At 44.1% G+C, this 461,373-nt stretch carries 371 protein-coding genes, 10 tRNA genes, 3 rRNA genes, 1 other RNA gene and 23 pseudogenes (2 of these 408 running past the window's edge); 162 read left to right on the top strand and 246 right to left on the bottom strand.

The window, feature by feature from the left end; all coding sequences use genetic code 11:
- Window positions 1-2,438, top strand: the 3' portion of a protein-coding gene (locus KFE98_12545) for an ATP-binding cassette domain-containing protein (GenBank protein UTW60853.1). The gene continues 574 nt to the left of window position 1, outside the view; only the last 2,438 of its 3,012 coding nucleotides appear in the window; the start codon falls outside the window, past its left edge; the stop codon is at window positions 2,436-2,438.
- Between the two features lie 4 nt (window positions 2,439-2,442).
- On the opposite strand, the gene KFE98_12540 is transcribed toward KFE98_12545, so the two are convergent.
- From KFE98_12540 to KFE98_12530, 3 genes are read right to left on the bottom strand one after another with little or no spacing between them, the layout of a single operon-like run.
- The gene (locus KFE98_12540; GenBank protein ID UTW60852.1) at window positions 2,443-3,453 is read right to left on the bottom strand and encodes a glycoside hydrolase; all 1,011 of its coding nucleotides are present in this window, start codon (window positions 3,451-3,453) and stop codon (window positions 2,443-2,445) included.
- 9 nt (window positions 3,454-3,462) lie between these two features.
- The gene (locus KFE98_12535; GenBank protein UTW60851.1) at window positions 3,463-5,079 is read right to left on the bottom strand and encodes a sulfatase-like hydrolase/transferase; all 1,617 of its coding nucleotides are present in this window, start codon (window positions 5,077-5,079) and stop codon (window positions 3,463-3,465) included.
- Window positions 5,080-5,127: 48 nt separating this feature from the next.
- A complete protein-coding gene (locus KFE98_12530; protein UTW60850.1) occupies window positions 5,128-5,448 on the bottom strand; it encodes a DUF962 domain-containing protein in 321 nt (106 codons plus the stop codon).
- 218 nt (window positions 5,449-5,666) lie between these two features.
- Between KFE98_12530 and KFE98_12525 the strand changes: the two genes are divergently transcribed.
- The 3 genes from KFE98_12525 to KFE98_12515 all read left to right on the top strand — a co-directional run bounded on the left by KFE98_12525 (window position 5,667) and on the right by KFE98_12515 (window position 8,297).
- Complete coding sequence (locus KFE98_12525; protein ID UTW60849.1) at window positions 5,667-7,415, top strand: hypothetical protein; 1,749 nt, start codon at window positions 5,667-5,669, stop codon at window positions 7,413-7,415.
- Window positions 7,416-7,490: 75 nt separating this feature from the next.
- Window positions 7,491-7,817 carry a TraR/DksA C4-type zinc finger protein gene (locus tag KFE98_12520; protein UTW60848.1) on the top strand — a complete coding sequence of 109 codons (327 nt, stop codon included), beginning with the start codon at window positions 7,491-7,493 and terminating at the stop codon, window positions 7,815-7,817.
- A 21-nt stretch (window positions 7,818-7,838) separates the two neighbouring features.
- On the top strand, window positions 7,839-8,297 hold the full coding sequence (locus tag KFE98_12515; protein ID UTW60847.1) for an OmpA family protein: 459 nt from the start codon (window positions 7,839-7,841) through the stop codon (window positions 8,295-8,297).
- 17 nt (window positions 8,298-8,314) lie between these two features.
- Here KFE98_12515 and folD read toward each other — a convergent pair whose 3' ends face one another.
- On the bottom strand, window positions 8,315-9,202 hold the full coding sequence (gene folD / locus KFE98_12510; GenBank protein UTW60846.1) for a bifunctional methylenetetrahydrofolate dehydrogenase/methenyltetrahydrofolate cyclohydrolase FolD: 888 nt from the start codon (window positions 9,200-9,202) through the stop codon (window positions 8,315-8,317).
- A gap of 20 nt (window positions 9,203-9,222) precedes the next feature.
- Window positions 9,223-10,566 carry a signal recognition particle protein gene (gene ffh / locus KFE98_12505; protein ID UTW60845.1) on the bottom strand — a complete coding sequence of 448 codons (1,344 nt, stop codon included), beginning with the start codon at window positions 10,564-10,566 and terminating at the stop codon, window positions 9,223-9,225.
- A 130-nt stretch (window positions 10,567-10,696) separates the two neighbouring features.
- Here ffh and KFE98_12500 point away from each other — a divergent pair, with 130 nt between their 5' ends.
- Complete coding sequence (locus KFE98_12500; protein ID UTW60844.1) at window positions 10,697-11,101, top strand: response regulator; 405 nt, start codon at window positions 10,697-10,699, stop codon at window positions 11,099-11,101.
- A gap of 48 nt (window positions 11,102-11,149) precedes the next feature.
- On the opposite strand, the gene KFE98_12495 is transcribed toward KFE98_12500, so the two are convergent.
- Entirely contained in the window at window positions 11,150-13,051 is a 1,902-nt protein-coding gene (locus KFE98_12495) for an arginine--tRNA ligase (protein UTW60843.1), read from the bottom strand.
- 177 nt (window positions 13,052-13,228) lie between these two features.
- Here KFE98_12495 and KFE98_12490 point away from each other — a divergent pair, with 177 nt between their 5' ends.
- From KFE98_12490 to KFE98_12480, 3 genes are all read left to right on the top strand, one after another.
- Window positions 13,229-13,957, top strand: coding sequence for a hypothetical protein (locus tag KFE98_12490; GenBank protein UTW60842.1), 729 nt, complete (start codon window positions 13,229-13,231; stop codon window positions 13,955-13,957).
- Between the two features lie 103 nt (window positions 13,958-14,060).
- Window positions 14,061-16,706, top strand: a complete 2,646-nt coding sequence (locus tag KFE98_12485; GenBank protein UTW60841.1) for a DNA translocase FtsK — start codon at window positions 14,061-14,063, stop codon at window positions 16,704-16,706.
- 10 nt (window positions 16,707-16,716) lie between these two features.
- Complete coding sequence (locus tag KFE98_12480) at window positions 16,717-17,388, top strand: outer membrane lipoprotein carrier protein LolA (protein ID UTW60840.1); 672 nt, start codon at window positions 16,717-16,719, stop codon at window positions 17,386-17,388.
- 658 nt (window positions 17,389-18,046) lie between these two features.
- Here the strand turns inward: KFE98_12480 and hemF are convergent.
- The 3 genes from hemF to guaA are packed head-to-tail and all read right to left on the bottom strand — an operon-like array spanning window position 18,047 to window position 22,320.
- On the bottom strand, window positions 18,047-18,934 hold the full coding sequence (gene hemF / locus KFE98_12475) for an oxygen-dependent coproporphyrinogen oxidase (protein UTW60839.1): 888 nt from the start codon (window positions 18,932-18,934) through the stop codon (window positions 18,047-18,049).
- Between the two features lies 1 nt (window position 18,935).
- Entirely contained in the window at window positions 18,936-20,789 is a 1,854-nt protein-coding gene (locus tag KFE98_12470; GenBank protein UTW60838.1) for a LysM peptidoglycan-binding domain-containing protein, read from the bottom strand.
- A 1-nt stretch (window position 20,790) separates the two neighbouring features.
- On the bottom strand, window positions 20,791-22,320 hold the full coding sequence (guaA, locus tag KFE98_12465; GenBank protein ID UTW60837.1) for a glutamine-hydrolyzing GMP synthase: 1,530 nt from the start codon (window positions 22,318-22,320) through the stop codon (window positions 20,791-20,793).
- A gap of 147 nt (window positions 22,321-22,467) precedes the next feature.
- On the opposite strand from guaA, the gene KFE98_12460 reads away from it, so the two are divergent.
- A complete protein-coding gene (locus tag KFE98_12460; GenBank protein ID UTW60836.1) occupies window positions 22,468-25,527 on the top strand; it encodes a T9SS type A sorting domain-containing protein in 3,060 nt (1,019 codons plus the stop codon).
- Here KFE98_12460 and bshC read toward each other — a convergent pair.
- From bshC to ppk2, 4 genes are all read right to left on the bottom strand, one after another.
- The gene (bshC, locus tag KFE98_12455; protein ID UTW60835.1) at window positions 25,524-27,119 is read right to left on the bottom strand and encodes a bacillithiol biosynthesis cysteine-adding enzyme BshC; all 1,596 of its coding nucleotides are present in this window, start codon (window positions 27,117-27,119) and stop codon (window positions 25,524-25,526) included. The two genes, KFE98_12460 and bshC, sit on opposite strands and share 4 nt — an antisense overlap.
- A 69-nt stretch (window positions 27,120-27,188) precedes the next feature.
- Window positions 27,189-28,505 (bottom strand): 30S ribosomal protein S12 methylthiotransferase RimO, encoded by a 1,317-nt coding sequence (gene rimO / locus KFE98_12450; GenBank protein UTW60834.1) that lies wholly within the window; start codon window positions 28,503-28,505, stop codon window positions 27,189-27,191.
- A complete protein-coding gene (locus KFE98_12445; GenBank protein UTW60833.1) occupies window positions 28,502-29,731 on the bottom strand; it encodes a 4-hydroxy-3-methylbut-2-enyl diphosphate reductase in 1,230 nt (409 codons plus the stop codon). The genes rimO and KFE98_12445 overlap by 4 nt, the downstream gene beginning before the upstream one ends.
- A 73-nt stretch (window positions 29,732-29,804) precedes the next feature.
- Window positions 29,805-30,668 carry a polyphosphate kinase 2 gene (gene ppk2, locus KFE98_12440; protein ID UTW60832.1) on the bottom strand — a complete coding sequence of 288 codons (864 nt, stop codon included), beginning with the start codon at window positions 30,666-30,668 and terminating at the stop codon, window positions 29,805-29,807.
- Between the two features lie 173 nt (window positions 30,669-30,841).
- Between ppk2 and KFE98_12435 the strand changes: the two genes are divergently transcribed.
- Complete coding sequence (locus KFE98_12435) at window positions 30,842-31,777, top strand: hypothetical protein (GenBank protein ID UTW60831.1); 936 nt, start codon at window positions 30,842-30,844, stop codon at window positions 31,775-31,777.
- A 92-nt stretch (window positions 31,778-31,869) separates the two neighbouring features.
- Window positions 31,870-31,953 (top strand) — tRNA-Leu (locus KFE98_12430).
- A 436-nt stretch (window positions 31,954-32,389) separates the two neighbouring features.
- Here KFE98_12430 and KFE98_12425 read toward each other — a convergent pair.
- The 3 genes from KFE98_12425 to KFE98_12415 form a co-directional block, all read right to left on the bottom strand.
- Window positions 32,390-33,466: a hypothetical protein gene (locus tag KFE98_12425; protein ID UTW60830.1), complete on the bottom strand. Its 1,077-nt coding sequence runs from the start codon at window positions 33,464-33,466 to the stop codon at window positions 32,390-32,392.
- A gap of 282 nt (window positions 33,467-33,748) precedes the next feature.
- Window positions 33,749-34,051, bottom strand: coding sequence for a hypothetical protein (locus KFE98_12420; GenBank protein UTW60829.1), 303 nt, complete (start codon window positions 34,049-34,051; stop codon window positions 33,749-33,751).
- 137 nt (window positions 34,052-34,188) lie between these two features.
- Complete coding sequence (locus tag KFE98_12415; protein UTW60828.1) at window positions 34,189-35,025, bottom strand: VOC family protein; 837 nt, start codon at window positions 35,023-35,025, stop codon at window positions 34,189-34,191.
- Window positions 35,026-35,423: 398 nt separating this feature from the next.
- Between KFE98_12415 and KFE98_12410 the strand changes: the two genes are divergently transcribed.
- From KFE98_12410 to KFE98_12400, 3 genes are read left to right on the top strand one after another with little or no spacing between them, the layout of a single operon-like run.
- Entirely contained in the window at window positions 35,424-35,759 is a 336-nt protein-coding gene (locus tag KFE98_12410) for a PadR family transcriptional regulator (GenBank protein UTW60827.1), read from the top strand.
- Between the two features lie 6 nt (window positions 35,760-35,765).
- Window positions 35,766-36,353, top strand: a complete 588-nt coding sequence (locus KFE98_12405; protein ID UTW60826.1) for a DUF1700 domain-containing protein — start codon at window positions 35,766-35,768, stop codon at window positions 36,351-36,353.
- A 58-nt stretch (window positions 36,354-36,411) separates the two neighbouring features.
- A complete protein-coding gene (locus tag KFE98_12400; protein UTW60825.1) occupies window positions 36,412-38,271 on the top strand; it encodes a beta-lactamase family protein in 1,860 nt (619 codons plus the stop codon).
- Between the two features lie 65 nt (window positions 38,272-38,336).
- On the opposite strand, the gene KFE98_12395 is transcribed toward KFE98_12400, so the two are convergent.
- The 7 genes from KFE98_12395 to KFE98_12365 all read right to left on the bottom strand — a co-directional run bounded on the left by KFE98_12395 (window position 38,337) and on the right by KFE98_12365 (window position 46,804).
- Window positions 38,337-38,696, bottom strand: a complete 360-nt coding sequence (locus tag KFE98_12395) for a hypothetical protein (protein UTW60824.1) — start codon at window positions 38,694-38,696, stop codon at window positions 38,337-38,339.
- A 219-nt stretch (window positions 38,697-38,915) separates the two neighbouring features.
- Complete coding sequence (locus KFE98_12390; GenBank protein ID UTW60823.1) at window positions 38,916-40,772, bottom strand: T9SS type A sorting domain-containing protein; 1,857 nt, start codon at window positions 40,770-40,772, stop codon at window positions 38,916-38,918.
- 233 nt (window positions 40,773-41,005) lie between these two features.
- Window positions 41,006-41,467 carry a hypothetical protein gene (locus KFE98_12385; protein ID UTW60822.1) on the bottom strand — a complete coding sequence of 154 codons (462 nt, stop codon included), beginning with the start codon at window positions 41,465-41,467 and terminating at the stop codon, window positions 41,006-41,008.
- 74 nt (window positions 41,468-41,541) lie between these two features.
- On the bottom strand, window positions 41,542-42,771 hold the full coding sequence (locus tag KFE98_12380; GenBank protein UTW60821.1) for a GTP-binding protein: 1,230 nt from the start codon (window positions 42,769-42,771) through the stop codon (window positions 41,542-41,544).
- Window positions 42,772-42,850: 79 nt separating this feature from the next.
- Window positions 42,851-44,077 carry a hypothetical protein gene (locus KFE98_12375; protein UTW60820.1) on the bottom strand — a complete coding sequence of 409 codons (1,227 nt, stop codon included), beginning with the start codon at window positions 44,075-44,077 and terminating at the stop codon, window positions 42,851-42,853.
- A gap of 14 nt (window positions 44,078-44,091) precedes the next feature.
- Entirely contained in the window at window positions 44,092-44,793 is a 702-nt protein-coding gene (locus KFE98_12370) for a hypothetical protein (protein ID UTW60819.1), read from the bottom strand.
- Between the two features lie 136 nt (window positions 44,794-44,929).
- Window positions 44,930-46,804 (bottom strand): T9SS type A sorting domain-containing protein, encoded by a 1,875-nt coding sequence (locus KFE98_12365; protein UTW60818.1) that lies wholly within the window; start codon window positions 46,802-46,804, stop codon window positions 44,930-44,932.
- A gap of 238 nt (window positions 46,805-47,042) precedes the next feature.
- On the opposite strand from KFE98_12365, the gene KFE98_12360 reads away from it, so the two are divergent.
- Window positions 47,043-48,029, top strand: coding sequence for a T9SS type A sorting domain-containing protein (locus tag KFE98_12360; GenBank protein UTW60817.1), 987 nt, complete (start codon window positions 47,043-47,045; stop codon window positions 48,027-48,029).
- A gap of 106 nt (window positions 48,030-48,135) precedes the next feature.
- Here the strand turns inward: KFE98_12360 and KFE98_12355 are convergent, their stop codons facing one another.
- On the bottom strand, window positions 48,136-48,201 hold the full coding sequence (locus KFE98_12355; GenBank protein UTW64700.1) for a hypothetical protein: 66 nt from the start codon (window positions 48,199-48,201) through the stop codon (window positions 48,136-48,138).
- 154 nt (window positions 48,202-48,355) lie between these two features.
- Here KFE98_12355 and KFE98_12350 point away from each other — a divergent pair, with 154 nt between their 5' ends.
- The 3 genes from KFE98_12350 (at window position 48,356) to KFE98_12340 (ending at window position 49,659) form a co-directional block, all read left to right on the top strand.
- The gene (locus KFE98_12350; protein UTW60816.1) at window positions 48,356-48,607 is read left to right on the top strand and encodes a hypothetical protein; all 252 of its coding nucleotides are present in this window, start codon (window positions 48,356-48,358) and stop codon (window positions 48,605-48,607) included.
- A 78-nt stretch (window positions 48,608-48,685) separates the two neighbouring features.
- A complete protein-coding gene (locus KFE98_12345) occupies window positions 48,686-49,021 on the top strand; it encodes an alkylphosphonate utilization protein (protein UTW60815.1) in 336 nt (111 codons plus the stop codon).
- Between the two features lie 116 nt (window positions 49,022-49,137).
- On the top strand, window positions 49,138-49,659 hold the full coding sequence (locus KFE98_12340; protein ID UTW60814.1) for a hypothetical protein: 522 nt from the start codon (window positions 49,138-49,140) through the stop codon (window positions 49,657-49,659).
- A gap of 13 nt (window positions 49,660-49,672) precedes the next feature.
- Here the strand turns inward: KFE98_12340 and KFE98_12335 are convergent, their stop codons facing one another.
- From KFE98_12335 to KFE98_12325, 3 genes are all read right to left on the bottom strand, one after another.
- Window positions 49,673-50,095 (bottom strand): hypothetical protein, encoded by a 423-nt coding sequence (locus KFE98_12335; GenBank protein UTW60813.1) that lies wholly within the window; start codon window positions 50,093-50,095, stop codon window positions 49,673-49,675.
- Between the two features lie 86 nt (window positions 50,096-50,181).
- Window positions 50,182-51,246: a hypothetical protein gene (locus KFE98_12330; GenBank protein ID UTW60812.1), complete on the bottom strand. Its 1,065-nt coding sequence runs from the start codon at window positions 51,244-51,246 to the stop codon at window positions 50,182-50,184.
- Window positions 51,247-51,283: 37 nt separating this feature from the next.
- Window positions 51,284-52,099, bottom strand: coding sequence for a hypothetical protein (locus tag KFE98_12325; GenBank protein UTW60811.1), 816 nt, complete (start codon window positions 52,097-52,099; stop codon window positions 51,284-51,286).
- A 242-nt stretch (window positions 52,100-52,341) separates the two neighbouring features.
- Between KFE98_12325 and KFE98_12320 the strand changes: the two genes are divergently transcribed.
- The 3 genes from KFE98_12320 to KFE98_12310 are packed head-to-tail and all read left to right on the top strand — an operon-like array spanning window position 52,342 to window position 55,610.
- On the top strand, window positions 52,342-53,445 hold the full coding sequence (locus KFE98_12320; GenBank protein UTW60810.1) for a glycosyltransferase family 9 protein: 1,104 nt from the start codon (window positions 52,342-52,344) through the stop codon (window positions 53,443-53,445).
- Complete coding sequence (locus KFE98_12315) at window positions 53,442-54,563, top strand: glycosyltransferase (GenBank protein UTW60809.1); 1,122 nt, start codon at window positions 53,442-53,444, stop codon at window positions 54,561-54,563. Before KFE98_12320 ends, KFE98_12315 begins: the two co-directional genes overlap by 4 nt.
- A 3-nt stretch (window positions 54,564-54,566) precedes the next feature.
- On the top strand, window positions 54,567-55,610 hold the full coding sequence (locus tag KFE98_12310) for a CoA transferase (GenBank protein UTW60808.1): 1,044 nt from the start codon (window positions 54,567-54,569) through the stop codon (window positions 55,608-55,610).
- Window positions 55,611-55,637: 27 nt separating this feature from the next.
- On the opposite strand, the gene KFE98_12305 is transcribed toward KFE98_12310, so the two are convergent.
- On the bottom strand, window positions 55,638-56,189 hold the full coding sequence (locus tag KFE98_12305) for a hypothetical protein (GenBank protein ID UTW60807.1): 552 nt from the start codon (window positions 56,187-56,189) through the stop codon (window positions 55,638-55,640).
- A gap of 135 nt (window positions 56,190-56,324) precedes the next feature.
- Between KFE98_12305 and KFE98_12300 the strand changes: the two genes are divergently transcribed.
- The 4 genes from KFE98_12300 (at window position 56,325) to KFE98_12285 (ending at window position 58,853) form a co-directional block, all read left to right on the top strand.
- Window positions 56,325-57,086 carry a hypothetical protein gene (locus KFE98_12300; protein ID UTW60806.1) on the top strand — a complete coding sequence of 254 codons (762 nt, stop codon included), beginning with the start codon at window positions 56,325-56,327 and terminating at the stop codon, window positions 57,084-57,086.
- A 35-nt stretch (window positions 57,087-57,121) separates the two neighbouring features.
- Window positions 57,122-57,802 carry a tRNA (guanosine(37)-N1)-methyltransferase TrmD gene (gene trmD / locus KFE98_12295; GenBank protein UTW60805.1) on the top strand — a complete coding sequence of 227 codons (681 nt, stop codon included), beginning with the start codon at window positions 57,122-57,124 and terminating at the stop codon, window positions 57,800-57,802.
- Between the two features lie 80 nt (window positions 57,803-57,882).
- Entirely contained in the window at window positions 57,883-58,233 is a 351-nt protein-coding gene (gene rplS / locus KFE98_12290; protein UTW60804.1) for a 50S ribosomal protein L19, read from the top strand.
- A gap of 101 nt (window positions 58,234-58,334) precedes the next feature.
- Window positions 58,335-58,853 (top strand): flavodoxin, encoded by a 519-nt coding sequence (locus KFE98_12285; GenBank protein UTW60803.1) that lies wholly within the window; start codon window positions 58,335-58,337, stop codon window positions 58,851-58,853.
- Here the strand turns inward: KFE98_12285 and KFE98_12280 are convergent.
- Window positions 58,850-59,581 (bottom strand): rhomboid family intramembrane serine protease, encoded by a 732-nt coding sequence (locus tag KFE98_12280; GenBank protein UTW60802.1) that lies wholly within the window; start codon window positions 59,579-59,581, stop codon window positions 58,850-58,852. The two genes, KFE98_12285 and KFE98_12280, sit on opposite strands and share 4 nt — an antisense overlap.
- 96 nt (window positions 59,582-59,677) lie before the next feature.
- On the opposite strand from KFE98_12280, the gene KFE98_12275 reads away from it, so the two are divergent.
- On the top strand, window positions 59,678-61,036 hold the full coding sequence (locus KFE98_12275; protein UTW60801.1) for a peptidoglycan synthetase: 1,359 nt from the start codon (window positions 59,678-59,680) through the stop codon (window positions 61,034-61,036).
- Window positions 61,037-61,150: 114 nt separating this feature from the next.
- Here KFE98_12275 and KFE98_12270 read toward each other — a convergent pair whose 3' ends face one another.
- Window positions 61,151-61,642 (bottom strand): DUF4199 domain-containing protein, encoded by a 492-nt coding sequence (locus KFE98_12270; protein UTW60800.1) that lies wholly within the window; start codon window positions 61,640-61,642, stop codon window positions 61,151-61,153.
- A 26-nt stretch (window positions 61,643-61,668) separates the two neighbouring features.
- A complete protein-coding gene (gene rho / locus KFE98_12265) occupies window positions 61,669-63,519 on the bottom strand; it encodes a transcription termination factor Rho (protein UTW60799.1) in 1,851 nt (616 codons plus the stop codon).
- Window positions 63,520-63,725: 206 nt separating this feature from the next.
- On the opposite strand from rho, the gene KFE98_12260 reads away from it, so the two are divergent.
- On the top strand, window positions 63,726-64,601 hold the full coding sequence (locus tag KFE98_12260) for an SDR family oxidoreductase (protein ID UTW60798.1): 876 nt from the start codon (window positions 63,726-63,728) through the stop codon (window positions 64,599-64,601).
- Here the strand turns inward: KFE98_12260 and KFE98_12255 are convergent.
- Window positions 64,586-65,005 (bottom strand): 3-dehydroquinate dehydratase, encoded by a 420-nt coding sequence (locus KFE98_12255; GenBank protein UTW60797.1) that lies wholly within the window; start codon window positions 65,003-65,005, stop codon window positions 64,586-64,588. The genes KFE98_12260 and KFE98_12255 overlap by 16 nt on opposite strands.
- Before the next feature lie 59 nt (window positions 65,006-65,064).
- Between KFE98_12255 and KFE98_12250 the strand changes: the two genes are divergently transcribed.
- The 5 genes from KFE98_12250 (at window position 65,065) to KFE98_12230 (ending at window position 68,680) form a co-directional block, all read left to right on the top strand.
- Window positions 65,065-65,316: a site-specific integrase gene (locus tag KFE98_12250; protein UTW60796.1), complete on the top strand. Its 252-nt coding sequence runs from the start codon at window positions 65,065-65,067 to the stop codon at window positions 65,314-65,316.
- A gap of 131 nt (window positions 65,317-65,447) precedes the next feature.
- Window positions 65,448-65,993: a tyrosine-type recombinase/integrase gene (locus KFE98_12245; GenBank protein UTW64699.1), complete on the top strand. Its 546-nt coding sequence runs from the start codon at window positions 65,448-65,450 to the stop codon at window positions 65,991-65,993.
- Window positions 65,990-66,490 carry a rhodanese-like domain-containing protein gene (locus tag KFE98_12240; protein UTW60795.1) on the top strand — a complete coding sequence of 167 codons (501 nt, stop codon included), beginning with the start codon at window positions 65,990-65,992 and terminating at the stop codon, window positions 66,488-66,490. The genes KFE98_12245 and KFE98_12240 overlap by 4 nt, the downstream gene beginning before the upstream one ends.
- A gap of 76 nt (window positions 66,491-66,566) precedes the next feature.
- Window positions 66,567-67,877: a tRNA (N(6)-L-threonylcarbamoyladenosine(37)-C(2))-methylthiotransferase MtaB gene (gene mtaB / locus KFE98_12235; protein UTW60794.1), complete on the top strand. Its 1,311-nt coding sequence runs from the start codon at window positions 66,567-66,569 to the stop codon at window positions 67,875-67,877.
- Between the two features lie 2 nt (window positions 67,878-67,879).
- Complete coding sequence (locus KFE98_12230; protein ID UTW60793.1) at window positions 67,880-68,680, top strand: inositol monophosphatase; 801 nt, start codon at window positions 67,880-67,882, stop codon at window positions 68,678-68,680.
- Window positions 68,681-68,727: 47 nt separating this feature from the next.
- On the opposite strand, the gene KFE98_12225 is transcribed toward KFE98_12230, so the two are convergent.
- The 3 genes and pseudogenes from KFE98_12225 to KFE98_12215 form a co-directional block, all read right to left on the bottom strand.
- On the bottom strand, window positions 68,728-69,327 hold the full coding sequence (locus KFE98_12225; protein UTW60792.1) for a hypothetical protein: 600 nt from the start codon (window positions 69,325-69,327) through the stop codon (window positions 68,728-68,730).
- Complete coding sequence (locus KFE98_12220) at window positions 69,324-70,097, bottom strand: outer membrane beta-barrel protein (GenBank protein UTW60791.1); 774 nt, start codon at window positions 70,095-70,097, stop codon at window positions 69,324-69,326. Before KFE98_12220 ends, KFE98_12225 begins: the two co-directional genes overlap by 4 nt.
- Window positions 70,098-70,145: 48 nt before the next feature.
- Window positions 70,146-70,795: pseudogene (locus tag KFE98_12215) on the bottom strand (protein-L-isoaspartate(D-aspartate) O-methyltransferase).
- Between the two features lie 187 nt (window positions 70,796-70,982).
- On the opposite strand from KFE98_12215, the gene KFE98_12210 reads away from it, so the two are divergent.
- The 4 genes from KFE98_12210 to KFE98_12195 all read left to right on the top strand — a co-directional run bounded on the left by KFE98_12210 (window position 70,983) and on the right by KFE98_12195 (window position 75,335).
- Entirely contained in the window at window positions 70,983-71,972 is a 990-nt protein-coding gene (locus tag KFE98_12210; GenBank protein ID UTW60790.1) for a Gfo/Idh/MocA family oxidoreductase, read from the top strand.
- An 86-nt stretch (window positions 71,973-72,058) separates the two neighbouring features.
- Window positions 72,059-72,946, top strand: a complete 888-nt coding sequence (locus KFE98_12205; GenBank protein UTW60789.1) for a hypothetical protein — start codon at window positions 72,059-72,061, stop codon at window positions 72,944-72,946.
- Between the two features lie 4 nt (window positions 72,947-72,950).
- Complete coding sequence (locus KFE98_12200; GenBank protein ID UTW64698.1) at window positions 72,951-74,354, top strand: sugar transferase; 1,404 nt, start codon at window positions 72,951-72,953, stop codon at window positions 74,352-74,354.
- Window positions 74,355-74,444: 90 nt separating this feature from the next.
- Window positions 74,445-75,335 carry a 3-hydroxybutyryl-CoA dehydrogenase gene (locus KFE98_12195; GenBank protein UTW60788.1) on the top strand — a complete coding sequence of 297 codons (891 nt, stop codon included), beginning with the start codon at window positions 74,445-74,447 and terminating at the stop codon, window positions 75,333-75,335.
- A gap of 24 nt (window positions 75,336-75,359) precedes the next feature.
- Here the strand turns inward: KFE98_12195 and KFE98_12190 are convergent, their stop codons facing one another.
- The 28 genes and pseudogenes from KFE98_12190 to KFE98_12055 form a co-directional block, all read right to left on the bottom strand.
- On the bottom strand, window positions 75,360-76,427 hold the full coding sequence (locus KFE98_12190; GenBank protein UTW60787.1) for a type IX secretion system membrane protein PorP/SprF: 1,068 nt from the start codon (window positions 76,425-76,427) through the stop codon (window positions 75,360-75,362).
- Complete coding sequence (locus tag KFE98_12185) at window positions 76,424-78,730, bottom strand: gliding motility-associated C-terminal domain-containing protein (GenBank protein ID UTW60786.1); 2,307 nt, start codon at window positions 78,728-78,730, stop codon at window positions 76,424-76,426. The genes KFE98_12190 and KFE98_12185 overlap by 4 nt, the downstream gene beginning before the upstream one ends.
- Before the next feature lie 65 nt (window positions 78,731-78,795).
- Window positions 78,796-80,361, bottom strand: coding sequence for a hypothetical protein (locus KFE98_12180; GenBank protein UTW60785.1), 1,566 nt, complete (start codon window positions 80,359-80,361; stop codon window positions 78,796-78,798).
- Window positions 80,362-80,447: 86 nt separating this feature from the next.
- Window positions 80,448-84,389, bottom strand: a complete 3,942-nt coding sequence (locus KFE98_12175) for a T9SS type A sorting domain-containing protein (GenBank protein ID UTW60784.1) — start codon at window positions 84,387-84,389, stop codon at window positions 80,448-80,450.
- Entirely contained in the window at window positions 84,386-86,857 is a 2,472-nt protein-coding gene (locus KFE98_12170) for a hypothetical protein (GenBank protein UTW60783.1), read from the bottom strand. The genes KFE98_12175 and KFE98_12170 overlap by 4 nt, the downstream gene beginning before the upstream one ends.
- Window positions 86,857-93,300, bottom strand: a complete 6,444-nt coding sequence (locus KFE98_12165) for a T9SS type A sorting domain-containing protein (protein ID UTW60782.1) — start codon at window positions 93,298-93,300, stop codon at window positions 86,857-86,859. The genes KFE98_12170 and KFE98_12165 overlap by 1 nt, the downstream gene beginning before the upstream one ends.
- A gap of 1,526 nt (window positions 93,301-94,826) precedes the next feature.
- Window positions 94,827-95,429, bottom strand: a pseudogene (locus KFE98_12160) (cadherin repeat domain-containing protein).
- Window positions 95,430-95,558: 129 nt separating this feature from the next.
- Window positions 95,559-96,062 (bottom strand): annotated as a pseudogene (locus KFE98_12155) (LamG domain-containing protein).
- 33 nt (window positions 96,063-96,095) lie between these two features.
- Window positions 96,096-96,878, bottom strand: a pseudogene (locus tag KFE98_12150) (cadherin repeat domain-containing protein).
- Window positions 96,879-97,343: 465 nt separating this feature from the next.
- Window positions 97,344-97,571 (bottom strand): annotated as a pseudogene (locus KFE98_12145) (cadherin repeat domain-containing protein).
- An 84-nt stretch (window positions 97,572-97,655) separates the two neighbouring features.
- Window positions 97,656-98,072, bottom strand: a pseudogene (locus tag KFE98_12140) (cadherin repeat domain-containing protein).
- A 9-nt stretch (window positions 98,073-98,081) separates the two neighbouring features.
- Window positions 98,082-98,633: pseudogene (locus KFE98_12135) on the bottom strand (LamG domain-containing protein).
- A pseudogene (locus KFE98_12130) lies at window positions 98,622-98,846 on the bottom strand (cadherin repeat domain-containing protein). The pseudogenes KFE98_12135 and KFE98_12130 overlap by 12 nt, the downstream one beginning before the upstream one ends.
- Before the next feature lie 84 nt (window positions 98,847-98,930).
- Window positions 98,931-99,347, bottom strand: a pseudogene (locus KFE98_12125) (cadherin repeat domain-containing protein).
- A gap of 6 nt (window positions 99,348-99,353) precedes the next feature.
- A pseudogene (locus tag KFE98_12120) lies at window positions 99,354-99,968 on the bottom strand (hypothetical protein).
- Window positions 99,969-100,598: 630 nt separating this feature from the next.
- Window positions 100,599-101,069 (bottom strand): annotated as a pseudogene (locus KFE98_12115) (LamG domain-containing protein).
- A 45-nt stretch (window positions 101,070-101,114) separates the two neighbouring features.
- Window positions 101,115-101,900: pseudogene (locus KFE98_12110) on the bottom strand (cadherin repeat domain-containing protein).
- Window positions 101,901-102,779: 879 nt separating this feature from the next.
- Window positions 102,780-103,829, bottom strand: a pseudogene (locus KFE98_12105) (hypothetical protein).
- Window positions 103,830-104,705: 876 nt separating this feature from the next.
- Window positions 104,706-105,806, bottom strand: a pseudogene (locus KFE98_12100) (LamG domain-containing protein).
- Between the two features lie 87 nt (window positions 105,807-105,893).
- Window positions 105,894-106,082: pseudogene (locus tag KFE98_12095) on the bottom strand (hypothetical protein).
- Complete coding sequence (locus KFE98_12090; protein UTW60781.1) at window positions 106,064-108,397, bottom strand: hypothetical protein; 2,334 nt, start codon at window positions 108,395-108,397, stop codon at window positions 106,064-106,066. The pseudogene KFE98_12095 and the gene KFE98_12090 overlap by 19 nt, the downstream one beginning before the upstream one ends.
- The gene (locus KFE98_12085) at window positions 108,364-109,188 is read right to left on the bottom strand and encodes a LamG domain-containing protein (GenBank protein UTW64697.1); all 825 of its coding nucleotides are present in this window, start codon (window positions 109,186-109,188) and stop codon (window positions 108,364-108,366) included. The genes KFE98_12090 and KFE98_12085 overlap by 34 nt, the downstream gene beginning before the upstream one ends.
- A 288-nt stretch (window positions 109,189-109,476) precedes the next feature.
- A pseudogene (locus KFE98_12080) lies at window positions 109,477-110,418 on the bottom strand (hypothetical protein).
- Window positions 110,419-110,427: 9 nt separating this feature from the next.
- Window positions 110,428-111,441: pseudogene (locus tag KFE98_12075) on the bottom strand (cadherin domain-containing protein).
- A 900-nt stretch (window positions 111,442-112,341) separates the two neighbouring features.
- Window positions 112,342-113,163: pseudogene (locus tag KFE98_12070) on the bottom strand (LamG domain-containing protein).
- A 126-nt stretch (window positions 113,164-113,289) separates the two neighbouring features.
- A pseudogene (locus KFE98_12065) lies at window positions 113,290-114,369 on the bottom strand (LamG domain-containing protein).
- Between the two features lie 1,101 nt (window positions 114,370-115,470).
- Window positions 115,471-117,678: pseudogene (locus KFE98_12060) on the bottom strand (hypothetical protein).
- A gap of 1,411 nt (window positions 117,679-119,089) precedes the next feature.
- Window positions 119,090-119,716: an NUDIX domain-containing protein gene (locus KFE98_12055; GenBank protein UTW60780.1), complete on the bottom strand. Its 627-nt coding sequence runs from the start codon at window positions 119,714-119,716 to the stop codon at window positions 119,090-119,092.
- A 41-nt stretch (window positions 119,717-119,757) separates the two neighbouring features.
- On the opposite strand from KFE98_12055, the gene KFE98_12050 reads away from it, so the two are divergent.
- Entirely contained in the window at window positions 119,758-120,399 is a 642-nt protein-coding gene (locus tag KFE98_12050; protein UTW60779.1) for an orotate phosphoribosyltransferase, read from the top strand.
- A 9-nt stretch (window positions 120,400-120,408) separates the two neighbouring features.
- Entirely contained in the window at window positions 120,409-120,813 is a 405-nt protein-coding gene (locus KFE98_12045) for a hypothetical protein (GenBank protein UTW60778.1), read from the top strand.
- On the opposite strand, the gene KFE98_12040 is transcribed toward KFE98_12045, so the two are convergent.
- Window positions 120,801-121,544 (bottom strand): biotin--[acetyl-CoA-carboxylase] ligase, encoded by a 744-nt coding sequence (locus KFE98_12040; protein UTW60777.1) that lies wholly within the window; start codon window positions 121,542-121,544, stop codon window positions 120,801-120,803. The two genes, KFE98_12045 and KFE98_12040, sit on opposite strands and share 13 nt — an antisense overlap.
- A gap of 111 nt (window positions 121,545-121,655) precedes the next feature.
- Between KFE98_12040 and rsfS the strand changes: the two genes are divergently transcribed.
- The 17 genes from rsfS to KFE98_11955 all read left to right on the top strand — a co-directional run bounded on the left by rsfS (window position 121,656) and on the right by KFE98_11955 (window position 136,653).
- Entirely contained in the window at window positions 121,656-122,033 is a 378-nt protein-coding gene (gene rsfS / locus KFE98_12035; GenBank protein ID UTW60776.1) for a ribosome silencing factor, read from the top strand.
- Between the two features lie 45 nt (window positions 122,034-122,078).
- The gene (gene ftsH / locus KFE98_12030; GenBank protein UTW60775.1) at window positions 122,079-124,160 is read left to right on the top strand and encodes an ATP-dependent zinc metalloprotease FtsH; all 2,082 of its coding nucleotides are present in this window, start codon (window positions 122,079-122,081) and stop codon (window positions 124,158-124,160) included.
- A 21-nt stretch (window positions 124,161-124,181) separates the two neighbouring features.
- Window positions 124,182-124,400, top strand: a complete 219-nt coding sequence (locus tag KFE98_12025) for a DUF2007 domain-containing protein (GenBank protein UTW60774.1) — start codon at window positions 124,182-124,184, stop codon at window positions 124,398-124,400.
- Window positions 124,397-125,224, top strand: a complete 828-nt coding sequence (locus KFE98_12020; protein UTW60773.1) for a phosphatidate cytidylyltransferase — start codon at window positions 124,397-124,399, stop codon at window positions 125,222-125,224. Before KFE98_12025 ends, KFE98_12020 begins: the two co-directional genes overlap by 4 nt.
- A 33-nt stretch (window positions 125,225-125,257) precedes the next feature.
- Window positions 125,258-125,914, top strand: a complete 657-nt coding sequence (locus KFE98_12015) for a phosphatidylserine decarboxylase family protein (GenBank protein ID UTW60772.1) — start codon at window positions 125,258-125,260, stop codon at window positions 125,912-125,914.
- A gap of 54 nt (window positions 125,915-125,968) precedes the next feature.
- Entirely contained in the window at window positions 125,969-127,564 is a 1,596-nt protein-coding gene (locus KFE98_12010; GenBank protein UTW60771.1) for a redoxin domain-containing protein, read from the top strand.
- Between the two features lie 146 nt (window positions 127,565-127,710).
- Complete coding sequence (locus KFE98_12005) at window positions 127,711-128,322, top strand: hypothetical protein (protein UTW60770.1); 612 nt, start codon at window positions 127,711-127,713, stop codon at window positions 128,320-128,322.
- Entirely contained in the window at window positions 128,319-129,122 is an 804-nt protein-coding gene (locus tag KFE98_12000) for a DUF2764 family protein (GenBank protein ID UTW60769.1), read from the top strand. Before KFE98_12005 ends, KFE98_12000 begins: the two co-directional genes overlap by 4 nt.
- Window positions 129,119-130,885 carry a V-type ATP synthase subunit A gene (locus KFE98_11995; GenBank protein UTW60768.1) on the top strand — a complete coding sequence of 589 codons (1,767 nt, stop codon included), beginning with the start codon at window positions 129,119-129,121 and terminating at the stop codon, window positions 130,883-130,885. The genes KFE98_12000 and KFE98_11995 overlap by 4 nt, the downstream gene beginning before the upstream one ends.
- Window positions 130,886-130,887: 2 nt before the next feature.
- Complete coding sequence (locus KFE98_11990) at window positions 130,888-132,207, top strand: V-type ATP synthase subunit B (protein ID UTW60767.1); 1,320 nt, start codon at window positions 130,888-130,890, stop codon at window positions 132,205-132,207.
- Window position 132,208: 1 nt separating this feature from the next.
- On the top strand, window positions 132,209-132,802 hold the full coding sequence (locus KFE98_11985; GenBank protein ID UTW60766.1) for a V-type ATP synthase subunit D: 594 nt from the start codon (window positions 132,209-132,211) through the stop codon (window positions 132,800-132,802).
- Window positions 132,799-133,014 carry a hypothetical protein gene (locus KFE98_11980; protein ID UTW60765.1) on the top strand — a complete coding sequence of 72 codons (216 nt, stop codon included), beginning with the start codon at window positions 132,799-132,801 and terminating at the stop codon, window positions 133,012-133,014. Before KFE98_11985 ends, KFE98_11980 begins: the two co-directional genes overlap by 4 nt.
- Window positions 133,011-134,594, top strand: coding sequence for a V-type ATP synthase subunit I (locus tag KFE98_11975; GenBank protein UTW60764.1), 1,584 nt, complete (start codon window positions 133,011-133,013; stop codon window positions 134,592-134,594). The genes KFE98_11980 and KFE98_11975 overlap by 4 nt, the downstream gene beginning before the upstream one ends.
- A complete protein-coding gene (locus KFE98_11970) occupies window positions 134,591-135,067 on the top strand; it encodes a V-type ATP synthase subunit K (protein UTW60763.1) in 477 nt (158 codons plus the stop codon). Before KFE98_11975 ends, KFE98_11970 begins: the two co-directional genes overlap by 4 nt.
- A gap of 6 nt (window positions 135,068-135,073) precedes the next feature.
- Complete coding sequence (locus KFE98_11965) at window positions 135,074-135,685, top strand: zinc-ribbon domain containing protein (protein UTW60762.1); 612 nt, start codon at window positions 135,074-135,076, stop codon at window positions 135,683-135,685.
- A 21-nt stretch (window positions 135,686-135,706) separates the two neighbouring features.
- The gene (locus tag KFE98_11960) at window positions 135,707-136,156 is read left to right on the top strand and encodes a GNAT family N-acetyltransferase (protein ID UTW60761.1); all 450 of its coding nucleotides are present in this window, start codon (window positions 135,707-135,709) and stop codon (window positions 136,154-136,156) included.
- 5 nt (window positions 136,157-136,161) lie between these two features.
- Entirely contained in the window at window positions 136,162-136,653 is a 492-nt protein-coding gene (locus KFE98_11955) for a DinB family protein (protein UTW60760.1), read from the top strand.
- On the opposite strand, the gene KFE98_11950 is transcribed toward KFE98_11955, so the two are convergent.
- A complete protein-coding gene (locus KFE98_11950) occupies window positions 136,650-137,537 on the bottom strand; it encodes an Omp28-related outer membrane protein (GenBank protein ID UTW60759.1) in 888 nt (295 codons plus the stop codon). The two genes, KFE98_11955 and KFE98_11950, sit on opposite strands and share 4 nt — an antisense overlap.
- Window positions 137,538-137,636: 99 nt before the next feature.
- Window positions 137,637-138,266: a hypothetical protein gene (locus tag KFE98_11945; GenBank protein UTW60758.1), complete on the bottom strand. Its 630-nt coding sequence runs from the start codon at window positions 138,264-138,266 to the stop codon at window positions 137,637-137,639.
- A gap of 247 nt (window positions 138,267-138,513) precedes the next feature.
- On the opposite strand from KFE98_11945, the gene folE reads away from it, so the two are divergent.
- The 4 genes from folE to yidD are packed head-to-tail and all read left to right on the top strand — an operon-like array spanning window position 138,514 to window position 141,497.
- Window positions 138,514-139,212 (top strand): GTP cyclohydrolase I FolE, encoded by a 699-nt coding sequence (gene folE, locus KFE98_11940; GenBank protein UTW60757.1) that lies wholly within the window; start codon window positions 138,514-138,516, stop codon window positions 139,210-139,212.
- 13 nt (window positions 139,213-139,225) lie between these two features.
- Entirely contained in the window at window positions 139,226-140,734 is a 1,509-nt protein-coding gene (gene cysS, locus KFE98_11935) for a cysteine--tRNA ligase (protein UTW60756.1), read from the top strand.
- 3 nt (window positions 140,735-140,737) lie between these two features.
- Entirely contained in the window at window positions 140,738-141,256 is a 519-nt protein-coding gene (locus KFE98_11930) for a dCTP deaminase (GenBank protein ID UTW60755.1), read from the top strand.
- A complete protein-coding gene (gene yidD, locus KFE98_11925) occupies window positions 141,249-141,497 on the top strand; it encodes a membrane protein insertion efficiency factor YidD (GenBank protein UTW60754.1) in 249 nt (82 codons plus the stop codon). Before KFE98_11930 ends, yidD begins: the two co-directional genes overlap by 8 nt.
- Window positions 141,498-141,575: 78 nt before the next feature.
- Here the strand turns inward: yidD and KFE98_11920 are convergent, their stop codons facing one another.
- Complete coding sequence (locus KFE98_11920) at window positions 141,576-143,861, bottom strand: hypothetical protein (protein UTW60753.1); 2,286 nt, start codon at window positions 143,859-143,861, stop codon at window positions 141,576-141,578.
- 181 nt (window positions 143,862-144,042) lie between these two features.
- Between KFE98_11920 and KFE98_11915 the strand changes: the two genes are divergently transcribed.
- Together KFE98_11915 and KFE98_11910 are read left to right on the top strand one after the other, a co-directional pair.
- Window positions 144,043-144,624 carry a PorT family protein gene (locus tag KFE98_11915; GenBank protein UTW60752.1) on the top strand — a complete coding sequence of 194 codons (582 nt, stop codon included), beginning with the start codon at window positions 144,043-144,045 and terminating at the stop codon, window positions 144,622-144,624.
- Complete coding sequence (locus KFE98_11910) at window positions 144,624-145,802, top strand: class I SAM-dependent RNA methyltransferase (GenBank protein UTW60751.1); 1,179 nt, start codon at window positions 144,624-144,626, stop codon at window positions 145,800-145,802. Before KFE98_11915 ends, KFE98_11910 begins: the two co-directional genes overlap by 1 nt.
- Here the strand turns inward: KFE98_11910 and KFE98_11905 are convergent.
- The 6 genes from KFE98_11905 to KFE98_11880 form a co-directional block, all read right to left on the bottom strand.
- Window positions 145,799-147,712, bottom strand: coding sequence for a tetratricopeptide repeat protein (locus KFE98_11905; GenBank protein UTW60750.1), 1,914 nt, complete (start codon window positions 147,710-147,712; stop codon window positions 145,799-145,801). The genes KFE98_11910 and KFE98_11905 overlap by 4 nt on opposite strands.
- 91 nt (window positions 147,713-147,803) lie before the next feature.
- Complete coding sequence (locus KFE98_11900; GenBank protein UTW60749.1) at window positions 147,804-148,934, bottom strand: hypothetical protein; 1,131 nt, start codon at window positions 148,932-148,934, stop codon at window positions 147,804-147,806.
- Between the two features lie 135 nt (window positions 148,935-149,069).
- Window positions 149,070-149,309 (bottom strand): 50S ribosomal protein L28, encoded by a 240-nt coding sequence (gene rpmB, locus KFE98_11895; protein ID UTW60748.1) that lies wholly within the window; start codon window positions 149,307-149,309, stop codon window positions 149,070-149,072.
- 51 nt (window positions 149,310-149,360) lie between these two features.
- The gene (locus tag KFE98_11890) at window positions 149,361-150,605 is read right to left on the bottom strand and encodes a competence/damage-inducible protein A (protein ID UTW60747.1); all 1,245 of its coding nucleotides are present in this window, start codon (window positions 150,603-150,605) and stop codon (window positions 149,361-149,363) included.
- 2 nt (window positions 150,606-150,607) lie between these two features.
- Entirely contained in the window at window positions 150,608-151,567 is a 960-nt protein-coding gene (locus KFE98_11885) for a glycosyltransferase (protein UTW60746.1), read from the bottom strand.
- 18 nt (window positions 151,568-151,585) lie between these two features.
- Complete coding sequence (locus KFE98_11880) at window positions 151,586-152,122, bottom strand: DUF4199 domain-containing protein (GenBank protein ID UTW60745.1); 537 nt, start codon at window positions 152,120-152,122, stop codon at window positions 151,586-151,588.
- Between the two features lie 132 nt (window positions 152,123-152,254).
- Here KFE98_11880 and ffs point away from each other — a divergent pair.
- An RNA gene (gene ffs, locus KFE98_11875) (signal recognition particle sRNA small type) lies at window positions 152,255-152,354 on the top strand.
- 596 nt (window positions 152,355-152,950) lie between these two features.
- On the opposite strand, the pseudogene KFE98_11870 reads toward ffs, so the two are convergent.
- From KFE98_11870 to KFE98_11850, 5 genes and pseudogenes are all read right to left on the bottom strand, one after another.
- A pseudogene (locus tag KFE98_11870) lies at window positions 152,951-153,295 on the bottom strand (hypothetical protein).
- 122 nt (window positions 153,296-153,417) lie between these two features.
- Window positions 153,418-153,609: a hypothetical protein gene (locus KFE98_11865; GenBank protein UTW60744.1), complete on the bottom strand. Its 192-nt coding sequence runs from the start codon at window positions 153,607-153,609 to the stop codon at window positions 153,418-153,420.
- A gap of 97 nt (window positions 153,610-153,706) precedes the next feature.
- On the bottom strand, window positions 153,707-154,009 hold the full coding sequence (locus KFE98_11860) for a transcriptional regulator (protein ID UTW60743.1): 303 nt from the start codon (window positions 154,007-154,009) through the stop codon (window positions 153,707-153,709).
- Window position 154,010: 1 nt separating this feature from the next.
- Entirely contained in the window at window positions 154,011-154,649 is a 639-nt protein-coding gene (locus KFE98_11855) for a hypothetical protein (GenBank protein UTW60742.1), read from the bottom strand.
- 153 nt (window positions 154,650-154,802) lie between these two features.
- A tRNA-Met gene (locus KFE98_11850) sits at window positions 154,803-154,875 on the bottom strand.
- Window positions 154,876-154,948: 73 nt separating this feature from the next.
- Between KFE98_11850 and era the strand changes: the two are divergent.
- Window positions 154,949-155,829 (top strand): annotated as a pseudogene (gene era, locus KFE98_11845) (GTPase Era).
- 61 nt (window positions 155,830-155,890) lie between these two features.
- Window positions 155,891-157,198, top strand: coding sequence for a ribosome biogenesis GTPase Der (gene der / locus KFE98_11840; protein ID UTW60741.1), 1,308 nt, complete (start codon window positions 155,891-155,893; stop codon window positions 157,196-157,198).
- A gap of 4 nt (window positions 157,199-157,202) precedes the next feature.
- On the opposite strand, the gene KFE98_11835 is transcribed toward der, so the two are convergent.
- The 4 genes from KFE98_11835 to mazG all read right to left on the bottom strand — a co-directional run bounded on the left by KFE98_11835 (window position 157,203) and on the right by mazG (window position 159,611).
- Complete coding sequence (locus KFE98_11835; GenBank protein UTW60740.1) at window positions 157,203-157,730, bottom strand: hypothetical protein; 528 nt, start codon at window positions 157,728-157,730, stop codon at window positions 157,203-157,205.
- 25 nt (window positions 157,731-157,755) lie between these two features.
- Window positions 157,756-158,256: a hypothetical protein gene (locus KFE98_11830; GenBank protein UTW60739.1), complete on the bottom strand. Its 501-nt coding sequence runs from the start codon at window positions 158,254-158,256 to the stop codon at window positions 157,756-157,758.
- Between the two features lie 95 nt (window positions 158,257-158,351).
- The gene (locus KFE98_11825; GenBank protein UTW60738.1) at window positions 158,352-158,813 is read right to left on the bottom strand and encodes a hypothetical protein; all 462 of its coding nucleotides are present in this window, start codon (window positions 158,811-158,813) and stop codon (window positions 158,352-158,354) included.
- A gap of 30 nt (window positions 158,814-158,843) precedes the next feature.
- Window positions 158,844-159,611 (bottom strand): nucleoside triphosphate pyrophosphohydrolase, encoded by a 768-nt coding sequence (gene mazG / locus KFE98_11820; protein UTW60737.1) that lies wholly within the window; start codon window positions 159,609-159,611, stop codon window positions 158,844-158,846.
- A gap of 56 nt (window positions 159,612-159,667) precedes the next feature.
- Here mazG and KFE98_11815 point away from each other — a divergent pair, with 56 nt between their 5' ends.
- The gene (locus KFE98_11815; protein ID UTW60736.1) at window positions 159,668-160,789 is read left to right on the top strand and encodes an acyloxyacyl hydrolase; all 1,122 of its coding nucleotides are present in this window, start codon (window positions 159,668-159,670) and stop codon (window positions 160,787-160,789) included.
- On the top strand, window positions 160,786-161,529 hold the full coding sequence (locus KFE98_11810) for a DUF2807 domain-containing protein (protein UTW60735.1): 744 nt from the start codon (window positions 160,786-160,788) through the stop codon (window positions 161,527-161,529). Before KFE98_11815 ends, KFE98_11810 begins: the two co-directional genes overlap by 4 nt.
- Before the next feature lie 4 nt (window positions 161,530-161,533).
- Here KFE98_11810 and purB read toward each other — a convergent pair whose 3' ends face one another.
- Window positions 161,534-162,883, bottom strand: coding sequence for an adenylosuccinate lyase (gene purB / locus KFE98_11805; protein UTW60734.1), 1,350 nt, complete (start codon window positions 162,881-162,883; stop codon window positions 161,534-161,536).
- Between the two features lie 87 nt (window positions 162,884-162,970).
- Between purB and KFE98_11800 the strand changes: the two genes are divergently transcribed.
- On the top strand, window positions 162,971-163,780 hold the full coding sequence (locus KFE98_11800) for an EI24 domain-containing protein (protein UTW60733.1): 810 nt from the start codon (window positions 162,971-162,973) through the stop codon (window positions 163,778-163,780).
- A gap of 71 nt (window positions 163,781-163,851) precedes the next feature.
- On the opposite strand, the gene KFE98_11795 is transcribed toward KFE98_11800, so the two are convergent.
- The 5 genes from KFE98_11795 to KFE98_11775 all read right to left on the bottom strand — a co-directional run bounded on the left by KFE98_11795 (window position 163,852) and on the right by KFE98_11775 (window position 166,691).
- Window positions 163,852-164,409 carry a hypothetical protein gene (locus KFE98_11795; GenBank protein ID UTW60732.1) on the bottom strand — a complete coding sequence of 186 codons (558 nt, stop codon included), beginning with the start codon at window positions 164,407-164,409 and terminating at the stop codon, window positions 163,852-163,854.
- Window positions 164,410-164,483: 74 nt separating this feature from the next.
- Entirely contained in the window at window positions 164,484-165,368 is an 885-nt protein-coding gene (locus tag KFE98_11790; GenBank protein ID UTW60731.1) for a DnaJ domain-containing protein, read from the bottom strand.
- A gap of 4 nt (window positions 165,369-165,372) precedes the next feature.
- Complete coding sequence (locus KFE98_11785; protein ID UTW60730.1) at window positions 165,373-165,777, bottom strand: hypothetical protein; 405 nt, start codon at window positions 165,775-165,777, stop codon at window positions 165,373-165,375.
- Window positions 165,774-166,160: a DUF1987 domain-containing protein gene (locus tag KFE98_11780; protein ID UTW60729.1), complete on the bottom strand. Its 387-nt coding sequence runs from the start codon at window positions 166,158-166,160 to the stop codon at window positions 165,774-165,776. The genes KFE98_11785 and KFE98_11780 overlap by 4 nt, the downstream gene beginning before the upstream one ends.
- Window positions 166,161-166,163: 3 nt before the next feature.
- The gene (locus KFE98_11775) at window positions 166,164-166,691 is read right to left on the bottom strand and encodes a SiaB family protein kinase (protein UTW60728.1); all 528 of its coding nucleotides are present in this window, start codon (window positions 166,689-166,691) and stop codon (window positions 166,164-166,166) included.
- Window positions 166,692-166,898: 207 nt separating this feature from the next.
- Between KFE98_11775 and KFE98_11770 the strand changes: the two genes are divergently transcribed.
- Both KFE98_11770 and KFE98_11765 read left to right on the top strand, forming a co-directional pair.
- Window positions 166,899-169,061 (top strand): S46 family peptidase, encoded by a 2,163-nt coding sequence (locus tag KFE98_11770; GenBank protein UTW60727.1) that lies wholly within the window; start codon window positions 166,899-166,901, stop codon window positions 169,059-169,061.
- Between the two features lie 73 nt (window positions 169,062-169,134).
- Window positions 169,135-169,881, top strand: a complete 747-nt coding sequence (locus KFE98_11765; protein ID UTW60726.1) for a class I SAM-dependent methyltransferase — start codon at window positions 169,135-169,137, stop codon at window positions 169,879-169,881.
- 10 nt (window positions 169,882-169,891) lie between these two features.
- Here the strand turns inward: KFE98_11765 and KFE98_11760 are convergent, their stop codons facing one another.
- The 3 genes from KFE98_11760 to KFE98_11750 all read right to left on the bottom strand — a co-directional run bounded on the left by KFE98_11760 (window position 169,892) and on the right by KFE98_11750 (window position 172,154).
- Complete coding sequence (locus tag KFE98_11760) at window positions 169,892-170,494, bottom strand: hypothetical protein (protein UTW60725.1); 603 nt, start codon at window positions 170,492-170,494, stop codon at window positions 169,892-169,894.
- Between the two features lie 68 nt (window positions 170,495-170,562).
- Window positions 170,563-171,642, bottom strand: coding sequence for a DNA polymerase III subunit gamma/tau (gene dnaX, locus KFE98_11755; protein ID UTW60724.1), 1,080 nt, complete (start codon window positions 171,640-171,642; stop codon window positions 170,563-170,565).
- A 113-nt stretch (window positions 171,643-171,755) separates the two neighbouring features.
- Window positions 171,756-172,154: a four helix bundle protein gene (locus KFE98_11750; GenBank protein ID UTW60723.1), complete on the bottom strand. Its 399-nt coding sequence runs from the start codon at window positions 172,152-172,154 to the stop codon at window positions 171,756-171,758.
- Window positions 172,155-172,351: 197 nt separating this feature from the next.
- Here KFE98_11750 and KFE98_11745 point away from each other — a divergent pair, with 197 nt between their 5' ends.
- The 4 genes from KFE98_11745 to KFE98_11730 all read left to right on the top strand — a co-directional run bounded on the left by KFE98_11745 (window position 172,352) and on the right by KFE98_11730 (window position 174,162).
- Window positions 172,352-172,699: a 30S ribosomal protein S6 gene (locus KFE98_11745; protein UTW60722.1), complete on the top strand. Its 348-nt coding sequence runs from the start codon at window positions 172,352-172,354 to the stop codon at window positions 172,697-172,699.
- Between the two features lie 36 nt (window positions 172,700-172,735).
- On the top strand, window positions 172,736-173,005 hold the full coding sequence (rpsR, locus tag KFE98_11740) for a 30S ribosomal protein S18 (GenBank protein ID UTW60721.1): 270 nt from the start codon (window positions 172,736-172,738) through the stop codon (window positions 173,003-173,005).
- A gap of 29 nt (window positions 173,006-173,034) precedes the next feature.
- Complete coding sequence (gene rplI / locus KFE98_11735) at window positions 173,035-173,481, top strand: 50S ribosomal protein L9 (GenBank protein UTW60720.1); 447 nt, start codon at window positions 173,035-173,037, stop codon at window positions 173,479-173,481.
- A 66-nt stretch (window positions 173,482-173,547) separates the two neighbouring features.
- Entirely contained in the window at window positions 173,548-174,162 is a 615-nt protein-coding gene (locus KFE98_11730; protein ID UTW60719.1) for a BatD family protein, read from the top strand.
- Window positions 174,163-174,686: 524 nt separating this feature from the next.
- Here the strand turns inward: KFE98_11730 and KFE98_11725 are convergent.
- The 7 genes from KFE98_11725 to lpxK form a co-directional block, all read right to left on the bottom strand.
- The gene (locus tag KFE98_11725; protein UTW60718.1) at window positions 174,687-176,333 is read right to left on the bottom strand and encodes a M1 family metallopeptidase; all 1,647 of its coding nucleotides are present in this window, start codon (window positions 176,331-176,333) and stop codon (window positions 174,687-174,689) included.
- On the bottom strand, window positions 176,284-178,266 hold the full coding sequence (locus KFE98_11720) for a T9SS type A sorting domain-containing protein (GenBank protein UTW60717.1): 1,983 nt from the start codon (window positions 178,264-178,266) through the stop codon (window positions 176,284-176,286). Before KFE98_11720 ends, KFE98_11725 begins: the two co-directional genes overlap by 50 nt.
- Window positions 178,224-178,673, bottom strand: a complete 450-nt coding sequence (locus KFE98_11715; protein UTW60716.1) for a hypothetical protein — start codon at window positions 178,671-178,673, stop codon at window positions 178,224-178,226. Before KFE98_11715 ends, KFE98_11720 begins: the two co-directional genes overlap by 43 nt.
- A 75-nt stretch (window positions 178,674-178,748) precedes the next feature.
- Window positions 178,749-179,870, bottom strand: coding sequence for an AhpC/TSA family protein (locus tag KFE98_11710; GenBank protein ID UTW60715.1), 1,122 nt, complete (start codon window positions 179,868-179,870; stop codon window positions 178,749-178,751).
- Complete coding sequence (gene gatB / locus KFE98_11705; GenBank protein ID UTW60714.1) at window positions 179,870-181,324, bottom strand: Asp-tRNA(Asn)/Glu-tRNA(Gln) amidotransferase subunit GatB; 1,455 nt, start codon at window positions 181,322-181,324, stop codon at window positions 179,870-179,872. Before gatB ends, KFE98_11710 begins: the two co-directional genes overlap by 1 nt.
- 120 nt (window positions 181,325-181,444) lie before the next feature.
- Complete coding sequence (locus KFE98_11700) at window positions 181,445-182,263, bottom strand: purine-nucleoside phosphorylase (GenBank protein ID UTW60713.1); 819 nt, start codon at window positions 182,261-182,263, stop codon at window positions 181,445-181,447.
- Window positions 182,235-183,305, bottom strand: coding sequence for a tetraacyldisaccharide 4'-kinase (gene lpxK, locus KFE98_11695; protein UTW60712.1), 1,071 nt, complete (start codon window positions 183,303-183,305; stop codon window positions 182,235-182,237). Before lpxK ends, KFE98_11700 begins: the two co-directional genes overlap by 29 nt.
- A gap of 93 nt (window positions 183,306-183,398) precedes the next feature.
- Between lpxK and KFE98_11690 the strand changes: the two genes are divergently transcribed.
- Together KFE98_11690 and KFE98_11685 are read left to right on the top strand one after the other, a co-directional pair.
- On the top strand, window positions 183,399-184,493 hold the full coding sequence (locus KFE98_11690; GenBank protein ID UTW60711.1) for a Nif3-like dinuclear metal center hexameric protein: 1,095 nt from the start codon (window positions 183,399-183,401) through the stop codon (window positions 184,491-184,493).
- Between the two features lie 8 nt (window positions 184,494-184,501).
- Window positions 184,502-185,284, top strand: a complete 783-nt coding sequence (locus tag KFE98_11685) for a hypothetical protein (protein ID UTW60710.1) — start codon at window positions 184,502-184,504, stop codon at window positions 185,282-185,284.
- A 66-nt stretch (window positions 185,285-185,350) separates the two neighbouring features.
- On the opposite strand, the gene KFE98_11680 is transcribed toward KFE98_11685, so the two are convergent.
- From KFE98_11680 to KFE98_11640, 9 genes are all read right to left on the bottom strand, one after another.
- Window positions 185,351-186,841 (bottom strand): hypothetical protein, encoded by a 1,491-nt coding sequence (locus KFE98_11680; protein UTW60709.1) that lies wholly within the window; start codon window positions 186,839-186,841, stop codon window positions 185,351-185,353.
- A 14-nt stretch (window positions 186,842-186,855) separates the two neighbouring features.
- Window positions 186,856-187,218 (bottom strand): hypothetical protein, encoded by a 363-nt coding sequence (locus tag KFE98_11675; protein ID UTW60708.1) that lies wholly within the window; start codon window positions 187,216-187,218, stop codon window positions 186,856-186,858.
- Window positions 187,219-187,232: 14 nt separating this feature from the next.
- The gene (locus KFE98_11670; GenBank protein ID UTW60707.1) at window positions 187,233-187,595 is read right to left on the bottom strand and encodes a hypothetical protein; all 363 of its coding nucleotides are present in this window, start codon (window positions 187,593-187,595) and stop codon (window positions 187,233-187,235) included.
- A 63-nt stretch (window positions 187,596-187,658) separates the two neighbouring features.
- Window positions 187,659-188,672: an aminotransferase class I/II-fold pyridoxal phosphate-dependent enzyme gene (locus KFE98_11665; protein ID UTW60706.1), complete on the bottom strand. Its 1,014-nt coding sequence runs from the start codon at window positions 188,670-188,672 to the stop codon at window positions 187,659-187,661.
- A gap of 19 nt (window positions 188,673-188,691) precedes the next feature.
- Window positions 188,692-189,333 (bottom strand): O-methyltransferase, encoded by a 642-nt coding sequence (locus tag KFE98_11660; protein ID UTW60705.1) that lies wholly within the window; start codon window positions 189,331-189,333, stop codon window positions 188,692-188,694.
- A gap of 6 nt (window positions 189,334-189,339) precedes the next feature.
- Window positions 189,340-190,374, bottom strand: coding sequence for a trypsin-like peptidase domain-containing protein (locus KFE98_11655; GenBank protein UTW60704.1), 1,035 nt, complete (start codon window positions 190,372-190,374; stop codon window positions 189,340-189,342).
- Between the two features lie 8 nt (window positions 190,375-190,382).
- On the bottom strand, window positions 190,383-190,637 hold the full coding sequence (locus KFE98_11650; GenBank protein UTW60703.1) for a hypothetical protein: 255 nt from the start codon (window positions 190,635-190,637) through the stop codon (window positions 190,383-190,385).
- The gene (locus KFE98_11645; protein UTW60702.1) at window positions 190,637-191,428 is read right to left on the bottom strand and encodes a hypothetical protein; all 792 of its coding nucleotides are present in this window, start codon (window positions 191,426-191,428) and stop codon (window positions 190,637-190,639) included. Before KFE98_11645 ends, KFE98_11650 begins: the two co-directional genes overlap by 1 nt.
- Window positions 191,429-191,746: 318 nt before the next feature.
- Window positions 191,747-192,889, bottom strand: coding sequence for a 5-(carboxyamino)imidazole ribonucleotide synthase (locus KFE98_11640; protein ID UTW60701.1), 1,143 nt, complete (start codon window positions 192,887-192,889; stop codon window positions 191,747-191,749).
- A gap of 39 nt (window positions 192,890-192,928) precedes the next feature.
- Between KFE98_11640 and KFE98_11635 the strand changes: the two are divergent.
- Window positions 192,929-195,063 (top strand): annotated as a pseudogene (locus tag KFE98_11635) (RNA-binding transcriptional accessory protein).
- A 4-nt stretch (window positions 195,064-195,067) separates the two neighbouring features.
- Here KFE98_11635 and KFE98_11630 read toward each other — a convergent pair.
- Window positions 195,068-195,808, bottom strand: a complete 741-nt coding sequence (locus tag KFE98_11630) for a DUF2807 domain-containing protein (protein ID UTW60700.1) — start codon at window positions 195,806-195,808, stop codon at window positions 195,068-195,070.
- A gap of 290 nt (window positions 195,809-196,098) precedes the next feature.
- Between KFE98_11630 and KFE98_11625 the strand changes: the two genes are divergently transcribed.
- The 8 genes from KFE98_11625 (at window position 196,099) to KFE98_11590 (ending at window position 204,748) form a co-directional block, all read left to right on the top strand.
- Window positions 196,099-196,803 carry a TIGR00730 family Rossman fold protein gene (locus KFE98_11625; GenBank protein ID UTW60699.1) on the top strand — a complete coding sequence of 235 codons (705 nt, stop codon included), beginning with the start codon at window positions 196,099-196,101 and terminating at the stop codon, window positions 196,801-196,803.
- A gap of 243 nt (window positions 196,804-197,046) precedes the next feature.
- Window positions 197,047-198,699, top strand: a complete 1,653-nt coding sequence (locus KFE98_11620; protein ID UTW60698.1) for a hypothetical protein — start codon at window positions 197,047-197,049, stop codon at window positions 198,697-198,699.
- A 57-nt stretch (window positions 198,700-198,756) separates the two neighbouring features.
- The gene (locus KFE98_11615; protein UTW60697.1) at window positions 198,757-200,916 is read left to right on the top strand and encodes an SPOR domain-containing protein; all 2,160 of its coding nucleotides are present in this window, start codon (window positions 198,757-198,759) and stop codon (window positions 200,914-200,916) included.
- A 41-nt stretch (window positions 200,917-200,957) separates the two neighbouring features.
- Window positions 200,958-201,731, top strand: coding sequence for a hypothetical protein (locus KFE98_11610; protein ID UTW60696.1), 774 nt, complete (start codon window positions 200,958-200,960; stop codon window positions 201,729-201,731).
- 150 nt (window positions 201,732-201,881) lie between these two features.
- The gene (locus KFE98_11605; protein UTW64768.1) at window positions 201,882-202,277 is read left to right on the top strand and encodes a hypothetical protein; all 396 of its coding nucleotides are present in this window, start codon (window positions 201,882-201,884) and stop codon (window positions 202,275-202,277) included.
- Window positions 202,278-202,347: 70 nt separating this feature from the next.
- A complete protein-coding gene (locus KFE98_11600; GenBank protein UTW60695.1) occupies window positions 202,348-203,184 on the top strand; it encodes a DUF692 domain-containing protein in 837 nt (278 codons plus the stop codon).
- Complete coding sequence (locus KFE98_11595) at window positions 203,160-203,933, top strand: putative DNA-binding domain-containing protein (protein ID UTW60694.1); 774 nt, start codon at window positions 203,160-203,162, stop codon at window positions 203,931-203,933. Before KFE98_11600 ends, KFE98_11595 begins: the two co-directional genes overlap by 25 nt.
- A 47-nt stretch (window positions 203,934-203,980) precedes the next feature.
- Window positions 203,981-204,748: an outer membrane beta-barrel protein gene (locus tag KFE98_11590; protein ID UTW60693.1), complete on the top strand. Its 768-nt coding sequence runs from the start codon at window positions 203,981-203,983 to the stop codon at window positions 204,746-204,748.
- Here the strand turns inward: KFE98_11590 and KFE98_11585 are convergent, their stop codons facing one another.
- Window positions 204,749-206,005, bottom strand: a complete 1,257-nt coding sequence (locus tag KFE98_11585; GenBank protein ID UTW60692.1) for a divalent metal cation transporter — start codon at window positions 206,003-206,005, stop codon at window positions 204,749-204,751. It abuts the gene before it with no gap.
- 134 nt (window positions 206,006-206,139) lie between these two features.
- On the opposite strand from KFE98_11585, the gene priA reads away from it, so the two are divergent.
- The 3 genes from priA (at window position 206,140) to KFE98_11570 (ending at window position 210,614) form a co-directional block, all read left to right on the top strand.
- Window positions 206,140-208,602, top strand: coding sequence for a primosomal protein N' (priA, locus tag KFE98_11580; protein UTW64696.1), 2,463 nt, complete (start codon window positions 206,140-206,142; stop codon window positions 208,600-208,602).
- 58 nt (window positions 208,603-208,660) lie between these two features.
- A complete protein-coding gene (locus KFE98_11575) occupies window positions 208,661-209,590 on the top strand; it encodes a hypothetical protein (GenBank protein UTW60691.1) in 930 nt (309 codons plus the stop codon).
- 70 nt (window positions 209,591-209,660) lie between these two features.
- The gene (locus tag KFE98_11570; protein ID UTW60690.1) at window positions 209,661-210,614 is read left to right on the top strand and encodes a hypothetical protein; all 954 of its coding nucleotides are present in this window, start codon (window positions 209,661-209,663) and stop codon (window positions 210,612-210,614) included.
- On the opposite strand, the gene KFE98_11565 is transcribed toward KFE98_11570, so the two are convergent.
- Entirely contained in the window at window positions 210,615-211,376 is a 762-nt protein-coding gene (locus KFE98_11565; protein UTW60689.1) for a hypothetical protein, read from the bottom strand.
- Window positions 211,377-211,463: 87 nt separating this feature from the next.
- On the opposite strand from KFE98_11565, the gene KFE98_11560 reads away from it, so the two are divergent.
- Window positions 211,464-214,568 carry a UvrD-helicase domain-containing protein gene (locus KFE98_11560; GenBank protein ID UTW60688.1) on the top strand — a complete coding sequence of 1,035 codons (3,105 nt, stop codon included), beginning with the start codon at window positions 211,464-211,466 and terminating at the stop codon, window positions 214,566-214,568.
- Window positions 214,553-215,002, top strand: a complete 450-nt coding sequence (locus tag KFE98_11555) for a GNAT family N-acetyltransferase (GenBank protein ID UTW60687.1) — start codon at window positions 214,553-214,555, stop codon at window positions 215,000-215,002. The genes KFE98_11560 and KFE98_11555 overlap by 16 nt, the downstream gene beginning before the upstream one ends.
- Here the strand turns inward: KFE98_11555 and KFE98_11550 are convergent, their stop codons facing one another.
- A complete protein-coding gene (locus KFE98_11550; GenBank protein UTW60686.1) occupies window positions 215,003-215,266 on the bottom strand; it encodes a hypothetical protein in 264 nt (87 codons plus the stop codon). It abuts the gene before it with no gap.
- Window positions 215,267-215,277: 11 nt separating this feature from the next.
- On the opposite strand from KFE98_11550, the gene KFE98_11545 reads away from it, so the two are divergent.
- Window positions 215,278-215,856 (top strand): non-canonical purine NTP diphosphatase, encoded by a 579-nt coding sequence (locus tag KFE98_11545; GenBank protein ID UTW60685.1) that lies wholly within the window; start codon window positions 215,278-215,280, stop codon window positions 215,854-215,856.
- Here the strand turns inward: KFE98_11545 and KFE98_11540 are convergent.
- Complete coding sequence (locus KFE98_11540) at window positions 215,853-216,854, bottom strand: D-alanine--D-alanine ligase (GenBank protein ID UTW60684.1); 1,002 nt, start codon at window positions 216,852-216,854, stop codon at window positions 215,853-215,855. The genes KFE98_11545 and KFE98_11540 overlap by 4 nt on opposite strands.
- A 271-nt stretch (window positions 216,855-217,125) precedes the next feature.
- Between KFE98_11540 and KFE98_11535 the strand changes: the two genes are divergently transcribed.
- From KFE98_11535 to KFE98_11525, 3 genes are read left to right on the top strand one after another with little or no spacing between them, the layout of a single operon-like run.
- Window positions 217,126-217,962, top strand: coding sequence for a PASTA domain-containing protein (locus KFE98_11535; protein ID UTW60683.1), 837 nt, complete (start codon window positions 217,126-217,128; stop codon window positions 217,960-217,962).
- The gene (locus tag KFE98_11530; protein ID UTW60682.1) at window positions 217,949-220,168 is read left to right on the top strand and encodes a T9SS type A sorting domain-containing protein; all 2,220 of its coding nucleotides are present in this window, start codon (window positions 217,949-217,951) and stop codon (window positions 220,166-220,168) included. The genes KFE98_11535 and KFE98_11530 overlap by 14 nt, the downstream gene beginning before the upstream one ends.
- Window position 220,169: 1 nt before the next feature.
- The gene (locus KFE98_11525) at window positions 220,170-221,207 is read left to right on the top strand and encodes an RluA family pseudouridine synthase (GenBank protein ID UTW60681.1); all 1,038 of its coding nucleotides are present in this window, start codon (window positions 220,170-220,172) and stop codon (window positions 221,205-221,207) included.
- Window positions 221,208-221,211: 4 nt separating this feature from the next.
- Here the strand turns inward: KFE98_11525 and KFE98_11520 are convergent, their stop codons facing one another.
- The 8 genes from KFE98_11520 to KFE98_11485 form a co-directional block, all read right to left on the bottom strand.
- Entirely contained in the window at window positions 221,212-222,252 is a 1,041-nt protein-coding gene (locus tag KFE98_11520) for an AMP-binding protein (GenBank protein ID UTW60680.1), read from the bottom strand.
- Window positions 222,239-223,306 carry an o-succinylbenzoate synthase gene (gene menC, locus KFE98_11515; protein UTW60679.1) on the bottom strand — a complete coding sequence of 356 codons (1,068 nt, stop codon included), beginning with the start codon at window positions 223,304-223,306 and terminating at the stop codon, window positions 222,239-222,241. The genes KFE98_11520 and menC overlap by 14 nt, the downstream gene beginning before the upstream one ends.
- The gene (locus KFE98_11510; GenBank protein ID UTW60678.1) at window positions 223,303-224,214 is read right to left on the bottom strand and encodes a 1,4-dihydroxy-2-naphthoate polyprenyltransferase; all 912 of its coding nucleotides are present in this window, start codon (window positions 224,212-224,214) and stop codon (window positions 223,303-223,305) included. The genes menC and KFE98_11510 overlap by 4 nt, the downstream gene beginning before the upstream one ends.
- Window positions 224,215-224,227: 13 nt before the next feature.
- Complete coding sequence (locus tag KFE98_11505) at window positions 224,228-225,070, bottom strand: 1,4-dihydroxy-2-naphthoyl-CoA synthase (protein ID UTW60677.1); 843 nt, start codon at window positions 225,068-225,070, stop codon at window positions 224,228-224,230.
- On the bottom strand, window positions 225,063-226,751 hold the full coding sequence (gene menD, locus KFE98_11500; GenBank protein UTW60676.1) for a 2-succinyl-5-enolpyruvyl-6-hydroxy-3-cyclohexene-1-carboxylic-acid synthase: 1,689 nt from the start codon (window positions 226,749-226,751) through the stop codon (window positions 225,063-225,065). The genes KFE98_11505 and menD overlap by 8 nt, the downstream gene beginning before the upstream one ends.
- Window positions 226,752-226,762: 11 nt before the next feature.
- Entirely contained in the window at window positions 226,763-227,449 is a 687-nt protein-coding gene (locus KFE98_11495; GenBank protein ID UTW60675.1) for a chorismate-binding protein, read from the bottom strand.
- An 11-nt stretch (window positions 227,450-227,460) separates the two neighbouring features.
- Window positions 227,461-227,748, bottom strand: a complete 288-nt coding sequence (locus KFE98_11490; GenBank protein UTW60674.1) for a hypothetical protein — start codon at window positions 227,746-227,748, stop codon at window positions 227,461-227,463.
- A gap of 94 nt (window positions 227,749-227,842) precedes the next feature.
- Window positions 227,843-233,962 carry a right-handed parallel beta-helix repeat-containing protein gene (locus KFE98_11485; GenBank protein UTW60673.1) on the bottom strand — a complete coding sequence of 2,040 codons (6,120 nt, stop codon included), beginning with the start codon at window positions 233,960-233,962 and terminating at the stop codon, window positions 227,843-227,845.
- Between the two features lie 368 nt (window positions 233,963-234,330).
- On the opposite strand from KFE98_11485, the gene KFE98_11480 reads away from it, so the two are divergent.
- On the top strand, window positions 234,331-235,023 hold the full coding sequence (locus tag KFE98_11480; protein UTW60672.1) for a response regulator transcription factor: 693 nt from the start codon (window positions 234,331-234,333) through the stop codon (window positions 235,021-235,023).
- Here KFE98_11480 and KFE98_11475 read toward each other — a convergent pair.
- Genes KFE98_11475 through KFE98_11460 form a run of 4 tightly spaced genes read right to left on the bottom strand, consistent with a single transcriptional unit; the run spans window position 235,020 to window position 239,339 of the window.
- The gene (locus KFE98_11475; protein UTW60671.1) at window positions 235,020-236,021 is read right to left on the bottom strand and encodes a PD-(D/E)XK nuclease family protein; all 1,002 of its coding nucleotides are present in this window, start codon (window positions 236,019-236,021) and stop codon (window positions 235,020-235,022) included. The two genes, KFE98_11480 and KFE98_11475, sit on opposite strands and share 4 nt — an antisense overlap.
- Window positions 235,988-237,757 carry a hypothetical protein gene (locus KFE98_11470; GenBank protein ID UTW60670.1) on the bottom strand — a complete coding sequence of 590 codons (1,770 nt, stop codon included), beginning with the start codon at window positions 237,755-237,757 and terminating at the stop codon, window positions 235,988-235,990. Before KFE98_11470 ends, KFE98_11475 begins: the two co-directional genes overlap by 34 nt.
- A complete protein-coding gene (locus tag KFE98_11465; protein ID UTW60669.1) occupies window positions 237,754-238,332 on the bottom strand; it encodes a tetratricopeptide repeat protein in 579 nt (192 codons plus the stop codon). Before KFE98_11465 ends, KFE98_11470 begins: the two co-directional genes overlap by 4 nt.
- On the bottom strand, window positions 238,329-239,339 hold the full coding sequence (locus KFE98_11460) for a Gfo/Idh/MocA family oxidoreductase (protein ID UTW64695.1): 1,011 nt from the start codon (window positions 239,337-239,339) through the stop codon (window positions 238,329-238,331). Before KFE98_11460 ends, KFE98_11465 begins: the two co-directional genes overlap by 4 nt.
- Before the next feature lie 126 nt (window positions 239,340-239,465).
- Between KFE98_11460 and KFE98_11455 the strand changes: the two genes are divergently transcribed.
- A complete protein-coding gene (locus KFE98_11455) occupies window positions 239,466-240,734 on the top strand; it encodes a hypothetical protein (protein UTW60668.1) in 1,269 nt (422 codons plus the stop codon).
- On the opposite strand, the gene KFE98_11450 is transcribed toward KFE98_11455, so the two are convergent.
- The 21 genes from KFE98_11450 to KFE98_11350 form a co-directional block, all read right to left on the bottom strand.
- The gene (locus tag KFE98_11450) at window positions 240,683-242,890 is read right to left on the bottom strand and encodes a glycosyltransferase family 4 protein (GenBank protein UTW60667.1); all 2,208 of its coding nucleotides are present in this window, start codon (window positions 242,888-242,890) and stop codon (window positions 240,683-240,685) included. The two genes, KFE98_11455 and KFE98_11450, sit on opposite strands and share 52 nt — an antisense overlap.
- Window positions 242,887-243,906, bottom strand: a complete 1,020-nt coding sequence (locus KFE98_11445; GenBank protein ID UTW60666.1) for a glycosyltransferase family 4 protein — start codon at window positions 243,904-243,906, stop codon at window positions 242,887-242,889. Before KFE98_11445 ends, KFE98_11450 begins: the two co-directional genes overlap by 4 nt.
- A 101-nt stretch (window positions 243,907-244,007) precedes the next feature.
- Window positions 244,008-244,925 (bottom strand): glycosyltransferase family 2 protein, encoded by a 918-nt coding sequence (locus tag KFE98_11440; protein ID UTW60665.1) that lies wholly within the window; start codon window positions 244,923-244,925, stop codon window positions 244,008-244,010.
- On the bottom strand, window positions 244,922-245,299 hold the full coding sequence (locus tag KFE98_11435; protein ID UTW60664.1) for a hypothetical protein: 378 nt from the start codon (window positions 245,297-245,299) through the stop codon (window positions 244,922-244,924). Before KFE98_11435 ends, KFE98_11440 begins: the two co-directional genes overlap by 4 nt.
- Entirely contained in the window at window positions 245,233-245,556 is a 324-nt protein-coding gene (locus tag KFE98_11430; GenBank protein UTW60663.1) for a hypothetical protein, read from the bottom strand. The genes KFE98_11435 and KFE98_11430 overlap by 67 nt, the downstream gene beginning before the upstream one ends.
- Window positions 245,547-245,855, bottom strand: coding sequence for a hypothetical protein (locus tag KFE98_11425; GenBank protein ID UTW60662.1), 309 nt, complete (start codon window positions 245,853-245,855; stop codon window positions 245,547-245,549). Before KFE98_11425 ends, KFE98_11430 begins: the two co-directional genes overlap by 10 nt.
- 13 nt (window positions 245,856-245,868) lie before the next feature.
- Window positions 245,869-247,284 carry an oligosaccharide flippase family protein gene (locus KFE98_11420; protein UTW60661.1) on the bottom strand — a complete coding sequence of 472 codons (1,416 nt, stop codon included), beginning with the start codon at window positions 247,282-247,284 and terminating at the stop codon, window positions 245,869-245,871.
- An 81-nt stretch (window positions 247,285-247,365) separates the two neighbouring features.
- The gene (locus tag KFE98_11415) at window positions 247,366-248,166 is read right to left on the bottom strand and encodes a phytanoyl-CoA dioxygenase family protein (GenBank protein UTW60660.1); all 801 of its coding nucleotides are present in this window, start codon (window positions 248,164-248,166) and stop codon (window positions 247,366-247,368) included.
- A complete protein-coding gene (locus tag KFE98_11410; protein UTW60659.1) occupies window positions 248,156-249,355 on the bottom strand; it encodes a hypothetical protein in 1,200 nt (399 codons plus the stop codon). The genes KFE98_11415 and KFE98_11410 overlap by 11 nt, the downstream gene beginning before the upstream one ends.
- Complete coding sequence (locus tag KFE98_11405) at window positions 249,355-250,569, bottom strand: N-acetyl sugar amidotransferase (protein UTW60658.1); 1,215 nt, start codon at window positions 250,567-250,569, stop codon at window positions 249,355-249,357. Before KFE98_11405 ends, KFE98_11410 begins: the two co-directional genes overlap by 1 nt.
- A gap of 12 nt (window positions 250,570-250,581) precedes the next feature.
- A complete protein-coding gene (locus KFE98_11400) occupies window positions 250,582-251,370 on the bottom strand; it encodes an imidazole glycerol phosphate synthase cyclase subunit (protein UTW60657.1) in 789 nt (262 codons plus the stop codon).
- Window positions 251,364-251,975, bottom strand: a complete 612-nt coding sequence (gene hisH / locus KFE98_11395) for an imidazole glycerol phosphate synthase subunit HisH (GenBank protein UTW60656.1) — start codon at window positions 251,973-251,975, stop codon at window positions 251,364-251,366. Before hisH ends, KFE98_11400 begins: the two co-directional genes overlap by 7 nt.
- Complete coding sequence (gene pseI / locus KFE98_11390; protein ID UTW60655.1) at window positions 251,972-253,048, bottom strand: pseudaminic acid synthase; 1,077 nt, start codon at window positions 253,046-253,048, stop codon at window positions 251,972-251,974. Before pseI ends, hisH begins: the two co-directional genes overlap by 4 nt.
- Window positions 253,039-254,484 (bottom strand): UDP-2,4-diacetamido-2,4,6-trideoxy-beta-L-altropyranose hydrolase, encoded by a 1,446-nt coding sequence (locus tag KFE98_11385; GenBank protein ID UTW60654.1) that lies wholly within the window; start codon window positions 254,482-254,484, stop codon window positions 253,039-253,041. Before KFE98_11385 ends, pseI begins: the two co-directional genes overlap by 10 nt.
- A complete protein-coding gene (locus KFE98_11380) occupies window positions 254,477-256,261 on the bottom strand; it encodes an N-acetylneuraminate synthase family protein (protein UTW60653.1) in 1,785 nt (594 codons plus the stop codon). The genes KFE98_11385 and KFE98_11380 overlap by 8 nt, the downstream gene beginning before the upstream one ends.
- A 4-nt stretch (window positions 256,262-256,265) precedes the next feature.
- The gene (locus KFE98_11375; protein UTW60652.1) at window positions 256,266-256,877 is read right to left on the bottom strand and encodes a class I SAM-dependent methyltransferase; all 612 of its coding nucleotides are present in this window, start codon (window positions 256,875-256,877) and stop codon (window positions 256,266-256,268) included.
- 75 nt (window positions 256,878-256,952) lie between these two features.
- Entirely contained in the window at window positions 256,953-257,978 is a 1,026-nt protein-coding gene (gene pseB, locus KFE98_11370; protein ID UTW60651.1) for a UDP-N-acetylglucosamine 4,6-dehydratase (inverting), read from the bottom strand.
- Between the two features lie 47 nt (window positions 257,979-258,025).
- On the bottom strand, window positions 258,026-259,204 hold the full coding sequence (locus KFE98_11365) for a glycosyltransferase (protein ID UTW60650.1): 1,179 nt from the start codon (window positions 259,202-259,204) through the stop codon (window positions 258,026-258,028).
- Window positions 259,188-260,222 (bottom strand): glycosyltransferase, encoded by a 1,035-nt coding sequence (locus tag KFE98_11360; GenBank protein ID UTW60649.1) that lies wholly within the window; start codon window positions 260,220-260,222, stop codon window positions 259,188-259,190. Before KFE98_11360 ends, KFE98_11365 begins: the two co-directional genes overlap by 17 nt.
- Window positions 260,219-260,779 (bottom strand): acyltransferase, encoded by a 561-nt coding sequence (locus tag KFE98_11355; protein UTW60648.1) that lies wholly within the window; start codon window positions 260,777-260,779, stop codon window positions 260,219-260,221. Before KFE98_11355 ends, KFE98_11360 begins: the two co-directional genes overlap by 4 nt.
- Window positions 260,776-261,687, bottom strand: a complete 912-nt coding sequence (locus KFE98_11350) for a sulfotransferase (protein UTW60647.1) — start codon at window positions 261,685-261,687, stop codon at window positions 260,776-260,778. Before KFE98_11350 ends, KFE98_11355 begins: the two co-directional genes overlap by 4 nt.
- 16 nt (window positions 261,688-261,703) lie before the next feature.
- Between KFE98_11350 and KFE98_11345 the strand changes: the two genes are divergently transcribed.
- The 3 genes from KFE98_11345 to fahA all read left to right on the top strand — a co-directional run bounded on the left by KFE98_11345 (window position 261,704) and on the right by fahA (window position 265,267).
- Window positions 261,704-262,543 (top strand): sulfotransferase, encoded by an 840-nt coding sequence (locus KFE98_11345; protein UTW60646.1) that lies wholly within the window; start codon window positions 261,704-261,706, stop codon window positions 262,541-262,543.
- A 64-nt stretch (window positions 262,544-262,607) separates the two neighbouring features.
- Complete coding sequence (locus KFE98_11340) at window positions 262,608-263,900, top strand: serine hydroxymethyltransferase (protein UTW60645.1); 1,293 nt, start codon at window positions 262,608-262,610, stop codon at window positions 263,898-263,900.
- A 95-nt stretch (window positions 263,901-263,995) separates the two neighbouring features.
- Complete coding sequence (gene fahA, locus KFE98_11335) at window positions 263,996-265,267, top strand: fumarylacetoacetase (protein ID UTW60644.1); 1,272 nt, start codon at window positions 263,996-263,998, stop codon at window positions 265,265-265,267.
- Window positions 265,268-265,335: 68 nt separating this feature from the next.
- On the opposite strand, the gene KFE98_11330 is transcribed toward fahA, so the two are convergent.
- The 4 genes from KFE98_11330 to KFE98_11315 all read right to left on the bottom strand — a co-directional run bounded on the left by KFE98_11330 (window position 265,336) and on the right by KFE98_11315 (window position 270,357).
- Window positions 265,336-265,977 (bottom strand): hypothetical protein, encoded by a 642-nt coding sequence (locus KFE98_11330; protein UTW60643.1) that lies wholly within the window; start codon window positions 265,975-265,977, stop codon window positions 265,336-265,338.
- A 184-nt stretch (window positions 265,978-266,161) separates the two neighbouring features.
- Entirely contained in the window at window positions 266,162-267,181 is a 1,020-nt protein-coding gene (locus KFE98_11325) for a hypothetical protein (GenBank protein ID UTW60642.1), read from the bottom strand.
- 19 nt (window positions 267,182-267,200) lie between these two features.
- A complete protein-coding gene (locus KFE98_11320; protein UTW60641.1) occupies window positions 267,201-267,929 on the bottom strand; it encodes an SOS response-associated peptidase in 729 nt (242 codons plus the stop codon).
- Window positions 267,930-268,089: 160 nt separating this feature from the next.
- The gene (locus tag KFE98_11315; GenBank protein ID UTW60640.1) at window positions 268,090-270,357 is read right to left on the bottom strand and encodes an aconitate hydratase; all 2,268 of its coding nucleotides are present in this window, start codon (window positions 270,355-270,357) and stop codon (window positions 268,090-268,092) included.
- A gap of 116 nt (window positions 270,358-270,473) precedes the next feature.
- On the opposite strand from KFE98_11315, the gene KFE98_11310 reads away from it, so the two are divergent.
- Window positions 270,474-271,706, top strand: a complete 1,233-nt coding sequence (locus tag KFE98_11310) for an ABC transporter permease (GenBank protein ID UTW60639.1) — start codon at window positions 270,474-270,476, stop codon at window positions 271,704-271,706.
- Window positions 271,707-271,710: 4 nt separating this feature from the next.
- Here the strand turns inward: KFE98_11310 and KFE98_11305 are convergent, their stop codons facing one another.
- Complete coding sequence (locus tag KFE98_11305) at window positions 271,711-272,724, bottom strand: DUF4421 family protein (GenBank protein UTW60638.1); 1,014 nt, start codon at window positions 272,722-272,724, stop codon at window positions 271,711-271,713.
- Between the two features lie 103 nt (window positions 272,725-272,827).
- On the bottom strand, window positions 272,828-274,741 hold the full coding sequence (gene dnaK / locus KFE98_11300) for a molecular chaperone DnaK (protein UTW60637.1): 1,914 nt from the start codon (window positions 274,739-274,741) through the stop codon (window positions 272,828-272,830).
- A gap of 242 nt (window positions 274,742-274,983) precedes the next feature.
- Between dnaK and KFE98_11295 the strand changes: the two genes are divergently transcribed.
- The 6 genes from KFE98_11295 (at window position 274,984) to KFE98_11270 (ending at window position 282,904) form a co-directional block, all read left to right on the top strand.
- The gene (locus KFE98_11295) at window positions 274,984-275,946 is read left to right on the top strand and encodes a DUF1295 domain-containing protein (protein UTW60636.1); all 963 of its coding nucleotides are present in this window, start codon (window positions 274,984-274,986) and stop codon (window positions 275,944-275,946) included.
- Window positions 275,947-276,012: 66 nt separating this feature from the next.
- Window positions 276,013-278,211, top strand: coding sequence for a bifunctional (p)ppGpp synthetase/guanosine-3',5'-bis(diphosphate) 3'-pyrophosphohydrolase (locus KFE98_11290; GenBank protein ID UTW64694.1), 2,199 nt, complete (start codon window positions 276,013-276,015; stop codon window positions 278,209-278,211).
- 128 nt (window positions 278,212-278,339) lie between these two features.
- Entirely contained in the window at window positions 278,340-278,789 is a 450-nt protein-coding gene (locus tag KFE98_11285) for a transcriptional repressor (GenBank protein ID UTW60635.1), read from the top strand.
- 17 nt (window positions 278,790-278,806) lie between these two features.
- Window positions 278,807-280,096, top strand: coding sequence for an adenylosuccinate synthase (locus tag KFE98_11280; protein ID UTW60634.1), 1,290 nt, complete (start codon window positions 278,807-278,809; stop codon window positions 280,094-280,096).
- The gene (locus tag KFE98_11275) at window positions 280,089-281,705 is read left to right on the top strand and encodes a hypothetical protein (GenBank protein UTW60633.1); all 1,617 of its coding nucleotides are present in this window, start codon (window positions 280,089-280,091) and stop codon (window positions 281,703-281,705) included. The genes KFE98_11280 and KFE98_11275 overlap by 8 nt, the downstream gene beginning before the upstream one ends.
- A 362-nt stretch (window positions 281,706-282,067) precedes the next feature.
- Complete coding sequence (locus tag KFE98_11270) at window positions 282,068-282,904, top strand: acyl-CoA desaturase (GenBank protein ID UTW64693.1); 837 nt, start codon at window positions 282,068-282,070, stop codon at window positions 282,902-282,904.
- A gap of 9 nt (window positions 282,905-282,913) precedes the next feature.
- Here the strand turns inward: KFE98_11270 and KFE98_11265 are convergent, their stop codons facing one another.
- The 8 genes from KFE98_11265 to KFE98_11230 form a co-directional block, all read right to left on the bottom strand.
- Entirely contained in the window at window positions 282,914-284,212 is a 1,299-nt protein-coding gene (locus tag KFE98_11265; GenBank protein ID UTW60632.1) for a YihY/virulence factor BrkB family protein, read from the bottom strand.
- Window positions 284,213-284,256: 44 nt separating this feature from the next.
- Window positions 284,257-285,618 (bottom strand): HlyD family efflux transporter periplasmic adaptor subunit, encoded by a 1,362-nt coding sequence (locus tag KFE98_11260; GenBank protein ID UTW60631.1) that lies wholly within the window; start codon window positions 285,616-285,618, stop codon window positions 284,257-284,259.
- Window positions 285,619-285,638: 20 nt separating this feature from the next.
- Entirely contained in the window at window positions 285,639-287,837 is a 2,199-nt protein-coding gene (locus KFE98_11255) for a peptidase domain-containing ABC transporter (GenBank protein ID UTW60630.1), read from the bottom strand.
- Window positions 287,838-287,872: 35 nt separating this feature from the next.
- Entirely contained in the window at window positions 287,873-290,983 is a 3,111-nt protein-coding gene (locus KFE98_11250) for a lantibiotic dehydratase (GenBank protein UTW60629.1), read from the bottom strand.
- A gap of 3 nt (window positions 290,984-290,986) precedes the next feature.
- Window positions 290,987-292,210 carry a hypothetical protein gene (locus tag KFE98_11245; protein UTW60628.1) on the bottom strand — a complete coding sequence of 408 codons (1,224 nt, stop codon included), beginning with the start codon at window positions 292,208-292,210 and terminating at the stop codon, window positions 290,987-290,989.
- Window positions 292,200-293,060 (bottom strand): erythromycin esterase family protein, encoded by an 861-nt coding sequence (locus KFE98_11240; GenBank protein UTW60627.1) that lies wholly within the window; start codon window positions 293,058-293,060, stop codon window positions 292,200-292,202. Before KFE98_11240 ends, KFE98_11245 begins: the two co-directional genes overlap by 11 nt.
- A gap of 424 nt (window positions 293,061-293,484) precedes the next feature.
- The gene (locus tag KFE98_11235) at window positions 293,485-293,697 is read right to left on the bottom strand and encodes a class I lanthipeptide (GenBank protein ID UTW60626.1); all 213 of its coding nucleotides are present in this window, start codon (window positions 293,695-293,697) and stop codon (window positions 293,485-293,487) included.
- 57 nt (window positions 293,698-293,754) lie between these two features.
- Window positions 293,755-294,138, bottom strand: coding sequence for a hypothetical protein (locus tag KFE98_11230; protein ID UTW60625.1), 384 nt, complete (start codon window positions 294,136-294,138; stop codon window positions 293,755-293,757).
- Between the two features lie 221 nt (window positions 294,139-294,359).
- Between KFE98_11230 and KFE98_11225 the strand changes: the two genes are divergently transcribed.
- Window positions 294,360-294,773, top strand: coding sequence for a PaaI family thioesterase (locus KFE98_11225; GenBank protein ID UTW60624.1), 414 nt, complete (start codon window positions 294,360-294,362; stop codon window positions 294,771-294,773).
- A gap of 156 nt (window positions 294,774-294,929) precedes the next feature.
- On the opposite strand, the gene KFE98_11220 is transcribed toward KFE98_11225, so the two are convergent.
- The 4 genes from KFE98_11220 to KFE98_11205 all read right to left on the bottom strand — a co-directional run bounded on the left by KFE98_11220 (window position 294,930) and on the right by KFE98_11205 (window position 300,012).
- The gene (locus tag KFE98_11220) at window positions 294,930-295,142 is read right to left on the bottom strand and encodes a class I lanthipeptide (protein UTW60623.1); all 213 of its coding nucleotides are present in this window, start codon (window positions 295,140-295,142) and stop codon (window positions 294,930-294,932) included.
- A gap of 219 nt (window positions 295,143-295,361) precedes the next feature.
- A complete protein-coding gene (locus tag KFE98_11215; protein ID UTW60622.1) occupies window positions 295,362-296,087 on the bottom strand; it encodes a hypothetical protein in 726 nt (241 codons plus the stop codon).
- A gap of 9 nt (window positions 296,088-296,096) precedes the next feature.
- Window positions 296,097-298,166, bottom strand: coding sequence for a tungsten formylmethanofuran dehydrogenase (locus KFE98_11210; protein UTW64692.1), 2,070 nt, complete (start codon window positions 298,164-298,166; stop codon window positions 296,097-296,099).
- 61 nt (window positions 298,167-298,227) lie between these two features.
- On the bottom strand, window positions 298,228-300,012 hold the full coding sequence (locus tag KFE98_11205; GenBank protein ID UTW60621.1) for a DUF349 domain-containing protein: 1,785 nt from the start codon (window positions 300,010-300,012) through the stop codon (window positions 298,228-298,230).
- A gap of 154 nt (window positions 300,013-300,166) precedes the next feature.
- Here KFE98_11205 and KFE98_11200 point away from each other — a divergent pair, with 154 nt between their 5' ends.
- Entirely contained in the window at window positions 300,167-300,550 is a 384-nt protein-coding gene (locus KFE98_11200; GenBank protein UTW60620.1) for a hypothetical protein, read from the top strand.
- 7 nt (window positions 300,551-300,557) lie between these two features.
- On the opposite strand, the gene KFE98_11195 is transcribed toward KFE98_11200, so the two are convergent.
- The gene (locus KFE98_11195; protein ID UTW64691.1) at window positions 300,558-301,754 is read right to left on the bottom strand and encodes a DUF1343 domain-containing protein; all 1,197 of its coding nucleotides are present in this window, start codon (window positions 301,752-301,754) and stop codon (window positions 300,558-300,560) included.
- A gap of 63 nt (window positions 301,755-301,817) precedes the next feature.
- Here KFE98_11195 and KFE98_11190 point away from each other — a divergent pair, with 63 nt between their 5' ends.
- From KFE98_11190 to KFE98_11175, 4 genes are read left to right on the top strand one after another with little or no spacing between them, the layout of a single operon-like run.
- Entirely contained in the window at window positions 301,818-303,053 is a 1,236-nt protein-coding gene (locus KFE98_11190; GenBank protein ID UTW60619.1) for an ABC transporter permease, read from the top strand.
- Window positions 303,054-303,085: 32 nt separating this feature from the next.
- Window positions 303,086-304,444 carry a pyridoxal-phosphate dependent enzyme gene (locus KFE98_11185; protein UTW60618.1) on the top strand — a complete coding sequence of 453 codons (1,359 nt, stop codon included), beginning with the start codon at window positions 303,086-303,088 and terminating at the stop codon, window positions 304,442-304,444.
- Window positions 304,444-305,229, top strand: coding sequence for an ABC transporter substrate-binding protein (locus KFE98_11180; protein ID UTW60617.1), 786 nt, complete (start codon window positions 304,444-304,446; stop codon window positions 305,227-305,229). Before KFE98_11185 ends, KFE98_11180 begins: the two co-directional genes overlap by 1 nt.
- A gap of 46 nt (window positions 305,230-305,275) precedes the next feature.
- Window positions 305,276-307,555 carry a patatin-like phospholipase family protein gene (locus KFE98_11175; protein ID UTW60616.1) on the top strand — a complete coding sequence of 760 codons (2,280 nt, stop codon included), beginning with the start codon at window positions 305,276-305,278 and terminating at the stop codon, window positions 307,553-307,555.
- 87 nt (window positions 307,556-307,642) lie between these two features.
- Here KFE98_11175 and KFE98_11170 read toward each other — a convergent pair whose 3' ends face one another.
- From KFE98_11170 to mdh, 33 genes are all read right to left on the bottom strand, one after another.
- Entirely contained in the window at window positions 307,643-307,969 is a 327-nt protein-coding gene (locus KFE98_11170; protein ID UTW60615.1) for a DUF3467 domain-containing protein, read from the bottom strand.
- A gap of 108 nt (window positions 307,970-308,077) precedes the next feature.
- Window positions 308,078-312,382: a DNA-directed RNA polymerase subunit beta' gene (rpoC, locus tag KFE98_11165; protein ID UTW60614.1), complete on the bottom strand. Its 4,305-nt coding sequence runs from the start codon at window positions 312,380-312,382 to the stop codon at window positions 308,078-308,080.
- A gap of 42 nt (window positions 312,383-312,424) precedes the next feature.
- Window positions 312,425-316,231 carry a DNA-directed RNA polymerase subunit beta gene (rpoB, locus tag KFE98_11160; protein UTW64690.1) on the bottom strand — a complete coding sequence of 1,269 codons (3,807 nt, stop codon included), beginning with the start codon at window positions 316,229-316,231 and terminating at the stop codon, window positions 312,425-312,427.
- Window positions 316,232-316,339: 108 nt separating this feature from the next.
- The gene (gene rplL, locus KFE98_11155) at window positions 316,340-316,717 is read right to left on the bottom strand and encodes a 50S ribosomal protein L7/L12 (protein UTW60613.1); all 378 of its coding nucleotides are present in this window, start codon (window positions 316,715-316,717) and stop codon (window positions 316,340-316,342) included.
- Between the two features lie 63 nt (window positions 316,718-316,780).
- On the bottom strand, window positions 316,781-317,305 hold the full coding sequence (locus KFE98_11150) for a 50S ribosomal protein L10 (protein ID UTW60612.1): 525 nt from the start codon (window positions 317,303-317,305) through the stop codon (window positions 316,781-316,783).
- 25 nt (window positions 317,306-317,330) lie between these two features.
- The gene (gene rplA / locus KFE98_11145) at window positions 317,331-318,026 is read right to left on the bottom strand and encodes a 50S ribosomal protein L1 (protein ID UTW60611.1); all 696 of its coding nucleotides are present in this window, start codon (window positions 318,024-318,026) and stop codon (window positions 317,331-317,333) included.
- 24 nt (window positions 318,027-318,050) lie between these two features.
- Window positions 318,051-318,476: a 50S ribosomal protein L11 gene (gene rplK / locus KFE98_11140; GenBank protein ID UTW60610.1), complete on the bottom strand. Its 426-nt coding sequence runs from the start codon at window positions 318,474-318,476 to the stop codon at window positions 318,051-318,053.
- Window positions 318,477-318,532: 56 nt separating this feature from the next.
- Window positions 318,533-319,084: a transcription termination/antitermination factor NusG gene (gene nusG, locus KFE98_11135; GenBank protein ID UTW60609.1), complete on the bottom strand. Its 552-nt coding sequence runs from the start codon at window positions 319,082-319,084 to the stop codon at window positions 318,533-318,535.
- Window positions 319,085-319,098: 14 nt separating this feature from the next.
- The gene (gene secE / locus KFE98_11130; GenBank protein UTW60608.1) at window positions 319,099-319,302 is read right to left on the bottom strand and encodes a preprotein translocase subunit SecE; all 204 of its coding nucleotides are present in this window, start codon (window positions 319,300-319,302) and stop codon (window positions 319,099-319,101) included.
- 19 nt (window positions 319,303-319,321) lie between these two features.
- A tRNA-Trp gene (locus KFE98_11125) sits at window positions 319,322-319,394 on the bottom strand.
- A 129-nt stretch (window positions 319,395-319,523) separates the two neighbouring features.
- A complete protein-coding gene (gene tuf, locus KFE98_11120; GenBank protein ID UTW60607.1) occupies window positions 319,524-320,711 on the bottom strand; it encodes an elongation factor Tu in 1,188 nt (395 codons plus the stop codon).
- A gap of 56 nt (window positions 320,712-320,767) precedes the next feature.
- Window positions 320,768-320,839 (bottom strand) — tRNA-Thr (locus KFE98_11115).
- A gap of 19 nt (window positions 320,840-320,858) precedes the next feature.
- A tRNA-Gly gene (locus KFE98_11110) sits at window positions 320,859-320,931 on the bottom strand.
- Between the two features lie 16 nt (window positions 320,932-320,947).
- Window positions 320,948-321,030, bottom strand: a tRNA-Tyr gene (locus KFE98_11105).
- A 10-nt stretch (window positions 321,031-321,040) separates the two neighbouring features.
- Window positions 321,041-321,114: transfer RNA gene (locus KFE98_11100), tRNA-Thr, on the bottom strand.
- A gap of 193 nt (window positions 321,115-321,307) precedes the next feature.
- Window positions 321,308-321,607 carry a ribosome-associated translation inhibitor RaiA gene (raiA, locus tag KFE98_11095; GenBank protein ID UTW60606.1) on the bottom strand — a complete coding sequence of 100 codons (300 nt, stop codon included), beginning with the start codon at window positions 321,605-321,607 and terminating at the stop codon, window positions 321,308-321,310.
- 15 nt (window positions 321,608-321,622) lie between these two features.
- Window positions 321,623-322,522 (bottom strand): tyrosine recombinase XerC, encoded by a 900-nt coding sequence (locus KFE98_11090; protein UTW60605.1) that lies wholly within the window; start codon window positions 322,520-322,522, stop codon window positions 321,623-321,625.
- Between the two features lie 77 nt (window positions 322,523-322,599).
- On the bottom strand, window positions 322,600-322,791 hold the full coding sequence (rpsU, locus tag KFE98_11085; GenBank protein ID UTW60604.1) for a 30S ribosomal protein S21: 192 nt from the start codon (window positions 322,789-322,791) through the stop codon (window positions 322,600-322,602).
- Window positions 322,792-322,872: 81 nt separating this feature from the next.
- A complete protein-coding gene (locus KFE98_11080) occupies window positions 322,873-324,015 on the bottom strand; it encodes an acyl-CoA dehydrogenase (GenBank protein UTW60603.1) in 1,143 nt (380 codons plus the stop codon).
- A 16-nt stretch (window positions 324,016-324,031) separates the two neighbouring features.
- The gene (locus KFE98_11075; GenBank protein UTW60602.1) at window positions 324,032-324,559 is read right to left on the bottom strand and encodes an adenine phosphoribosyltransferase; all 528 of its coding nucleotides are present in this window, start codon (window positions 324,557-324,559) and stop codon (window positions 324,032-324,034) included.
- Window position 324,560: 1 nt separating this feature from the next.
- Window positions 324,561-325,652 carry a helix-hairpin-helix domain-containing protein gene (locus KFE98_11070; GenBank protein ID UTW60601.1) on the bottom strand — a complete coding sequence of 364 codons (1,092 nt, stop codon included), beginning with the start codon at window positions 325,650-325,652 and terminating at the stop codon, window positions 324,561-324,563.
- A gap of 40 nt (window positions 325,653-325,692) precedes the next feature.
- Complete coding sequence (locus KFE98_11065; protein ID UTW60600.1) at window positions 325,693-327,492, bottom strand: alanine:cation symporter family protein; 1,800 nt, start codon at window positions 327,490-327,492, stop codon at window positions 325,693-325,695.
- An 84-nt stretch (window positions 327,493-327,576) separates the two neighbouring features.
- Entirely contained in the window at window positions 327,577-328,599 is a 1,023-nt protein-coding gene (locus KFE98_11060; protein UTW60599.1) for a potassium channel family protein, read from the bottom strand.
- Between the two features lie 9 nt (window positions 328,600-328,608).
- On the bottom strand, window positions 328,609-328,830 hold the full coding sequence (locus KFE98_11055; GenBank protein UTW60598.1) for a PspC domain-containing protein: 222 nt from the start codon (window positions 328,828-328,830) through the stop codon (window positions 328,609-328,611).
- Entirely contained in the window at window positions 328,827-330,035 is a 1,209-nt protein-coding gene (locus tag KFE98_11050) for a DUF2851 family protein (GenBank protein ID UTW60597.1), read from the bottom strand. The genes KFE98_11055 and KFE98_11050 overlap by 4 nt, the downstream gene beginning before the upstream one ends.
- A 177-nt stretch (window positions 330,036-330,212) precedes the next feature.
- On the bottom strand, window positions 330,213-331,028 hold the full coding sequence (pyrF, locus tag KFE98_11045; GenBank protein UTW60596.1) for an orotidine-5'-phosphate decarboxylase: 816 nt from the start codon (window positions 331,026-331,028) through the stop codon (window positions 330,213-330,215).
- A gap of 46 nt (window positions 331,029-331,074) precedes the next feature.
- Complete coding sequence (prfA, locus tag KFE98_11040) at window positions 331,075-332,157, bottom strand: peptide chain release factor 1 (protein UTW60595.1); 1,083 nt, start codon at window positions 332,155-332,157, stop codon at window positions 331,075-331,077.
- A gap of 14 nt (window positions 332,158-332,171) precedes the next feature.
- The gene (locus KFE98_11035) at window positions 332,172-333,341 is read right to left on the bottom strand and encodes a phosphoribosylformylglycinamidine cyclo-ligase (protein UTW60594.1); all 1,170 of its coding nucleotides are present in this window, start codon (window positions 333,339-333,341) and stop codon (window positions 332,172-332,174) included.
- A gap of 84 nt (window positions 333,342-333,425) precedes the next feature.
- Window positions 333,426-335,558 carry an OmpA family protein gene (locus KFE98_11030; protein ID UTW60593.1) on the bottom strand — a complete coding sequence of 711 codons (2,133 nt, stop codon included), beginning with the start codon at window positions 335,556-335,558 and terminating at the stop codon, window positions 333,426-333,428.
- A 193-nt stretch (window positions 335,559-335,751) separates the two neighbouring features.
- On the bottom strand, window positions 335,752-337,941 hold the full coding sequence (locus KFE98_11025; protein ID UTW60592.1) for a glutamine synthetase III: 2,190 nt from the start codon (window positions 337,939-337,941) through the stop codon (window positions 335,752-335,754).
- Between the two features lie 212 nt (window positions 337,942-338,153).
- A complete protein-coding gene (gene tatA / locus KFE98_11020) occupies window positions 338,154-338,417 on the bottom strand; it encodes a twin-arginine translocase TatA/TatE family subunit (protein UTW60591.1) in 264 nt (87 codons plus the stop codon).
- An 85-nt stretch (window positions 338,418-338,502) separates the two neighbouring features.
- On the bottom strand, window positions 338,503-341,628 hold the full coding sequence (gene secDF / locus KFE98_11015; protein UTW60590.1) for a protein translocase subunit SecDF: 3,126 nt from the start codon (window positions 341,626-341,628) through the stop codon (window positions 338,503-338,505).
- Between the two features lie 318 nt (window positions 341,629-341,946).
- Complete coding sequence (gene mdh, locus KFE98_11010) at window positions 341,947-342,873, bottom strand: malate dehydrogenase (GenBank protein UTW60589.1); 927 nt, start codon at window positions 342,871-342,873, stop codon at window positions 341,947-341,949.
- Window positions 342,874-343,061: 188 nt separating this feature from the next.
- On the opposite strand from mdh, the gene KFE98_11005 reads away from it, so the two are divergent.
- The 3 genes from KFE98_11005 to KFE98_10995 are packed head-to-tail and all read left to right on the top strand — an operon-like array spanning window position 343,062 to window position 344,870.
- Window positions 343,062-343,652, top strand: coding sequence for a sigma-70 family RNA polymerase sigma factor (locus tag KFE98_11005; GenBank protein ID UTW60588.1), 591 nt, complete (start codon window positions 343,062-343,064; stop codon window positions 343,650-343,652).
- Window positions 343,642-343,896, top strand: coding sequence for a hypothetical protein (locus KFE98_11000; GenBank protein ID UTW60587.1), 255 nt, complete (start codon window positions 343,642-343,644; stop codon window positions 343,894-343,896). The genes KFE98_11005 and KFE98_11000 overlap by 11 nt, the downstream gene beginning before the upstream one ends.
- 32 nt (window positions 343,897-343,928) lie before the next feature.
- The gene (locus KFE98_10995; GenBank protein UTW60586.1) at window positions 343,929-344,870 is read left to right on the top strand and encodes a hypothetical protein; all 942 of its coding nucleotides are present in this window, start codon (window positions 343,929-343,931) and stop codon (window positions 344,868-344,870) included.
- Here KFE98_10995 and KFE98_10990 read toward each other — a convergent pair.
- The gene (locus KFE98_10990; GenBank protein ID UTW64689.1) at window positions 344,867-345,550 is read right to left on the bottom strand and encodes an RNA pseudouridine synthase; all 684 of its coding nucleotides are present in this window, start codon (window positions 345,548-345,550) and stop codon (window positions 344,867-344,869) included. The genes KFE98_10995 and KFE98_10990 overlap by 4 nt on opposite strands.
- Before the next feature lie 5 nt (window positions 345,551-345,555).
- Window positions 345,556-346,383 carry a 3-methyl-2-oxobutanoate hydroxymethyltransferase gene (panB, locus tag KFE98_10985; protein UTW60585.1) on the bottom strand — a complete coding sequence of 276 codons (828 nt, stop codon included), beginning with the start codon at window positions 346,381-346,383 and terminating at the stop codon, window positions 345,556-345,558.
- 139 nt (window positions 346,384-346,522) lie between these two features.
- Between panB and KFE98_10980 the strand changes: the two genes are divergently transcribed.
- The 7 genes from KFE98_10980 (at window position 346,523) to gap (ending at window position 357,236) form a co-directional block, all read left to right on the top strand.
- Window positions 346,523-347,686, top strand: coding sequence for a hypothetical protein (locus KFE98_10980; protein ID UTW60584.1), 1,164 nt, complete (start codon window positions 346,523-346,525; stop codon window positions 347,684-347,686).
- Between the two features lie 189 nt (window positions 347,687-347,875).
- Complete coding sequence (locus KFE98_10975; GenBank protein ID UTW60583.1) at window positions 347,876-348,631, top strand: hypothetical protein; 756 nt, start codon at window positions 347,876-347,878, stop codon at window positions 348,629-348,631.
- Window positions 348,632-348,642: 11 nt separating this feature from the next.
- On the top strand, window positions 348,643-349,512 hold the full coding sequence (gene lipA, locus KFE98_10970; GenBank protein ID UTW60582.1) for a lipoyl synthase: 870 nt from the start codon (window positions 348,643-348,645) through the stop codon (window positions 349,510-349,512).
- Window positions 349,513-349,641: 129 nt separating this feature from the next.
- Window positions 349,642-352,794: a T9SS type A sorting domain-containing protein gene (locus KFE98_10965; GenBank protein UTW60581.1), complete on the top strand. Its 3,153-nt coding sequence runs from the start codon at window positions 349,642-349,644 to the stop codon at window positions 352,792-352,794.
- 169 nt (window positions 352,795-352,963) lie between these two features.
- The gene (locus KFE98_10960; protein ID UTW60580.1) at window positions 352,964-354,838 is read left to right on the top strand and encodes a hypothetical protein; all 1,875 of its coding nucleotides are present in this window, start codon (window positions 352,964-352,966) and stop codon (window positions 354,836-354,838) included.
- Entirely contained in the window at window positions 354,835-356,103 is a 1,269-nt protein-coding gene (locus KFE98_10955) for a T9SS type A sorting domain-containing protein (protein UTW60579.1), read from the top strand. The genes KFE98_10960 and KFE98_10955 overlap by 4 nt, the downstream gene beginning before the upstream one ends.
- A gap of 119 nt (window positions 356,104-356,222) precedes the next feature.
- A complete protein-coding gene (gene gap / locus KFE98_10950; GenBank protein UTW60578.1) occupies window positions 356,223-357,236 on the top strand; it encodes a type I glyceraldehyde-3-phosphate dehydrogenase in 1,014 nt (337 codons plus the stop codon).
- Window positions 357,237-357,242: 6 nt separating this feature from the next.
- Here gap and KFE98_10945 read toward each other — a convergent pair whose 3' ends face one another.
- The 5 genes from KFE98_10945 to KFE98_10925 all read right to left on the bottom strand — a co-directional run bounded on the left by KFE98_10945 (window position 357,243) and on the right by KFE98_10925 (window position 363,992).
- Window positions 357,243-357,995 (bottom strand): UDP-2,3-diacylglucosamine diphosphatase, encoded by a 753-nt coding sequence (locus tag KFE98_10945; protein ID UTW60577.1) that lies wholly within the window; start codon window positions 357,993-357,995, stop codon window positions 357,243-357,245.
- A 3-nt stretch (window positions 357,996-357,998) separates the two neighbouring features.
- Window positions 357,999-359,942 carry a hypothetical protein gene (locus tag KFE98_10940; GenBank protein ID UTW60576.1) on the bottom strand — a complete coding sequence of 648 codons (1,944 nt, stop codon included), beginning with the start codon at window positions 359,940-359,942 and terminating at the stop codon, window positions 357,999-358,001.
- Window positions 359,943-359,976: 34 nt separating this feature from the next.
- Entirely contained in the window at window positions 359,977-360,051 is a 75-nt protein-coding gene (gene pqqA, locus KFE98_10935) for a pyrroloquinoline quinone precursor peptide PqqA (GenBank protein ID UTW64688.1), read from the bottom strand.
- A 932-nt stretch (window positions 360,052-360,983) separates the two neighbouring features.
- Complete coding sequence (locus tag KFE98_10930) at window positions 360,984-362,753, bottom strand: long-chain fatty acid--CoA ligase (protein UTW60575.1); 1,770 nt, start codon at window positions 362,751-362,753, stop codon at window positions 360,984-360,986.
- A gap of 93 nt (window positions 362,754-362,846) precedes the next feature.
- The gene (locus KFE98_10925) at window positions 362,847-363,992 is read right to left on the bottom strand and encodes an amidohydrolase family protein (protein ID UTW60574.1); all 1,146 of its coding nucleotides are present in this window, start codon (window positions 363,990-363,992) and stop codon (window positions 362,847-362,849) included.
- A gap of 133 nt (window positions 363,993-364,125) precedes the next feature.
- On the opposite strand from KFE98_10925, the gene KFE98_10920 reads away from it, so the two are divergent.
- Window positions 364,126-364,368, top strand: a complete 243-nt coding sequence (locus KFE98_10920) for a ferrous iron transport protein A (protein ID UTW60573.1) — start codon at window positions 364,126-364,128, stop codon at window positions 364,366-364,368.
- Entirely contained in the window at window positions 364,361-366,400 is a 2,040-nt protein-coding gene (gene feoB / locus KFE98_10915) for a ferrous iron transport protein B (protein UTW60572.1), read from the top strand. Before KFE98_10920 ends, feoB begins: the two co-directional genes overlap by 8 nt.
- On the opposite strand, the gene KFE98_10910 is transcribed toward feoB, so the two are convergent.
- A complete protein-coding gene (locus tag KFE98_10910) occupies window positions 366,378-367,670 on the bottom strand; it encodes a hypothetical protein (GenBank protein ID UTW60571.1) in 1,293 nt (430 codons plus the stop codon). The two genes, feoB and KFE98_10910, sit on opposite strands and share 23 nt — an antisense overlap.
- A 139-nt stretch (window positions 367,671-367,809) precedes the next feature.
- Here KFE98_10910 and purL point away from each other — a divergent pair, with 139 nt between their 5' ends.
- Window positions 367,810-371,502 (top strand): phosphoribosylformylglycinamidine synthase, encoded by a 3,693-nt coding sequence (purL, locus tag KFE98_10905; protein UTW60570.1) that lies wholly within the window; start codon window positions 367,810-367,812, stop codon window positions 371,500-371,502.
- On the opposite strand, the gene KFE98_10900 is transcribed toward purL, so the two are convergent.
- Genes KFE98_10900 through KFE98_10880 form a run of 5 tightly spaced genes read right to left on the bottom strand, consistent with a single transcriptional unit; the run spans window position 371,499 to window position 376,724 of the window.
- Window positions 371,499-372,641 (bottom strand): sterol desaturase family protein, encoded by a 1,143-nt coding sequence (locus tag KFE98_10900; GenBank protein ID UTW60569.1) that lies wholly within the window; start codon window positions 372,639-372,641, stop codon window positions 371,499-371,501. The genes purL and KFE98_10900 overlap by 4 nt on opposite strands.
- Window positions 372,638-373,639: a beta-ketoacyl-ACP synthase III gene (locus KFE98_10895; GenBank protein UTW60568.1), complete on the bottom strand. Its 1,002-nt coding sequence runs from the start codon at window positions 373,637-373,639 to the stop codon at window positions 372,638-372,640. Before KFE98_10895 ends, KFE98_10900 begins: the two co-directional genes overlap by 4 nt.
- Window positions 373,617-374,897: an adenylate cyclase gene (locus tag KFE98_10890; protein ID UTW60567.1), complete on the bottom strand. Its 1,281-nt coding sequence runs from the start codon at window positions 374,895-374,897 to the stop codon at window positions 373,617-373,619. The genes KFE98_10895 and KFE98_10890 overlap by 23 nt, the downstream gene beginning before the upstream one ends.
- Window positions 374,894-375,721 carry an MBL fold metallo-hydrolase gene (locus tag KFE98_10885; protein ID UTW60566.1) on the bottom strand — a complete coding sequence of 276 codons (828 nt, stop codon included), beginning with the start codon at window positions 375,719-375,721 and terminating at the stop codon, window positions 374,894-374,896. Before KFE98_10885 ends, KFE98_10890 begins: the two co-directional genes overlap by 4 nt.
- Window positions 375,702-376,724 carry an NAD-dependent epimerase/dehydratase family protein gene (locus KFE98_10880; GenBank protein ID UTW60565.1) on the bottom strand — a complete coding sequence of 341 codons (1,023 nt, stop codon included), beginning with the start codon at window positions 376,722-376,724 and terminating at the stop codon, window positions 375,702-375,704. Before KFE98_10880 ends, KFE98_10885 begins: the two co-directional genes overlap by 20 nt.
- Window positions 376,725-377,192: 468 nt before the next feature.
- On the opposite strand from KFE98_10880, the gene KFE98_10875 reads away from it, so the two are divergent.
- The gene (locus KFE98_10875) at window positions 377,193-378,203 is read left to right on the top strand and encodes a hypothetical protein (GenBank protein UTW60564.1); all 1,011 of its coding nucleotides are present in this window, start codon (window positions 377,193-377,195) and stop codon (window positions 378,201-378,203) included.
- A 10-nt stretch (window positions 378,204-378,213) separates the two neighbouring features.
- On the opposite strand, the gene KFE98_10870 is transcribed toward KFE98_10875, so the two are convergent.
- Window positions 378,214-379,161, bottom strand: coding sequence for a DUF3667 domain-containing protein (locus KFE98_10870; protein ID UTW60563.1), 948 nt, complete (start codon window positions 379,159-379,161; stop codon window positions 378,214-378,216).
- Window positions 379,162-379,188: 27 nt separating this feature from the next.
- Window positions 379,189-379,803: a hypothetical protein gene (locus KFE98_10865; GenBank protein UTW60562.1), complete on the bottom strand. Its 615-nt coding sequence runs from the start codon at window positions 379,801-379,803 to the stop codon at window positions 379,189-379,191.
- A gap of 570 nt (window positions 379,804-380,373) precedes the next feature.
- On the opposite strand from KFE98_10865, the gene KFE98_10860 reads away from it, so the two are divergent.
- The 6 genes from KFE98_10860 (at window position 380,374) to KFE98_10835 (ending at window position 387,984) form a co-directional block, all read left to right on the top strand.
- Window positions 380,374-381,893: ribosomal RNA gene (locus KFE98_10860) — 16S ribosomal RNA — on the top strand.
- Between the two features lie 136 nt (window positions 381,894-382,029).
- Window positions 382,030-382,103, top strand: a tRNA-Ile gene (locus tag KFE98_10855).
- A gap of 76 nt (window positions 382,104-382,179) precedes the next feature.
- Window positions 382,180-382,252 (top strand) — tRNA-Ala (locus tag KFE98_10850).
- A gap of 331 nt (window positions 382,253-382,583) precedes the next feature.
- Window positions 382,584-385,451, top strand: a 23S ribosomal RNA gene (locus KFE98_10845).
- A gap of 110 nt (window positions 385,452-385,561) precedes the next feature.
- Window positions 385,562-385,669, top strand: a 5S ribosomal RNA gene (gene rrf / locus KFE98_10840).
- Together the 16S, 23S and 5S rRNA genes with 2 tRNA genes alongside form the textbook arrangement of a ribosomal RNA operon.
- Before the next feature lie 347 nt (window positions 385,670-386,016).
- A complete protein-coding gene (locus KFE98_10835; protein UTW60561.1) occupies window positions 386,017-387,984 on the top strand; it encodes a hypothetical protein in 1,968 nt (655 codons plus the stop codon).
- On the opposite strand, the gene KFE98_10830 is transcribed toward KFE98_10835, so the two are convergent.
- From KFE98_10830 to KFE98_10820, 3 genes are read right to left on the bottom strand one after another with little or no spacing between them, the layout of a single operon-like run.
- Window positions 387,977-388,615, bottom strand: coding sequence for a thiamine phosphate synthase (locus KFE98_10830; protein ID UTW60560.1), 639 nt, complete (start codon window positions 388,613-388,615; stop codon window positions 387,977-387,979). The two genes, KFE98_10835 and KFE98_10830, sit on opposite strands and share 8 nt — an antisense overlap.
- The gene (locus KFE98_10825; GenBank protein UTW64687.1) at window positions 388,615-389,349 is read right to left on the bottom strand and encodes a geranylgeranylglyceryl/heptaprenylglyceryl phosphate synthase; all 735 of its coding nucleotides are present in this window, start codon (window positions 389,347-389,349) and stop codon (window positions 388,615-388,617) included. Before KFE98_10825 ends, KFE98_10830 begins: the two co-directional genes overlap by 1 nt.
- Window positions 389,350-389,363: 14 nt before the next feature.
- Entirely contained in the window at window positions 389,364-389,990 is a 627-nt protein-coding gene (locus KFE98_10820) for a hypothetical protein (protein ID UTW64603.1), read from the bottom strand.
- Window positions 389,991-390,079: 89 nt separating this feature from the next.
- On the opposite strand from KFE98_10820, the gene KFE98_10815 reads away from it, so the two are divergent.
- The gene (locus KFE98_10815) at window positions 390,080-391,402 is read left to right on the top strand and encodes an adenosylhomocysteinase (protein UTW64602.1); all 1,323 of its coding nucleotides are present in this window, start codon (window positions 390,080-390,082) and stop codon (window positions 391,400-391,402) included.
- Window positions 391,403-391,506: 104 nt separating this feature from the next.
- Here KFE98_10815 and KFE98_10810 read toward each other — a convergent pair whose 3' ends face one another.
- Window positions 391,507-391,941, bottom strand: a complete 435-nt coding sequence (locus KFE98_10810; protein UTW64601.1) for a hypothetical protein — start codon at window positions 391,939-391,941, stop codon at window positions 391,507-391,509.
- Window positions 391,942-391,958: 17 nt separating this feature from the next.
- Between KFE98_10810 and KFE98_10805 the strand changes: the two genes are divergently transcribed.
- From KFE98_10805 to KFE98_10775, 7 genes are all read left to right on the top strand, one after another.
- Window positions 391,959-392,288: a hypothetical protein gene (locus tag KFE98_10805; GenBank protein UTW64600.1), complete on the top strand. Its 330-nt coding sequence runs from the start codon at window positions 391,959-391,961 to the stop codon at window positions 392,286-392,288.
- Between the two features lie 194 nt (window positions 392,289-392,482).
- Complete coding sequence (locus tag KFE98_10800; GenBank protein UTW64599.1) at window positions 392,483-396,310, top strand: carboxypeptidase-like regulatory domain-containing protein; 3,828 nt, start codon at window positions 392,483-392,485, stop codon at window positions 396,308-396,310.
- A 29-nt stretch (window positions 396,311-396,339) separates the two neighbouring features.
- Window positions 396,340-396,702 carry a hypothetical protein gene (locus KFE98_10795; GenBank protein ID UTW64598.1) on the top strand — a complete coding sequence of 121 codons (363 nt, stop codon included), beginning with the start codon at window positions 396,340-396,342 and terminating at the stop codon, window positions 396,700-396,702.
- Window positions 396,699-400,790: a hypothetical protein gene (locus tag KFE98_10790; protein ID UTW64597.1), complete on the top strand. Its 4,092-nt coding sequence runs from the start codon at window positions 396,699-396,701 to the stop codon at window positions 400,788-400,790. The genes KFE98_10795 and KFE98_10790 overlap by 4 nt, the downstream gene beginning before the upstream one ends.
- Before the next feature lie 39 nt (window positions 400,791-400,829).
- Entirely contained in the window at window positions 400,830-401,906 is a 1,077-nt protein-coding gene (locus tag KFE98_10785) for a PorV/PorQ family protein (GenBank protein UTW64596.1), read from the top strand.
- Between the two features lie 83 nt (window positions 401,907-401,989).
- Window positions 401,990-402,463, top strand: coding sequence for a transcription elongation factor GreA (gene greA, locus KFE98_10780; GenBank protein UTW64595.1), 474 nt, complete (start codon window positions 401,990-401,992; stop codon window positions 402,461-402,463).
- Window positions 402,463-402,855, top strand: a complete 393-nt coding sequence (locus KFE98_10775) for an HIT family protein (protein ID UTW64594.1) — start codon at window positions 402,463-402,465, stop codon at window positions 402,853-402,855. The genes greA and KFE98_10775 overlap by 1 nt, the downstream gene beginning before the upstream one ends.
- An 85-nt stretch (window positions 402,856-402,940) precedes the next feature.
- Here the strand turns inward: KFE98_10775 and ruvC are convergent, their stop codons facing one another.
- On the bottom strand, window positions 402,941-403,498 hold the full coding sequence (gene ruvC / locus KFE98_10770; protein UTW64593.1) for a crossover junction endodeoxyribonuclease RuvC: 558 nt from the start codon (window positions 403,496-403,498) through the stop codon (window positions 402,941-402,943).
- Window positions 403,499-403,608: 110 nt separating this feature from the next.
- Between ruvC and KFE98_10765 the strand changes: the two genes are divergently transcribed.
- From KFE98_10765 to KFE98_10730, 8 genes are all read left to right on the top strand, one after another.
- Window positions 403,609-404,511: a flippase-like domain-containing protein gene (locus KFE98_10765; GenBank protein ID UTW64592.1), complete on the top strand. Its 903-nt coding sequence runs from the start codon at window positions 403,609-403,611 to the stop codon at window positions 404,509-404,511.
- A 69-nt stretch (window positions 404,512-404,580) separates the two neighbouring features.
- Window positions 404,581-405,624 (top strand): glycosyltransferase, encoded by a 1,044-nt coding sequence (locus tag KFE98_10760; GenBank protein UTW64591.1) that lies wholly within the window; start codon window positions 404,581-404,583, stop codon window positions 405,622-405,624.
- Between the two features lie 54 nt (window positions 405,625-405,678).
- Window positions 405,679-406,602 carry an SPOR domain-containing protein gene (locus tag KFE98_10755; protein ID UTW64590.1) on the top strand — a complete coding sequence of 308 codons (924 nt, stop codon included), beginning with the start codon at window positions 405,679-405,681 and terminating at the stop codon, window positions 406,600-406,602.
- A gap of 83 nt (window positions 406,603-406,685) precedes the next feature.
- Window positions 406,686-409,982 carry a glycosyl hydrolase gene (locus tag KFE98_10750; GenBank protein UTW64589.1) on the top strand — a complete coding sequence of 1,099 codons (3,297 nt, stop codon included), beginning with the start codon at window positions 406,686-406,688 and terminating at the stop codon, window positions 409,980-409,982.
- Window positions 409,939-410,637 carry a hypothetical protein gene (locus KFE98_10745; protein UTW64588.1) on the top strand — a complete coding sequence of 233 codons (699 nt, stop codon included), beginning with the start codon at window positions 409,939-409,941 and terminating at the stop codon, window positions 410,635-410,637. Before KFE98_10750 ends, KFE98_10745 begins: the two co-directional genes overlap by 44 nt.
- Window positions 410,589-411,347, top strand: coding sequence for a hypothetical protein (locus KFE98_10740; protein UTW64587.1), 759 nt, complete (start codon window positions 410,589-410,591; stop codon window positions 411,345-411,347). Before KFE98_10745 ends, KFE98_10740 begins: the two co-directional genes overlap by 49 nt.
- Before the next feature lie 21 nt (window positions 411,348-411,368).
- Complete coding sequence (locus tag KFE98_10735; protein UTW64586.1) at window positions 411,369-412,460, top strand: glycosyltransferase family 39 protein; 1,092 nt, start codon at window positions 411,369-411,371, stop codon at window positions 412,458-412,460.
- Complete coding sequence (locus tag KFE98_10730; GenBank protein ID UTW64585.1) at window positions 412,421-413,053, top strand: hypothetical protein; 633 nt, start codon at window positions 412,421-412,423, stop codon at window positions 413,051-413,053. Before KFE98_10735 ends, KFE98_10730 begins: the two co-directional genes overlap by 40 nt.
- Here KFE98_10730 and KFE98_10725 read toward each other — a convergent pair.
- A complete protein-coding gene (locus KFE98_10725; GenBank protein ID UTW64584.1) occupies window positions 413,037-413,942 on the bottom strand; it encodes a flippase-like domain-containing protein in 906 nt (301 codons plus the stop codon). The two genes, KFE98_10730 and KFE98_10725, sit on opposite strands and share 17 nt — an antisense overlap.
- 102 nt (window positions 413,943-414,044) lie before the next feature.
- A complete protein-coding gene (locus tag KFE98_10720; GenBank protein ID UTW64583.1) occupies window positions 414,045-416,186 on the bottom strand; it encodes a PrsW family intramembrane metalloprotease in 2,142 nt (713 codons plus the stop codon).
- Window positions 416,187-416,311: 125 nt separating this feature from the next.
- Between KFE98_10720 and KFE98_10715 the strand changes: the two genes are divergently transcribed.
- The gene (locus KFE98_10715) at window positions 416,312-417,271 is read left to right on the top strand and encodes an arginase (GenBank protein ID UTW64582.1); all 960 of its coding nucleotides are present in this window, start codon (window positions 416,312-416,314) and stop codon (window positions 417,269-417,271) included.
- Here the strand turns inward: KFE98_10715 and KFE98_10710 are convergent.
- Window positions 417,268-418,077, bottom strand: a complete 810-nt coding sequence (locus KFE98_10710; GenBank protein ID UTW64581.1) for an NAD(P)-dependent oxidoreductase — start codon at window positions 418,075-418,077, stop codon at window positions 417,268-417,270. The genes KFE98_10715 and KFE98_10710 overlap by 4 nt on opposite strands.
- Before the next feature lie 133 nt (window positions 418,078-418,210).
- On the opposite strand from KFE98_10710, the gene KFE98_10705 reads away from it, so the two are divergent.
- The 4 genes from KFE98_10705 to KFE98_10690 all read left to right on the top strand — a co-directional run bounded on the left by KFE98_10705 (window position 418,211) and on the right by KFE98_10690 (window position 424,420).
- Window positions 418,211-421,105 (top strand): leucine-rich repeat domain-containing protein, encoded by a 2,895-nt coding sequence (locus tag KFE98_10705; protein UTW64580.1) that lies wholly within the window; start codon window positions 418,211-418,213, stop codon window positions 421,103-421,105.
- A complete protein-coding gene (locus KFE98_10700; protein ID UTW64579.1) occupies window positions 421,102-421,872 on the top strand; it encodes a hypothetical protein in 771 nt (256 codons plus the stop codon). Before KFE98_10705 ends, KFE98_10700 begins: the two co-directional genes overlap by 4 nt.
- A gap of 52 nt (window positions 421,873-421,924) precedes the next feature.
- On the top strand, window positions 421,925-422,332 hold the full coding sequence (locus KFE98_10695; GenBank protein ID UTW64578.1) for a hypothetical protein: 408 nt from the start codon (window positions 421,925-421,927) through the stop codon (window positions 422,330-422,332).
- Between the two features lie 90 nt (window positions 422,333-422,422).
- Entirely contained in the window at window positions 422,423-424,420 is a 1,998-nt protein-coding gene (locus KFE98_10690; protein UTW64577.1) for a T9SS type A sorting domain-containing protein, read from the top strand.
- On the opposite strand, the gene KFE98_10685 is transcribed toward KFE98_10690, so the two are convergent.
- The 3 genes from KFE98_10685 to typA all read right to left on the bottom strand — a co-directional run bounded on the left by KFE98_10685 (window position 424,407) and on the right by typA (window position 428,593).
- A complete protein-coding gene (locus KFE98_10685; protein ID UTW64576.1) occupies window positions 424,407-424,961 on the bottom strand; it encodes a hypothetical protein in 555 nt (184 codons plus the stop codon). The genes KFE98_10690 and KFE98_10685 overlap by 14 nt on opposite strands.
- Window positions 424,954-426,609, bottom strand: a complete 1,656-nt coding sequence (locus KFE98_10680) for a hypothetical protein (GenBank protein ID UTW64575.1) — start codon at window positions 426,607-426,609, stop codon at window positions 424,954-424,956. The genes KFE98_10685 and KFE98_10680 overlap by 8 nt, the downstream gene beginning before the upstream one ends.
- A 187-nt stretch (window positions 426,610-426,796) precedes the next feature.
- Window positions 426,797-428,593: a translational GTPase TypA gene (typA, locus tag KFE98_10675; protein ID UTW64574.1), complete on the bottom strand. Its 1,797-nt coding sequence runs from the start codon at window positions 428,591-428,593 to the stop codon at window positions 426,797-426,799.
- Between the two features lie 170 nt (window positions 428,594-428,763).
- Between typA and KFE98_10670 the strand changes: the two genes are divergently transcribed.
- Both KFE98_10670 and KFE98_10665 read left to right on the top strand, forming a co-directional pair.
- Window positions 428,764-429,135, top strand: a complete 372-nt coding sequence (locus KFE98_10670) for a c-type cytochrome (protein ID UTW64573.1) — start codon at window positions 428,764-428,766, stop codon at window positions 429,133-429,135.
- Between the two features lie 152 nt (window positions 429,136-429,287).
- Complete coding sequence (locus tag KFE98_10665; GenBank protein ID UTW64572.1) at window positions 429,288-430,595, top strand: hypothetical protein; 1,308 nt, start codon at window positions 429,288-429,290, stop codon at window positions 430,593-430,595.
- A 75-nt stretch (window positions 430,596-430,670) separates the two neighbouring features.
- Here KFE98_10665 and KFE98_10660 read toward each other — a convergent pair whose 3' ends face one another.
- Window positions 430,671-431,540, bottom strand: coding sequence for a DUF808 domain-containing protein (locus KFE98_10660; GenBank protein UTW64571.1), 870 nt, complete (start codon window positions 431,538-431,540; stop codon window positions 430,671-430,673).
- A 184-nt stretch (window positions 431,541-431,724) separates the two neighbouring features.
- On the opposite strand from KFE98_10660, the gene KFE98_10655 reads away from it, so the two are divergent.
- From KFE98_10655 to KFE98_10640, 4 genes are read left to right on the top strand one after another with little or no spacing between them, the layout of a single operon-like run.
- A complete protein-coding gene (locus tag KFE98_10655; protein ID UTW64570.1) occupies window positions 431,725-433,659 on the top strand; it encodes a hypothetical protein in 1,935 nt (644 codons plus the stop codon).
- A 6-nt stretch (window positions 433,660-433,665) separates the two neighbouring features.
- Window positions 433,666-433,956, top strand: coding sequence for a hypothetical protein (locus KFE98_10650; protein ID UTW64569.1), 291 nt, complete (start codon window positions 433,666-433,668; stop codon window positions 433,954-433,956).
- The gene (locus KFE98_10645) at window positions 433,946-434,296 is read left to right on the top strand and encodes a hypothetical protein (protein UTW64568.1); all 351 of its coding nucleotides are present in this window, start codon (window positions 433,946-433,948) and stop codon (window positions 434,294-434,296) included. The genes KFE98_10650 and KFE98_10645 overlap by 11 nt, the downstream gene beginning before the upstream one ends.
- On the top strand, window positions 434,283-434,648 hold the full coding sequence (locus KFE98_10640) for a hypothetical protein (GenBank protein ID UTW64567.1): 366 nt from the start codon (window positions 434,283-434,285) through the stop codon (window positions 434,646-434,648). Before KFE98_10645 ends, KFE98_10640 begins: the two co-directional genes overlap by 14 nt.
- Before the next feature lie 10 nt (window positions 434,649-434,658).
- Here the strand turns inward: KFE98_10640 and KFE98_10635 are convergent, their stop codons facing one another.
- The 3 genes from KFE98_10635 to KFE98_10625 are packed head-to-tail and all read right to left on the bottom strand — an operon-like array spanning window position 434,659 to window position 437,403.
- Window positions 434,659-436,056 (bottom strand): short-chain fatty acid transporter, encoded by a 1,398-nt coding sequence (locus KFE98_10635; GenBank protein UTW64566.1) that lies wholly within the window; start codon window positions 436,054-436,056, stop codon window positions 434,659-434,661.
- Between the two features lie 55 nt (window positions 436,057-436,111).
- The gene (locus KFE98_10630; protein ID UTW64565.1) at window positions 436,112-436,495 is read right to left on the bottom strand and encodes a DUF3127 domain-containing protein; all 384 of its coding nucleotides are present in this window, start codon (window positions 436,493-436,495) and stop codon (window positions 436,112-436,114) included.
- Between the two features lie 8 nt (window positions 436,496-436,503).
- Window positions 436,504-437,403 (bottom strand): flavin reductase family protein, encoded by a 900-nt coding sequence (locus tag KFE98_10625; GenBank protein UTW64564.1) that lies wholly within the window; start codon window positions 437,401-437,403, stop codon window positions 436,504-436,506.
- 190 nt (window positions 437,404-437,593) lie between these two features.
- Between KFE98_10625 and KFE98_10620 the strand changes: the two genes are divergently transcribed.
- A tRNA-Leu gene (locus tag KFE98_10620) sits at window positions 437,594-437,675 on the top strand.
- Between the two features lie 335 nt (window positions 437,676-438,010).
- On the opposite strand, the gene KFE98_10615 is transcribed toward KFE98_10620, so the two are convergent.
- The 12 genes from KFE98_10615 to KFE98_10560 form a co-directional block, all read right to left on the bottom strand.
- Complete coding sequence (locus tag KFE98_10615; GenBank protein UTW64563.1) at window positions 438,011-439,627, bottom strand: T9SS type A sorting domain-containing protein; 1,617 nt, start codon at window positions 439,625-439,627, stop codon at window positions 438,011-438,013.
- Between the two features lie 83 nt (window positions 439,628-439,710).
- Window positions 439,711-441,336 carry a T9SS type A sorting domain-containing protein gene (locus KFE98_10610; GenBank protein ID UTW64562.1) on the bottom strand — a complete coding sequence of 542 codons (1,626 nt, stop codon included), beginning with the start codon at window positions 441,334-441,336 and terminating at the stop codon, window positions 439,711-439,713.
- A 128-nt stretch (window positions 441,337-441,464) separates the two neighbouring features.
- Window positions 441,465-444,986: a S8 family serine peptidase gene (locus tag KFE98_10605; GenBank protein ID UTW64561.1), complete on the bottom strand. Its 3,522-nt coding sequence runs from the start codon at window positions 444,984-444,986 to the stop codon at window positions 441,465-441,467.
- 334 nt (window positions 444,987-445,320) lie between these two features.
- Entirely contained in the window at window positions 445,321-445,911 is a 591-nt protein-coding gene (locus KFE98_10600) for a hypothetical protein (GenBank protein UTW64560.1), read from the bottom strand.
- A 290-nt stretch (window positions 445,912-446,201) separates the two neighbouring features.
- Window positions 446,202-447,479 (bottom strand): DUF4325 domain-containing protein, encoded by a 1,278-nt coding sequence (locus KFE98_10595; GenBank protein ID UTW64559.1) that lies wholly within the window; start codon window positions 447,477-447,479, stop codon window positions 446,202-446,204.
- 198 nt (window positions 447,480-447,677) lie between these two features.
- On the bottom strand, window positions 447,678-447,920 hold the full coding sequence (locus KFE98_10590; protein UTW64558.1) for an AraC family transcriptional regulator: 243 nt from the start codon (window positions 447,918-447,920) through the stop codon (window positions 447,678-447,680).
- A 351-nt stretch (window positions 447,921-448,271) separates the two neighbouring features.
- Window positions 448,272-448,760 (bottom strand): hypothetical protein, encoded by a 489-nt coding sequence (locus KFE98_10585; GenBank protein ID UTW64557.1) that lies wholly within the window; start codon window positions 448,758-448,760, stop codon window positions 448,272-448,274.
- A 340-nt stretch (window positions 448,761-449,100) separates the two neighbouring features.
- The gene (locus KFE98_10580) at window positions 449,101-450,678 is read right to left on the bottom strand and encodes a DUF4157 domain-containing protein (protein ID UTW64556.1); all 1,578 of its coding nucleotides are present in this window, start codon (window positions 450,676-450,678) and stop codon (window positions 449,101-449,103) included.
- A 164-nt stretch (window positions 450,679-450,842) separates the two neighbouring features.
- On the bottom strand, window positions 450,843-451,424 hold the full coding sequence (locus tag KFE98_10575) for an NAD(P)H-dependent oxidoreductase (GenBank protein ID UTW64555.1): 582 nt from the start codon (window positions 451,422-451,424) through the stop codon (window positions 450,843-450,845).
- Between the two features lie 75 nt (window positions 451,425-451,499).
- Complete coding sequence (locus KFE98_10570; protein ID UTW64554.1) at window positions 451,500-451,826, bottom strand: hypothetical protein; 327 nt, start codon at window positions 451,824-451,826, stop codon at window positions 451,500-451,502.
- Between the two features lie 121 nt (window positions 451,827-451,947).
- Entirely contained in the window at window positions 451,948-452,358 is a 411-nt protein-coding gene (locus KFE98_10565) for a hypothetical protein (GenBank protein UTW64553.1), read from the bottom strand.
- 58 nt (window positions 452,359-452,416) lie between these two features.
- Window positions 452,417-452,998, bottom strand: a complete 582-nt coding sequence (locus KFE98_10560) for a Crp/Fnr family transcriptional regulator (GenBank protein UTW64686.1) — start codon at window positions 452,996-452,998, stop codon at window positions 452,417-452,419.
- Between the two features lie 151 nt (window positions 452,999-453,149).
- On the opposite strand from KFE98_10560, the gene KFE98_10555 reads away from it, so the two are divergent.
- Window positions 453,150-454,166, top strand: a complete 1,017-nt coding sequence (locus tag KFE98_10555) for a T9SS type A sorting domain-containing protein (GenBank protein ID UTW64552.1) — start codon at window positions 453,150-453,152, stop codon at window positions 454,164-454,166.
- A gap of 431 nt (window positions 454,167-454,597) precedes the next feature.
- Here the strand turns inward: KFE98_10555 and fabF are convergent, their stop codons facing one another.
- The 4 genes from fabF to KFE98_10535 form a co-directional block, all read right to left on the bottom strand.
- On the bottom strand, window positions 454,598-455,848 hold the full coding sequence (gene fabF, locus KFE98_10550) for a beta-ketoacyl-ACP synthase II (GenBank protein ID UTW64551.1): 1,251 nt from the start codon (window positions 455,846-455,848) through the stop codon (window positions 454,598-454,600).
- Between the two features lie 52 nt (window positions 455,849-455,900).
- Entirely contained in the window at window positions 455,901-456,491 is a 591-nt protein-coding gene (locus KFE98_10545) for a TetR/AcrR family transcriptional regulator (protein UTW64550.1), read from the bottom strand.
- Window positions 456,492-456,602: 111 nt separating this feature from the next.
- Entirely contained in the window at window positions 456,603-456,845 is a 243-nt protein-coding gene (locus KFE98_10540; GenBank protein UTW64549.1) for a TM2 domain-containing protein, read from the bottom strand.
- A gap of 117 nt (window positions 456,846-456,962) precedes the next feature.
- A complete protein-coding gene (locus tag KFE98_10535) occupies window positions 456,963-457,439 on the bottom strand; it encodes a hypothetical protein (GenBank protein UTW64548.1) in 477 nt (158 codons plus the stop codon).
- A gap of 250 nt (window positions 457,440-457,689) precedes the next feature.
- On the opposite strand from KFE98_10535, the gene KFE98_10530 reads away from it, so the two are divergent.
- Window positions 457,690-459,183, top strand: coding sequence for a glycosyltransferase family 39 protein (locus KFE98_10530; protein ID UTW64547.1), 1,494 nt, complete (start codon window positions 457,690-457,692; stop codon window positions 459,181-459,183).
- A gap of 34 nt (window positions 459,184-459,217) precedes the next feature.
- Here KFE98_10530 and KFE98_10525 read toward each other — a convergent pair whose 3' ends face one another.
- Window positions 459,218-459,436 (bottom strand): hypothetical protein, encoded by a 219-nt coding sequence (locus KFE98_10525; protein ID UTW64546.1) that lies wholly within the window; start codon window positions 459,434-459,436, stop codon window positions 459,218-459,220.
- Window positions 459,437-459,539: 103 nt separating this feature from the next.
- On the bottom strand, window positions 459,540-460,403 hold the full coding sequence (locus KFE98_10520) for an alpha/beta hydrolase (protein UTW64685.1): 864 nt from the start codon (window positions 460,401-460,403) through the stop codon (window positions 459,540-459,542).
- 129 nt (window positions 460,404-460,532) lie between these two features.
- Between KFE98_10520 and KFE98_10515 the strand changes: the two genes are divergently transcribed.
- On the top strand, window positions 460,533-461,162 hold the full coding sequence (locus KFE98_10515; protein ID UTW64545.1) for a TetR/AcrR family transcriptional regulator: 630 nt from the start codon (window positions 460,533-460,535) through the stop codon (window positions 461,160-461,162).
- Here KFE98_10515 and KFE98_10510 read toward each other — a convergent pair.
- A protein-coding gene (locus KFE98_10510) for a hypothetical protein (protein UTW64544.1) crosses the window boundary here: on the bottom strand, window positions 461,155-461,373 show its end. The gene runs 888 nt beyond the window's last position; the window shows 219 of its 1,107 coding nt (coding positions 889-1,107); its start codon lies beyond the right edge, outside the window; its stop codon occupies window positions 461,155-461,157. The genes KFE98_10515 and KFE98_10510 overlap by 8 nt on opposite strands.

Below are 461,373 nucleotides of genomic sequence, written 5' to 3'. Positions count from 1 at the left end.
ACGAGGACCTGAACCTAAATGGTCAAATCGTTTTTAAAGACCGTACTTATATTCTCACCATTGGTTGTTCGATTCGCAGCACCAAGGTAAATCCGATCTACTACAGCGACATTGTAAGTGCTTTCATCATTCGTGAAGAGAGTGAGAAGATCGTGTTTAAAGCGGAAGACACCGTTTACCGGTTTAGAACCGGAAATATTGGTGTTCGCCCTTTCCACATGTGCGAGGAGAATGGAAAACTGATCGGTATTATGGGAGGTAGTGGCTCGGGAAAATCGACCCTACTCAACTTACTGAATGGAAATTACAAACCCAGCGAGGGTCAGGTTACGCTCAATGGGATCAATATTCATACCCACCCGGAGGAAATCAAAGGGGTGATTGGCTACGTTTCTCAGGACGATCTTCTGATTGAGGAATTAACGGTTTTCCAAAACCTGTATTACAACGCCAAACTCATCTTTGGAAAAAAGACAGATGCTGAGATCACCGAAACGGTGATGGACGTGCTGACTAATCTGGGATTGCGCGATACGGCCAATCTTAAAGTGGGTAGTCCGCTGGACAAATACATTTCTGGTGGACAGCGTAAGCGATTGAACATTGCTCTGGAACTTATTCGCGAACCGGCTTTGCTGTTCGTTGATGAGCCTACTTCCGGACTTTCTTCCCGCGACTCGCAAAACATTATGGACTTACTCAAAGAGCTATCACTCAAGGGTAAGTTGATCTATGTGGTTATTCACCAACCGTCATCAGACATTTTCAAAATGTTTGACAAGCTCCTAATTCTGGATGTGGGCGGTTACATGATATACAATGGCAACCCGGTTGAAGGGATCAAATACTTTAAACGTGCTGCCAACTATGCCAATGCGGATGAAGAAGATCCGTCGGGTAATGTAAATCCGGAAATCATATTCAACATCATCGATCAAAAGGTGGTGGATGAATATGGGCACTTGACCCATGAGCGAAAGATATCTCCTGAAGAATGGTACGAACTGTTCTTGAAGGAAATTGATGCCAAAGTACCTCGCATAGAGGATCCACAACAACCTCCTAAGGTTGATTTCAATCTGGCCAATGTCTTTAGTCAGTTCAAGATATTTACGGTTCGTGATGTACTAAGTAAACTCACCAATCGCCAGTATTTGTTGATCAACTTACTGGAGGCACCGGTGTTGGCCCTGATTCTTTCCTACTTTGTTCGTTATTATCCGTTTAATGGACGTAAGATCGAATATGTTTTCCTTGAAAATGAGAACATTCCGGCTTACATGTTCATGTCTGTGGTCGTTGCCTTGTTCATCGGATTGACGGTGAGTGCGGAAGAAATCATTCGGGATCAAAAAATACGAAAACGAGAATCCTTCCTTAACCTGAATAACGGCGCCTACCTGATCAGTAAGATCCTAATCATGTTTGCCTTATCGGCAATACAAACCGGGACCTTTATTCTTATCGGAAACACCATTTTAAATATAGATGGGATGTTCTGGGACTACTTTATTGTCCTCTTCACTACGGCGTGCTTTGCCAATTTATTGGGTCTGAACATCTCGGCCAGCTTTAACTCGGCAGTCACTATCTATATCCTTATCCCCTTCTTGATCATTCCTCAATTGATCTTTAGCGGGGTCATTGTGAAGTTTGATAAACTGAATCCTACCATCGCATCGCGAACTAAGGTTCCGGTAATCGGAGAATTGATGGCTTCTCGCTGGGCGTTTGAAGCTCTGGCTGTAAATCAGTTTATCTCCAACGATTTTGAAACTCACCTCTACCCTTACGACAAGATTTTGACCATGGCCAATTTCCGTAAAGTGTACTGGATTCCAGAACTGACGGCTAAAATTGGATTGATCGAAAGCCACTACAAGGATGAGGAAAACAAGGAAATGGTTGAAAATGCTATGGAATTGGTTCGCAACGAAATTGCTTTGCAAAACAAAACCTATCCGAAGCTGGCTTACAACAATGTAGAAGAGCTGTCTATGGACAACATCAGTCCTGAGCTTTTCGACGAGCTGCGGGATTACCTGCGTTTGCAACGTACCTTCTACAACAAGTTGTACAACAAGACTATGGATGACAAGGATGAGGAAATTAACCACCTCACCCGCAATGCAGAATTTGATTTTTCAGAATCTAAGAATTTGCACAAAAACCAAAGTTTGTCGGACTTGGTGACTAACAAAGCCGAACTGCAAAAAATCATCGAATACAAAGGAAGATTACTTCAACAGGAGAATCCGATCTACCGCGATTCTGATCAGTTTAGAGGACACTTCTTCGCTCCAAGTAAGAAGATTTTCGGTCAGTACCTGAACACCTTCTTGGTGAATATTTTGGTGATTTGGTCGATGACTCTGGTTTTGATCATTACCCTCTTCAACGACTTCTTCCGTAAGTTTTTGCAGCTGTTTAGTCGCTAAACCCTTAGTTAGAATACCATTTTTTGATCACCTCGGTAACCGGTTTGTTCTGAGGCGTAAATCGATTGTTGTTCTCCCCTCCTACTTCCTTGTGGTTGGGAAACCATTTCCACAAATATCCACCAGCCATCCAAGTTTCTTTCCAAAAAGATTGATACAAAGCCTCGTAGGCAGCCTGCTGAGCAATCAGGTTAACCTGCCCGGCCCGATCTGATTTCCAGGGTTCTTTAGCGGTAAAATCCCGGCTGCGGTATCCGTATTCACAAAACAAGATGGGCTTATCCAAACTATCGGAAAAGTGTTTCATGGACTGCTTCCAGGGTTCCCAAAGCTTGACTAACTCGCTGGTGCTTGGATTAGCTTTTTCAGACAAGGGGAAATAGGCATCTACGCCCACATAGTCGAGCTGATTCCAAAAGGGTATATCTGCATAATTGTCCCAATTGGCGGCATAGGTAATCTTTCCTGAATAAACCGCACGAACTTTCTTGATCAACTCATTCCAGAATTCGGGTCGAGCCTCTACAAAACGATCCATTTCGGTTCCAATACAAAAGATTTCGACCTGTTCCAACTCGGCCAGACGGGCAAAAGTGAGGGTATATTCCAGGTAATGAGATTCAAAAACTTGCCACTTTTTTCGAGCATCGTAATGGCCTGTGTAGGTTCCATACCTCATCCAGATTTGAGGCTTGAGCATAACACTCACCTGCTCTTTTCGAGCCAGTTCGATCATTTGGCGAATACCGGGTTCGGTTTCTCCAAACCACTGCCAGGGCTGATCGTACAGCAAAGCTGCACGGGATGTATCGCACAAAGCATAGGGCATGAGTGAAATCGAATTGGGCGAAATCTCATCCAGATGGGAAAAATGGGAATCATTAACGGGTTTGTCTGTGCTCACAAAACTTACCCCATGAATGGTGTTTTGAGCTTGAGCAGTAATCGCAAAGCACCAACAAAATACTCCTAGAACTGGAGCGAACCAAGGCCAGGATTTACTACCCAATTTCATGTCCTGAAATTACAAAGGATAATAATGCACTTGATCTTCGGTTTCGTAGCGGTAATCCATCACCCTGGGCCAAAGGGTGGGTTGGAGTTCATTCTCCCATTGATCTAAAATGGAGCGCATTCTCGCTACACCCTCAGGATTTTCTGCTGCCAGGTTTCGCTGCTCGTTTTTGTCTTGGTCCAGGCGATACAAGGCCATGGATCCGGTTCGACTGTCTTCAATAAACTTCCAGTTTCCGCTTCTAATGGCTCGGTTGCTACCGGCTTTCCAATACAGATCGCGAGGCAGACTTCGGTCGTTATTTACCAAAGTCACCAAATCACTTCCATCGTACTTTCGATCACTCGGCATAGGTAATCCAACCTGATCCATAATGGTTCTAAATACATCGGTGCTGATTACCGGTGTGGTGCAAACGGATCCTGAATCTACTTTGCCCTTCCATTTCATAAAGAAAGGAACATTGATTCCCCCTTCAAAGTGGGTCATTTTACCTCCCTTAAGCGGTGCATTGGTAGTTGCTTGGGTATAAGTGGCCCCACCATTATCACTCAGGAATACGATGAGGGTATTTTCTTCTAAGCCAAGATCTTTTACCTTTTGATGGATCGCTCCAATTCCGTCATCCAAATTTCGAATCATCGCATAATAAATGCGCTGATACGGATCTTCAATGGATTCGAATTGGTCGTAGTATTTCTTCTGAGCCTGAAAGGGCGTGTGCGGTGCACTATAAGGAACATACAGGAAGAAAGGTCGATCCCTGTTCATATCCATAAATCCAATAGCCTCATTGGTAATCTGGTCGGTTAAATATCCCGGCTCTTCTACCACAACATCCATACGGGTGATCGCACAATTACCTTCTCTTCCCTTGCCCCATATAAAGGGATCGGAAAACTCGGGACAATGCTGATTAACAACCGTGGCTGCATGGGTGTCCGCTTGATAAAGTGAGAACGCTTCGTAGAATCCAAATTGATGATCAAATCCTCGATTTATAGGAATATGAAGCTGGGAGTATCCCAAATGCCACTTCCCTGCAATTCCAGTTACGTAGCCGGCTTTGTGCAATACTTCGGACAGTAGAATTTCACTTGGTGGTACCCCCTGCTTTTCCATCTGCTCTTCATCGGGTACCCCATCCTGAGCAACGCGCCAATCTTCGGTGGCAATGAAGTTCTTGTAAACCCATCTTTCCAATCGGTTTTTGGGATAGCGTTCGTGAATGTGGTACTCGTGGCCAAATCGTTGCGGGTATCTTCCGGTGAGAAGCCCGGCTCTGGATGGACTGCAAATAGGATGGGTAACGTAGCCTTCGTCGAAGCGGACCCCTTCGCTGGAGAGTTGATCGAGGTTTGGAGTTTGGGGTACGGAAGCCCCGTAGGTGGTGATGTCCATTTTTCCGAGGTCATCGGCAACGATCAAAATTATGTTGGGTGGGCGGGTGGGGCCGGTGTCAGATACGGAGGTAATGGCTTGCAAATCCGTAAGGTAATTTAGTTTACCCTGGCGCAGTTCTTCATTCCATTCAATATCCCAGCGATCGCTTGATAAGGGCAAAAGACCATACACCAGGCCGATGACCAACAGGAACAACAGAACAATCCATAGACGTTTCTTCATGGCATCCAATTTTGGCAAATATACCAACGAACACCACTCAGGCCAGGATCATTCCTTACCTACGAATCCTTCTTTACCTCCCCAGATCTGAAAATAGAGTTTAAAATCGCTAATCAATGACCAGATGGGATATTGGAAGGTAGCCGGTTTGTTCTTTTCTACAAAAAAATGACCGATCCAAGCGCAGCCATAAGCAGCCACCACGCCCCCTAAAATGAACCAGGCGTTCAAAGACCAAATAGCCCAAGAAACCAATAGCAAAAACAAGGTGGTCCCGATAAAATGTAAAATGCGAGTCCCTTTTTCCCGATGCTCGCTCAGGTAATAGGGATAGAATTCCTGGAAAGATTTGTACTTACGCGAACTCATATTCTAAAGTTAGTTGATTTAAAAGTAATTGAATCGATCCAATTCAACAAGCCCAACGGCGTCGAAACAACCACGTGCTTTTTCCTGCCTTTGACCTGCCTATTCCTTCGCAATCAATTAGCTAAGGAACTTAGGTTGGAAATGGGGAGATGACATTTATCAAGTTGGGGAGAAGCAAAAAATACTACTTTTACCTCATTAACATCTAAATCCTGCTTATGAAGAGCCACTACCTATCCATTTGTTTTGCAATCAGTTTTGCGATTTTCACGCTGACTGTACAGGCACAGGAACCTGCTCAACAAACGCATGAAAAAAGGGTCTATTTGAATGATGGAAACACCTACGTTCAAAAATCCCTTCCTCTCTATTTGAAATTTTCGACCTCTCCCGGAGGACAGCTTTATGATCTAAAAAGCAAGAAGACTCCTAAGTACGCCGATCCTATGTATTTGGATACGGAAGGGGTAAACTATATCCGAAGTAAATGGGCTGTTGATCCGGAAACTGGAAAGACTGCGATTCCCCAGCAAGAAGTGCTCTACGAAGTATATTGTGATGGAGTTTCTCCTTATACCGGTTTAAAATTTGACGGTGCTCCACGCTACTCCAGCGACAGAGTCTATTATGGAAAAGGCCTGACCTTTACACTCACATCCAAAGATGGAGTTTCTGGAGTTGAGAAAACGCACTATGCACTTAACGCTCAATCCTGGACGGATTACAGCAGCACGGTTAGTGTGGATACAGAAGGTGAGTTTAACCTTTACTGGTACGCCAATGACAACGTAGGTAACGCTGAAAAAACAAGAAGCTCCAAATTTGTTGTTGACTTAAGTGCTCCTACTTCAAGCCACGCTATCGAAGGAATCGTATACAATGGAAACATCATTGCTCCAAGCACCAAGTTCAATTTGAGCAAGAGCGATAACCTATCTGGTGTAAATCGTACTTACTATGCTTTCGATGATAGAGGAAACAAAGTATACGGTGGAAAAATTGGTGTAAGCTATTTGCCTGATGGAGATCATACGCTATACTACTACAGCGTGGACAACGTGAAGAATGAAGAGGTGAAGAAGTCTTTCCAGTTTTACCTGGATAAAATTCCTCCGGTAGTTACCAACTCGGTAAACGGTGATCAGTACAAAGGAAAGTACCTTTATGTTTCTCCAAGAACTACTGTAAGCCTGGCAGCTACAGACAACAAAGCTGGAGTGAATAAAATCTACTACAGAATTGATGGAAAAGAACGCTTTGACTACGGTTCTGAATTCAACATTCCGAATGTAAAGGGAGTTCACACCGTTAAGTATGACGCGACCGATAACGTTCAAAACTTGTCTCCTAACAAATTCTTGACCGTATACATGGACAACGTTGCTCCTACTACCGGAATTCGTTATGGAAGCCCTCAGTTCTTCGCTCGGGACACCTTGTTTATCAATAAGGAAACTTCCATCAAACTTTTCGCTACTGATTACGAATCAGGCGTTCAGCAGATTTCTTACCAGATTGATGGCGGAGGCTACAAGAACTACAGTGAATTCACCATTCCTGGAGAAGGTTACCACACGATTAACTTCAAAACAACGGATAGAGTAAACAACGAAGAGCAGGAAAAAACGTCTAACTTGTATGTAGACAATACTGCTCCGGTGATTTACAACAACTTCAGTATTCAGCCTATTGGCTCAAAGAAAGAGTTGAAAATCTACCCGAACTACACTCGTCTATACCTAGGTGCCACGGATGATCATGTGGGTACGGAAACCATCAAATACTCAGTTAACGATGGACCAATGACCCTGTACTCCTCTCCACAAACGCTGGACATTTCTGAGAAGAACCGTTTCTTGAAAAAGAAAATCAAATACACCGTTAAGGTGGTTGCCAAGGATAAGTTGGGCAACACTTCTGAAAAAATTATCGAGTTCTACGTAGGTCGTCAGAGTGACGATGATTAATAAATAAGAACTCTACCTAAGATTTGCCCCCAATGGCCTGAAGAAGGAATTGCATTGGGGGCTTTTTTATGCCTTATGGATAGACAAAAACTACGAGACAGAATTCAACAGGAATTAATATTGACCCGGGAAAAAGTGCTCGAGCTCAAGGAGCTTACTAAACCCATTGCACCTGAAAACGCCATTGGCCGTGTAAGCAGAATGGATGCCATCAACAACAAATCGGTGAATGAAATGGCACTAAGGCAAGCCGAGTTTAAACTCAGAAAACTGCAAATTGCCTTAGAAAAAGTGGATGAACCTTCTTTCGGTAAATGCGGCCGATGTGGAAGCACCATTCAAGAAGGGCGACTCATGCTTTTGCCTGAGAATACGCTATGCATTCGATGTGCGGCACGTTAATCAAGTCCTTACCTTTAAGCCATGCGAATAACCTTCCTCATTCTATTCCTAAGTTTTCTATCAAGCCACCTTTATGCCCAAAAGTTTTCACTGGCCTCCCATGAAGTGAGTCCTGGATCCGTTTGCAGCCTCTACGATATTCGATTCCAATTGGGAAGAGATTCCCTCCTACCCGGGCAGTCTCAATTGGATAGCTTAGTGGGGTTTCTCCTTAATAACTCCGTGTTGTCTATTGAATTAGGCGTTCATACCGACTTCCGGGGCGACGATGACCGAAACCTGAAGCTCTCTCAAAAACGAGCAGAATCCATTAAAACCTATCTAACTGCTCAAGGGGTTTCAGCAAATAGAATTAAGCCTATTGGATTTGGGGAAAACCAGCCCATCATTGAGCATAAAGAATGGGAGGTACTAATCGAGAAGCACCGTTGTGGTTATTCGGGTAGAACCAATCGTAGGGTTACCGTAGTAATTCTTTAGCAGGAAGTAGTTAGAAACTAAGCCGTTTCTCCAGCCCGTCTCTTAGCCGCTAACAACGTATTTTGAAGCAACGAAGCAATAGTCATCGGTCCTACTCCACCAGGAACTGGAGAGATGTAGGAGCATTTAGGCGATACTGCGTCAAAATCAACATCACCTACCAATCGGAATCCTGATTTCTTGCTAGCATCTTCAATGCGGTGAATTCCCACATCTACCACAACGGCTCCTTCGCTCACCATATCAGCGGTAAGGAAGTGGGGTTTTCCAAGGGCAACAATGATGATATCAGCTCCGCGAGTAATGTCTGCCAAATTCTTCGTCCGGCTGTGGGTTAAAGTAACAGTTGCATTTCCGGGCTTGGTTCCACGAGACATCAAAATGGCCATCGGAGTTCCTACAATGTTGCTACGTCCTATTACCACACAATTCTTTCCTTCAGTCTCTACCTCGTAACGCTTAAGCATTTCCATGATCCCGTTGGGCGTGGCAGGCAAATAAGCCGGAAGTCCCAGTGACATGCGACCTACATTCTCAGGGTGGAAACCATCCACATCCTTTTCAGGAGCAACGGCCAAGGTTACCTTGTGCTCATCAATATGGGCAGGTAACGGTAACTGAACGATGAATCCATCGATGTCGTCATCGTTGTTCAGGTCGTCAATTACCTTCAATAGTTCCTCTTCAGTAGTTTCCGATGGAAGCTTAACCAAAGTGGAACCAAATCCGATCTTCTCACAGGATTTCACCTTTGAATTCACATAGGTTTGGCTCGCACCATCTTCACCAACCAGAACGGCAGCCAAATGAGGTACCTTTAATCCTTTCGCTTTTCGATCTGCGACTTCCTGTGTGATTTCGTCCTTAATGGACTGAGAGGTTTCTTTTCCGTTGAGTAAGATCATAGTCTATTTCAATTATCCGATTATCGGCCCAGACCTGGCATGCCACGCATTCCAGACATCATTTTGGCCATGTTACTTTTGTTCGACATCAACTTCATTACCTTGCGGGTTTCCATAAACTGCTTGATCAGGCGGTTTACTTCCTGAACTTCACGACCGGAACCTTGGGCAATACGCTTACGACGACTTCCATTGATGATGGAAGGATTTTCTCTTTCCTCCGGGGTCATGGAATAGATGATTGCTTCAATGTGCTTGAATGCATCGTCTTCCAACTCCACATTCTTCAGCGCTTTACCCATTCCAGGAATCATCGAGGCTAAGTCCTTGATGTTACCCATCTTTTTGATTTGCTGAATCTGTTTGAGGAAGTCGTTAAAGTTGAATTGATTTTTGGCAATCTTTTTCTGAAGCTTTCTGGCTTCTTGCTCATCAAACTGCTCTTGGGCACGTTCCACAAGAGAAACGATATCACCCATTCCCAGGATTCGATCAGCCATACGTTTGGGGTAGAATACGTCGAGCGCATCCATCTTTTCCCCCATACCCACAAACTTGATGGGCTTATCAACCACTCTTCGAATCGAAAGGGCAGCACCACCTCGGGTATCACCATCGAGCTTCGTTAGAATTACCCCATCAAAATCGAGACGTTCGTTAAATTCACGAGCCGTATTTACCGCATCCTGACCGGTCATGGCATCTACCACAAACAAAGTTTCCTGAGGATTGATGGCATTCTTCACCTGCTCAATCTCATTCATCATTTGCTCGTCAATGGCCAAACGACCAGCAGTATCCACGATGACTACATTAAATCCGTTGGACTTAGCGTAGTTAATACCGTTTCGGGCGATGGATACCGCGTCTTTATTTTCGGGCTCGCTATAAACTTCAGCTCCTACTTGCTCACCCACTACATGCAGCTGATCAATCGCCGCAGGACGGTAGATATCACAAGCCACCAAAAGTGGATTTTTACCTTTTTTCTTTTTCAGGAATTCGGCCAGTTTACCAGTATGGGTTGTTTTACCCGAACCTTGCAGACCCGACATCAGAATAACGGCTGGATTTCCAGACAGGTCCATATCCACCTGATCGGCTCCCATAAGAGTACTCAACTCTTCATGGGTAATCTTCACCATCAACTGTCCTGGAGATACCGCAGTGAGTACATCCTGACCCAGGGCTTTTCTCTTTACTTCTTCAGTAAACTCTTTGGCTACCTTGTAGTTAACATCAGCATCGAGCAGGGCTCTACGTACATCTTTCAGCGTTTCTGCAACGTTGATCTCAGTAATCTGTCCCTGACCCTTGAGTATCTTGAACGACTTCTCTAATCTATCCGATAAACTCTCAAACATAATCTTGCTTCTTTTCTTCCGCGAATAGTCATTCCAACGGGGTGCGCAAAAATAGTAATTCAAAAGCAATGTTTTTAGCAACTTTTTCGACGAACCTTCGTATCCTATTTATCGCAATAATTGCATCGGAATGAATTTGAATAACTCTACGACCACCCACATTCTCGTGGTTGATGATGAATATATCAGCAACCTGATTGTAACCAAGTACCTGGACGATTGCGGCGAGCAGGTCAGCTATACCGTTAAAAATGACGGTAAACAAGCGCTGGACTACCTGCTTGAATGTTCTCCGGAAGGGCTACCTGATTACGTCTTTTTGGATTTGAGAATGCCGGTTATGGACGGATTTGAATTTCTTCGAAACTACGCCGAACGCTTTGAGAACAATTTAAAAACGCGGATTTATATTCTCACTTCTTCCATCAATCAACGAGATATGGATGAAGCCCGCACCTTCGATTGCCTAAGTGGATACATCCAAAAGCCGATGAACCCCCTTATGCTTAAGGACATCATTTTTCAGAAGGCCTGATTTCAGGCTTTAGGAATAGCTAAGAAAAAGGACTGAAGCGCTTTGCTTCTACATTCGCTCAGGTGCTCCAATACCCAATAGATTCAAACAGAAACCGATGGTTTGTCCGGTCTTTTCAGACAGATTGATCCGGAAAGCCTTTTTGGCATCATTCTCTTCATTGAAGAATGGGCAAGCGTGATAGAAAACGTTGTACAGCTTCACCAAATCGTATACATAATTGGCCACTACTGCAGGTGAATATTGATCACCGGCTTCACGAATCACCTCTTCGAAGAAATACAATTGACGAATCAATGCTGTTTCACTTGGATCGAGTTCTGAAAGAGTTCCGGGTACCAAGTTTTCCTGCTCGGCTCTCCGCTTGATCGCTTGAGTTCGAGCATACCCATATTGAATGAAGGGCCCGGTATTTCCATTAATCTGAACAGATTCCTCTGGATTGAACATCATCCGTCTTTTGGGATCCACCTTTAGAATAAAATACTTCAGAGCGGCCAGTCCAATTTGATTGAACAACTCTTCTTGCCCTTCTTCACTCAGGTTATCCAGTTTACCCAATTCCAAAGTCGTTTCTTTGGCCTTGAGGTACATTTCTTCCATCAAATCATCGGCATCCACCACGGTACCTTCACGAGACTTCATCTTACCACTAGGAAGGTCAACCATCCCGTAGCTCAGGTGATAGCAGTTTTGAGCCCACTCGTAACCCAGTTTACCCAATATCATGAACAATACCTGAAAATGGTAATCCTGCTCATTTCCTACGGTATAGATTAGCTGGCTCAACTCAGGTACATCTTCAATACGCATCAGAGCTGTACCAATATCTTGAGTCATGTAAACCGAAGTTCCGTCTGAACGAAGGAGCAACTTGTGATCTAAACCTTCCTGGGTTAAATCGCACCAAATGGAGCCATCCTCTTTTTGGTAGAAGATTCCCTTCTCCAGCCCTTCAAGTACTTTTTTCTTTCCGAAAATGTAGGTATCCGATTCGTAGTAGAGTTGATCAAAGTCGACCTTTAAGCGGTTGTAGGTTTGATCAAAACCATCATAAACCCATCCGTTCATGGTTTTCCAGAGCTCCACTACTTCTGGATCTTTGGCTTCCCATTTACGCAACATTTCCTGGGTTTCGAGCATCAATGGAGCCTCTTTTTCAGCTCGCTCCACCAATTGACGAGCTTCCGCAAACAGTTGCTTGGCTTCGTCTGAATAACCTTCTTCCTTACTCAACTTGCCTTGCTCTTTGATCCAGGCTCCCAGATCTTCAATCTCGGCCAACTGGCTGTGGGCTTCCTTAGCGGCACTTGTTCTTTCCTTTACTTCTTGCTTGTAGCGCTTGTCAAATTCAACGTAGTACTTACCCACCAATTTGTCTCCCTTCAAGCCACTGCTCTGAGGAGTTTCACCGTTGCCAAATTTTTGCCACGCCAACATGGACTTACAAATGTGAATCCCCTTGTCGTTGATGATCTGGGTTTTGATCACCTTGTGCCCATTGGCCTTGAGCAACTCACTAACAGAATATCCCAACAAAATATTTCTGATGTGCCCCAGGTGAAGCGGTTTATTGGTGTTGGGTGAAGAGTATTCCACCATTTTTGTTTCTCCCGATCCCGGAGCAGGCAAGCGATCTTGTGGCTCGCTTAGGTCGTTGAGCCAATTTACCCACCAACCATCAGCAACTTCCAGATTCAAAAATCCCTTAACTACATTAAAACCGGATAGGAAATCAGCTTTTTCACAAAGAAGAGTACCGATCATTTCTCCCGTTTGTTCAGGAGACTTCTTCGACATTTTGAGGAATGGGAAAACCACCAAAGTAAAGTCACCATCAAACTCCCTACGGGTTTTCTGGATTTGAATCATCTTTGGATTCACCTCTACTTCAAACAGTTCTTTAAGACTGCTTTCAACCCATTCGGTCAACATCGCTTCTAATCCCATAACCTTCTGATTAAATCAAGTTGTAAAAAGCCGCAAAATTATTCGAATGCCGGAACATGGTCAATAACCAATGTCATTTATTTCAGCCAGAATTAGTAGCATTTTCTCGTTTTTTAATCCGCTAAGGTTCCCGGGTTATTCGAAAAGATTAGCTTTACAGCTTGATTAAAAAAAAGGATGATTATCCAGCGACATCAATCTTTCCTGGGAGCCCTTGTTTTCGGGCTTCTTTCAGCCCTTCTTATAGCGGGCTGCGGCGAGGGTAGCCCAAAGGTTTCTGGCGACGAAGTCGATCAAGGAATCATCCATTACAAGGTCACCTATCCCTACTTGGATACGAACGACATTGGCCTCAAACTTCTTCCCCAACAAATGACCATGACCTTCAACAAAGACCTTTACCGGGTTGAGTCGGAAGGTGGTATGGGATTATTTTTGGGTGGATTTGTTTCTCATGGAGAAAAACAAACCATGGATTACTTCATGAAAATAATCGGGCAAAAAATGGTTTCCCGGTTTACCCAGAAGTCCATGAAGCAATTTCACCATGAGTTTCCTGCCTACCGGTTGGAGTTTATTGATAGCACGAAAACGATTGCAGGACTACCCTGCCGTGGAGCCAAGGTTATCTTTTTCGATAACATCATTTCCGACTACATTATCTGGTATACAGACAAAATTCAAATCATCAACCCTAATTGGTGCAGTCCATTCCCAAAAATTGAGGGAGTTATGCTGGAATATATCATTCAGCGAGATGGATTAGTTATCCATTTTGAGGCCAATGAAGTGATCCCTTCTAAAATAGACCCATCCGTCTTTACTATCCCTTTGGATTATAAGGTGGTTTCGAACAAAAAGCTGATCTATAAAATGGAGGAAGCTTTTATGGGTTTTGATTATTGATTTTCACCACCTGTTGTTTATAAAAACCCTGTAAATCCAGGGATTCCGCCTAATTCGGGCAGGGTTAATTATTACTTTTGATCGGGAAATCCGGGAATCTTTAATGTCCGAAAAGAAGAAAAAAAAGGCTTCATCTGACAAGGGAGCGAAAAAGAAGATCAGTCTTAAAAAGCTCAATCCCCTTACACCGCTACTAAAACCACTTCAAAACGAAAAGTTTCAGCGGATATCGGGCTTGATGTTGCTATTGCTCTCGTTCTACCTACTGGTAGCATTCACTTCCTATCTGTTTACCTGGAAGCAAGACCAAAACCTGCTTTATGGTTCTTGGACGGAATTGCTCTTCAATCCTGAACTGGAAATTGCCAACTGGTTAGGCAAGTTTGGAGCAATCACCTCCCACCTCTTTATCAATAATTGGTTTGGAATATCCTCGTTTCTGTTAGTCGGAATCACCTTCCTATTAGGGCTAAAAGTTTTGCTCAATGTGAGCTTACTTCCACTGAATCGAACCATTAAGAATACCCTTTTCGTCATGGTATGGTTCTCAGCTATGCTGGGATTCTTTTTTGATTCGCAGAATCTGTTTGTTGGCGGTACCCTGGGCTACTACATGAACGATTGGATGGCTTCCGTGTTGGGAAGTGTGGGAACGGTTCTCTTCCTATTCTTCGTTTTGATCTCCTACCTCATTGTAGCATTCAACTTTTCTTTGGAAGGTATTAGTTCGATTACTCGAAAAATTTTGCTGTTTGTTCTTCCTGGTGGAAAGGAAAAAGAAAACGAGGTTTCTGAACAAGAAGAAGTGGAACCTGCTACTCAGTTTAGCAACATCAACACCAACAAATTAGGTGAGGATATTGAACAAAACCGAATGGACCTCTTCTATCCGGATGAAAATAAGACCCAGGAGGCCGAACCCGAGTCTGCACCCGAACCCGAAAAAGTGGAAGAAGAACCGGCTATAGTAATCAATGAAATCCCGGACATCCCTGAAATGCCTGAGGTTCCATCGGTTGAAGAAACACCTGCACCGCCAGCTGAACCTAAAGTGGAAGAAACTCCAGTAGAAGCTGGTTCTGAAATCAATCTGGACTCCACCACTCCGGTCGTTGAAAAGCCGGCAAAGGAGGAGAGCGCTGAAGAAGAAGGACTATCCATGGATGTGGCTGTGGCCGAACCCAAGGAGGAAATCCTATCGGAAAAAGAGGTCAACAAAAAACTAAAAGACTTCGGCGAATACGATCCAACACTTGATCTATCGAAATTTAAATTACCAGGACTCGACCTTCTCGTTAACCACGGCGATGGTGAAATTGAGGTTAACCGGGAAGAATTGGAAGCCAACAAAAACAACATTGTTAGCACCCTGAACAACTACAAAATAGAGATCGAAAAAATCAAGGCGACCATCGGTCCAACGGTTACGCTCTATGAAATTGTTCCGGCTCCAGGTGTACGGATTTCCAAGATTAAAAACCTGGAGGATGACATCGCACTAAGTCTTGCTGCCTTAGGTATTCGAATCATCGCTCCTATTCCTGGAAAAGGTACCATCGGTATTGAGGTCCCCAACAGTAAGCCGGGTGTTGTTTCCATGAAAGCGGCTCTGGCCAGTGAGAAGTTCCAAAACACGGATATGGACCTGCCTCTTGCCCTAGGTAAAACGATATCCAACGAAACCTTCGTTACCGATTTGACCAAAATGCCTCACCTACTTATGGCAGGTGCTACAGGTCAGGGTAAGTCGGTTGGACTGAACGCCATTCTGGTTTCCATCCTGTATAAAAAACACCCTTCACAGGTTAAGTTCGTACTGGTGGATCCGAAAAAGGTGGAGCTGACACTGTTCAATAAAATTGAGCGCCACTACCTGGCCAAACTTCCAGATGAGGCAGAGCCCATTATCACAGATACCACGAAGGTGATCAATACTTTGAACTCCTTGTGTATTGAAATGGACACGCGTTATGATCTATTGAAAAACGCCCATTGCCGGAATATTAAGGAATACAACAAGAAATTTATTCAGCGAAAACTGAATCCCGAAAATGGTCACCACTACCTGCCTTATATCGTATTGGTGGTAGATGAGTTTGCCGACTTGATCATGACCGCTGGTAAGGAGGTTGAAACCCCTATTGCCCGTTTGGCTCAGCTCGCCCGGGCTATTGGTATTCACCTGATCATCGCTACTCAGCGACCTTCGGTAAACATTATTACCGGTTTGATCAAAGCTAACTTCCCTTCGCGAATTGCCTTCCGGGTAACCGCAAAAATTGACTCAAGAACCATTCTGGATGCCGGAGGTGCAGATCAGTTGATCGGACGAGGAGATATGCTCTTCTCCAATGGAAACGATTTGACTCGTGTGCAGTGTGCTTTCGTAGACACGCCAGAAGTAGAAGATATAACAGATTTCATCGGAAGCCAGCAAGGTTATCCGGATGCCTTCCTACTTCCTGAATACGAAGGAGAAAGTGAAGATCAATCCGGCAGTATCGAAGAAATGGATCGAGATGCCCTATTTGAAGATGCCGCTCGTGTGGTGGTTACTCATCAGCAAGGGTCCGCTTCCCTCCTTCAAAGAAGATTAAAATTGGGTTACAACCGAGCTGGTCGAATCATTGATCAGCTGGAGGCTGCAGGCATTATTGGTCCGTTTAAAGGATCGAAGGCTCGTGAGGTTTTGATACCCGATGAAATGGCTTTGGAACAATTATTGAAAAGTGGTGATGATGACGTTTAAATACACAACTATGAAACAGATTGTAGCGACCTTGATGTTAGTGCTATTTGTGGTTGCCGTTCAGGCCCAAAAAGACGACAAACAATTGACTCCTCAAGATCCGGAAGCAAAAGCTATCCTGGACAAATTAAGCACCAAAACCAAAGGCTACTCAACCATTACAGTAGACTTTGAAATGCGGATGGTTAATGAGGCGGATGGAATTGATGATAGCCAAAAAGGAACCATTGCGGTTAAAGGAGATAAGTACATTCTCAACTTAGCCGGACAAGATGTTATTTCTAATGGAACCACCGTTTGGGCGGTTTTAAAGGAAGAAAAAGAGGTTCAGATCAGCGAAGCAGAAAGTGACGAGGAGGATGAAGGAATCATGAATCCGAAGGATATCTTCACCCTCTATGAAAAAGGATTTAAGTACGTAAAAGACGATGATCAAACCCATGGTGACATTGCCGTGCATACCATCCGCTTGCACCCAATGAAACCTGGCGACAAGCCTTATCACACCATTCTCTTGTACATCGACAAGGCTAAAATGCAAATCGAGTCTATCGAAATCAAACAAAAAGATGGCGGTGTATTTTACTACAAGTTGACAAACTTTACCCCCAATAAGGATATTCCGGATTCAGAATTTGAATTCCTGATTCCCGAAGGCTACGAGCCGATTGACCTTCGGTAGAAAAACCGGGACGGTTTTTGAATTTTAAATGTTAAGGGACAATTTTAAATTATCAGGAGTCTTGGCTGCCACAATTGGCGCCATGCCAAAGGCATAAGCAAGTCCAAGAAATTTAAAATTTAGCGTTTAACCTTAATATTTAAAATTCAAAAAACCTATGCCCAGTCAATCCCTTTCTTCAAAAGAGATAGCGTTTCAGCTTCAGGACTACCCGGCTCGGTTTGGTGATTGTAGATCCATCCGGCGTGCTCCGGAAGAGACGTCAACTTTGAATTTTAAATGTTAAGGGACAATTTTAAATTTTCAGGAGTCTTGGCTGCCACAATTGGCGCCATGCCAAAGGCATAAGCAAGTCCAAGAAATTTAAAATTTAGCGTTTAACCTTAATATTTAAAATTCAAAAAAACCTATGCCCAGTCAATCACCTTCTTCAAAAGAGATAGGGTCTCGGCTTCAGGACTACCCCGCTCGGTTTGGTGATTGTAGATCCATCCGGCGTGCTCCGGAAGAGACGTCAACTTTGAATTTTAAATGTTAAGGGACAATTTTAAATTATCAGGAGTCTTGGCTGCCGCACTTTGCGCCATGCCAAAGGCATTAGCAAGTCCAAGAAATTTAAAATTTAGCGTTTAACCTTAATATTTAAAATTCAAAAAACCTATGCCCAGTCAATCCCTTTCTTCAAAAGAGATAGGGTTTCGGCCTCAGGACTACCCGACTCGGTTTGGTGATTGTATATCCAGCCGGCGTGCTCAGGAAGGGACATCAAAATCGATTCGATACGACCATCGGTGTCTAAGCCAAACTTGGTTCCTTTATCGTAAACCAGATTGAATTCAACATACCTTCCTCGTCGAATGCGTTGCCATTCCTGTTGAATGGTGCTATACGCTCTATCCTTGTTCTTGGCTACGAGTGGTCGATAAACTTCCAAAAAGGTCTTTCCTACTTCCTGAACAAATTGAAAGAGCTCTTCTTTGCTCAATCCTTCATTTAAGCGATCGAAAAAGATTCCTCCGATACCTCGGGTTTCCTTACGATGCTTGATGTAAAAGTAGTCATCAGCCCACTTCTTGAATTTGGGGTAATAGGAAGCATCAAAGCGATCACAGCAATCCTTTAGACCCTGATGAAAAAACTGAGCTTCTTCTCGTTCGATGTAATGTGGGGTTAAATCAATTCCACCTCCAAACCACCAGGTCTCCCCTTCTATCTCAAAATAGCGGGTATTCATGTGAATGATAGGTACCAAAGGATGATTCGGGTGAATCACAATGGAAATACCGGTCGCGTAAAACTGACTTTGTTTGACTTGTAATGCCTGCTGAATATTGGGAGGTAGCTCTCCATAAACGGCAGAGAAGTTAACGCCACCCTTTTCCAATACATTTCCATGGCTAATTACCCGTGTGCGTCCGCCGCCGCCGCCAGGTCGTTCCCACAAATCTTCTTGAAATTTGGCTTTACCATCTTCTTCCTCCAAACCTTGGCAAATCTGATCTTGAAGAAGCTGAAACCACTGGGCAATTTCTTCCTTATTGGGCATATTACTCGACTTCGTTTAGCAGGTAATTTTCCATCTTGATTAAACGGATTCCTGTATTCTGATAACCACCTGTGGTGCTGTACTTTTCAAAGCGGAAATTGCGGCTCAAGCCTTTGTATTCTTCTCCGGGCCAATTAGCCTGAAAAGTGGTGCCTTGCTCCATAAGCTGCTGAAGGAAATAGATTCCCATATCGTAGCCCAGGAAGCCCCAATCATTGGGTTCGCAATCATAGGTATTGCGGTAGTCCAAAACAAATTTCTCCACCTCAATACGGCTGTAATCCACGTATTGATTGGATGGGTAATGTACTTTGAGGTTATTCAGGTAACGATAATCAATGTACCCAAAGCTCGACCAGCGATCCATTCCTAAGACGGAAATGGGGTATTTACTCGAATAGCGATTCAAGTCTCCCAAAAAGCGACCAACAAAAGATTTACTCTGAACGGGAACTACAATTAGATTCTCCAAAGAATCATCCATTAAAGGCATTAATTGAGAAGTGTCTAACTGATCGAAACGAACAATTTTAAAATTGTCCAATACACGGCTATATACTTCCTGATTCGTATCGCCATTCGGAATACCCAAAAAATGTTCCCAAATTACCCGGTCTTTGTAGTAGTTGTTAAGTATCAGGATTAAGTTCTTTTTTCCTTTTTGCTGGATGGCATATTCCCTTAAAAAGCGAGCCTGAACCGCCGAAGAACTGTGTACCTTAATGGCATAAGGATTATCCTTCAATACCTCATCCTTCTGAGGTACGGGAGAAACTAAAGGCGTTTTAATCTCCTGAGCATATTTGCTCACTTCCATGAAATTAGACCGGTGCAGTGGACCGATGAAAAGATCGGTGTTCAGCAATTGGGCATTCATCAACGCCTCCTTAACGGGTTCGGTACTTCGGGATCTTGGATCGAATTTGGTATCGAACTGCATCACATCAAATTGACCACCAGCTCTGACCATACTATCTAAGGCAAGCTTAAATCCTCCGTAAAACTGTAAGGCTATTTCTGAACGGGAAAAAATCACCTCGTCCTCATAAGGCTTACGCTTCAACTCCAAAGAATCGTTGGTATCCAGGTAATATGGAAGCATCATGGTGATCTGATAACGCTTCTTAAGTTCAGATTCAGGAAGAATGAGTGAGGTATCCTTTTCCACTTCCGAGATCAAGGGCTTCCCTTTTTTCGGATTTTTCAAGAGAGGGATACGAATGGTACTTCCCACTTTTAATCCGTCTGGTAATCCATTATTGACCAGGGTAATGGAATCTATATTCACGTTGTATTCCTTGGCCAACGAGTACAAAGTTTCACCATGCATCACCAAGTGATGAACCAGCGAATCTTCCACGGCAGGAGCGATGTGGGTCGTGTCAATCCTTCCTTGAGTGGGCGTTGGAATTTTCAACTTCATGCCCAGTTTCAAGCCATCTTTCAATTCCGGATTGGCAGCTTGTAACTCTTCTTCGGTAACTTGATACTTACGGGTAAGCTTATACATGGTCTCCCCTTGCTGTACCTCGTGAATCAAGTCGGCACCCGATACCGTAGGCGTATTGTTACCAGAAACCTTGGTATCCACTTTCTTGACCGGAATTCGAATGACCTGGCCCACTTTAAGTCCTTCCTCTAATTGAGGGTTTTCCCGAAGCAGGTCCTTGATTTTGATGGAATACATTTTAGAGATGGAATACAGGGTATTCCCCTTTTCCACCTGATGTAGGTAATAGGTCTTGCCGTCAATCAGCTGTACCTGTTTATCGTTGTATTCCTGGGCATTCAGATCACTTGAAAATGCTCCCAAAAGAGTAGCCAGAAAGGCCAGTATGTATATCTGTCGAATCAAATTATTCCCATTCAATGGTAGCTGGTGGCTTGGAGCTAATGTCGTATACCACCCGGTTAATTCCCTTTACCTTATTGATGATCTCATTCGAAACCCGTGCCAAAAATTCATAAGGCAGGTGGCACCAGTCTGCAGTCATCCCGTCAGTAGACGAAACAGCCCGCAATGCAACGGCCTTTTCATAAGTTCTTTCATCACCCATTACCCCAACTGATTGAACGGGTAGAAGGATGGCGCCGGCTTGCCAAACATCATCGTATAATCCTGAATCTTTCAATCCCTGGATAAATATATAGTCAACTTCCTGAAGAATAGATACTTTTTCCGGAGTAATATCTCCCAAAATCCGAATAGCCAGTCCTGGACCAGGGAATGGATGACGTCCTAAAAGCTCTTCGGGCAAGCCCATGCTTCTACCCACTCTTCTCACCTCATCCTTGAATAAGGAACGAAGGGGCTCCACTATTTGAAGCTTCATGAAATCAGGAAGACCACCAACGTTGTGGTGAGACTTAATCGTTGCAGATGGGCCTTTTACGGATACAGATTCAATCACATCAGGGTAGATAGTTCCTTGTCCCAGCCATTTCACGTCTTCCAATTGATGGGCTTCGTCATCAAACACTTCGATGAATACCCGGCCAATAACCTTCCGCTTTTGCTCAGGATCTGAGATTCCAGCTAATTCATCATAGAATCGGCTTTTGGAATCCACACCTTTCACATTTAACCCAAGTCCTTTATACTGATCGAGAACGCCCTCAAACTCATTTTTTCGGAGTAAGCCGTTGTCGACGAAAATGCAATACAAGTTTTTGCCAATGGCGCGGTGAAGCAACATAGCTGCCACGGAAGAATCAACCCCACCTGAAAGACCAAGAACCACCTTATCGTCACCCAATTTTTCTTTCAATTCATTAACCGTAGTGTCTACAAATGAATCGGGAGTCCAGTCTTGTTTACATCCGCAAACTCCTACTACGAAGTTCTTGAGCATTTGCAAACCATCCGTCGAGTGATAGACCTCCGGGTGAAATTGAATTCCAAATGTGGTTTCATCTTTCACCTCAAAAGCGGCATACTTCACATCGGCCGAACTTCCTACCAATTGGTAGTTCTCTGGCATCTTGAGAATGGTATCTCCGTGAGACATCCACACCTGAGTTCCGGCTTCAACACCCTGAAAAAGAGCGCTATTACCATCTACTTCTGTCATGATTGCCCGACCATATTCTCGGTGAGCTGACGCACCAACTTCGCCCCCAAAATTGTGGGCCAAATATTGAGCGCCATAACAAACTCCCAATAAGGGCAGCTTTCCTTTGATGTCGCTCAAATCAGGTTGAGGAGCATCCTCGTCACGAACCGAAAATGGGCTTCCAGATAGGATCACCCCCTTAACGTCGTCAGAAATTGCTGGAAAATGGTTGTAAGGATGGATTTCACAGTAGACATTTAACTCACGTATCCGCCTGGCAATCAGCTGAGTATACTGAGATCCAAAATCGAGAATCAGGATTGTTTCTTGCATACGCAAAAGTATTTATTTGATCAGGATGACATTCAGGTTCTCACTGAAATTTGTAACTGTTTTGTTTACAAGCCGTTTTATTAATAGTAATCTAATGATGATCTACTAATCACTGGGTTTTCTGCCTTAAAATTTATAATTTGTTGCATGACTGTTAATTCGCTCCTCACCTCAATAAGTCTCGCCCTCTGGCTTATTTCGGTGCAAGTGTCTGCTCAGGATACATTGGCATTTCAAGGATTTGAGGGAACGGCTAATGATAACTGGGGAATTACCTCGGGAAATAACAATTCAACGGCCACCGGAAGCTCGGACACTCCTTCGAACCAACGTATAAAATCGGGCAGCGCTTCCCACCTTACCAATAATGCCACCAATACACTTATCCTTAACGGCTTTTCAAATTCCACTCATACCTCTCGTTATATTGAGATCTGGACTTCTTCCACCAGCGGAACTTCCGGCAATGGAGCAGACGGGGCTGATTATATCAAAGTATTCGTCAACAACAGCAATTCCTTTTCCGCTACACCAGACCTACAAATCAACGGAAATTCCAATGTTCGCTATGGTATGGACGGAACCGGAGTGATGGAAATAACGGCAGGTGCCGACTCCACCTATTCTTATGCCAGTGGTGGAACGAAAACAGGCGCAAACGCCCTGACCAAAATAAAAATCAACATCTCCGACGCCTGGTCAGAGGTCCACCTCAAGATTGAAACCAAAAACAACTCAAGCAGCGAATTCTGGAACATTGACGATATCAGGTTGGTGGGAACCCACTCATGCTCTTCTCCAGGTACAGCCGCAAGCTCCTTTTCAACCTCTTCCATTTCACAATCCGGAATGACTGTTTCCTGGACTCGTGGAAATGGAGATAGCGTATTGGTATTAGGCCAGGCTTTAAATGCTGTCACCCTTGATCCCGTGGATGGCGTTCACTATTCAGCCGATTCTGACTTTTCTGGAAGCGGTAGTTCTATAGGTGGCTCCAAGGTGCTTTATAAAGGTACAGGAACTTCGGTGGCCGTAACCGGGTTATCCAGTGCAACAACCTACCATTTTGGAATTTACGAGTATAATGGCACCGGCCCGTGCTTCACGAACAACCAACTCAATGGCAATGAAACTACATCTTGCTCCACTCCGACCAATGTAAGCGACTTAAGTCAGACGGATGGTTACAACCAACTCACGGTGAACTGGACTCTACCCAGTTGCTACGATGAAGTTATGCTGGTGTGTAAAGAAGCATCTACTATTTCCGGAACACCTACCGGTGACGGTTCCTCCTACACGGCAGACGTCTCTTTTACGGGAAGCGGAACGGCCTTCGATGGCGGTAAGGTGGTTTACAAAGGAACTGGAGGCAGTGTCACGGTAACTAACCTAACAGGCGGAACAACCTACTTCTTTAGGATGTACAGCCGCAAAAGCACTTCCTGGTCTTCGGGTTATGAGGAAAGCGTTGCCCTCGCCTATGTTCCTAAACTAATCATCACCGAAGTTCACGATCCATCCAATTTAACCACCGCCCGATTTGGTGAATTATTTAATTCAGACACCACCAGTATTGACTTTTCATTTTCCACCTTTTACTTCTGCCGCCAAACCAACGGAGGGTCCTTTACCTGTAGGCAATTGACCGGTAATCTGGAAATCGGAGGCACTTACGTTATTGCCAATAACTCCAGTACCTACAACAGCACTTATGGTGCCACGGCCGATTCTACCTGGGGAAATACTTCTGGGAACGGTGATGATGGTTATTTCCTCTATTACGGAGGGGATAATACAAGTGGCACACTGGTAGATGCCTATGGCGTGTTGGACGAAGATGGTTCGGGCAAATCGTGGGAATATACAGATTCAAGAGCCGTGCGAGACACCTCTATCTTTAGTCCAAATGAGACCTGGACAGCATCTGAGTGGAGCATTGCCGGCGCAACTACGTCTGACCATTCAGCTGGTTATCATTATGGCAACAATCCTTCTGCCACATTCTCCAGTTCAAGTACAATTCCCGCCGGACATTACGGAACTTTGGTTTTGAATGGAAGTGGACAAACCTTTACCGCAGGAGGAAACATTACGGTTCATGGGAAATTGAAGCTAAAGAATGGTGTTTTCAACCTGAATGGCAACACGCTAAGTTTGGGGAATTTTGTTTTTGATTGTGCGGTAAGTAATGCCAGTAGCACCTCCTATATCTATGGTGGAACCGTTCGAACCTATGTCAACAACACCACGGGTACTTACCAAATAGAATTAGGTACCAACGGCGACGGCTGGACTCCGTCCAACATTACTTTTTCATCCGCTACATTGGCCCCAACAGCCTACCTGGACGCCACGGTAACGGCAAGTAAACACCCCAATATGGATGGCGGAGTAACCACTTTTATCAACCGCTATTGGACCATCGAACCAACAGGAATCACTAACCCCAATTATTCGATTGAATTGATCTACCAAGATGGAGACATCAACGGAACCGAAGCCGATCTTTTTCCCGTAAAATATGGAAGTACCTGGGAAAGGCCTGCCAACAGCACAGCGGCCATAACCGATACCATGGGAACTGGATCGGTGAACACGGGTACAAATAAACTCACCTGGACAGGAGTTCGCTCCTTTAGCATTTTTGGTGGCGCTGGCAATGGAACACCACTTCCAGTAGAGCTCACCCAATTCCATGCAGAGGCACTTGAAAATGGAACTCAACTCCAATGGGAAACGGCAAGCGAAATTCATTCTTCCTATTTCGAAATCCAGCACTCGGCAAATGGAATTTCTTTTGAACCTATTGGTCAAGTTGCCGCAGCAGGCTACTCCAACGAAATACGGCAATACCGATTCTGGGACGAACAGCTGATCGAACAATCCTACTACCGATTAAAGACGGTGGATTTGGATGGCAGTTATGAATACAGCTCTGTATTCCCAGTGATACGCGACAGTCAGGAATCAAATCCTGGATTTGTTGCCTACTCTTCTCAGAATCAGGTTTTAGTAAAGTTGGTTCGATCGACTCAAGGAAAGGTTGTTCTTATGAACCTGGATGGGCAAATCGTTGAAGAATGTCCAACCACGGAAAAAGATGAAATCCAGTTCAATTCTCTACTCAATCCTGGAGTCTATATAATTAGCTTATGGAATGAGCAAGGAAATAGGCTCTCAACCCAAAAACTGGAAGTGCACTAAGCTCGATCGCTTTCGAAAAGCAGTGTTATTTCCTGACAAAAAGGATCGAGTTGTTCCTTTAAAACTTGAATCATACGGGTTCTACCTTGTAAATAATACCAGGAATAATTGTGCCTCCGTTCTTGGAACGTACCACCTGGAAAAGCAGCCTCTTTGATTTCTCCCAGTTGACGCATAACCTGTTCGTTTTTGCGCTTCTCAGCCCGAATCATCTTCTTGTTGATTTTCTCAATTTCGTTGAACCAACGCTTATGAGAAGCAGCGGCGGCTCCTTGAAGGCTGGCATCCAAGGATTGAGCCTTTTCCATTAGCCTTTTACCTAAGTCTTCCAATGCCGCGGTTTCAGGTTCTAAATCGAGATCACAAGCATGCGTTTTCACCCAATCCTTTTCCATTTCGTGCAAGGGCTTAAAAAGCGAGGTGGGTTTTACGCCCAACTTGTCCATCTTTTTACGAATTCGAAGGGGGATATGAAGAACAGAATTCCTCAACATTAGAATTGGAAACGTCACTTGGTGTGCTTCAAACATAGTCATCAGCTCAAACCAGTAACTCATTTCTCCGGCTCCACCGATATAGGCCAAATTGGGCAAAATCACTTCCTGGTACAAGGGACGCATGACTACGTTTGGAGAGAAACGTTCGGGGTGCGATTGCATCTCTGCCAAAAGTTCTTCCTGAGTCCAGCTTTTATCCGCATCAACCAAGACTACTTTCTCTCCTTCCCAAGTCATTCGATCCCGTCGATCGGGACTCAGGTAAAACAGATTGATATCTCTTGGGTTGACCTGGGCTTTATATCCCAATTGGGTCAACTCTTGAATACTTTTAGAAATCTTATCCTGACCGGTTCCAGCCGTAACTTCTTGGGACATCTGATTGACGAATTGGGCCTTCAGCCGCCTATCGTTTGCATCAATGACCACTACGCCATATTCGCCAAGCCATTCATGAACCAAGTATCGTGTGGCATCTGCAAGATTAGCGTGCTTCTTATAGGCACGTTGGAACAAATCCAATAACTCCTCCGACTGACGAGTGGTGCCAAGAGCGGCCTTCAATTCACCATCAATGGAAAGGCTTTCCGTAGACATTTCGCCAACGGCTCCACCAAAATCTCTTTCCCAGGAAATCTTTCGATCGCCGGCAAAAAAATGATTGATTTCTTCAAAATCATGGTCCTCGCTGGCCATCCAGAAAACAGGCACAAAATGAGCATCCGGATGCGCCTGTTGCAGCTGTTCAGCCAGATTGATGGTGGACAAAATCTTGTAAATGAAATACAAGGGGCCTGAAAATAGAGCCAGTTGATGTCCGGTGGTAACGGAATAGGTATTCGGCAGCCTTAGCGCTTCAATATGCCTCAGTTGCTTCTCTTTATGATCTAAAGATTGGTACTGCTCGATCAGTACATCGGCCAATACCGCCCGGTTCTCTTCTGGCAGCTGTTTCTGCTTGAGTTGCTCAGCAAATCCTGCCAGGTCAGGGCGGTTTCCGTATAAAGTCTTTAATTCTGGGCGATCAGCTAAATAATCTCGGATGAGCGAGGGAAGGAAGGAAATCTGATCGTATGGCAAACAGTCAACATCCATGGTGCAAATTTAGAAACTCCGGGTTACCGCTGTTTGATCACTTGACGCATTGTCGGCTCAAGGACTGAACTAATCTTCGACAACTACACCAAACAAATCAAACTCCTCTGCCTCAGTGATCTTTACATTTGCAAAATCACCCAGACGTACATACTGATTTTCAGCAGATACCAATACTTCGTTATCTACTTCTGGTGAATCAAACTCGGTTCTTCCTACGAAATAGTCTCCTTCCTTTCGGTCGAACAAAACCTTGTAGGTGTTTCCAATTTTTTTCTCATTCAATTCCCGGGAGATATCACGCTGAACGTCCATAATGGCATTCGCTCTTTCCATCTTCACCCCTTCCGGAACATTATCTTCCAATTGGTGAGCGGTTGTGTTCTCTTCGTGAGAATAGGTAAAGCATCCCAAACGATCGAAACGGGTCTGTTCTACCCATTCCAACAATTCGTCGAAGTGATCATCCGTTTCACCTGGGAACCCGGTAATCAGGGTGGTTCTTAGAGCAATATCCGGTACGGTTTGCCTGATCTTATCGATCAAGTCGATGGTACGTTCCCGGTTAATTCCACGCTTCATGGCTTTGAGCATCGGCGTTGAAATGTGCTGTAGAGGCATATCCAGGTAGTTACACACCTTTGGATTGTTCTTCATCACGTCTAAAATATCCATCGGAAATCCGGAAGGATAAGCATATTGCATTCTCAACCATTCAATTCCCTCTACATCAGAAAGACGTTCAAGCAATTCGCTCAGGTTGCGTTTTTTGTACAGGTCCAATCCGTAATAAGTCAAATCCTGGGCAATGAGAATCAGTTCCTTGGTTCCTCCAGCCGCCAATTGCTTGGCATGGGTTACCAACTGATCCATCGGAGTTGAAATGTGCTTACCACGCATGAGCGGAATGGCACAAAACGAACAGGGACGATCACATCCTTCAGCAATTTTGAAGTAAGAATAGTGATGGGGAGTGGTCAATAGACGTTCACCTACCAATTCATGTTTGTAATCGGCCTTTAAGGTTTTGAGCAAACGAGGTAGTTCCCGGGTTCCAAAGTAGGCATCCACTTCCGGAATTTCTACTTCCAAATCATCGCGGTACCTTTCAGAAAGACAACCGGTAACCATCACTTTGTCTACCATGCCCTCTTTCTTGGCATCCACCCATCCTAAAATGGTATCGATAGATTCCTGCTTGGCATTGTCGATAAATCCACAAGTGTTGATAATTACAGTCGATGATTCACCGGCATTGGAATCATGTTCCACATCGAAGGAATTGGCCTTCAACTGGTTCATCATTACCTCTGAATCAAATATGTTTTTGGAACATCCGAGGGTAACGACGTTCACTTTGTTCTTTTTCAGACTTTTTGTTCTCACGCTTGATCGAGAATTTCCTGTAAGACTTCTTCTTTGCTTCGGGCCTCTGGATAAAAGGAAAGTAACTTATCCATCACTGCATCAATAGCAGAATCAGGACAAGAGGCTCCACTGGTCAGTACCAGGGTTACCGGATCTTTTTCCGGCAAAAACTGGGAACTTTTTTGATTGGTTTTGGTTTCGTAATGAAAATGATCGATCTCCTGGCTCTCGGAAATTCGATCTACTGAATCAATAAAATAAGTCGGGAATTTTTGTTCGCACAATTCCACCAAATGCGAGGTATTGGAACTGTTATAACCACCCACTACGATAGCCAAATCGGCATCTTCCTGCAACAAGCCATAGGTAGCGTCCTGGTTGTCGTTGGTCGCATAACACAAAGTGTCGCGGGTATCTTGGTAATGTTCTTTAATCTGATCTTCTCCAAACTTCTCAACCATTACCGTTTTCATGTACTCGGCAATTTCCTGCGTCTCAGAAGCCAACATGGTCGTTTGGTTAACCACCCCAACCCGATTAAAATGGATTTTGGGATCAAAACCTTGGGAGTGTTTTCCAGCAAATTCCTGGTAAAATGACTCTGCATCTTTTTCACCGGTCATGTAAGCGGCCAATTTACGGGCCTCCTCAATATCTCGTACTACTACCGAAGGAGCATTTTCACGGCTATGGCTAAAAGTTGCCCGGGTTTCTTCATGCTGGTGTTTTCCGTGAATAATCACAGTGGCACCTGCTTTTCCCAATTTTGCCGACATCGTCCACACCTTTTTTACAAAAGGACAAGTGGTGTCGTAACGCTCCATTTGAATGCCGATCTTTCGGAGTCTTTCTTCAATTTCAACGGTAGTCCCGAAGGCGGGAACAATAACCACATCCTCATTGGTAAGCTCTTCCCAGGGAATAAATTGATTTCCCTCCGTATCCATAATGAATTGAATACCCTTCTCCTCTAAATCCCGGTTCACCAAAGGATTGTGGATCATCTGACTTAACAGAAATACGCGTTTACCTTGATTTTCATGAACGGTACGATAGGAGATTTCGATCGCATTTTCTACCCCGTAGCAAAAACCAAAATGCCGGGCAATGAGAAAACGAAGGGGTCCAAAATCAAGGACTGTAGGAGAAAAGTCTTTTTTCCGCGGATCACCAGCCTTTCGGGCCTGCTTAATCTGACCGATAAACGAACTCCGGTAATGCGTCGGAATATCAAATTTCTTCATGAAGAAAAACTTTGCGGCAAAACTACCATTTAGTTTGTTACCGACGGGTAGCGGAAAGGTTCAGCAAAATGCCTTAGTCCTTGTAAGCATCTGGGTAAAGTCGCACAACGTCCGGATCCACTTCCAGAAAAGCACCGCTGCCTCCTTTATTGGGGTATGTGGCTTGAGATAGTACGTAGCGAATACTCTCCAATCGAGCAATCTTTTTGTTGTTGGCTTCTACCACTATCCAGGGATTCTTTTTGGTGTGGGAATGCTTAAACATTTCCATCTTGTAATGGGTAAAGGCGTCCCATCTCTCCTGAGCTACCTTATCAATGGGAGACAATTTCCATTGCTTGAGCGGATCTGTTTCTCTTTCTTTAAATCGTTTTTTCTGCTCCTCTTTGGAAATATTAAACCACAGTTTGATCAACTGAATACCATCGTCGATCAACATCTGCTCAAAATCCTTCACTTGGTTGATAAACACATCGTATTGATCGGGTGAGCAAAATCCCATCACTGGTTCCACCACGGCCCGGTTGTACCAACTCCGGTCGAAGAACACAATTTCTCCTTGGTTGGGCAAATGGGTGCTGTAGCGTTGAAAATACCATTGCCCCTGCTCCACCTCCGTCGGTTTGGTTAAAGCCACTAATCGAAAAGACCTTGGATTGAGGTGCTGAATAAAGCGACGAATCGTTCCTCCCTTTCCAGCAGCATCCCTACCTTCAAATAGAATGGCCACCCGCTGGTTGTTTTCCAAAATGGACAGCTGCCAACGAACCAACTCGATTTGCAGCTTAACGAGCTCTTCCTCATATTTCATGATGGTAAGGGCCTTGCTGTAATCAATCTTCTTGTCCTTCAGCAGAAGTTTCAAGCCCTTAATGGAGGTTATATTGGCCAGATCTTTCGCCGTCAACTCTTCTTCGTACGGATCTTCATTTACCATGGAAAACTCTTTTCATCGAAAAAAAATAAAAATTCATCGACATCCAAAAATAGCGGCAATTTTCAATCCAAGTACCCACTAATTTTGCAGCGCGAATTTTTACTAAAAGTAGGAGAGAATTGACCATAAATTGGCCTTGGCATCAACCTTTTTTTTGGGTAGCGATTGTTTTATTGTTTCCCCTACTTGGTAATGGTCAATGTACCACCACCATTAGCTCATCCAATGGCTATGATGTGAATGTGACTATCACGCCTCAAACCATTATTCCTTCAAGCAACAGCTGCCCTTTTGGGTACAACTACAATGTGGAAATGAGCTATTCAGCTTCCTTTTCGGGAAGTAACCAACCGGCCAATTTGTACACCTTTCAGGGCAACCTAATCTGTGGTGCCAGTAGTCATTTTTTTAACCTTCCCAATGCGGGCGGATCTGGAAATGTCACCTCATCCTCCAACGTTTGGACCGGTAATACGGACTGTGCTACTTCAACGGTATCCTCCTTTGGTTGCAATTCGGTTAATATTATCATTCAAGGACCTGGCATTTCCCATCAAACGGTCAATTGTGCGATAACACCTTTACCGGTTGATTTGGTCCGTTGGAAAGCTGAAAAGCAGGGTCCATGGGTAACGCTAAAATGGAGCACGGCCAGCGAGCAAAACAACGATCGTTTTGAACTACAACGCTCTCAGCAGGGCCAAGACTGGGAGACTATTGACGAGCAGGCGGGACAGGAAAGTTCGAATGTATTGCGGCATTATCAATTTGAAGATCAACCGTATTTTTCGGGTCCTCTGTTTTACCGACTTAAGCAAGTAGATCTAAATGGAGATACCCATTACAGCTCCATTTTGATGGTTGAAGGAGCGGCTGAATCTGAGCAAATTCATTGGTCAATAAAAGAAGAATACATTGGCCTTCAAGATCCCAATGATAAAATCGAACGCGTCATTATCCGCGATTTATCCGGCCAGGCATTGATCAGGGAATCAGACCGATTGGGTTCTGAAATTCGCATTCCTCGAGATGGGTTGAAAGCCGGCATTTATCTACTTCAGTGGTGGGTTGGCGATCAAGTTTACACGGAAAAAGTATACCTCCCCTAACCGATCTTGCCGCACTTTCTGGAATTTTCTGCGCCACCCTTGAAAAACGCATTGTCATAGGGGAAAAAAGATTAATTTTGCCGCCTCCACAAACCCACGTGGTGGAATTGGTAGACACGCAAGCTTGAGGGGCTTGTGCCCATTAGGGCGTGCTGGTTCGAGTCCAGTCGTGGGTACAAAATCAGTTTCGAGTGTGAGCACGAGAGTGCGAGGACTTGGAACTGATTTTTCTTCGCACTCGTTTTCAGACTCGTCCTAACTCTCACTTTCTGGTTTTAAGCACGAAATCAAACTTTCTACAATTCACCTTTAGATTTTTACCGAATTTCTCTTTTTCTATAGCACATAGGCAACGAGATAGGGTTTTGGGAAATCTTTGGTTTCTTCAGTTGTATTCTGAGTTTCGAAAATTTCACGACCATCTCAATTATAGCAGTCGATTCAGGTTGGTTCTAAGTTCTAACACTTCGGTTTTTAGGGAATCATACACGTAACAACTGTATGCCACGTGCCGAGGAAAGAGCATAGCTTTTAGCATGCTGCGGGCGGGTTTGTGTGGGCATGTGGTATGACATGGTGTTATAGTTTTTTGCTTTATCGTTTCGCCAAAACTCAATTGTCAAGCATTGTTTTTTGTTTGTTCACCTCGTGTAACAGCGGAACAATATATTCTCCAGGTTGAAATTTCCTACTCCAGTTCATGTAGGCTTTCTCAGCATTTTCATCATCGATTTTCGACTTATCGAGTATAATTTGAACCACAGCCATCAATGAATCAATATTTTGGTCTGTAAACTCTAATTTCATTTTCTGAATTATTTCGCCACATTCATTTTCAGACAGTGATTTGGTCCCATTGATGAATTGAAGTGTTGAGTGTTTGAGGTCTTCACAGCCTTGTTCAACCTTCAATTTGGTCAGCGTTTCTGATGTAATCATAATCGAATCAATCAGATTCAATCTAAGTGAATCCAGCGTTGTAGTTCGTGATTCTTCAATATACAGAGCACCACTTTGATTTCGTTCTTTAGCGGTTGATATTATTTCTTTGAGAAAGGCCTCAAAACTTCGCCATACCCTTGTTTTCGCGGAAAGTAATTCATAGAAACTGGCCATTTTCCCACTCCATTTGTAGTCTATCAAATTGTGGTCCTCCACAATTCCGAACATGGCAACCGAGCCATCGTTCAAATACGATTCGAACTCTCCGTCTCTTGTGAAATAACTCGTTAACCGATCTTCATTCGTTATAGAATAGTGAGTTACTGAACTCTCCAAGTTCAGGTAGAAAATAGTGTCTGGGTTTCCGTGTCTATTCAAATTATACTTGCTCCTTTCGCTTCCATTCGAATAGAACTCTGTACAATGACCGGAAGATAGTAATGGAGAGTTGCTTGTATAGTCTATTTCCACCCATCTCCCTTCAGATTCCCCATTAGGAACAAACCATATATAGTTTGGGTTTCGAAATTCCTGCTGGGTTTTGGAGTCAGTGCTACAGGAAACCAGAACACAAACAATCGAGATTGCCAGAATTGAGAATGCACAAGTCTCCTTCATTAATTTCTTTTTCAATTCGCTATAACCGATAACGTTTTGGCTGTGCGTAGTGTGGGATTTCAAGGCATGAACCTTTCGAACTACACAGACAGTAGCCAAAGCTGTGTCTTTTGGTTTAAATTTACTCATTAAACGTCAAAGCGCAGCTTTGGCGGGCTATGAAACGCTTACCTTTCCTTTACTACCGAACTCATCTTCAACCTCCTGAATATCAACCAAAAAATGGTTCGATAGTATTCTCGTCGCCCTGACTATATCTGTTTTGCTTTTAGAATTCGAAAATGCCAGGTTGGTTTCAGAACTCATAGAGTCCATATTTTTCATTCGGTACTAAATCAGAAATATAGTTTCGTCGTAGTTTAAAACTACGACGAGGTATGTTCAGATTTCTGCTTAGAATGTAATTCGTGTTTATTTCCAATCTCCATGAAAGGTTCGCATTTGTTGAATTGTTGATTGGAACAATTCCTCGCTAAAGGTGTTTTGCAGCCATATAAGGTTTCCTTGTTGTACCGCAAAATAAAAGGTTTCTTGGTCTGTCAAAACTTTAAATAATGACTCGTAGTGATCACCTCGTAAATAAATATAACCGAACTCTACTACCAGGTTCTCCAATGAATTTATATCAATTTCAAGTTGTTCTAATGCCATGTTCGCAAGAGCTTCCTTTACATTCTTAATTTCATTGAATGGTACTTTGTTTACTTTCTCCATTGTACTTCATTAATCCTCTTGAGTATCAAGATTACCTTAAGGCACGGCTATTCCTTCCATATATTCAACTGAACAATCAATTGAAATTTGAAACTAAAACGAGTTAGAGTTGCGGCCATACCGCTTTACCGCATGTTTTATAAATTAACTATGATTGGTAATTCGGGTCTTAAATCGAATGACTTTTTCTGAACATGGTTATCGAAATACAATTCCATCAGATGTTCATTGCCATTTTTAACGGTTACATTCCCAATTCCGTTAATTGTTTTAATCGTTTCTGTATTAAGATCCAAGTCCGTTGATGTAATCGTAATTTTTGTAATCTTCTTTGCTCCATTCGGATGCTTGAAAAATTCTCTGGCAAATCCATATTCATCCGGAATGTTCTTTAAGTCAGCTAACGTTTCAAATCTGTCTGATTCAATTTCTGGGTAAACAACAAAAATGGAAGGCTCCCTGAGGTTCGTTTTTGAATTTTTAGCTGAATAAATGTTCGCATTTTTCTCCATCCAATCTTGATGGTAGGTTACTTTTTCAAATGGAATTTTTTGTAGATCATAATCCTTTACTCTGAGAGCAATGCCAAAAGGTGACGCACCATTTTTTGTGTGATCATTTCTTTCAGCAAAATCCAATTCTGGGTTCAATTCATTGTTCCTATCAAAATCGTGCTGGTCAAAAACAAATATCAGTTCGAGATAACCATTTAAAAAATTGAAATACCTGCCTGTTGTTCCCTGCCCACCATGAATCTGTGAAAGTGAATCAGGAACAGCTGTAAATCCAATTTGAGTTAATTTTTCTTTTGCCTTTGTTGGGTTTTCAATCCAAATATTCAAATGGTCAACCTCCAAATCGGGTGAAGATTTTATCGTGGCTTTGTCTATTTGTGGTTCCGATTTTTTCTCGTTTTCACAAGAAAGAAAACCGATAAACAGAACTAAAATTATTAGGCAATTGCGTCTATTCATATTAATATGAGGTAACTACGGTATTATAACATGATCTTTATTGTCATCGTGAATTCAGTTGATTACAAGTGAAAACTCAAAACTATCCTGAAACAAGAGAAATTCAGTGCGGTCTAAATCGAATCTAACCATTTCAAATCAAAAACCTTCATTCATTCCGAATATCAGGTAAAATCCGGATTTCGAATAAATGGAAAAACAGCTTCGTCCTAGGTTGAAACTACGACCAGGTATGATCGGACTGATGGCAAGCAATTACTCACTTTCACAGATTGATTTTATGCGCTTCACACAAAACTCAAGATGTACCCATTGATATTCAAGTATTTTCAGAGCTTTATCTGAATAAATGATACCCATACATTGTATTGCTATGTATTATGCTATACATTTGAGCCGTGAATGAGGAGTTTATACAAAAATGGAAATCCCAGGTTAAGAAAGGGACTTTGGCCTTTATCATCCTTAATGTCTTAAAAGACAACCAATACTACGGCTACGAACTTATAGAAGAAGTAAAAAAGTTTACCGATATCGAAATTGCCGAAGGAACTCTTTATCCCCTGATGAATAGATTAAAATCGGATGGTTTGGCCACCTCTAAGTGGATCGAACAACCCTCAGGAATTCCAAGAAAGTACTACACGCTAACGGAAATGGGTGAAGAAACACTGGACCAAATGCGAGAATATTGGAAACAACTGGATATGGCAATCAATAAAATTTCAAGATAAAACGAGATGAAGGAAATCAGATTTCAGGATAAAACTTCTCAAAAGATTTACGACAGCTACATTGAACGTATTAAACAGCAAACGAAGGACTTACCTACAGAAGATGGATTCGACATTTTAATGGAATTCAACAGCCACATTTACGAAGGCCTACAAAAGGAAAATGGAGATTCCGAAGCTGATAAAATCGTTAAAATACTCCATAAACTTGGTAACCCAGAGGAGATTCTAAAACCAACCATAGCTGAAAAGAAACTGACTCAAGCTACCCAAACATTCAATCCTATTCATGTCTTTAAGGCACTATCATTAAATATTGCCAATGGCATTTCTTATGCTGTATTTAGCTTGTTGTACTTACTGTTATTGGGATTTGGTTTTTTGATTTTTCAAAAACTGCGATACCCGGATGAAGTAGGGTTGTATTTTAAAGACGGTGATTTTGCCATTCTGGGCAAACTTGGAAGTGTCTCCAGAAGCCATTACCAGGAAGTATTAGGGAATTGGTTCATTCCTGTAATGATCTTAAGTGCCGTGATCCTGTATTTCATGATTACCTTACTCTTAAAGCAAAAACGAAAAGCGACTCGCTAATTTTTTTCACTACATACATAGCATAACAATGTATTGTGCTTAACAATAAATAAAAACAATGAAGAAAGCAGTATTAATCGCATGGTTGGTGACTTTCACTTTTCAAAGCGGAGCCCAAAATCTCACGGAAACACAGCTGAAAGACAGTATCCATTCGATTTTGACGAAATCTAATACTCCAGGTGCCTTTGTAACGGTGGTGAGTGGCGATAGCATCTTGTTTCAATCAGAATTTGGCTCTAGCGATGCCGAGCATACCCAAAAAGTAACGCAGAAAAGCCTTTTTGCCCTTGGGTCCATTTCCAAAACTTTTACGGCCCTGGCGATCATGAAACTTGTTGGTGAAGGGAAGCTCAGTTTAGAGGATGAGTTAAAGAAAATAGCCCCCGAAGTTCCATTCGAAAACGACTGGGAATCCAGCCATCCGGTAAAAATAAAACACCTGCTCAGTCACCGTTCTGGATTTGACGATATGCATATCTCGGCCATTATCAAAAAGCGAGAAAGGGAATTAACGGCTCTGGACGAGGTGATGACTTTTGAGCAGAGTTACCAATCGAATTGGCAACCTGGCTTAGTGTTCTCCTACTCCAATCCAGGCTATGTCATTCTCGGGTACATCATTGAAAAGACAAGCGGTATTCCCTACCAAGAATACATCACCAAGAATGTTCTGCTTCCTTTAGAAATGGAAAACACGGCTTATTATTCCACCCAAAAAAACACGGACATAACTACCGGATTTCAACGAAACAATGGAAAAATTGAGTCAAGTAAGGCTCCAAAATTAATTGGAGAATCGGCTGGCGGATTAGTGAGTTGTAGTTCGGATATGTCCAAATTTCTACAGTTCTTTCTGAACGAAAATAAATTAGACTCATTTGGAATAATTACCCGAGAACAGGCCGCTATCATGCAGCAGCTGCAATCCAACTTTGAAATAGAAAACCATATCTCAACTGGATACAGTTTGGGTATGTGTGACAAAGACTATGGCCAGAATGATGTTCTTTTCAAAGGTCATAATGGATCTATAGATGGCTTTACCAGTGATTATATTTTTAATCAGGAACTAAACTTGGGTATGGCCGTAAGTTCCAATCTATTCCAAAAAAGCAATTCCAAAATTCTTCATCTGTTGGTGGATCATTTTGTTGATCCGTCATTAACCTCAAATAGTAAGGCCCCAATCAAATCCACGGATATTTCAACTTACAAAGAATGGGAGGGTACTTATAAGATGCTCAACGGAACTAACGGTCTGGCGAATCTTATCAATGCTCCAGTGAGAACGATGAAACTTTCAATAAAAAACAACTCACTGAGCATTAAACGCTTTATACGTGACGAAGAGGTGTATTACCATTCGGGGAACAACGGTTTTAGCCCTGAAAAAAACGAAGCAGCCTACTTGTTTTTATGCAATAACGACGGTGAAAAAGCACTCGTTTTTTATGAAGACACCTTTGTCAAAATCAATCCTTTAGCCCATTATCTATCTACTGGTTTGTTGTGTTTTGGTTTACTCTCAGGTTTCTTGCTTACGATGCTTTTTTTGGGACAAATACTAACTCTTCCGTTTACAAGGACCTACCTCAGTTCAACCAAAACAACAGGGTTAATGGCTTTACCATTTTGGTTAATGTCCTGTTCTATAGCTATCTATCTGAGTAATTCGTCTTTCTCTAATTTGGAGTCGCTTGGGACAGTGACATTAACCTCTGTTAGCCTGTTTGCATGCTCCATACTCTTTCCGGTATTCTCAGTGTATGGCGGCTTTAAACTCTATAAAAAACGATTGCTTTTTAAAACCAACGGCTTCAAAGTATTCTACCTGAGTTTATATGCAGGGGTATCCATGTTTACGATTTACTCCATCTATCACGGCTGGTTCGATTTACGGTTGTGGAGTATTTAACTCCCGGCTTTATGTCCGTTTTAGGCCCGTTGGTCAGATTGAGTTCGAGTCCGATAACTTGGAACTCACTTTTCCTTATCCTCTTTCCTTTGAAAAGAATCTTGGTCAATTTCGGCATCCAAAACATTAGAATCCAAAGGCACTGATTTGGGCTCCCAGCTTCTTTTTAAAAGTTTGTAGAACCCCACACAAGCAAGCACTCCAAAAGGTACGCCCATAAGCCCAACAGCGAAATCATTGGTTCCTTCCAACAGCGTTGGATTCCATATTTCAGAATACAAAGCCAGGAAAAACCCAAAGGCCATGGTTCCCAAGTAATAGGAAGCCACTCCGGCAATCGCAAAACCCCATTTATGTTTATCGTGTTTCTCTGCTAAGTCATAGAATCTCTTACCAATAAAGTAGACTAGAATTAATCCTAACATATTTCTCCAAGTTTGATTTTAAAAGATACCCTATTCGGTAAACGGTTAGTTTTTTGAAAGAGGCTTTCGGATCACCAAAGTATGAAAATATCTAAAGATATGGCACTGTATTCAGGGTTCCATAATTGGATAAAAAGAAACCCCAAGGTTTTAACCAAGGGGTTCTTTCGCTAATGATAAAGTGATCAATTGGAGGTTAATCGAATACAGCGCCAACTTTTATTGTTTTACAATCTTAGAAGACACCACAGTGTTCGATCCAAATACTGCACGAACCACATATACACCTCCCTCTTCTTGGCTAATATCAATTTGATCCATCTGCTCCATCGTATCCAAAACTATTCTTCCGTTGATATCAAGCACTTGAAGACGACTGTATTTCAGAGAAGACTCGATATTATATATACCTGATAATGAAATCGTTTTAACCAAAAAATCTACCTTTCCGGCCTCCAAATCATTAATTCCTGTTGTCCTTTTTGGAGGGTAAAACTGATTATCATCATTGGGTTCCGGTAGAAATACTTCATACACTACTTCAGAGCAGTAATAGTGAGGTGTCGCTGATCCATTGAATACGCTATGATTGAAGTTTCCTCCTGAAATACCGGCGTTATTGGTCGAGACCATTCCCGCGTTAGCCAAAAATTTTCTACATGGTCCAGCCGGGTTTTGGGAACAATGAGGATCATTGACAATGAGAATGGATGATTGACACGAAGTAGCCCCGGTTTCGAGGTCCGTGTCTGTTTTTATTAATCGAAACTCCTTGCGGTCATTGGTTGTAGGAATACCTCCCAACGGAGTGTTACCAGAAAAATGGGTGGCTACGGCAGTCCCCTCACGGATAATTGATCCTGGATCAAAACTTAACTTTTGGTATTTAACATCTGATTCAACCTCTCTCCAAAACTTTGTTGAAGTTCCTCCCGTTGTGTACAGCATACTGGTTGATGCTGATCCAGTAAACTTATTAGCCCGGCTTATTATTAACCCCTTATTTGAGGAGAGGAGTACTTCAAATTCATCATCATGTTCTCGAATATCCTCGAGGGTCAAGTAATCGTGGTAAGAAGACGAGAATTCGTCGTACTCTGAGAACCATTCCCGAACGCCGTTTTGATCAAATTTGTGTAAACCAAATTCGTCCATTACACCTGAGGACGTCGAGTAATATCCAATAGACGAGCCAATTACAAATCCACCATCCCAAGTACTGATCACCTTATTACAACTCCTAACACCTGTTGTATAAAAGTTACCACTGGAATTAATATTTGAATTAACCACCAAATTACCGTTAGCATAATTTAATTCGGCCATAATTCCATCTCCGTCGGTACCAACCACAATAAGGTTTTCACCTAAGCCCTTTTTTTGAGCTATAGATAGAAATTTCGCATTAGTTTGGTTGTAGTATTTACTCCATACCACACCCAGGTTATTATCCAGCCTCATGGCAAATGGATAATTGGACTGCATGGTACAGTCAAAAATGAATCCACAAATCGCATAACCACTAGGACCAGAACTCTCAAGAGTTGGAACAATCTCCATTCCTCGAATGGAACAATAACCTTGAGGGACATGCAAATTAAACAGCTTGGAGTTGGACATTGTTCCAGCCAAGTCCACTGTAAAAAGCCAAATTCTTTTGGAAGGCGGTTGAAAAGGATCCTCTTCTTCGCCTAATACCACATAATTGCCATAGTAATCACGAATTATTTGATGTCCCAATTGATTCGTAATACTATCACCATAAGTTTTTACCCAATAATTGGAGTTTGGAATCCTTCCATGGTGATCCACGTGAGCAATAAAAACTGTAGTTACTATCATATTACTGGAATTGGGTTTCTCAACGTTTCCTAAAATCAGATAACCATCCTCGACAGCCAAAGTGGTCGTTATTCTAACTCTTTCAGCTGCATTGGACATACCACCGATGACCTGATCTATCTGAAATTTAAAGGCCTGATAGCCCCCACTAACTGGAACAGATTGCGCGAAAAGCTGAACACTACTGATCAGTAAAACACCTACAATCAGCCCTGAAATACTTTTTAAAATCATAATAAGTTGTTTGGATTTAGTACTCCATCAAAGAGAGGAAATTGATAGAAAGAAAAGGACTGACTTTTGTAAACTACATGGAATAGTTTGTGCCCTACTCTATTTTTTTTGCGCAGTTCATTTAAGGAATACTCCGATTCCCCATAAAGTCTGTAAATAAGAGAAATAGAAACAATTAGTGGATAAAAAAGGTTACCGGGAATGCTAGTTATGTTGTCTCTCTTGGGCCAAATTCACCTACGCCCCTTCCTCAATATCTTCTCACTTTCAGAGGTCTTTTTCCAATCGTCCTTTTCCCAAAATTCAATCAACTTTCGCCATGCTTTTAGGGACTCTGGTTTTAACCATTTGTCGAAGGATCGGTAGTAGTCGATTTGGGAGCCTCCTCTGTTTTGGATTCCTTCGAAAAGTCCAACGACCATGAGCTCCCGGGTGTACTGATCCCCATGTATCATTAACTCTTCTACGTTTTCGAAAAAGGGAATAAAATGCTCCGTGTTGTCTGATTTCTTTTTGTCGACTATAAACCTGGCGATATCTCCCATTTCTACATAAGGTAGTCGATCGCTCGGAGCTTCATAGTCATACGTCACTTCTTTCTGGTAGAAATTGGCCAATTCAACCCAGTTGGATACGAGTTTTTGAAAAACCGCTTCCACTTCGGACTCTCGGTATTTAATGACCGTTTTCTTCATCTCTCAGAATATCTACCAGTAAATTATTGCCCAACATCGCCAAGCACTGGAAAGACCCAATCCTAAATTCGCGCCTACCTCACTTTTACAATATTCTTGGGCCATGGGTCGGTAAACTCGTGACCATTTTCCCAAAGCTTAATTTCTTCCTCGGTTAGAAAACAAGTTTTTAACGCATCGGTAAATCGATCGACTTGAGTTTGATCCCCAATCACGGTTAAATCACAAATACGATCTCCAAAACGTCCGGTTTCGTTGGCCAGCATCTCTTTCAATTTCTCGATTTCATATTCGGTAATGCCGTGATCTTCATCTTCTACAATTCCAGATCGCCAGGAACCAATAATTTCCAGATTTATTCCGCCCGCAGCTTGATTCCAGAGAAGTGAAAGCTTATCGCGACTGGCCAACCAGAAGAACCCCTTGCTCCGGTATATTCTTTGATCGAGGTATTGATGGCAAGTGTCCCAAAGCCGTTGTGGGTGAAAAGGGCGTTCGTCCTTAATAACCCGGGTTGCCAAATTGTAAGGTCTTTCTTGCTCCTCTTCGGTTTCTAAAATGGGTTTTAATTCTTGAATAAGAGGCGCCACGCGGTAATAATCGTATTCCTCAAGCTCGAACAAAGACTCTAGGGTCAACTTCCCAAAAAACACAGAATGAATGGAAGCAAACCCATTTATCCTTTGAATATGAGACGCAATTGTGGGAAGCTTATTTTCTTCAATCCGATCGGCTTTTGTGAGAATCAAATGACTGCAAAACAAGATTTGTTCTACCAGCAGATTAACGGTATCTCGACGGCCATTTGCCAGGTTATGTTGCATGATTGGAATCAAATCTTCTCCGTAACGATAGTCATGTGCAAGCATCAAACTATCCACCAAAGCAAACACTCCGGTGAGCTTCGTCTGTTGGTGATCTTTGAAGTATTCAATCAAGGGTTGTGGGTGACAACTTCCCGATGTCTCAATGATCAATAGCTCAGGATTTTGATCAGATAACAGCTTTCGGATGGCCGCATCAAGCTTTTCAATTCCCATTTTACTGCTTAGCACGCAGGAATGAATGGATTCTAAAATGCGGCTATTTTCTTCTACTGCATCGGTTGTTCCGATCAATTCACCGTCCACGTCCAGCTCGCTCATGTCATTCACAATGGCGCAAACCGGAATATTCTTTTTTCTGGATTGAGCCAGCAATGCTCTAAACAGGGTCGTTTTGCCGGAACCCAGAAATCCGTTGAGTATGACTACTGGAACCCGATTTATTGAACTGCTCGATTGTTGTTCAGAACTATTTGCCACCGCTTGCTTTATTGAGATTTTCTAAGAGATAATGGCAAAAGTACTTGCTTTATCATTTCGGGTATCCCCAAATTCGATTTTAGCGAGCCTTGATCAGTTCTATTCCTTTTTCAAGAACTTCGTCTTTTTGATAGGTAGTTTGGGTCACATAATTCTCAGGTACATATTCCTCCCTGGGAGTCCCATCAATATGAAAGAGTTTTGCGGTGGAAATTCGGTATCCAAAATTTTGATGGACGAACGAATAACCATTCATTTCACCGGCTAATCGCTCCATTTCGGAACCCACTATTATTGCTCTGCCCATACCTTCAAAACCGATGGCCAGCCCTTCGCCCATGCTTCCGGTCCATCTTCCTACCAAAATAACAACCGGCTTGGAGTAGTAGTCCTTTCTGGGGCTTACAAATTCTGTCCAACTTCTCTCTACGGCTGGCGCCTCCTCATACTGTTCTAGGCTCCAATGTTTTTGATAGGGTTTGAGTTCCTGAATAAAGTGGCCCATAATTGCCCGTGCGATATAAGAGTCGCCACCGTCCACGGTATTTCTCAGGTCAATGATCAATCCTTCGGTATTCATTAAACCGTTGAGAGCCTGGTCAAATTCATCTATGAGCCTACCATTTCCAAGGGAATTGTTTAGCCGAATAACACCCACTCCATTTTCTATGGAACTTGTTAGCAACGCTGAATTGGATCGGTATTCAAGCTGGTCTAAATCCATTTCAGTCGATTCCCCATTCGCTAATTTCAGCGTTAACACCCGAGGCTGATTGTAGCGTCCTGCCAATATTTTGTTGACGATCCATTCCCTTACCTGTTCATCGTTTTTGTTGTTACAATGGGTGGGGAATTTCTCAATGACCTGGTCCATGTCAACCCCATTCATTTTTACTACCTCAGCTCCGATCAAATCAATTTGGAGACTCTTTAACTGCGTTTGCCAAACCTGCGTAATAACGGGACTCCCCTGCTGAAGGCTCGCATATACCGGCGAGTACAAGCGGTAAGAAGAACTTCTGTTGGTGGATAAAATCAAATGGCTATCGTAAAACTCATCCAGAAGATATTCGAAAAAAAGCACCACTTGTTCTTCCGTTTTCAAGCTTGGAATTTGTTGCTCATAATAGTCTCGAATGCAGTTTAGATCTACCTTTTTATCCGACAGATAAATGTAGTCGTGGGACAAATCTGTTAGAATCTCATCCAGGTCTTCCTTGATCTTTGCCTGATCGATTTCATACTCCTGTCCATAAGCCAGACCAGAAAAGAGAAGAACCGAAATCGTTAAAATCAGATGTTTCATTTTATATCTATTGATCACCTACCGCACCGAAATCCGCCAGGAATATACAAGCCAAATTCCCGATCAAAAACTTCCAAAATTTCAGTCATTCGAAGGCATTCATTGTAATCATTTTGATAAACATCAGGACAATTGTAGCTGATGAATTGGTAGTTGTCTTTTGTAGCCCATTCCACATGATAGGTATAGCCATCAGTCACCCGGTTTTGCCAATTTGGAATATTTCGTTGATCGGGTAAGGTGAATAGCTGCTGCTCTTGCATGTTGTTGAAGAATTGATTCCAATTGGATTGGGGTTCTCGTTTAGTCACCGAAAATGAGTCGATGCTAAAACGGGTGACATATTCCTCAGCAGAGAGTTCATTCACCCATTCTTTTTGTGATTCAGTGTATCGGTAATCCAGGCAGGTCCATTTGCCGTCCACTTTTTTGATAACCAACACCTGGCCATAAATCATTACCTCAACTTTGGCCCACAAGCGAAGTTCAAAGGAATCGACTTCTTCACGAAGGATGTTCAGATTGAGTTCTTGGGTAGCCTTTTGGTGAGCCAGTGCATACAAGTTAGGTTGTGCATGGGTTGAATCTTCCATAGGGATCGCCTCAACCTCCTTGTTGCTGCTTTGACAAGAACAGGTGATCAGGCCAAGCAAAAGGCATAAACTAAACGGAAGGGTGAATCTTACGGCGGGCCAAACGATTTGGAACAAATTCATTTTAAACGATCAGTTTCGCGAATGGAAGTTCGACTAAGAAAGTGATTTTTCAATAGATAGAAGGAATAGCCTTCTGAAAAAGCAAAACCCCGCCTTACAAAAAGACGAGGTTTTGGGTTTGAGAGTATGGTAAGCTCTATTTCTGAATAATTACCCGAAGGGTAGATTGCGCATCCCCTTGATTCACCTTTAGAATATAAGTTCCAGCTTGAACTTCCTGGGTATTCAATCGGGTATTCTCTGCACTTTGACCATGGAATTCAGCAACCGTGGCACCATTGAGATCATACAAGTAGATATCGGTAGAAACGTCTTCTTGCAAACCATTGATTTGAACATAATCCGCAGCAGGATTAGGAAAAACGGATAGATTTTGAATTTCTTCTTTCGCTTCTTCCGTTGAAGTCACTTCTTTCTTCGGGAAGAGTATACCTCCGCCACCTCCGGAGGATGGGAAACAATAAGTGCCTTTGCAGATACCGTTCCATTCATCCGGACCATAACCAAATCTATCTTCCGGAGTAATGGGCTGACAATCCAGGTATGCAACGCTCCAGTTTTCTACCCATACATTCGACGTATAGGAATTGGCGATAGAATTGCTGAATGTAACCGGAGGCAGTGGCTTATAACCAAAAGATCCAAATGAACCTGTTGAGCCATATTCTCCGCAATGCCACGATCCAGGTGTAAGGTGAAAATTCTCTACAGCAGAAGGGGAAGTTCCAGCTGTATGATAATGAAGGGCATTCAAATGATCCCCGGTAAAATCAACAAAATCCGGAGTATAATTCGATCCTGACTCGTAACCTCCCTGTGAGGGAGTTTCGAACATGTAATAGGGCATTAAGCTATAAATATCATTCGGATGCCAAATTGGCCTGGCATTCGCATAGGTGCCTTCCATAAAGAAGATATTGGGATCTCCCGCCATGCCATCTTTATGAATTTGAGCGTAAAAAGGGCGTAAAAAAACCGTAGCGCTGTTGGCTCCTGCACCATATCCGAAGGCTAAGAGATATTCAGGATCAGAAGGATCAGCGAATAACTGAAAACCCGTAGAAAAAGAATGACCGCCGTTAACATCAGTAACCATTGAATTGTTGAACTGAGGCGATTGCATCGAAATGTCAAAAGGCATAATTTGCATGTGGTGGTAATCTTCATTATTCCAGAGTAAGTAGAGCTTTTGATCATGAACCAAGGCATCTGCACCCCACTGACGGAATGCTGGTGTAGCCACCGTATCCACAAAGGATACATCTGAAAAATTACAAGTAGATCCCTTGTCTTCTAAAAACAAAGCCAAGGTGGTGGATTGCCCGGTGGTATTGTTCTTATTTCTCGAACCAGTAACAAACAAGACTACATCTCCATTACCACGAGTTTCTATGTAGGTAATATCCTCGGCCATATCATAATCATTTGGCGTAGCTCCGGAATCAAACCAATAATCCCAAACTATATTGAGATTTAAATCAAGCTTGATAATGAATCCTCGGCCATCATTCGAATAGGTCTCGTTCAAAATATCCCTACTATGACCCGTAATGTAGATATGGTTACCTGCCTGAAGAATATCAAGTACATGGTTTTTGTTGTTGACCCCATCAAAATTGATTTTTTTGATGATTTGCCCGTGGTCGTCCACAATCATGACCAGACCATTTTCTATACCCCCGCTAATTTCCTCATAACCGGCAACCAACCAGAAGTAATCGTTATTCTTATACAGCCGCGAGGTTTTAAGCACCCGGGTAGATAACATGGGATCAAGGGTTTTAAACCATTTTACCCAAGCGGTATCCCCATTGTAGAGGACTCTATTGAGCAGAAACTCATTTCCCTGGGTGTGATTGGCTGACATTAACGCCCCGTCGGAATGGCAAAAGCAGGGATGGGCATTGGTTAAGTTAAAGGTGTTCAAATCCATTCCTTGTAAATAGGATCGCTGGGCTGAAACAGTTGCATAAACTCCTAAGAAAAGGAGCAAAAAGGATAGTTTTTTCATGGTAATAAATTGATTAATTGAATTATAGTTTCGGCCAAAGGTGCTCATCTCGATGAGGGACGTAGTCCCTTTTTTGCCGATGTCCGAAATTCAAGCACGAGTAACATGAAATACTTTGTGACCCTCATTATCCAAGTTTGAATTCGGTATCCATTTTGTCTATGGAAAACCCAACTCTAACTACAAGGTAATTGTCAATTAAGTAGATACACCCCAAGTCTCTCGAAATTCGACCGCTATGAAAAACCTCTATGCTGCCCTACTCATTTTGATTCTTTCGCCTGCATTGTGGGCTCAAAAGGTTCCTTCCATTTGTACAGGTCCTGATAGTGTGGTTCAGTTCTATCAGGATGATGCTGATCGATTAGCCTTGAATTATCTCCAAAAGCTGAAACATCCTCTCTACGATAGTGTGGAAATATCAAAAGCCCATTCCGATACCATTTTAGACGCCCTCATTGCCGTTTATAATGCCACCTCCTTACCAGCTCGGGATACGGTGGTTGATCGTTTTAACATCCATTCCTTCCCCTATCCAAACCTCAGAAATTTTTCGGTCAGCGCGGACTCAACTTTAAACTGGATGCAACAACTAAAAAATGGAATTATTCCAACCGGAAACTCCACCATCGATAGTTTGATGAATCGGTACCACATCCAACTGGACTTTTACTATTCCTACCGCCTTCCAATGCCATTTCATACGGCTTATATGAAATGCGACAGCAATACCAACATCCAGGCTTTAACCGAAGCATTTAACCCTATTCCAGGGGTACATTGGGCTGAACTTGAATCGGTATATGGGGATGGATATTCGATTCAAAGTTCCATCAATTCTGACCATGTAGAACTCATCTATTCGATCGGCTGGGGTGATTGTCCATCGGGATGCATCAATCGACGTTTTTGGAAGTTTAAGGTCTACTACGATTGTTCGGTAGAATTCTGCGGGAGTTATGGAGATGTTTTGTCCTCCCCATCTCTTCCATCAGTGTACCAATCAATAAGAATATTTCCTAATCCATTCTCGAATCAACTCCACTTTAAAGGCGTCGACCTGAACAGCGAATTTACCCTATACGATCCCGCCGGGCGTGAAGTAAAAACGGGAACACTGAGTGGAAGCGAGCTCTCCGGATTGGAAGAATTAAAACCCGGACCCTATTTCATTCGGGTCCAAAGCAAAGGTGAGATCATGACCTTCCGATTGATCAAAGAATAACCGCTGGAAAATTCCTTATCCATGGTGATCATTTAGATTCATCCAAAAAAAGAAGCCGCCCCATTTCAGGAGACGGCTTCTCTATCACTAAACTATAATGACCTGTTTATTTCACTACGAATCTGCTGGTAATTTGTTCTGAATTGTCCGTAACAACTTGAATAAGGTACATACCCGGATTCAACTCTTGGTTGAGTTCTTTCTAAACTGCCCCATTTCAGAAGTCGCTGTTGGTCATCACCAGCACGAGGACAAGGCCTCAATGGTAGGGTGCTAACATTTTCAGAAACTCCTTCTCTTTAAATTTGTTGTCTAATCCGAATCGAATGAATTCAGCATACACTCCCATCAACTGCACCTTCCATGACAAGCTTCTCGATCTGGCTACTCTCCGCAAGGTGATTGAAATTCACTACCTGGATCCGGATGAAAAAGAGCAAGTGGTGGAAGACCGAATCGTGGATATTTATACCCGAAAGGGAGAAGAATTTATGGTATTGCATTCGGGGATTAAGTTTCGCCTGGATTACTTGATTTCTGCAGACGGTATGCCGCTTTCGGAATGGCAAAGTTGTTAGAATCTTCAGGTTTAACTCCGAGCTCGAAGAGCGATCACCGAAGGTAATTTCAAACTCTTGTAATCCTATATTTGCGGCATGAGTGATGTACCTCCCTGCCCGAATTGTAATTCTCCGTACGCCTATCCTATGAACGACCTTTTGGCTTGCCCCGAATGTGGTCATGAATGGAATCCCAATGAAGTGGAACTGGACGATCAGTTAGTGGTAAAAGATGCCAACGGTAACAACCTGACTGATGGCGACACCATTATCGTACTTAAAAACCTAACCGTGAAGGGAGCCAACGGCCCCATAAAAGCAGGGACCAAGGTCAAAAACATTCGGCTTATTGAAGGAGATCATAACATAGCCTGCAAAATAGACGGCTTTGGAGCCATGGAACTTAAGTCTGAGTTTGTAAGAAAAGGCTAAGAAAAAAGATCAGACGCATCTAACATCTGGTATCGCACCTGTTAGTCAACGGGTCGCAACTGATTAAAAAAGATGTACTAAATTCACTCTTCCTAAGTTTTAATGAAAAACTAATCATGAAAACTCGACTCTTCTTGCTCACGCTTCTCCTTGTGGGAGCATCACACCTCGCCCACGCTCAATATGTCAATGATTCTATCCCAAAACCGGTCTTTGTTCCAAAAGTCGGGCTTCATTTGGGAAGTAACTCAGGTATGGGCTTTAGTTTGGGCGGAGAATTCAAGGAAAAATTTGCCATCATTCTTTCTGCTTTACCCATCGGCTCAAGGGATCAATTCACCCTATTGATGGGGTCTCAATTGGATTTAAAAATCAAAGACAACCGTACCGTAGATATTTATATGGGCCTTAATACTTCGATGTGGCAAACCACCCGGGAAGAGTGGAATGGATTTGAATACACCAAAACGACCAACACGACTTACAATGCCGGACTGGCTGTGAAAGGTGATGTGAGTCGACCTACCTCTCCGGCCCATTTCCAGTTTTCTGTTGGCTACGGAGTCTACGATATGGACGACGACTACATCTTTCTCCCCTCCATGAGTGTTGGATTGCTGTTCGATTTGAACCTGTAGATTCCAATCCCATTCAATCGTCCACGATGGTAAGCGAAAACCCATCCGGAGCATGTTTTATAAGCTCTTTGATTGTGGCTTTGCTGCTCGTTACATCGCGGTAACCGTCATCATTGATATCCTGAAGCGTACGCCCTAAAAGAATACAGCCCAAAATCTGAGTATGGTAGTTCCCCGGGTGGATCAATATCCACGTTCGACCGGTCACATGTCCTCCTTCCGGCTCTTCCACCAGGTAACTCGGTCCAAACTTTGGCGACACACGATAAATGCAGCGGTAGTTTCCGGTTGGAATGCAACTCACCCTTACTTGATTGTCTTTCCAGGGCAGCTCCAGGGAAAAGGCGTGGAAGATTTTTCCCTCTTCATCAAAGAGTTCAAAAGTTCCAGTAGTTTGTTTGTCGTTTGCGTTTTTTCGGGTGAGTAAGGCTTTCATGGAAGAATAAGGTTTTTGGATTCCCGTAAAATAAGAAACCAGCAATCGAATTTTCAAGCGTAGAAATACCTGATTTTAGGGAATCATCAATCAACATCCAGGGTCATAAGGTCGAATATTGGAGCCACATGTTCAAACAGGGTTACTCTGCCCCAAAAATACTGCTCTGCCATGTTTTCTTTCTTCTCATAAACCCTATAAGGCGGCAAACCGATTTCATATCGATTTTTGTTCACCCACTTCAATTTGGTAGTGCTCCAAGGTGTTTTCTTCTGGTCATTCCATCGAATGTAGTAGACGTAATTTCCATACTTGGCATTGGGTCTATATCCGGTTTGATAGTTCCTTGCTGCAAAATCACGGATCAAGGCATATTGTTTTGGAATTAGATTCCCTTGTTCCAATTGAGTCATCAATACGTTTTTGAATAAATCCCAGGAGGTTTTTGAATGGTAGAGTATGATGCTTCCATACTTAGAACCAACTCCATCATCTGAATCTTCAAAATAGCGCTTGTCGTCACATCCAATCACTTGGAATGAAGGAAATCCATACTTCACTGTATACCTCATAATTTGCCGGGATTGGCGATCGGCTTGTTTCATCCATTTTTGATATAGTAGGTTTTTCTGTTGCTGCCCACCGGGGAATGAGTCGACGGGCAGGTGACACGAATCACGCAAGAGTTGATCCTGACGATAAAGGGCCGCCATTCTCTTTTTATACCATGTGTTGATCCGTTCTTCATTAACCGCATACAGGGAATCCAAACGACTTTGCGTTAATTTTTTACCCCATTCTGTAGAGGTCCATCGCTTGAGATAAGGATTGTTCTCCAAAACACTTTGAGGTATACCGTTTACAAATCCCGTGATTAAATAGTTGTAGCACCTTTGATTTTGATTCAGGTAGGCCGAAACCTGAGCTGCCAAATACAAATCCTTGGGTTGGGCATAGGGGACCAAATGAAAAGCTGAATCAAATCGTTGCAAACTTTCCTCATACAGGCTGTCCATCAAAAATGTTTCGGCCCGAGCCACGGTTCGAAAGTAAGGCAGGTAGTTTTGAGCACTTGCCGCAAAAGACATGGAAAGCAGAAAGAGGGTGAGATAAAAGGTAGGTGTTAACATGCCCCATTTAAACGGCTTCATTCCAGAAATATTGATTGTTCTTAAACGGGAGGTTCTTTTAGAACACAAATCCAATCTTCAAAACGAGATCGCTGAACAGATATCCGTTGTTCTGCAAATCGCTTGGAGTGAGAATATCACTGCCCTGTTGATTATTCCTATCGTCAAAGGTGTAATACTCATTCGAGAAGTTGTTCCAACCTGAACCGCTATAGCGATAATGATAATCGTAGGTGTACCACCCCAAAAGGTTGATCGCCATACCCAATTCGGCAAAAAATTGTTCATTGACCAAGCGAATACTCGGATAGGCTTGCAACATTAAAGTAGAGGAATAGCTATCGATTTTAAGTTCACTTTGGTCGCCCTGGTCAGGAGGACGGTTTTCGTAGGTATCCACATGTTTGTTATTGTATTGCAACCTACCTCCAATAAAGGGAGCTACTCTCCCCCATTTTTTCTGCGTCCACTTTTTGAGCGGGCAATACTGGTATTGGTAGTAGAGAATGAAATCACTAACCGTGGTTTGCCAGGGTTGCCGCGACAAGTATGACTCTTCGCGACTGGTCTTATGGTAAGTGATTCCCAAAGTATGAACGTCGGAATTTCTCATTCTCACCACAGCCCCCAAAGCAGGATAGGCAAAACGGGTATAATAAAAAGCGCTTTTCCAAACCTCATCCTGGGGTTTGTAGTAATACGAATTCTCAGGCCATTTTAACAATCTTCCAGAAAGGCTAAGCTCTCCTCCATACTGCATGCTGCGCTGAAATCTGGTGGAGTCGGAATGCTGACCATTAACCATATTCGGAGTCAAACCCAACAGAAAGAGGCTAATGCAGGTGATAAGAATAGATGAATGAACAACTCTCATGGATGGATTTTCGGTCGTTTTTGGAACCGATTTTAACTCGTCGGCTCCTAACAAATATACACACGACGCGAATCAATTTTGGTAAAGGCGATCTCCCCCTTCCCAATCCCAGGCCAGATAACCATTCATTAGCGGGTTTTCTATTTTGCAAAATCCCGTATCAATCACTAAGTTTGCAGCTTTCTGAAAAGGCTGAATACCGGGCATTTCCGATCCAGTAAACGATTATTTGAAGGGTCAGTATGAAACTAAGCGACATCCATTACGATTGTAAACATTTTCAAGGGCATATCCCCTGTAAACCAAACAAGATTGAGCCTGTTGCTTGTCCTGATTGTTCTCACTATTCTCCGATCAGCAAGCGCATTCTGATTATTAAGTTGGGTGCTATTGGAGATGTTATTCGCACCACGCCTCTTTTAACTCGATACCGGGCCGAATACCCAAACTGTCACATTACCTGGTTGACTTTAAGCCCAGCAGTTTTGCCTAAGGAACAAATCGATCGGATTTACAAGCCCGATGCTTTGTCCCTTTTCATTTTGCAGAATGAGACTTTCGACATTGCCCTAAACCTGGACAAAGACAAAGAGGCCTGTATGCTTCTCAAGCAAGTAGATGCGAAAGAGAAATACGGCTTTACTTGGGAAAATGGTCACATAGATGCGGCAACGGATAAAGCCGAGCACAAGTTGCTCACTGGATTTTTTGATCACCTATCCATCAAGAACACGAAGAATTACCTGGAAGAGATTTTTGAAATCTGTCACTTTGATTTTAGAAATGAGGACTACTTGATCAACATTGATAAAGCCCTTGTGGCCAAGTGGAAACAAATCTTCCAAACTGAAAATACTGAGGGCAAGCCCATCATCGGATTAAATACCGGATGTGGAGCTCGCTGGCAAACAAGACTATGGCCCGAACAATATTGGGTTGATTTTATAAAAAGGCTGCAAAATGCCGGATACTTTCCGGTATTGCTTGGAGGTGAACAAGAAGATCACCAAAACCGGATTTACCACCAAGAAACCGGAGCCTACTACCCAGGACACTTTTCGCTGGCTGAATTTATAGCCCTATCCGATAGTTGTGACATTATCGTTACTCAAGTATCTATGATGATGCATATCGCCATTGCCTTGAAGAAGGAGTTGTTGTTGTTTAATAACATCTTCAACAAATACGAATTTGAACTTTACGGTAGAGGGATGATCGTTGAACCGGTTTCCGGCTGTGATTGCTATTATGGTAATACCTGTTCACGTGAACGACGCTGTATGCACGATTTGTCTGTGGACACCGTTTTTGATGCCGCCGAAGCGCTCAAAGAAAAAACTCTATGAGGATAGCCTACCTCTCTACCTTTTACCCTTTTCGCGGGGGAATTGCTCAATTTAACGCCTCACTCTACCGGGCTTTTGAAAAAGAACATGAGGTAAAAGCCTTTACGTTTTCCAGGCAGTACCCAGATTTTCTATTTCCTGGAAAAACCCAATACGTAACGGATGACGATCTTGCTGACCCCATCGATAGTGTTGAAGTATTAGACAGTATTAACCCCTTTAGTTACCTAAGTACCGCCAAAAAGATTCGACAATTCAATCCGGATTTGTTGATCATGAAATATTGGATGTCTTTTTTCGGCCCTTCTCTTGGAACGGTTGCAGGAAGAATGGCTCCACACACCAAGGTGATTACCATTTTGGACAATGTGATTCCACACGAATCGCGCATCATTGATAAACCGTTTACCAACTACTTCCTCAAAAGAAATACCGGTTTTATTGCCATGAGTGGATCAGTTCAGGACGATTTGTATTCCATGGCCGGAAACGACGCCAAGTGCCTACGAATGGACCACCCGATATATGATCACTTTGGCCCTCGTGAGGATACCTTGGCAAGCCGCCAAAAACTGAAACTTGACCCAGACAAGAAAACGCTTTTGTTCTTTGGATTTATCCGCGACTACAAAGGCCTGGACTTATTGATTGAAGCCTTCGATCAGTTGGATGAGAGTTACCAGTTGATTATTGCGGGTGAAAGCTATTCCAGCTTCGACAAGTATCAACAGTTGATTGATACCAACCGAAACAAGGAGCGAATCCACCTCTTTAATGATTACATCAGTGATCGGGAGATTCCAGCCTTCTTTAGTGCCGCTGATGTGTGCATTCTTCCTTATAAGTCGGCTACGCAGAGTGGGATTACTTATATCTGCTATCACTTTAACCTACCCATTTTGGCTACCGATGTGGGTGGATTGAAAGACACTATCTACGACAACAAGACCGGGCATATTATCAAAGAGCCTTCGGCCGAATCGTTGGTGGGTGGCATTCGTGAGTTTTATGAACGAAACCCAAGAATCGATTACCAGCAACACATTCAAGACCTGAAGGACGAAAAGTCCTGGAAGCGCTTCGGAGAAGCCATCGTTGATTTCAGCAAAACGCTTTAAACCATGCTAAAAGATTTGAAAATAGTAGAACTGGCCAGTGTACTTGCCGGTCCTGCTGTAGGTATGTTCTTTGCCGAAATGGGCTGCACCGTGACCAAAGTGGAAAGCCGCAAGGCCGGAGACATCACTCGTCGGTGGAAGTTGCCTACTGAATCCAGCGAGGCGCCTATATCGGCGTATTATTCCTCGGTAAATTGGAACAAAGAGGTTTTGCGTCTGGACTACCTCAACGCTGAGGACTTCGAAACTCTTCGATCCTACCTTCAGGAAGCCGATGTGGTCATTACCAATTTCAAACATGGGGATGGAGAAAAATTTGGGCTCACCTATGCCCATCTTATTGAGATCAACCCCAAATTGATTGTTGGAGAAATTAATGGATTTGGTCCTGATTCGCCCCGAGCAGCCTTTGATGTAGTGCTGCAGGCAGAAACCGGATTTATATCCATGAGCGGACATCCCGATGGAGATCCTGTAAAAATGCCGGTGGCTCTTATAGATGTCTTAGCCGCCCATCAATTGAAGGAAGGGTTGTTGGTAGCCCTGCTTAATCAAAAACGCCCTCAACGGGTAACGGTATCTCTTTATGAAGCAGCACTGGCCTCTTTGGTCAATCAAGCCACCAACTTCTTGATGGAAGAGCATGTTCCTCAACCAATGGGTACACTCCATCCGAATATTGCTCCTTATGGAGACTTGTTCTATTCTTCTGATAATTTGCCCTTGGTTTTAGCCGTGGGAAACAACAAGCAATTTGAATCACTCCTTAAAGTTCTGTCGATCGAGCCCCTTCCCTCTTTGGCTAGCAACGAACTCCGGGTTAAAAACAGAGCCGAGTTGCAAGCAGTCCTTCAAGAAAAAATTGGAACCTGGAAGCGGGAAGACTTTTTCAAATCCTGCCTAAAACATTCCATCCCCATGGGAAGAGTGTTGAACCTAAAAGAAGTATTTGAACAACCCGAAGCCCAAAGCCTGGTTCTTGAAGAAAATCGAGAAGGGGTAAAAACCAGAAGGGTGAAAACGACGGTTTTTAATTCTGAATTCTGAATTCGAATCCCATCGCTATCGGATTCATCATTTTCTTTTCAGGTACTTTCTAATTAAAGAAGCAACCCGCCTAGCCTCCTCTGCGGGAAGTTGCCTTCCAAGAATCACCTTTTGCCCCATGTATTCGAAGCCAACCGTTTCGCCACCTACCGTCCAAAAGGAGCGAAAATACACCGCTGAAAAAGATTTCTCGTTCTGATTGATCACCCCTAAATCATGGATATTCTCCAGAAAGTACCGCTTTACCTTGCCATAACCTCTAACATCATTTTTGATTTCGAGGTGGCCATCTGAAATTCGAATCCTTTCGACGCCAAATTTTTTCCAGAACCAGGCGCGTCCCCAGGTATATTCGAAATATCCCCAAAAAACCAGGTAACCCAAAAAGAAAATTCGCTGCTCTCCAGTCATGTCGACCATGAACATATAACTAATGATATAGATTCCTATAAGAGTCCACATAAGGACCCATGCAAAGAGCACTGACTCCTGCCAAACCTTACCTTTTCCGGAAATTAAAACTTCCAGAAACTGCCTTTCTCTTACTACCGAAATTCGTTCTCCAATGGTTTCTTTCATATCTATGGCAAGCAATTTGGTAACAAAATAAGAACAACGGACGGGAAGAATAGATGAAAAAGTTCCGTTTATATATTGTCGAAATCAATATTTTTGACCTTTGGCAAAAAAATAGCCCGTCATAAAAGTCGTTATATGAGACAACTTTTCTTGCTCCTTTTCTCCTTATTCGTAACAGTAGTTTCACTGAATGCTCAAGTAATTGGTGGAAAACAGGATAAACTGTTTGACATGTATTTGCTTGAAAAATACGAAGCCTGCTACGCCAGGGCCCTTAAGATGACCGAAACGGAAAAATATCGCAGCGATCCAGAACCTTACCTATACGCTTCTATGTGTATCGTAAAGTTTAAGGAAGTTGATCCGGAGGCCTTCGACTACTACGGTGGATTAAAAATGGCTCTCAAGTTTGGTGAGAAGGCCATGAAGTATCACGCCAAGTGTGAGAAAAAGAACATCGCTACCTATGCGTTGGAAGACAACATCGAATTTTACAACGAACTCGTGACCATTGGCCTGGAAGAGGCACTTTACCACATCAATGAAGATAAGTTTAGTAAAGGTGCTTCCTGGTTGAAGAAGGTGGCTAAAGTTCGTAAAGATGATGAGAACATCCAATTGGCTTTGGGAGCCAGCATGCTGCTTTCCAAAAATGCCGAAGGTCAAAAAATCATTGATGTGGTTGTTCCTCAAATTAAGGAGAAATACAAATCAGGTGATGCCGTTCCAGATGATATTACCCGTGATGCCCTAATCACCGGATTCATCATTTACGCTCGTTACTTAAACGAAAGTGGCCGGTCTTCAGAAGCCCAGGATTTTATCACCATGGGTAAAGAGATTTTTCCTGATAATCTGAAGATCACTCGTTCATACGACGAGCTGGTTGGAAGCTGATCCATCCCTTAGTCTTTCCTGACTAACTTTGCGCCATGCACATTGATATTATATCAGTGGTACCCGACTTGTTGACTGGGCCACTTGGACAATCTATTGTTCAACGCGCTCAGGCCAAAAATCTGGTTACTATTCAAGTTCACGATTTACGGGAATTTGGAAAGGGAAACTACCAACAGGTCGATGATTACCAATTTGGCGGAGGAGCTGGTATGGTTCTCATGCCCGAGCCCTTGGGTGAACTTATCGATAAGTTACAGGCGGAACGGGACTACGACGAGGTTATTTTTCTCACCCCCGATGGAGAGCTATACGAACAAGCACGGGCCAATAGCCTGAGCATTCGGGAAAATCTCCTTCTTATTTGTGGGCATTACAAGGGAATCGACGAACGGATTCGTGAAAAATATGTGACCCTGGAAATTTCTATTGGCAGCTATGTACTTACTGGAGGTGAATTGGCGGCCGCTGTCTTGGTAGACAGTGTGGTTCGTTTGCTACCCGGGGTATTGGGTGATGAAACCTCTGCGCTCACGGATTCCTTTCAGGATGAATTGCTCTCTCCCCCAGTCTATACCCGCCCTCGCGAATGGAAAGGAATGCAGGTTCCTGAAATTCTGACTTCCGGTAATTTGAAGGCCATCGACAATTGGAGAATGGAACAGGCTCTGGAGCGAACCCGTCAACGCCGTCCGGATCTGTTGGATGAAAAATAAATTCTATTCTTTGATTGACTACCAATTAAAGAAAAATCCTTAAGTTTGCACGCTTATTTTTCGAAGGTAAATAAAGAACCATGGATCAAATTATTAGAGAGGTTGAGGAAATGGCTGCGGTAGGCAAACAATTGCCTGAATTCAAAGCCGGAGATACCATCACTGTGGATTACAAAATCCGTGAGGGTAATAAAGAAAGGGTTCAGCAGTTTCGTGGTGTTGTGATCCAGCGCAGAGGCGGTGGTTCTACCGAGACATTCACTGTACGCAAAGTTTCCAGTGGAATGGGAGTGGAAAGAATTTTTCCAGTATCCTCTCCATTCATTGAGAGCATTACAGTAAACAAAGTAGGTGTTGTACGTCGCGCACGTATCTTCTACCTAAGAGACCGTAAAGGAAAATCTGCACGGATTAAAGAGAAAAGAATTTAAGCCTGAACAACACGGGCTTGTCAACCGTATTACTCAAGAAAACCTACTGAGCTTTGTCGAAGTAGGTTTTTTTATGCCCTATTGGGAACAACAAGAATGCTATGAGTAAAATTGGATTGTTTTTTGGATCAGATACAGGATGTACCGAGGCGGTGGCCAGAATGATCCGCGAACGGCTGGGTGGAACTGAACAGGTGGATCTCTTTGATGTTTATGACATTGAAGGTCCGGAGATTTTGGAGTATGATCAACTCATCTTTGGACTATCTACCTGGCACGATGGTCAGTTGCAAAGCGCTTGGGATGATTTTTACAACCGTTTTGCGGAATTGGATCTCCAAGGAAAAACCATTGCTCTTTTTGGCTTGGGCGATCAGTTTGGCTACAGCACCTATTTCTGTGATGGCATTGGCATCATTGGAAAAATGGCAGAGAAAAATGGAGCAAAAATCATTGGGCAGTGGCCTACGGAAGGCTACGAACATGATGCTTCAAAAGCTCAAATTGACGATGATACCTTTATCGGACTTTGCCTGGATGAAGACAACCAGGATGACCTTACCGAGGAGCGCGTCGATCAATGGTCGGAGCAAATTAAATCGGAGTTCGGAAGGAACTAATCTTCTTCTTTTTTCTTGAAAAAGTACCGGATAACTGGAATTTGAGGCGGTGCCGGATTGGGTTTATCTTCCCAATATTTTTCCCCATAGCGAGACTCGTAATGCTCAATTTCGAGGTCTTCATCGATCACTTCCCAAGAGTATTTACGTTTACGCACTACCTGAAACTTGCGGTAGAAAATAGCAATTCCCAATCCAGAAATTCCACCAAACAAGTGTCCTTCCCAGGATATCCCGGGTTTAAAAGGGAAAATACCCCAGATCAAACTTCCATACAGAAACACAACCAACAGGGATATAGCCATCAGTCGATAGGACTTTCGAAACATTCCGCTGAAGAAAAGGAATGAGGCTAAGGCATAAACCAAACCACTGGCCCCGATATGGAATGAAGGCCGGGCAAATAGCCAAACCATGATTCCTGTGGACACGATTCCAAAAAAGTAAATTCGATAAAAAATAGGTCGGTAGAAATAATAGACCAGCCCGCCTAAAACAATCAACGGTGCCGAGTTGCTCATTAAGTGATTGAGCGATCCATGTACAAATGGCATGGTAAAAATCCCCAACAATCCCGCAAAACTTCTGGGATAAACACCCAGGTTGGCCATTTCAAACGGGACGAGCATATCAAAGGCAAAAGCAACCCACAACAGGGCCACAAAAAAGAAGGGAAAGGCGAAAAGCGAAAAGCCGTTATTCCCGTATATAACTTCTTCTTTAATCATTTCAATCAAAGGTAACAGAACCCTGTTTAAAATTCCGGTCACCCAAGTAACCAAACCGGGCTTTTCCATGTTATGTTAGCATAAATTTTGATTTTCATGCGCATTCATTTCATTGCGATCGGCGGAAGCGCCATGCACAACCTGGCACTTGCCCTTCACGAATTGGGTCATCACGTTACCGGATCGGACGACGAAATCTTTGAACCCTCAAGAGGTCGGTTGGAAAAAGTGGGCCTTCTTCCCCAGGAATACGGCTGGTTTCCGGAAAAAATATCAAATGATTTGGATGCCATAATCCTGGGAATGCACGCCCGGCCAGACAATCCTGAATTGCTCAAAGCACAGGAACTCGGTCTAAGCATTCACTCCTATCCGGAGTACTTGTACAAGGAATCGCTGGACAAAACAAGGATCGTAATTGGCGGCTCGCACGGAAAAACCTCAATTACGTCCATGATCCTTCACGTGTTGGAAGAACAAGGAATGGATACCGATTATATGGTAGGTGCTCAATTAAAGGGATTTGAGCGGATGGTTAAAATTACCCGTGAAGCACCCTACATGCTGTTGGAAGGAGACGAATACTTATCCTCGCCGATCGATAGACGTCCGAAGTTTCACTGGTACAAACCTCAGGTCGCTTTGCTCAGTGGAATTGCCTGGGACCACATCAACGTATTTCCCACTTTTGAGAACTACGTTGAGCAATTTTCCATTTTCGCCGAATCGGTGGATCCGGATGGGTCTTTGATCTATTACCAAGGCGATCCTGAATTGAAGAAGATTGCAGAATCTGGTAAGGGCCCAAAGAATTACATTCCTTACGACACTCCATCTCACGTGATTCGTAACAATGTAACTTACCTAATTCACAATGAACAAGAATATCCTCTGCAAGTATTTGGAGAACATAACCTTCAAAATTTGAGAGGAGCCTGGTTGGTATTGGGACAAATGGGGTTGGATGATGAAACCATTCTAAAATCCTTCGGCACATTTGAAGGCGCAGCTAAGCGTTTGGAAAAAGTGCTGGAGAACGAAACTTCCGTGGTATTTAAAGACTTTGCCCACTCCCCTTCTAAGTTAAAAGCGACCACATCGGCCGTTAAAAAACAATTTGAGCAAAGAGAACTGATCGCCTGTATGGAGCTGCATACATTTAGCTCGCTCAACCAGGAGTTTTTAGCGCAATACGAAGGAGCTATGAACACCGCCGATCAAGCTTTCGTATACTACAGCCCCAAAACTTTGGAGCACAAAAAACTCCCTCCCATTTCCCCGGAACAAGTCAAGAAAGCCTTCGCCCGTGAGGACTTACAGGTATACACGGATTCTAAAAAACTGGTTGAACAACTCAAGAGCTTAAACTGGCAGAATCGTAATCTGCTCTTAATGAGTTCAGGGAATTTTGACGGAATTCAATTCGACGAATTAGCCGGAGAATTACTGGGGTAATTCAAGTTTGAATTCTGAATTTTGTTACTCGGATGTGGATGTCCTTAATTGCTTTAGGATTACTGATCCAAAAACCTCAGAATTCAACATTCGAAATTCAGGATTCAACATTCTTCACCCTTTCCAGAGAGCCGGGATGCGCCGAAACAATACGGTGATGGTTAGCGAATAAAGCACAGACATTAGCATAAACATGATCAAGCTAACCGTTCCATCCACTACAGACGAAAAAATGAACTCGGCTGTACTTCTCACCTTCTCAATGTCTTCTGCTGAGTAACCCAGTTGTGTAGCTTCAGCAACCCTGGATTCGATACGGTGAAGAAAGTATTCAGGATTAATCCACTTGTAATAGACGAAGCCAAAGGCAGAAACCAATAGGGTGAAAATGGCTCCGCCTTGCATTCCTGATTTGAAAAGATGACGAAAACCGGCCTCGGGCTGGGAGCGCTTGTAGGAGCGCATTCCCAGATATATGGCCAATAATAAGTATAGAAAATAGAGCTGTGTGGAGAAAAAGGAATCTACTCCCAGAAAAAAGGTTACCATGTGGGTACTCATACCCAAAATGGCAAAACCGACTCCTAATGTGATTCGATTTTCCATAACAAGCTAAGTGAATTTACGGAAAACTATCCGTTCATCGAAATGAGGAATTCCTCATTGGAACGGGTACCTGCCATTCGGTTTTTGATGAACTCCATCGCTTCGATCGGGTTCATATCAGAAAGGTGCTTGCGGAGAATCCATACACGCTGTAGCGTAGCCGGATCATAAAGCAAGTCGTCGCGACGAGTACTTGATGCCACCAAATCAATGGCTGGGTAAACCCGTCGATTCGACAAGTTTCTATCCAATTGAAGCTCCATGTTACCAGTACCTTTAAATTCTTCAAAGATCACCTCATCCATTTTCGAACCGGTCTCGGTAAGAGCGGTAGCAATGATGGTTAGAGATCCGCCGTTTTCGATATTACGGGCAGCTCCGAAGAATCTTTTTGGCTTGTGCAAGGCATGAGCATCCACACCACCGGTAAGTACTTTACCAGATCCTGGAGCTACCGTGTTATAAGCACGGGCCAAACGGGTAATCGAGTCGAGCAGGATAACTACGTCATGACCACATTCAACCATTCTCTTGGATTTTTCCAAAACAATGTTGGCCACTTTTACGTGCTTATCTGCAGGCTCATCAAACGTAGAGGCCACCACTTCCGCATTTACACTCCGCTTCATATCGGTTACCTCTTCAGGACGCTCATCTACGAGCAAAATGATCAGGTAAACTTCGGGGTGATTCGATGCGATGGCGTTAGCCACTTCCTTAAGCAAAGAGGTTTTACCCGTTTTCGGCTGAGCTACAATCAAGCCACGCTGTCCTTTACCAATCGGTGTAAACAGGTCGATAACACGAGTTGGAACGCTTTCTTTGGCGTGTCCGTTCAAGTTCAATTTCTCTTCCGGGTGCAGTGGAGTTAAGTACTCAAACGGCACGCGGTCGCGAATATCCTGAGAGCTTTTTCCATTTACCTTCTCTACCTTGATCAAAGGGAAATACTTTTCTCCTTCTTTCGGTGGGCGAATGGCTCCCAAAATGGTATCACCGGTTTTGAGCCCAAACAACTTGATCTGACTTTGAGATACGTAAACGTCGTCTGGTGACGGGTGATAGTTAAAGTCGCTGGAGCGCAAAAATCCGTAGCCGTCAGACATGATTTCTAAAACACCTTCAGCTAACACCAAATTTCCGAAGTCGTAGATGTCTTCTTTAGGTGTGTTTTGCTGATCGGAGTGACCATGTTGATTGCGGTTCTGATTGCGATTGCCTTGATTCTGGCGATCGTTACGGTTTTGGCGATCGTTGTTTCTTCGTTGGTTATCGTTTCGATTGTCGTTGCGGTTGTCATTCCGGTTATCGTTACGATTATCATTGCGGTTATCGTTGCGATTGTCGTTCCGGTTATCGTTACGATTTTGGGAATTATCGTTTCTGCCTCTGGAATTTCCCTTCTTCTGATCATCACGGGGCTGTTGTCCCTTCTTTTGATCGTCTCTGGATTCCGGATTTTTCCGGTTGTCTTTACGGGGTTCGTTTTCCTTTTTAGGGGCAGGTTCGTTGCTCTTCTTGGCGACAGGTTCGTTGCTCTTTTTCTCTTGATTCTCCTTTGGTTTGGGAGCTTCTGCGGCAGGTTTAGTTTCTTCGGTTTTTACGTCGTCGATTGGTAACTTGGCTTGTTGGCCACCTTTATCCTGGCCTGGAACAACTTTTTGTGCTGATTTGACCCGTGTTCTTTTACGACGCGGCTTATCGCTGTCGTTTTTGGGTGCTGGAGGATTTTCAGAAACCTTTTCGGCTTGAGCATCCAGGATAGTGTAGATAAGATCTTGTTTTTTAAATTTCTCTACACGCTTAATTTCCAGCCCTTTAGCAATTCCTCGCAATTCGTCTAGGAGCTTGCTTTTCAGGTCCTCAATATCGTACATGAAATGATTGAATTATGGTAAAATGTCAAATAGAATTCTCAGAAAAAAAATAACGAAATGAAAAATTTCGGTGGATTTGATCCCAGAAAGTGTAGGGACCTGTTGCAATGATACGAATTTTTTAATCACCCCCTTCATTTCTAATCCGAAAATGGATTTTGGGTGCATAGAAGGTGTATTTTTGGCCGCGAAAACCAAAGATGATTATGCGAGTTTTTATTTCAGGAGCATCAGGATTAGTAGGAGGTAACTGTTATACCTATTTTACCGAAAAAGGATGGGAAGTAGTGGGGTCTCACTTCTCCTACCCCACAGATTACACGGTTCCTTTTGACACCTTAAATCCGGATTCTTCCGAAAACTTTGATCTGGCCACCTGGAAACCTGATTACATCCTCCATTGTGGAGCACTAACCTGGGTAGACTACTGTGAACAGAACCCGGAAGAGAGTTACGAAAAAACGGTGCAATCAACACTGAATCTGATCGAGCTTTCGGAAAGATTAGGGGCTCGTCTTGTTTTCATTTCTACCGATTATGTGTTTGATGGTGAAAACGGTCCCTACAGCGAAGAGGACACCCTGAACCCTTTGAGCGTTTACGGTAAACACAAGTTAGAAGCGGAACAAAAAGCTCTGGAAAATCCCAATAGCCTGGCCATTCGAATCACCAATGTATACGGTAAAGAACTCCGGAATAAGAACTTTGTCATGCGACTGATCGACAACATCAAAAAGGGAGAGCCTATGGAGCTCAATCTTCCAGCCGATCAATACGCTACACCAGCCAATGCAGCTGATATTGCCCGAGCATTGTACCTATTGATTCGGGATGGAAAAAATGGGGTTTACCACATTGGATCTACCGATTACCTGAATCGGGTTCAATTGGCAGAACGAATTCTGCGCTATTACCCTGCTCCACATGTTTCCATTATTCCCAAAACAACACCTGAATTGAACCCACCGGCAGCACGCCCCCTACGAGGTGGCTTGAGAAGTGAAAAGTTTTTGAGTGAATACCCGGACTTCAACTACACCAATGTAGATGACTTTTTGAGGTCCCTTCAGGATTCGAAGTAGCGAATAGCCAAGGCATAGGATTTCCAGCCAAATCCAGAAATTACTCCCACGCAATTGCGAGCCATGAGCGAAACTTCACGCTCCGGATTGTTGCGCCCCAATATATTGGATAGATGAACTTCTACCACAGGAACTGAAATGGCCGCTATAGCATCGGCGATGGCCACCGAAGTATGGGTATATCCTCCCGCATTAAAAACAACTCCATCGACCTGACCATCTGCTTCGTGCAATCGGTTAATCAGCTCACCTTCCACGTTGCTTTGGTAGTAACTCAATTGGCAATTGGGAAAATCGTTCTGAAGTTTCTCGAAAATTCCTTCGGCTGTTTCCGTTCCATAAATATCGGGTTCACGTTTTCCGAGTAAGTTCAAATTGGGTCCGTTTAGAATCAACAATTTCATGGTAGCCACATCTGGAGTTAAGGAAGGCTCGAAGTTAGGCCTTTTCCAGATACCACATTTTGGCTGTACCTTTGCTCGCTGTGGCACCTGACCCCTATATCAAAGGATTTGAGGCATACCTTCAGTTGGAAAAATCACTTTCTGCCAATTCCATAGATGCCTACCTGAGAGATGTAGACAAGCTCTACCAATTTCTGGCCTTCGGTGCTGACAATCCCAGTCCACTTCGCGCCAATCTCAAAGATTTAAGGGCTTTTCTATTGTGGTTGCAAGAATTTGAAATTGCCCCCGCACTCAAGCCCGAATCATAAGCGGAATCAAAGCGTTTTACAGATATCTGTTGCTCGAAAATGTGATTGATACGGATCCCAGCGAACTGTTGGAAAGTCCTCGCATTGGTCGCAAGTTACCGGTTACTCTGGCCAAGGAAGAAATCGACCTTATGGTTGCAGCCATTGACCTGAGTAAACCTGAAGGAACCCGAAACAAAGCCATTATTGAAACCTTGTACAGCTGTGGTCTGCGGGTTAGTGAATTGGTTGAACTTCGACTTTCGAACCTCTTTTTTGAGGATGAATTTGTTCGGGTTATTGGTAAGGGAAACAAGGAACGGCTGGTCCCTATTGGTAGTGTAGCCATGAAGTACATCAAAATTTACATGGAGGCCATTCGCAACCACCTCGACATTGTTCCCGGTGAAGAAGACCTCTTGTTTCTCAATCGACGGGGGAAACGCCTCACCCGGGTTATGATCTTTACCATCGTAAAGGATCTAGCAGCCCGGGCACAAATAAATAAGAATGTAAGTCCTCACAGTTTCCGGCATTCTTTCGCTACGCACCTTGTAGAAGCAGGAGCCGACCTTCGAGCTGTACAGGAAATGTTGGGCCACGAATCCATTACCACTACCGAAATTTACACCCACCTCGACCGCGATTTTTTGAAGAATACCATTATGCAGTTTCACCCTCATGCCTATCAGCGATGAAGAAAGTCTACTCCCTATTTATGCTACTTATCGCCACCATAATGGGACAAGCTCAACGGGTGGAACGTACGGATTACAACTTGCTTCTAAAAGGACTCCTTAGTCATTCTGTACCGGAAATCGGAGTAAGCGAAATTGATAGCGCTCAAAACTGGGTGTACCTGGATGCCCGGGCGAAGAAAGAATTTGAAGTTTCTCATATCGACAGTGCGGCATGGGTCGGCTACGACGAATTTGATCCTTGTCAGGTAGCTCATTTATCACACGACACACCCATCATTGTATATTGTTCTGTGGGCTATCGAAGCGAAAAGGTGGCCGAACAACTTAAAGCCAAGGGCTATACGCAGGTTTACAACCTCTACGGTGGCATCTTTGAATGGAAAAATGCCGGATTTGAGGTGTACAATTCCGCCGGACAGCCAACGGAGAAAGTGCATGCCTATGACAAGGTCTGGGGACTGTGGCTTCGATCGGGCGAAAAGTGCTATGACTGAGGACTTTTACCCTTCTTAACACCTCTATAATTTCCGATCCCTTCTATACCAGGGAACTTACTAATTTTGCAGCTCGATGAATCCGAATAGAAAAGTGGCGTTTTACACCCTGGGGTGTAAGTTGAATTTCTCCGAGACTTCTACCATTGGGCGTAGTTTTAAGGAAAATGGCTTTGGCGTAGTTGATTTTTCAGAATCAGCGGATTGCTATGTTATCAATACCTGTTCTGTGACCGAAAATGCGGATCGAAAATGCCGCAACATTGTTCGAAAAGCCCTTCGTACCAATCCTGGTGCCTTTGTGGTTGTAGTGGGTTGCTATGCTCAGCTTAAGCCTGAAGAGATTGTCCAGATTCCTGGAGTAGACCTTGTATTGGGAGCCAATGAAAAGTTCAATATCCACCAGTATTTGGATTCGATGGACAAAAAAGCGGAAGGTCAGGCCATATTCGGAAAGATTAAGGAAGTTCGAGAATTTATTCCTTCCTACTCCGCCAATGATCGCACCCGAACCTTTCTAAAAGTTCAAGATGGATGCGATTACTTCTGTTCCTTTTGTACCATTCCATTAGCCCGAGGAAGAAGCCGTAGCCAAACGGTAGAAGAAACATTACAGGTAGCTCGTGAAGTAGCCTCTTCAGAAGCCAAAGAAGTGGTACTTACAGGAGTAAACATTGGGGATTTTGGCAAAGGATTGGACGAAAACTTTTTTGACCTGGTCAAAGGATTGGATGAAGTAGAGGGAATCGATCGCTTTCGAATTTCGAGCATTGAACCGAACCTCCTATCCGATGAAATCATAGAATACGTTGCGGGTGCCAAGCGATTTGTACCTCATTTTCATATTCCTCTTCAAAGTGGTGATGATGAATTACTGCAAAAAATGAGGAGAAAGTACCTAACGGATTTGTACACCAATCGAGTGACAGCCATCAAAGAGCGTATGCCTCAGGCTTGCATTGGAGTAGACGTTATTGTTGGATTTCCGGGAGAAACGGATGAGGCCTTTGAACGTACCTACGATTACCTAAAAGATCTTCCGATTTCCTACCTCCATGTTTTCACCTATTCAGAGCGGGCCAATACCACTGCTCCGCGAATGGATCAAACCGTCCCCCAGCAGGTGAGACAGGAACGAAGCAAAAGATTGCGCATTTTGTCTGCCAAAAAGAAAAGACAGTTTTACGAAGAAAATATCGGAGGGGCTTACGATGTGCTTTGGGAAGCCGAAAACGAAGATGGTTTTATGACCGGCTTTACCGAAAACTACCTCAAGGTGAAAAAGCCCTTTGATCAATCCTCTATCAATCAAACTGAGCGGATTGAAATGGTCGGAATTGACGCCAACGGCATTGGCGAAATTGACTGGCCTTTAGAAAACGAATAACTATGAAACTCGAAACTATTCATCAGCAAGTTCTTGAACTAACCCGTTCCACCGGACAATGGATCAAAAACGAACGGGTGAATTTTTCGCAAAGTTCGGTCGAGCTGAAAGGGTTGCACAATTATGTAACCTATGTAGATAAGCAAGCAGAAGAAAAATTGGTTGAAGGGCTAAAAGCCATTCTCCCGGAAGCTGGATTTATCGCTGAAGAAGGCACCGCTTCATATAAAGGTGAGCATTACAACTGGATCATCGATCCTATTGATGGAACCACAAATTTCATCCATGGTATTCCCATTTTTTCCATCAGCATTGCTTTGCAGGAGGATGACAAAACTATTCTTGGAGTAGTCTACGAAATCAATGCCGATGAGATGTTTCATAGTCACAAAGGGATTCCGGCTTACCTCAATGAAACTGAAATTAGGGTCACTCCGCAGACTGATCATCAGCTCAGCTTATTGGCTACCGGCTTTCCCTACCACGATTACGATTTGATTGATCAATACCTGGGTCTGCTCAAGCATTTCATGGAAACTACCAGTGGTTTGCGACGATTAGGTTCTGCTGCGGTGGATCTCGCCTACGTGGCCTGCGGACGTATGGATGGCTTCTTTGAATATGGCCTCAATCCATGGGATGTAGCCGGCGGCGCTTTTTTGGTGCAACAGGCAGGTGGACAGGTATCCGATTGGCAAAATGGAAACGATTACCTATTCGGTGAGCAAATCCTCGCCAGTAATGGACACCTCCAAGCTTATTACCTGGATTCTATCCAGCAATTTTTTCCAGTAGAAAAATAGACGGATTTCGGATCAAGAAATAGACCCGAGCACAACACTTTTACCCGTTAGATTTTCTCAAATTCCATCGTCAGCACGTCCTTGTCGATGCTGGTAGGAGAATTGGTTTCGGTATCGTATTTCCAACGCATACTCTTATCCTTGAGCATGTCCAGGTTAATGGTTCTACCGTGAATGGGATTGGTGTGAACCGTTATCCGAATGTTGGACAATCCATCCAGTTGTTGCTCTTCTCGCTCAGGTTGCAAAAGCAATTGAGATTTGTTTCGCGTGTCTCCTGCTCCACCGGTAAAATTCCAGATTCCTTCTTCAAAGTTTTTGAAGGTCAAAGCTGGAGTTCCGTCCTGAAAGTAGTTTTCCGGGTAAGTAACATTTCGATTAACCGTGTACTTTCCTTGTTTGGTAAATTCCATTTTGTAATCCACCGTATACGTTCCCAAGGTGGTTCCACCGAACGATTTGGTCTCCGTGGTTCCATCAAACATGAAAAGTGTATCATTCAAGGTTCTCTCCATGAAGGTTACCTTCCACTCACCTGAAAGACGAGCTTTACGGGTCTTCAGGGAAATAAAGGGGTCGTTATCTCCCTTTTTACAGGCGCCAAATACAAGGCCTCCGAGAAGAAGAAATACAACTAATTTTTTCATGGCGATGCGGTTTTGGATTTACTCTGCCCAAAATAGTAGGACAAGGTAAAACTCAGATTGTTGCTGTGGTCAAAGCCCCTTTGTACTGTTCGGTCGCTACCTACTTCTCTTACTGAGGTAGGATTTCCGCTCACCGGTGTATTCACAGTAACCCGTTCCCAGTCGCCACCGTCTCTTACGTTGTAGAATCCAATGTTGTATTCAACTCCCAGGGCTACACGCTGAGCAATGAAGTAGTTGAACCCAATAAGGGCGTTAAAGCCAAACATAAACCCTCCGGCTTTTTCGTAAGAAGTTTGTCTCTTGTCTTCCCCTGTTGTATCACTTTGAAGAACTTCGGTTTCGATTTTGGTTTTACCCAACAATCCTAAATTGATTCCCGCTCCAATGTAGGGATCCAATCGTTTCAAACCCTGGAAGTGATATTCGTAGGCCGGAGAGATGAAGAAGTTGAATTTTTTGAAGGTACTATCCGTGGTCACCTTGGCCGAACCCAAGGAATCCACCATGGACGACGTGTTGTTGTAGGAACGCATTCCCAATCCCATGCGGACGAAGTGATTATTTTTTAAACGGTACTTAGCGAGGATCAAATCGTTGCCAATCGGATCCTTTGTTGGGCTAATATTGATGTTGTTCAATAGTCCCGATACGTTGAAGAAAACGCCAAATTGACCTTCCTCTGGTTTGAACACTTTTGCTGAATCTTTCTGGGCCGAAGCGATATTTACGGTAAAGGCCAGCAGAGCAAGCCAAAGTAATTTTTTCATAGTTATCATATTTGGTCGTTCCGGCACTCGAACGAATTAAAGCAGGTCTTATTGTTTGCTTTCTAGCATAGGGACAAAGCTAAAGGTCCCATGCTCTTCCAGTTCGTATGAATCTTCTCCGGTACGAGTAATTTTCTTCATGAATTGTTTGCTCCCTTCTCCAACAGGAATAACCAAAATCCCCCTACCTTGAGTTGGTGGACTAAAGCATCGGGAATGTAAGGCGCACCACAAGTCACAATGGCTTTGTCGAAGGGCGCAAAAGTGGCCTTTCCCTGATAGCCGTCTCCGTAAAACAACTTGGCATTGTATCCCAGCTCAGGGAGCAATTTGCGTGTTTTATCATAGAGGTATCGTTGACGCTCTATACTAAATACCCGGGCACCCATTTCACACAAAACGGCGGTTTGATAACCACTACCCGTTCCGATTTCAAGAACCTTTTCCCCCCTTTTAATCTGAAGTAATTGGGTCTGAATTCCTACCGTAAAAGGCTGAGAAATAGTCTGTCCAGCACCAATTTGAAAGGCGGTATTCTCGTAGGCCTGTTTTTCAAAGGCCGGATCCAGAAAAAAGTGACGGGGAATCGAATTAACGGCTTGTAGTACAGCAGGGTCAGTTACACCCATTCGCTGAATTTCTTCCACCAGTTTTTTACGCATTCCCTGGTGTTTGTAGGTATCCATTCGTGGACTCATAGCCCGGCAAATTTAGCGAAATCCCAAGGGCGGATGCAAATAAATCGAGGTGGGATATGCACAAAAAGGGAGAATTTGTCGTGCTTTTTTATTAACCGGATTTTCTTTAAAATTTAACTGCCCTATAAGTTAGGTGGAAACATTTAATGTTGAATATTGAAGCAGTTTATAAACCAAAGTAAGATACATGCTGAAAATTGGCGTATTGGGAGCAGGACACCTGGGGAAAATTCACCTGAAACTGCTAAAAGGAATTCCAGATTATGAATTGGTTGGTTTTTTTGACCCCAATTTGCGTAACGCCATAGAAGCCTCCGAAAATTTTGGAGTAAAGCGATTCGATTCAATTGATGAGCTTATTGACGCCGTGGATGTGGTAGATGTGGTCACTCCTACCCTATCGCATTACGACTGTGCTGAAAAGAGCATCAAGAAAAGTCGGCATGTGTTTATTGAAAAGCCTTTGACCAACACCCTCGATGAGGCAAAAAAGCTGATTACCCTTTCAGAAGAGGCCAATGTAAAAGTTCAGGTAGGTCACGTTGAGCGATTTAACCCGGCATTTGTTGCGGCGGAAGGCTACATCAATAATCCAATGTTTATCGAAACTCACCGATTGGCTCAGTTTAACCCAAGAGGAACGGATGTACCCGTAATTCTGGATTTGATGATTCACGATATTGATATCGTGCTCAGTATGGTCAACTCCAACATTAAGCACATCAGTGCTTCGGGTGTAGCGGTAATTAGCGATACGCCAGACATCGCCAATGCTCGAATCGAGTTTGACAACGGTTGCGTGGCAAACTTGACTTCCAGCCGAATCTCTTTGAAAAACATGCGTAAATCACGTTTCTCCCAAAAAGACGCCTACGTAAGCGTAGACTTTCTGGACAAGGTGGTGGAAATCGTGAAAATAAAAACCGTGGAAGGCGATCCGGATCCTCTATCAATAACGGTGGACCCAGGAAACGGCAAGCCGCTCAAAGAAATCTATTTCGAAAAGCCCAAGCCGCTGGAAACCAACGCCATTGAAGAAGAACTGAAAAGTTTTGCCAAAAGCATTCACAACAATGTAACTCCTGCGGTGACCATTCACGACGGATTTAAGGCCATGGAAGTGGCCCACCTGATCCTCGATAAATTGCGCCTTACACCCAGTTTGTATCAAGATTAAGGGCCTTCAAAGCCTAACTTCGTAAAGATGTATTGTCTCTAATCAAATTGACAATAATATCTTCGCACACTCGTTACTGGTTGGTTATGCCCATGGTCTTGCGAATTCCCTTCTCCAGCTACGCGCTGGTATTGTTGCTTGTATTCTCCCTTGCCGGATGTAACAAAGAAAACGGCGTGCCCGCTTATGTGGCTGTAAACGACGTTACTGTAGAAACGGACTACCTCAAAGAAGGATCTCCTTCTGACAACATTCACGATGTATGGTTTTACGCTGCTGGAGATGAATTGGGCGTTTATGAACTTCCCGCCGAAGTTCCGGTTCTTAAAGATGGGCAAACCAATTTGGTGATGTTCGCCGGAATCAAGCGGAGTGGTCAAACGGCTACCCGAGTGCCTTACCCATTCTACGATGCCTATTCTCACGATACATTTTTGATTCGGGAAAACACCCTTGTTGAGCGCCCGGTAGTTAAGTACCGTCCCAACGTTGCGTTTCCCTGGCTGGAGCATTTCGAAGATCTAAGCTTTTCTTTCGACTCTGTGGCTGGTTCAGAATTAGGAGTATCCCGAATTAGTGACCCCGATTTGGTTTTAGAAGGCAAGGGATGTGCTGGAGTGATTCTCACTCCTGAAGCCGATTACTTCATCGGAGCTTCTACCGATGCCTTCAAATTACCCCTCTTCGGAAACGATGTTTACCTAGAAATTGACTACCGAACCAACCTTCCCTTCCAAATTCTTGTTAGGTCTTATAACGCAGACCTGGTTTCTTACCTCAGCCCGGTTATGGTCGCTTCTCCGAAAACGGATGATAACGGCACAGTCATTTGGAACAAGTTGTATGTCTATTTGACCCCTGTGGTTAGCGCACAGCAGAATTCGGTCAGTCATAGAGTATACATCGAGACCACGTCTAACGGTGGCAACGGGTATTTGTATTTGGATAACTTAAAAGTCGTTCATTTTGAATAAAAGAATTCAGGTAGTCAAGTATTTACTGGCAGATGCACTCGCTGCGGCGATCACCTGGACTCTATTCTTTGTTTTTCGAAAAGTGTACATCGAGCCTCTGGCTTACGATCCAAGCGTAGAAATGCTTTTTGATTCCCGCTTTTACACGGGCCTTTTTATCATTCCAGCCGGTTGGTTATTCTTCTACTTTGTTACCGGAACCTATCAAGACATTTACCGCAAATCGAGGCTGAAGGAATTGGGCCAAACCTTGATGCAAACGTTCATCGGCGTTATTGTGATCTTTTTCACCTTGCTCCTCGATGATCAAATCAGTAGCTACAAGGCCTATTACCTTTCCTTTTCTTCCCTCTTTTTAGGACATTTCTTTTTCACTTTTCTGTTCCGATTCTTGCTTTCCTCGCAAACCGCTTACAAAATTCACAATCGCTTGTACGGGTTCAATACGCTTTTGCTGGGTAGTAATGAGAACGCATTTTCACTCTACAAAGAGCTGGAGCAACAGAAGAAGTCAAGTGGATTCAAGTTTGTGGGTTACGTGCATATCAATGGAAAAGATGGCTTGATCATGAAGCCCTACCTTCCCCATTTGGGTCATGTAAAAAACATCACTGATATTATTCGCGGGTATGGCGTAGAAGAGGTCATTATCGCGGCTGAAACCTCTGAGCATGGCAAAATCGGAAAGATTCTGAATATGTTAAAGGATAGCGATGTGCATATCAGTGTTATCCCCGATATCTACGACATTCTATCCGGTTCGGTTAAAATGACCTCCATTTTTGGAGCTCCATTGGTTCAGATCAATCAGGAGATAATGCCCGCCTGGCAAAAATCACTCAAGCGATTTTTTGATGTGATCATTTCCATTTTGGCCATGATCCTACTTTCGCCGGTTTACCTCATTACCGGAATTGTTATAAAAATCACCTCACCTGGTCCTGTGTTTTATTCGCACCAACGAATTGGTATTCAGGGTAAGCCTTTTACCATGTACAAATTCAGGTCTATGCGACAGGATGCAGAAAGTAATGGTCCGCAGCTTTCCAGTGAGAATGATCCTCGAATCACACCCTTTGGAAAATTCCTTCGCAAAACAAGGATTGACGAGATTCCTCAGTTCCTCAATGTATTGAAAGGTGACATGAGTATGGTTGGTCCCCGACCCGAACGCACCTTCTTTATCGAGCAAATTGTGGAGCGTGCACCGCACTACATGTACCTGCAACGGATCAAACCTGGAATGACTTCTTGGGGTCAGGTGAAATTCGGCTATGCTGAAAACGTCGATGAAATGATCGACCGTATGAAATACGACATCCTTTACTTGGAAAACATGTCGCTATTCGTGGATTTCAAAATCCTGATCTACACCGTTCTGATTGTCTTTCAGGGCCGCGGAAAATAGTTTCCTTTTTTCTTTCTTTTCTGGGATTACCAAGCTTCAGGCGAGCCACTCTTTTTTATACTTTTGGAGCCCTAAATCAGACACATTACGATGAATAAAATTGCTGTGATTGGCGCCGGTACCATGGGAAATGGGATAGCGCACGTATTTGCTCAAAACGGATTCCAGGTAAACTTGATTGATATTTCTGAAGACTCTTTGCAAAGAGCTTTAGGTACCATTACCAAAAACCTGGATCGCCTGATTAAGAAAGAAAGAATCACAGAAGAAGCTAAGGAAGCTACCTTGGCTAACATCACCACTTTTACTGATATGAAAAGTGGAGTAGCTGATCGCGAATTGGTTGTTGAAGCGGCCACTGAAAACGTAGACCTGAAATTGAAGATCTTCCGCGATTTGGATGCCTTTACTTCAGATGACTGCTACCTGGCTACCAATACCAGTTCTATTTCCATTACCAAAATTGCTGCCGTAACCGGAAAAGCTGATAAAGTGATTGGAATGCACTTTATGAATCCTGTACCTATCATGAAGTTGGTTGAGGTTATCCGCGGATACGCCACTTCAGACAAGGTGACTCAGGATATCATGGAAATGTCAGCCAAATTGGGTAAAACTCCGGTGGAAGTAAATGACTACCCAGGTTTTGTTGCCAATCGTATTCTTATGCCTATGATCAACGAAGCTATTTACACCTTGTATGAGAGTGTAGCTGGCGTTGAAGAGATCGATACGGTAATGAAATTAGGAATGGCTCACCCAATGGGTCCGTTGCAACTGGCTGACTTCATCGGTTTGGATGTTTGTTTGTCTATCCTCAACGTTCTTTACGAAGGCTTTGGCAACCCTAAGTATGCACCATGTCCATTGTTGGTAAACATGGTTACTGCGGGTAAGAAAGGCGTTAAAACGGGTGAAGGATTCTACTCCTGGACACACGGCACCAAAGAATTGGTTGTAGCCGATAGCTTTAAAAAGTAATTTGGATTAAATGGTTTCTGGGACTTAGGAGTAAGGTTGTTTTCTATCTCTTGCTCCACCCGGTGCACCTTTCACTTTACCGGCTTTCTTCTTACCACCGCGTTTAGCGCGTTTCACATCCTTGTCTTTCTGCTTGCGGTAATCCCGCACTTGATCGGGTAAGTCGATATTGGTACGGCTTACGTTACCCATTCCATAGATCAACATGATTTCATGGCTTCCGCTGTGGTAAGGGTTCAATTGCGAACCAAACTGCATGGAATAAGCATACCCCACCTGGAAATCTCCAGGGAGCTTGTAATTCGCCAAAAAGTTCATGCTATTCATGGTACGGTAGCTCACTCCTACCCCAATCGTTTCCCGGTATTCAAATAGGGCGTTAAAATCGATTTGCATCGGTGATCCCTGCTGGTACCGAACCATAGCCGATGGCTTAAAGGTAACAATGGGTCCCAGGTCCTTTTTCCACCCCAAGTTCACATACAAGGGCATCTGATTGAGGTCGATGGTGGTTTTGGGAGAGCTTTCTCCGTTGTTTCCTCCTTCTTGATAATTGTACATCAAGCGGGGAATAGATACGCCAGCATAAAAGCGTTTGTTGTAGTAGTACCCACCAAAACCACTGTTAAAGGAAGTTTGGGTTACCGACTGTCCGGCAAAAATTGGATCACCCGCAAAGTCCGTATTGATTTTGGAATAGTCACTTTGAATCAGTTCCAATCCAGGTGAAAGAGCCAAGGAGAAGAAACTACCCTGGTCCAATTTGAATTTGCGGGAATAGATCGCCGAAAACTTGAACACGTTGTGAATACTGATGTTGTCGTTCACCACAAGAATACCCACCATATTGTCATCATTGATCAAGGGTGCATTGGCATTCAGGTAAAACGTAGTTGGAGCGTCCTCATGTCCCCACCATTGGCGTTGGATTAGCATGGCCCCGTTTATGGAATTCTTTAAAGAAATGGCAGCCGGATTTACCAAGGGCGGGTGCAACTGGTATTGTGCACTTACAGGAGTCTGTTGAGCGTGCAACATGCCTACAAGCAGCATAGCCGAAAGGCCCAGTAATATGTGCAAGCCGCGTATCACCTCGATTTCATTTCAATGGTTCCCTTTAGGGGTTCACCACCATTTGTGATCAATACATAATAATAGGTTCCATCCCCTACCCGATCTCCGCCCAACAGGCCGGTATTCGTTTGCCCTTCCCACTCATTTTCGTAAGGACTGGCGGAATAGATCAGGTCTCCCCAGCGATTATAAATATACAATTCGCTGGAAGTAAAGGCTTCAATACCTGGAACAACCCAAGTATCGTTCACCCCATCACCATTTGGCGAGAACCCACCTGGAATGAATTCATAGGGGTTTCCAAACACGTGAAAAATCACATAATTGGAGTCACACAAATTGGGACAGGTAATGTTGCAAATCTTGTATTGAACCGAATCAATTCTTCTAAAATCCGGATCGGGTTTGTAGTAGTACTCGGATTCGAAGCGTGGATCTATGCCAAATTGAGGTTCAAATACCGAAGCGTGAGACGGTTCAATTTTCGTTTCATATATCCCGATCATTGCCACCGTATCAGATGGATAGAGTACCAATGGGTCCCGGGTTACTTCCGTTCCCTTGTGCAGAGTAACGCTATCTTTTTTGGCCGTAATGAATATCCCATTCGACATTCTTACAAAAATGCTGTCTGAATCCTGGCAACCGAAAAAGTCAGTGGCTGTAACGGAATAACCTGTAGCCGTATCCTGCAAAATTCGAATTGACTTGGTGATCTCTCCGGTGCTCCAAATGAAATTACCACCACCAAATACTTCAAGTTCGTGCTCGATGCCTTTACAAGCTTCATCGGCCGAACGTATCTCTACTTGAGGGGCCGGACGAATGGTCACAACCTGAGAATCGATACTGGAGCAATTGTTTACGTTGGTAAATTGGTAGTACAAAGTGGTATCAACAGGAAGTGAATCTGATGGTCCAATAAAATCGGTCGGGTCAAGAATAGAAATCGGGGTGGTTCCATCGAAAGAATACCATCCGCCTGCACTTGGCGTGGGGTCCAAGCCCATACTGTCTCCTAAATGATCCAAATCAATGGTTCCTTCCAACTCACAAATCGGACTGGAGAAAAGGTTGTTGAACCGGAGTTTTTTGAACTCCAAAATTGTAAAGACATTGGTGTCCCTATTGGCACATTTATAGGAATCTTCAAAGTGATACCAAACGTCGTTATCGCCCACTCCATATTGAGCCGGATTGAGACGATCATTTGCCAGAATTCCTAAGGCTGTTTCGTAATACCCACCTGCCGGCGTTCCCTGGTTCAAAGGATTAAGCGTATCATTTTGGCAAATGGTTCCTACACTTCCCATGGATACGATGGGCAACGGTCGCACATCAACTGAGTCAGTGTCGGATGCCGTACACCCTTCAAAATCAGTAAAGCTGTAGATGACTTCGTGTTTTCCGGGAGGGGCCTGAATCGGATAAAAAATATTGGTGTTGTTCGGAATGTAGCTATTCCCCGAATATTGCCAGGATCCGTTAGTCGTAGGCTGGCCATAATTGAGCACCAATTGAGGATCGCTGTCACACACCGTATCGGTAATGTTCAAAGTAACTACCGGAACGGTATCCAAAATCAAAAGTGCTGTGGTCATCCCCATACACCCCTGAGTGGAAATGTTTACATAGGTAATCGTATCGTGTGAATAGGATGCTGGAACCCCGCTAGGGTCATACGACCCGGTACTGTCTGTTATTCCAGATCCGAGGTAGTAACTTTTTTGTCCAGTCGTCGGGCTTCCCGTACCACTGAAAGAAAAGGGCTGCTCATTGCGGCAAATCTTAGCCGGATTCAGTCTTAATTGAACCTGAGGTATAGCATTTACAACCACGTTTACCATCGAATCTGCAACACATCCATTGGTATCGGTGATGGTATAGAGAACGGAAACATTTCCAGGACTTAAGGTATCAGGAAGAAAGATTGAATCATTGCTAATTCCATAACTCGGAACCATAGAATAGCTATAAAAATCAACGGCTCCCAATTGAGATGGCATTACCGTTCCCCAACGAAGTGTATCATCCTCGTCACCTTGGCAATAATCTAACAAATTGGCCGTCAAAATTTGAATCATTGGCAATTCATCCACCCTAAACACGGCAGAGGTATCATTTTGACATCCAGTAGTCGCATCTACATGGGTGTACTTCACTGTATCGTTTCCAACCCCTGCTAAAAATGGATTATACACTGCATTCGGTCCGGTAACAATAACTCCTTTACCCGAAATTAAAGTTCCGGTTTGAAGATTCAATGCAGGAGAAAAAACAACATTCTGAGGAGTATGATCCAGGCAAAAGGTGTCTGGCATCAATTCCATTTTTGGCAAGGTATCAAGGCTTACTTTAAAGGATCTGGATGGTACGGTGCAGCCTTTTACCACATCGGTAAGCTCAAGGTGATATACTCCCCCGAGTCCACATGTAGTTGGGTAGTGGTTGCCCCGGCAATGGCTTTACTATCTTTAAACCATTGGAAGGTAACATTACCAGTTACGCTGGTGGACATTAACCCCGAATCCCCATCACACACATGCAGATCCGAGCCATTCAACCGAAAATCAGTGATCGATAAAGATGTATCCACGTTACAGAATACGGTTGGCCCTTCAACTTGAGCAATAAAAGCATCTTTTTGGAATCCTCGGGAAGAAAAGGCAGGTCTTGTTCCAAACTTGGCGATGCCAAAAAAGTCCCCGCCAAACCATAAAGTATCACCTTCCAATGCAAAGGCTAATGGGGTAAGAACGTCATTACCGGTCTGCATAATTCCACCTTTGGCTCCCAATACCGCACCGGCATTATCCAAAGTTAGCAACCAACCATCTTGTTGTCCTTTGTTGATTACCGTATCCACGGTTCCAAAGTTGACCGTGGTTTCAAATTGGCCCAGAATGTAAATTTTGCTGTTGGTATCAATGGCTACTTTTCGTCCACCTTCATCACTACTTCCTCCAAAATTGGTGGCCCAGGTTACGGTTCCGGCGTTACCCACTTTAATCACAAAAATGTCCTTGCCTCCTTGGGCATTCTCGGTAAAAGATCCTGCGGTATAACTTCCTTCAAAATATCCTGTGGCAACGGATGCTCCAGTAGTATCCACATCGAATCCGTAGGCTACAATATCGTCCTTGGAATGAATGGCGGCCGTGGAATTTACATAGGTAAGGGTATTGGAATACCGAGCTACGAGAAAGTCACTTTGACCTGAAGAATCCGCAAAGAGAGTATCGGTGGAACTGAAAATTACGGTGTCTTTGTAATTAGCTCCTATTACCACCCGATTATTGACCTTGTCGTAACCCAGATCAACGCCTTGCACCGATCCCTTGCTTACAATTCTGATGGCTTGAAGTAGATCGCCCTTAGTACCTCCGGTTCCACTGAACTTGGCTAAAAACAAATCTCCATCTCCTTCGGAATCGTACAAGGTCAGGGTTGGACTCAATACAATAGAATCTTCAAACTCGCCTAATACATAAATATCTCCTGCTGGATCGGTCGTTATTCCGGCTCCTCTACTTACCGAATTATTAATCCCTCCGCTAGCCGAAGGAAACATCCAGCCAACGGATGGAGTGCTACCACCTTGATTGATTTCGGTTAGAAAAAAACTTCCCTGCCCAAACTGAGCGCTTAAAATGGTCAAGTTTCCATCCAACTGTCCGGTGATGTAGTAGGAATTGGAGACCGGATTAAACTCCACATCGGTGAGCCTATCATCGCCACCTGAAGATCGAAATCGAAAAGGTGTTGTCCAATTCTGATTTCTATCCCGATCTAAAAACTGAACCATGATATCGGCCCCACCGAGAGCAGAAAAGGAAACTCCTGGAATCGAGTTTGTAAATATACCTCCAGCCATGATGTTCTTATCCGGATCGGCGTCCATAGCGGTTATCTCTTCAGCACCGCTGGAAAAAGACACAGCAGTATCCTCCACCCAGATAATTTTCTGCGCCTGAAGTAGCCCGACACAACACAGCAAAAAGCTTATGAGTATTGATTGTTTAATGCTCAAAACCGCTTTCAAGGATTTATACTTACTCTCTCTGTTTTAACATTCCCATTACTCACCACCTGTAAGTAATAGACACCGGCACTAATATCGTATAATTTTATGGAAATGTCCCGTGGATGGGCGAAGCCGTCCATCTGTTGTTGGTGATGAATTTTTCCATGCTGATCAAACAATCTGATAGTCATAGGTTCCCGGTTTGAACCTGAAAAGCGCAGAGTGAATTCACCTTGATTAGGATTTGGCCATACCTTCATTCCCCATTGAGCCGAGTATTCGGTCAAGCCGGTTGTAGGTCCCTTTCCAAAATTGAAACTGTAGTTGGACAAAATCATCGGGAAGCTGGTATCACACTGGCTCAAAGGATCGGCTGAAACGAAATAATAATGATAGGTTTCGTCTTCTTTTGCCGGAGCTCCATAGTCGGTGTAAGTCGGGAAAGTGGTTCCTATACTATCCAGCAATTCTAATCCACGGGAAGTGGTATAGCGGTAAAGGAAGTATTTCGGAACCTGAATTCCGGTGTAATTACTCCAACTCAGTTGAACCCCATTTCCAGAAATACGCTCACCGGACAAGAGAATGGAACCATGAACCTGCTCACCCGAACTTTCTTCGGAACAAGCATCTTCAGCAGTTACCCGGTAATTTCCTTTCAAGGTTTGATTGAGTAAAGTAGAATCTCTAAACATCGGTTTTTGTCCCGCCAATACCGTTCCCAATTCAAAGTATTTGCCTTGAATTCCAGATTCACGGTAGATTCTATACAATTGATCTCCGCTTCGCCCTGTAGTATCCCAAATGACCACATTCTGTCCGATTAAGGTATCATTGGTCACCAGGCAAATACTCACCGCAGAAGGAGCTTCTTGTTCAATCTCAAAGGTGGTTATCCGGGTACAACCTGTTGTATCGCTAATGGTGACGGTGTAATTACCTGTAGCTAATTGATGAATGGAAACGGTGGTATCACCGGAAGACCAATCATAGCGATAGGCCGTATCCAAAGGAGTGGTAAAAATAGCACCCGTGTCTGTTCCACACCAGGTATGAAATAGACTATCTACGCGAACCTCCGGTTGAGTGGTTGTAGAAAGGTTAAAATCAACCGTGTCTTTACATTGATTGGTATCGGAAAGAGCCAGTGAATAGGTTCCAGGGTCTAGGTTTTTAAGGGTATCTCCCACCGGCCCATGAAGCCAATTGTAGGTGTAGACGGCCCCTACTTTTTCAGGGCTTACGATAATAGATCCGCTGGCAGAATCACACAGAGGCTCAGTCAATATGGACTCTATAGATATAGGACTACCTTCTGTAATTTCATACGTTCTTACCGCAATACAACCTTTCTCATCAGATACGGTCAAATCATATTTTCCCGCTGGAAGGCCAATCAACGAATCCGTTTTGAATCCATTGGACCAATTATAACTTAAGTCTCCGGTACCACCGGTAGCAGAAACTTTTAACCATCCCATTTCATCACCATAACAGGTGTTGTTTTGAATGGAATCCAAACTCACGGAAGGACCATTTCGGTTGGAAATGTTAACCGTGGCGTATTCTGTACATTGATTCTTGTCTACAACGGTAACCTGGTAGGTGCCCGCAAACAAATTCCGATTGATGCTATTGCGGTCCCCATCCGACCAGAAGTAAGAATAGGGAGATGCACCCCCGCTGGCACTAATCACCCCCGAGCCATTCGCTTGACCACAGTCTGCTGGCAGTCCGGTAGTAAATACCTGATAGCGATCGAAAACGGTCACCTGAATGCTAGCTGAAGACTTACAGTTATATCCGTTAACCGTTTCCACATCATAAGTAGTCGAAGTCCCTGGTGTTACCTGAATAGAGGAGCCAAATTGTCCTGTGTTCCAGGAATAACTCAATCCACCACTTGCATTCAACTGCACGGATTCACCCACACAAATCGACGGATCTGGGGTCGTTCGCAAATCTGGGACGGGACGAATAAAAATGGTATCCAATGATTGTACTATGCAATTGTTGCTATCGGTAAACGTGTATTGGTAAAAGTAAGTTCCGGTATCCAGAAGATTGGGAACGAAGCTGGTTCCAAAAATGGAGACTCCGCTAAAGGTTCCACCCTTTGGACTCGCATAAGGCTCAAGATCGATCGATGGATCGCCTTTACACAAATCCGGTACTGGGGTGGTTACAATTTTTTGAAGGGTGTCAATAGAGATGGCTTCCCAAACCGAATCCTTACATCCGAAGGCATCCGTATAGGTGTAATAAAGTGTGTCTTTTAGAGAATGAACCGAATCAGGGACAAACATGCCCGAGAAAATCCCAGTAGACGCTCGGTAATTTCCCCCTGGAGGAAATCCTCCTTGAAGAGGCTGAGGGCCTGCGTTCTCACAAAAGCTCGTATCAAAGCTGAGAGATACTGCAGGAAGGGCATTCACGGTAATGAATTGACTTTGACTTCCGCTGCATCCTTTGGAATCGACGAAGGTGTAGGTGATGATGGAAGAGCCTACCGCTGAAGGTGCAAATCGACTGGTAGCTTGATCCACATTGTTGCCCGAAAACACACCTCCCAATGGTGCCCCGAAGGTATCCAAAGCCAAGGTGTCGTTACCAATACATTGCAGAGGCAAAGACTTTAACAAAACGACAGGGAGCGTATCCACATGAATGATCGTAGAATCCTGTGCTTTACATCCATTAAAATCGGTAAAGCTATAGATGATGGTATCAGGCTGACCTGGCGTAACCAACTGAGGGTTGAAGAAACTTCCCGATACTCCCGGACCACTATAGATTCCCGAACCACCAGACTTCGGCGACCCTTGGGTCAATTGGAAACTAAAAGCATTGGCACAGGTGTCCGGAATTTGGGATAAGGTAACAACCGGAACGGTGTCCACCTGAATCAACTGGGCCATTGTATCTCGGCAACCGGAAACGGTATCAATTCCTATAAATCGAATTGAGTGAGGGCCTATTCCCGCCACAACCGGATCGAAGGTTGAAGAATTGTTGAGTATTCCGGTTCCTACAAAATAGGAACTATCTCCGTTGGTCGTGGCACCGGTTAATACTCGGGCTCCGGCATTCAAACATATAGGAGCTGGTGAGGCGAAAGAAACAATAGGCAACGAGTTTACCCGGTAAGAAGTGACTGCTGATTCAGAACATCCATTGGGCGCTTGGTAGGTGTATTGAATGGTCTTATTTCCGACTCCAGCAATGGTAGGATTGAAAATGGTATTACTCACCATTCCAGGTCCCTGGTAAAAACCGCCAGAAGGATTCCCACTGGTCAAGGTTAAATAACCTTCATTCAAACAAAAGGTATCGGGCAATACACTAACCACTGGAATGGTTTTAATCTCAATGATTCCGGTATCCGCATGTTGGCAATTGTTGGTATCGGTGTAAGTATAGATCAGGTCGTTGTTCCCCAATCGGGCACTGGTGGGGTCAAAGGAGTTTCCTGTAATACCACTATCGGCGGCGTAAACCCCACCTGCCGGAGTGGCAAAGCTCAAAGGAATCAATCCATCGTTCTGACACCAGCTTTGGTAAGCCGGTGGAATATTAACCTTCACTATTGGTAAATCATGCACAGTAACCACCTGACTGGCCGTATCGCGGCAACCAAATGAATTGGTGAATATGTATTCAACGGTTCCAGATCCAACTCCGGCTGCTCTTGGGTCAAAAACAGAGGAATCCTTAATTCCATACCCTTCGTACTTAAAGCCAGGTGTATGAAAACTTCCCTGGCTCAAGGTATCCAAGGGGTAGTTTAGGCAGTAATCCGGAATGAGTCCCAAAGTAACGTGGGTTACCGAATCCACCCGAAAGGTCTCCGTAATACTGTTGTCACATCCGGTGCTTGAATCAAGGTAGTAATATTGAATGCTGTGGTTGTTGGATAAACCAGCCGTTTTTGGATGGAACTCTCCTAAGCTATTCACGCCAGATCCAGAATAGGTACCCCAGAAGGAGTTGCTCCGGTCAACTTAAAAGCTCCATTGTTAAAACACAAACTATCAGGAAAAGCAAAAGTCAAGGATGGGCGATTGTGAACGGTAATGGAATCTTTATCCGAGTTGGAACAGCCATTGGCATCGGTAAAGGTGTAAACAATTTCGTGGGTTCCGGCTCCGGCCGTATCGGGGTTGAATACCGAGTTACTGACGGTTAATCCAATTCCGGAAAACACACCACCTACCGGAGAATTACCAGAAAGAAATACGGAATCACTTTCTACGCATTGATCCTTGATGGTATCTGGCAATTCAAAAAGAACGGTCGGAATACCATAAATAGAATAGGAAGCGGAAATGGTATCAGAACAAGTAGTTGATGCGTCTGTATAGGCATAACTCAAGGAATTCAATCCTACTGCCGGAATAGATGGGTCCAGAGAATCCCCTGAAATTAAACCCACACCAGAATAAGTTCCACCTGAAGGCGATGCTGTTAAGGTGACAGGATCGGCATTGGAACAAATATTCGAAATAGCGAACTGAAGCGATGGAATAGAATCTACTGAAACGGTTCGAACAGATTTACTAATACATGAATTACTATCCGTTAACTGGTAGTTCAAATCGTAAGAACCATATCCGATGGAGGGATCAAACCAACTTCCGGATTGAACCGATGGTCCGGTATAAACTCCCGTGAGATTGGCTGGAATTCCGGTAGCCTCACCAATTAATTGCAAGGGTAAATTCTCGCACCAGCTCTGGGTCGAAAAGCTCAATGCTACTGTATCGTGAATCACGAGGGTATTAAAAGCCGTATCGGAGCATCCAATAGATGCATCAGTATAGGTATAAGCAATTTGGTAGGTACCTGGAGTATTTTGGGTCGGGTCCACATATCCGGTGTCATTCACCCAAATCAAGGTGGAGAAAAAATGACCTCCTTTAGGACTGTTCTCGGTAAGGGTATCAACTTCACCATTAACACACAAATCCGGAAGGTTTGACAAACTCACCACCGGCGGATCGTTAATGATCACCGATGTATCGATAAAGTTGGTACACTGAAAACCATCGGTGTAAGTATATCTTATTGGCAGGGTTCCAGCTTGCGTGGGCCAAAGGGTATCATTGGCCACCATAGAACTACTGCTGGAATAGCTTCCGCCGGCAGGACTTCCCCCACTCAATGCAAGGGGAGGATTATTGGTACACTGATCGGGAATGGCTGCAGTAAAGCTCATGGTAGGCAGAGCCAAAACTTCCAGCTCAAAGGTGTCTACCTGAAAACATCCATTTTGATCGGTTACGGTTAAGTAGTAAGGTCCGGCCGCGGTCAATTGAATAAAAGGGGAACTAATCGAATCCTTAGACCACAGGTAACTGTAGTTGGAAACAACCGTTGCACTCAAGGAGTATTGATCGCCATCACAAATGGTATCCTTGGCCTTGATGTAGCTCTTAGGTAAGGTATCATGACCCAAGGTTAGCGTATCGCGTACCACGCAATCATTAGAATCGGTTACCATGACAGAATGGTCGCCTTTGGCGGAAACGTAGGTAGAGGAAAGCGTGCTTCCATCCGACCATAAATAGGTCTTAATAAATCCTGTTGGAGCTTGAAGCTGCAAGGAATCGTAAGGACAAATGTTGGTATCGTTACCTAAATCCAAAGCTGGTAGTGAGAATACCACCACTTCGACGGTATCATTGCTTTTACATCCGTTGGAATCAGTACCAATAACTACGTAATCTTGAGTGACAGATGGGCTGAAGTTTATTCCATTATTCACTTGTTGAGTCCAAATGTAGGATTGGGCTCCGCTGGCCGTTAATCGGGTACTGTCTTTATTACAAATGGAGTCATCGCTGATCGCCACAGACAAGGTCGGCAAATCATACTTGTGGATGAAAATCGAATCTTGAGTCGGACATCCTGAAACGTCCTGTCCGGTTAGGTAATACCAATTATCCTGAGTAACTGTAAAGGCCACGCCATTGGATATTCCCCCGCTCCAGGAAAGAGAGGTTGCACCAGCTCCTGTAAGCGTTACTTCATCACCATCGCACACGGCTGTGTCACTAAAGGTAATCAAGAGAGAGGGTTTACTTCCCAAAGTAAGATTGAAGGTAGCCGAGTCTAAACAACTCAAAGCTGTATCCGTGATCACCACCTTGTAGGAACCGACGTCGGATGCCTTGTAATTGAAGAGTGTGTCGTTGGTGAGAACTGTTCCATTTTTATACCATTGATAGGTATAGTTACCGGTATTTGCTGTGAGCGTAACGGTGTCTCCTTCGCAAATAAAACCCTTGGATGGAATTATTCCCGGTGAAAAGGAGCAGGTAGGTAAAGGAGCGGAAAGCCATCCATTTTCAGCCTGTAGACTTCCTCCTAACCCAAGAAGAATTACGCTCCATAAAATTGCTATTTGCCTGAATCCTCTCTTCATCACTTCTGCACCTGAATCTTGCGAACTTTTAATTCTCCATCGGTTTTCACTCTAAGCTGATACACTCCTACAGCCACACCTGTAAGGTCAACTGGTTCGCGGAATGCTCCGGATACATTGTTCCAACTACGCTCAAATACCATTCGGCCCCGGCTGTCCATGATCTCAATGCTGACATCTTCAGATCGCAGGGTGGTAAACTCGATAAAGAAAGCCCCGTTTGTAGGGTTCGGATAGATTCTGAACTCCTGAAGTAATTCCACTTCAGGGGTAAAAATGTTGAAGGAGCCGAAATCGGCAGAGAAGTTGGAATAGGTGTATCCATCAAAAGGATCGTTGTCGCATCCGTTTAACAAGGCTGCACGAACAAAGTATCTGATAGAAGTTTCCTCAAAGTTTTCGCGGGTAATCTCGTAAGTCTTAATCGGCCAGGCAACGGTTCCAATCTGCTGCGTACCTCCACCTGGAGTCACTCGATAAATCTCATAATCGCCAACTGGTGCCCCTACATAGTGAGACCATTCCAGGGAAATTTTTCCTTGCTGATCGATGGTTCCATTCAAATACATGGAGCGGTGAACCTGACCTGCTTCTGACAACTGACCACAGCTATCTTCTACTTGTAAGGCGTAGGTGTATGACTTCGCTGCGAAGGAAGACGACGAATCAACCAACATGGTAGTTGTAGAGTTTTCGGTACTCAGTAAGTAAAGATCTTTAGTGGCTAATCCTTCGGTCAAAACGCGTACATTTTCGTATTTGCTCAGGTCATTCCACAATACCGTTACATATCCGCTCGCTGTGTCGTAAGTGACCATACAAATCTCGGGCGCAACCGGATCGATCATTTCTACCTCGTAAGTTCTTACCGCCTTACAACCAGAAGTGTCTGTTGCTGTCACTTCGTATTGTCCAGCCGCCAATTGGGTAATAAGTTCTGTTGTATCTCCATTGGTCCAGGTCAGCGATTGTAGCGTATCGGTACCAATCACAATTTCAATCTCTCCATCCTGAGCTTTACATTCCGTTGGCAAGATTCGGATCAGATCAATGTTTGGTGCTCCTGAATCGCTTAGGGCAACCTGGATGCTGTCTTCGCAATTGTTAGCATCGATTACCGTAACCGTGTAAATTCCGGCCGCCGCATTTTTCAAGCTATCAACCGTGCTTCCGCCCGTCCAGTTGTAGTTAAAGCCACCTGCTCCACCACCTGCAGTAGCCACGGCAAGACCGTTGCTTGATCCACACGAAGGATCTCTGGTCAAGGTCTGAATAGATATTGGATCAGGCTCCCCTAATAGATAGGTTTCGAATAGTTGACAGCCATCTTCATCAATCACCGAAACGATGTGCTTACCAGCGGTCAGTCCGCTAACGTCTTCGGTAGTTTCTCCATTCGACCAAGCGATGTTGGATGCCGATCCATTGATTGTAATGTTGATGCTTCCATCATTCGATCCATGACAAAGTGGGTCTACAATCTGATCAAGTGTAATGGTTGTGTTTGACTTGTCTTTGATAATAATCGTGGCATCTTCTGTACAGGAGTTGTCATCCGTAACGGTCACTTGATAGATACCGGCAGGCAATCCGCTGGTATTGGTCGTGGTGCTACCATTGGTCCAGAAGTAGTTGTAAGGTGGCAACCCTCCATTTACGGAAACGGTAGCCGCTCCATTGTTGTCACCACAATCGGCATCCTGAGCTGATGTAACGAGCACCATGGATGGATTAACGATTACTTCCACTGTTTTCTCAGAAGAACAATTGTTGGAATCTGTTCCCATCACCTGGTATTGCGTGGTTTGAGCTGGCCCAACAGTAATGGTATCCGAACTAACGCCGTTGCTCCAGGAATATACCGAACGAGCTCCTAAACCGGTAGCTCCAAGGGTTACACGCTGACCTTTACAGATCGAGATGTCTGGGCTTACCGCGAAAACCGGGTTCGCCACAATAGTCAAGGTGTCTTCGGCCAAATTGCTACACCAGTTGGAGTCGGTGTAAGTGTATTGAATGATGTGCTGTCCTACTCCAGCAGTCACTGTATACATTTTATCCTGGAATATTCCACTACCGTTATAGCTTCCGCCTGCGGGCAATCCTTCGTTCAACTCCACGGTATTCTCATCGATACAGGCTACCGGATCAGCCATATTGAGCGTAACTTCCGGAAGCGGTAATACCGTGATGGAATCAGAAAGGGTATCGGTACATCCAAATTGATCGGTGTACTGGTAGAATACTTTGTGTTTTCCTTCTCCAAACTGACCAGCATCAAAATAGTTGGTCGAATCAGGATCAATGACGGTTCCAGTGGAATCTAAGTATAGACCACCACCTGGCAATCCGAAGGATAATTGAGCACGATCGTTCAAGCAGAATTCTGGTGCAGCCTGCATCAACATAGTCGGTTTAGGACGGACTGAAATATTGCGACTTGCACTATCCACACAAGCAAAAGCATGCGTGGTATCGTAGTAGTGGAATTTGATCAGGTGGGTCCCAATTCCAGCGGAATCTACCACAAATACCGAATCGTTAACTACACCGGTTCCCGAGTACATTCCATAACCCAAACCTCCGGTAACAGAATCCAGATCAAGGTTCAGAATCGAGTCACTGGCACAAAGCGTTCTTGGAGAAGTTAAGATTACTTCAGGAGCTTCTTTAATGCGAACATCTCTGGAAACGGTATCCGAACAATTGTTCTGATCGGTGAACATGTAGTTCAAGGTAACCACTCCAGGGGTGGCAAACTGAGGGTAGAATGTGTTACCCAACAAAGCACTGGATGAACTGAAGTAAGTTCCGGTTCCACCAGAATTTGGTCTGCCTTGGGTTAAGATTACACCACCCGTGTTGTTACAGAACAGGTCAAATCCAAGGTCTCCAAGTGCATCAGTAGAGAAAATGGTGTCAAACGCAACCGATGGTTTATCATGAATGGTAAAGAGCTGGCTCGACGAATCCGCACAACCTTTGTTGTCTTCGAAACGGTAAGTCACCTGATAGTTACCGGTTGGATACAGTCCGATGTGGAAGGTATCTCTCTGTCCGTAGGTCGTGTCTTTAGGTCCGGTAAAGGAATATTCTTCGGAAGCATTACCATTCAGGCTAAAGGCCGAACCTTGATTCAATATCAGGTAACCATCGTTGGTACATACGGATGCCAAACTGGACAAGGAAGCCACTGGATTTGGATTGACTCGGTAGTAAACCGTAGCGGTATCGCTACAAGAATTTGAATCAACATGGATGTATTGAAGTTGATGCATTCCCGTTCCAGCCAATACCGGATCAAAAATGCTATCGGTCACCCCGTTACCCAAGTAGAAGGCTGATCCACCCGCAGCAGTTTGAGTAGATCCAAAGCGTAAAGTGTCGATACCATCTCCAGAACAAGCCTCAGCAATAATGCTCGGTGTTGAAGGAAGTACAACGGGCTTAGCATAAACCTCAATCGTTGAGGATGCGCTATCCACACAATTGGAATTTGGATCCGTGTAGGTATAGGTAATTGTATGGGTCCCGGCAGTTGCAACCGCAGGATCAAATACCCCGCTCGATACTCCAGGTCCACTGTAGCTTCCTCCTGCTCCTACCGGAGTACCACCTGATAGGTTAAAGGAAATTCCATTGGAGCAAACCGCATTCTGAGCCGAAAGGGTCACAATAGGTAGCGGCTTCACGAGGAGTGCAAAAGAAGTGTCGTTGATACAGCCATTGTCTTCGTAGAAGAACTGGATATTATGGGTTCCAGCCCCGGCTGAATCCGGACGGAATTTAGCGCTATCAATAACACCACTTCCAAGGTACCATCCCTGACCGGTTCCGGATTTTCCATCCACCTGATCGAGGGTATAATCCAATTCAGAAATACAGAATTCATGGGTAGCTGTCGCATTCCAATTGAAGTGTGGAATGTCTTTAACGGTCACCAAATTGGTGTCTTCAGCAGTACAGCCGTTGTTGTTGGTATAGGTATAGAAAATGGTATCTGTGCCTACCGTAACCGTATCTGGGAAGAAGGTTCCGCTAAATACTCCGTCTCCATAATAAGATCCTCCTGATGGAGCACCACCGCTCAAAATCGAAGCTGACTCGTTTTGACAGAAAGTATCTTGAGGAAGACTCAAACTAACCACTGGAAGTGGATTAACCACCTGCATTTGGTTTGCGCTATCCACACAACCGTTACCATCGGTATAGGTGTAGTTAATCGTATAGTTACCCGAACCAACCGAGGCCGCATCAAATTGTCCTGAAGTCACTCCGTTTCCGTTGAAGCTACCTCCTACTGGATTACCTCCGGTTAAACCAAAGGATGGCTCATCTGCACAAACCGGACTCAAGGTCGTCATGGAAACGACTGGTAAAGTATCTACGTGAATGATGGAATCGACCGAAGAAGTACAACCGTTGTTATCCGTAAAGGTGTATCTCACGGCATGGTCACCCGGCTGAGCAACCAAGGTATTAAAGGTATCTGCGGTAATGGCATTACCAGAATAGATTCCATTTCCTGCCGAGGCTGGGAATCCAAATCCAATTTTCACATCCCCTACCGATACACAGTGATCTCCAAGAGACTGCGTAAATCCAACGACGGGCAAAGTGTCAACCACTTGAGTTGCCGTAATCGAATCGATACAGCCAAATACATTCTCGCTTACATAAGTCAAGGTATGAGAACCTGTGCCCGCATCTTTTGGATAGAATTTCAAGCTATCGCCTTGAACACCGGCACCACGGTAATATCCACCAAATGGCAATCCTTGATTCAAGGAGAAGGTGTCTACATCCACACAAACTGCAGGTGGTGTGCTAAAGGTTACGACTGGTTTAGGACGAACAGTAATGGACTGAACGGTATCAGCCTCACATCCATTGCCATCGGTATATTGGTAATTGATTTGGAAACTTCCTACCCCTGCTACAGCCGGATCGAATGTAGTACCGGATACTGCAGCAGAGCCGCTATAAACTCCACCTGCAGGCGTAATCTTGTTTAAGCTAACCGAGTTACCATTTACACATACATCGGCTAAGGTGTCGGTTACCAAAATTGGCAATGCGTTTACGGTAAGCGTAGTCGTAGCCGAATCCGAACATTGGTTTGTATCGGTATAAGTATAATTCAAGGTATGGGTTCCTACTCCGGAAACCGCTGGGAAGAATTGTCCGGTAGCCACTCCAGTACCTGAGTATACTCCGGTTCCGGCTACACCTGTTGCCGGTGTTCCTTGAGATAATGTCATTGGAACCGTATCCAAACAGATGTCAGCCATGGATGCAAAGGCAACCGTTGGAGCTGAGTTCACTTCTACAATTTTGCTAGTTGTATCCTTACATCCGTTGGCATCGGTGTATTCGTAGTAAATCGTGTCGTTAGCAGCTACAGTGGATGGCGTATAGAGGCTATCTCCGGTAACTTGTGTTCCCCAGTAGATTCCTGACTTAGGAAGACCTTGATTCAAGGTAAAGGCAGGCGTATTGTTACAGATAAAGTCAATGTTGCTGAGGGAAGCTACTGGATTGGCATTGACCAACAAGGTATCCCGTGCCACAGCGGTACACACTCTCAAGGTGCGGGTATAGCTAATGACGTATTGCCCTGGAGAAACCAGCTGAGGATTGAAGTTGGTACCACTCACTCCCGATCCGGCGAATACACCACTGCTGTTAGGACCTCCTGAAAGCGTGATTTGAGCATCGCGATTACAGAACACGTCTTTGCTGAGCGTAAAGGTTGCGTCCAGGGTATCTAAAGCGGTTAAGGTTGTCATGGCTGTATCGAAACATCCATTGGCATCAGTTACAGTCACTTGATAAGCTCCTGGCAATAGCGACGATGCCTTAGCTGTATTTTGAAGGTGGTTATCGTTCCACAGGTAGGTGTATGTTCCTGTTCCACCATTTGCAGTTACCGTGGCCGAGCCAATAGTATCGGTGGCACAAAGTGGATCTACGGTTTGCGTTATCGATACACTCAGCGCCTGAACTGGCTCGCTAAGGGTATGTGAAATACTGTCTTTACATCCGTTAGAATCGGTTACCACCAATTGATAGGCTCCTACAGGTAGATCAATCGCCCGATTATCGGTTTGATTCTGGTAATCATTCCACAAATAAGTGTGCGTTCCGGTACCGCCGGTAGATTGTACCTGGATCAATCCGGTGCTGTCTCCTTTACAGAGAATGTCTTTGGTCGTGGTTACATTGAGTGCAATGTTCGTAGCAGGTTGAGTAACGGTGTAAACGGTATCACGACTACAGTTGTTGGCATCGGTAATGGTTACCTGGAAGGTTCCCGCAGGAAGGCCATAGGCTTCCAGATTTCCGGTACTTCTACTCTGAACTCCAGCTCCCCAGCTAAAGTTATATCCAGGTAATCCGCGCTGACCAGCCAGGGTAATCGTGGCGGTAGAATCCCCCGACACAACACGTTGAAAACAGAATCCTGGAATTCCGGAACCTGCAAGGTGTCGATAAGGATGACATCGCTGTTCACACAACCATTGCCATCCAAAATGGTCACTTCATAAGTTCCTGAATCGGTCACAACAATCTGATCAGATGTTGATCCATTGTTCCAGGTGTAGAGTCCTTTGTTGCTTCCAGGACCGATGGTTATGCTTTCGTTCGAACAGAAATTGGTATCTACTCCCAAGTCAGCATCGGGTAAGGAATCAATCCGAACACTAAACAAGGACGAGTCTCTCAATCCCGTGCGGTCGCTTACAATCACCCAGATAGGAACGATGGCATTAACTGAAGTATCCACCACCTCTACTTTCAAGGCCCGGTTTGTATCGGAACCTGAACCATAGAGTTGAACCTGACCATTTGGAATCAAGGCAGTATCCGAAGAAACTACCTCCAAACTCAAGTAGGTAGAATCATCATCATCTGGATCGCTGATGGTAAACAACAGGCTATCTCCAATGGCGCCTGAACAAATGGTATCGTTTCCGATAGCGGAGATGAATGGAGCTTCGTTTACATTGATCAGACGAATGATCACTTGAGAGCTATCTTTTTGTCCATCTCCACCCTCTTCTACTTCAAAGTCGATGGTGTATACCGAATCTACGAAGTAGTTTAATTGAGTGGAATCATTTACGGTAATGGCTCCGGTTGAAGAGTTCAGTGCAAAGGCATTGTTGGTATTACCCGAAATGATGGAGTAATTCACCACACTTGTATCCGATTCAAAAGATTGAGCATACATCACCAATTCACCGTTACCCGCTTTTTCGCTTAAGGTATCTTCTACCACAAAGTCGGTTGTTGACCAATTTGCCAATGTTGGTGTGGAGGTGAAAGACCCATTATTGGTTCGACCAGAAATGTCTACCATCTCTTCCATGTTCGGATGGTCAAAGTTGAAGTACAATTCAAGACCCGGTTCCTGTCCGGTATTGCGGCTCAAAAGAGACTCCTGAATTTCGCTTTGAGTTCGGGTTACACTCCACACTTTCACTTCATCCATCATACCATCGAAACGGCTGTAAATGGAATCGCCTCTTGATCCAATTTTTAAGGAAAGTGAACTGGGGTTACGTTGGAGGGCTGCATTGGTATTAACCTTATCCAGCTCACCGTTAATATAAAGTGCCAGGGTGTTGGTCGAAGAATTAAATGTGGCAGCAATGTGGTACCATTCTCCGGCAACAAGCGGCTTGCTTGCGGTTACCAAATTGGTCGCGAATCCCTGGATTACCCGAACTGTTGGATAACCATTGGAGACACGCAAGGCATAACCGCCTTTGGTGGCAACCATATCGTTCTTTTCAATCAAACCTTGTGTACCGGTGAGCTTGTCGGTTTTAAACCAACCTTCCAGAGTCCAGTTGTTTTTCGGATCGATAGAAGGATCGTGTGGCACTTCAATCACGTCAGAGCTACCGTCGAATTCAAATGCATTTCCAAATCCGGCATATACAGGCTCATCCAAATCATTCAGGTAGATAGTAATGGAAGCGGTATCGCGAAGTACAGGTGTTCCATCATCACGTGCTTCTACCTGAAGGGTGAATACGGTATCGGATTCAAAATCAAGTTCCAATCGACTGCGAACCGTCATGATTCCAGTAGCTTCTTCCACGGTAAAAGCGTTATCAGCGGTGTTGGAAAGGAGTCTGTAGAATAGACTCTGTCCGCCGTCAGGATCCACTGCGAGCACGGTCATAACCGTATCGCCTTCGGGGTAATTCTCGTCAATGGTGGCCGTATCATCAGCAAACACCAAGGGATCATTTTCATCAATCAATCGAACCCGAATCCAGGTAGTATCTAATTGATCATCGCCTGCTTCATGAGCTTCGTATTGCAATTCGTAAATGGAATCCGTTTCATAATCCAATGCAGCTCCGGAAGAAACGGTAATGGTTCCGGAAGCAGCCAGATCGAAAGACGACCAATCGCCTAACAGTGTCTTGTAGGTAATAGCACTTCCATCTTTATTCCAGGCCGTTGTATGGGCTGTGGTATCACCAATTTCAGCATTCTCACCAATGCGCCATTCCAAGGTATCTGCCCCGTCAATCTGGTCGGTAAGAAGGTCCATATTGGCGAGTACACCATGGTTTCCATTGGAAGATAAATCAGGTAGTTCATTATCGATGAGATCATCAAAATTGTAGTACGCCTGAAGTCCGGTTTCTGAGCCAATGAGTCGAACATTTCGGTGGTCATTAATCTGATCCGCCGTGCGGGCAACACTCCAGATTCTTACCTCATCAATCTTTCCTTCATAATGGCGATCTCCTGAACCAGGTGCATATCGGTTATCCGACCCAATTCTAACCGTGCGAGACGAATTCATGAGGGTGGTAATCGAACTGCTTGTTGTTCCTACCAATTCTCCATCTATGTACAAATTGGTATTCGCACCATCCCAGGTTCCTGCGGCATGGTGCCATTTGCCATCGTTGTAATTTTTGGATGAAGTAACAAAATCAGACTGGCTGGCATTGGCCACATAGAACATAAGGCCAGAACTACTCCAACCCAATCCAAAACTTCCGTCATTGGGTGTTCCTCCGCTGTACCACTTGCTTACCAAAGTGTTGTAGTTTCCTACATTATCCGTGGTATTAAACCAGCATTCTACGGTAAGCGCTGTGGTCATTTGCAGGGAGGCCGGATTTCCTAATTCTACATAGTCATTCGCTCCGTCAAACTCAAGAGCCTCACCCATTCCGGCGAACACGGGCTCGTTGAGGTCATTCAAGTAAACGGTGATTTCAGCGGTATCCAAAAGGTTAGGGCTACCATTATCGTTCACCTGTACCGTTAGGGTAAACACCGTGTCGGTTTCAAAATCCAACTCTTCGTTAGCCGCAACGGTCAACACCCCGGTTAGTGAATCTACCTTAAAGGCGTTACCCGCAGTATTCGTCAAAATGCGGTATCCTGGATTCAAAACTAAATCCTGATCCTGACTGCTCAGAGTCATCACCGTATCACCTAAGGCGGCATTTTCATTCACATAGCCGGTGTCATCTGCAAATACGATTGGATCATTCTCATCCACCAGGTGAATGAACAAGGTGGCTGTATCTTTTTGCGAATCTCCGTCTTCCAATACCTCGTAGGTAAGGATGTAAAGAGAATCTACTTCGTAATCCAAATTGGCTCCGGACGATACGGTTACCGTACCTGAAATCGAATTGTAATTAAAGGAACTCCAGTCGCCTGATACAGGAGCAAATGTCAAGTTGTTGGTATCACGATCCCATCCAATCATGATGGCTGCAGAATCTCCCACAAGGGCATTTTCACCTATTTCAAAATCCAGTGTATCATCCGAGGCGATCCATTCGTCTCCATTCAATCCGATGAAGGTTCCATCTACCCAATTTCCGGAATTGTCGGTCAATTGAGTTTCGCCATCCCATTGATCAAAGTTGTAATAAGCTTTAAGGTCTCCGTGGTTCTGATCCACTCTTCGGTTATACCAGGCTTTAACTTCCTGAGGAGTACGGGTCACAGACCAGAGACGAACTTCATCCATGGTACCGTCAAAATAGAAGGCTGGATCAAGTACGGCTCCCAGCTGTAATTTACCTGCACTCGAACCAAATACCACCGTTCCGCCATTGGATACCTCTACCCCATTCACATACATGGCTACGGAGGTTCCACTTACAGTAACGGCAATGTGCTGCCATTCGCCATCGGTAATAACCGAATCAGGAGTGCTGTAGGAACCTGATGCGCTACCATTTCCAGTACCCAGATTCAGCTTGCGATTAGTAGTCGTCCAGTCGTTGATACTGATATCGAATCCGGAAGTAGCTCCACCTGAGCTCCGGTTGGATACAATGGTATTGATGCTTGAGTGAATATCTGGCTTAATCCAGGCTTCGAAGGTGAAGTTGTTAGTGGCATTGAAGGTATCCAGTACCACACGATCACCGGCTCCATTAAACTCGAGTGCATTACCCATTCCAGCGAATACAGGCTCATCCAAGTCTTTCAGATAAATGGTCATTTCCGCTGTATCCAAAAGTGCTGGCGAACCGTTGTCATTGGCTTCAACCGTAATGGTGAATACGGTATCGGATTCGTGATCCAATTCGGCATTGTTGGCCACGGTTAACACTCCTGTCAAGGAATCTACTGTGAAGGCGTTTCCAGAAGTATTGGCTATAATGCGGTATCCTGGGGTTTGTCCACCATCCGGATCAATCACCGTGAAAGTCATGACGGTATCACCTACCGCTGAATTCTCGTTGATGTAAGCCGTGTCGTTGGCAAATACCAATGGATCGTTTTCGTCAATCAGGCGAATGCGGATGTGCGTGGTATCTCTTTGTTGGTCTCCGTCTTCCTCGGCTGCGTAGGTCAATTCGTAAATCGAATCGGTTTCGTAGTCCAAAGCCGCTCCTGAGGAAACGGTGATTTTGCCTGAAGTGGGGTTCAAATTAAAGGAAGTCCAATCTCCTGAAACCGTGCTGTAGGAATAACCATTTCCATCTCGATCCCAAGCCGTGGTAATGGCAGCCGAATCACCAATAGAGGCGTTTTCACCCACCTGAAATTCCAAGGTATCAGCACCAGCAACCCAGTCGGATGAAGGATCCATATTGGTCAGGATTCCGTTTCGGTTGTTGACCGTCAAATCTTCCAATACACCTTCAGACAGATCATCAAAATTGTAGTAGGCCTCCAGGTTTGTTTCCGTTCCGGCCAATCGCTGGTTCATCCAGGCTTTAAGTTCTGCCTCGGTACGTGCCGTACTCCAAATTCTAACCTCATCGATTTTTCCATTGGCCGGAATCTGGAAAGTAGAGCTGTTCCATCCTGAACCGATCGTGAAATTGGTTCGGTTAAAGGTCCAACCCGGGTTCAGATTTACAGTAGAAGAATTAACGGAATCACCATTTATATAGAGGGTGTACGTCGATCCGGATTTGGTCAATGCCAAGTGAGTCCATTCATTCACGGAGATGCTTCCTCCGCCCATGGTTACGAAGTAAGAAGAACCGTTATCGTTCCGCTGGCGGGTGTATACCTGCCCTCCATTTACCCAAAGACCACTATGAGGTTCAACGGTATTGGTTGACCAAGCGAAATTGATAATTCCTTGCATCGTGGTCACATTATCCAAATTGACCCAGGCCTCGTAGGTGTAGTCGTCTACCTGATCATTAGGGAACCAGGCATTGGCTGATGCATTTACGTAATCGTTTGAACCATCAAAATCAAGGGCGTCACCTAAGCCGGCGTAAACAGGCTCATTCAAATCATTCAAGTAAATGGTCATGTCCGCTGTATCCAACAAGGCAGGTGTTCCATTGTCGTTAGCTTCCACCGTGATGGTAAATACGGTATCGGTTTCGTGATCCAGTTCAGCATTGTTGGCTACGGTAAGTACTCCAGTTAAAGAATCTACTGTAAAGGCATTTCCAGGAGTATTACTCAAAATTCGATATCCTGGGATTTGTCCACCATCCGGATCAACCACGGTGAAGGTCATAACGGTATCCCCTACCGCTGAATTTTCATCGATGTAAGCCGTATCATTGGCAAATACCAGTGGATCGTTTTCGTCAATCAGGCGAATGCGGATGTGGGTGGTATCTCTTTGTTGGTCTCCGTCTTCTTCGGCCGCGTAAGTCAACTCGTAAATCGAATCGGTTTCGTAGTCCAAAGCTGCTCCTGAGGAAACGGTGATTTTACCAGTTGTTGTGTTTAGGTCGAAGGATGCCCAATCTCCAGAAATAGTGCTGTAGGTATAGCTACTTCCATCACGGTCCCAAGCTGTGGTAATTCCAGCAGAATCACTCAAGGAGGCATTTTCACCTACCTGGAATTCCAAGGTATCAACGCTGGCAATCCAGTCTGTTGATGGATCCATGTTGGTTAAGGTTCCATGCCCTTCATGGGTTGTTAAATCTTCCAGCTCGGCCCCAAATAGATCATCAAAATTGTAATAGGCTACCAGGCCAGATTCATTTCCTTGAAGGCGAACATTCATTCCCGATTTAACCTCGGCTGCACTTCTGGCTGTATTCCAGATTCGTACCTCATCGATCGATCCTTCAATGTATCCAGCGTTACCTTCGCTGCGCTTTCCTAAGGTCAGATTACCACTACCAGAGTTGATAGTAGTAGCTCCGATATTAGAACTATCAGCCAATTCCCCATTCAAATAGATATAGAGCGTTGATCCATTAAATACCCCGGCGCAGTGAACCCACTCATTCGTGGTAACGGTGGTCGGAACAGAAACAAACTTCAGGGCCCCATCGTGAATCACAAAGGTGAGCTTGTTGTTGAATATCTCAAGGGAATACTGATTGGTCAGATTCCATTTGTGAACGATGATCTGATCACTGGTATTCGTCACATTCACCCAAGCCTCAAGAGTCAATGCAGAGGTAGGGTTTAGAGCCGCTTGATTGGGTACTTCGACATAGTCATCCGAACCATCGAAGTTCAGTGCACTTCCCATACCCGCATAAACAGGCTCGTTCACATCATTCAAGTAAACGGTGATATCAGCGGTATCTCTTTCTACCGGAGTACCGTTGTCACGGGCTACCAGAGTAATGGTAAACACAGTGTCGGATTCGTGATCAAGTTCCTCGTTGTTCATCACGGTGATTACACCGGTATTGCTATCCACTGCAAAGGCACTTTGGGCAGTATTGGTAATGATCTTGTAAAAATGATCTTGCAAAGGATCGGGATCAGTCACCGATGAAATGGTCATCACTGTATCACCAATTGCCAGATTTTCGTTGATGTAAGCTGTATCATCAGCAAACACCAATGGGTCGTTTTCATCCGTCAATCGAATGCGGAGAGAAGCTGTATCGGCCTGTCCATCTCCGTCTTCGGCAACACCGAATTGAATCACATAAATGGAATCGGTTTCGTAGTCAAATGTGGCGTTGGAAGAAACGGTCAGTTTACCGGTTGCACTGTTCAAATCAAAGGCAGCGGTATCTCCTGAAACCTTGTAGTAGGAAAGGGAATTCTTATCTGGGTCAAAACCAAAAGCCACCCCAGCCGAATCTCCAACTTGTGCATTTTCACCGACCGTAAATTCAACCGAATCAAGAGATTGGATTTGATTGCTCACATCCATATTTTGAAGAACTCCAGTATAAAGTTGAGTCTTGGCATCTCTTACTCCCAACTCCACATCTTGATCGAAGTTGTAGTAAAGAATCATGTTTGCGGTGTCTGCAGAAGAAATGTTACGTGTAGCCAATCGTGCCATATCGGCATCAGACTTGGTCACTGACCAGAATCCTACTTCATCCATTTCCGCATCTGCAAATCGAGAAGCTCCTCCGTAAGATCCTAATACTACTGTTCCATCTCCCAGGGTAACATCGAAGCTAGTGGCTTTAGACTGAACCAACTCACCATTAAAGAACAGCTTCAGCGTAGAACCGTCATAGGTTACTCCAAAATGATTCCACTCATTGTATTTCCACCCGACATTGCTTCCGGAAGGATCGATATCGGTAAAGGTCGTACCATTTCCAATGGCCACATAGCTAATTCCTTCCGCACCGGTTTCGAGTCTAACCGAACTGCTAAAGTTGTTTTCTACACTTCCCAATTCAAACAAGTGTCGCCAGGTACTTGAATTATGCACATTGGCCCACATACTGAGCGTAAACTGATTGGAGGCAAGCGTAACCGATGGCCCTTGAACATACTCATTGGTACCGTCAAAATCCATGGCTCGACCAAATCCAGCATACACCGCTTCATCCAGGTCATTCAAGTAAATGGTTAAGTCGGCGGTATCCCGATCTACAGGTGTTCCATTGTCACGAGCAACTACCGTAATGGTGAAAACGGTGTCGGTCTCAAAGTCGAGTTCTTCGCTATTTGAAACGGTGATAACTCCCGTCACGCTATCTACCTTAAAGGCGCCTTTAGGTGTATTGGTAATAATCTTGTAAAAATGATCTTGCCAGGTATCCGGATCGGTCACCGAGCTAATGGTCATGGCGGTGTCACCCATCACCGCATTTTCATCGAGGTAAGCTGTATCATCGGCAAAAACCAAGGGGTCGTTTTCATCGGTTAAGCGAATCAAAACGGTTGCGCTGTCCTTCTCATTATCACCAGATTCGGTGGCAATGTAGGTCAGGTAGTAAAGTGAGTCTGTTTCGTAATCGAATGAGGTTCCGGTGAAAACGGTAATCTTACCCGTGGTGCTGTTAATGGCAAAGGATGACCAATCGCCACCACCTGGACTAAAGGTTATACTGCTTCCATCTACATCCCAGGCCATGGCATAGGCAGCAGAATCTCCAATAACGGCATTTTCGCTCAATTGGAATTCCAAGGAATCCAAGGATGGTCCCCAATCATTAACCGAAATGTTGTTGAAGGTAGCGTTGTTGTCATTTCCACTGCGGTCGATTACCTGGTTATCGCCATCTTGCTGATCAAAGTTGTAATATAGCAATAAGTTGAAGGCAGAAGTATCCACCCGACGGTTATAGAGCTCGGCAATTTGAGTGGCTGTCAATTCGGCTGCCCAAACGGAAATTTCATCCATCTTACCTTCGGCATAGTCAGAAGATAATCCGCCTTTACGTCCCAGGGTTAATAGCTGAGCTGCGGAGCTTGTAAAATCAAGATCGGTTTTATCGAAGGCCAGTTGACCATTGACGTACAACTTAAATTGTCCGCCATTAAATACGGTGGTTAAGAAGTAGGATTCTCCATCAGTAAGGGTTACTCCCGAATTATGAACAAATCCAGCATCAATCCATACCTGACCCGTGGCGTTCTTCACGTACAATCCCCGTCCGGTGGTACTCGCACCGCGTCCACTAAACAGGTAGCTATCGGTTCCCGTTCCTTTGTTGTAGCCAAACCAACCGCTAACGGTAAGGGCGGAGTGTGCGGTTTTACCAATGTCTAAGCTGGTGGTCAGGTAATCATCTGTTCCATCCAATTCCAGAGCACGGCCCAATCCTGCATAAACAGGTTCATTTTCATCCGTTAGTTCGATGCGAATGAGTGCTGTATCGCTTTCACCACTCTTGTCGGTTGCCCGGTAAGAAATGGTAAAGGTAGGAGTGGTTTCAAAATCCGGATTACCTGTTCCGTTGTAGGTCAGCATACCATTGGCTGTGTCTACAATGAACATATCGTAAGGATCTCCACCAAGAAGTTCAAAGGCCAAGGTATCGGACTCATCAAAATCAAACCCGGTCATCCAGGCAATGGTATCGCCGGTGGTTAAGGTTTCAGGAATCTGAGCCACGGTGGTGTCGATTCCGGTTCCAAAAGCTGTGGTTGCGATAGAGACCAAGGTTCCATCGTTGTTGTTGGAGCTTAAATCTTGTAAGGTCGTGGCTGAAGGATATTCAAAGTTAAAAGCGGCAATCAAATTGGCTTCGCCTCCCTGTGGACGACGGAACATGGTTTCTTTTACTTCAGCTTCTGACAACTGCTTGTTGTAGAAAACCATTTCATCCATTTGTCCCTTGAAGCGCTGCTCACCACCCCAATTACTGGCACCAATGCGCACGGGTAAGGAAGAGTTGCTAATCGTTCCACCAAGAGCGCTGCTGGACTCAGAAACCAATTCTCCGTTAACATAAAGTTTTAGCTTGTTACCTGCAGACCAGGTTACGAAAATGTGAGACCACTCATTTAGCGGAGTCATATCTCCATCGCCTAAAGCTTCAACTCCGCCACTTGTGGTAATAAGTCCTGTTCTTAAACGAAATCCTGAAGATCCAGTTCCTCCGCCGGTACGGTAATAGAGGTAATAGGATCCAGAACCGGCATAATTGTGTTTGGCCACAATAGAACGTCCCCTATTCGTCGCACCAGTGCCATAGCTTGTTGGGTAAATCCATCCTCCGTAAGAAAAAGCTGAAATACCCTCGGTAGCGGCAAGATCGCCTAAGTCGATGTAATCAGAAGAACCATCCAGGGTCAATGCATTTCCAAAACCAGCTTGTGGAGGATCATTTTCATTGATCACCTTTATGCGAATGTGAGCTGTATCTTCATTGTTATCGCCATCCTCTTCCACGCTAAAGGTCAAATCGTGAATAGAATCGGCCTGGTAGTCCAATTTACTTGGATCCACCACAGTGATCACACCACTCACCGGATCCACTGCAAAAATGCCATCCGCATTACCGGAGAAGAAATCAAACTTGAGATCGTTGCCATCTACATCCCAACCGATCAATGTACCAACCGTATCTCCAACATTGGCCTTTTCACCAACGCTAAACTCATTGAATGGATCCTTAGAGGTCTCCCAGTCTGAGTTCACATCCATATTGGTTAGAGTACCATTGTGACCACTTGGAGAGATGTCCATCAAAGTGGATGTTCCATCTACCTGATCGAAGTTGTAATAAGCAATTAGATCCGTGTTGCTTTCATCGACGCGGGAATAAGCGTTGTCTCTGATTTGTTGATCTGTTCTGACTACATCCCAGATCCGCACCTCATCCATAGAACCACCATAGTGGTATTGGTTATCCCCACGTTGACCCAGGGTAAAATGATCTGTATTGGTCGACAATGCCGCGGCATAGTTCGTAGTCGTTTTTAAATCCCCGTTTACATAAATCCGAATGGAGGTTCCATCATACGAAGCCGCGATGTGGGTCCATTCATTGTGGGTAAGAACGTCAGTTGCGGCCGCCACTGTGGCTCCGGAAGTTGCCCCTTCCCATACCTCAATATCATCATTACGCTGCCATAGGCTAAATGCGCGGACAGTACTGAATTTAGATAACAGTGCTTCATAGTCACTGCTCACCCCATTCGGCTTCATCCACAATTCCATGGTCCAGGTACTACCTACGTTGAAGTCATTGTGGTGAGGGATACTTACGTGGTCATTCGATCCATCAAAATTCAGGGCTCGGCCTAAACCGGCATATACGGCCTCTGTACTGTCATTGATGACGGAAACTTTAAGTGCTGCAGTATCCACTTTTCCAGACTCATCCTTTACGGAGTAAGTCAGCACATAAGAATCCTGCTGATCAAAATCAGTTGTTCCACTGAAGTCGATTTCTCCTGTTAGTGAGTCCAAGGTAAATTCACTTCCAAAACCGCTCACCTTAGCGAAGGTCAAGTCGTTTCCTTCCATGCCCTTCCAGCCTATTGCCATGGCAACGGTATCCATTCCTGTTACATTTTCTGGAATAGGCCAGCTAATGGTATCCTGAGCATCGGTCCAGGCCGTTGGACTCGTTCCTAAAAAGGTTCCATCATGTCCGTGTCCGGTAATGTCTGTAAGACTCGTACCATATACTTGATCAAAATTGTAGTAGGCATATAGATCGGAATGATTTGGGTCAATACGGGTGCGACTATGAAAAGCAATATCACTGCTATCCCGAGCTACATTCCAGATTCTTAATTCATCAATGGATCCGTCGAAATAATGAGATTCATTGTTATCCAGGTAAGCTCCAAAATACAACCAGGAATCAGCATAATCGATGGCCCCGGTTTGAGCATTGGAAAGTACCGGAACACCATCCACATACAAAAGAAGACTTGTGCCATTATAAACCATGGCCAGGTGATACCAGCGTCCTACTTCGTGTTGCTCGCTGGTGAACTTATACTGAATACTGCCGGCTCCAGTAGTCTTCATTCCCATACCAAACTGGCGATCTGAACCTGACCCAGCGTAGGTTCCCATCCACCAGCCGTGTTCTGTACCACCATTGTCCTGAATGAAGTTAGCTACACCGCCCCAATTTTTATAAGAATCAGGTTTTACCCAAGCCTCAACGGTAATGGCTGAAGTAGGTAAGCCCAAGGAGGCTGCACTCACTTTTCCACCACCTACATCTACCCGATCATTGCTTCCATCAAAAGGATGAGTATTACCCAGACCGGCATAAACATTAAGGGTATCCAGCAAGGTTAAGGTAACGGTTTGTGAAGTCTCATTTCCTGAAGAGTCCGATAAATAAACGGTAACAGAATTGGCTCCCAGATCGTCCAAAGTCAACGTATCCTGAGAGTACCAAATCGATTGTACTTTGCAGTTATCTGAAACGTTGCTTCCGGTGAGTCCTCCTGGAACTAAATCAGCAGAATCTACCAATACGTATCCTTTGTCTCCCAGGTAAACGGTGTCATTAAATGCAGTAAGTGACGGAGCAATGGTATCGGAGAAATACACCTGAACAGTGTCTACGATACTATCGTTTCCGTTGTAGTGAGCCTTAATTTCAAGATCGAAATATCCAGGGAATAGTCCAGGACCTTCTACCCAGTCAGTGGTGGTGTTGAAACCTGATAAAGTGGCATTGGCACCATTTCCAGACTTATCGGAAACGGTAGATGAACCTGCCCCATCTTCAAAATCATAGTACAAGATAAGGTTGCTCTCATTGCCCGTCAATCGTTCATTCATCCGGCTCTGGATCTCAGACTGACTCCAGTCGGTGCTCCAAACGCGCATCTCATCATAGACCACTTCCCGGCCACTGATGTAAGAAGTATTGATCTTGTTTACGAGGTTTGGAAATGCATTACTATACGTACCAGATCCAGCCAGCTCTCCATCCACATAGATCTTGAGAACACCAGCCGCACTTTTGGTCATGGCTACGTGGTGCCATTGTCCGTCATTTACGGTAATTGATGTGGAGGCTGCAGTTCCAGGATTGGTCACGGCAAGTGTTCCTGCGGACCTCATTCTGAAATCTCCACGTCCACTCACACCCCCTGGTACCATGCGAAGATGAACACATGCGAGGTTGCCGAAGTCTTCATCCAGGTTTCAATGGTAACCGGTTGTCCGGATGCTGTTGGAAGAACTACTTTACCTGTATTTAGGGAACGTGAGGTTGGGAAACGTAAACCAGTTGTTACGCCGCCCAGGTAACCGCTCACATCAGCACAAGTCCAATCGGTATCGTTGGCGGTCACTGTATAGTCCTTAGCACAAACCTCGTCGATGGAGGTATACAAGGATGAAATGGGCACTTTGACATTTCCGCTGGCATCAACGTAGAGAATGGTATCTCGGATTGAATTAAATGAAGGAGTCACAGTGTCTTCCAAAACCACCCAAACCGTATCCTTGGTCACCTGGCTGTATTCATCCATGGCGGTAAGGGTTACGGGAACCCCAATAATTTGTTGAGAAGGCCCTGTTTTCCAATCCGTAGCCGGATCCATATTGGTCAGGTTACCTGTATTGCTATTAGTCGAGTGATCCAATACGGTGGAAGATCCGGTTCCGTCATTGAATTTGTAATAGGCAACTAATCCTGTTTCATTACCGGTTAACGCATCGTTGTAATCGGCTGCGATTTGAGCATCGGAACGTTGCACATTCCATACTCTAATTTCAGCAATCTCCCCATCAAAATGGTACTGGGTTGTATTGTATGGAGCGATACCAATATGCATCGCATTGGTTTCTGTTCCCAGATTGAAAGCCGTTGCCGAACCTGATCCGGCCAGCACTCCATTGATGTACACTTTTTTCTGTCCGTTGGTTTTCCAACTCATGGCCACATGGGTCCAGGTGTTGGTGCTAATGGTTGACGAACTTTGCTGAATTGGGTTACCGCTGGTGGTGTAATACTCGGCTCCTACTTTTCCATTAACCAATCCGAGGGACCATCCGTTGCTGGCTCCACCATTCTTACATTTTCCAACAATTTTTGGAGTCCCTGAAGTAGCATGAGCATATATCCAAGCCTCAACCGTGATTTCCGACGTCGGATTCAAACTGGCATCATGCGGAACGGATACATAGTTGGTGCTTCCATCAAACTCAAGGGAACCTGTAGAAACATTACCTGTATCGATGGTCGAGTTACAATTAAAGGTCAGCGGGGATGCCGTCACAGTCATGTTGGCCGGGCAGTTACCTGTGAGTGCTGTGTAGAAATCATCTGCTGTTAAGGTCGCGTTCCCGGTATTATCCAAATAAAGGGTGGTATCTCCAATAGTCACAAATGCCGGATCAACCAAGTCTTGAGAATCACATTCGTTGGTTAAGCTATCGGTTGGGAATGTCCAGTTTGAAGTGCCTCCCGAAAGTGCTGAGTTCTTAAGAATTCCAACAAAGCCATTTCCAGATCCATCATAAACCGAATCCAAACCGGCATTCTCGCCATCTGCATATCCATTTTCAAAGGCATAGTAAGCAACCAATCCACATTCGTTACCCACCAATTCGCAGTTCAGCTTAGCTTGAATTTCACTTTGGGTTCGAGCGTGGTTCCAAACTCTAACCTCATCCATTTTACCTTCAAACAGTCCAGCAAAATAACTGGTTTCAGACGGTGTTCGTTGCCCCAGATAGAATTCAGGCGTACCGGTGTAAACAATGCTGTCACGAGCAATATTTCCGGTGGTCAGCACCTGGCCGTTACGGTACAGCGTAATCAACGTGCCATTCTTCACGGCCGCAATGTGCTGCCATTCGTTGAGAACAATGGTACTGGCATTGGATTGAACTGCAGCTCCAGCATTATAGTTTCCGCTGTTGTCAGAAGATGCAAAAAGTAAAGACTTGGTATTTCCAGTTCCACCTTGCCCAGATGCGCCGATGGCCACGGCCCAGCCTCGTTCATTTCCATTGCTAATGGAGAACCCGTTCATGGCGATTACCCCCTGATCGGCGGTAGGATAAATCCAACCTTCAAAAGTCATATCGCCGGTCAGATTCAAGGAGTTTCCATTCGTTATGTCCACGTAGTCATTGACCCCATCAAAGGCCAGGGCCTTTCCTTCCAAAACGTCCTGCACGCGGATCACAACCACGGCTGAATCTTTTACCGTTGAGCCACCAGCATCCACCTCGTATTGCAGGGCAAATAAGGTGTCGTTCGATTCGTAATCGAAGGTTTGTCCGCTGGCTACGGTAATTACCCCAGTCGAGGTATTCAAGTCAAATTTGGACCAATCACCAGTTAAGGCTTTGTAGGTAAAGGCACTTCCTGATACATCCCAAGCCATGGCATATCCAGCCGTGTCACCGGCAATCGATGTTTCGGGCATCAGGCTTTCGAGAGAATCCTTGCTTGCCCCCATTCATTCCCGGTCATGTTGTTGAGAGTGGCCGGGTTGTTATTGGAGGATCGGTCGATCACCGTGAGTTCACCATCTTTTTGATCGAAGTTGTAATACAACAATAGGTCAGCCGAGGAAGTGTCTACTCTTTTTCCATACAGATTGGCAATTTGAGCAGCCGTAAGTTCGTCGCCCCAAACAGCAAACTCGTCAAATCTTCCTTCTGAATAGTTAACGGCCTGTCCACCCTTTCGACCCAATACCAAGTTTTGCGCTCCGGTAATGGTAAAATCGATATCGGTTTTATCCAATTGCAACTCGCCATTGACGTACAACTTGTAGCCCGCAGAATGGAAAACGGTAGTAAGGAAATACCACTCACCGTCGGTTAAGGTATAACCTGAATTGTGCGTAAAACCTCCATCAATCCAAACCTGTCCGGTAGAATTTTTGACCAACAATCCTCGTCCGCGATCACTGGCAGAAGCACCAAATCCGCTAAATAAGTAGTTGTCAGAACCCGATCCCTTGTGGTATTCAAACCAACCACTTACGGTCAACGATGGGTAAGCTGTTTTTCCAATATCAAATCCGGTAGTGAGGTAATCATTGCTTCCGTCCAATTGAAGTGCATCCCCAAGGCCAGCAAAGCTGTACTCCACTTCATTCTCCAAAATGATGGAATATTCGGCAGTGTCTCTAAGGTTATCATCTCCTTCCTGAACAAAGAATTTCAGGGTGTAAATGGAGTCGGTTTCATAATCAAGTGAGGAAGCATTGGTTAAGGTAATTACCCCATTGCTGGCATCCATGGAGAATGGATTAGAAGGAGTCACTGAAACAATACCATAGGTTAAACTTCCACCTTCGGGATCATAACCTTGGGCAATGGCCACGGTGTCACCGTTGCTCGCAAACTCAGAAATTCTATGTTCAGAACCGGCATAGGATCTAACCCAAGAAGTGGTTGAACCGGAAAGCACCCCACCTGCATCAGGATCGATTGCACTTGGCAAAGTGGGGCCTGATACTTCATCAAAACGGTAGTAGGCTTTCAAGCTATCCTCATCACCTTTCAATACTTTGAGGTAGTTGTTTACAATATCCGCTGAATCACGGTAGACATTCCAGATACGAACTTCATCTACCTGACCTGCATAACTGCTTTCTTTTCCTACTCTAAAAATGGAAGACGAATTACTCGTATTGGTATTTAAGGTATTGGTACTGCCTCCTGAACCCTTGGTTCCCAGTTTTACACCATCCAACCAAAGAATACTGGAGTTTACGGTTCCTCCATCGGCAATTTGCCAGGCGACGTGATGCCAACTGGAATCCAATGGAATATTCAACCACTCGGCATAGGTTGATCCACCTAAATCAACTCTAAGTCTACTTGAGCTGACGAATCTAAATTCAACCCGTTGACGGTTGGATGAACGTCCATAAGACAAGAAACTATTGTTGCTCTTCGCAGGATTGTAGTACCAGAATTCGATGGTTCTAACATCATCACCGTTTGGTAAATCATCCATCTTCTCGATGTCGATATAGGTGTTCCCCGCAAAATCATAGGTATGACCAAACCCTGCTACCGGAGCTTCGTTGCGATCTTTTACCTGAATGACAAAGTAGCCTGTGTCCTTAGTATTGTCAGAGTTCTTCTTAACGGAGTAGGCAATTTCAAACAAAGTATCACCCGATTCATAGTCGAGCTCATACCCGTCTGCAACGGTAACCACACCAGTACTTGTGTTGGCACTAAAAGGATTGGTATTACCACTTACTTTACTCAGAGTGATAGCTGAATGATCAGGATCCCACCAGGTTAAATAACCAACCGTGTCTCCAGCAGTTGCTCCTTCGAAAACAAAGATGGGTACGGTATCAACCGAGTTCTGGTAACTTGTGGATGGATCGGCATTTACCAGAGCTGCATGAAAATCATTTCCTGAATAGTCATAAATGGTATCCGACCCGATATCATCAAATGCGTAATAGGCTCTTAAAGTGGCATCCGATGTATCCGGACGGCGATTCATTTCCAACCAGATGTCTTCCAATCCTAAGGCGCGATCCCAGATTTTGAGCTCATCAATTTTCCCGTTAAAAAACTCGGATGTGCCGTTCCACTGAGTACTGATTCGGAAAGGATTGGCCCCGGATCCAGGCGTCAGGTTAGCGTTGCGGGTAGCTACTTTTTCACCATCAACATAGAGGTAAGACACATTGACACTATCTACTACAGCGTAATGGTGCCAATCCATATCCGTTGGAAAATTGACCCCTGTATTAGTCCAGGTATCTCCTACTCTAATACCTCCAGAAGGATTACCTCCGAGGTAAAAGCGATTTTGCGAGAATATGTTGAAAAAAGAGCCACTTTGAGAAGCATCTTGTTTCGCCCAAACAGAAACGGTAAACTCACCACTAAAGCTGATCGGATAACCCGTAGAGGCGGCTACATCATTAGATCCATCAAAATCAAAGCTTTTTGCCAAGCCGGCATAAACAGGCTCATCTTCGTTGTCAACGGCTACTCCTACTAAGGCAGTGTCCACCAATCCTCCCAAGTCTTCAACCGCGTAGGTTATCGATACTGTTGAACTCGATTCATAGTTCAAATTGGAATTATCAACCAAGGTCACGTAACCCGATCCTGAATCAACAGCAAAGGCTCCGTTAGTTGGATCTGTAGTTAAATAATAGAAGATGGAATCGCCATCAATATCATGCCCTACGAGTTTCGTTAAAGTATCACCTACATTGGCGTTTTCAGAAATGCTTACCGATAGGGTTTCGTGGGTGCTCCAGGTCGCTCCATTCTTCAGGACACCATCGCGATTGTCAGGAGAAAGATCGTCTACCGCGGTACCAGTTCCTTCTTCACAGGAATAGTACAAGGTAAGATCGGTTTCAGAACCGGTCCCCCAGCTAAAGGCGGCTTCACGTATTTCATCGGCGGTGAGCACACGATCGAAGGTTTTTACTTCATCAATGTCTCCTTTAAAGTTGGTATTTGAGGTGGCATATTTATTTTCTCCAATACGAACATTTTCACTCAAATTGGTTGTGTTTCCAGAATTGACCTGATGAGCTTGTTCGCCATTAATGTACAGGGTCAGTTTTCCAGAACCGTGGGTCATAGCTACATGAACCCATTCATTCAAGGAATAGTTCGAAGAAAAGGCATTGTCACGGTTTCCATCCCAGTTAAAGGCAACGATTCTGTTTGTACCATTCAACTTGGTCAGATAAAGACCATGGTAGGCACCATCGTCACAAATGATACAATCACCATAGTAAGCAATGGAGGAAGATGGTCCGTTGGCCGCAGGACGAATCCAGGCCATCATGGTGCTCTTGTTGTTATTCACCAAGTTATTCAAGGTGGAGCTGGGCTCTATCCAATCGTTATTTCCATCTAGGTAGACAGAGTTGTTGAACATGGCATACGGCGCATCGTTCTCGTTCTGAATCAAGGTAACAATATCCATGGTGTCTAACACACCAGAAGCGCTTTTAGCCCGGAATTCAAAATCGTGAAGGGTATCGTTTTCATAGTCGATAAGGGAATTATCGAGGATGGTCAACAACCCGGTTAGCGAATCCACTTTGTAAGTGCCCGTAAAGTCATTGGTCAAGAAATACTTAACCCCAACACTGTCTCCAGCCCAAGCAGTTAAATAACCAACCGTATCTCCATTCGCAATATTCTCGGAGATTTTGAAAACGAATGGAATGGTATCTAAATCAAATTCAGGTGGTCCGGATGAAAAAGGTCCTGAAATTGGAGCCAATTGCGCCCCATCATCTCCCTCGCCTCCTCCGGATCCATTATAATCCATGTACCCAACCACTCCATTGCCAGACTGATCAAAAAGGTAGGTTCCTCCGCCTTCTTCAAAATCAAAATACAAGGCCAATCCGCTTTGGGTGGAATTGACTCGCTGATAACGATTAAACTTCACCTCTCCTGGAGCCAATTCTCTTGTCCAAACCCGGAATTCATCTACTCGTCCAGCGGCAAAATCACCAATTGGGTCGTACGAAAGGAACATCAATTGATCCGTACTCAAGTAGCTCGAAGCACTGGTATCTGAACCAATCAATTCGCCATCATAATAAATTGCTCTACGCTTTGAAACTCCGTTGAAAGTAAAGGCGTAGTGGTGCCAACCTTGAGAAGCTGAATCAGGAAGAGCTACCGTAAAGTCATTGTTTCCAAATCCAAAGGAAAGAGAGTCATCCTTGACGAAATAGGCGGAAAGATGTTTGTTGGTAATAGCCGTATGACCATGAGCAAATAGCGGCGGGTTACCGGTATTGGCGGTAAAGTCTTTTCGGTACCATAGTTCTGCGCTGAATGATCCAGTTCCAACATCGACCGAATCTACAACCACGTAGTTGGAATTTCCATCAAATTTCCCCACATAACCCATTCCGGCAATAACGAAATCGGTAGAAACATTTGGAAGCTCAACGCGGAAAGTGTCCTCCACTTCCTCGAAATTTCCTTGCTCCTCAACCGTGTATTTCTGGAACAATAGATTAGCCGGAGTTCGAGAATTGTAGATTAATGTACTATCGGTAACAAAAATGGCTCCGGAAGTATTGTTTACGCTAACAAACTGAGACAAAGGCGAGTTGGAAGTATTAATTCTTACATCATCTCCATCTGGATCCCAGCCCGTTACATAACCAATGGTGTCTCCGTTGCGAACATCGGAAGGAATATCAAAAGTGAAAGAGGAGAAACCCGATACCCAAGCCGACGTGGTATTCATATTGGTTAAAACCCCATGATTCAGGTTGCTAGTCACATCAAACAAGGATCCTGTACCACTTTCATCAAAATTGTAATACGCTACCAAATTAGGGTGAGAGCTCGAAGGCCTTTTGTAGGTCGATTGAGCTACGGTTGCTGAATCTAATTGGGTGTTGTAAATACGAACTTCATCAATCTTACCCTTAAAATAACCTGCTCCAGATTGCCATGCTCCAATAGCTGGTTCTCCAGAATAGTTTCCAATGGATTGAGTAAAGTTTCCGGTTTTCACCTCAACTCCGTCGATGTATGCTCGAACAGTCCCTTCTGATTTTTTCCAGGTAAAAGTGAAGAAATGCCATTCATTTAAGTAAGACGAAAAGGGAATGTCTACATGAGTAACAGATGAGTTTCTAAGCTCTACCCGCAATTTCCCAGAAACAAAGTGAACCGCATAACCAGGGTTTCCATTGCTTCCTCCATTGTGAAAAACATTACCTGTGGCAGATTCTGCATACATCCAAGCCTGGAAGGTGATAGATTCGGTAAGGTCAACGGCCGTATTTCCGCTTAAGTCAACAAAATCATTAACCCCATCAAATTGCAGAGCCTGATGATAGCCTGCTACGACTTCATTTCCAGTATAAGTTCCAATGATGTATTCCTTTTGTCCGAGTACATCATAACTGGTAATGTAGTTACTGAAGGTATTGCGGTAAAAGTCCCCATGCCTATTCCATTGAACATCATCAAATCCATCGCGCTTGAATATGTTCAAGTCATTTTCAGGTAAAGACGAAATGGCCGAATTACTGTTGTAGTAATAGCGGGTGTTGTATTCCAAATTGCTTCCTCCAACCGGGAAAACACCCCAATATCGAGATGAATCCAAAGTTGATCCATTGGGCATGGACTGGAAAGAATTGGCGGTATCCATCACCAGGTATATCTGAGCACCTGTGGCTCCGGTAAATGAATAAGCTCTTAGGTAATCGCCTTCGGCAGTAGCCAGGTTAAAATCAATGGATCCGTTGTAATCGTATTTCGAAGTATCCCCTAAGGCTGCTCCGGAAGTATTCCAACCTGGAGTAGCTCCAAAACTGGTCAACGTTCCATCATGCGATCCTGTTAAATCGGCAAGGGAAGTTCCTGAACCTTCATCCATCCGGTAATAGGCCAGAAGTTTGCTTAATGAATCATGACTGGAGGTCAATTTCCTACACATCCAGTCTCGGATATTGGACTGACTCAACGCTGCATTCCAAATTCGAATCTCATCAAGCTCTCCTTTAAAGTTTTGAGAACCATATTGACCAATCGATACATTTTGAGATGTCGTTGGCGGTCCTGTAATAGAGGCAGAGGTGGAGGCGTCCAAAACTCCATCTTTATAGATGTAGACTCCTGTTGCATCAACCACTAAAGCAGCGTGGTGCCACTCTCCATCATTACTGTTGTTGGTTGAACGAAGGGAACGGTTTCCAGAACCGTAATAGAACATATCTAACTTACCGCCATACAAGCCAAAGCGCCATCCATTTCCGGAAGACGGAACATATTTATTGACAAAATCGTTGTCAGTACCACTGGAGGTAGACTTAAACCAAGCCTCAATCGTAATTGGGAATGCATTGAGTTCTGCGGCATGAGCAATATCGACATAGTCATTGCTTCCATCAAAGGTGAGTGCCATCCCCGGCCCTAAACGATCCTGGTAGGTAGTATTGGTAAATCCGAGAACATATTGAGTCCCCGTCTGACGAGGAAGTGTGATGGTTTTCGCAGAAAGGTTGCGATGGATGAATCCCGAAGCAATTTCCCAGGTGTTATCTGCATCATCTTCTCGCTTCAAAACAACCAATTTGGCCATTTGCTCAGCGGTAAGACTTAAACCACTAAAATCAATGAGTACGGTGTAGGTCGCTGATCCACTTCCCACTTTATGAACTCCAAAATATCCTTTATTAAAAAGAATAGAGTCAACTCCAGTAGGCTTACTGGTAAATTCAGGCTCCTCACCAATGTAATAAATCTGAATACCATCTGTGGTGGTAAAACCAGAGGTACCGGTAGCCTGAAAAGAACTTCCATTGCCCATAACCAACTGAGCCGATGGCGACGAACCATAAGAGAATGCACTGGTATCACCCAATCCGGCTCCGGAAATGACCCAATCTGAGTTGGGATCCATATTGGTGAGTGTTCCGTCGTGACTCCCTACCAAATCAATAAGTGTAGTCCCTGAAGAATTATCACTGCGGTAGTAAGCCAATAGATCTTTGATGGAAGAATGATTTCCATCCAGTTTCCGATTCATCCAGGTCTGCAATTCAGACTGACTTAACTCGGCATCCCAAATCCGAACCTCATCCATTTGACCATGGAAGAAGTTGCAATTACATGACCACCCCTGACGCCCGATGTATAGGCTATTGGCATCGGCATTGTAATAAGGTTTGTTGGCGTAGGATCCTGTGCCGTCAGAAACTCCATTAATATAAAAGGTAGCGGTTCCTGAACTATAGTCAAAGCTCACTGCCACATGAGTCCATTGCTTCGTTGGAATAGTACTATTACCATACCTCCATTGATATCCCGAAGAAGTACTTCCGATTTCCAGTCCCAATTTTCCGGAGACCACTTCAAAAAGGAATACATCAGGATTGGAGTGTCCTGAACCATGACCTTTGGAAATAATAGCCTCTGCCCCACTACTCTCCAGGTAAATCCAGGATTCGAGGGTAAAGTCTCCATCCAGGAAGTTAAGGTCACTATGATGGGGCACTACCACTTGGTCATTGGATCCATCAAAATCCAAGGAATATCCAGAACCGGTTCGCTGAACGTAGTCCGGAGCGGGTATGGCGGGATCGTATTCAATAGATCCCAAGTCTGGACCCGTTCGGGTTGCTCCGTTCAAATCTGTGGTTACGCCATAATTATTGGCTTTATCGTTGGTTCCGCTTGCCCGAGGTGTCAGATCCGTATCAGACGTATAATAGGGATTCAGCGAAATACTGTTTACGTCTTTTCCAGAATTACTTTTCCAGCTCGAAAGATCGGAGACAGCCTTGTTGGAATAGTACCCTATATTGGATCCTGTAGAATAGTAGTTGTTGTAGTCAAGTTCAGAAAAAGAATTGGTAATTCCAGATCGAACATTAATCGCGTATCCACCGCCGGAGTTAACCAGCATGTTGTTTCTAACGTAATTATTCTTGTAAGCTGCATGTCCATCTAAGTACAAGCAAGTCCCATTCGTTGCACTTGGACAGTCTACATATATACTGTTGTGCTCCACATATAAATACGATGTGGAACTAAGGGCTATCCCTCGAACCGTTCCTCCATTAGATCCAATATGCGAAATCGAGTTGTTTCGTACCGCCCCATAAGCAGCAGAGGTATTAATACCCTGAGTAATGGTTATTCCATAACCGGCACTGGTCGATCGGTTTACAATACGGTTGGAGGAAATATCAAATGCTTTTTTTACGGCCCAGCAGTACATGGAATGAACCACCGAATGGCTTCCTTTATCTTCAATCGTATTTCCTGTAATCGTAGCTGTATCCTGATAATAAATGAATAAGCCGGCGTAAAGGAAATCAGTAACTGTGTTATTGGAAATTTGATTACTCTGGCCTGGAACTGTGGATTGTCCTTGCCAATAGATTCCATAAGAACCACCAATTACCGTATTGGATACAAGAGAACAATGGTTTTGTGAGTTGCTTGATGGGTTGTAAACAACTGCAAAGTTGGAATTATTGGCATTCGCCAATTTGTAACCGTGAAAGGAATTCCCTTTTAAATGAATGCTCTCGCATCCATCTCCTTCGAAGGTCACAACACGACCGTAGGTGGTTCCGGTATTTTTGAGATGCAAAGTTCTTAGGTTAACGTACTGTGCAGAGTCAAATTTCCACACCCAGTTATCCGCCGTACTTGATCCTTTATAGGTAATGATTACTGAATCTTTATTGGATGGATCAGCTTGAAAGGTTATCGTGTTCACTGCACTTACTCCATCGATGTAAGGCATGGTGATTTGTTCGTTGTAGGTTCCTCCAGCTATATTAAAGGTTACTGCTCCGCAAATCCCGCCGCTCATGGCTGTAATCGCCGCCCCAATGGTTGAATAATCAGCCCGGCTGCCACCAATCGTGTAGGTTCCGCCAAAACCACCTGCGGTAATGGTTCCAGACTCATCGTTACCTGACCCAGTCGAAGAGTTACTGCTGTATGAATTTCCGCAAGCTCCGAATGTAGCACCGGAATAATTGGCAATGGCACCACCTTGAGAAGAGGTAGGACTTCCGTTACTCCCGGAAGAAACCGAATTGCCTGAAAAAGTACAAGATTGAGAATTGACCGTTCCTGAATGATTGAATACAGCTCCACCAAAGCCACCTCCTCCAGAACCCGGGAAGGTTGAATTGCTACCACCATTTCCTCCAATGGCTTTGTTACTGCTAAAGGTGGTTGAAGATAAAGTTACCGTACCCCCATAATTCAAAATGGCACCGCCCATGGCAGCACCACCTCCGCCACCGCCACCGCGATAGCCACTTGAAGCCCGTCCTTTTCCTCCGGTACCGCCTCCATATCCAGCAGAACCAGCACCTGCACCAGAACTCGAACATTTACCAGCTCCGCCGCCGCCGCCGCCACCGCCGAAACCACCGGTTCCGCCTAAACGAGTTTGACAAACGTAGGATCCAGCTCCACCGCCACCGCCGCCACCAAAGCCGCCAGCACCGCCATAGCCAGAATAATTTCCAGAACCGCCGCCACCGCCGCCGCCGCCTTCACCGCCAGCACCGCCGTAGCCACCATAACAAGCTCCTCCAGAACCGCCGCCGCCACCGCCACCGCCGTAGCCACCTGCTGTTCCAACTTGAGATGCTAAAGTTCCACACCATTGTCCATTTCCACCTTTTCCACCGTTATCGGCACCAGATCCACCGGTTTTAGTACCTGAAGTTTTGGTTCCTGCACCTCCACCTCCGCCACCTACCGACGTTCCGGCAGATCCATTAGCATTCCATCCGCCGCCTTTTCCTCCAGTTCCGGAAAATCCACCACCGCCACCGCCGCCACCAGCGTTGCTTGTAGTCCATCCTCCAGCACCTCCATTTCCAGAGATTCCACCACCACCACCGCCACCGGTGTAGTAAGACGAACCACTGGTTCCAGCACCGCCAGTTCCACCAGTAGCCTTGTTACTGTCAAACGTGCAATTGCTAACGGTGAGTTTTCCCTTATTGAAAATGGCACCACCCATTCCGGCACCGCCTCCTCCACCAGCACTGGTTTGAATTCCAGCGCCACCGGTTCCACCTTGAACAGAACCGTCGCTAAACTTTATCCCGTCCAGAATAAGAGAGCCTCCGGTATCCACAAAGAAGAATCGGAAGTCGTTGGTAGAATTTCTCTTAATAACAGAATTAGAACCGAGGATGGTTATTTCTGAGGAAATGATCGGAAGGGCATTAGGCCCATAAATATCGTTGTTGGAAGAAGTAAAACTGTAAGTACAGCTGGAAGAAAGGTAGATGGTGTCGTGGCCGGAGTTAGTATTGGCGGTGTTTATAGCCGAGATCAGCGAGGAAGTACCGCACGTCGCATTGATCGTACCAGCCCTTACCTGACTGAAAAACAGCAAGGTGATAAAAACCACCCCGAGACACGAGAATGCCCCCTTAAAAAAAAGCGTCTTTCGACAAATAGACGTAACCACCCGTAGTAACTATTTTTCGATAATTCCCTGTTTAAATCTCCAATCTAACACACTAAAATAACCAAAACGACATAACGCAGGCCATTTTTCACTCCTTCAAAAAATAACATAAGGGCTGAATATCAGCAGTTTAACCACTAATCACCAGCCCTCAATACCAAAACTTAAATAAAAGGAAAATTTATTTACAAAGTGCAGTTAATCAGAGAAGGTCAATTTTTCTTCGCCAAATGCCCTTTAACGCAGGATAAGCCCCTTTATCGAAAACTTCGTCCATCTGATCCCCTGACATCCAGGTAGCTTGGGTAATATCTTCAGCAAATTGAGGTACGGGTTGCTGCCCAGGTTCAGCTCGAAGCCAATACCAAACCGATTTTTTGATCACCACTCCTTTTTTAATTCGATAGAGGTGCCAGGTTTTATCCGGTTTTGGAAAAAGAAGTTGGTCCGCACGAATTCCGGTTTCTTCCTCAATCTCTCTCACTGCTCCTTCAAAGACCGTTTCATCCTTTTCGATTTTACCCTTCGGTAGGTCCCAAAATCCTCGGCGGAAAATGGTAAGAAAATGATCATTTTCATTTAATACAATACCCCCTCCAGCTACAATCTTTTCGTAACGCTTCTTAAATGATTTCCAAGACTTTGAAGGGTTATTGGAAAGAAAAATCCGGCGAACTTCTGCTGGTTTTTCCAACCATTTTTCCACCTGCTCTTCACTGGGCCCGGAAGTCCTGTAAACCTTGACATTTTTGCCTCCGGAAACCTCCTTTAAGTCACCCACTAAATCAGTGAAAATGATCTCCGTTCCATTGCAGAAAACTTTATACATTTGCTCGCCTTATTAAGTATTTGGTTAATCCAGATTTATTCATGATTTCGACGAATGATACGGCTTTGAATGTATGCGAATATCTGCTGCAAATTAAAGCAATAAAACTTCAGCCCAATGATCCATTCACTTGGGCGAGTGGAATTCAATCACCGATTTATTGCGACAACCGTAAAATCCTTTCTTACCCTCGGATTCGGACCTACATTCGTCAGGAAATGGTAAAAACCATTGAAGACAATTTTGGCAAGCCCGATGTAATTGCAGGTGTAGCCACTGGAGGAATTGCTATTGGCGCTTTGGTCGCTCAGGAACTGGGACTTCCCTTTGCCTACGTGAGATCAAAAAGCAAAGAGCATGGCCTCTCCAATCAAGTTGAAGGAGTGGTAGAAGCAGGTCAATCTGTTATTGTTATTGAAGATTTGATTTCTACCGGAAAAAGCTCTTTAAATGCCGTTCAAGCACTACGCGATATTGGCTGCTCGATCAAGGGTATGGTAGGAATCTTCTCCTATGGATTGGCCGAGTCAAGAGACAACTTCATTCGTGAAAAATGTCAGCTCATTACCTTGGCGGATTATGATTCGCTCATTCAAAAGGCGATTGAAAACAAGTACATCAATGAACAGGATCTAAAATTGCTGCAGCTTTGGAAAAAAGCTCCAGCTGAATGGTCCGTTTGATTCTTCCCTATGGCTGTTATTAAAAGTGATGCGGTTACTGTAGTAGCCCCTTTCGAAACTTTACGTACTCATCTTGAGAATCTAAACCATTACGAAACGCTAATGACCAGCGACCGTATTGTGGATTGGCAAAGTACTGAGGATACCTGCTCTTTTACTGTTCAAGGCATGACTTCGATTGGCATGAAACGCGAAGGCACTGGATTAGACAGCGGAATTCACTTGGTTTCTCATGGCAAGAATCCTTTTGAGTTTACCATGGATATCTTGATTCGCTCAGTAAATGACGAAAGCTGCGAAGTGGAAGTATCTTTTGATGGGAAAATGAACTTTATGATTCAAACCATGGCCTCCACTCCCCTCAAGAATTTGTTCAACATGATGGTGAACAACCTGGCCAATCAATTTTCCTGATCCGGAAGAAATCGAATTTCACGCAGGTCAAATTCCATTGACCCTTTATCGGTATTCATTTGCAATAGTCCTTGGGAAGATATCCCTGTAATTCGCCCAAACAGTTCCTTATCTTGATGAAGGTAAGTGCGCCATTGGCGAAACCCATAAAGGTATTTGAGGTAGGTAGCATCAATTCTCGCTGTTGGCCAAAAAGAGGAATGTATATGAGCCTGTAAAGCTTGATGCAACTGATTCAACAGCTCCATTCGATCGGCTTTTTGACCACTAATTTCACGCAAACTAATCGCATTGGGCAAGCGATCCTTTAGCCCCACTTGGTTCACATTTAATCCAATACCGATAACCACGTGCTCCACCCGATCTCCATCGAGGTTATTTTCAATCAACACGCCGGCAATTTTTCGGCCGTTTACCAAGATATCATTAGGCCATTTTACACTCACTCCTTCCACTCCCCGATCCACCAAAACCGAACGAACTGCTAAAGACACCCTTTTATTGAGCTCAAAAACCTGTGAAACCGGCAGCACATGAGGCTTAAACCAAGTACTAAACAGCAGATTTTCGCCATCTTCTGAGTCCCATTTATTACCACGCTGCCCTTTGCCCGCCGACTGATAGTCGGCCCAAACGATATCCCAGAGTTGCGCCTTTTCCTGACGAATTAAATCTTTGAGGTGATCGTTTGTCGAATCCAAAGAGGGAAAAAAATGGAGCTGGGGCTTCATAAACCGAGAGATTTCGTACAATTCAGAAAAAAAGTTAAGTCGGTAAAAACATTAAATCCAAAAGTAGATATAAGACCGGGATTGGTTATTTTTGTTGACTTATAATTTTACATGGGAAAATCTGCTTCTCCAGTGCCATCAAAAGCACTTTCAGACATAATTGTTAAGGGAATTGAAGACAAAAAAGGGCTTGGTATTTTAGTCCTTGACCTCCGGGATGTTGAAAGTGCCATCTGCGATTATTTCATTATTAGTCACGGTAATACGGATAAACAAGTTGACGCCATTGCAAATTCTGTAGTGGATCACGTTAGGGATGCTTGTGGTGAAAAACCGTGGCATGAAGAAGGCCGACAAAATAATGAGTGGGTCTTAATCGACTACAGTAATGTGGTGGTGCATATTTTCCAAAAGGATGTGCGGGATTTTTACAAGCTGGAGGAGCTTTGGGCCGACGCTCACATTACTCCTGTTGAAGTTTCCTACTAACAACCATCGAGAAATACAGGAACTAAAAATTCGGAAAAGAACTTTATGAAGTCGTCAAACAATAACGGACCTGAAAAGAAAAAACCCTTTAATTTTTATTGGGTTTATGTGATCATCGGTGTGGTGCTGCTTTTTCAGTTACTCGTCAACTTCAATACAACCCTTCCCCAAGTGAACCCAGGTGAGCTGGAGCAAATGGTGAAAGACGGGGATGTAAAAGAAATTGTGATTGTAAACCGGGATTTCGCCCGGGTCTATCTTACGGAAGGAGCACTCGAAAAAGAGGCTCACAAAAATGAAGTAAGCCCTTCTCTTATAGGAGATGCGCCACATTACGAATATCATTTCGTATCGGCTGAAAGCTTTGAAACAGATCTAAAAACCTGGAGTGAGGAAAACACCAATTTTGTGTACCGCTCCAAAACAGAACAGAACTGGGGCCGCGACCTGATTGGTTGGATTCTACCGATCGGAATTATGATCGTGATCTGGCTGTTCATTCTGCGTCGAATGAGCGGTTCTTCTGGGCCGGGTGGCCAAATCTTTAACATTGGTAAATCGAGGGCCAAGCTGTTCGATGAAAATACCAGTGTAAAAGTAACCTTTGGTGATGTAGCCGGACAGGAAGAAGCCAAGGAAGAGGTGAAGGAAATCGTAGACTTCCTGAAAAACCCCAAGCGCTATACGGATCTCGGAGCTCGAATTCCGAAAGGAGCCTTATTGGTAGGCTCACCAGGTACCGGTAAAACCCTTTTGGCTAAGGCGGTTGCCGGCGAAGCTCAAGTACCTTTCTTCTCCCTGTCAGGATCTGACTTTGTAGAAATGTTCGTTGGGGTAGGTGCTTCACGTGTACGTGACTTGTTCAAGCAAGCCAAGGAAAAAGCTCCTTCTATCATCTTTATCGATGAGATTGACGCCATTGGTCGTGCCCGGGGCAAGAATCCAATGCAGGGATCTAACGATGAGCGTGAAAACACACTGAATCAACTACTTACCGAAATGGATGGTTTTGGCAACAATACGGGGGTAATCATCCTGGCCGCTACCAACCGAGCTGACATTCTAGACAAGGCTCTTCTTCGCCCTGGCCGATTCGACCGCCAAATCATGGTGGATATGCCGGACCTTCATGGAAGAAAAGAAATCTTTAAGGTTCACTTGAAGCCCATTAAAATTGACAAGTCCATCGACATTGACATTCTTTCTCGTCAAACTCCAGGTTTTTCAGGAGCTGATATTGCAAACGTTTGTAACGAAGCTGCCTTGATTGCCGCCCGGAAAAAGAAGTCTAAAGTGGATAAAAAAGACTTCCTCGATGCCGTTGACCGTGTAATCGCCGGATTGGAGAAAAAGAACAAGATCATTACCCCAGCGGAAAAAGAAGTAATCGCTTTCCACGAAGCCGGACACGCCTCTGTGAGCTGGTTGTTGGAGCACGCTTCTCCCCTGGTTAAAGTAACTATCGTTCCTCGTGGCCGTTCCTTGGGAGCTGCCTGGTATCTGCCTGAAGAACGTCAAATTACTACCGAAGATCAACTACGCGATGAAGTATGCGCTGCCTTAGGTGGACGTGCTGCAGAAGAGATCATTTTCGGAAAGATTTCTACCGGAGCCTTGAGTGACCTTGAAAAGGTAACACGCCAGGTATACAGTATGGTGGTTTACTACGGCCTGAACAAAAAGATCGGGAACATTTCCTACTACGATTCTACCGGTCAGTCAGAGTATTCTTTCCAAAAACCTTACAGTGAAAAAACAGCTCAGATTATTGATGAGGAAGTAAGCAACTACATTGAGAAAGCTTATCAGGACACCCTGGCTCTTCTACGTCAAAATCAAGAAAAACTGAGAGAAGTAGCTGAGATGTTGCTTAACAGAGAGGTTATCTTTAAAGAAGACATGGAAAATGTATTCGGTAAGAGAACCTTTGAGCGCGATCTTCAACGTGAGCGGGAAGAAAAGGAAATTGAAGCCAAGAGAAATGGCACCACCATTACCGAAAAAAAGGAACCTGAAACTCCTGCAAAACCGGTAAACGGAACGGCCGACTCTTCTACAAAAGCTCCTGAAAATCCGAAGCCGGAAGAGCCAAATATTGAGGAAAGTAGCTCCGAAAAAAAGGAATAACTATTTTTGGGCTACAAGACTATGGAGTCCGACTGGGTAAAAATCTATTCCACTACCGATCATCTTCAATTAGAAATCCTTCGGGAAAAGCTAATGGAGAGTGATATTCCGTCTGCGGTAATCAACAAGCAAGACTCCATGCACATTCACCTGAATTCTCAGATTATGATTGAATTGTATGTGGCCAAGAACAATGCTTTTCAGGCCGTACAGATCATCGAAAAAACGAAAAAATCTTGAGCAACTTTCTTCAGCGCCTTCTAACCGGAATTGGTTTTTTCATTGTTATTCTCGGAGCGACCGCCTGGAGACCTGAAAGTTTTGCCTTGTTGTTTTTGACCATCCTTTTGGCGGGTCAACTAGAGTTTTACCGACTCATTCAAAAAGCCGGAGGGAAACCTCAGATTTTTTGGGGCATGATCACCGGAGCCTACTTGTTCCTTTCCAATTTTTGGTTCGTAAGTCAAGGTTTTAAAGGGGTTGAATTGCTCATTGGATCTTTGTTTTTCATCTTCATGACCTTTGTTTTAGAGGTATTCCGAAAGGCAGATCGCCCTTTTCATAACATTGCCTATACCCTAACTGGGGTATTCTACATTGGACTTCCGTTTAGTTTGCTGAATTATTTGGTCATCGACACCGATTTGGTACCTACTTATGATTTTTCTCCTTGGGTATTGGTCGGAACCATTATGACCATGTGGGCCAATGATTCCTGGGCCTATATAATAGGTTCCTGGTTGGGCAAGAATAAACTCTACCCAAGTGTATCTCCTGGGAAAACCTGGGAAGGATTTATTGGCGGAATCGTTTTCTCACTGCTTTGGGCCAGCTTGATGAGTTTGTTCATTGAAAACATCAGTTGGTTGGATTGGTTAGCCGTAGGAGCGATCGTTTCTCTATTTGGAACGGCTGGTGATTTGGCCGAATCTAAGCTCAAAAGAAGTCTTCAAATCAAGGATTCTGGAAACATCTTTCCGGGTCATGGCGGAGTACTGGATCGATTTGATGCCTTTATTGTCGCTATCCCGTTTCTTGTCCTTTATTTTTACCTCGTTCCCTAATACCTGAATTACTATTTTTGCGACCTAACACCCATGCATCTACATAAAGAAGGCACCAAGATAATGCTGAGCACCCTGCTCGGATTGACCGCACTGAACTTTCTGGTATATTATGCTTTTGGCCTTTCTATAGGCCTTTGGATCGCCCTGGGCATTTCCTTTATTATTCAGCTCGCTGTCACCCAATTCTTTCGGGTACCTCATCGCAAGGTTGTTTTGGATGAAAATCACATCATCTCTCCTGCTGATGGAAAGGTGGTTGTGATTGAAGAAGTGTTTGAAGACGAGTATTTCCAGGAAAAACGGATTCAGGTTTCCATTTTCATGTCGCCACTTAATGTACACGTGAATTGGGCTCCCATTTCAGGTATCGTCAAATATGCCAAGTACCACGCTGGAAAATTTCTCGTTGCCTGGCACCCCAAGTCTTCGACCGAAAACGAACGAACTACGGTAGTTTATGAAAACTCAAAACTATCCGTTTTGGTTCGACAAATTGCCGGTGCTGTTGCACGTCGTATCATTTATTACCCACGCGAAGGAGATCAATACAAGCAAGCTCAGCAGATGGGATTCATCAAATTTGGATCTCGAGTAGACTTGCTCCTCCCCTTGGATGTTGACATTCAGGTGGAAATTGATCAAAAGGTGACCGGCCTGAAGACGATTATCGCCAAGATTCCGGAATAAGCTCTGTTAATGTCGTGTTAAAGATGCCGCAAGGCCATTAACAAATCGAGATATTTGATCGGTACAACAGGCTACCGGTTTAAGGACATTCTTCTTACTTTTAGGCCGATTTTTCTGAACAACATGACACACATCAAAACTCTTACCACCATTCTGTTTTGTGCCCTCCTTAGCTTGCCCGCATGGGCATCAGCCAATCCGAAGGGCAAAGACAAAGAAAAGTCCGATGGATACCGTTTCGAGTTTACCCTAAAGGGTTCAACTGAAGCTGATTCATTGGTATATATGGCCAATTACTACGGACATAAACAGTACTATTTTGATACCCTTCGCCGAAAGAACGATGGGCTTTTCGTGTGCGAAAAGGATAGCGTTCCCGGAGGAATCTACCTGATCGTGATGCCCGATCGATCGTCCTATTTTGAGGTAATTGTTACGGGAGACGAAAAAGAAATCGTCATGAACACCAATCGGAATAGTCTGATTGAGCAAATGGATGTGAAGGTTTCGGATGAGAACAAGCTGTTTTACGAGTTTCAAAGAACCTTGGCAAAAATGACCTTCAGTGCAAGACCCATGCAAGAACGGATAAAGGCGTTGAAGGAACAAGAAGGCCAGGAAGATTCAGTGAAGTACTATGAAGAAAAACTGAATCAGCTTAATGACGAAGTTATAGCTTACAAAACCGAATTTATTGAAACCAATGCCAACTCCTTTGCGGCCAAGATTTTTAAATCTTCACAAGAGCCAGAAATTCCAGAAAACCCGGAAGTGCCCGAAGGTGTAGAAGTGAACGACTGGAAATACTACTACTTTAAAAACCATTTTTGGGACAATATTGACCTGGGAGATGATCGAATGATTCGCACCCCGGTATTGGGTAAAAAGCTGGAATATTACATTACCAAATTGACCCCACAAATTCCAGATTCGATTACGGCTGCCTCCGATGAATTGATCGATAAAGCCAGACCAAGCCGCGAAAACTTTAAGTACATCGTTCACTGGATTACCAATCATTATGAGCGCTCCAAGATTATGGGTATGGATGCAGTGTTTAGCTACATGGCTGTAAACTACTATGGACGCGGAGAATGCTGGTGGACTGATTCGGCTACCACCGAAAAGATTGTGACTCGTGGAAAGACCTTAGAACCCCTTCTAATTGGCAAGAAAGCATCTAACATTATCCTTCCTGATACAGCGGGCAAATGGCACAATTTGCACGAAATAGAAGCGGACTATACCGTCATGGTTTTCTGGAGCAGTACCTGCGGGCACTGTAAAAAGGAAATTCCAAGAATTGAAAAGTTCTACCAAGAATACAAAGACAAGAACGTAGCCGTATTTGGAATCGGAACTGAGCTGGAAATTGAGAACTTCAAGAAGTTTATCCGCAACAACAAGATTCACTTCTTAAATGTGTCTGACACACCCGAAATCAATGAAAACGCTCACGACTACATGCTCAAAGGGTTGACCGATTTGAACAGCCTAAACTTCAGAACGGTGTACGACATCTTCTCAACTCCACAAGTGTATGTATTGGACAAAGACAAAAAGATCATCGCCAAAAAATTAGGCGCCGATCAATTGGGTGACTTCATTGACAACTATAGCAAGAACCAAACCCAGAATACAGCCCCTTAACAGACTGATAAACTAGTAGCACAATTTCGAAGAGCCTCTTTTGGGGCTCTTTTTTTTGCCCTTATATTTCTGCTCAATTAGCCCCGTTTAAAATTGGATTCTACCCATTTATGCCTTAACTTTCAAGACATAAATACTGTGCTTGAATGAATTCAAAACTTCAAGACCTGACTGAAAAAATCTATCAGGAAGGAATCGAAAAAGCCAAGGAAGAATCCGAGCGTTTGATTGAAAAAGCCCGCTCTGATGCTGACCGTATCCGCAAGGAAGCCGAAACGGAAAAGAAACAACTTCTCGACCAAGCCCACAAAGAAGCAGAATCGCTTCAAAAAAAGGTAAATTCGGAATTACAACTTGCCGGAAGGAAGCTCATCGGACAGATCAAATCAGATCTCTCCAACCTTGTTCAGGAAAAGATGCTGGATACTCCTATCCGGCAAAATTTAAATGATCCGGCTGAAATGGCCCGCTTAATGGAAATGGCGGTAAGCTCTGTAACCTTAAATGGGAACGAGGTATCGCTGCGCATTAGTGAGGACCTAAAAAAGGAAATCGAAAATCATCTCGAACAAAGCAAAAGTTCCCTGCTTCAAAATGGACTCACGCTGCATGGGGAACACATGCCAGGTGGTGGGTTTAAACTGGAACCCGGGGATGGTAACTACCTCATCAGTTTTACCGAAGCTGATTTCCGCTCCTTCTTTGCCCAATTCATCAATCCTGAAACCTTGCAATTTCTGGCCCCAGAATCGGCATGAATAAAGAATACTACGGTTTAGTCAGTGGATTGCACCAACTGGTAGCAGGAAAAACACCTGAACTCTCTTTACTTGCTTTTAGAGATGAGCTATCTAATCAGTTGGAGCCTGCCGATTATTACCAGGTCCTTCTTCTCTTCTATCCCTACGATCACCAGAACCTACTACAAGATCTATTTAAAGAGAATCCGGAGCCCCATTCGCTTGGTAATCTCTCCGAAAAGGAACGAAGTGATCTATTGGCTAAAAAGCTAACTGATGACCTCTATTTCCAGTCCTTTCTGGACAAGTATGACCGATTGCTGGAAGAACCGCAGGAAAATGCCCTTGAACAGGCTCTATGGGAGCACTACTTTTCTTTTTGCCTGGAACATGGAAACGAATTTTTGCAACAATGGATTCGATTGGAATCCACCCTGCGGAATTTAACCGCATTGCACCTCGCTCGAAAGCTTTCCATTTCAGTAGAGGATCAACTGCTCACCACTGGACTATTTACGCCCGAAGAAACCCTTCGGCTCAATCCCAGCGATCTGGATAAAACCCATCCCTGGATAAAGGCTTATATGGAAGCACTCAACCTGGATAAGCCGAAAGAACGAAAAAAACAACTGGACCAAATTCGCTGGGACTACCTGGATGAAAGCACCTTCTTCCACTATTTTGGAGTGGAAAAGGTTTTGGCCTACGTGATCAAGCTAAGCGACCTGGAAACGAACTGGGACGCTGAGGCCGGAAAGCAAGCCTTTGAAAGCTTCAATGAAAGTATACGACGCGATTTGGAAAAACGACTGCTATGACAACTGGAACCGTAACGGGAATTATATCGAACCTACTCACCGTAAAAACCAATGGACCGGTTGGCCAAAACGAAATTGGCTACGTTATTAAAGACGACATGCGGCTCATGGCCGAGGTTATCAAAGTAGGCGGTGACACAGCCTATATCCAAGTATTTGACAGTACCCGCGGTTTGCGTGTGGGCAGCGAAGTGGAATTTACCGGAACCCTACTTGAATTGGAATTAGGTCCAGGCGTGTTGTCGAAGAACTATGACGGCCTCCAAAACGATCTGGACAAGCTGGACGGCGTATTCCTGCAACGTGGTGTAGGAAGTGATCCCCTCGAAAAAGAAAGCCAATGGGCCTTTACTCCTCTAACCGAGGTTGGAAGTACTGTAGTTCCCGGAGATTGGATCGGGGAAGTGGACGAAAATGGGCTGTCTCATAAAATTATGGTTCCTTTTAAATGGAAGGGGAACTTTACTGTAAAAGAGGTCGCCTCTGCCGGAAGCTACTCCATCTACGACACGATGGCCACAGTGGTTGACGAGCAAGGCAAGGAACACGCCATTACCATGGTTCAGAAATGGCCAGTTAAGTTGGCGGTTAGAACCTATAAAAACAAACCCCGTCCATCGAAAATGCTGGAAACCGGTGTTCGGGTTATTGACTCCCTCTGCCCTATGCTGGAAGGTGGCACCGGATTTATTCCCGGTCCTTTTGGATGTGGAAAAACGGTTTTGCAGCACGCCTTATCCAAACAGGCCGATGCGGATGTTGTAATTGTAGCCGCCTGTGGAGAGCGAGCGAATGAAGTAGTAGAGATTTTCACCGAGTTTCCCGAATTGGAAGACTACCGCACGGGCAAAAAGTTGATGGAGCGTACCGTAATTATTGCGAACACCTCAAACATGCCCGTTGCAGCCCGTGAAGCCTCTGTATATACGGCCATGACTATTGGCGAATATTACCGAGCCATGGGACTTAAGGTATTGCTCTTGGCCGATTCTACTTCGCGCTGGGCCCAGGCCCTTCGGGAAATGTCGAATCGATTGGAGGACCTTCCTGGCCCCGATGCCTTCCCGATGGATTTAAGTGCCATCATTGCGAACTTCTACGCTCGTGCCGGAGCTGTGAATCTGCACAATGGTCAAACCGGATCTATCACCTTTATTGGAACCGTATCACCTGCAGGGGGTAACCTCAAGGAACCCGTTACGGAATCCACGAAAAAAGCGACCCGCTGTTTTTATGCCCTGGCCCAAAAACGAGCGGATAGTAAAAGATACCCGGCGATTGATCCCATTATGAGTTATTCCAAGTACCTGGAATATCCGGAGTTTGTCTCCACCATGGAATCAGCAGGCACTCCAGAATGGATCCAGAATTCGCTGGACATGAAAACACTGCTTCAGCGAGGCAGTGAGGCCGCCGATCAGATTAATATTTTAGGGGATGACGGAGTTCCCGTTGAATATCACCTGCATTTCTGGCGAGCTGAACTCATCGACTTTGTGATTCTACAACAGGATGCTTTTGACGACATCGATCAAATGACTCCTTTGAATCGACAAAAAATCATGGTAGAAAAAGTGCTGGATATCTGCAGACAGGAATTCCCCTTCGATCATTTTGACCAGGTAGGAGGCTTTTTCAAAAAGGTGATCAACGGAATGAAACAAATGAATTACTCGGCCTTCGAATCGGATGATTACCGCAAATACGATCAGGAAGTGAGTGAATGGATTGCAGCTCAATCAAGAGTGGAGGAAAACGTTTAACTATGGAGAATTCAGTATTTCAAAAGCGTTTTACGCGAATTGAGGACATCAATAAAGCGACCTGTACGGTTAAAGCTCCTGGTGTAGGCTATGAAGAACTGGCCTGGGTAGGAGACAAATTGGCTCAGGTGGTAAAAATTGTAGGCGAAAAAGTGACCCTTCAGGTCTTCTCCGGAACGGAAGGGATTACCACTGATACGGAAATAACTTTTCTGGGAAAATCACCTACGCTAAAGGTAGGCCCTGAGTTAGTCGGACGTTTTTTCGATGCGATGGGCAATCCGATTGATGATGGTCCAGCGATAACCGGTGAAGAGCGAGAAATTGGAGGCCCTTCGGTAAATCCGGTAAGACGCCTTCAACCCCACCAGTTTATTCCAACAGGAATTGCCGGTATCGACTTGAACAACGCTCTGGTAGCAGGACAAAAGATTCCCTTCTTTGCCGATCCGGATCAGCCGTACAACGAAGTAATGGCTCTTGTGGCTATGCGAGCTCAGGCCGATAAGATCATATTGGGTGGAATGGGATTGACCAATGATGACTACCTCTACTTTAAAAACACCTTCGAAAATCAAGGTGTATTGGACCGCATTGTGTCCTTTGTAAATACCACGGAGAATCCACCAGTTGAAAGACTTCTAATACCGGATATGGCCCTGACCGCAGCAGAATACTTCGCGGTGGACAAAAATGAAAGTGTACTCGTCCTGCTTACCGATATGACTCTGTTCGCAGATGCCTTGAGTATCGTATCCAACCGGATGGATCAGATTCCATCCAAAGACTCGATGCCAGGTTCGCTTTACAGTGACTTAGCCCGGATCTACGAAAAAGCGGTGCAGTTTCCAGAAGGGGGTTCCATTACAATCGTAGCGGTAACCACCTTATCCGAAGGAGATATTACTCACGCCATTCCGGATAACACAGGATACATCACCGAAGGACAGTTATTCTTAAGGAAAGACACCGATATTGGAAAGGTAGTCGTAGACCCCTTCCGAAGCTTATCTCGATTGAAGCAGCTCGTAATTGGAAAACAAACCCGGGATGATCACCCACAGGTGATGAATGCGGCGATTCGACTTTATGCTGATGCAGCTAATGCACGTACGAAGCTGGAAAACGGATTTGACCTCACAGACTACGATGAGCGGACCCTAAAGTTTGCCAAAGAATATTCACACGACTTGCTTGCGATTGACGTAAACATCGACACCGAAACCATGCTCAATTCCTCCTGGGAGTTGTTTGGAAAACACTTCAAAGTGGAGGAAGTGGGAATCAAAAAAGAACTGGTAGACAAATACTGGAAGAACTAACATGGCCATTAAGTACCAATTCAATAAAACCTCTTTGCAGGTGCTCAACAAGTCGCTAAAAATGCGGATGATGGCGCTACCTATTATCAAAAACAAAGAGAGTGCCCTTCGTCAGGAGGTAAAATTGGTGAAGGCTAAATACCTCAAAGCCCGGGACAATTTCGATGAACTACGCCGACAAGCGGAAGATTGGAATGAACTCTGGAGCGTTTTTGAGTTTGACTTGCTTCAAGTTTCTTCCCTAGATATAGGCCAACGAAAAATTGCGGGGGTCCGGGTTCCGGTTTATCGCGATGTAACCTTTGAATACCGGGAAGTCAGTTGGATCGGTCGCCCAGATTGGTATGCTGATGCTTTGTTGCTCCTTCAACAATTGATCGAAGCTCAGGTGAAGACGCTGGTCTTTGAACAAGAGCTCCAGATTCTGGAGCGGGAACGAAAACGAACCACTCAGAAAGTAAACCTTTATGAAAAGGTTCAGATCCCTGAGATAGAAGACGGCATCAAGAAAATTAAGCGCTTTTTGGAGGATGAAGAAAACCTCTCTAAGGCGGCACAGAAAATGGTTAAAGCACGACAAGCGGAGGCAGCATGATAGAACCCATGCTCAAATATTACCTGGTGGTTCACCACAGCGATCACGAAGAGACCATGGACTTTCTTCGCGGCCTGGGTTTGTTCCACATCCGTAAGCTTCAGGACGTGGATGACGAAGTACGGAATCAGTACAAGGAAATTCAAACGCTCAAAAACTTCTTCGAGCACCTGGGCGAATCCTTGACTCCAGCCCCCACTCAGGTGAATTGATTCCTCATCTAAAAGTGTTGGATCTGAAGGATACCTTGGTTCAACTGGACCAGCTCAAAAAGGAAAAGAAAAGCCTTGAAAATGAAAAGCAGGAATTGGAGACCCGATGGGGACACTTTTCCTCCCAGCAAATTGAGCAGCTGCAACAATGGAACCTATACCTGCAGCTTTATCAATGTAAAAAATCTCGTTTCAAATCCTCCTGGAAAGAAGAATATGCCATTGAGGTTTTGGACGAAGGCAACGATAAAATCTGCTTCGCCCTAATCCACGAAGAAGAGGAAGGCCCACAACTACCTGTACCTGCCATCCCTTTACCTGTGCGCGGTCCGGTAGAATTGGAAAAAGCGCTGAGCGATCAGGACAAACGAATTGCGGTGATTGAAGACAGGTTAGAAGAATTTGCCTACCGTAAACTGGGCGACCTGCGCTACACCTATGCCGTGCTCAATGATCGATACGAACTGAAAGCCACGGGACAGCAAAAGCACTCCTGGCACAACGGATCGATGAACATGGTGGAAGCCTGGATACCCAAAGCTGAGGAAGAGGAAACATCGGCTGCCTTAAATGAGGCTGGCATCTATTTCGAAACAGAGCAACCTGTTCCGGAGGAAAAAACGCCCATTCTCCTCCGAAATAAGAAGGTATCCAGTCTATTTGAACCTATCGGAAGTCTATTTAGCTTACCGGAATACACCGAGTTGGATCTAACACCATTTTTTGCTCCCTTCTTCTTGATGTTCTTTGGTTTCTGCCTGGGAGATGCTGGATATGGCCTTGTCCTATTGTTGGCCTTGCTGCTATTTGGCAAAAAATTGGGCCCTGAAAACAAAGGAATTGTTCGCCTCGCTCAACTCCTTGGATTATCCACCGTGGCATTTGGAATTTTAACGGGTACTGTGTTTGGTGTGAACTTGATCCAAAATCCTCCGTCTTGGTTGGAGGGTTACAACAGCTTTATGTTAGTAGAAGATCAGCTCTTCAATCTCGCCCTGGCCTTTGGGGGAGTTCAAATCATATTCGGCTTAGTGATCAAAATGGTTAATCAGAAATTGCAATACGGTTGGATCTACACGGTTTCAACGGGAGGTTGGATTCTGTTGATTATTGGCCTTGGTCTTGTAGGAGGCAGCGCACCAGAAACCATGATCAAAAAAATTGGAGCAGGTTCATCCCTATTAGGTGCTGGCTTGATTCTCTTCTTTAACGATCCAAAGGCCAACATCCTGGTACGAATCGGTAAGGGACTTTGGGAGCTTTATGGGATTACCGGAGTTTTCGGAGACCTACTATCCTACATCCGGCTATTTGCCTTGGGGCTCAGTAGCGCCATTCTCGGATTGGTGATCAACAGCATTGGCTTATCCATTTTGGAATCCAATCCTTATTTGGGTCCAGTTTTCTTCGTCATCTTCCTCATCATCGGACATGGACTAAACTTCTTTATCGCTGGGCTCGGAGCATTCGTCCACCCCATGCGACTCACCTTTGTTGAATTTTACAAAAATGCCGGTTTCACGGGAGGTGGAATGGCATACAAACCTTTTAAAAAACACTACAAAAACGATAAATCATGAATACAGCAATGATCTTAGCCTATACCGGAATTGGATTAATGATCGGACTTTCTGGAATTGGAAGCGCTATTGGCGTATCCATTGGAGGTAGAGCTACACTTGGAGCATTGAAAAAGAACGAAGATGCTTTTGGTAGCTACATGCTTCTGAGTGCATTACCCGGAACCCAGGGACTATATGGTTTTGCAGGATTCTTTATTGTAAACAATGCCATTTTAGCCATTATCAAAGAAACAGGTTCGCTTAACGCTTTTCAAGGAAGTTCCATTTTTGCCGCCGGCCTGGCCTTAGGATTGGTTGGATTGATGTCTGGAATCAAGCAAGGTGAAGTTTCTGCTCAAGGAATCGAAGGAATCGGATCGGGTTACGACGTTTTTGGAAAAACCATGGTATTGGCTGTATTCCCAGAGCTATACGCGATTGTTGCCTTTGCTGCCACCTTCCTGATTAGCGCTGGATTGACCAACGGCTAATTTTAGATGCCCAAGAGGAAAAAGAAACCATCGGCCATTTGTCCCAGTTGTGGGACGGCCAGTGAAAAAATGGATATGAAAACCGCCCTCAAGATGCAGGAGGAGGTGGATCGAAAACAATACAAGCACTACCGGGCTTTAGGAATTGATTCGTACCCATTTTTCATATCCAATGAGTTTGAATGGGCCTGTGATCATTGTATTTCACGAAAGAATACAGAAATAGCCAATCCATTCAACCAGTTGGGAGCTTTTACCCAGCACCTCATTTATTACGACTCACCACGGGTATGTGAGACCTGTAATTCCGACTTTGTATTTACGGCACAGGAAAAGAAAAGATGGTATGAACAGTACCAAATTTGGAACTTCATTCAACCTAAAAACTGCCCTTCCTGCCGTAAGGATGTTCGGGCCTATAAAAACAACAACACCCGACTATCAAATCTTTTGCAATCCGGAGCAGAAGATTTAACCAGCGAAGAAATTCGGGAGGTCATTGCCATTTACGAGCAATGGGAAAAACCCGATCGGGTGAAGTATTACGAATCCTTATTGCGCAAAGCCGAGCAAAGGGCCAAACGGCAAAATGACAATCAGACGACCACCGGCAGCTAGGTAAGGGATTAATTTAGTGGGATGATCCTTCTCACTCCTCTCGATTCGGCTCAAATACCAACCCTCCTTTCGTTCATGGAGGCCTTTTATGCCCTGGACTCCTACCCTTTCGATAAAGCCCGAGCTGAAAAAATGATAGAATCCCTTATGGCTCATCCGGATTGGGGAAAAATCTATTTGATCAATCATCAAAAAGAAATCGCCGGGTATATCATCCTCACTTTGGGATTTAGCTTCGAACACGGTGGTCGAGATGCCTTTATTGATGAATTGTACCTCAAACCCGAATACCGAGGCCAGGGAATTGGAAAGATCGTGCTTGAGCGGGCCGAAAAGAAGGCCAGAGAATTGGGGATCCAAGCGCTGCACCTCGAAGTAGAAAAACACAATTCCCGAGCTCACAAATTGTATCTTGATCAAGGATTTAAATCCCAGGATAGGATCCTGATGAATAAACCCATTAAACCCTAAGAAATATGACTCGTATCGAATTTATTGACGAGCAAATAACCTCCGCCCGAAAATGGACCAAAAGCCTGATTAAGCGAATTCCAGATGATCAGTGGTACCTTACACCGGATGTGATTGAATCGAACGTAGCCTGGCAGGTTGGCCACTTAGCCGTAAGTCAGAATTTCAATGGAATCATTGTGGTTCAAGGATTGAACAAACGAGTTTTTGAGCAAGTTCCTTTGAAAGAATATGCTCAGCTATATGCCATGGGAAGCAAACCAGCATCCGAGGGTCCTACTCCAGAAGAATTGAGAAAAAGCCTGGACTTTGTAGACGAACTGGCTCGGGAAACCTTATTCTCCCTCAAGGACGAAGAACTGGATCAGCCCCTGATGCCTTCAAAATTCCCACATCCCTTTGCCCAAACCAAATACGAAGCACTAACCTGGAATTTTAAACATGAAATGTGGCATTGTGGCCAATTGGCCCTTTTGAAACGAGTCTTAAAAAGTTAATTTTTGGTGAACGGAACGGTTTCCGCCTGAACCACCAACCCTGAACTTCTTTCGATCACAAAGGCAACGAACGTTAGATTTTCGGTCACCCATTCTGTTTGACGATCCTTGGCCAGTACATCGTAGCTCACCGCAAACCGTTCTCCTGAGGCCAAGCCATCTTCAATAAAGACATTGCCTGGTGCAGGACCAACAGAGGTTCTAAGCACGTGATTATGGGTGTACTCGTAGACATTAGGATCCAATCCCTGAATCTCCAACCGAGCATCCAATTGCGGGGATACAATTCCATCCTCGGTTAAATAAACCACCAAATCATAAGCTCCGGTCAATTCCTCATTCGCAATGGCGGTTACTTGAAGGTTGTTTTTATCATCGGGGTTATTTCTAATGTTTCTTAAAATCAATTGAATCTTTGGATTCTCCCGTTCGTCCGAGCCCATAAAATCATGGACCGTTTGATCCCAAAAGCCTCGTAATTGACTTCCTGTTCCTTCCCGGTTAAACATGGCCGAAGGAAAATCAAGAACCCCTCTGTAATCTATGATATAGTTACCTGCATCCGTGCGATAATCGGCCGGGTAACCTTCCTTGACATTGGGTATAGCATAATTGCTTCCATGAATACCAACCAGAACTAAACCACCCGGAAACTTCTGATCCAAATCCTTTAGTTTCTCGGCACCCGCCGGACACCAGGAACAACGATGACCTGTAAATTCTTCAATCAACAATCGCTGTTGGGTATAGGTTGAATCGCTGTAAAGCGTATCACCCGAAAAGGAGGTTCCTACTCCAGCGGTATCTTCCAAGGGAAATTTCACCTTGTCACAACCCTGAAGGATTAGGGCAAAAAACAAGAAGGCAGGTAAATAAGTTTTCATCGTGATTTTCTTTATTAAGATCATACGTTCAATGACCTAAAGGTTTGGCACTTAAGCGTTAAAATTACGAAAATCTCGATGCCACAGGATGGCAATTTCCTAATAAGCGGTAATGTAAATCGGCAATTTTAGTTTCAGGGAATAGCTTTCCACCCGGTCCTTTCCAATCCAGGAATAATTAAAGCCCAGCCCCACGTCCATTGGTAAATCAGTACGGAAGGGCAAATTGAAATAAACAACTCCACCAAATCCATATCCAAATTCATTGAAGAACCCATTCTCAAAATCAGATTGAATTTGAGTTAAGTAATACCCCAATTGAGCTTTAGGAATAACTTTAAACCTTGGTCTCGATATGATCTCATAAGTTGGTTCGATCTCAAAATAGGTTTGCACTCCCCTTATTCTTTCCTGCCGAAGCTCACCTTCCCGAGTTTCAAACTCCAACTCCTTGCCGTAGATAAATCCATGTCCAGCAGTCCAATTCAGTCCGAACTTATCCCAGGAAAAGAATTGGGCCAAGGGAATGGTTGCATAGAAACCGGAGGTGGCGGCTTTTAAACTTTCATCCGAACTAATTCGTTTGGCACCATGATCAGAAAGTAAGCGATCTCCGTAGTGTTTGTAAAGATTGGGCGCACCACCAAATTGAACCCCAAGATGCACTCGAACGGTATCCTGGGCCCAGGAATTGTAGCCAAAGGCAAAGGTCAAAAGAACTACGACCAAAAGTGATTGTATTGGTTTTTGAGCTAAACTCATCCTTGATTTTAAGGGTACTCCTTCTCCCCTTTGCAATTGAAATGCCAAATTAAGTGTTGTTAATTATTGTCATCTGAATCACCTTTCCAAAAGGTGTAGGAACACCATTTCCGTTCTTAGAAGTATATTTGCACCGATCTAATTTCGGTGATAAACCATTTGATCCGCAAGTTGTCTAACGGGTCATCACAGTTTAACACCAGAGGGAATAATTATGAAAGAGGAAAAAAACGGTCAGGCGAACGATTTAGAGCAGTTGGACATTGACATTATTGGTGATAATCACCTCTCTCAAAATCCGGATACTCCTTTACGGGATGATGCTTTCGAAATGAGCAAAGAGGATAAAATTCGCTCCATTGAAGCGGATTTCGCCAAAATCATGTACACCCTTGGTTTGGATATGACCGATGACAGCCTTCGTGGAACTCCGCGCCGGGTTGCCAAAATGTTTGTCAATGAGATTTTCGGAGGTCTTCTTCCTGAAGAGGAGCCTAAAGCTTCTACCTTCGAAAACAAGTACAAATACAGCGAGATGCTGGTAGAGAAGAATATTGTACTCTACTCTACTTGTGAGCATCACTTCCTACCTATCGTGGGTAAAGCCCATGTTGCCTACATTTCTTCTGGTCGTGTTATCGGTTTGTCTAAACTCAACCGAATTGTGGATTACTACGCCAAAAGACCTCAGGTTCAGGAGCGTCTTACCATTCAAGTGGTAAAACACCTGCAGCGAGAACTTAAAACGGATGATATTGCTTGCGTTATTGATGCCAAACACCTTTGTGTGAACTCCAGAGGTATCCGCGACATTAACAGCAGCACCGTCACCGCGGAATACGGCGGAAAATTCAAAGATCCAGCGGTCAAAAAAGAATTCCTCGATTACATCCAGATGAAGCTGGAAGAGTAATAGATTTACCAACATGAAACTGTACGAAAAGTTTCCCCTTAAGGTCCAAAATTCCCTGGGGAAAAAACTGGAAAAATTTGAAACCATTCATCCAGGCCGAGTAGGCATGTATGTCTGTGGACCAACGGTTTACAGCGACGTCCACTTGGGAAATGTCCGAACCTTTATGAGTTTTGACGTGGTGTATCGGTACCTAACCTTCTTAGGCTATAAGGTCCGCTACGTTCGCAACATCACCGATGTGGGTCACCTGGTTGACGACATTGATGAGGGAGAAGACAAAATCGCCAAGCGAGCCAAGTTGGAAAACCTGGAGCCAATGGAAATCGTGCAGAAGTACACGAATGGATTTCACGACGTCATGCGTGATTTCAATATTCTTCCACCCAGCATTGAACCGACGGCTACGGGTCACATCGTAGAACAAATTCAAATGATTCAATCCATTTTGGACAAGGGATTGGCTTATGAAGTGAATGGTTCGGTATACTTCGATGTGGAGAAGTACAATGAGAATGAACCTTACGGAGAACTATCCGGAAGAAAAATAGACGAGTTACAATCCAATTCCCGCGAACTTGATGGACAGAGCGACAAGCGCAGCCCTCTTGATTTTGCACTTTGGAAAAAAGCATCTCCTGAACACATCATGAGATGGCCTTCTCCCTGGAGCGATGGTTTTCCAGGTTGGCACTTGGAGTGTTCCGTAATGAGTTCAAAATACTTGGGCGATCAATTTGATATTCACGGAGGAGGAATGGATCTAAAATTCCCACACCACGAATGTGAAATTGCACAATGCAAGGCCAGTCATGACAAGGAACCCGTGAAGTATTGGCTTCATGGAAACATGCTCACCGTTAATGGCACGAAAATGAGCAAGTCTTTGGGTAACTCCTTCCTGCCTCATGAACTGTTTTCCGGTGATCATGAAGTTTTAGACAAAGGATATTCTCCAATGTCTGTGCGTTTCTTTATGCTTCAGACCCATTACAGCAGTACTCTTGATTTTTCCAATGAAGCGCTCCAGGCAGCTGAAAAAGGATTTAAGAAGTTGACTGGAATGGTGAACGCTGCAGGCAAACTGAATCACCCTGGTGGAGCTGCACAAGATGAATCCAAAGACGAGGAGTTCAAAGCGTTGAGCGAGCAATTGTTCGAGCACATGGGTTCTGACTTCAATACCCCAAAAACGATTGCGACCTTGTTTGAAATTGGCGGATGGATCAACTCATACGCCAACGGACAAGCCGATATCCGTAATATTTCTGAAACCACCTGGAACGAGGTTCGGAATTTATTCCTTGCCATCATCCGCGATGTTTTGGGATTGAGCGATGAAAGCTCAAGCGATGATAGTGGTGCCATGGATGCAGCTATGGATGTTTTGATTCAATTGCGCAATCAAGCTCGTCAAGACAAAGATTGGGCCCTATCCGACGAAATCCGGGATCGATTGAAAGAGGCCGGAATCGTTTTGAAAGATGGAAAAGAAGGCACTTCCTATACCCTTGAAGATTGATTTATGATACTATCAGGAAAAGAAATACAGAACCAATTAGGCCAAAACATTTTTATTGAGCCTTACCGGGAAGAACAGCTTAACCCCAATAGTTACAACCTTCGCTTACACGATCGTCTTTTGGTGTATGATACGGACGTTTTGGATATGAAAAGTCCAAATGCAACCAAAGAATTGATCATTCCTGAAGATGGCCTCGTTCTTCAGCCAGGTAAATTGTACCTCGGTAGAACCATCGAGTATACCCGAACTGAGAATTTGGTTCCTATGCTGGAAGGCCGTTCAAGTATCGGTCGTTTAGGGCTATACGTTCACGTAACCGCAGGATTTGGTGATGTAGGTTTTGCGGGATACTGGACATTAGAAATCCACTGTATCGAGCCGATTAAAATTTATCCGGGCGTTGAAGTTTGCCAGGTATACTACCACAGTATCGAAGGCGATTACGCTCCCTATAAAAGCGGTAAATACCAAAACAACACAGAAGTACAGCCCAGTTTGTTGTACAAAGATTTTGAATAAGACACTTCAACGGATTCTTGCGTTCCCTCTTTTAATACTGATTCGTATTTATCAGGGGGCTATTTCGCCATATCTCGGGTCCAACTGTCGCCACACGCCCACCTGCTCAAACTACACCTACGAAGCTATTCAAGTGCATGGCCCATTAAAAGGACCCTGGCTGGGACTCAAGCGCATCGTTCGCTGCAATCCCTGGGGTACGAGTGGGTATGATCCGGTGCCGCCGAAGGATGAGTCTTAAATTTGAATCATCAATCTTGAATCTTCGGAGTTCTTTAATTTTGGGAATTGAAAATTGAGCCTGAATATTGAACATCGCTCAATGATCCGAAACCCGGTCAATGTGGTAGGGTGGTATGATGTTTCCGTCTTCGTCTTTAAGGGTGGTACCTAATTCGAATTCTACGGCAGAGATGGTTACGTTGTTTTTGAAGTAGTAAACTCCTCCCCATGGGTGGCGCACCTTCCAGAAAATATCACCATGACCTTCTTTTACCACTACCCTTTCGGTGATTTCCTTTTTGCCTTGCATATAGACCTCTTCCGTAACCCCTTCTGGATATTCCGTCGCGATCTCACCGTGAACATTCGGATCCTTCATATTCCACTCGTGGTGTTCCTGGATACTTGAAGTCTTGTTTGTTTGATTCATCGCGGCCTGATCCAACTTGGCATGGAGATCAGCATGTTTATCCTTGGGCTTTAGTTTTTTGGCCGAAGTATGGAGAGTAGGCTTCGGTTTTGGAGCCGGGGTTTCTTTCTTAACTGGAGGTGGAGTAGTCTTTTCTTCCTTAGGCTCAGGTTTAGGTGTTTCCTTAACTTCTTCCTTTACCTCTTCTTTCTTTTCTTCCTTTTCGCCAGAACTTGCAGCCGCTGCAACGGCTCCAGTAGCAGCTACGGCAGGACCCGGTTTTGGTGTAGTCACCTTTGGACTTGTCTTCTTCTCTGGTTCTTTCTTCTTTTCTGCCTCCTTCTTCTCCGTTTCTTTGGCCTTGGCAGCGGCTTCTTCTTCCGCCTTTTTCTTGGCCTCAGCCTCTTCGGCAGCCTTTTTCTTAGCCGCTTCCTTCTCAGCGGTAGCGGCCGCAGCTAACTCTTTTTCTTTGGCCTTTTCAGCTTCTTTTTGGGCGGCAGCATCAGCTTTTGCATCCTGGGCTGCTTTTTTCTCAGCTTCCTTGGCTGCAGCGGCCTCAGCGGCAGCTTTCTTTTCAGCTTCTTCTTTTTCCGCTTTTTCTGCGGCCGCAGTGGCTTCATTAGCGGCTTTTTCCGCAGCAGCGGCTTCCGCAGCTTTTTGATCGGCTGCTTCTTGTTCTGCTTTTTTCTGCTCCTCAGCGGCCGCCTCGGCTGCTTTTTGAGCTTTGGCATCTTCCTTGGCCTTGGCTTTAGCCTCGGCTTCGGCGGCTTTCGCGGCAGCCGCTTCTTCAGCAGCCTTTTTCTTCGCTTCTTCTTCAGCAGCCTCTTCGGCAGCCTTGGCAGCAGCAGCTTCATCAGCAGCTTTCTGTTTAGCCTCTTCTTCGGCCGCCTTAACTGCGGCGGCTTCTACAGCTGCTTTCTGCTTTGCTTCCTCTTCGGCAGCCTTAGCAGCGGCAGCCTCTTCGGCAGCTTTCTTTTTCGCTTCTTCCTCAGCGGCTTTTTGGGCGGCCGCTTCCTCTTCGGCTTTTTTCTTCGCTTCAGCCTCGGCCGCAGCTTTAGCAGCAGCTTCTTCTTCGGCCTTCTTCTTAGCATCTGCCTCCGCCTTTTTCTTGGCCTTGGTATCTTCTACTACTTGGATTTTGGTTTTAACAGCAGTATTGGCAGGTAGGATTACAGCAGCTGCTTCGTACTTGCTTTTAGCTTCATCATAGCTACCTGCTTTCAATGCTTTGTCCCCTTCATCCATCAAGGCATCAAACTGCTCTTTTTTGGCCTTTTCTTCGGCTTCGGCTTTTAAGCGAGCTTCTTCGTCTGCGGCATGTCTCTCTTCTTCTTCGAGTTTTTTCTTGAGCTCCTGAATTTTGCTGTCATTAGGAAATACACTCTCGGCAGATGCAATACTTGCTTTAGCAGTGGCAAAATCTCCTTTGGATAAAGCCTTATCAGCGGCAGCTGTGCTGCGCTCATATTCCCGCTTCTTTTCATCCAACTCATCCTGCAGCTGAGCAATTTGCTCCATTACTCTTAAGGAATAGTCTGCATCCCAATCAAAACATTGGATATCCGGATCGTAGAAGATCTTTCCTACTGGCTCATCGAGGGGAGAATAGTCAATTCCTTCCACCTTTTGAATCATGGAAACCTGCATGGGTTTGGGCTTGCACCCGATATCTACCATTTCAGGGGTTACGTTCTTCAGAAAAACCTGGACTCTTTTTGTAGCGTAATGCTGTTTGCGAAACTCAAGAATGTAGTCTCGTCCAAAATCCAATTCAAAACTGAACTTGCCCGAAGAATTGGACTCGGCCCGTTTTATTTTTTGTCCTCCAGAGTATACAATTACGAAGGCCGTGGACATATCTTCAAATCCATCCTTCATATCGCCTTCCACCATATACCTGTCCATCTGTCCCTGAGCAGTCAGAAAGGACATCAAAATCACAAAGAAGGCTAATATCCGAGCGGTATTAATCATAAATGAGACCGGCCAAATTTAATAGAATTCGGTTAGCAACTTGTGGCGCCATATAATGCTTACTGGTTCTCGAGTCATTTTGTTTTGTAGAACGTCGAAAATTTCGGGATAAGAAATATCTTTGCTTAAATCGCTTTATCATGAAATCACGTGCACTTTCTGTTATTATCCCCTGCTGACATTGCTCTTTTCAGCTTCTGTAGCTCATGCCCAAATACCTATTAATCTCGGTATTATGGGAGGTACCACTTTCAGTAAATATACGACTGATATAGATTCAATCACTTCGGAGGCCAAAACCGGTTGGCAAGGAGGAGTTTTTGCTCGGGTTAAATTGAAGAAATTTTACGTAGAAGGCGATGCCCTTTTTACGGCTAAACCAGGTCAATTCAGACTAAACGCTGGAAACCAAACCGTGGAAAACGATTTGAAAATTTACACGGTGGATGTACCCATCATGGCTGGATACAAAATCATTAAAACCAAACCTTTTAGCCTACGCTTGTTTGCCGGACCTGTGATGACGGTTAATGTAAATGACAAAATTACTACCTCCATCAACGGTAGTGAAGTAGAGCTTCAAGAAGACATTCAGCTAAAAGGTGGTACAAGCTGGGCCGGAACCGTAGGGGCCGGTGTAGATGTGCTTTTCTTAGTAGTTGACGCTCGCTATTTTATCAATTTCTCCGACTGGAGCAACGTTAGCACCTACTCCCTTAACAGCAACGGGTTTATGGTGAACGTCGGGGTTAAATTCTTTTAATGTACAACACCTTTGTGTCCACCTACCAGGGCCTGGAAGAGGTTTTGGAGGAGGAACTTCAGGAGCTGGGCTATTCGGATCGAATAGTCAGAAAGGTACGCCGTGGCGTTTACCTGGAAAAACTTGACCTGGAGGATATTTATCGATTGAACTATGAGCTAAGAACTGCGCTCAGAGTTCTCATTAACTTACGTTCCTTTCGCATCTTTCGAGCTGATCAATTGGCTCATAAACTGCGTCATGAAAAATGGGAACGTTGGTTCCTTCCTGAACATTCTTTCAAGGTGGAAGCGGTGGTCAACCGAAGCGAATTGTTTCGCAACAGTCAATATGCCGCCCAAGTGGCCAAAGACGGAATTGTGGACCACTTCATGGACAAATTTGGGAAACGACCGGAAGTAGAACTCCGTTACCCTCAAATTCGCATTCACCTGCTGATTAGCTCTGATCAAGTAACTATTTCTTTGGATAGTTCCGGTGAATCACTGCATAAACGAGGGTCTAAAGTCAGTAATGGCATTGCTCCCTTGAGCGAGGTTTTAGCCTCCGGCATTTTAAAACTTTCGGGTTGGACACCTGATACTCCCTTGTTCGATCCTATGTGTGGATCAGGTACTTTTTTAACCGAAGCTTATGGTATAGCCACCAAAACTCCGGCCGGAAAATACCGCCGTGAATTTGCCTTTCAAAACTGGAACAACTTCAACTCAGATACTTGGCAATCGGTTAAGGATGAATCGAATGCCAAAACGCTTCCTCACTCAGAATCTCTTCAAATACGAGGAGCCGACAGAAGTCCGGATGCGATGCGAAGTTCTCGTCGCAATTTGGATCAAATTGGAGCTGGAAGAGTGCAGATTTCGAAAGAGGATTTCTTTCGATCCTTTCCCAAAGAATCGGAAGGAATGCTCATCATGAATCCTCCTTATGACAAGCGTATTCAACTGGACGGAGAAGATTCTTTTTACCCCCGTATCGGAGATCAGTTCAAGAAGGCTTACCCGGGATGGCGTGCCGGCGTGTTTAGCAGTAACATGCCTCAGCTCAAACGTACAGGACTGAAACCACAAAAACGCATTCCCTTGTTTAATGGTCCGTTAGAGGGCAGGCTTTTTCTTTTTGAACTGTATTCAGGAAGTAGAAAAGTGAAAGGAAACCCGGAAGAGAATCAAGATTAATTCGTGCCTTGGTATAGCGGTAGTTCGATGATAAACTCCGCTCCTGAATGATAGTCTTCATTCAACCAAATTCGAGCATTGATCCGCATTCCCATCAAGTAAACCAGGTATAGGCCCAGTCCGCTTGAGGTTTCTCCCCGAGTTGGTTGCGCACTGAGTTTTTTAAATTTTCGAAACATGTGTTTCCTGTCCTCGGCTGAAAAACCAGGTCCCTCGTCCCGAATATAAAGCCGAGCTCTATCCTTGAGTTGGTCGACCCGAATTTTTACGCTCTTTCCGTCAGGCGAAAATTTAAGGGCATTGGAAATGAGGTTTCTCAAAATGCTAAATAGAAATTCACGGTGAGACAGTACCTCTTCCCCATTTTTCTCAACCAGTAAGGTCATTCCTTTTTTCCCTGCCAAACTTCTAAACTCTTCTTCCAAATCGGAAAGTAGAGGACCCAATTTCACCCGATCCAGTTGGATACTTTCCATATGATTTTCGAGCTCATAAACCCGGAATAAGGTGCTTACCATCTGCAATCCACGCTCGGATACATGTCCCAACTCGGTGAGTAATTCGCGTACATCGTCGGGCAAATCAATATCTTCTTCGGTGACCAGCAAATCGCTCAAACTCTTGATCGACGCCATGGGAGAACGTAAATCATGAACCAAAATGCCCATGATATTATCCTTTTCATGCAAATGGTCATCTAACTCTTCATTCTTCTGAATAAGCTCTTCATTCAGGTGCCTTAATTTTCGCTGCTGCCAAATAATGTAGGATAGAAACAGCCCCAGAAGAATGGCCACTCCCAGAGTCCATAGGTTAAGCTGACGCTGCCAATCCACTTCTCTAACTGCCTCGAGGTTTTCCTTTTGCAGAAGCTGCGCCTTGAGCAAATTTTCCTTCACTGAAAATTGAGCCTGCGCAGCCGCAAAGGCCTCTGAATGATTTTGACTAAACACCGAGTCGGTATAATTGTCTGCCAGGGTCAGGTAATTTTCGGCCTCCCCCCATTTTTCATCGTGATAGCTTAGTGCTGCCAGGTAACGATAAATTTCATGGTGACGATCAATCACTCCCAAGCGTTCGGCGTAAATCAATGCATCTAAAAACCGGCCCCTGGACTCTTCCGTAAGCCCCTGCCCAAAATAGAGCACCCCAAGGTTTAAGTTTAGATCAATAAGGGGCAAATCTTCGGCCTTGTTCTCATGAATGCGTCTAGCTTCCTCCAGAAAGAAACGGGCTGAGTCTACCTGTTCAAAATCCAGGTAAATCACTCCCAATCTATGGTATACTTTACCCATGCCTCCCCAATCCGCCTGGTTTTGATAATAACCCAATGCATCTCGTAGGTAATAAATCGCTGAATCATATTGGCCAGTGTTGACCAAAACGTGGGCATACTGCACCTGAATGAGCACTCGATTGGTCGAATCACCAGACTCTTCCGCCTTTTTTAAAGCTCTTCGGAAGTAGACTAAGGCCTTTTCCTTTTGAAGCTGCATTTGATAGGCTTTGGCCACTCGATGATACGTGGATATCATCATAACTGGGTCATCGTAAAACTGGTTCATGGCCTCAGCTCCCAAATCCAGTACATGGTCGTGCCGGTTGGCCTCCGCATTCAAGGCCATGAAAAGTTTATACAATTCGGCCTTTTGGTGCCTATTGGCAAAACCCAGAGCTTTGTCAAAATCCAACATCGCCTCTTCAAACTTTTCTTCCTGAATATGGGCTTGTCCAAGCTCGCCGTACCAAATGGCGATCTGTACAGAATCGGATTTCTTGGCTTGGGGATGAGATTCAATCAACCTAAGCAGGCTATCTGATGGACCTGCGGTGGCAGTAATTCCCAGGCATACCAAAAACACCAGGGCACCCAAAAGTCCTTTTTGATTGTTTGAAATCCAATACATCATCACTTGCTCAAGTAGTGGAATTGCAGCGCAAACATCCACATTTTTGGAAAAAGTCTATTCGGTGTTCATCATACACCGGGCATCGTTTGACTCACTCCGAAAAGTAAAGATACATCACCGACATGGCTGACAGGGTATCTTTTGACGTATTGTTATAACGACTTCTTAAAACGTAGGTGTCTTTTTCAGGGAGAGCCATTCCTTCTGTGGAGGACCAGTCCTCGACCTGAATCAATCCAATTCCCGAATCAGCTGACTGCATATTCAACCGACTCACTATCTGACCGGTGCTTTCATTAATCAGCTCCAGGGATTCACAAAAAGGGTGCACGTGAGCGGCAATATAGTGAAGCTGATTCTGCGGTAGCATAACCATAAAGTCCGATACATCCATTTGCAACTCCTCTACCCCCGGAGGAATTTTCCAATGCCCGGTAAACTTGCGGCCATACAGATCGTGATACATATCGAGATTCTGCTGCGGGTTATTCGCCAGCATATCCACGCCACAATTAGGCTGCGTTATTCGGCGATCTTCTTCCGAAAGGTGAGTGGACACCTGAATTAAAGGCTCCTCGCCGCATTTTCCGGGAGGTCCCTCGTATTGCTTAACCATCCAAACGGTTTCCTGAGCCAGGGCTTGCAATGGAGTTTTAAGATCTTCGTCCCGGTAATAACTTATTTCAATTCGATGAATAAAGTTCGAATCCAACTCCGGACGATTGTGGTTTAAGGCCTGGAAAGTAACCTTGAGTTTCTGATCTCCGGGAACCGGAATACCAAATCCTTCGGGAAGTTGGATATCCGTGATGCCAGGGGTCAAAGTAAAAACCCGATTCACTCGATCAAATGTTCTTGACTTCCAGGGAAAAGTTCTGGGTACATCAAAATTGAGGTTGTTGTGGCACATGAAGTCAAAGGCCGCTACAGACGAATCCGGATTTAATACAGTGCCCTTGTAGCCCGTTATCCAGAACAGTTCCCCTTTTTCTCCTAAGGAAAAGTACTGATCTTCCGTGGGCCCCATCATCGAACGATAAATCGTGTCCAAGTGGAAGTTGGAAGAATAAAGAATCCTTTGCTCAGGATCCGGATTGTTTTCCTTAGCTGCATCAGGAAATTCCCGCTGATCACTATACCAGTCCGAAAAGTTTTTAGGCTTGGATTGACATCCTGCAAAAAAGAGGATGACAAGAAGATATAATGAAAAGGATCGAGTCACTTTTAGGGTCTTGAAATTTACCCGAAAATTAAGAAGAAAATTGGCTGATAGTAGGCTTTGGTGTAGCTACCAAACAAAAAAGGCTGAACCCACTACAATGTGGAAACAGCCTTCAGTATCTTTTCGAGAGTTAGATTACTCTGCGTAGTATCCTTTTTCTTTCGCTTTTTTCAAGGCGCCAAGAATTCCAAGGCGATTGATATTGCGAATGCCGGATGCCGAAACTTTCAAAGTAATCCAACGATCCTCTTCTGGAATGTAGAATTTCTTCACCTGCAAATTAGGCTTAAATCTTCTTTTAGACTTATTGTTAGCGTGTGAAACGTTGTTTCCAACAATAGCTTTCTTCCCGGTAATCTGACAAACGTTAGCCATAGCGCTTAAATTTTGAGCGGGCAAATATACAGCTTTAATCCTTAAAAATCGTCAGTTATTTAAAATTTCCTGACAAAGGAAATGAAGTGCGGTTTGAGAAGACTTGATAATGTTCTTGCTTCGATCATTCCCAAATCGGAATTCCCTGGACACCACACCGTTAGGACTGGCAACTGCCATCCACACTTTTCCCGGAGGATTTCCATCCGAATCCTCTCCCGGTCCAGCAACGCCTGATGTAGCCACGGAAAAATCGCTTTGAAGCAATTTTTTCACACCCAAAGCCATCTGCTCAACTACTTCTTGACTCACCGGTGTATACTCCCGAATGGCGGCCTCTTTTACCCCCAAAACGGATTGTTTTACCTCAGGCGAGTAAGAAGTCACCGAACCTTTAAAATAAGCCGAACTGCCACTTACGGTTGTAATCAAATGAGCCACGAAACCACCGGTTAAGCTTTCAGCTACTGAAACGGTCAAGCCTGATGATTCCAAAATTTGTTTCAATTTCTTTTCTGGAGCTCCTTCGAGGGTCCCCATAAAATAATCGGGAATCAAAGTGCTCAGTTTTTGGATGTGGGCGTCGATTCGGGTTAAGATCTCTTCGCGGTCATCGCCACGAGCACTTAATCTCAACCTTACCTGGCCTACTGATGGAAGCCAGGCCAGTTTAATGCCATCTGCCAGTACTTCTTCTTCCCAATCGTCGATCACCTCCATCAAAGAAGACTCACCGATTCCCTGGGTCAATACGGTTTGGTAAACCAATTCCGGAGTTTGGTATTTCTCTTTAATTCTTGGAATTACCTCCTCATCCATTAAGTAGCGCATTTCATTTGGTACGCCAGGCATGGAGACCACAATTTTTCCTTTTTCATCAAACCACATTCCCGGAGCAGTACCTTTCTCATTCTTAAGAACGGTGCACTTGGAAGGCACTTCTGCCTGGTGGCGATTTACCGGAGGCATTTTTACACCTAAGCGGTCAAAAAGCTGACCAACGTGTTCATACACCTCTTCATCAAACCTCATTGTATCGTTGAAGTAGGATGCCAAAGTCTTTTTGGTTAGATCGTCTTTAGTGGGCCCTAAGCCCCCTGTCATCAGAATAATATCGGCACGGGTTTGGGCGAGGTCCAGCGCATCTTTAATATGACCGGGGTCGTCCTGAATGGAGGTGATTTGAAAAACGGTTATCCCTACATCATGCAGGCGATCAGCCATCCAGGCCGAATTGGTATCGACAATTTGACCAATAAGTAGTTCATCGCCGATCGTTATGATTTCTGCGTTCATGGTTAGCGTGGTCCTTCCAAGCGTTCAGATACCTGGTAATCGTTTCGTTTAGGATCGTTTCGAGCGACTAACTCCGCCAAGAAACCGGCCAGGAAAAGCTGGGTTCCTAATATCATGGAAGTTAAGGCAATGTAGAACCAAGGTATGTCGGTAACCAAGGTGCTCCGAACCCCAACCTGGAGGTAGTAAATCTTCATTCCACCAATAATGGCAGCCGCAAAAAATCCAATCAAAAACATGACCGAACCAATCGACCCAAAAAGGTGCATAGGCTTGCGACCAAAACGGGTAACGAAGCTGATAGAAAGCAAATCGAGAAAACCATTGACAAAGCGCTCCAGTCCGAATTTGGTTACACCGTATTTACGGGCCTGGTGCTGAACAATTTTTTCGCCGATCTTATCGTACCCAGCTCTTTTCGCCAATACAGGAATATACCGGTGCATTTCGCCGTACACTTCAACGGACTTAACCACCTCATTTTTGTAAGCTTTAAGCCCACAGTTAAAATCGTGGAGGTAAATCCCGCTCATTTTACGGGTCGCCCAGTTGTAAAGTTTAGTAGGAAGTGTTTTGGTAATAGGATCGTAGCGTTTTTGCTTCCATCCTGAAATCAGGTCGTAGCCCTCTTCAGTAATCAATCGATAGAGCTCTGGAATTTCATCCGGGCTATCCTGCAAGTCGGCATCCATGGTAATGACCACGTCACCTTGGGCCGCTTCAAATCCTTTATTCAAAGCCGCTGATTTACCATAGTTCCGGCGAAAGCGAATTCCTTTTACCGAAGGATTTTTGGCATGTATTTCTTGAACAACCGCCCAGCTTTTGTCTTTACTCCCATCGTCTACAAAAAGAGCCTCATAGGAATAGCCATTGTCCTTCATCACTCGATCGATCCAGGCGCATAGTTCAGGAATCGATTCTTCTTCGTTATAGGTGGGAATTACCAGCGTAATTTGCATGAAGGCAAGTTTTATCGATTAAACATCCGCATCCAGTTCCCGGAAAGGATTCGGATCTGCTTTTTTAAGGATTAGTCCGTATATCGCTCCAAGACCGGCTCCAACGAAGCCATAGATTACTATAGCCATTAGTGAAGTAAACAGAGGTGTCATAAAAGGTTCAGCCATCTTCATAGACTTTATGGCCTCTTCCTGACTCATTCCACTTGAAATGTAACGATCATATGTAACCTGCTTAATTTCATCAACGGCCTCTGGGTTGATATACGTCAAGAAAACATAGGAGTAAACACTCGAAATAATGATAGCAATAAGAAGGGTCAAAAAACCAACGACAAAAAGTTGGCCGAAAGAAGCAAAACCTCCATTATCCTTATTCCTGAATCGAAGCATAAAATAAAAGACTCCTACCAACATGACAATACCGCCAGACCAAGCATTTATGGAATCTCCTGTTTTTAAACCGGCCACGTAAGCAATCACGGAAATCCCAATGAGCATAAGTCCTAAGAAGACTCCGTAATTCATGGATTTTGCAAGGGCTATATTCTTCATAAGTATGGCTTTGCGTGTTCAGGCAAATGTAGGATAAATTGGATGTCGATATTCAGTGCTTTAAGCCCCTTTGATCAAGTTTTACGAAAATTTTGCATTGCCATTCAAGCCATCCGTTGTACTTTTGCCGCCGGGTAAGTCTTTTACGACCAGCTCCCGTCGAATTCCCCCAGGACCGGAAGGTAGCAAGGGTAGATGGTTGTAGCGGTGCGATAAAAGTAGCTTACCCTTTTTTGTGTCTTTTCTGCTGGCGTACTCTTTCCACTTTTCGAGCTCATTATGAGTAATTTGCCCGCCAGTCCAACGCTTCATGACCTGTCCATTTCGCACCAAGAGCACAGTAGGATAAACTCCTTTGGTAAACTTATGAATGAAGGAATCCTGAAATAAGGTGTACTCAAAATCGGCATTTGAAACCTGAAAAAATTCGGGAATCTGGCTCTCCGGACCGAAGAACAAAATGTGAATTCGAGGCAAATCCATTTGTCGCTGGGCAATGGAAAGCTTTTGAGCAGCCGTTTTGCAATGTCCGCAAGTAGTACTCATGAAGGCCAATAAATAGTCTCCGGAATCCAAGGAAAAAGGAATATCTCTCACCACCGAGGGAGGCATGAATGACTGCTCCAAAACATAAGGATAATCCGTGTGATCCGGATTCCCGGAGCTAAGATCAACTCGGTTGAGAACAAAAGGAAGGGGCAGCACAACGGTCATTGTGGCAATTTGAAGAATCAAAAATCCTCGATCGTAAACCTTTTCCCATTTATGAAGCACAAATAGAAGGAAGAGAATGACGACGTTTTTTAGAATGGATTCAAGTGGAGTAAAAACCAGATGATTTCCAAAACACCCACAGTTGGTGTCATTGCCCCTTACAAACCAAAGAATGAGCAGATAGATGGTAAATAGAATGGTTAAACCAGCCAGTAACCTTAAAACAAGAGGATAGTAACGGCTATTAATCAATAGAGCCACTCCGAGGAAAAACTCCAGGGCAATAAGTAGACGTGCCATGAACGGAGCCAGAAACCAGGAAGACATGCTCGTGTCTACCAGAGTTAGCTCAAAAGGCTCTATAGGGTAGAGTTTGAGTACAGCTGAAGCCACAAAAACAGCTGCCAGAATCCCCCGAATAAGCCAGGATAAAATCGTTTTAAGGGTAAGCGATTTCATTGCGGATTCAAACTTACGCCTAAAAGAAGGATTGAGAAAAAAATTCCCACCTCCTGAATTTCCGGGGTCTTGGAAAAACTGAAGGCGGGAACCTCTCCTTGTTACCGTTTATTTAGTTCTCGTTACTGCAGTGCGCAGGACTGGGAAGATGTGTTGTAAGCTTCACAGCTGGTTTTGGCGGCGGCTTTGGCTGAGGTAATGGTAATGTCTTCGGTATCGCCGTTCGAGTCGGTACATCTGCAAGTGTGTTCTTTGATACAAGAGGTCATGCTCAACAGAACAAAAGCACTAAAAGCTAATGCTAATTTTTTCATGGTAAAATGATTTAGGGACCTAGCGGTCATTGTTGGTTCAATATTAGCGAGGTAAAGAACCTGGGTCAATAGGTAAAATGCCCTATTTATGGAAAAGCTATTCTGCTTTTCCCTTAAGTAAAGCTTCTAAGGCAGCCAGGTGGTTTTGAAAGGCCTTTTTCCCAGCTGGTGTTACCCGAAAGGACGTATTGGGTCTTTTGCCAATAAACTGCTTGCGAATTTCGATGTATTCCAGTTTCTCTAAACCCGAAATATGACTGGCCAAATTTCCATCCGTAACCTGGAGCATTTCTTTGAGATGCCCAAAATCCACCCAATCGTTGACCATAAGAATGGACATGATTCCTAAGCGAACCCGACTTTCAAAAGTCTTATCCAGGTTATTGATGATACTCTTCATGCTACTGCCGATCGTACTTGCGATGCATCACAATGCCATAAATAATGTGTAAAACACCAAAGCCTAAAGCCCAGAACAAAAGACCTTCTCCGGCAATGATTATAGCCAATAGTCCCATGATGATTTCACAAATTCCAAGGAATCGAATTTCCTTAACCGTATGGCTACTGGCACCTACCAGCGCCACTCCATAGAAGATAAGGGTTAAAGGAGCCAGCATAAAAATCATTCCCTTAAACAGCAAAATCAGGCACAGAATTCCGCCAGTGCCCAATGGAATGATCATGTTGTAAAAAACTTGCAATGCCGCCTTATCGAATAGACTCTGCCCTGTCTTTTTGGCTTTACGTGCCGTGTAAAAGAAGGAAATCAGTAGAGCCCCGACTAAAACCACTACAGCATCAGCCAGAATAAAACCAATGGTGTGGTAGGTCAATGGACCTTTGACGTTGTAAGGAGAATTGAAATAATCGCGGGAAGGATCGTTCAGGAGAAACCAGTAGGCTACTCCGGCCCCAACTAAGGCCAATATTCCAATAAATACGCCAGACAGACCGTGCAGGGAAATGAACTTGGTTGATTTCTCCATCATTTCCCGGATATCGTGCAGGGCCTCCAAGTGTTCTTGTTCGCTTGCCATGGTCAGATACGTTTAAAAAGTACTTTGAGAAACAATGTTAGGGAAAATTGGGGTGTTTATTCTTGAAATTCTCTGAAGTTGTGAATGAGTCCTTGTGCAAGGTCGAAAAGAAGCATAAAAAAAGCCCCTGATTTCTCAGAGGCTTTTCTTTAGATGCGGAGGTAGGACTCGAACCTACGACCTTCGGGTTATGAGCCCGACGAGCTACCAACTGCTCCACTCCGCGGTATCTTTTTCGTTTGGGACGGCAAATATAAGTCAATCTTTATTTTTGTAGCATCAAATTTTAAGAAAAAGTTATGTCGCATCGCTCGGGGTTCGTAAACCTCATCGGAAATCCCAACGCTGGGAAGTCTACCCTCATGAATCAATTAGTGGGTGAACGTTTATCTATTATTACGTCAAAAGCCCAAACTACTCGCCACAGGATCAAGGGAATAGTCAATGGGGAGGATTTTCAGATAGTCTACTCCGACACTCCAGGAATTGTAGATCCCGCCTACAAAATGCACGAAGGAATGATGCAATTTGTAGAAACATCTTTGTCGGATGCGGATGTCATTTTAATGGTGATTGAAGTCGGAGAAAAGGCGATTAAGAACGAAAAAATCTTCGAACGACTCCAAAAAACGAGCGTTCCCATCCTCATTGCGCTCAACAAAATGGACTTGGTCAACGCCGAAAAGGTCAGAGAATTTAAAGAGCATTGGGAAAAATTATTGCCTCAAGCGGAGGTTATTCCCATTTCCGCACTTAAAGGAAAGCGGGTGGAAATGTTGCTTAAACGTCTCAAAAGGCACCTCCCCGAATCCCCCCCTATTTTCCCAAAGACGAATTGACCGATAAACCCATGCGTTTTTTCGTTTCTGAAATGATCCGGGAGAAAATCTTCCTGAACTATAAAAAGGAAATCCCTTACTCCTGTGAAGTGGAAGTAACCGAGTATAAGGAAGCCGAAGACATCATACATATCCGAAGCGAGATTTATGTGGAACGGGAAAGCCAAAAAGGAATTTTAATCGGTCACAAAGGAAGCGCCCTGAAAAAGCTCGGATCAGATGCCCGAAAAGACATGGAAGAGTTCGTTCAGAAGAAGGTCTTTTTGGATTTACATATTAAGGTAAACAAGGATTGGCGGAATCAGGAACGCCAGCTTAAACGTTTCGGTTATTTGAATTAAATCTTTATCCTGCTGTAAGGCAGGAATTACCTTTCTTTGCAGGTCCAAAAATTACCGGGGTATGAACAACATTATTGCCATCGTAGGTCGCCCAAATGTGGGTAAATCCACTTTCTTTAATCGCCTTGTAGGACGTCGTGAAGCCATCGTGGATGAATTTAGTGGAGTAACCCGGGATCGCCATTATGGTACTTCAGATTGGAATGGTCGGGATTTTAACCTGATCGATACCGGAGGATATATCAAAGATTCTGACGATGTATTCGATGCTGAAATCCGTAAGCAGGTAGAAATTGCATTGGAAGAGGCGGATGTAATCCTCTTTATGGTTGACGTGATGGCTGGTATCATCGATTTGGATGAAGACATGGCTCATATTCTTCGTCAATCGGATAAGCCGGTTTTTGTAATTGCGAATAAGGTGGATACTCACCAACGGCGATTGGATGCTGCCGAATTCTACTCCTTAGGATTGGGTGAAGTGTATTGTATCTCTTCTATTAATGGAAGTGGAACCGGCGAATTGTTGGATGAGGTTGTAAAACACCTTCCAGCTGCAGTGACCAAAAACGAAAATGACGGCCTACCTCGATTTGCTGTGGTAGGAAGGCCCAATGCCGGAAAATCTTCTTTCATCAATACCTTGATCGGGGAAGAGCGCAACATCGTTACCGATATTGCTGGTACCACGCGAGACACCAATGACATTCACTACAAGTCTTACGGATTTGAATTTGTCCTGGTGGATACCGCTGGAATTCGTAAAAAGAAAAAGGTACACGAAGACCTCGAGTTCTATTCGGTGATGCGTGCCATTCGAGCCATTGAAAAATCGGATGTGTGTTTCGTTATGATTGACACAGTCGAGGGTATCAGCGCTCAGGATCTCAACATTCTTAACCTGGCCTACAAAAACAACAAGGGAATTGTTATTCTCTTCAACAAGTGGGATTTGGTTGAAAAAGAAACCAACTCAGCACGGGATTTGGAACGCGAAATCAAAAACAAATTGGCTCCTTTTACCGATGTAGATGTTTTGTTTATCTCCGTAAAAGATAAGCTGCGTATTCACAAAGCTCTGGATGCTGGATTGCGTGTATTTAAAAATAGGACCAAGAAGATTGCCACGAGCAAGCTCAACGATTTCTTCCTACCCTTAATTGAGGCCTACCCTCCCCCATCGATTAAAGGAAAGTACATCAAGATTAAGTATGTGACCCAGCTTCCGGTTTATTATCCAAGTTTTGCTTTTTACTGCAACCTACCGCAGTACATCAAAGATCCTTACAAACGTTATTTGGAAAACAAGCTTCGGGAAGAGTTCGGATTTACCGGTGTACCGATTCAAATCTACTTTCGGAAAAAATAGGATTCTAGCGAATCCTCGTTCCTTCAAAGTGCTTTGTCTCCCATTCTGGAAGGGGCTGTCCGAAACTGTAAAACTTCAGGTCATACAGGATTCTTTCACCGTTGTCCAACAGGTGAAACCGCTCATGATTATACTCTGAATCATCCTCCTTGTCACGATAAGTTAACGTTCGGTCTTTGATCTGGGTAAGGTAGACATGCTGACGATCTGCACCCACTTTAAGTGACCAATAATAATATGGCAACCATTCCGCTCCCGTATATTTTTCAGCTGTTAAATAAAAAGTATCGGGTCTCGAAAAACTGGCCCACTCATGGGTTCTACCATCCGGATAAGAAACCGTATGATAGTGTCTATAGGTTCCTACATAAACTCCACCCCAATGTCCAATTTGATATTGAGAACTTGAGGTATCTGGCAACATTTGAGTAGATACTACGGGTTCGGGATCTGGCTCTGTTTCGATGTCCTTTTTACAGGCACTAAACAGGACAATCCCACATAAAAGACCTATGTATAGTTGATGTTTCATGGTTGCTCTTTATTCGTTTTCCTGATTATGGCAGCTTCTTCCCTACAAATTCAGTCTCTGAAGAATAGTTATGCATGTAGGCGGGGTCCAGCTCATCATGATAACTAATGGAATCGGTGGACAGAAGTTTTAAATCCAAATCTCTTTGATCCTCTTGATAATTGTAAGAAGTAGTTCCGGCCTTTAGATCTGGGATTTTTCTGACTTGAATCGTACTACTACGTTTTACCCACCAGTGAGAACTGCCAGCATGATAAGCGGCATGATCCCAACGACGGCGCTCCAATTTCCAGGTCGTTTTGTTCAAAACCGAAATCGTAACTGTATCAGCCACGAGGGTGTCTTTATAGCCACCGAGGCCCGTCGCTATCAAACGAGTGGTACCAGCATACCTACCACTCCATTGATTGATAAAAACTTGAGTGGTATCAACGGAAGAGGATGTGGATGAGGTGTCTGGTGTGGTTACGCTTTTGGTACAGGAAAGGGTCACTAAAACCAATATTATTAAAGAAAGGAACTTCATCGTGGGTTAGTATTAAGGAATAGAACAAGTTACTCATTAAATACGCAAGTTCAATTCCAGTTATATAATGGTCAGTCGAGCTTAAGCGAGAACTATCAAATCTTCTTTCCCTTAAACCGGTAAAAGACATATTCCCTTTGTTCCTGGTTTTGATTCTGGCTATAGATCAGCGAATCTCCATCCCTAAAGTGAACATCCCAATAGTAGGCACGGTCGGCCAGTCGATAGAAGTCTTTTTGCCCATCATAATCTTCAAATACCGTAGTCGTTTCTTCCCGGGTTCTATAAAACTTGTGTTGATTAGGAGTTGCATAAGACATTCCTACAATAAACTTCTTTACTTCAAATTTTGAGGCATCAACTCTCGGAATGATGATGACCGTATCGGTTAGTGTGGTATCGTAGGAAGCTCCATCAATTTGATGAGAAACATAGGTTTGCCCAACATAGGTGGCTCCTGGAATTGGAATAATTTCTTCTTCTTTTTTACAGGATTGAAAGATGACGACAAAAAGGGCTAAGCCCAAGGTAAATTTGGTATAAAAAGGAAGTGTCATGGATGGTGTATTAACTTCTAATACCCGAAGTTACTGCTTTTTGGCCTTTTCCCAAAAAAAGTCCATCTCCTCCAAGCTCATCGTTTTGAGGTCTTTTCCTTCCATTCTGACTTGATCTTCTAAAAACTGAAACCGCTGAATGAACTTCTTGTTGGTCCGCTCCAAAGCACTTTCCGGATCCAGATTAAGAAAGCGCGCATAGTTGATCACAGAAAAAAGAACATCCCCAAGTTCATCCTCCATTTTCTCGACATCGGCTCCGTTATGCACTTCGTGTTTCAGTTCATCCAACTCTTCATGAACCTTTTCCCAAACTTGTTCTTTATTGTCCCAATCAAATCCTACTCCACGAGCCTTTTCCTGGATGCGATTGGCCTTGACCATCGCTGGCAATGACTTCGGCACCCCTTCAAGAACAGATTTTTTACCCTCTTTCAATTTGAGTTTTTCCCAATTGGACTTTACTTCTTCTTCATCCTCCACTTCCACATCACTGTAGATATGAGGGTGGCGGTGAATCAATTTGTCGCAAACCGAATTAATGGCATCTGCTATGTCGAAGGTTTGTTGCTCAGAACCAATTTTTCCGTAAAAAACCAGGTGCAACAGGATGTCTCCTATTTCCTTTTTGATCTCCTCATGGTCATTTTCCAAAATGGCATCGGCCAGCTCATAGGTTTCTTCAATAGTCAGCTTTCGCAGGCTCTCCATGGTCTGCTTTTGATCCCAAGGGCATTTTTCCCTAAGGTCATCCATGATGTTCAATAATCGTTGAAAAGCAACTAAGCGATGATCCATTTCCGGTATTTTTTGATTCCTTTTTTCGGGTATTTTTGTCGTCCTGAAAAACTTGTATGCAAAGGTATTTGATTTTCATTCTGGTGGCATTTCTAACCAGCCAATCTGGCTTCGCACAAGAAGATGCAGAAGTGCCCGCTAATAGTCGACCCAATGTTCAGGTCAAAGCTTCCTATCATTTTGGTTTTTTGATTCCGCATCGAACCCGAATGCAACACATTCCTAAGGAATACACCCAAGGTATTGAGCTTAACATTGAAAAAGCCAGCTCGGGTCACCAGGATTGGGAAAAACTCTACAATCACCCTACGGTAGGACTATCCATTCTCTTTACTGGTGCGGGGAACTATGATGTTTTGGGAAATGCCATTGGCATTAATCCTTACGTTTCGTTTCCGCTCGTTCGATCCGAAAAGTTTCAACTCTACACCAGCTGGGGTTGGGGATTGGGTTACTTAACCAACAAATACGATCCAGCAGAGAATCACAAAAACAACGCTATTGGCTCCCACCTCAATCTATTTGCCTCGATTAAACTCAAGGCTGAATATGTGGTAGCACGTCGATTGGCTTTGTCTTTGGGGTGTGCCTTTAACCACTGGAGCAACTCGGCTTTGCAATACCCCAATCTTGGTTTGAATGTTCCTACCATTAGTGCTGGTGCGCGATACTCTTTTTACGATCCCATTTCTTATTCCAAACTTCCCAAGGCGGAAAGAAAGAAGATCAAGCCAAGTAAGAAAAATGAATTTGCGGCTATCGCCTCGGTAGGGTTTAGAGCGTACTCCAGCACCGACAACAACATCTATCCAGTATATACCCTATCTGGACAATACGCCCGGTTGTGGAGTAAAAAATACAAACTAAGTGTAGGAGCAGATGTCTTTTACAGCACGGCTCTGCAACAACAAATTGAAAATGCCGGCGAAACGGGATCAAAAACAGCTCTTCAAGTAGGAACAATCGTAAGCTACCATCAAACTTTGGGAAAGTTCTCGATCTTACTCGGCATGGGTGTTTACGTGTTTGAACAAACCGACTTTGGCGAAACCTTTTACCACCGGTTTGGTACCCGGTTTAATGTAGGAAAACGATTTATGATCAATACCGCTCTGCACACCCATTGGGCCAGAGCGGATCACATGGAATTTGGAATTGGATATCAATTAGCAAGATGAAAAAGATAACATCACATACGGTTTTGATCGGCTTGCTTTTGATCGGAACTGTTTTACTTACGGGCGGCTGCAAAAAATGCAGTGGAAAACTGGGTGACTTAGCAGAAGAGACCTACCCGCTTTCGAGTTTTGACGCCTTGGACATTCAAGGCAAATTTACGGTTCAGCTTTGCCAGGATTCAACCTTCAAAATGAGGGTGAAAGCCCTTGAAGGATTGATGGATAACATCAACTATGAAGTGAATGACGGCGTGCTCAAAATTGAAAACAAAAACAAGTGTGCCATTCGAACCAATTACTCGGATAAGGTCGTTCTGGAAATTGGATGTGGCGAACTGAAAAAGATTGAGATGACCAATCCAGAGAAGCTCGCCAGCTGTGGAAGACTCCGCTCCGACCGATTGGACATTAAACTCAAAGATTGCTCTCCAGAATTAGACTTAGTGGGAGAATTTGATATCCTCACCTTACTGATAGACGATGGAACACCTAGCACCCGTTTGGCTGGTTCCTGCCGCTATTTTAAGTTGGAAAATGCCTCTCTTGGAAAGTTTGATGCCACCGAACTTGAAGCTTCAGAAATTCTAATCAGCTCCAATTCGACCAGCCACATCGATCTTTGGGCAGTCAACAAACTTACCCTATGGTTAGAAGGCAGCGAAAAGATTCGCTACAAAGGAGAGCCTGAGGTATCGGCTAAAATTCCTTCCCACAGCTCGGCTACTTACGAAAAATTATAAGGTTTTACTTGACCAGTTGAATCCCGGTATAGTTAGAAGGAGTAATCTTTCTAAGCTCTGCTTTGATCTCCTCATTCACATCGAGTGTTTCAATAAAGGCAGCAATAGCTTCCCCATTGATGGTCTCATTCTTACGGGTAAGAGCCTTAAGTGCCTCGTATGGTGAAGGGTAGCTTTCTCTTCTCAAAACCGTTTGGATAGCCTCAGCCACTACAGCCCAGTTGTTTTCCAAATCCTGCTCGAGAGCCTCTTCATTCAGTAGCAATTTACCCATTCCTTTGATCAAGGAGTTGTAGGCAATTAAGCTGTTACCAAAAGGCACACCCACATTTCTCATAACCGTAGAATCGGTCAGGTCACGTTGTAGACGAGATACGGGCAACTTAGCCGCCAGGTGCTCATAAAGGGCATTGGCAATTCCCAGGTTACCTTCAGCATTTTCAAAGTCAATCGGATTCACCTTGTGAGGCATAGCTGAAGATCCCACTTCTCCTTTTTTGATCTTCTGCTTGAAATAGTCCATGGAAATGTAGGTCCACATATCTCTGGAGAAGTCCAGCAAAATGGTATTGATTCTTTTCAATACATCACAAAGGGCAGCCAGGTGATCGTAATGCTCAATTTGAGTGGTTGTTTGAGAACGATCCACTTCCAGGTTTTCGGCCAAAAATCGGTTTGCAAATTCTACCCAATCAATCTCCGGATAGGCCACGTGATGGGCATTAAAGTTTCCAGTAGCACCACCAAACTTGGCAGAAACTGGAATTTCATGGATATATCCCAATTGTTGCTCCAATCGCTCACTATACACTTGAATCTCTTTTCCCAATCGGGTAGGTGATGCAGGTTGACCATGGGTACGTGCCAGCATGGCTACATCTTTCCACTCTTGAGCAAAGTCTTTGAGTTGATTCAAAATAGTTTCCAACTGCGGAGCAATTACAGCCGTTAAAGCATCCCGAATCATCATGGGATTAGCCGTATTGTTGATATCCTGAGAAGTTAGCCCAAAGTGAATGAACTCCTTCTGCTCACTTAGCCCCAAGTCATCCATGCGCTCTTTGATAAAGTACTCAACCGCTTTTACGTCATGGTTAGTAACCTTTTCAATGTCCTTAATGGCTTGAGCATCTTCCTCTGTAAAGTTGCGGTACAAATCGCGAAGTGGTTCGTAAACCGTAGCCTTTACATCTTCCAACTGAGGGAGCGGAAGCTCACATAAGGCAATAAAATATTCCACTTCTACCCATACCCGGTACTTAAACAAGGCGTACTCTGAAAAATACTCTTGTAGATCTGTGGTTTTGCTGGCGTAACGTCCGTCAATTGGTGAAATTGCTCTTAAGCTGCTCATTTCTTGTTCCTTTGTTGAGGCCGCGAATTTACAACTTTTAATAGCGATGGAGGGGATTTATTCCGCGTGATTCTCTTACTTTAAAAAATGCTCGAACTAATCCGTTTTCGACGTTTTGACACAGCCCTCAAACAACACTACCGGGCCTGGGGATTTATGCGCAAAAATCGGTTGACCTGGTTCTTCCTTTTTCCTTTGTTTTTCAATGCTCTGGTCTTTTACGGAGGCGTTCAACTTGTGAGCCACTGGTCCGATTTGGCCATTGAATCCATGCGAGGCTGGTTGGATCTTCAAGCTCAGCAATCCGATTGGGCAGAGTACATCTGGACAGGCCTCTATGTGATTGTTTGGATTGTTATCCGTATTTTATTTTTCATCTTCTTCGCCTATGTGGGAGGTTATGTTGTGCTCCTCTTGCTCTCCCCTATTCTGGCGTGGCTATCCGAGCTAACCGAATCCAAACAGCGCGGCACTAAAACTACCTTCAACGCCAAACTTTACCTCAACAACTTATTTCGGGGAATTGCGATCACCCTCCGATGCCTGATCCTGGAAGCTCTATTCACTCTGATCTTTTTCATCTTAGGGTTAATTCCCTTGATCGGCTTTGCCGCTCCGGCTGGGTTGTTTGGAGTAACGGCCTATTACTACGGTTTTTCTCTCATGGACTACACCCTGGAGCGAAGAGGTTACACCATGAGTCAAAGCATTCGTTTCATGCGATATTATCGTGGAAGTGTCATCGGAATAGGAGTTCCTTTTTCAGTGGTGCTCATTATCCCTATTCTGGGCCCATTCATATCCGGTTTTGTAGCCATTTGGGGAAGTGTCGCAGCAACTTTGGAAACGCTGGAGATATTGGACAGCGAAGCGTTTGAGAAGAATTTTAAAGGATAAATTGCACCATCAAATTTTAGGGTCTTTTACTTCAAAAGGCAAGAATACGGATACCGAAAAGATTGAAAAGTTCAAAACTTCTGCGGCCCATCCCAAGTTCCATTGGACAGCTCTTCCAACTCTTCCATCAGGTATTCAAGACCCAAAAAAGGTTTTTCCAGGTTGTGATTTTGGCTTCGGGCAACTATTTGTCCATTTCGCCGGTCGATGAGAATGAAATCGTATTTCAGGTAAATGACGGTGGAAGATGTTTTCTCGATACTCACCAGATCGTATTCGTAGTCTATGAGGAAGGGATAATTCTCGGATTTTAAGGCAGCATTACTTTCAAGAGATTCAACGGATACCTCCCGAACGGAAATATTCGCCTCATCAATTGCCATTTCTTGAGCGGCTCGTAAACCGCGCAATTTGGAGTCGTGAATTTCTTCGGCTTCGGTACAGTACATTTTGTCCCCTCTTCGGTCATGGCATTTCATACCAATAGAATCCAGGGAAGTAACCAGAAATTTGACTTTCTGCCATTCTTCCACTACCACTACTTCATACCATTCTACCTTTTGCCCGAACAGAGACCCTGAACAAAGCAGAAACACGACTACGAACAACGAAAAAACATTGACTCTCATCGCACCCCTTAATCCTGAATGCAAAATTAGCCCAATCCGGTAGGAATTGGAAATGCAATTCGTCTAAAAAAACATTAAGATAACTGTGAGAAAAAGTCGATCAGGTACTGAAACTTGTTCTCTCGAATGAGGTAGTGTAAAATGAGTGCCGGGTAGGCTATGAGGGTGACAAAATAGAGCAGGTAAAACCGCACTTCATTCTTTTTGTAAAAAAGGATAAAGCCAGGAATGAAAAACAGAAGTGGAAACAAAGGATAGAAGGAGAAGAAATTGAATCCATCCTCCATTACAATTTCACCCTCTTGTTCGTATTTGATAATTCGATAATCCAGGAATTCACGGAGCATGGGACTGTAATCCATGTATAAACTATCGCGGATCCCCAGCTTCAAAAAGACTCTTTCCGGCACATCGATCTGTCCACCATCTACAAAGAATATGGTGTTTCGTGAGAAAAGCTCGTAATGCACCGTATTTTTCACTTTATGCGCCTCTTCTCTTTGAGGAAGTATAAAGTCTACCATCATGATAAATCCAAAAATCACGATAGCGAGAGCAAATATTCTTACCACCCACCAAACGACGCCACTGGTAAGCATATTGAATACGCCCAATTCAATTTCTTCGGCCTCCTTCTGATGCATTTCAGCATACTTACGAGCTCTTTGACGCATGGCTTCACGCTGATCTTCTTCATAGCCATAAGCCGAAGCCGTTTGGCTCGAAGGCCTTTGCGCTCTCCTACTCCTCTGGTAGGCCTCATACATCTGATTGATTTCAGAGCCACCACCCATCAAAGCCTCATAAGCCTTGTGGATTCGAATAAATTCCTCCTTGGCTCCCGGATCCTGATTGACATCGGGATGATAGCGCATAGCCAATTCGCGGTAGCGCTTTTTTATTTCTCCATCACTGGCAGACGGAGGAAGTCCAAGAATATCGAGGTGGTACTGACGCATGGGGTCAGGATTCGGGATCGGTGGAGCAGCCTTTGGCTACATTGATGTCATCAAAAACCCAGGTATAATCTGGATTTTCGGGATCAAAACCAGGCATTTCAATTTTCAGCTTCCACTTCTTCCCTGGAGCCACACATTTGGTCATGTGTCCCGTATTGTGGGCGGCAGCTGTTAGTTTGTATATAAATATGGAAAATGCGACTTCAACCGAGTCAGATTGGTTGTTTCTAATCTTTAATTTGACCAGGTAATCTGATTCAGCTTTAGAAAACAGCCCTTTCTTTTTCACTTTAAAAGTCAGGTCTTGCTGGTTCTCTTCAAACAAGTTTGTATTTACCCCCTGGGCATTGACCGTGAAGGCCATTAACATAAAACCGGCAATTGCAACCGGAATTTGAATCCATCTCATAATTCTTCTACAGGAATTTTCTGGAAGGGTATGTTGATGATAATCTCATAATCCTCACCCGCTTCCAACATATCTTCATCATCAATTTCGTAATACCACTTTACCACAACCGGGTCCAGAGAATTACGGGTCAATTCTTCGGCTTTTTTAAACACATCCAGCAAACATTTGGATGAACTGGTATTGAAATACTCCAACTTGATCACCACTTCAGTGTTTGATCTTGGGGAAGAAACGTACTGATCCAACCAATCGTACAGGGGTTTATAGAAATCAACGGCATTTTCAGGGATACTCCTTCCGCTCAATTCTAAAATACCAGTCTGCGCGTTAAAATCAACGCGAGGTGTTTTCGAGGTTCCTTCCAGCATGAAATTTTCCATAGGTCAATCAATTATAATTTTAAGCAAAAAATAATACAGGCCGTCTTCACCCGGTGTAACCTTGTAAGACAGCTGATTCCCTGATTTTCGAGCCATATCCAACAAACCTAATCCACTGCCCCCTAATGCAGTTCGCTTACCATCCTTTAATACACTTTGGTATTTTTCGACCAATTGCTTGGAGTCTAAAGCATTGATATCCTCAATCTGTCGAATGAGTTTATCCTTATTCTCCTCGGATAAATAATTGCCTAAATTAAGCTCGTATACCCCTTGATTTCTCAGCAAAAGCGCTGTTACCTGATCCTTGCTTTCTTCTAACAAAAGGGCATTCTTGTAAGAGTTCTGCAAGCTCTCTACTAAAATGCTAAATACCTTTTTTCGAATTCGCCTCTCAACGTTGCGTGTAATTAATACCGATTCCGTGAAATGGAGCAAGTCGTTTATTACCTGTTTATCTAACCGACCATGATAGGTGAGAACGATATCGTTCTCCGATAACTTGTCTGCTATTTCTTTCAGGTCAATCATTCCTCTCCTGCCGGTCAATCGTCGTATCAACAACCCCTTGAGGCCGAACAAAGATATCATTTCTACAGGCACTCATAGAAGTAAAATACCATTCTTGTAGGGATTCAACCAATCCTCCCGGTTTGCCCCAAGCGTAGCCAAGATTTATCTATGTTTGTGCCCCATTTTTTGAGAATACTAATCTCGTCTATAAAATTCAAAACAGTTATGTTAAAGAAAGTACTTGTAGCGGCCATCTTGGTTGGGTTCTTAGGCCTACCAGAAGCCCGAAGTGACGAAGGAATGTGGTTGCCCATGTTCATTAAACGGCTAAACTATGCCGACATGCAGGAAAAGGGGCTGAAGCTTACCCCAGATGAAATTTACAGCGTAAACAGTTCTTCACTGAAAGACGCTATCGTAGGATTAGGTCGTCCCGCTTTTAATTTCTGCTCGGGTGAGATCGTATCTTCCCAAGGGTTGTTTATTACAAACCACCACTGTGGATACGGAACGATTCAAGCCAACAGTACTGTTGAGCACAACTACCTGAAAGACGGTTTTTGGGCCATGAACAAAGGAGAAGAAATTCCAGCTGGATTTTCTATTTCCATTCTTGATCACATGGAAGACGTTACCGCTACTGTATTGGCAGCTGTAAACGACAACATGGACGAGACTCAGCGCGCTGCTGCTATTGCTCCAATTATGGATAGCCTTCAAAAAGCTAACTCTGGAGAAGGAATGCAAGCCGTTGTAAAAAGCTTTTTCAAAGGAAATGAGTACTACATGTTCGTTTACCAGGTTTTCCCTGACGTTCGTTTGGTAGGTGCTCCTCCTTCTTCTATCGGAAAATTTGGTGGTGATACAGACAACTGGATGTGGCCACGTCACACGGGTGACTTCACTCTTTTCCGTATCTACGCTGGCAAAGACAACAAGCCTGCTGCTTACTCAGAAGACAACGTACCTTACAAGCCAAAGCACCACTTGCCTGTTAACATCAAAGGGCTAAACGAAGGTGACTACGCTATGATCTGGGGTTTCCCTGGAAGAACTCAGCGCTACCTTTCCTCCTACGGAATTGAGCACATGATCTACAAAGAGTACCCAACTCGTATTAAAGTAAGAAGAATGAAGCTTGACCTTTATGAAGAAGGTATGGCTCGTGACGAGGCTACTCGTATTAAGTACTCAAGCAAGCACGCTGGCGTGAGTAACTACTGGAAGAACTTCATCGGAATGTCTACAAGCCTTGAAGCTCTTGACGTAGCTGGACAAAAAAGAGCTCAGGAAAAAGAATTTTCTGACTGGGTTGCAGCTGACTCTAAGCGTCAGGAAAAATACGGTTCTGTATTGATGATGTACCAAAATGGATACGATACCCTTTTGAAAACTCAAAAGAAAAGAGACCTTTATGTAGAAGGTATCTGGGGAATTGAAATCCTTACTCTTTCTGCTCAATTTATGGCCTTAGACAAGCTTCTTGCTTCTGACGAGGTTGATCCTAAAGCTTTGGATGGAATGATTCAGCAAATCAAAGGTGCTGCTGGCGATTTCTACAAAGACTACGATGCTCAAATCGATCAGAACGTGATGGCAGCTGTGATGAAAATGTACGGTGAAGAAGTTCCTGCTGAATTGCAAGCAGAATACTTCAAGACCTTGGACAAAAAATACAAAGGCAACTACGAAAAGTTGGCAGCTGATGTATTCAAAAAGTCTTTCATGGCCAATGAAGACAAAATGAACGCTTTCTTCGCTAAAGCTTCTTCTAAGTCTTTGTCTGCTGATCCTGCTTTCAAAATGTTCAAGGAGTTCTACATGGACTACATGACCAATACTTCACCTGTGCGTAAGGTTGCCGGTGAGCAATTGGCCCGTGCAGAGCGTTTGTACATTGACGCTATTCGTCAAATCAATCCTGATAAGTCTTACTACCCAGATGCTAACAGTACTTTGCGTTTTACTTACGGAAACGTAGGTGGATATGTACCTCGTGATGCTACTTACTTCAAGTACTTCACTACCGCTCAGGGTATCCTTGAAAAGTACAAGCCTGGTGATTTGGAATTTGACGCTCCTGCTCAGTTGATCGAAATGATCAAAAACAAAGACTACGGTCGTTATGCAAAAGACGGTGACTTGGTAGTTTGTTTCTTGAGCAACAATGACATTACTGGTGGTAACTCCGGAAGTCCTGTAATCAACGGTGAAGGTCACTTGATCGGAACTGCTTTTGACGGAAACTGGGAAGCGATGAGTGGTGACGTTGACTTTGAAGAAAACCTTCAGCGTACTATTTCTGTTGATATTCGTTACACGCTATTTATCATTGACAAGTTTGCAGGTGCTGGTCACCTTGTAGATGAGATGACAGTGATTGAATAATAGCCTGAACTCCTTTATATTTGAAAGCCTGTTGTGGTTCCACTTGAACCCGACAGGCTTTTTTTATTGACTGATGGGGCATCATAATAAATCAGATTGGTTTGGAGAATGGTTTGATTCTCCCTACTACAGTATCCTGTATAAGGATCGTAGCGATTCGGAGGCACGTGAGTTTATCCAACGCCTGCTCGATCACCTCAAACCCAAAGCCGATGCCCGCATTTTGGATTTGGCTTGCGGACGAGGTCGACACTCCAAGGAAATGGCCCGTTTGGGCTACCAGGTCACCGGAATCGATCTATCTGCCCATGCCATAAAACAGGCCAACTTGCACGGTTGCCAAAACCTCCATTTCGCCATTCAGGATATGCGGGAAGTCTACCGCGAAAACTACTTCGATTGCATCTTCAATCTATTTACCAGTTTCGGGTATTTCAATGACTCGGAGGATAACCTTAAGGTTCTTCAATCCGTGGTTCAAGGCCTCGTACCAGAAGGTTGCTTTGTTCTCGATTTCTTGAACTGCCATAAGCTACGCAAACACCTCAACCCCTCCGAAGTGAAAGTTGTGGATGGCATTAAATTCAACATTGAAAGGGTGCTACAAAACCACACCATTACGAAACACATCCACTTTGAAGATGGAGGACGATCCTACGATTTTGAGGAACGTGTTACGGCCTTTACACGAGAGGAGTTGGAAGAACTACTATCTCAAGCTCAATTAAATATTCGGGAAGTTTTTGGGAGTTATGATTTGGAATCGTTTGACTTGGAAACGAGCGATCGGCTTATTCTGATTACCCAGAAGAAAAACTAAGCCATACCCTCTAAAAATCCGGATCCAGATTCAACCGGGTTCTCAAATCCTGTAGCTTCGGGTTCAATTCCATCATCCGATCGAAGCGTTCGCGATTGGTGTAGTACCTTTTTTTCTGCACCTCTACCCTCACCTCTGTTTCAATCTGAATGCCGTAGTTATTAAGTCTTTCCCGCAAGAATGAAAGAATCTCCACCTTCTCCTGATTCATTTCATTTTGCATCACCTTGTTGTCCAGCATCACTTTTAGTTTCCAATTCTCATCCATTTCAGGATCATTGGTAAGCATGGTGGAGGCCAAACTGGAGCGACTTTTCCCCTGAAGATTTTTAGCGTATTCCTTCCAAAGTTTGTTCAGGTCCTCAACCTTAAAAGGGTCACGAGGCTTGTTACGCAGTAATTCTTCTTCAGAAATTTCCTCGGTTTTCTCTTCATCCACCTTATTCATCATGTCCTTTACCGAGACCAATTTGGATTGGAAGGACAAGCCGCTCATCTTTCCTTTGCCTAACTTTCGAGGTTGCGGCGCAGGGGCAGCTTTACGAATAGGGGGAGCTGGAGGTGGCGGAGCCTGTGGAGGCGGACCAGGGCTTGTAGCCGGGTTTGCACTCACGGTGGCCGGAGCCGAAATGGATTGAAGTAAAATGGGAAACTGATCTTCTAATTCGAGCCAGAGGTCAGTTAAGTCTTTTTTTTTTCCAGCACTTTGGATGCAGATGCCAACTGCATGAGGGTCAACTCAACCAACAGACGCTGATTTTTGCTGGATTTGTACTGCACATCACTTTTGGAAATAACACGCAATCCATAGAGCAACCACTCTTGTTCAATAGACTTGGCTTGCTCAGCATAGCGGGCTTTTACATTGTCCCCTACCAAAAGCAATTTCAAAGTTGCCTCGTCTTTACACACGAGCAGATTTCTGAAATGTTCGGCCAATCCGTTGATGAAATTGTGGCCGTCGAAACCGTGTTCCAAAATCTCGTCAAACAACAACAAAGCCTGAGGCAAAGTACCCGTAGCTAAGTGATCTGAAAGCTTGAAGTAGTAATCGTAATCGAGTACATTCAGGTTTTCGATCACATCTTTATAGGTGATGTTGTTTCCACAGAAACTTACGATCTGATCAAAAATCGAAAGCGCATCACGCATAGCACCATCCGCCTTCTGGGCAATAACGTGCAAGGCATCTTGTTCCGCTTCAACCCCTTCTTTTTTGGCAATACCATCCAACTGAGCCACCATGTCGGGAATCTCGATCCGCTTAAAATCGAAAATCTGACAGCGCGACAAAATGGTAGGAATAATCTTGTGCTTTTCTGTGGTAGCCAAAATAAAAATGGCGTACTCAGGTGGCTCTTCGAGCGTCTTCAAAAAGGCATTAAAGGCCGCTTGAGAAAGCATGTGAACCTCATCGATGATGTAGACGCGGTACTTACCCGTTTGAGGAGGGATTCTCACCTGATCAATCAGATTTCGAATATCTTCTACCGAGTTGTTCGAGGCAGCATCCAGTTCAAAAATGTTGAACGAAAAATCTTCATCTTCCGGATTCTCAACACCATCCAAATTGATCTTTCTGGCCAGGATACGAGCACAAGTGGTTTTACCTACTCCACGAGGTCCGCAAAACAAAAAAGCCTGAGCCAAATGATTATTGGCAATGGCATTGTCTAACGTCCGGGTAATAGCACTTTGCCCAACCACCTGATCAAAGGTAGCGGGACGATACTTACGAGCTGAAACAACGAAATTTTCCATAGCCAAATGCGGGTAGCAAATATAGAGGAATGGATGTGCTATAACGGCTGGAAGGATGGATAATTTGTCAACAATTTTAAATTTTTAGGGTCAATTTTTAATGATCAATTATTCTACCTCTTGTGATAAGTTTTTGGATATTTTGATGTTCCAGAAAACAATCTTTTCTTAACTGTAGAGATGCTGGCATAGGTAATCTTGACTAATTCCTCACACTCCTTCTCTAGGCCATTAAATTTTGACAGATCACTTGATTTGTTCAGCCCTTCTAAAATCTGGAGACATACGAAGGTTTCCCTTAATTCCTTCAGGACTATACTTTGTTTGTGAATGAAATCTTTATCTGACTCACTTCCTACCGATTCTGCATAGTTTAACGCAGATGAAGTTGAAGACCTTATTAATTGCTTGCATAAATGGTCACAGGCAAATGTTTTTTGAATGGTATCGGTATAATTGACAGCTGAGATGGAAAAGGCAATTAGCCTTTGCTCTAAATCATATGTTCTCATTAGTAAAGGTTAGTTTTGATTTTGGTTTTATTCGGTTGTTGCTCAAATTTAGTTGAAATAATCTAATGACTAATCGACCCGCCAAATTGATCATTGAAAATTTAACCTGACCATTGAACATTCCACAAAAAAGCAGTACTTTTGCCGACTCTTTTTAAGAGATTGTAAATTTCAATAAATCAAAAATTTAAGTAGAAATGGTTAATCGTTATGAAACTGTTTTCATTCTAACTCCCGTTTTATCTGAAGATCAGGTAAAGGAAACAGTCAAAAAATTCGAGGATCTTTTGAAGTCGTTAGGTGCAAACATCACCTACCAGGATCACTGGGGATTGCGCAAGCTGGCTTACCCTATTCAGAAAAAATCAACTGGTTTTTACCACTTGTTTGAGTTTGAATTAGAAGGAAGTCAAATTGCACGTCTGGAAATTGAGATGAAACGTGATGAGCGTATTATGCGGTTCTTGTCTATCAAAATGGACAAGCACTCCATCAAATTCGCAGAGAGCAGAAGAAAGACAGATAAAACTCCGGCTGAAGCCTAAATACTTGTTAAGTAAAACGCATTAAAAGAAAAGACCATGGCAGATAATCAAAACGAGATCAGATATCTGACTCCGATTAACATCGAAATCAAAAAGGAAAAATTCTGTCGCTTCCGTAAGAGCAGAATTAAGTACATCGATTATAAAGACGCTAACTTCCTGTTGAAGTTTGTGAACGATCAAGGTAAAATTCTTCCTCGTCGTATCACTGGTACTTCACTCAAATACCAGCGTAAAGTTTCCACCGCTATTAAAAGAGCTAGACATTTGGCTTTGATGCCTTACACCGGCGATTTGATCAAATAATTCATTTAAAAAGACAGGAGACAGTTACGATGGAAGTTATATTGAAACAAAACGTAAAGGGCTTAGGCGATACCGATGATTTGGTAACAGTAAAAGACGGTTACGGAAGAAACTACCTGATCCCTAAAGGAATGGCTATTGTAGCAACTGATTCAGCTCGCAAGGTTAGAGAAGAAAACCTAAGACAAAGAGCTCACAAAATTCAGAAGCTACGCGATGAGGCTGAATCTACAGCTAAGAAATTGGCTGAGATCTCAATCAAAGTAGGTGCTAAAGTTGGTGAGAACGGAAAAATCTTCGGTTCTGTTACTAACCTGCAGGTGGCTGACGCGATTAAGAAACTTGGTTTCGACATCGACCGTAAGAACATCAGCATTTTGGAAGAGCCAATTAAGCAAATTGGTACTTACGAAGCCAAAATCAAATTGCACAAGGAAATCGAAAGTGCAGTTAAGTTTGAAGTGATTGAGGAGTAATTCTCAAACGCCATAAATTTTAAAAAGCCTTCTGCCTTTGGTAGAGGGCTTTTTTATTTTCGCACCATGAATAAACTACTTTTCGCCCTTTACCTGATCGCTCTCCCTGCCTTAGGATGGAGCCAACAAGATTCTGTAAAAACCGAAATCAAGCCAACTGAAGTAAAACGATTTGGAGTTTTTAAGGTGAGCTTCTCCTGCTCCTGTTCACCCGATTCCATTTCTCAAGTTCAGATTCCACGTTACATAGAGGTTATGTCAGGCCCCAATCGTTCGAGCTCCACGAGCATTGCTAATGGGAAAATGAATACAACCACAACGATTACCTATCTATTAAAAGCTAACAAGCCTGGTGAATATAGTTTTACCAGTCCTCGTTTTGTTAGTGAAGGCCAGACGCTCGTTTCAAGTACACAAAAAATGACCGTGCTATCCGAAGTGGCCAGTGAAAAGGAGCAAGAGATTGGAAAAAAGACCTCATCGGTATTCGACAACTTCTTCAATCAGAACCCTCCAGACACCACTTTAACCTATCGCATCGTCATTCAAGCGGATTCAGGATATGTCACACAAAGTCGAGGAAAATATGGAAGGGGAATCAAGGTTAGAGATTTATCCAACAAAGAAGTTTCCAAACTACTCAAAAGCCTAAAACTTCCCACAGCCACAGAGACTAAATAAAGGCGGAAATCGGATTTAGCACTGTAGTCCTCCGTGACAAGGCTTAAGCCTCTAAAACAATTAAATACACGCCTTAAAAGGCAATCTATGACCCACGCCTGGGTCGCTGCAATATTACCTATCCCGAAGTTGGATCGCCTGTAACTCATGGAAATAGGAACAAAACCCAAATCAATCACCCTGATGTACAATACATTAGGTCAGGGAAACGAAAATGGTCACTAAGGAAAAAACTATTGGGTGTTGGAAAGGGATGCGCTAATCTTGATATCGCATCGCATCATCAGCTCTAAGAATGCAAAAAGGGTTTCAAAGAAACCCTCATTGCATCAACCAACCAACCTTAAACTAAACTATAATGAATCGAGCGATTCATGATTATCCTATTACCATTCTTATACCAAATTTGGCATCATCAAGTGCCAATTTTGTTTTCACCTGATTCACAGCAGTTTAGATCCATGCCAAAATTTGACACCCACCAACAATAGTCCCAAATTGGGAATTTCCGTCCAGAATGGGGATTATTTTCGATTAATAAGCAAACTTTTGGAGCTCCAATTAATTGCTTTTGGAGCCTGGTCCATAGGGAATTCCACTTTCCATTCCTTATCCGTTACCAAGTAATCATGCAGCATTTGCTCGTCGCCTGCAGATACCACTTCAATTTGCACCGGTAGTGCAAAGGGCTTGTCCTGTTCTTGTATGATTTGAACCACAGCCTTCTTAGAAGCCTCATCGTACTCCCAAGTATAGGCCACGGTTGGAATTCCAGGATTGTATAACCACGTATCAAACAGCGGCTTAAGGTCTTTTCCAGATGCCTTTTCTAGCATCTCCCTCAAATCCTCGGACCAGGCATTACTGTACTGATAAGTCTCGTAATACTCCTTAACACCGGTCCAAAATGCGCGATCTCCCACATAACTTCTTAATGTATGAAGAAACCAAGCCGCCTTTTGATAAGTGCTTGGAGTTAGCAAGCGGTTCAAATCGCGAATATTGGTATCAATAATGGCGCTCTTGGGATTTACCTTTAAATACCGCTTCACTCGCTCCCCAGCCTGATTCATTCCTTTATCAAAGGCCGCTTCGCCGTATACGTCCTGCTTAAAGACCTCGGTTAAATACGTCGCAAAACCTTCTGAAAGCCAAACATGGTGCCAATCCGCTTCACTGGCGGAGTTCCCAAACCACTGATGCGCAATCTCATGAGTCAATAAAGGCTCCTCACCTCTTTTACCATCGATGGAATTCTCATGGTAAAAAATACAGCCGGCGTTTTCCATGCCCCCATATCGGGTTTTGGATTGCACGTTAGCCAGTTTCTCATAGGGATAGGGAGCTATCTTCTTTTCAAACCACCTCAGAATATCAGTAGCCCGAGCATAATCGTAAAATCCCTTCTCTCTTTCCTGCGGATAAACCCAGGCTGAGACCTCGTGACCGTTTACCTCTCCGGAAATATCCATGGCAAATCGAGCAACACCTACCACCATCACCTTGGTTGGCAGTTCTTTAGAAGAAATCCAGTGGGTCAATTTCTGACCATTCCCAATATGGGAAATCTCTTTTAAGGCTCCATTTGACACTACTGAATAATACTCGGGAGCAGTCACTTTAAACTCCAAAGTGGCCTTATCGTAGGGATGATCAACCAGAGGAAGCCAATGGTGGGCACGGTTTGGCCAATTATCACCAAAAAAGGTACGATCGCCAAACTTATTTTCACCGATAATCAATCCATCAGCAGGTATCCCACTGTACTCAACCACCACCTGCATTTCTTTGCCCGTATCGTAGAATTCACCGAGGTTTATGTACAATACGTCCTTTTTCTGTTTAAATGAAACGCCAAAGTTTAGGGCAGATACTGCACTTACGGTCATGCCCGTTTTGCCCTTAGCAGATTGAACCAAATCCAATTGAATCTCGTCCGTTCTATCGGTGAGTTTAAGATCAATGGAAGTCTTTCCATAAAGGCTATCAGAACGGTCGCTCAATTCCAACTCAAAAACATAATGCTTTACATCAAAACCACGATCTCGGTTGTAGCCATCCTGCGCTATTCCCAAAATTGGAAACAGCAAAACAACTACTGATAACCAACCTTTTACTCCACTATTTTTGAATAACAATCCTTCCAAAACTCCAATCATTGGTTTCTTCATTTCCAATTAAATAAAAATATACCCCGTTATCCAGAGTCTGAGTTGGCACGGTTAAGCGCTTCTCCCCCTTATTCCAGAGATAATGTCCTTTTTCCTTTCCGCGAATATCCAACAGCACCACATCCCTGGCTTCTTGATCTGAAATTCGCTCAAAATGGATTTGATCTTTGGCTGGGTTGGGATAGACCATCCAAGGTTTTTCTTCAAATGGATAGGCTCCCAGGCTCAACAAGGATTCATTGATGGAACTGTCGCGTTCGGCCAGGACATATTCCCCCAATTGCAATTGAGTGATCTGAACGGTACCGTTACTATCATTTGGTGCTCCAGCTAACACGTTGTAATGAGGATACAACTCCCAATCGGCGCCAGGGAATTCGCGGTACAAAAGCACCAGGCTATCTTCATGGTATTGAATCAAACCCTGATCCACACCATTGGATTTGGCCCGGTAGAATATCGCTCCGTTAAAAGTGGCGTCCTTGTCCCAGCCGGTAACGGCAAAATATCTCCTCGGATTTACCCTTACACCCAAATCCACTGCGTTCTTCAGATCAATAAAGGGCGAAGTCCAATGAGCAGCTACTTTAACGTAAGCAGAGTCTTTCACTGACCCACAACTCACTGCCATATTGATATGCGTTACATTTAATCCTCCTGGCTGCTTTACAACCTGCTCCTGAGAGGTCATCGCATAATTCAATTCATGATCACGATTGAGCTCAGCAAATACAGCCCATCCCGGTATATCAATAGCAAAGTTGCTTACCTCTCCATTTACGATAATGGGATGATCTGAAGCATTCCACAAGGAATCCCATAAAGTAAGGGTTAGCGGAACCTCGTCGTACCATTCTACGCTTCCTCCTTTTCGTTGACGAATACGTACATGGGCCCGGTTCAATCCGGCAGTAGCTTCCATATAAAAGGTATCCACCGAGAACCCGGGAAATCCAGGCTCAAAAACCCATCGATCAAAAAATGAGGTGTGATCTTTACCTGTATAGGAAGTCAAAAAGTCTCGAAGCGTATAGCTATTAACATGATCAAACTGAAAGGAATCCAGAAAAGCGGTCATGGCATCGTAGAATACAGCGTCACCCAACCAAGTTTTCAAATTATAACCAACCAACGATCCTTTGCGATAGGTGTGGGTGCCATAGGTATGGATACGTGGTACGCCCGAGATGGGTTGATATCCATCTTCCTCCAAGGGAGCATCATGAACCACCATAAACAAGTTGGAAGCCATATCCGCCTTCATGACCTCATCGCCATATAGATCTTCTTGAAAAACGTATTCACTAAATACTGCCATACCCTCGTTGATCCACATATCACGATCGGTTTCACAGGTCACCAAATTCCCCCACCAGTGATGCGAAAGTTCGTGTGCCATAGTCGTTTCATCGGGGAATTGACCACCCGGAAAAATGGGATAACAAATATTAGTAGCATGCTCCATCGCCCCTTGTGTGGTTAGGCTATACCCTACTCGATCCCAATGATAGGGACCAAAGGCTTTTTCATAACTGCGGTAGGCGGAGTCGAGATTAACGAAGGCATTTTTCAATCGGTTGACATCACCTGGAAGAGCGTATAGACTCTTGGGCATAGGACCATACACGCCCTGAATGGTATCAAGTATGGGGGTGTAATTTGCAACCGCTATTCCATACAAATAGGTAGGAATCTGTTGATTCAATTGCCAGTGATACACCAGTGTATCCAATCCCAATGTATCTACTTGGGTTAGAACACCGCTTCCCACTCCCAATCTACCTCCTGTGGTTTTAAGGCTCAAATCATAGGTGGCTCGCTCCACAAAATTGTCGAAACAAGGGTGCCATACTTTCCCAAGATTATGGGGTATGGTTTCAAAACCGACTCCTAAGTTAAAAGCATAACTTCCAGACTTGTACCATCCCCCCATTGTCCATCCTGATAGGGCTTTCCCTGATACCAAACTTCAATGGTCTGCCGGTCACCGGTGTTCATGGTAGGAAGGTTTACTCGGAGTAAACTGTCATTGTACGTATAAGTGGCTGTATTTCCTCCCACTTCCACTTGAGCAACCTGCATTTTGAGCAGATCAAGTTCGATGGAATTCAAATTGTTTTGACGAGCTTCTACGGTTAGCTCGCAATACCCTTTCACTTGCCCGCCGCTCCAATCGGAAACGTCGAGATCTACGTCGTAATGAAGAATATCGAAGGTATCGCTTCGTTCATTTTCAGTGGAAGTCCAGGGACCGTGGGTATGGGTTTGTGCCGAGGCGTCAATTCCCAGTAGGAAGAAAGCCATAAAAAACCAGCACCCGATGTTTAACCATTTATTCATGGCCTAAAAATAACACCCCTAAATGAATTTGGAGGAATTTGAAGACAAGGTCTCCAAAAAGAAGAGCAGACAGGCCTATTGGGCCACCAGTTCAGCTACCCGAGCTGGTAAGTCTGGCCCTCTCAAGTTGCGAGCGAGGATGGTTCCGTTTTCGTCAACCAGAAAGTTCGCCGGAATACCATTCACATTATAAACCTTACAAGCTACCGAATTCCATTGCTGGAGGTCACTCAAATGAGTCCACGTGAGGTTATCCTGGGCAATTGCAGCTTGCCATTGCTCCTTATTTTTATCCAGCGAAATACCGATTACATCAAAACCTTTGCTCTTAAACTGATTGTAGGTACTTACCACATTGGGGTTCTCCGCCCGACATGGACGACACCAGGCAGCCCAAAAATCAACCAAGGTCACTTTACCCAACATGGAATACAGCGTCTTGGAAGTTCCATTTTCATCGGGCAAGCTGATATCCGGCAACTTACCACCAACCTGCAAAGCCTTAACGCGTTCGATCATTTCATTGAAATCGGTCAACAATGGATCACCGGAAATTTTGCTTTCCAAGCCAGCGCTTACTTTTTCATACAAAGCCAATTCCTGCTCCGGATCTAAGCGGCGAATAGCACTCAATGAAGCCAGGTAGTTGGAGTTGTTACCCACAAACTTCTTAATGTCTTCCATCGCCTGAATCTGCAGTTGCTGTTGCGCTCCCTGCAGGGTTTGATAGCGAGCAAAATCCTGATTCATTTGAGCGTTTTGCAACTGACGGTTGTTTTCCTGAATACGCTCCACATAGCCATTAAACAGGTCATTAAATTCTTTCAGTTTCGACGTCTCTTCTGAATTAACCACCTCATAACTGTCTTCCAACTTGGATGCATCAGCATTTAAGGTTACCGTATCATTGGGGCCTAAAATGACGTTTACAAAGTTGTTGTTAGCCACAAACAAGCGGTAAAAACCCAACTGATTCACCGATGGACCGATCCGATAGTTTCCTTCGGCATCAATCTTCAAGGTATCCATGGGCTCCACATTGTTGGTAGTCAACTTCTGAAGAACAACGAATTTACCTTCTTCAACTCCTGTGAGTTTTCCCGTTAGAATGGTCCCGGTAGGACTCGTTACATCAGGCTTGGTATTGCAAGCAGCAACCACTCCGGCTGCCATTAAGATTAAGGCAAATTTCTTCATTATTGTTCCAGTTTTTCTCTCAACATTTTATTGGCCAATTTGGGGTCAGCCTTTCCACGGGACATTTTCATCACCTCACCCATAAACATTCCAATGAGGCCTTTTTTCCCTTGTTTGTACTCTTCGACCTTAGCTGGATTGTTTTGAAGCACTGCTTCTACAAATTCCAACAAGGCATCTTCATTACTTTCCTGAATCCAGTTATTTTTTTCAGCAATCGACTGGGGTGCTTCTTCAGGGTTCTTGAGCAATTCCGGGTAAATCTTCTGGCTGGCTACCGAGTTACTCACTTTGCCATCAGCAATCAAATTTACAAGGGCGGCCAGGTTAGCTGCAGAAATGGGGAACTCATCTACGCCCAATCCTTTTTCATTCAAATACCCTTTCACCTCACCCATAAGCCAGTTGGCAGCTGACTTATAATGCTTGGTATGAGCAACCAGCTCCTCGTAATACAAGGCAATTGGCTTCGAATCGGTGATCAGGCCGGCGTCGTATTCTGACAAGCCCAATTCACTCGTGTATTTCTTAAACAGATCCGATGGTAAAGGCGGCATGTTGCTACGCACGGCTTCAATGTCTTTTTCGGTAACAAATACCGGTAGAAGATCAGGTTCTGGGAAGTAGCGGTAATCATTGGCTTCTTCCTTACTACGCATACTGGCTGTAGTTCCAGATAAAGCATCGAAAGAGCGGGTTTCCATGAAGATTTCATCTCCATTTTCGAGGCAATCGATCTGGCGATTGATTTCAAACTCAATAGCACGTTGAACGTTACGCATCGAGTTCATGTTTTTTACCTCTACCTTGATTCCAAATTTATCCGATTCGCGAAGTTTTACTGAAATATTGGCATCGCAACGCAAACTTCCTTCTTCCATGTTACCATCACAGATATCCATGTAACGAACGAGCTTTCTAACCTCAGATAAATACTGATAAGCTTCTTCTCCACTTCTTAAGTCTGGCTCCGTTACAATCTCCACCAAAGGAACGCCTGCACGATTCAGGTCAATTAAGGTGTTGAATGGATCCTGATCGTGAATACTTTTCCCGGAATCTTCCTCCATATGGATACGGGTCAGGTGAATTTCCTTTTCACTGCCATCCTCTAATCGAATACGCACCGATCCACCGTTACATATAGGAGTATCGTCCTGCGTAATCTGATACCCCTTAGGCATATCCGCGTAGAAGTAGTTTTTTCTGGAAAAACGGTTCTCTTCCCGGATCTCACATCCACAAGCCAATCCCAATCGGATGGCATGTTCCAACGTTTTTTTATTGAATCGAGGCAAAGTTCCCGGATGAGCGAGGGTAATGGCACTTACCAAGGAATTGGGTGCTGCACCATATTCATTCCGATCGGAAGAATAAGCCTTGCTCTCGGTCTGTAATTGAGCGTGGACTTCAAGTCCAATTACAGCCTCGTATTTATCGTACATTTTATACATTCCGGCATCTATTAATCCCTCCGGCACAATGAAGGCTGGGCGCGGAGTTCATTAGGTTTGCAAAGGTAACAGAGTTGTGCATTCTCAAGGAGTGCCCAAAACATTCTTTCACAGCTTTTATCAGTCAGGTAAATGGTCCAACATTTCACCGATAATAGCTGCCATTTTAGGCTCTGCCGCTTCGGCTGCACGCTGCACATCTTCGTGGGTTACTTTCACAATTTTACCTGGCACTCCCAAGTCTGTAATTACCGACATGGCAAAACAAGCCAATCCCATGTGGTGACCGGCGATTACTTCTGGTACCGTAGACATCCCAACCGTGTCGGCTCCGATCACCCGAATGTAATGGTACTCAGCAGGAGTTTCCAGGCAAGGACCACTCACTCCGGCATAAATACCCTTCTGCACTTTAATACCGAGTTTGTTGGCCGCATCCGTAGCCATTTGAATTAGATTGGCATTATAGGACTGACTCATATCCGGAAAACGTGGACCCAACTCATCTTCATTTGGCCCCATAAGAGGATTAGAAGGAAAGAGGTTAATATGATCCGTCTGAATCATCAGATCTCCGATTTCAAAATCAGGATTCACACCACCTGAAGCATTGGATAAAAAGAGATACTTAACTCCCAATTTTGCCATCACCCGAATGGGGAAAACAAGCGTATGCATGGAATGCCCTTCGTAGTAATGGAAGCGCCCTTGCATGGCCACAACCGGCTTCCCATTTAAACGACCAAACACCAACCTTCCGGCATGGCCTTCAACCGTCGTTTCAGGAAAACCTGGAATATCTTTATAATCAAAGGAATGGGTAATTTCCATGGAGTCCGTCAAGTTGCCCAAACCGGATCCAAGAACTAACCCTACAACCGGCTTTTCCCCTGTTTGTTCCCGGAGGAAATCAGCTGTACTGGATATTTCTTTCAACATAATTAATGATTCTTTCGTCAAACTCCTGCTGATCTTTTCCGTGGAAAGTCACTTCGATCGGCAAGTAATATATAGGATAGGATTCCAGGATTTCCCGGATTCCTGGTAGTTGCATTCTAATGGAATCTTTCTCCGTAGTGAGAATAATTTTACGTTCCCCTTTCAGCCCTTCATAGCCCGAAACTATTCGATTGATATCGGACATTCCAAAAGCGTGGTGATCCGAAAACCTCAAGTGCTCTACTTCCTTTACGGAATTTTTGATCTTATAATAGAGGTTACCCGGCTTAGCTATTCCAGTAAATAAGAGAACAGAAAGCTGAGCATTCAACTTACCTTCAAAAGGTGGTAAAGAGGAATAAACAGGTTTTAGCGCCCCGTATTTGATGTAGGAAAAATAGACCGACTGGTAGGGCTTAACCTTTAACCTTTTGCGAATGGCTCTGGCATCCACCGGAGAAAAAATATCCGGACACTTAGTCACCACAATAATATCTGCCCGATTGGCACCTCTGCGAGGTTCACGCAAATATCCGGTTGGAAGAACAAAATCCTGAATGTATAGTCGACTGTAATCGGTCAATAGAATATTAAGGCCTGGAGTAACTGATCGATGCTGGAATGCATCATCCAAAATAACACCTTGTGTTTCGCTGTATTTCTTGAAAATTTCCCGAAGGCCTCTTCTGCGATTTCCATCAACGAAAATCGGCACCTCAGGGTAATTGGATTTAATCATGACCGGTTCATCCCCGCACTCTACAAACGTGGATTCGGATAAAACCTCGGCAAAACCTGATGTTTTTCTTCCGTACCCCCGACTTAGGGATGTAAAACGATAGTCTTTGCTAAGCAATTTCAACAAATACTCCACATGTGGACTTTTACCCGTTCCACCGGCAGCGAGGTTCCCCACATTGATTAAGGGGAAGGTATACCGTTGGCTGGAAAAGACTCCGATGTCGTACAGAAAATTCCTCACCAGAACAACAGCAGCGTACAACAGGGAGACGGGTAGCAATATGAACCGTAGTACTTTCATTGGGCTGACAAATTTATTCAATTTGGAGTAGCTCAATTCACCCAAATTGTCCTTTCCATTTTCCCGCTGTATCAGGTTTTATAAGTTTGTGAAATGAAGATTCAAGAAATCATTCGATCCCTCGAAAAATGGGCCCCTCCAGCACTTCAGGAATCCTACGACAATGCCGGCGTGATTTGTGGAGACACCCAACAGGAACTCACTGAAATTCTGGTGAGTTTGGATTGTACAGAAGCTATTGTGGATGAAGCCATTCAAAAAGGATGCAATCTCATTGTATCTCATCACCCTATAGTTTTTCGAGGTTTAAAGTCGTTGACCGGAAAAAATTACGTGGAACGCACGGTTATCAAAGCGATTCAAAACAACATTGTGCTTTATGCTACCCACACCAATCTGGATCACGTTTCCACAGGGGTAAATTTTCAGATTGGCCAGAAACTGGGCATTGAAAACCCGAAAATTTTAGCCCCGAAAAAAGACCTTTTGCAAAAGCTGGTCACATTTTGTCCTAAACAACAAGCCGAAGAGGTACGTCAAGCTTTATTTGATGCCGGTGCCGGCCACATCGGTCAATATGATCATTGCTCCTTTAATCAAGCGGGATCCGGAACTTTCAGAGCCTCTGAATCTGCGAATCCCTATGTGGGAGAAATCGGAAAGGAACACCTGGAAGAAGAGGTACGCATCGAAGTGGTGTTGCCGGCCTACTCCAAAAATCAAATTATTTCTGCTTTGCTCAAGGCCCATCCGTACGAAGAAGTCGCCTGGGACCTCTACAACCTGGCGAACGAGCACCCCACAACGGGTGCAGGTATGGTTGGCGACTTGAGTGAACCCATGGAAGTTGAAGCTTTTCTTACACTGCTTAAAGAGAGATTCAAGGTCCCGGTTGTTCGCCATACTCCCTTGGTAAAATCTAAAGTTCAGCGAATTGCCTGGTGTGGTGGAGCTGGAAGCTTTCTGATTGGGCAAGCCAAAAGAGCAGGTGCCGACCTCTATCTCACAGGCGACGTAAAATACCACGAATTCTTCGATGCTGAAGACGATTTAATCATTGCAGACATCGGGCACTTTGAAAGTGAGCAATTTACGATCCAATTGATTGCATCGCATCTAAAGCAAAATTTTTCTAAATTTGCATCCCATTTGACGGAGGTAAATACTAATCCTGTAAAATACTTTTAATTAAGCGTATGGCTAAAAAATCAAGCACGGTTACTATCGAAGAAAAATTGCGCTCATTGTACGACGTGCAGTTGATCGACGCCCGTATCAACCTGATTCGTTCTACCCGAGGTGAATTACCTAAGGAAGTAGAGAATCTGGAAGATGAACTGAACGAAGTACAAGGTCGGGTTCAGCAGCTGGAAGACGAAATCAAGCAATTGGAGTCTGAAATCAGTCATAAGAAAATCGCTTCTCAGGATTCTGAAGCTCAGATCAAGAAATACAAAACTCAACTGAAGGATGTGAAAAACAACCGTGAGTTTGAGGCTTTGTCAAAAGAAGTTGAGTACCAAGAACTGGAAATTGAATTGGCCAACAAACGCATTCGTGAGTTTCAAGCCAAAATCGCCAATAAACAAGAAATTCTGGAAATCGCTAATGGTAAACTTAGCGAGAAGAAAGAAGATCTCGCCGTGAAAAAAGGTGAGCTGGACAGCATTATTGCTGAAAACCAGAAAGAGGAAGACGATTTGATTAAATTGAGCGATAAGTATGCTGTAAACATCGAAGAGCGTTTACTTACGGCTTACCGCAGAATCCGCGACAATGCTAAAAACAAATTGGCTGTTGTACCGGTTATCGACGGAGCTACTCAAGGATCTTTCTTTATTGTTCCTCCTCAGCGTGAGTTGGATATTCGTGCCCGTAAGAAAATCATTTTCAGCGAGCACTGTGGTCGAATCTTGGTAGATGAGGATTTGGCAAACGAAGAATCTGAAAAAATGGAAGCAGTTTTCGCTAAAATGTAAACTACTCCAAAAACACATAAGAGAATCCCTCTGGTCGTAGATCAGGGGGATTTTTTTTTGCCCGATTTACAGGTATTCCTCAAATCGGAATCCAAAGGTAAGAACCACCTGATGAAAGTTGCGATCAACACGTGTCGGCTCTAATTTAACTCCCTCTGAGTAATGAAGGTACTGCTGAGAATTCTCCCGACGGGCAAAGGAGTATCCCAAATCGAAAAAGAGTTTTTCATACTTATAGCCAACCCCGACAGAAGCTCCCCATTGACTTCGATTTTTTCCCGATTGACGATAGGGATTGCCCCAATAGGAACCTCCCACCCTCCAGGATAAAGGGCCAAACACCCATTCGCTTCCCAGCCTATAATTAAAAGTGGCTTGAAAGGTTGTGTCAATTTCCGTATTGGCATCACTAAAGTCCATTTCAAAACCGGTGGTTGAAGCGTAACGCATTGAGGTGTAATCCACATACTCCACATCTAAATTAACGGACCCCACCTTGTATCGGACCCAGGCCAAACTTCCCACAAACTTGTAGGGAGAGTAATACCGGTATTGGTTATACCCTTTGGGAGATTCTGCAAATGAGGGAGATTTGTTTTTCCAGTGAGCATCAATTCTGGCCGTATAGTTATCGGAAAGTCGAAACCTTTCCTGGCTGTTAAATGCCAACCCCGCTCTCCATTGCTTCGACAAATGAAAAATGGCGCCCAGCTTAAAATAGAATCCGGTACCTGCAGTAGACAATTCGGTCACCTCTTTCCAGCTCCGAAGAACTGAATTGGTATCATCCTCGGGCAATATCTCGTAATAGGTCCACTTGTTTTGATACCGAATGGAACTAAAACCCAAGGTAGCCCCGAGGTACAATTTGTTTTGAAAATTGGTTCCTGCTCCCAGGTAAAAATCAGACATGCCCCGCATCGCTTCCTCTCGTCGACCTTGAACTTGGCCATACCAAGGGTTAGCATGGTAGTACTCCCCGTTGGCCGTATCCAACAGCTCTGCTCCCCAGGCCAAACCAGCACCAAATGGAAAATAGGCTACTATATCTTCCACAAAAAGACCAGGCTCTTCAACTACATCCAGCAAGTATCGATCGAGATAGGAACTTTCGTTGTTCACTCCTTCTGACACGATGTGCGAATAGAAATCGTTTTTATTCTTGTAACCAAAAGCAAAGGTTCCACCTTTAAAATCGGTGGTTTGAAAAGGCCCCGAAAAAACCACATCCAAATGAGACAGGCGCACCCCCGAACCACTTGCCGATTTAGTAGACCCGTAGTGCTCGGTGGTATGAGATTGTCCGGTGACGGCTAATCCAGCAGACGACATTCCCCTTCGAAACACACCCCATCCACCTGGATTTACACTGGCTCCAGAAGGATCAGCACCCAAGGCACCAAAGGATCCGGACATGCCAATAAAACGAGCACTTCCACCAATCTCGGTTTGGCCATATCGAATGGCGTCATCGTTGTTTTGAGCTTGTAGAAAAGGAAAACTAAGGCAAAAGGAAAAGATCAGAATTCCAGCCAGAAAAAACCGAGGCTTCCACATCGGCTACCTCCTTCTTACACCTGAAACTGTGGGACGTGGAGTGGATGGATTGCTACCTCCATAATTGGTCGCTCCACCACGGGTACTGTTATGGTATCCTGGGGCGTATAATTCTCATGGGTAGATCCGCGAGTCTGGTAGCGATTATTTGAATTTGGAAAAGTATACCCCGGATTTGGATTGGGCCGGTAGTTTTCCGTTCTTGAAGGTGGACGATAAACAATGGGTCGCACAGGGTCCGGATCGGAAGCTGAGCTCACTTGTGGCGCAAATCCAGAAGTTCTGGTATTCGGATAGTACGTTTGTCTGGGTGAATAAGGACCATAGGAAATCGGATAATAACCCGTATTTCCATTCGCCATATTCCAGGATCCCACTCCTACACCAGTTCCTACAGCAATGATCGTAGATCCAGTTCTCCCATTCTGCCTCCAAGAGTTATCTTCTTGGGATTGTAATAATCACTGGTGTCGGCTTCGAAAGAAACAGGATCATCTCCGCCAATTCCCAATCTTCTCTGATAATCCGGACGAAGGGAAGCTGCATAAGACTCATCGAAATAAACCAAGGCTGAATCCGGTACGGCCACCTGATCATTGAGTCCAATGGTATTGGGATTGATGTTATGGTGAGAAGGATCGCTGTAATACAAATCGTCCTCTACATAGTTGGATTGCAATTGGATAGACTGGCATGAAGTTAAGCTCACTACAGCCACCAAAACCAGAATTCCAAAACCAACTTTTCTTGTCATGATCAAACCTTTCAATGCAACTTTCATGCCTAAATCAGACCATAAAGTTACGAGGAAAAAGAATTAGATAGACAGTCGACTTGGAATTTCAGCCAGCATCGTGTCTGTAAAATCCAAATGAGTAACCATCCTGACCAAACCAGGACCGAAAGGAACCACTTTTAAACCATGGCTATCGAGCAACTGAATGTATTCGTTAACATCCATGGCGTCATCCAAGCGGTAAATGACAATATTGGTTTCCACTGGTAGCACCTCTTGAACATAGGACTGATCCTTGAGCATATCGGCCAATTGCCGAGCCCTTCTGTGATCATCTGCTAACCGATCCACTTGGTTGTTCATGGCAAAAAGGCCTGCAGCAGCCAAAAAGCCCGCCTGTCTCATACCTCCACCCATTCTCTTACGTACCCGCTTGGCTTCGTAAATAAATTCCTGATCGCCCAAAAGCAAAGAACCGACCGGAGCTCCAAGCCCCTTGGACAAACAAACACTTAGAGAGTCGAAATAGCGCCCTAATTCTCTTGGGTTCGATTTTTTGGCAATCAAGGCATTAAACACCCGAGCTCCATCCAAGTGCAAAGCCATCCGATTGTCGATACACAAGGTTCTGATTTCCCGAATAGACTCCAGGCGGTAGATACTACCTCCACCTTTGTTGGAGGTATTCTCCAGGCAAACCAGTTTTACTTTCGAAAAATGAGGATCATCGGGCGGTAGAGCAGCCTTCACCTGATCGGCGGAAAGTCGGCCTCTATCTCCTTCGAGCAGAATAGGACTTACACCTGAATTGGCGGACATCCCTCCCCCTTCATAACGATAGACATGAGCGTTGTGATCACAAATTACCGAATCGCCGGGGCGGGTATGAACCTGAATGGCCACCTGGTTTGCAAAAGTTCCACTTGGGAAAAATAAGCCAGCTTCTTTATTAAAAAGGGAGGCTGCGAATTGCTCCAATTCGATTACGGTAGGATCTTCTCCAAATACGTCATCCCCTACTTTGGCTTGCACCATCGCGTCCAGCATTCCTGGAGTTGGATGAGTAACGGTATCACTTCTTAAGTCTATAGTCATGGTTGAATTTATTTGGTGGTTACTTTACCCTTGCTACCATCAAGCCGTCTCGAATCGGCAGAAGTACGTTATCCACCCTAGGGTCCTTTTTTATTTTCATGTTGTAAGCCTGAAGAGCTTGAGTTTCCTGATCACCAGCAGCCGCTTCCTCGAGTACTTTTCCACTCCAAAGAACATTATCGGCAATGATGTATCCTCCAGGATTCATACGATCAATAACCTGATCAAAATAGTGGGCATAATTTTCCTTGTCCGCGTCGATGTATACCAGGTCAAAATTGCCTTCAATGTCGTCAATAATTTTAGCGGCTGTTCCGATATAGCGTTTGATCTTATCCCGGTTTTCACATTGCTCGAAGTAACGGTCCTGAATATCCTGCAACTCTTCGTTGTGATCAATGGTATGGACAACCCCATCTTCAGGCATTCCTTCTGCAAAACACATGGCCGAGTATCCGGTATAGGTTCCAATTTCGAGAACCACCCTGGGCCTAATCATAAATGACAACATGCTTAATACACGACCTTGGTAGTGTCCGGCGATCATTCGAGGAATCAGCACTTTGAGATGCGTCTCCCGATTCAGGTTTTTCAGAAGGTCAGGCTCATCGGCAGAATGCCGAACTACGTAATCATCCAGAATGGGATCTAAAAACTCCATAGCATTCTAATTTGTAGGAACATTTCCTTTAACGTCCATAATCTTTCCAGCTCGTAATACGCTCAAGGTAAACTCTCCTCCCGGAGGTAGATTGACCAGAATGTCGTTCGCTTTTTCCAGGTTTTCTTCCGTTGTAAAAGGCACTCCGTTAACACTCAAAATAATGTCTCCACCGATGAGCACTTCTTCTCCTTCGATGTAGGCCTTAAATGTTCCTCCTTGAAGTCCCATTCTCCCGGTAGGCGAAACCTTAACCACCTTTTGAACCAGCAATCCACCGGGTTGCGGAACGTTGAGCGCCGCAGCAATTTCATCTGTTACGTAAACACTTTCAAGTCCGGTCCAAAAATGATTTTCTTCCAATAGCATTTTGGAGGCAATTTCAGAACTGGCTGCGAAACCGATTCCTTCAAATCCACCACTTTGAGTGAGAATGTAGCTCACCAATCCGATCACCTCGCCTTTCATATTGAACATGGGGCCACCGGAGTTTCCCTGGTTGATAGAAGCATCGGTTTGAAAAAACTCCAACTTCTTACCGGAACCAGTCACCCGGTTCACATAATGACGTCCACTAATTACTCCACGAGAAAGGGAATGCTCCAACCCCATTGGCGCTCCAATGATAAAAATATCTTCACCCACCTTTACGTTTTCGCTGTTTCCGAGTGGGACTGCTTTTACGGCTTTAAAAGGCTTCCAGTCGAGTTTAATCAAGGCCACATCAGAATGAGGAACACTTCTCACAATGGTAGCTGGGATGGATTCGCCGGTTACGAATTCAACCTGTACTTTATCTGCCCCTTGAACCACATGAGCCGCGGTCATAATCAGGCCTTTTTCACTGTCTATTAATACTCCACTGCCCAATCCCTGAGCAGAAACTTGATTCAATCGACTACCACCGCCAAGCGCTTCTTTGCCCTCGGTATAAATCACCACTACGGCCGGATCAACCTTTTCATACAAAGCCACTAAATCCTGTGCGGATAGCGAAAAGCTGGCTACCAGGGCCAGAACTAAACCATAAATCTTTTTCATCGTGTTAATTAATTGAAGGTAAACGTCACCACCACCGGAAGGTGATCTGAATAGCCACCATAGTAGGTATCCCGACTATACGTTCTCGACGGTGCATGGTTTTGGTACTTCTTGTTGTAATAAAGCATATAAGGGCGACTATGGGCATAAACCGAATCTACCTGATCAACCAATGGTGCATTTACGATCAACTGATCCAAAAAGTCCCACTCGCCTTTGTAGTTATAACTACCTACGGTATCGCCAAAGGTTGATTGTGCCATCAAATTTTGATAAGAGAACTCATCCCCCATCCGGCACCCAAAATCTCCTGTACACTCTTGTTGGTTGGATAATCATTGAAGTCTCCCATGGCTACAAAGTTGCCATCAGGATTGCGTTTATCATAGGCCGATACTTCTTTACGAAGCACTTTTGCTGCAGCTATCCTTCCTGGCTCTGAAGCTTCTTGCCCTCCATAGCGGGACGGCCAATGGTTTACAAAAAAGGCCATTTGTTCGCCACCTTTCAACTGTCCGGTCACTTTAAGAATATCTCGAGTAGTTCGATCAGAATTGGGAAGCTTTACGGTAACATAATCATAGCCATTTGGTTGATACCAAGCACTGTCGTAGATCAAAGCCACATCAATTCCCCGAAAATCCGGGCTTTGTTCATGTACAATACCCCATCGACGGTTAGCCAAGCTGGGATGCGCAATTAAATCTTCCAGAACAGCTCGGTTTTCTACTTCAGCCAGGCCAAGAACAGCCACTGGCCCCATCGAATCTACAGAAAGGACAACTTGAGCCAAACGATCCAATTTTGTTTGGTAGCGTTCAAGCCCCCATTTTTTATCACTATCCGGGGTAAACTCCTCGTCTTTGGTTTTGGGATTATCTATCGTATCAAACAGGTTTTCCACGTTGTAAAACATGATTTGAACCTGATACGCTTCCTTTTCCTCTTTTTCAACCGGTTCTACCGGGCTGACAACCTCCGAATTAGAGGGAGAACCCCCGCAGGAAGCAAGTCCAATAAACAGGACAAAAAACAAAAAAATGCCTGGCCTCATCGCAATCAAATTTTCGTACCAAACTATTCAAAAATCCCTTATGAATACCCGGATCTTACCCTATTGATGAAAAAATGTTCCGAGTTTTTGAAGGCCCAAAAAAGCGAATGGGAGACCATCTACTCCAAACTCATCACAAATGAACTGTAACCCCTTCAACTTTAAAGCCATAGACATAAGCACCAAGCCAACTTGACTTCAAAAAACAGGTTAAAAAGTAATTTGAAAATTTCCGTGCTCTGAAATGAACCCATTACAAATCAGGAAAAAAGCCTTCCTAAAGGCCCTTCTTGTCCGTTCTAAACAACCTGGAATATCCTATTCGGCTACCACCTTCAAGGTATCTTTCACTTGATGAGCTGTTTTTTGAGCTTCTTCCAAGGTATCAGAAACGATGGTCACATGCCCCATTTTCCGGAAAGATTTGGTTTGGGTTTTGCCGTACAAATGCACGTAGACTCCCTTCCAGGCAGTTACATCATTCAACCCTTCGTATTTAACTGGTCCTTGAAATCCCTTTTCTCCTAATAGGTTAACCATAACTGAAGCGCCACGAGCTGAAGTATCGCCCAAAGGCATTCCGGTGATGGCACGAAGGTGTTGGCCATATTGTGAAGTATAATTTCCTTCAATGGTTTGATGGCCTGAATTGTGTGGACGAGGCGCCACTTCATTAACCAAAACTTCTCCCTCTCGAGTCAAAAACAACTCCACCGCGAGAATTCCTACCACGCCAAAAGCTTCGGCCGTTTTAAGAGCAATTGCCCGAGCCTTTTCTTCAATTTCGACTCCTACCCGTGCCGGGGCAAATAAAAACTCAACGAGATTAGCTTCCGGATTAAAGTCCAACTCTACCAGCGGGAAAGTTTCCATTTCGCCCTTTTCGTTTCGAGCAACAATGACAGAAAGTTCTTTTTCAAAATCAACAAATTTCTCGAGTACGGATGGGCAATCAAACCCTTGGTTCATTTCCTCCTCGTTTCGAACCGGAGTTACTCCTTTTCCATCATATCCACCTGTTCTGGCTTTTTGCATAAAAGGCATTTCATGGGCCAATTCAGCCATTCCAGCTTTATCGTCAACCAGGAAAAAGTCGGCCGAAGGAATGCCGTTTTCTTGGTAAAATAGCTTTTGCTTGCCCTTGTCTTTGATGATTTCCAACACTTCAGGTTGCGGGAAGACTTTTACGCCCGAATCCCTTAAATCTTTGAGCGCTTGAACGTTTACGTGCTCAATTTCCACGGTAATTACCTGCTTGTCGCGACCGAAATCCATCACCGTTTGATAATCGGCAAAATCACCTTGAACAAAGTCATGTGCAATTCGACTGCAGGGTGCTTCAGCCGAAGGATCCAAAGCCGCAATTTTCACGTCATAATTAATCGCTTCCTGAATCAACATGCGACCAAGCTGACCGCCGCCCAATACTCCTAATCTGAAATTTTTATCGTAGTACTCCATCCCGGCAAATTTGAAGGTGATACATTTGGCTGCAAAAGTATGGAAAGGTCCCAATCCACAGCTCAAGTAGCGGGTTTCATTGCTCAAAAGCTTACCCTCCCTGCCTCACAAATCGAATCGGCCTTGATTCTATTCAACGAGGGAGCCACCATTCCGTTTATTGCCAGGTATCGGAAGGAGAGAACCAAAGGATTGGATGAAGTTCAGCTCGAATCCATCCGAGATGCCTACCAACGCTGGAAGGACCTGGAAGATCGGAAAGAAACGATCCTGAAAAGCTTAAAGGAACAGGATGTTCTCACGGAAGAACTTGAGCAATCGGTATTGGATTGTACTGAGCTCAACACCTTGGAAGACCTTTATCTCCCTTATAAGCCCAAGCGTAAAACGAAAGCCACTGTAGCCATTGAAAAAGGTCTTCGCCCCTTGCTGGATCCATCATGAAAGGCAGTGGAGATCCCGAATACCTGGCTGGAAGATTTGTTAAGGGTCCGGTAAAATCCATGGAAGAAGCGTTGGAAGGAGCTCGCCACATTATGGCGGAATGGATGTCTGAAAATCGTCGGTTGCGAAATACGGTTAGAAGGTACTACCAACGCCATGCGGTAATTCAATGCAAGGTAGTTTCTGGAAAAGAAGAGGAAGGAGAAAAGTACCGCGACTACTTTGATTTCTCCGAAGAAGTAAGGCGTTGTAAACCCAATCGATTCATGGCCATAAAACGCGGCCAGCGTGAAGGTTTTCTCAAGTACCAGGTACAACCCGATCGAAAAAAAGTACTGGAAGAATTGGAAAGACAGGCCATCCGATATTCCTCGCCCTGCGATACCGAAATCAAAAAGGCGCTTCGAGATTCGTACTCCCGGTTGATTCGTCCTTCGATAGAAAATGAATTTCTAAAAGATTGGACCGAGAAATCGGATGAGGTGGCTATTCGCATTTTTGGCGAAAACCTCAAGCAACTTCTCTTGGGCGCACCGGTGGGTGAAAAACGAATTCTGGCCATTGATCCAGGGTTCCGATCCGGATGCAAAATAGTCTGTCTAAGCGAACAAGGCGACTTGCTTCACAACGAAACCATTTACCCACACGCCCCTAAAAACGACCGTAAATCAGCCGGAAAGATTTCTACCCTGGTCCGTTCCTATCGTATAGAGGCTATTGCTATCGGCAATGGAACGGCTGGAAGAGAAACCGAGCAATTGATTAGATCCATTCGATTCGATCGGGACTTACAAGTATTTGTGGTTAGTGAAGCAGGAGCCTCGGTTTACAGCGCTTCGAAAATTGCCCGCCAGGAATTTCCACAGTATGATGTAACGGTAAGGGGAGCTGTTTCCATTGGTCGCCGCTTGATGGATCCTTTAGCCGAGCTGGTAAAGATTGAACCCAAGTCGATTGGCGTAGGACAGTACCAACATGACGTGGATCAAACACGACTTAAAAATCGACTGAATCAGGTGGTGGAAAACTGTGTAAACCATGTGGGTGTAGACGTAAATACAGCAAGCAAGGAGCTACTTACTTACGTTTCGGGCTTGGGTGAAAAGTTGGCCCAAAACCTGGTCAACTATCGCCAGGAAAAAGGAGCCTTTACCACCCGTGAAGAATTGAAGAATGTCCCCCTTTTGGGACCAAAATCCTTCGAACAAGCAGCTGGATTCCTTCGCATTTCAAATCCAAAAAATCCCCTCGATGGATCTGCGGTTCACCCTGAGCGCTATTCGGTGGTGAAGAAAATGGCCAGAACTTTGGGCGTATCTGTAAGCGAATTGGTCGGTAATTCGGAATTGACCGAACAGATAAACACCAAGGATTACCTCACCGAAGAAATGGGTGAATACACCTTAAATGACATCCTACAAGAACTTCAAAAACCGGGAAGAGACCCCAGAAAACGAGCTAAAGTGTTCGAATTTAAGAAGGGGTTAAAAACAGTAGATGATTTGACCGAAGGCATGGTTGTACCAGGAATTGTAACCAATTTGACTGGATTCGGAGCCTTCGTTGATATCGGGATTAAAGTAAATGGCCTGGTCCACCTATCTGAAATGGCCGATGCCTATGTAAGCGATCCTACCGAAGTTTTGAGTTTGCATCAGACCCTGGACGTTAAAGTCATATCAATCGATCGGAAAAGAAACCGAATCGGACTTTCCATTCGCCAAGTGTAAGAAATCAATTGTTGTTGATCAGGCTTCCTGATCCGGTGATGTTTTCTACCACATCCAAGGTATCGGCGCCACCCGTATAAAGGATATTTCCAGAGCCGGAAATGGTGGCATTTAGGTAGTCCACTACGTGAATTTCATTGTAACCTGCTCCATGCAATTCCGTCCATACGGAATCAGAAACAAGATTACCGGAATATACCGAGGATGCTGCATCAATCTTATTGTAGTATTTGTGCGCATACCCTTGAAAAGTTCCACTTCCTTTTCCTGGATAAAGGGTAGCCAATGAATCAATGAAAAAGGTCATATCAGCTGACAATGTCCCATTCACCTCCACGGTAAAATGATCTCCGCGGATGGCGGTGGCCGTTTTTACCCGAGAAGAGGAATTGAAAATGACTTTTTTTAATCCACCGGTGTAAAGGGTAAATCTAAGATCCTGGTGATCTTGAAAACAATCATCGAAGGTAACGGTGACGATTCCAGAACTCAGCTCAGTACTGATTTTACCCAGAACATTTTTTTGAGCAAACAAAACCAACTCACTGGATGGGCGGGCGGTATCATGATGAAGAATAACCTCTCCAGGCACATCGAGAATGAAGGTATGAAAGTTTGGAAAGTTCCTTACCTCTTCAACCCGATCACCTCGTCCCTTCTCACAATTCTGCCAAGGCCATTTGGTACACGATGTTGCCAATACGGCCATCAGAAGCACCATGGTATTTGTTAGTAACCGTCGCATTTCCTATTGCTCACCCTTGCTGCGCAAATATATCCAATTATATGAGCTCACCTTTTCCTCCCTAATAACGGCGAGGGAATCGAACTGTTTGGTTGAGGGTCTTAAAATTGGATAAAATCATTTCTGCTCACACTCCATTTTCCTCGCTCGGCCAATTTTAACGTCTGTTATCTTTCCCATAAAACGGATTCCGGTACATTTTCCTATCTTGCCAAACCACTTCGAAACCGAGGGAACTACAGGTTTCGACCACCGGGATTTAGATCTTAAACATTTAAAATTTCATCTTTATGTCAGAAGAAGAACGGATAAAACGTGCCTTTAAAACCAAAAACTGGAACGAAATTAAAACCAACGACTCCTGGGCGATTTTCAAAATCATGTCCGAGTTTGTTGAGGGATTTGAAAAATTGGCCAAAATTGGCCCCTGTGTTTCCATTTTTGGATCGGCAAGAACCCAACCTGATACTCCCTATTATTTAATGGCCGAGGAAATCGCCTACAAACTTACTTTGGAAGGTTACGGTATTATTTCAGGCGGAGGACCAGGTATTATGGAAGCTGCCAACAAGGGAGCACAACGCGGCAATGGAAAATCAGTGGGATTGAACATTGATCTTCCTTTCGAACAACATAACAACCCCTACATTGATGGAGATAAGTTGATCACCTTTGATTACTTCTTTGTTCGCAAATTGATGTTTGTGAAATACGCCCAGGGTTTTGTGGTAATGCCAGGTGGATTTGGTACCCTGGATGAGTTTTTTGAAGCGATGACTTTGATCCAAACCAAAAAAATTGGAGCCTTTCCCGTGATCTTGGTTGGAAGCGACTATTGGACCGGATTGATGGACTGGGTAAAGAATGTAATGCTTAAAGAAGGCAACATTAGTCCTCAGGATTTGGATCTGTTCAAAATCGTGGACAATTCAGACGAAGCGGTTAGTGAAATCAACAAGTTCTACACCAAGTACTTATTGCGACCAAACTTCTAAAAACCCCGCAACAACCGGGAATTAACATTTCATTTTTAATAACTCCAAGCCCTAAAAAGGGCTTTAAAAACACCATTAAAAACCAGCTTAACACACTGTAATTCTTAAACTTACATATCAAGCATAGCAAACATAGGCCTTCCTTATCCACAGGTTTATGTTTGCAACTGCGGTTAGTTTTGAACAGAAAGCCGCATACGGTAAGGGTAGCTTTGTTGCTAACGCATATTCAAACTACTCGCTATGCTTCGAAATTTGTTCGTTTTCCTTCATCTTTTCCCACTCATCTTCTTGCCTACTTACGAGTACAAAAAGGAAGAATTGAAGGTCGAATTGGTCGCTCCAGAAAAAGCGGAAGCAGGATCAGAGTTCACCGTAGAATTAAAATTCACACCGGGTGAAGTCAAGGGATTTACCAAGTACACTGAAACTTTACCGGAAGGATTGACCGCCGAAGCCGGCGAATTGGGCAATGCCTCCTTCACCTTTGCCAATGGGCAAATCAAAATTTTCTGGGTTGAATTTCCCGAAAAGGAACCCTTTACGATTAGCTACAAAGTGAAAGTGGCGTCTGGCGTTCAAATGACCGCAGACATTGGAGGAAAATTCTCCTATATCGAAAACAACGAAAAGCGGGCTTTCCACATTCCCAAAAAACAAATTGCCATTGGTTCTGCGGATCAATTGGCGGCAGCAGAAGCCAGTCAACAAGAAACCAAAGTGGCAGCCAGGGCTTCGGTTAAGCGTCGTGTAGTTTCCTCTCAAGGAACCTTGCACACCATTGAAATTACGATTGACAAAGAGGGAATCGAGGGTTTTAGCCGGATTCAGGAATATGTTCCGATGGGTGGAAAAGTAACTAAAGGTGACACCAAGAATGCCTCCTTCTCCTTCGTCAAAAACAAAGCTCGATTTGTCTGGATGGCGGTACCTCAAGATCAGATTGTAACTATTACTTATGACGTAGACTTGTCGGGTGCGAGCAACCAGGATGTTACTGCCATCTACGGAGAATTCTCCTACCTGGATGACGGACAAACCGTGAAAAAAGATATTCTGTTTGGCGATGAAATGATGGCCAGCAATGAAGGATCGACTGAGGAAAGTCCTTCTACCCAAAGCTCATCCAGCAGCACAAGTTCTGAGGAATCCAACAATAATTCGTCTATCTCTTCTGGAAATGGAAGCACGGGAACAGGAGCAGCTGTGGCCGTTGCACCGGTAAAAACCCAGGAACCGGAAGAGACAGAAGAAACTGAAGAATCGTCAACCGAAGAAACAACCGCCACGGCAACCTCGGAAGAAGAGGAAACCACCACAGAAGAAACTTCCACGATGGCTCAGAACGAAACGGCCACTCAAGAAGAAGAAGTTACGGAGGTAACCGCCGAAGAAACCACTACCGAAGAAGAGGTGAAAGAAGACGTTGTTCTAACCGAAACGCTCACCAATACGGACACGGAAGAAGAGGCCACCGAAGAAGAAGCGACCGAGGTTGTAGAAGCTCAGGAAGAAAATAACACCACCGAAACCGAAGAGTCTAACCCGGTTTCAGCAAGCAATAATGATAACTTAGGAAACACCTCACCCATCCCTTCACCCAACACCGGTGTTAATTATCGTGTACAAATAGCTGCCGGGCACAACATTGTGGATGCCGCCTATTTTCAGAAGAAGCACAACTGGAGTCAGGAATTTATTCTTGAAAATCACCAAGGATGGGTGAAATACACGACAGGATCCTACCTTATATATAAGGATGCTCGTGATTCCAGAGAAGAAATTAATGCGGGAGGATATCAATTTGACGGTCCCTTTGTAACAGCCTACAACAACGGAGAGCGCATTACCGTACAAGAAGCCCTCATGATTACTCGCCAAAAGTGGTTTAAGTAATCGGGGTTCTGGGTATTGGATTATATTTATGGGCGAATTATTACTTTTAGGGCTTTGATGACGACCCGATCGACATACTTAACGATTCCTCTGATAGTCGTTTGTTTTTTACTGTTCAGCCTTCCTCAAACTGGAATCGCGCAAACGGATAGTTTAGAAACAGAAGAGCCGGTAACCGCCAGCACAGAAGAAGAAACTCCACCAACGGAACCCGAAACCGAGTTCTCGGGTTCGGAGCCTGAAAGCGAGATCAGTGATTTTAGACCGATCATCGGATTGTCTGGTGGATTCCTCACTTATTTCGGCGATCTTTCTAAAAATCAACGAGCGAATAATCCACTTACATCCAACCTTGCTGCGGAACTCCAATTGAGTTTTCCTCTAAAAAACAGCTTTTACATCGAATTCAACACGATTTTTGGTAAGGCTTCGGCCAACGAAAGATCGGCTCAATACAACCGAAATTTTGAAAGCACCATCAATACTTTTGGTGTAAACCTGCTTTACAATTTCCACCACTTCTTAAATTCCGAACGCATCGTTGATCCTTATTTATCGATTGGTTTTAGCTCTTTGATCTTCAATTCGAAGACGGACCTTTATGATGCCAATGGAAATCTTTACCATTACTGGAGTGACGGAACGATTCGAGACCGGGAAGAGACTCCGGATAACCTGAACTCGGCCCAAAAACTGGTTCGCGACTATAATTACGAAACCGATATTCGGGAAAGTGATATCACCGGAGCTGGTTACTACGAAAAATTCACCTTCATGATTCCTTTTGGAGCTGGAGTGAATATGCGAATGACTAATCGGATGCATGCGCAGGTAGGTGTTACTTATAACATTCTATTATCAGACATGATCGACGGAGTGTCGAAAGATGGGAAGGGTTTATATAAAGGCGATGGCGGAATTGACCAATTGCTCTATACCCACATTGGGTTGACCTATGACTTATCTAAACATCGTGCTCAGCAAACCATGGCCGACAACCTAATTTCGGACGAAGAATTGGCTGAAATGACTACAGGTGATGAGGACGGAGACGGTGTACAAAACCTGATTGACCAATGCCTCGGCACTCCTCAAGGTGTAGAAGTTGACAGTGTTGGTTGCCCTTATGATACCGACGGCGACGGTGTTCCAGATTACCGTGATTTAGAATTGAATTCGGCTGAAAATTCTGTAGTTGACTCCAACGGTGTTGCACTTACTGATGAGCAGCTGGAAGCCATCTACCTCCGATTCCTGGATTCTACCGGAACCCTTTCTAAAATTGAGGATACCATTTATACCAAGGATGTGCCTTCGGCTACGGAAAGAAGAAAATACAGCCGCTACAGCGTTCAAATCTCCGGAGATGAACTTTCACCCGATCAGGCTAAAGATTTGTTGAGCGAACCTGCCTTGAAATCGGTTAACGATGGTGATAGCTCAGCTATTCTGGTTGGACAGTACGATAATATTGCCGATGCAATGGCCAAGGACAAATCGCTACGAGATAAAGGATTTGACACCCGTGCTATTGTAGAAGAAACCGTTACGGGTAAAGTAGTAACAGCTGATACACGTGGTGTATTCGTTGGAGACAGTAAGGGTAAAGCTCTTGAACAGGAAGGAATGGTATTCCGCATCCAGGTTGGTGCCTTCCGTAATCAGGTTCCAGCCGGTACATTTGCTGATATTCCAGGTGGAGTCATTGGCGTGAAGAGCAGCGATGGCCTTACCCGCTACTACGCTGGTAACTACAAATCGTATGAAGATGCCGCCTCTGGTCGAGTTGAACTTAAGGCTCAAGGTTATGGCGACTGCCTGGTTAAGGCCTTTAGCGAAGGAGATCAAATTCCATTGTCTCAAGCGGGTGCCACCTACGAACCTCCTGCTGGTGGAGAAAGTCCTACTACCACTCCAACAACAACGACTCCTTCCAACGTGAATTCCAAGGATGTGAAGTTCAAAATTCAATTGGGATCCTACCAAAATGCCATCCCGATGACTGACTTCAATCAATTCGTTAAGTTGGGAAGCATCACCTATGAAAAAGGAAATGATGGACTGACCCGCTATTATCTTGGACCATACGATAGTTATGATGAAGCTCAGAATGCGGCCAGCGGATTGCCCGGTCAGAACATTAAGGGAGCGTTTGTTGTAGGTGAGTACCAAGGCAAGACCATCACCTCCAAGGAAGCCTTGGATTTACTGAAATAAAATCCCAGTCAGAGCGTTAAATTGGCTATTTTTACGCCCTCATGATTAGCCGCAGAAATACCATTATTTTCAGTACCATACTGCTTTTTGTGGGTATCGCATTTTCGGGATCCGCTCAAATCAAATTACTGAAAGCCAAAATCATAAGCACCAAGGATTCTACCCGATTGGCGGGAGTGCATGTGGTGAACAACAATACCGGACACGCAACTCATTCCTATACGGATGGAACATTTATCCTCCCCTATCGGCAAGGAGACACGATTGAGCTCTCGTCTATTGGTTTTAAGGATAAGCTGATTTTTACCCAAAGTCTGTTTATTCCGGATGCGATCGAAATTACCGTATTCATGGAGCCTGAGGTTTATGTACTGAATCCGGTTAATGTAAATCCTTTCGGATCGAAAGACGAATTTGCGGATGAGTTTAAGACCAGGGAAATCGAAGGGAAGGAAGTTGAAATCTTTGAGTACAAAGATCAACCTAAGACGCTTGAAGATGTCCCCACCGATTTGAACGCGCATATATCCTTAGGCTCACCGATTACCTTCCTATATAATAAGTTCAGCAAGGAAGCGAAGGAAAAAAAGAAACTGTCCAAGGCTAAGGAGACTAATGCTCGTGAGCGTGAAATTCAACGGAAGTACAACATTGACGTTGTCAAAAAGATTACGGGAATTGAATCCGATTCTGACGCCGCAGCCTTCATGAAGAACTGTCCTTTGGAAGATGACTTCGTTTATCGAGCCGCCGAATACGACATCGTTAAAGCCGTATTAGAGTGCCAGAAACAGAACGCACCAGCTGAGCAATAAAGCTCCCTCTGCAGTTTTGTGAAATAGTCTGAAAATCGCCAGCCCTTGGTGGTTATATCTCCATTTTGTACTTTTAAAGACAATACTTACTTACACGATTTATCAACTTTAGCCTTCCGTTATCGTGATAATTTAAAAATAATAAGCGTGATGAAAAGCAAAAAGAACTTAGGAAAAGTTGCTGCCATAGCAACAGGTACCCTGACTTTGGGTGCGTTGGCAAATCCTGCTCAAGCTGGTGAATTGTTTCAAGTACAAGACCTCGGATCAGGGGCAGAGTTGAGAAGTGAGTTGATTCAATTGAACAACCCATTCGATACTCCTGTAATGATGAACAACAGCGAAATTGAGCTGAAATGTGGCGAAGGAAAATGCGGTGAAGGCAAGTGTGGTGAAGGCAAATCCGGAGAGGATAAGAAAGCTGAATCCAAAGAGAGTAAATCGGACGAGAAGGCTAAGTCTGATGAGAAAGCCAAAGAAGGTAAAACTCAAGAACACAAATGCGGTGAAGGTAAGTGTGGAGAAGGCAAGTGCGGCTCTCACTAATCTCAAATAAACTTTAATACGAGGCCCTTTTGCTTCCGGTAAAATCGGAATGCCAAAGGGCCTTTTTTACATGAATACAATCACAGGAACAGGTATTGGTTTTCGGCGAGATATCGCCGATGAAATAATCTCACTGGAAGACGGAAAGCCTGACTTCATTGAAGTTGCTCCCGAAAACTGGATGGGACTGGGCGGATATTGGAGAAAAAAACTGGATGAAGCAGTAGAAAAATATCCTTTGGTTTGCCATGGTCTTTCCCTTTCTATTGGAAGTCCGGATCCGCTCGATATGGACTTTCTGAACGAACTCAAGAAGTTTCTGGATCACTATCAGGTGTCGTTGTATTCTGAGCATTTATCCTACAGCAAATGCGACAACGCTCACCTGTATGATTTGCTCCCCATCCCCTTTCGCCAAGATGCTGTGGATCACATTGCGGAACGCATTCGTGTGGTACAGGATTTTTTGGAAAGGCCACTTATTCTGGAAAACGTGAGTTACTACACTCCACTGGCTCCGGAAATGAAAGAAGAGGAATTCGTTTCGGCGATTCTGAATCAATCTGACTGCCGTTTGCTACTCGACGTTAATAACGTTTATGTAAACAGCTTTAACCATACTTATTCAAGCACCGATTACATCAACGCCCTTCCTCTTGACCGGGTGGCCTACATCCACATGGCTGGGCACGAACAAGTAGCTCCGGACCTCATTATTGATACTCATGGGCAAAACATCATTGATCCGGTGTATCAGCTATTTGAAGAAACCCTGCCCAAACTTAATCCGGTTCCGGTATTGTTGGAACGCGACTTCAACATTCCCGATTGGCCGATTTTACAAAACGAATTGAGTCGATTACGATCCATAGGTCAAAAAGCATGGCAGAAATCACCCACCCATTAAGCGACGATACCCGTCATTGGCAATCCGAATTGGCTAACTACTGCCGCACTGGTGAAGCTACCGATATGCCCGGGGTTTCTCCTGATCGATTGCCCCATTACCGCCGTTTGGTCTATAACATCGCTTACGACACCCTAAGAACGGCCTATCCTGTCACCTTTCGTATTCTCAGTAAAGAGGAGTGGAATGGACTTGTTCAACGTTTTTTTGCTGTTCACCCTTGTCAGAATTACCAGGTTTGGAAAATGCCTTACGAGCTCGTGGTTTATCTCAGGGAAAATGAATTTGAGCTTAAAGAAAACTATCCTTACCTGGAAGAACTGGTCTTTTTTGAATGGACAGAAATAGAAGTGTATTGCGAAGAAGATCAACCCGTGGAAGTCTACCATGAGAGCGGTGATTGGAGAACGGATCCAGTGGTATGCAATCCCCATCATCGTCTACTCACTATCTCCTACCCATTTCATCAGGTAAAAGCGGAAGACGCGGCTCTCCAACCTGGAGAATACCACCTGCTCATTCTTAGAGATCCCGATTCAGGATCTGCCCAGTTTATGGCCTTATCGCCTCTCTTTTTTCAAGCCTTGGAACAGCTAAGTGCTACGGCCAACCACCTGGGAGAAGCCTTAATTCGTGCAGGTGCCTCCTTCGGCGTTAGCGATTCAGACTTTTTGTTTGAACAGTCACAGCCCTTTATAGAGCTCCTTCGTTCCCGAAAATTTCTTCTTGGATTCCCCTTAAAAGGATAGGCCGCAGCATCGGAATTGGTTACCTTCGTTAAGGTAAAAATTCAGATATGAGAACCTTATTTTTTCTACTTGCAGCACTCCTTATTTCACCTGTCTTAAAATCACAAACACACCCCGGTGGTGGTGACATCAACCTGGATGACAATCGAATGAATTTCGATTATTCCTGGGAAGAATGGCAGGATCGAAAAAACAAGCATTGGCAGGGATTGGATATCGGTATCAACTCCTTGATCTATGAGGATGGAACGGATGTACCTCCAGCGGGTTTCAAAGGCATGCAACTGGATTATGGTCGCTCCTTTTACTTCGGAGTCAATATTTATGAGCAAGGCATTCCTATTGTTGGGGAGTACTTCAAAGGAGTGGTTGGAATTGGGTTAGATTACTACAATTTTCAGCTCAAAGGAAACGACCTTATGGTATCAGAAGGTGACTCCATGACCCTAAGAACGGATACCGTATTCGGCTACCGTAACAATAACATGAAAAATAGCTGGGTAACAGTTCCCTTGCTTCTGGGAGTAAATACATCTCAATACAACTCTTCGTCTTTTCACATTGCAGCAGGTGTAATACTCGGCTACCGATTGACGGGAAAACAAAAGATCAAATTCTGGGATGGTGAAATTTGCAACACCATACGCCGTAAATCCAACATGCATCAAAACCCCTGGAGAGCCACTGCTACGGTTCGCATTGGTTATGGAAACTTTCACTTGTTTGGCAATTACAGTCTTACCGATTACTGGGCTGAGGGAGAAGCCCCAAAAGCTCGGGTCATGGTGGTTGGAATCAAGGTGATCCCCTGGTAATTATCCGGCCATTCCAAATCGGATAAAAGGATACCAGATAGCCATTCCGATCAACACGAGAAATCCAACGTAACTCAATCCCTTTAATAGAGGATTCATACGCAGATGGCCCGCTTTTTCAGCTTGTCGAATGGCCAGGAAATTGAGTAGGGCCAAAAAGGGAGTAGTAAGAAAGGATAAGGTAGTCGCCAAATCGACCATCTGCCCCATATTGCCCAGCAAAAACAGAATGAACAAGATGGTTCCAGCTACCAGGACCAACATAAACAAAGGGTAGGTTTTCTTGTTGCCCTCCTCCTTTCGACTTGTCAATAATCCACTGGCCTCACTAAGTACTCGTGGAAAAGCATCTAAACAAGTGAGTGTGGTGCTAAACATCGTCGTAAAAGCCGCAAGAGCAATTACCCAGAAAAAGACCGGCCCAAGCAAGGTGGTGTACATGTCAATCAACTGACCAGCAAAAGCCAAAGATTTCACCTCCAATTCGTTTCCTGTACCGTAAAACATCCGGGCGCCTAACACCAAAAAGCAAATGGCCAAAAGAGCCGTTCCGATAAAGCCTACATTAAAATCGAATCTGGCTTGACGCGGTGAGGCTTGATGACCAGTGAGTTTGTTTCTTGTCTCGGCCCAAACCGAGTGCCAAATCGAGATGTCCATAGGAGCCGGCATCCATCCAATAAACGCAAATAGAAACAGTAAATGGGCCTGGTCTTTAAATGAAAAAGATAATGGAGTCCCCACCTTTTCAGCGCTCCAACCAAAGGAAGAGAAAAAGGCAACCAGAGTAGTAACCGATAAAATGAGAATGACCCATTTAATCATTCTGTCCAGGAGACTATACTTACCTACCAGAAGAATGAGTGCGCAGAAAACCGTGAGGCCTATGGACCAAACTACCGGATCAAAAGACCAGGGTAATAGATGACCAGCCAAACCAGCCGTAACCACCGCAATGGCGGCGATAACAAAGAACATGGTTAGGATGGTGAGCACGAGGAAAGACCAAACCGCCCAATTTCCTAATTTCTTGTAACCCGCTAACAAACTCTCACCGGTGGCAGCGGTATATTGAGGCCCCATTAGAAAAAAGGGATACTTCACCAAATTGGCCAGCACCAGAGCATAAATGAGGGCATAACCAAACTGGGCTCCAGCCCGAGTGGATTGAACCAGGTGGGAAACACCTACCGCAGCACCGGCGTACAACAGGCCCGGTCCAAGAGCCTTCCATAGGTCAGATCGTTTCGTTGACATGAGGAAAACAAAGATGGTATAAGTTTTTTTAGATCGTGAATACCCGCCGTTTTACCGTTCAAAAAGGATATCTCGAATATGGAAGGAGGCATGCCGCCTCTGTGAATGACTCTGCTAAATTTGCAAAACGCATCATGGTTACCCTTTTTGTTGACGTCATATTACCTCTTCCCTTGAACCGGCTCTATACTTACCGGGTTCCAAGAGGACTCAATGATCAGATTCAAGAAAGGACTCGGGTGGTGGTCCAGTTTGGAAAATCTAAATTGTATTCAGCTCTGGTAGCCCGAGTACATGAGCACCCCCCTCAGGATTATCAGGCCAAATACATCGATGAGATTCTGGATGATGCTCCTATCATTTATCCGGAACAGCTCAAGTTTTGGGAGTGGATGAGTGATTATTACCTCTGCTCCATGGGTGAAGTAATGCTATCGGCTCTTCCTTCAGGATTAAACCTCAGCAGCCAAACGATACTTCAAATTCATCCGGACTTTGATGGTGACTTCTCTGAACTCAACGACAAGGAATACCTGGTTTCTGAAGCACTTGAAAATCAAGAGAAACTGACTCTGCAAGAGATCTCTGAGATATTGGGCCAAAAAACGGTAATGCCCCTGGTAAAAAGGCTAATCGAACAAAAGGTGGCCATATCAGAGGAAGACCTAAAGCTGAAATACAAACCTCAAATGGTAGACTGGGTGCGGTTGACTCCAAGCTGCCAACAGGAGGAAGTGCTTCAGGAAAAATTTGATGAATTGTCACGTGCTCCAAAGCAGTTGGAAGTGCTCATGACTTACATCAAGCTATCCGGGTGGCATACGGCAAATCCAAAACCGGTAAAGAAAACCGAACTGTATCAAGCGGCTGAAGCCTCATTGGCTCAGGTGAAGAGTTTGGTCGAAAAAGGAGTGCTCGAAGTATATGCTGAAGAATTGGGAAGGGTTGGCGAATTTGAGGATGCCGATGAAACCGATTTTCCGCTCAACGAGCACCAGGAAAAAGCCTTGGAAGAGTTACGAATCAATCTGAATGAAAAGCCTGTCACCTTGTTACATGGGGTAACTTCCAGTGGCAAAACAGAATTATACATTCAATTGGCCCGTGAGTGCATCCGACAAGGCAAACAGGTGCTCTATCTGGTACCCGAAATTGCCTTAACAACTCAGCTGGTCAATCGCCTGAAGCATCGCTTTGGCAATCGAATGGGGGTTTACCATTCTCGGTTTAACGTGAACGAAAGGGTTGAAATCTGGAACCGGGCATTGGCCGATGATGGCTACGATGTGGTAATCGGAGCACGCTCTACTCTTTTTGTTCCCATGCCTCGTTTGGGTTTGATCATCGTGGATGAAGAACACGAAACCTCCTTCAAGCAGTTTGATCCGGCACCTCGCTATCATGCCCGAGATTCAGCGGTGGTATTGGCCTCTATCTACAAGGCTCAGGTTCTTTTAGGTTCAGCCACACCAGCGATTGAAACCTATCGAAATGCTCAAACCGGAAAGTTTGGGCTGGTATCCGTTAAGAAGCGACATGGGAATATTCAACTCCCGGAAATTTTTGTTGACGATCTAACCAAGGCCTACAAGCGAAAAGAAATGAAAGCCAATTTGGGGCCTATGCTTTTCCAAGCGATGGAAGAGGCCCTGGAGAATAAAGAGCAAATCATCCTTTTCCGCAACCGGCGTGGATTCTCACCTACACTGCGCTGCCAAACTTGTGGCTGGGTGCCGCAATGCAAAAACTGCGACATCAGTTTGACCTACCACAAATATCGAGATCAGCTTTCTTGCCATTATTGTGGGTTTCATCAACATGTACCTCATACTTGTCCAGCTTGTGGCGGGCACGAAATAAAATTGGCCGGATTTGGAACAGAACGGGTTGAAGAAGACCTCTCCCTGCTTTTCCCCAAAGCGAGAATTGCCCGAATGGACCTGGATACCACTCGCAACAAAAACTCCTACCAGCGAATGCTATCGGACTTTGAAGCCGGTGATACCGATATTTTGGTTGGGACCCAAATGATCACCAAGGGACTGGACTTTGACCGGGTAAGCCTGGTGGGAATTCTTAGTGCTGACAACATGCTCCATTATCCTGACTTTAGAGCCTTTGAACGTTCTTACCATTTGATGGCTCAAGTAGCCGGACGAGCTGGAAGAAAAAACAAACGAGGCAAGGTAATTATCCAGTCCTTCGAACCCGAACATTTCATTATTCGAAAGGTGATCGACAACGACTATGAAGGCATGGTCAAAGATCAATTGGTTCACCGCAGGCAGTTCAATTATCCACCCTATTCCCGCATTGTTCTGATCACTTTAAAACATCGATCACGGGAGTTGAATCAAGATGCTGCCCGACAGCTGGCCCGAATTCTACGCGGTCGATTCGGAGATCGAATTTTAGGGCCCGAAACTCCCGCTATCGCAAGGATTCGGAACTTGTATCACGAAAATATCCTGATCAAACTTTCACGCGACAGTTCCAATGCCCAGTTAAAAATTGAGCTGCTTGAATTGCTCGATGAATTCCGAAAGTCCCCCAACTACAAGGCTGTTCGACTGGTTATTAATGTTGATCCTCTATAATTATTTAGGAAAAAGTGGATTTTGAGTTAATTTTGCACCGACCAATGCAATGCGAAGTTTGAAACGTACGATTTTCATATTTACCTTGTTTGCGCTGAGCTTTCAACTAGCCTTTGCTCAACGAACCTCCAAGAATGCAAACAGCAAGCGAAAGTGGAACTTTTACCGTCATGAGCTTATCGTGGGTGTCGGTGGAAGTAACTACTTGGGTGAATTAGGTGGAAATCCCGGCCCGGCTGCTAACTTCTCACCAAAGGATGTTGAGATTTCCATGTTTAGACCTTGCTTTAGCTTGGGCTATCGGTACAACATTGATGACCGCTTTGCCATTCGTCCACAATTCTTTTATGGCCGGGTAGGCGGAAGTGATGCTCTTACTGAAAACGAAGAGCGGAAATACCGGAACCTTGAATTTACCTCCAACATTTTTGAATTAGCCGTTCTTGGAGAATATCATATTCTTCGAGCCAATTACGGACGCGGCTTCTACCAAAAATCGGTCATTGGAAAAACCGGACAAAAGTTTGCTGCATCAGCTCATTTGGGAGTTGGATTCTTTTACTTTAATCCCAAGTACGGAAGCGTTGCCTTACAACCTTTGGGCACTGAAGGACAAGGAGTAGGTGGCACGAAAAAATACTCCCGTTTGGCTATAGCCTTTCCGGTTGGAGTTTCTGGTGGCTATATGATTACCCGGTCTATGCAATTGGGATTGGACCTGACGTATCGCTTTACCACCACCGATTACCTGGACGATGCTAGCACGGTTTATTTTGACAAAGAAGAAATTCGCAAAGCCAACGGCGATCTCGCCGCTGAAATGAGCGACCGAACCGACGGATCGAGAGATGGATGGTCGGAACCTGGATCTCCGCGAGGAAATCCAGACCGTAAAGATTCCTACTTCTCCGTAGCCATAACCTGGACCTACGCACCCTTCATTCACATCTACAAAAAGCCCAAACGTAAAGTACGTCCAAAATTTTAGCATCTTCTCCGTACCTTGCCAATATATTTGTTTGGCACAACGTTGGTTAGCATAACCTTAGCGGTTAGTCATGAAAAAGATTTGGACCATACCTGTTTTATTGGGAGCACTGCTTTTTGCTCTGCCCAGCTATGGTCAATACTTCAACCAACAAAATGCCTGGCGAAAGCACCGTCACGAAATCATGTTTGGAGCTGGCGTCGCCAACTACTTGGGTGACCTCGGTGGTGGAGCCGGTGCCGGACGAGTATGGCTGCTTGATTTGGAAATGAGTCAATTTAAACCGGCTATAACCTTCGGCTATCGCTATCACCTCTCCTACCGAATGGCGGTAAGAGCCAATTTTACTTATGCCACGATCAGCGGGAGTGATAAATTGACATCCAACCCGGAAAGGAATTACCGGAACCTCTCGTTTACGACCCAGATCTATGAAGGAAGTCTTCTGTTTGAATACTACATTCTAAGAAACAAAGTGGGCCACTTGTTGCATATTCCTGGAGCAAAAGGTATGGCCAAGCTCCCGATCGATGTGATTGTATTTGTGGGGGCAGGCTTTTTCTATTACAACCCTAAAGCCGATGGTACTGCCCTCCGTCCCTTGGGAACAGAAGGACAAGGCCTGCCCGATGGGCCAGAACCCTACTCACCTTTTTCATTTTCCATTCCATTTGGATTGAAGGCCGATTACGTTCTCAGCCAAAACTTTAAGGTGGGCTTAGATTTGAGCTATCGATTCACGTTTACAGATTACCTGGATGACGCTAGTACGGTGTATTACGACAACGATGTTTTACGTGCCGAAAAAGGCGATGCTGCGGCTGATTTAGCGGACCGAACCGATGGAAGTAATCCAGGATGGAGTGCGAAGGGGGCACCTCGTGGAAATCCTAAAAACAAAGATCATTTTCTAACCGCCACGGTTTCTTTAACCTACAATTTCACCAAAATAAGGAAGCGCACTAAGCGTCCAGGTGGAGCCCACCCGTTTATCAAGAAAAGAAAGCGTAGAATGAAATTCTAATTAGCGGCGTCTTCTGGATTTGTCTTTCCGCAATTGTTTTTTCTCCGGGTCTTCATGAAAGAAGTAACGGAAATCTAAAGTGAGGTAGTTCCCATTGGTGGTTAAGTACATGGGAGTGACAACTGAAGCTGTATCCAAACGATTGTAATCGTATTCAGCAATAAACTCATACGTATCGCCAAAGCTTCTGTGGTAGGTTCCTCCAATGTAGAATGAACCATTTTCTTTGGTTCTCCACTCCCATCCGATGTTCGCCGATAAAGCTGGAAGAATCCATCCTGCACGCTGGCCAATCATGTTCACCCGATCGTCATCAGACTCAACCTTAATATCACTGGGGTACATATCGAAAGAAACTCCGAAAGATGTATTCATAAATACCTGATCGCTCAATTGGATATAAACCAATCCAAGTAGCGGTATTTCATAACCCACGGTTCCAAACTCCTGATCAAAGGTGTAGTCTCTAACCGGATCGTAAACATGGTAATTCTGATTACGTTGCACAAACGAAATTCCGGATTCTACACTGAACATTTTAGTAAAGTCATGACGGATCACCATTCCGGCAGAAAACCCGAACTGCTTGGTTACTTCAAAGTTGATTCCATTTTCTGTTCCAGAAGGGACGCCTTCATTGATTAAGCTCCCGGATATCATGGGTTTGAACTGAACACCAAAGTAAGTGCCTCTTCTCTCTTGAGAATGGCTCGAAAAAAAGCCCAGCAGAAGGGCCAACATAATTGGGAATGCTCTGGTCATAGGACTGAGAACAAAGTTATAAAAAGCACTTACAAGCCCGCAGGGTATTCGTAAGCGACCTATTTTTGAGGACAAAAGGGACACGGCTTGAGCTTATCTGTTTTTCGTTCTTCTGCCGGATCGGGCAAAACATTTACACTGGTTCAGGAATACCTGAAAATTGCATTGACGGATGCCTATGAATCAGGAATCTCCTCCATTCTTGCATTGACCTTTACCAACAAGGCATCCAACGAAATGAAGGAGCGAATTATTGCAGCCCTCCTGCAATTAGCCGATTCAAAGGAACGTCACAACAGTCCACACTTCTCACTTTTACTGGAAGACCCCAGCCTAAAACTGGATGCTACGGAAATAGCTATCCGCTCCAAAAACTGCCTGGCTCAGCTGCTGCACAACTACTCCGCCTTCTCGGTTCAAACCATCGATCGCTTTATCCACCGCATCATTCGAACCTTTGCCTCGGAACTGGATTTGAGCAACAGCTTTGAAGTAGAATTGGACGAAACCCGATTTCTTCAGGAAGCCATCACCCGACTCATGGATCGTGCCTCCGATGATCCGGATTTGATGCGTTTTTTAACCGAATTCGTATTGGACCGGGTGAGCGACGACAAGAACTGGCGGGTAGAAGCTGAACTATTGAATTTTGCCCGTATACTACTCAGCGAACAAGCCCAGCCCTATGTAAAGCAATTGCTCACGGTGAGCGAAGAAGATTTTCTAAAGGCTGGTAAAGCCTGGGAAAAGGAAGTGGCTGAGCTCGAAAACCAGTGGGTGGAATGGGGTGAAGCCGGACAAGGGCTTATTCTGGAACAAGGACTCAGCGAGTCGGCTTTCTTTTATGGTTCACGGGGAGTGCCGGGACTGTTTAAAAAGCTGATTCGAAAAGACATTTCCAATCTCTTTAATAGTAATGTAGAGAAAGCTCGGTCCTCAGATAAATGGGTTTCGGGAAAGGCCACTGCAGAAGAAAAGCAGAAAATTGCTGGAATTAAGCCCGAACTTCTGGTCTTGATGGCCAATACCGAAGAAAGCCTGGAAAATCACTTGGGTCGGTATAAGATGCTCAAGCTTTTGAGTAGAAACCTTTACTCGATGGGACTTTCTCAGGCGATAAGTGAGGAAATTGAAAAACTGAAAAAGGAACGCAACGTAGTTCTCATCTCGGATTTTAACCGAATCATTTCTCAATTTGTTGCTCAGGAATCGGCTCCATTTATCTATGAACGAACCGCCCAGCACTACCAACATTTTTTGATCGATGAGTTTCAGGATACTTCTAATTTGCAGTGGAAAAACCTGGTTCCCCTACTCGAAAATAGTTTAGCTCAGGGGGGAAAAGATTTGATCGTAGGAGATGGGAAACAAGCTATATACCGATGGCGGGGAGGAGATGTAGACCAGTTTGTGTACATGCCTCAATTGCCTAATCCCAATGAAGATCCGATTCTCCATGAACAATTGATTTCGCTAAGTCATCACATTCAGGAATTTAACCTGGAAAACAACTATCGGTCTAGCCCGGAAGTTGTGAATTTCAACAATGAATTATTTGAGCGCATTGTAGATGAGCAGCCTCAATTGGTCAAAGACATATTTCTGAATCACCAGCAAAATCCGGTTCGGGAAAAACCGAAGGGTTATGTAGAAATACAGTTCAAACCCGAAGAGGTGGACATGAATGAGTGGCATTCAGAGCGCCTGCCTAATTTGTTGCAGGAGCTAAAAGCTGACGGCTACGCTTGGAAGGATGTTTGTATTCTCTGCCGGAAAAATAAAGACCTTTCCTATCTGGCCTCTTTGCTCTTGAAACACGATATTCCCGTCATTTCATCCGAGGCTCTACTCCTGTTTGGATCTATCGAAGTCAAGCTGGTTCATGCCTTTTTGAAAGTTATTGCCCATCCACATCAGGTTCACAGACAGGTGGAAGCTTTGACATTATGGAATCAACTGAATCCAGATCGAGCCACTTCGCATGAAGTCTTTCAGCAACTGATTCGACATCCAGGATTGCACACCTTTAGTAACGCATTAGAAGATTTAGGTATTTCCCTAAACTTAAAGCTACTCCTCCATGCCAACGGCTATCAGCTGGTGGAAACCATCATTTGTGCCCTGCACCTGGATCAAAGTGACAATGCCTACTTGAGTGCCTATTTGAATGAGGTTCATAACTACTTTCAGAGTCGGGAAATGCGCCTCAACGGCCTGATTACTTACCTGGATGAACGCAGAGAAAAGCTGAGTTTAAGCTTACCTGAAGGAGCTGAAGCGGTGAGCTTGATGACCATTCACCAATCCAAAGGACTCGAATTTCCTGTGGTCTTGTTTGCGTACGCCAATTGGAAATACCGACTTACTGAATTTACCTGGCTTCCATTGAATGAAGAGCAATTTGGCTTACCGGCTGGAATTGTAAGAACCTCAAAGGACCTGGAATTCACCCCTCATAAAAGTCGGTATGAAGAAGAACTCAATAAAACCAAGCTGGACGAGCTCAATCTGCTCTATGTTGCCGTGACCCGAGCCGCCGAACGTTTGTACGTCTTTACCGAAGACGAAGGACGAAACCTGTATTTTGCCGAATTGTTTGTTCCCGCCTTACGCAGAATGGATGGTTGGCAGGATATCACTTTTGTACGGGGAAGTAAAGAGCCTGTAATTCGTGAATCCAAGGCAGATCATTCGGGAGAGTTTCACCTTGAACAATTGGGATCCTTCCCAGAAGATGATCGATTTATTGAAGCCTTGAATAGCCCGGCAACAACTCCAGATCCAGCCTTGGAATGGCACCTTAAGCTTCAGAAAAAATTGGCTCAGGTTATTACTCCAAATGACTGGGATATAGTTTGGGAGTCTGAGATTCAAGCCCTCGAGAAAGAGGAAGAACAAACGATCCAACGGATTGAAAATCTACATCAAGAATTAAACAATTCAGCCCAATTTTGGGGAGATCGCATCCTCAATCAACCTGAACTGCAAGCCCCTTCAGGCGATCAAGTTCGCCCCGACCGCGTGGTTATGCAACAGCAGGAGTGGCAAGTCATTCATTATCGAATGGGCAAGGTGAAAGAAAAGGACAAACAGGAAATGGTATTGGGCAAACATCTCGTAAGCCGAATGACCGATAAACCTGTGAGGTCCTGGATATTTCATACAGATCTGGAAACATGGACGGAAGTATAAAACAGACCTTTAAGACCTGGGAAGAACTAACTCGGGATGAATTGTATGCCATCCTTCAATTAAGAACGGAAGTATTTGTCGTTGAGCAGGATTGTCCTTATCAAGAATGCGATGGCCGAGACCAGGACTCGGTTCACCTAATGCTTGAGAAAAACGGATTGGTTGCCTACCTGAGAGTGGTGCTCCCAAAACCTGGACAAGATCCCGCCATTGGGAGGGTTGTGGTTAAACGTTCGGAACGAATGAACGGCTATGGAATAGACTTAATGAAATCAGGAATTGAATGGTGTCGGGATCATTATCCAAACCAAGGAATTCGCATTTCTGCACAGGTATACCTTAAGCGATTCTATGAAGACCTGGGCTTTGTTGGTTATGGAGAAGAATACCTGGAAGATGGAATTCCCCATCGCGCCATGAGGCTGGAATTCTGACTACTGCTCTACTTCGCCCAGGAAAAAATTGTACTCGGCTTCGGAAGAATCCAACCAATATCCTCCCTCTTTCTGGAGCATATCCTGAATTCTCAAACGCTCAGCATAGGTTTGAATTTCAATCCGGTAGTGGAAATATTGTTCCCCAATCTTTTGGACCTCTTCAAACTCCGTTTCCGAATTTATTTTGAAGAAATTTCGCTCATTGGGGTACTTGCGGTAAGCGGGAAAATCAAACATGGATTGAATTACTTTTGAAGCCACAAAGATCGTGTATGAATCTGGTTTTTACTACAAACAATGCGAATAAACTAAAGGAGGTCCAAAATCTGGTTGGATCCCGATTCACCATTCAGTCCTTGCAGGAAATTGGCTTTAGCGGTGACATTCCAGAAACCCAAAATACCCTGGAAGGCAATGCCTCTCAGAAGTCACATTACATCAAAGACCGCTATGAAGTCAACTGTTTTGCCGATGATACGGGACTAGAGGTGGATGCCCTCAACGGTGAACCCGGGGTTTATTCAGCCCGGTATGCTGGAGAGAATTGCTCTTATGAAGACAATTGCAACAAACTGCTTCGTGAAATGGACGGCAAAGAAAACCGTACTGCCCGATTCAGAACCGTAATTTCTCTATTGCTCAATGGCAACGAATACTACTTCGAAGGCATAGTAGAAGGCCAGATCATTGAAGAAAAAAGAGGTGACGAAGGTTTCGGTTACGATCCTCTATTTATCCCCAAAGGGTTTGACCGCACCTTCTCAGAAATGAGTTTGGAGGAAAAAAACCAGATTTCTCACCGGGCAAGAGCGACGCAGAAATTGGTTGATTTTTTACAGCAGTTGGATTAGTTCACGGCCATCTTTTTGCCCGAAACCATTTCCGAGATTTGCTCATCCAGAATAGTACCCAAGGATAACCCGGCATGTTCGATCATCTGAGGCATTAAACTCATTTTGGACATACCTGGAACTGTGTTTACCTCAATGAGGAAAAACTCACCATCCTGAATGATGAAGTCGGCTCTGAAAAATCCTTTGCAATTGAGTCGTTCAAAAATCTCGGCAGAAATCTTCATGCATTTGGCATAAAGATCATCGGATATGCGAGCTGGGGTAATTTCCTGGGTATCTGCTGAATTGTATTTGGCTTCATAATCAAAAAACTCACTGGCAAACACAATCTCCGTTACTGCCAAAGGGGTGACCTTTCCATCCTTGCGAATAACACCGCAAGTAACTTCTGTACCCTGAACAAAGCGCTCAATCAATACCCGATTTCCAGCCTCAAAAGCCTTGTGGATGGCCGGTAGCATTTCTTCTTTGTGCTTCACCTTGGAAACACCAATACTCGAGCCACCATCGTTGGGTTTCACAAAGCAGGGCAAGCCCGTTACTTCCAAAATCTCGTCTACAGATCGTTCTTCAGGATCAAGCAATAGAACCGAATCAGCAACGCGAATTCCGGTTTGCTTCAAATACTGATTACAAAATCCTTTGTTGAAAGTAAGAGAACTGATCAAGACATCACAGCTGTTGTAAGGAATACCGAGCATGTCAAAATACCCTTGAATCAATCCGTCTTCACCAGGCGTACCATGAACCGCATTGATCACGGCATCAAATTTCAGGTTCTCTCCCTGACGATCACAACTGAAATCAGCTCTAACGATCGAGCATTCCTGCCCCAAAGAGTCGGAAACCTTCCAACCGGAAGTTTCTAAGATAACCTGAAAAATTTCGTACTTGGCCGGATCCAAATTCTCCATGATCGTGGCCGCGCTCTTCATGGAAATGTCGTATTCCCCACTGTAGCCACCACAAATGACGGCGATATTCAATTTTGACATAGACGCGATTTAAAACAAAAATAATCGCCTGTTCTGCGGCAAAGATCAGCATTACCCCGTAGTTTTCAAGGGAATTACTAACAGGTTTAGGAAATCTTAAGGGTAACTGTTAAAGTTCAATCTCCAATCTTGAATCTCGCATCTCCTTTCTCGTTTCTCGCATCTCCTGACTCACATCTCCAATCTCTTTTAACTCTAATTCACGAATGGTTGTGTACCAATTCCCAGGCAAAGACGTGTTATCCTGAAAGACCGATTATCTTTGCCGCTTATGTTGCGTTTTATCCGTTTCGTATTTACTCGCCAGTTCTGGATCAACCTGGCCATTTTCGCTGTTGTGGTTGTCCTCAGTATTTGGGCTACTATGGCCCTTTTAAAGTCCTATACCCTTCATGGAGAGGAAATTGAAGTTCCCAACCTTCGTGGCTACCATTTGTCTGAAGTGGAGTCTATATTGAAGGAGAGACAGCTCGATTACATGGTAGTAGATTCGATTGCATTGGAAGACACGCCTGGCGGAATGATCATGGAACAGATTCCTGATTCAGGATTTCACGTAAAACAAGACCGTAAAATTTACGTGTACGTCAGCACCTATGCCTCTCGGAAAATTCCGGTTCCCACGTTGGTAAATGTGGTTAAACGCAGTGCCATTTTTCAGCTACAAACCTTGGGATTCAAGATTGGAGAAATTCGCTACATCCCAGCTGTTTGTGTAGATTGCGTGGAATGGCTGGAGCTGGATAGCGTTCGGGTAAAGCCCGGTGAAATGCTTCCCTCCGGTACAAAACTCGATTTGGTATTAGGTGGAGGTCAAGGGGATGATTTCATTCCTGTACCCAACTTGATTGGAATGCACGCCTTCGCTGCTGAAGAGTATTTGGCTGAGCAAGGGTTGAGACTAAGTGCCGCCGTTCCGGATGGAGAATACGACCCAGCCGATTCACTTGATTGGTTTATTTACCGTCAACTTCCCGAAACAGGACCGGAAGCAGTTGTATATCTGGGCACTACCGTTAAAGTATTTATTACCAACGACCGCAATAAAATTGCTGTATCTTCGATAGATAGCGTACTAACACCGCTAGACACCAATGAAGTTCCGTAATCTCTATATCGGATTGCTAATCATGTTGTGTTCCTCGGTTGCCTTTGGGCAAATCGAAGAGGTTCACACGCTACCAGCTGCAGCCTTTGAACACCCTACGCAACAGAAAGCCGAAAGAGGGGATGGCAGTCGGGCAGACGATGTGGTTATCCACCATCTCCTTGACACCTTAAGCCTTCCGCTATTTGACGACTTTGTAGATTACAAAATCAAGATCTTCACCCACGATACCAACGATCCATCAGTTTTTGATTCAGCAAGCTACCATTTCAGCGCTGACGGACAATTTCCAGATACCCTTGAATTCCGCACATCGGCCGTTTTCAATTACGTAGAAGATCCGATAAACGGAGGATTTGATACCATCCGGGTAGATTCATTTCTGGTTCAGGTTTACGATAGTCTCGAACCTTTCAAAGTCAAAAAAGAATTCTACGTTTTTCCCTCCTATTCCCTTCACACTCAAAATGGGATAACCCGGAAATTACCGTTGACTCCGGATTCCACCATGTACAACTTTAAGTTGAGGCATTATTTTTCCAAAGACGATGGTAGCTCCTATTGGATTGCTGGTAGTGTCAGATGGAATCAAACGCTTTGTGACAGAAGCCCCTCATTAGGAGTGGTCTCGTTTGATGGATTGGATAGTTTAAACTGGCCTTATGACAACTCCGAAGATTATACCTACGGAATTGCGGACCGCTTTACCTCTAAACCAATCAATCTTTTTGATCATCTCGTAGGATCTACTCTTGTACCCTATTTGCCCGGAGATAGTATCGGTCTTAGCTTTTTTGTTCAGCCCGAGGGCTTGGCAGATCAACCGGAAAAAGAAGATTCACTTGTCCTTCAATTCTACAGCCCGGTAACCAATCGGTGGTCTACGGTTTGGAGTCGCGAAGGTGATACTAATCAGGCTTTTCAAAAAGTGTTGATTCACATTGACGAAGCGAAGTATTTGCAAAAGGGATTTCGATTCCGCTTTCAGAATTTTGCCACTTTATCCGGAAACTTTGACCACTGGCACCTGGATTACATTGAAATGGGATCTGGCAAATCTGTTAATGACACGATAATTGATTTCGCCATTGCCATGCCCTTGAGAACCACCCTTAAGGAATATACGGCAATGCCTTGGTTGCACTACAAAACAAATCCAAGCGAATTTTGCGGAGACTCCATTAACCTGGTCATGAACAACCTGAGCCAAACAACGGATGAATGCCGGGCCTTGTTCCGAGTCTACAAAGCGGGTAATGTAAATCCGCATTATACTTCTAAGACTTATCAAAACACCTTTGTTCCGGCAAATTCGTTTTATCCGATGGACATGCCTTTCAATGCTTTTGACGAGTATTTCACATTTCCCGTGGATCAAGAAGAAAGACAATGGTTCCGGGTCTATTGTCAAGCGAATGCATCCTCGGATGTGTTTAGAAAGGAAAACAACCATTTAGAGCTTTCTCAAATTTTTGATCGCTACTACGCGTATGACGATTGGTCGGCTGAGCAAACCTATCACCTGAATCTGGTTGGAACCCAGGTGGCTGTGGAATTTGAAACACCTATTGAAGACACCTTAAAAGCCATTTACATCAACTTCGTAGAAACATTTAGTCCTACCCTAAATCACCGGGTGAACCTAAAAGTGTTCAGAGACCTCAATTCGGGTCCCGTGTATGAAAGCGGTTCCATTGATGTCATCAATACTCCTGCCGGAACTTTTCACCGTTATACCATTCCTCAAGGAGTGGTGGTTGATGGTAAATTCTACATTGGCTGGGAGCAAATAAGCAATTACAAAACCTACGTAGGCTACGACAACAGCTACAATAACGAAAAGAGAACCTTTATTTCTGAATTTGATGGCGAGTGGAAAAATACGTCCTACAAAGGAACCATTATGATCCGCGCCGATTTTGGAAATGGCGATGAAACCCCATTAAGTAATCAAACCATTATGCCTGAGTATTCGGGCCTCTCCATCTACCCTAACCCTGCCCGTGACTGGCTTCAACTGGATGGTTTAGAGTCGGGAGAATCAGCCCAGGTTCAACTTTACAACCTCCAAGGCAAAGAAGTACATTACCAGCGAACAGATGGTGAACCAGTAAGTCTACCGAACTTACCCAATGGATTTTATGTGGTCCGGGTACAAAGAGATGGACACCCTGATTTCACTGGGAAGCTGGTGATTTCCAAATAGCATGGTAAAGGAAGATTCCGAAAAAAGTAGCTCCGAAAATGAGGAGCTTTACGAGGTTGAACGTATTCAGGTAGATCCAGGGCAGCAGCTCCTTCGAATTGATAAGTTCTTGTCTACCCGGCTCCCTCACGTTTCCAGAAGTAAGTTACAACAAGCAGCAAAAGCTAATTGTCTTGAAGTAAATGGGAAGGCCGTAAAGCCTAATTACAAGGTGAAACCCAACGATGAAATCGTGTTGTTTCTTCCCTACCAACGTGAAGAATTTGAACTACTTCCTGAAAATATTCCCCTGGATATAGTCTACGAAGATGAAGAGCTGCTGGTGATCAATAAGCCTGCTGGATTGGTCGTTCACCCGGGGCATGGAAACTATACAGGTACCTTGGTAAATGCGCTGGCCTACCACTTTGAAAATCTTCCGGCACGTGGGCAGGATGATCGTCCGGGATTGGTACATCGACTGGATAAGAACACGTCCGGATTGATGGTGATTGCCAAAACCGAATTTTCCATGGCTCACCTCGCCAAACAATTTTTTGATCGAACAACGGATCGAAGATACCATGCTTTGGTATGGGGCGAACCCGAAGCTGAAGGAACCATTGAAGGCCATTTAGGGCGTAGTCCTAAGAACCGAAAATTAATGACCGTATTTCCCGATGGCGACTACGGCAAAGCGGCCATTACGCATTTTAAAATGCTCCAGTCTTTTGGCTATGTTTCACTGGTCGAGTGTAAATTACAAACCGGTAGAACTCATCAAATCAGGGCGCATTTTAAGTACATCGGCCATCCTCTGTTCGGAGATCCGGAATACGGCGGCGATCGTATCCTAAAGGGAACGATTTACAACAAATACAAGCAGTTCGTTGAAAACAACCTTCGGATTCTTCCGAGACAAGCCTTACACGCTAAAACCCTTGGCTTTACCCACCCCACCAAGGGAGAGTTTATGCACTTCAATTCAGAGTGGCCCGAAGATTTGAAAGATGTGCTGGGTAACTGGGAAAACTACGCGAAACACCGAGCCATCGAATAACCCATTATTTGAGTTGATCCAGAATAATTTCCTGGAGTACCCCTCGCTTGATTTTACCGGTATCTGTTCTGGGAAAATGGCTTAAGCTAAGTACCTTCTTGGGAATTTCATAGCGCTGAAAATCCGACCAATCCAGATGGGTCGGGACATCACCCTCCACGACCAAAACGAGCTGTTGCCCAAGCGTTGAATGAGGAATTCCAATAAAAGCGAAGGAACAGCTCAGCTGATTATCCAATCGTTCCTCCAGTTTTTCTGGATGGATTTTTACGCCACCACTGTTGATCATAAAATCGCTTCGGCCTAACCAGACAAATTCTCGTGGAGAATGGATCTCCACCCGATCTCGGGTCAACAGTTCTTCTTCTAACAGCCCTGGAGCTTTGATCGACAGGCACCCGCCAATACTTTGAATGCTTATACCCGGTAAGGTTTGATAATAAGCCTGAGAATCGGCACCATTTATTTGTTTTAGGGCAATATGGCTGATGGTTTCGCTCATTCCAAACGTCGAGTATACTCTACCCCCAACCTCCTTTAAATCGGATGCCAGCGTTCCTGAAACGGGTCCACCACCGATTAACAGATTCTGGATATTTCTCAACTTCTCAGGAGCACGTTCCAATAAAGTCATCACCTGATGGGGAACCATGGCGCCCAAATCGATTTGTTCCGGCCGTTTTGAAGCCACCAAGGAGTCCATATCCGGACCATCCACATGCAGATTCATTCCTGTAATCATCGCCCTAACCACCATCATTAGCCCCCCAATATATTTAGGCGACAAGGTCAACCAGGCTGTATCTCCTGCTCTCAATCCCAAAAACTGCACGGTCATTTGAGCAGAGGCCATCATTTTCGACTTTTCAAGATAAATAGGCTTGGGCTCACCCGTGGTCGTTCCAGATGATTGGAGTTTCATGAGCTTTTCATCACTCATCCAGTTTTGAAGAATGGAAGCTAATTCTTGAGGGAATAGCTCCCCATTCTCAAGAGCGTTTGAATCAAACGCCTTTCCATTTATGGAGAACTTAGGATGGATCATTCCAATTTAAGGATTGAACCTCCCACTCTCCTGTTCCATAATAGAGATGCGCATCCCGAATTTCCAAGGGAGATGAAATGTTATTGGTAAAGAGTTGACCTGTTCCCAGTCCTTGATAACGGTCCGTTTGGAGCGAATAGGTAAATTGAGCAATAGCATTTAAGCCAATGTTGGATTCCAGGGCCGACGTTATCCACCAACCCATTCCACGTTCTTCTGCTTTCCGAATCCAGGTTCTTGAAGCTTCCAAGCCCCCTACCAGTGCTGGCTTGAGAATAATATATTGGGGTTGAATTTCAGTTAACAAACGATCTTGGTCCTCAGGTCGCGTCACACCAATTAGTTCCTCGTCCAAAGCAATGGGAAAAGGGGTTTTGCTCACCAAATCCTTCATTTCATCCAATTGCCCCGCCCGGATCGGCTGCTCAATCGAATGCAAATGAAACCGATTTAATCGCTTTAATTTGTCCAAGGTCTCTGCTGGTGAAAAGGCTCCATTGGCATCCACCCGAATTTCTAATTCGCTTGGATCAAAAGTCTTTCGAATTTCGGAAAGTATCTCGATTTCCTTATCAAAATCCAAAGCCCCGATTTTCAATTTCAGGCAACGAAATCCAGCCTGAATCTTTTCTTGAATCTGCTCCTTCATAAAAGCAGGATCCCCCATCCAAATCAATCCATTAATGGGAATTCCGGCTTCGGATCGGGTAAAGGCGGAAGGAAACAACTCCCACTCCTTATCCGCCTGAAGGGCCAAATACGCAGATTCCAACCCAAATCGAATGGATGGCCAATCGGTCAATTGAGATAAAGAAACATTTAATGAATCCCAATCTTGGATAGCCCCACACACCTGCTGGATTTTTTGAGCATATTCCGGTCGATCGTCGTAACTCAAGCCACGGAATAGTCCCGTTTCACCGATTCCAACTTTACCGGTATCTGTGTCCTCCAATCGGATAAACCAAGTCTCCTTTTGACGAAGAACTCCACGCGAGGTTCCACCAGGTCTTTTAAAATGAAGCTGATAAGGAATGCAAGTAGCCCGAATCATAACCACTGAGCTAAAATGATTCCGGTGGCAAACGTGAGGCTAAAAAAGAAGGTTCCTAAAGCCAATTGTTTGAGCGAGGGAATAAGTTCTTGAGGGGTTTTGTGGGTGTATGCTTTTTTGCCATTGGCTATAAAAAGAGGTAAGGTGACCAAAAACAATAATTGCCAAGGTGACTTCCAATTCTCAAAGGTGAACAACAACATCGCCAACCAACCTACTAAGAGTAAAGACAGATGATACCAACGCGCCGCTGGAAGCCCCATTGAAACCACCAAAGTTCGCTTCCCCGAATCGCGGTCATTGTCAATATCACGCATGTTGTTCAAATTGAGCACTCCCACCGAAAAACAACCAATAGTAACGGCTGGGAGCCAGGTGTGCCACTGAATTTGTCCAGTTTGAAGAAAGTAGGCTCCCAAAACACCGACCAGACCAAAAAATAGAAAGACAAACAAGTCTCCCAAACCTCGGTACCCATAAGCTCCCTTGCCCATCGTGTATTTGATCGCTGCCAGGATTGAAGCCAGCCCCAAAATAAAAAACAAGAGCCAGGTCAGATTCCAGGAATCAAAAGCCAAGAAAAGCAGGTAAACCCCAGAAAACAAAGCCAGAATACCACAAATGATAACCGCCTTTTTCATGGCCTCTTTACTGATCACACCACTTTGAACCGCTCGTGCAGGGCCTAACCGGTTTTCATTGTCAGTACCTTTTTCGGCATCACCCAAATCATTGGCCAGATTGGACAACACCTGCAACAGCACCGTAGTTAAAATGGCCCAGGCAAATATGGAAGGGGAAAAGCTCTCACTTCCCCAGGCAGCCATCGATCCGGTAATAATACAGGATAAGGCGAGAGGTAATGTTCTCAATCGAAAAGCGCCTAACCAAGCCTTAATTTCAGCCATAATTAATGATTGATCAAGGAATCCACTTGATATCTGAAAAATCAGGTTTTCTTTTTTCCAGGAAGGCATTCCGGCCTTCTTTGGCCTCATCCGTCATATACGTTAAACGGGTAGCTTCTCCAGCAAAAATTTGTTGCCCCACCATACCATCGTCGGTAGCGTTGAAGGCAAACTTGAGCATTTTGATAGAGGTGGGTGATTTTTGCAAAATCTCCCGGGCCCATTGATAGGCCGTATCTTCCAATTCTTCGTGTGGAATAACCGCATTGACCATGCCCATTTCAAAAGCTTCCTGAGCGGAATAATTTCTTCCTAAAAAGAAGATCTCACGTGCTCTTTTTTGCCCTACCATTTTTGCCAAATAGGCGGACCCGTAGCCTCCATCAAAACTGGTTACATCAGCATCGGTTTGTTTAAAGATCGCATGTTCTTTACTGGCCAATGTCAAGTCGCACACGACGTGCAAACTGTGACCACCGCCAACTGCCCAACCTGGTACGACGGCAATCACGACTTTCGGCATAAAACGAATCAAACGCTGCACTTCCAGGATATTTAACCGGTGCATTCCATCTTCTCCGACATATCCCTGACGGCCTCTTACGCTTTGGTCTCCACCACTGCAATAAGCCCAGCCACCATCTTTGGGTGATGGCCCTTCACCAGAAAACAATACCACTCCAATGGAAGTATCTTCCCGGGCATCAAGGAAAGCTTTGTACAATTCTCCCACTGTTTTGGGGCGAAATGCATTTCGTACTTCAGGTCGATTAAAGGCAATTCGGGCTACCCCGTTGCATTTTTTGTAGGTAATATCTTCGAACTGGCCGACTGTTTGCCAATTGGGTTTATCCATGGTTATAGTCCTTTAAATGAGTAAAATAGTGTTTAAGAACCTCTGCGTTATCCAACCTCGGTGTAAATACTTCAAGCAACCTTGCCGTATTACTTTCCGAGAAAAAAACCTTTAATTGCTCCTCAAGTTCCGCTTCGTTATTTGAGGCTCTGTATTCCAGGCCAAAGGTAGTGGCTATTCCCTGGAGATTCAAGCCATGGTGCGTTTCTAAATACTGCTCAAAACCGTCCACTGATCGAGGACCGGCGATGTAGCGAAAAATGCCTCCGCCCTGGTTGTTAATTACAATGATTCGGAAGTCTTTTGGGAGGGACTCATTCCACAATGAATTGGAATCGTATAGAAAGCTGATATCACCACTAATATGCACTACGGGTTCCTTACTTCCATAACCAAAGCCTGCAGCTGTAGAAGCACTTCCATCAATGCCACTGGTTCCTCTGTTGGCCCTTTGGGAGCGAATATGAGGAGACTCAAATAGCTGGGCATATCGCACTACGCTACTATTTCCTAATTGCAGATGATAGTTTGCCGGAATATGTTGAAGCAACGGGCCAAATGCTTTTAGGTCAGAAAAAGGAGCTTGATTCAAAAATGCATCGTGTCCTTTTCTACCTTGTTGGTGGGCCTGAAGCCAGGATGATTTAAATCCTGTGTCCTCTACTTCCGAGGTGTCACTTAAAAAGGAAAGTAACTCAACGGGTTCAATGGGATAAATGCGATTTAAACTTTGGAAGGTATCTACTACCTGAAACTCCTTGGAAAAATTCCAGTGATGTTTGATTCCGGCTCCCCTTAAAAAGGCTTTGATACGTTTGGATACTACTTGTGCACCAATAGAAATCAGTAAATCTGGTTTGGTATCATCCGTTGTATTCAGGCATTCCAGGGCCCTGTCCACGGTTGATATCAGATTTTCTCCTGAGAGATTGGAAACCGTTTCACACAACACCACCGTATCGCTTCGTTCTGCCAATTGAGACAGCACAACATTGAGCGAATCATTGGGTGGAAGGCTTCCACACAAAATCATTTTTCGCTTTGAAGCATTCCAAAGGGTTCTGGTTTCCGCTTCTTCTTCAGGTGTAAGTTGCTGCCAAGTAGCTGCCGATTGAATATTCTTTACCCGAATTTGCTCCCATTCTTTTTCCTGGTAGAGCGGTTCGGATAATGGAACGTTTATATGAACTGGCCCACGGTCTCCCAACAAAGCTCTATTCAAGGCTTCGTTAATTTTCCGTTCAGCGAACCAGCGTTCATCTTCCGAGCGAAATTCAGATTCCATTTGAATTGAATACCGGGAGAAATTACGAAAAGCACCTTCCTGTTGAATGGATTGCCCCTCCGCCTGATCGATCCAAGCTGAGGGTCTATCTGCAGTAATAGCTACCAAAGGCAAGTTTTGGTAGAATGCTTCAGCCATGGCCGGAGCATAATTGAGTAAAGCCGTTCCACTGGTACAGATCAAGCCCACAGGTCGACCCGTTGATTGAGCGATTCCAAGGGCAAAAAACGCAGCTGCGCGTTCATCTACTATCGAAACACATTCGATCTCAGAATGGCACTGAAAAGCCTTGAAAATGGGAGCATTTCGAGATCCCGGAGAAACGATTACTGTCTTGCCACCTTTTTGGAAAAAAAGTTCTGCAAGAACTACCAATCCCTCTTTATCCGTATTCATCCCGCTAAATTCTACAAATTTTCCATCACAGACAAAAGGGTCCTTGATTTGTGCTCAGTTTCCCTCCATTCTGATTGCAACTCAGATTCTGCTGTGAGTCCGCCGCCAACATAAATTCTGGCTATATTATTCTTAATCCGAAGGCACCGAAGGTTCACAAATAATTTCCAATTTTCAGGGCTTATGGAACCAACAACACCCGTATAAAAGGAACGATCGTAGCCTTCATGTTGTTCAATCCATTTTTGGCTTTCAAGCAAGGGCTCCCCGCATACAGCCGGTGTGGGATGCATTCGTTGTACGAGTCGAGAAGCAGACCAATTGATTGGGCTTTGTCCCCTTAACATGGTCAATAAGTGTTTCACTGCACCAGCTTCATGCGTATTGGGGCCATCACATTGAATAGGTGAAATACCTTCTTCTGCCCATAGTTTACTTATGTAGTCGGTGACAATTTGTTGCTCGTGTTTAGTTTTTTCATTCCATGGTTCGATCGAATCTACCGGTAAGGTTCCGGCCAAAGCATAGGTCTGTACCTCTTGTTTATCTCTATTTAGAAACAACTCCGGAGTAGCGGCGGCCCAAATTTCACCTTCCAATTCTGCTACATAAACGAAGGCCTTTGGGTATAACTGATCCAATGCCTGAAACAATCGGAAGGGATCATCTTGAAAAGGGACTTCCAAATACCGGCTCAACACGACCTTTTTTAACTCCCCTTTTGCAAAGCTTTCAAGGCGCTTGTAAAGGCCTGGTCATAGGATTTAGAAGGATCGGATAGATTCGATGAATTAGTGCCCCTCTCGGCTACTTTATAGGTATTGGAATCCAGGTTGGATACTTCTCCCCGAATCAAATAGGTTTTGCTTCCATCAAAAGAATGCATAATGAATCCTTCCTTATCATTCCATGCATTCCAATCCGAGGACAAATCATCCCAAGTACCTTCCACACAACATCCCGATTCCCCAGGAATTCTATACCAAACTTTAGCCATTGCTTATTCTATACGATCGTAACCTTACTTCAGTTTAGAGCAAAAAAAAACCCCGACAAAAGTCGGGGTTTTTCTTACAGGTTAGTACCTGTTCTTATCGTGACAATTGAATTTTGCTAATCACTTGTTCACTACCGATGGTAGTTTCAACGTAGTACATTCCAACAGCCAAGTTTGTCAGATCAATAGAGATATTGTCCTGAGCAACTTCACCGCGCTCTACTACTTCAACTACTTCACCCAAAGAAGTCAGTACACGAACGCTTACGTTCTCAGCACCGTTTAGGTTCAGTTCGATATTCACCAACCCGGTAGTTGGGTTAGGATAGATTTGGAATGCTCCAGTCGCCAACAGATTGTTGATTCCAGTGTACTCACTGAAGATATCAATCTGAGCAGAGAAGGTACATCCGTTGTCGTCTACTACAGTTACAGTGTTAACACCGTTAGCCAATCGAGTTGAAGTTGCGGTAGTATCACCGTTGCTCCAAGTATAAGACTGGTAAGGAGTAGTTCCACCTACAGCAGATGCAGTAGCTTCAACTTTGTTCTGTCCGTTATCCACAATGTTAGTGAAAGTAATAGTTACTGGGTCTGGAGCAGAAATGGTGATAACAGCGTCATCATCACATCCAGCAGCATCAACCATGTGCAACTTGTACTTACCAGGACCAACACCGTTAAGGTCAGCAGTCTGAGCATTCATGTAATCCCAGCTGTAAGTAAATGGAGCTGTACCACCAGTGAACATCGTAACAATTGATGTTGTATCGTAGCTACAGTTCAAGTTCTGATCAGCAGTAGAGATTACAGGAGAGTTAGGATCTACAACAGTAACTTTTCCAGTTTTAACACATCCCAAGGCATCAGTAATGGTTACGTCGTAAGTTCCTTCACCAAGACCTACTGCTTTAGAAGTAGACTGGCTGTTAGGATCACTCCAGAAGTACTGATAAGGAGCCATACCACCAGTGATAGAAGCAGTAGCGCTACCGTCAGCCATTTTACAAGCTGATGGACTTGCAGCACCCATACCTACATTGATAACTGGAGTTTGCATTACATCAACAGTGTCGATGGAAGTACAACCACTTGCATCAGTTACAGATACATAGTAAGTACCAGCAATCAAACCAACGTTAGTAGAAGCATTTGGAGTTCCACCAGCATTCCAGCTGTAAGTGTAAGGCATAACACCTGCATCTACAGTAGAAGTAGCAGTACCATTTGCATCACCGTTACATGTCGGGTGAGTCCAGGAGTTAGAGATAGTTGGGTACGCACCCAATACCTGAACATCCAATACTTCAGTACAACCAACAGAGTCAGTTACAGTAACCTGGTAGTCATCACCAGCCAATCCGCTAACAGCATCACCTGTCATACCGTTGCTCCACTCGTAAGTGTAAGGAGCAGAAGTACCAGAAGCGGCTGCAGTAGCAGAACCATCAGACATACCACAAGAAGCAGCAGTTGGGTTCGCAGTAAGAACAATAGGCTGAGTTACAGAAGCTATTGTAGAATCAGAGTACTTACACCCGATATCATCCCATACAGTCACACCGTAAGTACCAGCAGTAGCTACAGTAAGAGTTGGGAAGAACAAACCATTGCTCCAGATCTGAGACTGGTACTTCTGGTTTGGTACAATCTCGGCAGTTCCACCGTTACAGATTGTAGTTGTAGGCTCAAGAACATCTGGAGCTCCCCAGCGACCGAAGTTGGCACGCAATAGGAAAGTCATGTTATCAACGATTGGGTTCAGACCAGCATCGTCAGAACGTCTCCATCCATTTCCGTCGTACAAGTCAACGTAAATGTAACGAGCGCTTCCGTTACGGCTTGTGTTGTAACCCAAGCTCATGTTTACAGGATTCACCTGGTGTACACTTACAAAGTAAACACCTGGCTGAAGGATGATTCCTTCACATCCAACTTTCTGAGTATACCACATACCAGTGTTCACTTGAACCATTTCGGCACGTGTAGAGTCCATCAATTGATCAGGAGCACCAGCTGAGTCAGTATTGTAAATCAATACACGAACAGTTGCACCGACGGTTGGAGTAGTCAACCAGAAATCAACAGAGGTTAGAGTATCTGCAGTAAATACTTCAAAAGTTTGACCAAACTCAAGTGGAGTTGGGTTACCGATTCCGTTAGTAGAAGCGGTATCATCCTCACGTTGGTAAACTGTATCAGTAATATTGATAGAAGTGTAGATTGTGTCATTTTCAGCATCACAATCAGATTCGTTAATCGCTACAGAAGCTCTTGCCTGGTAAACACCAACAGTGGTACCCAAAGCAGCTACAGTATTGATTGTAGTATCAGAATCGATCAACATCATTCCGATTGGAGTGCTTGAGGTGTTACCATTAACATCGAAGTTTACAGTTACACCAGTAATGGTATCAAGACCAGCAGAAGCAACAGTGGCGTTCAAGCGAACACTCTGTCCTGCAGGAATACCAGCATATCCGTGAGAAAGATCTCTCATAGCACCATCGAAGAAACAAGGTACGAAAGAGTGAGCACCGATATCTGGGTGAGTAGCATCGTACATTCCGCTACGGTTGTCCATAGACACACCAGTACCAGCCATACCTGCACTATCCAACTCAAGAGAGTTAGGTCTCAAGTCACCATTTGCCTCATCCTTAAAGCGAGGAGTAGCATTCACAGAGTTAGTACCTACAGTAATACCGAAGGTTCCGTTGTTAGCAATGTTTCCAGTCCAGAAAGCATTGTAATCGTTCGTACAGTTAGACCAAGTACGGTTATGGTACCAAGTGTAAGCTCCACGCTCGTTAGAGATGAAGTTGTTGTAGAACGCACTGTTATACATGTAGTAAGTATACAAAGCACGACTGAAGTTCGAAGAAGACGAGTTACGAATCGTGTTATGAATAAACTTGTAGTTGTATCCACGGTACATGTAAATACCATACTGAGTACCAGCATTCTGATCGTTAACGTTTGCTACAGAGTTAGCATAAGTCAAGTTAGAGTCAGCACTCTGACGGTTGTAGTAGTTACCGTAGTAATCGTAGATACCATATCCACCACCACCAGAATTGATAGTAATGTGGTTACGTCTCAGCGTATGATTGTTACTGTAACGAATGTTGATTCCATAAGGAGAGTAGTATACTCCTGGATCATTTCTCATAATGTTGTCATCAACATGCATATCCAACTGGTAGTATGCGTAAAGACCGTACTGAGAGTAATCAGTCATGGTGTTACCAGAGATGTTAACTCCTTCATCACGAGCATTACGTCCTGATCCACCTCCGTAGAAACGAATCGCCCAGTAAGAACCAGAGATGTCGTTACCAATGATATCGATGTCTTTACAGTTGCTACCGTTGTCATCATAGATACCAGCGGTTGCATTACTTGTAGACTTAGGAATATTGATATCGTTGCTATCAATCATAATGTTGTTACAATTTCCTTTCAAGTGGAAACCATAACCAGTGTTCGTTACGATCAAGTGGTCGAAACGTACGTATTCAGCATTTTCAAACGAGATTTTACCTTCGATCTCACCCATTTGAGTGTTGTTAGGATCAGAAGTAAAACGAACTGTGTTAACAGCGCTAACACCATTGATGCTTCCGTAGTCAACATCCCCAACCCATACAGAGTCATCCAAATGGAATGTCAACGGACCACAAACACCCAAGTTCTTCAGATCCATAACTGCACTGTCAACAGAAGTATAGTCACCATTAGAACCAATAGTGAAGATACCGCTCATTGCAGGCTGAATCATTTCAGGCAAGCTATCGTTAGAATTCTTTTGATCTGTCTGTCCAGAAGGATCAGAAGTGTAGAACATAAAGTTGTCAGCAACACCCAAGGTAAACATGTGAGAACCTAAAGTAACAGTGGTGTCGTTTCCAGGAGCAATGGCAGATGATGGTACTACCAATTGAGTTTGTCCTACTCCGTTAATGGTCCAATCTACTTTAAAAGAGGTAAGTGTTTTGGCACCATAGTTTTTCACTTTAACCATTACGGTTTGGTTACCTGGACATGGAGCAGCTGAAGCCAACTCGGATACACCAGCATCATAGTCTGGCAACCAGAATTCATCAGCACCTATATCTGGAGCCAATCCGCTACCAGTACATCCAGCCAATGGACAACGAATATCTCCGTCGAAATCGTCATCAATCAAAGCAGTAAGGTTAGCACCAGCGTTGTGAAGAGCTGGAGACTTAGCATGCAAATCAGTTGTAGAAACAAAGTCTGGGTCAGCAACTACAGAGTTAGTACCCAAAGAAGTGTTCCAGTGACCTGTTCCATTAGGAGCGAAACCAGCGTTGTTTGTGCGAGTTTTAGAACCCAAGATATAGAAGGCGTGTCCATTACCGTCATTACGTACGGCGTTGTTTTGTAGAGTTGTGCTTGTTCCGTAGTAAGAGTAGATACCACGAGTAGAAGAACCGTTACCACCAGCAACATAAACACTGTTGTGAGAAACGTCTACATAGTTTGCATAGTAAGAATAGATACCGTAAACACTACCTGTAGCAGTGGCACGAGTAGCTTTAACCATGTTATTAGCAACCAAGTAACGATCGCTTGAAGTACCGTAACAACGGTAGTAGTATAGTGGGTAAGAATAGCTTGTACCAGCTACTTCAATATCGTTACCAATTACATTGGTTTTGTAGTTGTAGTAGCAGTATACTCCAGAAGGACCACAGCAGTAAGTTCCCTTACCTTTCATCACGTTGTAGTTGATCTCGTATTCTTCACCGTAGTAAGCATATACTCCACGGTAAACGAAATCCATAAACGTGTTATTCTCAATAGTCCAACGGAACTGGTGGTTAGAAGAGCTTACACCGTAAGCATAGATACCATAAGAACCATTTGTAAAGTCACAGTTTGTGATGGTAATGTCTTCTGCTTTGTTTGCACCACCTGTCCAGTCATAAACCATCGCCATGTTAGTAGAAGTACTGGTAGTAGTTCTAGTTTCAAGCGAGTCATTATCCAGAGTAATGTGGTGGTTATAACCTCTCATGTCTACAACGCGTCCGTAAGAACCGTTCTTTGAGATCATGGTAATATTCTTGATCGATACGTGAGCAGAATTGTTAAAGCTACATACGTAGTTATTAGCACTTGAGCTGTTGTATTCCCAAACAGAATTGTTTGTATTGGTAGGATCAGACTGAATGGTAACGTCATTTACCATACTAACACCAGGAATGGCGTCAATCTGAACTTGCTCATCAAAAGTTTCTTCTTTCAAGTTAAGAATTACTGGTCCACAAACACCATTGGCTTCCAAAGCATCAATTGCAGCTTTGATCGTACCGAAGTCTCCTGCAGTACCAACAGTATAGGTTCCAGAAAGAGAAGCCTTAAAGTTCAAAAACCCAATAGAGTCATTCACTGTGTTTTGGTCTGTCACATTGTTAGGCAAGCTTGTCCAGAAATCCATGTTTACTACTGTAGAAGGAGTAAAGTTGTAAGATCCAATAGTAACAAGCGTATCCGCCAAACGTGGCAAAAGAAGACCAGTTAATGTAATAGGAGTAAAAGTGGTAGTACCAACAACACCGTGAACACGAACTTGTTTCAAGGTATCAGAACCCATGTTTACTACTCTCACATTAAGTGGCTGAAGACCTGTACACAAAGTAGAAGGTGACAACTCAGTGGCTGCCGCATCATTGGGAACAGGAGGAATTACGTGAAATGTATAATCCTCTACGTCACCTGTGTAGGATGAATACCCACAAGGCTGCATTTGCCAGTAGTACCCTTGCAAAACCCGCATTCTCAAAGAACCGGTTGCTGCAGTGTTAGGCACTGTAAAGGTGTGCGTCTCAGTAATGGTAGAACCACCATTATAAGAGCTGGGTACAAAAATAGCTTCACCTGGATCGTTAAAATCCTGGTCATTGTTCCAGTCGATCCACAAACCAGCGCTATAGCTGTGCTTCAATTCGACTGATGCTGTGGTACCAAGACCATAGCTACAAGAATCCGTAGCAGTGAAGTCATTCACACTGTTATTGGAGGTTCCTGTGTTCTTACTAATATTGACAACCCCTCCAGTCGTCTTCACCTCCTGATTCGAACCCCAGCTCGAGCTTGTATTTGGATTACAATACTGAGCATTAGCCGAAAAAGTTACGAAGACTCCTGCTGCCAGGACCATCAAAAACTTGTAACACTTTTTCATCTAAAAATAATTAGTTAATAAAACTTGCGTTCAAATGATTACACATGTTGGGCACACCCTGTCCTTGAATGAAAAAACCCCGCTATCAGTTCAGATTTCCCTATGTCCGTTTTAGGAAACCCGCACTTCAAGCCATGAAGTCATTTTAAGCCTTCTTTGATTAATGACGCAAACTTTGTTAAAAAGGCTGGGTAAAGTAAATAAATTTTTAGGTTAACGAAAAATTACCAAGACGTCAATTTCATTAAAACCTTTCTGGTTGGGCGTTACGGAGATTAATTAAGGATTAATAAAAATCAATTTTTTTTTATTTTTTTCTCTTCCGGTCCTTTTTCAGAAAAACGGGTATTCTTTTACATTTGGCAATCATGAATCCCAAAATCCTTTTAGTTGAAGACGAGCCCAAGTTGGCTGAAGCAATCCTACTCAATTTAGACATTGAGGGCTACGATTCCTTTCATATCAGCAATGGGCAGCAGGCGGCATCGCGTATTTTGGATGAGCCCGAATTCTTCGACCTCATTGTTTTGGATGTGATGCTACCGGAAATGGATGGCCTTGAAGTTTGTCAAGTTATCCGCGAAGCTGGGGTTCAAACTCCGGTCTTGTTTCTGTCGGCACGTAATACGGCAGAAGACAAAGTAAGAGGACTTCGCACTGGAGCTGATGATTACCTGGGTAAACCTTTTAACCTGGAAGAACTTCTCCTTCGTATAAACATCCTATTAAATAGACATGCCCACAAAGTGAACCGCGCTCCGGAACAATTTTCATTCCCCGGTGGCAGTATCAACTTTGAAGCGTTTACCATCGTTACCCGTTCGGGAGAGGAACTTTCGGTTGGTCAAAAGGAAATCGCCCTTCTGCAAATGCTGATTCAAAAAGAAGGGAAAGTGGTTTCTCGGGAAGAGATACTGGACAAGGTCTGGAAAAGCACCAACGTTACGGGTCGCACCATTGACAACCACATTCTGTCTTTTAGAAAATGGTTTGAAGCCAACCCCAAACAGCCACAGCACTTCCTCTCTGTTCGCGGTGTGGGTTATCGCTTCAATCGCTAAGCAAAGAATTTCTGGTAGGCATCCTCGTTTCGAACAAAAGGAATTTCCGGATTGAGCATTTCCTGAACAACAGCCGAAACAAATCGAATAAATTCCTGTTGAACTTCTGGGGAGATTTGAAGGTCCCTATTATAATAGAGGTATAAAAGTCCAGCTTTGGCATTTCGAAAGGAATAAATGGAGGCTTGAACGGGCCCAGAAAACAAGTGTTGATTATTGCGACTATACAACACAGCATAATACAACAACTGAAGAGCCTTGCTCATTTTTTCTTCAAAGGGAAGCCAATCGCCAGATTCCAACTTCAAGTCCCGGTCTTTTACCATGCCCGTTTTGTAGTCAGTAATCAGGTATTCGCCTGAATCGAGCTGATCTACCCGGTCCACAATTCCTTTTAAGCGAATGGGAGTAGAAAGGCCTGTTTCATGGGGTTCAAGAATGGTATCTAACGGTAATTCCACAGCCGCCACCTGAAATTTGGATTTTTTGGCCCTTTTTTTCTCATTTTCCAAAAAGTCTGCCACCCATTTCTTCACGATGGGTCGAAGAAGTTGAATTCTTCCGTTGGCCATCATATCGGCGCTGAAGTGTTTTTCCATTTCCTCCCCTACCCTTTTCTCACCAGAAGATTGCCAGGACTTAAACAGCTCTTCAAAATCAGGAGTGCGATTGAGGTATGGCTTGTAAATATCTTCCAGTAGGTTGTGCACCAACTGCCCCAGGATGGCATGGTCAATATCCGAACTTAGCCGATCTTCTTCCCTTAAGCCCAATACGTAGGCCAGGTAAAAGTCATGAGGATTTTTTAGATAGGTAATTAAGGCGGAGGGACTTAGTCCCTTTTCAGTAAGGTAGGCTCTTAACCCCGCCAGTACTTCAGGCGTTTTCTCGATTTTTAATTCACTTACAGCCGGTTGATTCAAATCGGCAACATGAACCTTCCGTTCGAGATTAAGAAAAGGGTCTAAAGGAGCCCACTCATTTTTAATCTGCAGCATGTATCGGGAGGTTTCTCCCCACCTAAGGCCTGCACATCGGCCGTATGAAATAGGTTCACCTCTTCCGCTCGGGTTAAGAGGCGAAAAAAATGGTAGGAGAGCGCCGCTTCCCGATCAGTTTTTGAAGGAAGCTGATAAAACTTCCTCACCTCGAGGGGAATGAAAGACTGATGCTCGATGGCCGGAAAAGCAGATTCATTGAAGGAGAGAACATACATTCGCCTAAAATCCAATGCTCGGGTTTCAAGCAGACTCATGATCTGAAGGCCTTTGGTTCGCTCACCTTTAAAGGTGATTTGCCGGCTTTTCATTTCCCTTAGGAAGAATTTTTCTACACTCAGGGAGCTCATCCAATGTTTCGGAATATTCTCTAGGGTTTCTTGAGTTTGATCCAACACGGTTTCGATCTCCTGAAAAACTACTTCATAGCTCTTTAGCTTGGTATGGCTCAACCATTCGGCAATCAACTCCCTCAAACTGCTTAATAGAGACTTGTGGGACGCAAAAAGCCAATTCCATGGTCCCCATTGAGCCTCCACATAATCTCTCCATGAATCCAAAGGGTTGTCCGGGTTCTGTAACCAGCGAATTCCATCTTTCTGTGCCTTTGTTCCCTTCCAAAGACGAAAAAGAGGCTCCTCCAAACATTGGATGTACAATTCTCGCTGAGGCCGGTCAGCCTGTAAAGCTTGCAACCAAGTCAGAATAAATCTTCCCGGAAGGGTTTGAGCCAGGCTTCTTCCGATTCCAATATTTACCTCACCCACATTTGGAGGTAGGGCATTGAGCAGCAATGGTAGTTCAGATGAGTCCAAAAGCACCAAAACCGTTTGATCGAGTTGATCCGGAGAGAGTTTGGACAAATAATTACCCACCACCTTAGCCTGATCGGTTGAATGCAATGTTTGTACTCCACTCCATGGATCACGGTGTTTTTCCTGACCCTGGATTAAATGAAATCCTTTAACCTGTTGCTGGTTGCGGTCGATAAAATGATTGGCCTCAAATCCCAATGAAGCTGGAATGGCCGGAATACCATCCATCACAAAATGAAATTCGACCCGTGACTCCAATTGCTCGGTCATCTTTTGCTCGAGCGGAGTAAGGGCAGTAAAACCAGCCATGACAACCTGAGCAATTTCGCGTCCCATCCATGCGGTTAAATCAGTAGCAGAACCGCCTTCCAATCGGGCGTTCAGCTTTTCCATGACCATGGAGGAGGTGTTCATGTTCTTCTCCTCGAGGCGGTGGTAAAATTCCTGGTAAATGGTGGCCAGGTTTTCCCAGAAATTCAAGTAATTCCCAAGAACTGGGGAATCGGTATTCGGATTGGGATCCCATTGCTCTAAATCCTGGAGAATTCGAACCTTCTGAAAAATACTTGTCGGATCAATTCCATGTTGCCTAACCTCTTCAAAATCGGAGTAAAGTGTTTTGGCAGTAGCATAAAAGCCTTCAGGGGAATCCCCCTCCGGGTAAAACTTTCGATAAGCTGAATACAACTCGACGAACCACTCATTACTTCCAGATGCTCGCACCCCAGAAACCCGTTCCTTAAAATCCTGAAGGGTGATTACCAAGGGGAGCCATTCCGTTTGCTCCGATTGGAGCGACCATTGCTTATGAAAAAGGGTAACAGCCCGCTTGGTAGGTAAGATTACCAACAGCTGAGAGGTATCTGTTAGGTTAACCCGCTCCTTGGCAAATTGAATCAGTTCCGGTATAAAAGCGCTCATTCACGCAGTTTAAATCCGTTGCGAATAAATTGAAGGAACTCTTTCATCCCTTTACGGGTGAGGAATACTTTGGCCATCTCCCCCATCAAACTTCCGGCTGGGGCCTCAGGTTCAGGAGCGCCTTGTTCCTTGAGCTTGGACATCATTTTTTCCCGGTACTCCTGCGCGCCAGCAAGCTTATCGGCCCGCTTTATACTCTTTTCAGCCTCTTGTTTTCGACCCAGTTTTTCGAGAAGCATTCCCAGGTTGTTATGAGCAATGGCATCTTCGGGGTCGAGATGAACGGCCTTTTGGTAATCTTCTACCGCTCCTTGGGTATCGCCCATCACATCGCGGATATAGGCCCGGCTGGAATAGCGGTAGGGATTGTTGGGCTGAAGCTTTTGGGCCCTATTCATATCCTCCAAGGCCTCTTTAAATTTCTTCTGATGAAAAAAGCACACGCCACGGTCAGATAACCAATAGGCGTTTTCAGGCTCTTCGTTCAAGGCCTGGCTCAATGCCTCTAATGCTTCTTGTAACTTTCCCTCTCGGTAGAGGGTCATCCCTTTTTCGTAATGTTCCTTTCCGCTCATCTTATAAATTTCGCACCATCATACATTTGGGTAATCATCTCCACTACCCTTAATCCGTCGGTGGCTGGCGTCATTATTTTTTCGGTTCCCATTAAAGTGTTCACCACGTTGTCAATCACTTTATCGTGATTGGACATAGATCCTTCGTAAAAACCATAATTGTTGGCCGGAGCTGAAATCGGGAGGTTGTCAATGGAAAAGCCTTCCGTCTCTTTGTATTCTAAAGAATTCAGGTACTTCCCTCCAATTTTCAGGGTAGCATTTTCCGCAAAAACGGTTACCGACCCTTCCATATTTTGGTGAAGCGCCGCGGTGGTAAAGGAGAACGTTCCAGGAACTCCATTTTCCATTTCGAAGGATATACTTCCTGTATCTTCAAACTCAACATAAGGTTGGTGAGCCGCATTTCGCACAAAACCATTGGCTTCTTTAATCGAGCCAAACAAGTAGTAAAGGATATCGACAAAATGGCTGAACTGATTGAACAGGGTTCCACCATCCAGTTTCCGGGTTCCTTTCCAGTCTGAATTTAGGTAATACTCCTTGGGGCGATTCCAATAGGCATTAACGGATACTTGATAAACCTGTCCCAAGGCCCCCGTATCTATCAGCTCTTTCACTTTTTTCACGGGTGGGTTGTAGCGGTTTTGCTTGACCACAAAAAGCCCCTTTCCATTTTGTTGAGACGCTTCAATCATATCCTCTGCCTCCTTCACGGCAAGCGCCATGGGCTTTTCAACGAGCACATGCTTTCCATGGTTCAAAGCCTGGATCGCATGTTCGGCATGCAGACCACTTGGACTGCAGATCACCACAATATCGGTAGGGGAATTAAACAGCTCTTCCGGGGAGCGAAACCACGAGGTTTGAAAGCGATCAGCGAAATTCGCGGCCTTGTCCGAATCAATATCGAAAACTCCGGTTAAATTTGCGTTAGGGTGGTCTATTATATGCCTGGCATGTCGCTGAGCAATATGACCGGTTGCGAATATGGAAAATCTCACCATTTTAAGTCGTCCGTATTGATAGATCTGGTATTCATATTGGCCTTTTTCGTATTCATGCTGGTCTTTGCATTTTATGTACGCTTCAAAAATGCTAAAAATCCCCATTACCGCTTTTATATTCCGGCCATGATGCTGAAATTGTTGGGTGGATTGGCCTTTGCCCTCACCTACAAGTTCTATTACAAATACGGAGACACTTTTGGCTATTATGAAGGGATTATTATCCTGAGTCAAATCTTTCAGGAAAATACGGGTGCCTGGTGGAGGATTATGATCAACTTCACCAACTCCTTCGACCCGGAGACCTTCGTCTACATGCTTCGATTCGACCGACTGAGGTTTACGGATACCTTTACGGTGATCAAAATCGGGACAATATTTAACATCCTCTCATTCAACAACTTCTTCCTACTAACTCTTTGGTTCTCCTTGTTTTCGTTTTTAGGAACCTGGAAACTTTACCTGGTTTTTGTCGATCAGTTTGAGAACATTAAGAATTCCAGGATTTTAGCCATATCTGCCTTGTTTATTCCTTCGGTACTCTTTTGGGGTTCTGGAATCATGAAAGATTCACTCATTCTGGGTATGCTCGGGCATTTCGTCTACCACATGGCTCATATTCTTAAGGCTCCGCTATCGTCGTTCCTTCACCTGGTTTTGGCCCTGTTTTTTGCCTTTCTCATTTTCCTGATCAAGCCCTATGTAATTATATGTCTGGCTCCGGCTATGCTGCTTTGGTTCTTCTTAAATGCCCGTAAGTCTATCAAGCACCCCATTATTCGGGTATTTCTTGGGCCTACCTTCATCCTATTTGGTTTTGGAGCCTCTGTAGCGGCTATTACAGGAGTAAGTCAGTATTCCAGCCGTTATGACATTGACAATATCTTGAGTACCGCACAGGTCTACCAGAACTACCATTCGGCAAGCTATGAAGTGAAGGATGGTCGACGATCGAGTTATGATCTGGGGCAATACGACAAAAGCTTTACAGGTGTGGTTTTAATGATGCCTGCATCCATTAATGTGACCTTGTTTCGCCCCTATCTTTGGGAGGTAAACAGTGTGGCGATGCTGCCGGCGGCGATAGAATCGGGAATTTTTTTCTTCCTGCTTCTGAGGATGTTCTACATAACATCCTATAAGCGGCTCCTAAGGGAATTGGTCTCGAACAATTTCCTAACTCTTTCGTTAACGTTTTCCCTCGTTTTTGCCTTTGCGGTTGGATTTAGTTCCTACAACTTTGGAGCCCTTGTGAGGTACAAAATACCGTGTCTGCCATTCTTCCTGGCCACGGTGCTCTACCTAAGTCGTGTTGCCAGTAAAAAGGTGATTCAGGAAGAAGTTTACCGAAGAAGATCCAGGTACTTCTCTTCCAATGCTGTGGTGGAGAAGTAGTTCTCGATTCTCTTTCTTCCGTACCCCCCCATTTCCTGACGTTTTGCAGAACTTTGATACAAGGTTTTTATCGGTTCTTTCCAGTCCCCATTTTCGGGCACCAAGAATCCATCTCTTCCCGGCGTTATCATGGCACTGTTTACGCCAACGTCAGAAGCCACACATGGGATTCCCAAGGAAAGGTATTGCAAGATCTTAAGGCCACATTTCCCTTGGCTCCATGAAGAGTTTTCCAAGGGCATTAAACCAATATCCATTTCGATCAAGTCGTCGATCTCCGATTTCAGGTTCCAATTTCGGTACTCGAGATTGGGAATTTCAAAATCTGGTGCAGCGTTGCAAATCAGCAAGAAGCGAAACTTAACTCCTTCTTTTTCCAATTGTTCCAAAGAGGGCACTACCGCTTTTAGGTACCTCAAGGTGGTGTGACTTCCGGTCCATCCTATCGTGATCTCCTCTTTGTCTTCGTGAACCTTCGGCCGGTTATGCAAATTCTTGGTATCAATGGAGGTAGGAATAATCCAGGTTTTATCCTGATGCCCAGTAGACTTGGCCAAGTACTCATTTCCTGCTACAATGCGGTCACTAAGCTTAACGACTTGGCTAAAATAAGTTTTGGGCCTCACCAGCAAACGGGAAAATCGCTTACCCTCAATGCGCATAAAAAGAGCATCATCGAAGTCGTAAATAATCCTCAGTTTTTTGCCCCTTATTTTACGGGCCATCCACTCCCACCAAGCAGGTCCAACGGGTGCGGATTCGCGGTGAATGAATACACTGTCATATCCCTTCAATCTGAATAGCAGAACAAAACGCTTCCAAGTGCCAAGAACAACGGCTTTGATTAAGGAAAAATTAAGCCTCTTTTCAATGCCAAACTCAAAGTTTTGACGGTTAAAAAAGGTGAAGTAATCCACCTCAATCTCGTGCTCATAGAGGGTATCCAGGTATTGCTCAAAACGGAATCGCTGGGAAGGCGAAATTCGTTTGGGATAAGTGGCCAAAAAGAGCACTTTACGCTTCCAACTAATCACCTTTTCGTAGAACTCAATGGTTTCCCTAACCATTCTCTTTGGTGTATACTTGGTTTGGAGAATTTTCAAGCCATTTTTTCCAATTCGATCCCTTTTCTCAGGGTTCTGAAGCAGGTCAATAATGGCATCCGCGTAGGCGTTGGTATCGTAAGGAGGAACAATGATTCCACTCTCCTCGTGTTTTAAGTGTTCGTTCAAGGAAGGCACGTCGAAAGAGACAATCGGCCGGGAAGTTGAAAAGGCTTCCAACACCACTACTCCAAATCCTTCGGAAACGGATGGAATCAACACCACATCGGAAGACTCCATAAAACTGCGTCCATCTGGCTGATACCCCAGGAATCGAACGTATTTCTCTACACCCAAATCCACAACTTGCTGTTTTAACTCCTCTTCGAGAGCACCTGAGCCCACTACAATGAGTTCCACATCTGGGATCACTTCTGCGACTTTCTTAATGGCCTGGAAAGCGAAACGGTGTCCCTTAAACCCCGTAAGTCGTCCAACAATGACCAATTGGTTCGGAGAAAAGCGTTTTTCCGGATCCGGATTATGGGACGTTGGAAATTCAAATCCATAGTAGATCAAATCGGTCTTTTCCGGTTCACAGATACCCAATCCAACATACAAGTTTTGAAGTCCACGAGAAATCGCAAAGGAACGGGTCATACGGGTTTCAGCCCATCTTGCTAATTTAAAATATAGGTTACTGGCACCCGGTTCTGGATCAAATCCGTGCTTGTTGTTGTACCATTCATCGTAGCCATGTTTGGTGGATACGATGCGCAACTTTCGGTCAAAAAATCGCTTGTAAAAGGACAGGAATAAATCGGCATGAATAAGGTGGCTATGAACAATATCGTAGCCTTCTTTGGAGATCAATGCTTTGATTCGGTAAAAGAACAGAGGATATAGGATCAAGCCAAAGGGAATGCTATGAACCTTAATTCCATGCTTCTCAAGCTTGCCAATAAATACATCAATGATCTCGGTTTTCTTGCCTGGGTATATGCACAGAAAGTGAACCTCAATACCCTCATTTTTAAGCAAAGGCAGAATCTGAAGTAAGTAGTTCTCAGAACCTGCGATTCCGGTTATATTATGGACATGGAGAATTTTCAATTGCTGGAAATTTGTAGCTCAATAAGCCGAGTGTACTCCTCTATCATTTGGGCGATATTATACAATTTATCAACGTGGTGACGCAATTCCACCCGAGATTCGTTTTCAGAAGAACTTCTCAAGGCATGTTCAAGGCGTCGCTTCAAGTCTTCCGGGTCGCGATTATCAAATAACCCTGGGTAATCGGAAGGCATGAGTCGGCGAATATTGGGAATATCTGAGGCTACAACAGCACACTCCGAAGCCATGGCCTGTAACAACACGGTGGGCATATTTTCAGCATCCGACTTCATGACGAAAACCTGAGAACGAGCCAGTAAATCGGCCAAATCCTCTTCGTTTAAATAGCCGAGCAATTTTGCTCTACCCTCTCCTCTTTCTTTAATGATGTTGTCCAGTTGCTTCAAATGTTCACCTGTACCGGCAATTTGTATCTCGGCTTGTATATCCGAATTCTCGTCAAGAATATCCAAAGCCATATTCAATGGGGTGACATAATCTTTGGGGTAATTCAATCGGCCGGCCATAGAAATAAGCACTGGCCGCTGCTTGGAAGCTGGTTTATAAATCATTAGATCCACGCCATTTTGGATCACCCGATCTTTTTTCCTGAATAATCCCTGGGTCGCAGGCCAGGTGCTCTGGCGATAATTCGGTTCCAGGATTACGGTAATGGCTGAAAAGATCAATGCGAGGATACTCGATAACTTATCCGGCCAACTTTTTAAACCGCCCGTGTGCTCCACACTGATAAAAGGGCACCTATTCAGGAGGGAATAGTAGATTGTAGGAATCGTAAGGTTTAGGGAATGGAGCAAGATGACATCCGGCGATTGCTCCTTCAAGCTTTTGAGGTAATCCTTCCAACTCGCCATACTTCCCCTTCCCTGGTGATGTACGTAGCTGAATTCAAGGGATTCATCTTCACAAAACTTTTGGAAACTCTTCTCTAATGGTTCTACACCATAATAAACCAAAGACGACTTTTTTCCTTGCTCCCGAAATGCCTTAGCCAAAGGGTGTGCAATGGCCTTATGCCCCCGAGGCCGGAATACAAAACCTGCGTTATTCGTATGTTTTTTTCAAGCCGATGCATGGATCTTAGGGCCCAACGAAATTAGGTATTCTTAGAACTCCGATTTATGGGAACAAGAGTGTTTTTTAGGGCGGCTACGAAAGATTTTGATGCGATCAATTTTGGATTGAGGCTTAACGCTTTATTTAACGATCCGAGGCCTGATATATATTGATTTGCAATCAAATAATTGTTGGCAGCAGTCAGGTAATAGGTCGCCAAGATGTGGGGTAGTTTATCCTTGTATTTGGCCATAAATTCCTGATCGGATCGCAACACAGATTCTACCTTCTGAGCGGAGTGAACAATCTTGTCAGGATCCATGCTATTGACCGACCTGGCGTCGTGCTGCACAAATTGATAGGTAATCTCGTCATTCACGTGAATGGGATAGCGCGCCAGAAGTCTCAGCCAGATTAGCCACTCTTCGCCAAATACAACCGACCGATCTTCTAAGAAAGGAAATTCAATGGCCACATCCCGCCTCAGAAAAACCGCTATGCCCATAAAGTTGATCTTCAGTAACATTGATTCAGCTCGATCGCCAACGGTTGGAAAATTTCGTAACACGGCTCCACCTTCCGAGAGCATTTGCATCCGATTATGAAGTATTTCAGGAAAGGAATTACCCTTCAAAAAATCTGCAGCGACCTGCAAGTGATTTGGGGTAAGGCGGTCGTCTGAGTCCAAAAAAAACACGTACTGCCCCCGGGCTTGTTTTACCCCATAATTGCGTGCATGGCCCCTTTCCTTATTGGCCGTTTTGAAATACCGAATACGAGCATCTTTCCAGGTGGATGATAAACGTTCGGTTTCATCGGTGCTCCCATCATCAACCACCACGACTTCCCAATCTTCAAAGGTTTGATTCAGCACATAACCGATGGTTTCAGGCAAAATATGCGCTCGATTGTAGGTCGGAATAATGACCGAAAAGAAGGGATTTTCGGAAGAATTCACCGTACCATTTTGTGATTAAAGGTTTGTGGATTGAGGTATAACTGATCCAAATCAAAAGCAGCCAATACTCTTTGAATGGATTTCCAGTCTTCCTCGTTGAGATGTTGTTTCCATTTTTCCAATTGACTATTCCCGGATTGAACCGCAGAATTGGCCGTAACCGTGGAACTTGGACGCTTGAGCGTAGACGAATCAAAGGAAAATGGCAATTCGAGCTTACCCTGTAAATCGGTCATGGTTTTTTCTGGATTCAACACCATTTCTTCGTACACCAACCAGTTTACATTCGGGTAATTGCGGATGGCCTTTAAGGCTTCTTCTGCTCCAATAGCGTAGGTGTAGGCCAACTTCTCGACAGCCGTAGAAAGTACCAATTCTTCCCCTTGTGGATTAGCGTAACCGGCCTCCGATGGTTGCGGGCATGAATGGAATGGTGAAAAAACTGAGCCTCTTTCCCTTTCATGTAAAGCAGTTGAGAAGACACCACTGCCCCAGGATGTCGGAGAATAATCAAGGTGCTTTCCGGAGAGAAATGCGAGCAAAACCAATCTACGAGTTGCATGCCTTTGATAAACTTGATCAACACCCGGGTAGATTGAAAAACTTTACGAGAATCTTTCTTCAACAGCACTCCGGCATGAATGCCCGTCCCTTGACCAACGAATTAAAATAGGTCACCAGGCGCATTTGCGGGGCCGTTTTCGGCTTTTCGAACCGACGGTATCCCATTTCAACGATCGGCTTTAAATAAGCTCCTAAAGGCTCATAAACGACCACTGTTTTGGAATCATTGGAAAGTACTTCCGAAATCCAGGTGGTTCCACCCCGGGGAAAACCGAATAGAAAAAAGGCCTGATTCGATTTGTAAGGAATAGCTGTTCTAAAAAGGCGGTGAACAGCAAGATAGATTCCAAGCAGTTTTTGTTTCATATTCTGGGCAAATTTAGGCCATCCCTTTTAGGGTTTCCCGAATTAGAACCAACACCTTGGAGATTTGCCGATTGAATACCGATACCGCCATTAAACCAAACAAAACAAGGGGTAAAAAATTCAACCACATGTACGACAATTCCGCCTCGGTAAACTGAAGGAACAAATAAACTCCGATGTAACTCAGCGTAATGAAGGCTACCGCGTAAACATTTTTGGTCAAGCCAAACAAAGGAAGCTTGTGGTAGTCATAAACCCGATTGAAGAATAAGGCTCCGCCCAATTGGGTATACTTGGTAAATATCACGGCAAAACAAACTCCCAAAATTCCAAAAGGAGGAATGAGAACGAGGTTAAAAATAACGCCTCCAACCAATGCAATTAAACTAATAAAAGGCATGACCTTGGTTCGCTTGTAATAAAACAATGGAAGGGTGTAAATGATGTAAAAATTCTGCGCAAAGTAGAACAGAAAAAGTAAGCCGATATACTCCCCGATTGGGAAGTACTTAGGATCAATAAGCAATTGAAGTATGGGAATTGCAACGGCTATGGCCATCACAATAATAGCCATCATAAAAAGCTGAAAAACCTGGTGAATCTGACTCACCTCTTTTTGATAGCCCTCCCCCTTTTCGGATAGCAACTTAAACAACCGGGGGTTGATGGCATTGTACACCGAATATTGAACCACAGATATGGCCGTCCCCATCAAAAAAGCAAAGTTGTATCTCCCTAATGCATCGAGGTCAAAAAACTGATCGATCATGATCCGATCAATCTTGTTGTAGGCCACCAGGAGCAGGGAATAGGGAATGAGCGGCAGGCCATATTCAAGCATGGGCTTGATAAACTTGAAGTGGATATGAATTCCATTTCGAAACAGGTAAACCAAAATGGCCAAAACCATAAATGCAGTTGAACCAATGGCACGTCCTGCAATGTTTCCCATGGCACCATATTCCAACCAAACCACACCGCCCAAAATGCACACTAAATTGGTGAGAAAAAAGCCCAAAGAAAGCATACCATAGGCCTTCACATTCTCTTGGTTTCGATAGTGGCTCAAAAACAGTTCATTGATCAAGGTAAAGTTGGTGGAAAGGAGAATGAGCCAGCCAAATTTGGAGTAGGAAAACCCAGGGCTATTAAAGCTTATCCCAAACAACCAATCTCCCACAAAATAGAGGACCACTGCTACGATGCCAAACATGGACAACATCCAAAACAGAGAGGTTGTAAAAAGGGCATTCAAGTCCTTAGGCTTCTTGTAATAGTCAAAGAAAAAACGGGCATAGGCCTGCTTAATTCCCAGAGACAACAAGACGGCCACAAAGCCATTAAAAATGTCCGCCAGCCCTATGATTCCATATTCATCGGGAGCGAGGTATATGGAGTATAAGGGAGCCAACAAAAAATTAATTCCCATGGGTAAAAAACCCAGGATAATATAAATGCTGGAAGCCTTTAGTATGGATGCTTTATCGTTCAATACAGCGAATCGGAAACTTTACATTTCAAAGACTTGGCCCATGATCAATCGACGACCTGAAATCAAAGGAGTACTGCTGTGTAAGCCTCTAAAGTCCGCCAGAAGCAAGGTGCCTTTTTTTCCGGTACAGCTATGTTTTTCATAGCCGTTTTCCTCACATATTTTTAGCATCTCCTGTTCAAAGAAATGACCAAATCGTCCGTAGCCACCATCTCTGTCGTATTCACGGAAATAGCGCAGCATCCAAGGTTTGGGAATGTGGCTCCCTTTCCAATAATTCATAGGGCCATTTTCGGGACCTACATCGGTGAGGAATAAAAAGGCTTTAAACCGTTGCCGCCAGTCGTCAAAGTGAGCCATATCAGCATCGGCCACTGCTCCGGGAGTCAGCTTAAAATCTACCTCACGTCTCGATGATTTTACCTTTTTAGAAACATAAGCCTTGGCCAGGTCCTGAATTCTAGCATCATCGTAAAATACTCGCTTGGCCAGCTCACTATTCTGATCTACCCGACCTATGCGAACAGACTGCAGGGCCCCATTTTGGAAATAGCCTGGATACTGATCCTTTTCGGCCAGCTCAAGCATTTCCATGGATTCCTTAGCCAATTGATCTATTTGATCGTCGGGTAGGAAATTGGGAATGAAAGCGAGCCCATCTTTTTCTAAGGTTTTCAGTAATTCGTGATCCTTGGTCAAGGAATAATCAATCTGACAATCCTTGTACAATCGGTAACGCTGAAGCTTGTAATAGAGTCGCGATCCACGAATCCAGGGTGAGGCCTGAATCCAATTACTGATGTGGTTCTTAAGTGACATTTTTTAGATATTCTGCTAATCGCCGATGCGATTTACCATCGGCTTGATACAAATATTGGTCAACAAATTGACTTAGGATTTCTTCGGTGCGCGAAAATGTGTCGAACTGGATATCTTCTGGTTCAAACGTAAAGAAATCCAGCCCCTTCATGAGACCACTGCGCAGTAGGTCTTTTTGCAAGGGCAAGTCATAAAAGGTGAGCACGTAAACCTTTTTAAAGTAGGCTGCCGGAATCATCAAAGTGCTAAGCGTGCCAAAGCAGGCCTTACTTTTTAGAATCAGCGGCATGGGATCCGAATGGGTTAAATAGTCGGTGTTTTCGTGCTCAAATATGCGTTTGCTTCGGTAATTATCCGGGTGCAATTTAATTTTCAATCGTGCCCCTCGGCTCAGGCAAAAATCATTGAGCTTGGAGTACATCCGGGCATGGTCTTGTTCGCTAATTCCAAAACCACTAATTCCATAGGTATCGTTATCGGAAAGGGGTTGATCAATGAGCAGGTAGTAGTTCTCGGACGCCTGAAAATTCTGTTCAAAATAGGGATCAATTTCCGGAATACCTGTGGATAACATTCGATCTTCCTGAACGCCGTCACGGTCAACATGAAGCTGGCCATTAAAGCGGGTATAAACCAGGTAATAATCGGCTACTCTGGCAGAGAAAAGCATTCGATGAAGTGCCAGATGCCCGTTCATTTTACGGGTCAAAAGCTCCAGGCGAATGGACTTGATAAAGGTTACAATACCAACGGAATTCCACAAAAATCGAAGGGCATGCTTGGGATCACTCTGCTCGCTTGAACTGTGGGATGAGCTGATTTGCGCATCTTTCTTTTTGGAGGTATTTCGCTCCAGTTTGAGGTAAAAATCCATGTTGGATTCAATACCATGTTGAAAGAAAAAAGTCGTAATGCCCCGTCTCTTACAGGCCTGATTTAGCGAAATGCTGTACGGTGAATGAATGGACATAAAAAGCACCTTATCGGGCTTTATCTCCTCAATAACCTCCGAAGCAGAAGAAAACTCAGACCAATACCGAATGTTGAAATCAAACCTCTCATCTTCCTTATCAGGAAACTTTTTGAAGAGGTAATGAAATTCAAATTCATCCCTTAAATCGAAGAAGGGCTTATTCCACCCAGATCGATGATATCCCCAAACCAATAAGATTTTGGGTTTTGCTACCATTAAGCTCTAACGTATTTCTGTTGCTCTTCGGGAGTCAAATGAACTTTACCATAGGCCGTTGGTTCTCCGGTAATATCCATCTTGTGCCATTGCCCATCTCGTATCCACCATACTCTTGGATCGCGGTAAGTATCGGCCAAATGATCGAATTGTTCTTCGGTCCAGCCAACAAAGTCAAGCCATTGATAAACGTCCTTGCTTTTCACATGGTCCATCTGCTGAATGATCTTGATGCCCTCTTCACGGGTCATTTTTCCAGCCCGGATATCCTTACAGGCGTGATCGGTTGCCCGACCGTAACCAAACTTGATAAACTTGAGGTAGTCGTGAATTCCGTTTTCGTAGAAATCGTCGAGGTTCGACATACGACGGTAGGTTCTTTCAAAAGGCTCTTCGTTTTCTAACCAGCCATATTTTTCCATCATCAGAGGGCCGTGTTCGTTGGCCTCCCACTTAACGAAGTTGGCCATGTAGATACCTCTAACCCCTACCCGATCAATTTCTTCATCGCTTGGGTATACAAATGGAATCATTTCACGGCGTTCAAGGGTCTCGCCGTACTCGGCAGCCTTTGCCATAAAATCGGTCCACTCAAAGCCACGTAAAATGTGTTCGTGACGATAGCGATAAGTAAACTCAACGAAATCATTGTAAGAGTGCATTCCTCCAATATCCATGTGGCCGTGCTCTCCCCAAATCAGCAGTGGAATATTCATCTGTACAGCTACCTGAAAGGGATAGGTAAAAATCCCACTTTGGTAATGCCATTGTGTATCACCCATGATTTGAACCGAAATCCGATTGAGCTTTTGAAGGGTATGCACACTGGTAGTGAAAAAGACATGATCACAACCGAAAACGTCCCTCATCCGCTGAAGGTTTTTAAGTCCAGTAGGAGTGTAGTTGTTGCTGTTGTAGGTCACCAGCAAAGGATTGAATCCCATCTCATTTTTTACCTGATGAACCTGGAAGAAGCTGTCTTTCCCTCCACTCACGGGAATAATGCAATCGTAATTGCTTCCATCCTTGCTTCGGTATTGCTCCAGAATGCGTTGAAATTTTTTCAATCGTCTGTCCCAATCAATGGCTTCCTTCTCCTTGGAGGTTCTACAGGCCGAACATACTCCATGATCATCAAAAGCCACAGGAATGGCGGAGCTGGAAGGCAAAAGACATTTTTTGCAGTAATTGATTTGAGGGATTGTTGCAATCATCTATTTCTTCGTTTATCGTACGTTAATTCCATTTTCCTTCAGGTATTTCTTGGCTCTCGGATAACTTCTTTCAGTAAAATGAAAGAGATTTCCTGCTGCAATTCCTGAAAGGTTTTCTACTTCTTCGGCCAACTCCTGAAAATCAAATTCGTCGGCTGCACCGCCACATGCTATCACGGGCAATTTGGTGCTTTCCACCGCAGATTCGATGGTTTCAATATCATATCCATTGCCCTTTCCATCTCGATCAATGGCATTCAAAAAGATTTCACCCGCCCCTTCCTGCTCACAGCGACTGATCCATTCGTTTACGGTCAATCCGGTGGCATGAGTTCCGAAGGAGGTAAAAACCTGATCCTTTCCATCTACCATGCGGTAATCGACCGAAACGATCACACATTGCGATCCGTATTTGGAGGCTGTTTGCCCAATCAGTTCGGGAGTTTCGTAGGCACCGGTATTCAGAATAATTTTATCAGCTCCGTTGCGAATTCTCAAATCCACATCGGATAGGTTTCGGATTCCACCACCAAAGGCTAAGGGCATAAAACAAACCTCAGCAATTTTCCGAATGATTTCTTCCATGCTATAGTAAGCATCCAGGTTGTAATCATCACGACGGAGATCGTACTCCTTTTCCCGGCTGATGTCGATGTAAACCAGCTCGTCTACGTCCCAATCACTGTAGCGTTTCGCCTCATGCACCACGCTTCCAATGAACTGGTGATAGTCGAAATTCTCACTTCTAACAATAAGTCCATTTTTGATAAAAAGAGCCGGTATCAGTCGTTTTTTCAGCATGGAAGTTCGGCGAATTTTTTTAGCAATTGAAGTCCGTGTTTCTGGCTTTTTTCGGGGTGAAATTGGGCCCCAAATACCTGACCATGCTCCACTACTGAGCAAAATTTTATTTCGTATTCGGTCATTCCTTTTTGCTCTTCATCCCCGGTCGGGTGGCAGTAAAAGGAATGAACGAAGTAAAAGTCTTCGGCTTGTTCAGGAAGTAATCGAGAACCGGATTGGGGGTAAACGGTGTTCCACCCCACATGAGGAATCCGGTGATTTTTCACCTGATCTCCGAAGGGAAGTACCTCACCCGGAATGTAGCCTAATCCGGTGTTTTCGCCATGTTCGAAGCTTTTCTCAAAAAGCAATTGCATGCCCAGGCAAATTCCCAACAAAGGTTTATCGCCTTTCTCCACAATAGCATCTAGGGCTGTTTTGAATCCGGATTCTCGTAAATTATCCATGGCCTGCTTAAAAGCCCCAACACCAGGAAGGATCAACCGCTCGTATCGATCAAGATCATTTGGGTTGTCCACAATCTCGGCATCCAATTCCAAAGCTTTTAAGCCATTGAGGACGGAGGCCAAATTGCCCATTCCATAATTGATAATTCCGATCATTCTTCTCTAAATCCTTCTACCATTTCAGCCTTAAGCGGAGTTCCTGCCTCCACGGCTGTATTAAATTTCTTTCCGATCAAAACATCCCAATACCTGGGATGCATCCCGTACCCGGGACGAACGGATTTGATATTTTCCGGACCAATGGTTTCGCCTGCTTCTACCCGGCGGGTTACAAAGAGCGATCGGCTAAATGCCCGGCTATTTATTTTTCCCTCATCCAGGGAGTAATCTACCTTGCCCAATGCACTTTCGGCCAGCCTTACGGCTTTGACCATTTCGGAAAATTCCTGCTCATCGAGCGAAAATCCGGCATCGGGTCCACCCAGATTTTTGTCGAGGATAAAATGCTTTTCAATTACCCGTGCACCCAGTGAAGTGGCAACCACAGGAACCGCTGTACCCAAGGTATGATCGGAGAGACCGGTTAGCACCCCAAAACGATTTCTCATATCGGGGATCATAGCCAAGTTGGCCTTTTCGATGGGAGCGGGATAGGAGGAGGTGCATTTCAACAAAACGATCTGATGATTACCCTGCTTTTTACACGCCTCCAAGGCTCGTTGAATATCCTGATCATCGGCAATGCCGGTGGAAATGATGACGGGCTTTCCCTTCGAGGCCACGTATTCAATCAACGGAATATCGGTAATCTCGAAGGACGCAATTTTGTAGGCTGGACAATTCAACTCTTCGAGCAAATCCACAGCTGTGGGATCGAAGGGCGAGGATAGACAAACTAAGCCCTCCTTCTGAGCTTCATCAAACAAAGCCTTGTGCCATTCCCAAGGTGTGTGGGCTTCCTCATACAAATCGTAGAGGTATCTACCATCCCACACGGTACCTTGATCGATTTTGAAGTGTTCATTCTTAACGTTCAGCGTAATGGTATCGGCTCGGTAGGTCTGTAGCTTAATGGCATTGGCACCGGCACGCTTAGCCGCACGCACGGTTTCAAGTGCTACATCCAGCCTGCCAGCATGATTGGCCGATAATTCAGCAATGATCCAAACGGGAGCATCGTCATGAATTCGATCGGGTCCAATGCGAATATCTGAGTGGGTTACTTCCATATAAAAATGTCGTAGGTCACGCCTTCGAGATTCACCTCTTTTAGATTGTCAAAATTGCAGTTTTTAAAAGTCACCGCAGAGGCCAAATTCGATTTTTTTACCCAGGCATGAAAGACCAGGCTGGCATCCTGTTTCTCCTCTATAAATTCAGTCATTCCTCTACCGATCAAAAACTTTCCAAGCCCCTTTCCTCTGAACTCCGGATCCATGGCATAACTAATCAACCAATGACCTTCTCGCTGTTCCAAACGCAGGTAACCAACGGGTCCGCCAGGGTGCTCAAAGACGTAAATACGAGTATTCACATCCCTAATTTTGGAAGCGAACCAAGATACATGAGTTGGGTAAGGTATAGGCTCTGATTGGGTTGAATTTTGCCGGGTATCCGGGTCGTTTGCCCATTGGTAGAATAGGTCTACGTCCTTTTCGCTGGCTTGACGGAGGGTAATTGATTTTGTGAGGTGGAGGTAGTTAAAGAGCTTTCTGAATCGGGTGGGTGGGTGGGCGTCCATCAGCTTTTTTTGAAACTCGACCTGTTGTTTCTGCCCCTTGAGTTCATCAAAGGATTTTTGAAGTACTTCTCTGTCCAGGGTTTCAGGAGTTCCAATTCCAACGGCCGCCTTCTCCTCTACTATTTTGCGGTAGTTTTCTTTTTGATTCTCTACGTATTGCAAAAGCAACATGGGAATCCCTACCGTACAGGCTTCTAAGGCAAGTGTTCCCGCCGAGAATAAACCGTACTCATGACGGGTCATCAGGTTCACCATTTCATGGGCATTGGCTTGCGCAACATGCTTCCATTCGTTCAGTTCGTCGAGTTTCGCTCTACTATCCTCACTCAAATATCCCAACCAGGTAATGCGATCAAATCCCCCAACGGATTGCAGCATTTCAATCAAATGAGCCGAAAAACGAGCATCGCTCCCCCCTAAACAAACGAGTAAAGTTCGAGCATCCACCTCTACTGGTTTAGCCTCAAAAAAGGCGGGACGCAGCATAGCGTAAGCGGCTCCCACGGCATAAGCCCGATAAGGCATAGCCGGATATTTACCCCGTGTGGCAGCTGGAGATGGGTTAATGATCGCATCGGCCGAATAGTCTTGGTAGTAATCATCGATCCTTACCGAGGTTACACCGAGGGGTCGTAGTGATTCAAAATACGCCCGGTCGTAGGAATAACCATCTACCACCAGTAGGTCTCCTTCAACGGCGAGAAGCTTTAGTTCTTCCAAGGAGTAAGCACTATTCTCGGTCCAATGAATGTGATATTGATCCGTTCCGAAAAGCGATAAGCGTTCCCGGGTTTCAACGGGAAGCAAAAAATGACAATCGAAATCCTCTTTCAGGTAACCGGCAAGAGCCGTACAACGGCTAATATGGCCGTATCCGGTTTGAGCACCGCCCTCTACTTGAAAAAGAATTCTTGGCTTATTCATGAACCGAAATACGCGTTTTTTGATTGAGGGTATCGATCAAACTCTGATCGGTTTTATAAACCAAAGCGCAGTGAGCATTGATTTGAGCAACTTCTGGTGTTCGATCCAAGAAGTCAATTAATTCCCGCAAGGAAAACTCAGGATGCTCAGCAAAACGCTCTTCAATGGCGTTAAACATGTCCAAATCTTCCGGATAATCCAGAGTGAGTCGGTAATGCCTTACCAAATCGGCAGGTAACTCTACGAATTGAAGATTAAAGTGTTCGGGGTTATTCTGAAAATACCAGGTCATGTATTCGGAATACTCGGCAAATGGGAAGTGTTTTCTCACCCTCTTCAATGCACTGGTATTGATAATCTCTAAATTGGTTCCTACTGCCGCATCTTTCCCTACGGTATAATCAGCGCCGGTTTCAAAATGCTTTTTGAGCAAGGGTTGCAAAATCTCATCAGAGATATACGGCATATCGGCGGTAACCCGGATGATTACGTCAATGCTATGTTGCTCGGCAGCATCCAAAAATCGTTGAATCACATCGTCAGGATGGCCCTTAAAAAAATGAACTTCATCAGAGTAGGTATGATTCTCGAGCTCGGCATCTTCATCAGCGGTGGAGGTTGCCAACACAACTTCATCTACGCCCTTGAATCGCAAGGCATTTTTTAGGCAGTATTCTACGGATGGCCACTGACCAATCTTCTCAACTGCCTTTCTTTTCAAGCGAGATGATTTCAATCGACAAGCTACAATCACCCCCACTTTAGCTTTTCTCCACACGTCGTTGCTTAGGGTACTGTCGGCGTCCAAATCTTTAGCCAGTATTTCTCCCTTGGCCTGGTGCTCTTGAATGTCTTTTCTGGAAATTCCTTCTTGGCCGGTTCGGCGGTATTTCAAATCGCGATCCAAGTCAACTAAATCTCCTGAATCTTTGCTGTTTTCCAATACAGGAATCTGAAGGGTGGTCTTCAGGTAATTCTGCTCCCGCTCATTAATAAAGGGCTCCTGAAGTAAGTGTCCATAACGTCCAAGTTGCTCTCTGATTTTCAGAATCTGAGTTTTTCCTACGGATGAGAATCCATCGTACTCGGGTTCGTAATGGGAACTTCTAATGTGTTTTTCTACGATTCCTGCACCTTGCATAGCAGCCATTACGGGCAACCAAACGGCGTCTTCTGACTGCGCATCTACATGGTCGGCGAAGGCAATAGTTTTACCTGTCAAATCTTGAAGTTTAGGAATCTTTCCCAAGCCTGAGTCAGCCAATTCTGTAGGATAGGCCTGAAAACCAACTTGTAGGATGATTTCCTTAAACCCAAATTGACCTTCAAAGGCCTGTAAAATGGACTCTACCTCGTCTTCTTCCATGGCAGCCACATTGAGAATCAGCTTCAGGGAAGAAACATCCAACTGTTGCAATCCTTTTCTAATTTCCAGATTTTGAAGCACGGATGCCTGCAATTTAATGCCGGTAATTTGATCCAGGTACTTTCCCAGAATTTCGGTACCATAGCTGTCGAACAGATCTAACCAAACTTCTTTGGTTTTCTGGGCTTCGGTTATCAGCCTTCCCCAATCTTCTTCGGAGAAACACAACTTGGTGTAGACGTCAAACCAGGAATAATCAGGTAGGGCGATACGATCGTCCTTAAGTACCTGAAACTTGATGCCCACGTTTTCCTGAACATCTTCGAATTCCTGAATGAGCTGGATTACTTTTTCGGGATCTCCCCCGTGCGTATTGGCTACTTCCAGCAGCGTGTAAGCCGGATTTTTCATCAGACTATCCAATTTTTTTGATTCTGAATTGATTCTCTTTTATTTCCTGAAGCTCAAGAAGCTCTCCCTTCTCTTCTACAAATTCGTTCACGGCCCTTCGAACTCCATCCGACCACCAGTTTCCATCCTGGTAATCATCCCCGGTGATCCAACCACCCACTTTAACCTTAGCGTAGAAATGATCTAAATCTCGTTTAACAAATTCATAGGAATGATCACCGTCGATGTAAACCCAGTCCAGGGATTCATTTTCAAACTTTTCCAGCGCTTTGTCCGAGGTCATTCGAAGCATTTCCACCTGCCCTTTGGTAATGGGCCCGGCAAATCGAGCTGCTACAAAATCGTAAATCTCATCCATGTTGGATTGAGATCCAATGGGCTTGCCATACCAGGCGTTTTCATAGCTCTCTATGTATTGGTATGGATCGATTAAAAACAATTTAGAGGGCTCAACAATGGTCAGCATTCGATCGGCAAAAGCTCCTTTCCAGGTACCAATCTCGGCTCCAACAGATCCTTTGGGCAAGGCCTCCAAAAGAAAATCCTTTGGGCTTGTTGCTTGGCGACCAATCATCTTTTTGACAAGTTGCTTAATCCTGAATAAGTGAATATTCATAACCCAACTATTTGTTTGACCCCAATCCGAAACCGTCTTCCTCTATCACCAGATGGAAAGTGCTTTGAGGGTAGGCTAAGCGTTACTCTTGGTCAGTTCTCCAGGAGCCACGTAGGTGTCAATCATTTCACGCAATTGCTCCACGGTCAACCATTCATCATTGGTTCCGGAGTTGTAGGTAAATCCTTTTTCGACTTCCTTGTATTGAGTAGCTTCCTGATATTCCTTGATATCCCAATTGGTCAACGTAGGTAAAATCGCATAATACTTACCTAAGTCCACCGTGGTGTAGGAATCAGAAGGCGTGATCATTTCTTCATGAATTTTTTCACCCGGGCGAATTCCGACTACCGGATGTTCGCACTCAGGTCCGATGGCTTGGGCCAAATCGGTAATGCGGAAGGATGGAATTTTGGGAACAAATATTTCTCCACCCCAGGCTTCTTCGAGCGCATATAGAACCAATTCGGCACCCTCTTGCAAAGTGATATTGAATCGGGTCATTTCAGGATCTGTAATCGGCAAAACACCTTCCGCTCTTTTCTTCAAAAAGAATGGAATCACCGAACCTCTGGAACCCATTACATTTCCGTAGCGAACCACAGAAAAACGTAAATCTCTCCAACCTCGAATGTTATTGGCCGCCACAAACAACTTGTCAGAAGCCAGCTTGGTAGCTCCGTACAAATTGATCGGGGCTGCCGCTTTATCGGTAGACAAGGCTACAATGCGCTTCACATTGGTGCTCAAGGCTGCCTCAATAATATTTTCTGCTCCCAGTACATTGGTTTTTACAAACTCCATCGGATTGTATTCCGCTGCTGGAACTTGTTTCAATGCGGCCGCATGAATCACATAATCTACTCCCTGAAAGGCTCGAATCAATCGATCACGATCGCGAATATCTCCTAAGAAGTAGCGCATTTGCGGATACTTATCCATCGGGTAACGCTGCGCCATTTCAAATTGCTTCAGCTCATCTCTCGAAAAAATGATCAAACGCCCTAAGTCTGGATACCTTTCCAGCAACATATCAACCAAACACTTACCCAGGGAACCGGTACCACCGGTAATCAATATCGATTTGTCTTTCAGATCCATAAATTAATTCGAATTCAAGAGGTACAATATTAAGCGAACCGGTCCACTTATACCAGTAGCTTTCGGTATACTTCCGCATATTGGGATATTCCTGTTTCCAAGTCAAGTTTTTGGCAAGCCTGCTCCCATCCGGCCTCGGGATATTGGTAATCTTTCAAGCCGCCAACGACCTGATCCATAGCAGATTTACTAAAGTCATCAACCAGAATACCAATTTTATAATCCTGCACCCATTGGTCCATATCTCCTATGCCCGTATTGGTCACCACCGGAATACGAAGTCCGAGGTATTCGGCTAATTTGGTTGGGAAGGACGCTTTTTTGGAAAAGGTGGGGCGAATAAAATAGATTCCATATCGGCATTTATTCAGCCAATGAGGTACCTCACGATGTGGCACCTTACGAATATCGACGGATGACAATGGAATGGAATTTCGCGACAATTGTTCTTCAATAACTTCGGGATTCTCGGGCGTCAAAAAAAGCATTTTGGCGTTCGGATTCTGGCTTCGATAGCGGCTAAAGAATTGCACCATTTCCTCGAGCATGTACCAGGTCCCGATACTACCTACGTACCCCAAATCGTATTCTTTCGAGTCTCCTCTTTCCGCTGAAAAAAGATTCAAGTCAGCACAACAGGGTATGACGGTAATTTTTGTGGCCGGTACATTCCATTGATTAGCAATAATACTCTTGCCGGTTTCGGTCAATGAGATTAATGCATCACACTGCTCAAACCATTGACTCTCTTTTTTCTTAAAGTAGCGGTAGGCCCAAGAATAGAGCGGATTATTCGCGTTCCAAATTCCACCTTCAATGCGCTCATCGGCCCAAAAGCCACGCATATCAAAAACAAATTTCAAACCCAATTCGCGCTGAAGTTTATGCCCAACCCAAGCTGGAAAATAACTTCTACAATGAACGATTTCCAAGGCATTATCTGAAGCCACAGTCTTGGCCTTACGAAGCATTTTGTTCAACATGCTGTATTGCGACCAAATGGGAATGGATTTGTGGTACTCCATCCAATGCCAGTTCCAATCCTTAGCATCTCCAAAAAGCCTTTGAAAATCTTCAGGTGTCGGAGTCTTTTTTTCAAAGGAGATGATGTGAAACCTGTAGCCTTCCCGATACAACCCTTTCAGATAGGGCAAAACCTGTGATTGCCCCAATGGGTCCAACAACCCGTCGTAGGTGATGTAGAGGACGTTAATCAAGGGTTTCATAAAGGGTTTTAATTTGACTTCGAAAATACCCCGGACTCAATCGTTCGTATAAAGCTTGTGCTTTCTCCGGTTCGGGCATTTGAACGGGGTGTTTTATTCCTTCGGACAAACTTGATGGATTGTCCAAAGAAAGAAAAGTGGCCACCTCCCCAAAAATTTCTCGGTAGGTGGGAATATCTGCTAAATACAGGTTTAATCCCGAACAAAATGCCTCGGCAGCTGCAATTCCAAATCCTTCGTATTGTGACAAAGACACAAACACATCGTAGGGTTTCCAAAAGCTTGGAGTGACGGGTTGCCTTCCCAAAAGTTCAACGTTTTCAATTTTCTCCTCCCGAATCAGCGTTTTCAATTCAGATTCTTGAGGTCCTCCCCCAACTACGGTCAACTGATAACCCTCTGGAGCAAGGTCCTTAAACCGACGTACCAATTCCAATGTATTCTTCTGGGCTTTCAAACTTCCAACCGTCACCCAGTTTTTCCCCATGGGTTTAACCGTGCGATCGGTCTGAAAATATTCCTCGGAAACACAATTGGTAATGATCTCTGCTCGACGTGGCTTCCCAACCAAGGCTTGATAATCTTCGCGAATGCTCTGCGAAACAAAAACCTGGGAATGACGGCGTCTATACAGCAGTTTCTCCAGATGCCGATACATGGGTTTCTCCTGAAAAACACTTTTTGAAATCCGATTGTGCAGATGGCAAACGAGTTTCATAGAACCTAATCGAACTTGTGAGCACAATAACCCGGATAAAAACAAATGGGCATGAATGATATCAGCCTCCATGGCTCGAGCTGCATGACCAATTTTCCGAGGGGCTTTTAGCAGATCGGTGCGGTTTTCGCAACGGAGATTATGAATAACAAAATGAGAGAGTTCTTCCTCAAAATCATTTTCACCACTCAAAATCAAAATCTGATTGAACTTGGGATCCTGATGGCTTAGGAAGGTGGCTAAAAGAGTTTCTGCCCCTCCCCGTTCCAAGGTATCGATAACATGGAGCACTCGTTTCATGAAAGCTCCTTAACCTTTTGAGCAGGATTGCCAGCGTACACCGCTTTTTCAAGCAAGGATCGATTGACCACGGAGCCCGCTCCGACGACGGTTCCAGAAGCAATTTCTACTCCTTTCAAAACAACCACTTCAGCTCCTATCCACACGTTGGGTTTTATGAGGACCGGCGCCACATCAAATCCTTGTTCGGCAATGTTTTTTCCAACCTCTTCAAAACGGTGGTTTTGATCCCGAATAGTTACCCGTTCGGCAATCAAGGTATCTTTTTCAATGGTGATGGATTGCATGGCTTCGATGGTACAGTACGCTCCAACTTCACAATCCGTAAGTTCAAGCCTGCCTTCTCTTTTGGTTCGAATTTGACTGCCTTTTCCCAAGGTACTTTGACGAATAACCATCAGCGATCCCTTCACGCAAACCAGTTCCACTCCTGGGGCCAGATAACTCGAGCCATCAATGGAGAGTCCGGGATACTTGAGTCGGTAGTAGGTTTTCATGCAACCCGACCGAAACAGGTCCGCCTGATGCGACAAAAATCGAAGCAATAATCCGATCATGGTAGTTTCCAATGAGTCAGATTCCAGGACAATAATTCCTCCAATTGACTCACTTGTTTGTTATTGAATTCCCGCAGCATTTCCTGAGCTTCATCTTGCTCCGATTTGTCCACAGGTTTTTCATTCCATCCACGCAAAGTAGTATAAATTTTGGAACGCGTTTTATCACTCATCAATCGACGCGCCGATGCCGACAACCAAGCTGGAGGATGCCGATACAATCCGGCTAAACCAGCAAACCGATTGTCACTGGCTGGGTTATGAACCTCTGGTAGAATTTCCTGACTAAGGTCGTCCACTTCCAAAAATTCCAAGAGTTCCTTTAAACCGGCCGGAACGTCATCAAAAAATCGATCGAATTGGATGATGTGAATTTGCTCGGGTGGAAAATGCCTTTGGTATTCCTGAATCTGCTCGGCCAACGATGCCATTCTTCTATACAAAAGACGGCCTACCGGCTCCGGGTCATGAGGAAGGTAGTCCCAAGAAGCCCGCTCTGATTCCAAATTCAAGGCCTCTACCAAGGAAGCACTGGTCTCTACGGTATTGCTCCTATTCTGGTAAAATGCGGAAACAATCAAGGCCCATGGCTGACGGGTGGAAATAACTACTTTAGCATCCGGGTTGAATCGAGCTAAATTGGCCGGTGCTTCCTTTGACATCAAGTAAAGCGGAGTTCCTTCTCCACGAACTGGAAAGGACGCTGACTTTTCAAACAGTTGAAAATACTCTTGCTCAGACATACGGTTTTTCCGGAGCAGATCGGTATTAAAAAAATTGGGTTCCTTGGGCTCCGTGATAAAAACCTGAGGATGTTGTCGAAGGTAATTACACAAGGAGGTTGTTCCGCATTTGGGAGCACCAACGATAAAAAGATTGGGGAGAGTCAACCGGGTAATTTTTTTCAAAAATAGGCATACAAGCATGCAAATACCCACTTCAAAAAAGAAGTTTGTTTTGTACTCAGAGCCCCGAACGGGTTCTTCTTTCTTGTCGTTGTGGTTGAACAATCACCCTGAAATTCGATCGCATGCCGAGGTATTTCTTCGGGCCCAACCGGGTCAGGATAAGTTTGAATTTTATTGCCGGAATCATGCCCTTAGAAAAGTTCTGTATCGGGTATTCCTAAATCGTTTTACGGTGGACATGAATCCTGGCCTACAGAAGAATCTAATCCGTGGCTACCTAGATAAAATGTTCAATGATCCCACGTTTTCTTACCCTTATAAAGAGGGAGAGGACAAAACTCATTATTACCCCAATCCTCGCTTCGTCACGGAAAAGTGGGTTGGCTTTAAACTGATGCGGGTCCAAATGGAATTTTACCCCGTTCTTCGGGATTGGCTTCAGCAGGACGATTTAAGCATCATTTACCTTCATCGGGAAAACCCACTCAAGCAATTGATTTCCTGGTACCAGTTGGAGCAATCAGGACAGGCTCATAGTACCGAGAAGTTTCAAGCTCCCAAGGTGACCGTGGATACCAACCAGCTGATCAAAGACTTGCACGCTCATCAGCAAAATCACCAGCGAAATCTACAGCTAATTCACCGGCAACCTCATTTGATATTGAGTTATGAAGAACTCACTGGAGACTCTCAAAAAACGGCTCAAAGAATGGGCGATTTCTTAGGAATTGACTTTTCTGAAACACCTCTTCCCTCGCTTCAAAAAGTGGGAAAAAAAGACTGGACGGATGCGGTGACCAATGCCGCTGAAATTAAGGATGCGTTAAGCCAGGTTGAATTCGCCAGGTATCTGTAACCTTAGCTGCTCTTTAACCCGAAAGAATCCAATATATTTGGAGGCTCAACGCAAAGCATCGAACATGAAAGATTCCGTGATATTTTCCCTGATCAAAGAAGAAAAAGAAAGGCAAAAAAGAGGCCTTGAATTGATCGCTTCAGAAAACTTCGTTTCCAAACAGGTAATGAAGGCTATGGGTTCAGTATGTACCAATAAATATGCTGAGGGTCTACCAGGCAAACGTTACTACGGTGGCTGTGAGGTAGTGGATCAGATTGAAGATGAAGCTCGGAACCGCTTAAAGAGTTTGTTCAATGCCGAATGGTGCAATGTTCAGCCTCACTCGGGTGCTCAAGCCAATGCCGCTGTGATGTTGGCATGCCTAAAAGCAGGCGATGCTATTCTCGGATTTGATCTGTCACACGGAGGTCACCTCACCCATGGTTCTCCCGTGAACTTTTCGGGTAAGTTGTACAAACCTCATTTCTATGGTGTAAATCGTGAAACCGGAATGATCGACATGGACTCGGTGGCCGAAAAAGCCAGAGAGGTTAAGCCCAAAATGATTATTGCTGGTGCTTCCGCTTATTCGCGCGATTGGGATTTCAAACGATTCCGTGAAATTGCGGATGAAGTTGGAGCTATTCTATTAGCCGATATTTCTCACCCTGCTGGACTCATTGCTCGTGGAATTCTCAACGATCCACTTCAGCACTGTCATGTGGTGACTACCACAACCCACAAAACCCTTCGTGGTCCACGTGGTGGCGTGATCATGGTTGGAAAAGACTTTGAAAATCCATGGGGCATCAAAACCCCAAAAGGAATCGTCCGTAAGTTCAGCTCCTTACTCGACTCTGGTGTATTCCCTGGAACGCAAGGTGGTCCGTTGGAGCACGTTATCGCGGCCAAAGCAGTTGCGTTCGGAGAAGCCCTGACCGATGACTACATGGACTACGTTATTCAGGTTTCTAAAAACGCCAAAGCCATGGCCAAATCCTTTACGGATAGAGGTTATCACATCATTTCAGGCGGAACGGACAACCACTGTATGTTGATTGACTTAAGAAACAAAGACATTTCAGGTAAAGGTGCTGAAGAAGCGCTGATCAAAGCAGACATCACGGTAAACAAAAACATGGTTCCATTTGATGATCGTTCACCGTTTGTTACTTCTGGAATTCGAGTTGGAACTCCTGCCCTCACCACTCGTGGATTGGTAGAAGTCGATATGGAGCGCATCGTAGACTACATGGACCGAGTGATCATGAACCCGGAAAGCGACGCCATTCACACCGAGATTCGGAACGATATCAACGACTGGATGGAAGGTTTCCCTTTGTACCAGAAAATTGCGGTTACTTCTGAAGTTTAAACTTCATTTCGATTTAATTTTGCCGACTAAATTTTATGGATTTAGCCCCTCGTTTTTAAGGGTAAATCCTGTTCATCATATATTAAAATAATACTATGCTCGTTTCCAACGATCCCCATAAAAAAAGCTGGGTTGAAGTAGCTCCCGGCTCCGATTTCCCTATTCAGAATTTACCCTTCGGAATTTTCAGCACCGACACCAGAAGTAAGCGTGTTGGCGTAGCCCTGGGTAACCAAATCATCGATTTGTGGGAATTGGCTCAAACCGGACTTTTGGATAACACTGGAGTGGCTCCGGATGCTTACCAAAATGACTTTTTGAATGCCTTCATGCAGCACGGAAAGGGAGGAACTCGTCAAGTACGTGAGCGCCTTTCTGAATTGTTTACGGAAGGTAATACCGAAATTCAAGATGCCGGAGCAGTAGATAAGGTTTTGGTAGCCATGGCTGATGCCGAAATGCACCTTCCAATTCGCGTAGGTGACTACACAGACTTCTACTCTTCAAGAGAGCATGCTACCAACGTAGGAACCATGTTCCGCGATCCCAAGAATGCCTTGATGCCAAACTGGCTTCACATTCCTGTAGGATACCACGGAAGAGCGTCCTCCATTATTCCTTCCGGGCAAGCTATTCACCGCCCTAAAGGACAGCAAAAACCAAACGACACTGATCCTCCCGTTTTCGGACCTTGTAAGCTTTTGGATTTCGAATTGGAAATGGCCTTCTTCACTTATGAGGGTAAGCCACTTGGAGACTCAATTTCAACAACAGAGGCGGAAGACTACATCTTTGGAATGTGCCTTTTGAATGACTGGAGTGCTCGTGATATTCAGAAGTGGGAATACGTTCCACTCGGACCATTCCTGGCTAAAAACTTTGCGTCTTCTATTTCTCCATGGATTGTTACGCTGGATGCTTTGGAGCCTTTCCGTTGTGATACCCCTGAGCAAGATCCTAAGCCTCTTCCCTACCTGGAGTATGAAGGACAGAAAAGCGTGGATATCAACCTGGAAGTACTTCTTCAACCTGAGAACGGCGAAGAAAAAAGAGTGGGTCTATCGAACTACAAGTACATGTACTGGAACATGAATCAGCAATTGGCCCACCATACCGTTAACGGATGCGACGTTAAGTGTGGAGACTTGATGGGTTCAGGAACCATTTCTGGCCCTACTCCTGAGTCTTATGGATCGATGTTGGAAATCACCTGGAAAGGAACTAAGCCAGTTACCATGCACGATGGTACTGAGCGAAAGTTCATCCAAGATAAGGACACCGTGATCATGAGAGGTTGGTGTGACAATGGAGAAGGAAATCGCATTGGCTTCGGCGAGGTGAGCACTTTGGTGCTTCCAGCTAAGTAAAAAACATAATTTTCCGACCGTTCCCTATTCAAATGGATAGGGAACAGTTGGAAATGAAAAAGGCAACCTTAAATTTTGCTATACCAATCCTGAGAAAGCGGTATATCATTGATCACACACTTAACCTGAAAGGTCTTCTTCCCTTCGAGTGTGATAAATAAATGAGCCCGTTTATCAATAATATCACCCGTCCCTTTAAGTACAATTTCCTGGTACATATCTTCCAGAATTACGATATCTCGGATTCTCAAATCAGCAAGGGTTAAAGCATATTTACTGGCCAGCCACCATTTTCTTTTTTTATCTATTTGGACCATACCCAAGGTAAGGCCTTCCCATTCAAACCGATACTTCGTATCCTTGTCCATGGCCACTATGTATACGGTTGGTTTGAGGGCAAATCGCATTTCCTTGGGCCATTCCCCGCCACCTTGAGAGATGGCCTTTTTATACCCGGTTTCCTCCTTAAACCATTTAACCACACCCTGAGATGACGTATCAGAGGTTGACCTGACCGTAAATCCAATTTGATCTACTGTCTTGTCAATATCATCAATGACCAATTTGTCCACAGCCGAATCAAAGGTCTTTCCCTGGCTATCAATCTCGTAATTGGAATTATCAATAAGACTATTAATATCGAATTCAACCACGGTTGAGGCATAGGTAAATCTCATATCCGAATTCGTACGGTATTTAATATCACTCATAGAAGTAAAATTTAAGAGTTGAAAAATGAATTAGTTATAGATCTGAGACTAAACCTATCGGATTTCAGCAGGAAGAAAAAAACAAAGTTCTGAGCCTTAACTATGTTGTAATGGACATCGACTATTTTGATTCGAAGCAAGATGCGATTCTGATGTTTCGATCTACTTGTTGAAGCTTCACCCCTTAACTTCCTTTTAATAGACGATAGGTAATGGTATCTGGTCTGAGCAGGCCAGCAGTACCATAAAGGTTGTTAATGATCAGTATTTGGTTTGGATCTTGTGCCACAACTTCCCAAACCTCGTCGCTTTTACCCATACGATCTGGGAAATAAATGAATCGTCCTGTCTGGCTGTAAATCCATTTACGCGAATGGAAATGACCAAACTTCCGAATTCGAATTGAGTCCTTGGAAATTTCGAGAGCAGACCGAATATCTGTAGAATCCTCCTCATTAGGTGGCGGTATTCTAACTCCGGTAAAATCAACTTCCTCCCAATTTCCATGAAGTGACTCGGGCATTGCTGCTAAATCTAATTCTTCCAAAAAGTAAACCTTATGATGGAATCCTCTTAACTCCTGCTTTATCCTACCATCCTCAGTCCAAGAGGAGACTAAAAAAGGGTTTGTATAATTTCCAGCTCTAAAAGTTGGTAGTCCATCCCGATCCACCAATTCCCACCATAATAATGAACCCATCCCTCTTTGTTTAGTAGGTTGAAATGCCAATCTATTGGAAATAAATTCAAGGGTATCAACAAATCCTTTGACTCCCTCGACCCTGAAACATTTGCCCATTAAATCAGACGTATCAATTGAGTGTAGCGGTCTTTCGATGCGAAGAAGTTTCTGAGTATCGGGATATTCGGTATTGGTTACCAATTGAAGTGTATCCTTGCCTAACCACGAAATTTTATACGTAAGGGAAGTATCCTCCCGTCCAAAAAGGACTGCTTGTGTGTCGGATAAGGAACAGTGCACCGGAAATCTCACAGCCCATTCTTCTGTAGAGTCATTCCAATCTCTAAAGTCCCAATGAATAAAACTATCGGAACGAATGACCAAGAGCCGGTTGTAGGACATCTGAGTTCGATCGGCTTCAGGTTCCATCGGAGCCCAATATCCTATCACAGGATTGGGTTCTGGAGTACAACTAACCAGGAGGATCAGAAAAATGATCGGTACTAAAATGGTGGTTTTCATGGTTTGAAAAAGATACAATTCAAAACAACAACTGCAACTCGGGATAAGAGAAGGGCTGTTGCACTTCGGAAACGTTGCTGTTCTCCGTGCGGCTGGTAATTCTTTTGGAGATGGTATGGGCATCCAAAGTATCCTCGGGCAAACCGATGGTAAGTTCTTTCAATAGGCTGGGTGGTGAATCCCCTATCCATTGTCTTTCCTGATCAGGAGAAAGCATGACGGGCATGCGTTTCTTGGTGTTATGAATCCGGGCCATAAAGGGATTTGCCTCGGTAGTAAGGATACTGTAGGTCGAGTGAATTTCGCCACTCTCCTGATCGGCCCATTCTTCCCAAATTCCAGCAAAAGAAAAAATGCTTTGATCCTTTAAATGAATGTAATGGGGGTACTTCTTTTTTTGAAACTCCATCCACTCATAAAATCCGGTAGCGGGCACCAAACAACGCTTGGATTTGATCGCTGATCGAAAGGATGGTTTTTCCCAAGCCGTTTCGCTTCGCGCATTCAAGGTTCGGGTTCGAATCAGTTTGGCATCATCAACGGATTTTGTCCAGGAGGGTATTAAACCCCATTGAAAAAACTGAAGTCGGTCGGGTTGCTCATTGGTCACTACCGGCATCACTGGAAAATCGAAACCAGCAACATGAAAAACAGGATCATCCCCAGCGGGGAGATCCTGTTCCAATATCACTTTGTAGCGCTCAGCTACTTCTTTTACTTTCTTACTTAATGCGTAGTGAAAACACATTTTGAATTTTCAATTTTCAGGTTCAATTTTCAATTTACAACTCATTCGGATTTGCAATCCGGATGGGCGAGCTGCGGATTTGAAATCCGCGACTATAACTTTCGGATTGCAAATCCAATAGAGTCAATTTTAAAGTTCTGCCTGAAAATTGAATATTGCTTTAGCTCGCTTGCTGCGCCTTGATCAAGTTCAATGCTGATCCAGCACGGAACCACTCAATTTGCTGAGCGTTGTAAGTATGATTCACGGTAATGGTATCTGAACTACCATCTTTGTGAGCCACCTCAATAGTCAACGGTTTTCCTGGAGCAAATTCATTCAAATCCAAGAAGTTGAAAGTATCGTCTTCCAATACTTTATCGTAATCCGCTTCATTGGCAAAGGTCAATCCGAGCATCCCTTGTTTCTTCAAGTTCGTTTCATGAATACGGGCAAAGGACTTAACGATTACAGCTCTCACTCCCAAGTGACGAGGTTCCATCGCGGCGTGCTCACGTGAAGAACCTTCTCCGTAGTTATGGTCTCCCACTACCACGGTTGGAACTCCTGCGGCTTTGTAAGCCCGAGCTACAGCAGGCACCTCACCTTTATCACCGGTCAATTGATTCACGACTTCGTTAGTTGCTCCACCAAAAGCGTTTACCGCACCAATCAAACAGTTATCAGAAATATTATCAAGGTGACCACGAAAACGCAACCATGGACCTGCCATCGAGATGTGGTCTGTGGTACATTTTCCATAAGCTTTGATCAAAAGTTTGGCACCCGAAATATTCTCTCCGTCCCAAGGTTGGAAAGGAGTCAACAATTGCAACCTTTGAGAATCTGGCTTTACCACCACTTCTACATTCGATCCGTCTTCAGCCGGAGCTTGGTATCCCGGATCTTCTACATCAAATCCTTTTTGCGGAAGTTCATCTCCTACCGGTGGATCCAATTTCACTTCTTCACCCTTGTCATTCACCAAGGTATCGGTAATTGGGTTAAAGGTCAAATCTCCGGCAATAGCAATCGCAGCTACCATTTCAGGCGAGGCTACAAATGCATGTGTATTGGGGTTACCATCCGCACGTTTGGAGAAATTCCGGTTAAACGAATGGATAATGGTATTTTTTTCACCTTTCTCAGCTCCTGTACGAGCCCACTGACCGATACATGGTCCACAAGCATTGGTAAAAATCGTGGCCTGAAGATCTTCAAAAGTCTTTAGCAGTCCATCTCTTTCAGCCGTGAAGCGTACCTGCTCAGATCCCGGATTAATTCCGAATTCGGCTTTTGTAGCCAATCCTTTTTCAACCGCCTGTTTAGCGATGGAAGCAGCTCTCGACAAATCTTCATACGAAGAGTTGGTACAAGAACCAATCAAGCCCCACTCCACTTTCAAAGGCCAACCTTCGTTAGTTGCCTTGTCTTTCATCTCAGCAACAGGAGTTGCCAAATCTGGAGTAAAGGGTCCATTCAAATGCGGAGAGAGTTCGTCCAGGTTAATTTCAATAACCTGATCAAAGTATTTTTCGGGATCCGCATAAACCTCTGGGTCGGCAGTTAAGTGTTCTTTGACCCCGTTAGCCAAATCAGCTACTTCAGCACGACCAGTAGCACGTAGATAACGCTCCATGCTCTCATCATATCCAAAGGTCGAAGTGGTTGCACCGATTTCAGCTCCCATGTTACAAATGGTTCCTTTACCGGTACAGGAAATGGATTCAGCACCCTCCCCAAAATATTCTACGATACAACCGGTTCCACCTTTAACAGTAAGGATTCCGGCTACCTTCAAGATTACGTCCTTTGGCGCAGTCCATCCGTTCATTTTACCGGTCAACTTTACACCAATTAATTTAGGGAATTTCAATTCCCAAGGCATATCGGCCATGACGTCAACAGCGTCAGCACCACCAACTCCGATGGCTACCATCCCCAATCCACCGGCATTTACGGTATGGGAGTCAGTACCGATCATCATTCCACCTGGGAAAGCATAGTTTTCTAAAACCACCTGGTGAATAATACCCGCACCTGGCTTCCAGAATCCAATTCCATACTTGTTTGACACCGATTGTAGAAAATTGAAAACCTCGTTGTTCTTGTTAATCGACTCTTGCAAGTCTTTAGAAGCTCCTAAACGAGCCTGGATTAGGTGGTCGGCATGCACCGTTGAAGGCACAGCGACTTTTTTCTTTCCAGCCTGCATGAACTGAAGCAAGGCCATTTGTGCCGTTGCATCCTGCATAGCCACCCGATCGGGAGCAAAATCCACATAATCCTTTCCCCGTTCATAACTGGAGGTAGCATTACCATCCCAGAGGTGGGTATAGAGAATTTTTTCGGATAGAGTCAGGGGTTTGTTAACTTGATTACGTGCTGCCGCGATTCGCTCAGGGTACCGCTCATACAGCTTTCGGATCATTTCAAGATCGAATACCATATTTTTGAAAATCTAAATGTTCTATTTGCAATTAAGGGGGTAGCGAATTTAATAAATTCAACGCTCTTTTTATCCAAAAGCCCAAGTGCAACAGGCAATTATTAGCAAATCTTAAAGTGAAAAAAGAAATCCTTCGAGAAAATATTGGCATTGCCTGGGTGGCCATCCGAAGCCAATGGGTAAGGACCATTATTACGGCTGGAATCATCACGATTGGAATTACGGCAATGGTTGGCATACTAACGGCCATCGATTCCATCAAGGCTTCCATCAGTACAGAATTTACGAGCATGGGAGCCAATACGTTTATGATTGGTCAGTTGAGAAGCCGGGTCAGGCAACACAACAAGGAACGTAAATACGGTCCACTCAAATATGATGAAGTACAGGCCTTCAAGGAAGATTTCCATTTCCCGTCCCAAATATCGGTTTCTACCCGATCGAGTATCAATTCTACGGTAAAGTATCGCAGCAAAAAGACCAATCCTAATGTGGCTGTTTTTGGTTGTGATGAAAACTATTTATCTACCTCAGGCTACCGGATTGATCGGGGACGAAATTTCAACGAAAACGACATCCAAAATAACCTCCGGGTCGCCCTGATTGGAAAGGAAGTGGCTGAACGGCTTTTTGATGTGGAAGACCCTTTGAATCAATACATTAATTTGGAAGGCATTCGCTATAAAGTGATTGCTGTTCTCAAGGAAAAAGGCTCAAGCTCGGGTTTTGGTGGCGACCGTACTATACTCATACCACTGGACGTGGCGCGTCAGCAATTTCGAATGACGGTAGAACAATTTACGGTCAATGTATTGGTCTTTGGCCCGCAATACCTCGACCTGGCCATCGAGGAAGCCCGAGGAACCTTTCGACGCATCCGTAAATTACCCTTGGGTAAAGAAGATGATTTCGAGGTGCGACGTAGTGACAACCTCGCCACCAAATTGATTAGCAACCTCGAATTTGTAAGTGTGGTCTCCTGGTTCATTGCCCTTATTACTTTACTCGGAGCGGCGATTGGCCTGATGAACATTATGTTGGTTTCTGTTACGGAAAGAACCCGGGAAATTGGAGTCAGAAAAGCGCTGGGCGCCGCCTCTGGAATTATTCGTATGCAGTTTTTACTGGAGGCCACTATCATCAGTCAATTGGGTGGATTGTTTGGCATCGTTCTCGGCATTCTAATTGGAAACATTGTAGCCTTGTTTACCGGTGAGCCCTTTATCATCCCCTGGCTTTGGATGGCACTGGGAGTTTTAGTCTGTTTACTGGTAGGAGTAGCCTCAGGATATTACCCCGCACGAAAAGCCTCACGTCTGGACCCCATCGAATCGCTGCGCTACGAATAAGATTTTAAAGAAATCTGTACCCCACATACAAGCGGAATGCTCCGGAGGCGAAAGAAAAACTACTCTCGTTTTGGTTGTAGTTAAAGGATAGGAAGTCGTTGAAGTAGGATATTCCAGAGAAAAAGCGCTCCGAATTATAACCCATCCCGATTCGGGTATTAAACCGAAATGCGAGCTTGGTGGAATTCGCAAATTCTTCTCCTTCAGCATCAATTTCCCTCAGTCTTAATGTCGACAATCCCGGAGCCATAGCCAGGGACACAAAAAACTTCCGCTGAATAATGAAATTGTAGGCATATCCCCCAAAACCACCGAGGGTAAGAATGTTGGCCCGCATAAAGAAATCCTCTGGGACCAGACTATCGACGAGCTCTGTTGGTGCAATAGCAGAATCTCCGGCAATGGAATAAAAAGAAAAGGCAGTACCAGCATAAAATGATCCCGAACTTTTGGTTTGCCATTCGTTGTTTACGAAGGAATTCCGAAAGGAGAATTTTTGATGGTTGAACACGTAAAACATGTTCGCACCCAAATTGGCTGTCCGAATATCGAATCGAGTGGGCACTCCAGAGTCGGATACCCAGTTCTCATCTAAGTTCTGGGGATTGTCAATGTAGAATCCCTTGTAGTATTGAAAACGTAAGTCAAACCCAAATTTGCGGGTATAGATATTTCCTTGGAGGTCCAGACGTTGGGTTCTACCGTGGGTACTAAAATCCCTTCTTCCTAAAGGAATAAAAGCCATGGAAAATCCGAGCCATTTGTAGTTAAAGCCAAATCCAATACTGGAGCCATCGTTGGGCTTGTATTCTGTTTGAAAGCCGTTACCGTCATTGTCGTTATGACTGACCGTAAACGTGTTCGATTTATCTACCAGATAAGTCTTAAGTGTAAGTTTTTGGGTAAGGTCGGTAATGTAGGAGGTATCAAACTGCATTTTCTGCAAAGTGCTGTCCCTCTTCTTACCGTGAAGGTTAAATGCTACGAGCAGCAACAATATGAATATCCAGTTTTTCAAACCTTTAGAAGAACGGCAAAAGTAATACCATAGTCTATTAAAATAACAACGCCGGAAAGAAAGCTCTCCGGCGTTGCCATTCAACTATATGTAATGGGTGAAATTATTTCACCTCTTCGAAGTCCACATCGGTCACTTCGTCATCGGCTCCAGAAGCCTTAGCTCCGGCACCTTGAGGTTCACCTTGTGGAGCGCCTTCCTGAGCACCGCCAGCTTCTTGCTGAGCTGCATACATCTCTTGAGATGCAGCTTGGAAAGCTGTGTTCAACGTTTCCATGGCCGTGTCAATACGTGCATAGTCTTTTGCTCCGTGAGCTTCTTTAAGCTCCTTCAAAGCATCTTCGATAGGCTGCTTCTTATCTGCAGAAATCTTATCTCCGAATTCTTTCAGATTCTTTTCTGTTTGGAAAACCAAGTTATCAGCAGCATTCAGCTTGTCTGCATTTTCGCGAACTTTTTTGTCCTCTTCTGCATTCGCTTCAGCCTCTTTCTTCATTTTATCGATTTCGCTATCAGAAAGTCCGGTAGAAGCTTCGATACGGATAGACTGCTCTTTTCCAGAAGCTTTATCCTTAGCCGATACATTCAAAATACCGTTTGCATCGATATCGAAGGTTACTTCAATTTGAGGAACCCCACGTGGAGCTGGTGGAATACCATCCAACTTGAATCGGCCAACGGTTCTGTTGTCCTTCGCCATTGGACGCTCACCTTGCAATACGTGAATCTCTACTTCCGGCTGATTGTCAGCAGCGGTAGAGAAAGTTTCTGATTTTTTAGTCGGGATAGTAGTATTCGCATCAATCAAACGAGTGAATACACCACCCAAAGTTTCAATACCCAAGGAAAGTGGAGTTACGTCCAAAAGAAGTACGTCTTTTACTTCTCCGGTCAATACACCACCCTGGATGGCAGCACCAAGGGCTACAACCTCATCTGGGTTAACGCCTTTACCAGGCTCTTTGCCGAAGTAGCTCTTTACTGCTTCTTGAATGGCCGGGATACGTGTAGATCCACCAACCAAAATTACTTCGTCAATATCTGAAGGAGTCATGTCTGCGTTTTTCAAAGCAGATACACATGGCTCGATGGTTCTTTTGATCAAGCTATCAGCCAATTGTTCAAATTTGGCACGAGTCAATGTTCTTACCAAGTGCTTAGGTACACCATCAACTGGCATGATGTAAGGCAAGTTAATTTCAGAACTGGTTGTGCTTGACAACTCAATCTTGGCTTTCTCAGCAGCTTCTTTCAAACGCTGAAGAGCCATTGGGTCTTTTCTTAGATCGATGTTTTCGTCAGCAATAAATTCTTCTGCCAACCAGTCAATGATCACTTTATCGAAGTCATCTCCACCCAGGTGAGTATCACCGTCAGTTGATTTCACTTCAAACACACCGTCACCCAATTCGAGAACGGAAACGTCGTGAGTACCACCACCACAGTCAAAAACAACGATTTTTACTTCTTCGTTTTTCTTGTCCATTCCGTAGGCCAGAGAGGCAGCGGTAGGCTCATTGATAATACGCTTTACAGTAAGTCCGGCGATTTCACCAGCTTCTTTGGTAGCTTGACGCTGAGAGTCATTAAAGTAAGCAGGAACAGTAATTACTGCTTCAGTTACTTCTTGTCCCAGGTAGTCTTCCGCTGTTTTTTTCATTTTCTGAAGAACCATGGCCGAAATCTCCTGTGGAGTGAACAAACGGTCATCGATCTTTACCTTAGGTAGGTTGTCAGCGTTTTCTACTTTGTAGGAAACACGTTGAATTTCATTAGCAACTTCATTGAAGGTATGCCCCATAAATCTCTTGATCGAGTAAATGGTCTTTTCCGGATTCGTAATTGCTTGTCTCTTGGCAGGATCTCCGACTTTTCTCTCTCCGCCCTGAATAAAAGCGACAATCGAAGGGGTTGTTCTTTTACCTTCATTGTTTGGAATTACTACCGGCTCATTACCCTCCATGACGGAAACGCATGAATTCGTGGTGCCTAAATCTATTCCAATAATCTTGCTCATATCTGAAATGTTAATTTACTTTTTTCGAATTTGAAAACCCTAAGTCAAATCGTGTGCCACGAGCCAAGCAAGTCATGACAGGAAACGTATTGTCAGACTTAGCGGCAAAACGAGTCCAATTCTGACAGTTTTTGTGACAAAAAGACAGAACGAATTTTCAATTTTTAGGGTCAATTGTCAATTTTCAGGGTTTGATAATTGACCATTAAACCTTAAAATTGAACTTTGACATATCGCGTATCATGCTAAAAACCATTCTATTTCTTATTCTCACCTTGATCATCCTACCGGTGGTGGCCTTCTACTATGACACACCTCTTAGCCCGGAAATTTTAAATGCTCTTTACTTTGCTGCCAAGGTAATGTTGGGCGTGGCACTCACTTGTTTTCTTCTGGGTGAAATCACTGGCAACACCAGTCAGGTGGATAAGATCTGGAGCATTATTCCGGCCGTGTACCTCTGGATATTTGCCTGGAAAAGTGAATGGAATCCCAGAATCATTCTTATGGCGGTGGTCATTACCATTTGGGCCATTCGGCTTACCTATAACTTTGCTCGTCGTGGGGGCTATCATTGGATTCCCTGGAAGGGCGAAGAGGATTACCGATGGGCGGTTCTTCGTCAAAAGCCCGGATTTAACAACCGATTCATTTGGGCGATTTTCAATCTGTTTTTCATTTCCCTCTACCAAAATTCCTTGCTCCTACTCATCACCCTTCCGGCTCTGGTGGCCTGGCAAGGAGCAGATACCGCATTAGGTGCCGGGGATTTTATCCTCGCCGGATTAATTCTAACCGCCGTTACGATTGAATTCATCGCAGACCAACAGCAGTACGACTTTCAAACAGAAAAATTTGACCGTATCAATCAAAACCTTCCCCTTACCGGTGATTTAGAAGATGGTTTCTGCCAGCGTGGGCTCTGGAAATGGGTAAGGCATCCAAATTATACCGCCGAACAATCGGTGTGGTTTTTCCTGTATTTCTTCAGCGTAGTAGCCACGGGACGGTGGGTCAATTGGTCACTGGCAGGGGTTATACTTTTGATGCTTCTTTTTATGGGCAGTTCAGATATGAGCGAAAAAATCAGCTCGGGCAAGTACCCCAAGTATGCCGATTACATCAAAAGAGTTCCTCGATTTATTCCCCGATTTGGCGGACCTCCTGCACCAGGAAAAATTCCGGCCACCGAAAAAACTGCTTAAAACACCTTGATTCGGATTGCTTCAAACCACCGGGGCCGCTCCATTTTTTAACTTTGCATTATGGAAATGACCGAAGAATATTGGCAGGAATTGGAGCGAAAGGAAAAAACGGCCATACTCCGAGCCTATAGATCCCTCTTAAAACCTGGGAAGGTTCCCGTTTCGGAAGAAGATAGCGAGGAACTTCGCAAGGCATTTGATGTGGCCTTGGAAGCCCATTCGGGAGTTCGGAGAAAATCAGGTGAGCCCTACATCTACCACCCTTTGGAAGTGGCCAAAATTGTGAAAGAAGACATTGGTCTGGACACGACCGGAATTGTCTGCGCCTTACTTCATGATGTGGTAGAAGATTCTAACCTTACCGTTGGGGACATCCACCAACTATTCGGAAAAAAGGTCGCTTCCATTATTGATGGCCTTACCAAGATCTCAGAGATCTTTGATCAAAACACCAACCTCCAAGCTGAAAACTTCAAGAAGTTAATCCTTACCCTCTCTCAGGACGTTCGAGTTATTTTGATAAAACTCGCCGACCGCCTTCACAACATGCGTACCCTGGAGTCGATGCGGGAAGATAAACGGCGAAAAATTGCTTCAGAAACGATGTACCTCTATGCGCCTTTAGCACACCGCTTGGGCTTGTACAACATCAAGTCTGAAATGGAGGACTTGAGCCTGAAGTACATTGAGCCAGAAGCCTACGAAGAGATTAAATACAAGCTTCAAAAATCGAAGGCTGTTCGGACCCGTTTCCTGAATCAGTTCGTTCTTCCTATCGAAAGAGAGCTAACCCGGGCGGGATTGAAGTATAAGATTGTTGGCCGAACCAAATCCATCCATTCAATTTACCAGAAAATGAAACGTCAAAATGTTCCTTTCGAGGAGGTTTTTGACATTCTTGCCGTTCGCATTATTCTGGACTCTCCCCGGGAACAGGAAAAAGCCGATTGCTGGAAAACCTATTCGGTGGTAACGGACTTCTACAAGCCCAACCCAGATCGATTGAGAGACTGGATTTCCACACCCAAGGCTACCATGTATGAGTCCCTTCATATTACCGTAATGAGCCCGACTGGAAAATGGGTAGAAGTACAGATTCGGAGTGAGCGGATGGACGAAATTGCCGAAAACGGATACGCGGCTCACTGGAAATACAAGGGTGAAGAAGAGGAACATATCATTGATAAGTGGATCGGTCGGATTCGGGAATCTATTGAAAACACCGAATCGGATTCTGAAGACTTCCTAAATGAATTCCGCCTCCATCTGTTTGAAGACGAAATTTTGGTCTTTACCCCAAAAGGAGATGTTATTTCGTTACCCGCAAAATCGACCCCGGTTGACTTTGCCTTTGAGATTCATACCCAGGTAGGAAATACCTGTATTGGAGCTAAGGTGAATAACCGTTTGGTGCGATTGAGTAAACCGCTAAAGTCGGGAGATCAGGTGGAGATCATCACTTCTGAAAAAGGGCATCCGGAAGAAAACTGGCTCAAATTTGTGAGAACGGCCAAAGCCAAGTCTAAGGTAAAGGACTTCTTAAAAGCCGAAAAGAAAAAACTGGCAGGTGTTGGACGTTCCATTGTTCGACGAGAATTAAGAGAGCGAGGTATAAAAAACACCAACAACAACCTCTACAAGATTGCCTATTTCTACAACCTTCCCACCTTGGATGAATTGTTTTTTCAGGCCAAAGCGGGGAAGCTGAAGTGGAAGAACTTGGACAAGCTCAACATTGACAAAGGCCAGATCAAGGACAAATTCCGAAAGACCAAAAACACCATTATTACTAATGTGGGAGGTAAAGCGGAATACGAATCCAGCAACGACAAAGTGCAGAATGTGGAGTATAAACTGGCTCCCTGCTGCAACCCTATTCCTGGAGATAAAGTTTTTGGATTTATCGGCGAAACCGGACGAATTACTATTCACCGCACCAATTGTCCGAAGGCAGTGGAAATGCAGAGTCACAAGCATTACCGGGTAATTGAAGCCAAATGGACAAGCCAAAAGGATATAGCCTTTTTGGTGGGAATTAACATGACCGGTATAGACCGGGTGGGTATTGTACACTACATCACCAGCATTGTATCTCAAGACATGAATGTGAACATGCGTTCCATCAATTTTGAATCGGTGGATGGTGTGTTTACCGGGGAAATCAGAGCCTATGTAACGGACACAAATCACCTCAACGCTTTGATTAAGAAAATCGGGCGAGTGAAGGGCATTGAAACCGTTGTTCGGATCGACGCCTCCAATTAATGTTAAAAACTCGGTAAAGACCGGCCATAGCGCCCTATTGCCAAAACGAAAAAAGATTACTTTTACACTCTAATTTTTAGCACCTCTTTTTTAGCTATTTGAGGTGCCCAAGAAGGTTAATTGAGCACATGACGAAGGCCGAAACCATTGAAGAGGTAAAACGGATATTTGCTGCATTTCTCAAACAAAACGGTCACCGCAAAACCCCCGAACGATATGCTATTCTGGAAGAGATATATCAACTGGATGATCATTTCGACGTGGAAGCGTTGTACATTTTGATGAAGAATAAGAAGTACCGGGTAAGCCGGGCTACACTGTATAATACCATCGACTTACTACTGGCCTGTAACTTGATTCGCAAGCATCAGTTCGGTAAAAAAATCTCTCAGTACGAAAAATCTCATGGTTACCGTCAACACGACCACATTATCTGCACAGATTGTGGTAAGGTGATTGAATTCTGTGACCCGAGAATTGAGCAGATCAAATCGACGCTCGAAGAGCAATTAAATGTGAGAATTTTGCACCATTCGCTCAACTTCTATGGAATGTGCAACGATCAATGTAAAGATTAATTTCCCAAATGTTAGGTATGAACAACAAAGTAGACGTATTGCTTGGATTGCAATGGGGTGATGAAGGAAAAGGGAAGATTGTAGATGTATTGACCCCAAAGTATGACGTGATTGCACGTTTTCAAGGAGGGCCAAACGCCGGACATACACTCGAATTTGAAGGTATCAAACATGTATTGCACACCATTCCTTCTGGAATTTTTCACTCGGAAACGAGTAATATCATTGGTAACGGGGTAGTAATTGACCCGGTTATCCTTAAAAAGGAAATTGAAGCCCTTCGCCAATATCAGGTGGATGTGAACAAAAGCCTTTCGGTATCCCGCAAAGCTCATTTGATTCTACCTACGCACAAATTGCTAGATGCCGCCTCTGAAGCAGCCAAGGGAAAAGATAAAATTGGATCTACTCTTAAAGGAATTGGTCCTACCTATATGGACAAAACCGGAAGAAATGGCCTGCGTGTAGGTGACATTCAATCTCCGGAATTTGAAAAACGATACAACAAACTCAAAGGAAAACACTTGCAATTGTTGCAGAACTTCAACTTTGAGCTGGACAACCTGGAAGCTCTGGAAGCGGAATGGATGGAAAGTATCGACTTTTTACGCGAATTGGTTCTCATCGATAGCGAGCATCAAGTGAGCCGCGACATGAAGGCTGGCAAATCCATTTTGGCAGAAGGTGCTCAAGGTTCTCTTTTGGACATCGACTTCGGTTCATATCCTTTTGTGACTTCCTCGAATACCATTTGTGCAGGAGCTTGCACCGGATTGGGTGTTGCCCCAAATCGTATTGGAGAGGTTTTCGGAATTTTCAAGGCTTACTGTACCCGGGTGGGTAGCGGCCCCTTCCCTACCGAACTTTTTGATGAAGACGGTGAAGAACTGAGAAAAACCGGTCATGAATTTGGTGCAACTACAGGTCGTCCAAGACGCTGTGGTTGGTTGGATCTCCCTGCCCTGAAATACGCCATTATGTTGAACGGTGTAACGCAGCTGATTATGACCAAAGCAGATGTATTAAGTGGGTTCGAAACCATTAAGGTTTGTACACACTACATCTACCGCAACGAAAAGATTGATTACTTCCCTTACGATATTCAAGGTGAAGAAATTGAGCCGGTATACCTCGATTTACCAGGCTGGAAAAAGGATTTGACAGGATTATCTGAAGTAAGTGAATTGCCAGATAACCTGATGGCCTACATCGACTTTTTGGAAAAGGAATTGGAAGTTCCCATTACCATTGTTTCCGTAGGTCCAGACAGAAAACAAACCCTGATCCGGGAAACTGAGGGTGCCTAATCGTTCCTCATACTGGTCCTGGAAAGCCCTTGGACTTATTTTGGGGCTCGCCCTGGTTTTTGCCTTTATTCCCGACGGTCATTCGGTTAAATCCAAACCGAAAAAGAAAAGGAAAGAGGGACGTAAAGTACAGATTGTTCATGCCGACAATTTGATCTACAACGAGGAAGGTGGTGTTCGGGCCAAACAATTGGTCGGAAACGTGCAGGTAAAACACGGAACCACTTTAATGTCGTGCGATTCTGCCCTGATTTACAACAAGCCCAACTTAATGAAGGCCTATGGACACGTGGTGATCGAAGAGCCGGATAGTGTCAAGATGTATGGTGATTCTCTGAAATACTACGGAGATCGCAAAATGGCAGAGGTTCGTGGGGATGTGAAGTTGATTCAAGGCGACATGGTCCTGACCACAAATTTCCTGAATTATAACCGTGCGAGTCAAATTGGCCATTATTTCAATGGGGGTCAAATTGTAATGAATGAGGGTAAGGATACCCTAACCAGTGAAAAGGGATACTTCTACCAAAAAACGGATGAGGCTCACTTCAAGTCATCGGTAAGAATGATTTCGAAGGATTACGAAATCATTACCGACACCATGCAATATGACATGGGCGAGGAGATTTCCCGGTTCTTTGGACCTACGACCATTACTAGCGAAGACAACCGCATTTATACAGAACGTGGCTTTTCAAATAACAAAACGGGCGTATCGGTTTTCACGAAGAACTCTCAAATCTATACCTCCGAACAAGAGTTGAGTGGTGATAGTATCATCTACGATCAGAAAAACGACATCGGTGAAGTATTTGGAAATGTAATGATGCTGGACACGGTGAATGATCTCATGGTGGAGGGTCAGTACGCTTTACACAATCAAAAAGACAGTACGTCCTTGGTGCTGGGCGATCCACTAATGACCCAGTTTTTTGAGAAGGACAGCTTGTTTCTTCATGCCGATACGCTTTTCTCTACCTACGATTCTACTCGAGAATTCCGCTTAATGCACGCCTATCCCCAGGCCCAATTCTATAAATCGGACATGCAGGGAAAATGCGATTCGTTGGTATTTTCCGACATCGATTCAAGTATTCATTTGTACTACGATCCCATTATTTGGTCTGAAGAGAATCAAATTACAGCCGAATTCATTCAGATTTTCCGGGCCAATGGTAAGATCGATCGAATGGCCATCAATGAGCAGGCATTTATCATTTCCCGGGAAGATTCTTCCCTAATGTACCCCAAGTTCAATCAGATCAAAGGGGACAGTATGATGGGATTTATGATAGACAATGAATTGCGCAAGGTTGAAGTGTACCACAAAGGAAAGACCATTTACTTTGCCAAAGACGAAAAAGAAGCCTACATCGGTATGAACCGGGCCGAGGCCGAATACCTGACTATTTATCTGGACAGTAGCCAGGTAAGTAGCATTTTGTTTAGGGAAAATCCGAAAGCAACACTCTATCCCTTAAAGGATGTAACGCCAAGGATGCAGTACTTAAAGGATTTTAAATGGAGAGGGAAGGAAAGGCCGTTGAGAAGAGAAGATGTATACAATTGGAAGGAGGAGGAAGAGATCAAGGAAGGAGATAAACCCTGATCTCTACTCCTCTATCCTACCAATTTAGCATCGGGGTATTTCTTTAACCAGTAATCAACCTTTACCATGGATCGGACGGTGATGAATGTCCGGTAATCCAGCTTGATTCTGAATATCTTTTTGGCTCTATTTAGTTTTTGAAGTTCCATGTTTGGATTGCTCTTCTGATAATATAAACAGCAAATCCTCCAGATAGTTGGCTCCGTACATCGGATTTTTTTTCCGGAAAACGTGAACGGCACTTTTCAATAAACGAACGGTCATTTTCATCTTTTTACAAGAAGCTGACATTGGTCAATTCACCCAGATGTATTTTACCGTATTTTTGTGCACTTAAAATTGATTATATGGAAATTGGAGCCATCATTATTATCGCTTTTTTCTTGGGTAGCTGGTATCTATCCTTGTTCACCCAATCATTTTTCCACCACCGTTATGCCGCTCATGCACAATTCAGAATGAGCAAGTTTACTGAGCGATTTTTTTACTTCCTTACCTGGTTATTTCAAGGGCCTAACTACCTAAGCCCTTACGGATATGGTATTATGCACCGTCTGCACCACAAATACGCAGATACCGAAAAGGATCCACATTCTCCAAAATACGACAAGAACCTTTTCGCCATGATGTGGCGGACCAAGAAGACCTATTCAGGTTATGCTAACTACGAAACTGAAGTGGACAGCAGTCTTACGGCTAATGTACCTCAGTGGATATGGTTTGATAAAATGGCAAGAAGCTGGCCTTCAAGATTGGCTTGGAGTGCTTTCTACATTTGGGTTTACTGGACCTTTGTTCCGGAAGGAATGTGGTACCTGTGGGCTTTGCTTCCTATCAATCTATTGATGTCTCCCGTTCACGGAGCCATTATTAACTGGTACGCTCATATCTACGGATACCGGAATTTCGATGTAAATGATACTTCGATGAACCTACTTCCATTTGACTTTTTGATGTGGGGAGAAAGCTACCACAACAATCACCACAAACATGGTGGAAGTGCAAACTTCGGTGGATTCCGTTGGCATGAATTGGATCCTATGTACATTTTGATCCGTTTATTCCACGCCGTAGGAATTATCAAGTTGAAAAAGGTTGAGCCTTTCTTCAAGTACAAAAACAAGGATAAAGCCACACTTACCGTGGACAAATCCGAAACTAAAACGGAGAAAGTTAAGCAGACCAAGAAGGTTGCTTAGATCCTCGGATTAGTTAAAAGACTTGAGCAAGCGGTCGTTTGGGCCGTTTTCCATTCCCTCAAATAGCTTTTTTAAGGCTGCCTCTACATCGGCATGATTTTCTGATGCAGGACCTTCGTCTTTGCCCAGCATGGTTTTGATGATAAAGGATAAGGACAATTGATCCCGATCTCTTGCCGGTTGGTAAGACACCTCGTCCATGCGTTCTACATGAACAACCAGGTTCTTATCCTCCATATCATCGAGGAGTTGAAGCAAACTTTCCTGAGGTACCCCAACTTCTTTAGCGATCTCCTTAAGGGTTAAAAAAGGCTTATCATCGTCGTAGTGGCGAGCCAATACATGCATGGTCATCACCGCTACTTTGAGCGTTTCAAGCGTAGAAAATTCTCGTTTGTGTTTCAGCTCGGTAAGTTCATCAATATTCTGGTGGGCGTAGGCCAATTCAGCACCAAGAAGCACAATATTCCAACTCGTTTGCACCCAGATCAAAAACAAAGGAAGGGCCGCAAAACTACCGTAGATACCGTTGTATTTAGAAACCCCTACCTGAAAGGTAATGTAAGCCCACTCCACCAGTTGGTAACCGGTTCCTGCTATAATTGCACCAATTAAAGCACTGGAAAATTGGATTCTCCGATTTGGCATGATCATGTAAATGGCCAAAAACAAAATCCAAATCATCAAATAAGGCACGAACTCCAGGCTCAACTGAAGGACCGGCCCAATCACCTCAACAACCTCGTTGCGCTCAGAAAGCGATCTAACATTGGTTGAAATGAAAACGGTAGCACTACTTGAAATAATAAGGGCAAACGGAGCCAAAAGTGTAATGGATAGATAGTCGGTAAACTTTCTAATCCAGGAACGAGGCGTCTTTATTTTCCAAATGTCGTTGAAGGATGTTTCCACCAGTGAAATGGTTCGCAGCAAGGTGTAAAACAACAGGACAATACCAATACCAGCTACTACTCCCCCTCTCGCATTACGCAGGGTATTTTCCGCAAAATCGAAAAGGTAGAGGTAGATTTCCTGGTTTTGATTGACGTTGTCCAGAATATTCTGTCGCAGGCTATCCTGAAAACCAAAACCTTTGGCAATACCGAAAAGCAGGGCCAAAATGGGCACCAGTGAAAGGGTACTGTAATAAGTTAATGCAGAAGCACGCAATCCGCATTTATCGGCTACAAACTCCCTCCCGGCAACATAGGTAATTCGGGCAGCCTGAATAAGTATTCGAACCACTTTGGGGCCACCGCTGGAGTGCCATAAAAGGCCATCCACTTTCTTCAACCAGTCTTGGATCATGTCTCAAAGCTAAAAATTTGCCACAGTCGGGGGTAATTCCAAGCCTAGGATGACGCATTTTTTCGTTTATCCCGATCCATTACCTTCCGCAATTGATAAAGAATTCGCTGCAACACGGTTAGGTTTTCGGTCACAATCTCTGCTCTACCAGCCATCTCAGGAAGGTATTGGAGTTCATAACCATAGTTAGTCTGGAGATCTTGATTTAGGGCCACTGTAACCCGGTATTGATTTTTATGAGGAATAGAAGCGACGGTTTTCACTTCTCCTTGAAGAATGCCATATTCCTGATGAGGATAATTGTCCATCTGTAAACGTACCTTCTGCCCAATTTTCACCTTTCCAAATCCGGAGGTGCTCAACTTAATGATTCCTTCGATTTCACCTTCAGGAGGAACTACCGCAAATAAGGCCTGGCCGGCACCTACAAAGGGGTCGGATTCGTAGTCATCCAACCACACCAGTTGTCCTGTATAGGTAGACCGAATCACATAGTCCTGATCCCACATACTTAGTTCATTTCTGATTTCACCAAGAGACAACTGAATTTCGGTAGTAAGGTTCCTCATCTTTTCTGAATAACCATGCTCTACTTCGAGCAACCTTTTTTCAAGATTAGCCAGGGTAATCCGATTCTGAACCTCCATTTGAAGAAATCCTTGAACGGCCTGATTCTTTTCATTGAAGCGAGCCTCCTCCTCTAAATAAGTCATGGGAGCGATAACCCCTTGTTTGAGCAAATCTTCATCCGCCTCAAAGTTTGTTTTGGCATTTTCTAAATCCCGCTGGGATAGATTTACCTGTTCCTGGTTTATAGCCAGCAGCTCCCGGTAATGATCAATTCGGTTTTGAATGTTTCGTTTTTCCTCATCCGGATAAGGGTCCTGATAAAAATGCTGATACTCCAAACAGTTTTCCTGAAGTCGGGTTAATTCGGCCTGAACGCTGGCAAAGACCAGACTCGTATCCACAGGTGGAAGTTCTACGGATCGCCCGGCCAACATAGACTCTACCTGAATGAGGTATTTCTCCAGGTAAACGACCCCAGAGATATCCATCGGATTTTCTAAAAAGGCAATGGCTTGACCTGGTTTAACCTCCTCTCCATCCTGAACCAAAATCTGGGTGAGTTTGCCATTGATATTGGAAGACAATTTGCTGGTGGGCACCTCCGTATTTAAATGCATTTCTCCAGAAATGATTTCCGGGTACTCCACCAGCCAGGCCAGAACCAAAAGCAGGACGATTAAACCAAAAATTAAAGTTATTCCCTGCCGGATGATCCACCTGGGTGTATGGCCCAGGATTTCCTGGACTTCTTCAGATCGAATTTCTTCAGTCCGATCTCGTTCAGGTGGCCGTTGACTACGCTCCACCCGAGTATTTACTGTTTTAGTTTCAGGCATAGTTTCCCCCTATTTGCCAATCACACTTGTTGTAAACGTTCCAATTCCAGCTGGTTTTTCACCAAACTGTAGTAGCTTCCTTTTAAGGCAATTAAGTCTTCGTGACTTCCTTTTTCAATGATCTTTCCCTTGTCCAAAACCACGATCTGATCAGCATTGCGCACCGTGCTCAGGCGGTGAGCTATGACAACCGCGGTTCTTCCTTGAAAAAATCGATTTAGGTTTTCCATAATTATTCGCTCATTCCGAGCATCCAAGGCACTGGTAGCCTCATCGAAAAAAATGAACTTGGGATCCTTGTACACGGCCCGGGCAATCAACAATCGTTGCTTTTGCCCAGTACTTAACCCAACACCTTCCAAGCCAACCCGGGTATTGTATCCTAAGGGCAGCGACTCGACGTATTCCCGGATATTCGCTATATCAACCGCTCTGAGTAAGCGTTCACGGTCTACGATTTCTTCGCCCAAAGCGATGTTGTGGGCAATGGTGTCATTAAACAAATAACCTTCCTGCATAACCACTCCGCATTGTGCCCTCCAAGCCTTCTGAGAAACTTGACTTAAAGGATAGTTGCCAATGCTAATTTGCCCTTCTGCCGCATCGTAAAATTTGAGCAGCATTTTCATCAAGGTTGTTTTTCCACTTCCACTTGCACCAACTATGGCAGTTATTCCATTGGCTGGAATTTGCATATCCAATCCTGCAATAACATCTGTGGAAGTTCCCGGATATCGAAAATGGACACCATCCAGTGAAAATCCGGATTCCAGGGGCACATCGCTAATCCGTTCTTCATCCGCAGGCTCTTCATCCGGTCGCCCGTGAATTTCGGATAGGCGTTCTAAAGCAATCTTTGCATTTTGAACCGAGTAAACAAAACCAATCAGCTGCTGGATAGGGCTATTTAGCTGCCCAAGAATGTAGGAGATCGACATCATCATACCCAGGGTTATCTGGCCCTCGATAACCAATTTGGCGGCGAAAATGCTGATCAAAATATTCTTGAGTTCATTGATAAATCCTGAACCAATACTCTGGGTCTGCTCCAACACCAGGCTTTTGGTGGAAATCTTAAACAACCGGGCCTGAAGGAATTCCCACCGCCAACGCTTTTGTTTTTCAGCATTGTGCAGTTTAATTTCCTGCATACCGTTGATCAATTCAATGACCATACTCTGCTCATTACTCAGTTGATTGAATCGCTTGTAATCCAAGTCTTTTCGCTTTTTCAAAAAGATGACAATCCAACCTATGTAGAGCCCGCTCCCCAGCAGGAAAATGCCAAAAATTCGCCAGTCATACCAGGCAAGTATTGCCCCGAAAACCACCAAATTGAACAAAGAAAAGAGCACGTCGAGCGTGGTATTGGTCAATAGGTTTTCAATCCGCTGATGATCACTTACCCGCTGCATAATATCTCCCGTCATTTTAACATCGAAGAAGGAGATAGGCAAGTTCATTAGCTTGATGAAGAAATCCGAGATTAGAGATATGTTGATCCTCGTGCTCAAGTGAAGCAAAATCCAACCTCGAATGAGCTCGATTCCCGTTTTGCCCAAAAACAAAAACAGTTGAGCGATGAGGATCAAAAAGATGAAATGGATATCCTGGTTTTGAATTCCAATGTCTACCACACTTTGGGTAAGAAAAGGGAAAATGAGTTGCAGCAAACTTCCTGCGAGCAGCCCAATGCCGAGCTGAACCAAAAATTTCTTGTATCGGAACAGGTAGCGATAAATAAAGGCAAATCCCTTTACTTCAGTATGGTCGTCGTCTTCAGTCTGATTCAGTTTGGGAGTTGGTTCCAGCAAAAGAGCAATACCGGTTCCATCGGGACCAGCATTATCTCCAACCCAGCTCTTCATAAATTCTTCACGCGAAAATTCCATCATGGAATAAGCGGGATCGGCAACAAATACTTTGTTTCCTTTTACTTTATGAACGACCACAAAATGTTCTTGTCTCCAGAAAACGATGCATGGCAACGGCACATCATCTTTGAGCTGGTCGTAGGTTAAGCGCACACCCAGGGTTCTGAAACCGACCTTCTCTGCTGCGTCCGCCAGATTCTTTAGCGATACTCCTTCACGGGTAGCCTCAGCCAGCCTCCTCAATTTTTCGAGCGATATACTTCTCCCGTAAAATTTAGAAATCATCCGAAGGCAAGTTGGACCACAGTCCATGGTATCGGGTTGTTTATAAAACGGAAAACTCATATAGGGTATATGGATTCGTTCATATTCATGTGGGGCTATTGCTCAAGAGCTACTTCAGCTTTTGCTTTTCGAGCTTTCAGAGAGATGTAAAACTTGTGCATGAGGTTGTAGATTACAAACTCATAAAGACGCTGACGGTCACAAAAAATGCGGTTTCCTATCATGTGAACCATACTGGCCAACCGGTTTTTCCATTCAGCATCCCCGGCTTCTATTTGCTGCCTGATACGATTCCAATGGTCTCCCATAATTTCGCTTCGATGCTTGAGTACATAATCAGCCAGTGAGGCATCGGAATCCATCTTCGGATTCAACACTTCTTCGAGTGTTTTACGGGTAGCTCTAAACTTCTTATCCATTTGAATCTTTTGGATTCTTCCAGCCTTAAACTCCCGATCGAAAGATTGTTTCAGGATTCCCATCAAATCCAATTTCTGGTTTAGGTCGAATTCCAGTTGGTTGAACATATCGTCAATGGAGTGCACAAAGAAGGACCACCTTTCGCGATCGCCACTGAGGCTGGGCAATTGTGATAAAAAGTGAACCGTGGCTTCGCTATCTGCATGGAAGAAATGCTCAATATCCTCCATCGATTCAGGGCCATATCGTTCCAACTCTCTTATATAATCATCTGGCAAGAGTGCTTGAACCTTACCTGACTCACGTAATTCCTCTAATTCGTGATTGAGCTCCTGAAGAAGCTTCGGATAGTCGGATGATTCCACAAGCCTCAATCGAAGCCGAAGGTGAGGGTCCGGATCCGCATAGCGAATAAAGAACCATTGCTTCATCAACCCTTCGTTTGACCACTTATTAATGAGCGGGTAAATGTTTCGGACCAGCACCGAATCAGCCGTTTGGGTACTCCCGTAGATTTTCACGAACATCCACTCCGATCCCAATGAAAACCTACGCTGCACTTTACCGGTCTTCGGCAATTGAAAGGAAAACGGTTGGTGCTTTTTGTTCAAGGTCAAAAAGGAAATGAGTTTATGGTGATAGCCCTCTCCAAGGGCATCGTGCAAAATCATTTCATCTTGAGCAGCCGTAAACTCTTTCAGCACAATCTGGGATTCGTTCTTAGCAGCATGCTGAAAAACGGCAAGACCAGCCTCCGTTTCTAAATCAATTAACAGCTCCAAATCTCCATCGGCGAGTAAAAACTCGGAAGGAACTTGCCAGCGAGCTCTCCACGACCTGATTGTTTCAAGAGTCAGATCATTCTTCAATAGCTCTTCAAAATCGCTTTTCGCCAGGCACCAGGTGGCAGGGCTAACCTGATGCACGCCATAGTATAGAGCTGGATAGCGCTTTAATCGATAGGGCATATTTTCCCATTTGAAATACACCCCTGTGATACCTGATTGAAACTGCAGGTCACATAGAAATTGATAAATCGGCAGGGCGCTTTGTCGAAACGACTGGGCATTGGCTTTTCTGGGAACTACTCTTTTGTTGAGCCTTTTGGAGCGCAAAACGACCTCATTGTTCTGAACGGAAACCATCAAGTCTCCAATTAAGATCTGATTTTCCACTGGTCGTTCCGAGGGTGCACCAATCGGTATTTCGTAATCCCTAAAACTGGGTCTAAAAACAATGTTTCCTTGTTTCGGCCCTGGGAGGTGGACGACTTCGGCCAAAACCGTATCTTCAGGGTATTTGGACTTTTCTCTTTCAACCAGGTCATCACAAAGTTCCTTCATAGAATCGCTGGTGGAGGCAAATCGTCCCAAAACGTTTAATGCGCTTGGCCCCGTGGCCCCATCAAATTCCAAGCTCACTTGCCCATCCTTACCCATCCGAACGCTGTACATAGCAGCTAAGCTATCCGGCCATTCCGTAGGAGTTGGAGTTTTAACGAAAGCCATTTTCTTTAGATCCATCGGAGTATCCATGGGATGTCCGACCAACTGCTGGAACAGACGAAACTGATTGGTCGTCATTTTAACCGACCCTCCGCTTTGTTGTCCGGGAGAGACGTCTTTTAGAAAAGGAGCCAAATCTCCCATTCCGGAGCCGGCATAACCAATGCCGAGTTCCAGATCCAAAACCTCAACCAAGGATACTTCCCGGTTTTCATACCTCCTGGAAAATTGCTGTTTGAAAGTTTCCAATCGGTCATGGGCTGAGTCGTTGGGCAAATCGATGGAGGCCAAAAAAGCAACCATCTCCTTTAACTCGTATCCCACCTTTTCATCCAGTTGGGCCTCTTTCAAGGGTTTATAGAGATCTGTGGCTACCGGTGAACGGTCATATTCCGGGAGAAGTTCTTTTACCCTCTCCGTCAACCGACCAAGAAGCTCATTCCCAAATCTTCCTTGGGTATTTCCTTCTTTCAGGGTTTCACTGAGTCCGGCGAGGGTGGATGCAAAGGACTTTTCGGCCGACCAGCTCTTTGATTTTTGAAGAAGCGACAACACATTTTCCAAAGGCTCCTTACCTGCAGCGGTCAAATTAAGCTGTGGAACGAGTACCTGTTCCTGGATCAACTCATCCAAAAATTCCCTAATCTCTTCCTCGGTAAGTTCCTCGTCCAACATTTGGAACCACCTGATCATTTCAATCTTTCTCATCCCTCCGGATGCAGTCGGCAGCAAGGCGGTCAAATAATCGTTGGTATCCACCGTGCACAATTCAAACTTCATACGATCGGTTCCCGGAACGCGCATCAAATACCTAAGTTTTCCTTGAAACTCAATGATCGTTTCGTTAGGCACAAAGTATTCGCGTTCACTCCACCCAGGTTGTTGTTTCAATTGGTTGATCACCTCGGCGGCAATGGTCATATCCAGCTTGGCCTTAACCTCCCATTGATCCCTATTTTGGGAAACCAGATGAGTTTCGGTACCGAAGGTCAGAAGAGAGGTCCCTGCAAACAGACCAAAGGGCGTACACCTGGTTTTCATCCTGACCAGGTACTTGTAAAGGGTGGTTAAAAGCTTAGGGTCATTCTTGGGAAGTTCGCCGTGCTCCAGAAGTGCCTGCCTCACCTTTCTATGTAGGTTGCTGGAAGCGAGCTGCAAAGCGTTTAAAAAGTAGGTGTCCTTGACTGCTTCGGCCAACTCTTCATAACTAAGTCCAGGTTGATAGGGCTGAGCCGGACTCCGTAATAAGGAAATCGGGTATATGTCGTAAGTTTTGTTCATGGTTTAGTAGTTAATTAGAAAAGGATGGTCCCAGGGCACTTGGATAGAGTGGTTTTGCCCAAGTAAAGTCATTCCTATTCCAGCAATTCCAGTGAGTATTCCATAATCCTCCATCGTCTCTCCGTTATGCGTAATGGTAAATCGCTGTAAAAGTTCACCGGTCTGAATGTCCTTTACGGTATGTTGAATCCAATGATTACTGGCTTCCAAAAATTCCTCCCGATCTGTTTGCTTGGCCAATAATTGAAACAGATGAGCCATTCCAACTGTACCATGGCAAAATGCGGGATCAACGAGGCCATTTTTTTGTTTGTCTCTTCTTAAAGAAGCATGTAGAGCAATGTTGAGGGCCCAATCGTAAGTGTCAGTATCCTGGGTCAACTCGGCCTGTCTAATCCACTGCAAAGCAATTCCTGGATCTCCATAACACCAGGCTAATCGACTGTCATAGGAGGTTTTCTCCGGATTGTCCGGTTCTATCGAATAGGGAAAACAACTCGGTTGATCGAAGCGTGCGATAGACTGCATGAACCCTTTCATCCCGGTTAATGCGTGATCCACTTCGGACCAATTCTTCCATGAGCTAATTCTTGAAAAAAGGGCGACATATGCCGGCATTCCATGAGCAATTCCCAGGTTGATCAATGGCGCCACGCCATGTTTAGGTGGACTTAGGAAGTAGGCCTTTCCCTCCTCCCCTTGCATCTGCTCAATGAGCAAGGCAAGAGTGGCTCGAATCCGATTTTCGTATTCCTCGAAATCTAAGGCTCCTGACTCAATTAAAAAGAAGAGATCTCCTCCAGCTCCATAGAGATAGTCCGTATTTCGTTCCTGACAATTCTGTTCGAAATTGGAAATTGCCAATTCAATCACCTCTCTTTCAAAATCTTTCCAGTCCTCATCTTTTTCGGATGGATCAAACAAATGATTCAGTGCCCAGGTAACTCCCATAAGGCCATCACTCAAATCCAAACTGCCAATGCTATTGACCTCCTCTATCAATCGCTCTTTCACCAACTGAGTTAGGTTTTGGCTTTGACCCGGAAAAGCCCTTTCGTATTCCTTCAAAAACAGACCTATTCCGCTAATCCCTCCCATCAATCCAAGCTCAGACCAAGTGGGTACGACTTGGCTCAATTGCTGGTAAATAGCAGACAGTATAAATTCAGGTACATGAGGCACCGACGAATCGGTTACCTCTTTGGCGGTTGGAGATTTAAGGTTCATTCTTTAAATAGTTTTTTTCGGGTTGAACATTTTTAAAAAAGAGAATGGCATCAAACTGATCGGATCGGGAGTCTGGTTCCGGAATGCGATCAACGAATAAATGTCCCCCCTCAAATTCGGGATAGAGCTTTCGCTCCGACTTTTTTAGTTGATCAAAATCCTGAAGGGAAAGGGTTCGAATAGTTCGTTCACTCCTTTCTTTCAAATGCATCATCATGGATTTGCCGGTAAGTTTTTTGTCTACCGCTTTCCAATCATAGGATAAGTGCATATCTGCTGCCCATAAAATGACTTTGGTATTTGGCTCCAATTGGTTGAGTACCCATTCAGCATTCAGGGCCATAATGCTGTCTCTAAACAGAACTGCCTCTCTTCCTTGAAGTTGCATTTTCTGAATGAGGTAAATGCGATTTTGCAGGCATTGACGCTCCCAAGATTGGGCAGGAAATAAAACTAACGATTGGTGGTACAGCGCAGTATCATTTAAGTGGATCTTATCATCGGCCTGGTGCTTTCCATATTGCTGGTGTTGATTGAGCCAAACATTCCACAATACACTGTCTAAAGCGAACAGTTCATCCGCTTGTTCAAAATCAGCGGCTTGTAATTGCTTCCGTAGAAAACGGGAAAACCCTAAGTCATAAGGCCCATTCGGATCCACCCCATATAGTTGCGGCTGTGTTGAACTCTCATCAAGAAAGTGAAAGAGGTTTAAAAGATCCGGCGTTCTCCAGATCGTGGGTAGAGTTTGAAACAACCTTTCCCTTCCTGTATATTTTTCGCGATCGGCAATAAGTGCTCCGTAGATCGACGATTCAAAGACCACCACCGAGTAGCCATGCTCTTCCATTAAATAGGGGATTAATCCCGATTTGAAGGAATTGTAAGTCTCGAAGCGATGCCACTGTTCTCCCAAGCAAAGGACCTGAGCCTCTTGGGCAAGCGAATCAATAAATGAGTACGAAACGGTTTGGGGTTTAGTAAGCTGGTCGGAAAAAGAGCATATCACGAAAATTAATACACCAAGCACCCAAGTCAAGAAAACCTTGGGTAACAGGTAGCTCTTGGGTTCAACGAGGACTTTTTGGAGAGTACGGTTGACGTCCTTAGTTGGGCGAAGCATCATGGATTATTCGTAACTATTTAAGGTTGCATTTTACATTTAAGGTTGTAGGCGTTGACAAATAGCGTTAACAGGAAAATCCAGCAACGAGGTTAAAACAAAAGGAAGGGAGCAGGCAAGCTGCTCCCTGTAAAATTTACGTGGTCTCTTCTTACATTGGACCTTGCTCGTTAACTTCTCCTGGAGCTTCGTCCGATGGAGCAGTACTGTGGCAGAAGCAAGTTCTTTCTGAGCTACACTCGTAAGTTTTAGAGGTTTTCTTTCCGCACAACCAGCGAGACTTGAAAAGTCCTCCTTGAATTTCTTCCATTTGGTTGTTGTTCAACGTTGCGATCGTCTCTTTGTTAAGCTTTAACTTTTTCATGATAGTTTAAAAGTCTAATTAGTCGCCTACTCTTTTCACAAGCTTTTCGGCATACGCTTACAAATTTGCTCTGGCCAGAAAATCAAAATTGCAACGTAAAGAGAATGCATTGGAGCGCGATTTTTCCGCACTGAACCAAGGCAATCTACCAAATACATGAAAATATTTGTGAAAATCCGAATCTGCTTTGCCGCCAACGATTCGGTTCATGTTTAAACTATCGCCTTCAAACAAAGGCCCTCCCTCCGAGTATATGTAGGATTCGCGCATGGGATTGTATTCAATCTCCACACCATATCCTTTAATCTCATTCAGCAATTCAAAAAGGCGGCGCTTCGACACGCCCAACTTTTGAGCAAACTCCTCGGGGTTTCCGGTCGCTCGACGTGCAATCAGATCATCGATCCGATGCAACCGGATTAAGGTTTTTCTAAGGTTCATACTTAAGGGTAAAGTAGTTTAATTAAAGTTTAATTGGGCCCGGCACAATCCAGACAGACAACTCGGTTGAGGAATTGATACTGCATTTTAAGGAAGACCGGTAACTCCTGACAAAATTAACAAATGTTGCCTGATATCAACGATCATTGTAAACGCGATATTGTTGTACAAACACTGAAATAGGGGGTTAACGAATGTTATCTCCTGATTACCTTCGCACTATGGATACAGCGAAACGCATCATTGAACAATACAAAGCCTCCAATCGCTTTGGAGATTTTTTGGGAATGGATTTCACTCTTGTTGCACCGGGTCAGGTAAACTACTCGTTGCCTTTAAAACCGGAATTTGAAGCTCTTCCTGGAACAACTCATGGAGGGCTTATTGCCGCATTAATGGATGGCTTATTGGGAGTTACGGCTCTTTCTGCAGTAGCTGATGCGGGCTGCTTAGTGAGTACTGTTGAATTTAAGATTAACTACCTCAATCCAGCAAAAACGGGTTCTATACTGGAGGGAAAAGGTCAGGTAATTCGTCAAGGAAAAAGATTGCAAGTAGTGGAAGGTGAGATCAAAGTGGGTGACCTGATCATTGCGAAGGCTATGGGAACTTTTAACGTATATCCGGCTCGATAAATTCCCAGGATTTTGGCTAATTAACCTCACATTTAGGCTTGTTTCAGGAACAAAAAGACCATTTCATTCATTTTTCAAAGTCCAATCGAACGTTTTGGTCCGGTAAAAAACTATAGGGATTGGCTGAACCAAACCCTATAATTTTCATGCAATATCTTAGATTGGACCATCTCCCATGGACTGGTCGGAAGAATGATCTTCAGATGGCGTAATTCCACAGAAGCAAGTTCTCTCGGAAGGACATCCGGGAGGCATCGTTTGTTTCTTGCGACACAAAAAACGAGATTTGAATAATCCGCCATGAACCACCTCCATTTGATGGTTGCTTAAAGTCGCAATCGTTTCCTTTTTTAGCTTTAACTTTTTCATGCTAATCTTTTTAAGAATCAAATTTTTCCGCCTACTCTTTTAAAAGGTTTTCGGCTTCCACTTACAATTCGATCCGGCCAGAGGTCAAAAATTGCAGGGTAAATAGAATCGAATGCAGTGCAGTTTTCCCGCACTAAACCAAATCATTTTGAGCATCACGAAAAAAAATAGATGCCTAATAAAGTATTGGGGTCAGATTCCAGGTGGGTTTCTAAATTCTTAAAAATCGAGCGGGTATTTCCGGTTGTATTGTTCGATGTACTCTCCTATCGCCCTGGACTTCTTCTTTTCCAATAAATAGGATTGATACATCTCTGGGTCTCTTTGGAGTATATCTTCAAGATTGGCACGACGATTTCGAATCATTCGCTGCTCATCAAAATCCACAATCAAATCAATGACTTCCGATTGCATTTGCCGATCCTCATTCATCAGGTTGGGAACCATGTTAAAGTTGTCATCAAACTCCCGGGTATAGCTCAAAAAACTAACCCTCCCAAGCAACTTTACCCGAATAAAATTTTCACGACTTTCAAATTGGATATGCTGATAAGGAGTTCCATGAATACAAAGCCCCCAAATCTCTTTGACATCAATAGTCACCCTTCCTGTACCGGTGTCGCAAAGTACCCGGTGACTTCGAATATCAATGTTGCTTCTTACGATTTCCCGGGAAGTAATTTCTACCAAAACTCCTTTCCGCTGAATGGAATCCCTGTACCTCCATTCCTTATCTGAAATCAAAACCCATTCGGCTGAAGGTGAATTGGTGTAGAATTCCTCGGCATTGAGGTAAATCCCATCTTTCATCCATACCCGGCTCGTATCGTCCTCTTTCACCCACTGAGCTTGAAGGGAAAAGGAAGTAAAGAAAAGAATCAACAACAGAAGGACTCGACTTCGGGTGAAGCACAGCCATCTGATATGGATCCGGGCTCGATTCAAAATAGGGAATTAGTAAGTCATGAGCTCTTCCATTTTGGCTCTAACCTTATCGGCATTTGGAATCATAGTAAACTCGAGGGTACTGTTCAATGGAATGGCCGGCATATTCTCCGAACCTATCGCCATGACAGGCGCATCCAGGTTTTCAAAACATTTGCGCTGAACATCTCCAACAATACTCATGGCAAAGCTGTTCAACAAGGGCTCTTCGGTTACCACCAAACAACGTCCATGTTTTTTCACCGTTTCCATCACCAACTCTTCATCCATTGGATAAAGGGTTCTAAGATCGATGATCTCTACTTGGCCTGGATAAGATTTAGCTGCCTCCAAAGACCAATACACACCCATACCATAAGTAACGATGCAAATAGACTCACCTGTTTCTGAGTAACTGGAATCCGCTTCCAAAACCACTCTTCCCTTACCAAAAGGAACCACATATTCCTCATCGGGCTCAATGGTCTTGGCACCTTCGGTACCTTTTATTTTGGACCAATACAATCCTTTGTGTTCCAACATTACTACTGGATTAGGATCGTGGTAGGCGGATTTCATCAATCCCTTCAAATCTGCTCCCGTAGAAGGGTATGCAATCTTGATTCCCCGAATACTGGTCAAAATGGATTCCACCGAGGACGAGTGATAGGGGCCACCACTTCCATAGGCTCCAATAGGAACCCGGATAATAGCCGAAGCAGGCCATTTTCCATTCGACAAGTAGTAGGATCTGCTCAACTCGGTGAACAACTGGTTCAACCCGGGCCAAATATAGTCAGCGAATTGAACCTCAACGATGGGCTTCAAGCCTACAGCAGACATACCTACGGTACTTCCTATAATGAAGGCTTCTTGAATCGGAGTATTAAATACCCGATCATCGCCAAACTTTTGAGCCAGGGTAGCCGCTTCACGGAATACTCCTCCCAATCGGCCACCAACGTCTTGTCCATAGAGCAAGCACTCTTTGTTGGCTTGCATTAATTCTTGAACCGCAAACAAGGCACAATCCACCATCACGGTAGATTCTTTACCCGCTGGCTCTCGAACTCCTTTTTCTTCGGTAATAGGTGTTGGAGCTAAATCGTAATCAAAAAGATCTTCAGGCCTTGGATCTTCAGCGGAACGAGCTTGTTCGTATTCCTCGTCTACCAGCTTGCGAACCTCATCTTGGATTTTTTCCAACTCTTTTTCGGTCTTACCCAAATCGAGCATTTGCTTCCACAAAATCGGCAATGGATCACGTGTTTTATGCTCTTCCAGATCATCGCGATACCATTCTCTTCTTACACCTGATGTATGGTGCCCGAGCAATGGAACTTTGGCGTGAACCAAAAAAGGCCTACGTTCTGTACGCATCAAATGAATAACCTCTTCCAGCGTCTGGTAGGCTGTTGTAAAATCATTGCCATCAATCGATCTTACTTCAATTCCCTTGAACCCCTGGGCATACTCCGCTGCATTCTGAGCACGGGTTTCTTCTGCATTGGCAGAAATATCCCATTCGTTGTCTTGAACCAGGTACAAAATGGGGAACTGCTTCAAGGCTGCCATTTGCAAGGCCTCGGAATATTCACCTTCCGTAGTTGCCGCATCTCCAATGGAGCAAACCGCGATAGGAAGGTCTTTTGTCTTAGGATCAGTTAATCCTACCTTTTCTTTGTATTGCATCCCCATAGCCACACCCGTAATTGGAATGGCTTGCATACCTGTCGCACTGGACTGGTGGGGAATTTTGGGCATATTATCCCGATTCAAACTCGGGTGCGAATAATAGGTACGGCCACCTGAAAAAGGATCTTCCCTTTTGGCAAAAAGCTGAAGCATCAATTCATAGGGACGCATTCCAATTCCCAATAGGATGGAATCATCGCGGTAATAAGGAGCTACAAAATCCTGGGGTTTAAGCTGTAATCCAAGAGCCAGCTGAATAGCCTCATGTCCTCGAGAGGTAGCATGTACATACTTGGCTGTTTCTTTAGCGTTCTCTTCGTATTTATCACTGAGGGCTCTGGCGGTGCTCATTAACCGAAAGGCCTTCATCATTGTTTTATCATCTACCATTCCCCGGGCTTCCATTACTGCCTCTTCTGCCATACTTATCTCCTTGATCTAATTGTCGAATTAATTGCCTTCGTCCTTATGCTTCAGGACTTTCTTCCGAAGAAGAACTGGCTTCAGCCTCTTCCGTGGCTTTCTTTTCCAGTGCGTGGATTTCAATATTCAACCGCTTTTGCAGTTTGCGAATATCGTCCATTTGTGCAACAACCTCTTCCGCTTTCTCTTTCACCTCTTTCAAGAGTGGGTTATTTCCACTTTTGTCTGAAAAGAAGCTGAGGTTATTTTCATATTGCAATTGCTTCTCACGCATTTTATTCAGGCGCTCAGCCAAACGTTTACGTTCTGACTTAAGCGATTGGATCGGATCGTCGTTGTTCTTAATTTCACTCAAACGCTGACCAAACAACAACTCTGTTTTCTCTTCTGCGTTCAAGCCCAATTTGTCGAGTACCGAATCCATGGCTTCAGAAAATGCGTCCTGAAGTCTTCTTTTCTCTTTGGATGGGACGTAACCAATCCCAGACCACTGGGCGGAAAAGGCCTTTAACTTTTCCTGAACCTCTTCCTTCGCTCCTTCAGGAGTCCATTTTTGAAGCTCAGCAATTATGGCCTCTTTCTTACTCTGGTTTTCTTTCAACCGATCGTCCTTACCATTATAGTAGGACGACTTGCTTTCGAAAAATTCGTCGCAAGCCGCACGAAACTTCTTCCAGAGCTTTTGCTCTTCATGACGTAAAGATGAGCCCAGTTGCTTCCACTTCTTTTGAATACGGATAAAATCATTGGTACGTCTTCCCCAATCAAAATCGTCCAGGTTCTCGGGGAGAATTTTTAAGCGCTCAGCTTCTTCAATCAGCTTGCGTTTTTCTTCACCGGCACCTTTTTGGGTAGATTTTAACCCTTTGAAGTATTCTCTTTTTTGCTCAAAATATTGATTACAGGCCGCCTTGAATCGTTCCCAAATGATTTCATTTTGAGATTTTGTGGCAAAACCAATTTTGCGCCATTTTTCCTGAATCTCCCGGATTTTGTTGGCGCCATTTTGCCAATCTTTCGAAGAGTCTGGAAATTTGACCAGAAGGGCTTCAACTTCCTCAACCAAGGCCGTTTTCAAATCCAGGTTTTCGCGTTGACGATCACGAATGCCCCGATAGTGATTCTTAATTTTATCATTAAGCGCCCGGGAGGCGGCAATAAATTCTTGTTTAATTCCTTCCCATTCCTCTTTAAAGGTAGGACCAATGTTGTCCCACTCCAGCTGGTAAGCCTTTTGAAGAATCTCGATTTCCTTAATACTGGTTTCATCTTTGAGTTTAACCATTCGGGCAATCAAGTCCTTCTTGAGTTCGAGGTTCTTTTTCAGGTCGTTTATCTTAAGCTCTTTGTAGATGTGAATTTTGTAGTAAAATTCCTCCACCATAAGGCGATAATCATGCTGCACCTCTTTATAGGGTATAGCAGCCATCTTACCTACCGAATTCCAACGCTCTTGAATAGACTTGAAGTTGGCAAAGGCTTTTCCGATCACCTCTTCGTTGTCGATGAGATTACGCAACTCTTTGAGTAATTCCTTTTTAACCTCGTAATTCTCGAGTTCGTTTCTTCTTTCAGACTCTTTGTGCTTTTTCAGTCTGTCTCGAAAGGTTTGTTCCAGTGCCTCAAATTCCAGGTCTGCTGGATCTTGGGGCATCACAAAATCTTCGGGACTATCACCGTCGGCAACAAAGGCTTCAAGTTTTTCCTTCTTTTCATTGGATGCCAGTTCTTTGAACTCAAGGATGATTTTTTCGATTTCGTCCTTAACGGAACCAAAATTCTCCTCTTGGAGGCATGCTTTTATTCGAGCATTCAGATCAGATTTCATAACCGTAGGGTTTTAACGGACAGATTTATGGCTCCAAAAATACTTATTAAAGAGGAGTTATTTGGGGAAAATACACGGATTGATCGCCGTTCACAAAATTTAATTTTGGAACTTATTTTTATTAGATTAACTTTGCCTTAACATTAAGTTAACATTGAAAGCATTTTACCTCATAGTATTATCCCTAATCATCGGGTTCGGGACTGTTCAAGGCCAAAACAGAACAGACTACTTTTCTAATGGTAATGCTCGTCATGAAGTTAAGGAACTTCCCCGTCAAATGGTACAAGTCACCTCCTTTTATCGCAACGGCGAGGTAAAGGAAGTAGGCCAGTATTACCGGGGAAAGCGCCATGGAATTTGGCAAAACTTTCATCGCAATGGTGCCACAAACACCAAAGCCTTCTACAACAACGATCGCCGCGATGGAATGTGGAAGTTTTACGACAATGAGGGTAACCTTAAGGCCGTAATTTATTATCGCAAAAACAACGTCATTCGGTATTACGAAGACGAGTTAGCGATTCGATATCCTTAAGAGGTAATCATTCGAAATCTTCGTACAACAGGTATTTTTTCCTGATTTCCTTGAAGGCATCCAATTCAGGCTGCCAACTCTGTCGGATTTCATCTTCCTTTTTGCCCTCCATAATCTGGTTGCGCAATTCATCGGTTCCTGCGAGCAAATCGAAAAAGTGGTTTTCCAAAAAGTAGGGGCCTTCGATTTCCTTTTTTAGGTTAATAACCCAAAACAGGTAAAGGCTTTTTCTTTTCGGCATATCGTTTAGTCCAAAGTTCACCAAATCGTAGCCCTTGCACTCCTCACCCATCAACTTGGGATACTTGGCTCCAGGTCCACTCTCCGGTGTAAATTGAATATCCCCTGTCCCAATTTCCGGATGACCGATCATTTGGAAAGGTTTTTCAGTTCCCCTCCCAACACTCACCACCGTTCCTTCAAAAAGTCCCAGGGATGGATAAAGATAGATGGATGCCATATTGGGCAAATTTGGAGAAGGTTTAATCGGTAATTTGTAATAATCGTTGTGGTCGTAATTGATGCAAGGAATAACCGTTAAGTCACATTTTAGATCCTCGCCCAACCAGCCTTCTCCATTAATCATTTGAGCCAACTCGCCTACCGTTAGGCCGTGAACCAGTGGAATGGGATGAATACCTACAAACGAAGAAAACTTCTCTTGAAGCACCGGACCATCCACGTAAAATCCATTGGGGTTAGGGCGATCCAAAACAATGAAAGCCTTGTCCATTTCGGCACAAGCCTGCATCACATAGTGCATAGTAGAGATGTAAGTATAGTATCTAACGCCTACATCCTGAATATCAAAAATGACCACATCTACATCGGCCAGATGGTCGAAAGTTGGTTTTTTCTGGGATCCATAGAGCGACACAATTCTCACTCCAGTAGTTGGATCCTTTTTGTTTTTAACCATTTCTCCAGCGTCGGCGGTTCCTCTAAAACCATGCTCTGGAGAAAATACTTTGACCAATTCAACTTCCTGTTCCAGTAGAAAATCCACCAGGTGAACCTCACCCACATAGGAGCTGTGGTTGGCCACAACAGCCACCCGGGCTTCTTCGAGTAGGTCGCTATACTGCGTAAACTGCTCTGCTCCTACCACTACAGTTTGTACGGTCTTATAGGGCACCTGAGCCACAGCCTGACTGCAAAAGATCAGGTTGAGAGATACCACTATCAGGCCTATAATTCGTCTCATCATAAAGCAACATCAAATTTTAATCCTTTTTGCTTTCCTTTGCAGGCAAAGCCCCTAATTTCTGTGAACTACGAATTGTTCATAGCTCAACGGGTGTTCCGCCCCGACAGCTCCGGTACAACTTTTAGCAAAGGCACTCGAATCATCCTGTGGTTCGCCGTGATGGGTATTGCCCTGGGCCTCTCAGCTATGATCATAGCTTACAGCATTGTAACCGGATTTCAAAGCGAAATTCGAAACAAGGTTGTTGGCTTCGGCTCCCATGTACAAATCACGGAATTCAACTACGAGAATCCACTCAACTTTAAACCCATATCCAAAAACCAGTCCTTTTACCCTTCTCTGGAAGATTTGCCGCAAGTCAAAAAGATTCAGGTTTATGCCCTGAAGGAAGGCATTATCAAAACCACGGAAGAGATTCAAGGCGTTTTGGCCAAAGGGGTAGATACCGATTTTGACTGGTCTTTTTTTCAGCAACACCTGAAAGAAGGGAGCCTACTTGAGATTAACGATTCAGCCAAAACCAACCAGCTGATGATCTCTTCAACGATTTCGAAGAAAATGCAAATCCACCTTCACGACAAGGTGGTTATCTTCTTTATTCAAAATGGAAAATCAAGGCCGCGAAAGATGGAAGTGGTAGGCATTTTCAATACCGGATTGCAGCAATTTGACAAGAATTATGTCTTGATGGACATCAAACACATTCAAAAAATAAATGGTTGGGAAGCGGATAAAGTGAGTGGATTTGAAGTTTTGCTAAACGATTACGAAGATCTGTTAGCCGCCAACAAAGAGGTTTATGAAACCATTCCTCCTCATCTCAATGCGACTCCTATTACGACCCAATACCCGGAAATATTTGGCTGGCTGGAGCTTCAGGACATGAACATTGTCGTAATTGTAGTACTTATGATTCTGGTGTGTGGCATCAACATGATTACCGCTTTACTTATCCTCATCCTGGAAAAAACCAACATGATTGGGGTTCTCAAAGCTCTGGGTGCTGAAAACTGGAGCATTAGAAAAATATTCCTTTACATGGCTGGCTTACTCATCTCCCGAGGATTGATCGTTGGGAATGTACTGGGGATCGGCTTACTCGTGTTGCAGGATCAATTTCATTTGGTGAAGCTTCCTCAAGAATCTTATTACATTGATCACGTATCGGTAAATATGGATATACCGGCCTTCATTTTGCTCAATATCGGCACGCTGATTCTGTGCTTGATTATGCTCATATTACCATCCATTGTAATTTCAAATATTTCTCCCGTAAAGTCTATAAAATTCAATTAGGACCCAATACCTTTGCAGGGTAAAACAAGACCATGAAATACTACAACAATATATTGGAAACCATTGGAGATACTCCACTGGTTAAGATCAACAAACTGGCTCAATCTGTGCCTGCCATGGTTCTGGCCAAAGTAGAAACCAGCAACCCTGGAAACTCGGTAAAAGACCGAATGGCTCTTCAGATGATTGAAGATGCGGAAAAAGAAGGGTTGATCAAGCCCGGAGGTACTGTTATTGAAGGTACCAGTGGAAACACCGGAATGGGATTGGCCCTGGCTTGTATTTCGAGAGGCTACAAATTGGTTTGTACTCTGGCTGATAAGCAGAGTAAAGAAAAAATGGACATTCTCCGTGCCATGGGTGCTGAAGTAATTGTTTGCCCGACCAATGTTTCGCCGGAAGATCCACGTTCTTATTACTCCGTGGCCAAAAAAATGGCGGAAGAAACACCGAATTCACTTTACGTAAATCAATACGATAATCCATCTAACACTAAGGCTCATTACCTAACTACTGGTCCCGAAATCTGGGAACAAACGGAAGGTAAAATCACCCACTTCATTGTAGGTGTTGGAACCGGGGGAACTATTTCTGGTGTTGGAAAATACCTCAAGGAGCAAAATCCGGATGTTCAGGTTATCGGAATTGATACCTACGGATCGGTTTTCAAGAAGTACCACGAAACTGGCATCTTCGACGAAAGCGAAATCTACCCCTATATCACAGAAGGAATTGGTGAAGACATTCTACCCAAGAATGTGAACTTCGATGTAATCGATCACTTCGAAAAGGTAAATGATAAGGATGCTGCTTTGTATACCCGTCACCTGGCCCGCGAAGAAGGAATCTTTGTAGGAAACTCTGCCGGTGCTGCAATGGCTGGTATCGTTCAAATGAAAGATCGCTTTAAGCCGGATGATGTGGTGGTGGTTCTTTTCCATGATCATGGAAGTAGATATGTTGGAAAGATCTTTAACGATGATTGGATGCGCGATCGCGGATTCCTGGAAAAAGAATCCAATGCCATGGCACTTATCGAAAGCCACAAGGATAAAAATCTGATCACTGTTCGTACCACGGATAAGGTGGAAGATGCCTTGCTCAAAATGAAGCAATTCCACATCTCCCAAATTCCAGTACGCGATGGAGACAAGTTTGTAGGATCTCTATCCGACCACTTCTTGTTTAACGAGATGATGAACGATGGAAACCTAAGACAAAAGCCGGTGGAAGAAGTGATGCAGGACCCGTTCCCATTCGTGGAGGCCAATGACAGCTTGAAAGAAGTTTCCAAGTTGATCAGTCGCTCCAATCCTGCTGTACTGATGAAGGATGCCGAAGATCGGATTCACATCATCACCAAGTATGATCTTATAGACGCCATGCAGTAATGCACTTCCGGGATCAGGTCGGTAGAGAATTGGATCTAACTTCTGTTCCCAAACGTATTGTTTCCCTCGTTCCGTCGATTACGGAGTATTTGTTTTGGCTGGGTCTTGGCGCCCATGTAGTCGGGGTAACTCGATTTTGCACCCATCCATCTTCTTGTAGGAAGGAGAAAGCGGTTGTTGGTGGTACCAAGGATCCCGATATCGACAAGATTCGAGAATTGGCTCCAGACCTGATTTTAGCCAACAAGGAAGAGAATCTGCGTGAACATGTGGAGGAACTTGCTCAAGAATTTTCGGTTTGGGTGAGCGATGTGTATACTTTGGAGGACAGTTTTGAGTTATTCCGTGAAATCGGTAAAATGACCGGTACCATGGAACAGGCAACAACGCTTGTAAAAACCGTTCGTAACAACTTCGATAACCTCGATAAAATCACCTCGCCCAAACGGGCAGCCTACTTCATTTGGAAGGAGCCCTGGATGGTCTGTGGATCAGAAAACTTTATATCTTTCCTGATTGAGCGAGCTGGATTCACCAATATTTATGGGACAAGTAAGGAAAGATACCCCATGGTTACCCTGGATGAAGTGAAACTGCTCCAACCGGAAGTCATCATGTTATCTACTGAGCCCTACCCTTTTGGAAGTCGAAATCTACGCGAAATGGAAGAAGAGTTTCCTGAGGCTAAAGTCATCCAGGTGGATGGTCGGTTGTTCTCTTGGTATGGATCGGCACTGATGGAAACCACTGCTCACATTAGAGAAATCCACAGCAGCCTAATGTAATACTTTTGAAACCTTGCCTCTAAAAACCTACATAAACGTCCTCATTTTGGCCCTTATCTTGTTGGGACAATCCGTTGAGTTAAGAGCTCAGCGTGTTGGGTTGGTTTTAAGTGGAGGTGGTGCCAACGGTTTGGCTCATATCGGAGTGATTAAGGCACTGGAAGAAAATGGAATTCCAATTGACTACATTACGGGAACAAGTTCAGGTGCCTTTGTTGGAGCGATGTATGCGTCCGGGTATTCGGTAGAGGAAATTGAAGCCTACTTTCTTTCCGACAAATTTCAAAAATTGGTACATGGTGAAATCGAAGCCAGGGAACAGTTTTATTTCAAAAGCAGCGATCCCAACGCATCCATGCTCACCTTGAAAATATCTAAGGAATTTTCACTCTCCAACTCTCTTCCCACCACCCTTATTTCTCCGGCTCCGGTCGATTTTGAAATGATGACTCTTTTTACGCAGGCATCAGCCGCTTCGAGTTATGATTTTGACAAACTATTTGTCCCTTTCCGGTGCGTGGCTGCGGACATTGAAGACAAGAAGGAATACATCTTTTCAGATGGAAACTTAAGCACCGCCGTACGAGCCTCTTTTACTTATCCGTTTTACATCAAACCCATCAAGGTGGGTAACAAGTTGCTTTATGATGGTGGACTGTACAACAACTTCCCTCATCAACTCATGACCGACACCTTTGCCCCTGACTTTATCATTGGGGTAAAAGTTACGGCCAACGAGCCTCCCCCTACTCGCGACGATTTGATCAGTCAAATTAGATCGATGTTGGTGAGTAAAACCGATTTCGATTTGAAATCGCCTGGAATGATTCTCGAACCTCAAACCAACAATGGCACCTTTGAGTTTAAGGATTTGAAAGCGGTTATAGATTCAGGTTATTCAACTACTATCCGCTATCTGGACAGTATCAAAACTCAGGTAAATCGCGTAAATCCTGCTGAAAAGGTTCAATATGAACGGACCCAATTTCGAGGCTCCGAATCCGACCTGCGATTTAATGAAGTAGAAATAAACGGGGTTAAGCCCAAGCAGAAAGTATATGTGAGAAAGCTATTGTGGAGAAACAAGCGGTCGATGGATGTCAACACCTTCAATCGCTCCTTCTACCGAACCATTAGCGATTCTCGGATCAATACCCTCTACCCCACAGCCCAATATGATTCATCAACGAGCATGTACAATCTCCATGTAGATGTGATCCGCGAAAATCCGCTTGTAGTCGAATTTGGTGGTAATGTTTCCAACCGACCAATATCCACAGGATTTGTTGGTGTAGAATACAACCTCATGGGTAAAACAGCCTTAAAGCTCAAAGCCAATACCTATTTCGGCCGGTTCTATGGTTCCATTCTTGCCGGATTAAAATGGGATATTCCAGGTAAGGTTCCCTTCTACTTTGAAGCCGATTATGTGCAAAACAGTTGGAACTATTTCAAGAGTAAAAGTTTCTTTTTTGAAGATGAGATTCCTTCCTACTTGATCCAGAATGAGAACTATGCCTCATTTAGGGTAGGCGTTCCGATTGGCTACTCGGGAAAATTAGCGGCCACGTATTCCTATTCTGAATTGGTGGATGAATACTACCAAACCCGAGATTTCAACAGCAAGGATATTCCGGATCAAACCACAATTCATCCAAACACAGCTGGGGTCTACTATGAGTATAACACCCTAAATCGCCCCATTTATGCAAGCTCAGGTGCATACCTCACGCTTAAGACACGATATTCAGTAGGTAATGAAGAATCGCTTCCAGGCACTACTTCACCTGATTTTAGTCCTTCCTACAAGTCTCATGAATGGGTATATGTACGTGGAATTATGGATTATTACTACAAATCCAAAGGTCGTTTACGGTTGGGAGTGTATGGCGACGTTGCTTATTCCAGTATGGGCCTATTTTCGAACTATACAGCGAGTATTTTGCGGTCACCGGCATTCCAACCTACCCCAGAGAGTCAAACGCTGTTTTTGGAGTCTTTTCGGGCTTATCAATTTGCCAGTGCAGGACATAAGTTCATTCTATCTCCCATCAAGAATTTCGACATTCGTTTAGAGGGATACATCTTTGCTCCTTATGCCAAGGTAATTCGAAATGAAGATGGGACTCAGACCTACAAGGAAGGGTTTGAATCCATATTCTCCCTGGCCACCGCTACAGCCGTATACAACTCACCTTTCGGACCGGTAAGTGCTGGGCTCAACTACTATTACAATGTGCCTGAAGTGGTGCCTGAAGATGAATTTCCTATCACCTTTCTCTTCCACTTCGGCTACATCATCTTTAATCGCAAAGCGCTTTATTAATTCTGAATCCTGAAATTTGAATTTCCAATCTTGAAGGTTCTGCCGTCCAGCGAACCTCGGAATTCAGAATTCGAAATTCAATATTCATCAAGCTTCCCCTGCAGGGCCACCGAAATTTAGCGGAATAGAAGGTAATTCCGGACTTCCATGGTCTTTGATCTCACCATGCATTTCTTCATACTTAGCCAGGTTATCCTGAAGCGCCTTGTACAATCTTTTTGCGTGGTGTGGATTCAAAACAATTCTCGACTTCACCTTCGACTTGGGAGTACCGGGCATTACATTAATGAAGTCCACGATAAACTCAGAATTGCTATGGGTTATAATGGCCAGGTTTGAATACACCCCTTCAGCTACTTCTTCGCTAATTTCAATATTCAGTTGTCCTGGTTTTTGTTCCTGTTGATCACTCATTTTTTCGGAAATAATACGTTTAATAATCCTGTCCTCAAGTATAACGAAAAAGCCCCTCTACAATTTGCAGAAGGGCTTTTTTTATTGTTGTAAAGTGTTATCGGATAATTAATCCAGGGCCACTTCGCTTTCTTTTGCACCCATTAGTTTTTCGTATTCCTCTTTGGATCCTACGATGTAATCTTCGTAGTCTCTCAAACCGGTACCGGCTGGGATACGGTGACCAACGATTACGTTCTCTTTCAAGCCAAGCAAGTAGTCTTGCTTTCCACGTACAGCTGCCTCGTTAAGCACCTTCGTAGTTTCCTGGAAGGATGCAGCTGAGATAAAGCTGTCTGTTTGAAGAGAGGCCTTCGTGATACCTTGAAGAATCGTTTGACCGATAGCAGGTTTTGCTTCACGTCCCACGATTGGCTTCAACTCTTTACGAGTCAAAATCGCGTTTTCATCCTTCAAATTCACACGAGTGATAATTTGACCAGCTACGTACTTTTCAGAATCTCCGGCATCTTCTACCAGCATCTTTCCGAAAATCTTATCGTTTTCTTCGATGAAATCGGTCTTGTTTACGATCTGGTTTTCCAGGAATCGAGTATCACCCGAATTCTTGATCTCAACCTTACGCATCATCTGACGTACGATTACTTCAAAGTGCTTATCATTAATTTTTACACCCTGTAGACGGTAAACTTCCTGAACCTCGTTTACGATGTATTCCTGAACGGCTGTAGGGCCTTTAATGTTCAAGATATCAGTTGGAGTGGTAGCTCCATCAGAAAGTGGAGTACCAGCCTTCACAAAGTCATTTTCCTGAACCAGGATATGCTTAGACAAGGAAACCAAATACTTTCTGATATCACCGGTACGAGTCTCTACGATAACCTCACGGTTACCACGCTTAATCTTACCGAATGAAACCACACCGTCAACAGCTGATACCACAGCTGGGTTAGATGGATTACGAGCTTCAAACAGCTCAGTTACCCTTGGAAGACCACCGGTAATATCCCCAGTCTTACCACTCTGACGTGGAATCTTAACCAGAATCTTACCTGCTTCTACCTTATCACCTTCCTCAACGATAATGTGAGCACCTACTGGAATGTTGTAGGAACGCAATACCTCGTTCTTAGAGTTCTGAATAATAATGGTAGGGTTCTTCTTCTTATCACGGTTTTCGATGATTACTTTTTCCGTAAATCCGGTTTGTTCATCGGACTCTTCCTTATAAGTAATACCTCTAATGATGTTTTCGTAAACTACTTTACCATCAAATTCGGTCAGGATAACGGCGTTGTATGGATCCCACTTACAGATAAGCTCTTCCTTCTTAACCTTGTTACCAGACTTCTTGTAAAGCTCAGCACCGTAAGGTACAATGTTAGTCGCTGTTACACTTCCGGTTTCAGGATCAATGATTCTCATCTCAGCAGAACGGCCAATCACTACTTCTACCTCTTTGCCCTCGTCGTTCTTACGCTTGATGGTTCTCAACTCGTCAATTTCGAGTTTACCAGCATTCTTAGCGATAATACTTGATTCAGCAGCAATGTTAGATGCAGTACCCCCTACGTGGAAGGTACGTAGTGTAAGCTGTGTTCCTGGTTCCCCGATCGACTGTGCAGCAATTACACCAACTGCTTCACCTCGTTGAACCATCTTACCAGAGGCCAATGAGCGACCATAACATTTGGCACAAACACCACGTCTGGTTTCACAGGTCAATACCGAACGAATTTCTACTTCTTCGATTCCAGCATCTTCCACTCTTCTGGCGATATCTTCAGTAATCTCAGCAGTTGCCTCGGCAATTACCTCACCGCTTTCAGGGTGAACGATATCGTTAAGAGAAGTACGACCCAAAATGCGATCGTAAAGAGATTCAACGATCTCTTCGTTGTTTTTAAGAGCCGTAGCCGTCAAACCTCTCAAGGTTCCACAGTCATGCTCAGTAATAACAACATCTTGAGATACATCTACCAAACGACGAGTTAGGTAACCAGCATCCGCCGTTTTAAGGGCCGTATCCGCAAGACCTTTACGTGCACCGTGAGTAGAGATAAAGTACTCAAGAATCGAAAGTCCCTCTTTAAAGTTAGAGAGAATCGGGTTTTCAATAATTTCCTGACCTCCTGATGATCCGGATTTACGAGGCTTGGCCATCAAACCACGCATACCGCTTAGCTGACGAATCTGCTCTTTAGATCCCCTCGCACCAGAGTCAAACATCATAAAGATGGAGTTGAAACCTTGGTTGTCATTTTTCAGACGGGTCATCAAAGCGTGAGTCAACTTGGAGTTGGTGTGCGTCCAGATATCAATGATCTGGTTGTAACGCTCGTTGTTGGTAATAAGACCCATGTTGTAGTTCATCAACACGTCTTCTACCTGAGCATTCGCATCGTCCAATAGGATTTCTTTCTCGGGTGGAATTACGATGTCCTGAAGGTTGAACGATAGTCCACCTTTGTAGGCCATGTAGAACCCAAGTTGCTTAATATCATCCAGGAATTTCGCTGTTTTAGCAAAACCAGTTTGCTTTAATACACGACCGATAATGTCTCTAAGCGATTTCTTGGTCAACAATTCGTTGATAAAACCAGCTTCTTCCGGTACTACTTCGTTGAAGAGTACGCGACCACAAGTGGTTTCAATTGTATGGAATACAGGCTCTCCGTCAACGCGATCGTGAACTTTCACTTTGATCACAGCGTGGAGATCCAATTTTTTCTCGTTATAAGCGATAATTACTTCCTGAGCGGAGTAGAAAGTCATTCCCTGACCTTTCACTACTCTGTCTTCTGACGTTACTCTCGGCTTGGTCGTATAGTATAGACCCAAAACCATATCCTGAGAAGGTACTGCAATCGGAGCACCGTTTGCAGGGTTCAGAATGTTGTGAGAAGCAAGCATCAAAAGCTGAGCCTCAAGAATAGCAGCATTACCCAATGGAAGGTGAACAGCCATCTGGTCACCATCAAAATCCGCGTTAAATGCAGTACATACCAGTGGGTGCAACTGAATCGCTTTTCCTTCGATCAATTTCGGCTGGAAGGCCTGAATACCCAAACGGTGCAGTGTTGGAGCCCGGTTAAGTAGTACAGGGTGTCCTTTCAATACGTTTTCAAGGATATCCCATACAACTGGTTCTTTCCGGTCAACGATCTTCTTCGCAGATTTAACGGTCTTTACAATACCACGTTCAATCATCTTACGGATGATGAAAGGCTTGTACAATTCAGCCGCCATACTTTTTGGAAGACCACATTCGTGAAGCTTCAATTCAGGTCCAACTACGATTACCGAACGAGCGGAGTAGTCAACACGCTTACCCAACAAGTTTTGACGGAAACGACCTTGCTTACCTTTCAAGGAATCAGAAAGGGATTTCAATGCACGGTTTGATTCAGTCTTAACAGCTGAAGACTTTCTGGAGTTGTCAAACAGGGAGTCAACCGCTTCCTGAAGCATACGCTTCTCGTTACGAAGGATAACCTCTGGTGCCTTAATCTCCAACAAACGCTTCAAGCGGTTGTTACGGATAATCACACGACGGTAAAGGTCATTCAAGTCAGAGGTAGCAAATCGACCACCATCCAATGGCACCAATGGGCGCAATTCTGGTGGAATAACAGGTACTACCTTCACGATCATCCACTCAGGACGGTTTTCCATACGGCCATTGGCCTCACGGAAAGCCTCCACTACCTGAAGTCTTTTGAGAGCTTCATTCTTACGTTGCTGAGAGGTTTCAGTGTTTGCTTTGTGACGCAATTCGTAGGACAATTCGTCCAACTTCAAGTTTGCCAACAATCCGTAAAGTGCTTCCGCACCCATTTTGGCGATAAACTTGTTTGGATCATTATCGTCCAGATACTGGTTATCTTTAGGTAGAGTGTCAAGAATATCCAGGTATTCTTCCTCTGTCAGAAATTCAGAAACGTTTAATGGTTCACCTTCTGCATTGGTAGCTACACCTGGTTGAATGACAACATAACGCTCGTAGTAAATGATCGAATCCAATTTCTTACTTGGAAGACCAAGCAAGTATCCGATCTTATTAGGCAGTGACTTGAAGTACCAGATGTGTGCAACTGGAACCACCAAAGAGATGTGTCCCATACGCTCACGTCTTACCTTTTTCTCGGTTACCTCAACACCACAACGGTCACAGATGATTCCTTTATAGCGGATTCTCTTGTATTTTCCACAGTGGCACTCAAAATCCTTGATAGGACCGAAAATGCGCTCGCAGAACAACCCGTCGCGTTCCGGCTTATAAGTCCGGTAGTTGATGGTTTCAGGCTTCAAAACCTCACCACGAGAACCCTCGAGGATCATTTCTGGAGAAGCCAGGCTAATGGTAATTCTCTTAAAGTCGCTGTTTACTTTGTTGTCTTTCCTAAGAGCCATATTTGAAAGAAATTATTTAAAGTCAATAAGACAATTCAAAAATTAATCCAGGGTGATGTTCAGACAGAGTCCTCTCATCTCATGCAGGAGTACATTAAACGACTCCGGAATACCCGGTGTCGGCATGTTCTCACCCTTAACGATCTTCTCGTAAGCCTTAGCTCTACCGATCACATCATCCGACTTAACGGTAAGGATTTCCTGCAGGATGTTAGATGCTCCAAAGGCCTCGAGTGCCCATACCTCCATCTCACCAAAACGCTGACCTCCAAACTGGGCTTTACCACCCAATGGCTGTTGCGTAATGAGGGAGTATGGTCCAATCGATCTGGCGTGCATCTTGTCATCAACCAGGTGGTGCAGTTTAAGCATGTAGATCACACCTACAGTAGCAGGTTGATCAAACATTTCACCGGTACCTCCATCATAAAGGAAAGTACGACCCATGCTTGGGATATCAGCTTGCTCAGAGTAGTCATCGATCTGCTTCAAGGAAGCACCATCAAAAATTGGAGTTGCGAATTTCTTACCCAACTTCAAACCTGCCCAACCTAATACGGTTTCGTAAATCTGCCCCAAGTTCATACGTGATGGTACCCCAAGTGGGTTCAACACGATGTCTACTGGAGTTCCGTCTGCCATAAATGGCATGTCTTCCTGGCGAACAATCTTGGCTACAATACCCTTGTTACCGTGACGTCCAGCCATTTTATCACCCACTTTCAGTTTACGTTTCTTGGCTACATAAACCTTAGCCAATTGAACGATTCCTGGTGGCAATTCATCTCCAATAGAGATTTTGAATTTTTCACGCTTCATTACTCCGATCAACTCACTCACTTTTACGTGGTAGTTGTGCAACAAACGCTTGATCAATCCATTCTTTTCATCATCGGTGGTCCATCCTGAAGCGCTGATATCTGCATAGTCAACAGAAGTCAACAACTTAAGTGTAAACTTGGTTCCCTTAGGAATAACTTCTTCTTTGAAGTTGTTGTTCACACCTTGAGAAGTTTTACCGCTAACGATGGTAAACAGTTTTTCAACCAGGCTCGATTTCAAATCGGCCATTTTCTTGTTGTGTACTTCGTCTACCTCTTCGAGCAATTGCTTCTCTTCCAGTTTGGCTTTACGATCTTTAAGCTTGCGAGAGAACAACTTCTTATCCGTTACCACACCAACTACTGATGGTGGAACTTTCAAGGAAGCGTCTTTTACATCACCTGCTTTATCACCAAAGATGGCACGGAGTAATTTCTCTTCTGGAGTAGGATCTGTTTCCCCTTTAGGAGTAATCTTACCAATAAGAATATCTCCTTCAGAAACGTGACATCCTACACGGATCAATCCGTTTTCATCCAGGTTTTTAGTAGCTTCTTCGCTCACATTCGGGATGTCAGCAGTAAGCTCTTCCAAACCTAACTTAGTATCTCTAACTTCCAAGGTGTACTCGTCAACGTGTACGGAAGTGTAGATATCGTCTTTAACAACGTTTTCGGAAATAACGATCGCATCCTCAAAGTTGTAACCTTTCCAAGGCATGAATGCCACCATCAGGTTACGTCCCAGTGCCAATTCACCGTCTTGAGTTGCATATCCTTCTACCAGTACTTCACCTTTTTCCACACGTTGGCCTCTTCTTACGATAGGCTTGTGGTTAATGGTAGTAGCCTGGTTTGTTTTCGAAAACTTAGTCAGTGTGTATGATTTGAAGGCATCTCCAAAGTTCACCAACTCGTCCTGCTCATCGCGGTCGTACTTGATGGTTACTTTGGTAGAGTCAACGTACTCAACAGTACCGTTTCCTTCAGCCTGAATCAACACACGCGAATCTTTGGCCAGTGGCTCTTCCAATCCAGTACCCACAATCGGAGATTCCGGACGCAATAGAGGCACGGCCTGACGTTGCATGTTCGATCCCATCAAAGCACGGTTTGCATCATCGTGCTCCAGGAATGGAATCAAGGATGCCGCGATAGAGGCAATCTGGTTAGGTGCAACGTCCATCAAACTTACCTCTGCTGGTGGCACAACCGGGAAGTCACCTTCGTATCGGGCTTTTACTTTATCAGATTCGAATGCACCATTATCTCCAATAACCGCGTTGGCCTGAGCAATGGTCATTCCGTTTTCTTCTTCAGCAGCTAAGTAAACTACATCGCCTTTCAGATCTACTTTACCCTCTTCAACCTTGCGGTAAGGAGTTTCGATAAATCCAAGCTTGTTTACCTTAGCATATACACACATAGAAGAGATCAAACCAATGTTTGGTCCTTCCGGTGTTTCAATGGTACACAAACGACCATAGTGGGTGTAGTGAACGTCCCGAACCTCAAAACCGGCTCTTTCCCTCGAGAGACCGCCAGGGCCCAGTGCAGACATTCTACGTTTGTGAGTAACCTCAGAGAGTGGATTCGTTTGATCCATAAACTGAGACAACTGGTTTGTTCCAAAGAAGGAATTGATCACAGAAGACAAGGTCTTCGCGTTGATCAAGTCAATTGGAGTAAATACTTCGTTGTCACGTACGTTCATACGCTCACGAATAGTTCTGGCCATACGAGCCAAACCAACTCCAAATTGATTATACAGCTGCTCACCAACCGTTCTTACACGACGATTCGACAAGTGGTCAATATCATCCACATCAGCTTTTGAGTTGATCAACTCAATCAAATATTTGATGATCTCGATGATATCCTCTTTCGTCAGAATCTTGGTATCGATATCGATGTTAAGATCCAACTTCTTGTTGATCCGGTAACGACCTACTTCTCCCAAGTCATAACGCTTGTCGGAGAAGAACAACTTATCGATAATACCACGAGCTGTTTCCTCATCTGGTGGCTCAGCGTTACGCAGAATCCGGTAGATGTGCTCTACAGCTTCAATTTCAGAGTTTGAAGGGTCTTTCTGAAGCGTATTGTAGATGATCGTGTAATCAGCAGCATTGGTATCTTCTTTGTGTAGAAGAATAGATTTTGAACCAGAATCCAGAATCAGATCAATGTGTTCCTCTTCCAGAAGGGTTTCACGATCAACAATAACCTCGTTACGTTCGATGGATACTACCTCACCAGTATCTTCATCCACGAAGTCCTCAAACCAGGTTTTCAATACACGAGCAGCCAACTTACGGCCTTTCGCTTTTTTCAATTGGGTCTTGTTTACCTTAACCTCATCGGCCAGGTTAAAGATCTCCAAAATATCTTTGTCACTCTCATAACCGATCGCTCTCAAAAGCGTGGTTACAGGTAACTTTTTCTTCCGGTCGATGTACGCATACATGACCGAGTTAATATCGGTAGCAAATTCAATCCAGCTTCCTTTGAAAGGAATAACACGAGCTGAGTAAAGCTTTGTACCATTAGCATGGAAGCTATGGCCAAAGAATACACCTGGAGAACGGTGAAGCTGAGATACTACAACACGTTCTGCACCGTTAATAACGAAAGCTCCCTTAGGAGTCATGTAAGGAATAGTACCTAAATACACATCCTGTACAATGGTTTCGAAATCTTCGTGCTCTGGATCCGTACAATACAGTTTTAGTTTGGCCTTAAGTGGAACACTATAAGTAAGACCGCGATCAATAGTTTCTGCGATGGAATAACGAGGAGGGTCTACAAAGTAGTCCAAGAACTCCAAGACAAAGTTGTTACGGGCATCAGTGATTGGAAAGTTTTCACTGAATACACGGAATAACCCTTCGTCTTCCCGATTCTCGGGAGTCGTTTCCAATTGAAAGAAGTCCTGAAAAGACTTCAGCTGAATATCCAGAAAGTCCGGGTATTCCAGTTGGTTTTTGGTGGTACCGAAATTGATTCGTTTCGATTTCTGCTGCTGAATCATGGAACAATTGAGGGAATTAATTAAACAATCACACAGCTATATACGCACAAGGGTTTAGACCCACATTGGGGTCTAAACCTTGCGCAATAAAGATCAATGTAAAGATTACTTGAGCTCAACTTCAGCTCCAACTTCTTCGAGCTGAGTTTTAAGAGCTTCAGCTTCGTCTTTTGCAACACCTTCTTTCAATGGAGAAGGAGCTCCGTCTACGATAGCTTTGGCTTCTTTAAGTCCTTGACCGGTCAATTCTTTAACCAGCTTAACGACTTTCAACTTGTTAGGTCCACCAGCTTTCAAGACAACGTCAAATTCCGTTTTCTCTTCAGCGGCTGCACCACCGTCACCACCAGCAGGTCCTGCAACTGCAACAGCAGCAGCAGCTGGCTCGATGCCATATTCGTCTTTAAGAATTTCTGCCAGTTCGTTCACTTCCTTTACAGTCAGGTTTACCAATTGTTCTGCAAAAGCTTTCAAATCAGCCATTTTTATTGAGTTTTAATTTTTTACTAATGAATTGAATTAATTAACTAAACAAATTACTTTGTTTTACTCGGCTCTTTCCGAGAGTGTTTTAACTACACCAGCCAGGGTTGATCCACCCGAGTTAAGTGCAGAAATAACGTTTTTAGCAGGCGATTGCAACAGGGCAACCACGTCAGCGATAAGTTCATTTTTAGACTTCAAGCTGGCCAGAGTTTCCAACTGGTCATCACCTACAAATACGGTTTCCTGTACCCAAGCACCTTTAAGGATCGGAGTTTCTGATTTTGCTCTGAATTCCTTAATCAGCTTTGCTGGGGTATTACCGAATTCAGCGATCATGATCGATGTGTTGCCTTTCAACACGTCGTACAATTCGCTGTAGTCATTTCCTTCCACTTGATCCATGGCCTTACGCAAAAGCGTATTCTTAACCACTTTGAAATTCACTTCGCGGTTGAAGCACAACCGGCGCAATTTCGCAGTGTTCTCGGCATTCATGCCGGCCACGTCAGTGAGGTATAATACTTCTGTACTTGCCAGTTTATCGGCGAGTTCCTGTATAACGTTGCTTTTTTCTTCTCTTGTCATTGCTTTACTTCATTTAAGAGATACCTTACGACTGAACCGATTTAGGGTCTACCTGAATACCAGCGCTCATAGTGCTTGAAAGGAAAATGCTTTTCACATAGGTTCCTTTAGCAGCAGCAGGCTTCAATTTGATGATGGTAGACAACAACTCGGAAGCGTTATCGTAAATCTTATTAGCATCAAAGGAAACTTTACCAACGGCAGCGTGAATGATTCCGAATTTGTCGACACGGAAGTCGATTTTACCGGCTTTCACTTCGTTTACCGCTTTGGCGATATCCATCGTTACTGTACCTGTTTTAGGGTTTGGCATCAATCCACGAGGTCCCAAAATACGACCCAATGCACCAACCTTACCCATCACAGATGGCATAGTGACGATCACATCCACGTCGGTCCAACCACCTTTGATCTTGTCAACGTACTCGTCAAGACCAACATAGTCAGCACCGGCTTGCTTTGCTTCTTCCTCCTTGTCAGGAGTACACAGTACCAAAACTTTTACGTCCTTACCAGTACCGTGAGGCAAAGTAACCGTTCCACGAACCATTTGATTCGCTTTACGGGGATCAACACCTAAGCGTACAGCAACATCAACAGAAGCATCAAACTTAGTGGTGGAGATTTCCTTTACCAGATCAGCAGCTTCTTTCAAAGAATAGCTTTTGTTCTGGTCGAGCTTAGACAGAGCTTCTTTTCTCTTTTTTGTCAAAGTAGCCATTATTCTAATTTTTTAAGATGACGACTATCCCTTCACTGTAATTCCCATACTGCGAGCAGTACCGGCCACCATTTCCATGGCGGATTCTACGGTGAAACAATTGAGGTCAGGCATCTTGTCTTCAGCAATTTTTCTAATTACGTCTCTACTTACAGAGGCCACTTTTTTCCGGTTTGATTCCGAAGAACCAGACTTGATTTTGGCGGCTTCTTTCAGCTGTACTGCAACCGGGGGAGTTTTAACGATAAAATCAAAAGACTTGTCGGCGTATACTGTAATAATAACAGGTAATACTTTACCGGCTTTGTCTTGAGTTCTGGCGTTAAACTGCTTACAAAACTCCATAATGTTCACCCCTTTCGCTCCCAGTGCGGGACCTACGGGTGGCGATGGATTTGCAGCACCTCCTCTGATTTGCAACTTAATCAGACCACTTACTTCTTTTGCCATTGTTTTTAATTTAACCTTGTTCTTACGAACTTTATATTAATGCTTGGAAGCAGACATTACTCCTTTTCGACTTGCATGTAGCTCAACTCCAATGGTGTCTTTCTTCCAAAGATTTTCACCATTACCTTCAACTTCTTCTTCTCTTCGTTGATCTCTTCGATCACACCGGTGAAAGAGTTGAAAGGCCCGTCAATAACTTTAACGGTTTCGCCAACGATGAACGGAATGTTCAATTCTTCATCGCTTTCAGCAAGTTCATCAACTTTACCCAAAATACGGTTCACTTCTGACTGACGCAGAGGCATTGGATCGCCCCCTTTTTCAGCACCCAAGAAACCAATTACATTGGGAATATTCTTAATAATATGGGGAACTTCACCAATCAAGGCAACTTCCACCAAAACATATCCAGGAAAGAAGTTACGCTCCTTGCTTACCTTCTTACCGTTGCGGATTTGAAATACTTTTTCGGTTGGGATCAGGACTTGAGAGATGTAATCTTTCATATTCATACGATCGGCTTCAAGCTCGATGTACTCCTTCACCTTCTTTTCCTTTCCGCTAATGGCACGGATTACATACCACCGTCTTTTAATTTCTTCAGCCATGAAAATTGACAGGATTAATTGTTGCCAAAAATGTTGGTGTACAAAAAGTCCATGGCCTGACCAAATGCGAGGTCCATGACATAAATTACAGCAGCGAAAAGAAAAGTAGCGAACAACACAACCACCGCACTATTCTGTAAGCTCTTCCAATTTGGCCAGCTCACTTTGTGCACCATCTCGTCGTAAGACTCCTTGATGTATTTAGTTACTTCACTCATTGTTTTCCTTTCTTAGTTGCACGGGTGGTAAGATTCGAACTCACGACCTTTGGTTTTGGAGACCACTGCTCTACCGACTGAGCTACACCCGTGTTTGGTAGTTAGTTTCCCTTTTTTTCTTTTCAGATTGAAGCGGGATCTAACACCCGTTTTGTAAAAACGAAGGAAAGGTGCCCGCCTTCGACGGACACCTTCCTTAGTAGATTTATTCTAAACGAGGATTACTCTACAATCTCAGTAATCTGTCCAGCACCTACAGTTCTACCACCTTCACGGATAGCAAACTTAAGTCCTTTGTTAACAGCTACTGGAGCAATCAAGTGTACTTCAATAGTAAGGTTATCACCTGGCAATACCATTTCGCGGTCTGCTGGCAATACGATCTCACCTGTAACGTCTGTAGTTCTCAAGTAGAACTGAGGACGGTACTTATTGTGGAATGGAGTGTGACGTCCACCTTCTTCTTTCTTCAATACGTAGATCTCAGCCTTAAACTTCAGGTGAGGAGTGATAGATCCTGGCTTGGCAATTACCATACCTCTTCTGATCTCAGTCTTCTCAATACCACGCAACAACAAACCAACGTTGTCACCAGCTTCACCACGGTCCAAAATCTTACGGAACATCTCAACACCAGTTACGGTAGACTGCAATTTCTCAGCACCGAAACCAATGATGTCTACTGGGTCACCAGAGTTGATAACACCTGTCTCGATACGACCGGTAGCAACAGTACCACGACCAGTAATAGAGAATACATCCTCTACAGGCATCAAGAAATCTTTGTCAACATCACGCTCTGGAAGTGGAATAAACTCATCTACAGCAGCCATCAATTCCATAACTTTCTCTTGCCACTCAGCTTTACCTTCCAATGCACCCAAAGCAGAACCTTGAACAACTGGAGTGTTGTCGCCATCGTATTCGTAGAAGTCAAGCAATTCACGGATTTCCATCTCAACTAGCTCAAGAAGCTCCTCATCGTCAACCATATCCACTTTGTTCATGAATACAACGATACGAGGTACACCTACCTGACGAGCCAAAAGGATGTGCTCACGAGTTTGTGGCATAGGACCATCAGTAGAAGCTACAACCAAGATAGCGCCGTCCATCTGAGCAGCACCAGTTACCATGTTCTTAACGTAGTCAGCGTGACCAGGACAATCTACGTGTGCGTAGTGTCTGTTGGCTGTTTGATATTCAACGTGTGAAGTATTAATAGTAATACCTCTTTCTTTTTCTTCTGGAGCGTTATCGATAGAATCGAAATCGCGTTGCTCAGCCAAACCGGCATCTGCAAGAGTTCTCGTAATAGCCGCAGTCAAAGTAGTTTTACCGTGGTCAACGTGACCGATGGTACCGATATTTACGTGCGGTTTGGAACGATCAAAAGTTTCCTTAGCCATAGCTATCTAATTTTCAAAAATGTATATTGAGTTCTATATTATATACTCACTAATAGAGCCGTTGACGGGAATTGAACCCGTGACCTCTTCCTTACCAAGGAAGTGCTCTACCTCTGAGCTACAACGGCCTAATAATATTTTGATTAGAGCGGGAGACGAGATTCGAACTCGCGACCCTCAGCTTGGAAGGCTGATGCTCTACCAACTGAGCTACTCCCGCTTATCAAAATATCCAGTGGGGAGAGGAGGATTCGAACCTCCGAAGTCGAAAGACAACAGATTTACAGTCTGCCCCATTTGGCCGCTCTGGAATCTCCCCAAAAGAAAGGAGCCGGTGGAGGGATTCGAACCCCCGACCCGCTGATTACAAATCAGCTGCTCTGGCCAACTGAGCTACACCGGCATCGAAAATATTTAAAAGAACTTCTTTTTCTGGGCTGTTGTGATGCCCTCAAAAAAGGTTTGCAAATGTAAGCAAAGAAAACCTTCTCCACCAAAGAAAATGAGTAAAAAAAATTTGAGTGTGAAAATTGTCGGAAATTTGGTTGTATATCAGGCTGATTTTTTGAGGGTTATATTTCAAAAAAAAACGGCAACTAATGTTGCCGTAATTTCTCCTTGTATTTCTTAATCTGCCTCCTGAGGGCATCTACCGCCGTATCGGTGGCCTCCTCAAAGGACTTGCACTGCTTCTTAACAAACAGTTCGTTTCCCGGTAACGAGATCTTGATTTCAGCTACCTTATTCTCTTTGTTCTCAGCCTTATCTAACTTCAGATAGACTTCCCCGTCAATAATGTTGTCAAAAAACTGGTCAAGTTTATTCACCTTGCTATTGATGTATCCTTCCAGCTTTTGGTCGGCATCGAAATGAATTGAATGAATTTTAATCCTCATAGCAATCACTTGTTTTTACGCTCTGGGGTGAGCTTGTTTATAAATGGATTTTAATTTCTCAAAGGTGTTGTGGGTGTAGATCTGTGTTGCCGACAGATTTGCATGCCCCAACAACTCCTTTACAGCATTTAAGTCTGCCCCATTATTAAGAAGATGGGTGGCAAACGTATGCCTCAGTACGTGTGGACTCCTTTTTTCCCTCGAAGAGACTTTTTCAATGGTACTCCTCACTACCCTGTATACTAATTTAGGATAAACTTTGTTACCACGAGCGGTCAAAATCAAAGAATTTTCCGTTTTCAGGGCTACAGTAGGCCGTATTTCTAGATACTTAACAATACTTGCTTTAAGCGCCGCAGAAATAGGGAGTATCCTTTCCTTGTTCCGTTTTCCCAATACCTTAAGCTGGCCGCTTACCAAATCCACATCATTGACCTGAATTCCAATTAATTCAGATAATCGCATGCCGGTATGGTAAAACAAATCGAAGATCAACTGGTCTCGGAGCGCCTCAAATTCACTTTCGGCCGATTCATCCTGAGCTTCTACCGGATTTTCTTGAATTTCCCGAACCTTTTGCTGATCCAGAAATTCTGGTAATCTTTTTTCTGTTTTAGGAGCGGTAACCTTCGCCGCAGGATTAGTCTCAATAACTTCGCTTTTCAGCAAGAATCGGTAATAGGACTTTAAGGCAGATAGTTTTCGCCCAACGCTGCGATTGGATATACCCGATTGAACCAAACTCACCAACCAGGTTCGAATCATAGAATGACTGGCTTGATCAGGAGTAGTGTCCGGATAAAACTCGATTAGGAAATCAGAAAAGGAGGTAAGGTCGTTTTGGTAAGCGGTTACGGTGTGGCTTGAAGCCCGTTTTTCGGTTTGGAGATATTGAAGAAATTCTTCTATAGGCATAAAAAGAGAAACAGGCTATAAAGTTAAACTTTTATAGCCTGTTTCCTCTAAAAATTATCTTAAAACACAGTGAGGGCCTACTCCTCAGCTTGCTTCATTTGCTCTTTGTAGATGGCCTTCAAAATTTCCTCACGTCTCTTAATAGAGGGTTTGGTAAATTTCTGGCGGCTGCGCAATTCACGCATTACACCGGTACGTTCGAATTTCTTCTTGTACTTCTTTACCGCTCTGTCGATGTTCTCTCCTTCTTTTACCGGAATAATTAACATACCTATCTAAATTTATTTGGGCCGCAAAAATACAAATAAGATTGTATTAACCAACAATGTTATTCAATTTATTTAATTCCCTTAGTCTCTGAGAATTTCACGTGCGATAACCAACTTTTGAATTTCTGAAGTTCCTTCTCCGATGGTGCACAATTTAGAATCACGGTAGAATTTTTCTACTGGGAAGTCTTTGGTGTATCCATATCCACCGAAAATCTGAACGGCTTCGTTGGAAGTTCTAACTGCTACCTCAGAAGAATAGTACTTAGCAAATGCCGATTCCTTGGTCATCTTCTCCCCTCTATTCTTCATATCGGCTGCTTGAAGTGTTAGTAACTCAGCAGCTTCAATCTCAGTAGCCATATCGGCCAATTTGAAGGAAATGGCCTGGAAACTGGAAATTGGTCTTCCGAACTGTTCTCTTTCTTTCGCATACTTTACAGCTGCTTCATAGGCTCCTTTAGCTATTCCACAACCCAAAGCGGCAATCGAAATGCGGCCACCATCCAACACTTTCATGGCCTGGATAAATCCCTGACCAACTTCTCCAAGCATATTCTCTTTAGGAACCCGACAATTATCAAAAATCAGCTCGGTGGTTTCTGAGGCACGCATCCCTAATTTATTTTCTTTCTTACCGGCCGAAAATCCTGGAGTCCCTTTCTCAACAATAAAGGCAGTCATGCCATGAGAATCTCCTTTTTCACCAGTACGAGCGATGATCACAGCTACGTTTCCAGACTTACCATGAGTAATGAAGTTTTTGGATCCGTTAAGTACATAGTGATCTCCGTCTTCCTTAGCCGTGGTCAACATTCCTCCGGCATCAGAACCCGTGTTTTGCTCAGTCAACCCCCAAGCACCAATCCACTCCGCGGTAGCCAACTTGGGCAAATATTTTCTTTTCTGCTCTTCGTTACCAAACTGAAGAATGTGTCCAGTACAAAGTGAATTGTGCGCAGCAACGCTCAACCCAATAGAACCACAAACTTTTCCAATTTCAGAAACAACGGTGTAGTATTCCCGGTAACCAAATCCGGACCCTCCATACTCAGTGGGTACCAAAACGCCCATCAAGCCGAGTTCACCCAATTTCTTGAAAACCGGAACAGGAAATTCCTGAGACTCATCCCACTCCATAATATGAGGACGGATCTCTTTTTCACAAAAATCGCGAACCATATCTTGAATCATCTTTTGGTTCTCCCCTACCACAAATTCCATAGTCTAAATGTTTTAATCAGTAAGTAACTAAATTATAAATGTTGTCGGAATAGGTTTTGAGTTTCTCTACTCCTCCTAAAAAAGCAAGTTCTACCAAAAAGGCAAAACCAGCTACCTCAGCCTGCTGCATTCGGATCAACTCGGCCGCAGCTACAGCCGTACCTCCGGTAGCCAAAAGATCGTCATGCACCAAAACCCTACTACCGGGTAGCAAGGCATCCACATGCATCTCAATTTCGGCAGAACCGTATTCCAAATCGTATTTGTATGAAATGGTTTCGTAAGGAAGTTTCCCCTTCTTTCTAACCATGACAAACGGCACGTTCAAATGTTGTGCCAAGAGTACGCCAAAAAGGAAGCCTCTACTCTCCACACCTACAATGGCATCAATTTGTTTTTCTTTGGCCCAATTGGCCATATCAATAACCAAATCTTCCACGAGTTTTGGATCGTGAAGAACGGGCGTAATATCCTTGAAGTTAATTCCAGGCTTTGGAAAATCCGGAACATTCCGAATGGCTTTGTCTACTCTTTCTTGAAGCACCTTAGTCAGTAGTTAAATAAGGAAAAACCTTACTGTAAAAATCGGGCTCATAAAACTCGATTTTTTTGAGGTCCTGCAAAGATGAGAATTTTCCGTTATTGCGCTTGAAATCGAATATTTTTTCGACGTGATAGTAGTCAAAATAAGGATGTCTTAACATTTCCTTGAAGCTCACCTGGTTCAAATCCATCTTTTGAATCAAAGTGGAATCCACTTTCCACTGGTTTTGTTCAATGGTTTCAGAAGGTATTTTAGAAATTTCCTGAAGCTGATCGACGGAATAAAAACCTCCCAACCGATTTCGATAGCGCAAAATTAATCGGGCATAATAAGGGCCAATTCCCCTAACCCGAACCAAGGTCATACTGTCTGCTGAATTCAGCTCAACTTCGGCCAGGGTTTCAAATTTATGCTCTTTGGAATCTGCAGTATCCTGAGTTAGCTCAATGGCAACAAATGGTTCTAACTCCTGACTCAACTCCTCATTAATGGTGTACAGTCGGGACAAATCCTTGGCTTGAAAAAATTGTCCACCTGCTTTGCGGTAATTAACCAGATTCTTCACTTGCCGATCAGAAAGGCCAAGCAGTTTCAATGAATCTGCACTTAGTGTATTTGGGTCAAAAGCAAATCGAACGAGATCTTTCTTCAAAGACTTTTTCTCATGGGATCGAATGGGAATAGTTGGTTCCATAACCTCATCCAAATAAGCCCATTCATCCAGGTATGCTCTGGCCTTCTCAGGAATTACATAAATGCGGTCGAGCTGTTCTATGCTCTTAAAACCTCCAGCCTTTGTTCGGTACTTAAGGAGAACAGCGGTTTGTTTAGGCGACAACCCAATGGATAGCCAATCCAACGAATCGGCCTCGTTAATTCCAAATGGGCTCCCCTCTACTTCCTGGGACTCTGCCTTCTTTTCCCATTCGGCCAAAAGCTTTTCGTATCGGGTGGTATCGTAAGTGAGTGGTACATCCTGGCTGGCTACCCATTGATGAACGGCTATAGCGAGGCCAATGAGAATAATCATCCCTCCAATCCCCTTGCGTTCAACTTTAATGAAATACAGGAAATCCTTCCATCCGTCGGTCATATTAGTCTAAGGTTTGTTACAGGTTGCTGGCGGGGCGCTACTACTTGTAGCGCGTTATCTCACCGGTTCGAATCCGGTTAAAATAACTGATCATATCGGCTCTCACCTCTTTGGAAAGGAAAATGAGACCGAGTATGTTCGGGAAGGCCATTCCCAAAATCATCATGTCACTAAAATCGGTTACCGCATTCATCTGGCTTGCTGCCCCCACAATGATGAAGAAAAGGAAGATCAGCTTATAGACCAAACGAGTTGTTTTGGTGCGACCGAACAAATAAGTAAAAGCTTTTTGGCCGTAGTAAGACCAGGAAATCATGGTAGAGAAGGCGAACAGCAAAATGGCTACCATCAATACATACTTAAACCAAGGGAAAACACTCTGGAAAGCGGCAGAAGTTAAGTTAGCACCTTCCAAGCCTTCGGTATTGGTCGCATATCCCGTAAAAATCAAAACCAAAGCAGTCATGGTACAAACAACCACGGTGTCAATAAAGGGCTCTAACAAAGCCACAATTCCTTCACTAACGGGTTCGTTGGTCTTGGACGCCGAGTGAGCAATGGATGCCGATCCAACTCCAGCTTCGTTGGAGAAAGCTGCCCGTTGAAATCCTACTATCAATACACCGATAACTCCACCTTTCAAAGCACTGGCTGAAAAAGCCCCACTTAAAATAGCCGCAAAGGCGCCGCCGATTTCGGTGATATTGATACCAATAATGATGAGCGAAAACAATACGTAAAGGCCTACCATAAATGGTACAATCTTATCCGTTACTTTGGCAATGCTTCGGATTCCACCGATAATCACAATACCAACCAATACGGCCATTACCATTCCAAAGTAAACACCGTTACCCTGGAGGGCTGGAAACTCAGCAGACATTTGAGAAAATGCTTGGTTAACCTGGAACATATTTCCGCCACCAAAGGATCCTCCGATACATAGAATAGCAAATAAAATGGCCAGGATTTTTCCAAGACCTGCTTTATTCTGAGCAGCCAGACCACGACTCAGGTAATACATCGGCCCACCGGAAACGTGACCGTTGGAGTCAATAATCCGATACTTTACACCCAAAGTACATTCCGTAAACTTGGACGCCATTCCGATAAGACCCGCTGTAATCATCCAAAAGGTTGCACCAGCACCACCAATACTTACAGCGATCGCCACACCGGCAATATTTCCGAGTCCTACGGTAGCAGACAAAGCCGTAGCCAAAGCCTGGAAGTGGGATACTTCTCCTTTGTCATTCGGGTTATCGTATTTTCCCTGAACCAAATCCAGGGCATGTCTAAATCCTCGGAAATTGATAAAGCGCATTCTTATGGTAAAAAAGATGGCCCCTAATACCAACCAAACCACCACAAAAGGAATCGGTTTCTGAACAGGGGAACTCACAGGTGCAGTGCTCAATGCAGAAGCCAAGGGCTCTTTAACTTTCACCGAACCATCACTAACTGCCGCAACAGTATATACCTGATCGCTAATCACCACCCGATCTCCGGCACTCACCCCGGCCTTTCCATTGGGTGAAATTTGTAGATCAGAACTTCCTGCTTCACCTGAAACGGAAAATCCTAAATCTGAATCAACTACGGGCACACCTTCGTTGTAAACAACAGGGTCATATATCCCCAATTTGTCGAAGGGGTCAAAAAACAGAACTACATTTAAAGGTGCTACGAGGTAATTCCCGAAAAAGGCGTCGATCTTTTGATCCATAGAAACTGAATCGGCTGCCGTGGCATTTTCAGAAGATTGGGCGAAGCTATAAGAAGGAGTAGCTAAGAATAACACCCCGATCAGAACTAAAAGCAGGTTCTTTTTTAAACCCATGTGAAGCGAATATTATGGTTCGCTTCAAATATAGAAATTATGAAATATCCTCCACCGGACGTAAGGATGAATGGATCAGCTATTTTAAGGGGCTAATGCGTACTCTTTTTTGAGCTCTTCTACCAAGCGATGATCTCCTAAGACAAAGATCTTTTCTCCATTCTCTACAACCTGCTCTTGGTCGGGATTTAAGCGGTATTCCTGATCCAATCCTTTGATCCCGATGACGCGTAAAACACCTCCTCTAAACTCCTCAATTTCCTGAACCGTGTGGCTATTCTTGTTGCCCGCATGAAACACAAACTCATCGAGGTTGACGTCATGTTCGCTGTGGTAAATGGAAAGGCGATCCAAAAACTCATTCAAATCGGGTGTACTTACCAGAGAGGCCATATGGCTACCTCCTACATGGTCGGGCATAATTACACTATTGGCCCCAGCCAATTTTAGCTTGTTCTCTACCTTCAGTCCAGTAGCCCGACTAATGATCTTTAGCTTGGGATTAAGCTGGCGTGCAGTTAAGCATACAAATACATTATTAGCGTCACTTGGCAGGGTAGTAATCAAAGCCTTGGCCTTGTTGATTCCAGCCTCTACGATATTATTCTCATCGGTGGCATCACCTACGATATAAAGAGCGCCTTTGATGTGTTTAATCTTCTCGAGCTTTTCCTCATCCCGTTCAATCACTACGAAGCGTTCATGGTGTTTTATCAAACTGCTTACCGCTGCTTCTCCGTTGTTACCAAATCCACAGACGATGGTATGTCCTTTTAGGTTCGCGATCATTTGAGAGAGTTTATAGCTTTTGTAAAAGTTTCTGTAGTTACCACTTAAGAAGTTACGAGCGATGGTGGTTGCTGCGTAGGCAAAAGTACCAAAACTGCTCAGGATCAAAAAAGAGGTAAAGATCATTCCATCGGCATTCAGCTTCTTTACTTCTCCGAAGCCAACGGTACTCACTGTGATCAGGGTCATGTAAAATCCTTCCACAAAAGTGTATTGCTCCAGGTACATATAGCCATAAGTACCCAATAGCAAAATGCCTATGAGAAAGAGGATGGAAAAATAAAGGCCTTGGAAGTACTTCAGGGAAAGCCTAAACATAGAGCCGGATTACAAATCCCAAATGGAATGGTGATTTTGCCTAAAATATTTTTTGTTCTCCAGCAAAAAGGCCAGAATGAGGTAAATGATGACCGGTGAGCCAACTGCAATAAAAGAGCTGTAGATGAAAAATTTGCGAATCGACGAAGTGCGGATTCCAAATTTCTCGCCCATATACTCACAGACACCAAATGCCTGTTTTTCGAAGAATGCCTGTATACGATCGATCATTTGTGTAACAAGTATTTTCCTGAACTGCAAAATAAGCATTTTTTTTGCGAACAATAGTGTTCCTCCAATTCGAGTATGGCTTGCGAATCTCCAGCATGAGTTAGTGGCATAGCGAGCTTCTTCCATCTTTTGGTAATTCGGTTGAGCTCTGCCGGTAATTGAAAGAACTCCTGAAATACGGAATTTGAAACCTTCCCATGTTGATAAAGCCTAAAGCAATAAAGAATGGGGACCCAGGCATTAATGAGGAGGTGACTCTTGAGGCTTTTTGAATAGCTCCCACTACCTAAAAAGAAGGACACCCAATCGTCTAAATCGAGCTCGGAGCTCATGTCCAATAAGGGCTTACCAGACCAATGATGAGCGATTTCGGCGCATTGAAGAATTCGATGTATAGGACTGTTTTCGGGCCGAACTCCACCCGATTTCCATACCTTCTTCTCTATGGGAACGATGGAATATTTTCTTTGAGCATATTGAAACAGGGTAATGTATCGCTGCTTTTGTGGCGAATCGGATAGATGATCCAACCAACCCGACGCTCCTAAAAACCAAGCTTGAACTTCTTCGAGTGTAGCTCTCGATCGCCGGATCCATTGAATGGGTACCCGATTGGCCAATTGCTCCATGGCCTCCCCATTGGATGAATACCCCAATGAACGGGCCATAGCTATATGAAAAACCTGCCCCCAATCATAATTACCGGAAACCAACCAACGTTCAATTCGCTCGGACTTTCGTTTTAGTCGTTGATTGAGCAAGTCAAGCTTCCAATCTTCCCAAATGGATGAAGGCACCTGATCGATCTGCCTGGAGCAGGGAATGGACAACTTGGCATCCAAAGCTGAATGGGCAGAAAGGCTTTGCTCAGGCAAATAAGATTTGAGCTCCAAGGTCGGAATACCTCGTTGCTCGAGCTCCGGAATGGTTTTATCCTGATCGTATACTACATGTAGTACGATGCTCTGGTAGGATGGATCGTGATGGTGACCATGCCTAAACCAATCACTGGATTTGACGTGAATCTCTACTTGCCCGGCCCAGGTGTGGCCATCAAAGGCTATTCGGGCATTGGAGTAATCAGGACCGGAAAGATGATTTCGGGTACCGGGATTAAAAATGCGTAGTTGTTTCTGATCAAGGGTTTGTAGATTGGGCTGCAACAATCCGTATTCCCAAATACGGTAAAGGTCGGTTTCTTTCATCTTTGAAGGTTGGTTTCCTCAAAGATAACAGCTCTTCAAGTTCAATGCTGAATTTCGAATGCTGAATTTTGAACAACGATCGAAAGAGTCTCTTAGGTCAACCTATTACCTACGAATAGAAACGAAAAAAACTCAAAACTCACTTCTCTTCCGATGACAATCGGACCTCGAATCTGTCTAAAGGTAAACAGCCATTTTTTCCTGAAGCGCTTTTGCAGCCTGGCGACTTGCCTCTGCAAAGTTTTCATCCGATCCCGCATAGATGATGCCCCGAGATGAATTGATCAACAATCCACAATCTTCGTTCATCCCATACTTTACTACTTCTTCCAAACTCCCCCCTTGAGCCCCTACTCCGGGAACGAGGAAAAAGTGATTGGGGACCAGTTTTCGAACTGCAGCGATGTCTTCACCACGGGTGGCACCCACTACGTACATGGTGTTATCGGCAGTTCCCCATTGAGAAGAGGTTTCAATCACCTGCTCAAACAAACGCTTTCCATTAGCCAGAGGCAATTGCTGAAAATCGTTCGAACCCGCATTGGAAGTTAATCCCAGGATGACGACCCACTTGTTAGGATAAGTGTAAAATGGGGTAACAGAATCTTCACCCATGTATGGAGCTACAGTAATGGAATCGAAATCGAAGCCGGATTGCTCCTTATCGAAAACAGATTGGGCATATTGAGCAGCCGTGTTCCCAATATCGCCACGCTTAGCATCAGCGATAGTAAAACACTCTTCGGGAATGTGTTCAAGGGTTTTGCGCAGGCTTTCCATGCCGGATTCTCCCAAGGCCTCGTAAAAGGCGAAATTGGGCTTATAGGCCACACAGTAGTCCTTGGTAGCATCAACTATTGCCTTTCCAAATTCAAATACCGGATCTTCCAAATCCAACAAGTGCTTTGGGATTTTATTCAAATCCGGATCCAGGCCAACGCATAAAAAACTCTTTTTGGATTTGATCTGCTCAATCAGTACTGCTCTATTCATACCCCTTCTATTTCAACTACTCGTACTATTATTCTGGAGTCGTCAATTAAATCTCCATTCCTGCTTCAAGCTTCTCGGTGTTCTCAGCCATTCTCAACGAATCAACAATCTCGGCCATGTCACCACCGATAATACCGTCCAGGTTATACAAAGTCAAACCAATGCGGTGATCAGTTACCCTTCCCTGAGGATAATTGTAGGTCCGGATTTTAGCCGAACGGTCCCCGGTGGAAACCTGAGATTTTCTTTCTGCTGCTCTTTCCTTCTCTTGTTTTTCCAACTCCTGTTCGTAGAGTCTGGAGCGAAGTACTTTTAAGGCTTTGTCTTTGTTCTTATGCTGAGAACGACCATCCTGGCATTCCACAACGATACCCGTAGGAATGTGCGTCAAACGAACGGCGGATTCCGTTTTGTTTACGTGCTGACCTCCAGCCCCGGATGAACGATAGGTATCCACCTTAACATCATCCATTCGAAGTTCCACTTCCACGTCATCCACTTCTGGAAGCACGGCAACGGTGGCAGCCGATGTATGAACCCGACCTTGTGATTCAGTAGCAGGAACCCGTTGAACCCGATGTACACCACGTTCAAACTTGAGTGCACCAAAGACATCCTCTCCCATCACTGAGAATGAAATCTCTTTAAAACCTCCAACGGTTCCTTCATTCATGTTCATCATTTCGGTTTTCCAGCCCATACGTTCACAATACTTAGTGTACATACGGTACAGGTCACCGGCAAAAATACTGGCCTCATCTCCTCCGGTTCCAGCCCGAATTTCCATGATCACGTTTTTGGAATCTTCCGGATCGCGTGGAATTAAGAGGAACTTAATTTTTTCCTCTAATTCCTCTCTGGCAGGAACCAATTCATCCAACTCTTCTTTGGCCATATCCTTTAGTTCGGCATCCTCATCCGAATCCAAAATTTCCTTGGAGGTTTCTATATTTCCAAGAATGTCTTTGTATTCGTTATAGGCCAATACCAAAGGCTCTAAATCTTTGTATTCTTTGTTGAGCTTGACATAACGCTTCATGTCAGCTATCACCTCTGGGTCAACGATCAAATCGGCCACTTCGGCTCGCCTCTGCGCAATGCCTTCCAACTTATTTAATAATCCTGACATAGGGTTTCTTTCGATTAATACTCAAACGTTCCGTAAGGAGAAGTAATGGTAAGCTTTTTAGCTTCACTCGCTTCTACCCTGCCTACAATCTGGCTCTCAATACCAAAGGACTCAGCAATGGCCATCAAGGCATCAGCATGTTCAGGAGACGTGTATATTTCCATTCGGTGCCCCATATTGAACACCTTGTACATTTCTTTCCAATCGGTTCCGGATTGCTCTTGAATCATCTTAAACAAAGGAGGCACTGGGAACAGGTTATCTTTAATCACATGAACATCATCCACGAAGTGCAAAACTTTGGTTTGAGCTCCACCACTACAGTGTACCATACCATGAATGGCTGAACGATGACTCTCCAGCATTTTACGAATAACGGGAGCATAAGTCCGGGTTGGAGACAGCACCAATTTACCGGCATCCAATGGAGCTCCTTCTACTTCATCCGTTAATTGATAACCTCCGGTATAGACCAAATCAGATGGTACTTCCGGATCAAAGGTTTCCGGGTATTTCTCGGCTACACTTTTTCCGAAAACATCATGACGAGCTGAGGTCAATCCATTGCTTCCCATTCCGCCATTATACTCCTTTTCGTAGTTCGCCTGACCAAAAGAAGATAATCCAACGATCACATCTCCGGATTGAATGTTGTGGTTACTTACCACTTCTGAGCGCTTCATCCGAGCCACTACCGTAGAATCCACAATCACCGTTCGAACCAAATCGCCGACATCGGCTGTTTCTCCACCTGTCAAAGTAATGTTGAACCCTTCTTTTCTCAAGGTTTCAATGACTTCTTCGGTTCCATTGATAATGGCGGAAACGACTTCACCCGGGATCTTGTTTTTGTTACGTCCAATGGTGGAGGATACTAAAATTCGATCCGTTGCTCCCACACAAAGGAGGTCATCGATATTCATAATCAAAGCATCTTGAGCAATACCCGTCCAAACGGATAAATCTCCCGTTTCCTTCCAATAGGCATAGGCCAATGATGATTTGGTACCCGCCCCATCGGCATGCATAACTACACAGTAGTCTTCATCACCGGTTAAGTAATCGGGGACAATTTTGCAAAAGGCTTTTGGAAAGAGACCTTTGTCCAGATCTTTAATGGCCGCATGAACATCCGTTTTGTCTGCAGACACCCCTCTTTGATCGTATCTTGATTCCGTACTCATGACAGATAAAAAAAGGCGCCCCTGTTATGGAGCGCCTGTCTATAATGGGTTATTGTTTTATTCTAATTCTATCCCAACGGCTTGCTAGTTACCACCTTCAGAACCACCGGCTCCTTCAGTTCCTTCACCAGCACCTTGTCCTTCACCTTCTTCTTTAGGTTTAGGTTCAAAGTCGTCACGTAGTACAATAAATACTGTACGACGGTTTGCCTGGTGAGCAGCCTCTTTTTCTTCTTTCGTGGCTAAGCCATTAATGAAAGCTTCATCGTAAGATTGACCGTTAATTTCAACTGGAACATCTTCACCAAATCCTTTAGGCTCCAATCTCTCAGCATCAATTCCTTTAGAGATCAAGTAGTCAACACAAGTTTGAGCACGACGCTCAGACAGGTCTTGGTTAGCTTCAGCTGATCCACGGAAGTCAGTGTGGGCTTGAAGCTGAATAACGATGTTCGGGTTATCAACCAAAGTTTGATACAGGTCATCCAAACTATCAGCAGAGTTCACCTGATCGGTAATCATCAATTGATCATCACCCAATTTGTAAAGTACCGTCTTAAACTTGATCTCACCACAGTTGAAACACTGCAATTCAAAGTCATGAACGAAGGCAGTAGATTTACCAACACCTACTGTGGTTTCCTGACCTTTACTTCTCAAGTAACCTCTTCTCTTGAACTCTGTATCACCAGCAGAACAATCTGGGGCAACCAATTTCTCGGAAGAAGACTTAGATACGATAATGGTGTAGGAAGTATTTTCCAAAAGGTAACGTTCTGCGTTTTCCTTTTTGTCAAACAAATACTCACCGGCTTCATTAGTCAAGGTCTCAACAGAACTTCCATCGGTACCAATTAATTTTACAACCGCTCCGACAATCGGCTTCTTACAATCTTTCTGTACATCGCGAACGGTACCAGACAAGGTGTAAATCACCGGAGGCATCTTAAAGCTGTAGATATCAGATCCACCTTTTCCTTCAGGGCGGTTAGAAGCAAAGTATCCTTTGTTCTGATTTCCCAAGAAGAAGATTCCGTGATCGTGGCTTGCTGAGTTAATTGGAGGAAGCATGTTTTCCACATTGCCCCACTCGTTTTTACCTACTTGCTCTGCTTTGAAGATATCCATACCACCCATACCAGCGTGACCGTTGGAAGAGAAGTAAAGCGTTCCGTCATCTTTAATGAACGGGAACAGTTCGTCATCTGGAGTATTGATTCCAGCTACGTTTTGAGGAGCACCCCAAGCACGTTCAGTTTTGTCCCAAACGACAAACCAAATGTCCTTTCCACCTTTTCCTCCAGGAGCATCAGCGCTGAAAAACAACATCTGATCGTCTTTAGAAATAGAAGGGTGACCTACAGAAATGGTATCGGCAAAAAAGTCAACCTGTACGGGTTCAGCCCACTCGGTTCCTCTTTTTGTCGCCTTCCAGATTTTACATCCGGCGTATTTGTTCTTGTTAATTGGACAGTGGGTGTAGTACATTTCCTTGTCCTTTTTGGTAACCGTAACAGGACCTTCATTGTACTCCGTACTGATAGGTTCTGGCATGGCTTTAGGAATACTCCACTTACCCTTACGGTCCATTTCAGCCGTAAAAATATCGGTGAAGCCTTCTCCACTTCGCATGTCAATTTCGTTACCCGATGCATCAGGACGAGATGATACGAAGATGATGTCATCATTTTTCCGGCCAGTAATTACTGGGGAATAATCGAACTGCTTGGAGTTCAATTGAGACACATTTTCTACAATGAATGTGGATGGGTTGTCGGTCCATTTTTCAGCGAGCTCACAGCTCCTCACCCCTTCCTGACCGCGCGGGTCGTCGGGTTGAACCTCCATGTATTTCTGGTATTTTTCTTTGGCCTCGGTATACTTACCCTGGATTCGCATCACATCGGCCAGGTACAGGTAAACCTTGGTTTCCTGCTCTGTGTACTTGGCTCTTTCAGCCTTGCTCAACCACTCCTCGGCCAATTCTGCATTTTCAATTCTTCGGTAGCAATCCCCAATGCGGTATACGATCCGAATTTTTTCGGCTTTGTCTTTTTCCTTGGAGTAGGCTTTCTTGTACAGATCTACCGCCTCGTAGTAGGATTCGCTTTGGTAGGCTACATCGGCTTCGTTGGTAAAGTCTCTTTGGGCAAATAACCCTGTAGTAAACAACAGAGCAACGAACGTTAATAAAATAGCGCTTTTAGTTCCTTTCATAGATTCCAATAATATCGATCCGAGTCGAATGGTGGACAAATTAAACAATTATTTTATTGAATTCAAAGAGTTAAAATACAAGGCATAAGTGGCTCAAAAACAGAACAGGGGCGCTGCGGCAGGCCCCTGTTTCTGTACTTTTATATGATTTTCATAGGATATACACCCCATTAATTAAGGAAATTCACCCTCTCTATTTCGTAAACAACATCTCCCGGTATTTGGGTACCGGCCACAACTCATTATCAACGATAATCTCAAGATTATCCACATTATACCTGATTTCCTCAAAGAACTTCACCACATTATCGCAGTATGCTTTTGCTTGTTCAGCAGCATCTTCGATTTTGTTGGCTTCTTTACGGGCTAACCGCATTTCTTCTACTCGGGTTTGGAGAATATTTACTTTTTCAGAAATCTTTTCGAGGGTTTCAATTTGACTTGAGGCTACCCGCTTGAAATCATTTCCAAAAATTTCTTTCATTCCCTGAACGTTCTGCACCAGCTTGTTTTGGTATTCCAGGGCAGAAGGAATAATCTGATTCAGCACCATATCCTGCAAACAACGAGACTCAATTTGAATCTTCATGCGGTAGAATTCCTGAGCAATTTCGTAACGAGCTTCCAATTCAACTTCGGAGAAAACATTGTAGTTGGAGAACAAAGATTTCACCTCATCAGCAACTAAGAAATCCAATGCGTAAGGCGTTGTTTTTACATTAGATAGCCCTCTACTCTCCGCTTCTTCAACCCACTCCTGGCTGTATCCATCTCCTTCGAAACGAATCTTTTTAGACTCCACGATATAGGTTTTTAATACGTTAAAAATCGCATCATCTTTCTTCAATCCTTCGTTTTTAACGAGGGCATCAACATCCTTTTTGAATCGGGTCAATTGCTCAGCCATAATCGTGTTCAAAGCAATCATCGCAGAGGCACAGTTAGAAGCTGAACCAACTGCCCGGAACTCAAATTTATTTCCAGTAAATGCAAAAGGAGAAGTTCGGTTACGATCGGTATTGTCCAACATGATGTCTGGAATTTTCCCGATACGAAGTTTTAAATCCGTCTTTTCATCCGGGGTCAACTTTCCTTTTCCAACTTTTTCTTCAATTTCATCGAGAATAGCAGACAGCTGCGATCCGATAAAGGTGGAAATAATGGCCGGAGGCGCCTCATTGGCACCCAAACGATGATCATTACCAGCAGAAGCGATAATGGCTCTTAAAAGGTTCGCATGACGGTTTACGGCAGCAATGGTATTCACGAAGAAGGTCAAAAACCTCAAATTCGTCTTTGGGTTTGCTCCCGGGCTCAACAGGTTAATTCCGGTATCGGTACCCAAGGACCAGTTATTATGCTTTCCTGAGCCGTTCATTCCCTGGAAGGGCTTCTCGTGCATCAACACGTGAAAATTGTGCTTAGCGGCTACTTTTTCCAAAAGATCCATGATCAACTGGTTGTGATCTACAGCGCTATTCACCTCTTCGAACATGGGTGCAACCTCAAACTGATTAGGCGCTACCTCATTGTGGCGAGTAGTAACCGGAATACCCAATAACAATGATTCGGTCTCAAAGTCCTGCATAAAGGCCATGGCACGATCAGGAATGGATCCAAAGTAATGGTCATCCAATTGCTGTCCTTTAGAGGAAGAATGACCAAACAAGGTTCTTCCGGTCATCACCAAGTCAGGGCGAGCCATAAACAAAGCGGAATCTACCAAGAAGTACTCCTGCTCCCAACCCAAGGTAGGAACTACGCGAGAAACGTTTCGGTCAAAATATTTCATAACGGCCAAAGCCGCTTTTTCCACTGCAACGCTCGACTTCATCAAAGGAGCCTTGTAATCCAAAGCTTCTCCGGTGTAGGAAACAAAAATGGTCGGAATACAAAGGGTCTTCCCAATGATAAAAGCAGGAGATGTAGGATCCCAAGCCGTATATCCACGTGCTTCAAAGGTGTTACGAATTCCCCCGTTCGGAAAGCTCGAGGCGTCTGGCTCTTGCTGTACCAATTGTCCCCCACCAAATTTCTCAATGGCCTTGCCACCACCAGATGGAACGGCAAAGGAATCATGCTTTTCAGCAGTACGCCCGGTCAATGGCTGAAACCAGTGCGTGTAATGAGTTACCTTTTTGGATAACGCCCAAGCCTTCATTGCTGAGGCCACCTGATCGGCTATGTTGCGATCAATTCGAGTTCCCTTCTCCATGGAGTCGATTACACTGGTGTAAGCCTCACCTGAAAGGAATTGCTTCATTTTTTCTACGTTGAAGACATTCTCTCCGAAGTAATCAGAAATCAAATCAGATGGAGGGGTTGGCCAATTGGGTTCGCGGTTAAAAACCTGTTCAAGGGCCGAAAATCTGAGCGTTGCCATAGTATTTTGTTTAGATTTCCGGCAAAGGTGGGTATTTTTGGGGGCAAGTCGGTATATTTTGCAAAAAAATTACTCAAACCCCCTATTTTCATCTCAAAAAACTAACCAAAATCACATTTTCAAGAATCTAACCCCCTATTTTTTGAGTCACCAGGAGCCAAATGTAAATTTTGGCCATAAAAAAAGGCCTTCATTCAGGCCTTTCAAATTTTTTATTGGGGTTTGCGTGAAGAAACATTTTCTTCAATCTCTTTTTTCGTCTTTTCAATGTCCTCCTGAACATCTTTTACGCTATCGTGAATATCGCGCTGAATATCGTTGGCAGCATCTTTAAATTGCCTAATCCCTTTTCCAAGTCCTCGAGCAAATTCTGGAATCCGCTTCGAACCAAACAACAGAAGGATTACCAAAAAGATGATAAAGACCTCTCCTCCACCAATTCCATTTAGGAATAGAAATACCGCATTGTAAATCATGCCACAAAATTAAAATAAAAAGGGGTGCCAAAGCACCCCTTTATCTGGATCCCGATAAACGAGAATCCTATATATGTTTAAAGACTTAAGCGTCTTTCTTTTCATCCTCATCCTTGGTCAAGTCAATAACCGCAGGAGTTGCAACACATAGAGAGGAGTAGGTACCTACTACAACCCCAACCATCAAGGCAAATACAAACCCACGAATAACCTCACCACCGAAGGCGAAGATCATCAACAATACCAAGAAAGTACTCAAAGAGGTATTGATCGTACGACTCAAAGTACTGTTCAATGCTTCGTTTACCACTTGCTTGTAAGGTCTGTTTTTGTGTAGACCTACGTATTCACGAATACGGTCAAACACAACCACGGTATCGTTAATCGAGTACCCCACAACAGTAAGGATAGCAGCGATAAAGGCTTGATCAATTTCCATAGACCATGGAGCGATTCCATAGAAGATGGAGAAGATACCCAACACCACTAAAACGTCGTGCGCCATAGCAACCAAGGCTCCAACTCCAAACTGAAGTTTACGGAATCGAGCTACGATATAAGCGAAAATAGCGATCAAGGAAACCAATACAGCCCAGAAAGCAGACTGCTTAATGTCGTCTGCAATGGTAGGACCAACCTTTTGAGAACTCATTTTCTCAAACTTGTCACCCATGGCATTCAATCCCTGGAACATAATTTTTTCTACTTGGTCATCCGCATCTTTAGAATCCGAGTCGATCATGAAGTTGGTGGTAATTTTCACCTGATTAGACTCACCAAAAGTTTTCACTTCCGGAACGTCAGCTACTCCATTCTCATCTACAAATACAGCAGAAAGTGCTTTACTCACTTCAGATACATCAGCTGGGTTTTCGAAACGAACGATGTAAGTACGTCCACCTGAGAAGTCAACACCCAAATCAAATCCTTTAGTGGCCATAGAAACCACACCGGCAACGATGATCAATCCAGAAATGATGTAGTACGTTTTTCTCTTGGCTACGATCTGCCAGTTGATGTTTTTGAACGCACCATCCGTAATACTTGTAGCAAACGAGAAGTTGTCTTTGCTCTTCATCTGCCATTCGAAAATCAATCGAGTAATGAAAATAGCGGAGAACAAAGAGGTACAGATACCAATGATTAATGTCGTAGCAAAACCTTGGATAGGTCCTGTTCCAAACACGGCCAATACAATACCTGTCAACAAGGTAGTAACGTTCGCATCAATGATCGAGCTATACGCACTGTTGTAACCATCAGCGATGGCCAGTTTAATTCCTTTTCCAGCGGCAAGTTCTTCCCGAATACGCTCATAAATCAGAACGTTCGCATCCACCGACATACCAATGGTCAATACGATACCTGCGATACCAGGGAGGGTAAGTGTTGCACCCAAACCGGTCAATACTCCGAATACAAAGAAGATGTTTGCAATCAAAGCAATGTCGGCAACAACCCCTGCACGAGCGTAGTAGAATACCATGTAAACAAGGATCAAAGCAAAGGCAATCAAGAATGACATGATACCGTCTGAAATAGCTTCTTCACCAAGCGATGGTCCTACAACTGCTTCTTCAATAATCTGAGCTGATACAGGTAGCTTACCCGCTTTCAATACACTGGCAAGGTCAGCAGCTTCCTGCTGAGTAAAACGACCAGAGATAGATGAGCTACCACCTTTAATTTCTTCATTTACACTTGGAGCCGAGTAAACCAGGCTATCCAACACAACCGCGATTGATTTCTTTTCCTCTGCTGCTTCACGGGTCATGGTACGCCACATTTTAGCTCCAGAAGGATTCATCACCAAGTTAACCTCAGGATTACCCATTTGGTCACTGGTTACTTTAGCATTGGTTACCGCATCACCTTCCAGGCGAGCAGTACCATCACGCTTCAATACACGAATAGCGTAAAGAGCATAGCTATCACCATCCTCAAACAAAGGCTGGTTGTCGCGATTCAAAGCAGGCTTAGCTGCATAGTAGAAGCGAATGTTTTTTGGGAAAAAGCGAAGTACTTTTTCATCTCTCAACAATTGCTTCAAGTCTTTCATGTTGCGTTCCAACACATAACCTACAACAGGCCCTTCAGCAACAGGATTACCTTGAGCATCTTGGTAGTAGTTGAAACGAACTTTAGAAATCAATGGATTTTTACGAGCAAATTCCGCATCCGTAAGTTGAGCATCCAGCCCTTCACTTGCCGTATCAGAATCACTGGCCAAAGCGTCCAACAGATTATCTTCTTCTGATGAATCCGCATCGGCAGTAGCCAACTCTTCGTTCAAATCAGCTTCTACAACCTGATTCGTATCAACCGAGTTAGAATCAAGTCCTAAACCTGCTTCAGCAGTTTCTTCAGGAGCTCCTTCCAATTCGATCAACCCTTTTAAATAGGTATTAGCCTGATCGAAAGATCCAAGAACTTCACCTACATCATAGGTTTCCCAGAACTCCAACTTAGCTGTTCCTTGAAGAATTTTACGAACCCGAGCAGGATCCTTAACACCAGGAAGCTCAACCACAATACGATCGGTAGCGCTCAGTCTTTGAATTTTTGGCTGAACCACACCCAAGTTATCGATACGCTTACGAAGTACCTCTTCGGTATTCTTCACGGCTGCTTCCGACTGCTCACGAATGATCTGAAGAACTTCCTCATTTGTCGCCGTACTTGGGAACATTTCCTTGTTCTGACGAGTTGAGAAAATTGAAGTCAGCTGAAAGCTTGGGTCAATCTTGTTAATTTCTTGTCCAAAAAGGGATACAAAGTTGTCGCTTCCACTTTTCTGGGCTTCTTTGGCGTTGTTAATGGCTTGACGAAAGGTCGGATCGTTGCTCTTGTCGGCTAGTTCTTCGATCAATTCAACTACGGAAACTTCAAGAGTTACGTTCATACCCCCTTGGAGGTCAAGACCCTTGTTCAACTCCCGTTGCTTACACTGACTGTAAGTATAGCCTAAAAGCGGATAAACCTCTTCGTTGTTTTTGGAGAAAAGGTAGTCGGACTCAAACTTGTTCAACAACATTACTGAATCAGCTGATGGCATGTCCGGGGTTTCAGCCAAGGCCGAATCCAACTTGCTCATCGCTACTTCAGCAGCATCCTTCTCCACACTGTTGGTCACCCAAGTAAACGACAATTCGCGTACACAAGCAAGGGCGAGTAAAACAGTAAAAATCCACAGAGCGGTTTTGTTCTGCATGTTTTATCCAGAATTTAGTTAAAATTTAAAAGGCTGCAAATATAGAACTTCAATTCTATTTTGCCAATTCGAATTTTCTTGGTGCAATTTGCTGGTTTATAAGTAAAAAGGACCGGTTGCTTAAATCGCGAACCGGTCCTCCTGTAGGTATTTTAACTGGATTAGATTTTCATTTCGACCAAGATTCCCCGAACGCCCCATACCACTGTGGCAGATTCGTTCAAGGAGACTCTCCAGCCTTCGTTCAAATCCAATTCTTTGATTGTTTCAATTCCGTTAAAAGATGGTTGTGCTTATCTAAAAATTTATTTCAGACGATTACAATGCTAACAAACCATTGGTTTTCTTAACGCCTTCGGCACTTTCTGCCATATGCGCTTTTTCAGCATCACTTAAAGGAACATCAACGATTTTTTCAATTCCCTTTTTACCCAAAATCACGGGAACTCCGATGCAGAGGTCACTTAATCCATATTCTCCATCTAACAAGGCAGAGCATGGAAACATCTTCTTCTGATCACAAGCAATGGCCTGAACCAAAGCAGAAACGGCTGCTCCTGGAGCATACCATGCGGAAGTTCCTAATAATTTAGTTAATGTAGCTCCTCCTACCTTAGTATCTTCTTTAACCTGATTTAATCTTTCTTCAGAGATAAACTCAGAAACATTAATACTGTTTCTTGTTGCATGGGAGGTTAATGGCACCATACCTTTATCGCTGTGTCCTCCGATAACCATTCCATCAACATCGCTAATGGGTGCTTCCAAAGCTTCAGCAAGTCTGTACTTGAAACGAGCAGAATCCAACGCGCCACCCATTCCAATGATTTTATTCTTAGGTAAATTGGTGGATTTGTGTGCCAAGTAGGTCATGGTATCCATTGGGTTACTCACCACAATTAAAATGGTGTTAGGAGAATGCTCTACAAGGTTTGCAGATACAGCCTTTACAATTCCAGCATTAATTCCAATTAACTCCTCACGGGTCATTCCAGGCTTTCTTGGAATCCCAGACGTAATCACACAAACATCGCTATTTGCAGTTTTGGAATAATCGTTAGTACTTCCTGTAATTTTAGTGTCAAAACCGTTTAGTGAAGCACATTGCATTAAATCCATTGCTTTACCTTCAGCAACACCTTCTTTGATATCAAGAATCACTACTTCAGAAGCAAAGTTCTTCATCGCAATATATTCGGCACAACTTGCTCCTACTGCTCCTGCTCCAACAACTGATACTTTCATTATTTTATGATTTAACTGTTAAAGTTTACGTTTTAAGAAAGCGCAAAAGTAACATTTTATGCTCCCCGGATTACAGGATGTTTTCCTGAAGCCCCAAACCCAACCTTTAAACTTATAAATGGTTAATTTTGAAGAGTGTATAATACACAGGCAACCTCAACGTAATATATGCGTCTTAAAGCAGAAGAATGAAGCTCTTGCTGAATGTGCACATACCGGATCTCATCGATGGATGTAAAAAAAGGGACCCTGAATGCCAGAAGAAACTCTTTGAAGTTTACTATGGTAAAATGATGGGAATCTGCTTTCGCTATTGCGGAAGTGATCGCGATGAAACACAGGATGTGGTTCAGGAAGGATTCATTAAGCTCTTTGACCGGATAGATAAATTCAACGATACCGGATCGTTTGACAACTGGATCAGAAGGTTCTTTATTAATGTAGCATTGGATCAACTTCGTAAGAAGAAGGTTCAGTTCATTAGTATGGACCAGGATGATTACTACCATGAATTAGAAGGCCAGGATGATGATACGCCAAACCGGGAAACGGAATGGGTGGAACTACTGGGCCGAGAAAAGATTCTGGAAGAAATACGTAATCTGCCCCCAGTTTACCGATCGGTATTTAATATGTATGTGTTTGAAGGATTTACCCATCGGGAAATTGCCGAAGAATTGGGGATTTCTGAAGGCACATCCAAATCGAACCTATCTAAGGCAAAGGCTAAGTTGAGAAAAGAATTGCAAAAAGTATTAAACAGAAAACATGCGTCCTGATCCATTTGAAGAAAGCATAAAAAATAGCCTGGAAGGTTTTGAGCCCGGAGGAGCCGCCGAAGCCTGGAATGCTATTGAAAGCCGTGTTTTGGCCAACAATGAGTCTCATCTCCGCCAAAACCGTAGACAGAATTATTCGAAAGCTGCATTGGCAGTTGCCGGTATCGGTATCGCTGTTGCTGCATGGTGGGTTAATCCATTTTCTGAAGGTTCCTCCGCCCAGAATTGGCTCAACCTGAAATAAACACTCCTACTCCATCGGAAAACTCTTCGGAAATGGCTGCGCTAATTCAGCCTAAACAGGAAGAGGATGGTACTACTCAAAAAGAAGAGTCCACTGAACTACAGGCCGCTGTGAAAGCTACCCCTCAAGTGGAGCAAAAAGCAACTAAGGCTGTTAAGGCGCCAACCCCTACCCCACCTCAGGATGATCATTTGGAAAAACCAGCTATTGCTGCTGCTAACTGGCAAGTAAGCCATCAAAAGGTTTGTCAAGGAGAAACAGTAGATTGGAGCATTAGCGCCGCTGATTCTAAAGATTTGATTGTGTTGCTTAACGATCGAAAGATTGACACCAAGAAGAAAAGCTTCACCTTTAATAAAGCCGGATCATTCGAATTGGCCCTGGCTCGCAAAGTGGATAAAAAATGGCGTAAGCTTGACACCAAGAAAATTACGGTTCATGCCAACGGTGGTGCAGATTTTACCTACGACAAGCAAAAGGACTACAAAGCTCCAGTCGTTGCGTTTAACAGCTCAACTTCTAACCCACAAAACAAGTGGTATATCGATGAAGAGTTGGTGAGCGAAGATGCTGAAACCAGTTACCTGTTCCGAAACAAAGGACGCTACTCCGTAAAACTCGTTACAGAAAACGAAAACGGCTGTAAAGACTCCAGTGTACAAACTATCAGGATCCTACGTGCCTACAACTTGATGGCTTCGGCGGTATTCAATCCAGAAAAGGAAAAGTGGATGCCAATTGGATTGAAGGGTAACAAAAACAAATTTGAACTCCAGGTTCTTAATCCTAACGGTGAAGTGGTATTTACGTCTAACGATGCCAATAAAGAATGGGACGGTTCAGACTTAAATTCGGCCAAACAAAAAGCGCCTAATGGCGAAATGTACCTCTGGGTTGCCCGAGTAACCGAAGCCAATGGAATGGTGATGGAATATGGAGGTAGTGTTTTGGTAAGCTACTACGATCAGGACTAATCCAACGATTGGCTTAGAGCTTGCCAAAGAGATTCTTGTGGCACTGGAGCCTCGATAACAACGGGCTCCTTTTTAACTGGATGAATAAACTCGACCCGGCGAGCGTGCAGGTGAATTGAACCACCTTTATTACTTCTGGGAAATCCATACTTCAAGTCACCTTTGATAGGCCATCCCTGGTTCGACAACTGAACCCTAATTTGATGATGGCGACCTGTTTTGGGTCTAATTTCAAGAAGGTAATAACGGTCTGACCGAGCCAAAACCTGATAATCGAGTTCCGAATACTTGGCTCCCGGCTTATCCTTTTGAGCGACAAAAGACTTGTTTTTTGCAGGATTTCTCACCAGATAATCTACCAGTGTACCTGAGGGACTTTGAGGGCAATTCTTGACTACCGCCCAATACACTTTTTGAACTTCCTTGTTTCGAAAAAGATCGTTTAACCGGCTCAAGGCCTTACTGGTTTTAGCAAACAGGACCAAGCCACTGGTAGGCCGATCTAAGCGATGGGGAACCCCCATAAAGACATTCCCAGGCTTATTGTACTTACGCTTCACCAGTGACCGAACCATTTCTGAAAGGGGTTCGTCACCCGTAATATCTCCCTGAACTATTTCAGAAGATAGCTTGTTGACAGCAATAAGGTGGTTGTCTTCGTAGAGAATCCGTTCTTCCAGGTTCACTAGTATTGTTCCTTTTCGTTGGGAAAATCCCTCCGTTTTACATCTGTTATATAAGCTCCCACTGCTCCGCGAATTTCTTCCGCCAAATTGTGGTAACGTCTTAAAAATCGAGGAGAGAATTCCTGAGTAATGCCTAGCATATCGTGAATCACCAAAACCTGACCATCCACACCAGAACCCGCTCCGATACCGATCACAGGAATAGACACTTCAGAAGCCACTTTGGTTGCAAGGTCGGCAGGAATCTTTTCCAAAACCAAAGCAAAGCAACCCGATTCTTCCAGCACTTTAGCATCAGATAACAGCTTATCCGCTTCGTCAGATTCTTTGGCTCTTACTACGTAGGTACCATATTTATAAATGGACTGCGGCATTAATCCAAGGTGACCCATAACTGGGATACCCGCTGAAACAATTCGCTCTACTGATTCACGAATTTCGACTCCGCCTTCCATTTTCACGGCATGGGCTCCACTTTCTTTCATAATGCGAATAGAGGAGTTCAGCGCTTCTTTGGAGTTACCTTGATAGGTTCCAAAAGGAAGATCAACCACCACCAATGCATTCTCCACTGCACGAATAACCGATGAGGCATGATAGATCATTTGATCCAGTGTAATGGGCAAAGTGGTTTCGTTACCAGCCATCACATTCGAGGCTGAATCTCCCACCAAAATAACATCCACCCCAGCCTGATCGAGCAACCGGGCCATACTGTAGTCATAAGCAGTGAGCATAGCGATTCTTTCGCCTTTGCTTTTCATCTCCATCAAAACGTGGGTGGTAACTTTTTTCACCTTCCCACTTACTGGTTTCAGCTCTTCCATGTTCTTTGATTTATCACCATTGACAAAGGGATTTTGCCCATTCGTCAATTTAAAAATAAGACCTTTCCTTTTTTGCTACTTTTGTGGCCCGAATTAAGTTGACAAATATAAATAGTTGTCGCTTGACCAAATCATTCTAATGAAAGCAAAAAAATTGGTTCGTTCACTTACCGTAGTTCTTGCAGCTGGGCTTGCGTTGTCCTCTTGTAAAAACGACTTGGAAATTAATGCCGATTACGACAAAACTCCTGTTATCTACGGGTTGATCAATCAGTACGATTCAATTCAGAGCTTTAAGATTACTAAAACCTTCATTGGAGACGAAAACCCAAATACCTACGCAGCCATTCCGGATTCAAGTTATTTTTCGGAAGTTTCTGCAACGGTAACGGAAGGATCTTCCAATCGCAAGTTTGATTTGTACCCACGGGTGGTCACTAATAAAGAGCCGGGAACTTTTTTCAATCCGAATCAGGTTATTTATCAATTTGCTCAACGAAACATTCAGAGCAACTACCAATACTTGAATCAAGAGTCTAAGTACTACTTCAACGCTAATTTGGATGGCGTAGAAGTAAGTGCTGAAACCGCTCTTCTTTTTGATGCCTCTCCGGGTTACTTCAAATCAAGAGGTTGGTTGGGTATCTGGAATGAGCACTCAACTGGACTTAGCTTTGCTAACGGTGAGAAACTTTTGGACATGACCATTGAAGGACGTCTTCCATACCGCTCTAAAGTGGCTCAACTAAAAATGATTTTTAACTACACCGACTACCTATTAGTAAATGGTCAACGTCAGGAAGAACAGCATACCCTTGTTTACGACTTTGGTCAGCTGATCTTTGACAACCCCATTACTGAGGCTACCGCGATGCAGGAATTTGTACTCACTGGTGGTCAGTTCTTCAATAAAATTGCCACCTCTGTTCCGGATGCTGCCAATACGCCGAACCTCGAATTCCGTATGGCTGGCCATTGTGACTTTATTTTCATCGCCGGAAACGAAGACTTTTACTACTACCGTCAGGTTACTCAGCCCTCTGATGACTTGAACCAAGACAAGCCTAACTTCACCAACTTGAGTACAGGTATCGGTATTATCGCTGCCCGTATGGAGTTGAGTCTGGTTGATTTCTTAGCCCGTAGTGGAGAAAACCTATACGAAGCAGGTCGATTGAGCATGAAGCTGAATCGGGCTACGCAGCATCACCTAAGCCGTGGATTGGAAGGTGGTACCGCAGCAAAAGGTTTTTGTATTGATCCTGAGGTGGCTAATACCCCGAACGAAGCTTGCCAGTTTTAAGGCAAACGACTACCGTTTTCCCCTCCATTTACTGCCGTTTACTTCTTTTTCGGAACTCCCCTATAAGTTTCCGATAAGCGATTCGTTTACCTTCTGGTTGGAAGTTTAACGTTTATATTCTGTTCGCTGCCAACCAATCGCCTATTTCAGGTGTTATAATCATTATATTTGTAGACTTCTTTTTTGGGGATGAGTTTGCGTTTAAAATACGGTCTTTTAGCAGGTTTGATAATCTGGTCCATCGGAGCCACGGCTCAGAAGGACACGACTGCGTCTTCAGTAAACCGATCTATTTATCGGAAAAGCTGGAATGCGGGCTTCATTCTTCACACACACGGAATAGGGGTTAACTTTCGGAAAGAACGTTACCGTACCGCGCTCAGAAAGAACTTCTTTACGGTGGAAATGTATAACTACCGTCACAACAAAGAGCAAAGAACCTATAATCCAGGTGGAGACGAATCGAACAGTTTTATTTACGGCAAGCTCAATTTCCTATTCATTATGAAAGGAGGAGTGGGTCACCAGCGTATTCTGTTTTCTAAAGATGTAATTCGGGGAGTTCAGATTAGTACGGTGTACAATGCGAACTTGACGCTGGGCTTCTTAAAGCCGGTCTATCTAGAGGTATTAACTGAAAGAAACGACCAGCAAGTTATCAGTACCGAAAGGTATGATCCGGGAGAACACCGCTACGATGAAATAGTAGGAAAAGGTCCTTTTCTAAGTGGGTTCAACCAAATGGAAGTGGTACCAGGACTAAGTGCTAAGTTCGGATTGAATTTTGAATTTTCACCCAAAGAAGATAAAATCAAGGCCATTGAAACGGGAATCAACGTGGATGCTTTTATGAAGCCCATGCCCATTATGGCACACAACGAGTATCATCAAATTCTGATGAACGTTTACATCAATTTTGTATTCGGAAAGAAAAGCTATCTGTAGAGGAGTTGTAGATGGAAGAACTTGTGGAGGAGAAAAAAGTGCCGGTTAAAAAACCGAGTTGGCTACGTGTCAAACTACCTACCGGGGAAAGTTACAAGCGTGTAAGAAGCCTGGTTAGTGAGCACAAACTTCATACAATATGTGAAAGTGGTAATTGCCCCAATATGGGCGAATGCTGGGGAGCCGGTACCGCTACTTTTATGATTCTGGGAAATATATGCACCCGGAGTTGTGGCTTTTGTAATGTATTGACCGGTCGGCCTGACCGAGTGGATCCATTTGAGCCACTGCGAGTAGCTAAATCGGTTAAACTTATGGGGGTAAAACACTGTGTTATCACCTCAGTAGACCGCGATGACCTAAAAGATGGTGGTTCAGAAACCTGGGCCGCCACCGTAAACGCCGTGCGTCGTTTGAGTCCCGAAACGACTATGGAAACCCTGATTCCGGATTTTGCCGGAAAATGGGAAAACCTTCAACGGTTAATAGATGTAGCTCCAGAAATTGTGTCTCACAACCTGGAAACCGTTAGACGCTTAACCAAAGAAGTTCGAATTCAAGCAAAATACGACCGAAGTCTGGAAGTATTGCGTCGATTGAAGAAGGGAGGAATGAGAACTAAGTCAGGAATCATGCTTGGCTTAGGGGAAACAGAAGAAGAAGTTATCGAAGCATTGGAAGACTTGCGATCAGTAGGCGTGGATATCGTAACCTTGGGACAATATTTACAACCTACTACGAAACACCTTCCCGTTCAGGACTTCATCAAACCGGCAAAATTTGCCGAATACAAACAAATTGGATTGGATATGGGCTTTAAGTATGTCGAGAGCGGCCCATTGGTAAGATCCAGTTATCATGCAGAAAAGCACCTGTTCTAACACGTTTAAACAAAAAAAAGGACCGGTTATTTTCTGTATAATACCGAACGAATAAATTGATTTTATTAAAAAGTTAAAATGACTTAACTTGCCCTCGATTTTTAAGCAGCAGATAAACTGTACATGGATATGAAAGTAAGAATACTCGCACTGGGCGCAATTGCTGGATCGGCAGCCGTTTTCTTCAGTGGTATTTTCCAACAGAAAGATGATCAAATTCAAGCTCACTACAAACCAAGAAGTGAGCAAAACACCTCTTACAATTCTGCAATTGTAGGTGCGCAACAATATATCGCCTCGATTCGTGGGGATATGAATACCGGCGTTGTGGACCCTGAGGTTTACCAAAAAGCATTGAATCAAGCTCGTCAGCATCAAGCTTCAAGAGCAGGTGCACTGGGCTTACAGTTTGGCCCAATGGGTCCGGCTAACATCGGTGGTCGTACTCGTGCTTTCGTTATCGATAACGAAGATCCAAATCGTCTATACATCGGTTCTGTATCCGGTGGTATTTTTGTTTCTACCAACGGTGGTAACTCCTGGACAACAAACTTTGATAATCAAGGATGGATTGGTATTTCTACCATGACTCAGTCTTCCGACGGCGTTTTGTTCGCAGGAACCGGATCTGATTTTGAAGTAGGTAGCCAGAAGGCAGGAGCCCCTGAAGGTGCTGGAAACGGAATTTACCGTTCTACCGACCGTGGTTCTACCTGGACTACGATCGCTTCTACTGATCCTGACAACAACGCAGACTTTAGATACATTAATGTTATGGTTTCTCACCCGACTGACCCTAAGATTATTGTTGCTGGTACAGGTCGCGGTTTGAAAATCAGTAAAGATGGTGGTGATACCTGGAATGGATTGACCGTATGTCTTACTCCTGGAAATCCTCTTCCAGCGAGTGTTCACAGTGTTGACTTTTCCAAAGATGGAAATGTTCTTTACGCTGGTTTTTCCAATGGTACATTCTACCGTTCAGAAGACTACTTAACCGATTGTTCTTTCGAGAAATCTGATGACGATTTTGTGATCGCCAACTATACTCGTATGACCATTTCGGCATCTCCTACCGATAACGATAAGGTTTACATTTTTGAAGGAAATACCGATCGTACTCCTAAAATTCACATTTCTATCGACGGTGGAAAAAACTGGAACGAGTTTAACCCACCCATGCCACAAAGTGCAACTCACTTTGACCTATTCGGTCAAAACCCGATCATCTACAACCAGTTGTTTAAGGCAGTTGTAAGCTCAAAGGATCCTACTCAGGATAACCTATTTGTTGGTGCTGTTCAGCTTTGGAGATATGATGGTAACTGGACCATGGCTTCTACTGGAGGACGTACAGCGAATCAGCACAACTCCACAGTGGTACACGTGGATAACCACCTTTGTGTTCAAGACCCAAACAATCCAAGTGTGATTTACTTCTTGAATGATGGTGGTGTTTACAAAACCTTAGATGGTGGTTACGAATTCTTTGACGTGAATAAAGGATACCAAACTTCGCAGTACTACAGTATAGACCACGCTAACTTCGATTACGCTATCGGTGGTACTCAGGATAACGGATGTATTTTCGTAACTCCATATCGTCCAGGTAACCCTGATTATGGTGCAGTTGTATTCAACGAAGGTATTTTGAACGGTGATGGATTTGACTGTGTTATTTCCGAAATCGTAGACTTGAAATATACCACCGCTCAGGAAGGTAACTTGGGTCGTGGAGGAATTACTTCCAGACAAGGTAGTGGAGCCTGTGAACCTTACTGTGGTTTCTCTGACTTCTACAGCCACGTTACTCTTTGGGAAAGCGCTAATGACTTGACCAGCCGTGACTACATTATTTTCAAAGTAGATACTACAGAAGACAATGTTGATTTAGGAACTGGAATTCGTACAACTTTCGAAGGAACCATCGTTCCTACTCAAGCCACAGCTAAGTTGGATTACGGTTCTATTTCTATCGGAACTTTTGACGATCGTTTGATTTACGATGGAAACGGTGGATTTACGGGTAACGGTTCTGGTACTTTCGATGAAACTACCAATGAATTTAAAGTAACCTTCAACGATGCACCTGCTCTTAACGCTCGTATCAATGCATACTATACTGTATCCTACGACGCTGGAGATTTGATCATCGTAGAAAGTGCTACGGACAATCGTCCAATTAACCACGTGTTGACTACAAACCTTGAGCCTGGAGATCAGGTTAGCATCCAAGATCCGATTCAATCTTTGGTAGCTATGCAGACTTACCGCAAGTGTGAGGAGCAAATGCAAGGTGGTAGTATCGTAGTAAACTGCGAAACTCAAAGCCCTGGTGTTATTATCGCTCGTAAAGCCATCATTTTGGGTACTAACCCTGAGTGGATGCACTTCGCTCTTGGAAACACTCGTGAAATGGTTTTCTCTGCTGATGGAAACGAGCTATTCTACAGTGCTAATGGTCGTTCTATCCGTCGTTTGAAAGGATTGAACGCGGTTTACAACCAAGATCAAGCAGATAGCTTAATGAATACAAATCCTGTAACAAGTGTATTTAGCTTGCCAGGACAAGGTATGATTACCAACTTGTCTTTCAATCCTAACAATCCTGATGAGATGATTGTAACAGTTGGTACTTACGGTGTAACCGATCACGTTTTCTTGGTAACCCGTAACTCTACTACCGATCAGTGGTCATTCAAAAACGTTCAAGGTTCAGGTCTTCCTGATGGAATGCCAGTTTACGATGCGATCTTCGCCGCTGGAAACGGAAGCCAAGTTATTTTGGGTACTGACCTTGGTATTTATTCTACCAATGACATCCATGCTACAGGAGCAATTAACTGGACTAAAGAAGACTTCGGAAATATTCCAGTATTCGATATCGATCAGCAGACAGGTGATCACACCAAAGCTGCAAACCATGGTGTTATTTACTTAGGTACTCACGGACGTGGTATTTGGAAATCGGAAACCTTGGTTGGTGTTGAAGAAATTGCTCACAACCGCGATCGTAAAGAATGGGAAGCTACATTGGATGTTTATCCTAACCCAGTTCGCGATAACCTGAACTTGAACTTCACCGTGAACAACGCTGAAGATGCTCAACTTCAAATCTTCAACTTGAACGGTCAAATGATGCAAACAATTAGACCTGCTATGGTAGCTGGAGAAAATACAGTATCCATCTCTACCAGCGAACTACCTAACGGTACTTACTTCGTAACTCTAAGAGACGGAAACTCTCAAAAAGTTGCCAAGTTCGTTAAGATTCAGCAGTAATTCAGAATCAGTCATAAATGAAAGCCCCTTGGTCTTGGATCAAGGGGCTTTTTTTATTTTAGGCCAAACCATTTAAATAAATGATACCACCGATCAAAAGGGATAGCCGCCCAACCCCACTACAAAAGCTTATCTTGAAGTAGTTCACTCCTACTTAAATTATGACGCCATGAAAAACCGCCTCTCGCTTTTTGCATTAGCATCCTTATCCCTGATTATCGGATTGGGAATGATCTATCAACAGTCTCATTCACCTTCACCGAAGTACACCCCGAGGGATCAAAACGTGGGTTCAAAAATCGAATCCTCCATTCAGGGTGCTCAAGAATACATAGCCTCGATTCGGGGAGATGTTCAAACAGGAGAAGTAGATCCCAAGTTGTATGACCAAGCCTTGAGCCGAGCCAAACACCAAGTCGCCATGCGAGGCGGGGCCCTGGACCTCAACTTTGCCCCAATGGGACCCAGCAATATTGGAGGTAGATCACGAGCCCTTGTCATCGATAACAAAAACTCAGATCGTTTATACCTGGGATCGGTAACCGGAGGCATTTTTATTTCTACGAATGGCGGAAACTCCTGGACATCCAACTTCGACAACCAAGGATGGTTACACATATCATCCATGACCCAAGCTAACGATGGAACCCTATTTGCCTCAACGGGCAGTCAATTTGAAATTCTCGGCACCATACCGCTCAAAGGTGGCACCCCTTCAGGACGAGGAGAAGGAATCTATATTTCAGAAGATCGAGGTGTATCCTGGAAAATCATTCCATCCACAGATCCAAACACCAATCCCGCATTTTGGTCCGTAAATGAAATTGCCTCTCACCCTACTCAATCAGACTTAGTGGTTGCAGCCACAGAAAAAGGTTTATTGCTCAGTACTGATAAGGGTAATACCTGGACGGATAAAATCTTGTGCAACGGAGGTGGAACTCCGATACTGGCCCCCATCTATAGCATCGAATTTTCGAAAGATGGAAAAGCACTCTACGTTGGGCTTTCCAATGGTGCTCTATTCTATTCGGATGATTATCTCAATGACTGCTCGTTTAAGCAAGTAACCCAAATTTCAGTTAATAGATTCAGCAGAATGACGTTATCGGCATCGCCTACCCATTCAGCAGGAGTATATGCCTGTTATGCTGATTCATCCGATAAGCCTACCCTCTTTCAATCTCTGGACTACGGAAAATCGTGGAAGGTGTTTAATCCACCAATGCCCTCAAGCGTAAGCCATTTTGATATCTTCGGTGGTAATCCTAAAACCTACAACCAGCTTTTTACAGCGGTGAAAAATCCCCAGGACCCAAATGAAGATATGCTCTTCGTAGGAGCGGTTCAATTGTGGCGCTATGATGGCAACTGGACCATGGCAGCGACCAGCGGAAGATTTACCAATGAGCATGAAGGAACCTATGTACATGCCGATCATCATTTCTGCCTGCAGGATCCCACAAATCCATCTACCATTTACTTTCTAAACGACGGAGGAATTCACAAATCCCTGGATGGAGGTTATGAGTTCTTCGATATCAATAAAGGCTATCAAACCACCCAATTTTACAGCATTCAGGCCGCCAACTTCGACTATGTCGTGGGTGGAACCCAAGATAATGGATGTATCTCCCTTTCCCCCTATCAAACCGGTAATCCTGATTATGGAAAAATAACCTACAACGAAGGAGTACTAAATGGTGATGGGTTCGATTGTGCCGTATCGTCTATTGTAGACTTAAAGTTTACAACTGCCCAACAAGGCAACCTGGGTCGTGGCAAGATCAACAGCTCGCAAGGAAGTGGCTGGTGCGAACCTTATTGTGGTCTTTCCGGATTCTATACCTATACCGCCTTTTATGAGAATGAAAACGATGCATCGAGCAAAGATTCGATCGAGTTTACCGTAGCCCTCGAAGAGGACAACTTTGCCCTGGGTTCAGGAACTCAAACCACCTTTAAAGGAACCATTACCCTGAACAGGCATCTGCCAAGATCGATTATTCCACCCTTAGCATTGGAACTGCCACCAACCGATTGACCTATGACGGGAATGGAAAATTTACCGGAGACGGTTATGGAACGCTGAACGAAAAGACCATGGACTTCGAAATCCATTTGAATACCGCCCCTCCACTTAATTCAAGGGTAAGTGCATTTTTCACAGCAACCTACGATGCCGGTTCGCTCATAGTAGTTAAAAGTGCCACGGATAATCGGAACATTCACCATGTACTGACCACCAACTTAGTTCCAGGTGATAAGGTAAAAATCCAGGATCCGGTTCAGTCCATGATGGCCATGCAGACCAATAGAAAATGTAAACCGAGTTTTACCGGTGGCACTTTGACCAATGATTGCACAGAATCTACTCCTGGAATTATCATTGCACGTCGGGCTTTGGTATTGGGTGAGAACCCGCAATGGATCCATTTTGGCGTTGGAAACACACGGGAAATGGTATTCTCAGAGGATGGCAACGAACTTTTCTTTATCCGAGACAGAAGGGTACTCAAAATCACCGGACTTCAGGATATTTATAGTCAGGAAGACGCCGACAATTCAAACTACCTAAAGGCCGTTTTTTCTCTACCAGCTTTGGGTACCATTACAGGCTTGGTTCTAAATCCTAAGAATCCGGATGAGCTTCTGGTGACCGTTGGAAATTACGGAGTTCAAGATCATGTTTATCTGGTTGAATATGATCAAAACATTCCAGGTTATAAATCCAAATCCGTTCAAGGGTCCGGCTTACCTGAATACATGCCGGTGTATGATGCCATTTTTGCAGCTGGAAATGGTGATCAAGTGATCCTGGCAACGGATCTCGGGGTGTATTCTACCTCCAATATTCATGCGAGTGACGTGGTGTGGAGTAAAGAGGATTTTGGCAACATTCCCGTCTTCGACATTGATCAACAAACCGGAGATCATACCCAGGCAAGCAACCATGGTGCGATTTATTTGGCCACCCATGGTCGAGGTATTTGGAAATCGGAAACCTTGGTAAGTACAGACGAGTACTACTCCAACGCTTCTTCTTCACCCGAATCAGGAATAAAATGCTTTCCCAATCCCGTGGCTGGCGATCTTCAGGTAGAACTTCAAGCAAACTCTGGAGAGCGAGTCACCCTCCGAATTTATGATCTTAACGGAAGAATGCATCAGGAACAAAACAGCACCTTGGCCGAAGGTGAGCAAATATTGACCGTTCCAACAGAAAACTTAACTCCTGGAACCTACTTAATATCAGTGGGCAATGGGCAAAGTGCACAGGTATCCCGATTTGTAAAAATTAGGCCGTAGCCCGAATAATAATTCGCAGCAACCCTGCCCTATCCTCGGATGGGGTGGGGTTTTTCGTTTCAAGCAATTTAACAGATCCAGCTGCTAATCTTAGCTAACTTTGGCCCAAGAATAGAGCTATGGGTACAACACGAATTGCGATTAACGGATTTGGTCGAATTGGAAGAAATTTTCTACGGGAATTGTTTCGCAGAAATGCGCAACAGGAAATCGAAGTAGTTGCGATCAACGACCTTGCACCTTCTGAAACTTTGGCTCACTTGCTCAAGTATGATTCGGTGCATCGAAGTTTTCCTGAATCTTTAGAAGTGCAGGAAGATCAATTGATCATTCAGGGTAAGGCAATCAAAATTTTGAATGAAAAATCTCCAGCCAATTTACCTTGGAAAGAACTGGAAGTAGATCTCGTTTTGGAATCTACGGGCCTATTTAGAACCCGGGAATTGGCCTCTCAACATTTGCGGGCTGGCGCCAAACAAGTACTGCTCTCTGCCCCGGCTCAAGATCGGGATATACCATCGGTAGTTTTAGGGGTGAATGAATCTATCCTTACCGGTAAAGAGGATGTAATTTCCAATGCTTCCTGTACCACAAACAACATCGCCCCGCTCTTCAAGATACTGGAAGACGAATTCGGAATAGAATCGGCTTACGTGACCACCGTTCATAGTTTTACTTCCGATCAACGGCTTCATGATGCCCCACACAAGGATTTGCGTCGGGCACGAGCGGCAACCCAGTCAATAGTACCTACCACAACTGGGGCGGCCAAAGCCATTACCCGCATTCTTCCACAATTGGAAGGAAAAGTGGGAGGTTGCGGAATTCGGGTTCCTGTTCCCAATGGATCTCTTTCAGATATCAGCTTTATTGTCAAAAAGAACACCACAGTTGAAGAATTGAACGCCTGTATAAAGCGCTATGCTGATGGCCCGATGAAAGGAGTATTGAAATACGAGACCGATCCAATCGTATCAGTTGACATTCTGGGGAACCCCTACTCCTGTGTTTATGATTCTTTGCTGACTTCGGTTATTGGTCGAATGGTAAAGCTGGTTGGATGGTACGACAATGAAATTGGTTATTCCAACCGTTTGATTGATTTACTGCTCAAGTTGAGAGCCATGAGCTAAGCAAGCCTACTTTTCGTATTTCAGCAATTTCAACTCCTTTCCGTCAAACACGGCATAGGTGTTATTGAAAACCCATTCTCCTAAATTGATGTAACGGCTACCCTGCCCCACCTCAATATCCAGAGGCAAATGGCGGTGACCAAAAATGAAGTAGTCAAAATACTCCTCTTTGAGCTTATCCTTGCAATAGGAAACTAACCATTCGTTTTCTTCACCCAGAAAAATCTGATCTTCCATTTGATTTGCCTGGCGGCTACGACCACTAAAAAAATTGGCCAGTCCAATGCCAATATTGGGATGAATCCACCCAAAGGCCCATTGTAAAAATGGATTCGCAAAAACCTTCTTGATGAATTTATACCCATGATCACCTGGACCTAAACCGTCACCATGTCCTACTAAAAACTTCTTACCTCCAAAATCGAAGGTGGCATTATCGCGGTACATTTTTACACCCAGCTCTTCCTCAAAATAGCCGAAAGCCCACATATCGTGGTTACCAATAAAGAAATGGACCGGAATTCCGGAGTCGGTAATTTCAGCAATCTTACCTTGAAGCCGAGCAAAACCTTTGGGAATTGCCTTTTTGTATTCGAACCAAAAGTCAAACACATCGCCCACAAGAAATATTTCCTGAGCGTCTTTTTGGGCCTCGTCTAACCAACGAATAACCCTTCTCTCCCTTTCCAAACTGGAGGCCTTATCCGGCACACCCAGATGAAAATCCGAAGCAAAATATATTTTCTTTCCCGGCTCCACTACCTAAAACAATTGCTGAATAATCCGATAAGGATTAACTGCCGGCAAATTTAGTGTAAAGCGGATACGCTCGGCGTAGGGTCTATCAATTGCATCGTATTCATCCAAAATATTCTGTGACCAGAACAAGGGGAAATAGACTTCCATAGCATCGCGAATTACCCTAAAATACAATCCACCGCTTGCCATAAAATCTTCTGAGCCCGATGTTCCCAAGTCCACATAACCACCAATAGGAACAACAATAGGTGCTTCAAGCTTGACATTGGCAGCCAGAAGCCAGTATTTGGATTGCCCCACGGAGGTTGGCGTTTTAAACCCTCCCATATTATCATTCATCTGCTGGCTCCATACATCATGGGTTTGTCCACGATCGAGGAACACCTGACTAAAGGTAAAATCATGCCAGCCCGACTGACCATCCATTCTCCAATTGTAGCGAGGATTGTTGGTGTTGTTATACAAGGAAGTACCACCAAATAGCTTGACAGACACTCGATTTCTCCGCTCATTGTACCGATAAGAATACCGCAAAGTACCTGATAACATGGAAATATCTTCATCCGTCAACGAATATGCGGTAAACCCTAAAGAATGGAGGGCCGTTCTTCGACCAATGCGGTAACGGATAGTGGCATAGGTCTTATCCTGTTCCACATTAGGAGCACCTTCCCGGATAATATCTTCCTCCACAATGATGGCCCCCAATTGCAGATCATGATAGATCGGTGAATTCGCATTTTTAGGTTTGAATTGGAAAGATACTTTGGGGTAGTAACGATTGAATACCGTTGGATTTCCTGCATAAGGATGATCATAGCTAAACCTCATCCAGTTGAAGTTTACGGTCATTCGACGGACGAACTGTGGGAAATAAAAATGATAGCTCAAATCAGTAATACCAGTCAATTCTTCCCGTTTGAAAGAATACATAGGGCCCAAAAAGAACTCAAAAGGCTTTTCAGTAAAGGATTTGTTGTGAACACCAAGCCCAAGCATGAATTGATCACTGGTATTCCATCCTACCAAAGGAGTAACGAATAGCTGTGTTTTTTGAGGATTCTCTGTACTGGTTAATAGCCGTAACTGAAGAGGCTCCATTTTCTTAAACAACCCTCGGTCTTTGATGGTGTTGTTTCTTCTGTTGATGTCCAGAATGCTACGTTCCCCATCGATTCGGTATTCGGTAGCACCATCTTTTTTGAGGGTAAACGTGTTCTTTTCCCCTTGAGCAAGCAATCCAAATTGGTAGGTATTCAAATCTTCTCCATTGCTCCGGGTAGTTACCAAAACAGGTGTGGTAAGCTTACCGGTGTTCTTTACGGTCAACTGAACGTTATCCCCATCTTTTTTAATTTTCTTTACCTTCAAATCGGCCTTATCCGTCGAATTGATCAACCTTCCATAATACCAGGATAAATCCTGACCTGATACCTCTTCCATTACCTGGCGCCAATCATCGGGACCCGGGTGTTTAAATTTCCATCGTTCAAAAAAGGTTTTCATTCCCTTATCGAAAATGGAATCCCCCAAATGGGCCCTTAAGGTTTCCACGGAAATGGCGGTTTTCATGTAAACGATGTTTCCATAGTTGGCAGAAGTGTATTCATCCGCGGGAATCGTCATAGGCTGATCCGTATTGGATCGTGCTGCGCTCAAGTAGGCAAAATGGTTGATATCCCGATGGGCAAAATGATGGAAATTAAGCCACTTTTGAAGAAATGGCGAAGAGACAATATCATCGGCCATACTGCGATCGGGGTAGCGCGTATCCATGTACCTTAACTCGTAGAAGGAATTGATACCCTCATCCAGAAAAGGATAACGTCGTTCGTTAAATCCCAAGATTCCATAAAACCAATTGTGCCCAGTTTCGTGAGCAATAACGTTATCAAGTAGAGAAGCACTTCCCGCTTCAGCAATAACCGTTACATTGGGGTATTCCATTCCACCCCAGCATTCAAGGCCCCTTGAACGGCGGTCATTTGCTTGTAAGGGTAATTTCCATTCCACAGCGAATAGTAGTAAATGGATTGGTTGACATAAGGAATGGCATCCTTCCAAAGGTCGGCTTCCAAATTGGTGTACATCACCCAAGTCTCTACCGAATCGGTTGAATTGGGCAATTGTACCGATCCTCTTAATACGTGATAGCGCTTATCAGCAAACCAGCCAAAGTCATGAATGTTGTTCTGCTTGTAACGCAAGGTCTTGGTTTCCTTAGAAGAGGCTGGAAACTCACGGTCTTCACCATAGCTTGTAATGGCTTCGGTTTTCTTTACCTTTTCTAAAAGCCAATCCCGCTCTTCTGCATTTTGAAGGTCCCCAGTGGCCCCTACCACATAGTTGGACGGAAGTGTAAGTCGGACATCAAAAGATCCGTACTCCGAATAGAATTCTCCCAAGTCAAGATAGGGCATAGCATGCCAACCTTCGCGATCGTATACCGCCGGTTTGGGATACCACTGTGTAATTTGATAAGCCTGATCATCGTGCCCCAACCGGGAAAACTTACCCACTGGAATTTTGACACGAAATGGGGTCGTAATTTCGATGGATTCTGATGGAGCCAATGGTTCGTTTAGGATGAGCAAGCAAATATCCTGGTGCTCCGGATGATATTCCCAGCGAACTCGTTTGTCGTCCACCAAAAAATCGAGTGAGTCAATGTAACCCAGGTCCGATTCTTCTGAAAACTGAAATACGGTATTCGAATTTTGGTAGAGTTGCTTCGCCAGAGCCGTTTCCTCATTTTTATAGGCATTGGGCCAGAGGTGAAAATACAGCGTATCCAAAGTGGATCTTGAATTATTGAGGTAGGTTATTCGCTCAAAAGCCCTTAGCTCATGCTTTTCATCATCGAGCGTTACATCAATAACATAGTCTACTTGTTGCTGAAAATAGGGCCGTTTCTCTTGTGCAGAGGTGCTCATTGCCCATAAAAAAAGGGCTGTAGCCAGCCCTGTAATAGGAAATATTTGATTGATTCTATTCTTCATATATCTTTTGAATGAGATCGGCATATTTGCTCAATATTACTTTTCGCTTCAATTTGAGGGTTGGAGTCAATTCTTTGGTATCCACTGACCATTCATGATCAATAAGCTCAAATTTCTTGATCTGCTCCCACTTCCCAAACTCCGCGTTAAACTCTTCCACTTCCCGAGCCACCCGATTGGCAAATGCCTCTAATCGAATGACCTCTTCTTTGGAACCATAAGTATGCCCTTTGCGAGCGCACCATTCTTCCACGAATTCAAAATTGGGAACAATCAAAGCGGCAGGATGTTTCTTTCCTTCACCGATCACCATGATTTGCTCAATGAATCGGCTCTCTTTGAACTTATTCTCCATTACCTGGGGTGCAATATACTTACCTCCTGAAGTTTTAAAGATTTCTTTTTTACGATCGGTAATTTTGAGAAAGCCATCGCCTACCATTTTTCCGATATCACCGGTATGGAACCAACCGTCCTCAGTCAGCACTTCACGGGTTTTCTCGGGCTTTTTGTAATACCCTTGCATCACATTGGGTCCTTTGATCAGGATTTCTCCATCAGCGGCAATCTTTACTTCTACCCCATCAATGGGTCGCCCAACGGTTCCGATCATCAATCCCTTTTTGCCTTCGCAATTCACAGAAGCCACAGGAGAAGTTTCGGTCAATCCATAACCTTCCATCACTGGAATTCCGGCGGCATTAAACACCCGAGCCAGTCGAGGTTGCAGAGCGGCACTACCCGAGGCAACGGCTTTTACATTACCACCCAAGGCTTCCTGCCATTTACTAAAGATTATTTTTCGTGCGATTTTTAATTGGAATTCATACCAGCCTCCATTGGCACCATAAGGTTCATATTTTTCTCCTAAGGCCAAGGCCCAAAAGAAAAGTGCTCTTTTAATGCCGGTAAGCTCCGCTCCTTTATTTACAATCTTGTCATATACCTTTTCCAATAGACGTGGAACCGCGGTAAACACATCCGGTTTTACTTCCCGAAGGTTATCCCCAATGGTCTCCATGGATTCGGCAAAGTAGACCGAAACACCAGTTAACAGATAGAGGTAAATAAGCATCCGCTCGTAAACGTGACATACGGGAAGAAAACTCAGCGATGTAGCAGTAGAATCCACCGGAAGGCGTTCTTCACAGCTCTTGGCGTTGGAGGCAATGTTTTTATGAGAAAGCATTACTCCCTTCGGCACTCCAGTTGTACCTGAAGTATAGATTAGGGTAGCCAAATCGTCTTCCGTAATTTCAGCCATAATGGCCTCCACCTGATCTTGAGTGGCTGTTTGATTCTGAGAAACAAACTCCGACCAATGTTTCACTCCGGGTAACTGATCGAATGAATACACTTCCTGCAGGGTTGGAACCTGATCGCGGATGGAATTAACTTTATCATACAATTCCTGATCGCTCACAAAACAGAGCTTAACCTCAGAATCGTTGAATATGTACTTGTAATCTTCTTCAGAAATGGTGGGATAAATAGGCACATCCACTGCACCTACTTGCAAAATACCGCAATCCATAATCACCCATTCGGGGCGGTTGTTGGATATCAAAGCAATTTTATCGCCTTTACCAATACCCATACTCAGCAAGGCACGGCTCACCTGATTGGCCTGATCAACGGTGGATTCAATACTGGTAGTGACCCATTTACCATCAATTTTTGCCCCAAGGGCATCACTTTTCGGATAGTGTTTTAGCTGGTAACGGTGGACATCAAACAGTCTTTTAACCTCATCAAACATAACGGCACATTTTGCAATTCAACCAAATATAAACTAAAATCGCTCCAGGTGACGGAGCCGATTTCTGGACGTACAAACGGATTTTCTCCCGGTTTATTTACGACTGGAAGAGTAAATGGGTTTACCGCCGACAAAGGTTCGACGAATTTCAATTTGAGTTAGCTCTTCCAAGGGAGCATTAAAGGGATCTCTATTGGTGATGATAAAATCGGCCCAGTAGCCGGCTTCTAATCGACCGCATTGATCCCAACCGGCCAACAATGCCGGGTACCGACTCAAGGCCTTGTAAGATTCATTGCGATCCAGGCCGGCCTGTACCAAATGAACGTAGGCTTCCATGGGGTGTTGTGGAATCATTCCGGTAGAACCCGCTGCTAAAAAATGATTGGCCTTCCATAGCGCTAACCAATCTACTTTTTCAGGACGAAAATCAACTGGAGCAATTAACGGCAAAACCGAGTGCTTTTTCAACCACTTTGGCGAGACCCTATCCGGTGAATAGGAAGTAAGGGACCAACGCTTGTCATTCACTTCGGCCAACACCTCAGCATATACCCCTTGAGCCATTTTATATAGAGAATCTGAGTGTACCCCCAGGTTAACCCAACAGTTCATCTGATCCAGTACATCTGCAATTTCAGCAATCGACACTTCAGCGGAAGAATCGAAAAAAACACCGGTAGTAGTTTCACTCCAGTCCATAAAGGATAGACCGTTCAGCTGAATTAAAGAATCGGGCAATCCTCCATTTCGATTCAGCCATTGCCAGTTCAACGAATCCGCATGCAACATTAGGTTCATCCTAACCGGAATGGAATCACGATTCCACTGATCCCGATAGTTAGCATTGGCATCCATTAATGTTATTCCGGTATAGCCCAGGCTACTCCACTGGTCAAAAAGTCGAGTCCAGGATGTATCATGAACTTCACGTTCCAGGTTTTGAAAGTATTCAAAATGGGCTCTGGATGCCGCATCCACAAACCCAGGTAAAACCGGACGTTTTCTTAAATCCAGAAATTCATCAGCATGGTACTTGTTCAAAATTTGATGCTCTGGGCCAATCTCAACAATTCGCCCTTGACGAATAGCCATAGCGCTGAATACTTCGTTCTGATCATTCAGGGTAAAGATGGAAGCATTGTGTACCACCAAATCAACTTCTTCTGTACTCACGCAAGAAGCCAGACCAGTGGCAATCAGCACGACACAAAAGATTCCTCGAAGGACGGATTTCATAGGCATTAAAATTAGGCGGTGTAAAGGTAGAAGATGGTTTTGAATGCCCATGAGAAAATACCTAACTGTAGGTAGCTATCAGGGTATATTTTGCGTTAATTTCGCAGCTAAGTTAGAATGATTCTAAACAATATTGAAAAAGGATTCGTTCCATTATAATCTCGCCAATGCTCCCCAACAGAAAATGTTGCGGGTTACTCGCATTGAAGATTCAGAGTTAGCCATCAAATTGCTGGAATTCGGGCTGGGGCAAAATCGCCATTGCCGAGTTATTCGTAAAGCTCCCTTCAAAGGACCTTTAATGATTCAGTGTGATCGTTATCAGTTTGTGATTCGGCGAGAAGAAGCCCAATTGGTACAAGTAGATTTTGAGTAGTACATCTCCTATAGAAGTGGTTTTGGCAGGTAACCCGAATTCGGGAAAAACCTCCTTATTTAACCGGTTGACCGGAATGAATCAGCGGACTGGGAATTATCCTGGAATCACCGTAGACCATCGTTCTGGAAGTTTTGTACATCAGGAGCAAACCATTCATGTTACCGATCTTCCTGGGATATACAGCTTATACCCCGGAAGTGATGATGAGCGTATTGGAGTAGAACGCATTCTTGAGCATCACAAAGAATCGCCTGACACCGTTTACGTCTGCCTGGTAGAATGGAAGAATCCGCACAAAAACCTGCTGATCCTTTCCCAATTGTTGGATTTAGGTATTCCGGTAATCGGAGCATTCAACTACCGCAAGAAGTCGGACATACAGGAAGTGAAGCACTGGATTGAAATGCTGAAAAAGGAGTTTGACATTCCTTTTATTCCCTGCAATGCTGAAACCGGCGAAGGAGTCAACGAGCTCAAGAATGTTTTGAGTAAATCCAAACAAACGCCCATTCCAGCTAAAAAGGAACTCGAATTTCAATCCGGATCGATCCCTTCGATGAAGGAGCCCATCGCCTATTCGGATTGGGTTGCCATGTGCCTGGCCTATCGCAAAGAGGACAGTAGACCGCCCAAAGAAGTTACGCTCAAAATCACTCAGGATTTACGAGATAGATTGGAGCGTATCGACCTTTTAAAAACACCGGAGGCTATTACTCGGGAAGAAAAGCCTTTTGATACCAGATCCAATCGATTGGATAAACTTTTGGTACACCCTTTTTGGGGCTATGTCCTGTTTGGGGTTTTACTGCTTTTGGTTTTTCAGTCGGTATTTTCCTGGGCCTCCTACCCGATGGATTGGATCGACGCCGGATTTGCATGGCTGGGAGAATGGTCTGCGAAAACGCTACCCAGCAACTGGTTTACCCGAGCCATTACCGATGGAATCATTCCTGGAATTGGTGGCATTGTCATTTTCGTTCCTCAGATAGCCCTGCTCTTTTTATTCATAGCCTTGTTTGAAGAATCCGGTTACATGAGCCGGGTGGTCTATTTAATGGATCGATTGGTTAAGCCTTTTGGGCTCTCAGGAAGAAGTGTAGTTCCACTCATATCCGGATATGCCTGCGCTATTCCTGCGATTATGGCCACACGTACCTTAAAACATCCTCGGGAAAAATTGATCACCATGTTGGTCATCCCGTTTATGACTTGTTCGGCCCGGATACCTGTATATGCCACGCTGATAGCCTTGTTGGTGTCTCCAGAAGCCCACTTTGGCCCCTTCAATATCCAGGGACTTTTACTACTTGGCCTCTATTTCTTTGGCGCCTTCATTTCTTTTCTAACTGCATGGATCATCAGCAAATTGATGAAAAGTGGTGGACGCTCGATGCTTCTTTTGGAACTTCCCGACTACAAAGTTCCGGGACTTAGAAATGTGACGCTTACCATGTTTGAAAAGAGTCGATCTTTTGTGGTTCAAGCGGGTAAAGTCATTCTGATTGTTTCGTTGATTCTATACATCATGTCGAGTGTAGGATTTAACTCGACCTTTCAGAAAATCCAAAACAACGACCCCGAGTTAACGGCTCAGTATAACGAACAGGAACTGGCTCAACTTAAATTGGAAAACAGCTTAATAGGACAGGCCGGAAAGTTTATCGAACCGGCGATCAAACCCTTGGGTTATGATTGGAAAATTGGCATTTCGCTGATCACCTCATTCGCTGCTCGCGAAGTTTTTGTGGGAACGCTGTCCACCATCTACGCCCTGGAAGATGCAGGTGATGATGTAAGTCCCATTGTAGAAAAACTGAGGGAGGATAAAAATGAAGCAGGCGAACCGGTTTATTCCCTGGCCGTTATTCTTTCGCTTCTTGTGTTTTATGCCCTGGCCATGCAATGCATCAGCACTCTGGCTGTGATGAAAAAAGAGACCGGTGGTTGGAAATGGCCTATGATTCAACTGGGATTTATGACCGCATCAGCTTACGTACTTGCGTTGATTACTTTCCAAGTATTTTCCTAATTCCTTCCTGCAAACGTTTTTGATCGACCAGTAAGTAGAGGCTCACCAAAAGGAAGGGTAAACCCGGAACTTTGTACCTAACCAATGCTCCTGAAATGGGCGTAACCCAGCCTACTACCAAAAACAAGATCAATACAAAGAGTACAGAAAAAACCAAGAGTTCCTTTCGCTTTCCAATTTCACGGGAAGGGAAAATAACGGCCAAAAAGAGCAATACCAAAACCAACAGATTCTCGATCGCCGGAATCCAGGAGATCAGATTGTGGGCATTCCAGGGCATTGGTCTTGAGAAGGTATTCCATAATGCTTCAGGTGCATGAAGCAAAAGACTTGTCCAGTTTGGTTCAAGGGCGAAGGATTGGAAAAAGCTTCCCGATTCTGGAGCAAGGAGCAGAAAGTCCTGCTGTTTTTGGTAAATGTTATTCGGTACATCTATACCAACCAGATCGAGCAGAAATAATCCTGCAACGCCAAGCACAAAAACGAATACCAAAGCCTTCCCAAGACCCAACTTAGGAAAAGCCCGGTTAAGCACGACGGTTAAACTTCCAGGAATCATACAAAGCAATACGTAGGGCTTAATGATTAGTCCCAAAGCAAAACTCAGGGCAAACACCAACACATAGCGCCAGGCAAAGGATCGGCCAATCCATTGGAAAAACACAAAAACATAACCTCCCATGGCCATAAAAAGCAGCCCCTCTTTCAACAGACCTGAAGACCAAAGCAACACTTCAGGAAATAAGAATAGCGCCACCAGTACCTGGTGATTTCGAATTCCATTCTTTTCAAAAGCCCGGATTAACCCCATGATTCCGAACAGGGATAAAAAATTGACCACAGCTGTGTGCACCGCAATATTTCCTCCGGTAAAGGGATAGAGCAAGGCATTGAACCGCACAATGGTCATGTTATCATTGAAGAGACCGTAATGATGAACCCGAGACCAATGATTCAGGTTTTGTAAGGTGGCCTGTACCTCCGGCGACTGCATATCAACGGAGAGCAAAATCTTAAAGTAGGTCAAAGGATCTTCGAAGAAAACCTGACCTATAATAATACCATCACTCAAGTACCGATGGATATCCGAATTGCGGTAGTAATAATGGTACAAAGCTGCCAGGACCAATCCCGTAGCTACCTTAACCAAATAAATGAGCTGAACCAGGCGTGGAGACAAAGAGGAATTGCGGACTACTCGGAGTCTTCCGGTAACCAAAAAAAGCATCGCCGTTGCCGACAAAAAATAGATTCCCTCCCAGAAGCTCATAATCGCGTGGCAATGTTAATAATAATCGGAGTAAATGTAGAGCCTGTCAGGGCTAATAATTACTTTTGCCTCTTCTAAAAACAGACGTATTCGTTGTATGATCCTTCGGGATAGAAAACAAGGAAAAACAATACGATTTATGATTCAGTTCTTCGCTTCCGATTCCACTAAATTTTACGCAGTGGGTCTCTCCGGAAAATTATCAGAAGCCGACCTCTCCAAACTCACCTGGCTTTTTGGAAATGCTACTCCCCTCGATACCGAAACGGTAGAAGGTTTTTTTGTAGGCCCACGCCGGGAGATGATTACCCCTTGGAGTACCAATGCAGTTGAAATTACCCAAAACATGGGTGTTGAAGGAATCGAACGAATTGAAGAATTCTTTCAGGTGGAAAATGAATCGGCAGACCATGATCCGATGCTGGAAGTTCTCTACCAAAACCTGGATCAATCCCTGTTTACCATTGACAAGCAGCCTGATCAGGTTGAGTATATTGAAGATATTGAAGCTTACAACAAGCAGGAAGGGCTGGCCCTTAGCGGCGAAGAAATTGCCTACCTACGTGATGTAGCTGAACAACTGGGCAGAAAATTGACCGATAGCGAGATCTTTGGATTCTCCCAGGTTAATTCAGAGCACTGCCGTCATAAAATATTTAACGGTCAGTTTATCATCGACGGTGAAGAAATGCCTTCTTCTCTATTCAAACTGATCAAGAAAACCTCGGCCGAAAATCCGAATCGAATTGTTAGCGCCTACAAAGACAATGTAGCCTTTATCGAAGGACCCAAAGCCGAGCAATTCGCCCCTGAGCGCCAAGATGAGTCTTCCACTTTCGTTACCTCAGAATTTGATTCTGTGATTTCGCTCAAAGCGGAAACCCATAACTTCCCAACAACCGTTGAGCCCTTTAACGGGGCTGCAACCGGAAGTGGTGGAGAGATTCGCGATAGAATGGCCGGTGGAAAAGGATCTATGCCTTTGGCCGGAACCGCCGTATACATGACTTCCTATTCCCGCCTGGAAAATGACCGGAACTGGGAAAACATGGATGAGAGAAAATGGTTGTACCAAACTCCGATGGATATCCTGATTAAAGCATCTGATGGTGCTTCCGATTTTGGAAACAAGTTTGGCCAGCCGTTGATTAATGGATCGGTACTCACCTTTGAACACGAAGAAGGCGAAAAGAAATTCGGATTTGATAAGGTAATCATGCTGGCCGGTGGAATTGGATACGGTAAAAAGCAAGAAGCCTTAAAAGATACTCCAGATGCTGGCGATCAAATCGTAGTTATGGGTGGAGACAACTACCGCATTGGAATGGGAGGTGGAGCTGTGTCTTCAGTAGCTACCGGTGAATTTTCCAGTGGTATTGAACTAAACGCCATTCAACGTTCGAATCCGGAAATGCAAAAACGGGTTTACAACGCCATTCGAGCCATGGCCGAATTGGAGAAGAATCCGATTGTATCCATCCATGACCATGGAGCTGGTGGACACTTGAACTGCTTGTCTGAATTGGTGGAAGAAACCGGTGGAATCATTGACGTAAAGAAACTTCCTGTTGGTGACCCTACTCTATCTGACAAAGAAATTATTGGCAACGAGTCTCAGGAACGAATGGGACTTATCCTCAAAAAAGAGGATCTTGAATTGCTTCAAAAAATTGCAACTCGTGAGCGTGCTCCAATCTACGTAGTTGGAGAAACTACCGGAAAACACGAGTTCCGATTTGAAAATAAAGAAAGTGGCACCAATCCGATGGATTGGGATCTCACCCACATGTTTGGCTCATCGCCTAAAACCATTTTGGAAGATAAGCGCCAAGCCAGCAATTTTGATGCGGTAAGCTACCAGGCCGAAAAACTCTCTACTTACCTCAATGCTGTTTTGCAATTGGAGGCTGTAGCTTGTAAAGACTGGTTGACCAATAAAGTAGATCGCTGCGTAACCGGTCGCGTTGCCAAACAGCAAACAGCTGGTCCTATCCAACTTCCTCTGAATAATGTGGGAGTGATGGCTTTGGATTACCGCGGAAAGAAAGGAATTGCAACTTCTATCGGGCACGCTCCAGTATCAGCTTTGATTGATCCGATTGCGGGTTCTCAAGCATCCATTGCCGAAGCCCTTACCAATTTGATTTGGGCTCCTATCCAAGATGGGATTAAAGGAGTATCGCTTAGTGCAAACTGGATGTGGCCTGCCAAAAATGAAGGTGAAAATGCCCGACTATACGACGCTGTTCAAGGAGTAAGTGATTTTGCTTGTGAGTTGGGACTCAATATTCCAACCGGAAAGGATTCTCTTTCCATGGCTCAGAAATACCCGAACGAAACGGTATACGCTCCAGGTACAGTAATTATCAGTGCTGTGGGTGAAGTTTCTGATTTGAGACGAATCGTAGAACCGGTTGTTCAGCCTGTTGAAGGATCCAGCTTAATCTATGTCGATCTTTCAGAAGACGATTTCAAATTGGGTGGAAGTAGTTTCGCTCAGGTAGTTAATAAAATTGGTTCTCAAGCTCCTGCCATTTTGGATGCTAAGAAATTTGCAGCCACGTTCAATGCGGTTCAAGGGTTGATTAGCGAAGGAAAAATCCTGGCAGGTCATGATATTTCAGCTGGAGGTATGATTACCGCTTTGCTCGAAATGACTTTTGCTGAAACAAATTCAGGTTGGAACTTAGACCTATCCGAAATTCCTGCTGGTGACGACATTCAATTGTTGTTCTCTGAAAAAGCAGGAATCCTGATTCAAGTAGATGCGGCTCAGATGGATGCCGTAAGTGAAACATTGAATCAGATTAATGCGACCTGGTACAAAGCAGGAAGCTATCAAGCCGGAAGTGAAGTAGCGATAAAAACCAAAGGCAACGACTACCGCTTTGACATTAAAAGTTTAAGAGACACTTGGTACAAAACTTCTCATCTGTTAGACAAGAAGCAGAGTGGAGAATCATTGGCTACTGAGCGTTTCAACAACTATAAAAACCAAGCTTTGGAATTCCGCTTCCCAGCAGATTTCAAAGGGCAATACGACGTTCTTGGCTTAGATCCAGATCGTAAAAATAAAACTGGAGTTAAAGCCGCTATCATTCGTGAGAAAGGTGTGAACGGTGATCGGGAAATGGCCTATGCCATGCACCTGGCCGGTTTTGATGTGAAAGACATTCACATGACTGATTTGATTTCGGGAGCTGAAGATCTTTCGGATGTCAACTTCATCGCATTTGTTGGTGGATTCTCGAATTCAGATGTACTCGGTTCAGCGAAAGGTTGGGCAGGAGCATTCTTGCACAATGAAAAAGCAAAAAAGGCTCTGGATAATTTCTATGCCCGTCCGAACACCCTGTCTCTTGGAATTTGCAACGGTTGTCAATTGATGAATGAATTGGAGCTTTTGTATCCAGATCATGAAAATCATCCGAAGCTACTGCACAACGAATCCGGAAAATTTGAATCTGGTTTTGTAAACGTAGACATTCCCGAAAACAATTCCGTAATGCTTGGATCTCTATCTGGAAAGCGCCTTGGAATTTGGGTAGCTCACGGTGAAGGGAATTTTGACCTTCCACAGTCGGAAGCAGATTACAACATCATTGCCAAGTACAGCCACACGGGCTATCCTGGGAATCCAAATGGATCTGACTACCACGCTGCTGGAATTGCCAGTGCCGATGGTAGACACCTATCCATTATGCCTCACTTCGAGAGATCGGTATTTCCATGGAACTGGGCTCATTACCCAGCAGATCAGCGCGATGATGTGCTGAGCCCTTGGATCGAAGCCTTTGTGAATGCACGCAGCTGGGTTGAAACGAACGCCTAAGGCAGAATATTAGATTCATCCATTTTTTGGGAAGGCAATTCTCCAATCGGATACTTGCTGGTGGTAATCACGGTGACTAAACTGTGAATGACCATTAGTCCGGAAAGCACCCAGAGAATGGCATCGGAAATTTGCTGGTAGAAAAGAAGGGCTGGAAATAGGATTCCAAAAACGAATCCCCAAATAGACAGCCCCCATAATTTTCCTTCAGACATTCCTCCTAAGGCAATTGTTCCTAAAAAGATGATGGCAAATAATCCCGCCTGGTCAATTACAGGTACCCTACCTTCAATGGAAATGTAGAATAGAAGCAGGCCAAAAAGTAAAAGCCCACCCGTTCCGATCAAGTAATCCGATACCCGATAAATGAAGGATTGGGGCTTACCGTTCTCGTTTCTAATCCCCAACAATTTGAAGAAGGGCAGGTTATTTGCCCAAAGGACATTGTAATTGGTTTTATAATCCTTCACACCAAATTCAATGGGCACAGAATTTATCTCGGCCTGAAAAGTTCCAAAGAGCTTATCCCAAATCACCAGAGTTCCGCCAAAATTCCGATCCAAGTACTCCGGATTTTTTCCGTGGTGCACCCGATGATGGGAGGGAGTAATCATGATTTTCTCTAACCAACCGCTCTTCCCTACCACCCGATTGTGGTTGTAGAATTGAATAAAATAATGAATGCTTGAAGTAGCAATGAAAATTTCCACCGGAACTCCGATCAAGGCGAGTGCCACAAAAAAGGGAAGTGAGGTTAGGGAGGAATACCAGGAATTTCGAATGCCGAGCGACAAGCTAAAATGCTCTCCTTCGTGATGGACAACGTGTACCGCCCAAAGCAACGGAAATTTATGATGAAGTCGATGAAGCCAGTAAAAACAAAAATCCCAGGCAAGAAAAGCAAATACCCATTTCAAGACATAAGGCCAGCTTTCAATCCAGGAAAAACTCCAGTGCTTGGCAATGAATAGAAAAGCCGAAATCTCTATTCCACGGAGAACCCACATAAATATATGACCACTATTTAGGTTAAAGACCACCTCTTTCCAAGGGACCTTTTCTTTCCGGACAAATAGAAGAAAGCCCAACTCTACTAAGACCAGCACGAGCAGCATTCCATTGGCCAATACCAAATTCATGTCCGGGTATATTTAAAGAGTAATCCACCTATCGAAACTCCGGCAGCAGTACCCAATAGAAAACAAGTATCCCCTTCCTTAAGTCTCTGATTCTTTATGCTCGTCACCAAAGCAATGGGAATCGATGCCGCAATGCAGTTTCCATGATGAGCGAGATGGTCAAAAATGTTGTGCGAAGAACCGTTATTCAAAGATGCCAACATACGCAACCCCAGTTTACTGGCTTGGTGAGGAACGATGAGATCAACATCGGGTAAAGAAAGATTCAACTTCCCAAAAAAATCCTTGAGGTATCGGGGCAAAGTTTCCATAGCACACTTGAGCAACTTGCTACCTTGCATTTTAAAGGAGTACAACGATGAATCGTAAGGAACCTCCTGCGGATGATTCTCATTTCCGCCCCCTTCAATAATGGTGTACTTCGCACCCTCACTATAGGTCTTCCAGGAGTGTTTGATCAATCCCCCTTCTCTGGCCGAATTCAGAATAACAGCTGCCGCACCATCTCCAAAAAGGCCGAATGTTTCAGCATCATCTGGGTTCAATCCCTTCAAGCTGCGCTCAGAGCTGACGATAGCTACATTCTTATAGGTCCCGGTAGAGAGTAAAAAAGAGGCATAATCCAGAGCAGAGATAAAACTGGTGCAAACCGTATTGATATCAATACAGGGAAAATCAAGGCTATTTGCTTCCGGAAATTGATGTTTGATCATCGAACTCCGATTCGGAATGATGTAGTCGAATGTAGCTGAGGCTCCAATAAGGCAATCAATATCGCCGATGGTCATGTTGGCATCGGCCAATGCGGCCCTCAACGCCTGCTCTCCCATGTAGGAATTTGACTCTACCCGAGCTTTATGACGCACCTCTACACCCACATTTTTATAGATGTATCCTTTGGGCAAGCCCAATTCATCTTCAATCTCGTGACTATGCACCGAGGTTTTCGGCAGGTATTTCCCTACCCCTTTTATGCTAAACGTTCTTTGAATATTCATTTTTCACCCTTTTGAATTTGTTCATTGGATTGTGATTCAAATCCGCTTTAATTATTTCCATGCCCTCTATTCCATAAGTGGAAAACAGGACTTTCAATTCTTTTTGCACCCGTTGAAATAGCATTTCCCGCTTTTCTGGCTTTAACACCTCCAGAAATACGCTCAGTTTTTTTTCACCTATTCGGGTTACCCGGTAGTTGACGATATCTTCAGAAGCCAACAGGACCGATCTTCGAATGAAATCCGGATAAATATCGACAGCCGCATTTCCTTGTTCAAATCGAAAAACATCATCCGATCGACCTTCGATTTTACTCAGTACTGTCGATTTCGAACCGCAACTGCAGGGTGGTCCTTCGTGCAATATGTCGTTGAGTTCATACCGAACCACAGGTTGAGAGCTTCTTAAGTAATCGGTAATGATGGGATGAAAACGAGTCTTCGAATCATCCAAATACCTTTTTTCAATTTCCAGCCAATCCTCATTTAGGTGCAAGTGCCCTTCCCGGCAGGTGTATGCCAAAAAGCCTTCGGTACATTGATAGACCTGACTTATGTTGCACCCAAAAACCTGAGTCAAAAAATCTCGTTGATCTTCTTCCAAGACTTCAGCCACTGAAACAACCTTCGTAAAGTCCGCCTTCTTTCCAATTCGCACGTAATGTTGAGCCAGGGCGACCAGTACAGAAGGCTGCCCTACCAAAATATCAGGATCCAGATCTATCAGATTTGGAAAGTGGTTGGTTAGAGGAATCTTGATATCGAAAAAATGAAAGGCCAGTAATCTGGATTGGACCGCTTCATAGAGGTTATTATTCGCTCGAAGAAAAAAGGCTACCTTCCGTTTCTTCCAGGAAATTCCAATCACCCGATCCAAAACGGCTGCTACCCATAACTCCTTCTCCCGCTTACTGGTTAAAAATATTCCACGATTTCCGCTGGTTCCGGATGAAAGACCGATACTAATACCCCGAATGGCTGGAGCAAAATCCCTGGATTTTTCACTTTCTTGAGCAAGGGCAAAAGCTTCTTCCTTTTTTATTCCCACCGTATTGATAGAATCGAAGTTCTCCATAAAGAGCTCCTTATTCATCAATGGAAATTCACCCGAGGATACAAGAGAACTATAGAAAGGTGACCTCGAAAGGTTTTTCTTCCATGTTTTCTTCCTGGCTGATCCAACCCAATTCGATCTCATGAGACGAGAAAGGCGAAAGGTTAGGAAGTGTTTGATGATGGCTGGTTTGGATAGTTTCATGTTTTTCCGGTTATCCTTCTAAAGGTTTGTTCGCAATGACAGGGGATAATCTCAGTTTCCGGATTCCTCTTGTGGTAGGCATGAACACGGTAAAGACTCTCTTTGTAGGCACGCCAGGAATGAAAAAACAACCGCACCATGGGGCTGGGCAGATGCAGGTCTTTGTAATTCTCCGTCAACCAGGCAGCGTCAGAAATAAGCAGTATCCGTTTTTCCGCTTGAAGCAAGAGACCAATTTGCCCTTTGACGTGTCCGTTAAGCCGACAGATTATCAGAGAATCATCCCCAAAAAAATCAATCACATTGCCCAGACCATATACCTTCTTGGTGGCTCGATCGAAGGAAACGAAATGAGCTCTTTCCGAAAAATCATCGGGAAGGAGGTTAGGAACGAAGCCTCTTCTCAAAGCAGAGAAGCCCGTTTTTCCAATCACATCTTCAAAGCCCTCCTTGGAGCAAATAAATTGAGCATTAGGAAAATCCTTGAGGCCTCCGATATGGTCGGCGTGAAAATGGGATACAATTATGTACTTAATTGCGGCTGGATCAATGCCACTTTCTTGCAGCGCATTTTTCGCCTCTTCTTCCTCGGTGATGAAAACCTTAGTGACGTTGGCGTATATCTTTAAAGGAAGTTCTTGAGTGCCTTCATAAAAACGGCGGGTATATCCCGTATCAAATAGGATGTGTCCATGAACCGGATGTTCAATGTGAGCATAGGTAGCATAAAACTTCATGGGATTATTGGGCCTACCTCTCAAAGCCTGTGATTCTTTGGCTTCGCAATAACCTGCCGATCTCAATTCAAACTTTACTTCTACCATGTTGTTTTGCTAAATACCATTGAACAAATTCATTCATCGCCTCTGCTGTGGTTTGTGTCGGACGATAACCCAGTTTTTCCCGAGCCTTTCGAATATCAAAAACGAAGGAGGTAGCCAATACGCCAACCGAGTACTTGGTTAATACTGGCTCACGCCCACCCCACACTCGGGCTTTAAATTCAAGCAAACCAGCAATCCACAGCAAAGCTTTATATGGAATGCGCTTGGTGGGCTTTGGAATTCCGATAGCTTCTAAAACTGAAAAAATCGAATCCCATAAATTCACCGGTTCACCGTTAGAGATGTTGTACGATTCATTGACATGCGGAGTCTTGATGGCAAGTTCCACCGCTTGTACCATATTAAGTACCGATGTTAAGTCCACCACGTTGCGACCATCCCCCACCATTTTTAATCGCTTTTCTTCACAAGCCCTCACCAATCGTGGCATAATTACCGTATCTCCACGACCGATTAATCCTCTGGGGCGCAGAATCACAAAGGGTAAATTGGATTTTCGCAAAAGGCACTCCGCCTTCCACTTAGTTTCGGCATAGGCATTTACCATTTTCTGTGGCAAAGGCGAATCCTCTACCAATCCCATCGCATCCTGAAAGTTGAAATAGATACCCGGAGTAGATATATAAACGAAGCGCTCTACATCCGCCACTTCACTCATGGCAATCAAATGCTCCTGTGTTTTCACATTTGCTGAGTAAAAAGCCTCCTCCTCTCCCCATGGAGACGAAAGGCTTGCACAGTTGACCACCACGCTGATGTTTTGCAAAAAGAGGGATTCCACAAAAGATCGGTCTGACAAATCACCCAATACATACTTGACCTTGGAATGATCCACCCGATTGTTGGAAGAGAACTTTCGGCCGGTTGCGATCAAATGATCGAATTCACCTGAGCCGGCAAAGTACTCCACGATTCGAGATCCCAAGAAACCTGTAGCTCCCGTGATTAAAATCGTTCTCTTGTTATGGTTTTCCAATTTCACTTTATCTGAATTAAAGGGATTTACGTGATGACATTCCCTTTCGGTGTCGAATCAAATGGAATGAAAACTCAGAGCTTTTAAGCTCCGAGTCTTACAATTCCTGGCTAATTGGGCCCAGCTTGTCGTCATAAAATCGAAGATGGAAGAACGGGAAGGGCTTTAGCCAAGCATTGTCTATGATCCCAGTAGGTATTTTCCCTTCTCCATCATCGATGGGTACAGGTCAAAGGTTTGAATAATTAGGGGCGATTCGATTTGCACAAATCACCATCAGCTCTATGGCCAAATGATCAATCTCATTTCTCGCAAGGATTGCATCATGCCGGACGACATTTCTCCCCCATGTGGATGAAAGTCTCAAATTTCGTAACCGAGGGTTTTGCATTTTTCGCAATCTTTGAACTCGATCACACGATTGATTGCGATTTTTGCAAATATTTTTTGATAATAAGTAATCCCTAATCGCGAATGACATCAAAATCGAAGGAAAATCAATTGGCTTTTTTAGCTCGATTGGAACAAATTATTCCTGATAATCAGAAACTATCGGAAGTTTTAGCTCAAAATTTGGGAATTAGCATCCATGGTGCTTACCGCAGAATGAACGGTAAAAGTGACTTGTCTTTTGAAGAAGCCGCCATTCTCAACGAAAAGTACCAGGTTTTTCCCTCAGCTCCCAAAGAGGATGTTGCCATTCCTTTTTCTCGGAGAAAAATCATTCGAAACTTAGAGGATATTAAAACCAACTTGGGCGACATGTTAATGATGATGAAAGCCCAACTCCAATTTCCTGATGGTCGTGTGTACTACTCCACCAAAGACATTCCGGTACTTTATCATTTTGCCTATCCCGACTTAGCTGCCTTCAAGGTATTCACCTGGCTCAACTCGGTTGGAGCGTTGAATGAAGAGAATAAACATTTCAGACCAGAAGAATTTATCGACTTCTTTCAGGATCAATGGAAGGGTATGATGGACAGTTTTTCTCAAATTCCAGGAATTGAGATTTGGTCCGAAATAGCAGTTCTCAATTTTATTAGACAGTTGGAATATTATTTTGATGCTCGATTGATCCGAAACAAACAAACCGCCCTAAACATCTGCGAGCAGTACAAGGCCCTGTTTGAAGTGATCGAAAAGCAAGCCGTCTATAATTGCAAGATTCACCCCAATGATCCGGTAAAGTTGACCAACATCCCATATGAGCTCTATTTTAATGAGCTATTGGTCATGGAGAATTCAGCTCTTCTCGTTCAACCGGAAAGAAAAATATTCTTCCAAAGCTTCGCTTACTTCAACTTCACCACCACAACCGATCCCGAATTTTGCGACGAAATGGACTTTTGGTTCCATGCCCAAATTCAGAAATCCATAAACCTAAGCAACACCCGTGAAAAGGAGAGGAATCAATACTTCGGAAAAGTGCAGCAAGAACTAACTAAACTGATGGACCGGATTGTAAAAAATGATCTGTACTGATCTCCAACAATTAGTAAACAAGAGACAAGTACAAGATTAGGATCGTTGACACGAGTACCGTCGTTAAATAGCTTACCGTTAAAAAGAGGGATTTTAAGATGAGCTTAAAATTACTCTCGTGGTAAAATCGCTTGCTCGCCAACCAAAAATAGACAGGGATAGTAAGGAGTAAGTACCATTCGGGTTGAAGTTCCCAGCTCACTACAAGTTGGATTAGTACGATTACAGCAAACACGGCAAAGAGAAAAGTGTGTACCGATAAGGAGAAAATCAAATGCCCGATGTACAGTCTCCGCTTCTTGCGAAAAACCAGCCAGAGCAAAAAAGCATAAAAGGGCATTAATAAGAAAAAAGACCAGGACAGGTAACGCACAAACTTCGAAAAGAACAATTCCGGATAGTCAAGTACCCGAAGCACTCTTCGATAAAACACTTGCTGCGAGCGGGACAGGTTTTCCTCCCTCAAACTTTTCCGAATTTCTTCCTTTACGAGTTTTGCCCCCATCGGCTCGTTGCCTACATTAAACGAAATCGAATCAGCGGCAATTTCAAGGTAAGCCGAATCCAATTGGATAGAATCAATTCTCGCTATGGAATCATTGGTGGTCTGGACAGGTAGCTCACTATTTTCAAAATCTGAATCATCTATAATCTGATTACCTCTTATAGATAGAAGTAAAAAGAAAATGAAACTGGCAAATACAAACAAACGGAAAGGAGGTACGTGTTTGGCTCTGCGTCCGTCCAAAAGATCTTCAGGATACCTTCCCGGTTGAATGAATACCGTTTTAGTCGTATTCAATAATCGGGTATCAAAAGCGAATAAGGTTCCGACCAAGTCATAGATCAAAACACTTAAGGGACGATTTAGATCTTTTGATGACTGGCCACACTCAGGGCAGAAATTACCCTGGTATACATGACCACAGTTTTTGCATTCCTCCGAATGGCTTTCCATTATATAGGATTGATCTACTTGGTTAGCCTAAATTCCTACGGCAAAACCTACCTGGAAGTAGGGATTGGAATAAAAAGAGTTTTCGGTTTCGTTCAAATTGTATAGAATCATGAAGAATGCACCCGAGTTGCCACTGAATCCTTGGTAGAAACCACCTCCCAGATAAAAGTTGAATGCATCAACCCGTTCCTCAACCAGTTCATACTCTACCGGAGAAATAGAATTCGCCTTCCAATAATAGGTAGGCAAGTTCATCCACTCTGGCTCTACATGAGCAAACAATCCTTTAAACAAAACATACCGGGCAAATACACTGGTTGCATAAATATTACCACTGTAGTTATGCTGACGACCGCGAGCATCCCATGCTCTCCCCCACTGATACCAATAGGTAAATCGAACAGCGGTTTGCAAATTCTTAGTCACATTATATCCCACCATGGGAGAAATATTGATACTTCCGCTATTAGAGGATATCCCCAATCCAATTCCGCCACCCAAAAAGACCTTTTTATAATTAGCCTTCGGCTTCTTTTCCTTTTGAGGTTCCTGTACATAAGTGGAATCCGATGCCTCAGGAGCCTGAGCAACAGCGGTAAATGAAAAACTCATTACAACAAAAAAAGTAAACCAATATTTCATACTAACAGGTATATATGTTCTGTGTATCCCCAAAAGTAGGCTAAAAGAGGCTCCGCTATTTGGGATAGAATTAAAATTTTCCAGGTATTTTTTAAGAAAAGCTTGTTCAACTAAAAAACCTTCTTACTTTTGCCGCCCCGTTCGAAACGGGTATCGTTCTTAAACAAATCGGCAGACAAAAAATATTTCTCAAAAGACAGTTGGTGATTAAAAAAACCTTCTTACTTTTGCCGCCCCGTTCGAAACGGGTATCGTTCTTAAACAAATCGGCGAAAAAAAATATTTTTAGAAAGTTACTTGGTTATTAAGAAAACCTTCTTACTTTTGCCGGCCCGTTTAAGGGGAAACGTTCTACGAAAGATTAAGACACACAACACAGCTGAAGATTGAGAGATTGATTGAGGCGAGAGAATTGAATTGAAGAGAAAGGGTTGTGTAGATTGATATAAGTGAACATTTCTGGTTTTCGAATCAGAAGAAGTTCTTTGAAAAAGTTGAATAGCACTAGATAGCGAATCATTAGGATTCTCTTATCGATTTCTTGAGGGAGTCAGTTTTAAACACTTTTATACAATGAAGAGTTTGATCCTGGCTCAGGATGAACGCTAGCGGCAGGCTTAACACATGCAAGTCGAGGGGCAGCATAATCTTCGGATTGATGGCGACCGGCGCACGGGTGCGTAACGCGTATGCAACCTACCTGTTACAGGGGGATAGCCCGGGGAAACTCGGATTAATACCCCATAATATTACGAAATCGCATGGTTTTGTAATTAAAACTTCGGTGGTAACAGATGGGCATGCGTAAGATTAGATAGTTGGTGAGGTAACGGCTCACCAAGTCAACGATCTTTAGGGGGCCTGAGAGGGTGAACCCCCACACTGGTACTGAGACACGGACCAGACTCCTACGGGAGGCAGCAGTGAGGAATATTGGGCAATGGGCGAGAGCCTGACCCAGCCATGCCGCGTGAAGGAAGACTGCCTTATGGGTTGTAAACTTCTTTTATTTGGGAATAAACCCGTCTACGTGTAGGCGGCTGAATGTACCAAATGAATAAGCACCGGCTAACTCCGTGCCAGCAGCCGCGGTAATACGGAGGGTGCAAGCGTTATCCGGATTCATTGGGTTTAAAGGGTGCGTAGGCGGCTTAATAAGTCAGTGGTGAAATCCCGGGGCTCAACTCCGGAACTGCCATTGATACTGTTAAGCTTGAATCTATTTGAAGTGGGCGGAATACGACATGTAGCGGTGAAATGCATAGATATGTCGTAGAACACCGATTGCGAAGGCAGCTCACTAAGTTAGTATTGACGCTGATGCACGAAAGCGTGGGGAGCGAACAGGATTAGATACCCTGGTAGTCCACGCCGTAAACGATGGTCACTCGCTGTTGGCAACACACTGTCAGTGGCTGAGCGAAAGCATTAAGTGACCCACCTGGGGAGTACGTTCGCAAGAATGAAACTCAAAGGAATTGACGGGGGCCCGCACAAGCGGTGGAGCATGTGGTTTAATTCGATGATACGCGAGGAACCTTACCAGGGCTTAAATGTAGAATGACAGGCTGGGAAACCAGCCCTTCTTCGGACAATCTACAAGGTGCTGCATGGTTGTCGTCAGCTCGTGCCGTGAGGTGTCGGGTTAAGTCCCATAACGAGCGCAACCCCTATTTTCAGTTGCCATCGGGTAATGCCGGGGACTCTGGAGAAACTGCCTGCGTAAGCAGAGAGGAAGGTGGGGATGACGTCAAATCATCACGGCCCTTACGTCCTGGGCCACACACGTGCTACAATGGCCGGTACAGAGGGCAGCTACCCCGCGAGGGGATGCGAATCTCAAAAACCGGTCTCAGTTCGGATCGTAGTCTGCAACTCGACTACGTGAAGCTGGAATCGCTAGTAATCGCGCATCAGCCATGGCGCGGTGAATACGTTCCCGGGCCTTGTACACACCGCCCGTCAAGCCATGGAAGCTGGGGGTACCTGAAGTCGGTGACCGAAAGGAGCTGCCTAGGGTAAAACTAGTGACTGGGGCTAAGTCGTAACAAGGTAGCCGTACCGGAAGGTGCGGCTGGAATACCTCCTTTTTAGAGACAAATACTCTTTCAAAAAGGATAAGAACAATGAATTCCAATGAAAGAGCTGTCTGGTGCTTATTTAACTTTTTAAAATTTTGGTGCAGAGTGAGCCAAGCTCCCACCGGAGGGGTTACACTCTTTTTAGAGTCCCGTAGCTCAGCTGGTTAGAGCACTACACTGATAATGTAGGGGTCGGCAGTTCAAGTCTGCCCGGGACTACAATCTCAGCAGCGAGATAAGAGAAAGAGAACGAGGAAAACCTCGCACTCGAACTCAAACTCGATACTGATTGTCCGGGGATTAGCTCAGCTGGCTAGAGCGCCTGCCTTGCACGCAGGAGGTCATCGGTTCGACTCCGATATTCTCCACAAAAGGTCATTAAAGATGGCCGAATAGGTTGTGAGATGATAAATCAAACAACGAATGTTCTTTAAATAACAGAATTTGCTGGTGCAAACAACAAGGTTCGATTCCTTGTAATTCAACTTTTAGTTTAGCCGTTAGAAAGGCTTACTCAGGAAGTGATCAATAACTCTATTCTTTCTTACACATCACGGAGTTATAGGCGCAGAGAGGGAAGCTGCTAAACAAGAAGTTCTTTGACATATTGGACGAAAGAAGAGAGAAGCTAAGTAAAAACAACGAGTAACAAGAAAACAATTAGATCAAGGCTTTAGGATATATCGCCAATTGCGGAGAAGAGAAGTAATTAAGGGCGTATGGTGGATGCCTTGGCTCTCAGAGGCGAAGAAGGACGTGGTAAGCTGCGAAAAGCTACGGGGAGCTGCACACGAGTGTCGATCCGTAGATTTCCGAATGGGGCAACCCAGCTGGTTGAAGACCAGTTATCCTTTCGAGGAGGCAAACCCGGGGAACTGAAACATCTAAGTACCCGGAGGAGAAGAAAACAAAAGTGATTCCCTAAGTAGTGGCGAGCGAACGGGGACTAGCCCAAACCCAAGTTGTTTCGGCAATTTGGGGGTTGTAGGACTGTAATGTGGACTTAAGTTGTATAATAGAATTACCTGGAAAGGTAAGCCATAGAAGGTGATAGCCCTGTACATGAAATGCAATTTATACCTAACAGTATCCTGAGTAGCGCGGGGCACGTGAAACCCTGTGTGAAACTGCCGGGACCATCCGGTAAGGCTAAATACTCCTGAGAGACCGATAGTGAACAAGTACCGTGAGGGAAAGGTGAAAAGTACCCTGAATAAGGGAGTGAAATAGTACCTGAAACCATACGCTTACAAGCGGTCGGAGCCTTCGGGTGACGGCGTGCCTTTTGCATAATGAGCCTACGAGTTACTCCTCACTGGCAAGGTTAAGACTTACAGAGTCGTAGCCGAAGCGAAAGCGAGTCTGAATAGGGCGATTCAGTCAGTGGGGGTAGACGCGAAACCGTGTGATCTACCCATGACCAGGTTGAAGTTGCGGTAACACGCAATGGAGGACCGAACCAGTAGATGTTGAAAAATCTTTGGATGAGTTGTGGGTAGGGGTGAAAGGCTAATCAAACTCGGAAATAGCTCGTACTCCCCGAAATGCATTTAGGTGCAGCGTTGAGTTAGAGTGTCATAGAGGTAGAGCTACTGATTGGGCTAGGGGGCTTCACCGCCTACCAAACCCTGACAAACTCCGAATGCTATGACATGTTTCTCAGCAGTGAGGGCATGGGTGCTAAGGTCCATGTCCGAGAGGGAAAGAACCCAGACCATCAGCTAAGGTCCCAAAATGTATGCTAAGTTGAAAGAACGCGGTCGGATTGCATAGACAGCTAGGATGTTGGCTTGGAAGCAGCCATTCATTTAAAGAGTGCGTAACAGCTCACTAGTCGAGCGATCTGGCATGGATAATAATCGGGCATAAGCATACTACCGAAGCTATGGACTTATTTATAAGTGGTAGGGGAGCATTCTGGTTGCGCTGAAGTTGTGTCGTAAGGCATGGTGGAGCGGCCAGAAAAGAAAATGTAGGCATAAGTAACGATAAGGCAGGTGAGAACCCTGCCCACCGCAAGACTAAGGTTTCCCGGCTATGCTAGTCATCCGGGGGTTAGTCGGGACCTAAGGCGAACCCGAGAGGGGTAGTCGATGGCAAATCGGTTAATATTCCGATACTTGCTTTAGCAGTGATGGGGTGACGGAGCAGTGAAAGCACCGCGTACTGACGGAATAGTACGTTGAAGAATGTAGGTATACGCCTGGTAGGCAAATCCGCCGGGTGTGCTGAAATTCGATAGTACCACAAGACTTCGGTTGAGTGGATAGTGTGCCTAACCATACTTCCAAGAAAAACCTCTAAGCTTATGTTAAAGCAACCCGTACCGTAAACCGACACAGGTAGTCGAGGAGAGTATCCTAAGGTGGACGAGTTATTCATGGCTAAGGAACTAGGCAAAATAGACCCGTAACTTCGGGAGAAGGGTCCCCCATTTAGGTGGGGCGCAGTGAAAAGGCCCAGGCGACTGTTTATCAAAAACACAGGACTCTGCTAAGTTGAAAGACGATGTATAGGGTCTGACACCTGCCCGGTGCCGGAAGGTTAAGTGGAGATGTTATCTTCGGAGAAGCATTGAAATGAAGCCCCGGTAAACGGCGGCCGTAACTATAACGGTCCTAAGGTAGCGAAATTCCTTGTCGGGTAAGTTCCGACCTGCACGAATGGTGCAACGATCTGGGCACTGTCTCAGCCATGATCTCGGTGAAATTGTAGTAACGGTGAAGATGCCGTTTACCCGCAGCGGGACGGAAAGACCCCGTGAACCTTCACTACAGCTTCACATTGACTCTGGGTAAACGATGTGTAGGATAGGTGGGAGGCTTTGAAGCTGATACGCTAGTATTGGTGGAGCCGTCCTTGAAATACCACCCTTCGTTTATCTGGAGCCTAATCCCGTAAGGGAGACAGTGTGTGGTGGGTAGTTTGACTGGGGTGGTCGCCTCCAAAAGAGTAACGGAGGCTTTCAAAGGTTCCCTCAGCACGCTTGGTAACCGTGCGTAGAGTGCAATAGCATAAGGGAGCTTGACTGTGAGACTGACAAGTCGAGCAGGTACGAAAGTAGGATATAGTGATCCGGTGGTTCCGTATGGAAGGGCCATCGCTCAAAGGATAAAAGGTACTCCGGGGATAACAGGCTGATCACTCCCAAGAGCTCACATCGACGGAGTGGTTTGGCACCTCGATGTCGGCTCGTCACATCCTGGGGCTGGAGAAGGTCCCAAGGGTTGGGCTGTTCGCCCATTAAAGTGGCACGCGAGCTGGGTTCAGAACGTCGCGAGACAGTTCGGTCCCTATCTGCTGTGGGCGTTGGAAGCTTGAGAGGACCTGACTCTAGTACGAGAGGACCGGGTTGGACGAACCTCTGGTGTATCTGTTGTGGCGCCAGCTGCATCGCAGAGTAGCTATGTTCGGATGAGATAAGCACTGAAAGCATCTAAGTGCGAAACTCGCCTCAAGATGAGGCTTCCTTTAAGGGTCGTTGGAGATGACGACGTTGATAGGCTGCAGGTGTAAAGTCAGTGATGGCAAAGCCGAGCAGTACTAATTACCCGATGACTTCCCTTCGCAGCGAAATATTCTATAAGCTAAGATCTGGGTTCTTGTAACTCCTTTATTTAGCCTCTCTTCAAAACGTCCAGTGTGTTATTAAAATACTGACGCTAAGTCAAACGATTTACGGTGACTATGGCGGTGGGGATCACCTCTTACCATTCCGAACAGAGCAGTTAAGCCCACTTGCGCCGATGGTACTTCTTTCGAGGGAGAGTAGGTAGTCGCCGACCTTTAAAAAGCCCGTCCAATTCTTGGTCGGGCTTTTTTGTTTTATACCCCTACAACTACCTTTCAATCTTCAATATCCAATATCCAATCCTCAACTCTGAGCGTAGCGATCACCGTAGGTAATCTTCAAATCTGAGCCAAACGTATTCCGGACGTAATTCTAATCCTGAATCCTGAACGTTGAATGTTGAATGTTGAATGTTGAAAATTCAGAATTCGAAATTCAACATTCAAAACCCCTCCTTGCCTTAAAAATTTAAAATTCAGGAATTAAAATTGACATTCTTCCTTACTTCGTTGCCCTGCTCTGCTCTACCCTTCTTAAATTTGGCGCCGCAAAGTGATACGTTTGAAACTCCATCCATTTCTACTCCTATTTCTGGGGATCTTTCCTCAGCTGCTTCTTGCCCAGCAAACGACCGATACCACGGCACAAGCGCAACGGGGTGAGAAACTAAATCAATTCAACTACTTTACACACCAAAACTTTCAAACCGACACCACCCTACTCAGCCCTATTGACACTTCCCTGGAAGACTTTTACTACTACGCCCCACAGATGCGTAATTTCAAAATGAATCTTGGAAACAACGGTACGGCTCAAATCAACCTTAGCCCTAACGATAGTTTGCCTATCGGGCTTAAAACCCAATTTGACCAAATCGACGATTTTCGTTTTCATACCAATACCAATCGCTTCTACGATCTATCGCAACCCTACGCCAAGATTTTTTACATCAACGGTGCGCAACGAGAAGAGGGAATCAACATCAAGTTTTCGCAAAATGTTAGTCCCGGATGGAATACGGGAATCGAATACCGGAAAACGGGAAGCGAAGGATTTTACCAGCGACAAAAAACTTCGCATAACAACTTTGGTTTCTTTCAAAGTTTTAGAAGTAAGAACAATCGCTACGGCGCCTTAGCCAACTTTAACTACAACGACACCTACAACGAAGAAAACGGAGGAATTAGATACGACTCTCTATTCACCGATCTTCCCAGGGCCGAACAGATCACCAGAAAAAGTTTTGAAGTCAATTATCTCCAGGCCAAAAACCTCAGTAGATCTTATGGACTTGGCTTTCGCCAGTTTCTCAATTTTGGCACACGTAGAATCAAATACTACAAGGATGAGAATGACTCCGTCTATGTGGATTCCATCATCAGCGAAAAGATCCTGCCCCGCATTTCATTTGAGCACCAGGTTAATTACCTAAAGCAAGAACTCATTTTCGAGGATCAAGATGTTCAGGCCAGAAACTATGTGTTGGGAAATTTGGCCGATACCAGCTCCAACATCTTTGACCTCACAGTAGTGAACACGGTGGACAATCAATTTGGGGTTATCCTCTACCCTTTTCCATCCCATATTTCAAGCCTAAGTGATGTTCGACTTCGACTCTCTTCCGGAATACAATATGGAGAATATGCCCAGCACGGCATCATCGATCAGCAGAACCGGTTGCTCACTGACAATTACTACAACAACTGGTATGGAGGAGTAGAGCTGCGCAATTCAGTCTACCGCAAGCATCAGTTTCACTTGCAACTCAAAACCGTATTTGCCGGACATGACCAAAACGATCTCATCTTTAAGTTCAAAAGTCTACACCAGCTTGGATCTTGGCACTTCATGCCGAAGCTGACTTTGGAGACCCTTAACCCAACACTTTTGGAGGAAGAATTCGCTTCTTCAGCTTATCAATGGAATACCAGCGACCAACCTCTGAATAAAAGAAACAACCTAAAGCTCGAGCTTAATATTCACCAACCAAAATTGGGGTTCTCCATCGGTGGTCGTTACCAGGCCTTGGGCAATCATATCTACTTTGACGCCCTGCAAAAACTCAATCAATACAATTCGACCATTACATTATCTCAAATCTGGCTGGAGCAAAAGTTTAAGTTATCCGTTTTTCACCTTGACTTGAAGCTGCAATACCAATTCGTTGATCAGGCTGGCATCATCAATGTACCGGAGTTTCTTTCCTACAATTCTTTCTACATCCAGCATGAATTGTTTAAGAAAGACATGCTCATGCGTATTGGGGTAGACCTATACTACACGACAGCTTATACGGGTGATGGATACAATCCGGTAACACGTCAATTCTATTCTCAAACGCAAACAAAGCTTGGCGAATTTCCATGGCTGGAAGCCTTTCTTATGGTTAATGTGGACCGCGCTTACTTCTTTGGTAAACTGAGCAACGTTATGGAAGGGATTCCTAACTACAACTACTTTGCGAGCCCAGGATACCCGCTCAATGATCTGGCCTTTAAGTTTGGGGTTAAGTGGGAGTTTGTTAACTGATATCAGACGATACCCTTTCCACTTCGGTTTTCAATTCATTGAATCGAGCCATCTTATCTTTCTTCTCTTTCCAAATAGCACTGTGAAGCGCCACTCCATCAAAACCTGTTCTGCGTGCCAGCTCTACCCGACCAACCCGGATTCCACCCAGGGCAAAAACCTTGTGATGGGTTTTAAACAAAACACTTCTCAATTGCTTCTCCGAAAAAGCAGCACTAAACTCTTGAATGTCGTGACGATCGAAAACGGGACTTAGGAATACATATTCATACTTCCCCTTATCATTGATCAAACTCTGGATGGAATGAAATGACTTACTCACCTTAAGACCTGGAGTAAATACCTTGGCATACCAAAAGGAAATGGCTCTTAACACATCGCTCTTCCGTCTCTTGGATTTGGACAAGTGAATACCTTTCAATCCAAACTTAGGCGCCAGGTCATAATGACTGTGCAAAACCAATTGCCCATGATATTTCCGAGGAATCATTTGAAGGTAGGCCTTCATCTGTTTTCTGGAAAAGTCACTTTTCTTAATGTGAAAGACTTCCAATCCAGCTTCGAACAAGCCGATTATGTGGCGAATTTCAGATTTAGATTTATTCGGACTTGAAATAACAATGAGCTTCACTAAAAATTCCATTTTACCGCACCCAATTCTTCGATGAGTGCATGGTCGTGTTCTATAGCATTACCTACCACGGCAACATCTGCCCCAGCCTGGTATACTTCTTCCAATTGTTCGGCAGTTCGGATTCCTCCTCCAACAATAAGAGGGATGTCCACCGATTTTCTTACCGACGAAATGAGCGCAGACGGTACTGGGTTAGAAGCGCCACTGCCCATGTCTAAATAGAGCATGCGCAAACCGAGCATTTCACCCGCCATGGCCGTAGCCGCAGCAATTTCAGGTTTATGTGGAGGTAATGGTTTAGTTTGTGAGATATAAGTTGCAGTGGTTTCCCGGTCACTGGCCACCAACATGTAACCCGTTGGCAAGGTTTCGATGCCCAGCTTCTTGATATAAGGAGCTGCAATCACCTGATTTCCGATTAGGTAATCCGGATTGCGACCAGATATTAATGACAGGAACAAAACGGCATCTACCTCCGAACAGATTTGCATGGGACTTCCAGGAAAAAGAATAACCGGTAAGTCACAATGCTGCTTGAGTGTGACAGCCACCTCGTTGGTCTCGTTTCCCATCACCAGGCTTCCTCCTAAGAAAAGATAATCTACCCCCGATTGTTTTGCCAAACGAGCTCGCTCCACCAATCCAGGTAGGTCACTGTGATCCGGATCGATTAACACGGCTAAGGACTTCTGCCCTTTCTTTCGGTTATGTTGAATACCTTCTAATACCACAGGTACAATATTAATCAATCACAGAGATAAACATGGACGTAGCCATGCTCGATAAAATAAGAAAGTTGATGATCTCCCTGAACCTTCGTTCCATGAACTTGAGCACGGAAGAAACCTTTTCCATTTATGGGTTCATCTATAGCAATAGTCATTTGCGATTTAAACTCCAGGCTCTCAATCACAGAATACTTTTTGTACAGCACCTCCTTAGCTCCCCAAACAATGGTCATCGTCTCTGCATCCTGATCCGGCAACTTGGATATTTCGCTTGGAGAGGAGAATTTATCCTGAATCCTAAAGATCTTTTCCCGAACCAATTCAACATCAACCGCAATCTCTTCCTTTTCTGACAGTCCAATAAACACTCGATCGTGACTGTGAGATATACTTATATGATAAGGCTCCAATAAAAAAGGCTTGCCATTGGGCAGGTAGTTGATTTTTCCTTGAATACCAATTTGCCTCATCAACACCCGGGTTGCCAACCACTCTCTTTTTCTTCGATCACTATAGAAGCGGTTGTATCGTTCCGTTTCCTCTTCATTTAAATGGACCTGTTCATAAAGCTCGGGGATGGATTCTTCTATTTGCCAAATAGCCAGTCGAATGTGGTTTATCGTGAAATTTTCTATTAAGGCCAAAACTTAATCCTATTTAATACTGTTCTCCACAAAAACAAATCATTATGACTACTTTTGCACATCAAAAATTGATTTAAGCGTTAAATTCTATGGAAAATACAAATGCTGATACAAAGCCAAAGTACAAAGTAAAAGACATTTCTTTGGCTGAGTGGGGTAGAAAGGAAATAAAATTGGCCGAGGCTGAGATGCCTGGACTAATGTCTCTAAGAGAAGAGTACGGAGGATCTAAACCTTTGGCTGGAGCTCGTATTGCTGGATGTCTTCACATGACGATCCAAACTGCAGTATTGATCGAAACATTGGTTGAATTAGGTGCTGAAGTTACTTGGTCTTCTTGTAACATCTTTTCGACTCAGGATCATGCCGCTGCTGCTATTGCCGCTGCTGGTATTCCTGTATTTGCCTGGAAGGGAATGACCGAAGAAGAGTTTGATTGGTGTATCGAGCAAACCCTTTTCACTTTCCCAGACAACCAGCCCCTAAATATGATTTTGGACGATGGTGGTGATTTGACCAATATGGTGTTGGATCGTTTCCCAGAGTTAGTACCAAACATCAAAGGTCTTTCTGAAGAAACTACTACTGGTGTTCACCGTTTGTATGAGCGTCAGAATAATGGAACTCTTCCAATGCCTGCGATTAACGTAAACGACTCTGTAACCAAATCTAAATTTGACAACAAGTATGGTTGTCGTGAATCATTGGTTGACGGTATCCGTCGTGCTACTGATGTAATGATGGCCGGTAAAGTTGCTGTTGTTGCAGGATACGGTGATGTAGGTAAAGGATCAGCTGAATCTTTGAGAGGTGCTGGTGCTCGTGTTATCGTTACTGAGATTGATCCAATTTGTGCACTTCAAGCTGCCATGGACGGATTTGAAGTAAAGAAAATGGATGATGCGGTAAAAGAAGCTAACATCGTTGTTACTTCAACAGGTAATAAAGACATCATTGTTGGACGTCACTTCGAAGCTATGAACGACAAGACAATCGTTTGTAACATCGGACACTTCGACAACGAGATCGACATGGCTTGGTTGGACGGAACTTACGGAGATTCTAAAGACACCATCAAACCACAAGTGGACAAGTACACCGTAGGTAGCGGAAATGAAGTTATCATTTTGGCTGAAGGTCGTTTGGTAAACTTGGGTTGTGCTACAGGTCACCCATCTTTCGTAATGTCTAACAGTTTTACAAACCAGACTTTGGCTCAGTTGGAGCTTTGGAACAACTCTGAAGCTTACAACAACGAAGTATACACTTTGCCTAAGCACCTGGATGAGAAAGTTGCTCGTTTGCACTTGGCCAAAATTGGCGTTGTACTTGAAGAATTGACTCAAGACCAAGCCGATTACATTAGCGTTAAAGTGGAAGGTCCATACAAACCAGAACACTACCGCTATTAATTAGCAAGTTCGGGCTTACAAAGCCTAACTCATAAAAACAGAAGCGGACTTTTTTCTGATCGATTCAGAAAGGGTCCGCTTTTCTTTTTTATAGAAATCGGGAATCAATTATTGCGAATGACCAAGATGTCGGCTGTATGACTCGTCTGGTATCTTTTGAGAGGAAGTTGCGCTGGCCCTCTTACTACCGAACCATCCACCAAAAAGAATTGGGACTCTGAGCACCCATCATTAGCGTAGGTAGCCGTAGAATCTACACTCACCTGGGCGCAGTCCTGGTCGGACATATAAGGAGTATGCCGTTCGAAGGCTACGAAATCATCAATGGTACGGTAAACGATTATTCCTCGGGAACCTCCATTCACGTAAACCCATCCTCCAACCACCGTCAAGTTGAAATTGGAAGGCTCGTTAAGGTTTAGTTGCACATTAACCGGAACGTCAGGAATTGCCGTATAAATGTCATCTTGTTTGTTGCAACCCAAAAGAATCAACAAAAAAATAAGGGATGGCAAAGTGATTTTTCTAATTTCGCCCATAGTACAAAAGTAACAGGATGAGGCTAAAATTAGTGTACATACTCATAGGGCTTTTTTTAGCGGTTCCACCTGTTCAACATGTGCAAGCACAAAAAGTTGCGACGAAAAGAAAGCTCAAAAAGCAGTCGAAGAAGAATGCAAAGCACGCAGAGAAGAGTGAAAAGTCCGATGCAGCCGTATCGGAAGAGCTTAGAAAACAGCACTATAAGAACCAAACAAAGCAAGTAAAGAAGCGCTTAAAAAAAAATAAGCGAAAAGCCCAACGGTACAACAATCACAAACGTGAGTTTTTTGCCGTACGATGGTGGAGATGGATTGAGTATAAAGTTTCATCCATCTTTAAGTAAAATTGAAACAGAGAAAGCCGGGGATAATAAGAAAAAAAAGGACACGAATTTGACCTTTTAAGAAGTGGTTAAAACCTTTAAATAACGCAGGTTTTACATAGAATTTAAAATTTGGAAATAGAATCACATAATTTATATCTTTACCGGCCGAAATTCGCTTCATTATAGATATTTCAAACTTTAATCAAATAAGTATGCTCAAGAGATGTATTGCCTTACTTCTGGCAACATTCGCTATTGTTACCATTAGTAATGCGCAAGTTGGACAAGGAAGTATTAAAGGGAAAGTTTTAGACAGCGAGACCAAGGAGCCGCTTCCATTTGTGAACGTGGTGGTCGAACAAAATGGGCGGATCGTCACTGGTAGTACTACCGACTTTGATGGTAAGTACGTTGTCAAATCCCTGTCTCCAGGTAAATACGATTTAAAGGTAAAGTTTGTAGGGTATCAACCCCTGATGATTACAGGAGTGGTTGTTAACGCGGATAAGATCACCTTTAAGGATGTTGACCTGAGTACAACCGCAGTAGAAATGGAAGCCTTTGAGGTAGTGGAATACAAAGTTCCTCTGATTTCGAAGGATAACACGACCTCGGGTGGTACCATGACTTCGGAAGAGATTGACCGTATGGCGACTCGTTCTGCAGCTGGTGTAGCTCAGCAGGTAGGGGGTGTATATTCGGATGGTTCAGGTAACCTGAACGTTCGTGGTGCACGTTCCGATGCGAACTACTATTATATTGATGGTATTAAAGTACGGGCAAACGCCAACAGTCTTCCTCAGTCTGCTATTGAGCAGATTTCGGTTATGTTGGGTGGTGTACCTGCCCAATATGGTGACGTTACCGGGGGTGTAATTAGTATTACCACTAAGGGTGCTGCTCGTCAGTACAACGGAAGTGTGGAATACGTTACTTCGGGTTACCGCTTTAATGATGGTAAAAGCTACGTTGGTCTTGACCCTTATGCATACAACCTTTTAGAGGTAAGTGCCATGGGACCACTTTGGTGGAAGAAGGATAGTTTGAATAAGAAAACCGATCCATTGTTTGGTTTCTTCTTCGCAGGTAACTACAACTTTGTGGCTGACCAACGCCCTTCTCACCTCGGATACTGGAAAGTTAAGGATGATGCGCTTCAAAGTTTGAAAGATGAGCCTCTAAGAAATCACCCTTCCGGAACTGGTACCGCTCACAACGGTGAATTCATTCGCTTGAATGATATGGAAAACACCCGCCTTAGACCAAACAACCAACAACACTCTGTAAACCTCCAAGGAAAAATTGAAGTAAATACGGGTAAAAACACCAACTTAACCATTGGTGGTATGTATACGCGTATTGACCAAAACATGTCGAACTACGATGATGGAACGGCCTCTACCCGTTTGTACCCGAACTTCTTGATGAACTGGGAAAACAACCCTAAAAGAATCCGGAACACTTACCGTGGTTACGTTCGCTTTACTCAGCGTTTCAACAACAGCGGTGAGCAATCTGACGCTTCTATTATTAAGAATGCATTCTACAGTCTTCAGTTTGACTACACCCGCAACACAGACGATATTTTTGATCGCGATCACAAAGACGATCTTTTCAAGTATGGTTACGTAGGTCAGTTTAAAACTTTCCAAGATATCGATTACCAATTTGGAACAGACTCCTCTACCGGTCAAATCGGTTGGATCCACGAAACCTGGCGTGATACTTTGATTGGTTTCACCCCAAGTGATGCTAACCCAGCTGCCTCCGCTTATACATCTAATTATTATAGACTATTCGGATGGCAAGGTTATGACTCAGACGGAAACCCTGTTTTTGACAAAGAACTGGCTACCGACCCTAACGATCCTGATCGTATCAACAAAAACCTTTCGGAAAGAACGGTAATGCAGACGAACGGAGCTCTTTGGAATGGTGATATTCCTGATGAGATCTACGGTATTTGGAATTCTCCTGCTGAGCGAATTAACCGCTACAGTAAAAGAGAGCAAAACCAGTATCGTTTGTCGGCTCAAGGTGCTGTTGATATCGGGGACCATGAAATTAAGCTTGGATTCGAATATGAACAACGTGTAGACCGCGAATTTATTGCGGCTCCAAACGGAAACGGTGCTACTGGTCTATGGGGATTGGGACGTAGTTTGGTAAACAGCCACGTAAGTGAGCGTGACCTGGCTAACCCAATTATCGACACCTTGGATTACCTTCCAGGATGGCCAGCCTTTACCTACCCTCGTTTGAATGCAGCTCCTGGAGATTACACTTACGAAGATCCTCAGTCATTCTTTGACTACAACTTGAGACAATCTCTTGGTTTGAATCCTGATGGAACTGACTTCATTGACTTTGACAACTTGACTCCAGAGCAACTTAAGATTGACTACTACAGTGCAGAAGAGCTGTTGAACAACGGTAACTCTATCGTAACTTACTACGGATTTGATCACCACGGAAACCGTATTTCTGGAAACTCTTCTTTAGAAGACTTCTTTAATAAGAGAGACCAGTACGGAAACCCTACACGTAACATCGACGCTTTCCGTCCGATTTACGTAGCTGGTTACATCCAGGATAAGTTCTCTATCGATGACCTTATCTTCAACGTAGGTCTTCGTATAGACCGCTACGATGCGAACCAAAAAGTATTGAAAGATCCATGGGTATTGTTCCCAACCGTTAAAGCTGGTGAAGCTGAAGCATTGGAATTGGCTGATGGAAATCACCCGGAAAACATCGGTGAAGACTACGTAGTATATGTAGACGACGTAACCGATCCTACTGCCATTCGCGGTTACCGTGACGGAAGTACTTGGTACAACGCTGAAGGGGTTGAAATTTCTAACCCAGACGTTATTGCTACTTCTAATGGTATCGCTCCTCTTTTGGTAGACAAAACCAAAACAAATTCTCGTGACATGGGTATTGATGCGTTTGAAGACTACAGCCCTCAAACGAACTTCATGCCACGTATCGCATTCTCCTTCCCTATTTCTGATGAAGCTTTGTTCTTTGCTCACTACGACATCTTAACAAAGCGTCCTACTGGAGGATATGAGCGTTTGGATCCTACAGACTACTTGTACTTAGAAACTACTTCTGGTACTCGTCTTAGAAATAACCCAGACTTGAAGCCAGAGAAAACAATCGATTACGAAATCGGTTTCCAGCAAAAGTTGACTAAGTCAAGTGCTTTGAAGCTTTCTGCTTTCTACCGTGAGTTCCGTGATCAAGTACAGGTTGTAAGACGTAAGCAGGCTTACCCACGTGAGTACACTACTCTTGACAACATTGACTTCGGTACCGTTAAAGGTTTGACCTTAGGATATGAGTTGAAGAGAACTGGAAACGTATCCATGAGAGCATCTTATACCTTGCAGTTTGCTGAAGGTACAGGATCTGACCAAACGACTGCTCAGTCTTTGATCAACGCTGGAAAAGACAACTTGAAAATTACTACTCCATTGAACTACGATCAGCGTCACGCTGTTCAGGTTGTATTTGACTTCCGTTATGGAGAAGGAAAAGATTACAACGGTCCAGTAATTGGTAACCGTCAAATCTTGAACCGCACTGGTATGAACCTTACTGCCAATGTAGGTTCAGGAACTCCCTACACAGGTCAGACTTTGTCTACCGGAAACGGGTTCACCACTAATCAGGGGAATGCCTTCGTAAAAGGTAGCATTAATGGTAACCGTCTTCCATGGAACTTCCGTATGGATGCTCGTATCGACAAAGACTTTACTGTGAAAGTAGGTAAGGAAAAATCCAAAAACTTGGATATGACCGTTTACCTACAAATTCTTAATGTACTGAACACCCGTAATGTTCGTTCGGTATATCGTTACACCGGTACTACCGAGGATGACGGTTACCTGAATGACCCACAATGGGCAAATGACATTCAAGGTCAGAACGACCCTCAATCGTTCAGTGAACTTTACGGAATTAAAACTTCCGTTGGTACTCAGTACAACTTACCAAGACAGACTCGTATTGGTATTAGACTAGCATTTTAATTCGCATTTTCATTACACAAGTGTATAACATGAAAAAATTTACGTTAGGCGTTTTTCTTTTATCTGCTTTAAGCACTTCCACCTTTGCTCATGTTGGTCCGGATGACGCAACCCGGGGGGGTAAAAAGCCGAACAGCAGCTTGGCAGCAAACTGTGCTCCATCTGCTTATTCGACAGAACTGGATATCAATAACACTCGGGCGGTAATTCAGACCGGTGGTGATATGTGGTGGGACTTTACAAATGCCCAGTACGAAATTCCAAAGAACTCAGGTCATACAGCTTTGTTTGCTGGTGCACTTTGGTTGGGGGACGTGATATCTCCGGTCAGCTTAAAGTGGCTGCTCAGCGTTTCCGTAGTCAGGGGGTTGACTTCTGGACGGGTCCATTGAGCACAGTAAATGCGGAAATTGATCAAGTTACCTGTGCCGACTACGATGTTCACTATGTGACTTCTCGTAATGAGGTTTCACAATTTGTGGCATGGTACGAAGCTGGACAGGAAGATGCATTGAATGGAACTAACAAGCAGGCGACACTTTTCCCTGACTACTCCATTCCAAGAAGTATCATCGATTGGCCAGCTCACGGACGGAACTTTGAGCCTTACAATGAAGATTATTACCTGGCACCTTTCGTGGACCGCGATGGTGACGGAAACTATAACCCTGCACAAGGGGACTACCCTGCCTACGACTTGAGCAACGCCTCTGACTGTAAGGCTAAGATCATCAACATTTTTGGTGACCAAAACTTGTGGTGGGTATTTAATGATAAAGGAAACGTTCACACAGAAACTGGTTCTGGAGCCATTGGTATGGAGATCCGCGCTCAGGCTTTCGCCTTTGCCACCAACGATGAAGTGAACAACATGACCTTCTACAACTACGAGTTGATTAACCGTTCAACGTTTACCTTGACCGAAACTTACTTCGGCCAGTGGGTAGATGCTGACTTGGGATGTTCTCAGGATGACTACGTAGGTTGTGATGTTCAACGTGGATTAGGATTTGCCTACAACGGTGATGAGTACGACGAAGACTGTCGTGGTGCAACTGGATATGGATCTATTCCTCCAGCTATTGGGGTTGACTTCTTCCAGGGACCATTCCAGGATCCTGATGGAAAAGATAACCCGCTTACCTTGAATTACTCTGAAGCAATTGCTCAAGATGGTATTCCTTACGCTGGTATCGGTATTGGATACGGTGATGGAGTTATTGACAACGAGCGTTTCGGAATGAGAAAATTCTTGTACCACAACAACGCACAGGATGTTCGTGGAGATCCCAACAACGGTGTTGAGTACTACAACTACTTGCGTAGTATCTGGAGAGATGGTTCTCGTATGGTATACGGTGGTACAGGTCACGTTGGATCTGGTGGATCCATTCAGGCTGACTACATGTTCCCAGATAACACCGACCCTGTAGGTTGGGGTACTGGTGGTAATCCACAGCCAGCTTGGACAGAGGTAACTGCTGGTAACACTAAAGGTGACCGTCGATTCATGCAGAGTGCTGGTCCATTTACTTTGGAGCCAGGTGCGGTAAACAACATTACAGTTGGAGTTGTATGGGCACGTGCTACTAACGGTAACCAGAATGAGTCTGTTGAAGTAATGCGTAAAGCAGATGATAAGACTCAGGCTTTGTTTGACAACTGTTTCCAGCTGTTGAACGGTCCTGATGCTCCAGACTTAACCATTCAAGAGTTTGAAAACAGATTGGTTCTTTACCTAAACAACACAATCGTTTCCAACAACTACAACGAAGAATACGATGAGCAAGATCCTACGATCATTCCTCCGGATTCAGTTCCAGATGGAGACTCATCAATCGCTATTACTCCTGAAATCTCTAAGGAATACAAAACTTACCGTTTCCAGGGATACAAAATTTACCAGATTGTTGACAACACTGTTTCTCCATCCGACTTGGATAACATTGAGAAAGCTCGTTTGATCGCTCAGGTAGATATTAAAGACAGTGTATCTCGTTTGGTAAACTTCTACTTTGATGCTGACCTTGGCGCTGAAGTTCCAAAACTGGAAGTAGACGGTAACAACGAAGGAATTTCTAAGTCCTTTGAAATTACTCAAGACGTTTTTGCAGAAGGTGACAACAAGTTGATCAACAACAAGGCCTACTACTTCATGGCCATCGCCTACGCATACAATGGAAACTCAAGAGACAGATCTTACCTAGGTAGCCGTCAGTCTCCTACTGGAGCAATTAACCCAGTACAAGCAATTCCACACAAAACTCAAGTTCAAAACGGAGGAACAATTCTTAACTCTAAATATGGAGACGGAGTTATTCTTACTCGTATTGAAGGAACTGGTAACGGTGGAAACTACATGAACCTATCTCAGACTACCATCAACGAAATTCTTGAAAATGGTAAAGCTGATCACTTGGTGTACGAGCAAGGTCAAGGTCCAATCAACATTAAAGTGGTTGACCCATTGAACGTAAAAGCTGACAACTACACCATCTGGTTTGAAGATACAACTACTAATGGTAACCTAAGTGATGCTTACTGGAGACTAACCGGTGATGCATTGGGTGATACCATTACTGCTACTAAGAGCATCGAGATTGGAACTGAAACCATCTTATTTGATCTTGGTTTGAGTATTGAACTGGGACAAGGTCTTGCTCCTGGATCACCAGAGAACTTGGCTACAGACAACGGTCTGTTGGGTGCTGAATTCACTTTTGCTGAGCCATCAAAAGCTTGGTTGAGCGGTGTACCTGATCAAGATGGTTTCTCTCAATTTAACTGGATTTTGTGTGGTACTCAAGCGACCATGGAAGAGGGACAAACACCTCAGTTGGAATCTGCATACGATGACTGGAACTACTACCAGAAAGACGTAAGCGGTAACGCACAGAAGAAAGGTATGGGACTTGATGATCTTCAGATCTACGAAGGAATCTTCGAAGGTACTGTTGCTCCTTTCCGTTTGACTGCTCACAAATCACCAAACGGTGCTGTTCCTGGATACTTGAACGCAGTTGAGGTTCACGGTAACCGTGATCCACTTAAAAACTTGTGGCAGTATGACTCTCGTGCATACGGTGATAGCGCGTTCTTCATGGACAGTGTAAACATGCTTCAATATGTACACGGTGTAGATATCGTTCTTACTCCAAACAAAGACCTTTGGACTCGTTGTCCTGTTTTCGAAATGAGCGATGCTCTTGCAGAAAGTGAAGGAGATGCAATCCGTGGTCAGTTGAGAGATGCTCCATCTGTAGATAAAGATGGAAACCCTGCCGGAACAGATGCTTTGCCATCCACCGATCCTAACGATCCTGCCTACATTGGCGGAAAAGGAATGGGTTGGTTCCCAGGATACGCAATCGATGTTGAAACAGGTGAGCGTTTGAACATGGCTTTCTCTGAAAACTCTTACTTGATTGCAGAGAACGGACGTGACATGTTGTGGAACCCTACCTCTACCCTGGTTGAAGGTCCACAGAACGAATTCCGTGGTGGTGGTATCCACTACATCTACGTATTCCGTAACAACAAAGTAGAAGACGAAGTATTGGCCTATGACTTTATCCCTCCTGGGTTGGCTAACTCTCCTTTCTTCAACTTGATGTACAACGATCCTGCTAACAGACAGCCGGCATACGATGCTGGTGCATGGATGTACTCAAAAATGAACGACGTACGTGGAGAATTGGATCAGAACAATGCTGATGACTTGGTGAAGTTGAACAATGCGAGCCACGTGTTCCGTTCAGGAATGTGGACCATCTTCCCACGCTTGGAAGACAACACTACATTGTTGGCTACAGAAGCAACAGTTAAACTTCGTGTAAGTACCCCTTATCAGAATTATGGTACCGGTAACAAGTTCCTAAGCAAAGGGGACAAACTAGAAGTGGGCAAGGAGTATTATGTTAATGCCGGCCCAATCAAGCACGTTACCAGCCCTGATGTAGATTCGATGTACTACCCTGGAATGACCCTGATTGCCGGTAACACAGACTTTAAACTGGAATACATGGACATTGCTACTGCACCGAAAAGTTTGGATACAACAGACGTACTGATGGAAGCCGTAAACGGTGGTCGTCCATTGTATAACTTCTCTACACACAGTTTGGCCCCATCGTTCAACAACACGAACCTTTTGGAGTCATCCTTGGATGAGATTCGCGTAGTACCTAACCCTTACTATGCTTACTCACGCTACGAAACAGATAAGATTGATACCCGGGTTAGAATTACCAATTTGCCACAATCGGTGACTGTAAGAATTTACACCGTAAACGGAACTTTGGTAAGAACCTTGAAAAAGGATGATGACACCATCACCTTCCTGGAATGGGATTTGAAAAACCAGTCTCAGGTACCTATAGCCTCAGGAGTTTACGTGATGCACGTAGAAGCCCCTGGAGTTGGAGAAAAGATCCTTAAATGGATGGGTGTAATGCGTCCGGTTGACCTGGATAACTTTTAATCAAAGAAACTTCAATAAGAAAGTATACAGCGCGATATTATGAGAAATAGATTTTTAACCTTACTGATTGCCCTAAACCTCATCGGTTTGTTTGTGTCGCAGGCTTCAATTGCCGGTAACAAAGATCGTATCGGGCAAAATGGTGCTAATCAGCTTACCGTGAACCCATGGGCACGAAGCAACGGGCTGGCCTTTGCCAACTCTACTTCCATGATTGGTCTGGAGTCTCTATCGACTAACATCTCAGGATTGGCCTTTACGAAGAAGACTGAAATTCTTTATTCGTATACCAATTTTATGGGTGGAGCATCCAACATCAATTCATTTGGACTTTCGCAAAAAGTGGGTGAAACTGGTGTAATTGGACTTTCTGTAATGAACATGTCATTCGGAGAAGTAGAGATTACTACAGAAGACAAGCCGGAAGGTGGAATTGGGGTTTACTCTCCTCAGTTTCTAAATTTCAACTTGGCTTACGCACGTGCGTTCTCTAACAGTATTTATGCTGGTATCGCCGTGAAAGTAGTGTCTGAGTCCATCGCCGACGTTAAAACACAAGGAATTGCCCTTGACGTTGGTATTCGTTATGTAACTGGGAAAGATGATAAACTGAAATTCGGTATCGCGCTGAGAAACATCGGTCCTAAAATGAGATATAACGGTGACGGACTTGCTGAAAAAACTCAATTTGACGGTAAAGAATTTACTCTTAGCCAACGTTCTGAGGCTTTTGAAATGCCTGCTGAATTGAACATTGGAGTTTCTTACGACTACTACATCGGACAAAGCACTGATACTACAGGAAAGACAGGTAAAACTGATCACCGTTTAACAGGTGCTGGTACCTTCGTTTCTAAGTCCTTTGGTAAGGATGAAATTCGTGCAGGTCTTGAATACGGATGGAAAGAAATGGTATTCCTTCGTGCTGGATTGCTTTATGAGCAAGGTATTTTCAGTAGCGACGAGCGTACGACTATCTACACAGGTCCTTCTTTTGGAGCTGGATTTGAGTACCCATTAGGAAAAAGTAAGTCTACTATCGGAATCGATTACTCCTACGTTTTGACCAACCCATTTGGTGGTAACCATTTGGTTGGGCTGAGACTCAATCTGTAAAAAATATTTACCTTTGGTTTTGAATAAATGGAGTCCCAACCCGGGGTTCCATTTTTTTTCTCCCTTTTTTAAACTGATTGGTTATGAGTAAGATCACTTACTATACAGAGGAAGGACTACAGAAGTTAAAAGACGAATTGCACCAGCTAAAAACTTACGAGAGACCAAAAATCTCTCAGCAAATTGCTGATGCCCGAGATAAAGGTGACCTTTCGGAAAATGCCGAATATGATGCGGCTAAAGAAGCCCAGGGTCTATTGGAATTGAAGATTTCCCAAATGGAAGAATTGTTGGGAAATGCTCGCATTGTGGATGAATCTCAAATGGATACATCCAAAGCCTACATTCTTTCTACCGTAAAAATTAAGAATCAGGCCAACAATATGGAGTTGACCTATAAGTTGGTAGCCGAGAATGAGCAGGACTTAAGAGCTGGAAAAATCAGCGTTGAATCCCCTATCGGAAAAGGCTTATTGGGTAAAGAGGTAGGCGACATTGCTGAAGTAAAGACTCCAGGTGGAATGCTCAAATTTGAGCTTCTCGATATCTCCCGATAATGTCCAGTATTTTTTCGCGCATCATCGCAGGCGAAATTCCCTGTTACAAAATCGCTGAAACCGAAAACTGCTTTGCGTTTTTGGACATCTTCCCCTTAAAGGCCGGCCACCTATTGATTGTACCTAAGCAAGAAGTGGATGAATTGTTTGACTTGGACGAGGATATCTACACCGAGCTGCAACAATTTGCCCGAACCATTGGAATCGCCTTAAAAAAGGCTGTACCCTGCACCCGCATTGGAACAGCCGTAGTTGGTCTTGAAGTGCCCCATGCTCACATTCACCTCATCCCTATCGATCGTATGAAGGACATGGATTTTGCACAAGATAAACTACAATTTTCCCCAGAAGAGTTTGAAGCCATTGCTGCTTCTATCCGAAATCATTTGTAACAATCTTGGAGATTAATCTTGAATCTTCAATCTTCAAGATTCAAGATTCGAGATTCGAGATTCGAGATTCGAGATTGAAAAGCCATTACCGTTTTCTGACTTTGTCTGGATTGTTGGCCGCAAAAGATTTCCAACTTGAATACTTCTTCCCAGCTGTGGGGCTTCCACTTTGAAAATGATGACAAACTGCCGCCGCCAATCCATCGGTAGCATCCAGGTACTTGGGCATTTCGTCAAATTTTAAAATGCTCTGAAGCATGTGAGCGACCTGCTCCTTGGAAGCGTTACCATTCCCCGTAATACTCTGTTTGATTTTTCTTGGAGAATACTCCTGAATAGGAATATTCCGATACAAAGCGGCGGCCATAGCCACTCCCTGAGCCCGGCCAAGCTTTAGCATAGATTGCACGTTTTTCCCAAAGAAAGGAGCTTCCACAGCAAACTCATCGGGTTTGTGGGTCTCAATCAGCTGTAGAGTTCGCTCAAAAATTCGCTTCAGCTTATCGGAATGATCCTCCAATTTATTCAAGTGAATCACCCCATGAGTAATCATCTCCAATTTTCGGTCGACTACTCGAATAACTCCGTATCCCATCAATGTGGTTCCCGGATCCATTCCCAAGATCACCTTATCCATTCGCAATGCTATTTTTGTAGGCTAACACGTCTTGTCTGTTGAAATTATCCTCCTTACAAAAACGAAGGCTGACGCTGCTAATCAAAGTTGCAACAATACTTGCTTGCCTAGGTTACGTGTTTGAAAAGGTTTCCCACAATCAAGACCTGAATTCCATTCTAAGCTACCTGGACGAAATCTCCGTTCAACCTTATGCCTGGATCTTATTGACAGCCGTAGTTGGACTCATGGTTATCAATTGGACGCTGGAAGCCGTCAAATGGAGAATCCTGGTTCTTCCCCTGGAAAAAATAAGCCTTTCACGATCCATTCAAGCCATTCTGGCCGGAACAAGTTTGGGTATAATAACCCCTAACCGGGTAGGAGAATACGCGGGTAGAGTACTTATTCTGCAACACAAGAATCGTTTTTCAGGAGCGCTGGCCACCGTTATCGGAAGTGTAGCCCAAACCATAACTACCGTATTATTTGGCTCAGCTGCACTCTATTTTTACTACACCGATCTTTCCGGAGAAGAGCCCGATTTCTGGATTCAAATGGTTCTTTCCTTCCTTCTGATTCTATTAATCGGAGTATTACTGATTCTCTATTTCAACACGCCCTTTCTTATCGGCCTGTTAAAGCGACTTAAAGTGCTCCATCGCTATCGGAAATACGTCAGTTTCCTGGATCGCTATAGTTATGGTGAATTGCTAACGGTTTTGAGCCTAAGCACACTGCGCTATATTGTATTCTCTTCGCAATTGCTTTTGCTCCTCTACTTTTTCCAAGTGGAAATTCCCTTTCACGATGCCTTGATTCTCATTCCCATGATATTCATCGCTCTAACCATTATTCCGACCATTCCTTTCACGGAATTGCCGATTCGGCAAATGGTGAGCATCAAACTGCTATCCGTTACTTCTGATCATAGTTTAGGTATTGCCGGAGCCTCATTTGTTCTTTGGTTTATTAACCTTGGAATTCCAGCCATCGCTGGAACTATTTATATCTTTCGAAGCAAACTTTTTCGTTCCTAATTCACTCGATTGATCACCCTCGGCTTCATAGTTTTATACGGGATTTTGGTTCTTTACCTGATTCAGGGAATGAGGAAAAGTGCCGTAGATCGCTCTACCCTACCCCAGGAAATTGAGGATTCGGTTAGTGTAATAATTCCCGCTCGCAACGAAGAACAAAACCTTCCGGAACTGCTCCAACGTTTGTGCGATCAATCCCTATCCAAAAGCCAATATGAGGTGGTGGTGATAGACGATCAATCGGACGATTCTACGGCTGAAATAGTGGAGCAATTTGCGCTGAAAAATCCAGAGCTAAAATTGCAGCTCATTCGCCAAACGGAATTCTCAGAAAGCCCCAAAAAAGAAGCCCTCGAGAAAGGAATAAAGAACAGCCAGGGATCCTTGATCCTACAAACCGATGCCGATTGCTTACCGGGACCAGAATGGATCAAAACCGTGGCTCAGTTGTTCTCTGTGAATTCTTTCGAAATGCTGCTTCTACCCGTTTATGCGGAACACGATGGATCCCTTGTGGCTCGATACGATCAGTATGAGACGGCTGCTTTTCAATGCATCACTTTTGGAACAGCCGGCTGGCAAGATCCTCAGCTGGCGAATGGTGCCAACCTGGCCTACCGAAAGGAAGCCTTTAATGAAGTATATGGTTTTGATGGAGCCAAAAAAAGTTATTCAGGAGATGATATCTCCCTGTTGCAAAAATTTAAGCAATCTGGAAAAAAAATTCAATCCGTTCTACTGGCCGAAGTCATCACCGAAACGGAAACGGTAAGAAGCTGGAAGGAACTCTTTGCTCAACGGGTACGCTGGGGCGGCAAAAACAAGCGGATTGCCTCTCCCCTATATTGGTTACTTACCGGATTTCTCGTTGCCCTTCAAATCTACCTACTCAGTTTGTTGATTTTCAACCCTTATACCTGGCTGGGTGCCTTTATCATCAAACTAATTCTCGACTCCTGGATGCTGGATCGCTGGCATTCGCTCGGTGGTAAAAAGGCAGATTTGAGCTACTTTCCACTCATCTCTCTGATTTATCCTTTTGTGCTCACCTTTTTATTTATTGCTTCGTTGCTCTATGCGCCTAAGTGGAAAGGCCGAAGAATAAAGGTTTAGCTTTTGACTATCTAAGCAAAAAATTCTAATTTGCACTCTTAGAAAGAGAGAGCTATGTCAGAATCAGGAAGAGATCGAGATCCGGCATTCCGCCGCAGGAGAGCCACTTCTGCCTCCACCCCGAGGAAACCCAGAACCACCGCTCCCAAAAAAGAGCCAGCAGCCGAAAAACCGGCTTCAGCTCCAAAGGAACCTACACCCTCCAAAACTCAAGCTCCTCCGCCGCCAGCTCCACCAACAGCTTCAGCTCCGAAACCGGCTGAAAAGCCAGCTGAAAACGCGCCCAAGAAAAAGTCTCCGGATGCTACCTCGAAAAAGAGCAAGCTCATTGGTATTATCGTATCCTTGATTGTGGCAACAATCCTGGTTCTTGGAGGATTCTATGCCGTTCAATACATTCTGAAAACAGAGGCCATGAACATGAAAGGCCATGCTGCCACTATGAATGAAGGGCATGAAGATTCAGCCATGCACGATGCCGAAAATGCCAACGAAAATTCTGAGGGGTCAGAAGAATCGGGAGAAGAAATGACTTTGATGGAGGACGGTGAAGAAACCGAAGAGGCTTCATCAGAATCAGGCAACCACCTGGATGCTGATACTGAGCTTTCCGAAGAGAACTCCATCGAGACTGAAATGAAAGAGGTGGAAGAAAAGCAACCTGACGAAACGAAAGAGAACCAAGAAAGGGAAGCCTTAAAAACACGGATTATCCGTAAAAAAGGCCAATTTGAGATTCCCTGCTGGATTATCGCCTTTAGTGCCAACTCCAAAAAACCTTTGGCTAACGTAAACTACAGCGAATTGGAAGCGCTGGGCTACGATGCCGGAATCTACTGGATTCCTAAGTATTTTGAAAACGGAAAAGAATTATACAAGGTTTACGTAGGTCCCTACAAATCTCCTGATGAGGCAGAGTCTGTATTGCCAGCTATTCGCAACATGCAATCCGACGCCTACATCATGAAAATTGAATGATCCCCGCTCGTATAAAAACCAGTAAAGCAGTGGGTTTGTTTTCTACTTTCGTTTTCTTCTAAATTCAAAAAAGTTACCCTGTTATGAAGCGGACAGCGACTTGGTGCCTGGTTGCACTTATTGGAATGAATTCATTGGCCTTGTCAGCCAAAAAAGGAGATTCGAATGAAGAATCTGAAGAACCCAAAGCAGCTCTTGCATCGGGTAAATTGTCGGGATTGAAGTTTCGGTCTGTTGGACCCGCTCTAACTTCCGGACGTGTTGCTGACATGGTGATTCACCCTAACAATCCAGCTGTTTGGTATGTCGCAGGAGCTTCTGGAGGAATTTGGAAAACTGAAAATGCGGGTACTACTTTCAGTCCCATTTTTGATGGACAAGGTTCCTACTCTATCGGATGCCTGACTATGGATCCCAACAACCCGAATGTAATTTGGGCGGGGACTGGTGAAAACAACAACCAGCGCTCCGTTGCCTACGGTGATGGATTGTACAAGTCTGAAGACGGCGGAAAATCCTGGAAAAAAGTCGGACTCGAAAATTCCGAGCACATTGGCATGATTAAGGTGGATCCGAGAGATTCGCGTCGTGTTTTCGTTGCGGCATATGGTCCTCTATGGAGTGCTGGTGGCGACCGTGGATTGTACTTAACCGAAGATGGAGGAGCTACTTGGAATAAAATTCTAGAAATTGATGAGCACACCGGGGTGAATGAAGTTCACCTTGATCCACGTGATCCAGATTTAATTTATGCCACCGCACACCAGCGCAGAAGACATGTTTGGACCTACATTTCTGGAGGACCAAGCTCGGCCATTTACCGTTCTACTGATGGGGGAAAAACCTTTGACAAACTTTCCAATGGCCTTCCTCAAGGTGATGTTGGACGAATTGCCCTGGCCATATCACCTCAAAAACCAGATGTGGTCTACGCTATGATTGAAGCCACTCCGAAAACTCAGGGTATCTACCGTTCTACGGACCGCGGAGCAAGTTGGAACAAGGTGAACAAATATGCCTCTTCAGGTAATTACTACGTAGAGTTGGTTCCAGATCCGAATCAATTTGACAAGCTTTATTCCATGGACACTTGGGCTCAGGTATCCACTGATGGCGGCGCTACCTGGAAACCTCTTGGTGAAAAAAGCAAGCACGTAGACAACCATTGTATGTGGATTGACCCTAACAACAATGCCCACTATTTGATGGGATGCGACGGTGGAGTCTATGAGTCCTGGGATGGCGCTTCAACCTGGGATTTCAAAGCAAATCTGCCTATCACCCAATTCTATAAAGTAGCCTTGGATAATGCCGAGCCATTTTACAACATCGTAGGTGGAACACAGGACAACTTCTCCTTGATGGGGCCTTCTCGTACTACAAGCGCTACTGGAATCACCAATTCTGATTGGTTTGTAACCAAAGGAGGTGATGGATTTGAATCACAGGTAGATCCTACGGATGACAACATTGTATACAGCCAATCGCAATATGGATGGCTCGTTAGATACGACAAAGCTTCGGGAGAAAAAGTAGGTATCAAACCTTGGCCAGCCAAAGACGAACCTGCTTACCGCTGGAACTGGGATGCCCCTCTTCTTATTTCTCCGCACAACAACAAAAGACTCTATTTCGCAGCCAACAAGTTGTTCCGCTCCGATGATCAGGGTAATACCTGGAAAACCATTAGCCCCGATTTGACCCGCCAGCTGGACCGAAATACGCTTCCGGTAATGGACCAGGTGTGGAGTATGGACGCTGTGGCCAAGAATAAATCCACTACTATCTACGGCAATATCGTAGCTCTGAGTGAATCTCCAGTTCAGGAAAACCTGATCTATGTAGGGACTGATGATGGACTCATTCAAATTACCGATGACTCCGGACAGAATTGGAAAAAAGTGGATGGTGTTTCCGGCGTACCAGCGCGTACTTACGTGAACATGCTATTGGCTTCTCAGCACGATGCCGCGACCGTTTACGCGGCTTTTAACAACCATAAGAATGGCGATTTCAAGCCCTATCTATACAAGAGTACGGATAAAGGAAATACCTGGACTTCGATTAGCGGAGATCTACCTGAGCGCGGTTCTGTGTACTGCATCGCCGAAGATCATGTAAATCCAAATCTGCTCTTTGCCGGAACTGAGTTTGGCGTTTTTGTGAGCGTTGACGGAGGGGCCAAATGGATTCAATTAAAAGCTGGATTGCCAACCATTGCGGTTCGTGATATGGAAATCCAAAAACGTGAAAATGATTTGGTATTGGGAACTTTCGGTAGAGGATTTTATGTACTGGATGACTACAGTCCACTTCGTGAGATGTCTGAGGACATGATGAAAAATACAGAGGCCCACATTTTTGCGATTAAAGACGCCGAAATGTTTATTCCATCCATGCCTTTGGGTCGTCGCGGAAAAACCTTCCAGGGTGAGAGCTACTACGCTACCCCTAACCCCATTGTGGGAGCCACCTTCACTTACTACCTCAAAGAGGCTCCAAAATCCTTGAAGCAAGAGCGGAAAAAACGCGAAAAGGAATTGATCAAAAACAACGAGGCTGTTCCTTACCCAAGCTTTGAAGAAATGCGAGCTGAGGACAACGAAGAGACTCCCTATCTATTCTTTGAAATCAAGGACAGCAAAGGCACTACCATTCGCCGTTTGAAAGCAGGAACTTCTACCGGTGTCAATCGTTTTGTTTGGGACCTGCGTTTAGACCCACAATCACCCGTTTCGCTTAAAGATCATAAACCGAAAAGCATTTACGAATCTTACGATATCGGTCGAATGGCCCTTCCTGGAAAATACACCGTTTCTCTACACCAGGTGGTTCGCGGAAAAGTAGAACAACTGGTTGCTCCAGTATCGTTTAACGTTCGTTTCCTGGAAAACAACAAACAAATGAGCTACGACCGTACAGGGGTGGAAGAGTTTGCCTCTGAGGTTGCCGAGATGCGAAATCAAATGGGTAAAGCATCCAAAAGTTTGGCCGAATATTCTAATCGTACTAAGTATTACAAAAGAGCCGTTCTAAAAACGCCATCAGTGCCACAATCGACTTTGGAAGATCTGTATGCCATAGAAGGTCATCTCAATGAATTGAGCTTGATGATGAATGGAGATCCTTCACTAAGCAAGCGTGAATTTGAAACAGACCCAACGATTGGACTTAGAATTGGTTTGGTCGTATATAACCTATGGAGAACTACCGGAGCTCCTACACAGACAAATAAGGAGCAGCTGGCCATTGCTAAAACAGACTTACAATTTGTATTGGATGAATTGAAGTCCATAAAAAACCAATTAAATGAAATGCGCAACTTACTCGAATCGCATGGGGTTACGTATACCCCAGGTTGGGAGCCTCAAAAAGATTAATTCCTTACTGGCTGGATTCCTGATAGTCTTACTGGTATCAGGAACCGCCTGTAAGCGGGAAGACCCAGAAGATCCCACAGATCAGGGACGAAACGGAACCATTTCCAAAGGAAGGGTATCGGTGGACAATTGCCTGGTGGGAGAAGAAATAATCAATGAAACTCCCATTGAGGGTTATAGTAGCAAGAACAGCTATAAACCCGGGGAATACCTGATCATTCACGCTCATTCCCTGAGCGATTTCCAAGTCGAAATAAGCCGCGTAGGAAACCAGGTAGATCTGCTTCATACTTCCGGAACCATTCCGGCTCAACGACAGAATTTTTCATGCTACTCGTACTCCCACGGATGTAATTGGGAACCCAACTACGTGTTCCAGATACCATCCAATTGGAAAACGGGTATGTACACAGCTAAACTCAAAAGCCAAACCGGGGAAGAAGATCACATTGCCTTTGTGCTTAACAAAGCCTCTTCGGAACCACCCGCCCGAATCGCGGTTTTGGCCAATACCAATACCTGGGCAGCCTACAACAATTGGGGGGCGGATCTTTTTACAAATACCAGATCAACGACGACGTACCCAATTCCAGTAATATTTCTTTTTTGCGCCCTAATCCCTACGACAACCCGCACGAACAATATGGTCACCTGACCGGAGCTGAGGGATTTTTACTCCGTTGGCTGGAAGACAAGGGCTACGACTACGACCTCTTTAGCGATGAAGATCTTCATGACGACGATCAATTGCTTTATGCCTACAAAGCATTCATCATTCACACTCATCCTGAGTATTGGACCAAGGAAATGTACAACCACTTGTACCGCTACCTCCAGCGTGGCGGAAACTTTATGTATTTAGGTGGAAACGGCGTTTACTGGAAGGTCGTTATTGACAAGCACCAGAATGTGTTGGAAGTTCGGAAAGAAGGTGAAACTCATAAATATGAAGCGACTCAAGGTGGTCAATGGAGGAATTTGGATCTTCCCGAGCAAGCACTCCTGGGGGTAGCTTATGACGCTCGAGGTTACGGGACCGAAAAGCCGTACGTGGTTAAATCTGAAGGTCACCCCTTTTTCAAGGGAATGAATCTCAAAAATGGAGATTTGTTTGGTACCCAATGTGTAAATCGAGATGGTGCTTCAGGTCTGGAAACGGATAAAATCGGAACCCATTCCCCTCGGTTAACGCTACTTGCCAGAGGAAACAATCCTGATGATGGTGGAGCCGATATGGTTACTTACGAGCACCCGGGAGGTGGAACTGTGTTCTCTGTAGGCTCAGTATCTTATACCTCTGCACTACCCGTTGACAGTAACATCAGCCGTTTGACTCAAAATGTACTGAACCACATGCTGAAATAGCGGTTTCTGTATATTGGTCGAATGAAAATTAGTTCGTTGTCCCCCTCAACCAAACTGCTTCTTTCCTTGGGGATTGTTCTTCTTTTCACGGCCTTGTTCGGAGCTAACCACATACTAGGACTTCAATCCGAAGAACCGCGTAGAGCCATTGTCTCATTGGAAATGGTGAATAGCGGAAATTACGTTGTCCCTTCGATTCATGGTTGGAGTTATTACAACAAACCGCCGGTTTTCAATTGGTGGATGGCCCTGTATTACAAGCTCTTTCAATCCTATGACGAATGGGTAGTCCGTATTCCATCTCTGGTGGCCTTGTTGCTTTCGGCCCTGCTTATTTTTCGAATAGGCCGTCCCTATTTGCGATCGGGCCCTGCTTTATTAGCAGCTGCCTTCTTGCTTAGCTCTGCTGAGATACTGTTTTATGGATCCATATTGGCTGGCGAAATCGATTTGTTTTTCGCCTTGCTTAGTATCTGCCAAATGCTTTCTATTTTTTGGTTTTTCGAGAAGAAGAAATACCTGCAACTCTTTATCTGGTCCTACTTTTTTGCCGCTCTGGGCACCTTAACCAAAGGGCCTCCATCCATTGCCTTTCAAGCGCTCACCTTGCTACCCTGGATTCTGATTCACCGACGGTGGACCCTTCTTTTTTCCTGGAAGCATTTTGCAGGACTTGGGGTTTATGTTTTGGCCGTTGGAGGGTACTTCTGGTTGTATTCGTTTTACGATGATCCCTTACCCTTTATGGTTCGACTCTTTAAAGAAGCTTCGCAGCGATCTGGAGCCGAACACGCCTTCTCCGATACCTTGGTAGGATTTCTCACTTTCCCCTTAAAAATGCTTGCCTGGATGGCTCCCTGGAGCCTCTTTCTGGTATTCCTCTTTAAGAAAAAGGTCTGGTCTGATTTATGGGCCAATCCCCTGCTCAAGTTTTGCCTGGTTGCTTTAGTATTCAACCTTCCTATTTATGCCCTTGCCGCTGATATTCGCCCCAGGTATTTATACCCTCTTTTTCCGTTTTTCTTTTTGATTATCGGCCATCTGTTTGGACTCTCCTTCGAATCGTTGAAAAAATGGAAAACAACCCTTCTCCAGATTCTGGGGGCACGGTAGTTCTGGTATCCCTTGGAATGTTCGTTCTTCCTTTCTGGGATGATCCTGCCCTCAGTTCATTTTCGATTTGGGGTTGCTTCGTCGTGGGAACTCTGGGATTGGCAACGGCTTTCGGATTTTACAAAACACACCACAAAATTGCCCTTCTGATTCTATTTCTGTTCGTATTACGGATCGGGTATAACCAACTTCTCTTGCCCAATTTGGCTCAGGAAAATTCGGTAGAGAATTACGAACCTCACGTTCAGGAAGTTCTTCGAATCACAGAAGGACAACCCGTGAGGTGGTGTGGTTACATTTATCTGTTTGAGTCCGATGCATCTGTTGGCCCGATCACCTTTGAAAAAAGTGAATTGGTTACCCCAACGCTAATGGCCTATCAAGTCCCTTATCTATTGACCCGGGAGAATGGATATATCATGCAGTATGATACGATTTTGGAACCTGGTCAATTCTACCTCTCTCACGACGATTTCTTACGGGATAAAACGGTAGAAAAGCTTTATGAATTTGAAGATCGTTGGATGAAGAAAAACCTGATTCTCTTTAAGGCTACCAAGCCTGAATATGGGGGAATCAAGCTGTTCCGGTAGAAACGGGTTCATCCACTTCGAGACGAGAAGGGAACAGCAAAAAGGATATTCCGGTCAACGAGGTTCCGGCTAAAGCCAGATAAAACAAAACACTGATAGCCAAGGAAAGTTCCAAATCTAAGCCCAGGTATTCTGCTCCCAAAAGAAAGGCCATTTCCCGGGCTCCCATAAAAGGCAGCATGTAAGCCAAACTGGCCAATAGAAAAATGAACAAATAGTCTAATTGGTGATCAGAAACGTTTAACGCTAAAAGAATAAATACCACGCACACCACTTGCAGAAACTGGACGATTAAGGCCGCTACATTTACCGATTTCCACACCGGCAAATAAGACCGCCAGAACTGACGATGAACGAAATAATAAACCAAGTACATCACTGGAATTCCCAATAGCCCTAACCACTGAAACCAACCTTTGAAGGTGGTAGCCGGAAAAATCAAAGCCGCCAAAGCCACCAATGCCGCCACACCACTAACCCGGTCCAATACAGAAGACCAAATCAAGGATTTAACCGGAGTTCCGTATCTATTCTTCAGCCAAATTACCCGGTACCCATCTCCACCCACCAGGGGAATAAACAGGCTGTAGAACATGGCCAAGAGGTTTAATCGAATACCTTGACCCGAGGATAAATTCAGGCCTTGAGAGGCATAATAATAATTGAGTCGAATGGCGGCCACCGCTTTAGATAGGAAGAAGAAAGCCGCTGCCAGAACCAGATACAACGCATTGGCCTGTTGCAAGTAAACACCCACTTTCTGGATATCCACCTTCCGCCAAATAAGGTAAAAGGCCAGCGCTCCAAGAATCAATTTGAGAAGAAATACCCCGATCTTTTTCGCCGACCATCGGCTTTTTGTTGAGGTATCTGCGGGCTGTTTTTGCATTCAGTTAATAAACTGGCTTTAAGCCCAATGTATTTACGAGGCTTATCTGATTTATAAGATCACAAAGATGGTTACTCTGAATCACACCAACAAGTATTTCCTCTACTCGACCAAGGTAGCGTGGCAAAAGGCCCATTTTTTCAATTGCCTCTTTTGGATGTGCGGCTGGCTCAACAAAAACTCTCCGGGCACCAGGTAAATCAGAATGGGCGTTGCGGTTTTAAAATTGTCGGGATTGTTGGGTCGGTTGGTTTTGATCAACACCTTTTTGCCTTCAAAGCCCAAGACCGGGAATTCCCGATCGGCTTCAAACAGATACCAATGCACTTCTCCAGAAACACTTCGCTTTTCTCGCAGCACACCTTTCATGGGGAAATGCAAACTCAAATCCCAGGCTTTTAGCCCCACCGATTGGGATCGTTTTAATGGAAGTTGAATGGACAACCTCACTCCGGTAAAATCGGGTGGAACTCTAAGAGAGGGTAGCACAAAAATGCGGGAAAGGGAAAACTGGTTCCACTGCCCTCTAACCATGGAAAAGCGACTGAAGGAAAAGGCCAGGTAGTAAATTATGAATCCATAGTTGTAGACTTCCTTTTGAAAGTAGTGATTGGCTTCGCTCCGGCCATATCGCATACCGTAGAAAAGGTATGAGGTCATGAGAATGGCAGTTAGGGAAAGAATCAGGTAGGATTGTAATTTTCGGTTGTTTAATCGCTTCTTCCAGGTATAGAAATTGGAAATATTGATGGCATTGTTCTTCATGATAAACCAGAAGTGTACGGATATGATAAAGAACAGCATGGTGACTATGGAAAATTGACTGGCCCAGCTATTAATTAACCAGAAATCGTAGAACCCATGAGCCAGGGAGGCAAAAAAGAAGAACATGCCCACAAAGAGGTACTTGTTGACCTGGTAACGGTATTTACTAAGCAACAAACCATAACAGGCTACAGAGGTAAACATCATGTGGCCAACCGCCGCCACAAAAGCCCGAGCTGGGATGTTTGTAATCTTTCCATACTCGATGTAGCCAATATTCTCAATTAAAGCAAAAGCCAGGGCGGATAAAGCGCCATAGAGGATATAATCATAAGGTTCGTTGATGGCTCGGGTAAACCGGATCATAACCAGAATGGGCAGCAATTTGACAAACTCCTCCACCATGCCTATTCCAATAACACAGTAAAAGAAATCATTGATCGGATTGCCGTTTAACGAAAAACCCATATCGCCCAGCATATCCGAAATAGGATACACCAAATAGATGGTTCCGCAACTCATCGTAAACACCAACAGCAAGTGATACCAACGCTCTGGTTCATAGATATCCAAACGGTAGATATAGTATCCCCAGACCAGCGTAATCATCAAGGCTACCAGAAATCCTGGAAGGTAAAACCGCCGGAAATCGTTTCTAATTACCTCCTTGAAATAGTTGACAAAATCCAATTTGTGAAAGAAAACGCTTCGGTTTAGCGACGAGGGGATATACTCTCTGGCCTTTTCGTCATAAACCAAGGCTCTCAAAGCCTCTCTCTCCGAGGAGCGATACAGGCTTTCTGCCAACCGATAATAAGCTCCCTGATGATAACCCTCCGGAACAGCAACTTCTTGTAGAAACCATTTCTGGGCTTCGATATATTCGTGATCCACTAAGGCAACCATACCTCGTACAAAATGCTCGTATTTGAGATCTTCTGGTTCTGCTTTTAGGTATTTCCTTGCCTCATCAGGTTGAACGTGAAAAGCATATAACAAACCCAAATACAGACGAGCAAATTCAGGGTGCCTTTCGGCCAGCTCCTCATAATATTTTTGAATTCGGTCACTCTCATCGGTCAGAGTCAAATAATAATAACCTACCGTCCAATAAGCGTTTCGGTTGGAAAGTCGTTTTTCGTGCCACACCAACCACTCAAAATTCAGGTCTCGGTTAAGAGGATCTTTAAGGAGCATTTCTTCGGTAAGCCGAAACACTTGGTAGTCGTTGCCCTCCCGCATATAGAACTCCCGTTCTTCGGACAGGGAATCGAATTTGCTGGAATCAAAAAACAGATTGATAGAAAGGAGCGGAAGAACAACCAGAGCCCCCAGCGTGATACCAAAGCCAAATCTGCGCCAGGTAAAAAACTGACTCTTATCCGCTGCATGCAGGTACAACCTCCAGGTATTAACCACCCAAACACCGATCAGGTAAAGACCAATGAGGTTAAATATGAGGTAAAGGACAAACTGCATCACTACGGATTTTCAGAGATATACGGCGTTCTAAATTAAGCCATTTTTGCCCGCTCCAACGACTCACCACTTTTTCTGTGATATAATCCTTTTCCAAACTACCTTTGCTTGGAAATCGAGTTGCTATGAGTCAAATCAAGATCATTATTAACCGGTCGGAACTGGGAGCCGGAACCAGGGGATCAAGCCTGGGAGCAGATGCTTTGGAAATTTCTGCTATAAACCGAAAAGAAGGTTTTTTCAATCAGTTTCCGGTAGCTGAAGTAGAGCACAACAATCGCTTGCTTTATCAGGAAGATGAAACTCCGGATGCTCACTATCTCGAAGGGATCATTGAAGTGCACGAACGACTCGAAAAAGAAATTACCATCTCCCTTAGAGACGACCGTATGCCGGTAGTTTTATCCGGAGATCACTCCAATGCTGCCGGTACCATTGCGGCCTTGAAGAAAAACATCGGTTCGAAACGTTTAGGAGTCATTTGGGTAGATGCTCATGGTGACCTTCACTCTCCTTATACTTCTCCTTCTGGAAATGTACATGGAATGCCTCTGGCTATCTCCTTGGCTGCTGACAACAAGGCTCATGGTGAAAAATCACCGGGAACCCGAACGGTACGGCTTTGGAATGATGCCAAAGGACTGCACGGCATTGAACCGAAGATCTTACCGGAGGATCTTGTCATGTTTGCTGTTAGATCTACCGAAAAACCGGAAGATGAGCTGATGAAAGAAAAAGGTATCAAGAATTACTCGGTACCAGAACTTCGTTACCGCGGCATTCGTACTTGCCTGGACGAAGCCTTCGAAAAACTAAAAGACTGCGATTGGATCTACCTGTCATTCGACGTAGATGCTATGGATAGCTTAATGGTTTCTGAAGGAACAGGAACTCCGGTTGAAAAAGGATTGGACCCCGATGAAACCCGCGAATTACTCAGCACAATTGTTAAAGAAACCAAGCTTCTCTGCATGGAATTCGTGGAGATCAATCCCTTGTTAGACAACAAAGGAAATCACATGGCTGACGTAGCTTTTGATTTGCTGAAGGACCTGACTCAGCTTATCACCGATTCTCCTGACTAAACAAAAAAATCAGGAAACAGATCAGATCCCGGAACTACTGAATACTTGGATAGGTCAGTTATTCCAGCCTCCTTCAAAACTTCTTCATCGAGAAAGAAATTTCCAGTTGTTTCAGCGGCTTTCTTTTGCGCAATTAAAAAAGCCGAATCGGCAACTACATCGGGCTTACGCGAACGCTGAGCCAATTCCTCGCCTCCCAACAAATTTCTAACGGCAGCCGTATCGATGGTTGATACCGGCCACAGGGCATTCACTCCAATTCCCTTGCTTTTGAGTTCTCCAGCCAATCCCAAAACGCAAAGACTCATACCGAATTTGGCAATGGAATAACCCAGGTGGGGCGCAAACCATTTTTCTTCCATGTTCAAGGGAGGGGACAACATCAAAATATGTGGATTGGCCGAATTGCTCATCAGCGGAATGGCATATTTAGAAACCATGAAAGTGCCCCGGGTATTTACCTGATGCATGAGATCGAAACGCTTCATGGGTAATATTTCTGTAGGCGACAGGTTGATGGCGCTGGCATTATTCACGAGTACATCAATTCCTCCGAATTTAGAGGCCGTTTTTTCCATAGCCTCAGCCACCTGCTCCTCACTACGAATATCCAGTTCCAGCGCCAGGGCCTTACCTCCGGCTGCTTCAATTTCTTCTGCAGCCGTATAGATGGTTCCGTCCAATTTCGGATGAGGTTCGGTCGTTTTTCCGGTAATAACCACATTCCAACCTTCGCGGGCAAACCGCAAGCCAATAGCCTTTCCAATTCCTCGACTGGATCCCGTAATAAATAGTGTAGAGCTCATATTTTTCTAAAAACCTAAAGTTAGACTATCCGGGCGATTCAGAGGGAAGAAGAAGGAAATCAATCAGTTGATATATACTAAAAAATCATAATGGCGTTATTTTTGAACGTGCCTTCCCAAATCTACTACTCACATGTACAAACTTGCCGCCCTCTGCCTGTTTACTTTTGTGTCAGGAATTTCCCTGGCTCAAACTGCCTCGGATAGTACCTTTTACTCCCTGACTAAGGCCTTAAACAACCCTGAAAAAGTCAAACATCTGATTCTCAAAGACCAAAACCTGGATTCACTTCCTGTTGCGGTGCTTTCTATGAGAAACCTGAAAGAGTTAAACGTTGAAGGAAACAACCTTCAGCAATTACCCGGAGATTTGGGCCAGTTTCCGCATCTGGAAATCGTTAACTTAAGTCAGAACACGGGACTAAAATTGGGCGTTGTTCTCCGCCAATTGAGCAATGCTCCAGAGCTAAAACATCTGGACCTAAGCAGCTGCCAATTGGAATATATCTCCTACCGCATTGGACGATTGGCCCAATTAGAAACTTTGAATTTGTCGCACAACAAACTCAAAAAGCTACCGTCCGCTCTGTTTTACCTCAGCCGGCTCCAAACTCTTGATTGCACCAACAACCGAATTGAAGAACTCCCGCCTGAAATTCAGATTACAGGTCAACTCATGGAACTTAAGTTGTCAGGAAATCCAGCCCTTGATTTGCAATCTTCCATTGAGCTTTTAAAAGGTATCGGCTCCCTACAATCGCTGGAAATTGGACCGGTGAATCGAGAGAAGTTGAAATTGGAGGGCCTTACCGTTAAAAACCTCGTGGTATTTGGAGGTACTCAACAAAAATTGGGTCCGGCCCTTCGATCCATGTCCGATCTGGAAACCCTGACCCTACACTGGTTTGGACCGACGAATCAGGATTTAATTTGGTCGAACCTGGCTCATATTCCTCAACTCAAATCACTTGAAGTAAAAAGCCGTAACCAGGTAGAGATTGATCTTTCACTTGGTTTTGATTCACTCCAATCCCTGTTAGTGGAAGCCAAAGGAGTAGCCCAACTAAAAACTTCTAAGCAGACATCGGAAAATCTCACCTCGCTTAAAATTCAGGTTCCTACTTACGCCTTCTCTTCGGAAGAAGTGAAATCGCTTAGCCGGTTGAAACGGCTTCAAAAACTCGATTTATCCGGTTGTGGAATTGCCCAACTTCCAGAAAACCTAAATGAACTCAAGGCCCTCACCGAACTTCGGTTGAACAATAACAAGCTTAGTCAATTACCCGCCATCCAAGCGGATCTCAACAACCTGGCACTACTCGAACTTACCGGCAATCGAATTACGGAAGGCACGCTCAATCGCTTAGACAGCATTCTTCCCGATTGCGAAATCCAGTTTTACGGAAGTCCTTATTCCGATCTGCTGACCAAAGACAACAAAATTGTTCCGCCTATTCCTCATCTGGAACCGCAACCGGAAACCTTTACCTACCAACCGAATGCAACTACCGAAATTGAAACCCAAGCAGGTTATAAATTCAGAATACCCGCCGGTTCTTTGATGGACGCAGATGGTAAGCCGCTAAAACAACCCGTTCCTATCGAAATAACCGATTACAATACGGCTGAAGATATTGCCTTAAGTGGAATTCCCATGACGTTAGGAAGTGGTGAAAACGCCCAAAGCTTGTCCTCCCAAGCTATGTTCAAAATAGAAGTGCCTGGTCAAAATGGCGTGAGCATCGATCCGGCCAAACCCATTCAAGTTTCACTCCCCTCAGCTGCGAGTCGGGATGGTGATGAACTGTTTGTTTTTGACACCGTAGCCGGAAATTGGACCAGACCTCAACAAGACAGCGCGACCCCTTTTACCCTGGATTACGAAACGGTTGGATTTATACAGCAAAGACTGAATATTAATCCACCAGAGAGACCTTCCAGAAAAACCATATCCGTTAATCAAGAACGCTTGAACTTCAAGGTAAAAAGAGATCGAAACAAAGACAGCTTTACGGTAGTGGTGAAGAAGGAACCGACCTATCGGATTCGACGAATCAACAAAAAGTTTCCAGAATACAAAGTTCTCCAGCAAGCCACTTGGGTTTATGAAGGACCTGATGCCCAGAATCGGTATGCCCAGCTGGACTCTTTGTCTCGGGATTTGCGCAGGTATTACCGAAGTCGGAAAAGAACAGGCTTATTTCGAAGAAATATTGCAAAAACCTACAAACCCGGTTATTTCCAGGACATGACTTTGTCCTTAAACCCGGAGGGTGATAATTTCGAATTGAGTCTACAGGCCATGAATGGAGAAACGGCCATCACCCTATTCCCTGAATTTGGCAGCAATCGCCATGATCAGGAAGCGCGCCGAACCAAAAAATTGTACAAAAAATACCGCAATCGCTACGAATACTCGAGGAAGAAATGGACTTCTCTGGATGAACGCATTGCCGAAGAAGACGAGAAGTACAACGAGAAGTGGGAGCGGTATCAGGAATCGATGAAGGCGTTTAACGCCACCATGAAGTCTGCGATTGAGGAAGAATATGACGTATCCTTACCGGACAACTTTGATGCCATGGACTACCAGGTTTCAAATTCCCTTCCCGTTTCCCCTTTTTACAATCCAATGCCAGTGACCAGAAGAGTTTGGGCTTCGTCTATCAGCCTGGTAAGCCTGGGCTTAATTAATATTGACAAGCCCCTTCCACCACCACCCAATCCCAATCTATATGTAGGGAATTTTGTAGACTCGACCGGTAAAATCATTTCTCCAGAGCGAATCATTTTGGTGGATGAAAGAAACAAAAACACAGTTGCCCTGGCATGGAACAATTACCTCGTCATCCCCTCCCACCACAAAGTGAGTATGATTGCCACATTTGATAATGGAAATGCCGTTGCCATTGTGGATAAGCGAGAAATTCGAAGCTTGCCTTTTGGCAACCGAAATGCCGAATTTCCGCTATCCATTATTCCTTCTGAATTAATTACCCGGGAAGAGATTAGAACCCAACTTCGATGAAATTAAAGGCTGCGGTGCTTTTTGTTGGATTGACTGCTACCCTTTATGGGTATGGTCAAAGTCGCAGTTTTGTGCGTAGCCTGGACAGTAACATTGCTCCTGTTGGCAACCTCTATTTGCTCGAAGGAGTGGATCACCGTCCCCTTCATAAATCGGATCTCGATATTCCGGTTGATCCGTTGGACATCGATCAGGAGAAACTCAATGCAGCCCTTTTCTTGGCCATCAACGAACGGCGAAAAAGATTACACCGATCATCATTGATTTATAGTCCCACGCTCGACATTCTCACCTTTCAGTATTGTTCTCAACTTTCCCGGTCTAAATTCAACCCTTCTTCGGCCAATGTGAAGAGAATGGAAAAATACCTCTACCTCGCCAGCCGGAAGGTGGGATTTGATCTGGGTTACATTACCGCGGTTACCAATCGGGTGAAACTGATGAATTACAACGGGTCCAAAGACTACTTCTATTACAGTAAGGACACCGATACCGATTTGCATTTGTTTTACGGAAAGCGAACCGATGTGCGAGACTCATCCAAAGTGTTGGAACCGGTTCCCTATCACACCTACAACAGCCTGGCACGAGCCATCATCAAACAGTCGTTTCGAGGGAAGCAAGCCCGAAAACTGAGAATCAAACAATACAGCCGTATGGCATGCTGGATTTATCCCATTGAGCGGAGTATTGATGGACGCTCAATTCCCGAAGCCAAGATCATGATCGTACTGGGAGGGAGTCGGTTAGCGGAAATTGAAGAGTAACCTTTTTCTATTTTCGTCGTAGTTTTATTCCAGGATAATAAACCTTCTTTTTATGGATCGGAAGAATTTAATCAGCTATACGCTCTATGGGCTTTTTGTATTGCTATTCAACTCTTGCGGAAACGCTCCTGAAGAAAAACCGGCCTATCCTCTACCCATCGATTTAGGTGAAGTGAGCCGCATGGAGATTATCACTTTTCCAGGTCCTGAAGAGGGGGATTCAGCTCAGGAAAGTCATCTGATTTCAACCATGCATATCGCCGCCATCATTCACGATATGAACCGGGCTAAACCCAGCGGACTGCAACCATTTAAACCTACCCATCGCCTGATCGTACACTTGGGTCAAGACTCCATCCGAACGTTTTACTTTCGAGGAAGCGTTTTTAAGGAGAAGGGTGATTTTAGCTTAAAAATCAGTTTGCCGGCCTACGCGGATTCTCTCTGGAGAATTGAATAGTCCCCTAAGAAGTAAGGTACGCGACCAATGCATAGTCCCTGAGGAAGGGAACCAATCAGCAGGAGCATTTTTCCTTAATTTAGCACCACCATGTTGCGTTTCCTGCTCATTTTCACGCTTTTACTTTTTGCTTCCATCGGGTATGGACAGAAATTAGCCGAACGACAGGTTCTCAAATTGCGAGCAGAAGTCACCTCCGATCCCGCAACAATTCAACTCCTTTGGCCTTCTACAGGCGCAGCCAATCAATTCAACGTCTATCGACGCGTTTCCCTTGATTCCATGTATTGGGGCAATCCCATTGCTACCCTAAGTGGTAGCTCAACAAGCTTTACAGACACGTCTGTTTTGGTTGGGGAAGATTACGAATACCAGGTTGTTCAAACCGGGGCGCAAAACGCTACGGGATACCTCTATTCAGGCATTAGGAAAAGTGCTGTTCACCACCCAGAGGGAGTTATTCTGTTGATTGATAAAACCTACGAGCAAGCTTTGGCTCCCGAAATTGAACAACTGGAAAATGATTTTCGCCAGGAAGGACGCCACGTTATTTCCTTGTACGTAAACCGCTCCGAGTCCCCACGTGATATTCGAGACAAAATTCAGGGAACCGTTTTCTCTTCCCGGATATGGATGTCACATCTATTCATTTTAGGCCATGTTCCTGTGCCCTATTCCGGTGATTTTGGTGGCACCTATCCTCCACCCGACGGACACATTGTAGGCAGCGGTAGTCATACGGGAGCCTGGGTAGCGGATTCCTACTACGGCGATCTCGATCAAATCTGGCAGGATCAGGTCGTAAACAATACGACAGGCAAGCAGAATCGCAACCACAATATCCCGGGAGACGGGAAATTTGATCCAACTAAAATCCCATTTGCCATTGAACTCAAAATCGGGCGGGTCGATTTGTACGACCTTCCAGCCTTTGGAATGAGTGATACGCTTCTTCTTAAGAGGTACTTGCAACGCAATCACCTTTGGAGAACCGGGCAATGGCAGGTAACAGAAAGAGCGGTTATTGATAACAACTTTAATGGCCTGAATCTGGCATCAACAGGATGGCACAACTTTACCGCGAGCCTACCCTGGGATAGCGTAAAAACAGGAGATTACTTTTCGGCCCAAAAAACAGGATCCTACCTCTGGTCTTTTGGCTGTGGTGCCGGATCTTATACTTCCTGCAATGGTGTGGGCACGACCTCAGATTTTGCTTCAGATTCTTTGCAAAACGTATTTACCATCTTATCTGGCAGCTATTTTGGAGATTGGGACGTGACCGATAATTTGCTTCGTGCTCCATTGGCGAATTCGGCGCTGGCTTCTTTTTGGGGAGGAATTCCCAAATGGTATGTTCACACCATGGCCCTGGGTGAAACGATAGGTCAAGGAGCAAGAGCAACTACCAACAATTCCAGTGTGTATTTCAATGGCCAATTCAACCTCAGCCATCACTCCACCCACATTTCCTTAATGGGTGACCCTACTTTGAAAATGCGGTATTACCAAGGCCCAACAGGACTTATGGCCAATGCCATCAACAACCAGGTTCTATTGAGTTGGACTCCCGGAAAAGATTCGGTAGAAGGCTATCACATCTACCGCATTGATTCGGCCACTGGAGTTCTTAACCTTTTGAACACCACCCCGATTTCAGGCACCTCTTTTACCGATTCCACCTTGACGGAATCCAATACAGTGCACTACCTGGTTCGAGGAGTAAGACTGGAAACTACCCCTTCAGGAAGCTACTACAACCTGAGTGCAGGATCGAGAACATCGGTTCAGTTTGACTTTATTCATAGCGTTAGCGATCCACTGGTAGGGCAAACGTTTTGGCTTTTTCCTAATCCCACCAAAAGCGGTGAATTTGTCTTGGAAATGGGTATTGATCGAGCAACCACCTGGACTTTATCTCTGCTCGATTTAAACGGAAAGAAATGCCATGAACAACAGTTTCGTACCCAGGTAGGTATGAATTCCTTTCGAGTTCAGTCCCATCTTTCACCCGGAGTTTATCTCGTTCGATTTGAAGATGCCTATGGTGCAGCAGCCATGAGGCGACTGGTGGTTACTGGGAATTAAGCGCTTCTAACTTGGATAGGGCACTCGTGAGTAGGGAGTCTATGTACGAAGGATCCGATGTGTACCCAAAATCTTCCAATTTCTTTTTCTTGTCTGGCGTAAGTATGGCAAAGTACGGCTGAGCGTTGGTTTGAAATCGCTCAATTTGGTAGTAGGAATTTTTTCGTCCCAGTGTTTTCACTTTAAATTCCCGGTCATTAACGGTCCAGATAAACCACTCTTCCTCGGGCAATAAGGTCTTATCATCCACCATTAACCGAGCAATTACAAATTCTTGTTTCAATCGATCACGAAGCAACTCTCCGGGTAAAACGACTTCCTCCATCTTACGCGTGCAGGAGATCCAAGAATCAAACCACAGCAAAAGCGGCTTCTGCTTTTCACGGGCACAGGCAAAAGCATCTTCAAGGTTGTTAAAAGCAGGAAGGGGGTAATCATATTCTCCCTCGCCAGGATAAGCGCATATTTGAGGCGTTTTGGGCTCAGATTGGCAGGCTATAAAAACCCCTAAAGTCAGCACTGGAATTCCCCACTTAATCATTCCACTCCTTCAATAACTCCTGGGCCATTTCTACCACTGGGGTATTAGGGCTTTTCAGAAATTGTTCGACATAGATCTTCGCTTCTTGTCCTCCCATGATGGATAAGGACCAGAGGTAGGATCGGCAATTATAGTCACTGGTTGATCTTTCCTTTTCCGAGGCAAGAATGATAAATTCTACCGCCGATTGATCTTTTAACTGAGCCAATCCTAAGGCGGCATCTCGTTTCATAAAAGACTCGATCTCATCAGATTGAAGCGTTTCTATGAAAAGGTTCCGGTCTTCAGCTTCCGGAAAAGTAGCCAGGTATTCAATCGACGCTCTCTTCCAATCACGGCTTGAATGCTCACTTTGATACATCTGCCTACAAAATGCCTGTAGCGTATCGATTTCCAATTCCATCGCACGCTCCAGCATATTGGCGGTATGAATTTGAGGATTCAGTATAAATCCCGGCAAAGCCGCTTTTACTTCAGGGTTATCATTTCCTTCCAAAGCATCCACAGCCCAATAGTTTTCATCCAATCGTCCTGTTCTGATATGCCTCAGCAAAAGCTCTGTTGTAGCCTTATCTTTCCGCCCTCTTACGGCCCGCATCAAATGCTCACGGTGATCTTTATTTTCCAAAGAATCAAGGGCCATCAAAACATCCGGAAGCATTTCATCGGTGTAGAGCCATTTCTTTTTGAAGACGTTGAAATAATAGTTTTTTGAAACGGGTTGTCGGTACAAGGTTTGCAGCCCCAATCGAACGCTTTCTTCCCGCTTGGAGCCCAGCAGCGCATCCAGTACGTCATCAGGTACGGTATCGCCCTCATTCAGTTGGTAGACTACCATTTCCCGGTCACTTTCCGTAGGGCTATTGGCCAAAGCTTCCAGGGCAATGGCTCGGGTTTGAGAGCTATCCAATAAGGGTTTAAGAGTTTCCTCCAGATTACCTACTTCCAATTCTTTCAGGGAGTAAATGGCATAGCCTTTAATCTTAATGTCCCATTCCCTAACTGCCTCCTTAAGCAGTAATTCGGTGGAATCGTTTAATGGGGATTGAGTCAGGATTTGAGCCGCCAGAATGCGAGCCATTGGCTTTTCGCTATGAATTCGCCGATAGGCTGTTTGCTGTAGCGAATCCGGAGAGAGCTGAAAAAACAGCGGTGCCATGTGAGCATCTCCCCAGGTTTCGTGGTCCACCAATACATCAAACAGAGGCGTGGTTCGATCCGATTTTAAATGCAGCAAAGCCATAGTGGCCCACCGGAGGTTTCCTTCTTCGGTTTCCTCATTTAGCTTTTGATAAAGTACATCTTCATAAGTCTTGTCACCCGCACTGGCAATGACCAAATAAGCCAATATCCGTTGATTGGGGTTATCGGATTTGATCAACCGACTCACTCCTTTTTTATAAGCTTTCTCCTGGCTAAATTCCTGAAGAGGAAATTGCTTCATTTTCTCCCCTTGCAGGCCAGCCATCAATTGGGTGATGTCGCTGTGAGGGGTGAGCAAGCTCGAATAGGAACGAAACATTCCGTTCAATTCCTCCCGAGTAAAATCCTTTTTGTGAACCGCTCGATCGAAGTCTTCAAAAAATGCTTCCTGCGCAGTAAGGCTAAAAGTGAACGCCAGGAGAAGTGCGGAAATCAGGATCTTCATGAGCATGGGTTTTGCCATTCAAACCTAAACATCAATGAGGTGCAATCCTGGGGTAGGGCTCCAAAAAACCTTAAATCATTTTTTTCCACCAAACTTTCGGATAACCTATCCGAAAGAGTCAGACAAATCCGAATGAGTCAGGTGAGCATTGAAAATTCATCCGATATCCATCGGACTGAAGATTGAATCAGGCTTCGGAACGCTTACGCTCGTGTTCTTTAAGCAGAATCTTTCTCAAACGGATGGCCTTTGGGGTCACTTCCACATACTCATCCTTTTGAATGTATTCCAACGCTGCTTCCAAAGAAAATACTGTTGGCGGGGCCAATTTTACTTTGTCGTCAGTAGACTGAGTCCGCATGTTGGTCAACTTCTTCGTCTTCGTCACATTGATCGTTAGATCGTTGCTACGAATGTGCTCTCCCAATACTTGACCTTCGTATATTTCATCACCTGGGTGAATGAAGAATTTACCTCTATCCTGGAGTTTGTCCAAAGCAAATGGAATCGCCGTACCCGTCATCAAAGAGATCAAAGCTCCATTGTTACGGGTAGGGATATCTCCTTTCCAAGGTTCGTATTTCAGGTAGCGGTGTGCCATGATGGCCTCTCCTGCAGAAACGTTGAGGATAAGCGTACGCAAACCAATGATTCCACGAGATGGGATATTGAATTCCAAGTGAATCAAATCTCCACGTGGTTCCATGATGGTCATTTCCCCTTTACGCTGGTTAACCAATTCGATCACCTTACCTGAAGACTCTTCGGGTACATCGATGGTCAACAATTCAATTGGCTCGGATTTTTGTCCTTCAATTTCTTTGATGATTACCTGAGGCTGACCTACTTGTAGCTCATACCCTTCCCGACGCATGGTTTCGATCAATACAGACAAGTGCATAATTCCACGCCCGAATACCATCAAACGATCTGGTGAATCAGTGTCTTGTATCTTAAGAGCCAGGTTTCTTTCGGTTTCTTTTTCCAGACGCTCACGAATGTGACGAGAAGTCACAAACTCACCTTCTTTACCGAAGAAAGGAGAGTTGTTGATCGTAAACAACATGCTCATGGTAGGTTCATCAATGGTGATGGGTGGCAAACCTTCCGGATTCTCAAAATCGGCAACGGTATCGCCAATGTCAAAAGACTCGATTCCGGTTAAGGCGCAGATATCACCACATTGGATTTCGCTAACCTTTTGTTTTCCCAATCCTTCAAAAGCAAATACTTCCTTCAATCTGGAGCGAACAGGAGTTCCATCTCTTTTTACCAGGTTAACTGGCATATTCTCACGCAAAGAACCTCGAACAATTTTTCCAATGGCAATACGGCCGATGTAGGAAGAATAGTCGATGGTAGTGATCTGCATTTGAACCGTACCTTCTTTTACCTCGGGTGGTGGCACTTTGTCCAGAATCATATCCAAAAGAGGCTCAATGTTTTCAGTTTTCACCTCTGGATCGTCGCTCATCCATTCCTGCTTAGCTGAACCGTAAACACATGGGAAATCCAATTGCTCTTCGGTAGCTTCCAGGTTAAACATCAGGTCAAATACCATTTCATGCACCTCTTCCGGGCGACAGTTTGGCTTATCCACCTTGTTGACAACCACGATAGGCTTAAGCCCTAAGTTCAAGGCTTTTTGCAGTACGTAGCGTGTTTGTGGCATAGGACCTTCAAAGGCGTCTACCAAGAGTAGTACACCATCGGCCATGTTCAATACCCGCTCTACTTCACCTCCGAAATCAGCGTGACCAGGAGTATCAATAATGTTGATCTTGGTTCCCTTGTAGTTTACCGAAACGTTTTTTGAGAAAATGGTAATTCCTCTTTCCCGTTCCTGATCGTTGTTGTCCAGGATCAAGTCACCGGTTTCTTCGTTGTCGCGAAACAGTTCACAGTGATGGAGAATTTTATCTACCAGGGTAGTCTTCCCGTGGTCAACGTGAGCGATGATCGCAATATTTCTGAGGTTCTGCATGATGTTTTTTCCTTCTGTCAAAAATCCTGCAAAAGTAGATTTAAAAATGGAAAGAGAAAGGAGAAAAAATAATCTGATAATGATTTGATAGCCAGTTCGTAATTTCTGGTCCCTTTCCAGACAGAGGCTCGTTTAAAGATCTGATTACCTTTGTTTAACATCGCTGCTGTATGAAGTACTTAAAAATTGCCCTCTTTACCCTCCCGTTTATCGTATCATCAATGAGTTGTTCTTCCTCCTTTTTTGCCACGGAAGATCCGGCCAATATGACTCCAGGAGAGCTTTTTCGAAGCTACTGTGCCTCGTGCCACCGGGTGGATATAAAAATGATCGGCCCAGCTTTAAAAGGGGCAAAGGGACGTTGGGAAGATGAAAAGCTAATGGTTGAGTTCATTCACAACTCATCCGACTTTGTTGCCAAATACCCCAACCATGCTTATGCCAATAAACTTTACGAAGAATACAATCGATCACTCATGTCTGAACGGAGTTTAACCGATGCCCAGATCCTCTCGATTATGAATTGGGTGGAGACACAGTAATTTTTTTTCGATCAGGGTTTACCTTTTATCCTTCGGAGGTATGAAGGGTAAATGATATTAGAATGAACTTAGCAAGGCTACCCATAAAAAAAACAACTGCCATTCCCTTTTTACTCGAACCAATTTATCGAACTAGGCTACCTTTTCGAACCATGAGATTACTCATTTTGGCAACTTTTACTTTGTTCATTTTCTCATGCCAGGATGATGAGCTCAAGACAGGACAAACTGAAAACGAAAACATCCAAAGGCAACTTGATGTTGAACCTTCAAAATTCACCATCCAACCAGATAGGGACACCATTCTTTTTGGCCAATCCGGAACGGTAATTTTTGTTGAAGCAAACTCATTAGAATTTGAGAATGGAGCAATCCCAGCATCGAACATAGAAATTGGATTGAAGGAGTATTATTCCCTGTCAGATATGATTACCCAAAATCTTTCTACCATAGCAGATGAAGGCCTTCTGGAAACTGGAGGAATGATAAATCTGAAGATAAATTCAAATGGCCAAGAACTTAAGCTAAAGAAAGGAAAGGACATCATTATTCATTTTCCAAAGAATGGAAACAGCCAGGAAATGCAATTGTTCTCCCAGTCAACATCAGAACAATCAGATAGCATCGTAAGATGGAGAGAAGAAAAGCATTCCACAGGACATGAGATTGATACTATTACACCATTTTATACTAAGTATGAAGATCTTAACTCTGGCCGATTGGAACTTGAGGACGGGACAAACATATGGACTTGGTTGAGGCAGGAAGTATCCCTTACAGAAGAAGAACGTGATTATGTTCGCCTAAGAGATGTCAATATTCGATTTATTGTTTCGAAAAACGGGGAAGTAAAGGATGTAGAACTTGAGAAAAAACATGATAAAAAGAAGTGTAAGAGGCTCGTGAACTTAGTTTCGGAAATGCCCAAGCTTAAGCCGTACAAAAGAAATGGTAAGGAAATAGACATGGAGTCCTGGCTTAATTTTGCAGTTAAATACATTCCAGCCAAATACCTAAGCAACGAAGCCTATTTAAGAGCGATTGAAAATAAGTATCCCGAATTTGACAATCAATCGATCAATGATATTAGCCAGATCGAGTTAAATTATTACATCTTCAGCACGTCAAAATTGGGGTGGTTGAATTGCGATCATTTTATAAATAGTCCAGAGAACAAGGTTAATATGACCTTGAAGCAGAAGTCTGATGAAAACTTAATGATAAAGTTTATCTATAAAGATTATAAATCCATCATCACTCCAACTTATAAAAACGGAATAAACTCTTTCAACGATATACCTGAGGGAAAGGACGTTACTCTAATGATTATAAAATCAAAGAGGAATAAAATTCAACTATCGATCACTGACCATAAGACGAAGGCGGGAGAGATAACGGGGATAAAGTTTAAGGACTACACCATGGCCGAATTAAAAAAAGAACTGCAAAAGTTAAATTGAAGGAACGCACTAAATAACCAAGTAGGAAGTAATCAGAAAGTAGGTAACTCAAGGTCAAAGCTTTCAATTCGAGGTTTAGCTCCATACCCTTTTTACTCCAGAAACAAGGAGCAAAACAATGCCTCCAATAATGATTCCAGCCAAAAATTCGAACAGAGTCCCAGGAAGAGGCAGCACTTCTTCAAAATGATGAACGAAATGCAGGTTATGCACAAACAGTCCTCCGGAAACCAGAAACAAGGCAATGGTACCAACTACACCCAAGCCTTTAATTACCCAAGGTAGGGCCTGAATGAGAAACAATCCAATTTTGTCTGAAAGTGTGTCATTCTCGGGATTTAGTCGGACGAGTTTGAAACCCAAATCATCCATTCGAACAATCAAAGCCACTATTCCATAAACACCCACGGTAGCCAGGAGGGCAATACCCGTAACTACTGGAATTTGAACCGATAAAGGTTCGGCTGTAACAGATCCCAAGGCGATGATTACGATCTCAACGGAGAGAATAAAATCGGTGATAACAGCAGACTTAACCTTCTTCTTTTCAACTACCATCAACTCCTCTTCCGATAAATCCACGGATTTGGTCGGCTTTTCATCGGGATGATGGGGAACAAAAACTTCATAGACCTTTTCGGCTCCTTCGTAGGCCAAAAACAATCCTCCAAGTATCAGAATCACGGTGATGGCCATTGGAAAATAGGCACTCAACAAAAAGGCAAAGGGAAGGATGATCAGCTTATTGATCAGGGAGCGCTTGGAAATGGCCCATAGAACGGGCAATTCTCTTGAGGAAAGAAAACCGGAGGCCTTTTCGGCATTAACGGCCAGGTCATCACCAAGGATACCTGCCGTATTTTTTCCGGCCACTTTTCCAACGGTGGCCACGTCGTCCATTAAGGTGCCAATATCATCTAATAGGGCAAAAAGTCCAGAAGCCATAATGTGTTAGTTTGGCAGCTAAAATAGGATGAAGAAAGGATTGAGATGCTCTGTTCCCGGCACAACTTTCAAGATTGACGAATAGATGAGCCTTTCGATTCAAAAATCGGGAGGTTTGTAATCCATAACACTTCGGTTTAGCCCATCACGCACTTCCACCTTATCTTTATCGGCAGAGCTGACAATGATGACCCGAAAAATTCTATACCTCTTACTTAGCCTGAGCCTCATTGGTTTGTCAGCTGGATGTGGAGAAAAAAGTAAAAAGGGTCTGGTTGCAGAATTGAATTCCCGGGCCGATTTTGATCGCCTAAAAAATCAACCCCTATCGAGTAAATATGGCAAGACAGAAACGGTCAAATTCTACTTCAACCGGGCCAGTAAGCAGCTCTATTTTATCGATTCGAAGGTCTATCGCCTGCATTACCACTTTGCCGAACAGGTGCTGGGCTATTGGCGTGGTCATTACTTTTTTAATGAGTATGCCTATTCGGATGACCCGGATCGCGACGAGTATTTTGGGGACTTGAATTATTACCCCGATCTGGAGACCTATGCCTTGGAGTTTGCTCCCAGCGATGGTATTTCTTCGGATCAAATTGCCGCCTGTTACCGGGCCATCAAACAAAGCAGTTATGTGGGCGAAGAACTAAAGCTGCTTGCCGTTAACCCCCATCAACAGAAAGTGATGTCGGCCATCGAGCCTAAGGTTGACTTGCTGTTTCCCGATGACGTTTTTAAACAGCTCACCTATCAACCTCTTATTCTGGGGACATGCTATGGTTACCTTCGAAAATGGACCAGTGATTCCCTGAAGAAAAAATGGCCTTCGCCCCAGGATATCCTTTTGCTGGATCATACTCCGCTCGACCTTCCACCTACGGCAGGTGTATTGTGTAAGGATTTTCAAACTCCCCTGAGTCACCTTACTGTTTTGTGTGCCAATCGCAGGGCGCCCTTCGCCTCTTACCGTCCGCTCTTCACCGATTCGCTGCCACAGGTAGATACCCTGCTCGAAGAACTGGTTAAAATGACGGTGACCAACGATTCTTTCTTTATTGAAAAAGCTACCCTTAGCGAAGCTCAACTTTTTTGGAATGAACGAATGCCTCAAAAGCGGGTTAAACTGAGTTCCGACCTGGAAAAAAGGGGATTGATCACAGGTAATAAATTGGGTTTTAAATCGGTCTCCTATACTGGATCGAAAGCCGCCAATTACGGCGAACTTAAAAACATTCCTACGGAAAACGGCTGGGTACCTACAGCTGGCCATGCCTTTGCGATTCCCTTCTACTACTATTACGAGCACGTGCAGCAAAACAGCATCCATGTGCTGATTGATTCTCTTAAGCAATTTCCCTCTTCAGATCGGGAGCAGACCAAGGCTCGGTTGAAGCGAATTCGAAAAGCGATTAAGGCTGCCCCGGTTTCGCCTGAGCTTTTGCAACTGATCGAAAAGCAAGCAGCAGCTAAGAATATGCCCAATCGGTTGCGTTTTCGTTCCTCGACCAATGCCGAGGATATTCCAGGCTTCAACGGTGCCGGCCTCTATAAGTCGAAAACAGGAATAATTGGAGACCCCAAGAAAACGCCTGAAAAAGCCATTCGAAAAGTTTGGGCAAGCCTCTGGAATGAGCGGGCTTACTACGAAAGAGAATACTTTGGTATTGATCAGAGTGAGGTATACATGGGCATCCTTGTTCATCGATCTTTTCCTGATGAAGTGGCCAACGGCGTCGCCATTACTATCAATCCCTATGACGCTGGAAATCCAGGGCATTTGATCAACGTACAGCATGGGGAAACCAGTGTGGTCAGTCCTCCTCCTGGAATCGTGTGTGATCAGTTGGTTTGGATTCATAGTTCCCGTTTAAGGGACGATCGGCCGGTGATCGAATACATTACCCGAAACTCTTCCGGAAAGGAAGTTCTCAGCGATGAAGAGATCAACGAATTGGCTGATATTCTGGACAGCATACGGCATCATTTTTACCGGAATTCAAGAAGCCGGGTAAAAGAAAATCAATACGCCGTGGATATTGAATTTAAACTGATCGGGCCTCACCGGGATATTGTGATCAAGCAGGCTCGTCCTTATCCTCAACCAGCTAATCCATAAGGAATCATGTTGTTTGCCTTTGCCGCCCATGCCTCCGAAACTCCATACCACCTGGTGCATTATGGACTGTCCCTATTCCTCTTATTTCTTGGTGGATTATTCTTTTGGAAAGGCTCTCAATCGGGAAGGAATTGGATGATGTACCTCCAGTATGGTTTGGGTATCGCCCAACCCTCTTTACTCTTGGCTGGGTACCCCATAGAGCAGGCATACGATATTATTATTTTGACTTTTTTGCATTTTGCTTTGGCCATTTTCTTAAAAAAGTCGTTGATCCCTAAAAGTCATGCGAACTAAATTCACAGCTGTATTTTCAGTATTGGCCTTGATGCCATTTGCCTTATTAGCCAATAACGGCCTCCAAGGATTGGAAACGTTGTTCCACATTATCATGGGGTATGGATTATTCGTCCTATTGCTTTGGCTGGGAGGATGGTTGGTGCTGTTTAAAGGTGGTAGAATCGTACGGATAGTCTTCACCGTAATCCATATTCTACTATTTGGATTCAATTTCTTTCTGTCGGAATTCATCTCGGATTTTTTCGAATTCAATCTGGGCATTTTCATACTTATTCCACAATGTATTCTTGTTTTGTTTCTCATTTTCTCATTTCAATCCAAGCATGAAAAATCTTAAGCCCCTACTCCTGTTAGCTCTATTGGCTGTCCCCCATTTTACCTGGGCGAGCATGAATGGGGTAAACTTCAATGATTTGTTTTTGATGGTGATCGTGCTGTTCCTTGGAGGGCCAGTTCTGCTGGTGGATTTGTTTTCCATTAAGGCCACTAATACTACCTACCTGGCCTCCTTAGCTGGAGTGAACGGTGTAGCAGCCTTTATCATTCTTTCGGCTCAAGTGGGCTTGGACGAAATGGAAAATCCAGTCGCTTGGATTGCAACGGTATTGTTTGTGGGTTTAACGTGGTACTTCTATACCCGTAGGCAACGGTCCAAAATCAAAAAGCTACAGCAGGAAGAGGACGTTTAGGCGCTGCTTTTTAAAACAAAAGCAATCCAATCAGGAAGATCAATCCGCCCAGTAGAAACAGGAGTAAGGTATACGGCAAAATATCCTTAGCCTTCAATCCTGTGATTCCAAGTAAGGGAAGTGCCCAAAACGGTTGCAGCATATTGGTCAATTGATCACCATAGGCCATCGCCAAAATACTCTTGGACAAAGGCACGTCGATGTTTCTGGCAGCCTCTACGATAATGGGACCCTGAATGGCCCACTGCCCTCCCCCACTGGGTACAAAAATGTTGACTATCCCGGCACTAATGAAGGTAAATATGGGATAGGTGGTGTCATTGGAAACGGCAACAATGGCCTCTGAAAATGAGTGAATCAATCCGGACTCTTTCATCATTCCCATGATGCCGAAATAGAGCGGAAACTGAATCAGAATACCCGATACGCCGCCAATGGCTTCTTCCAATGCCTGAAGGAATCGAGAGAATTTTTGGTGCATCAACAGTCCCAGTGCCAGCAGGGCCAGGTTAATGTTGTTGGGCGTGAAGAAGGCCAGAATTCCTTTTTCATTAAACCAGGTAGCCTTGAGCACAACAACGCCCAGAAGAATTAATCCAAAGCCCACTCCTAACCAAGAGGAATGGTCCAGTCTTTCAGCACCAAATAATTGCTCTGCTACCACGTGATCGGATCCCGGAGAGGCCTTTAAGTCAATAGGCTGTGGCTTAGCCCTTTTGCCCACCTGAAAGAGCACAAAGGGAATGACGGTAAAACACAACAAGGTCACCACCAGATTCATCGGCGAAAAAACGGTTTGCGAAAAGTCAATCTGCTCGGGGAGCACGCTAATCTGTTCGGGAGGATAGATCCCCTTCATCAAACTTTTCAGGTGCCCAGGCTCAGCCACCTTGGTCAACGAAGATCCGGACAAACCACCGTGCCATACCATCAGACCAGCATAACCTGCAGCTCCAATCAACGGGTAGTTAATTGACAAGCCTTTTTCTAAGGCCTGTTCAGCTACTTTTCGGGCGAAAATGGCACCAAATATCAGGCCCAAGCCCCAGTTAAACCAACCTACCATCATGGTCAATAACACCACAGTAGCAGCCGCACTAGCCGTGGTTTGGCAGTAAACCAGAGCCTTTCGAATCAGGGCATCAACCGGCTTGGTGAGCGCCAATACATGTCCCAGGACGAGCATCAGCATCATCTGCACCGCAAACACCATCAAACCATTGGTCCAGATTCCCGCTTCCCAACTACTGGAAACTTCCCAGGCACGAAGCCATAAGCTATCTGCCTGAGGATAATCTCCGAGTGAAAAAGCCAGGAACCAAGTCACCACCGTCAATAAAACGGCAATGGTAAACGGCGCCGGCAATACCGACCGAAAGAGTCGAATAAATCTTTCCGAAAAAGACATGGGACGAAAATAGGAAATTCGTCCCGTCAAAAAAGTTTGTGCTTAGCCGTACTGCTTAGAACGGAAGATCGTCCTCTTCAGCTGAAGCAGCAGGAGCATCACCAGCCGCTGGAGCAGGTGCAGCTTGAGGGGCACCAGCAGGAGCACCGGCAGCAGCTTGAGGAGTCAAGGCCTCAATACGCCATCCGTTCAAGCTTACAAAGTACTTCACCTCACCTTGAGGATTGGTCCACTCACGACCTCTTAGGTTAATTTGAACCAAAACTTCGTCACCCATGTTGTAGCTATCCAACATTGCGGTGTTGTTTTGGGTGAATTCGATCAAAAGAGTTTGAGGATATTGCTCAGCAGTAGTTACTACCAATTCGCGTTTGCGGAAACCGTTGCTTCCAAATTCCTGAGTTTGTCCAATTACTTTGATTCTTCCTGATACTTCCATGGTACTTATTAATCTTGATTGTTAAAGGATAAAAGTGTTTTCCAGGCATCCTCAACCTGGTTATTGTTTAATAGCTGGTGTGCATGTTTGTGTAATTCTTCCTCCAAGCGAGTAGGCTCATCTTCATGCTCCATAAATAGGTCACTGAGTTCGATGAGTTTAAACTCGTTTACGGTGGTCTCATCGGGTAGATTTTCTACATTCCCCAGCATTCCCAAATCGTTGCCGGTAAGAAATTTTGAATTCCGGATATCCTCCGGAATTTGATCTACTCCAATACCTAAGGTAGTAAGCGGCTTAGCCACTTCGAAAAGTGCGTCACCATTGGCTCGGCAATACCAATTGCCACCCATTCTACCTACTAAATCCATTTTGCGGGTATCCACTTTTCCAGCTTCATCCAACACATCGGGATGAATATGGATGCGAACCACCTCGCTAATCACGAGGTTTCCTGCTCCACCATTGCTGCCCAGCTCGATCACTTCATTGACCTTGCATTCCAGCTGCACGGGAGATTCCTTCACCCGAAAAGGTTTTACGATATCGGATTCAAGCATGGTAAAACCTGCTTTTTCAAACTCATTTACTCCATCCGGATATTCGGTTGAAGACAAACTCATTTGCTGAACCATGTCGTAGGTCACCACGTTGATAACCACTTCAGGGTGCACCTTTACGTTTTCATAGGTGTGTTTGGTGGTATTATCCCTTCCTCTTCTCGCTGGACTAAAGATCGCGATAGGAGGATTGGCACTAAACACATTAAAGAAACTAAAAGGGCTAAGGTTTGGATTTCCGTTAGCATCCACCGTACTGGCAAAGGCGATAGGCCTTGGACCTACTGCTCCTAAAAGATAACCATGTAACTGAGGAACAGGAATTTCTTGGGGATCTACACTCAACATATACACCAATTAGACCGACAAATGTACATTAATCCTTTGCCCTAAGCCTTTTTCAGGCCCTTGATTTTCCCCGATAAAATCAACAGGTTTTCCCCAATTTTTCCACGAAAAATAAAGCCGCAAATTTTAGCACGTCAATTAAAAGAGAAGAATTATATTTGCGCCCCCTTCTTAGAGATAGGAAGTGTATGCGGGCGTGGTGGAATTGGTAGACACGCTAGACTTAGGATCTAGTGCCGAAAGGTGTGAGAGTTCGAGTCTCTCCGCCCGTACAAAATCAGAGCGAGAAGCGAGATTAGAGAACGAGGATCATTTATTTGGTTCTCGTTTTTTTTTGCACTTAAGGAGAGGCGAGAAGTCTACCCGACTGAATGGAATGAAGGCGGGAGTCTCTCCGCCCGTACAAAATCAGAGCGAGAAGCGAGATTAGAGAACGAGAGTTATTCATTTAGCTCTCGTTTTTTTTTGCACTTAAGGAGAGGTGAGAAGTCTACCCGACTGAATGGAATGAAGGCGGGAGTCTCTCCGACCGTACGAAGAACAGCACGAGAGTGAGGTTTGAGAACGAGGATTTTCTTTTGAGAGTCCTCGTTTTTTTTGCATAAACTCAATGAAGAATAAGTTTCCGGCATATAGGGGTGTTACCGGTTTGGCAAGTTAGCTGATAAAATCCCGCTGCGTAGCTGCTTAAGTCCAATTGTAACTCGTGATTACCAGCCTGTGTACTTCCCAAGTTCTTGGAATAAACTTCCTGTCCTTGAATATTCGTTAATCGAAGGGTAACGTTTTCATTGTCGGCTAATTCCATTGAAATAGTGACACGACCTTTTGTTGGATTTGGATAGAGTTGAAAATTGTAAGCAATTTCCTTTTCTTCTATAGAAGTAGCCGTATGATCTTGGTAGAAGATTAAATACCCATTATCTCCTCCTGATGTCGAAAAGGTATCTCCTTCAACCACCAGATTCCCAGAAAAAGTACCTGCCACGACAACCTGATCTTTATGGTTGACATCTACTAAATAAGCTTCGCCCTTATACTCATTATCTGCACCCGCCGAAACATTCATAAAATTTCTCTGAGTAGAGTATTTTTCAATTATTGTTTTGTCATCAGCTGAATTAAGAGCAAATATTTCATCATAACGATTGAGCACGAATTCCGAACAATTGGAGAATTGAAAAAAAATATCTTGTAAAACTGCTTGGTGATTATAGGTTAAGATAATGTCTCCATTTACAAAATATTCAGGGCCAACTTCGTGAGTATTTTCCGAGTTTCGAAATAGCATTCTAGGATAGCCATTAAGATCTAATTCCAGATCGAATAATTGATCTTTAGAAGTCTTACCCTCTATTAATTTTATCCATTGCTCTTTACCAGTATGATCAAATTTTGCCAGGAAAATGTTGTCATTTTCTGGTCTATTCTTATTGATTAGTATCGATTTTTCAAACTTAACCGTATCGTGGTATTGTGCTGCTAAATAGAGATTATCGTTGAGGCCTGAAACAAAATGATAAGCTTTATGTCTTCCTCCACGTGCAATTACTTTTGTCCATTTTACCTCCCCTCTATTATTCAGTTTTGAAATGAATAAGTCAAAATGAGATGTATCAAAGTTATCAGTGGTAAATAGTATTCCATCGACTTCCATCGTATCACGGAATCCTCCCTGAACCCAATATCCTCCATCTAAACTTTTTCTCACATGCCATACTTCAGGAGCATTTCCTTTAAATACAGTTCTCCAAATTAAAGAACCTCTCTCATCGTATTTATCCAGGTAATTGTCAAAGCTCCTCTTTGCAACAAGTGTATCTTGACCCAGTATCGTTGTATCACTCAGCAAATAACTAACCACTAAATCTCTTCCATCAGGTAAAAGGCTCCGTGGTAAAAACCCACTTCGATGGCTAATTCGAATTCCTTTCTTCGTCCAAAGTAATTTTCCCGCTGGGTCAAATTTGGTAAGAATCGTTCCTTTTCCCCAAGGTTCAGTGTACCTTAAAGAATCAATCACTAACGTATCATGTGAGAGAGTTGAAACTAAGTAACAGTTTCCAAAATCATCTATTCGCAACAAATACGGATCAACATTTCCCTGATCAGATTTTAAATGCCTGATCCATTTTTGCTCCAACTGTTGCGCATCAGTTCTTGGAAGTAAAAGAAAGAATGCGGCAATTACAACAAGTAATTTAGTTAAGGTCATTGCTTTCATAGCCTCACAAGGCTTTATTATCAAAATGACGGCGAATATGTTTTTAGGTTGCCCGTTTCAAAAATGAAATGCCTGGGATAATACTAATGGAGAACAAGTTTCCGGCATATAGGGGTGTTGCCAGTTTGGCAAGTTAGCTGATAAAATCCCGCTGCGTAACTGCTTAAGTCCAATTGTAACTCGTGATTACCAGCCTGTGTACTTCCCAAGTCCTTGTAATAAACTTCCTGTCCTTGAATATCCGTTAATCGAATAGTAATCTTTTGGGGATTGGGGAGATCAAGCACAAGGGTTACTCGATCCACAGCAGGGTTTGGGTAGATTTGAAAGTCGTAATCCAATTCCCTTGCCTCATTTACAGTGGTAACCGTATGATCTTGGTAAAAGGCAATGTAGGTGTCACGCCCCCCTTTGGTATTAAGGGTATCAACTCCAATAATAATCTCATTACTAAATGGTCCTGCAACCACCACTTGATCGTGCTTGTTTACATCAATTAAAAAGGAAGAGCCCAGAAAGTCATTTCCCGCCAGTGCTTGAATATTCGTGAATTGATTTTGAGTAGAATATTTCTGAAAGAGCACCTTGCTACTCGGAGAGTTAGTCGCCAGTTTTTCATCATTTCGATTAATGCAAAATTCAGTGCAATTTTCAAAAACGTGAACCACCTCTTGAAGCTGACCATCCGTGTTAAAGTCGAGCCACACACTCCCTTTGGGAATCGGAATTCCGTCTATTTCCACATCGGTATCTCCATTAGCGTAGAGGACCTGTATTCGATCCTTTGAATCCATTTCAAAGTCATACAAGGCATCATTCTTCGACTCTGAGCCAAAAGACTTAACCCAAATTTCTTCTCCCTTTGGGGAGAATTTTGCCAGGAATATTTTATTGTTAAAGATGGTCAGATGGTGGTATAGAGTTGTATTAGAAAAACGAATGGTGTCATTAAAACTTGCTGCAAAATAGATGTTGTCAGATTTATCCACAAGCAAGCCATGACGAACGTGTTCTCCACCCTTGGACACCACCTTTACCCATTTAACATTGCCTTTATCATTGAGCCGGAATAAGAAGTTATCCCATTGTCGGGCATACTTATTATCGGTGTAAAATGTAGTACCATTGACTGACATGGAATCCCGAAAATGACCTTGTCCAATTACATCTCCGTTTGATGTCACTTGAAGATTCCAGACTTCAACTTCACCGCCTGCAATTCTTGTTCTCCAAATTATTGAATCATTTTTGTCCCACCGCTCAATTAATACATCTGCTTCTCCATAACTGTGAATAGTTTCGTTGGGCAGGATTACAGTATCTGACAATGAGATTGCCATATACAATCCATGTTCTGTGGGAATAAGGGTTCTATAATCGATACCTGCACTCGGCTTAATCCCTTTAGGCAACCAATATCGAATAAGGTTACCTAAAGAATCGTATTTAATCATTACTCCACCTACTCCCCATTGAATACCATCAACGATGGTATCGAACCGAACCGAATCGTAACTAAATTGACCATAGAAATAAGTATTGCCGTGAGGATCAGTATAAACATTAATGGGATCGACGTTACCACTATCCGAAGTAATGTGCCTTACCCATTTAAGGTCCATATCCTGCGAAAATCCATTTAGAGAAACACCTATCCCTAATAGGCAAAGCAGTAATAAGCTATGTAAGGTGTGGTTCATCATTTCCATGCAAAGATACTTAGGAAAAAGGCTTTGCTTTTCTTTCTTTTAACGTCGCTTTCAAATTAACGTTGCTTTTTAACGAAAGGTAAGAGACTATCCACCAGTTGGTAGAAAGTCTCTTACTTAGATTCACTCTATTGAATAACCAAGCGTTTGGTTTCAAATTTTTCAGCAGTTTTTAACTCAATTATATACATACCTGAGCTTAACCCCTCTAATGACAAGGACCACTCGTTCTGTCCTTCAACAATTGTTTTTGATTCTATGTAAACAGATGAGCCGTTCAAATCGCAAACTCTTAAAGTTCCTTTTTCACTCTTAGAAGTAATCCATCGTACCGATACCTGATCACCTGCTGGGTTAGGATAAACCGAAAGAGAACTTTTTTGCTTCTCAATGCCCTCTTCCTGGCCGGTAAAGAAATCTGCTTCGGTAGCGTTAGCATCATAAAGGTGAGCTCCATAACTCATTGTTATATTGCCAGGATAATAGACCCAACTTCCATTTATTTTGATCCGGTACTGATAAGTCTCCAGGGTAGCACTGGACTGAGAAAAAGCGGTTATACTTCCACCTGGAATACCCGGAATCACATGCACTCCTGTAGATGGGTTTTGCAACCCGGTACTAAAGTTCTCACGAACCCAATGACCCAATACCTGATCCTGGGTTCTAATGGAATGGCTTACTGTTTTCGATATTTTGATTAACTCTCCGGTGTAGGTTCCTTTTTTGATTACACCAACATCTTCAGTTACTGTAATGGTTTTACTACCTAGGTTCACAGAACTACCCGGCCCAAAATTGGTGTGGGTAAAATGATCGATTCGGTATTTTGGGTAATCCATGTGCTCCATTACTTCCTGGGCATTCAATGCTCCCCAGCCACATTCAGGAGAAGGGTAGCTACTGCAAGTGGGAGAAGTAGAGGTATATTTTTGAACCAGATATTCAACATCCTCCACGCTTAGATCCTCGTATAAAGGACTTTGCCCATTAAATTCGCTCAGCACCAGGGCCGCAACTCCCGCCACATGAGGGGCAGCGGCAGAAGTATTTTTAAAATCCCGGGTAGCCGCTAACTGGAAACTATTGTCAGTCTGAATCAAGGATGGATGACCCGGAGCCAGTAAATCCATATTTTTATCGTAAGAAGATACTGCTCTGCGGCTTCGGGTTGGATCAAACGCCCCAACACTGATCGTCCAGCTATCGTCAAAAACAGCTGGAAACGACATCGCCGTACTTCCAGAATTCCCCCTTGCCGCCACGGTAACCACTCCATTTCGGGACATATTCTGGACGGCTTTCGCTATCGAAATTAGGTTATTGCTATTGTTATTGTACTGAAACGGCCAAGTCAAACTTCCACCTAAATCAATAGAAAGATTCGCAATATCTATTCCGAACCCCGTCCCGGTGTTGGATTTCACTCCCATCATATTAAATGACTGTACTATTTTACTTGTAGGAAGGTAGGTCCAGGCTCCGGGTTGGGTAGTGGTACGCCCGATCCGGGCTGCCATGATCAAACAACCATAGTCTCGGTTATTGTCCCAATCTCCTCCTGCAATTCCCGCGACTCCAAAGTTGTCATTGCGAGTAGACCCTATGATGCTGGCACAGGAAGTGCCGTGTTGACCAGGATCTGGAAGAGTCTTACTACTTAAGAATAAAAAGCTTCTGTCGTTTTCAAAATCATGGCCAGATACTTTAGATGAATCGGGATTTTCTTTATCCCCAGGTGTAAAATCGTGGTGTTTCCATTCCACTCCGGAGTCAAAAACTCCAGTGACAATCCGTTTATTCCCTTTTTGTACATCCCAGGCTTTATCCGCAAAAATGTGACTGTTAGGGAAGGAGTTGGTTGGAATCAACGCTCCCTGATCATCATTTTGAAGATCGGGGTCGTTTGGAATATCGAGAGGCTGTGGAATCACATTTAGTTGAGCATAATAGATTCCTCCCGTTTCATTGAGCAGGTTAGCGACTTGTTCCTCATTAATATCTCCATTCAGGTGCAAAACAAGCTGATTCCATAGAGGAGGAAGTTCGATCCACTGCCCGGTTCGTGCTAGAGATAAAGTGTCTGAAGTAGTAAAGGCCGGGTTTACTTTAGATACCCATAGCTGGTTTATATCCACGATTTCGGATAAACGTACGGCAATGGAATCGGCCAGGACCGAATCTAAGGCCTGATACAATTCGTTTTGTTTTAAGTCAGTGTCATCGGCAAAATCCCGTTTAACCAGATCCGGGTTTACCTCCAGTAATATTTCATTTTTCACATAGTCCAATGACAAAGAGCCGGTGGTTGTCTCAGTGGTCAGGTCACGGTAAGCGGCATCGATCTCAAACCGAACATATGAGCCGGAAGCCAACCCGGAAGTATAACCGTTGACGCTTATTCCATTATTGGTTGTGGGTTCAATGTGAGCAACGCCTTTGGCCTCATTACCATTACTCCAACTTTTCGACCAGTTAACCGCTCCACTATTGTCCCAAGCGGTCAACAGAAAATCAGCCGTTGAACCAGCCCTGGTAATACCTGCGACATAAATCTCACCGGATTTTATCACCATTTGGTGAGCTTCGGTCGTTCTTCCGGTTTGAAGGGCATATTCCTTTTGCCAGATCAGATTTCCATTGAGGTCATATTTTAGGAGCAATTGGTCGGTGTTTCCGGCATCATTTTCTCCATTACCACATACGTAAAGATTATTAGCATTGTCCCAGGTAAGATCAAAAGCCCGGTCATTTCCTCCTGAGTAGTCAAAACTCCTAGACCAGTCCACCGAATTTTGCGCATTTACCTTAACCAGAACAAGATCTTCACCGTCTGTTGCGGTTGTTGTAAATCCAGCGATGTATTTGTTATTCTGGTTATCAATTGCCCAAGCCGTTGGCTGATCCATTCCGGTGTTTAGAGAAACCCGGTTGTTTCCGATACTTTGACCGGTATTGTCGTAGATCAGTACAAGCATGCCCCAATCTTGCAAGCTATCTGAGCTATATCCGGCAACGTTCAGATCACCGTTTCCGTCAATCCGAACATCAATAGGAGCATCTTCTTCGTTTTGATAATCGTATTGTACTGACCAGTTCTCATTACCCTGGTTATCGAATTCAGCTAAAAAGACGTCGTGAAGGGAAGTCGTATTGGATACCGTTCCGGTCAAATAGAATTCATCAACGGACTCACAAAGAATCTCAACCGGATATGCGGCCAATGCTCCCGCCGCGGTCCAACTTGTCTTCCAGGATTGGGTTCCGTTGGCCTCGTAATGAGCTAATAAGACTTCCGTACTACCTGACGATTCCGAAGCTCCTGTTACAAATAAATCTCCATTCGGATCAAAACAAACTGATATTCCGTAATCCTCTTGTCCGTTATGGTCTATCGAGGTTTGCCATAAGGTATCACCAACATCATCGAAAAGAGTTAGCAAAAGGTCAAAATCACCGTTGGATTTTGTACTTCCTAAATGGGCTTGGTGTCCGGAATTGGGGTCAATCGCAATGGCAAAATGATCCACACTATGGGGGCTCCCGAACTCAAAGGTGTTTTCAATATTGATCTCGTAAAGTTGGCTATAGCTGTTTTGACAAAAGGTCAGTAATACGCACAGCAGCGCAAGGTGGTATGAATAATTCATAGTAAAGGAGTTTGAATAAACGTTTATTTAATTTTGGTTGCATCCCCTCCGGTTGTAGAGGGTTCGAAACATGAATTAAAAATAGGTCAATCAGGTAAAACTGTTGACCTGATAAGTCGTTTTTTTTTACAACGAACTTATTTTTAACTAATTGACGGTGTCAATGCACAAATAAAGTCATTCGAGTTTAATCCAGATTTGGGTACGAAATTAGAAGCGAGAAGTGAGTCCTGGAAGCTAATTGGAGAGAGCGAAATTCTATTGAGGATCCTCGTTTTCTTTTTGCATTAAGAAGAAGCGAGAAGTTCACCAAATGTTGAACCGTTCACTGGTTTTATTGAATTACCCCATCTATTCTCTTCAATATTTCCAGTTCCCATTGGCTTGCGGAATCAACAGTTTTAAAACCATTGCCATTTGTCTTGTCATAAATACTTCTTAGGATTTCCCTTGTATGATTCAACCCCAAGTAATCTCCGATACTAATGATTTCCTCATCAGGTATTTCACATTCCCACCAGAATAGAATCTGATTTACAAATAATCCATCCCATGAATAAACTATAATGTCTTTCTCATCCAATTCGTCTTCTACGTCATATCTTATAAATCCACCTAATTCTGTATCAAATGCAAAAATTGTTGAATGTGAATATGAAAAAATTGGTTGATATCTATTGGTTTGATAAATCTGTTGTTCTTTTTCGGTAAGTTGAAGAATTGAATATGGAGCATTATAATCAGTTCCAAACGCACGGCTAAATTCGGAGCTGCTAACTTCCTCCTTAATTATCTCAAGCAGAACATTTGGAAGACCATTATCAACAATATAGCTGCTTAGACCTTGCTTGATATTGTCAGATGATAATTCATCGTTAATCTCATCACTCTTGTTTTTTGTTCCCTTTTTCCAAAAGAAATTCATCGTCTAAAATTCTTACAAATAATCAGATTCATAACACGACATATCTCTCCCCCAGCCTTTTTCCGACTCGAGTTCACTTTAAGTTTTACTTTCAGAATTTAATCATCAAAATACTTATTTTCAGAACTTAAAAAATTTAATTCCCTTCGCATTGAAAATAGAAGAAAAGTTTCGTCGTAGTTTGAAACTACGACGAGGTATTGGTGAATCGGTCTCATGACCGAAATGGATAAACTGCGCAGAGGTGGGCATAAATATTTACTAACTTGAGTTGAGACGAAATACCCTTTCTATTCTCCGTCGTTCGCCTGTGTTAATCTTTGAGCGATTGCCTTATCAAGTAAATTTCTAATTAATGGTTCCATGTTGGTATTTCTAATTATTGATGAAAAAGAAATAGCCCCCATTTTTAGAAATAACTTTCCAATCATTTCATCCGCGAAACTACTTGAAATTACAGGGACTCCTTCCCAATCAATTACCAACGGATAACTCGGCTTTGCCTTTATTAAATTATTAATCTTTGTGTTAATTTGTTTTCCTGAACGTCTTGTTCCAAAACCGGTAGTTTCATTTTTCATAGAAAGGAATAAACAATCTTCATCTTCCATTTCATAATGATAATCAATGACATTTCCAGGCTCATAGTCCTCATCCATTCCAAAATTTAGAGCTTTGGAAATTGAGAAATCAGAAGTCACCTTAATCTGTCCACAAACCAATGTACCCTGGTAATATTGATAGTCTTTTCGGTTGTTTCGCGTGGTATTATCAATTGTACTTATTACTCTAGCACTTCCGCTTGTAACCTCCAAGGATCCTCCTGTCAGAGTAGCAACTCTTAATGATCCTGCAAGTCCATTACCTTGACCATATTTCGGGTTACTTGTAACACCAGCTTTAACGGCCTCTCCGATCGCCTGCATATCAGTCCTTAATGACGGAAATCTCTCTTTTAGAGAAGTCAATATCCCTTTTCCTGAATCAGCAACAGCAAATGCTATTTGTCCATTTGTCGGATATGTACTTACTTGGACAAAACCGCCATTTATTCCTTGAGAATGATTCAAAACATTGTCCGTAATTTCATTGATTGACCATTCCAACCCGGATAGTACATCCTTCGGTACCTCTATGCTCCGCAAAACGACATCCATAAAATCATTAACTACTTGTGTCTGCTCATTTTCATCTCTAAAATTCCTAGTAACTAAATGTCGATCATGAGTTGATTCCGATTTCTCAAATTGTGCTGGAGACAAAAAATGCGCCCAATTAACACTTCGAAACAGTCGTCTGACATTATCACTTTGTGGTAATTTGACGTATACATCATATCCTTCATCCCTAATTTCAGTGATGGTTGAAATTATTGGAAGCACTCCGTTAGGATAAGCCTGCATAACTCTTGAGAAATCAACAGTCAAATTTTCATTTTCCGACTGCTTAAATCGATTAATTGCAGAACAAAAATCCTTAACATTAAAAGAGTTAAGCTTTCCTGTAAACTTAATAGTTGAGTTATTTTGCCTGAACCAGGTATTTCGATTCGATTTTCTTTTTTGCATTAAAAATAATTGAGCACAACATCAATGCTATCATTTTCTTGTAGATATTCGATTTGAATAAATACCCCAAAATTCGGAAGCAGAATAGGAAACAAGAGAAGAAGTACAGTTTAGTTTTGTTGAATCCTAAAATTAAACTTTTCCAACCAACAATTCCCTAACCCCGCTATTCAAATTTTCAACTTTGCAAGTCTCTATTCAAACCCGAACAGGAAGGTTGCTTTTCCGTTCTTGATTAGGGGTTAGCCTGGTGTGCTTTTTATAAAAATTGATGAAGTTGGATCTATCGTCGAAGCCGAGTTCTGTGGCGATGGTTTCTACGCTAAACTGGGTGTTGAGCAACTTGAAGTGAGCCTCCATGATTATGTATTCGGTCAAGATCTTTTTGGCGGTCTTTTGAGACGTTTGTTTTACGCACTCGGATAGACATACCGTGCTCACATTTAGCTTTTCCGCGTAATAGCTGATCCTTTTGTTCTTTTTTCGGTTTGCCGGATTAACTCTTCAAATCGATAGGTGATTTCTTCTTTTCGGTGTTTTCGTTGAAGAAGAAAATTTCCATTCCCAGCCAGCAGTCTTTTGGTTTCTAATAGAATAGTTTTTTTTTTAAGATTTATAGTCCAATGGATTCAAGACTTTGAATTTGATACTCGCCATAGAAAATAATCCTTACAATCCGAATACGATGAACTAACTTCCTTTTTCGTCAATAAAGCTGAAGAAGTGTTCACTCTGAAAAAGGAAACTCGCTGATAATTTGGTAATCAGAAGCTATAAATGGCAAAATCTTAATCATTTGCAATCTGCCCGTAAAATACCCCAATTAAAACTGGCAATGTCTTTAAATTGTTGATTGGTCACAACAATTTCAGTTGAATACTTAATGCTATCATTGGGGGTTATGAATTCGTAAACGTCAAATTCTTTCTCCAGTATCACCGTTCCTGTTTTGGACACAAATCTCACCTTGGCTTTAACATCTTTATAGGTTGCCAGAGTAGCCTTACTCCTCAAGGTACAAAACAACTTTAATCCTTTGACTTTTGTGCTAAAAGCATTTTTATAGATTGGTTTATACTTTAATGAACCATTTAAATATTCACTTCCATCATAGCATTCCCGGTCCTTCAGTTGTTGTTTTAATTCAGCCTCGGTCATTGGCGCAGATTCTTCATACTCAACCGTATCTTCATAAATTCTATCATTAGAAGAATTGGAACTACAAGCTCCTAAAATCGAAAATAAAAGAAGGGCAAAGCTCAGTTTAGCAAGGTATTTCATTATTGATGTAATTTAAAGTTTGGCAATTGTAAAGACGAATTCAAATTCCAGAAGGCAACACATTTCATTGAGTAATTTTCTGGAAAAAATTTCGATTAAATTTCATTGTTTAGTAGTGATTTTATTCAGGAAAACTGCAACTAACAAAACCGTTTTATGTCATTCACAAAGTTTATTTAAACGCAGTTATAAAATGAAGTATTCTTCAAGGAAGTACAGTTTAGTTTAAACCTAAAATTAACCAATTTAACCAAACTCCAGCTGCGGCAATGTCAATCCGGTAGGGTGGGACAAAACGGAATAAACTAAATCGTGTGGGCATGGCCTGTCCTCTGCATTTCTAAATCAGCGGGGCTAACATCATCCAAAAGGTGCACCTCCATAGGTCCACTTTGATGCCCCCTGAGGCGGCCCTCACTCTTGGTTTTGTAGCCATTTCTTTTAAAACCTTATAGATATGCTTAAACATCTCGATACCTCCACTAAACAGGTGCTTGATCATCTTTGCTACATTGTTGATTATGTCGGGCGCCACGTTCTTATCTGAAACGGAACAAAAATTTAATATCGCCTCAAGCATACCCACTGAAACGTTGAAGTACTTATCAAATGGAGCCAGGCTTTTGGGAACAATATGCAGCACGGCTTCTTTAATAAATAACAACGCCGCCCTTACTTTCTTCATGTAATTGGAGATTTTCCTCAACAAGGCCATTTTATCGTCAGTCAATCCCGCTTTGGTCCAGGTCTCGAAAAACTTGGCGACTTCCATAAACATGCTAACGCCAGTAATTAATCTCCTGTAACCTACTGGATGTTCAATTTTCTGGGCCAGGCTAACCGTATTGACGATAAACAATTTGATCTGCTGAGAAATACTTCGAACGGCAAAGGCGGCAGCGGAAACTTCATTTCCCATAATGGCCTGCATAGCTCCCTGTACCATCAAGGTAGAGCTTACCGTACCCCATTTATTCACCCGACCTGTTAACCCAAACCAGCGATCTTTAAATGGCTTATATTCCATCAATTCATCGTGAAGTCCACTTTTCAAATGTTGTAGAATAAACTTCCACCGTTCCAATCCTCCTGTTGGATCAGCAGCAATACAAGCCTGTTTAAATTCCTGCTGAATGTTTGAATTGTCTATTCCTTCTTTAATGGCATCAATAAGAGTATCGTTATATACCTCTTTACCACCTCGATTGGTTGTAGGTAATCGTTTTAAATGGCTGTATATATCGAGTCGGGTCAAAAGCATCACAGCCTCGTTGCTGTATAGATTTGGCCTGGCAGCCTTTATCAAATAGGCTCGAGCCTCTTTAAACTCTTTGCGATTCTGAGGCATCAATTGAACGGCAGAAGTGGACTGACTTAGACCTGCTTCGCGAAGCCGTGCCGAGGGTTTGGCTTTGGCTTGCAAAGCCTTCTCCCCCATTCTATCGGCCTCGCTTTCCAGCTCAGCTTGGTCGTTTATATCGGGTCCCTCTTTCATTTGAATGGTTGGTTGTACCCTTCCTTGCATTTGTTGCACAACATGCCAGGCTTCATGGGGTAAATGTTTTTCTTGACCTCTTGCCAAATGAATCGACGACCCTTGCGCAAAAGCATGAGCCCTTAATTGGGCAGGCCTATCCGAATTATAATGAACTTTTACGTGGTCCATGGAATACCCGGAAAGGCTTTCTATTCCCGATTTTAGATCATCTGGAAGTCCTGTATTATTCTCCTTTCTCTGAACGGGAGCTGATCCAATTGGCGGATTCTGAACTAAATCAACCCATTGACGCTGGGATGCAAATTCTGATCGTTTGTCAATGATCCCTTGATGAGTATCACTTTTACGGGTCGTTCCTTCCGTGCTATTGGCCGCGGGTGAACTACTGTTATGTCGATTTTTCCGGGTATTAGAATTCATGCACGCACGCTTTGGGTGCACTTCTGCAAGGTGACCGCCTACCTTAGTTCATCCAGGAAGCCAATCACGCGTAGATTCACGAAGGATACTTAAAAAAAGGATCAAAGGGTGAAACAGAAGATACAGTTTAGTTTGACCCTAAAATAAACCATTTTGATCAAACTTCACCTTCCGTTTTTCCCAAGCCCTTCCACTTTCCGCAGCCACTTCTCCCTAAAGCTATCTTTGGAAAGACGGATGGGACCAATGGTGGTAAATTTCACAGACTTGACTCCAATAAAATTTAGGGTTAGCCCTTTCATGGCTTTGTGACTTGGGTTTCCGTATACCCACTTGTAGTACCAGGCAGGTTGGTCGAGGGTGCAGATAATTCGGGCAGTTTTTCCTTGGAAGAGCTTGTCCCACCACAAGGATCCTTTCCTTTTGTTGAAGGCATAACCGGGTAGTAAAACCCGATCCAGAAATCCTTTCATGATGGCAGGCACGGAGCCCCACCAAACGGGGTAAACCCATACTAAATGATCGGCCCATTTTAGAACCTCCTGAGCTTTTAATAAGTCGGGTTCGAGTTCGGTGCGTTTTCGATAACCGAATTGAAGATTGGGGTTAAAATCTAAATCGTTGATGACGATTTCCTGGACCTCAGCACCTGCTTCCAGAGCTCCTTTTTTGTACGCCTCTGCCAAGGCGTGGTTGTAACTCTCTTTGTCGGGGTGACCGATGATAATGGCTATTCGTTTATTCATTTCTTATTTAGTTAACGATTTCTGTCAGACTTAAGATGGAGATGGCCTCGAAGCCGAATTAATATCCCTTTCGGCTCAGAAATAGTACTTGAACTTTTCTTCGGTTGAATTGCCGGATTCATTCCTGGTGCTAAAGAATTTAAACAGCAGAACACACCCAGCCAAAGTGAGGTAGGATGTACAAATCAGGAAAACAGCAATGCCGCAAAACAGAGCCAAGGCTTGGGCTCCAAATTCTCCCAGGTGATTTTCAAATTCTAAAAAGTAATGGTAGACCGCAAGCCCGTAATCGTAAAAGCGAATGGTCAATTCATACGCCAGCCAAGCCGAGTAAAACCAGGGTCTAATGGGTACCCACCAAGGGCCCAGAATTGATTTTTGCGGTATTCTATTTGCTTCCATTTTTTAAACCTTTTGGCAAAGGTCAATCGCACGGAAGCCATCTCATTTGATCTAAATCAAATTCGTTTTCGATATTAAGGAATAGCCTTAAAGAGTAGACTGAGTCGTTACTTCAGTAAAATCATTTGGACGCCCCAACTCTGCGCTGCTGAATGAGCATATATAGAGCATGAGGGAGCATGATGAAGGTCATTCCAGAGAAGGGTATCATATAAACGCCGATTAAAACGACCATCAAGTAGAGGTAGATAAAGCTTTTTGGAATTTGACCATTCACCTTTTCTACGTGATTAACCAATACGCCAATGGGAAGAATTAAAAGCCCAAAATAGAAGAACCAAAATGCGGCGAAGTTTTCATAATTCATGATTCCATTAAGCAAAGGAAATTCAGTAAGTCCCTCACTGATTTTGAAAAAGAAGGAGCCGTAAAAATCGGCAAACTGTTTTCCAAAGGCAAAGGGAGTAATGGCCAATAGGGTGTGCATGGCTCCAATGAAAATCAGGATTTTTCCGTTGGTTATGTGCTTCATGTTATTCTTGTCTTTCTCCAAAGATTATGGGAATAGCAGCCTTTTCCTTTGACCTGTATCAAATTCGTGCCCGGGAGCTTCTAATTCTACTTAATGTCTCCAAGGTTATGCCCAAATAGGAGGCAATATGGGTCAATGGAATTCTCTGCGTTATATTGGGGTAAATGGTCAATAACCGATCAAACCTTTCCTCGGCTTTCGCAAACTGAATAGTGTTCAACCTTTCGCATAGACCCAACATGGTTTCCGTAACAACCTTGCTAATTATCCGCTCAAAATCGTGGTGTTTTTCGGAAAGTGAATCAACGGTATCTTTGGAGAATTCCAAAACCATCGAGTCTTCCACAAATTCCACGTAATGGGGACTGGGCACATCTCCAAAAAAACTCACTATCGGAGCCATAAATTGATTTTCAAAAGTGAACCAGTCGGAAATATCTTTTCCTTCTTTCAAATAAAAAGCCCGGGCACAACCTTCGATAATCAAATAGGCCTTCTTCGCATATTGCCCTTCACGCACAACGATCTCACCCTTTTTTAGGAAGTTGAGTTTCGATCGATCCAGGAATTCTCTTTGGCATTCTTCAGACAGAGGAGCGTAGGATTCTTGGACGTTAGCGAGGATCTGTTCAAGGTCTATTTCATCACTTGTTTGCAACATGAGTTGTGAGAATGGTAAACGTCCGAAAGGTACTGCTATAAATGAAGCAAGCAGCTATTTGCCAATGCCCATAAACGTGTAATTAATGGAATCGTTTATTTTTGGATAGACCATTTGCAAAACCCAATCCATGAAAAGAGCCTTCCTTCTAACTTTTTTATTGACCAACATCTACCTGCATCTTTTTTCACAATCGATCAATGACCACCTCATCTGCCAGTATCCCATGGACAGTTTGTGCCTGGACACCTCGGGCAACGCACATCACGCTACAATAATCAAAGCCAATTTGACAACGGATCGATTTGGCAATCCCCAATCTGCTTTTGATTTTGATGGTGATTCATCATTCATTGAGTTTGGATCATTCATTCGGGTGGACACCCTAAAAGAGGCCACTATTGCCGCTTGGTTTTATCCAAGGACAAATACTTCGTCAAACATCCAAGTTACTGGAATACAGGTTGGTGAAGCGGAATGGGGTGAATTTTCTCTTACCTATAGCCATTACCCAAATTTTGAGCCACAATTTAATGCGGAATTATCCAATTGGAAAAGGACTTCATACAGTTTCATGAGCAGCCAAAGCTTCCCTCTAAATAAGTGGTATCATGTGGTGGGAGTTTATAAAGAAAATGAAGTGTTGCTGTTTATTGATGGCGTTTTAAACAAAGGAGGAAATGGCGCAACCTCAAGCCCAACTATTGATGGTATCGTAGGCAATCCCAGTTTAATAATGGGCAAAAGCCAATACGACATTCTTTCGGGAAGAACCTACTACTACAACGGAAAAATTGATGATGTTCGAATCTATGGTCGGGCGCTCGAACCGTGGGAAATTGATTCGTTGCATGATGGAAAAATCACTACTTCTATAAAAGAGTCTGCACATGATGAAGATCGCTATGATGTCTACCCAAATCCATTCAACGGCCATCTTTTCATCCGTAACGAGAATCCTAATCAATTAGCAGTGTCGGTGTCCATTTTAGACTTTCAAGGAGTATTGATAGATCAAAAAATCATCAACCCGCAACAGCTTCTATTGGAATGGGAAATATCAAATCTTTCGAAAGGCCACTACCTGATTGTATTCAAGCAACAAGGCAAGATCATTCAAAAGAAAAAGCTCCTGGTTATCGAATAGCCACATCAAAACATTTGAGTAAACCAACGAGCTACTCATCAACAGGCATGCATCAAATGGCGCTTAATCATACCCGCTAAACCAGAGATCAATCGGGCACATGCACTTTCATCAAGGACTTGATTTCATAGAAAAAGCGATTGTTTTAAAGAGGATTACCAATTGGAAGAAATCTCTACACCAGCAGAAGTCGACCGCTCTTTTTTATATCGCTTTCTATCTTTTCTGGCTTTTCTTTTGGAATTGCAACAGGGACATTTCATTTCACAGCAGATGTGGCTATGATTACAGGATCTGTCTTTGTAGGCTCTTTTGAAACTACCGCGATAGGGTTGATTAGAGAAGCTACATGCCGCCAATAAAAGGGTTGATAGAAGCAGTGCTGTTGTTTTCATCCGGTAAACATAGCGTTAATTCCTATTTGATTCACATTAATCTACAGCGTACTTCTTCAAAATCAACGCGGCACAATGCCCGCCAAATCCAAAGCTATTACTAAGCGCATATTGAATCTCCCTGGAGCTTTTCTTGTGAAGAGATAGATTCAATGCTTTGGGAATGTTTTCATCTACTTCGGTCGTATTGATTGTGGGTGGAATCCAATTGTTTTGCACAGACAAGGCGGTGGAAATGGCTTCAATGGCCCCGGTGCCGCCTAACAAATGGCCGGTCATAGATTTGGAGGCGCTTACTTGAATCTTGTCCAAAGTAGATTCAAAAAGCTTTTCAATCGCTCTAACTTCGGATAGATCTCCTACTCCTGTGGAAGTAGCGTGAGCATTGATGTAGTCTATTTTTTCGGGTGCTATTTCCGCTTCCTGAAGTCCGCTTTGCATGGCCAAAAATGCCCCCGTGCCTTCGGGGTGGGTTCCAGTGATGTGGTAAGCGTCTGAGCTTTCTCCCCCACCGATTATTTCGGCATAGACCTTAGCCCCTCTCTTTCTGGCCGAATCCAGGCTTTCGATAATTAAGGTCCCAGCCCCTTCTCCAACTACAAATCCATCCCTGCTTTGGTCAAATGGTCGGGAAGCGGAACTGTATTCTTCGTTGTTGGTGGACATGGCCTTCATCGCGTTAAAACCGCCAATGGATGCCTCGGTAATGGGAGCTTCTGAGCCACCGGTTACGATGATATCTGCTTTTCCCCAGCGGATGTAGTTGAAGGCTTGAATAATGCTTTGAGTGGATGAAGCACAAGCGGTAACGGGACAGTAGTTCACTCCTCTTAGCCCATGCTTGATGGATATTTGACCGGCCAGCCCATTTGAAATGATCTTGGTGATAAAAAAGGGATTAAATCGAGACATGGAATTTTCGCTTGCACGAGCTGCGATCTCTTTTTCAAAGGTTTCAAAACCACCAATACCACTGGCAAAAATGACACCGATTCTATTGACATCCAATTTTGAAAAATCAAGTTCGGCATCGGCGATCGCCTCATGGGCTGAAATCAATCCGTATTGGCTAAAGAGGTCCAATTTCCTGGCTTCCTTGCGGTCGAAATAGTCGAGTGGGTCGTAATCCTTGATCTCGCAGGCAAACTGCGTTTTGAAGTGGGATGGATCAAATCGGGTGATTCGGCTCGCTCCCGATACTCCGTTCAAAAGGTTGCCCCAGTATTCCCGGGTGTTTTTTCCAATGGGGGTAATGGCTCCCAACCCTGTGATAACTACTCTTTTCATTTTTAAATAAATTCATCATATACCGTAAGGTATATGGACGTTTAAAATTTTTTTAGTTCTTGATTATTCGATGTATTTCAGCCTCCAGAAAATCGATGTTATCGATTAATATTTCAGGCTTATCCAGGGTTTTGGCCAGCATAATACTTCCCTCTACCATGGCAATGATGCGGTAGGAAAATACAGATGAATTGACCTCTTCCCATTCCTTTTGGCGCCTTCCTTCTTCCAAAATGGTCACGATTCGCTGGTGCCAACTGTAAATGGTTTTCACCACTTCATTTTTGAGTGCTTCATTCCCATCATCGGCGTCTATGGCGGTATTCAAAATGGCGCAGCCTCCATTGTTAAAAATGGACCGAAAAGCTGTTCGGTAATAATTCAGAAAAGCCAGGAGCTTATCTTGAGCTCTATCTTCCTGATCCAATTTTTCACTCAACTGTTTGGACTGAAACTGGAGGTTGTACTTAAAAGCTTCAACGGCCACTTCATTTTTGTCCTTAAAATTGCCGTAGATACTGCCTTTGGTCAAACCGGTGGCTTGGGTCAAATCGGAAAGATAGGTCCCGGTATATCCCTTTTTATTGAATATCGAGGCTGTCTTTTCTATAATCAGCTGCCTGGTTTTTTCTGACCGTACCATTTTGCAAATATACCTTACGGTATATGAGAATGCAAATTTCTATTCTTAAGCTGGAATCAACCGAAGGCTTAAAGCCCGTAAGATCTTGTCAATAGATAAATGCGGAAAGGACTAATTCCGGCTTGAATTGGCCAAAGTAGCCGCCCGAATTGTCTCGAGTTCTGTCTTTGTGTTGTAGTTGTCCACGGCGCCACCCAGGGTAAACAAATCGATCAAGGAACCGATTCCGAAGACGCCTCCGGTAAGAATCCAGATTATTCCTTTTCCAATTTTGCCCAGGTAAAAATGATGAAAACCTAACCAGCCGAAAATGCTAATCAACCACAAAAGGTAAGCTGTTGTTTTTGACTTCATACTTGTTTTAGTTAAGAGGGCCCCCCTCAATAGAATAACAGTTTAGTTAGAACCAAAATAGTCATTTCAAGTAAACCGTCGATCTCATCCAAGGCTCAACAATTCACCATTTACCAACTAATGGAAACTGCTTTTTTTATACTCCAGATTCAGCAAAAAGCCATTCACCACCGTCCACCAAAAAACGGCGAAGCCCATCAAAAATTCACTCCGCGTTATCCATTCGTAGGGTAGAAAAGCGAGCCCACTTAATGTGGCAGTAACTGCTATTTGAACAAGAGTTATACGTTTTTTAAGGAGGTATTTGGTCGCTAACAGAAACAGCAGAGAACCTAAGAACCCCGCCAAAATAGTGATGAACTTTATCCGGCCTTCGCCACTAAAGAGCCACACACTCCCATGATAAATACCCACGGACAAAACAAAATGAATGAAGGGTTGAAGAATGGAATTGGGGTTGGATAGTTTATAGTAGCTGGTGGTCAAAGGAAAAGTAATTCCTGGCAGGAAAAGCATAACTCCTGCAAACAACCCTTTTGAGGTATCGCCAAAATCGAGGGACCAGCAAAACAGGAAGTAAAACAGTCCAGTCAAAAAAGAATGAACAAGGGGCCTGTTGCTCGGGTATAGTTTAGTCCAGTTCAATCTGTGCGTTCATTAACCACGCAATATACATCGGATACTGCCAAGTAAAAAAATGACCTGCTAGGTATTGGAAGTAGTTCTATACGAACCAAAAGTTCACTAAAAATAGAGTTCGTCGTTCTCAAAACTGCTTTCCCTGCATTTTACATTTATCCCAAAACATTAGCTTTGATTGGCCAGTACGGCTCAACGGGAATTCATGGATCATTATATTATTGACAGCCTTGTAATCATACTGTGCCTTGGCGGGTATTTCTGGTCCTGGAAACTTTACCGCCAAAACAGATTTAGACCGGCTGTTTTCCTATTGAGCTTATGCGCCCTGCTGATCTATTGTTTTGTTGCCTCAGACCTTTACCTGCATACCTGGGACGAACGATTCCACGCCCTTGTGGCCAAAAATCTAATGAGCCACCCATGGGTTCCTACGCTCTATGACAACCCCGCTTTGCCTTCCCAGGAAAGGAGTTGGGTTTCGAGTCATATCTGGCTCCACAAACAGCCCATTCCGCTTTGGTTAATGGCAGGTAGCATGAAACTATTTGGCGTCCATGAATTCGCCGTTCGGCTGCCTTCTGTTTTGATGTCGACCTTGGGTGTAGGCCTCATTTTCTCCATTGGCAAATACCTGTACCACGAAAAAGTAGGCTTCATTGCTGCTTTTTTGTTTTCGATCAATGGACTTATTCTGGAACTTACAGGCGGACGAATAGCCACGGATCATATCGATGTTCATTTTCTATTCTTTGTCTTGCTGGCTGTTTTTCTAACGGTTCGGTTTATTCAAAAGGGCCATTGGTCTTACTCGATTTTCATGGGCTTGTCTATTGGAGCGGCGATTCTTACCAAATGGTTGCCGGCATTAATTGTACTTCCCATTTGGCTCTTACTGGTAGCAGACAGCAAGCGATTTTCGCGAAACCAAATGGCCTTAAACTTCGGATTGATTCTTCTTACCACGGTCGTAGTAGCTCTTCCCTGGCAGGTGTATATCAATCAAGAGTTTCCCGTTCAGGCCGCCTATGAAGCCGAATTCAACTACCGACACTTTACCGAAGAATTGGACGGTAGAGGTGCCCCATTTTATTATTTCTTGAATCAAATTCGGATCAATTACGGAGAGTTGATTTACCTGCCTTTGTTGTGGTTTTTGTGGAAGATGATTAAGTCCCCTCAGAATTACCGACGGATGGCTCTCCTTTTGTGGTTCGTCATTCCTTTACTGGTGTTTTCTATGGCCAAAACCAAGATGCAGGGATATTTGGTCTTCACGGCACCAGCTCTGTTTTTAATCACCGCTGAATTCTATGGTTGGGTTCAGGAAAATCGAGAAAAATTCACCTATCCTTGGGTGGCGCAACTGCTACTTTTCCTTTTCATCTTTCTACCCGCCCGATATGGAGTGGAGCGAATGAAACCTTTTGATGATCGGATCAAAAATCCCCAATGGGCTATTGAGCTTCGTTCCCTGGGAAAAGAACCCATCGAAAAAGGAGTTTTGTTGAACTACGAAAGGAATATTGAGGCCATGTTTTATACCAACCTTACGGTCTATTCTCATCTCCCCAATAGAGCCGAAATTGAAGACTTGGTTCATCGAGGATACCGGGTTATCATTCATGATGAGGGAATTCCCGATGACATCAAATCCATGGACCAAGTGGAATTTCGCTCCTTTCATCTAAGCCCTTAAATCGGTACCGTCGAAGGCTTAGAAAGGGCACTTCCTACAAACCATTTTGGACCATCTCTTTGATCTTGACGGCTTTTTCAAAGTGATCGAGTTTATGCTTCCATATCCACCATTCAGCCACTTCCATTAAGCGTTTTGGGTGGGTGTTTTTATTCTCAAAAAAGGCGTAGAACGAAACACCTACACCCTCTCCTTTTTTCGCAATCTTCTGATCGCAAACCGCGATTATCTTTTGTCTGATTTCCTGATCCATCGGCCTATTTCGTACTTTGATGATTGATTCTATAACGTCAAATTGAACGTAGTATGACCTCAAATCTCACTATAATAGTTGACTCGAAGAAAGGCTATCTCGTTTAATTAGTCTGGTTTAGAATTATTCTTTCTATCCATTCATTTTGTTCCTTATCCTGTACATGTTTGGAGTTTTCCATGAGCTCGCAAGTCTTTAGGGAAGGAAATATTTTGGATACCCTTCGCTGCATTTTCCTCCCGGGAAAGATGATGTCGTTTTGGGCCGCAAAAATGGTGATGGGAGTTTTTATCTCTAATGCATTTTTGGTCTTAATCACTGGAACTGGAGTGAAATCCATCTCAAATTCCAAAAAGACCTTTGATAAGTATTCCATCGCAAACTCATCTTGTTGAGTAAAAACCTCGCCAAGAAACTTGTCTACATACTTCCGATCCTCGGTTTTCATGTACCGTTTCATTGGAATAAATACCTTAAACATAGCTTTAATGGGATTGCCATTAACAATGTACGCAGGTGCCGAAAGGAAAACCTCTTTTATTCTACTTTCATCGTATTCCAGGGTTTTAAGAATCACTAAACCACCAAAAGAAAATCCGGCCATAGTGACTGAGTCCAATTTGAGGCTGGTGATAATCTCATTCATCCATTTCCCGTAGGAATCATCTTTCATATTGAGTCGCGTCTCGGAACTCTTATTAGGTTGTGCCAATACATCGACGGCATACACGCGATAAGATTTATGCAAATTGGAGTAGGTCTCAAGAGCCACCGGTGCACATCCATTGGAGCCATGCACCAAAATGATTGGAGGGTTGGCTGGGCTTCCACAGACGATAATATTGGTCTTACCAAAACTCGTATTCACAGTTTCATATTCATATTCAACCCCTAAACTCGAGAGTTTGGTGTCATAAAGTTTAAGAATTGCATTTTTTCCTTCTTCGGATTTGAACAATGATGGCATTTTATCCAGGTTTTGAGAATAAATGGAGTTAATGGCACAAAGAATACATGCCAAAATGATTGCGTTTTCTTTAAGCTTCATATATTAGGACAAGTTTACAAATCTAAGCAAATTAGGACAAGTTTACTAATGAATAATACCAAGTCAAGAATACTATCCGAATCCAAACAATTGTTCAACGAAAAAGGCTTTAGTGAAGTGACTATCAGAATGATTGCTCAAAAATTAAACATGAGCTCCGGTAATCTGAATTATCACTTTAAAAAAAGAGAAGACATATTGGAAGCCCTCTACTTTGAAATGGTGGAGGAGTTTGATGATCGAGTTAAGCGTTTAGGCGAATCTGAAATCACACTTGAAATGATGTACCAGGACATATTTCAAAGCCTAAAACGGATGGTCGACTACCGCTTCTTTTGGACAGATATGTACCGCCTATTGCGGCTCAATGAAAAGATAAGAGCCCACTATAAAAAGGTTTACGAACATCGTTTTCAAGGCTACATCTATTTGTTTGATTACTTGATGAGCCAAGGAATTTTGAGCGACTTCGGATATGAAAACGAGCGTAAGTTGTTGATCGAAAGAATGATTGGCTTCAGTAATACCTGTATCTACAACTCGGCCACCTATGACGTAAATCTGGATGAACGTTTTATTGAGAATCAAACCCAACACCTCATGATAATCCTCTATCCTTACTTAACCAAGGATGGTCAAAAACAATACAGAAAACTGCTGCCCGGAGTGTTTAAATAGAACCTTGTTTTTCTACATTGTAGGTCAGTTGCACAATTCTCAGCTTAAGCCAGGTCCACGACCCATTCTCTAAGGTCCAACTGGCCTCACATTCGGTTGGAATTTTTATTCCGTTTTTCTCCTCGGTTTTTAGCGCAGACACGATCCATTCTGTGGGCTTAGGATCCTTGGCATCTTTGTAACGCATGGCCACAAACTTTTGGAATGCACC

It is taken from the genome of bacterium SCSIO 12741 (genome assembly GCA_024398055.1).
Classification (GTDB): Bacteria; Bacteroidota; Bacteroidia; order Flavobacteriales_G; family Salibacteraceae; genus SCSIO-12741.
This window is presented reverse-complemented; position numbering and strand designations above follow the sequence as displayed.

What these genes read in the sequence shown, in the direction of transcription:
- KFE98_12540 (UTW60852.1), bottom strand. Translation starts at nt 3,453, where the DNA reads ATGAAATTGGGTAGTAAATCCTGGCCTTGGTTCGCTCCAGTTCTAGGA.
- KFE98_12535 (UTW60851.1), bottom strand. Translation starts at nt 5,079, where the DNA reads ATGAAGAAACGTCTATGGATTGTTCTGTTGTTCCTGTTGGTCATCGGC.
- KFE98_12530 (UTW60850.1), bottom strand. Translation starts at nt 5,448, where the DNA reads ATGAGTTCGCGTAAGTACAAATCTTTCCAGGAATTCTATCCCTATTAC.
- KFE98_12525 (UTW60849.1), top strand. Translation starts at nt 5,667, where the DNA reads ATGAAGAGCCACTACCTATCCATTTGTTTTGCAATCAGTTTTGCGATT.
- KFE98_12520 (UTW60848.1), top strand. Translation starts at nt 7,491, where the DNA reads ATGGATAGACAAAAACTACGAGACAGAATTCAACAGGAATTAATATTG.
- KFE98_12515 (UTW60847.1), top strand. Translation starts at nt 7,839, where the DNA reads ATGCGAATAACCTTCCTCATTCTATTCCTAAGTTTTCTATCAAGCCAC.
- folD (UTW60846.1), bottom strand. Translation starts at nt 9,202, where the DNA reads ATGATCTTACTCAACGGAAAAGAAACCTCTCAGTCCATTAAGGACGAA.
- ffh (UTW60845.1), bottom strand. Translation starts at nt 10,566, where the DNA reads ATGTTTGAGAGTTTATCGGATAGATTAGAGAAGTCGTTCAAGATACTC.
- KFE98_12500 (UTW60844.1), top strand. Translation starts at nt 10,697, where the DNA reads ATGAATTTGAATAACTCTACGACCACCCACATTCTCGTGGTTGATGAT.
- KFE98_12495 (UTW60843.1), bottom strand. Translation starts at nt 13,051, where the DNA reads ATGGGATTAGAAGCGATGTTGACCGAATGGGTTGAAAGCAGTCTTAAA.
- KFE98_12490 (UTW60842.1), top strand. Translation starts at nt 13,229, where the DNA reads ATGATTATCCAGCGACATCAATCTTTCCTGGGAGCCCTTGTTTTCGGG.
- KFE98_12485 (UTW60841.1), top strand. Translation starts at nt 14,061, where the DNA reads ATGTCCGAAAAGAAGAAAAAAAAGGCTTCATCTGACAAGGGAGCGAAA.
- KFE98_12480 (UTW60840.1), top strand. Translation starts at nt 16,717, where the DNA reads ATGAAACAGATTGTAGCGACCTTGATGTTAGTGCTATTTGTGGTTGCC.
- hemF (UTW60839.1), bottom strand. Translation starts at nt 18,934, where the DNA reads ATGCCCAATAAGGAAGAAATTGCCCAGTGGTTTCAGCTTCTTCAAGAT.
- guaA (UTW60837.1), bottom strand. Translation starts at nt 22,320, where the DNA reads ATGCAAGAAACAATCCTGATTCTCGATTTTGGATCTCAGTATACTCAG.
- KFE98_12460 (UTW60836.1), top strand. Translation starts at nt 22,468, where the DNA reads ATGACTGTTAATTCGCTCCTCACCTCAATAAGTCTCGCCCTCTGGCTT.
- bshC (UTW60835.1), bottom strand. Translation starts at nt 27,119, where the DNA reads ATGGATGTTGACTGTTTGCCATACGATCAGATTTCCTTCCTTCCCTCG.
- KFE98_12445 (UTW60833.1), bottom strand. Translation starts at nt 29,731, where the DNA reads ATGAAGAAATTTGATATTCCGACGCATTACCGGAGTTCGTTTATCGGT.
- ppk2 (UTW60832.1), bottom strand. Translation starts at nt 30,668, where the DNA reads ATGGTAAATGAAGATCCGTACGAAGAAGAGTTGACGGCGAAAGATCTG.
- KFE98_12425 (UTW60830.1), bottom strand. Translation starts at nt 33,466, where the DNA reads ATGAGTAAATTTAAACCAAAAGACACAGCTTTGGCTACTGTCTGTGTA.
- KFE98_12420 (UTW60829.1), bottom strand. Translation starts at nt 34,051, where the DNA reads ATGGAGAAAGTAAACAAAGTACCATTCAATGAAATTAAGAATGTAAAG.
- KFE98_12415 (UTW60828.1), bottom strand. Translation starts at nt 35,025, where the DNA reads ATGAATAGACGCAATTGCCTAATAATTTTAGTTCTGTTTATCGGTTTT.
- KFE98_12405 (UTW60826.1), top strand. Translation starts at nt 35,766, where the DNA reads ATGAAGGAAATCAGATTTCAGGATAAAACTTCTCAAAAGATTTACGAC.
- KFE98_12400 (UTW60825.1), top strand. Translation starts at nt 36,412, where the DNA reads ATGAAGAAAGCAGTATTAATCGCATGGTTGGTGACTTTCACTTTTCAA.
- KFE98_12395 (UTW60824.1), bottom strand. Translation starts at nt 38,696, where the DNA reads ATGTTAGGATTAATTCTAGTCTACTTTATTGGTAAGAGATTCTATGAC.
- KFE98_12390 (UTW60823.1), bottom strand. Translation starts at nt 40,772, where the DNA reads ATGATTTTAAAAAGTATTTCAGGGCTGATTGTAGGTGTTTTACTGATC.
- KFE98_12385 (UTW60822.1), bottom strand. Translation starts at nt 41,467, where the DNA reads ATGAAGAAAACGGTCATTAAATACCGAGAGTCCGAAGTGGAAGCGGTT.
- KFE98_12375 (UTW60820.1), bottom strand. Translation starts at nt 44,077, where the DNA reads ATGAAACATCTGATTTTAACGATTTCGGTTCTTCTCTTTTCTGGTCTG.
- KFE98_12370 (UTW60819.1), bottom strand. Translation starts at nt 44,793, where the DNA reads ATGAATTTGTTCCAAATCGTTTGGCCCGCCGTAAGATTCACCCTTCCG.
- KFE98_12365 (UTW60818.1), bottom strand. Translation starts at nt 46,804, where the DNA reads ATGAAAAAACTATCCTTTTTGCTCCTTTTCTTAGGAGTTTATGCAACT.
- KFE98_12360 (UTW60817.1), top strand. Translation starts at nt 47,043, where the DNA reads ATGAAAAACCTCTATGCTGCCCTACTCATTTTGATTCTTTCGCCTGCA.
- KFE98_12350 (UTW60816.1), top strand. Translation starts at nt 48,356, where the DNA reads ATGAATTCAGCATACACTCCCATCAACTGCACCTTCCATGACAAGCTT.
- KFE98_12345 (UTW60815.1), top strand. Translation starts at nt 48,686, where the DNA reads ATGAGTGATGTACCTCCCTGCCCGAATTGTAATTCTCCGTACGCCTAT.
- KFE98_12340 (UTW60814.1), top strand. Translation starts at nt 49,138, where the DNA reads ATGAAAACTCGACTCTTCTTGCTCACGCTTCTCCTTGTGGGAGCATCA.
- KFE98_12335 (UTW60813.1), bottom strand. Translation starts at nt 50,095, where the DNA reads ATGAAAGCCTTACTCACCCGAAAAAACGCAAACGACAAACAAACTACT.
- KFE98_12330 (UTW60812.1), bottom strand. Translation starts at nt 51,246, where the DNA reads ATGAAGCCGTTTAAATGGGGCATGTTAACACCTACCTTTTATCTCACC.
- KFE98_12325 (UTW60811.1), bottom strand. Translation starts at nt 52,099, where the DNA reads ATGAGAGTTGTTCATTCATCTATTCTTATCACCTGCATTAGCCTCTTT.
- KFE98_12320 (UTW60810.1), top strand. Translation starts at nt 52,342, where the DNA reads ATGAAACTAAGCGACATCCATTACGATTGTAAACATTTTCAAGGGCAT.
- KFE98_12315 (UTW60809.1), top strand. Translation starts at nt 53,442, where the DNA reads ATGAGGATAGCCTACCTCTCTACCTTTTACCCTTTTCGCGGGGGAATT.
- KFE98_12310 (UTW60808.1), top strand. Translation starts at nt 54,567, where the DNA reads ATGCTAAAAGATTTGAAAATAGTAGAACTGGCCAGTGTACTTGCCGGT.
- KFE98_12305 (UTW60807.1), bottom strand. Translation starts at nt 56,189, where the DNA reads ATGAAAGAAACCATTGGAGAACGAATTTCGGTAGTAAGAGAAAGGCAG.
- KFE98_12300 (UTW60806.1), top strand. Translation starts at nt 56,325, where the DNA reads ATGAGACAACTTTTCTTGCTCCTTTTCTCCTTATTCGTAACAGTAGTT.
- trmD (UTW60805.1), top strand. Translation starts at nt 57,122, where the DNA reads ATGCACATTGATATTATATCAGTGGTACCCGACTTGTTGACTGGGCCA.
- rplS (UTW60804.1), top strand. Translation starts at nt 57,883, where the DNA reads ATGGATCAAATTATTAGAGAGGTTGAGGAAATGGCTGCGGTAGGCAAA.
- KFE98_12285 (UTW60803.1), top strand. Translation starts at nt 58,335, where the DNA reads ATGAGTAAAATTGGATTGTTTTTTGGATCAGATACAGGATGTACCGAG.
- KFE98_12280 (UTW60802.1), bottom strand. Translation starts at nt 59,581, where the DNA reads ATGATTAAAGAAGAAGTTATATACGGGAATAACGGCTTTTCGCTTTTC.
- KFE98_12275 (UTW60801.1), top strand. Translation starts at nt 59,678, where the DNA reads ATGCGCATTCATTTCATTGCGATCGGCGGAAGCGCCATGCACAACCTG.
- KFE98_12270 (UTW60800.1), bottom strand. Translation starts at nt 61,642, where the DNA reads ATGGAAAATCGAATCACATTAGGAGTCGGTTTTGCCATTTTGGGTATG.
- rho (UTW60799.1), bottom strand. Translation starts at nt 63,519, where the DNA reads ATGTACGATATTGAGGACCTGAAAAGCAAGCTCCTAGACGAATTGCGA.
- KFE98_12260 (UTW60798.1), top strand. Translation starts at nt 63,726, where the DNA reads ATGCGAGTTTTTATTTCAGGAGCATCAGGATTAGTAGGAGGTAACTGT.
- KFE98_12255 (UTW60797.1), bottom strand. Translation starts at nt 65,005, where the DNA reads ATGAAATTGTTGATTCTAAACGGACCCAATTTGAACTTACTCGGAAAA.
- KFE98_12245 (UTW64699.1), top strand. Translation starts at nt 65,448, where the DNA reads ATGGTTGCAGCCATTGACCTGAGTAAACCTGAAGGAACCCGAAACAAA.
- KFE98_12240 (UTW60795.1), top strand. Translation starts at nt 65,990, where the DNA reads ATGAAGAAAGTCTACTCCCTATTTATGCTACTTATCGCCACCATAATG.
- mtaB (UTW60794.1), top strand. Translation starts at nt 66,567, where the DNA reads ATGAATCCGAATAGAAAAGTGGCGTTTTACACCCTGGGGTGTAAGTTG.
- KFE98_12230 (UTW60793.1), top strand. Translation starts at nt 67,880, where the DNA reads ATGAAACTCGAAACTATTCATCAGCAAGTTCTTGAACTAACCCGTTCC.
- KFE98_12225 (UTW60792.1), bottom strand. Translation starts at nt 69,327, where the DNA reads ATGAAAAAATTAGTTGTATTTCTTCTTCTCGGAGGCCTTGTATTTGGC.
- KFE98_12220 (UTW60791.1), bottom strand. Translation starts at nt 70,097, where the DNA reads ATGAAAAAATTACTTTGGCTTGCTCTGCTGGCCTTTACCGTAAATATC.
- KFE98_12210 (UTW60790.1), top strand. Translation starts at nt 70,983, where the DNA reads ATGCTGAAAATTGGCGTATTGGGAGCAGGACACCTGGGGAAAATTCAC.
- KFE98_12205 (UTW60789.1), top strand. Translation starts at nt 72,059, where the DNA reads ATGCCCATGGTCTTGCGAATTCCCTTCTCCAGCTACGCGCTGGTATTG.
- KFE98_12195 (UTW60788.1), top strand. Translation starts at nt 74,445, where the DNA reads ATGAATAAAATTGCTGTGATTGGCGCCGGTACCATGGGAAATGGGATA.
- KFE98_12185 (UTW60786.1), bottom strand. Translation starts at nt 78,730, where the DNA reads ATGCCAGACACCTTTTGCCTGGATCATACTCCTCAGAATGTTGTTTTT.
- KFE98_12170 (UTW60783.1), bottom strand. Translation starts at nt 86,857, where the DNA reads ATGAAGAGAGGATTCAGGCAAATAGCAATTTTATGGAGCGTAATTCTT.
- KFE98_12090 (UTW60781.1), bottom strand. Translation starts at nt 108,397, where the DNA reads ATGGGGGCAAGCAAGGATTCTCTCGAAAGCCTGATGCCCGAAACATCG.
- KFE98_12085 (UTW64697.1), bottom strand. Translation starts at nt 109,188, where the DNA reads ATGGATGCCAGCAATGGGGTAATTACCTTAACCAATGCTTCCTCACTT.
- KFE98_12055 (UTW60780.1), bottom strand. Translation starts at nt 119,716, where the DNA reads ATGTATAAAGTTTTCTGCAATGGAACGGAGATCATTTTCACTGATTTA.
- KFE98_12050 (UTW60779.1), top strand. Translation starts at nt 119,758, where the DNA reads ATGATTTCGACGAATGATACGGCTTTGAATGTATGCGAATATCTGCTG.
- KFE98_12045 (UTW60778.1), top strand. Translation starts at nt 120,409, where the DNA reads ATGGCTGTTATTAAAAGTGATGCGGTTACTGTAGTAGCCCCTTTCGAA.
- KFE98_12040 (UTW60777.1), bottom strand. Translation starts at nt 121,544, where the DNA reads ATGAAGCCCCAGCTCCATTTTTTTCCCTCTTTGGATTCGACAAACGAT.
- rsfS (UTW60776.1), top strand. Translation starts at nt 121,656, where the DNA reads ATGGGAAAATCTGCTTCTCCAGTGCCATCAAAAGCACTTTCAGACATA.
- ftsH (UTW60775.1), top strand. Translation starts at nt 122,079, where the DNA reads ATGAAGTCGTCAAACAATAACGGACCTGAAAAGAAAAAACCCTTTAAT.
- KFE98_12025 (UTW60774.1), top strand. Translation starts at nt 124,182, where the DNA reads ATGGAGTCCGACTGGGTAAAAATCTATTCCACTACCGATCATCTTCAA.
- KFE98_12015 (UTW60772.1), top strand. Translation starts at nt 125,258, where the DNA reads ATGCATCTACATAAAGAAGGCACCAAGATAATGCTGAGCACCCTGCTC.
- KFE98_12005 (UTW60770.1), top strand. Translation starts at nt 127,711, where the DNA reads ATGAATTCAAAACTTCAAGACCTGACTGAAAAAATCTATCAGGAAGGA.
- KFE98_12000 (UTW60769.1), top strand. Translation starts at nt 128,319, where the DNA reads ATGAATAAAGAATACTACGGTTTAGTCAGTGGATTGCACCAACTGGTA.
- KFE98_11995 (UTW60768.1), top strand. Translation starts at nt 129,119, where the DNA reads ATGACAACTGGAACCGTAACGGGAATTATATCGAACCTACTCACCGTA.
- KFE98_11990 (UTW60767.1), top strand. Translation starts at nt 130,888, where the DNA reads ATGGAGAATTCAGTATTTCAAAAGCGTTTTACGCGAATTGAGGACATC.
- KFE98_11985 (UTW60766.1), top strand. Translation starts at nt 132,209, where the DNA reads ATGGCCATTAAGTACCAATTCAATAAAACCTCTTTGCAGGTGCTCAAC.
- KFE98_11980 (UTW60765.1), top strand. Translation starts at nt 132,799, where the DNA reads ATGATAGAACCCATGCTCAAATATTACCTGGTGGTTCACCACAGCGAT.
- KFE98_11970 (UTW60763.1), top strand. Translation starts at nt 134,591, where the DNA reads ATGAATACAGCAATGATCTTAGCCTATACCGGAATTGGATTAATGATC.
- KFE98_11965 (UTW60762.1), top strand. Translation starts at nt 135,074, where the DNA reads ATGCCCAAGAGGAAAAAGAAACCATCGGCCATTTGTCCCAGTTGTGGG.
- KFE98_11960 (UTW60761.1), top strand. Translation starts at nt 135,707, where the DNA reads ATGATCCTTCTCACTCCTCTCGATTCGGCTCAAATACCAACCCTCCTT.
- KFE98_11955 (UTW60760.1), top strand. Translation starts at nt 136,162, where the DNA reads ATGACTCGTATCGAATTTATTGACGAGCAAATAACCTCCGCCCGAAAA.
- KFE98_11950 (UTW60759.1), bottom strand. Translation starts at nt 137,537, where the DNA reads ATGAAAACTTATTTACCTGCCTTCTTGTTTTTTGCCCTAATCCTTCAG.
- folE (UTW60757.1), top strand. Translation starts at nt 138,514, where the DNA reads ATGAAAGAGGAAAAAAACGGTCAGGCGAACGATTTAGAGCAGTTGGAC.
- cysS (UTW60756.1), top strand. Translation starts at nt 139,226, where the DNA reads ATGAAACTGTACGAAAAGTTTCCCCTTAAGGTCCAAAATTCCCTGGGG.
- KFE98_11930 (UTW60755.1), top strand. Translation starts at nt 140,738, where the DNA reads ATGATACTATCAGGAAAAGAAATACAGAACCAATTAGGCCAAAACATT.
- KFE98_11920 (UTW60753.1), bottom strand. Translation starts at nt 143,861, where the DNA reads ATGATTAATACCGCTCGGATATTAGCCTTCTTTGTGATTTTGATGTCC.
- KFE98_11910 (UTW60751.1), top strand. Translation starts at nt 144,624, where the DNA reads ATGTACAACACCTTTGTGTCCACCTACCAGGGCCTGGAAGAGGTTTTG.
- KFE98_11905 (UTW60750.1), bottom strand. Translation starts at nt 147,712, where the DNA reads ATGATGTATTGGATTTCAAACAATCAAAAAGGACTTTTGGGTGCCCTG.
- rpmB (UTW60748.1), bottom strand. Translation starts at nt 149,309, where the DNA reads ATGGCTAACGTTTGTCAGATTACCGGGAAGAAAGCTATTGTTGGAAAC.
- KFE98_11890 (UTW60747.1), bottom strand. Translation starts at nt 150,605, where the DNA reads ATGAACGCAGAAATCATAACGATCGGCGATGAACTACTTATTGGTCAA.
- KFE98_11885 (UTW60746.1), bottom strand. Translation starts at nt 151,567, where the DNA reads ATGCAAATTACGCTGGTAATTCCCACCTATAACGAAGAAGAATCGATT.
- KFE98_11880 (UTW60745.1), bottom strand. Translation starts at nt 152,122, where the DNA reads ATGAAGAATATAGCCCTTGCAAAATCCATGAATTACGGAGTCTTCTTA.
- KFE98_11865 (UTW60744.1), bottom strand. Translation starts at nt 153,609, where the DNA reads ATGAAAAAATTAGCATTAGCTTTTAGTGCTTTTGTTCTGTTGAGCATG.
- KFE98_11860 (UTW60743.1), bottom strand. Translation starts at nt 154,009, where the DNA reads ATGAAGAGTATCATCAATAACCTGGATAAGACTTTTGAAAGTCGGGTT.
- KFE98_11855 (UTW60742.1), bottom strand. Translation starts at nt 154,649, where the DNA reads ATGGCAAGCGAACAAGAACACTTGGAGGCCCTGCACGATATCCGGGAA.
- der (UTW60741.1), top strand. Translation starts at nt 155,891, where the DNA reads ATGAACAACATTATTGCCATCGTAGGTCGCCCAAATGTGGGTAAATCC.
- KFE98_11835 (UTW60740.1), bottom strand. Translation starts at nt 157,730, where the DNA reads ATGAAACATCAACTATACATAGGTCTTTTATGTGGGATTGTCCTGTTT.
- KFE98_11830 (UTW60739.1), bottom strand. Translation starts at nt 158,256, where the DNA reads ATGAAGTTCCTTTCTTTAATAATATTGGTTTTAGTGACCCTTTCCTGT.
- KFE98_11825 (UTW60738.1), bottom strand. Translation starts at nt 158,813, where the DNA reads ATGACACTTCCTTTTTATACCAAATTTACCTTGGGCTTAGCCCTTTTT.
- mazG (UTW60737.1), bottom strand. Translation starts at nt 159,611, where the DNA reads ATGGATCATCGCTTAGTTGCTTTTCAACGATTATTGAACATCATGGAT.
- KFE98_11815 (UTW60736.1), top strand. Translation starts at nt 159,668, where the DNA reads ATGCAAAGGTATTTGATTTTCATTCTGGTGGCATTTCTAACCAGCCAA.
- KFE98_11810 (UTW60735.1), top strand. Translation starts at nt 160,786, where the DNA reads ATGAAAAAGATAACATCACATACGGTTTTGATCGGCTTGCTTTTGATC.
- purB (UTW60734.1), bottom strand. Translation starts at nt 162,883, where the DNA reads ATGAGCAGCTTAAGAGCAATTTCACCAATTGACGGACGTTACGCCAGC.
- KFE98_11800 (UTW60733.1), top strand. Translation starts at nt 162,971, where the DNA reads ATGCTCGAACTAATCCGTTTTCGACGTTTTGACACAGCCCTCAAACAA.
- KFE98_11795 (UTW60732.1), bottom strand. Translation starts at nt 164,409, where the DNA reads ATGAGAGTCAATGTTTTTTCGTTGTTCGTAGTCGTGTTTCTGCTTTGT.
- KFE98_11790 (UTW60731.1), bottom strand. Translation starts at nt 165,368, where the DNA reads ATGCGTCAGTACCACCTCGATATTCTTGGACTTCCTCCGTCTGCCAGT.
- KFE98_11785 (UTW60730.1), bottom strand. Translation starts at nt 165,777, where the DNA reads ATGAGATGGATTCAAATTCCGGTTGCAATTGCCGGTTTTATGTTAATG.
- KFE98_11780 (UTW60729.1), bottom strand. Translation starts at nt 166,160, where the DNA reads ATGGAAAATTTCATGCTGGAAGGAACCTCGAAAACACCTCGCGTTGAT.
- KFE98_11775 (UTW60728.1), bottom strand. Translation starts at nt 166,691, where the DNA reads ATGATTGACCTGAAAGAAATAGCAGACAAGTTATCGGAGAACGATATC.
- KFE98_11770 (UTW60727.1), top strand. Translation starts at nt 166,899, where the DNA reads ATGTTAAAGAAAGTACTTGTAGCGGCCATCTTGGTTGGGTTCTTAGGC.
- KFE98_11765 (UTW60726.1), top strand. Translation starts at nt 169,135, where the DNA reads ATGGGGCATCATAATAAATCAGATTGGTTTGGAGAATGGTTTGATTCT.
- dnaX (UTW60724.1), bottom strand. Translation starts at nt 171,642, where the DNA reads ATGGAAAATTTCGTTGTTTCAGCTCGTAAGTATCGTCCCGCTACCTTT.
- KFE98_11750 (UTW60723.1), bottom strand. Translation starts at nt 172,154, where the DNA reads ATGAGAACATATGATTTAGAGCAAAGGCTAATTGCCTTTTCCATCTCA.
- KFE98_11745 (UTW60722.1), top strand. Translation starts at nt 172,352, where the DNA reads ATGGTTAATCGTTATGAAACTGTTTTCATTCTAACTCCCGTTTTATCT.
- rpsR (UTW60721.1), top strand. Translation starts at nt 172,736, where the DNA reads ATGGCAGATAATCAAAACGAGATCAGATATCTGACTCCGATTAACATC.
- rplI (UTW60720.1), top strand. Translation starts at nt 173,035, where the DNA reads ATGGAAGTTATATTGAAACAAAACGTAAAGGGCTTAGGCGATACCGAT.
- KFE98_11730 (UTW60719.1), top strand. Translation starts at nt 173,548, where the DNA reads ATGAATAAACTACTTTTCGCCCTTTACCTGATCGCTCTCCCTGCCTTA.
- KFE98_11725 (UTW60718.1), bottom strand. Translation starts at nt 176,333, where the DNA reads ATGAAGAAACCAATGATTGGAGTTTTGGAAGGATTGTTATTCAAAAAT.
- KFE98_11720 (UTW60717.1), bottom strand. Translation starts at nt 178,266, where the DNA reads ATGGGGGGATGGTACAAGTCTGGAAGTTATGCTTTTAACTTAGGAGTC.
- KFE98_11715 (UTW60716.1), bottom strand. Translation starts at nt 178,673, where the DNA reads ATGAATAAATGGTTAAACATCGGGTGCTGGTTTTTTATGGCTTTCTTC.
- KFE98_11710 (UTW60715.1), bottom strand. Translation starts at nt 179,870, where the DNA reads ATGAAGAAATTTGCCTTAATCTTAATGGCAGCCGGAGTGGTTGCTGCT.
- gatB (UTW60714.1), bottom strand. Translation starts at nt 181,324, where the DNA reads ATGTATAAAATGTACGATAAATACGAGGCTGTAATTGGACTTGAAGTC.
- KFE98_11700 (UTW60713.1), bottom strand. Translation starts at nt 182,263, where the DNA reads ATGTTGAAAGAAATATCCAGTACAGCTGATTTCCTCCGGGAACAAACA.
- lpxK (UTW60712.1), bottom strand. Translation starts at nt 183,305, where the DNA reads ATGAAAGTACTACGGTTCATATTGCTACCCGTCTCCCTGTTGTACGCT.
- KFE98_11690 (UTW60711.1), top strand. Translation starts at nt 183,399, where the DNA reads ATGAAGATTCAAGAAATCATTCGATCCCTCGAAAAATGGGCCCCTCCA.
- KFE98_11685 (UTW60710.1), top strand. Translation starts at nt 184,502, where the DNA reads ATGGCTAAAAAATCAAGCACGGTTACTATCGAAGAAAAATTGCGCTCA.
- KFE98_11680 (UTW60709.1), bottom strand. Translation starts at nt 186,841, where the DNA reads ATGTGGAAGCCTCGGTTTTTTCTGGCTGGAATTCTGATCTTTTCCTTT.
- KFE98_11670 (UTW60707.1), bottom strand. Translation starts at nt 187,595, where the DNA reads ATGACAAGAAAAGTTGGTTTTGGAATTCTGGTTTTGGTGGCTGTAGTG.
- KFE98_11665 (UTW60706.1), bottom strand. Translation starts at nt 188,672, where the DNA reads ATGACTATAGACTTAAGAAGTGATACCGTTACTCATCCAACTCCAGGA.
- KFE98_11660 (UTW60705.1), bottom strand. Translation starts at nt 189,333, where the DNA reads ATGGAGTTTTTAGATCCCATTCTGGATGATTACGTAGTTCGGCATTCT.
- KFE98_11655 (UTW60704.1), bottom strand. Translation starts at nt 190,374, where the DNA reads ATGAAAAAGATTTATGGTTTAGTTCTGGCCCTGGTAGCCAGCTTTTCG.
- KFE98_11650 (UTW60703.1), bottom strand. Translation starts at nt 190,637, where the DNA reads ATGGCACAATCAACCTTTGGCGATACCGTAGGTAGTTATAACTACAAA.
- KFE98_11645 (UTW60702.1), bottom strand. Translation starts at nt 191,428, where the DNA reads ATGAGGCCAGGCATTTTTTTGTTTTTTGTCCTGTTTATTGGACTTGCT.
- KFE98_11640 (UTW60701.1), bottom strand. Translation starts at nt 192,889, where the DNA reads ATGGAGTACTACGATAAAAATTTCAGATTAGGAGTATTGGGCGGCGGT.
- KFE98_11630 (UTW60700.1), bottom strand. Translation starts at nt 195,808, where the DNA reads ATGCGACGGTTACTAACAAATACCATGGTGCTTCTGATGGCCGTATTG.
- KFE98_11625 (UTW60699.1), top strand. Translation starts at nt 196,099, where the DNA reads ATGTCAGAAGAAGAACGGATAAAACGTGCCTTTAAAACCAAAAACTGG.
- KFE98_11620 (UTW60698.1), top strand. Translation starts at nt 197,047, where the DNA reads ATGCTTCGAAATTTGTTCGTTTTCCTTCATCTTTTCCCACTCATCTTC.
- KFE98_11615 (UTW60697.1), top strand. Translation starts at nt 198,757, where the DNA reads ATGACGACCCGATCGACATACTTAACGATTCCTCTGATAGTCGTTTGT.
- KFE98_11610 (UTW60696.1), top strand. Translation starts at nt 200,958, where the DNA reads ATGATTAGCCGCAGAAATACCATTATTTTCAGTACCATACTGCTTTTT.
- KFE98_11605 (UTW64768.1), top strand. Translation starts at nt 201,882, where the DNA reads ATGAAAAGCAAAAAGAACTTAGGAAAAGTTGCTGCCATAGCAACAGGT.
- KFE98_11600 (UTW60695.1), top strand. Translation starts at nt 202,348, where the DNA reads ATGAATACAATCACAGGAACAGGTATTGGTTTTCGGCGAGATATCGCC.
- KFE98_11595 (UTW60694.1), top strand. Translation starts at nt 203,160, where the DNA reads ATGGCAGAAATCACCCACCCATTAAGCGACGATACCCGTCATTGGCAA.
- KFE98_11590 (UTW60693.1), top strand. Translation starts at nt 203,981, where the DNA reads ATGAGAACCTTATTTTTTCTACTTGCAGCACTCCTTATTTCACCTGTC.
- KFE98_11585 (UTW60692.1), bottom strand. Translation starts at nt 206,005, where the DNA reads ATGTCAACGAAACGATCTGACCTATGGAAGGCTCTTGGACCGGGCCTG.
- priA (UTW64696.1), top strand. Translation starts at nt 206,140, where the DNA reads ATGGTTACCCTTTTTGTTGACGTCATATTACCTCTTCCCTTGAACCGG.
- KFE98_11570 (UTW60690.1), top strand. Translation starts at nt 209,661, where the DNA reads ATGAAAAAGATTTGGACCATACCTGTTTTATTGGGAGCACTGCTTTTT.
- KFE98_11565 (UTW60689.1), bottom strand. Translation starts at nt 211,376, where the DNA reads ATGACCAGAGCATTCCCAATTATGTTGGCCCTTCTGCTGGGCTTTTTT.
- KFE98_11555 (UTW60687.1), top strand. Translation starts at nt 214,553, where the DNA reads ATGGACGGAAGTATAAAACAGACCTTTAAGACCTGGGAAGAACTAACT.
- KFE98_11545 (UTW60685.1), top strand. Translation starts at nt 215,278, where the DNA reads ATGAATCTGGTTTTTACTACAAACAATGCGAATAAACTAAAGGAGGTC.
- KFE98_11540 (UTW60684.1), bottom strand. Translation starts at nt 216,854, where the DNA reads ATGTCAAAATTGAATATCGCCGTCATTTGTGGTGGCTACAGTGGGGAA.
- KFE98_11535 (UTW60683.1), top strand. Translation starts at nt 217,126, where the DNA reads ATGTTGCGTTTTATCCGTTTCGTATTTACTCGCCAGTTCTGGATCAAC.
- KFE98_11530 (UTW60682.1), top strand. Translation starts at nt 217,949, where the DNA reads ATGAAGTTCCGTAATCTCTATATCGGATTGCTAATCATGTTGTGTTCC.
- KFE98_11525 (UTW60681.1), top strand. Translation starts at nt 220,170, where the DNA reads ATGGTAAAGGAAGATTCCGAAAAAAGTAGCTCCGAAAATGAGGAGCTT.
- KFE98_11520 (UTW60680.1), bottom strand. Translation starts at nt 222,252, where the DNA reads ATGATCCATCCTAAGTTCTCCATAAATGGAAAGGCGTTTGATTCAAAC.
- menC (UTW60679.1), bottom strand. Translation starts at nt 223,306, where the DNA reads ATGATTCGGGCTACTTGCATTCCTTATCAGCTTCATTTTAAAAGACCT.
- KFE98_11510 (UTW60678.1), bottom strand. Translation starts at nt 224,214, where the DNA reads ATGGCTGAAATTAAGGCTTGGTTAGGCGCTTTTCGATTGAGAACATTA.
- KFE98_11505 (UTW60677.1), bottom strand. Translation starts at nt 225,070, where the DNA reads ATGGATAAACCCAATTGGCAAACAGTCGGCCAGTTCGAAGATATTACC.
- menD (UTW60676.1), bottom strand. Translation starts at nt 226,751, where the DNA reads ATGAATACGGATAAAGAGGGATTGGTAGTTCTTGCAGAACTTTTTTTC.
- KFE98_11490 (UTW60674.1), bottom strand. Translation starts at nt 227,748, where the DNA reads ATGGCTAAAGTTTGGTATAGAATTCCTGGGGAATCGGGATGTTGTGTG.
- KFE98_11485 (UTW60673.1), bottom strand. Translation starts at nt 233,962, where the DNA reads ATGAAAAAGTGTTACAAGTTTTTGATGGTCCTGGCAGCAGGAGTCTTC.
- KFE98_11480 (UTW60672.1), top strand. Translation starts at nt 234,331, where the DNA reads ATGAATCCCAAAATCCTTTTAGTTGAAGACGAGCCCAAGTTGGCTGAA.
- KFE98_11475 (UTW60671.1), bottom strand. Translation starts at nt 236,021, where the DNA reads ATGCTGCAGATTAAAAATGAGTGGGCTCCTTTAGACCCTTTTCTTAAT.
- KFE98_11470 (UTW60670.1), bottom strand. Translation starts at nt 237,757, where the DNA reads ATGAGCGCTTTTATACCGGAACTGATTCAATTTGCCAAGGAGCGGGTT.
- KFE98_11465 (UTW60669.1), bottom strand. Translation starts at nt 238,332, where the DNA reads ATGAGCGGAAAGGAACATTACGAAAAAGGGATGACCCTCTACCGAGAG.
- KFE98_11460 (UTW64695.1), bottom strand. Translation starts at nt 239,339, where the DNA reads ATGGTGAGATTTTCCATATTCGCAACCGGTCATATTGCTCAGCGACAT.
- KFE98_11455 (UTW60668.1), top strand. Translation starts at nt 239,466, where the DNA reads ATGATGCTGAAATTGTTGGGTGGATTGGCCTTTGCCCTCACCTACAAG.
- KFE98_11425 (UTW60662.1), bottom strand. Translation starts at nt 245,855, where the DNA reads ATGAAACAAAAACTGCTTGGAATCTATCTTGCTGTTCACCGCCTTTTT.
- KFE98_11420 (UTW60661.1), bottom strand. Translation starts at nt 247,284, where the DNA reads ATGGGAATTAATTTTTTGTTGGCTCCCTTATACTCCATATACCTCGCT.
- KFE98_11415 (UTW60660.1), bottom strand. Translation starts at nt 248,166, where the DNA reads ATGTCACTTAAGAACCACATCAGTAATTGGATTCAGGCCTCACCCTGG.
- KFE98_11410 (UTW60659.1), bottom strand. Translation starts at nt 249,355, where the DNA reads ATGGTAGCAAAACCCAAAATCTTATTGGTTTGGGGATATCATCGATCT.
- KFE98_11405 (UTW60658.1), bottom strand. Translation starts at nt 250,569, where the DNA reads ATGATTGCAACAATCCCTCAAATCAATTACTGCAAAAAATGTCTTTTG.
- KFE98_11400 (UTW60657.1), bottom strand. Translation starts at nt 251,370, where the DNA reads ATGCTGAAAAAACGACTGATACCGGCTCTTTTTATCAAAAATGGACTT.
- hisH (UTW60656.1), bottom strand. Translation starts at nt 251,975, where the DNA reads ATGATCGGAATTATCAATTATGGAATGGGCAATTTGGCCTCCGTCCTC.
- pseI (UTW60655.1), bottom strand. Translation starts at nt 253,048, where the DNA reads ATGGAAGTAACCCACTCAGATATTCGCATTGGACCCGATCGAATTCAT.
- KFE98_11385 (UTW60654.1), bottom strand. Translation starts at nt 254,484, where the DNA reads ATGAATAAGCCAAGAATTCTTTTTCAAGTAGAGGGCGGTGCTCAAACC.
- KFE98_11380 (UTW60653.1), bottom strand. Translation starts at nt 256,261, where the DNA reads ATGAAAAATCCGGCTTACACGCTGCTGGAAGTAGCCAATACGCACGGG.
- KFE98_11375 (UTW60652.1), bottom strand. Translation starts at nt 256,877, where the DNA reads ATGAATATTCACTTATTCAGGATTAAGCAACTTGTCAAAAAGATGATT.
- pseB (UTW60651.1), bottom strand. Translation starts at nt 257,978, where the DNA reads ATGGATCTGAAAGACAAATCGATATTGATTACCGGTGGTACCGGTTCC.
- KFE98_11365 (UTW60650.1), bottom strand. Translation starts at nt 259,204, where the DNA reads ATGAAACCCTTGATTAACGTCCTCTACATCACCTACGACGGGTTGTTG.
- KFE98_11360 (UTW60649.1), bottom strand. Translation starts at nt 260,222, where the DNA reads ATGAAACGAGTGCTCCATGTTATCGATACCTTGGAACGGGGAGGGGCA.
- KFE98_11355 (UTW60648.1), bottom strand. Translation starts at nt 260,779, where the DNA reads ATGATCGGATTATTGCTTCGATTTTTGTCGCATCAGGCGGACCTGTTT.
- KFE98_11345 (UTW60646.1), top strand. Translation starts at nt 261,704, where the DNA reads ATGCAAATACCCACTTCAAAAAAGAAGTTTGTTTTGTACTCAGAGCCC.
- KFE98_11340 (UTW60645.1), top strand. Translation starts at nt 262,608, where the DNA reads ATGAAAGATTCCGTGATATTTTCCCTGATCAAAGAAGAAAAAGAAAGG.
- fahA (UTW60644.1), top strand. Translation starts at nt 263,996, where the DNA reads ATGCTCGTTTCCAACGATCCCCATAAAAAAAGCTGGGTTGAAGTAGCT.
- KFE98_11330 (UTW60643.1), bottom strand. Translation starts at nt 265,977, where the DNA reads ATGAGTGATATTAAATACCGTACGAATTCGGATATGAGATTTACCTAT.
- KFE98_11325 (UTW60642.1), bottom strand. Translation starts at nt 267,181, where the DNA reads ATGAAAACCACCATTTTAGTACCGATCATTTTTCTGATCCTCCTGGTT.
- KFE98_11320 (UTW60641.1), bottom strand. Translation starts at nt 267,929, where the DNA reads ATGTGTTTTCACTACGCATTAAGTAAGAAAGTAAAAGAAGTAGCTGAG.
- KFE98_11315 (UTW60640.1), bottom strand. Translation starts at nt 270,357, where the DNA reads ATGGTATTCGATCTTGAAATGATCCGAAAGCTGTATGAGCGGTACCCT.
- dnaK (UTW60637.1), bottom strand. Translation starts at nt 274,741, where the DNA reads ATGAGCAAGATTATTGGAATAGATTTAGGCACCACGAATTCATGCGTT.
- KFE98_11295 (UTW60636.1), top strand. Translation starts at nt 274,984, where the DNA reads ATGCTAAAAACCATTCTATTTCTTATTCTCACCTTGATCATCCTACCG.
- KFE98_11290 (UTW64694.1), top strand. Translation starts at nt 276,013, where the DNA reads ATGACCGAAGAATATTGGCAGGAATTGGAGCGAAAGGAAAAAACGGCC.
- KFE98_11285 (UTW60635.1), top strand. Translation starts at nt 278,340, where the DNA reads ATGACGAAGGCCGAAACCATTGAAGAGGTAAAACGGATATTTGCTGCA.
- KFE98_11280 (UTW60634.1), top strand. Translation starts at nt 278,807, where the DNA reads ATGAACAACAAAGTAGACGTATTGCTTGGATTGCAATGGGGTGATGAA.
- KFE98_11265 (UTW60632.1), bottom strand. Translation starts at nt 284,212, where the DNA reads ATGATCCAAGACTGGTTGAAGAAAGTGGATGGCCTTTTATGGCACTCC.
- KFE98_11260 (UTW60631.1), bottom strand. Translation starts at nt 285,618, where the DNA reads ATGCCTGAAACTAAAACAGTAAATACTCGGGTGGAGCGTAGTCAACGG.
- KFE98_11255 (UTW60630.1), bottom strand. Translation starts at nt 287,837, where the DNA reads ATGAGTTTTCCGTTTTATAAACAACCCGATACCATGGACTGTGGTCCA.
- KFE98_11250 (UTW60629.1), bottom strand. Translation starts at nt 290,983, where the DNA reads ATGAACAAAACTTACGACATATACCCGATTTCCTTATTACGGAGTCCG.
- KFE98_11245 (UTW60628.1), bottom strand. Translation starts at nt 292,210, where the DNA reads ATGAACCTTAAATCTCCAACCGCCAAAGAGGTAACCGATTCGTCGGTG.
- KFE98_11240 (UTW60627.1), bottom strand. Translation starts at nt 293,060, where the DNA reads ATGGAAGAGCATGGCTACTCGGTGGTGGTCTTTGAATCGTCGATCTAC.
- KFE98_11235 (UTW60626.1), bottom strand. Translation starts at nt 293,697, where the DNA reads ATGAAAAAGTTAAAGCTTAACAAAGAGACGATCGCAACGTTGAACAAC.
- KFE98_11230 (UTW60625.1), bottom strand. Translation starts at nt 294,138, where the DNA reads ATGAACCTTAGAAAAACCTTAATCCGGTTGCATCGGATCGATGATCTG.
- KFE98_11225 (UTW60624.1), top strand. Translation starts at nt 294,360, where the DNA reads ATGGATACAGCGAAACGCATCATTGAACAATACAAAGCCTCCAATCGC.
- KFE98_11220 (UTW60623.1), bottom strand. Translation starts at nt 295,142, where the DNA reads ATGAAAAAGTTAAAGCTAAAAAAGGAAACGATTGCGACTTTAAGCAAC.
- KFE98_11210 (UTW64692.1), bottom strand. Translation starts at nt 298,166, where the DNA reads ATGGAAGCCCGGGGAATGGTAGATGATAAAACAATGATGAAGGCCTTT.
- KFE98_11205 (UTW60621.1), bottom strand. Translation starts at nt 300,012, where the DNA reads ATGAAATCTGATCTGAATGCTCGAATAAAAGCATGCCTCCAAGAGGAG.
- KFE98_11195 (UTW64691.1), bottom strand. Translation starts at nt 301,754, where the DNA reads ATGAGACGAATTATAGGCCTGATAGTGGTATCTCTCAACCTGATCTTT.
- KFE98_11185 (UTW60618.1), top strand. Translation starts at nt 303,086, where the DNA reads ATGAAATACTACAACAATATATTGGAAACCATTGGAGATACTCCACTG.
- KFE98_11180 (UTW60617.1), top strand. Translation starts at nt 304,444, where the DNA reads ATGCACTTCCGGGATCAGGTCGGTAGAGAATTGGATCTAACTTCTGTT.
- KFE98_11170 (UTW60615.1), bottom strand. Translation starts at nt 307,969, where the DNA reads ATGAGTGATCAACAGGAACAAAAACCAGGACAACTGAATATTGAAATT.
- rpoC (UTW60614.1), bottom strand. Translation starts at nt 312,382, where the DNA reads ATGGCTCTTAGGAAAGACAACAAAGTAAACAGCGACTTTAAGAGAATT.
- rplL (UTW60613.1), bottom strand. Translation starts at nt 316,717, where the DNA reads ATGGCTGATTTGAAAGCTTTTGCAGAACAATTGGTAAACCTGACTGTA.
- KFE98_11150 (UTW60612.1), bottom strand. Translation starts at nt 317,305, where the DNA reads ATGACAAGAGAAGAAAAAAGCAACGTTATACAGGAACTCGCCGATAAA.
- rplA (UTW60611.1), bottom strand. Translation starts at nt 318,026, where the DNA reads ATGGCTACTTTGACAAAAAAGAGAAAAGAAGCTCTGTCTAAGCTCGAC.
- rplK (UTW60610.1), bottom strand. Translation starts at nt 318,476, where the DNA reads ATGGCAAAAGAAGTAAGTGGTCTGATTAAGTTGCAAATCAGAGGAGGT.
- nusG (UTW60609.1), bottom strand. Translation starts at nt 319,084, where the DNA reads ATGGCTGAAGAAATTAAAAGACGGTGGTATGTAATCCGTGCCATTAGC.
- secE (UTW60608.1), bottom strand. Translation starts at nt 319,302, where the DNA reads ATGAGTGAAGTAACTAAATACATCAAGGAGTCTTACGACGAGATGGTG.
- tuf (UTW60607.1), bottom strand. Translation starts at nt 320,711, where the DNA reads ATGGCTAAGGAAACTTTTGATCGTTCCAAACCGCACGTAAATATCGGT.
- raiA (UTW60606.1), bottom strand. Translation starts at nt 321,607, where the DNA reads ATGAGGATTAAAATTCATTCAATTCATTTCGATGCCGACCAAAAGCTG.
- KFE98_11090 (UTW60605.1), bottom strand. Translation starts at nt 322,522, where the DNA reads ATGCCTATAGAAGAATTTCTTCAATATCTCCAAACCGAAAAACGGGCT.
- rpsU (UTW60604.1), bottom strand. Translation starts at nt 322,791, where the DNA reads ATGTTAATTATTCCGGTAAAAGAAGGAGAGAACATCGACAGAGCGGTA.
- KFE98_11080 (UTW60603.1), bottom strand. Translation starts at nt 324,015, where the DNA reads ATGGAATTTGTGGTAGGGGAGAACCAAAAGATGATTCAAGATATGGTT.
- KFE98_11070 (UTW60601.1), bottom strand. Translation starts at nt 325,652, where the DNA reads ATGACCGACGGATGGAAGGATTTCCTGTATTTCATTAAAGTTGAACGC.
- KFE98_11065 (UTW60600.1), bottom strand. Translation starts at nt 327,492, where the DNA reads ATGGGTTTAAAAAAGAACCTGCTTTTAGTTCTGATCGGGGTGTTATTC.
- KFE98_11060 (UTW60599.1), bottom strand. Translation starts at nt 328,599, where the DNA reads ATGTTTAGGCTTTCCCTGAAGTACTTCCAAGGCCTTTATTTTTCCATC.
- KFE98_11055 (UTW60598.1), bottom strand. Translation starts at nt 328,830, where the DNA reads ATGATCGATCGTATACAGGCATTCTTCGAAAAACAGGCATTTGGTGTC.
- KFE98_11050 (UTW60597.1), bottom strand. Translation starts at nt 330,035, where the DNA reads ATGAAAGAAACCGACCTTTACCGTATTTGGGAATACGGATTGTTGCAG.
- pyrF (UTW60596.1), bottom strand. Translation starts at nt 331,028, where the DNA reads ATGAATAGAGCAGTACTGATTGAGCAGATCAAATCCAAAAAGAGTTTT.
- prfA (UTW60595.1), bottom strand. Translation starts at nt 332,157, where the DNA reads ATGTCAGGATTATTAAATAAGTTGGAAGGCATTGCGCAGAGGCGAGCC.
- KFE98_11035 (UTW60594.1), bottom strand. Translation starts at nt 333,341, where the DNA reads ATGAGTACGGAATCAAGATACGATCAAAGAGGGGTGTCTGCAGACAAA.
- KFE98_11030 (UTW60593.1), bottom strand. Translation starts at nt 335,558, where the DNA reads ATGAAAGGAACTAAAAGCGCTATTTTATTAACGTTCGTTGCTCTGTTG.
- KFE98_11025 (UTW60592.1), bottom strand. Translation starts at nt 337,941, where the DNA reads ATGGCAACGCTCAGATTTTCGGCCCTTGAACAGGTTTTTAACCGCGAA.
- tatA (UTW60591.1), bottom strand. Translation starts at nt 338,417, where the DNA reads ATGATTTACAATGCGGTATTTCTATTCCTAAATGGAATTGGTGGAGGA.
- secDF (UTW60590.1), bottom strand. Translation starts at nt 341,628, where the DNA reads ATGCAGAACAAAACCGCTCTGTGGATTTTTACTGTTTTACTCGCCCTT.
- mdh (UTW60589.1), bottom strand. Translation starts at nt 342,873, where the DNA reads ATGAAAGTATCAGTTGTTGGAGCAGGAGCAGTAGGAGCAAGTTGTGCC.
- KFE98_11005 (UTW60588.1), top strand. Translation starts at nt 343,062, where the DNA reads ATGAAGCTCTTGCTGAATGTGCACATACCGGATCTCATCGATGGATGT.
- KFE98_11000 (UTW60587.1), top strand. Translation starts at nt 343,642, where the DNA reads ATGCGTCCTGATCCATTTGAAGAAAGCATAAAAAATAGCCTGGAAGGT.
- KFE98_10995 (UTW60586.1), top strand. Translation starts at nt 343,929, where the DNA reads ATGGCTGCGCTAATTCAGCCTAAACAGGAAGAGGATGGTACTACTCAA.
- panB (UTW60585.1), bottom strand. Translation starts at nt 346,383, where the DNA reads ATGGAAGAGCTGAAACCAGTAAGTGGGAAGGTGAAAAAAGTTACCACC.
- KFE98_10980 (UTW60584.1), top strand. Translation starts at nt 346,523, where the DNA reads ATGAAAGCAAAAAAATTGGTTCGTTCACTTACCGTAGTTCTTGCAGCT.
- KFE98_10975 (UTW60583.1), top strand. Translation starts at nt 347,876, where the DNA reads ATGAGTTTGCGTTTAAAATACGGTCTTTTAGCAGGTTTGATAATCTGG.
- lipA (UTW60582.1), top strand. Translation starts at nt 348,643, where the DNA reads ATGGAAGAACTTGTGGAGGAGAAAAAAGTGCCGGTTAAAAAACCGAGT.
- KFE98_10965 (UTW60581.1), top strand. Translation starts at nt 349,642, where the DNA reads ATGAAAGTAAGAATACTCGCACTGGGCGCAATTGCTGGATCGGCAGCC.
- KFE98_10960 (UTW60580.1), top strand. Translation starts at nt 352,964, where the DNA reads ATGAAAAACCGCCTCTCGCTTTTTGCATTAGCATCCTTATCCCTGATT.
- gap (UTW60578.1), top strand. Translation starts at nt 356,223, where the DNA reads ATGGGTACAACACGAATTGCGATTAACGGATTTGGTCGAATTGGAAGA.
- KFE98_10940 (UTW60576.1), bottom strand. Translation starts at nt 359,942, where the DNA reads ATGGAATACCCCAATGTAACGGTTATTGCTGAAGCGGGAAGTGCTTCT.
- KFE98_10930 (UTW60575.1), bottom strand. Translation starts at nt 362,753, where the DNA reads ATGTTTGATGAGGTTAAAAGACTGTTTGATGTCCACCGTTACCAGCTA.
- KFE98_10925 (UTW60574.1), bottom strand. Translation starts at nt 363,992, where the DNA reads ATGAAATCCGTCCTTCGAGGAATCTTTTGTGTCGTGCTGATTGCCACT.
- KFE98_10910 (UTW60571.1), bottom strand. Translation starts at nt 367,670, where the DNA reads ATGAGCTTCTGGGAGGGAATCTATTTTTTGTCGGCAACGGCGATGCTT.
- purL (UTW60570.1), top strand. Translation starts at nt 367,810, where the DNA reads ATGATTCAGTTCTTCGCTTCCGATTCCACTAAATTTTACGCAGTGGGT.
- KFE98_10900 (UTW60569.1), bottom strand. Translation starts at nt 372,641, where the DNA reads ATGAATTTGGTATTGGCCAATGGAATGCTGCTCGTGCTGGTCTTAGTA.
- KFE98_10895 (UTW60568.1), bottom strand. Translation starts at nt 373,639, where the DNA reads ATGAATATTCAAAGAACGTTTAGCATAAAAGGGGTAGGGAAATACCTG.
- KFE98_10890 (UTW60567.1), bottom strand. Translation starts at nt 374,897, where the DNA reads ATGAAACTATCCAAACCAGCCATCATCAAACACTTCCTAACCTTTCGC.
- KFE98_10885 (UTW60566.1), bottom strand. Translation starts at nt 375,721, where the DNA reads ATGGTAGAAGTAAAGTTTGAATTGAGATCGGCAGGTTATTGCGAAGCC.
- KFE98_10875 (UTW60564.1), top strand. Translation starts at nt 377,193, where the DNA reads ATGACATCAAAATCGAAGGAAAATCAATTGGCTTTTTTAGCTCGATTG.
- KFE98_10870 (UTW60563.1), bottom strand. Translation starts at nt 379,161, where the DNA reads ATGGAAAGCCATTCGGAGGAATGCAAAAACTGTGGTCATGTATACCAG.
- KFE98_10865 (UTW60562.1), bottom strand. Translation starts at nt 379,803, where the DNA reads ATGAAATATTGGTTTACTTTTTTTGTTGTAATGAGTTTTTCATTTACC.
- KFE98_10815 (UTW64602.1), top strand. Translation starts at nt 390,080, where the DNA reads ATGGAAAATACAAATGCTGATACAAAGCCAAAGTACAAAGTAAAAGAC.
- KFE98_10810 (UTW64601.1), bottom strand. Translation starts at nt 391,941, where the DNA reads ATGGGCGAAATTAGAAAAATCACTTTGCCATCCCTTATTTTTTTGTTG.
- KFE98_10805 (UTW64600.1), top strand. Translation starts at nt 391,959, where the DNA reads ATGAGGCTAAAATTAGTGTACATACTCATAGGGCTTTTTTTAGCGGTT.
- KFE98_10800 (UTW64599.1), top strand. Translation starts at nt 392,483, where the DNA reads ATGCTCAAGAGATGTATTGCCTTACTTCTGGCAACATTCGCTATTGTT.
- KFE98_10795 (UTW64598.1), top strand. Translation starts at nt 396,340, where the DNA reads ATGAAAAAATTTACGTTAGGCGTTTTTCTTTTATCTGCTTTAAGCACT.
- KFE98_10785 (UTW64596.1), top strand. Translation starts at nt 400,830, where the DNA reads ATGAGAAATAGATTTTTAACCTTACTGATTGCCCTAAACCTCATCGGT.
- greA (UTW64595.1), top strand. Translation starts at nt 401,990, where the DNA reads ATGAGTAAGATCACTTACTATACAGAGGAAGGACTACAGAAGTTAAAA.
- KFE98_10775 (UTW64594.1), top strand. Translation starts at nt 402,463, where the DNA reads ATGTCCAGTATTTTTTCGCGCATCATCGCAGGCGAAATTCCCTGTTAC.
- KFE98_10760 (UTW64591.1), top strand. Translation starts at nt 404,581, where the DNA reads ATGAGGAAAAGTGCCGTAGATCGCTCTACCCTACCCCAGGAAATTGAG.
- KFE98_10755 (UTW64590.1), top strand. Translation starts at nt 405,679, where the DNA reads ATGTCAGAATCAGGAAGAGATCGAGATCCGGCATTCCGCCGCAGGAGA.
- KFE98_10750 (UTW64589.1), top strand. Translation starts at nt 406,686, where the DNA reads ATGAAGCGGACAGCGACTTGGTGCCTGGTTGCACTTATTGGAATGAAT.
- KFE98_10745 (UTW64588.1), top strand. Translation starts at nt 409,939, where the DNA reads ATGGGGTTACGTATACCCCAGGTTGGGAGCCTCAAAAAGATTAATTCC.
- KFE98_10735 (UTW64586.1), top strand. Translation starts at nt 411,369, where the DNA reads ATGAAAATTAGTTCGTTGTCCCCCTCAACCAAACTGCTTCTTTCCTTG.
- KFE98_10730 (UTW64585.1), top strand. Translation starts at nt 412,421, where the DNA reads ATGGAAAACAACCCTTCTCCAGATTCTGGGGGCACGGTAGTTCTGGTA.
- KFE98_10725 (UTW64584.1), bottom strand. Translation starts at nt 413,942, where the DNA reads ATGCAAAAACAGCCCGCAGATACCTCAACAAAAAGCCGATGGTCGGCG.
- KFE98_10720 (UTW64583.1), bottom strand. Translation starts at nt 416,186, where the DNA reads ATGCAGTTTGTCCTTTACCTCATATTTAACCTCATTGGTCTTTACCTG.
- KFE98_10715 (UTW64582.1), top strand. Translation starts at nt 416,312, where the DNA reads ATGAGTCAAATCAAGATCATTATTAACCGGTCGGAACTGGGAGCCGGA.
- KFE98_10710 (UTW64581.1), bottom strand. Translation starts at nt 418,077, where the DNA reads ATGAGCTCTACACTATTTATTACGGGATCCAGTCGAGGAATTGGAAAG.
- KFE98_10705 (UTW64580.1), top strand. Translation starts at nt 418,211, where the DNA reads ATGTACAAACTTGCCGCCCTCTGCCTGTTTACTTTTGTGTCAGGAATT.
- KFE98_10700 (UTW64579.1), top strand. Translation starts at nt 421,102, where the DNA reads ATGAAATTAAAGGCTGCGGTGCTTTTTGTTGGATTGACTGCTACCCTT.
- KFE98_10695 (UTW64578.1), top strand. Translation starts at nt 421,925, where the DNA reads ATGGATCGGAAGAATTTAATCAGCTATACGCTCTATGGGCTTTTTGTA.
- KFE98_10690 (UTW64577.1), top strand. Translation starts at nt 422,423, where the DNA reads ATGTTGCGTTTCCTGCTCATTTTCACGCTTTTACTTTTTGCTTCCATC.
- KFE98_10685 (UTW64576.1), bottom strand. Translation starts at nt 424,961, where the DNA reads ATGATTAAGTGGGGAATTCCAGTGCTGACTTTAGGGGTTTTTATAGCC.
- KFE98_10680 (UTW64575.1), bottom strand. Translation starts at nt 426,609, where the DNA reads ATGAAGATCCTGATTTCCGCACTTCTCCTGGCGTTCACTTTTAGCCTT.
- typA (UTW64574.1), bottom strand. Translation starts at nt 428,593, where the DNA reads ATGCAGAACCTCAGAAATATTGCGATCATCGCTCACGTTGACCACGGG.
- KFE98_10670 (UTW64573.1), top strand. Translation starts at nt 428,764, where the DNA reads ATGAAGTACTTAAAAATTGCCCTCTTTACCCTCCCGTTTATCGTATCA.
- KFE98_10665 (UTW64572.1), top strand. Translation starts at nt 429,288, where the DNA reads ATGAGATTACTCATTTTGGCAACTTTTACTTTGTTCATTTTCTCATGC.
- KFE98_10660 (UTW64571.1), bottom strand. Translation starts at nt 431,540, where the DNA reads ATGGCTTCTGGACTTTTTGCCCTATTAGATGATATTGGCACCTTAATG.
- KFE98_10655 (UTW64570.1), top strand. Translation starts at nt 431,725, where the DNA reads ATGATGACCCGAAAAATTCTATACCTCTTACTTAGCCTGAGCCTCATT.
- KFE98_10650 (UTW64569.1), top strand. Translation starts at nt 433,666, where the DNA reads ATGTTGTTTGCCTTTGCCGCCCATGCCTCCGAAACTCCATACCACCTG.
- KFE98_10645 (UTW64568.1), top strand. Translation starts at nt 433,946, where the DNA reads ATGCGAACTAAATTCACAGCTGTATTTTCAGTATTGGCCTTGATGCCA.
- KFE98_10640 (UTW64567.1), top strand. Translation starts at nt 434,283, where the DNA reads ATGAAAAATCTTAAGCCCCTACTCCTGTTAGCTCTATTGGCTGTCCCC.
- KFE98_10635 (UTW64566.1), bottom strand. Translation starts at nt 436,056, where the DNA reads ATGTCTTTTTCGGAAAGATTTATTCGACTCTTTCGGTCGGTATTGCCG.
- KFE98_10630 (UTW64565.1), bottom strand. Translation starts at nt 436,495, where the DNA reads ATGGAAGTATCAGGAAGAATCAAAGTAATTGGACAAACTCAGGAATTT.
- KFE98_10625 (UTW64564.1), bottom strand. Translation starts at nt 437,403, where the DNA reads ATGTTGAGTGTAGATCCCCAAGAAATTCCTGTTCCTCAGTTACATGGT.
- KFE98_10615 (UTW64563.1), bottom strand. Translation starts at nt 439,627, where the DNA reads ATGAAAGCAATGACCTTAACTAAATTACTTGTTGTAATTGCCGCATTC.
- KFE98_10610 (UTW64562.1), bottom strand. Translation starts at nt 441,336, where the DNA reads ATGGAAATGATGAACCACACCTTACATAGCTTATTACTGCTTTGCCTA.
- KFE98_10605 (UTW64561.1), bottom strand. Translation starts at nt 444,986, where the DNA reads ATGAATTATTCATACCACCTTGCGCTGCTGTGCGTATTACTGACCTTT.
- KFE98_10600 (UTW64560.1), bottom strand. Translation starts at nt 445,911, where the DNA reads ATGAATTTCTTTTGGAAAAAGGGAACAAAAAACAAGAGTGATGAGATT.
- KFE98_10595 (UTW64559.1), bottom strand. Translation starts at nt 447,479, where the DNA reads ATGCAAAAAAGAAAATCGAATCGAAATACCTGGTTCAGGCAAAATAAC.
- KFE98_10585 (UTW64557.1), bottom strand. Translation starts at nt 448,760, where the DNA reads ATGAAATACCTTGCTAAACTGAGCTTTGCCCTTCTTTTATTTTCGATT.
- KFE98_10580 (UTW64556.1), bottom strand. Translation starts at nt 450,678, where the DNA reads ATGAATTCTAATACCCGGAAAAATCGACATAACAGTAGTTCACCCGCG.
- KFE98_10575 (UTW64555.1), bottom strand. Translation starts at nt 451,424, where the DNA reads ATGAATAAACGAATAGCCATTATCATCGGTCACCCCGACAAAGAGAGT.
- KFE98_10570 (UTW64554.1), bottom strand. Translation starts at nt 451,826, where the DNA reads ATGGAAGCAAATAGAATACCGCAAAAATCAATTCTGGGCCCTTGGTGG.
- KFE98_10565 (UTW64553.1), bottom strand. Translation starts at nt 452,358, where the DNA reads ATGAAGCACATAACCAACGGAAAAATCCTGATTTTCATTGGAGCCATG.
- KFE98_10555 (UTW64552.1), top strand. Translation starts at nt 453,150, where the DNA reads ATGAAAAGAGCCTTCCTTCTAACTTTTTTATTGACCAACATCTACCTG.
- fabF (UTW64551.1), bottom strand. Translation starts at nt 455,848, where the DNA reads ATGAAAAGAGTAGTTATCACAGGGTTGGGAGCCATTACCCCCATTGGA.
- KFE98_10545 (UTW64550.1), bottom strand. Translation starts at nt 456,491, where the DNA reads ATGGTACGGTCAGAAAAAACCAGGCAGCTGATTATAGAAAAGACAGCC.
- KFE98_10540 (UTW64549.1), bottom strand. Translation starts at nt 456,845, where the DNA reads ATGAAGTCAAAAACAACAGCTTACCTTTTGTGGTTGATTAGCATTTTC.
- KFE98_10530 (UTW64547.1), top strand. Translation starts at nt 457,690, where the DNA reads ATGGATCATTATATTATTGACAGCCTTGTAATCATACTGTGCCTTGGC.
- KFE98_10525 (UTW64546.1), bottom strand. Translation starts at nt 459,436, where the DNA reads ATGGATCAGGAAATCAGACAAAAGATAATCGCGGTTTGCGATCAGAAG.
- KFE98_10520 (UTW64685.1), bottom strand. Translation starts at nt 460,403, where the DNA reads ATGCCATCATTGTTCAAATCCGAAGAAGGAAAAAATGCAATTCTTAAA.
- KFE98_10515 (UTW64545.1), top strand. Translation starts at nt 460,533, where the DNA reads ATGAATAATACCAAGTCAAGAATACTATCCGAATCCAAACAATTGTTC.